334 protein-coding genes, 2 tRNA genes, 1 pseudogene and 1 riboswitch (1 of these 338 running past the window's edge) are annotated in these 387299 nt (G+C 36.3%); of the genes and pseudogenes, 164 read left to right on the top strand and 173 right to left on the bottom strand.

Annotation, left to right across the window (positions count from 1 at the left end):
- Positions 1-161 precede the first annotated feature (161 nt).
- From DDY94_RS02735 to DDY94_RS02725, 3 genes are all read right to left on the bottom strand, one after another.
- A complete protein-coding gene (locus DDY94_RS02735) occupies positions 162-482 on the bottom strand; it encodes a ribonuclease E inhibitor RraB (RefSeq protein WP_157957219.1) in 321 nt (106 codons plus the stop codon).
- 498 nt (positions 483-980) lie between these two features.
- Positions 981-1568, bottom strand: a complete 588-nt coding sequence (locus DDY94_RS02730; protein WP_111682484.1) for a P63C domain-containing protein — start codon at positions 1566-1568, stop codon at positions 981-983.
- Positions 1569-1573: 5 nt separating this feature from the next.
- Positions 1574-2836, bottom strand: coding sequence for an ImmA/IrrE family metallo-endopeptidase (locus DDY94_RS02725; protein ID WP_111682483.1), 1263 nt, complete (start codon positions 2834-2836; stop codon positions 1574-1576).
- Between the two features lie 154 nt (positions 2837-2990).
- Between DDY94_RS02725 and DDY94_RS02720 the strand changes: the two genes are divergently transcribed.
- From DDY94_RS02720 to DDY94_RS02705, 5 genes are all read left to right on the top strand, one after another.
- Positions 2991-3932: an IS1595 family transposase gene (locus tag DDY94_RS02720; protein ID WP_111682482.1), complete on the top strand. Its 942-nt coding sequence runs from the start codon at positions 2991-2993 to the stop codon at positions 3930-3932.
- A gap of 98 nt (positions 3933-4030) precedes the next feature.
- Positions 4031-4213, top strand: coding sequence for a hypothetical protein (locus tag DDY94_RS02715; protein ID WP_111682481.1), 183 nt, complete (start codon positions 4031-4033; stop codon positions 4211-4213).
- Positions 4210-4635, top strand: a complete 426-nt coding sequence (locus DDY94_RS02710) for a hypothetical protein (protein WP_111682480.1) — start codon at positions 4210-4212, stop codon at positions 4633-4635. Before DDY94_RS02715 ends, DDY94_RS02710 begins: the two co-directional genes overlap by 4 nt.
- Entirely contained in the window at positions 4636-4767 is a 132-nt protein-coding gene (locus tag DDY94_RS16295; RefSeq protein ID WP_262627047.1) for a hypothetical protein, read from the top strand. It abuts the gene before it with no gap.
- 366 nt (positions 4768-5133) lie between these two features.
- On the top strand, positions 5134-5466 hold the full coding sequence (locus DDY94_RS02705; protein WP_111682479.1) for a single-stranded DNA-binding protein: 333 nt from the start codon (positions 5134-5136) through the stop codon (positions 5464-5466).
- A gap of 69 nt (positions 5467-5535) precedes the next feature.
- On the opposite strand, the gene DDY94_RS02700 is transcribed toward DDY94_RS02705, so the two are convergent.
- The 6 genes from DDY94_RS02700 to DDY94_RS02680 form a co-directional block, all read right to left on the bottom strand.
- Positions 5536-5928: a cupredoxin domain-containing protein gene (locus DDY94_RS02700; RefSeq protein WP_111682478.1), complete on the bottom strand. Its 393-nt coding sequence runs from the start codon at positions 5926-5928 to the stop codon at positions 5536-5538.
- A 177-nt stretch (positions 5929-6105) separates the two neighbouring features.
- Positions 6106-6654 (bottom strand): carboxymuconolactone decarboxylase family protein, encoded by a 549-nt coding sequence (locus DDY94_RS02695; RefSeq protein WP_111682477.1) that lies wholly within the window; start codon positions 6652-6654, stop codon positions 6106-6108.
- A 154-nt stretch (positions 6655-6808) separates the two neighbouring features.
- The gene (locus DDY94_RS16075) at positions 6809-6964 is read right to left on the bottom strand and encodes a hypothetical protein (RefSeq protein ID WP_157957218.1); all 156 of its coding nucleotides are present in this window, start codon (positions 6962-6964) and stop codon (positions 6809-6811) included.
- 90 nt (positions 6965-7054) lie between these two features.
- Positions 7055-7897 (bottom strand): helix-turn-helix domain-containing protein, encoded by an 843-nt coding sequence (locus DDY94_RS02690; RefSeq protein ID WP_111682476.1) that lies wholly within the window; start codon positions 7895-7897, stop codon positions 7055-7057.
- A 100-nt stretch (positions 7898-7997) separates the two neighbouring features.
- Entirely contained in the window at positions 7998-9365 is a 1368-nt protein-coding gene (locus DDY94_RS02685; protein ID WP_111682475.1) for a T9SS type A sorting domain-containing protein, read from the bottom strand.
- Between the two features lie 395 nt (positions 9366-9760).
- Entirely contained in the window at positions 9761-10279 is a 519-nt protein-coding gene (locus DDY94_RS02680; RefSeq protein WP_111682474.1) for a ferritin, read from the bottom strand.
- Between the two features lie 895 nt (positions 10280-11174).
- Between DDY94_RS02680 and DDY94_RS02675 the strand changes: the two genes are divergently transcribed.
- A complete protein-coding gene (locus DDY94_RS02675; protein ID WP_157957217.1) occupies positions 11175-11792 on the top strand; it encodes a tetratricopeptide repeat protein in 618 nt (205 codons plus the stop codon).
- Positions 11793-13869: 2077 nt separating this feature from the next.
- The gene (locus DDY94_RS02665; protein WP_111682472.1) at positions 13870-14967 is read left to right on the top strand and encodes a slipin family protein; all 1098 of its coding nucleotides are present in this window, start codon (positions 13870-13872) and stop codon (positions 14965-14967) included.
- A gap of 40 nt (positions 14968-15007) precedes the next feature.
- Here DDY94_RS02665 and DDY94_RS02660 read toward each other — a convergent pair whose 3' ends face one another.
- The 4 genes from DDY94_RS02660 to metG are packed head-to-tail and all read right to left on the bottom strand — an operon-like array spanning position 15008 to position 22821.
- A complete protein-coding gene (locus DDY94_RS02660) occupies positions 15008-15910 on the bottom strand; it encodes a histone deacetylase family protein (protein WP_111682471.1) in 903 nt (300 codons plus the stop codon).
- Positions 15911-18316 carry a hypothetical protein gene (locus DDY94_RS02655; RefSeq protein WP_111682470.1) on the bottom strand — a complete coding sequence of 802 codons (2406 nt, stop codon included), beginning with the start codon at positions 18314-18316 and terminating at the stop codon, positions 15911-15913.
- Between the two features lie 5 nt (positions 18317-18321).
- The gene (locus DDY94_RS02650) at positions 18322-20712 is read right to left on the bottom strand and encodes a hypothetical protein (RefSeq protein ID WP_111682469.1); all 2391 of its coding nucleotides are present in this window, start codon (positions 20710-20712) and stop codon (positions 18322-18324) included.
- 54 nt (positions 20713-20766) lie between these two features.
- On the bottom strand, positions 20767-22821 hold the full coding sequence (gene metG / locus DDY94_RS02645; protein ID WP_111682468.1) for a methionine--tRNA ligase: 2055 nt from the start codon (positions 22819-22821) through the stop codon (positions 20767-20769).
- An 83-nt stretch (positions 22822-22904) separates the two neighbouring features.
- Here metG and DDY94_RS02640 point away from each other — a divergent pair, with 83 nt between their 5' ends.
- Positions 22905-23927 (top strand): S66 peptidase family protein, encoded by a 1023-nt coding sequence (locus DDY94_RS02640; protein ID WP_198658902.1) that lies wholly within the window; start codon positions 22905-22907, stop codon positions 23925-23927.
- A 32-nt stretch (positions 23928-23959) separates the two neighbouring features.
- Here the strand turns inward: DDY94_RS02640 and DDY94_RS02635 are convergent, their stop codons facing one another.
- The 3 genes from DDY94_RS02635 to DDY94_RS02625 all read right to left on the bottom strand — a co-directional run bounded on the left by DDY94_RS02635 (position 23960) and on the right by DDY94_RS02625 (position 29064).
- On the bottom strand, positions 23960-25636 hold the full coding sequence (locus tag DDY94_RS02635; protein ID WP_111682467.1) for a serine hydrolase domain-containing protein: 1677 nt from the start codon (positions 25634-25636) through the stop codon (positions 23960-23962).
- The gene (locus tag DDY94_RS02630; RefSeq protein ID WP_111682466.1) at positions 25626-27776 is read right to left on the bottom strand and encodes a serine hydrolase domain-containing protein; all 2151 of its coding nucleotides are present in this window, start codon (positions 27774-27776) and stop codon (positions 25626-25628) included. Before DDY94_RS02630 ends, DDY94_RS02635 begins: the two co-directional genes overlap by 11 nt.
- Before the next feature lie 76 nt (positions 27777-27852).
- Entirely contained in the window at positions 27853-29064 is a 1212-nt protein-coding gene (locus DDY94_RS02625) for a helix-turn-helix domain-containing protein (protein ID WP_232817803.1), read from the bottom strand.
- A 36-nt stretch (positions 29065-29100) separates the two neighbouring features.
- Between DDY94_RS02625 and DDY94_RS02620 the strand changes: the two genes are divergently transcribed.
- Positions 29101-29460: a YraN family protein gene (locus DDY94_RS02620; RefSeq protein WP_111682464.1), complete on the top strand. Its 360-nt coding sequence runs from the start codon at positions 29101-29103 to the stop codon at positions 29458-29460.
- Here DDY94_RS02620 and DDY94_RS02615 read toward each other — a convergent pair.
- The 4 genes from DDY94_RS02615 to DDY94_RS02600 form a co-directional block, all read right to left on the bottom strand.
- On the bottom strand, positions 29457-29795 hold the full coding sequence (locus DDY94_RS02615) for a hypothetical protein (RefSeq protein WP_111682463.1): 339 nt from the start codon (positions 29793-29795) through the stop codon (positions 29457-29459). The two genes, DDY94_RS02620 and DDY94_RS02615, sit on opposite strands and share 4 nt — an antisense overlap.
- 66 nt (positions 29796-29861) lie before the next feature.
- Positions 29862-30452: a nicotinate (nicotinamide) nucleotide adenylyltransferase gene (nadD, locus tag DDY94_RS02610; protein WP_111682462.1), complete on the bottom strand. Its 591-nt coding sequence runs from the start codon at positions 30450-30452 to the stop codon at positions 29862-29864.
- 2 nt (positions 30453-30454) lie between these two features.
- Positions 30455-31042 carry a guanylate kinase gene (gene gmk, locus DDY94_RS02605; RefSeq protein WP_111682461.1) on the bottom strand — a complete coding sequence of 196 codons (588 nt, stop codon included), beginning with the start codon at positions 31040-31042 and terminating at the stop codon, positions 30455-30457.
- Between the two features lie 13 nt (positions 31043-31055).
- The gene (locus tag DDY94_RS02600) at positions 31056-31913 is read right to left on the bottom strand and encodes a YicC/YloC family endoribonuclease (RefSeq protein WP_111682460.1); all 858 of its coding nucleotides are present in this window, start codon (positions 31911-31913) and stop codon (positions 31056-31058) included.
- A 131-nt stretch (positions 31914-32044) separates the two neighbouring features.
- On the opposite strand from DDY94_RS02600, the gene DDY94_RS02595 reads away from it, so the two are divergent.
- A complete protein-coding gene (locus DDY94_RS02595; RefSeq protein ID WP_111682459.1) occupies positions 32045-32524 on the top strand; it encodes an acyl-CoA thioesterase in 480 nt (159 codons plus the stop codon).
- Positions 32525-32527: 3 nt separating this feature from the next.
- Here the strand turns inward: DDY94_RS02595 and DDY94_RS02590 are convergent, their stop codons facing one another.
- The 3 genes from DDY94_RS02590 to DDY94_RS02580 are packed head-to-tail and all read right to left on the bottom strand — an operon-like array spanning position 32528 to position 34899.
- Positions 32528-33658: a peptidogalycan biosysnthesis protein gene (locus DDY94_RS02590; RefSeq protein WP_111682458.1), complete on the bottom strand. Its 1131-nt coding sequence runs from the start codon at positions 33656-33658 to the stop codon at positions 32528-32530.
- A 1-nt stretch (position 33659) separates the two neighbouring features.
- A complete protein-coding gene (locus DDY94_RS02585) occupies positions 33660-34553 on the bottom strand; it encodes a DMT family transporter (protein ID WP_111682457.1) in 894 nt (297 codons plus the stop codon).
- Positions 34546-34899 carry an arsenate reductase family protein gene (locus tag DDY94_RS02580; RefSeq protein ID WP_111682456.1) on the bottom strand — a complete coding sequence of 118 codons (354 nt, stop codon included), beginning with the start codon at positions 34897-34899 and terminating at the stop codon, positions 34546-34548. The genes DDY94_RS02585 and DDY94_RS02580 overlap by 8 nt, the downstream gene beginning before the upstream one ends.
- 82 nt (positions 34900-34981) lie before the next feature.
- Here DDY94_RS02580 and DDY94_RS02575 point away from each other — a divergent pair, with 82 nt between their 5' ends.
- Positions 34982-36232, top strand: coding sequence for a cation:proton antiporter (locus DDY94_RS02575; RefSeq protein ID WP_111682455.1), 1251 nt, complete (start codon positions 34982-34984; stop codon positions 36230-36232).
- Here the strand turns inward: DDY94_RS02575 and DDY94_RS02570 are convergent.
- Entirely contained in the window at positions 36226-36903 is a 678-nt protein-coding gene (locus DDY94_RS02570; RefSeq protein ID WP_111682454.1) for a DUF3298 and DUF4163 domain-containing protein, read from the bottom strand. The genes DDY94_RS02575 and DDY94_RS02570 overlap by 7 nt on opposite strands.
- Before the next feature lie 187 nt (positions 36904-37090).
- Between DDY94_RS02570 and DDY94_RS02565 the strand changes: the two genes are divergently transcribed.
- Positions 37091-38230, top strand: coding sequence for a cystathionine gamma-synthase (locus tag DDY94_RS02565; protein ID WP_111682453.1), 1140 nt, complete (start codon positions 37091-37093; stop codon positions 38228-38230).
- Positions 38231-38286: 56 nt separating this feature from the next.
- Here DDY94_RS02565 and DDY94_RS02560 read toward each other — a convergent pair whose 3' ends face one another.
- Complete coding sequence (locus DDY94_RS02560; protein ID WP_111682452.1) at positions 38287-39090, bottom strand: THC0290_0291 family protein; 804 nt, start codon at positions 39088-39090, stop codon at positions 38287-38289.
- 220 nt (positions 39091-39310) lie between these two features.
- On the opposite strand from DDY94_RS02560, the gene gdhA reads away from it, so the two are divergent.
- The 4 genes from gdhA to DDY94_RS02540 all read left to right on the top strand — a co-directional run bounded on the left by gdhA (position 39311) and on the right by DDY94_RS02540 (position 46346).
- Positions 39311-40654, top strand: a complete 1344-nt coding sequence (gene gdhA / locus DDY94_RS02555; RefSeq protein ID WP_111682451.1) for an NADP-specific glutamate dehydrogenase — start codon at positions 39311-39313, stop codon at positions 40652-40654.
- 119 nt (positions 40655-40773) lie between these two features.
- Complete coding sequence (porZ, locus tag DDY94_RS02550) at positions 40774-43164, top strand: type IX secretion system anionic LPS delivery protein PorZ (protein WP_111682450.1); 2391 nt, start codon at positions 40774-40776, stop codon at positions 43162-43164.
- Between the two features lie 2 nt (positions 43165-43166).
- Positions 43167-43886, top strand: coding sequence for a DNA repair protein RecO (gene recO, locus DDY94_RS02545; RefSeq protein ID WP_111682449.1), 720 nt, complete (start codon positions 43167-43169; stop codon positions 43884-43886).
- A 24-nt stretch (positions 43887-43910) separates the two neighbouring features.
- Positions 43911-46346 (top strand): TonB-dependent receptor plug domain-containing protein, encoded by a 2436-nt coding sequence (locus tag DDY94_RS02540; protein ID WP_111682448.1) that lies wholly within the window; start codon positions 43911-43913, stop codon positions 46344-46346.
- 52 nt (positions 46347-46398) lie between these two features.
- On the opposite strand, the gene DDY94_RS02535 is transcribed toward DDY94_RS02540, so the two are convergent.
- Entirely contained in the window at positions 46399-51219 is a 4821-nt protein-coding gene (locus tag DDY94_RS02535; RefSeq protein WP_111682447.1) for a lamin tail domain-containing protein, read from the bottom strand.
- Between the two features lie 107 nt (positions 51220-51326).
- Here DDY94_RS02535 and DDY94_RS02530 point away from each other — a divergent pair, with 107 nt between their 5' ends.
- Positions 51327-51797 (top strand): regulatory protein RecX, encoded by a 471-nt coding sequence (locus tag DDY94_RS02530; RefSeq protein WP_111682446.1) that lies wholly within the window; start codon positions 51327-51329, stop codon positions 51795-51797.
- Between the two features lie 51 nt (positions 51798-51848).
- On the opposite strand, the gene DDY94_RS02525 is transcribed toward DDY94_RS02530, so the two are convergent.
- From DDY94_RS02525 to DDY94_RS02495, 7 genes are all read right to left on the bottom strand, one after another.
- Entirely contained in the window at positions 51849-52340 is a 492-nt protein-coding gene (locus DDY94_RS02525; protein WP_111682515.1) for a DUF6646 family protein, read from the bottom strand.
- 60 nt (positions 52341-52400) lie between these two features.
- Positions 52401-53261, bottom strand: a complete 861-nt coding sequence (locus tag DDY94_RS02520) for a cupin-like domain-containing protein (protein WP_111682445.1) — start codon at positions 53259-53261, stop codon at positions 52401-52403.
- Positions 53262-53327: 66 nt separating this feature from the next.
- Positions 53328-54422, bottom strand: a complete 1095-nt coding sequence (bioB, locus tag DDY94_RS02515; protein WP_111682444.1) for a biotin synthase BioB — start codon at positions 54420-54422, stop codon at positions 53328-53330.
- A 31-nt stretch (positions 54423-54453) separates the two neighbouring features.
- Entirely contained in the window at positions 54454-54930 is a 477-nt protein-coding gene (locus DDY94_RS02510) for a hypothetical protein (protein WP_111682443.1), read from the bottom strand.
- A 48-nt stretch (positions 54931-54978) separates the two neighbouring features.
- Positions 54979-56391 (bottom strand): flotillin family protein, encoded by a 1413-nt coding sequence (locus DDY94_RS02505; protein WP_111682442.1) that lies wholly within the window; start codon positions 56389-56391, stop codon positions 54979-54981.
- A gap of 40 nt (positions 56392-56431) precedes the next feature.
- Positions 56432-57073: a hypothetical protein gene (locus tag DDY94_RS02500; protein ID WP_111682441.1), complete on the bottom strand. Its 642-nt coding sequence runs from the start codon at positions 57071-57073 to the stop codon at positions 56432-56434.
- A 46-nt stretch (positions 57074-57119) separates the two neighbouring features.
- Positions 57120-58268: a beta-ketoacyl synthase N-terminal-like domain-containing protein gene (locus DDY94_RS02495; protein WP_111682440.1), complete on the bottom strand. Its 1149-nt coding sequence runs from the start codon at positions 58266-58268 to the stop codon at positions 57120-57122.
- Positions 58269-58470: 202 nt separating this feature from the next.
- Here DDY94_RS02495 and DDY94_RS02490 point away from each other — a divergent pair, with 202 nt between their 5' ends.
- Positions 58471-58743, top strand: coding sequence for a cytochrome c oxidase assembly factor Coa1 family protein (locus tag DDY94_RS02490; RefSeq protein ID WP_111682439.1), 273 nt, complete (start codon positions 58471-58473; stop codon positions 58741-58743).
- Positions 58744-58809: 66 nt separating this feature from the next.
- Here DDY94_RS02490 and bioA read toward each other — a convergent pair whose 3' ends face one another.
- The 7 genes from bioA to DDY94_RS02455 form a co-directional block, all read right to left on the bottom strand.
- The gene (bioA, locus tag DDY94_RS02485) at positions 58810-60075 is read right to left on the bottom strand and encodes an adenosylmethionine--8-amino-7-oxononanoate transaminase (protein WP_111682514.1); all 1266 of its coding nucleotides are present in this window, start codon (positions 60073-60075) and stop codon (positions 58810-58812) included.
- A gap of 276 nt (positions 60076-60351) precedes the next feature.
- A complete protein-coding gene (bioD, locus tag DDY94_RS02480) occupies positions 60352-60963 on the bottom strand; it encodes a dethiobiotin synthase (RefSeq protein ID WP_111682438.1) in 612 nt (203 codons plus the stop codon).
- On the bottom strand, positions 60960-61373 hold the full coding sequence (locus DDY94_RS02475) for a putative signal transducing protein (protein ID WP_111682437.1): 414 nt from the start codon (positions 61371-61373) through the stop codon (positions 60960-60962). The genes bioD and DDY94_RS02475 overlap by 4 nt, the downstream gene beginning before the upstream one ends.
- Before the next feature lie 38 nt (positions 61374-61411).
- Positions 61412-62554 (bottom strand): aminotransferase class I/II-fold pyridoxal phosphate-dependent enzyme, encoded by a 1143-nt coding sequence (locus DDY94_RS02470; protein ID WP_111682436.1) that lies wholly within the window; start codon positions 62552-62554, stop codon positions 61412-61414.
- 33 nt (positions 62555-62587) lie between these two features.
- Complete coding sequence (locus DDY94_RS02465) at positions 62588-63319, bottom strand: SOS response-associated peptidase (RefSeq protein ID WP_111682435.1); 732 nt, start codon at positions 63317-63319, stop codon at positions 62588-62590.
- A gap of 23 nt (positions 63320-63342) precedes the next feature.
- Positions 63343-64560 (bottom strand): DNA polymerase IV, encoded by a 1218-nt coding sequence (gene dinB, locus DDY94_RS02460; protein ID WP_111682434.1) that lies wholly within the window; start codon positions 64558-64560, stop codon positions 63343-63345.
- Positions 64553-67573, bottom strand: coding sequence for a DNA polymerase III subunit alpha (locus tag DDY94_RS02455; protein WP_111682433.1), 3021 nt, complete (start codon positions 67571-67573; stop codon positions 64553-64555). Before DDY94_RS02455 ends, dinB begins: the two co-directional genes overlap by 8 nt.
- A gap of 76 nt (positions 67574-67649) precedes the next feature.
- Between DDY94_RS02455 and DDY94_RS02450 the strand changes: the two genes are divergently transcribed.
- The gene (locus DDY94_RS02450) at positions 67650-68417 is read left to right on the top strand and encodes an XRE family transcriptional regulator (protein WP_111682432.1); all 768 of its coding nucleotides are present in this window, start codon (positions 67650-67652) and stop codon (positions 68415-68417) included.
- Between the two features lie 3 nt (positions 68418-68420).
- Positions 68421-69458 carry an aldo/keto reductase gene (locus DDY94_RS02445; RefSeq protein ID WP_111682431.1) on the top strand — a complete coding sequence of 346 codons (1038 nt, stop codon included), beginning with the start codon at positions 68421-68423 and terminating at the stop codon, positions 69456-69458.
- A 62-nt stretch (positions 69459-69520) separates the two neighbouring features.
- Here DDY94_RS02445 and DDY94_RS02440 read toward each other — a convergent pair whose 3' ends face one another.
- Together DDY94_RS02440 and DDY94_RS02435 are read right to left on the bottom strand one after the other, a co-directional pair.
- The gene (locus DDY94_RS02440) at positions 69521-71065 is read right to left on the bottom strand and encodes an Rne/Rng family ribonuclease (RefSeq protein WP_111682430.1); all 1545 of its coding nucleotides are present in this window, start codon (positions 71063-71065) and stop codon (positions 69521-69523) included.
- A 313-nt stretch (positions 71066-71378) separates the two neighbouring features.
- Positions 71379-71669, bottom strand: coding sequence for an HU family DNA-binding protein (locus DDY94_RS02435; RefSeq protein ID WP_076619727.1), 291 nt, complete (start codon positions 71667-71669; stop codon positions 71379-71381).
- Between the two features lie 134 nt (positions 71670-71803).
- On the opposite strand from DDY94_RS02435, the gene mutY reads away from it, so the two are divergent.
- From mutY to gldD, 4 genes are all read left to right on the top strand, one after another.
- Positions 71804-72853, top strand: a complete 1050-nt coding sequence (gene mutY / locus DDY94_RS02430; RefSeq protein WP_111682429.1) for an A/G-specific adenine glycosylase — start codon at positions 71804-71806, stop codon at positions 72851-72853.
- Positions 72854-72928: 75 nt separating this feature from the next.
- Positions 72929-73375, top strand: a complete 447-nt coding sequence (locus DDY94_RS02425; RefSeq protein WP_111682428.1) for a single-stranded DNA-binding protein — start codon at positions 72929-72931, stop codon at positions 73373-73375.
- A 17-nt stretch (positions 73376-73392) separates the two neighbouring features.
- Entirely contained in the window at positions 73393-74715 is a 1323-nt protein-coding gene (locus DDY94_RS02420) for a gliding motility-associated protein GldE (RefSeq protein ID WP_111682427.1), read from the top strand.
- Complete coding sequence (gldD, locus tag DDY94_RS02415) at positions 74712-75281, top strand: gliding motility lipoprotein GldD (RefSeq protein WP_111682426.1); 570 nt, start codon at positions 74712-74714, stop codon at positions 75279-75281. The genes DDY94_RS02420 and gldD overlap by 4 nt, the downstream gene beginning before the upstream one ends.
- 79 nt (positions 75282-75360) lie before the next feature.
- Here gldD and DDY94_RS02410 read toward each other — a convergent pair whose 3' ends face one another.
- The 10 genes from DDY94_RS02410 to uvrC form a co-directional block, all read right to left on the bottom strand.
- Positions 75361-77949, bottom strand: coding sequence for a TonB-dependent receptor (locus DDY94_RS02410; RefSeq protein WP_111682425.1), 2589 nt, complete (start codon positions 77947-77949; stop codon positions 75361-75363).
- A gap of 162 nt (positions 77950-78111) precedes the next feature.
- On the bottom strand, positions 78112-79755 hold the full coding sequence (gene pgi, locus DDY94_RS02405; RefSeq protein WP_111682424.1) for a glucose-6-phosphate isomerase: 1644 nt from the start codon (positions 79753-79755) through the stop codon (positions 78112-78114).
- Positions 79755-81023 (bottom strand): M23 family metallopeptidase, encoded by a 1269-nt coding sequence (locus tag DDY94_RS02400; protein ID WP_232817800.1) that lies wholly within the window; start codon positions 81021-81023, stop codon positions 79755-79757. The genes pgi and DDY94_RS02400 overlap by 1 nt, the downstream gene beginning before the upstream one ends.
- 60 nt (positions 81024-81083) lie before the next feature.
- Positions 81084-82016 carry a tryptophan 2,3-dioxygenase family protein gene (locus DDY94_RS02395; RefSeq protein ID WP_111682422.1) on the bottom strand — a complete coding sequence of 311 codons (933 nt, stop codon included), beginning with the start codon at positions 82014-82016 and terminating at the stop codon, positions 81084-81086.
- 3 nt (positions 82017-82019) lie between these two features.
- Entirely contained in the window at positions 82020-82814 is a 795-nt protein-coding gene (locus tag DDY94_RS02390) for a DUF3108 domain-containing protein (RefSeq protein ID WP_111682421.1), read from the bottom strand.
- A 279-nt stretch (positions 82815-83093) separates the two neighbouring features.
- Complete coding sequence (gene hppD / locus DDY94_RS02385; protein ID WP_111682420.1) at positions 83094-84254, bottom strand: 4-hydroxyphenylpyruvate dioxygenase; 1161 nt, start codon at positions 84252-84254, stop codon at positions 83094-83096.
- 31 nt (positions 84255-84285) lie between these two features.
- The gene (locus tag DDY94_RS02380; protein ID WP_111682419.1) at positions 84286-84648 is read right to left on the bottom strand and encodes a four helix bundle protein; all 363 of its coding nucleotides are present in this window, start codon (positions 84646-84648) and stop codon (positions 84286-84288) included.
- Between the two features lie 62 nt (positions 84649-84710).
- The gene (locus DDY94_RS02375; protein ID WP_111682418.1) at positions 84711-85868 is read right to left on the bottom strand and encodes a homogentisate 1,2-dioxygenase; all 1158 of its coding nucleotides are present in this window, start codon (positions 85866-85868) and stop codon (positions 84711-84713) included.
- A 207-nt stretch (positions 85869-86075) separates the two neighbouring features.
- Positions 86076-88298 (bottom strand): patatin-like phospholipase family protein, encoded by a 2223-nt coding sequence (locus tag DDY94_RS02370; protein WP_317047170.1) that lies wholly within the window; start codon positions 88296-88298, stop codon positions 86076-86078.
- Between the two features lie 44 nt (positions 88299-88342).
- Positions 88343-90136: an excinuclease ABC subunit UvrC gene (gene uvrC, locus DDY94_RS02365; protein WP_111682417.1), complete on the bottom strand. Its 1794-nt coding sequence runs from the start codon at positions 90134-90136 to the stop codon at positions 88343-88345.
- Positions 90137-90329: 193 nt separating this feature from the next.
- Here uvrC and rimK point away from each other — a divergent pair, with 193 nt between their 5' ends.
- From rimK to DDY94_RS02350, 3 genes are read left to right on the top strand one after another with little or no spacing between them, the layout of a single operon-like run.
- The gene (rimK, locus tag DDY94_RS02360; protein ID WP_111682416.1) at positions 90330-91205 is read left to right on the top strand and encodes a 30S ribosomal protein S6--L-glutamate ligase; all 876 of its coding nucleotides are present in this window, start codon (positions 90330-90332) and stop codon (positions 91203-91205) included.
- Positions 91206-92174 carry a succinylglutamate desuccinylase/aspartoacylase family protein gene (locus DDY94_RS02355; RefSeq protein WP_111682415.1) on the top strand — a complete coding sequence of 323 codons (969 nt, stop codon included), beginning with the start codon at positions 91206-91208 and terminating at the stop codon, positions 92172-92174. It begins immediately after the preceding gene.
- The gene (locus DDY94_RS02350) at positions 92171-92734 is read left to right on the top strand and encodes a 5-formyltetrahydrofolate cyclo-ligase (RefSeq protein WP_111682414.1); all 564 of its coding nucleotides are present in this window, start codon (positions 92171-92173) and stop codon (positions 92732-92734) included. The genes DDY94_RS02355 and DDY94_RS02350 overlap by 4 nt, the downstream gene beginning before the upstream one ends.
- Here the strand turns inward: DDY94_RS02350 and DDY94_RS02345 are convergent.
- The 14 genes from DDY94_RS02345 to panC all read right to left on the bottom strand — a co-directional run bounded on the left by DDY94_RS02345 (position 92688) and on the right by panC (position 110313).
- Positions 92688-93353, bottom strand: a complete 666-nt coding sequence (locus DDY94_RS02345) for a lipoprotein signal peptidase (RefSeq protein ID WP_111682413.1) — start codon at positions 93351-93353, stop codon at positions 92688-92690. The genes DDY94_RS02350 and DDY94_RS02345 overlap by 47 nt on opposite strands.
- A 27-nt stretch (positions 93354-93380) precedes the next feature.
- Entirely contained in the window at positions 93381-94079 is a 699-nt protein-coding gene (locus DDY94_RS02340) for a DUF4097 family beta strand repeat-containing protein (protein WP_157957216.1), read from the bottom strand.
- Positions 94039-94422, bottom strand: a complete 384-nt coding sequence (locus tag DDY94_RS02335) for a TraR/DksA family transcriptional regulator (RefSeq protein WP_111682411.1) — start codon at positions 94420-94422, stop codon at positions 94039-94041. The genes DDY94_RS02340 and DDY94_RS02335 overlap by 41 nt, the downstream gene beginning before the upstream one ends.
- A gap of 2 nt (positions 94423-94424) precedes the next feature.
- Positions 94425-97829: an isoleucine--tRNA ligase gene (gene ileS, locus DDY94_RS02330; protein WP_111682512.1), complete on the bottom strand. Its 3405-nt coding sequence runs from the start codon at positions 97827-97829 to the stop codon at positions 94425-94427.
- A gap of 185 nt (positions 97830-98014) precedes the next feature.
- On the bottom strand, positions 98015-98566 hold the full coding sequence (locus DDY94_RS02325; protein ID WP_157957215.1) for a Crp/Fnr family transcriptional regulator: 552 nt from the start codon (positions 98564-98566) through the stop codon (positions 98015-98017).
- 175 nt (positions 98567-98741) lie between these two features.
- A complete protein-coding gene (locus tag DDY94_RS02320; protein WP_111682409.1) occupies positions 98742-102815 on the bottom strand; it encodes a LamG-like jellyroll fold domain-containing protein in 4074 nt (1357 codons plus the stop codon).
- Between the two features lie 271 nt (positions 102816-103086).
- Entirely contained in the window at positions 103087-103875 is a 789-nt protein-coding gene (locus tag DDY94_RS02315) for a T9SS type A sorting domain-containing protein (protein ID WP_111682408.1), read from the bottom strand.
- Between the two features lie 242 nt (positions 103876-104117).
- Positions 104118-105476 (bottom strand): DNA repair protein RadA, encoded by a 1359-nt coding sequence (radA, locus tag DDY94_RS02310; protein ID WP_111682407.1) that lies wholly within the window; start codon positions 105474-105476, stop codon positions 104118-104120.
- A 62-nt stretch (positions 105477-105538) separates the two neighbouring features.
- Positions 105539-105691: a hypothetical protein gene (locus DDY94_RS16070; RefSeq protein ID WP_157957214.1), complete on the bottom strand. Its 153-nt coding sequence runs from the start codon at positions 105689-105691 to the stop codon at positions 105539-105541.
- The gene (locus DDY94_RS02305) at positions 105678-106862 is read right to left on the bottom strand and encodes an alpha/beta hydrolase (protein WP_111682406.1); all 1185 of its coding nucleotides are present in this window, start codon (positions 106860-106862) and stop codon (positions 105678-105680) included. The genes DDY94_RS16070 and DDY94_RS02305 overlap by 14 nt, the downstream gene beginning before the upstream one ends.
- Positions 106863-106940: 78 nt before the next feature.
- The gene (locus tag DDY94_RS02300) at positions 106941-108089 is read right to left on the bottom strand and encodes an alpha/beta hydrolase (protein ID WP_111682405.1); all 1149 of its coding nucleotides are present in this window, start codon (positions 108087-108089) and stop codon (positions 106941-106943) included.
- A 43-nt stretch (positions 108090-108132) separates the two neighbouring features.
- Positions 108133-109092, bottom strand: coding sequence for a lysylphosphatidylglycerol synthase transmembrane domain-containing protein (locus tag DDY94_RS02295; RefSeq protein WP_111682404.1), 960 nt, complete (start codon positions 109090-109092; stop codon positions 108133-108135).
- Positions 109093-109097: 5 nt separating this feature from the next.
- Positions 109098-109448: an aspartate 1-decarboxylase gene (panD, locus tag DDY94_RS02290; protein WP_111682403.1), complete on the bottom strand. Its 351-nt coding sequence runs from the start codon at positions 109446-109448 to the stop codon at positions 109098-109100.
- Between the two features lie 13 nt (positions 109449-109461).
- Positions 109462-110313 carry a pantoate--beta-alanine ligase gene (panC, locus tag DDY94_RS02285; RefSeq protein WP_111682402.1) on the bottom strand — a complete coding sequence of 284 codons (852 nt, stop codon included), beginning with the start codon at positions 110311-110313 and terminating at the stop codon, positions 109462-109464.
- A 110-nt stretch (positions 110314-110423) separates the two neighbouring features.
- On the opposite strand from panC, the gene DDY94_RS02280 reads away from it, so the two are divergent.
- From DDY94_RS02280 to glmS, 3 genes are read left to right on the top strand one after another with little or no spacing between them, the layout of a single operon-like run.
- Positions 110424-111236, top strand: a complete 813-nt coding sequence (locus tag DDY94_RS02280; RefSeq protein ID WP_111682401.1) for a glycogen/starch synthase — start codon at positions 110424-110426, stop codon at positions 111234-111236.
- Positions 111237-111243: 7 nt separating this feature from the next.
- Positions 111244-112926, top strand: a complete 1683-nt coding sequence (locus DDY94_RS02275) for a DUF4270 domain-containing protein (protein WP_111682400.1) — start codon at positions 111244-111246, stop codon at positions 112924-112926.
- 8 nt (positions 112927-112934) lie between these two features.
- Positions 112935-114782, top strand: coding sequence for a glutamine--fructose-6-phosphate transaminase (isomerizing) (glmS, locus tag DDY94_RS02270; RefSeq protein WP_111682399.1), 1848 nt, complete (start codon positions 112935-112937; stop codon positions 114780-114782).
- Positions 114783-114908: 126 nt separating this feature from the next.
- Here the strand turns inward: glmS and DDY94_RS02265 are convergent, their stop codons facing one another.
- Complete coding sequence (locus DDY94_RS02265; protein ID WP_232817799.1) at positions 114909-116309, bottom strand: sulfotransferase family protein; 1401 nt, start codon at positions 116307-116309, stop codon at positions 114909-114911.
- A gap of 154 nt (positions 116310-116463) precedes the next feature.
- Positions 116464-117768, bottom strand: coding sequence for an arylsulfotransferase family protein (locus tag DDY94_RS02260; RefSeq protein WP_157957213.1), 1305 nt, complete (start codon positions 117766-117768; stop codon positions 116464-116466).
- Between the two features lie 326 nt (positions 117769-118094).
- Between DDY94_RS02260 and DDY94_RS02255 the strand changes: the two genes are divergently transcribed.
- The 4 genes from DDY94_RS02255 (at position 118095) to DDY94_RS02240 (ending at position 124571) form a co-directional block, all read left to right on the top strand.
- Positions 118095-120899, top strand: a complete 2805-nt coding sequence (locus tag DDY94_RS02255; RefSeq protein WP_111682397.1) for a TonB-dependent receptor — start codon at positions 118095-118097, stop codon at positions 120897-120899.
- 23 nt (positions 120900-120922) lie between these two features.
- A complete protein-coding gene (locus DDY94_RS02250; RefSeq protein WP_111682396.1) occupies positions 120923-122551 on the top strand; it encodes an SGNH/GDSL hydrolase family protein in 1629 nt (542 codons plus the stop codon).
- Positions 122552-122709: 158 nt separating this feature from the next.
- Positions 122710-124218: a F0F1 ATP synthase subunit beta gene (atpD, locus tag DDY94_RS02245; RefSeq protein ID WP_111682395.1), complete on the top strand. Its 1509-nt coding sequence runs from the start codon at positions 122710-122712 to the stop codon at positions 124216-124218.
- 59 nt (positions 124219-124277) lie between these two features.
- Positions 124278-124571: a F0F1 ATP synthase subunit epsilon gene (locus DDY94_RS02240; protein ID WP_111682394.1), complete on the top strand. Its 294-nt coding sequence runs from the start codon at positions 124278-124280 to the stop codon at positions 124569-124571.
- Positions 124572-124623: 52 nt separating this feature from the next.
- Here the strand turns inward: DDY94_RS02240 and DDY94_RS02235 are convergent, their stop codons facing one another.
- Genes DDY94_RS02235 through DDY94_RS02225 form a run of 3 tightly spaced genes read right to left on the bottom strand, consistent with a single transcriptional unit; the run spans position 124624 to position 129659 of the window.
- Entirely contained in the window at positions 124624-127911 is a 3288-nt protein-coding gene (locus DDY94_RS02235; protein WP_111682393.1) for a VCBS repeat-containing protein, read from the bottom strand.
- Between the two features lie 5 nt (positions 127912-127916).
- Complete coding sequence (locus DDY94_RS02230) at positions 127917-128876, bottom strand: OmpA family protein (RefSeq protein WP_111682392.1); 960 nt, start codon at positions 128874-128876, stop codon at positions 127917-127919.
- A gap of 21 nt (positions 128877-128897) precedes the next feature.
- A complete protein-coding gene (locus DDY94_RS02225; protein ID WP_111682391.1) occupies positions 128898-129659 on the bottom strand; it encodes an exodeoxyribonuclease III in 762 nt (253 codons plus the stop codon).
- 133 nt (positions 129660-129792) lie between these two features.
- Between DDY94_RS02225 and DDY94_RS02220 the strand changes: the two genes are divergently transcribed.
- Both DDY94_RS02220 and DDY94_RS02215 read left to right on the top strand, forming a co-directional pair.
- A complete protein-coding gene (locus tag DDY94_RS02220; protein WP_111682390.1) occupies positions 129793-133221 on the top strand; it encodes a hypothetical protein in 3429 nt (1142 codons plus the stop codon).
- 69 nt (positions 133222-133290) lie between these two features.
- A complete protein-coding gene (locus DDY94_RS02215; protein WP_111682389.1) occupies positions 133291-133845 on the top strand; it encodes a DUF3575 domain-containing protein in 555 nt (184 codons plus the stop codon).
- Positions 133846-133896: 51 nt separating this feature from the next.
- On the opposite strand, the gene DDY94_RS02210 is transcribed toward DDY94_RS02215, so the two are convergent.
- The gene (locus tag DDY94_RS02210) at positions 133897-135441 is read right to left on the bottom strand and encodes a glycine--tRNA ligase (RefSeq protein ID WP_111682388.1); all 1545 of its coding nucleotides are present in this window, start codon (positions 135439-135441) and stop codon (positions 133897-133899) included.
- A 61-nt stretch (positions 135442-135502) separates the two neighbouring features.
- Positions 135503-136390 carry a hypothetical protein gene (locus DDY94_RS02205; protein ID WP_111682387.1) on the bottom strand — a complete coding sequence of 296 codons (888 nt, stop codon included), beginning with the start codon at positions 136388-136390 and terminating at the stop codon, positions 135503-135505.
- A gap of 75 nt (positions 136391-136465) precedes the next feature.
- Here DDY94_RS02205 and DDY94_RS02200 point away from each other — a divergent pair, with 75 nt between their 5' ends.
- Both DDY94_RS02200 and DDY94_RS02195 read left to right on the top strand, forming a co-directional pair.
- Positions 136466-137134: a ComF family protein gene (locus DDY94_RS02200; protein ID WP_232817798.1), complete on the top strand. Its 669-nt coding sequence runs from the start codon at positions 136466-136468 to the stop codon at positions 137132-137134.
- Positions 137135-137188: 54 nt separating this feature from the next.
- A complete protein-coding gene (locus DDY94_RS02195; protein ID WP_111682385.1) occupies positions 137189-138799 on the top strand; it encodes an Ig-like domain-containing protein in 1611 nt (536 codons plus the stop codon).
- Here DDY94_RS02195 and DDY94_RS02190 read toward each other — a convergent pair.
- The 3 genes from DDY94_RS02190 to DDY94_RS02180 are packed head-to-tail and all read right to left on the bottom strand — an operon-like array spanning position 138783 to position 141259.
- On the bottom strand, positions 138783-139562 hold the full coding sequence (locus DDY94_RS02190; protein WP_111682384.1) for an amidohydrolase: 780 nt from the start codon (positions 139560-139562) through the stop codon (positions 138783-138785). The genes DDY94_RS02195 and DDY94_RS02190 overlap by 17 nt on opposite strands.
- Before the next feature lie 3 nt (positions 139563-139565).
- Complete coding sequence (locus DDY94_RS02185; protein ID WP_157957212.1) at positions 139566-140066, bottom strand: hypothetical protein; 501 nt, start codon at positions 140064-140066, stop codon at positions 139566-139568.
- Positions 140067-140116: 50 nt separating this feature from the next.
- A complete protein-coding gene (locus DDY94_RS02180; protein WP_111682382.1) occupies positions 140117-141259 on the bottom strand; it encodes a methionine aminotransferase in 1143 nt (380 codons plus the stop codon).
- A gap of 103 nt (positions 141260-141362) precedes the next feature.
- Here DDY94_RS02180 and DDY94_RS02175 point away from each other — a divergent pair, with 103 nt between their 5' ends.
- On the top strand, positions 141363-142133 hold the full coding sequence (locus DDY94_RS02175) for a hypothetical protein (RefSeq protein WP_111682381.1): 771 nt from the start codon (positions 141363-141365) through the stop codon (positions 142131-142133).
- A 1-nt stretch (position 142134) separates the two neighbouring features.
- Here the strand turns inward: DDY94_RS02175 and DDY94_RS02170 are convergent, their stop codons facing one another.
- Entirely contained in the window at positions 142135-142677 is a 543-nt protein-coding gene (locus tag DDY94_RS02170) for a DUF1569 domain-containing protein (RefSeq protein ID WP_111682380.1), read from the bottom strand.
- A gap of 280 nt (positions 142678-142957) precedes the next feature.
- On the bottom strand, positions 142958-144274 hold the full coding sequence (ahcY, locus tag DDY94_RS02165) for an adenosylhomocysteinase (RefSeq protein WP_111682379.1): 1317 nt from the start codon (positions 144272-144274) through the stop codon (positions 142958-142960).
- A 113-nt stretch (positions 144275-144387) separates the two neighbouring features.
- Between ahcY and DDY94_RS02160 the strand changes: the two genes are divergently transcribed.
- From DDY94_RS02160 to DDY94_RS02125, 8 genes are all read left to right on the top strand, one after another.
- Entirely contained in the window at positions 144388-145020 is a 633-nt protein-coding gene (locus DDY94_RS02160; RefSeq protein ID WP_111682378.1) for a 4'-phosphopantetheinyl transferase family protein, read from the top strand.
- Complete coding sequence (locus DDY94_RS02155; RefSeq protein ID WP_111682377.1) at positions 145013-145738, top strand: geranylgeranylglyceryl/heptaprenylglyceryl phosphate synthase; 726 nt, start codon at positions 145013-145015, stop codon at positions 145736-145738. The genes DDY94_RS02160 and DDY94_RS02155 overlap by 8 nt, the downstream gene beginning before the upstream one ends.
- A 1-nt stretch (position 145739) precedes the next feature.
- The gene (locus tag DDY94_RS02150; protein ID WP_111682376.1) at positions 145740-146000 is read left to right on the top strand and encodes a hypothetical protein; all 261 of its coding nucleotides are present in this window, start codon (positions 145740-145742) and stop codon (positions 145998-146000) included.
- Positions 145984-146616: a nicotinamide riboside transporter PnuC gene (gene pnuC / locus DDY94_RS02145; protein ID WP_111682375.1), complete on the top strand. Its 633-nt coding sequence runs from the start codon at positions 145984-145986 to the stop codon at positions 146614-146616. Before DDY94_RS02150 ends, pnuC begins: the two co-directional genes overlap by 17 nt.
- The gene (locus DDY94_RS02140) at positions 146577-147146 is read left to right on the top strand and encodes an AAA family ATPase (protein WP_111682374.1); all 570 of its coding nucleotides are present in this window, start codon (positions 146577-146579) and stop codon (positions 147144-147146) included. Before pnuC ends, DDY94_RS02140 begins: the two co-directional genes overlap by 40 nt.
- Positions 147143-148699 (top strand): DUF4301 family protein, encoded by a 1557-nt coding sequence (locus DDY94_RS02135; RefSeq protein WP_111682373.1) that lies wholly within the window; start codon positions 147143-147145, stop codon positions 148697-148699. Before DDY94_RS02140 ends, DDY94_RS02135 begins: the two co-directional genes overlap by 4 nt.
- Positions 148700-148701: 2 nt before the next feature.
- Complete coding sequence (arfB, locus tag DDY94_RS02130) at positions 148702-149106, top strand: alternative ribosome rescue aminoacyl-tRNA hydrolase ArfB (protein WP_111682372.1); 405 nt, start codon at positions 148702-148704, stop codon at positions 149104-149106.
- A gap of 402 nt (positions 149107-149508) precedes the next feature.
- Positions 149509-151755: a TonB-dependent receptor gene (locus DDY94_RS02125; RefSeq protein WP_111682371.1), complete on the top strand. Its 2247-nt coding sequence runs from the start codon at positions 149509-149511 to the stop codon at positions 151753-151755.
- Between the two features lie 55 nt (positions 151756-151810).
- On the opposite strand, the gene DDY94_RS02120 is transcribed toward DDY94_RS02125, so the two are convergent.
- On the bottom strand, positions 151811-152245 hold the full coding sequence (locus tag DDY94_RS02120; RefSeq protein ID WP_111682370.1) for a hypothetical protein: 435 nt from the start codon (positions 152243-152245) through the stop codon (positions 151811-151813).
- A gap of 168 nt (positions 152246-152413) precedes the next feature.
- On the opposite strand from DDY94_RS02120, the gene greA reads away from it, so the two are divergent.
- On the top strand, positions 152414-152887 hold the full coding sequence (gene greA / locus DDY94_RS02115) for a transcription elongation factor GreA (RefSeq protein WP_111682369.1): 474 nt from the start codon (positions 152414-152416) through the stop codon (positions 152885-152887).
- 85 nt (positions 152888-152972) lie between these two features.
- Entirely contained in the window at positions 152973-153371 is a 399-nt protein-coding gene (locus DDY94_RS02110; RefSeq protein WP_111682368.1) for an HIT family protein, read from the top strand.
- On the opposite strand, the gene DDY94_RS02105 is transcribed toward DDY94_RS02110, so the two are convergent.
- The gene (locus tag DDY94_RS02105; protein ID WP_111682367.1) at positions 153368-154528 is read right to left on the bottom strand and encodes a sensor histidine kinase; all 1161 of its coding nucleotides are present in this window, start codon (positions 154526-154528) and stop codon (positions 153368-153370) included. The genes DDY94_RS02110 and DDY94_RS02105 overlap by 4 nt on opposite strands.
- Before the next feature lie 123 nt (positions 154529-154651).
- On the opposite strand from DDY94_RS02105, the gene DDY94_RS02100 reads away from it, so the two are divergent.
- The 3 genes from DDY94_RS02100 (at position 154652) to aat (ending at position 156828) form a co-directional block, all read left to right on the top strand.
- Positions 154652-155521 carry a flavin reductase family protein gene (locus DDY94_RS02100; RefSeq protein WP_111682366.1) on the top strand — a complete coding sequence of 290 codons (870 nt, stop codon included), beginning with the start codon at positions 154652-154654 and terminating at the stop codon, positions 155519-155521.
- Between the two features lie 43 nt (positions 155522-155564).
- Positions 155565-155942: a DUF3127 domain-containing protein gene (locus tag DDY94_RS02095; protein ID WP_111682365.1), complete on the top strand. Its 378-nt coding sequence runs from the start codon at positions 155565-155567 to the stop codon at positions 155940-155942.
- Positions 155943-156204: 262 nt separating this feature from the next.
- Positions 156205-156828 (top strand): leucyl/phenylalanyl-tRNA--protein transferase, encoded by a 624-nt coding sequence (gene aat, locus DDY94_RS02090; RefSeq protein ID WP_111682364.1) that lies wholly within the window; start codon positions 156205-156207, stop codon positions 156826-156828.
- Here the strand turns inward: aat and DDY94_RS02085 are convergent.
- Genes DDY94_RS02085 through DDY94_RS02075 form a run of 3 tightly spaced genes read right to left on the bottom strand, consistent with a single transcriptional unit; the run spans position 156825 to position 158661 of the window.
- A complete protein-coding gene (locus DDY94_RS02085; protein WP_111682363.1) occupies positions 156825-157505 on the bottom strand; it encodes a DUF2490 domain-containing protein in 681 nt (226 codons plus the stop codon). The two genes, aat and DDY94_RS02085, sit on opposite strands and share 4 nt — an antisense overlap.
- Complete coding sequence (locus DDY94_RS02080) at positions 157492-158070, bottom strand: hypothetical protein (protein WP_111682362.1); 579 nt, start codon at positions 158068-158070, stop codon at positions 157492-157494. Before DDY94_RS02080 ends, DDY94_RS02085 begins: the two co-directional genes overlap by 14 nt.
- Before the next feature lie 18 nt (positions 158071-158088).
- Positions 158089-158661, bottom strand: coding sequence for a DNA-3-methyladenine glycosylase I (locus DDY94_RS02075; RefSeq protein WP_111682361.1), 573 nt, complete (start codon positions 158659-158661; stop codon positions 158089-158091).
- A gap of 82 nt (positions 158662-158743) precedes the next feature.
- Between DDY94_RS02075 and DDY94_RS02070 the strand changes: the two genes are divergently transcribed.
- Complete coding sequence (locus DDY94_RS02070; protein ID WP_111682360.1) at positions 158744-159361, top strand: thioredoxin family protein; 618 nt, start codon at positions 158744-158746, stop codon at positions 159359-159361.
- On the opposite strand, the gene DDY94_RS02065 is transcribed toward DDY94_RS02070, so the two are convergent.
- The 6 genes from DDY94_RS02065 to DDY94_RS02040 form a co-directional block, all read right to left on the bottom strand.
- Complete coding sequence (locus tag DDY94_RS02065; protein WP_111682359.1) at positions 159358-160092, bottom strand: hypothetical protein; 735 nt, start codon at positions 160090-160092, stop codon at positions 159358-159360. The two genes, DDY94_RS02070 and DDY94_RS02065, sit on opposite strands and share 4 nt — an antisense overlap.
- An 88-nt stretch (positions 160093-160180) precedes the next feature.
- Positions 160181-160870, bottom strand: coding sequence for a tRNA pseudouridine(55) synthase TruB (gene truB, locus DDY94_RS02060; RefSeq protein WP_111682358.1), 690 nt, complete (start codon positions 160868-160870; stop codon positions 160181-160183).
- A complete protein-coding gene (locus DDY94_RS02055; protein WP_111682357.1) occupies positions 160867-161661 on the bottom strand; it encodes an undecaprenyl-diphosphate phosphatase in 795 nt (264 codons plus the stop codon). The genes truB and DDY94_RS02055 overlap by 4 nt, the downstream gene beginning before the upstream one ends.
- Positions 161662-161713: 52 nt before the next feature.
- On the bottom strand, positions 161714-161977 hold the full coding sequence (locus tag DDY94_RS02050; RefSeq protein ID WP_111682510.1) for a DUF3098 domain-containing protein: 264 nt from the start codon (positions 161975-161977) through the stop codon (positions 161714-161716).
- Position 161978: 1 nt separating this feature from the next.
- The gene (locus DDY94_RS02045) at positions 161979-162338 is read right to left on the bottom strand and encodes a hypothetical protein (protein ID WP_111682356.1); all 360 of its coding nucleotides are present in this window, start codon (positions 162336-162338) and stop codon (positions 161979-161981) included.
- Positions 162339-162533: 195 nt separating this feature from the next.
- Positions 162534-163412, bottom strand: a complete 879-nt coding sequence (locus DDY94_RS02040; protein WP_111682355.1) for a cell division protein FtsX — start codon at positions 163410-163412, stop codon at positions 162534-162536.
- Positions 163413-163757: 345 nt separating this feature from the next.
- Between DDY94_RS02040 and leuS the strand changes: the two genes are divergently transcribed.
- The 6 genes from leuS to DDY94_RS02010 all read left to right on the top strand — a co-directional run bounded on the left by leuS (position 163758) and on the right by DDY94_RS02010 (position 170732).
- Positions 163758-166574: a leucine--tRNA ligase gene (leuS, locus tag DDY94_RS02035; RefSeq protein ID WP_111682354.1), complete on the top strand. Its 2817-nt coding sequence runs from the start codon at positions 163758-163760 to the stop codon at positions 166572-166574.
- A 128-nt stretch (positions 166575-166702) separates the two neighbouring features.
- Entirely contained in the window at positions 166703-167065 is a 363-nt protein-coding gene (locus DDY94_RS02030) for a hypothetical protein (RefSeq protein ID WP_111682353.1), read from the top strand.
- Positions 167066-167367: 302 nt separating this feature from the next.
- Positions 167368-168471 (top strand): alanine dehydrogenase, encoded by a 1104-nt coding sequence (gene ald / locus DDY94_RS02025; protein WP_111682352.1) that lies wholly within the window; start codon positions 167368-167370, stop codon positions 168469-168471.
- Between the two features lie 46 nt (positions 168472-168517).
- The gene (locus DDY94_RS02020; RefSeq protein ID WP_111682351.1) at positions 168518-169045 is read left to right on the top strand and encodes a hypothetical protein; all 528 of its coding nucleotides are present in this window, start codon (positions 168518-168520) and stop codon (positions 169043-169045) included.
- Positions 169046-169125: 80 nt separating this feature from the next.
- Complete coding sequence (locus DDY94_RS02015) at positions 169126-169821, top strand: zinc metallopeptidase (protein ID WP_111682350.1); 696 nt, start codon at positions 169126-169128, stop codon at positions 169819-169821.
- Between the two features lie 80 nt (positions 169822-169901).
- Positions 169902-170732, top strand: a complete 831-nt coding sequence (locus DDY94_RS02010; RefSeq protein WP_262627046.1) for a DMT family transporter — start codon at positions 169902-169904, stop codon at positions 170730-170732.
- Between the two features lie 7 nt (positions 170733-170739).
- Here the strand turns inward: DDY94_RS02010 and DDY94_RS02005 are convergent, their stop codons facing one another.
- Together DDY94_RS02005 and DDY94_RS02000 are read right to left on the bottom strand one after the other, a co-directional pair.
- Positions 170740-171210: an Lrp/AsnC ligand binding domain-containing protein gene (locus DDY94_RS02005; RefSeq protein ID WP_111682349.1), complete on the bottom strand. Its 471-nt coding sequence runs from the start codon at positions 171208-171210 to the stop codon at positions 170740-170742.
- A 51-nt stretch (positions 171211-171261) separates the two neighbouring features.
- Positions 171262-172626 (bottom strand): saccharopine dehydrogenase family protein, encoded by a 1365-nt coding sequence (locus DDY94_RS02000; protein ID WP_111682348.1) that lies wholly within the window; start codon positions 172624-172626, stop codon positions 171262-171264.
- Between the two features lie 80 nt (positions 172627-172706).
- Here DDY94_RS02000 and DDY94_RS01995 point away from each other — a divergent pair, with 80 nt between their 5' ends.
- Both DDY94_RS01995 and pckA read left to right on the top strand, forming a co-directional pair.
- On the top strand, positions 172707-173096 hold the full coding sequence (locus tag DDY94_RS01995) for a DUF423 domain-containing protein (RefSeq protein WP_111682347.1): 390 nt from the start codon (positions 172707-172709) through the stop codon (positions 173094-173096).
- A 65-nt stretch (positions 173097-173161) separates the two neighbouring features.
- Complete coding sequence (gene pckA / locus DDY94_RS01990; protein ID WP_111682346.1) at positions 173162-174781, top strand: phosphoenolpyruvate carboxykinase (ATP); 1620 nt, start codon at positions 173162-173164, stop codon at positions 174779-174781.
- A 75-nt stretch (positions 174782-174856) separates the two neighbouring features.
- Here the strand turns inward: pckA and DDY94_RS01985 are convergent, their stop codons facing one another.
- Entirely contained in the window at positions 174857-175606 is a 750-nt protein-coding gene (locus DDY94_RS01985) for a uroporphyrinogen-III synthase (RefSeq protein ID WP_111682345.1), read from the bottom strand.
- Between the two features lie 17 nt (positions 175607-175623).
- Positions 175624-176274 (bottom strand): DUF4271 domain-containing protein, encoded by a 651-nt coding sequence (locus tag DDY94_RS01980; RefSeq protein WP_111682344.1) that lies wholly within the window; start codon positions 176272-176274, stop codon positions 175624-175626.
- Positions 176275-176413: 139 nt separating this feature from the next.
- Between DDY94_RS01980 and DDY94_RS01975 the strand changes: the two genes are divergently transcribed.
- The 3 genes from DDY94_RS01975 to DDY94_RS01965 are packed head-to-tail and all read left to right on the top strand — an operon-like array spanning position 176414 to position 178942.
- Complete coding sequence (locus DDY94_RS01975) at positions 176414-177139, top strand: polyprenol monophosphomannose synthase (RefSeq protein WP_111682343.1); 726 nt, start codon at positions 176414-176416, stop codon at positions 177137-177139.
- 4 nt (positions 177140-177143) lie between these two features.
- Positions 177144-178487 carry a dihydroorotase gene (locus tag DDY94_RS01970; RefSeq protein WP_111682342.1) on the top strand — a complete coding sequence of 448 codons (1344 nt, stop codon included), beginning with the start codon at positions 177144-177146 and terminating at the stop codon, positions 178485-178487.
- Positions 178487-178942 (top strand): DUF4296 domain-containing protein, encoded by a 456-nt coding sequence (locus DDY94_RS01965; RefSeq protein ID WP_111682341.1) that lies wholly within the window; start codon positions 178487-178489, stop codon positions 178940-178942. Before DDY94_RS01970 ends, DDY94_RS01965 begins: the two co-directional genes overlap by 1 nt.
- On the opposite strand, the gene DDY94_RS01960 is transcribed toward DDY94_RS01965, so the two are convergent.
- Positions 178939-179964, bottom strand: a complete 1026-nt coding sequence (locus DDY94_RS01960) for an NAD-dependent epimerase/dehydratase family protein (protein WP_111682340.1) — start codon at positions 179962-179964, stop codon at positions 178939-178941. The genes DDY94_RS01965 and DDY94_RS01960 overlap by 4 nt on opposite strands.
- Positions 179965-180078: 114 nt before the next feature.
- Here DDY94_RS01960 and tyrS point away from each other — a divergent pair, with 114 nt between their 5' ends.
- Positions 180079-181377, top strand: coding sequence for a tyrosine--tRNA ligase (tyrS, locus tag DDY94_RS01955; protein WP_111682339.1), 1299 nt, complete (start codon positions 180079-180081; stop codon positions 181375-181377).
- Positions 181378-181458: 81 nt separating this feature from the next.
- Here the strand turns inward: tyrS and DDY94_RS01950 are convergent, their stop codons facing one another.
- From DDY94_RS01950 to DDY94_RS01940, 3 genes are all read right to left on the bottom strand, one after another.
- A complete protein-coding gene (locus DDY94_RS01950) occupies positions 181459-181902 on the bottom strand; it encodes a YHS domain-containing (seleno)protein (RefSeq protein WP_111682338.1) in 444 nt (147 codons plus the stop codon).
- A gap of 41 nt (positions 181903-181943) precedes the next feature.
- Positions 181944-182924, bottom strand: coding sequence for a LuxE/PaaK family acyltransferase (locus DDY94_RS01945; protein WP_111682337.1), 981 nt, complete (start codon positions 182922-182924; stop codon positions 181944-181946).
- 72 nt (positions 182925-182996) lie between these two features.
- On the bottom strand, positions 182997-184793 hold the full coding sequence (locus tag DDY94_RS01940) for a T9SS type A sorting domain-containing protein (RefSeq protein ID WP_111682336.1): 1797 nt from the start codon (positions 184791-184793) through the stop codon (positions 182997-182999).
- Between the two features lie 227 nt (positions 184794-185020).
- Here DDY94_RS01940 and DDY94_RS01935 point away from each other — a divergent pair, with 227 nt between their 5' ends.
- Positions 185021-185704 (top strand): response regulator transcription factor, encoded by a 684-nt coding sequence (locus tag DDY94_RS01935; RefSeq protein ID WP_111682335.1) that lies wholly within the window; start codon positions 185021-185023, stop codon positions 185702-185704.
- The gene (locus tag DDY94_RS01930; RefSeq protein ID WP_111682334.1) at positions 185704-186747 is read left to right on the top strand and encodes a sensor histidine kinase; all 1044 of its coding nucleotides are present in this window, start codon (positions 185704-185706) and stop codon (positions 186745-186747) included. The genes DDY94_RS01935 and DDY94_RS01930 overlap by 1 nt, the downstream gene beginning before the upstream one ends.
- Here DDY94_RS01930 and DDY94_RS01925 read toward each other — a convergent pair.
- Positions 186721-187794 carry a glycosyltransferase gene (locus DDY94_RS01925; protein ID WP_111682333.1) on the bottom strand — a complete coding sequence of 358 codons (1074 nt, stop codon included), beginning with the start codon at positions 187792-187794 and terminating at the stop codon, positions 186721-186723. The two genes, DDY94_RS01930 and DDY94_RS01925, sit on opposite strands and share 27 nt — an antisense overlap.
- Positions 187795-187892: 98 nt before the next feature.
- On the opposite strand from DDY94_RS01925, the gene trmB reads away from it, so the two are divergent.
- The 8 genes from trmB to DDY94_RS01885 all read left to right on the top strand — a co-directional run bounded on the left by trmB (position 187893) and on the right by DDY94_RS01885 (position 193533).
- Entirely contained in the window at positions 187893-188567 is a 675-nt protein-coding gene (gene trmB, locus DDY94_RS01920) for a tRNA (guanosine(46)-N7)-methyltransferase TrmB (protein WP_111682332.1), read from the top strand.
- A 3-nt stretch (positions 188568-188570) separates the two neighbouring features.
- Positions 188571-189200: a lysine transporter LysE gene (locus DDY94_RS01915; protein WP_111682331.1), complete on the top strand. Its 630-nt coding sequence runs from the start codon at positions 188571-188573 to the stop codon at positions 189198-189200.
- The gene (locus DDY94_RS01910) at positions 189200-189532 is read left to right on the top strand and encodes an MGMT family protein (protein ID WP_111682330.1); all 333 of its coding nucleotides are present in this window, start codon (positions 189200-189202) and stop codon (positions 189530-189532) included. Before DDY94_RS01915 ends, DDY94_RS01910 begins: the two co-directional genes overlap by 1 nt.
- A gap of 109 nt (positions 189533-189641) precedes the next feature.
- Positions 189642-190781: an Mrp/NBP35 family ATP-binding protein gene (locus tag DDY94_RS01905; RefSeq protein ID WP_111682329.1), complete on the top strand. Its 1140-nt coding sequence runs from the start codon at positions 189642-189644 to the stop codon at positions 190779-190781.
- Positions 190782-191021, top strand: coding sequence for a NifU family protein (locus DDY94_RS01900; RefSeq protein ID WP_111682328.1), 240 nt, complete (start codon positions 190782-190784; stop codon positions 191019-191021). It abuts the gene before it with no gap.
- A gap of 66 nt (positions 191022-191087) precedes the next feature.
- Complete coding sequence (locus DDY94_RS01895) at positions 191088-192143, top strand: NAD(P)/FAD-dependent oxidoreductase (RefSeq protein WP_111682327.1); 1056 nt, start codon at positions 191088-191090, stop codon at positions 192141-192143.
- A gap of 2 nt (positions 192144-192145) precedes the next feature.
- On the top strand, positions 192146-192481 hold the full coding sequence (locus DDY94_RS01890) for a 2Fe-2S iron-sulfur cluster-binding family protein (RefSeq protein WP_111682326.1): 336 nt from the start codon (positions 192146-192148) through the stop codon (positions 192479-192481).
- Positions 192482-192501: 20 nt separating this feature from the next.
- Positions 192502-193533, top strand: a complete 1032-nt coding sequence (locus tag DDY94_RS01885) for a hypothetical protein (protein ID WP_111682325.1) — start codon at positions 192502-192504, stop codon at positions 193531-193533.
- A 16-nt stretch (positions 193534-193549) separates the two neighbouring features.
- Here the strand turns inward: DDY94_RS01885 and DDY94_RS01880 are convergent, their stop codons facing one another.
- From DDY94_RS01880 to DDY94_RS01850, 7 genes are all read right to left on the bottom strand, one after another.
- Positions 193550-194446, bottom strand: a complete 897-nt coding sequence (locus tag DDY94_RS01880; protein ID WP_111682324.1) for a metallophosphoesterase family protein — start codon at positions 194444-194446, stop codon at positions 193550-193552.
- Positions 194447-194464: 18 nt separating this feature from the next.
- Positions 194465-195160: an SGNH/GDSL hydrolase family protein gene (locus tag DDY94_RS01875; protein WP_111682323.1), complete on the bottom strand. Its 696-nt coding sequence runs from the start codon at positions 195158-195160 to the stop codon at positions 194465-194467.
- A gap of 79 nt (positions 195161-195239) precedes the next feature.
- Positions 195240-195923 (bottom strand): hypothetical protein, encoded by a 684-nt coding sequence (locus DDY94_RS01870; protein WP_111682322.1) that lies wholly within the window; start codon positions 195921-195923, stop codon positions 195240-195242.
- A 5-nt stretch (positions 195924-195928) separates the two neighbouring features.
- Positions 195929-197107 carry an acyl-CoA dehydrogenase family protein gene (locus DDY94_RS01865; RefSeq protein WP_111682321.1) on the bottom strand — a complete coding sequence of 393 codons (1179 nt, stop codon included), beginning with the start codon at positions 197105-197107 and terminating at the stop codon, positions 195929-195931.
- Between the two features lie 107 nt (positions 197108-197214).
- A complete protein-coding gene (locus DDY94_RS01860) occupies positions 197215-197928 on the bottom strand; it encodes a tRNA1(Val) (adenine(37)-N6)-methyltransferase (protein WP_111682320.1) in 714 nt (237 codons plus the stop codon).
- The gene (gene rimM, locus DDY94_RS01855; RefSeq protein ID WP_111682319.1) at positions 197929-198456 is read right to left on the bottom strand and encodes a ribosome maturation factor RimM; all 528 of its coding nucleotides are present in this window, start codon (positions 198454-198456) and stop codon (positions 197929-197931) included.
- 64 nt (positions 198457-198520) lie between these two features.
- The gene (locus DDY94_RS01850) at positions 198521-199030 is read right to left on the bottom strand and encodes a 30S ribosomal protein S16 (RefSeq protein ID WP_111682318.1); all 510 of its coding nucleotides are present in this window, start codon (positions 199028-199030) and stop codon (positions 198521-198523) included.
- A 252-nt stretch (positions 199031-199282) separates the two neighbouring features.
- Between DDY94_RS01850 and DDY94_RS01845 the strand changes: the two genes are divergently transcribed.
- The 9 genes from DDY94_RS01845 to DDY94_RS01810 all read left to right on the top strand — a co-directional run bounded on the left by DDY94_RS01845 (position 199283) and on the right by DDY94_RS01810 (position 210068).
- On the top strand, positions 199283-199780 hold the full coding sequence (locus DDY94_RS01845; RefSeq protein ID WP_111682317.1) for a DUF6252 family protein: 498 nt from the start codon (positions 199283-199285) through the stop codon (positions 199778-199780).
- 141 nt (positions 199781-199921) lie between these two features.
- Positions 199922-204307, top strand: coding sequence for a DNA polymerase III subunit alpha (gene dnaE / locus DDY94_RS01840; protein ID WP_111682316.1), 4386 nt, complete (start codon positions 199922-199924; stop codon positions 204305-204307).
- Between the two features lie 116 nt (positions 204308-204423).
- Positions 204424-204741: a thioredoxin gene (trxA, locus tag DDY94_RS01835; RefSeq protein ID WP_111682315.1), complete on the top strand. Its 318-nt coding sequence runs from the start codon at positions 204424-204426 to the stop codon at positions 204739-204741.
- Between the two features lie 69 nt (positions 204742-204810).
- Positions 204811-205740 (top strand): DUF58 domain-containing protein, encoded by a 930-nt coding sequence (locus DDY94_RS01830; RefSeq protein WP_111682314.1) that lies wholly within the window; start codon positions 204811-204813, stop codon positions 205738-205740.
- A gap of 75 nt (positions 205741-205815) precedes the next feature.
- Positions 205816-205889 (top strand) — tRNA-Asp (locus DDY94_RS01825).
- A 336-nt stretch (positions 205890-206225) separates the two neighbouring features.
- Positions 206226-206543 carry a hypothetical protein gene (locus DDY94_RS01820; RefSeq protein WP_111682313.1) on the top strand — a complete coding sequence of 106 codons (318 nt, stop codon included), beginning with the start codon at positions 206226-206228 and terminating at the stop codon, positions 206541-206543.
- A gap of 425 nt (positions 206544-206968) precedes the next feature.
- Positions 206969-207139 (top strand): hypothetical protein, encoded by a 171-nt coding sequence (locus tag DDY94_RS16065; protein WP_157957211.1) that lies wholly within the window; start codon positions 206969-206971, stop codon positions 207137-207139.
- 139 nt (positions 207140-207278) lie between these two features.
- Positions 207279-209318, top strand: a complete 2040-nt coding sequence (locus DDY94_RS01815; protein ID WP_111682312.1) for an ATP-binding protein — start codon at positions 207279-207281, stop codon at positions 209316-209318.
- Between the two features lie 81 nt (positions 209319-209399).
- The gene (locus tag DDY94_RS01810; RefSeq protein ID WP_111682311.1) at positions 209400-210068 is read left to right on the top strand and encodes a helix-turn-helix domain-containing protein; all 669 of its coding nucleotides are present in this window, start codon (positions 209400-209402) and stop codon (positions 210066-210068) included.
- A gap of 248 nt (positions 210069-210316) precedes the next feature.
- On the opposite strand, the gene DDY94_RS01805 is transcribed toward DDY94_RS01810, so the two are convergent.
- A complete protein-coding gene (locus DDY94_RS01805; protein WP_111682310.1) occupies positions 210317-210814 on the bottom strand; it encodes a DUF456 domain-containing protein in 498 nt (165 codons plus the stop codon).
- Between the two features lie 94 nt (positions 210815-210908).
- Here DDY94_RS01805 and DDY94_RS01800 point away from each other — a divergent pair, with 94 nt between their 5' ends.
- On the top strand, positions 210909-211481 hold the full coding sequence (locus DDY94_RS01800; protein ID WP_232817797.1) for a hypothetical protein: 573 nt from the start codon (positions 210909-210911) through the stop codon (positions 211479-211481).
- Here DDY94_RS01800 and DDY94_RS01795 read toward each other — a convergent pair.
- From DDY94_RS01795 to DDY94_RS01780, 4 genes are read right to left on the bottom strand one after another with little or no spacing between them, the layout of a single operon-like run.
- Positions 211478-212215 (bottom strand): Bax inhibitor-1/YccA family protein, encoded by a 738-nt coding sequence (locus DDY94_RS01795; RefSeq protein WP_111682309.1) that lies wholly within the window; start codon positions 212213-212215, stop codon positions 211478-211480. The genes DDY94_RS01800 and DDY94_RS01795 overlap by 4 nt on opposite strands.
- Before the next feature lie 2 nt (positions 212216-212217).
- On the bottom strand, positions 212218-213081 hold the full coding sequence (locus tag DDY94_RS01790; protein ID WP_111682308.1) for a hypothetical protein: 864 nt from the start codon (positions 213079-213081) through the stop codon (positions 212218-212220).
- A gap of 52 nt (positions 213082-213133) precedes the next feature.
- On the bottom strand, positions 213134-214270 hold the full coding sequence (locus DDY94_RS01785; RefSeq protein ID WP_111682307.1) for a glycosyltransferase family 2 protein: 1137 nt from the start codon (positions 214268-214270) through the stop codon (positions 213134-213136).
- A complete protein-coding gene (locus DDY94_RS01780) occupies positions 214267-215235 on the bottom strand; it encodes a lysylphosphatidylglycerol synthase domain-containing protein (RefSeq protein ID WP_111682306.1) in 969 nt (322 codons plus the stop codon). Before DDY94_RS01780 ends, DDY94_RS01785 begins: the two co-directional genes overlap by 4 nt.
- 27 nt (positions 215236-215262) lie before the next feature.
- Here DDY94_RS01780 and DDY94_RS01775 point away from each other — a divergent pair, with 27 nt between their 5' ends.
- The 8 genes from DDY94_RS01775 (at position 215263) to DDY94_RS01740 (ending at position 221062) form a co-directional block, all read left to right on the top strand.
- Positions 215263-215901: a cell envelope biogenesis protein OmpA gene (locus DDY94_RS01775; RefSeq protein ID WP_111682305.1), complete on the top strand. Its 639-nt coding sequence runs from the start codon at positions 215263-215265 to the stop codon at positions 215899-215901.
- Positions 215902-215945: 44 nt separating this feature from the next.
- Positions 215946-216512: an energy transducer TonB gene (locus tag DDY94_RS01770; RefSeq protein WP_111682304.1), complete on the top strand. Its 567-nt coding sequence runs from the start codon at positions 215946-215948 to the stop codon at positions 216510-216512.
- A 34-nt stretch (positions 216513-216546) separates the two neighbouring features.
- Positions 216547-217101 carry a crossover junction endodeoxyribonuclease RuvC gene (ruvC, locus tag DDY94_RS01765; protein ID WP_111682303.1) on the top strand — a complete coding sequence of 185 codons (555 nt, stop codon included), beginning with the start codon at positions 216547-216549 and terminating at the stop codon, positions 217099-217101.
- A 102-nt stretch (positions 217102-217203) separates the two neighbouring features.
- Positions 217204-218076, top strand: coding sequence for a hypothetical protein (locus tag DDY94_RS01760; RefSeq protein WP_111682302.1), 873 nt, complete (start codon positions 217204-217206; stop codon positions 218074-218076).
- Between the two features lie 93 nt (positions 218077-218169).
- Positions 218170-219303, top strand: coding sequence for a radical SAM family heme chaperone HemW (gene hemW / locus DDY94_RS01755; RefSeq protein ID WP_111682301.1), 1134 nt, complete (start codon positions 218170-218172; stop codon positions 219301-219303).
- Positions 219300-220049 (top strand): cyclase family protein, encoded by a 750-nt coding sequence (locus DDY94_RS01750; protein ID WP_111682300.1) that lies wholly within the window; start codon positions 219300-219302, stop codon positions 220047-220049. The genes hemW and DDY94_RS01750 overlap by 4 nt, the downstream gene beginning before the upstream one ends.
- A gap of 42 nt (positions 220050-220091) precedes the next feature.
- The gene (locus DDY94_RS01745; protein WP_111682299.1) at positions 220092-220700 is read left to right on the top strand and encodes a DUF4230 domain-containing protein; all 609 of its coding nucleotides are present in this window, start codon (positions 220092-220094) and stop codon (positions 220698-220700) included.
- Positions 220697-221062, top strand: coding sequence for an MmcQ/YjbR family DNA-binding protein (locus DDY94_RS01740; RefSeq protein WP_111682298.1), 366 nt, complete (start codon positions 220697-220699; stop codon positions 221060-221062). Before DDY94_RS01745 ends, DDY94_RS01740 begins: the two co-directional genes overlap by 4 nt.
- Before the next feature lie 5 nt (positions 221063-221067).
- On the opposite strand, the gene DDY94_RS16180 is transcribed toward DDY94_RS01740, so the two are convergent.
- On the bottom strand, positions 221068-221214 hold the full coding sequence (locus DDY94_RS16180; RefSeq protein WP_198658901.1) for a hypothetical protein: 147 nt from the start codon (positions 221212-221214) through the stop codon (positions 221068-221070).
- Positions 221215-221261: 47 nt separating this feature from the next.
- On the opposite strand from DDY94_RS16180, the gene DDY94_RS01735 reads away from it, so the two are divergent.
- Positions 221262-221525, top strand: a complete 264-nt coding sequence (locus DDY94_RS01735; protein WP_111682297.1) for a DUF1272 domain-containing protein — start codon at positions 221262-221264, stop codon at positions 221523-221525.
- A 222-nt stretch (positions 221526-221747) separates the two neighbouring features.
- Positions 221748-222038, top strand: a complete 291-nt coding sequence (locus tag DDY94_RS01730; RefSeq protein ID WP_111682296.1) for an STAS domain-containing protein — start codon at positions 221748-221750, stop codon at positions 222036-222038.
- Positions 222039-222132: 94 nt separating this feature from the next.
- Here DDY94_RS01730 and DDY94_RS01725 read toward each other — a convergent pair whose 3' ends face one another.
- The 4 genes from DDY94_RS01725 to DDY94_RS01710 all read right to left on the bottom strand — a co-directional run bounded on the left by DDY94_RS01725 (position 222133) and on the right by DDY94_RS01710 (position 227996).
- A complete protein-coding gene (locus tag DDY94_RS01725) occupies positions 222133-222606 on the bottom strand; it encodes a YybH family protein (protein ID WP_111682295.1) in 474 nt (157 codons plus the stop codon).
- A gap of 48 nt (positions 222607-222654) precedes the next feature.
- Positions 222655-223755 (bottom strand): DUF4407 domain-containing protein, encoded by a 1101-nt coding sequence (locus DDY94_RS01720; protein ID WP_111682294.1) that lies wholly within the window; start codon positions 223753-223755, stop codon positions 222655-222657.
- Between the two features lie 117 nt (positions 223756-223872).
- Positions 223873-227622, bottom strand: a complete 3750-nt coding sequence (locus tag DDY94_RS01715) for a M56 family metallopeptidase (protein ID WP_198658900.1) — start codon at positions 227620-227622, stop codon at positions 223873-223875.
- A gap of 8 nt (positions 227623-227630) precedes the next feature.
- Complete coding sequence (locus DDY94_RS01710; RefSeq protein WP_111682292.1) at positions 227631-227996, bottom strand: BlaI/MecI/CopY family transcriptional regulator; 366 nt, start codon at positions 227994-227996, stop codon at positions 227631-227633.
- A gap of 121 nt (positions 227997-228117) precedes the next feature.
- Between DDY94_RS01710 and DDY94_RS01705 the strand changes: the two genes are divergently transcribed.
- Complete coding sequence (locus DDY94_RS01705) at positions 228118-229506, top strand: M28 family peptidase (RefSeq protein ID WP_111682291.1); 1389 nt, start codon at positions 228118-228120, stop codon at positions 229504-229506.
- Between the two features lie 3 nt (positions 229507-229509).
- Here the strand turns inward: DDY94_RS01705 and DDY94_RS01700 are convergent, their stop codons facing one another.
- Complete coding sequence (locus DDY94_RS01700) at positions 229510-230898, bottom strand: dipeptidase (RefSeq protein WP_111682290.1); 1389 nt, start codon at positions 230896-230898, stop codon at positions 229510-229512.
- Positions 230899-231001: 103 nt separating this feature from the next.
- Here DDY94_RS01700 and DDY94_RS01695 point away from each other — a divergent pair.
- Positions 231002-231083, top strand: a tRNA-Leu gene (locus tag DDY94_RS01695).
- Between the two features lie 188 nt (positions 231084-231271).
- Here the strand turns inward: DDY94_RS01695 and DDY94_RS01690 are convergent.
- The 3 genes from DDY94_RS01690 to DDY94_RS01680 form a co-directional block, all read right to left on the bottom strand.
- Complete coding sequence (locus tag DDY94_RS01690) at positions 231272-231661, bottom strand: DUF4174 domain-containing protein (protein WP_157957210.1); 390 nt, start codon at positions 231659-231661, stop codon at positions 231272-231274.
- 90 nt (positions 231662-231751) lie between these two features.
- Positions 231752-234187 carry a DUF4982 domain-containing protein gene (locus tag DDY94_RS01685; RefSeq protein WP_111682288.1) on the bottom strand — a complete coding sequence of 812 codons (2436 nt, stop codon included), beginning with the start codon at positions 234185-234187 and terminating at the stop codon, positions 231752-231754.
- Entirely contained in the window at positions 234180-235343 is a 1164-nt protein-coding gene (locus DDY94_RS01680; RefSeq protein ID WP_111682287.1) for a glycoside hydrolase family 53 protein, read from the bottom strand. Before DDY94_RS01680 ends, DDY94_RS01685 begins: the two co-directional genes overlap by 8 nt.
- Before the next feature lie 84 nt (positions 235344-235427).
- Between DDY94_RS01680 and DDY94_RS01675 the strand changes: the two genes are divergently transcribed.
- From DDY94_RS01675 to DDY94_RS01655, 5 genes are read left to right on the top strand one after another with little or no spacing between them, the layout of a single operon-like run.
- Entirely contained in the window at positions 235428-236426 is a 999-nt protein-coding gene (locus DDY94_RS01675; RefSeq protein WP_111682286.1) for a GntR family transcriptional regulator, read from the top strand.
- Complete coding sequence (locus DDY94_RS01670; protein ID WP_111682285.1) at positions 236427-237338, top strand: aldose 1-epimerase; 912 nt, start codon at positions 236427-236429, stop codon at positions 237336-237338. It begins immediately after the preceding gene.
- Between the two features lie 13 nt (positions 237339-237351).
- Positions 237352-238998 carry a solute:sodium symporter family transporter gene (locus DDY94_RS01665; protein WP_111682284.1) on the top strand — a complete coding sequence of 549 codons (1647 nt, stop codon included), beginning with the start codon at positions 237352-237354 and terminating at the stop codon, positions 238996-238998.
- The gene (gene galK / locus DDY94_RS01660; RefSeq protein ID WP_111682283.1) at positions 238998-240149 is read left to right on the top strand and encodes a galactokinase; all 1152 of its coding nucleotides are present in this window, start codon (positions 238998-239000) and stop codon (positions 240147-240149) included. The genes DDY94_RS01665 and galK overlap by 1 nt, the downstream gene beginning before the upstream one ends.
- A gap of 4 nt (positions 240150-240153) precedes the next feature.
- A complete protein-coding gene (locus DDY94_RS01655) occupies positions 240154-241173 on the top strand; it encodes a UDP-glucose--hexose-1-phosphate uridylyltransferase (protein WP_111682282.1) in 1020 nt (339 codons plus the stop codon).
- A gap of 52 nt (positions 241174-241225) precedes the next feature.
- On the opposite strand, the gene DDY94_RS01650 is transcribed toward DDY94_RS01655, so the two are convergent.
- From DDY94_RS01650 to DDY94_RS01635, 4 genes are all read right to left on the bottom strand, one after another.
- A complete protein-coding gene (locus DDY94_RS01650; protein WP_111682281.1) occupies positions 241226-244114 on the bottom strand; it encodes an alpha-amylase family glycosyl hydrolase in 2889 nt (962 codons plus the stop codon).
- Positions 244115-244194: 80 nt separating this feature from the next.
- Complete coding sequence (locus tag DDY94_RS01645) at positions 244195-245529, bottom strand: SusE domain-containing protein (RefSeq protein WP_111682280.1); 1335 nt, start codon at positions 245527-245529, stop codon at positions 244195-244197.
- A gap of 24 nt (positions 245530-245553) precedes the next feature.
- Positions 245554-247176, bottom strand: coding sequence for a RagB/SusD family nutrient uptake outer membrane protein (locus DDY94_RS01640; RefSeq protein ID WP_232817796.1), 1623 nt, complete (start codon positions 247174-247176; stop codon positions 245554-245556).
- A 38-nt stretch (positions 247177-247214) separates the two neighbouring features.
- Positions 247215-250121: a SusC/RagA family TonB-linked outer membrane protein gene (locus DDY94_RS01635; protein WP_111682278.1), complete on the bottom strand. Its 2907-nt coding sequence runs from the start codon at positions 250119-250121 to the stop codon at positions 247215-247217.
- A gap of 271 nt (positions 250122-250392) precedes the next feature.
- Here DDY94_RS01635 and DDY94_RS01630 point away from each other — a divergent pair, with 271 nt between their 5' ends.
- The 12 genes from DDY94_RS01630 (at position 250393) to DDY94_RS01575 (ending at position 271071) form a co-directional block, all read left to right on the top strand.
- A complete protein-coding gene (locus tag DDY94_RS01630; RefSeq protein ID WP_111682277.1) occupies positions 250393-251439 on the top strand; it encodes a LacI family DNA-binding transcriptional regulator in 1047 nt (348 codons plus the stop codon).
- A 135-nt stretch (positions 251440-251574) separates the two neighbouring features.
- Entirely contained in the window at positions 251575-252933 is a 1359-nt protein-coding gene (locus DDY94_RS01625) for an MFS transporter (RefSeq protein ID WP_111682276.1), read from the top strand.
- Between the two features lie 6 nt (positions 252934-252939).
- On the top strand, positions 252940-253596 hold the full coding sequence (pgmB, locus tag DDY94_RS01620) for a beta-phosphoglucomutase (RefSeq protein ID WP_111682275.1): 657 nt from the start codon (positions 252940-252942) through the stop codon (positions 253594-253596).
- 40 nt (positions 253597-253636) lie between these two features.
- Complete coding sequence (locus DDY94_RS01615) at positions 253637-255943, top strand: glycoside hydrolase family 65 protein (RefSeq protein ID WP_111682274.1); 2307 nt, start codon at positions 253637-253639, stop codon at positions 255941-255943.
- 44 nt (positions 255944-255987) lie between these two features.
- A complete protein-coding gene (locus DDY94_RS01610; RefSeq protein ID WP_111682273.1) occupies positions 255988-257943 on the top strand; it encodes a glycoside hydrolase family 13 protein in 1956 nt (651 codons plus the stop codon).
- Between the two features lie 2 nt (positions 257944-257945).
- A complete protein-coding gene (locus tag DDY94_RS01605) occupies positions 257946-258926 on the top strand; it encodes an alpha/beta hydrolase (RefSeq protein ID WP_111682272.1) in 981 nt (326 codons plus the stop codon).
- Between the two features lie 57 nt (positions 258927-258983).
- A complete protein-coding gene (locus tag DDY94_RS01600) occupies positions 258984-261416 on the top strand; it encodes a TIM-barrel domain-containing protein (protein ID WP_111682271.1) in 2433 nt (810 codons plus the stop codon).
- Positions 261417-261459: 43 nt separating this feature from the next.
- Entirely contained in the window at positions 261460-263352 is a 1893-nt protein-coding gene (locus DDY94_RS01595) for an alpha-amylase family glycosyl hydrolase (protein ID WP_111682270.1), read from the top strand.
- Between the two features lies 1 nt (position 263353).
- The gene (locus DDY94_RS01590; protein ID WP_111682269.1) at positions 263354-264772 is read left to right on the top strand and encodes an alpha-amylase family glycosyl hydrolase; all 1419 of its coding nucleotides are present in this window, start codon (positions 263354-263356) and stop codon (positions 264770-264772) included.
- A 9-nt stretch (positions 264773-264781) separates the two neighbouring features.
- Complete coding sequence (locus DDY94_RS01585) at positions 264782-266467, top strand: alpha-amylase family glycosyl hydrolase (RefSeq protein WP_111682268.1); 1686 nt, start codon at positions 264782-264784, stop codon at positions 266465-266467.
- 2 nt (positions 266468-266469) lie between these two features.
- The gene (locus DDY94_RS01580) at positions 266470-268599 is read left to right on the top strand and encodes a glycoside hydrolase family 97 protein (protein ID WP_111682267.1); all 2130 of its coding nucleotides are present in this window, start codon (positions 266470-266472) and stop codon (positions 268597-268599) included.
- A gap of 99 nt (positions 268600-268698) precedes the next feature.
- A complete protein-coding gene (locus DDY94_RS01575; protein ID WP_111682266.1) occupies positions 268699-271071 on the top strand; it encodes a GAF domain-containing protein in 2373 nt (790 codons plus the stop codon).
- Here the strand turns inward: DDY94_RS01575 and DDY94_RS01570 are convergent.
- On the bottom strand, positions 271068-272297 hold the full coding sequence (locus DDY94_RS01570; protein ID WP_111682265.1) for a Pycsar system effector family protein: 1230 nt from the start codon (positions 272295-272297) through the stop codon (positions 271068-271070). The two genes, DDY94_RS01575 and DDY94_RS01570, sit on opposite strands and share 4 nt — an antisense overlap.
- A gap of 172 nt (positions 272298-272469) precedes the next feature.
- Here DDY94_RS01570 and DDY94_RS01565 point away from each other — a divergent pair, with 172 nt between their 5' ends.
- The 6 genes from DDY94_RS01565 (at position 272470) to DDY94_RS01540 (ending at position 281501) form a co-directional block, all read left to right on the top strand.
- Entirely contained in the window at positions 272470-274032 is a 1563-nt protein-coding gene (locus tag DDY94_RS01565) for a protein adenylyltransferase SelO (RefSeq protein ID WP_111682264.1), read from the top strand.
- Positions 274033-274050: 18 nt separating this feature from the next.
- On the top strand, positions 274051-274332 hold the full coding sequence (locus DDY94_RS01560; protein WP_198658899.1) for a DUF427 domain-containing protein: 282 nt from the start codon (positions 274051-274053) through the stop codon (positions 274330-274332).
- A 24-nt stretch (positions 274333-274356) separates the two neighbouring features.
- Positions 274357-275580, top strand: coding sequence for a bifunctional alpha/beta hydrolase/OsmC family protein (locus DDY94_RS01555; protein WP_111682262.1), 1224 nt, complete (start codon positions 274357-274359; stop codon positions 275578-275580).
- A gap of 2 nt (positions 275581-275582) precedes the next feature.
- On the top strand, positions 275583-276749 hold the full coding sequence (gene egtB, locus DDY94_RS01550; RefSeq protein ID WP_232817795.1) for an ergothioneine biosynthesis protein EgtB: 1167 nt from the start codon (positions 275583-275585) through the stop codon (positions 276747-276749).
- A gap of 1 nt (position 276750) precedes the next feature.
- The gene (locus tag DDY94_RS01545; protein WP_111682261.1) at positions 276751-277692 is read left to right on the top strand and encodes an L-histidine N(alpha)-methyltransferase; all 942 of its coding nucleotides are present in this window, start codon (positions 276751-276753) and stop codon (positions 277690-277692) included.
- A gap of 131 nt (positions 277693-277823) precedes the next feature.
- The gene (locus tag DDY94_RS01540; RefSeq protein ID WP_111682260.1) at positions 277824-281501 is read left to right on the top strand and encodes a metallophosphoesterase; all 3678 of its coding nucleotides are present in this window, start codon (positions 277824-277826) and stop codon (positions 281499-281501) included.
- 27 nt (positions 281502-281528) lie between these two features.
- Here the strand turns inward: DDY94_RS01540 and DDY94_RS01535 are convergent, their stop codons facing one another.
- Complete coding sequence (locus DDY94_RS01535) at positions 281529-282380, bottom strand: NHL repeat-containing protein (protein WP_111682259.1); 852 nt, start codon at positions 282378-282380, stop codon at positions 281529-281531.
- 28 nt (positions 282381-282408) lie between these two features.
- On the opposite strand from DDY94_RS01535, the gene DDY94_RS01530 reads away from it, so the two are divergent.
- The 7 genes from DDY94_RS01530 to DDY94_RS01500 all read left to right on the top strand — a co-directional run bounded on the left by DDY94_RS01530 (position 282409) and on the right by DDY94_RS01500 (position 289087).
- Positions 282409-283626, top strand: a complete 1218-nt coding sequence (locus DDY94_RS01530; protein WP_232817794.1) for a BaiN/RdsA family NAD(P)/FAD-dependent oxidoreductase — start codon at positions 282409-282411, stop codon at positions 283624-283626.
- Positions 283623-284159, top strand: a complete 537-nt coding sequence (locus DDY94_RS01525; protein WP_111682257.1) for a DUF1697 domain-containing protein — start codon at positions 283623-283625, stop codon at positions 284157-284159. Before DDY94_RS01530 ends, DDY94_RS01525 begins: the two co-directional genes overlap by 4 nt.
- 46 nt (positions 284160-284205) lie before the next feature.
- The gene (locus DDY94_RS01520) at positions 284206-285288 is read left to right on the top strand and encodes a diphosphomevalonate/mevalonate 3,5-bisphosphate decarboxylase family protein (RefSeq protein WP_111682256.1); all 1083 of its coding nucleotides are present in this window, start codon (positions 284206-284208) and stop codon (positions 285286-285288) included.
- Between the two features lie 73 nt (positions 285289-285361).
- Entirely contained in the window at positions 285362-286291 is a 930-nt protein-coding gene (locus DDY94_RS01515; protein ID WP_111682255.1) for a mevalonate kinase family protein, read from the top strand.
- Between the two features lie 66 nt (positions 286292-286357).
- Positions 286358-287260: a geranylgeranylglycerol-phosphate geranylgeranyltransferase gene (locus tag DDY94_RS01510; RefSeq protein WP_111682254.1), complete on the top strand. Its 903-nt coding sequence runs from the start codon at positions 286358-286360 to the stop codon at positions 287258-287260.
- Positions 287261-288208 (top strand): carbon-nitrogen hydrolase family protein, encoded by a 948-nt coding sequence (locus DDY94_RS01505; protein ID WP_111682253.1) that lies wholly within the window; start codon positions 287261-287263, stop codon positions 288206-288208.
- A 75-nt stretch (positions 288209-288283) separates the two neighbouring features.
- Positions 288284-289087, top strand: coding sequence for a pseudouridine synthase (locus tag DDY94_RS01500; protein WP_111682252.1), 804 nt, complete (start codon positions 288284-288286; stop codon positions 289085-289087).
- On the opposite strand, the gene DDY94_RS01495 is transcribed toward DDY94_RS01500, so the two are convergent.
- The 3 genes from DDY94_RS01495 to DDY94_RS01485 all read right to left on the bottom strand — a co-directional run bounded on the left by DDY94_RS01495 (position 289084) and on the right by DDY94_RS01485 (position 291133).
- Positions 289084-290097: a transglutaminase domain-containing protein gene (locus DDY94_RS01495; protein ID WP_111682251.1), complete on the bottom strand. Its 1014-nt coding sequence runs from the start codon at positions 290095-290097 to the stop codon at positions 289084-289086. The two genes, DDY94_RS01500 and DDY94_RS01495, sit on opposite strands and share 4 nt — an antisense overlap.
- Positions 290098-290105: 8 nt before the next feature.
- On the bottom strand, positions 290106-290516 hold the full coding sequence (locus tag DDY94_RS01490) for a carboxypeptidase-like regulatory domain-containing protein (protein WP_111682250.1): 411 nt from the start codon (positions 290514-290516) through the stop codon (positions 290106-290108).
- 182 nt (positions 290517-290698) lie between these two features.
- Positions 290699-291133, bottom strand: coding sequence for a DUF1801 domain-containing protein (locus DDY94_RS01485; RefSeq protein ID WP_111682249.1), 435 nt, complete (start codon positions 291131-291133; stop codon positions 290699-290701).
- Between the two features lie 266 nt (positions 291134-291399).
- On the opposite strand from DDY94_RS01485, the gene DDY94_RS01480 reads away from it, so the two are divergent.
- Positions 291400-291699, top strand: coding sequence for a hypothetical protein (locus DDY94_RS01480; protein WP_111682248.1), 300 nt, complete (start codon positions 291400-291402; stop codon positions 291697-291699).
- Here the strand turns inward: DDY94_RS01480 and DDY94_RS01475 are convergent.
- Complete coding sequence (locus DDY94_RS01475; RefSeq protein WP_111682247.1) at positions 291696-293069, bottom strand: glycosyltransferase family 58 protein; 1374 nt, start codon at positions 293067-293069, stop codon at positions 291696-291698. The genes DDY94_RS01480 and DDY94_RS01475 overlap by 4 nt on opposite strands.
- A gap of 83 nt (positions 293070-293152) precedes the next feature.
- On the opposite strand from DDY94_RS01475, the gene DDY94_RS01470 reads away from it, so the two are divergent.
- A complete protein-coding gene (locus tag DDY94_RS01470) occupies positions 293153-293581 on the top strand; it encodes an SRPBCC family protein (RefSeq protein WP_111682246.1) in 429 nt (142 codons plus the stop codon).
- 5 nt (positions 293582-293586) lie between these two features.
- On the opposite strand, the gene DDY94_RS01465 is transcribed toward DDY94_RS01470, so the two are convergent.
- Genes DDY94_RS01465 through DDY94_RS01445 form a run of 5 tightly spaced genes read right to left on the bottom strand, consistent with a single transcriptional unit; the run spans position 293587 to position 299510 of the window.
- The gene (locus DDY94_RS01465; RefSeq protein WP_394347003.1) at positions 293587-295020 is read right to left on the bottom strand and encodes a cellulose synthase family protein; all 1434 of its coding nucleotides are present in this window, start codon (positions 295018-295020) and stop codon (positions 293587-293589) included.
- Between the two features lie 56 nt (positions 295021-295076).
- Complete coding sequence (locus tag DDY94_RS01460; protein ID WP_111682245.1) at positions 295077-295781, bottom strand: glycosyltransferase family 2 protein; 705 nt, start codon at positions 295779-295781, stop codon at positions 295077-295079.
- Complete coding sequence (locus DDY94_RS01455; protein ID WP_111682244.1) at positions 295781-296614, bottom strand: toxin-antitoxin system YwqK family antitoxin; 834 nt, start codon at positions 296612-296614, stop codon at positions 295781-295783. Before DDY94_RS01455 ends, DDY94_RS01460 begins: the two co-directional genes overlap by 1 nt.
- Positions 296614-298203, bottom strand: a complete 1590-nt coding sequence (locus DDY94_RS01450) for a 4Fe-4S binding protein (protein WP_111682243.1) — start codon at positions 298201-298203, stop codon at positions 296614-296616. The genes DDY94_RS01455 and DDY94_RS01450 overlap by 1 nt, the downstream gene beginning before the upstream one ends.
- Before the next feature lie 2 nt (positions 298204-298205).
- On the bottom strand, positions 298206-299510 hold the full coding sequence (locus DDY94_RS01445; RefSeq protein WP_111682242.1) for an NAD(P)/FAD-dependent oxidoreductase: 1305 nt from the start codon (positions 299508-299510) through the stop codon (positions 298206-298208).
- 197 nt (positions 299511-299707) lie between these two features.
- Between DDY94_RS01445 and DDY94_RS01440 the strand changes: the two genes are divergently transcribed.
- From DDY94_RS01440 to DDY94_RS01415, 6 genes are all read left to right on the top strand, one after another.
- Complete coding sequence (locus tag DDY94_RS01440) at positions 299708-300418, top strand: DUF547 domain-containing protein (RefSeq protein WP_111682241.1); 711 nt, start codon at positions 299708-299710, stop codon at positions 300416-300418.
- Between the two features lie 27 nt (positions 300419-300445).
- A complete protein-coding gene (locus tag DDY94_RS01435; protein ID WP_111682505.1) occupies positions 300446-301318 on the top strand; it encodes a transporter family protein in 873 nt (290 codons plus the stop codon).
- Between the two features lie 35 nt (positions 301319-301353).
- Entirely contained in the window at positions 301354-302364 is a 1011-nt protein-coding gene (locus tag DDY94_RS01430) for a glycoside hydrolase family 113 (RefSeq protein ID WP_111682240.1), read from the top strand.
- Positions 302361-303104 carry a hypothetical protein gene (locus DDY94_RS01425; protein WP_111682239.1) on the top strand — a complete coding sequence of 248 codons (744 nt, stop codon included), beginning with the start codon at positions 302361-302363 and terminating at the stop codon, positions 303102-303104. The genes DDY94_RS01430 and DDY94_RS01425 overlap by 4 nt, the downstream gene beginning before the upstream one ends.
- A 59-nt stretch (positions 303105-303163) precedes the next feature.
- A complete protein-coding gene (locus DDY94_RS01420; protein WP_111682238.1) occupies positions 303164-304426 on the top strand; it encodes a POTRA domain-containing protein in 1263 nt (420 codons plus the stop codon).
- A gap of 65 nt (positions 304427-304491) precedes the next feature.
- Complete coding sequence (locus tag DDY94_RS01415) at positions 304492-305220, top strand: metallophosphoesterase family protein (protein ID WP_111682237.1); 729 nt, start codon at positions 304492-304494, stop codon at positions 305218-305220.
- A gap of 24 nt (positions 305221-305244) precedes the next feature.
- Here DDY94_RS01415 and DDY94_RS01410 read toward each other — a convergent pair whose 3' ends face one another.
- The 15 genes from DDY94_RS01410 to DDY94_RS01340 form a co-directional block, all read right to left on the bottom strand.
- The gene (locus tag DDY94_RS01410) at positions 305245-306855 is read right to left on the bottom strand and encodes a peptidase associated/transthyretin-like domain-containing protein (protein WP_111682236.1); all 1611 of its coding nucleotides are present in this window, start codon (positions 306853-306855) and stop codon (positions 305245-305247) included.
- Positions 306856-306974: 119 nt separating this feature from the next.
- Positions 306975-307781 (bottom strand): TIGR04283 family arsenosugar biosynthesis glycosyltransferase, encoded by an 807-nt coding sequence (locus DDY94_RS01405; protein WP_111682235.1) that lies wholly within the window; start codon positions 307779-307781, stop codon positions 306975-306977.
- Positions 307782-307797: 16 nt separating this feature from the next.
- Complete coding sequence (locus tag DDY94_RS01400) at positions 307798-308667, bottom strand: DUF547 domain-containing protein (RefSeq protein WP_111682234.1); 870 nt, start codon at positions 308665-308667, stop codon at positions 307798-307800.
- Between the two features lie 46 nt (positions 308668-308713).
- Positions 308714-309595: a sterol desaturase family protein gene (locus tag DDY94_RS01395; protein WP_111682233.1), complete on the bottom strand. Its 882-nt coding sequence runs from the start codon at positions 309593-309595 to the stop codon at positions 308714-308716.
- A gap of 42 nt (positions 309596-309637) precedes the next feature.
- Positions 309638-310606 carry an arsenosugar biosynthesis arsenite methyltransferase ArsM gene (gene arsM / locus DDY94_RS01390; RefSeq protein ID WP_111682504.1) on the bottom strand — a complete coding sequence of 323 codons (969 nt, stop codon included), beginning with the start codon at positions 310604-310606 and terminating at the stop codon, positions 309638-309640.
- A 50-nt stretch (positions 310607-310656) separates the two neighbouring features.
- Positions 310657-311469, bottom strand: a complete 813-nt coding sequence (locus DDY94_RS01385; protein WP_111682232.1) for a purine-nucleoside phosphorylase — start codon at positions 311467-311469, stop codon at positions 310657-310659.
- Positions 311462-312091, bottom strand: coding sequence for a TIGR04282 family arsenosugar biosynthesis glycosyltransferase (locus tag DDY94_RS01380; protein ID WP_111682231.1), 630 nt, complete (start codon positions 312089-312091; stop codon positions 311462-311464). The genes DDY94_RS01385 and DDY94_RS01380 overlap by 8 nt, the downstream gene beginning before the upstream one ends.
- Positions 312084-312578 (bottom strand): rhodanese-like domain-containing protein, encoded by a 495-nt coding sequence (locus tag DDY94_RS01375; RefSeq protein ID WP_111682230.1) that lies wholly within the window; start codon positions 312576-312578, stop codon positions 312084-312086. Before DDY94_RS01375 ends, DDY94_RS01380 begins: the two co-directional genes overlap by 8 nt.
- Before the next feature lie 18 nt (positions 312579-312596).
- A complete protein-coding gene (arsS, locus tag DDY94_RS01370; RefSeq protein WP_111682229.1) occupies positions 312597-313652 on the bottom strand; it encodes an arsenosugar biosynthesis radical SAM (seleno)protein ArsS in 1056 nt (351 codons plus the stop codon).
- A gap of 18 nt (positions 313653-313670) precedes the next feature.
- Positions 313671-314006 (bottom strand): arsenosugar biosynthesis-associated peroxidase-like protein, encoded by a 336-nt coding sequence (locus tag DDY94_RS01365; protein WP_111682228.1) that lies wholly within the window; start codon positions 314004-314006, stop codon positions 313671-313673.
- Between the two features lie 131 nt (positions 314007-314137).
- Positions 314138-314611, bottom strand: coding sequence for a nucleoside deaminase (locus DDY94_RS01360; protein ID WP_111682227.1), 474 nt, complete (start codon positions 314609-314611; stop codon positions 314138-314140).
- 130 nt (positions 314612-314741) lie between these two features.
- On the bottom strand, positions 314742-315749 hold the full coding sequence (locus tag DDY94_RS01355; protein ID WP_111682226.1) for an alpha/beta fold hydrolase: 1008 nt from the start codon (positions 315747-315749) through the stop codon (positions 314742-314744).
- An 11-nt stretch (positions 315750-315760) separates the two neighbouring features.
- On the bottom strand, positions 315761-316210 hold the full coding sequence (locus DDY94_RS01350; protein WP_111682225.1) for an OsmC family protein: 450 nt from the start codon (positions 316208-316210) through the stop codon (positions 315761-315763).
- A gap of 76 nt (positions 316211-316286) precedes the next feature.
- Positions 316287-317585 (bottom strand): O-acetylhomoserine aminocarboxypropyltransferase/cysteine synthase family protein, encoded by a 1299-nt coding sequence (locus DDY94_RS01345; protein WP_111682224.1) that lies wholly within the window; start codon positions 317583-317585, stop codon positions 316287-316289.
- Between the two features lie 120 nt (positions 317586-317705).
- A riboswitch (SAM riboswitch) is annotated at positions 317706-317830 on the bottom strand.
- A 150-nt stretch (positions 317831-317980) separates the two neighbouring features.
- On the bottom strand, positions 317981-319531 hold the full coding sequence (locus DDY94_RS01340) for a hypothetical protein (RefSeq protein ID WP_111682223.1): 1551 nt from the start codon (positions 319529-319531) through the stop codon (positions 317981-317983).
- A gap of 143 nt (positions 319532-319674) precedes the next feature.
- Here DDY94_RS01340 and DDY94_RS01335 point away from each other — a divergent pair, with 143 nt between their 5' ends.
- From DDY94_RS01335 to DDY94_RS01315, 5 genes are read left to right on the top strand one after another with little or no spacing between them, the layout of a single operon-like run.
- A complete protein-coding gene (locus DDY94_RS01335; protein ID WP_111682222.1) occupies positions 319675-320850 on the top strand; it encodes a 2-isopropylmalate synthase in 1176 nt (391 codons plus the stop codon).
- On the top strand, positions 320851-322236 hold the full coding sequence (gene leuC, locus DDY94_RS01330) for a 3-isopropylmalate dehydratase large subunit (protein WP_111682221.1): 1386 nt from the start codon (positions 320851-320853) through the stop codon (positions 322234-322236).
- Positions 322236-322826: a 3-isopropylmalate dehydratase small subunit gene (gene leuD / locus DDY94_RS01325; RefSeq protein WP_111682220.1), complete on the top strand. Its 591-nt coding sequence runs from the start codon at positions 322236-322238 to the stop codon at positions 322824-322826. Before leuC ends, leuD begins: the two co-directional genes overlap by 1 nt.
- Before the next feature lie 12 nt (positions 322827-322838).
- Positions 322839-323957, top strand: coding sequence for a 3-isopropylmalate dehydrogenase (gene leuB / locus DDY94_RS01320; protein ID WP_111682219.1), 1119 nt, complete (start codon positions 322839-322841; stop codon positions 323955-323957).
- A 4-nt stretch (positions 323958-323961) separates the two neighbouring features.
- The gene (locus DDY94_RS01315) at positions 323962-326547 is read left to right on the top strand and encodes a phosphoenolpyruvate carboxylase (RefSeq protein ID WP_111682218.1); all 2586 of its coding nucleotides are present in this window, start codon (positions 323962-323964) and stop codon (positions 326545-326547) included.
- A gap of 88 nt (positions 326548-326635) precedes the next feature.
- Here DDY94_RS01315 and DDY94_RS01310 read toward each other — a convergent pair whose 3' ends face one another.
- The 3 genes from DDY94_RS01310 to DDY94_RS01300 are packed head-to-tail and all read right to left on the bottom strand — an operon-like array spanning position 326636 to position 329260.
- The gene (locus DDY94_RS01310; RefSeq protein WP_111682217.1) at positions 326636-327868 is read right to left on the bottom strand and encodes an ammonium transporter; all 1233 of its coding nucleotides are present in this window, start codon (positions 327866-327868) and stop codon (positions 326636-326638) included.
- A 6-nt stretch (positions 327869-327874) separates the two neighbouring features.
- The gene (locus tag DDY94_RS01305; protein ID WP_111682216.1) at positions 327875-328213 is read right to left on the bottom strand and encodes a P-II family nitrogen regulator; all 339 of its coding nucleotides are present in this window, start codon (positions 328211-328213) and stop codon (positions 327875-327877) included.
- An 18-nt stretch (positions 328214-328231) separates the two neighbouring features.
- Positions 328232-329260: an outer membrane beta-barrel protein gene (locus DDY94_RS01300; RefSeq protein WP_111682215.1), complete on the bottom strand. Its 1029-nt coding sequence runs from the start codon at positions 329258-329260 to the stop codon at positions 328232-328234.
- 444 nt (positions 329261-329704) lie between these two features.
- Between DDY94_RS01300 and gltB the strand changes: the two genes are divergently transcribed.
- Positions 329705-334204: a glutamate synthase large subunit gene (gene gltB / locus DDY94_RS01295; protein WP_111682214.1), complete on the top strand. Its 4500-nt coding sequence runs from the start codon at positions 329705-329707 to the stop codon at positions 334202-334204.
- Positions 334205-334207: 3 nt separating this feature from the next.
- Positions 334208-335674, top strand: a complete 1467-nt coding sequence (locus tag DDY94_RS01290) for a glutamate synthase subunit beta (RefSeq protein ID WP_111682213.1) — start codon at positions 334208-334210, stop codon at positions 335672-335674.
- A gap of 82 nt (positions 335675-335756) precedes the next feature.
- On the opposite strand, the gene argH is transcribed toward DDY94_RS01290, so the two are convergent.
- The 19 genes from argH to DDY94_RS01195 form a co-directional block, all read right to left on the bottom strand.
- Positions 335757-337031, bottom strand: a complete 1275-nt coding sequence (gene argH / locus DDY94_RS01285; RefSeq protein ID WP_111682212.1) for an argininosuccinate lyase — start codon at positions 337029-337031, stop codon at positions 335757-335759.
- Positions 337032-337164: 133 nt separating this feature from the next.
- Complete coding sequence (locus DDY94_RS01280; protein WP_111682211.1) at positions 337165-338226, bottom strand: M20 family metallo-hydrolase; 1062 nt, start codon at positions 338224-338226, stop codon at positions 337165-337167.
- Positions 338223-338999 (bottom strand): acetylglutamate kinase, encoded by a 777-nt coding sequence (gene argB, locus DDY94_RS01275; RefSeq protein ID WP_111682210.1) that lies wholly within the window; start codon positions 338997-338999, stop codon positions 338223-338225. The genes DDY94_RS01280 and argB overlap by 4 nt, the downstream gene beginning before the upstream one ends.
- A 27-nt stretch (positions 339000-339026) precedes the next feature.
- Entirely contained in the window at positions 339027-339968 is a 942-nt protein-coding gene (locus tag DDY94_RS01270; RefSeq protein ID WP_111682209.1) for an N-acetylornithine carbamoyltransferase, read from the bottom strand.
- Position 339969: 1 nt separating this feature from the next.
- Positions 339970-341097, bottom strand: coding sequence for an aspartate aminotransferase family protein (locus DDY94_RS01265; protein WP_111682208.1), 1128 nt, complete (start codon positions 341095-341097; stop codon positions 339970-339972).
- On the bottom strand, positions 341094-341894 hold the full coding sequence (gene proC, locus DDY94_RS01260; RefSeq protein ID WP_111682207.1) for a pyrroline-5-carboxylate reductase: 801 nt from the start codon (positions 341892-341894) through the stop codon (positions 341094-341096). Before proC ends, DDY94_RS01265 begins: the two co-directional genes overlap by 4 nt.
- A gap of 14 nt (positions 341895-341908) precedes the next feature.
- Positions 341909-342886, bottom strand: coding sequence for an N-acetyl-gamma-glutamyl-phosphate reductase (gene argC / locus DDY94_RS01255; RefSeq protein WP_111682206.1), 978 nt, complete (start codon positions 342884-342886; stop codon positions 341909-341911).
- Positions 342883-344067, bottom strand: a complete 1185-nt coding sequence (locus DDY94_RS01250) for an argininosuccinate synthase (RefSeq protein ID WP_111682205.1) — start codon at positions 344065-344067, stop codon at positions 342883-342885. The genes argC and DDY94_RS01250 overlap by 4 nt, the downstream gene beginning before the upstream one ends.
- Entirely contained in the window at positions 344064-344687 is a 624-nt protein-coding gene (locus DDY94_RS01245; RefSeq protein ID WP_111682204.1) for a GNAT family N-acetyltransferase, read from the bottom strand. Before DDY94_RS01245 ends, DDY94_RS01250 begins: the two co-directional genes overlap by 4 nt.
- 315 nt (positions 344688-345002) lie before the next feature.
- Positions 345003-346589 (bottom strand): NADP-dependent glyceraldehyde-3-phosphate dehydrogenase, encoded by a 1587-nt coding sequence (locus DDY94_RS01240; RefSeq protein ID WP_111682203.1) that lies wholly within the window; start codon positions 346587-346589, stop codon positions 345003-345005.
- A 10-nt stretch (positions 346590-346599) separates the two neighbouring features.
- On the bottom strand, positions 346600-347895 hold the full coding sequence (gene thrC / locus DDY94_RS01235; RefSeq protein WP_111682202.1) for a threonine synthase: 1296 nt from the start codon (positions 347893-347895) through the stop codon (positions 346600-346602).
- Positions 347892-348812: a homoserine kinase gene (locus DDY94_RS01230; RefSeq protein ID WP_111682201.1), complete on the bottom strand. Its 921-nt coding sequence runs from the start codon at positions 348810-348812 to the stop codon at positions 347892-347894. The genes thrC and DDY94_RS01230 overlap by 4 nt, the downstream gene beginning before the upstream one ends.
- A 3-nt stretch (positions 348813-348815) precedes the next feature.
- On the bottom strand, positions 348816-351263 hold the full coding sequence (gene thrA / locus DDY94_RS01225; RefSeq protein WP_111682200.1) for a bifunctional aspartate kinase/homoserine dehydrogenase I: 2448 nt from the start codon (positions 351261-351263) through the stop codon (positions 348816-348818).
- A gap of 19 nt (positions 351264-351282) precedes the next feature.
- Entirely contained in the window at positions 351283-352551 is a 1269-nt protein-coding gene (gene ilvA, locus DDY94_RS01220; protein WP_111682199.1) for a threonine ammonia-lyase, read from the bottom strand.
- A gap of 37 nt (positions 352552-352588) precedes the next feature.
- Positions 352589-354088 (bottom strand): ketol-acid reductoisomerase, encoded by a 1500-nt coding sequence (gene ilvC, locus DDY94_RS01215; RefSeq protein ID WP_111682198.1) that lies wholly within the window; start codon positions 354086-354088, stop codon positions 352589-352591.
- A gap of 12 nt (positions 354089-354100) precedes the next feature.
- Positions 354101-354631, bottom strand: a complete 531-nt coding sequence (gene ilvN, locus DDY94_RS01210; protein ID WP_111682197.1) for an acetolactate synthase small subunit — start codon at positions 354629-354631, stop codon at positions 354101-354103.
- A 2-nt stretch (positions 354632-354633) separates the two neighbouring features.
- A complete protein-coding gene (gene ilvB / locus DDY94_RS01205) occupies positions 354634-356370 on the bottom strand; it encodes a biosynthetic-type acetolactate synthase large subunit (RefSeq protein ID WP_111682196.1) in 1737 nt (578 codons plus the stop codon).
- Between the two features lie 61 nt (positions 356371-356431).
- A complete protein-coding gene (ilvD, locus tag DDY94_RS01200; protein ID WP_111682195.1) occupies positions 356432-358111 on the bottom strand; it encodes a dihydroxy-acid dehydratase in 1680 nt (559 codons plus the stop codon).
- Positions 358108-359001 carry a branched-chain amino acid transaminase gene (locus DDY94_RS01195; protein WP_111682194.1) on the bottom strand — a complete coding sequence of 298 codons (894 nt, stop codon included), beginning with the start codon at positions 358999-359001 and terminating at the stop codon, positions 358108-358110. The genes ilvD and DDY94_RS01195 overlap by 4 nt, the downstream gene beginning before the upstream one ends.
- A gap of 602 nt (positions 359002-359603) precedes the next feature.
- Between DDY94_RS01195 and DDY94_RS01190 the strand changes: the two genes are divergently transcribed.
- The 19 genes and pseudogenes from DDY94_RS01190 (at position 359604) to DDY94_RS01100 (ending at position 383431) form a co-directional block, all read left to right on the top strand.
- Complete coding sequence (locus DDY94_RS01190) at positions 359604-360896, top strand: site-specific integrase (protein ID WP_111682193.1); 1293 nt, start codon at positions 359604-359606, stop codon at positions 360894-360896.
- Between the two features lie 5 nt (positions 360897-360901).
- On the top strand, positions 360902-361666 hold the full coding sequence (locus tag DDY94_RS01185; protein ID WP_111682192.1) for a hypothetical protein: 765 nt from the start codon (positions 360902-360904) through the stop codon (positions 361664-361666).
- Between the two features lie 90 nt (positions 361667-361756).
- Complete coding sequence (locus tag DDY94_RS01180) at positions 361757-362041, top strand: helix-turn-helix domain-containing protein (RefSeq protein ID WP_232817793.1); 285 nt, start codon at positions 361757-361759, stop codon at positions 362039-362041.
- Between the two features lies 1 nt (position 362042).
- Complete coding sequence (locus tag DDY94_RS01175; protein WP_111682191.1) at positions 362043-362714, top strand: hypothetical protein; 672 nt, start codon at positions 362043-362045, stop codon at positions 362712-362714.
- A 2-nt stretch (positions 362715-362716) separates the two neighbouring features.
- Positions 362717-363451, top strand: a complete 735-nt coding sequence (locus DDY94_RS01170) for a P-loop NTPase family protein (RefSeq protein WP_157957209.1) — start codon at positions 362717-362719, stop codon at positions 363449-363451.
- 53 nt (positions 363452-363504) lie between these two features.
- Positions 363505-363945, top strand: a complete 441-nt coding sequence (locus tag DDY94_RS01165; RefSeq protein WP_111682189.1) for a hypothetical protein — start codon at positions 363505-363507, stop codon at positions 363943-363945.
- A gap of 86 nt (positions 363946-364031) precedes the next feature.
- Entirely contained in the window at positions 364032-370490 is a 6459-nt protein-coding gene (locus DDY94_RS01160; RefSeq protein WP_111682188.1) for an ATP-binding protein, read from the top strand.
- Complete coding sequence (locus tag DDY94_RS01155) at positions 370444-371148, top strand: hypothetical protein (RefSeq protein WP_111682187.1); 705 nt, start codon at positions 370444-370446, stop codon at positions 371146-371148. The genes DDY94_RS01160 and DDY94_RS01155 overlap by 47 nt, the downstream gene beginning before the upstream one ends.
- Before the next feature lie 192 nt (positions 371149-371340).
- A complete protein-coding gene (locus tag DDY94_RS01150) occupies positions 371341-371961 on the top strand; it encodes a hypothetical protein (RefSeq protein ID WP_198658898.1) in 621 nt (206 codons plus the stop codon).
- Between the two features lie 3 nt (positions 371962-371964).
- Positions 371965-373068: a DUF4238 domain-containing protein gene (locus DDY94_RS01145; RefSeq protein ID WP_111682185.1), complete on the top strand. Its 1104-nt coding sequence runs from the start codon at positions 371965-371967 to the stop codon at positions 373066-373068.
- Positions 373069-373146: 78 nt separating this feature from the next.
- Entirely contained in the window at positions 373147-373557 is a 411-nt protein-coding gene (locus tag DDY94_RS01140; RefSeq protein WP_111682184.1) for an HYC_CC_PP family protein, read from the top strand.
- A 108-nt stretch (positions 373558-373665) separates the two neighbouring features.
- Positions 373666-377370, top strand: a complete 3705-nt coding sequence (locus DDY94_RS01135; RefSeq protein WP_111682183.1) for an efflux RND transporter permease subunit — start codon at positions 373666-373668, stop codon at positions 377368-377370.
- 1 nt (position 377371) lies between these two features.
- Complete coding sequence (locus tag DDY94_RS01130) at positions 377372-378589, top strand: TolC family protein (protein ID WP_111682502.1); 1218 nt, start codon at positions 377372-377374, stop codon at positions 378587-378589.
- A 3-nt stretch (positions 378590-378592) separates the two neighbouring features.
- The gene (locus DDY94_RS01125) at positions 378593-379318 is read left to right on the top strand and encodes an acetolactate decarboxylase (RefSeq protein WP_232817792.1); all 726 of its coding nucleotides are present in this window, start codon (positions 378593-378595) and stop codon (positions 379316-379318) included.
- Between the two features lie 64 nt (positions 379319-379382).
- Entirely contained in the window at positions 379383-379619 is a 237-nt protein-coding gene (locus DDY94_RS01120) for a heavy metal-binding domain-containing protein (RefSeq protein WP_198658897.1), read from the top strand.
- Between the two features lie 11 nt (positions 379620-379630).
- Positions 379631-380182, top strand: a complete 552-nt coding sequence (locus tag DDY94_RS01115; protein ID WP_111682181.1) for a helix-turn-helix domain-containing protein — start codon at positions 379631-379633, stop codon at positions 380180-380182.
- Between the two features lie 73 nt (positions 380183-380255).
- Positions 380256-380987 (top strand): heavy-metal-associated domain-containing protein, encoded by a 732-nt coding sequence (locus DDY94_RS01110; RefSeq protein ID WP_111682180.1) that lies wholly within the window; start codon positions 380256-380258, stop codon positions 380985-380987.
- A gap of 6 nt (positions 380988-380993) precedes the next feature.
- Complete coding sequence (locus DDY94_RS01105) at positions 380994-381707, top strand: PepSY domain-containing protein (RefSeq protein WP_111682179.1); 714 nt, start codon at positions 380994-380996, stop codon at positions 381705-381707.
- 2 nt (positions 381708-381709) lie between these two features.
- A pseudogene (locus DDY94_RS01100) lies at positions 381710-383431 on the top strand (efflux RND transporter periplasmic adaptor subunit).
- A 124-nt stretch (positions 383432-383555) separates the two neighbouring features.
- Here DDY94_RS01100 and DDY94_RS01095 read toward each other — a convergent pair.
- Both DDY94_RS01095 and DDY94_RS16175 read right to left on the bottom strand, forming a co-directional pair.
- Positions 383556-384041 carry a hypothetical protein gene (locus DDY94_RS01095; protein ID WP_232817791.1) on the bottom strand — a complete coding sequence of 162 codons (486 nt, stop codon included), beginning with the start codon at positions 384039-384041 and terminating at the stop codon, positions 383556-383558.
- A 27-nt stretch (positions 384042-384068) separates the two neighbouring features.
- The gene (locus DDY94_RS16175) at positions 384069-385853 is read right to left on the bottom strand and encodes a hypothetical protein (RefSeq protein ID WP_198658896.1); all 1785 of its coding nucleotides are present in this window, start codon (positions 385851-385853) and stop codon (positions 384069-384071) included.
- Positions 385854-386319: 466 nt separating this feature from the next.
- On the opposite strand from DDY94_RS16175, the gene DDY94_RS16330 reads away from it, so the two are divergent.
- The 3 genes in view from DDY94_RS16330 to DDY94_RS01075 are tightly spaced (at most 54 nt apart) and all read left to right on the top strand, a layout consistent with a single transcriptional unit that may run on beyond the window.
- Positions 386320-386601, top strand: a complete 282-nt coding sequence (locus DDY94_RS16330) for an RNA polymerase sigma factor (RefSeq protein WP_317047167.1) — start codon at positions 386320-386322, stop codon at positions 386599-386601.
- 48 nt (positions 386602-386649) lie between these two features.
- The gene (locus DDY94_RS16325) at positions 386650-386838 is read left to right on the top strand and encodes an RNA polymerase sigma factor (protein WP_317047165.1); all 189 of its coding nucleotides are present in this window, start codon (positions 386650-386652) and stop codon (positions 386836-386838) included.
- A 54-nt stretch (positions 386839-386892) separates the two neighbouring features.
- A protein-coding gene (locus DDY94_RS01075) for a FecR family protein (protein WP_111682177.1) crosses the window boundary here: on the top strand, positions 386893-387299 show its start. The gene runs 496 nt beyond the window's last position; 407 of the gene's 903 nt are visible here — the first part of the coding sequence; it begins with the start codon at positions 386893-386895; the stop codon falls past the right edge of the window.

Genomic DNA, 387299 nt, shown 5'->3' with positions numbered 1-387299 from the left:
ATCGCAGTAGCAAACAAATTGTTGAAACAAGCATTTGCCATTGCAAAATCAGGATTACCTTATGATGAAAATTATGTATCTAGATTAAGCTAAAAAGACTTGTTTTTTAACTCAGTTCTTTGTTGTGTGTAGTTTTTTTAATACACATCCCCGATATCAAATCAGTCGTATGAATTTATTCCAAATTTTTCAGCGACGTTGTAGAATTCTAAGTTCCTTTCAAATAGGGAATCAACTGAGTGAATTTCAACTTTTTCAATATGCAAATAGTACATTTCCGCTTTTTCATTTTCTTCCGATTCCGCTTTGAAAATGTCAACAAAAGTGTAACCTTTCTTTTTGAGGTTATCCCCAACAGTTTTAAGTTTTTGGCGATTTTCGTCTAGAAAAAAATAACCATAAAGTAATCCCCGATTAATATCCCATTCCCCATTTTGGCGGATGTCCTCGAAAACTTCCAGAATTGTACTCTTATCAATCAATTTAATTCCTTTATTAAATTACCGCCAACAAGCAAATAAACGCACCTGTTGTTTCTTAACTAAAATTACTACAAATCATCCTATCCAGGCAGCTATATACAATAAGGGACAAGATAGTTCAAAACTAAAAATGGCATCAATATTTTAAGAATAATATTACAAACCCTTAAAATTGATATCATTTTATCGAAAATATTTGCCGATAGTAGTCATTTTGACTACTTTTATAAATGAAAAAACGTCAGTATTGCGAGTACCGACGTTTTCCGACTGTAAGTCAAAAGCCCTATCCTAATGAGAGACGGCACACTTTTGAACGGTGTATTTGCACTTTTCCAGTCTATCTCAGAGAGAGTATTTTAAGCATCCTATTGGGTGCTTTTTTGTTTTCTACTTAAAGATATTACTTAATATCATTACCATCTATTTAAGTTCGTAATTATTCGATAAGATGTATATCAAAGTAATATTTATATTACAAACATCATTGTTTTCATACTATTTCAGTTTAAGCTTCAATTGTACCGATAAAGTGTATAACTTGGTGTACTTTAATTCAAAATCATACCAATTTTTAGATATTTTCATTACCTCTATTGCATCATTAATATAACCCTCTAGCAACATCAGCCCATCATCATTTAAAAACTGGAACAATTTATATTTCTTAATATAACCCGCTATTATTGGATTTTCCTTTTTCAACAAAGTAGGTAAAACTTCTCTATCAAACCGCCCATAGATATATTGTTTTATCCATTTAGCACAGATTGGTGGTTTTATAAAGTTATGAGGGTTTAAATCGTTCCACTCGTTTAAATAAAACATTAAAGAGAAAAACGGTTTTTCGTTAGGGAACATAGATTCGTGTTCCCTAGGAATATCATTTATTAAATCTTTAATCTCTTTAAGGGAAGTTGTTGTTCCGTTTCTGAGTTGGATTTTTTCTAACTCCTTATCATAGTCCTTTTGGGGACGTAGTGATTCCGTTCTGAATAAGAGGGTCTGTATCTCCTCTTTTCTTTGTAATTCCTTTAACTCTTTTGTGTTTGCTTGGATTACATTCTTTAATTTTTTCTCTTTCATAAGTGCTAAAGGGTATTATAATTAAGGTTGTTATTTCTATTCTTTGTAAGTTCATTAACAGGTAAGTGTTTTGATTCCTCGTAAACACTAAAATTCTTTAGAAGTTTATCATAGCTTTCCTTTGGAAAATACTTATTGAATTTACCATAGTTTGATTTACTTCCATTATTCCATAAATAAAAGCTGTATATAAAGCTTGGGTGTACATGGTTTTCTTTAGCAAATCTCTCAATGAACAATTTATCATTTATAAGAGGAGTTACAGATTTTAGTTTTTCATTAGAAAACAAATATTCACGAGCAAAATAATTAGCTTCACTTTCATTTATCTCATAACCATTAATAATATTGGAATTATTCTGATCCTCTTGGTTTTCTACCTCAATGCTAAAGTGAAAAGTCTCTTTTTTTATAACTTCCCAATCATACAAAACATGGTAGCACTCATGTATTAAGGTAAACCAAATGGTAGGGTAAAATTGAGTGTATTTTGTCAGTGCAATACAGGGCTTGCCATTTCTTACGAATGTTGCTCCCCTTAAATGTAAATCAGTATTGTATTTAGGAACTATAATCAAAGTGACACCCAAAGTAAAAAGCTTTTGGGCTACCGCTATCAATCCTTTTTCAACGTCTAAGCAATACGCTCTTATTCTTGGGAAAAACTCAATTAAGCCTTCTCTATCATACTTATGGGGATTAGGAGTTTTATCTATACTCTTACATACTGCTTCTGACCAAAAGTCAAAACTTTTCTGATTGGTTTTTCTTGAACCTGAACTTAGTGCCGCCGTAAATTTATTCTTACCAAATTCGAATATCGTATCATAGCCAAAAAATTGATTTAGCCTAATCTCTATATCATCAAAATCATTAATGCTGTCAATAAAGCCAGACTTTTTAAGCTGGGGTAAATCAAAGTTCTTAACTATGAAACTTCTTTTTTTAACTATTTCAATATCTTCATTGTTGTTTTTAAAAGTTAAATCGAAGTACTTATCGATAAAATCATTATGAGGTATATCTAAAAAGTAAGAAAGCTTTAAAATACCTAGAAAATCTATTTTTTTTGAAGTACCATCTAATACACTATCCAAAGTTTTGTGTTCAATATCCAAAATAATACAAGCTTGATTTTTCGTTATTGAAAGATCGGCCAATCGCTGTTCAAATAACTCTATCAGTTCAAAGTTCTGAAGCTTAGTGTTCTCATTAAATAGACCTCTAAGCAATTTATCTACATCTTTATGTTTATTGTTACTATTCATGTTTTGGAAAAATTACCAAACTTAATTTTAATTATACTACTCAAAAATAGGCTTTTACATAAAAGTTTGGAAAAATTACCAAACTTTTTGTGAACATAATATCAACAATTAATATATTTTCATTATATTTGTCCCAACAAACACCTAAAATAAAATGAATTTCAAGTCTCTACCACAGCTTTTAGATTACTTTAAGGACGAAAACACTTGCATAGAGTATTACGAGCAGATCCGTTGGAACGGAACACCTGTTTGCCCTCATTGTGGTAGTGAGCGTACATATAAAACCAATAGGGGTCATAAATGCGCCAATAGCGAATGTTATAAAAAGTTTACTGTAAAGGTCGGTACTATATTTCATGGCTCTAAAATCTCGTTAAGAATATGGTTTGCAGCTATATTCTTAGCCACAACTCATAAAAAGGGTATCAGTTCGGTACAATTAGCTTTAGATTTAGGTATTACTCAAAAGACGGCTTGGTTTGTTTTGCACCGTATTAGAGAAATGCTAAAGGACAAAGCACCACAGGTATTGGGAAAGGATAAAATGGTAGAAGTTGATGAAGCCTATATTGGTGGTCGTGAAAAGAATAAGCATATTAACAAACGCCGTTCATTAGAGGATAAAAACTTTACCAATGAGGGTAAACCTTATACGCCTAAGAAAACGGTTGTTGGTATCATTGAGCGAAACGGTAATGTAGTTTTAAAACACGTCCCTAATTCGGAGTTGCGCAATATGGGAGCATTTATAGCGAGACACGTTCCGCAAGGATCAACGATTTATTCTGACGAAGCGCCAGTATATAATCATCTAAAAAAGTATTACACCCATGAAAGTGTAAAACACGCTTTGAATATTTATGTGGATGGACAAGTCCATACCAATACGATTGAGAACTTTTGGAGTGTACTAAAGCGTGGTTTGTATGGAATTTACCACCAAGTTAGCGAAAAGCATTTAGAACGTTATCTAGATGAATTTGCAGCTAGATTTAATACTAGAAGTTTATCTAGTCAAGAAAGATTTGAAAAGTTTTTAGTAGATAGTGAAAGTACTTTAAGTTATAAGAAACTAATAAGTACTGTATATTAATAAGTTAAAGTAGATTGTATTTATCATTAAATTACATACTTTAGTGCAAAAGTAACATATTCTTAGTTACTTTTGCACACTTTTTAAAACCGAGAGCAATGTCTAATGACAAAAAATCTAAACAAGAAAATTTAATTACAATTAGAGCTATTAACATAGAAACTAACAAGGTTATTTATGAAAGTTTTGATGGTGAAGAAGTTTTAAAAAAGGCAGAAGAATCTGGAGAGGACTTTATTCTAGATTTTGAAACAAATGTTGATTATAATTTTGTCTTTTGAATAAATACACTTATCCATTTCGAAAAGGCGAAAATGGTATTTTAAGACCTAAAATACCCATAAGAATCATAAATTATAATACAAATAAGGCAATTCATACTTTGGCAATGATAGATACAGGTGCAGATTGTTGTACTTTTCCAAGTATGATTACAATGAATGTTGGACATAAACTGGATAATGAAAGTAAAAAGGAAAAAGGCACAAGAGGTATTTCTGGTACTGAAATAGATACTTATGTACATCCTTTTAAAATAGAAATACTAGACAGTACTCGAAAAAAGGTTTTAAGAACTCTAGAAGTGGTAGGGAATACTATCATGTCTAATTCTTTGCCTCCAATTCTAGGCACTAATATGTTTCTTGAAAAGTTCAAGATAACTTTAGATTATGTCAAAAAAGAAATAACCCTTGAATGGTAAATGGCTAAGAAAGAAAAAAACAAAAAGGAACGTGCTAAAAAGTACGAGGAAAAACTGTCAATAGATGGCACGCTCGACGACGTTCTAAAAATATCTGTCCCTAAACCTAAAGAGGACAAAAAGGACGAATAGTCCACGCTCTTTGACTGCAATAGTCTGGTTATACCTTGAATGGTAGGCAAGATGCCCAATCTCGAATTGCTGAATCGGTGGCAAGGGAAAGACGGTCAGATGAATTGCGTACTTCACATTAAAAAAAACGACATTTTTCGTTTTGTAAAATTACTAGATTAATTTGTCCCTTATTGTATATAGCTGCCCCTATCCACAAAGCAATAGTTATTTACAAACGACTACAAATACTTACAAACGAATTTAAATAGGTAACTACCGATTAATTAAGGTTGGCCATCTCATCTTTGTCTCGTCGTTGTTGTGCTAATGGCTTTAGCATTTACACGATAGTATTGACTGTTTAATCACTAAAATTTAAAACACATGAGTACATTAAGAAACAAAGTACAGTTAATTGGTCACCTCGGAAATGATCCCGAAATCATTAACCTCGAATCTGGTAAAATCCTCGCCAAGTTTTCAATAGCTACAAATGAAAGCTATAAAAATGCTAAAGGAGAAAAAGTAACAGATACCCAATGGCACAATATTGTAGCTTGGGGCAAAACAGCAGAAATAATTGAAAAGTTTGTAACCAAAGGCAAAGAAGTAGCCATTGAAGGCAAACTAACCACACGCAGTTGGGAAGATAAAGACGGTATTAAACGCTACACCACGGAAGTCGTTTGTAACGAATTGTTGATGCTAGGGAAGTAGAACCTTAGACCCATAAAAAAAGCGCGGCTCTGATGAGCCGCGCTTTTTCGTTTATAAAATTTAAATTAACTACTCTACGATAAGCGTGTATTGTGGTGTTGGGTTCAACGGACAGAAATACACATACTCACCTTTGGCCAATGTGGTAACATTAGTACTTTCTTTTGAGTTGTTGTCTACAGCCTTTGTAACATAAGCTGTTTTGATATGCGCATCTGGGTTAGATTTTGGCGCCAATACAAACCCTACCTGGTGACCGACATTATTGTTAGCAATTTCGAAAATGTAATCGCCTTCAGCTAAGGTTAAGGTTTTTTGGGTAAACTCCCCTTTTGTTTGTTCTAAAGACACCACAGTTGCTTTAGAGTCTTTCATCATAGCATCTTTTTTCATGCTGTCTTGTGCGTTACCCGCTAAAGTGAAACTTAATGCGATAACTAGAATTGAAATTATTTTTTTCATGATATTAAATGTTAAAAAAATTGTTTATTTATTTGATTATAAGTAATTTAAATCTGGCTAATTAATAGGTTTAAGTCACAAGTTTTGTAAGTGAGATAGTTTGTTTGGGATTATATTCAAAGCGCTCCTTACATTAACTATTTGGAGCACGGTGCCCTAAGACCGTGCTTTTAATATTTATACGGTTTGTGGTTCTAGCGGTTGTGCTACAGGGAAGTCAACAGGAACCTGTGTTGTACTGTGTATATAGTTAGAGATCGTTTTATCACCTACTAAAGAAATCGTATCGATTAAATTAGCTTTTGTATAACCGGCGTTAAAGAAATTCTCTAATACAGCTTCGTCCGTGCGGCCTCTGTTTTCAGTAACGTTTTTAGCTAATCTTGCTAAAGCGTCTAGTTTGGTGTTTACTGAAGAATATCCAGCTCTTAATTCTAAGATCTGCTCATCGGTAAAACCGTTCATTTTTCCAATTGCAGTATGCGCAGATAAACAGTAGATACAATCATTGACTTGGCTAACCGCTAAGTTTACAACTTCCTTTTCTTTAGCAGACAACGACGTTTTTGCATTGGCAAAGTTCAAATAGTTTTCTAAGGCCGTGTCACTATGTGCATAAGTTGCATATAGATTTGGCACAAATCCAAGTGCTTTATTTAGGTTATCGAAAATTGCTTGATTGTTAGCACTTACGTTTTCTCTGGTTGGTACATTAAATGTGTTCATAATTTTTTGTTTTTATTCTGAATTGATTTCAGGGTTTGTTAATATTTATTTGTTGCTGATGCTTATTCAGCTTTAAATTTTTGTTGGTACAAAGTTGCGACAGAAAGGGATCAAATAGAATGCTAATTATTCCCTAGGGCTTGTCATTTTTTCCTTAGGCGTTCACATGTGGTTTTTCAGCGTCACAATAGTAATCGTGAATGTGTTTTTGCTCACAATGTGTTTTCGGAATAATTGTGCTTACAATACGCTTTGGACTCCTTCTGAATATTTCAATAAGATTGAAAATAGATATGTTCTTTAATTTCATCGTTTTGTTGTTTTAATATTACACTGCAAAGATGCGCGCAATACCGATGCTAAAGAATGAAGAATTTGCCCTTGGGCTTGTCAATATTTCCTAACTTAAGATATTTATGCCTCTTTTGAATTCTGAAGGAGACTGCGAAGTGTATTTTTTGAATAATCTACTGAGGTGCGAGGCATCATCAAATCCGACTTCATAGGCAATTTCCTTGGCGCTTTTATCTGTATATGTTAAAAGACGTTTAGCTTCTAACACAATACGTTGATGAATAATTTGAAGTGGACTACGATTTAATTTTGCAAAATTATTAGAAAGGGTTTTTGGCGATTTGAATAGTTTTTCGGCATAAAAAGTAACACTGTGTTCTTCCTTAAAATGTTGCTCTACTAAAAAGTTGAAAGAACGCAGTAGATCTACTTTAGAACTTTTGGGCGTTTCTATAATGCCTTCTTTGGCCTTCAAAAGGCGCGTGCTTTTTATGATGAATCTGGCCATAAGCATCCGAAGCATTTCAGCCTGAATATTATCTTTTGTTTCTAACTCATCGATAAAGACTTCGTGTAAGATCTTAAATTTATATTGCTCTTTTTCATCCAAATTGATGATCGGGATATTCGTATTTCCGAAGAAAAGCATACCCACACAACTCACTTCCTGATCGTGATCTTTAATACAATAGAACTCTCTGTTGAACTGATATACTATGACATCGTCACCACTAACAAATTGTAAATATTGAATAGGAGTTAAGGCAATTATATGATTGGGTTGAAGCGTAATCGGAATGCTGTCTATGATCAATTCTACAGGTTGTGATTGTGCCCATATAAAGGTGTAAAGATTAACCTGCTTTGGTTGATTGAAAGATTCAAGATCTTCTGTGTTTCCTATATTGAAAAGTGCTCCGGTAGAAAATTCCTTAAAATGGTGTGTCATGAATCTTAGGTCTGAAAAAGTTCAAAATCCTTACGCAAAAAAAAAAGAACTTAGACAATGTGTGCTAAGTTCTTTTGTTTATTCGAAATTAAGTCTGTGCTTAATTCTTTATCAATTTTGTAGTTACACTCTGATTAGAGTTTTGATTGGTAATAGTTATAAAATAAAGACCATCACCTAAGTTTTCTAAGCGATCTATTTCTAAAGCTCCGTTAATGGCCGTTTTTGTTTGTGATAGTACATTTCTACCATTTATATCAATCAAATCTACTTTATAAGTATCATTAAAGCCATTCGCAATAGAGATATCTATTCGTGATCTAAATGGGTTTGGACTGATCTTAACCTCATTAGCTGTAAAATCTTCCGTACTCAACGAACCTTGGCACAATACCCAGCCCATATCTTCCATAAAGCCGAGTGTTACATTACCAGGATCGTGAATGGCCTCACCGTTAGATAAAAATGGCGTCATTAGTGCTGTTGGCGTACCATTGAAGGTGTCCTCGTCCCAGTGACTATAACTAGAACCTTGTCTGAACTCAAAATTACCTGATCCAGGAGGAGTCTCTATACCACCTTGAGTAGCTGGTGGCACACCTCCATTTTGGGCCACGGCAATTGGACTGTTACAGGTAAGGTTATCACTTTCAAATTGTGCTAACATTATTGCTGATGGATCTGGAAATTGAGATTCGTCGAGAATACTAACCGGATTTGCAAATATATCTTCAGAATCAATGAACTGATCCCAAATACTTGGGAAACTAGACGTTGCTGAAACAGTTTGTCCACTGATATCTCTTCTAATATATCCCATGTCGTTCAATTCAATACCAAAGCCAGCAACACCGAGCCCATGACCTAATTCGTGCAATACTACAGACACAAAATCCACTTCAAAAAATGCAGGATTACCATCTGTTCCGAAATACCAATTACTAAATTGAGAGTTGAAATTACAAACAATATCAGTAGAATTAAAGCCGTTGAGCTCAAAACCCACAATAGATTCTGCCAAAGCACCGGCATAAAGTGTACTTGTAGCACCACCTGGTACGGTAGCAAAATATGCAGGTGCCGCACTACCTAATACTCCAGCGCCTAAACCAACCCAGTTGGCATCTATCCTGATTGGGACAGGTGAATCTAATAAGGTTTCCCATATATCTACTGCAAATTGAAATGCTACTTGCTCCGGACCTGGTTCTGACGGGTTTGATGGGTTTACCGGGAAATTAATGTAGTTCACGATAATATTTGAACAGCTTGTGCCACGACTAGCAAGTCGTTCTTGCACGGCATCTCTTGGTGGAATGTATACTCTGTTGACATCAGTTGGTACTGGCATAATACAAGCAGGAACCTCATTCTGTTCAGTTTCTTGTGCTGTACTAAAACTTATTGAAAACAGGCAAATAAAGAAAAGGGCAATAAGATGAACCTTTTTAAACGTAGTTTTCTTCATAATTCATAGCAATTAATTAAACAATATTTACTAACAAAGATAACGAAAATAAAATGCAACACTTTGCCTAAAAAGGAGTTACACAGCTGGAGTTAGGCCACTTTTTTCAGAAGATCAAAGCATGGGCACTTTTTACAGCGTTTGTGTTCTGCCTTTTTATACTTTTTGCAACATTTAGATTTAACCTTACCTAAACCATCCGAGCCAGATGTTTCAAGTACTTTTATACGTTGCTTTCTTAGTTTTTTGTCTTTCTTCTTGCCCATTCATTACGAAACAATGGCGCAAAAATAGTTATTTTAATTTATTCTAAATAAACTTTAACATTTAAAAACAAAAAAAACTGATACTAGTTTTTAACCAATATCAGTGTTCTTTTTGGGATTAAATAAATCTTATTCGGCAGGTGTATCTGCTGCAGAGACTACAGCTAATTGCTGAATATCTCTATCAAATAAATAAAGACCACCTTTATCATCACCGATCATATTTACTTTGTCTAGTATAGTTCGGGCGGTAGCTTCTTCCTCTATTTGTTCTGCAACATACCATTGTAAGAAGTTATGCGTAGCATAATCTTTTTCCTGTAATGAAATGTGTACTAATTCATTAATGCTTTCAGATACAAATATTTCATGCTCAAGCAATTTTTCGAACATCCCCTGGAATGAATTAAAGGATACATTTGGTGCGTTCAATTCAGAAACATGAGCGTGTCCACCTCGTTCGTTCACAAATTTTACAAGCTTAAGCATATGCTCGCGTTCTTCATCTGACTGATCATACATAAAGTTAGAAATACCTTCAAGACCTTTAACTTCAGCCCAAACAGCCATAGCTAAGTACACTTGAGAAGATTCAGCCTCAATACGAATTTGTTTATTTAATGCGTTTTCTATTGTTTTCGATAACATAATTTCAAATTTTTTACAAAAATAGTGACTAAAACCTTAAAATGGAGTTAATTGTAGAAACAGTAGCCTATTCAGATTTAATCTAATTTGAAGTAGTTTTAAAGATCAATCAACTCAAAATTTGGATTTTATAAATTAAATATGGCATATTTGCAATGCAAATGAGAAATATAATAGTACATAAAGCGCCAGGATCACTGACAACACAGTGGGATTATCGAGGAAATAATATTGAATTATTTCAACGAGCCAGGACACTTTGTATCTATTTTTAAAATGTTACCTAAGATAAAGTAATTACAAAACATAAATAGATTGAAAAGCGTCCACTAAATTGGGCGCTTTTTTATTTTAAGAGCAGTTTTTAGACTGCAAACTAGAGCGTTTACCCAATAAAATTATATATGAAGTAAAAAAAATTACAAATAATTTGAAACAAGATTTTAAAATATAAAATAAGAGCCTTTGAAGATTAAGCATTTGAAAAACAGAAGCTTGTGTAAACCTTCAATAATCTGCTGAAAGCGGACAGGAATACCCTTGCTCTAAATTAACCATAAGTAACTGAAAATCAATAAAATAAAACAAAAAAATATTTGTTTATTTAAAAATAGTTTTCATCTTTGCACCGCAGAATTGATCATATCAGCTGCCGATAATTAATAATAATAAAAACAAGAAAGCCATGCTAACGAACGCAGTAGCATTTAAACATTTTAGCAATGACCAAGAGTCATTTATAGGGCTTCGGTTTTATTTGTAGAATTACTCTCCAAATTACGATCCGAAGCAAATTAACTGTTTCGGATTTTACATTTCTAAACATAAGAGATCACCAGATCTGAACAGTTTTAAGCGCATCTCAAGAAATAGATGCATTTAAAACAGTACAAACTTGCTGAATAATTTATTCAGTACAATAACTAATATGATGGAAAATAATTTATATAACACCCATTTGTTTAGAGTTATTGAAGCTTACCCATGGGAATTGGAGAAAGCGGTTGAAGCCTTGAATTATGCCTTGGCTTACGACCCAGAAAATACGAAGGCTTTGCATTTGATGGCAAAAGTGCACTATGAGCAATTAGGAGATTACGAAACAGCAAAATCCTACTTCGAACGTGCCTTGGCAAGCAATATTGAAGCGGTAGATATTTACCCAGATTATATCAGAGTATTGATCAATAATGAAGATTATGAAGAAGCTCAAAAATTGATCGACTTTGCTAAGACAATTAAAGGTGTTGGTAAAGCCAGTATTGCACTTGCTCAAGGACAACTGTACGAAAGCTTAGCCAAGTATGAAGAGGCAGAAAAAGTCCTCAAAGAAGCAAAGCAATTAGCCTTGAATGATGATTTTATTCATTTCGTTGAAGGGGTTTTGTCTCGAGTTACTAAAAAAAGACAAGCAAAAGTTAACGAGGACAAAGCCACTGAAACTCAGGCTAAGAAAGAGGCTGAAAAACAACAAAAAAGTTGGTTTCAGAATAGGTTAAACAATTTATTGTAAATAAAAAGAAAGGAGACCAAAAGCAGAGGCAAACCTGGTTTGTCTCTGTTTACTGAGATGTTTATAGTGTAATGGCTCGCACGAGAGGTATATCCGCTAGGATCAAGTTCGAATCTTGATAAACATTAAAGTAAAAACATTTAAACATACAGTTATCGGTCTGTTTGTTTTAAATGACGATCATTGAAATATTATGAAATTCTGAAAAACGGATTTCATACTAAAAAAATCATCAAACCTTAATTTCGGTTAAGGTAAGATGGGGCGGCTTATCGTCCTCAGATAAACTTGGTAACAAGGATAAATCTGCTTACAGACACTGTAGGTGGAGACTGTTTTCTTCGGAAAATAGTGCAGGTAAGCAAGCAACAAACGTAGGTTACGATTAGTCAGGGGCGACCGCCGAGACTGGTTAGAATTTATAGCCAATGCTAATGAGGCTTGAGATGGAGACATCAATAGGAAAAGTTGTAGTAATAGGTTACGCGTAGGTCATCCAGCCTTGCGGAGCTTGTTGCAGTATTAGAGGTACCCGACCCGAAAGCGTTCGGTAGCTCAACATACCGTGTGTTGGGAAACATGCATGGAGAAGGTTGGTATTTTGTAGGCAAAAATCTACGAAGCCATTTCCGAAGCCCTTCTCCTAGGTCGAAGTTTATAGTCTAGGTTCGAGTCCTAGTCCTGATAAGTATTTCAGGATAGCTCAATTTGGTAGAAGCGCTGTTATTTAAAAACAGAAAGAAGCGAAAGACTTCGGACATTGTAGCAGCTAGTAGTTGCCTAAACCCATTGCAATATATGGGGCAGTAAAGGCCGCAAACCTTTACTGTGCGGTGAACATTCTAATAGGCCGCCTCGCAATGAGGACGCCTACTAATGGTGAGGGAGCCAACCCTCGTAATTGCAAAGCGTGGTCTAAGTACCACTATGCAGGCCAAGTCTAAGTTGCCGAACAGCTACAATGTATTAGGCATCGAATAAGTACGCGATTCTCTAGCAATGAGATGAGCGTGGAAAACTAAGGAAGGGCTACGGCTATAATCTTAGGAAAGCTTATTCTAAAGCGGAGGTATTCTCAGAACGCTTTTTTAAAATATACACCTCTTTAGCTCAAAGGGAAGAGCTGTGGAAAAAGATCCTTATCGTAGCCACGGAGTGATTGGATGATGTTGTTAGTGACGCGCTTGCTAATGAATAGAATTTGCAGAAGCACCGAAATTAACAGGATTAAAAGTAGGGAAGCGCATTTAGAGCCAATCTGTCCACCGATGTGGGAGTATCAGTTCGAATCTGATAAGAGGTGCAATAATAATGAAGGTATCAAGCTGGTCTTGTTGGGTGTTTCGGTATAGCACTATTGTATAATTCGTTGCAGAGATGTATGATGTTTTTATATACAACTAGACTTGAAGGCTCTGACTGTTAGCCAAAAAATAGTCGCGATTCTATAGGTCGTGGGTTCGATTCCCGCCTTCCCCACTAAGATATACCGTTAATTGGGGAAGTAGTTCAGTAGGTCAGAACAATAGGAAAATTGCACAGGTTCGATTCCTGTCAAAGTCACCATTTTAGACTTTGTAGCTCAGTTGGTTAGAGCACTGCACTTAAAATGCAGGATGGTTATTACAAACCGCCTAAGCTTATCAACTTGGAAAACTGATAGCAACGCAGTCGTTATACTGCTTTTTAAAAATGACAAAATAGTAGATTGTAGATTGGCTTTAATAGTAACAATTAGTGTTCAATAACAAGCAATCTGAGATATACTCTGAATGGCAAAACTGTAATCTCACAAAGTGATTACTCCATTGATCGAAGGTTGATAATGAAGCAAAATTTGCTGGTTTTCAACTAGGAGTTAATGCACTAATCATGGCAGGGTTTACAATTAGTTATTCCGTATGGATGAGATGATTTGCGATCTGCTATTTTTTAAATCGAATAGGAAAAATGAAGATAAACTTCAAATAATTACTGAACTCGTCGGTAAACGTTTGAAGCTGGTAATCCGTCCGTTACATGAATTACCATTTCGCCTTAGTTGGCAAAAATGATGTTTAATTAAAAATTGAAAACAATGTTACGAGTAAGAATTAATGCAGGATACGTAGGTTTAGTATTCAAAAGAGGTGATTACCTTAGAGTTATTACCCAAGGAGTACACTGGCTTGGTTACAAGCAGCGTGTATTTATGTACGACTTAGCGTCTATGTTTACAGCGCCAATAGCATTAGAGATCTTATTAAAAGATGAGGTTTTAGCTGCTATGCTTGATGTTGTTGAAGTAAAGGACGGTGAATTGGTATTGCTTTATGAAAAAGGCATATTTAAAACTGTTTTGCCGGCTGGTCGTTTCGTCTACTGGAAGGGTTTAATTGAACGTGATTACATCCGTGTAGATCTCAGTAAGATCTACATCACAGAGAACCTCGACAAGTCAATCTTTAGCAATTACGAAGTAAGTAAGTACATCAGAACGTTTGAAGTCGCAGCCTACGAAAAGGCCGTACTTTTAGTCGATGATGTCTACACCAAGACACTCAAAGGTGGTACTTACCGTTTCTGGAGAAATGATACTTCAATAAAAATTGCAAAAGTCGATTTACGTCAGTTGCAATTAGAAATTGCAGGTCAGGAATTGTTAACTAAGGACAAAGCAGCTATCAGAATTAACTTTTATACACAGTATAAAGTTACTGATGTAGAAAAAGCGCTTTTAGAAAACAAGGATTATGAAAAGCAATTATACATTACAATGCAATTGGTATTGCGTGCTTATGTTGGTGCTTACACTTTAGATGAATTGTTAGAACGTAAAGATAATATTGCAGAAGCTGTATTTCAAGACGTTAAGACAAGTGCATCAAAGCTCGGTGTTACCGTATTAAATTGCGGTATAAGAGATGTGATTTTAACAGGTGAAATGAAAGACATCATGAATCAGGTTTTAGTTGCACAAAAGAAAGCACAAGCTAACGTAATTATGAGACGTGAAGAAACAGCTTCTACTCGTAGTTTGTTAAACACTGCCAAATTGATGGAGGAGAATGATATGTTATACAAACTTAAAGAGATGGAATATGTTGAAAAGATCGCTGAGAAAATTGGTGAGATCACCGTCTCAGGTAATGGAAATATGGTAACTCAATTGAAGGAGATTTTCTCTGGAAAATAAGAGGGTAGTCAGAAGCGCAGGTGATTCATCTGCGCTTTTTTTAAAAGAATATTTCTTGAGCCAACCTGAAGGTATTGGCATGTGCATCGACTATGGTTTTTATATCGGGTGAATAGCCACCGCCCATGCTACACATTACAGGGATATTATGATTTTTACACGTCTGAAGTACAAATCGGTCGCGTTCTTTACATCCTTCGAGCGTTAATCCCAGCTTTCCTAATTTATCAGATGCAATGACATCTACACCACACAAATAATAAATAAAATCGGGCTGTTCTTGTTCTATAAGCTGAGGTAAAGTTTCCTTCAGAATGGCTAAATAGGTGGCATCGTCGGTATCGTTGTCTAAAGCAATATCCAAATCACTTTTTTCTTTTTTGAAAGGATAGTTGCTCTTACCATGCATAGAAAAAGTAAACACGGTGTCGTCATCCTGAAAAATTTCAGCCGTACCATTTCCTTGATGAACATCTAAATCAACAATTAGGATCTTATTGGCAGCACCTTTATTCTGAAGGTATCGCGCGCCAATGGCTTGGTCGTTGAGCAAACAGAAGGCTTCACCGCGATCGGTATATGCATGATGTGTTCCACCGGCAATATTCATGGCAATTCCATACTTTAAAGCATGTTCTGAGGCTTTAATGGTTCCGTCGGCAATAATAACTTCTCGTTCTACCAAAACTTCACTTAGCGGAAAACCAATTTTACGTGCCGCGCGCTGATCTAAAGTAATATTGACCAGATCGTAATAATAGTCGGGCTCATGAACCGTCAGAATAAATTTATCATTAGGTTTCTCTGGTTCAAAAAAATTAGCATCCACACAGGTGCCTTCATGAAGTAACTGCTCTGGTAAAAGCTCATACTTTTCCATAGGAAACCGATGCCCGTCAGGAAGTGGGTGTTTATATATAGGATGGAATGCTATTTTGAGCATTTAATTGGCCTTTTCGATCGTTATTCTTTGTGAAATATATTCGTTATCGTTCACAATTCCTTCAATATAAAGATCAATTGAGCTCGTGTAAGTATCCAAGATTTTGAAGTCAGCTAAACCTGTTTCGTCAACGGTGAGGTCGGGTTGCCATGCGATGGTTCCGTACTCAAGGAAAAAATCAGAATTAAACGTCTGGTATTTTGGCGTATAAAAGGTCTTGGGCTTATCAAACCTCAAAGGCAGATCAAAAGTAGCGGTAAGATCTCTTTTTTTATTGACGGGCAAGCCTGGAGTTGTGTATATTTTTATATATCCTGCGCTTCCTCGTAATCCGCCGCCTATGCCATAAGGTTCATACTCGAAATAATCTACCATATCCATAGTGATGAAGGTTAAAATACTGAAGTCCGATTCTTTACCTTGAGTAGTTAGTAGAGCGTCGTTCAGATAAATCAGAGGTACAGGATCTTTGCCACTAGCTCTTGGATTTTCTATGATCAGTAATCCCGAGAAATATTCAAACTCTGTATAATATCCGAGCCGTTGTAAATAAATATCAAGTCGCATACCTCTTAACTTTATATTCTCCTTTACATAATCATATCGTTTGTAAGTTGCTAGTTCCTTGAGCTTTTCAATTTCTGTTTCCCTATCAATTTTGCCCTCAAGAAAAACTTCATCGAGTTTGGTGACCTTGCTCGCATTGTCCCTTGCATTGTTCACCTGGTTAGGATTTATATAAGTCTCATTAAGGGTATAATTTTCAGTAATGATAGACATATTGCCATCAAATTCTGGAATTTCGGCCGGATAAGATTGCAAATACAAGGAGGGTTTGGCCTTAAATTCCTTTTTAACCGTATTGAGGTATCCTATTCTTAGAATATCGTCTTCATTAGGAAATGATGTTTTGATCGTAAAGGCATTCTCATTCTTCGGAACATCAAATAATTGCGTGTTATTTTGGGCGAGCGGATAAACAATGTATGCGCCAGACTTCTTATTATTGATATTAGCAACGATATCTATACCGCGTTCAAAAGAGTAATTGTATGCCTTTGATTTGCTCGTAAAAATTAAATTCCAATCATAACTGCTCCAACCTTGAGTAAGAAGTAAAAGATCTAAATTATAGTTGGTTTCTCTGCTATTGTTTGAAAAGTACTGAGCACCGTTTTGAATACTTCCTTTTACATACGGTTGAATATATAATTGCGACAAAATATTATTGTTGTGATTATATGATCTTGTATCTGAAGGCAAAATAGAAACACTTAGATTTGAGAATTTGCTGGGATCAATAGTCTTAATACCTAAGGATATATCGAGGCTGTCGTTATAAGTTTTGAATTTTACATCTGAAACTTTTTGCTGTTTAATACCTTCTTTGTTGAAATAAAGTCGCTCGAGAATTGGATTGTTCTTTTCATCGAAAACCGTGAAAATATTCATGCCCGCCAATAATTTACTTTTAGGATAACTTATAATTGCCATGCCTTCATTATTAATAGACACTGAATTCGTTATCATTTTATGACCATTGTGCAAGCCAAGTTTGAAAGATTTATCAGCAAGATTTTCTAGTGATCTAGAATTAGTGCGCAACAATAAGGTAATCTTGTCTGGTGATGGCACTAAATTCATGATAAGACCATTCAGCTTTATACCAGAAATCGGCTGCTTGATTGTTCTGTTATTTAACTCTAGATTAACCGTGTAGGTTTTATCGGGTGCTGGTGTAAAAAGTGCTTTTGCTAGTCCGACCTCATTAAGTTGAAACTCCGTCATCACGGTCCCTGTATTGTCAACAATAGAACCGTAGGCATTGGCAATTCCGTATCCAAATTGATTTTTGGCAATAATGCCAAGGTTATTCGGAACATCGTAAAGGATATGACCACCTTCGCCTAAAACTTGAAGATCAACTTTAATATCTTTATTACTTACAGGTTTTATGAGGTCTACTTTTTCAGAATTAATAACCTTGAACGTTTGTTCAAAGTGGTTTTGTTCATCAAAATTGCGCATCCAATTGGTATACGCTTTGAAGGTAAATATGCCATCTGAAAGTGTACTATCTATATCAAAAACGTTCGAAGCAACACCTTGATTCACCTTAATGAGTTTTTTCTTAACGGTTTGGCCTTGACTATTAGAAATGATACAATACAGATTTGTAGTAAGCTGAGACGGTTCCTTAGTGTATTTATCAAATACATAAGCGGTAAATCCGATCATTTCACCTTTGATATAAGTCGATTTATTAAGGTGTACATAAGCTACCTCTCGAGGCGCTTCAGCATAAGTTTCATAGGCGTCAATTGGATTGAGCTTTTTCTGCGCGTTTAGAGATGACGCTCCTATACCAGCCGTAAGACTAATTAAAGCAAAAAGAATATTTTTCATACCACTTAATCTTGTAATTCTACAGTGATAGTTTGTGATACAAAATTGTTATCATTGACAATACCTTCTACAAAAAGTTTAATGTCGTTCTTGGTGTTTAAAACCGAGAGATCTATGGTTCCGTCATTATTAATAGTGGCATTAGGTGTCCAATCAATCGTTCCGTATTCGTTGAAAAATGGTGAATTGTATAGTCCGTACGTTGGCACATAAAATTCTTTATTCTCACTGAAAGCTAACGGGATTTCATAAGTTTGAACTTCCTGCCCACTGCGCTTCAATTTAAATTCTGGCGAAGTGAAAATTTTAATAAACCCTGCATTTCCTCTAATACCGCCACCTACACCGTACAATTCGTACTCTATGTAATCGACATCTTGCATAAAAATGAAGGTAAGAACACTAAAATCAGAAACACTACCTGGCGATGTTAAAAGTGCATTATCTAGATAGACTAGAGGCACAGTGGTTCCCCAGTTTACTCTTGGGTTGTTGATGCTTAAAGTCCCTGAGAAATAATCGAACTGAGTCACAAAGCCTAAACGCTGTAGATAAATATCTAATCTGAGGTTTCTCAATTTTATACGATCATCAGGAATTGCAACTCGCGAATTCACAACCTTATTTTTTAATTCTTCGGCACGTGTGTAATCATTTTCTCCTTCAATGGTTACTTCATCAAGAACCTCTCCACGCAGCCAAGACTTATCTAGTTTTATGTCTTTTAGCGAAGGCATTTGAGACGAAAATACCTCTGTTGGAGTTTTATATGTCTTATCAAAATCTGGAAATGCAGAAGGGAAATATTGCGCTGAAAGCGCAGCTTTTTTTGTAAATCCTTTATTTTTCAGATCGATATAGCCTACCTGCAGCATGTCTTTATCCATAGGGTAGGTTTCTTTCACAGTAAAGACCTTTTCACCTTCTTTTATATCGAATAGTCTCGTACTAGAGTTTTGCATCGGATAGATCACATAAGTTCCTGGATTGTCTCCGTTTATATTTCCAACAATGTCAATGCCACGTTCAAAAGGATAAATAAATTGATCATTGTAATTGAATACGTCATTCCAATTGTAGCTACTCCAACCCTGAGTTAAAAGTAAAAGATCGAGATTGTAGCTGCTTTCTCTTGTGTTGGTAAAATACTGAGATGCATTTTCAATAAAGCCATTTACATAAGGTTGAATGTATAATTGTGATAGAAGATTATTATGGTGATTGTACGATTTTGTTGCGCTCGGGAGCACAGAAATACTCACATTAGACCATTTTGAAAAATTGAAACTATTCAATTTTAAATTAATGTCTAAACTGTCTTTCTTCTTTTTGACTTCTACTTTTTCAATTTTAGCCATATCAATACCGTTCTTATTAAAGTGAAGACGCTCTAATAATGGCTTGTTATCTTCAGTAAAAACCGTGAAGATGTTAATACCTGAAAATAGCTCTTTTATCGGGTAATTAAATATGATGGAGCCATCCTCATTCAATTGAAATTCAGTGATCTTTATTTCGCTTCCATCGTGTAAGGCCAATTTCAAAATTTGATCTCCAAATTTCTCGTAGAAAAGATCATTGGCTTCAATCTTAATGGTAGCACTGTTGTTTAGGGCATTTAAGGTCATTGACAGCCCCATTGGTTTAATGTCTTTAATTTCCTTCTTTATTACTTTGTCTAATACATCAATTTCAACAAAGTATTTTTCCTTTGGATCTGGATTGAGAATTGTTTTTGCCAGTCCGACCTCATTCAGTTTGAAATCAGACACAATACTATTATTAGCATCAACAATGCGACCAGAAACACCACTGATTCCTAGACCAAATTGATTTTTTGCAATAATCCCTACGACGTTATTAAGATTATATGATATACGACCACCTTCGCCCAAAATTTGAAGATCTATATTTATATCTTCAGGCTTTATAGGTTTGATTTCTTGCAAATTATCAGCATCAATAACTTTAAAAGTCTGTTCGTAATGATTAGACTCTCTGAAGTTTTTCATCCAGTTGGTATAAGCCTTAAAGGTATATGTACCTGTGGCTAAAGAGCTGTCTATTTCAAAAATATTTGAAGTTACAGCATCTTTGACTCTAAGCAGTTTTTTCTTTAAAACGTTGCCTTCTTCATCGCTAATTGTGCAATAAAGATTCTTAGTCATTTTTGCTGGCTCTTTGGTAAATTTGTCGAAAATGTAGGCAGTAAAGCCTAACATTTCACCTTCAACATAGGTTGATTTGTTAAGATGGGCGTAGGCCACTTCTCGTGGTGCTTCAGTGTAATCTGAATAGTCATCCACAATGTCTTCAGCACTTTGTGAAAAGCCCCAAGCGGAGAAAATTAAAAAAATAAAGAAAATTTTAGCAATAGAAGGTAGAGTTTTAGTCATGATGATAGCTTTTTCATATAAAGTTATCAAAAACCATACCATAAACCTATAGTTTTAACTAATCTTTAAGCCATTATTGACCCCGTCAATACTGGGATTGACAAAAACTAAGTCGCCATTTTTATCTTCGGTCATTAAGATCATTCCCTGGCTTTCAACACCTCTTAATTTACGAGGTGCTAAGTTTACTAATACGGTAACACGTTTTCCTATAACCTCTTCAGGTTTAAAACTTTCAGCGATACCAGAAACAATGGTGCGTACATCAATTCCTGTGTCTACTTTTAGTACAAGTAGCTTTTTGGTCTTGGGCATTTTCTCGGCTTCTAAGATCGTACCCACTCTGAGATCGAGTTTGGTAAAATCGTCAAAGGTGATTTCCTCTTTTTGTGGTTCTACACTTTTGTTGGCAGCCTCATTTGCTTTTTTATTGGCTTCTAATTTATCGAGTTGTTTTTGAATATCTGAATCTTCAATTTTTGAAAACAGTAACTCAGGCTTTCCAGTTTGAATGGTATGTCCTGCCGGTAATAGAATATCCTTTTTCGGAATATCATCCCAAGAATGGTCTTCTGACCTCAGAATACCCTTCAATTTATTTGATGTAAATGGTAAAAATGGTTCGCATAAAACCGATAAAGCCGTTGCAATTTGAAGCGCAACAAACATTACAGTTTTAGTACGATCTTCATCCGTTTTGATGGTTTTCCAAGGTTCTTCGTCTGCTAAATATTTGTTGCCTAAACGTGCGAGGTTCATTAGCTCCTGACTTCCTTCTCTAAAGCGGTAACGTTCAATAGAGCTAGCCAATACAGCTGGATAAGCCTGTAACTCAGTTAAAGTTTCTGAATCTACTTGCGAATATTCCGAAGGCTCCGGAACTACACCATCATAGTATTTATTGGTTAAAACCACTACACGGTTAATGAAATTACCAAAAATGGCAACGAGCTCATTATTATTTCTTGCCTGAAAATCTTTCCAAGTAAAATCGTTGTCTTTGGTTTCAGGAGCATTTGCCGTTAAGGCATATCGCAACACATCTTGTTGATTCGGGAAATCATTAAGGTAATCTGGTAGCCAAACCGCCCAATTTTTAGATGTCGATAATTTATTTCCTTCTAGGTTCAGAAATTCGTTGGCAGGTACGTTTTCTGGTAAAATGTAAGTCCCTTCGGCTTTTAGCATGGATGGGAAAATGATACAGTGAAAAACAATGTTATCCTTACCAATAAAGTGTACGAGTGTCGTATTTTCATCCTTCCAGTAATCTTCCCAATTTTTACCTTCGCGCTCCGCCCATTCTATGGTTGAGGAGATGTAACCAATGGGAGCATCAAACCAAACATAAAGGACTTTGCCTTCACCACCTTCAACAGGAACCGGAATTCCCCAATCTAAATCTCGTGTTACCGCTCTTGGGCGTAAACCATCATCTATCCAAGATTTTACTTGTCCATATACATTAGGTTTCCAATCTTTTTTGTGGCCTTTAAGAATCCATTCTGTTAGAAATTCTTCGTGTTTGTTTAATGGTAAAAACCAATGCTTGGTTTTCTTTAATGTTGGTGTATTACCAGTTATAGCCGACTTAGGATTTATGAGGTCTGTAGCATTATGACTGGTTCCGCAGTTTTCGCATTGGTCGCCATAGGCTTCTTCATAACCACATTTTGGGCAGGTGCCAATCACAAAACGATCGGCCAAAAACTGATTAGCTTCCTCATCGTACAATTGCTCCGAGACTTCTTCTACAAATTCATTTTTGTCATAAAGTGTTTTAAAAAACTCAGATGCAGTTTCATGATGAATTTTCGCCGAGGTACGCGAATAATTGTCGAACGAAATACCGAATTCCTCAAAAGAAGCTTTAATAATTGCATGATATTTATCTACAATATCCTGTGGTGTAACCCCTTCCTTTTTTGCTTTTAAGGTAATAGGCACACCATGCTCGTCACTACCACAAATAAAGGCAACATCATTTCCTGTTAATCTTAAATATCTCGAGTAAATATCTGCGGGTACATAAACACCAGCCAAGTGACCAATATGAATAGGGCCATTGGTATAGGGTAAGGCTGCTGTTATGGTATATCGTTTAGACATGATTTCAATAATTTGAAGCTACAAAAGTACACAATATAAAAACAGTTCTAAAAAAAATGTACATTTACAAAAAGCTGTTTTTTATGATTTTGAGAAGTCTCGTTTTTTCATTGATCCTTACACTTAATATTGGGATAATTAACCGAGGTTATGCTCAAAGTGAAATTGATAATTCTACCGAAATGACATTAGGTTTAATTCAACCACCTTATTTAAAAGCCGGTGATACTGTGGCAATCGTAGCACCTTCTGGAATTCTAAAAAACCGAGAACGTGAAGTACAACAAGCCGTTGAATTATTGGAGAGTTGGGGATTATATGCGGTAGTTGGGCCACATGTGTTTAGCAAGGCCAACCACTTTGCTGGCACTGACGAGGAACGCTGTGAAGATTTTCAAAATGCGATGGATGACCCTAAAATAAGTGCTATTTGGTGTGCCAGAGGTGGCTATGGAACAGTTCGGATTTTAGATAAATTAGATTATACCAAATTCAAAGAACATCCTAAATGGGTCATTGGTTTCAGTGATATTACAGCGCTCCATAATCAATTGCATAACCAGGGGTTTGAATCTATTCATGCTTTAATGTGTGTTAGCTTAACAGAAAAACTTAGTGAAATACAAGCTTCTGTTGATACCTTTAAATCTGCGATTTTTGGAACCCCAACTGATTATTCTTTAGAAGCTTCAGATTATAACCGAATTGGTGAGGCCGAAGGTATGCTGGTTGGTGGTAACTTAACCATGTTACATACCATGTTGGGTTCTGATGAAAGTATCGATACAAGTGGCAAGATCTTATTTATTGAAGAGATCGGAGAGTATAAATACCATATAGACCGCATGCTACAAAGCATGAAACGCGCAGGTTATTTTGATAATCTGAAGGGTTTGATCGTTGGCGACATGTCAAAACTCAGGAAAAACACAACCCTCTGGGGAACATCAATTGAGCAATTAATTCTTGATGCTTTAGCCGAATATGATTTCCCGATTGCCTTCAATATGCCGGCTGGTCATGAAGATGATAACAGAGCCTTGGTTTTGGGAAGAACAATCGAGTTGAAGGTTAATAAACGTGGGTCCACTTTAAAGTTTAATTAAAAAGCAAGCATCCTTAGATTAGTCTTCAAGAACTATTCAACTTTTGAAAATCGTACATTCTGAATCCTTCCAGAAGTTAAAAATAAGTCATGCGTATCATCCTCTTTTTCCATACCTATTATTAAACTGTAGCCGTAATCGTTAATGACTAATTTTTCAGTTGATAATAATATCGCTGTCATATCATCTGCTGCATTTTTGATGCTGTATTTCAGACCTGTCTGATAATTTATTTCGAAGGTAACACCAGTCTCTTCATTAATATATTTACCGTCTAGGGCCTTGAAATCAAAATCTGAAAAGTCAGTATTTCTTCGTGTTAATGTAAAAGTCGGCGTATTAGGGTAATAGGCTGTAACCTGCATTTCACCTTTTTCATTTTTGGTGAATTCTTGCTTAAATGGCGCATCATTCCATTGCTGAAACACATTATCGGCTTCACGTATCAATTTCGTATCATTCCGACCTGTTCTAAGCAAAAATAGTTCTTCGTCTCTCACTACAAATTCCCATATATAACCTTCAATCTCGTACATACCTGTAATGGCATCAATCTCAACATAAGGTCCGATCGAATCTGGCTGTAATTTTATGTCGTTAGTATCAGGATTTAATTCGAGCAGAACATTAGCACTATTTAAAGTCTGTGTCATAGGATCCGTCTTTCCGCTATTGGTGAGTGTAACAATAGAAAACTTCTGATTTTCAAATCGGGCTGTTATCGCCTTCCAGGCACCTGTGGAACCACCGTGATATTTGTAAGGAATATTTTGATGCTCCATAAATTCAACTCCATAGCCATAATTTTCGATGGTGGAATTAGGAATTAATGACTGACTCTGAATCAATACCTTTTTTGAAAATCTTTGGTTTTTTTTAGTCTGAAGAATTTTTTCAAATTCCAATTGATCTTCAAGGGTTGAGAAGATATTTCCATCACCATGGGCATTCCAAATCCAATCATAATTAAACCAAGTATCGAAGTTAAAATAGGGTTCAGCTATCGGGCCTTTAATAGCCGTGTGGTCTGCAACAAATGAGGTATTAGGCATATTAAGATCGGAAAACATTTTATTGGTGTAATCAACGAAGCTACTTTCTGAAACAATAGCCACGATCTCAGCAAGAAGCATATAATTTGAATTACTGTAGGCGTATTTTGAACCAGGTACAAAGTTGAGTTCAGTTTGCTTTTTTAAAAGTTCTAGTACATCGTTATTATCAAAGGTATGTTCCCACCAGGTAAGCCCTTGAAGTGACCAAAGATCATAGACATCTCTAATACCACTTGAATGATTTAGTAAATGCGCTACAGTGATCTTGTCTTTTACAGCTGGATAAAGCTCAGGGAAGAACGTTCTGATATCATCTTCAAGTTTAAGTTTACCATTTTCAATAAGTTCTAGTATGGCTAATGCTGTAAACTGTTTTCCGTTAGACGCAATATTAAACCTTGAATTCTTTTCTATTAACAGGCTGTCTTCAAGATTGGCATAACCCGCGTACTTTTCATAAACGATTTCTCCATTCAGTACTATTCCCACGGCTACACCAGGAGCGTCCTTAGGGACATCTATAGTAGCAATGGAATCTAAACGTTGAATTTGAAGATTACTTAGTTGTGAAGGTTTAGATTTACAAGAGTCTAAGGTTATGTATACCACGCAAAGCACTAATGCCTTTGTGATAGCATATAAATTATCCTTCATGACCTTCTTTCTTAATTTCGTCTAGAATTTCATTAGATATTTCTTTACCGTCGTCATCTATGGATACAAACCACACATTGGTTGTGCAGGTTCTATTAAAGACGTCAGAATTAGAAGTACATTTCTGAATTGTTCCTTTAATTACATAACCTTTGTCGGTAACCTCGGCGGTATAACCGTATTCATTATAAAAATCACCGTAGGTATTTTGCCATTCCTTTTTACCATCCTTATCGGTTTTTATAACATACATGTCATAATTGCCATTACCATAAGAACTCGTTGATCCAACAATAAGATAACCATCTGGTGTTGCAACAATTGAACTTGCTTTGTCATAGCTCTTTCCACCAAATCGTTTATTCCAAATTTCGTTACCGTTTAGGTAGTTTTTAGTGAGTAATATATCTGAATTATCACCTTCGCGAGAACCAATAGTAGTTACTTGAATTGTACCACCTTCTGTTGGAATTTGCGGCTGAAATTTCAGGTTGGTTTTCTTTTTGAATCGATTATTTGCTGCTCTTCCGAGTGTAACCAATATATCGGCAGGCCTATCAAATTGATCTCTTTCTACTTTCAAAATAAAATTGCGTGAAAGTAATTCATCTCGGTTTAGAGCTGTAACATCGCGTTCGTCTTCTCTGTTCGAAAATTTGATCTTAAGTTCGTTGTCTTCAGTGAGTCTAAGTTCGAAACTCATATCTAATTCAGCACTATCGTATCTTCCAACGAAATTTTTCAAATCGGACAATGTAGCTGGTAATGCTGTACTTCTTTCAAAAATTTTAGTCTCTCCCGATGGTTCAAATAGGATCATTTCATCTTTATAAAACACAATTTTTTCTTCAGAATTATAAGAAGGATAAAACTGATTTTTACTTTCTGGAATTAATTCTATAGTGACGTTTCCGCCTCTTTTGTAGTAGGTCTTTCCTTCTACTTCAACAATCCTGATCAATGTGCCTTTTGAAGAAATATACTGTCCTATTACTTGTTGTTGCGTCGAGGTATTCGCAGTGTCATAATATCGACTATCGTATGTTGTATTTTTCTTCACTTCTATTTTTGGAAGTAAAACGTTTGCAACTTCATCAGCGATGACGTCGCTACCGATATTGCCGTTATTACTCATTACAAAAACGGTGAGCTTATCGTCTGTGAACCTCACAGTTTGCGAATTATAACCATTAGTTCCTCCATCATGATGCACTGAGGCACGTTCACCCCAATACCAATTGAAAAGCCTTAAGCCGTAACCATAGGTTGTAATTTCACTATTAGGAATGGCTTTCTGACTTTTAATCAATAACTCGTTATTCTTTTTTTCTGCGTTTTGCACAGCTTGTTCATAAATGAGTTGGTCTTTTAATGTTGTGTATAAAAATCCTTCACCCGCTGTTTTGGTGACCGTTGGTGATTGAAACCAAACGCCACTTCCCCAATCTGCATAAGGTTCTGCTCTATTTGGTATAACGCGCATATAACCCTCAATGAAGGCGGTGTTATTCATGCCTAGTTCTTCGAAGAATTTTTTTGAATAATCGGTGAACTTTTCATCCGTAACGTTTTCAATAATTTTCGCTAAAACTACATAACCCGAATTGCTATATGAATAGTCAGTTCCTGGTTTAAAAGCCAGTTCTTGTTGGTTTTCTGTTAGTTCTATGATATCATTATTATTCAGACCAACGCGCTTCCAAAATGCTTCACCTTGCATATCCATTAAGCCCACATAATCCCTTATACCTGCGGTATGATTTATAAGATGCCTAATCTTGATTTCCTCTTTTACTTGTGGATATAAGTTGGGCATATATTTACGAATGTCATCTTCTAAATCTAGTTTTCCTTCTAATGATAATTTCAAAATCATTAAAGCCGTAAACTGTTTCGCCGTAGAAGCTATGTTCGATCTTGTGTTTTCATCCATTTTTATTTTGAATGAGAGATTAGCCAGACCGTGGTATTTTTCATAGATGATATTTCCATCTTTTACGATACCGACCATAAGCCCTGGATGATCTTTTTTGATCTTAGATTCAATTATAGAATCGATATCTTTAAATTGTTTGGAAAGGTCTTGTGCATGCAGTCCGAATGATATGACTACTGCAAAAAGGGTGGCGAATGTTTTCATGGTCTTATTATTATTTTCCACAAATCTCTATGAAATTACAACACCAAACGCTTCAAATCTTGATTTGAGACCTGTTTTAAGATAATTTTTCAATATAATCCTTAGGCGATAAGGAGGTGCTTTTTTTAAATGCTCTATTAAAAGTGGCTTTACTGTTAAATCCCGAGTCTAGAGCAATCCCTAATAATGTGGTACTATTGTGTTCGCCTTTGTTCAGTTTATCTTTAACAGCCTCAATTCTATAATGATTAATAAAATCATTAAAATTCATATTAAAACCAGAATTAACAGCTGAAGAAACTGTTTTTGTAGTGATGTTCAATTCTTGGGCAACATCAGAAAGTGTAAGTCTCGGGTTTTCGAAGAGTCGTTTATCCTTCATTAGGTCGGATAGTTTTGATTTCCAGATAGCATGGTCCTTATCGAGCTCTTTTAGCTCATCCTTGGTTTCAGGGGATTCAACTTCCTCATCAACAAATACGTTTACTACTTTTAGTTTTTCGCCTTCAAGTGTAATTTGCTTAATGATATTGCTGTAACCAGTAATAGCGATGTAATAAAAAACCACTGAAAAGGCTAAGTAATACCAGAACTGACTGCCAAAATTGCCCCAGTCTTTATCGAAAATGAAAAACAATACCCTAAGTACAAGTAGGCCTAAAAAGGCAATCATAAAATTTCTTATCCATACAAATAATATAGATTCGGCATAACTTACTTTTTCAAAAAGCAACCTTTTATAGTTGAAATAATATCGTAGACTAATTATGAGATAATAAACCATAGAAATTAATCCCGCCATCTGATACCAGTCCGCCAGATCTTTATCTTTCTGGTCTGCATAGAAGTAGTACTCATCTAAAATGAGTTTATCCGTTACAAAAACCACCAAGCTGTAAATAGCATATAAAATGGCAGGTATAAAATGGAGATAATCTTTTTTAGATAACCTAAAGCTAGAGTTTAGTAAACTTTTGGTGTAGAAATATACAACCGGACCGATTAAAAGCACCTGCATAAACGGAACAAAGAACATTATTGCTCTTTTAAGACCCCTTGTGTACCATCCGGCGTAGCCAAGCATATAAGGAATTAAATACATGGCCCACAGAAATAGTAGTAAGCTTAACCACTTACTAGCTCTGTTGTTGTGAATAATTCCATTCCGAAGCAATAAAAATGAGAACACCATGCCGTGGAAAAAAAAGAGCAATAGCAGCGAGCTATATTCATTATAGTTGAAAGGATAGTCGAATATTAAACTGATTGTTACGGCGATTACATTCACTATTTAAATGTACTACATTTTTCTAAATTTTGAATCATGGCACAGCATAATGAATTAGGTAAAAAAGGTGAGCAACTAGCAATAGATTATTTAATTGAAAATAAATACGACATTTTAGAACAAAATTATCGTTTTCAAAAAGCTGAAATAGATATTATTGCTCAGAAGCGTGAAGTTTTAGCTGTGATTGAGGTGAAAACGCGTTCATCCACAGATTTTGGACATCCTCAGGAATTTGTTAAACCAAAACAAATTCGAAATTTAGTTAAGGTTATCGACGAATATATAACTGCAAATGATTTAGACGTAGAAGTACGTTTTGACATTATTGCCATTGTAAAAAATAAGGACGGAATTAAGATAGAACATCTAGAAGATGCGTTCTATCATTTTTAAAGGTAGATGTTGGTTACAACTAGCAGTAAACTATAAAACAAAACATTTACAATTTTATCTTGGAGTTTTAGGTTAAGGAATCGCTTTAGCTCTTGTTTAAGAACACTAAAGGTTAAAATAAAACTCACAAAAACCACACTTAGGCCAATGAACCAATAAAGTGATTCAGGATATGGTAAAGTAACGTTAGTTAAAAGAAAAAGTGTAAGGAGGACACCAGCAATTAAGACGCGCTTTTCACTAGAAGCACTCAGGTTATTTCTTTTTACGATGGAGGTTGTTTTTGAAATAATGAGGGCAATTATAGCGGACAAAAAAACTATTGTAAATGTCATATCTTTTTCAATCTTTTTTCTAGTTAAAAATAATTATTCTCGAAAGAATATAAAAGCTAATAGCTGTTAACTTTTAAATTGTTTGTAAAAATTCATTTCGTCTATATAATGCCACACATTATCGGGTAACATTGGACGAACATTCCTACCTGCTTTGATCTCGTTTCTAATAAACGTTGAAGATAGCTCCATTATTGGAGCAGAAATGTTAAATATTCGAGGATGGTCGTTAAATCTCGTGTCAATTTTTCCCTCAGACAACCTTGGATAGACATAAATGTCGTGTTCTTCGATAATTAGCTCGTAGTTTTTCCACTTGTGAAAACTTTTCAGATTGTCTTCACCCATAATGAGTGAGAATTGATGTTGCGGATATTTCTCGTATAAATAAGTTAGAGTATCGATAGTGTAATTAGGCTGTTTAAGCTTAAATTCAATATCACTTGGTCGTAATTTGGTGTAGTCTTTTGTTGCCAGATAAACCATTTCCAGACGTTGATGATCATCGAGCATATTATTCTTTTTCTTGAACGGACTTTGAGGTGTAACCACAAACCAAATCTGATCTAGCTCACTATGTTCTGCTAGGTGATTAGCAATGGTTAAATGCCCAACATGAATAGGATTAAACGTGCCAAAATAAAGTCCGACTTTCATGATTAACTATTTATAAAATCAGAAACAAGTTCATATGCATTTTTTAAGGCGGTATCTAAATCAGAGTTTACCACAACCACATCAAATAGTGGCGCCGTTGCCAATTCTGCAGGTGCTTTTGCCACGCGCATACTTATTTTATCTTCACTTTCCTCTCCGCGGTCTTTCAAACGACGCACCAATTCGTTGAGGTCTGGTGGCTTTACGAAAACCGCTAGAGTTTGTTCCGGGAATTTACGTTTAATACGAAGTCCACCAGAAACGTCGATATCAAAAATTACATGCTTGCCTTTGGCCCAGATACGTTCAACTTCGGCCTTCAAGGTGCCATAAAAATTATCTCTGTAGACCTCTTCCCATTCTAAAAATTCGTCGGCTTTTATCTTATTCTTAAACTCTTTGAGCGACAAATAATAATAGTCTTTGCCGTGTTGTTCGTTGCCACGCTTATCTCTAGAGGTTGCAGAAATTGAAAATTCTAAATTAAGCTCTTCCTGTTTTAATAAATGCCGAACTATTGTTGTTTTTCCCGAGCCTGAAGGTGCTGAGAATACGATAAGTTTACCTTGTTTTTTTGAATCTTTTAGCACGCAGTTGATATTTTTAAAGTACGTTCAGTAATTGTTCTTTAATCTTTTCGAGCTCGTCTTTCATTTGAACGACTAATTTCTGCATTGGTGCATAATTAGATTTAGAGCCAATGGTGTTGATTTCTCTTCCTATTTCCTGTGAAATAAAGCCTAGTTTTTTGCCATTCGAATCATCAGAATTTAGTGCTTTGATAAAATAATCGAGATGATTATCTAATCGTACTTTCTCTTCAGTGATATCAAATTTTTCTATGTAATAAACAAGTTCTTGCTCAAAACGATTCTCGTCAACTTTTTCTTTGATTTCAGAAATGCCTTTCTCGAGTCGTGCTCTAACGCCATCGATTCGCTCAGGATCCATAACAATTACCGCTTCAAGAAGCTGTTTTAATGTGCCAATTCTGTTAATGAAGTCTTGTTTTAAAATAGCCCCTTCATCCTTTCTGTAAGCAACAATTTTTGAAATTGCTTCATTAATACCATTAGCAATTAAACCCCATTCTTCTTCGTCAATATCGTCGCGTTCTGTGGTTACTGCATCAGGAAGACGGATTGCCATTTTTAGTAATTCAGTAGCATCACCGTCAACTACACCTTTAAGTTGTTTAATATATTCCTGTACAACAGTCTTATTTATTTTTGATGAGGTCTCTTCACCGGTAATTTCAACATAGAGTGAAAAATCTACTTTACCACGAACAAGCTGTTTGGCGATATCTTTTCTTATATCGAGTTCTTTTGCGCGGTAGGTTGATGGCATTCTGGCATTAACATCCAGGTTTTTGCTGTTAAGAGATTTTAATTCAATAGATATTTTTTTGGTAGGAAGCTGTAATACAGATTTCCCGTAACCTGTCATTGATTGTATCATTAATACGATGCGATTAAAGTTGGGCAAAGGTACAAAATTGAACTGGCATTAAATCAAAGTTAAATAATAGCTATTTACTATGCGCGCATAATATTTTTTCTAACTTTGTTTTTCATTAATCAGTTTGAAGTATGTACAAAAAACAATTTGAGATCCGTTGGAGCGATGTCGATGCGAATGGGCATTTGGCAAATTCGGCATATACCAATTTTATGAGTCATGCACGAATGTCATTTTTTGGTAATCACGGATTTTCAATGCCCGAAATTAGAAAGCATAATGTTGGTCCGGTAGTATTTTATGAGCATATGTATTATTTTAAAGAATCGTTCATAGGTGCACCAATAACGGTCACTATTGAGGTTTCTGGATTAAGCGAAGATGGTATGCTTTTTATGTTCAAACATAATTTCTACAATGAAAAAGGAGATCATCTTGCTTACTGCGAAATGCAGGGCGGATGGATTGACCTCACAGCTCGTAAGCTTACTGCTTTGCCAGCTCCGTTATTAGAATTGGCAGATAAATTCCCGAAATCTGAAGATTTTAAGATTTTAACCAAAGCAGATACGCGCAAGCATGGTGTAAGGCCGAAGCCAATTGAAATTTAGCAATCACTTAAATGGTTGGTGCTGTTTAAACGATTTTATTTGAACATTCTTCACGAAAGGTTTCAAAATCTGATTCGGAAGGAAATGCTTGTGTTTGCAATAACAGGTTAATGTTTTTGGCTGGGCACCTAAGGTGCTTTTAATTTCTGAAGCAGTGCGACCTAGGTTAATTTGCTTCGATTCTGTAGCAATCCCTATTCGTACATAATCGTTCAGAATTCTAGGATAAATACCATATTCTTTATTGTTTTCATAGTCGATACCAATAAAATGTGCATCGAGATTACTTCCATTTTGCATGGCCGACAGAAACCCTACAAGCTGGCCGCTTAAGAAGTATCCTTTCACAATAAATTTTTCCTTGAAGGTGTTTTTAAGATGAATATAGGTGTCGAGATTTAAGATCTGCGCGTTAAAATCGGCATTATCTATGGTGTTTTGGTATAAGGCCTGAAGTTCGTTTTTATGCTTTTTAATGTCTTCAACTGTAAATATTTTGGACTCTAATGCTTCACTTTTCGCATCGGCACGGTTAGCTTTTACTCTGTATTTAGATTTTAGAGCGTCGGTATAATCGCTGAAGGATTGCCATTCGGGCTTCAGATAAATAATCATGTTAGGTTCTACATGCATTGACGCGTAGTCAAAGGATTTTAAATGATCGGTGATATAGAGCGATTCGTTTTCAAAATCTTTGATAAAGATAGTGTGAAGTCGTCGACACCTGTACAACTTCTTAACAGCTTTTGCAATCGCACCAAACGTTTCAACTTTTGGTTCGCCTTCCTTCAGAAAAGTGCCATATTCACCACTTAAAAAAACATTCCCGCAGAACAATACCTTAATGCTGTTTTTACAGAACATGTTGTTTACGATGCGCCTTATTCTAGGAGACATCCTAATGTTTTTAGTGATGGTTTCTATGCCTATGGTTACCAGTTGAGTATTGGCAAAGGCAACGGGTTCTTTATCTTTTAGAATGAATATATAATTGAATTCTATATCGGTATTCGCAAGTTCGAATGTTTTTAAAAATTCGGGAGAATAGTAAATATTGGAGGTGCAATTGAGTGTTTCCCAATACGATTTTGGAATGTCATCTACAACTTGAAATATTTCAGAAGTTAGCGCCAAACTATTGTGCTTTTTTGGGTTTTATCGAAACAATATAGACTCCCGTGAAAATTAACATCATGGCTATAACCTTTATAACATCGATTGCATCTACGCCCATAACAATGGCAAATAAACCAGCAATTACGGGTTGTAAATATATAAATACACCAACTGTTGAGGCCTTCAATTTACTTAATGCGTACGGATTCAATATATAAGTCGCAAAGGTTGCACCAATAATTACAAAGCCTACAGAGAATGATACATAAGGGGTAAAGGTTTCCCATTGGATTTCGTATAATTGATTATATCCAAACGGTATTACCATAAAAAAGCCAAAAAGGAATAACCACTTTATAAAAGTAAAGGGATGGTATTTGGCCGTTAGCTGTTTAATTAAGATAATGTAAATACTATAAGAAATGGCGTTAATGAATATAAACATATTCCCTAACACAATATTATCAGCAGCACGAGTAGATTTGCCATAAATGGTTAATACCAAAGCACCGCAAAGCGCAAGAAAAATACCAATTACCTTAAGTGCAGTGACTTTTTCTTTTAAGATCAATGCTGAAAGTACCAGAATAATAACAGGTGTAATTGTAACAATGGCCGACGCATGAATTGGCGACGTGAGTTCTAATCCTTTTAGAAACAAAAGCATGTTGATCACCACACCAAAAACGGCTGCAGCAAAAAACCTGAAGTAGTCTTTCCGGTCAATTTTTTCCTTCGGAAACCAGATACTAAATATCCAAAATAAAACGGCTGCTCCACCAACTCTTAACACCACAAAAGCGAAAGGTTTAATGTAGTTTTCATTCATTACCACTTTGGCAAATGTGTAATTAAGCCCATAAAGCAGCTGGACCATAAACAAAGCAAAAATGGCAAAGGCTCTACTATTCATGTATCGCTTGTTTTGCAGCTTCTACGGTCTTTTTAGCATTACCTATAAAGATCTGGTCGTTATATAGAATTACAGGACGTTTCAAAAAAGTATAATGTTCAAGAATATAGTCTTTATAATCGTCTTCAGAAAGTGTTTTGTTTTTAAGATCGAGCTCTTTGTATAATCTCGCACGTTTGCTAAACAGACTTTCATAGCTGTCAGTTAATGCTCTCATCTTCTCAATTTGGTCAGGTGTTAAAGGATCATTTTTAATATCCTGCAGCTCAAAATCTTGAGGTAGATTAAGTTCATCAATAATTCTCATGCACGTGTTGCACGTGCTCAAATAATAAATTTTAGACATATTAAAATTTGATTGGATTTAAGACTGCAAAGTAACCGTATTTCAAACGAAAAATAGTTACATTTAAGAAAAATATAAGCCTATGGATTATTACTCTATTGCATCAGTTTTAATTGTACTTTCTGCTGTTTTCGGTTATATCAATGTCCGCTTTCTAAAACTACCAATTACCATAGGATTAATGCTCATTACTATAGTTTTTACAATAGTTATTCTTGGTATAGCACAGTTTGACGATACCTTGTTACTCCGCGAAAAAGCGTTTATTAATAGTATAGATTTTGAAACAGTATTGCTCGATATAATGTTGAGTTTCCTGCTATTTGCAGGGGCTTTACACACTAATTTTGATCAATTGAAGGTGCAGAGAGGTCCGATACTTGCATTTGCTACACTCGGCGTAATAGTGTCTACATTTCTTGTTGGGATTATCATGTTTTATGTTTTAGGTTGGTTAGGTCTAGAAGTTACCCTTATAAATTGTTTGCTTTTTGGGGCGTTAATTTCACCTACAGATCCTATAGCTGTACTAGGAATTCTGAAAAAAGCTGGCGCACCTAAAAAATTAGAAACCAAAATTGTAGGCGAATCACTATTTAATGATGGTGTGGGTGTTGTTGTATTTCTGACCATATTTAAAATTGCCGAGAAACCAAATGCACCCGTAGAATTCTCGGAAATTGCAGCCTTGTTTGGAGAAGAAGTTATTGGTGGTATAGCATTAGGTTTGTTCTTAGGTTGGGTTACATATCGATTAATGAAGTCGATAGACAACTATGAAATTGAAGTTATTTTAACCATTTCAGCAGTTATGGGAGGTACCATGGTTGCACACCATTTACACTTATCGGCGCCATTAGCTATGGTTACGGCGGGGTTAATTGTTGGCAACGATACTGTGCGTCAGACTGCTATGTCTGAGACTACAGAGACTTACGTCGACAAGTTTTGGGAGTTGATAGATGTTCTTCTAAATACTATTCTTTTCATAATGATCGGTATGGAAATGCTCGTTTTAACTCTTGAAGGTAAGTTTATTTATGCCGGTTTACTAGCCATTCCAATAGTTTTGATGTGCAGATATTTATCACTTTGGATGCCCGTTAAATTCTTTGCGAAACGGTCAGACTTTGTCCCTAAAACAGATTTGATTATGACCTGGGGAGGACTCAGAGGAGGTATCTCTATTGCCCTTGCGTTAAGCCTCAGCAAAGAAATGCATAGAGAACTCTTTTTAGTCATTACCTATATTGTAGTTGTTGTTTCGATATTGGGACAAGGATTAACGGTTGGTCCGATAATAAAACGCTTAACAAAAAAAGCAGATCAATAAAGCTTAAGAAAGGATTTTACCTCTTCAAAAGGAATTACAAACTCAGTGTAACCCTGAGCATAAGATGCAATTTCATAAATGTTATATAGCATCACTAATCCATCATCGCTAAACCCGATATTTTCTGGAAGTTGAAAAGATTTTCCGAAGAAAAAGTCTTCCATACTAGACCCTTCATCCTCATCTTCGAGTGATTTAATAAAATGAGTTTGCGCCAGATTTTTGAATTCTTCAGAATCTTCAATGAGGTCACTAAACGCTAATTGTTTTCCAGTTTTTGCATCTAAATTTAGAAAGGTGATCTTATCGTTTCCGTGTGCACCGCCCTGAAAATCGTAGGTGCTTACAGCAATGCTTATAACCGATTCTGATTGATAGGTCGCCTCCGTTTCTATATGCAATTCCCAAACAGGTTCTGCAGATTCAGGAAAGTCATTCTTAAATTCAATGTAGTCTTTATCAAACGAATTCAATAGTGTTTCCAGGCTTTCATTGTTCAATGAATCACTTAAAGATGTAACAATACATTTTTCAATATTTGAATTAATCTGTTCGCTCAATGCACTATTTCCTGAGGCCTTATCAATATTTACAGAAATATCCGAATTATATGTATTTTCGATTGATACAGTTTGAAATTCTATAGGTTTAGTTTCAGTTTCACAAGCCATCAGACATGTGATTATTAAAATTAGTGATGTAAAACGTTTCACAAGTAAAAGATTTTAAGAAGGTTACCATAAAGGTAATTCACTGGTTTGAATACAACGAATTATACGTTAAATTTGTTGCTTCAAAATTGCCTTTTTGTAAAGTTTAAATCTGAAAGACGTCTAAGGCATTTTAATTATTCAAATTATGAAATTCAATACAAAAACCATACATGGTGGTCAGGAACACGATCCGGCTTATGGATCTGTAATGCCACCAATTTATCAAACGTCAACCTATGCACAATCGACGCCAGGAGGTCATAAGGGATATGAATATTCAAGAACTCATAATCCTACACGCAATGCCTTAGAAAAGTCTTTTGCAAGCATAGAAAATGGAAATTACGGATTGGCGTTCGGTTCAGGTTTGGCCGCGATCGATGCGGTAATTAAGTTGTTACAACCCGGTGATGAGGTGGTGTCTACAAATGATTTATATGGTGGTACCTATAGGTTGTTCACCAAAATATATGAAGATTTTGGGATCAAGTTTCATTTTATTGGCATGGAAAACGCGAATAAAATTGAAGAGTATATCACGCCAGACACAAAACTCATTTGGGTAGAGACACCAACTAACCCAATGATGAATGTAATCGACGTAAAGGCAGTTTCGAAAATTGCTCAAAAGAACAATGTCTTGCTAGCGGTTGATAATACATTTGCTACACCATATTTGCAACAACCCTTAGATCTTGGTGCAGATATAGTGATGCATTCAGCAACTAAATACTTAGGCGGTCATAGCGATGTTGTTATGGGAGCCTTAGTTGTAAGGGATAAAGACTTAGCTGATAAACTATATTTTATTCAAAACGCAAGCGGAGCTGTATGTGGTCCGCAGGATTCGTTTTTGGTTCTAAGAGGAATTAAAACTTTGCATATTAGAATGCAAAGACATTGTGAAAATGGCAGAGCAGTTGCAGAATATTTAGCAAGTCATCCGAAGATTGAAAAGGTTTATTGGCCAGGATTTGAAAGTCACCCTAACCATGAAGTAGCAAAATCTCAAATGAATGATTTTGGAGGTATGGTATCATTTACTACTAAAGGGAACAACTATGATGAGGCTATTAAAATAGTTGAAAACTTAAAAATATTTACCCTCGCAGAATCACTTGGTGGTGTAGAATCATTAGCTGGGCATCCGGCGAGTATGACGCATGCGAGTATTCCGAAGGAAGAAAGAGAAAAAACGGGTGTTGTCGATTCTTTAATTAGGTTGAGTGTAGGCATTGAAGATGAAGAGGACTTAATCGAAGATCTGAAACAAGCCATAGGATAGATAAATAAAAAGACCGAATCGCGAGATTCGGTCTTTTTTTTGCGTTGTTTATGATCTTAATCGAGATAATAGATATATCCGAAATTGAGCCATAAATTCCAATCATTTGCTTTATTTGATGATAACTTGTGATTTAATCCATCTACAAAATCATCAAAATAGTATTGCCATCTAAGCTCTACAAACAAGTCTGAAAGTATAGTAAGTTTATATCTTGTACCTATGCTACTTACCACAGACCATGTAGAACCTGAATCTGGACTAATAAATGGATCGCCGCCTGAGGCGTCATTCCAAAAACTATAAAAATTGTTGTTGTTTAAAATGTTACCATCCCCATAAGTGGTTTCAACAGAAGGGTTAAACGACACATAATGCGCTCCGAGAGCAACAAAAGGCGCAAAAGAATAAGCACCTGCCGAAAAAGCTCTAATACTTCTCGGGAAATATTCTAACTGCATCCCAACATCCCAATTTTGCGCTTCACCTGTATGGGCTCTTAATCGGTCTGCATTATCACTTGTTCTGGCATCATCTACCCACTTTCCGAAATGATTAAGCGTGGTTTTATTCCAGGAAATTTCACTCCTTAGCTTAAAATGATCATTGAAATACGTATCTGTAGTATAACAGTTACAGTCTGCACGATAAGCAAAATTGATGTAGTGAACTATTCCTACAGCTACACCAGTATTACCGGAATTAGTCTCAAAATCACTTCTAACACCAAAATCCGACTGAAATGCAACAGCACCAACAAATGCTCCTATTTCGTGCGAGAAACCCAATTGGGCAAACGAGTTTTGCATTGAAAAGACTAATACAAACCCAAAAAGTAATTTTCTAACATGTATTCCCATATAATAAATACGATTAAGCTGTCGCCGAACAAATATATAAAAACTCGACGAACTACCAAATAAAACGGATAAAATGCATATTTCTTATTAGGGAGAAGAATTTTACTGCAATTCTGAAATATTCAAAAAATAATTGAGAATATAAAAAAAATAAGCCGTAATTTTTACAGATAATGTATCTTTGCACCCTGTAAATCACAATTTCTTAACAATTTTTTATATGAAAGATAAAATTGATGCTTTTTTAGATGAAGTAAAAAAGCGAAATGGACACGAACCTGAATTCTTACAGGCTGTTCAAGAGGTAGCTGAAACAGTTATCCCTTATATCGTTAAGCACGATATTTATCACGGTAAAAATATTCTATTAAGAATGGTAGAACCAGAGCGTTTAATATCGTTCAGAGTAAGCTGGGTAGACGATTCTGGAGAAATTCAAGTTAATAGAGGTTACAGAGTACAGATGAACTCTGCTATTGGTCCTTACAAAGGAGGATTGCGTTTCCATCCAACGGTGAATGCTAGTATTCTTAAGTTTTTGGCTTTCGAACAGGTATTCAAAAACAGTTTAACTACCCTTCCAATGGGTGGTGGAAAAGGTGGATCTGACTTTGATCCTAAAGGTAAATCCGATAATGAAGTAATGCGCTTTTGCCATGCGTTCATGACGGAATTATACCGACATATCGGGCATAATACAGACGTCCCTGCTGGTGATATAGGTGTTGGTGCCAGAGAAATCGGTTTTATGTTCGGAATGTATAAGAAATTGAATAACACATTTACTGGTGTGTTGACAGGAAAAGGACAATCTTGGGGTGGTTCATTAATTAGACCAGAAGCTACAGGATATGGAAATGTTTATTTTGCCGAAAATATGCTAAAAACAAGAAATGATTCTTTTGAAGGTAAGAAAGTTGTGATATCTGGTTCTGGTAATGTAGCACAGTATGCTGCTGAAAAGGCTATCGAATTAGGAGCAACAGTACTTACTTTATCAGATTCTGGTGGTTACATTTTTGATGAAGAAGGCATTGATACTGAAAAGTTACAATTTGTAATGGATCTCAAAAATGTTAGAAGAGGACGTATTAAAGAGTATGTTGAAAAATATCCAAACGCAACATACGTCGCTGGAGAACGCCCATGGTCAGTAAATTGCGATATTGCCTTACCATGTGCAACGCAAAATGAACTTAATGGCGATGAAGCAAAGCAATTAATTGCAAATGGCTGTATTTGTGTGTCTGAAGGTGCTAATATGCCATCTACTCCAGAAGCTATTCATGAGTTCCAAAAAGCAAAAATATTATTTGCACCTGGAAAGGCATCTAACGCTGGTGGTGTGGCAACTTCCGGATTAGAAATGAGTCAAAACTCCTTACGTCTAAGTTGGACAAGAGAAGAAGTTGATGCACGACTTAAAGATATCATGTCTGATATCCATGACGCTTGTGTACAATATGGTAAAAATGATGATGGTACAGTAGATTATATTACTGGTGCTAACATTGCAGGTTTCGTTAAAGTTGCGGATGCCATGTTAGCTCAAGGTGTTGTATAGTACATCCAACAGAATAACAATAAAGGCCCTCATTTTATGAGGGTTTTTTTATGCAGTTAGTATATTAATGAAGCTATATTATCGTTACTATTAATATATTTGATAAAACAAATCTTTTGATGAACAAAACGGCATTTAAGGTCTGGCTATTTTCGTTGACCTTTTTATTTTATTTGAAGGGTAATGCTCAAGATTTCTCATCCTTATGGCAAGCGCATTACTCTTATAATGATATTGTAGATGTTGTGGCTGGTGATAATAAAATTTATGCAGCAGCTCAGAATGCCATTTTTGAATATGATACCAATACCGGAGATTTAAATACCATCACAACAATTGAAGGTCTTTCAGGTGAACAAATTACAACCATTCATTACAGTGCAGAATTCCAATTACTATTAATAGGATACGAAACAGGACTCATAGAACTATATTTTGAATCTGATGCCTCAGTACTTTCAGTTGTTGACATACTTGAAAAAGACAATATCACACCTGCTCGTAAACGTATTAACCACTTTTTTGAAAATGAAGGATTCATTTATATCTCAACAGGATTTGGGGTTTCAGTTTATGATTTAGAACGTTTAGAATTCGGTGACACCTATTTTCTAGGTAATGGTGGTGCGCAGGTTGTCGTAAATCAGGTGACTGTCCTTAATAACGAAATATTTGCTGCATGCTCTGACGGGAATGGTCTTAAAAAAGCAGATTTAGATAATCCAAATCTTATCGACTTTATGCAATGGCAGACTATTTTGGACGGTAATTTTTTCTCAGTAGATGCCTTGTCAAATCTAATTTATACCATTAGATTTAATTCAGACTTACTCGAAGTAGATGGCAATAATGCAACCTTTTTGTTTAATATTCCACAATTGCCAAATGATACGGAGATTTCAGGATCTAACTTTATAGTGTCTACTGCAGATAATGTATATGTTTACGATGAAAATTTAGTATTAACCAATAGTTATCAGCCAACCCCAGATTTCGATACAAATTTCACTTCAGCAACACTTTTTGGGAATAATATTTATATCGGAACCACGGAATTAGGGGTGTTAACGACCTCCACATTAGGAGCAGCTGAATATCAGGAAATAAAACCAAATGGGCCTCTATTTAATGAAGTGTTTAGATTAAATGCCGAAACGGGAACAGTTTGGGCAAGCTTCGGGGATTATAGCGAATCTTTAAATCCGGCGCCAACACGATCAAGAGGTTTAAGTTATTTAAGAGATGAAGTTTGGGAGAGCATCCCATTTGATAGTGTTTTCGGGGCGCGAAATCTATCAGAAATTTCAGTGAACCCTTTTAACCCAAATCAGGTTTTTGTGAGTTCGTTTCAAAGTGGCATATTAGAGATCAATGATTTTGAACCTACCATTCTATACAATCAAACAAATAGTGGGCTAGAGTCTTTAGTTGTACCAGGTGCACCAGACTTTGTAAGCATAAGAGTTTCAGCCTCTATTTTCGACAGAAACGGCGTACTGTGGTCTATGACAGCAAGGGCACCAAACCCATTAAAATCATATGACCCTAATTCAGGAGGTTGGCAAGGTTATGATTTTTCAACAATTATTGAAGATGCCTTAACGGATGAATTTGGGTTTTTTGATATAGCCATTGATAATAATGGTACCAAGTGGATTGGCGGTTATTTAAACGGACTATATGCTTATAACGAATCTATCGGGAATAACCCACTTCGAAATATAGTGTCTGAAGAACAAAATCTACCTTTTCCAAGGGTCACTTCCTTAGCCATAGACAATAGAAATCAACTTTGGGTAGGAACTTTTTCTGGCTTGAGGGTTTTATTCAATACTTCAGGTTTTTACGATGACCCAAATCCTACTCTAAGTTCTATTATCATTCTTGAAGATGGTATCCCTAAAGAATTGTTAGAAGGACAAACCATTACTGATATTGAAGTAGATGGGTCTAATAACAAATGGGTTGGAACTGTAGATTCAGGCGTTTTTTATTTTTCACCCGATGGTCAGAACACTATTTTTCATTTTACGACCGATAATTCGCCTTTGCCTTCCAATCGAATTAACGACATATCCATAGATGCAGATAACGGAATCGTTTACATTGCTACCATCAGAGGAATGCTCGCATTTCGTGCGGGTGGGTCTAAGCCCGAAGAAACACTCGAAAACGCTTTTGTGTATCCAAATCCGGTTCGACCAGAATATAATATACTCGGGTTTAACGATCTAAATGACATAAACAAAGGTGTTAAAATTAGCGGCCTTACGGATAGGGTGAATATAAAGATCACAGACGTAGAAGGTAATCTGGTAGCCGAAGCACAGTCTAATGTCAACCAAAGATCGTCTTCAGCCAATTATAATTTTGCTATTGATGGCGGAACAGCGATCTGGAATGGTAAAAATCTTGCAAACTCCGTTGTGAGGACCGGAGTTTATTTGGTAATGATCTCAGATTTAGATTCGTTTGAAACCAAAGTCCTTAAGGTTCTAATTGTTCGTTAGATATGCTCACAAAAAACAATAGTATTGTCCTGTCTAAGCTAAAATACAAGGATAACGATCTCATTGTAAAGTGTTATACGCAGCAAAGAGGTGTTGTGAGTTATATTCTAAGAGGCGTTTTAAAGTCGAAAAAGAGTCATACAAAAACGGTATATTTTCAGGCTTTATCACAACTTCAGATCGAAGAAAACTTTAAACCCAATAGACAACTTCAATCTATTAAAGAGGTTAAACCGAATTATATCTACCGTAGTTTATATAGTAATATTTACAAAAGTGCCATAGTAATGTTTCTGTCTGAAATTCTTGCAGCTGTACTTAGAGAAGAAGAACAAAATGAAGCGCTTTTCAACTATATAGAAACAGCACTTCAGTATTTAGATAGTGAAGAACAATACTCAAATTTTCATTTATTATTTCTTTTGAAGCTAACGCGATATCTGGGTTTTCAACCTGAATATCTCAACACAGAATATCCTTTTTTTAATTTAGAATCTGGCATTTTTGAAGAAACCGCCACCAGTATGTATTCGGTTAGCGGTCAAAATTTAACATTGTTAAAACAATTGTTGGGCATAAATTTTGATGCACTTAGTAGTATAAAGATTAGCTCAAAACAAAGACAAGAGTTTTTAAATATGTTATTGTATTATTTTGAGTTACATTTGGATGGTTTTAAAAAACCTAAATCATTGCAAGTGCTTAATGATGTATTTCATTAGGCTATTTTTTACGAAGAGATTTTAATGAAGATGTGCATAAAAGTGAAGTATAATATCATTTTTAGTGTTGTTTTGTTTCTTTTTTTACAGCTGTCGTTTTCCCAAACTATTACTGTTTTAGATCAAGGAGATAATAGGCCAATCCCGAGTGTCGCCTTATATAATCTGAAAAAAACAAAATATGTAGTTACGGACAGTCTCGGTCAGGCGAATCTCGATAAATTCAATGCGCGCGAAATCATCTTCTTTCAAAATTTGTTATACGAGAAATTTCAGCTTCGAAAGTTTGAAATTGCAGAGAATAACTACCTCATATACCTAACACCAAAAGTAGAAGGGCTCGATCAAATTGTGATTTCTGTTTCAAAGTTTGAACAAAGCAAGCAAGATATCCCTCAGACCATCGTAAGTATTAACGCCAAGGATATCACATTAGCAAATCCTCAAACCAGTGCTGACCTTTTAAATAATTCAGGAAATATTTTCATTCAAAAAAGTCAAATGGGTGGTGGAAGCCCAATGATTCGGGGATTTTCGACCAACCGATTACTTATAACTGTTGATGGTGTAAGAATGAACAATGCCATTTTTCGAGGCGGGAATATTCAAAATGTTATCTCTATAGACCCCTTATCTGTGCAAAGTACCGAAGTAACCTTAGGTGCTGGTTCTGTTGTATATGGAAGTGATGCTATTGGAGGTGTGATGAGTTTTTATACTAAAAAACCACAATTGTCGTATAAGGATGAATTGCTTTTAGACGGCAATGCACTGTTGCGTTATAGTACGGCCAATATGGAAAAAACAGCGCATTTCGATCTTAATCTTGGGTATAAAAAATGGGCGTTTTTAACCAACGTTAGCTTCACCGATTTTGATGATCTTAGAATGGGTAGTCATGGGCCGGATGATTATCTGAGACCAGAGTATGTGATTCGTCAGAATGGACAAGATATTATTGTACCAAACGATGATCCTCAAGTGCAAGTCCCAACAGGTTATAGTCAATTAAACTTAATGCAAAAGGTGCATTATGAACCATCAGATAATTTGTTTTTCGACTTTGGAGTATACTTTACAACAACGTCAGATTATCCTAGATACGATCGATTAATAAGACCACGTGGTGAAACTTTGCGCTCTGCAGAGTGGGAATATGGTCCGCAGCAATGGTTTATGGGGAATGCTCAGGTTACTAAGACAAGCAGTAGTTCAAATTTATATGATAAGATAAAGGCTACTGTAGCATATCAGAATTTTAAGGAGAGCCGTAGGGGTAGAGATTTTCAATCACCATTACGCGAGGTTAGAGAAGAAAATGTAGATGTACTTTCATTTAATCTAGATCTCGAGAAGAAACTTACCCCAAAAACCAGTGTATTTTACGGTTTAGAGTATCTCTACAATACAGTTGGCTCTGAAGGACAAGAAGAAAATATAGAAACAAATACTGTAGCTCAGAATGTTACTCGTTATCCAGATGGTTCAACATGGCAGTCTGTCGCGGCTTACACGAGTTTTAAATACAAGCCAAATTCAAAATTCGTGTTTCAATCTGGTCTGCGTTACAATCACGTAATTGCCAAGGCAGATTTCACTGAGAATAACGCCTTTTTAAATTTACCATTTAACGATTCCGAAGTAAACACAGGGGCACTAACCGGTACGGCCGGTATAACCTGGTCGCCCAATAAAACCATCCAATGGAAATTAAATGCTTCAACAGCATTTAGAGCGCCAAATATTGATGATTTAGGTAAGGTGTTCGATTCTGAACCTGGCTCTGTTGTGGTGCCAAATAATAATTTGAAGGCTGAATATGCCTATGGTGGTGAGCTGGGGTTAAAATTAAATTTTGAAAACAAAGTCATACTCGATATGGCGACCTACTACACGTTTTTAGATAATGCCTTAATACGCAGAGATTTTGAATTGAATGGTCAGACAGAAATTATCTATGATGGGGAATTGAGCACTGTACAAGCTATACAGAATGCATCGCGCGCGTGGATCTATGGTTTTGAAGTTGGCGCAGAGATCAATTTTTCAGAATACTTTAAACTGCGTTCACAATACAATATTATTGGAGGTACCGAAGACAATGAAGGTGTAGAGGTTCCTGTAAGACATGTGGCGCCTAATTTTGGAAGAACACATTTAGTATGGAAAAAAGATAAGTGGCTTATTGATGCCTTTTTAATTTATAACAACGAGCTGTCGTTTAATCAGTTGGCACCATCAGAACTTTCAAAAGATTATTTATATGCTTCTGATGCAAATGGTAATCCATATTCACCATCTTGGTATACCCTAAATTTGAGGGCACAACTATTTTGGAATTCGAATTGGACCATCACTGCCAGCTTAGAAAATATTACTGATCAACGCTACCGACCTTATTCTTCAGGCATTTCAGCAGCAGGTAGAAACTTAATTTTAGCACTTAAATATTCATTATAAAAAAAGGCTTAGAATTAACTAAGCCCTTCAATAATTTTGTTTCAAAAGTGATCTATTGTTGCTTAATGGCTTTTTTACTTATGATTTGTCCGTTCGAAAGTGTCACCTTAGCAATGTAGGCCGCATTACTTAATTTCGATAAATCATAAACTTCGGAAGCGCTTGAACCTTTCAGACTATAAATTCGTCTACCTAATAGGTCTAGAATTTCTACAGCCTCAATCGTTAAGGCCTCGTTGACTTTTATTCTTACATCACCATTGGAGAGCTCTGTTATTGAGAGGTCATTCGAGCTTATAGTGTTGTCGTCAATGGAGAGTGCATTAGCTCTAAATACGATATCGAAACGATCATTAAATTCTCCAACTTCTGAAGTGAAGCTATAATCTGATTGTTTTAAATTATGAATGGTATTCAATTCATAATCGATGATAAAGATGTCATTATCAGTCATAAACTGACCTTCAACATTATGAATTGCAATGGTGTAAATAGTAGCTTCGTCTATGACCGTATTAAATCCAAGTTGAATAACTTCATCCATATCTAAGCTATTTGGATGTTTCCCCTGAATAGCAAACTTATCATCAGTTGAGGCATCTAACGTGGTGTAGATTCCAGAATATAAATCTGAAGATTGATTCTTGCGAGCATCGTAATACATGCCATCATCTTCGTCCGAAGCACCATCTACATAGGCAATCAATGTTTGATTAAACACGCCGTTATCTGAAGTCAAATTCAACCATAATTTGTTGAATGGATTAGCATTTCTAAAGAATTGGCTGTTGTTACCTATTAGCCTCATACTATTATTGAAGACAACATCTGTGGTTTGAATGGTTCCACCAGCAGAAGTTGAAGTAGCAGCATTATCCATTGAAACAAAGAATCCTTGCCCAGAAGGAATATGACGTGTAGGTATAACATTGTCACCACCGGCTGTTTCCCCAGAGCCATTGATTATCGCATAATCACTCTGTGAATAATTTAATTCTTCGTTACCGTTAGTGTTACCGTTAGCTGCTGTATTGTGCGACCAGAAAAAGATTGCTCCATTCGTAGCTCCAACAGTTTGATCGATGCTGGCATTGGCTGCTAAGAACAGATCAGCATCAATAGCAGATGGGTAAGGGTTACCGATGAAGTTCCAGTTGTTATCCAATAATTCTGCGTCATCTCTATAGATAGGTACGTTGATCACCCCGTTATTAAAAGCACCTTCAAATGTATACAGATATCTTGAGGGGACAAATCCTGTTGGGCTATGCGTTGCAGCATATCCTACACCAGGAGACATCACTGTACTTCCAACTGCAAATTGCCAGTCGTTACCATCATCATCTATATCGTCTTGTCCAGTAGCAGTGGTGTTATCATTGTTGGTTTCTTCCGTAGAATCTCTAAAGTTCTGACCGTTGAAGTAATAAATTCTATTTGGGTTGGCTTCAAAAAGGCCATCACTAATAACTTCTCCTACTACAGGCGAACTCCAATAAGTGTATTCTAACTGTGATGCTAATGGCGCTGTTTCTTTCTCAACACTAATTTTAGTTTTATCAGTTAAAACATCACCATCAACGATAGCTGCATCATTAACCTGTACGAAGGCACCATCCTTTTTAACCACAATGTTTCCATCAACAGTAAGATCATTTTCAACTAACACATAGGTGTTGTCATCAATCGTCAAAGTACCCGAATTTACAAGACATTCACATGCCTCAAAACTGATTTCAGCACCACCATTGGCTGTGTCGTAATCTCCGTTAATTATAACATTTGCTGAAGTGGTTGGTACAGTATTCATTGCTGTACTATCGTTCCAGGTCCAGTTAGTACCATCCCAAGTTGCTGTACTTACAGTGATTTGAATGGCGTCTGAGGCCGAGTAACAACTAGCATCATCTTCACGTACTTCACAATAAAATTGAAAGTCGCTAACACTTGCAGCATCTGAAATAACTAGGTTAGGCGAAGTTGCACTAGTGGTATAAATACCTCCGTTTGAAATAACTTGCCATCCTGAAGCAGATTGTGCCGGATTGTATAAATACCATACATAGTTAAGTGTATTTCCACCAGAGGCACCCTCTGTAGCTGAAACTGTAATCGTAGTTTCATTACAAGCCGTAGACTGATCTGAAATTGAATTTACTGTCGGTGGTGTACCGGTCGAAAAATCATAGGTGCCAATATTTGAATAGTCATTATCTGCACAAGAAGCCCAATCAACATAGGTCCAATCTGCTAAATTGAACGTAGTACTTGGAAGATTGGCTGCGTCATTATCGCGCGTAAAAACAACACCTTCAGAACCAATACCTAAGGCATCAGCCCACGTATCAGATAAATATTCACCCCAAGAATCTACATGTGTACTACCATCGTATAATCGTATGTGATCGTCACCATTTGCAACAAAATTAATTCCACCAGATCCTGTTTGATCTGCCAATGAGCCATCACCTCCGGTAACTCCAGTACATGAGGCACCTTGGCTTACCGCGAGAATATAAGTATCATCTGAAGCTAGGTTGACATTGGCTAAAGTGATAGAACCACCATTTTCAGTGGCATTACCGTTATTAAAAAATTGAATGCTATAGCTAGAAAGATTTACTGTAGCACCTGTACCATTGTAAATTTCAACGTAGGTTAATCCACCAGTGTTTGCATCGGTAACTTCAGAAATAAATAAATCTGTAGGTGTTGTGCCACCAGAACCTTCACAACTTGAAATCTGCGATTCAATTACCGTAAATGGTGTAGTGCCAGGACAACCAAGATCATCAGTAATTTCTAAGTTCCCTGAACTAGCACCAGCAGGGACAATCACTTCCATTTCTGTCGCCGAGATATTATTCACGGTTGCGGCAACACCATTAAACGAAGCTGTGGCCGTTGAAAGGTTTGTGCCCGTTACCGTGACAATCGTTCCAACCGGACCAGAATTTGGTAAGGCTGTAATGGTGCTAGCTGCACATAGGCCATTTCCTGTTACTATAAATGTATATGGGTTTTCGTCACTGTCGTTATTTACGATCTCAATAACAGCTGTTCTTGTGCCTACAGCTGTTGGGCTAAATTCTACATCAAAATTACTCGATCCTAAAGCGGCTATTGGAGAAGAAGGGAGTAGTGTTATTGAAAAATCTCCGGTATCACCACTTGATACAGTAACACTTGTTATTGTTAAATCTGTAGTACCAGCAAAGTTCTCAATTCTGAATGTGTTGGTACTTGTTCCACCGATAACTACTCCACCAAAATTAGTACCATCAAGAGTACTTGGTGTTGTATCACCATCAGTAATATCAGGGAAACCAGATGTTGTGCCTTCTAAATTAATTTCAGGACCTGCTGGTGTACATGGTGAAATTAGAGTATTACCAGTATATGATCCGCCGTTAAGAACTTCTTGCCAGTTTGTTCCTGTATCTGAATTGTCTTGCGAAGCGTCAATAACGTGTAAAGATTCGCCATTTCCATCAGCCCCATCGCTATTGTCATAAGTAACATTATCCACCACTGATGTGCCGTCTGAAGCAACGATCTCTATCAAAGCTGTACTATTTGGAAGCTGTCCTGAGTTTGCAGGTGTTAGACTAATTCCATAGTCGGGAACAAAGGGACAATATCCTGAACTAGAAGTATCGATACCGTCATTAAATGTACCGTCTCCATCTGTTCCTAAAGCTACTGTAATACAATCACCATCAGCAATAATTACTCCACTTGATGGAAACGTATATTCTACAATATTATCGACCTCAATACTGTAACCATTCAGTACTTGTGCCGTACCAGAAATATTACAAATTTCAATCCATTCGTCATCTGTTCCTTGTGTGTTGTACATTATTTCTGTGATTACCACATCCGCAGGAAAGGTATCGTCATCGTCATCTATAGTAAGTATATGCTGTACGTCTGTACCTAAAGCTGCAGTATCTCCACCATTAGCATTTGTGAGATCAAGTACTAGGTTTTCGTCACCTTCAATAATAGCGTCGTTCTCAGCGTGTATTGTAAGGCACTGATTTGCTGAACTTCCTGCTGGAAAGGTAAGGGTTACGGGGAAACTTATGGCCACGCCTGCACCGTCATCGTAATCGGTACCATTAGTTGCAGATGAACTTCCATCGAGAGAGATTTCAACTGTTGTAGCGTTTGTAGCTGATGGATTTGTTATCCCTACACAGATATCAATAAAAGTTCCGTTTTCAGCCAATGTGGAAGAGGTACTAACGAATTCAACCGAAGTATTACTTGAAGAACAAGAAGCCGGAGCATTACCAAACCCTGTCATATCAGAACCATTTGCAATCTGATCAAATCTGACACTAGGATCAGTCCAACCATCAATATCTCCATCGCAAATCCCATTTTTTATTTGTAGGTTGTTATTGTTTGTAGCAACGCCACTCCCTGACCAAGCAGAACCAGGATCTGTACCACATTCGCCAAACATATCTTGAACTACACCACCTAAAGTCACCCTAAGGGCATCATCACCATTAAATGAAAAATTGTAATCCGTAGTTCCTGATAAATCTGTGCCATTCGTAATTGCATCGGAGGTCAAGTCTGAAGTTCCTATAACCCAAACTTCATCAATTCCTAGAGTACCCGAAGTTATATCAACCAATGCAGTACCTGTGCACGCTCCTCCATTTGTTCCTTGAAAGACTTCTAGATTATTTGTCGGTGTAAATGTTATTGCGGCACCAGAGACATTAAATATCTCGATTCCCTTTGGTGTTGTTCCAGAATTAGTTTCTATATACTGACTGATAATAACATCAGATTGACCAAAGGTTTTAAAAGATACAAAAAGTATAAGTAGGAGGGAGAGGTAGTTCTTCTTCATAGGGATAGGATTAACCAAAAAAATTTAAGGCAAATATATACTAAAATTACCTAACTCACAGTAAGTTAGACATACTAAAGTATTATTAAAATGTTATATTTGCCGCCGTGAACCTACAAAAAACCTATACTGTCGATGAAGCGCAAAAGATCCTCGAAAATTACTGTGCTTATCAAGAAAGATGTCATAAAGAGGTAAAGGTGAAGCTGAAGGAAATGAAAATGATTCCGGAAGCAATCGACAAAATCATAGTTTCTCTTATTGAACAAAATTATTTGAACGAAGAACGCTTTGCAAAAGCCTTTGTTAGAGGTAAATTCAGAATTAAGAAATGGGGCAAAATGAGATTGTTAAGAGAATTGAAGTTTCGGGAAATCTCTAAATATGCCATTAACGTTGCCATGCAAGAGATTGATGATGCCGAATATGACAGTGTTTTAGACGAACTCATTCAAATGCGGATTCATCAAGTCACCGAGAAAAATATATACAAGAAGAAGAAAAAAGTTGCCGATTATTTACTGTACAGAGGTTGGGAGTCGCATCTTATTTACGAAAAAATGAACAAGTACTTATAAAAAAAGCCTTTTCAACTTTTGAAAAGGCTTTATAATTTTAATGAATATTGGTTATAGGTTGAAACTTGCGCCAATATTAATGGTGAATTGATTATAAATATAGTAACCCACGTCAGATTTGTCATCACTGTATTTAGCTAAAGGAAATGCTGCTTCGGTGTAAATTCCGAAGCCTTCAGAAAAGAAATATCGGGCACCAACATGACCACCGAAATTTTTTAGACTTAAACTTAGACCAGGATAAAAATCGAAATTCTCATCAATATTTAGAACGCTTCCTATGTTTGCGTTGAATCTTGCTTTTAGATCAAAGCGATCACCAAAATCAGCATCGAGACGGTCATCAACGCCTAAGGCATAAGAAGAAGAAACTCCGATTGAGATATTATCACCTAATCCGTAATCATAGGTAATATTAATTCCTGTGGCTTCATCTTGAAAGTTTGCTCCTACCTGAAATTTTTGATCTCCCTTACCTTTAAACGCTTGAGAATTACCAAAACTAAAGATCAAAACGAAGACTACAAATACAATATTTTTCATGTTAAAAATTTTATTCATGCGGGCAAATATACGAATTGAATACTTACGGCTGTAAGAAAATTATACGAAGCGGTTGGTGTTGGTTAATGCTTTTTCATTTTTCCAATCGATCCATTTTTGACCTCTTATGCGGCGCATTAAATTGTCATAATTTCGCATGAGGAAAATGTTATATAAAGCCTTGGTAAAATTCTTCGGATTTCTGGCAATGGCTCTTAAACTCATTGAAAACCCCGGAGTTATGTAGCGCATATAGTGCCAATAGCCTTCAGGCATATACAAAACTTCACCATGATTGAGATTGCAAATCCACCCTTTAGCATGTTTTAACGCGGGCCATTTTTCGAAATCTGGATTATGAAAATCAATGTCTTCACGGGTAATTAATGAATGTGGTATTTTATATAGATACTTATTCTGTTTTTGATCGAATAGAATGCATTGTTTTTTGCCTTCAAAATGAAAATGGAAAATGTTTGCCAAATCAATATCGTAGTGCATAAAGGTGTACGAATCGGTTCCTCCAAAAAACAACATGGGTAAGCCTTTCATTAATCTTAAACCAAAATCGGGGTAACTAAAGTCTTTTTGAAGTTGCGGTACTTCCTTTAATATATTCCAAAGAAAGATTCTGAATTTTGTGGGTTCACGCTTCAGCAAATCCACATAGTCACTCATTTTCATAGTGGCATGCGCCTCGTTAAAACCTTCCTTGTAGTCTACGGGCCTATCATCATAAAGCGGCACTGTTTTGTCGCCCGCAACCTCTTTCATGTAGTCTAAACTCCATTTGGAATAGGCGGGCCAGTCTTCAATAAAGCGCTCAATAACCACAGGTTTTTGCGGCTTGAAATAATGCTTTATAAAATCGGCCTTCGTGATGGTTTCAACACGAGGTATATCTTGGAGGTTCAGTTGCAACGGTTAAAACTTTTGAATGTCAAAGTTAATAAAACGTTACTAAAGTTTAGATATTGTTAAGCGGATTTACTTCAGGGCTTTTGCTTTTTGTTTGGCCTCTTCGTTGCGGTCTATTTTGTGGTCTGGTCTGGTCCATTTTGGTTTTTCACCTAAATCCTGATATTTAGAATCTTCAGCTTCAACAGTCTGTGGTTGCATTTTTTTGATGAAGGGTTTCTGTGGATTCAAACCTAGCAACTTAAACATTTCCATATCCTCATTTACATCAGGATTTGGAGTGGTTAATAATTTATCGCCGGCAAAAATTGAATTGGCTCCAGCAAAAAAGCACATGGCTTGGCCTTCGCGTGTCATTTGTGTTCTACCGGCGCTAAGACGGACTTGCGTTTCAGGAATAACAATACGTGTTGTTGCTACCATGCGCACCATATCCCAAATGGAAACGGGTTCCTGATCTTCTAAAGGCGTGCCTTCAACAGCAACTAAAGCGTTAATTGGTACAGATTCGGGCTGTGGATTTAATGTAGATAGCGCAACTAACATTCCGGCGCGGTCTTCAACCTTTTCACCCATACCGATAATTCCACCAGAGCATACGGTTACATTTGTTTTTCGAACGTTATCTATGGTTTCTAATCGGTCTTCAAAACCACGAGTAGAAATAACTTCTTTATAATATTCTTCGGAAGAGTCTAAGTTATGATTGTAAGCATATAAACCAGCTTCGGCTAGTCGCTTTGCCTGATTTTCAGTAACCATTCCCAGAGTACAACACACTTCCATATCGAGCTTATTGATGGTACGAACCATTTCTAAAACCTGATCGAATTCCGGACCGTCCTTTACATTACGCCAAGCAGCACCCATACAAACTCTAGAGCTTCCTGAAGACTTTGCTCTTAATGCCTGTGCTTTAACTTGCTGAACACTCATAAGGTCATTGCCCTCAATATCGGTATGATAACGAGCCGCCTGTGGACAATATCCGCAATCTTCGGGGCATCCACCAGTTTTGATGGAGAGTAATGTACTTACTTGTACCGTATTTGGGTCGTGGTGTTTTCTGTGTATTGTGGCTGCTTCATAAAGCAGTTCCATTAAGGGTTTGTTGTATATATCTAGAATTTCTTCTTTGGTCCAGTTGTGTCTAACTTCGCTCATAAAAATTAATGTCTTAGAGAAACAAAAATAGTTATAACCATTTAGATTCTCGTTCTGTGGCGTCTAAAATATCAACATTTAATAAAGATGCCAATTCATGGGCCTTTTTAAAGGCATCATCACGATCATAAGTTACATATGCTTCAATTTTTTGGTTCCTGTTGTAGAACAAATTGAGCTTAATAATATCGTTGGTAACATTGGCTTCAGCACTCCTTGCTCTGAGTGTAGTTGTTTCAGTTGTTTTAAAAACAGATATGTATTCAATATTTTCTGGTAAGGGCTTCGAAAGTCCAAAATTTATACCGAAAATAGATTTGATTTTTCTATAGGTCATTTCATTGAAATTGATCTCAAAGCCTTCTTTTAATAAGAAATAAATTCCCATTCCAATGAGTAAAAACCCACCTAGGCTGGTGACTAATAAATACAGGCCTAAGGCCATTGCGGCATAACCTAAAATTAACTCCCACCAAGGTAATGGTCTTGTGTATGTGAATTTCTTCATTATTAGAAGTATTAAAAAGCCCATTATAATTAATGGGCTTTTATTGTTTTAAGCGTTGTCAATTTCTGCGTTATCCGCATCAATTTCCTTTTTGTCTTTACCTTTTAAGTACTCAGGTAAATCCATACCGGCCATATTAAACATCTCTTGTAATGGTGGTACAGCCTTATACATTCCTGAAATAAAGTTTGATGTAGAAGACTTACCATCACCACCATTGCCATTCTCCCAAACGGTAACCTTATCAATCTTGATATTCTTAATCGCTTCAGCTTGAGTTTTAACTAACTCAGGTAATTTATCGGCGATTAATAGAAGAACAGCATCTTTTGAATTGTTACCAGCTGCTTTCACGATCTCATCTAAACCAGCAGCTTGCTTGGTTAAGACTTCATATAAACCTTTTGCTTCTGCTTGTGCTTTGAATAAAATCGCATCCGCCTCACCTCTTGCGCGTCTTCTTATACGCTCGGCTTCGGCTTCAGCATCGATCTCAGCTTTCTTTTTAGCGATTTCTGTAGGAACGATAACGTCTGCCATTTGAGATGATCTTTCGCGTTCAGCTCTGGCAACCTCCGCTTGTTGCTCAGCAGCATAAGACTCTTCCAAAGCTTTTGCAGCCTGAACTTTTTCAGAAGCAATAGCCACGCGCTCAGCTTCAGCTTCGCGCTGACGACGCAGAGAGTCTGAATTTGCCACCGAAATTTTCGCGGTATTTTCACCTTCAACAGCTTTAGCATTTGCAGCAGCTACTTGTGTTTTTTCATCTTGTACCGCATTAGCTTCACCAATGGCACCATCTCTGTTTTTCTCAGCAACCGATTTACGAGCGGCGTTGATAGCGTGCGCTGCAGCTTCTTTACCAAGTGCTTCGATATAACCAGATTCGTCTACAATATCGGTTATGTTTACGTTGATCAATTTAAGACCAACTTTCTTTAATTCTGATTCTACCGACTGCGAGATATTGGTTAAGAATTTATCGCGATCCGAGTTAATTTCCTCAATATCCATTGAAGCAACAACCAAACGTAATTGTCCGAAGATGATCTCTTTTGCTAACTCTTGAATATCTTGTAATCCAAGACCTAACAAACGCTCAGCAGCATTTTGCATTACACCAGGCTCTGTAGAAACACCAATAGTGAATCGCGACGGAACATTAACACGAATGTTCTGTTTTGATAAGGCATTAACCAGATTGACCTCGATAGAGATTGGTGTAAGGTCTAAATATTCATAATCTTGAATTACTGGCATGATAAAAGCTGCACCACCATGAATACATTTAGCAGACTTTCCACCACCAACTTTACCATAGACTACAAGAATTCGGTCTGACGGACAACGTTTGTAGCGTTTAATTAAAATGATTAAAGTGAGAACTATAAAAAGGGCGACAAATATGAGGAGCATTGGTCCTCCGAAACCCTCTAAGTCTGGTTGAATAAGTAAATTCATGATTTTAAGGTTTAAAGATTAATTTTTATTGATTTATATTTTATTCGTTACTAAGTAAGTGATCTCCACCTTCTTCTAATTCTTTAGTTTGAGCTGTGGGTTCTATTGGTTTTCGGGTGTGGTCTACAATGAGAATTCCGTTTGAAGTGACATCAACAACCTTAATAATAGTGCCCGATTTTAATTCTGTTAATGAATCGGTTAAGGCATCGAGTTCTCTCACAGTTCCTTGAACATTTACACTAACTTTTCCCATGCTACTGCGATCGGCACCAATGGTTAAATAAACTTCACCAACAGCGTCGAGGGCATTATCATAATTTAGTGTACCACTATCGCTCAATTTACTTATGAAATAAAACATGGTTGCCATAATGACCATCATTAATAATCCACATGCAATTGAGATTACAATGGTTAGTGGTTTTGATAATCCGGCGTCGAGACATGCGATACCACTCCAGCCAAAAATTGTGAAAAAGCCTACTAAATTTTTGAAACTGATAAACTGAAATCCGGCTCCCGCATCACTATCGATATCAGAATCTACATCGCCTAAATCGTCGGCATCACCACCGACAAAAGCCATGATCATTACAACGACAAATACTAAAGAACCTACTAAAGCTACTGACCAATAAATTTTGGGTAGTAATTCTAAATTTGAAAACCAGTCTAACATAATATTGGAATTAACGGTTAAACACTAAATTCTCTTCTAAATTAAATCATTTTGAGAGAATAACAGACACAGCATTACCACCAAATCCGACGGCATTAATCATTATTTTTGAAATCTTTTTTGGAATCGGTTGATCCAAATAAGGAATGTCAATAAACATTTGATGGTTAAGCATAAGTACGGCCATTTCAAGGCTGAGCATTCCGGATGCTCCAAGACTGTGACCCACTTGTATTTTGTTAGTAGTCAAAGCAGGAATTTTGTTACAAAAAATCGCTTTAATCGCATTATATTCTGCTAAATCGCCTTTAATGGTGCCCGGAGTATGTGTGATGATGACATCAATTTCATCAGGATTTGTATCACCAAGCGCCATCGCCATAGAACGTTGAAAACATTCGGCATTTGTAGACAAAGAAGCATTATGTTCTAAGAGTTCGGTGCCATAACCTATACCAATTATTTGAGCCAATGCATTATCCTGAATACCCTTTTCTAAACAGGCCATAGCAGCTGCCTCAGAAAGGATCATGGTGTTTTCGGTTTTTTGAAGATCTAAAGCTTTGCATGGAAAATTATCTGAAGTATTTGTTCCTCGAGCATAAATTTTCAAGGCTTGCATTTGCGCAATAGTGAATGGTGTTAACGGTGCTTCACTTCCGCCGACCAAAAATTTATCGCACATCCCAGCATTGAGCCAGGCAATTCCGTTTAGCAAAGCGTGCAAAGCTGTGGAGCAGGTTATAGAATGCGAAATCTCTGGGCCTTGAGATTGCAAATCGTGTGCTACCCAGGACGAGATATTACCTAAAGTTGTGGTTGGTGAACTTAATGTTTCAGCCTTTTGCTTTTCTAAAAAACGCTCGTGGTATTTTTCAAATAAGGAAGTGGCACCACGAGACGAACCGATATTAATTCCGAAGTTAGAATCAGAATTCCAACCTGCAGCTTTAGTGGCATTTCGCGCAGCAAAAATGGCAAACAATACGGTATCATCGAGTTGTTTGTATTTAGCATTCGATGTTCTAAGTTCTCGAATTTGATCCTTTATTTCAGAAGGTATTTGAGCCACTAACTTTCCTTCTTTTAAGCTGAAGAAATGCGCGTTAGACAGGTAATTATTCCAGATCATCTCATTAGAATTTCCTAAGGGAGAAATGGAAGCAATTGCCGTTATAGAAATGGGTTGATTCAATGGATATTTTGTTTGAAACAAAAGTAGTGTTTAAAGGCTATTTTTGAAATGAACTTTATTCATTTTATCATTAATTTATAACATATTCAATGATTGAATTACTTAGTTATTAAAACCGATCAAAAAAATGTAAGAACAATGACAAAAAAGTTGGTTTGCCCGAAATTGGTGCTGGCTAGTTGGTGGCGGATGTCTTACGCTAATTATCATAGCCGTTGTATTTTTTGGAAGTCTCATCTTTGGAGTAACTAAAATGTTTACTTCTTCAACCCCTTATAAATATGCCATGGAACAAACTATTTCTAATGAAGAAGTTATTGATTTGCTAGGAGAACCTATTGAAAGCGATGGAATTATGCAGGGAAATATTAGTCTGAATGGTGATGACGGTGAAACAAATTTTAGAATTCCAATCAAGGGCCCAAAAGGTGAAGCAAGAATTGTTGTAATAGCGACAAAAGATTATGGTGATTAGGATTACAATGCGCTCTATGTTCAACTTAAAGATACTAAAGAAAAGATCAATCTTTTAGAGGAGGATTTAGAGGGTGAGTAAGGCGTCTTGGATCACGTCGTAAATTTTGTGTAATTCCTCATCCTTAATTACATAAGGTGGCTGAATATAAATTGTGTTCCCTAGCGGTCTTAAAAACACACCATTTTCCATGAAGAAGGCCAATAGTTTATCGCGAAGATCACCGTAGCGATTAGCAGTGGTGTTGAGGTCAATGGCAAGTATAACCCCAAGATTTCGAACTGATTTTACTTTTGGGTGTTCTTCTATTTTCTTTTGAAACATTTTATGAGATTCTGAAATGTGCCTAATGTTCTTCTGAATCTCTTCTGATTGTAGCAGATCGATCGTGGCTAAAGCTGCGGCACAGGCAACCGGATTTGCAGAATAGGTATGGCAATGCATAAAACCCTTACCAATAGTATCGCCAAGAAACGCCTTATAGATAGCTTCCGTACAAGAGGTAATTGCCATAGGAACCAAACCAGCTGTAAGTGCTTTGCTCAGACAAATAATATCTGGTTTTGTGTCTATATATTCCGATGCAAAATTCTTCCCCGTTTTACCAAAGCCAGTCATCACTTCATCAGCAATAGTTAAGATGTTGTGTTTTTTGAAGAATTTCAGAATGTCATTAAGCCCTTCCGCACTATGAATTTTCATTCCTGCGGCACCTTGCACCAAGGGTTCATATACAAATCCGGCAATCGATTCAGAAGAAATAATCCTCTCAATCTTTGATAATATTTCTGAAGTATTCTTTCCGTCGGGTACAGGAATCCGATGGATTTTCATCAGGAAATTTTCAAAAGGGCCATTATACACCGACAATCCAGAAACCGACATCGCTCCGAAGGTATCACCATGAAATCCGTTTTCAAAAGCAATAAAAGTGCTGCGTTTTTCACCCTTATTAAAGTAATATTGTAGCGCCATTTTAATAGCAGCTTCCACGGCTGTAGAACCGTTGTCATTGAAGAAAATTCGGTTTTGCCCTTCAGGTAGGATGTCTATTAGTGCTTCTGAAAGTTTAACAGCAGGTTCATGAGTAAAATCACTGAACATAATCTGATCGAGCTGCTGCATTTGCTGGCTAACCTTATTTGTAATGTAAGGATGACAATGCCCAAACATGCTCGTATACCAGGATGAGATGGCATCAATATAATCGTTGCCGTCTTCGTCGGTAAGTATGCATCCTTTTGCTTTTACGATCGCCAAACTATCAGGATGTGTTTGGTGTTGTTTTAGCGGATGCCAGAGGTGTTTTTTATCGCGGTCTTTTAAACTCATGTTTTTCTTGTCGTGCTGAATGTGTTTCAGCATTTCATTTTTTAATTTTAAATAGTTCATTTTGTCTTGATACAAAACGAACCAAAAAATCAAATTGAAATAAGGAATTTTTCATTCTTCATTCAGAATGAAAACCAAAATTCAAATCTAAATTTTTTCCAAGGCTTCAAAAATTTTTAACGATTTGAATTTTATATTCTGCATTTCAATGTTCAATGCGTAGCATTGATTTCTAATTATTCTTTATACCAAGAAAATATCTATAATTGGTATTTGTTATTTTAATTTTTCTTTAAACTTATGGGCATATTCCGTGATGACATTCTGATCAAAATAGGGCTCATTATTAATTCTACCAATCACCTTAACGCCTGTCATTTTTTCAATAATCGATTCTGTTGACGGGTGTTCATCGCCACTGTAAACCAAAGAAACATCAAAACCCTTATTCTGTAGAGCCTTAATGGTTAATAGGCTGTGATTGATACTTCCTAAATAATGACGCGATACCACGATAACTTTATCTGAAGGTTGAATAAGATCCAAAATAGTTTCTGAATCATTCAATGGCACTAACAAACCACCAGCACCTTCTATTACAAGATTATTTTTAGTTATTGGCCGTTTGATTTGCTTTGTGTCGATCTGAAGTCCATCTATTTCAGCCGCACCATGCGGACTCATAGGTGTTTTGAGCGCATAGCTATTGGGATGAAAAACAGACTTCGAATTAGAAACCAACCGCTGTACTTTATGCGTATCGCTGTTGTCGAGGTCTCCGGCCTGAACAGGTTTAAAGTAATCGGCATTTAAAGCTTCAACCAAAATGGCAGATGCAATCGTTTTTCCGACATCAGTCGATATTCCAGTTACAAAATAGGTCTTCATTTTATAGGAAATTCGGTTTTACAGTTTTCACAGACGTATTTATAGCGCGCATGAAAAGGCAAGGTTGTCGTTAGCACTCCAATTATAAATGATAAAAAGGCCTTCAAACTATCAATTGAAGAATACATCTCAACTTCCTGTTTATTACAATTTGGACACCTAATTGGATTGCCTTCGTCATCAACAGCATAAACCTTTATAGATCTTAGGATTTTTTTTGCTTCCTTTTCGTCTTCTGCGCGGACTTTCAATTTCACACCACCAATAGCATTACTCACCAGAGGATCAGTATCTATGGTAATATTGTCTCTAAGAAATACTTCGATACCATCAGCTTCGAGCCTCCCTTTTACAATTTGGGCCTCGGATGAATATTGAAATCTAGCAACAGTGACGAAAGTCTCACTCATAATCTATTTACGACTTAAAGTGGTCGAGCTGAACATTATTAAGATGATTTTACAAAGGTAGCTAACAGACGCAAGACTTCCGAAATTTCAGCTTCAGAATTATAACTATGTAAACAGAATCTTAGACGTTCGGTTCCCGCTGGAACAGTTGGAGATAAAATGGGCTTTACATCGAACCCATTATTTTGAAGTTGAAGGGCGACCTCTTTTACAATTTCATTTCCTGAAATAATACAACAGTGGATAGCTGATTGACTCTCAATAAATAATTTTGAAAGGTTTTGAAGTTCAATTTGCCTTTTGAAAAATTCAATATTTGCATGAAGCTTTTGTGGTTCATCTGAAGCTTTCAGAGTTTTATAAGCCATTTTTACTGTAGCTAAAGTATGTGGTGGAAGCGCTGTGGTATAAATAAAAGGGCGTGAAAAATTTACGAGATAATTTTTCAAATCGGTAGCACCCAAAATGGCAGCACCATGACTTCCCAATGCCTTTCCAAATGTTATAATTCGGGCGAATACATCTTTTTCTATACCCATTTCTTGAACTAAACCAAAATTAAACACACCAACGGCATGGGCTTCGTCAATTATAAGTCGAGCATCATTCTTCTTACTGAATTTAGCCAAACGGATTAAGTCTGGCGTGTCACCATCCATTGAAAACACAGATTCGGTAACGATATATATTTCAGAATCTTTATGCTTATCACTCCATTGAGCCTGGCACTTAATTTCTAGATCTTCAAGATCATTATGTTTGAATTTATAGGCTTTGGCATTACTCATTTGGATACCATCCCTAATGGAAGCATGAACCAATTCATCGTATAAAATAATGTCGCCGCGTTGCGGTACAGATGACAAAAGTCCGATATTGGCATCATACCCTGAATTACAAATTAAAGCAGCTTCACTTTGGTGATAATTACATAGTTCAGTTTCAATTTCAGAGTATAACGTATGATTTCCTGACAAAAGACGGGAACCTGTGGCACCATTTTCCAATAGATTATGATCAATCAAATATTGATGTGCAGCGTTAAAAATGCCTTCAGAATTTGAAAAGCCTAAATAATCATTTGATGAAAAATCAACTCGTGCATGCGTACTACCAAGTTGCCTGAAAGCGTTATTCGCTTTCCGTTCTTCGAGTTTTTTTTGGAGTTTTTTTGGTAGCATTTGCCAAAGATACAAAGGCAGGTAAAACCAATTTCAGAATAAAGTATCTTTTTGTACTTCTTCAACAATATAAGGGCGATTGGTGTCAATGCCTTTTTTATAAAGATCTCTGCTTACGGGATGCGCTTTAAAAGGAATAGAACTCATTCCGGTGGCAATAATTTCATTGAGTTCTTGCTCGCTCATTCCATGATCTAACCAGTCCTCATAATAATGTTGGTCTAAAACTAGTGGCATGCGCTTGCGTTTATTATGAACTTCTGCAAAGAACTCATTGGCTTCTGTAGTGAGTATGGTAGCTGTGTAGTGGTCCTTATCTAACTCGTTATATAATCCGGCAAACAGAAATAATTGCCCATCTTTATCTACCTCCGTTGGCTGGTAACAGAAATAGGGAATGGCAACACCATTTTCGTGATGAGGTTCAAAGAAACCGTCGGCTAAAATTAAGCAGCGTTTATCCTCAGCGCTATCTCTAAACGAGGCTTTTTCAAAAATACTTTCGCCACGTGCATTCAAAGTGTTACTCTTTTTAAGGAATGCCTCGGGATTGTGATTAGCCCAGTCGGGCACCAATCCCCAGCTGGCATTGTAAATGGTTTCAGGTTCGTCCATTTTAATGATCTGCAAATTGCCGTGTGTAAATCCGTTGAGATGAAAATAGGGCTCAAATTGTATTTCAGGATGAAATGTTGAGTTGATCCGGTCTCTCAGTTTTTTTTCAATCTGCTCCCGTTGTTTGCGTAATGCGGTAGAATAACACATACCTAAAAGTACTAATTTTTCAGCTATTGATGCCTATTGGCTAACAGTGGCGGAGGCTCACCGGTAAAAGGATTCCAACGGCTAATGGTTTTAGCTTCCATACCTGCTGCACACATCACCGCACGGTCGCCATAACGTTCGCGCATTTTATCCATAGCCTGTGCTAAATTGAGGTGCATTTCGTTGTCTTCGAAGAGATTGATCTGGTGACCACCTTCTACCAAATGACTAAATTTTACACCAATAAGCCGGACTAACAATCTACGGTTGTACAGTTTTTTGAACAGTCCGAGCACCACAGGAATAATAGTATGATCCATAGCACTATAAGGAATGCGTTGCTGCTGCGTATAGGTTTGAAAATCAGAATAACGAATTTTAAAAGTCACACAAGCCGTTAACTTGTTGCCACGTCGCAGTTGATAAGCCAAATTTTCGGCCATGGCAATTACCAAGCCTTTGAGCTTATGAATATTTGTAGTGTCTTGCCCGAAGGTGCGTTCAGTAGAGATCGACTTGCGTTCGTGGTATTGAATCACAGGACTGTTATCTATGCCATTAGCTTTTTTCCAAATGGAAAGCCCGTTTTTACCCAACACTTTATGCATTAATTCCATGGGCATTTCTTGCACGGTCTGGATGCGCTTAACTCCCAAATCGCATAGCGCTTTGTATGTTACATTACCAACCATAGGAATTTTTTTAACCGATAATGGTGCCAGAAATGGCTTTTCTGTCCCTGTCGGAATCCGTATTTCGTTGTTAGGTTTGGCTTCGCCTGTTGCTATTTTTGAAACCGTTTTGTTTAGCGACAAGCCAAATGAAATAGGTAATCCTGTTTCCTTGATGATACGCTGACGTAATTCTGAAGCCAGCTTGTGGCAACCAAAGAACTTATCCATACCAGTAAGGTCGATATAAAACTCATCGATCGATGTTTTTTCGTAAAGCGGAACGGTTTCCTTGATAACATCTGTAACACTTTGTGAAAACTTGGTATAAATACCAGAGTTACCTCTGAGTACAATTGCCTCTGGGCAGAGTTGCCGTGCCATACGCATTGGCATAGCGGAATGCACACCAAATGTCCGGGCTTCGTAGCTGCAAGAGGCTACAACACCTCTGTCGCCTGTACCACCAATAAGTACAGGTTTGCCTACGAGCCTACTGTCTAGTAAACGTTCGCACGACACAAAAAAAGTGTCTAGATCCATATGTACTATAGCGCGGTTATTAGTCATGTTGTGCTTTCAAATCTTTAAAACTTTTCTTTCGTTGAAATGTAGGGTTTAGTGATTTCACGGCATAGCGCGGATCTTCAATGACGGCTAAGCGTTCAAACTTGGAAACTTCAATAGAAACACAATCGAATTCTATCATCACCTTCCCAGTAATTTCGTAAACACCTCTTCCTCTAAAAGGATATTTGGCGGCAATAGGTGGAAAATGAACCGTATCTATAAAGTCGCCGTCGTAATCTAAAAACGTTCCGAAATACATTCGCTTACCATTAGAGGTGCTGGTGTTTTTGGTTGTTACCAAATAGCCTTTAATACGCACAAACTTATTCTTATAAGCAGGCAAATGTTTGGCACGTAAGTTCCCCGGAAAGGGATTTTCCAAGAGATGAAATGGGTTGCACAACGGAAAACCTAACAGCTCAATTTCGTCAAAAGCGTTTTCTAGATCTGTGCTTGATAGCTGAGGTGTTTTATAGTTGATCTTTTCAGTTTTGAATAGGGTCATAATATGTTCTTGCACCACCGTTTTACTGATCTTTAAATGGGCTTCCCATAGCAGTTCGCGCTTATTCACTCTGGTAAATCTGAAGGCATTGATCTTAATTAAAATGGTAATCTGTTCTATTGAAATAGGCACGCGTTCTATAAAATCATCAAGCGATTTGAAGGTGCCATTCAGATCTCTTTCACTGAGGATACGATCTATGATTTTGGACTCTATAGATTGCAAAAACATAAAGCCTAAAAAGATAGCTTTGCCCTTAATTATAGCTTGCTTATAAGATTGATTGATACAGGGTGTTTCAATTTTTCCGCCATGCATTCTGGCTTCATGAACATAGAGTTCTGTTCGGTAAAAACCACCAAAATTATTGATGGTAGCCGTCATATATTCCAACGGATAATAAGCTTTCAGAAATAAACTCTGATAGCTTTCTACAGCATAAGACGCCGAATGTCCTTTGGCAAAAGCATAGCCCGCAAAGCTTTCGATCTGTCGCCACACGTCTGCCACAAATTCGTAAGGTTTACCATCTTTTTCGCAATTGTCGAAAAATTGTTGTTTTACCTTCAGAAATTCTGCCCTAGATCTAAATTTACCAGACATACCACGACGCAGCATATCGGCTTCACCAAGAGTGAGACCGCCAAAGTAATGTGCCACCTTAATAACATCTTCCTGATAGACCATAACGCCATAGGTATCTGGCATAAGTTCGGCAAGTACAGGATGCGCATCTTTGCGTTTTTCAGGAAAGCGATAGCGCAGAATGTACTGACGCATCATACCACTTTTAGACACGCCAGGACGAATTACTGAGCTTGCCGCTACTAACCCCAAATAATTATCGACTTGTAGTTTTTTTAAAAGCATGCGCATTGCAGGCGATTCTACATAAAAGCAGCCAATGGCTTTTGCATTTTTGAGCAGATATTTTATACGTTCATCTTTTTTAAAGCGCTTAATATCATGAATATCGAGTCTGGGCTGATGAGGATGATTATAGGCCACAATGTCGACGGTATCTTTGATCTTTCCTAAGCCACGCTGGCTTAAAATATCGAATTTGTACAGGCCAATATCTTCTGCAGCAACCATATCAAACTGCGTAGTAGCAAATCCTTTTGGAGGTACAAATGTAGCACCGTAGTAGTGAATAGGTTTTTCAGAAATTAGAATACCACCAGCATGAACGCCCAGGTAATTTGGGAACCCTTCAATATAGCGACTGTATTTCAGGACTAGCAGGGATAGCCTGTCGAGCTTATTAACGTCGAACTTACCTTGGGTAAGCAGATCCATTTCAGACTTTGGTAATCCGAAGACTTTACCCAGTTCTCTCACCGAAGCCCTAAATTTAAAGGTATTGTAAACGGTTAAAAGTGCGGTATGCTTAAAAGTATTGAAAATAAAATGAGTTATATCATCGCGATCTTTCCACGAAAAATCAATATCGAAATCGGGTGGATTTTGCCGAAACAGATTAATAAAACGTTCAAAATATAGGTCGAGTTCTATAGGATCTACATCGGTTATTCTCAGTAAATAAGCAATAATACTATTGGCGCCACTACCGCGTCCCACATAGAAGTAGTCTTTACTACGGGCGTATTCTAAGAGTTTCCAGTTGATCAGAAAGTAAGAGACAAAGCCTTTTTGTTTGATGATATTGAGCTCTTTTTCGATGCGTTTATAAATCTTATCATCAACAGCATCACCGTAGCGATACGGAATCCCTTGGTAGGTGAGTTGCTCTAATAGCTTGTAGTCTGAAGTTTCACTGTCGGTAAAAGTCTTCTGATTTTTTGGGGTGGTATTTTCAAAATCAAAACTAATAGAACAATCTGCCATAAGCCGTTCTGTGGTACGAATAAGCCCCGGAAATTCTGAATACAGATCGCACAATTCATTATAAGGTAGCATCAAATCGTTTTCGTTGCCCTCTTCAGATTTTGGAAGTTTGCTTAAAAGTGTGTTGTTGTCTATAGCGCGCAGCAGGCGATGTGTGTTGAAGCCTTTTTTATTTTGAAACGATACAGTTTTAAGCACCACTAATTTCTCTCTGTGTTTGTTCCATTTTGAAAATTTCAGCTGATTGAGATCTCGAGGCGTGATGCCTAAAAATTCATTTGCTTTTAGCTTGAAATTTTTACCCTTTTGATAAGGATAAACCACAAAACAATGTTCTAGATCAACATCGGGGCGTTCTGGGATTTTCAAATTCTGATCATGAAGAAACGTAGAGAGATAATCGTTTATATTTTGAAAACCCTGGTTGTTTTTAGCAATAAGAATAAACTCTTGCTGCGCCTTGTTTCTAAAATCGACACCAAGGATAGGTTTTACTTTATATTTTTTGGAAAGCCGTACAATATCTAAGCAGGCAGAGGTGGTATTAATGTCTGTTAGCGCTAAGGTCTGTACGCCATTTTCTGAAGCAATAGCAAGCAATTGCTCGGGTTTTATAGTGCCATATCGTAGGCTGTAATATGTGTGGCAGTTTAAATACATGGGAAAACAAAATTAGCTACATATTGTAGTTTATATTGCTTATATTTGTAGCAAATACTGTTAAATTTGAAATCCCATGAAACCCATTCAAATTAATATTAAGCACCTCAGGACATTAAGAAAACTATCGCAAGAGCACTTTGCGGATGATTTGGGCTGGACACGCTCCATGGTAGGTTCTTATGAAGAAGGACGAAGCGAACCGCCAATAGAACGACTGATCGATCTGTCAAATTATTTTAATATTCCTATAGATATTTTAGTTCGAAAAGATTTACGGAAAGCGAAAGATACTTCGTTTATAGAAGTAGGGAATAAGCGTGTGTTGTTTCCTATTACCGTTAATGAGAATAATGAAGATCTTATTGAGATTATTCCGGCGAAAGCCTCGGCTGGGTATTTATCGGGTTATGACGATCCTGAATACATAGAACAGCTTCAGAAGATTAAGTTACCCTTTCTTCCGACAGGAACACATAGAGCCTTTCCTATTAAAGGTGACTCCATGTTACCGGTTAAAGATGGTGCCTTTGTGGTAGCCAAATTTGTGGAAGATATTAACGATATTAGAGATGGCAGAACCTATGTTGTGCTTACCAAAGATGACGGGTTGGTTTACAAGCGGATCTACCTGCAAGAAGACAATAGTCAGAATCTATTGCTAAGTTCAGATAATAAATTGTATAAACCGTATTTGGTCTCTAAAACCAGTATCTTAGAGCTTTGGGAATTTACATGCTGTATTAATACCCAAGAGTACGACGAAAAAGAGTTAAAACTTAGTAGTATAATGACGATGTTTCAAGAGCTCAAAGTAGAGTTAGAAGCCGTAAAACAACTGTAATTGATGAAATACACCACACTGCCTAACACTGATATTAAGGTTAGTAAAATATGCCTCGGAACGATGACCTGGGGCAACCAGAATACCCAAGATGAAGGCTTTGCACAAATGGATATGGCACTAGATAAAGGTGTCAATTTTTTTGATGTTGCTGAATTGTATCCCGTTCCTGCCACAGCAGAAACCTATGCAGATACGGAACGTATTATAGGAAATTGGTTTACAAAAACTGGTAATAGAGACAAAGTGATCTTGGCCACCAAAATTGCTGGTCCGGGCGATTATACCGCCCATATTAGAACTACAGGTTTCAGCAAATCTGCGCTGAATGAAGCTGTAGACAACAGCTTAAAACGATTACAAACCGATTATATTGATCTGTACCAATTGCATTGGCCAGAACGAAACACACCAATGTTTGGGGTGCGCGATTATGTGCCGAATCCAAATGATCCGTGGGAAGATAACTTTAATGAAATTCTTCATAATCTCGACGAAATCATCAAGTCTGGTAAAATTAGACATGTTGGTATTTCTAATGAAGGTGCTTGGGGAACCATGCGTTATCTCGAAGAAGCGAAGTATAATAATCTGCCGAGAATGATCACTATACAAAATGCATATTCATTATTATGTAGACCTTTTGAAGGTGCACTTGCTGAAATTTCTCATAGAGAAAATATTGGACTTTTAGCCTATTCACCAATGGCTTTTGGCGTATTATCTGGTAAGTATATTAAAGGAACAGCAGCTGATAATGCACGTTTGAAGTTGTTCCCACGATTTGCAAGATACAGTGGAGAGCAAGCTACTGAAGCGACGAAGCGTTATTTAAAAATTGCAGAAGATAATGGCATGACCTTAGCGCAGATGGCTTTAGCTTTTGTTAATGAACGCCCATTTTTAACTAGTAATATTATAGGTGCAACCAATCTAAAACAACTTGAAGAGAATATTGACAGTATTAATATTTCATTGTCTAAAGAGGTGATGAACGAAATCAATAAGGTGCATGCCGAAATTCCTAATCCGGCGCCATGATTTAGATCGTAATAAAACAAAAAGCCCAATTGAATATTTCAATTGGGCTTTTTTAATAGATATTATTTGATTTCATTACCATCTTTATCAAAAAAATGATATTCAAGATAAGTGTAAGCATCTCGAGGTAAGACTTTAATCCATTTCTTGTGTTCAAAGAACCACTTTGTACGGATTGATGGATACCCTTTGGTTAGAAAGGCTGCTATAAAAGGATGTGCATTTAAAGTAATCTTTTTATAGTCTTTTTTAAGAACTCTATCTAAATCTTGTTTGATACGCTGTACCACTTTTATTGGTGCTTCAATTTCGTCACCACCAACAAGATTAGGATTCTCTTCCTTGGTTTTAATATTGCGTTCTGGCCTTACGCGCTGTCTGGTAATCTGCACTAAACCAAACTTACTCGGCGGCAATATTTTGTGTTTTGCTTTGTCGTCTTTCATCTCGTCGCGGAGATGATTGTAAAGTTTTTTTCGGTTTTCGGCTTTCCCCATATCGATAAAATCGATAACTATAATACCACCCATATCACGCAGTCGCAGTTGTCTGGCAATTTCGGTAGCAGAGATGAGGTTCACCTCTAAGGCGGTGTCTTCCTGACTTTTTTCTTTGTTAGAACGGTTACCGCTATTTACATCAATAACATGCATAGCTTCGGTATGTTCTATAACCAGGTAAGCGCCTTTAGCCATAGAAACGGTTTTTCCAAACGATGTTTTGATTTGGCGTTCGATGCCATATTTTTCAAAAATCGGAATACCGTTTTTATAATACTTTACAATAGACTCTTTTTTGGGTGCAATTTGCTGCACATAATCTTTTACTTGTATGTACAATTCTTCATCATCTACCACGATACCAGAGAATGAATCGTTAAAAATATCTCTCAAAATTGAGGATGCTTTGTTCATTTCACCAAGTACTTTCGTAGGATGATGGGCTTTGTACAACTTTTTACACATTGCTGTCCATCTTGCCAGCAAGTTCTGTAAATCACTGTCGAGCTCGGCAACTTTCTTGCCTTCAGCTACGGTACGAATAATAACGCCAAATCCTTTAGGAGTAATACTTTTAACTAGTCGTTTTAGGCGGTCTTTTTCTTCTTGAGATTCAATTTTTTGCGAAATTGAAATACGGTTAGAAAACGGAACCAAAACGATGTATCTTCCGGCGATAGACAATTCTGAACTAATGCGCGGTCCTTTTGTGGAAATAGGCTCTTTTACTACTTGTACTAAAATTGATTGATTCGATTTTAAGGCATTGGCAATTGCGCCATGCTTATCTAAATCTTTTTCAAATGGAAAGTCTTTGAGTCTATAGTCTCTTAATTTCCCTGTGCTTACACGTTTAATGAATTTTAAAAGTGAAGGTAATTTTGGTCCCAGATCATGATAGTGTAAAAAACCATCTTTTTCGTAACCTACATTTACAAATGCGGCGTTTAATCCAGGAATTACTTTGCGGATCTTGGCAATGAAAATATCGCCTACAGCAAAGTTGTTATCCTCCTCATCTTTATGTAATTCAATAAGTTTTCCATCTTTTAATAGTGCAAAATCAACAATATCTGAACTCGATCTTACGATTAATTCCTTGTTCATGATGTTAATTTAAATCTCGACGAAAATTGTCGGGATGGATTTTACTAAATTATTTGACACAGGATTCCGATGTAAATCGGAAAATCCAACAAATTATCATATACAAATTGTATATCTAATTTTATATCAAAGAACGTTTTTTTAAAACTGAAAAAAGTAGTCTAAAAACTACTTTTTCCCAGCTTATTTCTTTTTGTGACGATTAGCGCGTCTACGTTTTTTACGCTTATGCGTCGCTACCTTGTGTCTTTTTCGTTTTTTACCACTTGGCATAATTAATAATGCTTTTTTTAATTAATATTTTTTTAAAGTCTTAGTTAACTTCAACATTAGATTTTACACCTTCTAAAAACACTTTAGCTGGCTTAAAAGCTGGTATGTTGTGAGCTGGAATTTTAATCGTAGTATTTTTTGAAATGTTACGACCTGTTTTTTCAGCTCTCGTTTTAATAATGAAACTTCCGAAACCTCTTAAATAAACATTATCTCCACTTTCTAGTGATGATTTTACTTCTTCCATAAAGGTTTCTACTGTAGCTTGAACATCACCTTTCTCCATTCCTAATTTGTCAGATATCTTAGCTACTAAATCGGCTTTTGTCATTGTTATTAGTTTTAGGGTTACTATAAATTCTAAGGGATGCAAATATATGTAATTTAATTTCAATATTTCAAGCGTAATTAATTAAAATTTAACAATATAAAGATTTAATTTTGTGAAAAATTGAAAATGAAAGGATGAATTTTAGCAATACGCTAATTAATTGGTATTCAGAGAACAAGAGGGCGTTACCATGGCGTGAAACTCAAAATCCTTATTACATTTGGCTTTCAGAGATCATTTTACAGCAGACCCAAGTTAGGCAAGGGTTACCTTATTATGAAGCTTTTGTTACGAAATTCCCGAGTATTTTTGATCTTGCCAATGCTTCAGAAGAGGCGGTCTTAAAACTTTGGCAAGGTCTAGGTTATTATTCGAGAGCGCGCAATTTACACACCACTGCAAAGTATATAGCTTTTGAATTAGACGGTATTTTTCCAGATAATTATAAGGAGCTCATTAAATTAAAAGGAGTAGGTGATTATACAGCAAGTGCCATTGCTTCAATAGCTTTTAATGAGGTTGCTGCCGTAGTAGATGGTAATGTCTATCGTGTTTTGTCGCGTTTCTTCGGAATTGATACACCAATAAATTCAAGCTCAGGGATTAAAGAATTTAAGGCATTAGCGACCTCACTGATCGATAAAGAGCAGCCCGCTGTTTTTAATCAAGCTATTATGGAATTTGGTGCTACGCAGTGCAAGCCCAAAAACCCCTACTGTATTGTTTGTCCATTAAGTAAAGGCTGTGTAGCTTTTCAGAAGCAAAAAATTGATCAATTACCAGTAAAATTGAAAAAGACTAAGGTTACCACTAAGTATTTCAATTTTTTGGTATGTATTGATAAACATAAGAATACCCTTTTAGAGAAGCGCACCGGAAAAGGAATTTGGCAAAATCTCTATCAGTTTCCGTTAATTGAATCTGAGAAAAGCATATCGGACGCGGAGTTTCACCAGTTGAATATTAAAGAAATAATTCCGGCTGATTCTAATTTTGAATATTCACTTTACAATGTAGAAGACAAGATTCATAAATTATCGCATCAACATCTACACACAAAGTTTTGGATCATTGAGTTAGGGGAACTGCCAAAAGGAGCAATTCCGATTAAAGATTTAGAGCGTTATCCCGCACCAGTATTGATAAGCGACTTTATAAGTACCTTTAATTTTGATAGGGTTTAAGAACTCACAATTTTTTATTAATTTTAAAGTAAACATTTCAAATTAACTAACTTTGTAGGCTAAATCAATTGTAATATGTCAGGAACGTTAAATAAAGTAATGCTAATTGGGCATTTGGGAGATGAAGTAAAAATGCATTATTTCGATGATAAGAATTGTGTAGGTAGATTTCCTTTGGCAACTAACGAAACATACACCAACAAAACGACAAATGAACGCGTTTCTAATACCGAATGGCACAATATAGTGGTGAGAAATAAAGCTGCTGAAATTTGTGAAAAGTATCTCAGTAAAGGAGATAAAGTTTACATTGAAGGTAGAATTAAAACCAGAAAATGGACAGACGATAAAGGTATGGAACGCTATTCTACAGAGATTCAGTGTACAGACTTTACATTCTTAACCAATAAGAACGAACAACAGCAAGGTCAACCTTCTGCAAACTATCAACCAGCTCAACCACAGCAACCTACTCAAAACAGTGTTGTGCCAGAAGCTGACAATGATGATCTCCCATTTTAATTTAATAGCATTGCATCTTGGATCCTGAGCCCTCGCTTTTATTTTCGAATTTATTAGTTTCTAATACCTCATTTATTACAAGTGTAGTATTGCTCTTATTACTGCTGGTATGTTCTGCGCTAATTTCTGGGGCTGAGGTGGCTCTATTTTCTTTAACAAAAGCCAATATTGACGAAGGTGTTGAGAAAAAGTCGGCCGCAATGTTGATCGTGGCGTCCTTATTAGAGCGACCAAAAAAACTTTTGGCTACAATTTTAGTGGCTAATAACTTTATTAATATAGCGATAGTTCTTCTATTCGCTTACATTGGCGAAACCCTTTTTGCAAATATCACAAAACCATTGGTGCGGTTTCTTTTAGAAGTTGTTTCAGCGACCTTCATAATCTTGTTATTTGGAGAGATCATTCCGAAAATATATGCGAGTCGTAACAGTGTGAAATTTTCATCCTTTATGGCTAGACCGCTGAAGGTTCTCGATGTTGTTTTTTCACCTATCAGTTTACCAATGCGTTATGGAACGCAATTCATTGAAAACAGATTTGGAAAAAAACGATCCAATCTAAGTGTTGATCAGTTGTCTCAAGCTTTAGAGCTAACAGATGACAACGATACAACCCAAGAGGAGCAAAAGTTACTGCAGGGTATTGTATCCTTCGGAAATACAGACACTAAGCAGGTGATGCGTCCAAGAATGGATATTTTTGCCATAAATATTGAAGCGAAATTTAGTAATATTTTAGAGGAAATTGTGGAGCATGGCTATTCCCGAATTCCTGTATATGAAGAGAATATAGATACCATAAAAGGTGTTCTTTATGTGAAAGATCTTCTTCCACACCTAAATAAAAAAACATTTAATTGGCCCGATATAATTAGAGAACCATTTTTTGTACCTGAAAACAAAAAGCTCGATGACCTTATGGAAGAGTTTCAAACTAAAAAGGTGCATTTAGCGGTGGTTGTAGATGAGTATGGTGGTACTTCCGGATTGGTTTCTCTTGAAGATGTTATTGAAGAGATCGTAGGTGATATTAGCGACGAGTACGACGACGATGATCTCATTTACACCAAGCTCGATGACAACAATTACAGTTTTGAAGGTAAAACACCTTTAAAGGATGTTTACAAAATAATTGATATCGAAGATGAAGAAGCGGAGCATTTCGAAAGTCGAAAAGGTGAAGCTGAAACATTAGCGGGTTTTGTTCTAGAGATTTCAGGTGGATTTCCAAGAATTGGAAGTAAAATAAATTTCAAAAAATACGTTTTTACTATTGAAGCACTTGAACGAAAACGAATAAAACAAATAAAGGTTACTCTTTTGAATACAGACGTATGAAGCGTATTTTAATTCCAATACTGAGTTTATTCATGGTGGGTTGTGCCGATGATCCACTTCCAAAACCTAAAGGATACTTAAGATTAGATTATCCTGATGCCAAGTATAAGAAAGCAGTTCTGCCTCTTCCATTTACTTTTGAAAAGAACGTCTTATCTGATCGTATCTCAAAAGTGAAAACATCGGGAGAAACAAAAGGTGTAGATGTAAAATACCCTTCATTGAAAGCAACAATATATTTGTCGTATAAAGCAGTTAAAAACGATAATTTAGACAGCTTACTTCGCGATGCACAGAATCTCACTCAAAAGCACACTATTAAGGCAGATGAGATATCTTATAAGCCCTATGAAGATGGAGATAATAAGGTATATGGAATGTTTTATGAAATTGGTGGTGATGCCGCTTCACAGTCTCAGTTTTATGTTACTGATAGTTTAAATCATTTCTTAAGTGGGTCATTATATTTTTATGCTAAACCGAATTACGATTCAATATACCCTGCATCAGAGTATCTTAAAAAAGATATTAAGCGCCTTATGGAATCTGTACGCTGGCAGAACTAATGTACTTTTTGAAATATATTATATGAAATAAAAAAAGCAGCCATTACGGCTGCTTTTTTTATTGAATGTTTCTAAGAGATTAGAAACTATATCTTGCACTTACGTTAAACGTTCTACCGTCTGTATTAAAGAATCCAAAACGGTCAGTGTTACTAATAACGATGTTATCGAATACGTTGAAGACGTTTCCTCTAAACGTTAATCTATCGCCATTACCTAAAGTGTAGTTATAAGTAAGACCAAAATCAGCTAATACGAAATCATCGATTGTACCGATATTCATTGTCTGTAATGAACCACCATCGTGCTTATAGCTGTTTCCATAATATTTGAAACCACCATCAGCAGAAAGACCTGAAATAATGTTAGCTCTAGCATTAAGACCAGCTGTTGTTTGAGCAACACCAGGAACACTAATACCATCTCTATTAATACCATCAGCAGAACTTACTAATTCACCAGTATCAATATTGAATTCGTCGAAGCTACTTTCTCCATCAAATTTCCAGCTACCAGCAGAGAAGAATCCATTAATTCTTAACCAGCTTGTAGGTGTGAAGATGAAATCAAGTTCAGCACCAATGTGCGTTTGGTTTACACCTCTTTGGAAGTTACTAACTTCAAAATCATCAGATGTGTCATTTGGAGTTCCGTTGTCATTAATTCCTCCACCTTGAAGCACAACTCTGTTTTCCCACTGTGTGTGGTAGAAGTTAGCTACAGCAGTGAAATTATCACCAATTTTAAACTCATAACCAGCTTCAAATCCAGTGATATCTTCGTTGTCAACTTCAGGACTTACCAATGCATTAGAACGTCTGATGTTTTCAAAAACGTTATCTAAGAATGGTTGTCTTGAGTAGTATCCTGCATTGAAGAAGAATTTGTTAGCATCATTGATTGCGTATGCTACACCACCTTTAAGGTTGAAACCTATTTTATTTAATTTATCAGACTCACCTCTATCTTCATCAGAATAAGAAATGTGTCTTCCTTCTCTCACGTAAGACTGGTTAGAAACCGCACCTTGAATGAAAGTTGAGAACTTATCATTAGAGTATTCTAACTGAGAGAATAATCCTTGGTAAGTAATAGTTTCAGAGTAGTCATAATCGATTCTTTGGTTTTCATCGGCGAAATCAAATAAAGCTGCCCAAGGGTCTGCTTCAAAAGTATCAGTGTAAGTTACACCGTCTTCAGCCCAACCATCTAAACCGTAAAGGTCAATAATTTGTCTAAAGTGATCACCTTCGTAGTATCTTAAATCTGTACCCACGTTAAATGATAAGTTATCATTTAATTCAGTATTGAAGTTAGATACAATTCCGTACCATGAGTGATTGTTCATAGAACCTCTTCTGATGTAACCAGTTTCAGCACTATCAAATCCACCAACACCAATAGCTTCGTTGGCTTGCTCAATTGCGAAATAATCTAACTGACCATCAGCTGTTCTAATCCGATCACCGCGAGGTCCAGTTCCACCACCACGACCCCAAGAGGCGTATAGAACAGTAGATAAACTTGAAACATCACTTATTGTCCAGTCCCAGTTAAGGTTCATAACCGGTTTGTGGTAGAAGTTACGTCTTTCAGAATCGATATCTGAAGTGTACTGTCCGTTAACCGCGTCACTTGTGAATCCCCAGTGTTGGTTAAATTTTGGATCGTTTTCAATAGTTTCTTCACTTTGTGACCAACGTTGTCCATGGTACTGTGGTGCACCAGTGATTAAGAAGTTAAATTGGTGTCTGTCGTTTGGTTTGTATCCAACAGCAAAGAAGTAGTTTTGACCCTGACCAAAAGTACCGCGCGCCCAACTTCTGTGTGCTTGCCAGTGGTCTATTAAGAATGAGAATGCCCATCCTTTGTCGTTTACACCAGTGTTGTATTCTGCAGTAGTCTTAAAGTAACTATCGTTACCAGATAAGAAACGAACAGATCCACCTTTACCTTTTTCGGCAGCCTTCATTACAATGTTAACTGTACCACCTACAGATGATATAGCTAATTTTGAAGCACCAAGACCACGCTGTACCTGAATTGCATTCGCAATATCAGAAACACCTTGCCAGTTAGACCAGAATACTCTACCATCTTCCTGAGCGTTGATTGGCTGACCGTTTAATAATACCGCTGTATTGGTATCATCAAAACCACGCACAAATAAAGCACTGTCACCAAAACCACCACCGCCAGGTGATACGAATACTGAAGGTGTGTTTTTCATAATTTCAGTAACCTCAACGTTACCAACACCTTTCAATTGGATTTCGTCACGTCTAATGGTAGATACAGCCACAGGAGTTCTTCTATCCTCTGCAAGGTCAATTACTCCAGAACCTACAATAACAACTTCGTCTAAACTATCAGGGCTTAGGCTAATAGTTCCAACGTTTGTGTCGCCATTAAATGCAATTGAAATAGGCTTAAAACCTACATATGAAATAACGATTTCTCCAGAAGAAGAACTTGTGGTAATTGTAAAGTTACCATCAAAATCAGCAGTGGCACCATCAGAAGTACCTTTTACTGCTACGTTTGCTCCAGGTAATGGTGAGGTTGTTTCTGCGTCAATAACCTTACCAGTAATAGTAGCCTGAGCAAAAGTAACTGTAGTGAATAGCATCACAACAGCTACTAATAAAAAATTGTAAAATTTTTTCATACAAACTTTAGTTAATTGGTTTCTTTTGTTGGGGCAAAATTACGTAACCTTGTGGTTATAATATTAACTAAATGTTAAGAAATTTAAGAAAATTGCTTATTAAATATGAATCTAAATAAGGAAGAAATACCTGTTTTTTGTGAGAATTTTTAACAATTCCGTTCAATTATTTTTATAAAAATTGATAAGATTTTGAGTTGAAGCATCATGAGATCCAGTGCTCGATTCAGAATTCAACTCCTTTAGAATGGTTTTTGCAAGTTGTTTGCCTAATTCCACACCAAATTGATCATAACTGAAGATATTCCATACAATCCCTTGAACAAATATTTTATGTTCATACATTGCAATGAGCTTTCCTAAACTTTCGGGTGTAAGTCTTTTTATTAGTATTGAAGTTGTTGGTTTGTTACCTTGAAAAATTTTAAATGGTAATAGTTTGTTTACTTCCGCTTCAGATATGGACTGGCCACTAAATTCGTCTAATACTTCGGCTTCTGTCTTTCCATTCATTAGTGCTTCAGTCTGTGCAAAATAATTAGACATCAACTTATGATGATGCTCTGTATCGCCATGAAGACATTCAATAAATCCAATAAAATCAGCTGGGATTAATTTTGTGCCTTGATGAATCAATTGAAAAAAGGCATGTTGCGAATTGGTGCCTGGTTCACCCCAAATGATTGTTCCGGTTTGGTAGTTTACAAGATTTCCTGCTCTGTCAACATACTTACCATTACTTTCCATAATACCTTGTTGTAAATAGGTGGCAAACTGATTGAGGTATTGTGTATAAGGTATTATTGCTTCGCTTTCAGCCTTAAAAAAGTTATTATACCAGATGGTCAACAATGCTGAAACCACAGGAATATTCTTTTCAAAATCTTCATTTTTGAAATGCTCATCCATTTGATGGGCACCATTCAATAAGCTTTCAAAATTATCGTAGCCTATAGATAAGCTGATGGAAAGTCCAACTGCACTCCACAACGAAAAACGACCACCTACCCAATCCTTCATTGGGAAAATATTGTTTTCATCAATACCGAAGGCTTTTACACTTTCAATATTTGTAGAAACAGCAACAAAATGCTTAGATACAGCTTCTTGTGGTAGTGATTTTAAAAACCAAGAACGAATAGAATTGGCGTTAGACAGAGTTTCTTGAGTTGTGAAAGTCTTTGAAACAATGACAAAAAGTGTGGTTTCCGGATTAAGATTTTTAATGATCTCATTGTAATGATCTCCATCAACGTTACTCACAAAATGAGTATTGAGATGATTTTTGTAAAACTGTAAGGAATCTACAACCATAGCAGGACCAAGATCTGATCCGCCAATACCTATATTAACGATATCGGTAATCGACTTGCCAGTAAAACCTTTATGATTTCCGGAAACTATAGATTCTGTAAAATCTTTGATCTTTTGTTTTACCCCAGTAACCCCCGGAATAACGTTTTCACCATCAACAAATACTTCGGAAGATATTGGTGCACGTAAAGCGGTATGAAGCACTGCCCGACCTTCTGTAGCATTTATGATATCGCCTTCAAAATACTTTGTAATGGCATCCTTAAGATCAACTTCATTAGCTAGTTCAATTAGTAATCTTAAAGTGTCTTGAGTTATTCGGTTTTTGGAAAAATCTACATAAAAATCATCCCAATTTAAAGTTAGTTCTGCGGCTCTATTGGGGTTGGCACCAAAAAAGTCTTTAAGATGTGTATCTTTTATGGTTTCAAAATGTGCTTGTAATTTGTTCCAGGAATCTGTTGTGGTTGGATCTATAGATTTAAGTGCCATTATTGTATGTCTGTAATAGGATCTTCGGTTATTGTATTTTCGGTTTCTTTAGCTTGTGTTTCAATAAAGAAAATTTCGTCGAGTCGCTTTTTAATCGGTTTGATATAATCTAGGTATTTCACCTTAAGACTATCTGAAATAGGTTCAGCTTCTGGTAGTTTTTGTTTGAAAGGATCCACCTGCTTACCGTTTTTCCAAAACCTGTAGCAAACATGTGGGCCGGCGGTATTCCCTGTCATACCAACCCATCCGATAATATCACCTTGCTTCACATATTGTCCCTTTTTCACATTTTGGGCTTTCATATGCAAGTACTGTGTGCTATACGTGGCATTGTGCCTTATTTTCACGTATTTGCCATTACCTCCACGACGGGTAGATTCTATAACTGTACCGTTAGCAGTAGCCATAATTGGTGTACCCACCGGTGCGGCAAAATCAGTGCCTTTATGTGGTCTTACTCTATTGCCATAATAAGCGATGCGTCTTTTAAGGTTGTAGCGTGATGATAATCTGCCAAACTTCACAGGCATTTTCAAAAATGCACGACGTAAATTTTTAGCTTTTTCGTTAAAATAATCCTGAATGCCTTTTATAGAATCTGTTTCAAATTGAAAGGCGTAAAGCGAGTCGCCATTATGTTCAAAATAAGCTGCTTTTACATCATGAACACCAGCGTAAATGCTGTCGTTGATATACTTATCTGTATAAATAACCTTGAAACGATCGCCTGGCATGAGTCTTCTAAAATCGATGGTCCAAGCATAAATATCATCGGCCATTTTGTAAGCTAGGACCTGACTTAATCCTTGCTTTTCTAATGTTTCCGATATGTTGTTTTCAATAATACCTGTCGCAGTTTTTTCGACATAGGTTATAGGTTTAGTTTTGGTATAGGCCTGGATTGAATCTTTGAAATCGATAACAACATAGTCCTCTAGATTCTGCTGATATATAAATGTCGTTGGTTTTTGAATGCTATCGTTGGCGTTTTCTTTTGAATAGAGAAGCGTATATGGTTTACCAACCTGAAGCTTTGTTGCTATATCGAAAGTATCTTTGGCCTTCTCAGCAATTTGAAAAATCTTAGGATAACCAATGTTGTGGCGTTCTAGAATAATCCCGAAAGTGTCACCTTTCTTAATAGTATCGCGTTTAAACTCGTACAGACTTTGGTCAAAACCAAATTCGATAATTTTTTCTTTTTCGACTTGTTCTGCCAGATCTTCTTTAGGCTCTTCGGAAGACTTGTCTTCGTTGCAAGCCATAAAAAGTGCTATAAAAACGCTAACTGCTATTAATCGTTTTATGTGCATTAATGCTGCTAATTATATGTTATTTCCCCAATTTTCTAATTCTTCTTCTGTCCATAAATCTGGAAAGAAAATTCGCCTTTGATATTTAGGATGCATGTATTTTTTCCAATCGCTTCCTCCAGTAGCTTCACCATCTCCAATTCCACTATCTATGTAATGCTTGGCGGCATTATAGTGGGCCATCACCCAGGTTACGTTAACTGTATAATCAAAATGGCGCATAGCTTTTACCAAATCTTTATCCTGCTGATCTTCTTTTGGTAATTCTTTAAAGCGTGTCCAGAGATTCTTGGTATTATACATTTCCATAAATCTTAAGAACTCGTCTTTGTAACGCGCTTCAAAATTAACCAAAAGTGTGGATTTTTCACCTGTTTTATGATCTTTTCCAGCGGCTTGCCAATACAAATGCTCAAATGCATGTGTATAAGGCGTATTTCTATCAATATTTGCTCTAAATCTGTAATCGATGAGATTGATCAATTCCGTAGAGGCAAATTCAATAAACCTGTATTGCGCGCTTTGAAATCCACTAGCCGGCGTAAGTGTATAACGAAACTTCATGTACTGTTCAACCTCCATGCCTTCACGCATAATATTGAACGAGGTTGTAAGCATATCAAAATAGCGACTTATTCGCATTATTTTGCTTTCAAAAAAGACCACATCTAAATTTTCTTTTTCGGCTACTTGTGAAATCTCCCAGAGAATCATTTTAAAGATCAGTTCGTTGATCTGATGATAGGCAATGAATACCATTTCATCTGGCAAAGTTGTACGCTGAATCTGAAGATTTAGAAGCGCATCAGTTTGTATATAGTCCCAATACGTAATCGGCTTGCTATATAGCAAGCCGTATAAATGGTCGTCTGTATCTTGGTCTATGTTGTTATACTTCTCCTGAAGTGCTTTAATAATGTCGTCGTAATTTGGTTGGTCTGACATAAATTAATTATCAAATATAATTGGAAAGTAATGCTTTAATCCCTTAAACTGAACCAAATCTGCGCGTAGTGACCCTACAGCAAGATCTGCCTTTATCTTTAATGGAATTCGGTTTTTATCTGCACTAACCCATAATGTTAAACTTTCTTCTTCCTTAAAAACACGGCCCGCCATAACATAGGGTCTAAATTTTAGTGACTTCACTTTAACGCGAGAACCATTAATATCTACCTTAATCGTTTCTTTGCCCAAGTACTTTAATTTGAATCCGTAATTTTCTTCATCAAAAAACATATTGGTTGTTATTTCGTCTCCTTTTTTTAAGGTTGAAACGTCAATACTGTTTCTGAGATAATAGTACATAGAAACCATATCTTGTACATCTTTCTCAGTAGCAAATGTTTTTACTTTTTTATGCTTTTTATTATTGACAATGGCCTTTTGCTGCTGTTGATCAAATTCTATCTCAATATCTTTGGTATGACCACCTTCGTCAATTTTTCTTATAAATTTATAAGGAACTCCTGTTTCGCGATCAAAATAACTTTCATAGCGATCTCTAACCTTAAAGAATAGATTAACAGCACCCGTAGTTTTACCCTTACCAACTACATGGTAAACAGGTTTACCTTTAAGTTTTTTCTCTTCAACTTTGAGGGTTGCTTCTCCAGCTTTAAGCCAACCACTATAGCTCATCTTAAATTTAAACCACTCTCCCGATTGAAAGGCAGTTTCTTTTTGAAGATTAGGAGCTTTTAGGCCGACTAAGAAAATTAATATGGTCAATAAATATTTCATATCCTTTAGTCCGTAAATTTAATTAATGTAACGTAAAAACAATGTTACTATTCTCTTAAATACAATTACTGTTCCAAATCTACTAAAAGCCTGAAAAACAGTCAAAAACATTAGTTGTTCTAAATTTTTTTTCGATAAATGCTCACATTTTCTAAGATACTCGATGTATTTGTAGTACAAACCAAAACACTGAAATAGCAATTTGTTTTTGTGTAATAAATTTTAGAGTTGGTTTTTTATCAGCGCGTTTAGAAGTAGGGATCTAAACGCGCTTTAATTTTATAAAGTACCTCTCTTGGCCTGCTCGCGTTCAATCGATTCAAATAAAGCTTTGAAATTACCAGCACCAAAACCTTGTGCGCCCATACGCTGAATTATTTCGAAGAATAACGTTGGTCGGTCTTCAACAGGTTTGGTAAATATTTGAAGCAGATAGCCTTCTTCGTCTGCGTCAACTAGTATTGATAACTTCTGAAGTTCAGTAATATCCTCTTTCATCATTTCCATATGAACACCTAAGCGCTCTGGGATCATATCGTAATATGCTTGTGGTGGCGGAGGTAAAAATTCTACACCTCGTGCTTTTAATTGTGATACCGTCTTAATGATATCATCTGTTGCTACAGCGATATGCTGAACTCCTGACCCTTCATAAAAATCTAAATACTCTTCGATCTGTGATTTTTTTGCTGCTTTTGCTGGCTCATTTATTGGAAATTTAATTCGGCCATTGCCATTACTCATCACTTTACTCATTAAGGCTGAATATTCTGTATGAATTTGCTTGTCATCGAAAGAAAGGAAATTCACAAAGCCCATAACCTCTTCGTACCATTTTACCCAGGTATTCATTTGTCCCCAGCCAACATTACCAACCATATGGTCGATGTATTTTAGGCCTACCGATTCTGGATTGTATTCGCTGTTCCATTCTACGAAACCAGGCATAAAAATGCCATCGTAATTTTTACGTTCAACAAACATGTGTACAGTTTCTCCGTAGGTGTAGATACCTGCTCTAACGACTTCGCCGAATTCATCCTTTTCTACAACAGGTTCCATGTAGGATTTTGCACCGCGTTTCGTGGTTTCTTCGTAAGACTTTCGGGCGTCATCTACCCATAGAGCAATAACCTTCACACCATCACCATGCTTAACAATATGATCGTTAATGGGTGACTGACTATTTAAAGGTGTAGTAAGGACTAAGCGGATCTTGTCTTGTTTCAAAACATAACTAACATGATCTTTAGACCCTGTTTCTAATCCTTTATAGGCATATGATTGAAATCCAAATGCTGTCTTATAAAAATGTGCAGATTGCTTGGCATTACCTACGTAAAGTTCAACATAATCTGTTCCTAAAAGTGGGAGGAAATCTTGTGCTCCTTCAAATATTTTTTCTAAACCGTAATTAACGGATTTTACTTCTTTCATAATTAGTGAATTAGAAAATTAGCAGATGAGATAATTATTTATACGAACTGCTAATGATTTTGTTTAATATTTTAATTATCGTATTTAATTTGTTGATTAATTCATTAGTGTCTGGGTATGCCTCGAGGCTTTCACAAAGAAATAACCAATACTCTGTTTCATCTGCCTCTTTCAAGGCTATTTTCATTTTATGAATGAAATCAGCTTTACTTTCGGCATTTTGAGCTTCTTTTACATTAGCTCCGATCGATGTTCCTGAGCGAATCAATTGTTTAGCAACAACAAACTTTCTATTAGCTTCCAAAAGTTCGGAATATTGAACAATCAAAAGTGAAAACTCAAAAGTCTCTTTTAAGATGGGATTGTTTTGATATTTCTCACTATTCGAAAATTTCATTATTCGCTCATTTTCTAATTAGCTCATTGACTAATTTTTTTAATTTTTATATTGATTTATGTTTATTCTAACCAAGATTTAAAGTAATCTTCGTCAGCTATTTTAAGTGCTTCTTCAGTGACCTTCAGGGGTTTGAATGTATCTACCATTACGGCTAATTCATCGGTTTTCACTTTTCCAATACTGCGCTCCATAGCTCCAGGATGCGGTCCGTGTGGAATTCCTGCAGGATGTAAAGAAATATGACCTGCATCGATATCATTTCTACTCATAAAATCACCATCAACGTAATACAATACTTCGTCACTATCAATATTGCTGTGATTGTAAGGCGCAGGCACTGCTAATGGATGATAATCGTAGAGTCTAGGTACAAAGCTGCATACCACAAAGGCATCTGTTTCAAAGGTTTGATGCACTGGCGGCGGTTGGTGCACACGTCCTGTTATGGGTTCAAAATCATGAATAGAAAAGGCATATGGATAATTATAACCATCATATCCTACAACATCAAAAGGATGTGAGGCATAGACCATTTCAATAATCTCGTCTTGCTTTTTAATTTTGATAAGAAAATCACCTGACTCATTATAGGTTTCTAGTTCATGAGGTTGCCTTAGATCGCGCTCGCAAAATGGAGAATGTTCTAAAAGTTGGCCAAACCAATTGCGATAACGTTTTGGTGTGTAGATAGGTCGATAAGACTCAACAATGAATAATCGGTTATCCTCCGTGTCGAAGTCCATTTTATAAATGATACCGCGTGGTACTAGCAAATAATCACCGTATTTAAAATCTAAATTTCCGAGATGGGTTCTTAATTTACCAGAGCCTTTATGGATAAAGATCAATTCATCGGCATCGGTATTTTTGTAAAAATAGTCTTCTGTAGATTGCTTAGGTGCAGCCAATATAATGTTACAATCGCTATTGGTTAAAACGATCTTTCTGCTGTCTAAATAGTCATTTTCAGGCTTTACTTTAAATCCATGAAAACGGTACGATTGCATATTATTGGCCTTTGCGACTTTTGGTGCTACACTATACTGTTTGTTAATAGATTTCACCTGAGTTGGTCGTTGCTCGTGGTAACTATTGGTGGACATGCCATCAAAACCAATAGTTCCAAATAATTGCTCGTAATAAAAGTCACCATTAGGCTTTTTGAATTGCGTATGGCGTTTTGGTGGGATGTTCCCTAATTTATGATAAAAAGGCATATTTTAAGGGTTTAAATTTGAAGATACATTGCGATAAATTCGTGTGTATCTATACTGTTTTAAAGTTACAAAAAAAGGGGTAATTCTTGTTGTGAAAAGAATAAGTGCGCACCACTACTCAGGATTCCTTTTAATCAGGAAGTGTAAATGAAGTTTAATATCTGCCCAAAATGGTTCCATAGTGACACAAAGTTGAAAAATTTTAGCCTAAAACCAAAATCCTAGATTAAAAAACCAGTAAGACCTTCCAGTATCTGGAGAGTAGGTGTATTTGCCTTCAAGCGGACCTAAGAATGTTTCCAGAGAATAACCCACGGCATATCCGCTATAATCTGGCGAGGTAAACCATTCGCCTGATTCAAAAATTCGATCTTCAATGTTCGCATAGTTGGCCGCTAATAGAATATGATGTTTTTTGAATATTTCATAATCGAGCGTAAATGTGGCTTTCACAAAACTGTCACCAGATAGCTCTAAATAATCATAGCCGTAAAACGAATGAAAATTATTTATAAAGTTATTGCCATAACCTCCAAGACCAAACCCGAGTGCCGTTGTAGAATTATCTCCTATTTTAAAACCGCCACTTGTTTCGGTTTTAAGTGCAACTCGATCTGAAAAACTAAAGGCATAACCAATATCTGCCTTAGCAATAGAGAATTGCTCGAAGTCTGCATTAAAATCGGAAGCATTAAGGTACAAATGAAAATCTCCGTTGAAGTAGAAACCGGATTTTGGAAAATATGGATTGTCGTAATCATCAAAAACTAGATTACCAAATACACTGAAATAGTCTGTATTATCGAAGGTAAATTCATCTTCCTGATCGTCGTCAATTATGGTTTCCGAAGTTATTTTTAAGCGTTTATGCTCTGCACCAAGTCGCAATGCGAAATCTCTTCTAAATATAGTTTGAACATAGATCTGATTTGTAAAATCCGTTAGCTCTACATCGATTTTGTTTAATCCAGAAAGCAAAGGCGAACCTTCTTCCAATGCTAGTAAAGGATTCACATTTTTATTGAATTGATTGAAGCGCGATTTAATACCAATGCTCAAATAGAAACCTTTGTCGATGAAGTAATCAAAATTAAATCTTGAATTATCACCCAAAATCACGTCTAAAGAAGCAATGTCATTATTGAATAGTAAGCGCTTTTTTGTGATGTTTGCCAAAGCGGCACTTTTGTATAAGCCATCATAATGAACGCCAAGTTTTAAGAAAGTAGAAGCCTCAGACTCTCTAATGTCGCCGACTAAATTATGACCTGAATTGCTCTTACTTGGTTCTAATCTATATCGAAATGTTTCAAAATTATTGGTGGCAATGAGATTATTAATGCCCTCTTTAAAATCTGAATAGCTAATATATTCGCCATTTTTGAATTTGAGTTTTCCAAGGAGATAAGATCGGGTATATCTTTCATTACCACTTATATTAATGGCATTGATCTTCAAACTATCTTGAATTTGAAGTATTGATCTTGTTGGTGGTTCGTTCTGTTGATTTTTTACCTCAATAAGTTGCATCATGTTTGACCTTGCTGCTGCTTCGCCGTTGGCAATAATATCGCGTCCTTCATCGAAGGAGATCACCGAAAAGTTGGTGATGTCTGGTTTGATATAAATATCGGTCAGCGACACCTTACTTTTCATGGCATTTATCGTTCGGAAATTATTAATCTGAACTAATATCTCGGGTGCAGATTTTAAAGACTCACGATCTTTAAGCGCATCCTGAACATCTACACCAATAATAATGTCCATGCCTTTGGCACGAAGCTCTTCCACAGGGAAATTGTTGGTAACGCCACCATCGAGATAAATGGTGTCGTCTATAGTTACAGGTTGAAATAAAGACGGTAGTGCACCGCTAGCTGTAACAGCTTCTGGTAGGCTGCCTTTGTCCATTACTACGGATTCTCCGGTTTCGATATTGGTAGCAATACAGAAAAAAGGGATAGGCAGTTGCTCAAAATCTCTGATCTCACTAACAGGAATCATCAATTGATACAATAAATTGTAAACATTCTGCCCCCGAGACAAACCTGAAGGTAAATTTATTTTGAAGTTATCAAAAGGAAGGCTTACGGCGTATTTCTCAGCGTTTTCTCGTTCGTAAAATGGTTTGGACGACCTAGGAAATTCATCATTAATCAGTTCATTGAAGTCAATAATATTGAATAATTCTTCGAGCTGTTTGCCAGAATAGCCAGTTGCATATAGAGAACCAATAATAGCGCCCATACTTGTGCCCGCAACATAATCTATTTTTATGCCTAAGCTATCAATTACCTTGAGGGCTCCAATATGAGCAAAACCTTTAGCACCGCCACCACTGAGCACTAATCCTACTTTTGGTTGTTCCTCTTTCTGAGCGTGTAAATTTGAAATATTAAATATGAAGACACAAAGAATAATCAGCTGCAATATGAATTTGCACTTTAGGCGATATGTTTGGGACAGCTTCAAAATTATTCTTTATGATAGTAATTATATACTTTATTAGCGCGTGAAACACCAACGACAGCTTCAAGTTCATCGAGTTTGGCATTGGCAATGCGTTTTACAGTTTTAAATTCCTTCATGAGATCGATTATCGTTTGCTCTCCAACACCTGGGATATTTTCTAATTCTGTTGTAAGCGCACTTTTACTTCTTCGATTTCTATGGTGCTCAATACCAAAACGATGCGCTTCATTTCGCAATTGTTGAATGATTTTCAGCGTTTCGCTTTTCTTGTTTAAATATAATGGAATTGGATCATCTGGATAAAATAATTCTTCTAAACGTTTCGCAATTCCGATTATTGCAATTTTTCCTCTTAAACCGAGAAGATCAAGACTTTTTAAGGCCGAAGACAGTTGTCCTTTTCCGCCATCAATAATGATAAGCTGAGGTAAAGGTTGATCTTCCTCCAATAGCCTTTTGTACCTTCTGTGAACTACTTCTTCCATTGAAGCAAAATCATCGGGACCTTCAACCGTTTTTATATTAAAATGGCGATAATCTTTTTTGCTGGGTTTTCCATTTTTGAAAACAACGCAAGCCGCTACCGGATTGGTACCTTGAATGTTAGAATTATCGAAGCATTCAATGTGTCTTGGTTCTTCAGATAAACGCAGATCGGCCTTCATCTGTGCCATAATGCGATTGGCATGGCGATCTGGATCAACAATCTTAATTTGTTTCAATTTATCCATGCGATAGTACATCGCATTGCGCTTCGAGAGATCTAGGATGCTTTTTTTATCCCCAAGTTTCGGAATAGTAACTTTTACAGTTTCACCCAAATCAACTTCAAAAGGCACATATATTTCTTTTGAATTAGAATTGAATCGCTGTCTTATTTCTGTAATGGCGATCTCTAATAATTCTTTGTCTGATTCTTGGAGTTTCTTTTTGAGTTCGAGCGTATGTGAACGTATGATCGATCCATAGCTTAACTGCAAGAAATTGATATAAGCATAGGTTTCATCGCTAACAATGGAAAACACATCGACATTACTGATCTTCGGATTTACAACCGTAGATTTCGCCTGATAATTCTCTAGAATCTCCAGTTTCTCCTTTATCTTCTGAGCATCTTCAAATTGCATGGCCTCGGCGTAATCCTTCATTTGAGTCCTGAATCGCTGCAATGAATCCTTGAAATTTCCTTTTAGAATCTGCCTGATGGCTTTGATATTGGCGTGATATTCTTCTTCAGACTCCCGGCCTTCACAAGCGCCTTTGCAATTTCCGAGGTGAAACTCTAAGCAAACCTTATACTTTCCTGCTTCAATTTTAGCTTCAGACAGATCATAATTACAGGTGCGCAAATGATAAAGCCCTTTTATAAGATCTAGTAGTGTTCTCACAGTTTTCATACTGGTATAAGGGCCAAAATATTCAGAGCCATCCTTAAAAACACGCCTGGTTGAAAATACCCTAGGGAAGCGTTCCTTCTTCACGCAGATCCACGGATACGATTTATCATCCTTTAGTAACACATTATACTTAGGCTGATACTTTTTAATGAGATTATTTTCTAATAGAAGAGCATCGCTTTCAGTCTCAACAACAATGTGCTTAACAGAGGCAATATTTTTCACCAAAACTCTTGTTTTTCCAGAGTCGTGATGCTTGGTAAAATAGCTGCTTACACGCTTTTTAATATCCTTGGCTTTACCAACGTAAATTAAAGTGTCATTGGCATCAAAATACTGATACACGCCTGGCTGATGAGGTAAGGTTTTTATCTGTACGTCGATGGATGTTTCTGACATAAAATCAAAGGTAGATAAAAGTTGTAAGTTATAAGTTATAAGTTCAGAGTTATAAGTTATAAGTGACTAAAGTTATAAGTTGAGAGTTATGAGTGACTAAAGTTATTATTAAGGCTGAGTAAAACTAATTAACGAACATAAAAGTTTGACTAACTTTAAATACTTTTTAACTTTAGACACTTTAAACCCAGCAATGAACATCGTTATACTCTCCCGAAACGAAAATTTATATTCAACCAGGCGGCTTGTTGAAGAAGGTGAAAATAGAGGACACGACATTGAAGTTATCGATCCACTGAAATGCGATATCATTATTGAAAGGGAAAAACCTACCATTTATTACAAGGATCGTTATCTCGATTATGTAGATGCTATCATTCCTAGAGTTGGTGCATCAGTGACCTTTTTTGGATGTGCTGTTGTGCGTCAGTTTGAAATGATGAATGTTTTTACAACGGTTACTTCAGATGCTATTTTAAGGAGTAGGGATAAACTGCGAAGTTTCCAGCGCTTATCTAAAGCCGGAATAGGAATGCCCAAGACTGTGTTTACCAACTATTCACGTGATGTGGAAGAGGTATTAAATCATGTTGGTGGCCCGCCAGTAATTATCAAACTATTAGAAGGAACTCAAGGTTTGGGCGTGGTTTTAGCAGAATCTAGAAATGCAGCAGAATCTGTATTAGAAGCTTTTAATGGCCTACAGGCACGTGCATTAGTACAAGAATATATAGCAGAAGCTAAAGGTGCTGATCTAAGAGCGCTAATTGTAGATGGACAAGTAGTAGGTGCAATGAAGCGGCAGGGAAGAGAAGGCGAGTTTCGGTCAAATTTACATAGAGGTGGCAAAGCCAATCTTATTCGTCTTTCAGAGGATGAATTAAAACTAGCCATTAAAGCTGCTCGAGCTCTGAAATTGCCTGTTTGTGGTGTTGATATGCTACAATCTCAGCGAGGGCCATTAATTATGGAAGTAAATTCTACACCAGGTTTAGAGGGTATTGAAGGCGCTACACAAAAAAATATTGCAAGAGCAATTATTACCTTTGTAGAACGTAACCGAAGATAGATGAGTGAAAGAGAAGTATTAGAAATACTTGGCGAAAAAGTAGCGCTAGGTAAAAGTGCCAAGGTGAGTTTTAATGTTGCTAAATTACACACCCAAAACACCATTGATGTCCCTGTAATTATTGAACGTTCTAAAAAACCTGGACCAACGATTTTAATAACGGCCGGTATTCATGGTGATGAGGTTAATGGTGTAGAGATCGTAAGGCAGATCATTGCAAAGGGCATTAATAAACCAAAGAAGGGTACTATTATCTGTATTCCGGTTATCAATGTATTTGGGTTTATTCATATGGATCGTGAGTTTCCTGACGGGCGAGACCTAAATCGCGTATTTCCTGGTGGAAAAAGTGGCTCGTTAGCGAGTAGAGTAGCACACAAACTCATGACCGAAATTGTACCTCATGCCGATCTTATTTTAGATTTTCATACAGGTGGTGCAGATCGATTCAATGCCGCGCAAATTCGAATTGTAAAGAATGAAATTGTACTCGATGAACTCGCTCAGGTCTTCGGAGCGCCCATCATTTATTATTCAAAAAATTTGAATAAATCGTTCAGACATTCTTGCTATAAACTTGGAATTCCAATGTTATTGTTTGAAGGCGGAAAGTCTTTTCATATCGATAATACAATTACAAATACTGGAGTTAACGGTACAAAGCGCATATTAAACCATTTAGGAATGCTGAACAGCAAATTCAAGGCTTCAAAACCTAAAAAGAATTGTATTCAGATTTCAGAAAGTAAGTGGATTAGAGCTAGCCATTCAGGGATGTTTAAGTCTAATATTTCAGTAAACACCCAAGTTAAAAAAGGCGATGTTTTAGGTCATATCACTGATCCTTACGGGAGTTTTAATCACTTCGTAAAAGCACCAAATGGCGGTTATATTTTTAATGTGAACGAATCACCGATCATTTATCAAGGTGATGCTATTTTTCATATTTCAACACGACTGAAACATTGACCAAATCAGAGCTTAGACATAAATACAAAGCGCTTAGACAAGCCATGACATCTGATGAAATAGAAGATGCTAGCCTTGCCATTTCTAATCAATTATTGCAACTTCAAATTTGGGATCAGTCCTTTTATCATCTCTTCTTAACGATTGAAGAGCAAAAAGAGATCAACACAGAATACTTCTTGAATATTCTTTCTGGCAAGGATAAAAATATTGTCATTTCTAAAAGTGATTTCAATACTCTTAGTATGACGCATTATCTGCTAACTGATAATACCACAATTAAAAAAAATGCGTATCACGTTCCTGAACCAGTTGATGGAATTGAAATAAATACATCACAGATCGATGTAGTTTTTGTACCTCTTCTTGCCTTTGATGAAAATGGACATAGAATAGGTTATGGTAAAGGGTTTTATGATCGATTTTTAGCCGAGTGTCGACCAGACACTATTAAAATTGGACTTTCATTTTTTGAGGCTGAAAAAACTGAATTTGAATCATCGCCTTTGGATATCAAACTGAATTATTGTGTGACACCTCATCAGATATTTCAGTTTTAGGCGTATCCTTAAACGCCTTTTTATTAAAAATCAATAGAATTCCAATCCCAGTGCTGATAGCAATATCAGCGACATTAAATACGGGATCGAAGAACGAAAAATATTTCCCGCCGAAAAAGGGCAGCCATTCTGGGAGTACACCACTCCAAATAGGAAAATGAAGCATATCAACGACCTTGCCATGAAATATTCCAGCATAACCACCATCTTCAGGTAGAAAGGTAGCTACTTGCATATAACTATCACTAAATAAAACGCCGTAAAAAACGGAGTCGATAATATTCCCCAAGGCACCAGCAAATATTAATGCGATTGCAAAGACAAGGGTTTTTGATTTCTTTTTTCGTGTAACATCTAGGAGCCAAATGCCTATTCCGGTTACGGCAACAATTCTAAATAAGGTTAAAATGAGCTTTGCAGATTCATCGGAAATAAAGGACACAAAATCACTAAGTTTCGTCCCCCACGCCATACCATCATTTTCTACAAAGGCGATCTTAAACCATGAAAATATGGTTATGTCCTCATTTAATTCAAAATGCATTTTAATATAGATCTTGCTGATCTGATCGACTATTAAAATGAGGATGATGACTATTAAAGCTTTTCTAAGGGACATGTAAAGATTTTGAACAAATGTAATTGATTATTCTTTTTTAATCACAGTGATATCACCATTTATAGACCTCAAGTTCCAGCGCCAATCTGTAGTGTTTAAATCTTCAATAGCTACTTTACCATTTTTTGAAGTCGCAGTGACCGAGGCATTTTTTGTCTTAACGTCAATATTGCCATCTATTGTATTAATAGCGGCATTTTTTGCATGAGCATCTACATTACAAAAGCCTTGTAATAATTCAATCGAAAGCGAATTGTATTGTCCAGCAACCTCTACCGAACCAACATCACTTTTAATTTTCAGATCGAGATCTTTAGGGATGTCGAGCTTAAGTTCCGCAGCGATGACCTTATGAGCATTTCGTTTATCATCAGGGATTGCTTCAAACGACATAAACTCTAAACTCAAAATGAGTTCATTCTGTTCTTGTTTTGTGGCGATCTGGTAATTGTTCTGGTATTCGCCATCAAGGGTAGAAGTTATACTTATGGTTTTAGATGATGAGGTTGTGACCAAAATATTAAAGATCTGATTTCCTTTGATACTAATAGTTTCAATGGTGGCAGCATCGAGCTCTTTTCTGAGTGTATTTTGAGCTATTCCGAAGTGCAAACCGAAACTAAAAACTAATAAAAAAGCCTTGAAGCTTAAGTTCCAAGGCTTTATAATTTTATGTGGACACATGTTATTTCTGCATGTTCTTAGCTTCAATGCTAAGGGTTGCATGAGGTACTAATTTTAAGCGTTCAGGATTGATAAGTTTACCTGTTACACGGCATACACCGTAGGTTTTATTCTCAATTCTGATCATAGCATTTTTGAGATCACGGATAAACTTTTCTTGACGAATTGCCAATGCCGAATTTGCTTCTTTGCTCATTGTAGCACTTCCTTCTTCGAATGCTTTGAAGGTTGGCGATGTATCGTCAGTACCATTATTATGATCGTTCATATAGGCACTTTTTATTAATTCAAGATCGTGCTCAGCTTTGTCGATCTTTTCCTGAATTAATACTCTAAACGCCTCTAAATCTTTATCTGAATATCTGTTTTTTGTATCTGATGCCATTTCTAATGTTTTTGTATAAATAGTTTGGTATTGACCTCATCAAAAGCAATCTCTATACCATCACTTAAATTATCTATTAATTTTAAATTTTCTGTTAGCGTTTCTGACTTGATATAGGCTTCATTAGAAGCAATCGCCGCAGAAACTTGTTTATCATTCTGTAGTTGAACATCGATGCGATCAGTAACTTCAAATCCAGAATCCTTACGTAAATTTTGAATACGGTTTACGAGCTCACGTGCAATACCTTCTTCTTTTAATTCTTCTGTTATGGTTACATCTAAAGCCACTGTTAATGCGCCTTCATTAGCAACAAGCCAACCTTCAATATCTTGAGACGTTATCTCAACGTCATCTAACCCTAATGTAATGTTTTTTCCGTTAATTTCAACGTCTAAACTGCCTTTTTGCTCGATTTTTTTAATGTCTTCGGCGGTAAATGCGTTTATCGTATTAGAAATCAACTTCATGTCTTTGCCAAACCTTGGTCCTAAAACCTTGAAATTTGGTTTGATTTGTTTCACCAATATGTCTGAAGCGTCCTCTAAAAGCTCAATTTCCTTGATATTCACTTCGTGTTTAATTAAGGCGGAAACTGCTTCAATTTCATTCTTTTGCTGAGTAGAATCAACAGGGATCATAATTTTTTGCAATGGCTGACGCACCTTAATCTTTTCTTTTGCTCTCAACGACAATACCAATGATGATATTGTTTGGGCGTTTTCCATTTTTCGCTCTAAAACTTTATCGATTGCTGAAGCATCAGCAACTGGGAATTCAGCTAAATGAACACTTTCAAAAGCTTCTTTGTTGGTAACTGCATTTAGATCTAAGTACAAACGATCCATAAAAAACGGAGCGATCGGCGCACCAAGTTTGGCAATGGTAACCATGCAGGTGTAAAGCGTCTGATATGCCGATATCTTATCGGTTTGGTAATCACCTTTCCAGAAACGTCTTCTACTTAAACGAACGTACCAGTTACTTAAATAATCCTGAGTAAAGTTTGAAATAGCTCGTGCTGCTCTCGTTGGTTCGTAGTCTGCATAATAAGCATCAACTTTTTGGATCAGCGTATTTAATTCTGAAAGGATCCAACGATCTAGCTCCGGTCTTTCGTTAAGAGGTACGTCTACTTCTGAATACTTAAACCCATCGAGATTAGTATACAATGAAAAGAAAGAATAAGTGTTATACAAGGTTCCGAAGAACTTTCGTTTTACTTCCTCAACACCTTCTATGTCAAACTTTAAATTATCCCATGGATTGGCATTACTGATCATATACCAACGGGTAGCATCTGCGCCTTGATTGGCCAATGTCTCAAAGGGATCGACAGCGTTACCAAGACGCTTCGACATTTTTTGAGCTTTCTTATCTAATACTAAACCGTTTGAAACTACATTTTTATAAGCCACAGAATCGAATACCATTGTAGCGATAGCATGCAAAGTGTAAAACCATCCACGTGTTTGATCAACACCTTCGGCAATAAAATCTGCCGGGAAGGATTTGTTCTCGTCTATGAGATCTTTATTTTCGAATGGATAATGCCATTGGGCATAAGGCATAGAACCCGAATCGAACCATACATCGATCAAGTCACTTTCACGCTTCATTGGTTGACCTGACGGTGATACTAAAACAATCTTATCTACAATGTTTTTGTGCAGATCGATCTTGTCGTAGTTGTCTTCATTCATATTTCCAACCTCGAAATCAGCAAAAATGTCTTCAGACATAAAACCAGCTTCCACTGATTTGGTCATTTCCGATTTGAGCTCTTCAACAGAACCAATACAAAGTTGTTCTTTTCCGTCTTCAGTGCGCCAAATTGGAAGAGGAATTCCCCAAAAACGCGAACGTGATAAATTCCAATCGTTGGCATTAGCAAGCCAGTTTCCAAAACGTCCTTCACCTGTGGATTTTGGTTTCCAATTAATGGAGGTGTTAAGTTCGTGCATACGATCTTTAACATCGGTTACTTTGATAAACCATGAGTCTAACGGATAGTAGAGTATAGGTTTATCAGTTCGCCAACAGTTTGGATAACTATGCTTGTATTTTTCAACTTTGAAAGCTTTGTTTTCTATCTTTAATTTGATGGCTAGTTCTACATCGACCGACTTCTCAGGTACTTCACCATCGTTGTAATATTCGTTCTTAACATACTTGCCAGCAAATTCACCCATTTCTGGTCTAAAACGCCCTTGAAGGTCTACAAGAGGCACTAAATTTCCATTGGCATCCTTTACCAATAATGGTGGTACTTCTGGAGTTGCCTGCTTTGCAACCAAGGCATCGTCGGCACCAAATGTTGGCGCAGTATGTACAATTCCAGTACCGTCTTCAGTAGTTACGAAATCACCAGAAATAACTCTAAATGCATTTTCTGGGTTATCGTTAGGTAAGGCATAATTAAGTAATTGCTCGTAAGTGATTCCTACAAGATCTTTACCCTTAAATTCCTTCACGATATAGAAAGGAATCTTTTTATCACCTTCCTTAAATTCTATGAGTTCTGGTTTCGATTCAACCTGATTATATTTCCCTGTGAATTGCTTTCCAACTAAATTCTTAGCTAAAACTACATTCATAGGTTTGAAGGTATACTGGTTATAGGTTTCAACCAATACATAATCGATCTTTGGTCCTACGGTAAGGGCTGTATTACTAGGTAGGGTCCAAGGTGTAGTCGTCCATGCTAAGAAGTAAATATCACCTTCATTTTGTAAAAACTCAGGTAAAGATTCTGGTTTGGCCTTAAACTGAGCAACAACAGTAGTATCGGTAACATCTTGATAGGTTCCTGGTTGATTCAGCTCATGAGAACTTAAACCCGTACCCGCTTTTGGCGAATATGGTTGAATGGTATACCCTTTATACAAGAGATTTTTATCGAAGATCTGCTTTAGTAACCACCAAACCGATTCCATGTATTTGGGTTTATAGGTAATGTATGGATCGTCCATATCTACCCAATACCCCATTTTTTTAGTAAGGTCGTTCCAGATATCCGTATAGCGCATTACCGCTTTTTTACAAGCCTCGTTGTATTCTTCAATGGTAATTTTAGTACCAATATCTTCTTTAGTGATGCCGAGTTCTTTTTCAACACCGAGCTCAACAGGTAATCCGTGCGTATCCCAACCAGCTTTACGTTTAACCTGAAAGCCTTTCATGGTTTTGTAACGCGGAAAAATATCTTTAATAGCGCGTGCTAAAACATGGTGTACCCCAGGCAATCCGTTTGCAGAAGGTGGGCCTTCAAAAAACACATAAGGCGCTTTTCCTTCTCTTGTGGATACACTTTTTTCGAATATGTTATGTTCTTCCCAATAATTGCCTATTTCTACAGCAACTTTTGGCAAGTTAAGTCCTTTATATTCAGGGAACTTTGTGCTCATATCAACAAAAATCTTTTCGAATCGCGAAATTAACAATTTCTGGCTAAAGGACAGGTTTTATCATAAAAAAAAGCAAACGCTACCGTTTGCTTTTTTCTGTTAGGGCCATTAACTAATCTTTGGTTAGTAAAATTAATCTTGACTGTAAATTTAAATTGATTTATGTTTTAATTGATTAACATATGTTAATGCTGCAGGTCTTTTTTTATTCTGCTCAGCTGAACTGCGGTAATATTGAGATAGGAAGCAATTTGATATTGCGGAATAGTATGATCAATATTAGGAATTTGCCGTTTTAGAATTTCATAGCGTTCAGTGGCATTCAATGACATGTGATTTAGATACTTTTTTTCGTAAAGAATAAAAACATGCTCGAGAATTCTATTGTAAAGATTACTCAATTCAATATTTGTTTTTGTATGTTCAATAAAACCTTTGAAATTGATCACATACAAAACTGAATCCGTTAAAGCCTCATGGGTTAATAAAGACACTTCGTTTTTTAATATCGAAGAAAAAGGGCCTACAAAACTAAAGTTAGTAAATAGGTTTTTGGTAATCTCCTTACCCGATTCTAAGACGAGGTAAGCTCTCATTAAACCAGAGCTTAAAAATGCGATGTTGTTACTTTTTGAGCCTTGTTCAACAAAGATCTCACCTTGTTTAATTTTTTTGAAGGACGACAGGCTTTTTAAAATCTCAAAAGCTTCCCTTGAGACATGGAATTTTGATCTCAAAAATTCAAAGTTAGGGTCTTCCACGATTTATGAGTTAATAGGGTTGAAAAATACAGTTAATAGTGTCAGCTATTAATTAATCACATCTAAAGATAGGTATTTAGTTGTATTTACCATGAAAAAAGGCCACACATTTCAAGAAATGCATGACCTTCAAAATACTAACTTAAATATATTACTTTACGATTATTTTCTTTGTGATAACAGAATTTGATGAGGTTACCAATGTAATCACATATGCACCTGTAGTTAGGTTTTGTAAATTATATTCATTGTAGCTGCCTTCAAATACATTGTTGATTGAAACTACGGATTGCCCTAGCATATTTACAACTGCAATTTGTTTGAGTTCTATATTGTTTGGATTTAGAACAACCAACTTCTTACGATTAAGCGCATAATACATGCTGAGGTCCTCAATAGTATCATCTATCGTAGAAAGTGTTTCTGGTTCTTCTTGAAATACGATTTCTAATCGATCATTGAATTCTCCTGAATCTGATAAAAATTCATAAGGCGCTTCACTTCTAAGATCATAATAAGTATCGGTAAGATTATCTCTTATGAAAATATCCTGATCTTCAGAAAAATTCTCAATCTCCGTTAGCTTAATACGATAATTGTATGTTCCGCTAGCTTTAAGTGCTAATGGCACTATTTTTTCAGGTGTAACAGGGCCATAAGCCTGAAGCGTATAATTCTCATTGTCTAACAATAAGTTAAGATCATCGTCATAGACTTCAGTATTTTTTCCGTCATAACCGTAGTCGAATTCATCCGAGGTTATGTCGCTAAATCCTAATAAAAGTTCACGTTTGGTCTGAGGGCCATCAACTGAATTAAATTCTAGACGTATTTTTTGAATCAGAGGCTCCTCATTATCAGAATCTTCATTGTCATTTTCAGATTCAGTATTCTGCTGTCCTCTAAAAAATACCGATCCATTAGAATAACTTCCGTCTGCATCAGATTCTTTAATAAATACACGTTGACTGTTGTTAAATACAACATCACCGTTGGTTAATATTTCAACCATAAATCCTTGTCCAACTGGCAAGTAGCGAGTCGGTGTTTTTGTACCGTCTTGTTCGCCATTATCTGCACCTTCAATTCCTACAAATTGGTAGGCTCTTGTTGAACCTAATTTATTAACTGAGGCATAACCACCATTGTATTCATTCAGAATATGTGATGATCCACTCCATTGTTGCCAAAGCTGAATAGTACCATCAATTACTCCGATATTGTCATCAATAAATTTATGAATATCTAAGGCCGAAGGATACGGATTCCCTAATAGATAATCTGTTTTTGAATCCGCTGGTACGGACCCACTTCCTCCTGTATCAACCACAGGAATAATTATGGTTCCATTGTTTGGTTTACCTTCAAACAAGTATTGCTGCTCACCAGGATTGCCTGTACCTTTTTGTGTATATCCAACACCAGGTTCAACCGGACTTGTAGTATCTAACCACGCCCAATCATCGTAAGTAACCCCATTTTTATAGGTATACAACCAATAGGTGCTGATTTTACCGATTGTATGATAGACATTTGTAAATTCAAAACTACTACCATTTGGTTGCTTGAGCATTCCTAAATTGAAGTCTGTGTTGTTATCGTTATTAGACGATCCGTTATTATCGGTTAAAGTAGATACCGAAGTACTTCCGACAGGCGACGACCAATAGTTATACCAGTATACACTGCTATTTCCTTCTTGATATCTTAATAATTTACCTGAAGCTGAAGTTACCAGATCACTGTTTTCAGTTTGAATTAATTGAGAATCTCCCTCTAATTCTAAAGAACCATTTAATTCTAAATAGTATGAATTTTCAACTTTGTTATCACCATTTACAGTTAAGGATTTACCATCACTAATAATTAATCCTAAGTTGGTATGCGAATTTGATGTTGTAATATCATTTTCAATTTGAACGATACTCCAATCTTTATTGTTTGCTGCGTCTTCAATATCCCAGACATCACCATGTAACCATGTGCTTTCGGAAGTCCAGCTGCCGTCTGAAGTCGTAATATATGGCATCGGTGCGGTTTGTTCTTGCACAGTAGTTATATTGTGTAGCTTAAGAACAAGTTGACTATCAGAAATACCATTTGTTTCATTTTTTTGAATATCAGTCATTGGGAAGTAAGCAATAAGATCTGACCACGATACGTTGGCTTTGGTTACAGTATCCATAATATCTTTAGGAATAACTGATCCTTGAACGAGTCCGCCATTATTCTGAATTTCCTGATATACCATTTGTTGTATTTGTTCTCCGCTCAATGCACTATCGAATACTCTTACTTCGTCGATATTACCAGTGAAATATTGCTTGTTGCTAAGTATCCATGACATACGACCAACTTCAAAGTCTCCATTCCAATTGGCGGATGAAACTAAAGTTCTTCCAACTAGGTTGCTATCAGTTAAGTTATTTTGTTCTTTTCCATCTACATAAATTTTCATTTCTCCAGTAGAGTTTGAAAATGTTCCAGCGATGTGATGCCATTCATTATAAGGTACGGTAGTACCAGATAAGTTTTTATTTGATCCGGCCGTTGTTCTTATTCCGAAGGTTAATGTATTACCATTTTTAACATAAATCCTCGTTGCTAAACCTTCACCAGCAATTACCGCGTTAGATAAACCAGCATTGGCTGGATCTATTTTCACCCACGACATGATGGTAATTTCATTAAGTCCGTTTATAAAGCTGTCAGTTGATAAATAGTCATCAACACCATCGAAATCCAGTAATGCATTAGCCGGTGGATTTACGTCGAATAGGTCCCTAAAATCAAGGTCACCACCAAAGTCTGCGTCACCGTCGGCATCACCATAAATACCAGCAAGTTCTATGATAGTACCAGTTTCGATTTTATCGTCAGGATCGTAAAAAGTGGTATCGCCATCGAAATTATTATCTAGACCGTCTTGATCTATATCTGCGCCAGATAAGCTATTACCTTGTCCATTTTCTTGAATATCAAGAGTGCCATCGGCATCACTATCATCATCTAAATAATCTGTTATTCCGTCAGAATCTGTATCGATTGGTTGCGTACCAGTTCCGTAGTTTCTCCAAAGCCCAATATAAGTTCCTGATTTGTTTACATCTTCATCTGGCACTAAATAGCCTTTGGTGGTCTGGGATTCTAAGATATCTGGAATTCCGTCATTATCTGTATCAATGTCAAAATGATTAGGGATACCATCAGAATCATAATCTAGGTTTGCACAGATTCCATCGCTACTTAAAGTACAGAAGTTTGGATCTTGATAATTAGGAATACCGTCAACATCATGATCTGCGGACGGATCTATACCATTAGATTCTTCAACATCTAAAATACCATCGTTATCATCATCAACGTCATCCAAATCACTGATGCCGTCTTTATCGTAATCTGGGAATGTAAGTATAAAGAGTTTGCCATCACCATTATCTGTACTAGCGGCTGTAATTGTAGCTTTTGTAATTAATGAACCATTAGGTGCAATATTATTTAAATAGAATAAAGCAATACCAATTGTACCCCTGTTTTCAATAACACGGTCACTTAACCAATAATCTGAACCAGCAGGTGGAGGATTTATTGCACCAGGTGTTCCAAGACCATCTGGTCCTCCAGTTCCTGTACCCCCAAAACCGTATTGAGTACCAGCTTCATTAACAAAAGTTTCACCCAAAGACTGTTCTGTTGTACTCCCTTCTAGATATCCAAAAAATTCAATATGAATACAGTTATTTGCATTTCTTTCGGTTACCGCAATAATACCGCTAGAACTGGCAATAATTCCTCCGTCATAGTACAAGGTTTGTCTTTGTGAATTAGTGGTTTCCTCGCTGACGTAATCGTCACATATATTGTCTCCATTACCATTGGCAACGAAATAGTAATTAAGGTTTAAGGATTGAAACGCATCGAGTGCCGTAGCATTCCAGGTAGAACTATCACTTCTGTTTTCTACGGTAGTTCCGTTCTCTAAAATCTTATTAATAGTATGACCATTTGGTCCAAGCTGGGTCATTTCATAACTCGTTGGAACGCCAAAATTCAAATAGACGTTAGAGCCAACTGTTATGCTTTCTATAGTAGCTGGATGAGTTCTATCGGTTTGAGTATCACTCCATTGAAAAGTAACATTAGACTGAATACTTGTTGCATTAGTCTGGGCTTCGATGGTAGTAAAGAAACCTAAGAAAACAATAATAAGTATAGTTTTGTACATAAGCCTGATAGTTTGGGGACTATTATACTTTGTATACTAATTCAGATTTTTGTTTAATGGATCTTTAAATGCTGAGGGAGAGTAAATTGTAAAATAAACTTTAGCTGTTTACTTACATATGCAATACTAATCATTTATAGTTGTTAAAGCAAATTTTTTATCGATAAAATGTTTAATTTATTCGATAAAAAGCAAACGCCATTTAGCCTTATATTTTGATTGAAGTCGTTTATCTAGTCATTACAAACTACATAAACGACTTCAATTTATATTATTTCACCAATACCTTTTTGGTTAATGAGGTGTTGCTTTCAGTTACTAATCTTATAATGTATACGCCTGAAACCAGATTGTTTACATTATAACTGATAGAACTGTTATTTAATAATGTTGTATTAGTATATACTCTTTGTCCAGAGATATTGAATACTTCTACACCTTTAACATCGATATTCGTAGGGTTCGAAATTGATATTGTATTCGAATTATTTACGTAACGAATATCAAGATTTTCAATTTCATAATCAGATTGAGAAAGTGTTGTCGTTTTGAATGTAATCTGAAATCTATTCGGAAAATAACCACTCTCAGATGAAAACTCATACGCTTCACCACTTCTTAGATCGAATACTGTATTAGTTAAATTATCTCTTAATTCTAAATTTTGATTACCCATATTTTCCATATCGGTAAGTTCAATAGTATAATTGTAACTTCCAGACGCCTGTAAAGCAAGATCAACTATTTTTTCTTCAGTAATAGGACTGAAAGCTTGTGCGGTGAAAAATTCACCATTTAAAAGTAGGTTAAGATCATCTTGCATTAACTGTAGATTTTTAGTGTCGTATCCTTCATCAAAATCATCAGAAGTAGATTCACTAAAGCTAAGTTCTAAAGTTCTAGAAGTAGCTGGGCCGTTAACAGAATTAAATTCAAGGGTAAATCCTTGCATTTCAAAATTTTCATCAGATGAACTTTGGGCATAGTAGACCTGAGAAAAAGAGGTCGCAATGAGAATCATCGCTAAAATAAGTTTTTCTTTAAGTAGTATTGTTTTCATAGTTTGGGGTTTAATGGATTGATGGTCCAGATTCAACTATGTACTCCAATAAAATTTTTAGCAAATGGATTATACTCCGAGGGAAAGAGGTAACTGATTGTTTTTCAATTACAATACAATACTACAGCGTAATAAAGAGATGGATGTTTCTATTCGATAAAATGATAAGAAAGTCGTTAAAGCCTTAAAATTTGATATTAAATGCATAATTATTCGATAAAATGCAGCATTCACACTGGTTATTAAACCAAGAAATTGACCAAATCCTCGATCTTTGAGACCAATTGCACCTTTATTGAAGTGCTTTTATGATTGAATTTGTTGTATTTGGAGACAAATATGGTAGAAAATCCTAGCTTTTCTGCTTCTAATATGCGCTGTTCTACGCGCTGCACAGGTCTTATTTCACCCGATAAACCTACTTCAGCAGCAAAACAATAGTCATTTGGCAGAGCAACGTCTTCATTAGATGATAAAATAGCTGCAACCACAGCCAGATCAATGGCAGGGTCATCTACTGATATACCACCAGTGATATTTAAGAACACATCTTTTGCGCCTAATCTAAATCCGGCACGCTTCTCCAGAACAGCTAAGAGCATATTGAGACGCTTGGCATTAAAACCTGTTGCAGATCGCTGAGGTGTACCATAAACTGCAGTACTGACTAATGCCTGTACTTCGATCATTAGTGGTCTTAAGCCTTCAAGTGTGGCAGCAATTGCATTACCTGATAGTTCACCATCTTTTTCGGAGATCAATATTTCTGAAGGGTTAGAAACCACTCTTAATCCAGCGCCATGCATTTCATAGATTCCAAGCTCGTTTGTAGATCCAAATCGGTTTTTGTGAGCCCTAAGAATTCTGAACACATGATTGCGATCGCCTTCAAACTGCAAAACAGTATCTACCATATGCTCTAGGATTTTTGGACCTGCGATGTTCCCATCTTTCGTGATATGGCCTATTAGCAATACTGGTGTCGCTGTCTCTTTTGCGAATTTTATTAGTTCGGAAGTACATTCTTTGATTTGCGAAATGCTTCCGGCAGAAGATTCAATATAATCGCTATGCAACGTTTGAATAGAATCGATGATAACCACATCGGGTTCTAACTGTTCGATCTGCTTAAAAATATTTTGAGTTTTGGTCTCAGTTAAAATATAGCAGTTGGTACTTTGTGGATCTATGCGTTCTGCCCGCATCTTTATCTGTTTCTGACTCTCTTCGCCTGAAACATAAAGTGTTTTCTTTTTGAGTTTTAGAGCAATCTGAAGTAAAAGTGTACTTTTTCCAATTCCTGGTTCACCGCCTAAAAGGGTTACTGAACCGTTTACCATGCCTCCGCCAAGCACACGATTAAACTCAGAATCTTGCACGTCTAATCTCGCCTCGACAGAGGTGTCAATTTCATGAATTTTTAGTGGTTTTGACGTGCGTTTTGTGCTTGATTTAGAGACCTTCCAGTCGTTTTTTTCAGGTTTCTGAATCACCTCTTCGGTAATGGTATTCCATTGCTTACAAGACGTACATTGCCCTTGCCACTTTGCATATTGGGCGCCGCAATTCTGACAAAAAAAAGTAGTTTTTACTTTAGCCATGTTCTAGTTGAAATCCTGAAGGTTTTCAGAAGCATTTTTAGAACCGCTAAATTAATATAATTTTAGTTGATGTCTTTAAACCAACTAAAGATGGTTAAGATTTTAAGCGTGGCTAGTTTTGCAGGCATATTTGTAAGCAAGAATGCTCGTGCTTTTTTAAATATGGCTTCAAAAAAGTAGTCTGTTCCTATGATTTTTTTCTTAGTTTTCTTCATTGTCCTCCTCCTCTTCTTCCTCTTCATCGGTATCAACAACAGTAAGTTCATCAATTTTTGAAAAAATGAAGTCTCTATCGATATGACTTACATCATTAAGTGTTAATGCAGATTCGTATAATTTTTTAGCTTTTTTGTTTTTGCCGATCTTTTCAGAATGTTGCGCCAAATAATAAGTACCTAGTAGTGATTCTGGGTTTAATTTCTTTGCAAGTTTTCCAATCTTTTCGAGAGACTCTAAATCATTTCGCTGTTCAGCAACTTTAACTACTTTTTCAAATTCTTCTTCTGTGATTGGTTTTTTAATTCCGAAGAGCTCTTCAATTCTGTCATATCTATCAACGAGATATTTATCTAAAGTACCTTCGTAAGGCAGTACCTTTTCTTCTAGCTCTTTTTCACGAAGTGGCTTATACAACTCAAATATTTTATCAAAAGACCTAGCAATAGCACTGTTTACTAATGTGTAATGTGTGTCATTATTGAAATCATCAAAGTAATAGGTGAGGTATTGGTTTTTTACCTGTGAGATTTGCTCGTGAGCATTTAATACAGCATCTCGTATGTACGGTAAATCTTTGTCTGAAGTGGCCATATAATAAAAAATGTCGTCTTTGAAGAATTCCAAACGCTTCCCCAAATAATCTCTAACAGTACCTGAAAGATCTGGACTTATACATACATAAGCGTTAAATAATGGATCTTCTTTAAATAAGTATGAATTGATAAAGTTACCCATGAGGTCATGACCAACGGCTACTCTAAATTTACTTGTATTGAATTTTTCATCGAGGTAGGGAATGAGCTCTTCAGCGACAAAGTCGTGAAAGCGTAATCCTGACTCCTTTGGTAATCCGGTTACTTCATCGCAATAGCCATCATAACGCCTTTCGCTACCCTGCACAACACCTACGATAATTGAACTTGGCATATCGTCGAAATAGGTCTGAAAATCCACCTGACCAGCAATAGGTTCAAATAGATAATCACCATCAAAGACGATGATTAATGGATACTTTATTTCTGAAGAAGGATCGTAATTTTTTGGAAGCTTTATTTTTAACTTTCTTACTGCATTTAGCTTAGATGAACGTATTTCATCATAACTAATTTGAGCTAGTAAGGGCATACAAAGCATATATGCCAAAACTATTAGGGTAGTTTTTTTCATTTATAAGTAGGTTTAGCTTTGGATTACCAAACATACTAAAATATCGTTAAGTTGTGAATTTTTTTCGATGAAATGCATTTAGTTACCCAACGCATCCTGTACTTCGTACATTTTTTCGAGCATAATTTCTTTGTCAATGTATTGCGATGGCTCCATAAGAAGACCAGCTTTATAACGCAATAATGCTTTTCTCAGATTACCCTCTTTTTCATGAAACATACCCATGTAATAAGCACTCAGCATAGATTTTGGGTACTCTTTCTTTACTAGCTTTGCGAGCTTTTCTAAAGACTCTAGATCGTCTCGTTTATTGCATGCTGCGGCGATAGCCCTAATATCGTTCTCAATTAGTTTTTTTTCAAAACCATAGAAATAGGCAATATTCTCATACTTTTTAATCAGGTAGTCATAAGGTGAACCTTCATAGGGAAGTATTTTTTCTTTGTATTCTTTCCCATTGATGGGTTTATAAATGGTGAATATTTCATTTAAAGCCTTAGGAATTCCTCTTCCTACAAGCGAATAATGATTGGCATCTTCAAAATCATCAAACTTATAATTGAGGTTGGTGTTCTCTATCGTCTTTAGTTTTGCATCACACTCTAAGATATCAGTCCTCAGGGCTCTAACATCGGCATCAGCAGTTGCCATGTAATAGAAAGTCTCTTGAGCAATGGTTGGAAGTCGTTCACTAAGCCTATTGATCATTTCAGGAGCTAAATCTGGACTCAGACTAACATAGGCTCTAAATAACGGAACATCTTTAAACAAATAATAATTGATAAAGTTGGCACTAAGGTCGTGACCAATAATTACTCTAAAATTTGAAACTTTATAACTCTCCTCCATATATGGCAGAAGTTCACCACTAAGAAACTCATAAAAATCGGCGCCTTCGCTCGAAGGGAAATAGGTGTCCTCGTCATAATAGAAATCGTCGTCGCGGGTCTTATCCTGGTTAATCCCGACAACAATACAATCGGGGATATCTTCCCAATAGGCCTGATAATCTATATTCCCAGCAACTGGCTCAAAAAGGTAATCCCCATCTAAAACCACAACTAATGGATAAGTGCGTTTAGCTTCAGGGTCGTAATTTCGAGGTAACTGAATTTTTAATTGGCGTTCGCCATCGAGTTTATAAGAATCTATAGTCTTATATATAGCTTGCGCCGGTAGTTGTACCACTAAAAAAAACAGGATGAGAGACACACAGAAATTCTTCATGTTGTGGGTTGAATTAAAAGTTAAAGCAAGGTAAAAAATATTTCTATATTCTCGCTTTCTTTCTATTGTATATTGGTAAGTAAATTAAGGAAAGTCCGCCCAATACTATGATCACCAAGGTTTGCGTAGACCACATGATCCATCCAAAAGCTCTGCTTGGATCTTCAGGCATATTGAAAAGTAAAAACGCAATTACAATTGCTTCAGGGAATGACCCAATGCCACCATTGGTTGCTGCGATGCTGAAACTTGCTAATATAAAACCGATCAATACCGCAGATAAAGCAATATTGCTGAGTTCAGGTACAGCCAATGTGGTAATATAAAACATAAATACATACATCACCCAAATGAAAATGGTATGAAAAATAAATGGCCATTTTTTCTTCATTTTGAAAATACTCAGAGCACCTTCGATCAGTCCTTTTACAAAGTTTCTCACTTTTGAAGCAATTTTTGAAGCGCTCCTAGTTATAAAGAGATATATTATTGACACCAAGATGAGAAAACCTGTTATAATTAATAGTAGAGACGTTGGATTAAATTTATTTATGAAGAAATCATAAATAAATTCAAACTTAAGAATAAGCGCAATTCCAATAATCAAGAAAAGCATTATGGTATCTGCTACACGTTCGGCTACAATTGTTCCGAATCCTTTATCAAACGGAACATTTTCATAGTTAGTCAGAATAGATGCTCTGGCAACTTCACCTGCCCTTGGTATGGTGAGATTGATCAAATAAGCAGAGTAAACAGCCATGAAACTATTAAGAAACTTTGGTTTATATCCTAAAGGTTCAGCCATAAACAACCATCGATATGCCCTAGATGTATGACTCAAAATACCACAGCATACACCGAGTACGATCCAAAAATAATCAGCATCTTTAAAATACTGAACGAGTTTTGAAACCGAAATTTGAGATAACGAATACCAAACTAATGCCACTCCTAATAGTAAAGGCAATGCAACTTTTAGGATGGATTTTAGGTTGTTCAAAAAGATTATTTTAGAAGATTGGTCGCTTCATCTGGGAACACCAAAGAGGGTTTAAATACTTTAGCGTCTTCAATATCCATAAAGGCGTAAGTGATTAATATAAGCACATCACCAACAGCAACTTTGCGTGCTGCTGCGCCGTTAAGCGTTATTTCACCACTATTTCGCGGTCCAGGAATACAGTAGGTTTCTAAACGTTCACCATTGTTGTTATTTACAATTTGAACCTTTTCACCCTGTATGATATTTGCAGCGTCCATTAGATCTTCGTCAATGGTGATACTACCAATATAATTCAGGTCTGCACCTGTACATTTTACGCGATGAATTTTAGATTTTACAACTTGAATTTGCATGAGGCAAAGATAATTAATTTAAGGCGATATTATCTATAAGTCTTATATCTCCTGCATATGCAGCAATAAATGCTCGATATGTCTTTTTATTCGATTTACGTTTTACTGGTTTTAAGGTTGAAGTGTCCGCAATTATGATGTATTCTAGTTCTAATAACGGTTCCTTTTCAAACTGACGTTCAACCCATTCCGTAACATATTTAGCACTTTTTGTGCCAAATTTGATTTTGGCAGATTTTAGTGTTTTATAGATAAATGGTGCCGCTTCTCTATGTTCTTTTGTCAGTCTTGTGTTCCTAGAACTCATGGCTAGTCCATCGGGATCTCTGTGTATTGGGCAACCGATAACTTCAACATCAATATGGTAAAGTTCAACCAGTTTTTTAATGATCTGCAACTGCTGAAAATCCTTTTCACCAAAATAGGCTCGGTTTGGCGTTACAATCTCGAAAAGGCGTTTTACAATGGTGCCTACGCCATCAAAATGACCCGCTCTAAATGCACCTTCCATTTCCTTCTCTAGACCATCAAATTTGAAAGATTCTGACTGTACATTATCACCATAAATATCTTCAACAGTTGGCGCGTACACGGCAATTTGTGTTTCACTAACAGTCTTAAGAAGTGCAACATCGGCATCTAAAGTTCTTGGGTACTTGATAAGGTCTTCAGAATTATCGAATTGTGTAGGATTAACAAAAATGCTTACGACGACAAAATTGTTGTCCTTCAGTCCCTTTTTTACTAAAGCCAAATGACCTTGATGAAGTGCGCCCATAGTTGGCACAAACCCAACAGTGTCATCATTTGCTTTTAAATGTTGAACGTAATCGGAAACTTCAGATTTATTATGAAAAATTTTCAAGGCTGTCAGAAAAAATTAACGCGTGCAAACATAATATTTTACTGGCAATCTGCACAAATTTTTGTAATTTTGCATGTTTTTTACTCTTAATTTTCAAAAGGAGCAGATTTATGAAAGATAAACGAATATTATATGTGTCATCGGAGGTTGTGCCTTATTTGCCAGAAACTGAGATTTCTTCAATGTCTTTTGAAGCACCCAGAATGGTAAATAAGCAGGGCGGACAGATACGTATTTTTATGCCACGTTTTGGTAATATCAATGAAAGGAGACATCAATTACACGAAGTTATTAGATTATCAGGTATTAATTTGGTAATTAATGATCTCGACATGCCTTTAATCATTAAAGTAGCATCAATACCAAAAGAGCGCATACAGGTTTATTTTATTGATAATGAAGAGTATTTTAAAAGAAAAGCTACATTAACAGACGAAGAGGGTAACCTATTTCCTGATAATGATGAGCGCGCTATTTTCTTCGCGAAAGGTGTTATTGAAACCGTAAAAAAGCTCAATTGGGCACCAGATATTATTCATGTTAATGGATGGATCGCTTCGTTGTTACCACTATATCTAAAAGAATTTTATAAAACAGAACCTTTATTTACAGAAAGTAAAATTGTAACCTCTGTATACAATCAAAACTTTGAAGGAACGTTAGATAAAGGTATGATTGATAAGGTGAAATTTGATGGTTTAGACGATGACGCCATTAAGCCTCTTAAAGAACCGAATTATATCAATTTAATGAAAATTGCTATAGATAATTCTGATGCAGTGATCAGAGGTTCTAAAGATTTCCCTAAAGAATTGGAAGATTATATTAAAAATTTGTCAAAACCGGTTTTAGATTACCATACTTTGGAAGAATTTGCCGATCCTTACACAGAATTTTATAAAAATGCTGTTTTAGACAGTTAAATTGAGTATGAAACAATACAAATTTGCATTTCAGATTAGCACACTGCTAATCATAGCTTTGAGTATTATAGCATGTGATAAGGATTTTGCAACCTTAGATTCTGACATCATTAACGATGACATTGCTACAAACTTTGATATCGATTCAGACACTTATAACATCATTACTTATAATGATGCTTTAGGTCCTGTTCAAACTAACAATCTTGGGCTAAGTTCCTTAGGGGTTTACGATGATGCCTATGGCCGAACAACCTCAAGTTTTCTCACACAATTGGTCTTGCCTAATTTCGATCCAGAATTTGGTGAAGAAGTTGTGATCGACTCCGTGGTACTCAATATGCCTTACTTTAGTTTAGTATCAGATGTTGATGATGATGCAAATATTATCTACGAGATCGATTCTGTTTTTGGTAATGAGCCATTTAAATTAAGTCTGTTTGAAAGTAATTATTTTCTGAGAGATTTTGATCCAGACGGCGAATTTGACGACAGTCAGCCGTTTTTTTCAAATAAATCAGCTTCTGAATCTGAAACATTTGGCGATCTATTAGAAGGTACACCAATAAATATTCTACCAAATCCAGAGAATCTCAATAGCGTATCGCTAGATGTAAATGGGAATATTAGAGTTAATGACCAAGGTTACAAGCTCACCCAAGTTAACGATGAAGGTGAAACTGAGATCACATTACGTCAAGCTCCAGGAATAAGAATTAAGCTAGATCCAGACTACTGGCAAGAAAAGATCATCGATCAGGAAGGAAATTCGGTTTTAAGTAGCCAAAACAATTTTTCAGAATTCTTAAGAGGTATTTATTTTAAGGTAGAGCCTGTTAACGATGACGGAAGTTTTATAATTCTGAATGCAGGTGTTCAAATAGCTAACATTACTATTCATTATACACGGTTAACTATTGCCGATATGGATGACGAAGACGCTACTGAGCAAGTAGAAGTGGCGCTTACTTTTGGTCCTAACAGAGTAAATTTCTTCGATAATAATTTCACATTGCCATTAGATGATGGTGATGCAGTTAACGGTGATGCAAGATTGTACCTTAAAGGAGGTGAAGGCTCCATCGCAAAGATCAAGTTATTTAATGGCGATAATTTAAATGATGGTGACGATATGACCTTCGATGATTGGAGAAATGAGTTTGTTGAAGTTGATGAGGATGGTGAAATACGAGCAAAAAGACTTGTAAATGAAGCAAATTTGGTGTTTCATGTTGACCAAGATATAGTGCAAGACGGCGAACCAGATCGCATTTATTTGTACGACGTAGATAATAAAATACCGTTGGTAGATTATTTTTTCGACGTAACTAACAATACATTACCTTCATTTTCGAAATTAAGTCATCTTGGACCTTTGCAACGTGTTGATGATGAACCAGATGGAGAAGGTATTAAGTATAAATTGAGAATTACTGAGCACATTAATAATTTATTGTTGAGAGATTCTACAAATGTTGAACTGGGACTAGCAGTTTCAGTAAATATTAATTTAGAAAATCCGGCCGCCGGAGGTCCACAGAGACAAGTTCAAGATAGTGATGATACCGAATTTACAATCCCTGTAAGCTCAATAATGACGCCAAGGGGAACTGTTCTTCATGGTAATAATACCGAAGACGAAAGTAGAAGAGTGTATCTAGAAATATTTTATACAGAACCAAATAACTAAATTAACCTATGTGTGGAATTGTCGGGTATATTGGCCATCGTGAGGCTTACCCAATAATAATAAAAGGACTTCAGCGATTAGAATATCGTGGCTATGATAGTGCAGGAATTGCATTATACGACGGTAGCGATATCAAACTATCAAAAACAAAAGGAAAAGTTGCCGACCTAAAAACCAAGTTAGAGCATGAAATTACTACTACTGGTTCTTTGGGAATAGGCCATACACGTTGGGCAACCCATGGTGTACCTAATGATGTTAACTCACATCCTCATTATTCAAATTCTGGAGATTTAGTGATCATTCATAATGGAATAATTGAGAATTATGATGCTTTAAAAAAAGAGCTCATAAAACGTGGTTATACTTTTGAATCGGATACCGATACCGAAGTGTTGGTAAATCTAATTGAAGATGTAAAGAAAAACGAAGACACTAAGCTTGGAAAGGCAGTTCAAATTGCATTAAACCAAGTTGTAGGGGCATATGCCATTGCTGTTTTCGATAAAAATAAACCTAACGAAATTGTTGTTGCAAGATTAGGAAGCCCATTAGCAATCGGAATTGGAGAAGACGAATTCTTCATTGCCAGTGACGCCTCGCCATTTATTGAGTTTACAAAAAATGCTATTTATCTCGAAGATGAGGAAATGGCTATCGTTAGAAGAGGTAAGGATGTTAAGATCAGAAAGATCAAAAATGATGCTTTAGTTGATCCTTATGTTCAGGAGTTACAGCTTAACCTTGAGCAGATTGAAAAAGGGGGTTATGATCATTTTATGTTGAAAGAGATCTACGAACAACCTGAAGCCATAACGGATACTTTCCGCGGGCGACTACTAAGTAATGAAGCTATGGTAAAGCTTGCAGGTGTTGAAGATAACATGAAAAAATTCCTTGCTGCAGATAGAATCATTGTTGTAGCTTGTGGAACATCATGGCATGCTGGTTTAGTTTCAGAATATATTTTTGAAGATCTAGCAAGAATTCCAGTTGAGGTTGAATACGCTTCGGAGTTTAGATATAGAAACCCAGTTATCACTGAAAAAGATATTGTAATTGCTATTTCTCAATCTGGTGAAACTGCAGATACCTTAGCGGCCATTAAATTGGCAAAATCTAAAGGTGCTTTTGTATTTGGTGTTTGTAATGTAGTAGGATCGTCTATTGCCAGAGAAACTGATGCAGGTGCTTATACCCATGCTGGGCCAGAGATTGGAGTAGCTTCAACAAAAGCGTTCACTACTCAGATTACAGTATTAACCTTAATGGCCTTACGATTGGCAAGAGCTAAAGGAACTATCTCAAGTTCAGAATTTAGACATCACCTTATTGAATTAGAATTAATTCCTGCTAAGGTTGAAGAGGCTTTAAAATCGGATGCCTATGTTCAGACGATTGCTGATATTTATAAGGATGCGACTAACTTCCTGTATTTAGGACGTGGATTTAATTTCCCAGTGGCATTAGAAGGTGCATTGAAGCTTAAAGAGATCTCATATATTCATGCTGAAGGTTACCCTGCAGCAGAGATGAAACATGGTCCTATTGCACTGATCGACGAGCAGATGCCTGTTGTTGTCATTGCAACTAAAAAAGGACATTACGAAAAAGTAGTAAGTAATATTCAAGAGATCAAATCTAGAAAAGGTAAGATCATTGGTATAGTTACTAAAGGTGATAAGAGTGTGAAGGAATTAGCGGATCATGTCATTGAAGTTCCGGAAACCCTTGAATGCTTAACACCGCTGCTTACCACCATCCCGCTGCAATTACTGTCTTATCATATAGCAGTTATGTTAGATAAGAATGTAGATCAGCCAAGAAACCTAGCAAAGTCAGTTACTGTAGAATAGATACATATCACTAATAATAGAATAAAAAACGCTGTCCTTAGACAGCGTTTTTTGTTTTTAATATTATATGATTGGTAGTTCTCTTCTGATCTGCAATTATTTAAACTGAAAAAAGAACTGTTTAAATTATGAATTGAAAGTGACCTTACGTTGTTTCAATGTAGCGTAGACATCACTGGTTGCTTTTAATAATTCAGGATCACAATCTGAAGTATCAATTGTTTTCTTATTTGTGAAAGGTTCAACATTCGAATAATCAAAACTCATCTTCATTTCACCTTCTAGATACGACAAGACTTTTTTAGGCGTCTGCAGATAATCTTCATACTCTAATAGAGTGAATTCAGAATTATCTAAGGTTAACAGATACTTATAATAGTTCAACCAAACGGCTAACCAATAGTCTAACTTATCACGATCGTAATTGATGGCAGTAGGGTTTTCATCAAAACTAAACACCTTATGATTACCACCAAATTCGTGATGCGCTAGCCAATTCATATAGGTTTCGATAAAATTATCGTCATCCTCTTTATTAAAGTCTAAAAACCTTAAATGCTGATTGAGAAGTGAATGCGCATGTTCTTCAGGTTTACGGAATAAGAAAATGGCTTTGAAATCTTTGTTCAAGGCGCGTAAAGAAGGATATCGAAGAATAAGATTATTATTTTTCGATAAATATAAATGGTCATTACTTGAACGTACCAAGGATTGATACTTCAAATAATTTTCATAAACGTCCTCATCGATATCGTGTTTGTTCAATGTAGAATCGCCAATAAAACTATCGTTCAAAAATGCCTTAAAAAAATATTCCTCTAAAGCTTCAATAGTATTGAGGCCAAACATCATCTTATCGCCATGCTTACGCTCTTTAAGTTGAGCCTTTTTCGGATTGTACATTTTTTTCCAAAGGTTTGGCGCCAATAGAAAAGGCATATTAGAATAGTCTAATGAACTAAAACTTCCGGCTTTAAAAAGTTGATCGGTGAGACTCGTTGTACCAGCTCTTGCCAATCCAGAGACGATTAAAAAGTTTGAGTTGTCAGCGATCTTTTCACCCTTTTTGAATTTCTTATCAAAAGAAAACAGAAACTTAGAAAGGTTGTAGTTATTCAGGATGAGCTTATGCAATAGCATGGAGGCTTCAGAATAATTTTCAACTTTCTTCTTTTTCTTCAATACGAAAGGTAGAATACTACCAATAGAAAGGCTCACCCAAAACCAGGCTGAACTAAAATCGAGCGATTCAAAAGAAACACCCTTAATAAAACTGTAGGCATATAAAGGAAGAAGGGTGCCTGCAATGATTATTACCACGGCAACAATCATTTTTCCTAAGGAAATAAGTATTCGTTTTAAAGCACCGATAAGCTTACTTTGCTTGATCTGCTCATCTTCTTTTGATAATACCTCATTGGCAAGTCCAATAGACGCCTCTAGCATCTCAAAAAATACCTTTCTGAGCACTATAATTAGCGTAGCTAGAATAACACCTGCTACACCTGCGATAATAAAATAAAGCATTATCCTTTCTTAAATAGATTGCGGAAAAATCGTTTGATCGGAATCCATAACACTACACCAAAAGCAAATATTACCAACAGTAATATAAAGATGATGATGAGTAAAGTTCCAAGTCCTAATCCAGGTCCAATATAACTAAGCATAATAGTAGATTTTAAAAGTTTATGTCTGTATATATCGATGTCCAGTTCGGAAGGTAATGATACCCTTCTATATCACTTTTTAAAGTGGTTTTTAGGACAACGCCATTTTCATTTAACACCCATAAAACTCCGGGTCCTTGTTCTTCTACGAACAGATCCCCATTGGGCAATAATTCATACAAGCCTTCTGCTTCCGTATAGATTTCATTTTTGATGAACTCCTTTTCGTAAAGTGCTTCAAATGAATCAGTTTCAAATTTATAAATAAGCACATTCGAATGTGTTATTTTTCGTTGAATGTCGCCTTTACTTGGTTTAAATTCAAATTTATTGAACTTCATATTCATGGCGACAGTATTATTATTGAATAATGCGATCGTACTGTCATTTACAATATCTACATCGTGCTGATAGGTAAACGGACCTTCGATAACTTTAATCACCTTACCTGTTGAAGGTCTAAATTGAAGTATCGCAGAGAGATGTCTGAAACTTAAAAACACGTCTCCCTTATTAAAATGACGCGAACTATCAGCCACCACTGGTTCCACATCATTTAAATGAAAAGGGTCAGTTACAATGCTTCCTCTATTCAATAATTCTGAAAGGTCATTTTCTTCAAAAATACTGGTCAATGATTTGCTGTATAGCGTTTTACCAGTTTTTGCATCAACACTTAAAACCATATCGTCTCTGTAATCGATTTTTGAGCCATCAACAGAAACAGTATTTGGCATAATGATGCCGTCTTCATGTTTAACACCAGGCGTCCAAATATTTCCTTCATGATCGAAATTCATACCGTGGTGAAAGATAAAATCTTTGTTATGCCAAACCACATTTGAAGCCGAGTCTAGTCTTATGAGTCCGGGTTGTTCATCACAGGCTACAATAACACCTCTGTTTTCCATCAATTTTGAAGGGAAAAGACGGTCGTTTTGGCCAACTTTATGATGTTTAGATAAATATTCTACCGGAAGACGCCATGTTTTTATGATTTCATCTGTCTTGAAATTCTTCAGTTCAATATTGAAACCATCACCGTTTCTATAGGCATAACTAGCATATAGATTATAGGTTAATTTATTTATATCCTCCTTATCACCTTCTTTAGTTTTTAAATAATATTCAGGTGCAACCAAGAAATGGTTGTATGCTGCTTTCATATTAGAAGGTAATTCTGAAAAAGATTTAATGGGGTCAGTTAAAGGACCTAGAGAACGTTGTCCGAGAGTTACATTTCTTACCATGCCACTCCATAGCATTAATACAAATAATCCAATAATGAATAATGCTAATTTTCTTATTGCTTTCAATGTAGGTTGTTTTTGGTTTTGATTAATAGCCAGTCCGAAAACTGCTTGTCAATATTAAATATAAATTTAGATTTTCATTAAATTAATCTATGTAAGGTCATTTTATAAGTTATTCTTGCATAATTCAGGGCATAAAGTACTGATCTGATACTACATTTAAAAAACTTAAATAGGTCGGTTTTAGCTAATTATTGAGGAATTGATAATTATTTAGGCATAATTTTTTCAAAATATACTATGCGCGCATAATTTTCTGCGAAATTGTTACATACTTTTCATATATTTATTTAAATTGCTCATCTAATAAATTTAACTAATTCTCTAAAATGAAGACAATCTTAAAGATTTTTGCATTGCTTTTCTGCGTGGTATCCTATTCCCAAACCACAATTAAAGGTAAAATCACTGACAATACGGGATTACCCTTGCCCGGCGCAAATATTGTCATAGTCGGCACCACTACAGGTGCTGTATCGGATTTTGACGGTAATTATATCCTTACAACCGATCAAGAGCCACCGTTTTCAATCCGCGTAAGTTATACCGGATTCGAAACTCAAACTGTTGAAGTAACATCAAGTGATCAAACAGTAGACGTAACACTACAAGAAGGTAACACGCTCGATGAAGTTGTAATTTCTGCTTCGCGTACACCTGAAAGAATTTTTGAGTCACCTGTAACCGTTGAAAGATTTGGTTTAAAAGAAATTAAAAATACAGCCTCGGTAGATTTCTATGATGGTTTAGAAAACTTAAAAGGAGTAGATATAAATACTAATAGTTTAACGTTTAAATCTGTAAATACTAGAGGTTTTGCAACTTTTGCTAATACCAGATTTATGCAGTTGGTAGACGGAATGGACAATTCAACACCAGCACTGAACTTCCCTATTGGTAACCTCGTTGGTATGATAGAAACTGATGTTCAAAGCGTGGAATTACTACCAGGTGCATCTTCAGCCTTATATGGTGCAAATGCATTTAACGGTATCTTATTTATGAGAAGTAAAAGCCCATTCGATCATTCAGGAATTAGTGCCTACATCAAAAGAGGTATCACTTCTCAAGAAGCTGCCGGAGATAATGATTACACCGATTTAGGTGTTCGTTTCGCTCATAAGTTTACAGAGCATTTTGCGGCCAAAGTGAATTTTGGGTATTTAAAAGGTACCGATTGGTTCGCTACAAATGAAGAAGACCGTTTTAATAGAGGCTTAACAAGAGCAGATCTAGATTATGACGGTATAAATATCTACGGTGATGAGGTTGTAACTAATATTAATAATGTTGCTCAAAGCCTTGAAGCTTTAGGTTTAGCGCCTGCAGGTTCTTCTGCACTCGTTCCTTCTGTAGATGTTAGTAGAACAGGATACAACGAACGTGACTTAACCAACTACAATGCAGAAAGTATTAAAGCAGATTGGGGTCTATATTTCAGACCATGGGGAGACGACTTTGAGATTCAATATGTAGGTAAAGTAGGTACTGGTAACACCATATACCAAGGTGCCAACAGATATAATATCAAGAATTTCTTCCAGCAACAACATAAATTAGAAGTTAGAAACGACAATTTCTTCGTGAGAGGTTATGTAGTAGCTGATAAAGCAGGTGACTCTTATGATATGGTTTTCACAGGAATTCAGATTAACAATTCTTGGAAAGACAATAACACTTGGTTTGGTGAGTACGTAGGAACGTACATTGGTGCAACTCTTGGAGGTGCAACTGATGCTGAAGCACATGTTGCGGCAAGACAAGCAGCGGACACCGGAAGATTTTTACCAGGTACACCAGAATTCCAGAATGCATTTAATAGAAGTGTAGCTGATCCAGATCTAACAACTGGTTCTAGATTCCAGGATGAATCTAGATATTATCATGCAGACGCCAATTATAATTTTGGAGACTTAGTTGATTTTGCTGAAATTCAAGTTGGTGGATCTTACAGAAGATACCGATTGAATTCTTCAGGAACTATCTATACAGATGTTGATGGACCTATTAATTATTCTGAAGTTGGTATTTATACACAATTACAACGATCTCTTGAAATATCGGAAAGTGTAGAGCTTAAGTTAACAGGTTCTGTGAGATATGATAAGTCTGAATTATTCGACGGATTCTTCTCTCCAAGAATTTCTGCTGGTTTCACTATTAACGAAGATCACAACATTAGAGCTTCTTTCCAAACTGGATTTAGAAATCCAACAACACAAGATTTATATATCGGTTTAAATGTAGGTAGAGCTATATTAGTTGGTGGTGCTGAAGATAACCCAGCAAGAGATATCAGAAACTACGATCTAAGTCCAACGGGTAGTGCAATTGTAGGTCAAACTAACATTAACGTAGACGCTACAGGAGCTTATAATAACTCTTTCTTTGCGAACTCTGTAACTGAAGGATTTGCGAATTCAGGTAACCCTGCTGATTTAGAAATTGCGAATTCTAATTTTGTAAAACCAGAACAAGTAACCTCTTTTGAAGTTGGTTACCGTGGTAAATTAGATGCCGTAATCGTAGATGCATCTGCATACTACAACAGATACCAAGATTTCTTAGCTAACGAAACTGTAATTTCTCCTTTCTATGGTGATGTTCAATTAACACAAACATTACCTGACGGAACACCGCTTGCAGTTGCGGCAATAGCTAATGGTGACTTTGAAGCATATCAAACCTATACTAACTCTGATGAAGAGGTAAATTCTTATGGTGCTGCGATTCAGGTTTCAGCTAAAGTATTTGACGGTTTTGATTTAAGTGCGAATTATACTTACGCTAAATTAGACTTTGATGTAACTCAAAATCCAGATTTCAGAACAAACTTCAACACGCCAGAGCACAAAACGAAAGTGTCTTTTGGTAAGACTGAATTATTCAAAAACTTTGGATTCAATGTAGCTTGGAGATGGAGTGATAATTACTTCTGGGAAGCATCATTTGGTGATGGTGACGTTCCTTCATTTAATGTACTTGATGCACAGGTTAATTTCAGAATACCAAGCTTAAAGTCTACAATTAAAGCTGGTGCTACTAACTTATTACAAGACGAATACTTCACGGCATTCGGTACAGGTTTCATAGGTTCTCAGTACTACGTGTCATTGACCATTAATAATTTATAATAACGGAAAAGAAATTATTCAAAATGAAACAATTTAAATATATAATGCTGGCTGTTCTAACCTTAGGATTGGTAGCGTGCGAGAATGAACTCGTTGAAGATTTAAGAGAAAGATCTAACCCTACGCCAGATCCTTTACCAGATCCGTCAGCAGGAACGGCAGATTTCTCAAACTACGTATCCATAGGTCCATCATTTACAGCCGGATTTACAGATAATGGTCTGTTTATAGCAGCTCAGGAGAATTCTTTTCCAAATATTTTAGCTCAGCAATTTGCAAACGTTGGTGGAGGAGAATTTACTCAACCTTGGATGAGTGATAATTTTGGAGGTTTAGCCGCAGGCGGTACAAGAATTACAAATCCTAGATTAGTCTTCGGTGGTGCAGGACCTGTGCCATTAGAATCAGTTATTGGCCCGGTGACTGTTGGAACCGATATTGTTCTAAATAACCCAACCGGACCATTCAATAATGTAGGTGTTCCAGGAGCAAAGAGTTTCCACTTTATTGCACCAGGTTATGGTAACATTGCTAATTTTCCAGCTGCAGCAAATCCTTATGCGGTAAGACTTACAGGTGGAACACCTGATGCTACAGTTCTAGAACTTGCAGCTAGCCAGAATCCAACTTTCTTTACTGCAGATTTAATTGGTGGTAATGACGTTTTAGGTTATGCTACTCAAGGTGGAGATGCAAGTATAGATCAGATTACAGATCAGGCTACTTTCGATTTCGCATTCAATACTATTATAACAACAATGACGGCAAACGGTGCTCAAGGTGCGGTGACTAATATTCCTTATGTTACAAGCTTACCATATTTTACAGCTGTTCCTGTTGATGCTCTCGATCCATCAAATCCAGCATTCGGGCCATTAATCCCAACGTTGAATGGCATTTTTGGCCAGATCAATTTGGTATTTGAGGCGCTTGGACAAGGAGATAGAGCAATTGTATTCTCTGAGACTTCTGCCAGTCCAGTAGTTATTAGAGACGAAAGTTTAACTGATATTTCAGCACAAATGATCGCTGCCTTTAATGCGAGTCCAACATTCCCATTCTTTGTAGAATCATTAGGATTACCAGCAGCAGCAGCGCCATTAGTGGCTAATTTATTAGGAGCAACTTATGGACAAGCACGTCAAGCAAATGACAATGATTTATTAACCTTACCAAGTAGTACTGTTATCGGTACTGTAAATAGTGATTTCTTTAACTTCTTAACAGGAAACGGTATTCCTGCGGACCTTGCAGGTCAGTTTGCAGTTGAAGGCATTACATATCCTTTAGATGATAGATGGGTATTAGTACCTGCGGAGACTGATGAAATAGCAATGGCCGTTGATGGCTTTAATGCAACTATTGCTAATGTAGCTGCAGCTAACGGATTGGCATTTGTTGATGTGAACGCTATTCTAACAGAAGCATCTACAACAGGAATTATGTTCGATGATTACTTAATGAACACGGATCTTGTATTTGGAGGATTAGTAAGTTTAGACGGTATACATCTTACAGCCAGAGGTTATGCACTTATGGCCAATAGTTTCTTAGAAGCTATTGATGCAACTTATGGTTCTAATTTCATGGCTTCAGATAACGTTGCAAAAGCTGGTGATTTCCCAACAAATTACTCGCCATTGTTGCAATAATTAGAAAAGAACATTTAATATAAAAACACGCTTTATGAAAGCGTGTTTTTTTTATTCAAAAAAGTCATAATTTTTTAAATAATAACTCTATCTTTGCAGCGCGAAAAACGAGCTGTTTTTCCATATTTAAACTATTGCAAAACAAAAACATAAAAGTAATGTCGAAAGTTACAGGTAAAGTTGCACAAATTGTAGGTCCAGTGATCGATGTAGAATTCGCTTCTGGAACAGAACTTCCAAAGATTTATGATTCATTAGAAATTAAAAACCAAGATGGTTCAACATTAGTATTAGAAGTACAATCTCACATTGGTGAAGATACCGTACGTACTATTGCGATGGACTCTTCAGATGGTTTAAGTAGAGGAACTGAAGTTCTTGCAACTGGTGCACCAATCCAAATGCCAATTGGCGAAGATGTTTACGGACGTCTTTTTAATGTAATTGGCGATGCAATTGATGGATTAGGTGATTTACCTAAAGCTGGTGAAGCCGGTTTACCAATTCACAGACAAGCGCCTAAGTTTGAAGAATTATCAACGTCTACAGAAGTTTTATTTACTGGTATCAAAGTAATCGACTTAATTGAGCCTTATGCAAAAGGTGGTAAGATTGGTTTATTTGGTGGTGCTGGTGTAGGTAAGACCGTATTGATTCAGGAGTTGATTAACAATATCGCAAAAGGACACGGTGGTCTTTCAGTATTCGCAGGAGTAGGTGAAAGAACGCGTGAAGGAAACGATTTACTTCGTGAAATGTTAGAGTCTGGTATTATCAAATACGGAGATGACTTTATGCATTCTATGGAAGAAGGCGGATGGGATCTTCAGAAAGTTGATAAAGCTGCAATGAAGGAATCTAAAGCAACTTTCGTTTTCGGTCAGATGAATGAGCCTCCAGGAGCACGTGCACGTGTAGCATTATCTGGTTTAACTATCGCTGAGTATTTCCGTGATGGTGCTGGTGATGGTCAGGGGAAAGACGTATTATTCTTCGTAGATAATATCTTCCGTTTTACACAAGCTGGTTCTGAGGTATCTGCACTTCTTGGACGTATGCCTTCTGCGGTAGGTTACCAACCAACATTAGCAACCGAGATGGGTGCGATGCAAGAGCGTATTACTTCAACTAAGAAAGGATCTATTACATCTGTACAAGCAGTTTACGTACCTGCGGATGATTTAACTGACCCGGCGCCTGCAACAACGTTCGCCCACTTAGATGCAACAACAGTATTATCTCGTAAAATTGCTGAGCTTGGTATTTACCCAGCGGTAGATCCATTAGATTCTACATCTCGTATCTTAACTCCAGACATTTTAGGTGATGAGCATTACGACTGTGCACAACGCGTAAAAGAGTTGTTACAGCGTTATAAAGAATTACAAGATATTATTGCTATCCTTGGTATGGAAGAATTATCTGAAGAAGATAAATTAGCCGTATCTAGAGCAAGACGTGTACAACGTTTCTTATCTCAGCCATTCCACGTAGCAGAACAGTTTACAGGTATACCAGGTGTATTAGTAGACATTAAAGAAACGATCAAAGGATTTAACATGATTATGGATGGTGAATTAGATCACCTACCAGAAGCAGCGTTCAACCTTAAAGGATCTATCGAAGAAGCTATCGAAGCTGGTGAGAAAATGTTAGCTGAGGCGTAATCTAGTAGGCAGTCTCAGTAAACAGATTTCAGTGACTGCAAACTACAAACTCAAAAATTATGTATTTAGAAATTGTATCACCAGAAGCCACTTTATTTAGTTCGGAAGTCGACTCTGTAGTTGTGCCAGGAGTGAGTGGAGAGTTCGAGATGTTAAAAGATCACGCTCCAATTGTTTCGATTCTTAAAGAAGGGACTATCAGAGTAAAGACGCATTCTCAAAGTCATTTAGAGTTTGATGAATTGCATGCCGCTGTGGTTCCTCACAATGACGACAATAAAGTCTTAACGGTAAAGATAAATTCTGGTACTATAGAAATGAAAGATAACAAGCTAATTATATTAGCGGACTAAGATTTAGTCGTTCTATCATATATAAAACCACAAGATTCGTCTTGTGGTTTTTTTATTTCAATCGTAATATATCGAGTTCATCATTGGCATTCAAAATTAAAAGGTGTGGTTGCCCTTTAATTATTATGCGCTCAATTGCTTTGGCTTCTTTGGAAGTGATATTAATCAAATTCTGATAAGTTGATATCACACCGTCATTTAAGTTCAAAATAAAGCCATTTGAAGCATCGTAACGAATGGTCTCTACTTCGGCATCATAGATAGCTCCAACACCAATAACTTCAAGTGTACCGTCATTATTTATGTCAATAAACTCGAAATCTAATGTAGGTCCAAACTGTGCTTCATTCGGTAAAGGATGGTATTCAAAATTCTGATCACCTTTATTTTCGATGTAATAAGAGCTAAAGCTTGAAGCTTGCAGATGTAAAGCCGTATCAATATTCTCCTGTCCGTAGACATCAAAAATATTTGAATTAGCAAATTCACTATAGGTGCCAATTTTTTCCTTTAGGAATGGCGTTTGTTCAGACGAACATTCTTTACCACGAACAGGGAAAAGATCACCATCAGATTCTTTGGTTAACGCAATATCGTAGCTATTATTATCATCAAAATAATTGGCGTAAATATGTAGTGGTTTCTTTTCTGAAGGATGGAACTTATTGTTTTGACCAAAATTTCCAACGAAATAATCCTCATCGCCATCACCATCAATATCACGCACTTTAATCGTTTGAAACCACCCTGAATTATTGGAGCTTAATAGTTCATCTTTTGTGAATGTACCATTATCATTATTAAAAAATGTTACCGGCATCCATTCGCCTACAACAATCAAATCATGGTCTCCATCATTATCATAATCTGAAAAAATTGCATCATTAACTAATCCAACGGCTTTCAAACCTTCGGCCTTTTGCGAAGTCACATTTACAAATTGCCCATTTCTATTTTCTAACAGATAAGACTCAGGAGCCTCGGGGTATTTACGTGAGATAACACGGCCACCAACAAAGAGGTCTATGTCGCCATCGTTATCAAAATCACCTGCGGCAATAGCTTTTGTTATACTCAGCATTTCGGGTAATTGCCCTTTGGAAAAGATACCCTTACCATTATTAATATACAGACGATCTTGATGTAGTCTGATTTTATCAATCTCGTGATAATTTCCAGAGGCCACATAGAGATCTAAATCATTATCGTTATCTGCATCGAAAAACAACGCATTGTTGTCATTAAGTTTTATGTTGCTTTGAAATAACTTTTGGTTAGACTTATTGAAAGTTCCTTGCCTCGTTTGAATATATAATTCTGAAGGACGACCACTTGTGTTTCCAACAAAAAAATCATCTAATCCATCATTGTTAACGTCGGCCACTTGTAGGGAATTATCTATAGTTGATTGCTTTTGGGGCAATAGCAACTGAATAGCATAGTCATCAGATGTAACGGTCTTGTGCTCATAAGTGATGCCTAATTGTGAAGGTGAAATTCTGCTAAAAAGTTTTTCTTTTTCGATTGGTTGGTCAGCCGTGGCTGATGCATTTGCATAATTAAAATTCAAAGTACTGTTTGCAGCAATATTGGTTAGAATTTCGATCTTGTTATCTGGCCAGATTACTTTCAGACTGTCAACTTTAGTAGATTCACCCAAGCCAAAATTCACTGAATGTCCTACAGACGATTGGTAGCCTCTGCTCACATGAAGTTCTCTTAATTGCTTGTTGTCGCCAGAGTAAAGCTCAATTCTGGTTCCAATACCGCCAATGTTTTGTTCAGGGCCTTTCAAACTGATATTAAGGAAATTTGCTTCAGAATTATTTCTATAAATCGAAGCCTTATCCGATTGATTGTTTATCACCAAATCAAGATCGCCGTCATTGTCTAAATCTGCATAAGCAGCACCGTTAGAATTGATCGCAGCGTCAAAACCAAGGTCTTTAGAACGATCTTCAAACTTGTAATCTCCTTTATTGATAAACATATAATTGGGCAGCTTTGCAGATGGGATTAACTCCAGAGCTTCATCTAGACTTTCTTGTTGGATATTACTTAGATCTTTTCCACGCATTGCGGTTCTAAAATCCTGATTAGCCAAATCCTTTTCAATGCCGTTGGTAACAAAAAGATCATTAAGGCCATCATTATTAAAATCTGCAATTAAGGGTGCCCAACTCCAGTCGGTTTTGGCAATTCCTGAGAATTGACCGATGTCGCTGTAAGTAGTATTGCCGTTATTCAATTGCAACATATTAGACATATATTGATGATGAAAACCTTGTGCTACCATGCGATTAAACTGATCGGTATCCATAGACGCCATATTTTCCTTTCCGCGTTTTCTATCGGCCGCCATCATATCTAGCACTACAAGATCGGGATAGAGATCATTATTGATATCAGCAAAATCAGACCCCATACTGTTGTTTGGAATGTGCTTAAAGGCCTTCAGAATTTCATTGGTAAATGTTCCATCCTGATTATTGATGTAGAGAAAGTCGGGTTCGAAAAAGTCATTGGCAACGTAGATATCTGGCCACGAGTCATTATTGAAATCTCCAATAGAGGCACTCAAACCCCAAGCTTTCATACTTGAAATTCCTGAGTCTCTCGAAACATTTTTATAGATGCCATTTTCATTTTTGAATAGAATATCTCTACTATCGATTTTTAGGCTAGCTTGTTGTTGAGGGCTTAAGATTAGGGTTTTAGCATTTGCATCGGTGCTATGATTTACCAAATAGATATCGAGATCGCCGTCCTTGTCATAGTCAAAAAAGTAAGCTTGAGTAGAAAAGCTGTATTCCTTTAATCCATAGTTTAGCGCTTCATCTTTGAAGGTATTATCCTTCTGATTGATGTAAAGTTTATTTTGTCTTAAACTGCGATTATTTAAAGATCCCGACTTGCAAACATAAATATCTAGCCAGCCGTCATTGTTAATATCTATCATCGTCACACCAGTCGACCAGCCTTCTTGGTCACTTACACCAGCGCTGTCGGTGATGTCTTCAAATTGAAAATTACCCTTGTTGAGATATAATTTATTGGATTGCTGATTTGAGGTAAAATACAAATCGTCGAGGCCGTCATTATTGATGTCCCCAACGGCAACACCACCGCCATTGTAGATATAGCTATAGTTCAAAAAGTTGAATTCTGGGGTTTCTTCAATTGTATTTCGAAAATCTATGTTTGAATGACTTTCAGGAATTGATGTAAACAAGGTACCTGAACCATCATCGTAGGGCTCAGATGATTCTTTACAATTAAAACCAAGCAGTAATAAAAGTAATGCGAAGATGTTTATTGTGTTGCATCTACGAATTCGCATAGAGTTTAGATATCATTCAATAGTTTCGAGATCTCATCTAATTTAGGTGTGAGTATAACTTCGATACGTCTATTTTTAGCTTTGCCTTCTGCAGTATCATTACTCGCTATTGGCGCGTATTCTCCACGACCAGCAGCAGTTAAATTTTCTGGATTTATAGAAGCATTTTCACGTAGAATATTTACAATCGCTGTGGCACGCTTCGTCGATAGATCCCAATTTCCGCTCAATTGCGCATTGCCTTTATACGGATCATTATCAGTATGGCCTTCTATTAGAATGGCAATATCTGGGTTTTCAGCTAACACATTACCAAGTTGGTTTACAGCTTTACGACCTTCAGTACCAACGGACCAGCTACCAGAATTAAAAAGCAGTTTATTTTCCATAGAAACATAAACTTTCCCATCGCGCTGCTCAACAGTTAATCCTTTCCCCTCAAAGTTAGTTAAAGCTTTAGAAATGGCATCCTTTAGGGCGCGCATATTGGCGTCCTTGGCAGCAATAACACTTTCGAGTTCGGCAACGCGCTGAGAACGACTATCCAATTCTTTTTTTAGTTTTTGAAGGCGTTCGTTTTCGGCGGCAAGTGCTTGTTCTTTAGCTTCAAGTTGTGCTAAAAGCTCACGATTTTTCTTTGAGTTTTTTGCAATTTCAGCAGAACTATTCTTCTCTAATGCTTCATAAGAAGCTTTTAAGTTCTCAAGATTTGTTTGCGATGCGGCATAGTCTGATCGTAATTGATCTCTTTCTTTTACAGCCTCGTCATAGGCAGCTTGTAAGCTATTTAGGTCATTGGCCAGTTTATTTTTATCGGCCGTTGTGGATTCTAGATCATCGGTTAAACGACGGTTTTCTTTTTTGAGATTGGCGTATTTGTCTTCAAGATCTGTGTATATTTTTTTCGACACACATGAGCTTAGTGTCACCAAAATAAGTGCTATTAATGAAAGTCTTTTGATCATATGAATTGATTTGTTCTTAATTTATAAATCGAGTTCTAATAAGATTGGGCAATGATCGCTATGCACTGCCTCGGTTAGTATAACGCTTCGTTTAATTTTTTCTTGTAAAGGCTCACTAACCATAGCATAATCTAAGCGCCAGCCTTTATTATTTGCTCTAGCATTGGCACGGTAGCTCCACCAGGAAAACTCTTGTTTCTCGGGATGTAAGTATCTAAAGCTATCTATAAAACCGCTATCGATAAACTTACCTAGCCATTCGCGTTCTTCAGGTAAATATCCTGAAACCCCTTTCATCTTTGGGTTATGAATATCAATGGGCTCATGACAAATATTATAATCGCCACAGACAACAAGATTTGGTTTATCGTTTCTGAGAGCATTCAGATAGTCATAGATGAGATCCATATATTCAAACTTATGGGCCAACCGTGCATCATTGGTTCCTGAGGGTAAATACATGCTCATTATGGATACATCACTGTAATCCACTCTAAGATTGCGACCTTCAAAATCCATCGATTCTATTCCCGTACCAACTTCTATATGATCGGGTTCTGTTTTACAAAGTACAGCCACACCACTATAGCCTTTTTTCTGGGCGCTAAACCAATAGTTGTGATGGTAACCCGCTTCACGAAACAGGTCGAGATCGAGTTGTTCTTCTAAAGCTTTTATTTCCTGAAGACAAATAACGTCTGGATTCGTGGCTTTTAACCAATCAATAAAACCTTTGTTAATGGCGGCTCTAATACCATTGACGTTATAAGATGCAATTTTCATACTTTAATTTGGTTGGTTTATTTTCTAAGTTTCCTATAAAGGTCTAAATTAAATAATAAGCTACTTTTACACTATTAATTTGAGCCTATTTTAACAATAAAATATTTCAAGTTTTAAGTAGTTATTATTCTACATGAAAAAAGCGCTATTTCTTTTCTTATTCAGTATTTCTTTTTTTGGGTTTTCCCAAGAGAAATCTAATAACTATAGATCGAAGCGCTTTGCAGTAAAAGACTCTATACAGGTTGATTCTGTAAGTATTAATCCTTCGAAATTTATTATTAAAACAAAGGATGGTAGAGTTATAGATTCAACTCTATACGACATTGACTATGCCAAAGCAATTTTGAAGTGGAAGCAACCTATGGATTTAGATTCTATTCAAATTGAATATTTGCGTTACCCACAATTTCTGACAAAAGTTTATAAACAACTAGATGACCGAGTAATTGTTGATCGTTCTTCTGCAGGTGCACAGGCTCTATACAAGCTCGAAAACACCAAAAAACGAAATACATTCACACCTTTTGATGGCCTAACGACTTCCGGAAGTATTTCACGTGGTGTTACTATTGGAAATAATCAGAATTCGGTTTTGAATAGCGAATTAGACTTGCAGATTTCCGGAAAATTAAGTGATAAGGTGTCACTTCGTGCGTCCATTCAGGATGCCAATATTCCTTTGCAAGAAAGTGGATATTCGCAACGCTTAGATGAATTTGATCAGGTGTTTATTGAACTCTTTAGCGACAACTGGAATATTAGGGCGGGTGATATAGATCTGATCAATACCAGTAGTTATTTTGCTAACTTTTCGAAGCGTGTACAAGGATTACTGGTAAATGCCAACATAAGCGATAATACTAATGTTTTTGCCTCAGGAGCGTTGGTACGTGGGCAATTCACAACGACCCAGTTTACAGCTCAGGAAGGTAATCAGGGACCTTATAAATTAAGAGGGCCTAATAACGAATTATTTGTTCTTATTGTCTCCGGAAGTGAAACTGTTTATGTGAATGGAGTTCCACTAGAACGTGGTGAAAATCGCGATTATATCATCGATTATAACGCGGGAGAGATCATTTTCAACTCTACTTATCCGATCACTTCAGAAATGCGAATAACCGTCGATTACCAGTTTAGCGAACGCAATTATTCGCGTTTTACAGTATTTGGAGGAAGCTCCTATAAATCTGAAAAACTTAGCTTGAACGTTTCTATATTTTCAGAAAGTGATGCTAAAAATCAACCGCTTCAACAAAATTTATCTACGGAGCAGACACAGGTTTTGGCTGATGCTGGGGATGATAGAAGTCTCATGGTCGCCTCTTCTGCCACGGAAGAAGCATTTTCGGAAAATAGAATTTTATACAGAATTGAGAATATCAATGGTGAAGATGTCTTTGTGTTTTCTCAAAATCCGGAAGATCAGTTATTCAGTGTTCGATTTACTTTGGTAGGGCCCAATCAGGGAAATTATATTTTACTCAATGATGATGCGGTTAGTAATATTTTTGAATATGTGCCTCCGGTGGGCGGCGTACCACAAGGAAACTATGAGCCTATAACCCAACTCGTTGCCCCAGAGCGTTTGCAGATCGCTGTTTTGAACGGCCGTTATCAACCTTCAGAAAAAACAGATGTGTTTTTTGAACTTGCTGGTAGTAAAAATGACCTCAATTTGTTTTCAGATATTGACGATGATGATAATGATGGGTTTGCGGGAAAGCTCAGAATAAACCAAAAGTTGATTAAGTCGGATAGCCTTTGGAATTTGAACGCTTTAGTAGATACCGACTTTATTCAGAAGGATTTTAGAACCATTCAGCGTTTATATCGGGCTGAATTTTTACGTGATTGGAATTTAGAGGACAATAGAGACGATCAGGGAAATAACATTATTGGTAATCAATTATTATTTACGTCTGGCTTGCAGGTGTCTCACTCAAAGAAAGGTACCGCCAATTACAGTTTTGAGTATCTTGATTATTCGAGTAATTTCAATGGGAGTAGACATAATGCTTCCGCAAATTTACGTCTGGGGAATTTCAATATTTTTTCAAACACGAGTTTTTTAAATAGCGAAAGCACCATTAATAATTCTACATTTCTAAGGTCATTCAACAGAGCGGTTTACGCAAAAAATAATAAATGGGTAGGTGTCAAATTCGGAATAGAGGACAATGAGCAACGCGTTATTGCAACGGATTCGTTAACACCATTAAGTCAAAAGTTTACTGCTTACGAAACTTTTGTCGGTATTGGGGATAGTACCAAAGTATTTACGGAGGTAGGCTATATTAGACGACTGAATGATAGTTTAAGAAATAATGCTGTTCAACGGGTAAATGCCTCTAATACCTATTACTTGAAATCGCGATTAATTCAGAATAAAAACACCAATCTGCAACTATTTGTCAATTTCCGTGATCTTAAAGCCGAAGACGAAACCTCTGAAGATGAACAAAGCTTGAATAGCCGTTTGAATTATAACCAAAAGTTATTCAATAATATCGTTTTGTGGAATACCAGTTTTGAAACCAATTCGGGTTCTTTACCGCAACAAGATTTTACCTATGTAGAAGTTGAAGCTGGTCAGGGCGTTTACACCTGGATCGACTATAACGAGAATGGTATACAAGAACTCAATGAATTTGAGATAGCGCAGTTTGCTGACCAGGGTAATTACATTAGAGTCTTATTACCTAATCAAGTATTTGTGAGAACGCATCAAAATCGACTGAGTCAGACCGTAACGATCAATCCTGTGCAATGGAGCAAATCGGAAAATAAAACCAAGAAATTTTTCTCGCATTTTTATAATCAGACGTCTTATTTAATTGATAGAAGGGTGCGTCGCGAGGGCAATAATTTTAATTTAAATCCTTTTGATACAGACGAGGAAAACCAATTAGCTTTAAATAATAGTGTTAGAAATGTTCTGTTTTATAATCGTGGGAAACAGCGCTACACAACGTCGTATACATTCCTAACCAATACGAGTCGAAGTTTGTTATCTATAGGTTTTCAGGAGAATAAACTAACCAATCATCAATTCAATTTTAACCATAAGTTTGCCAAGAGTTGGCTCATTAATACCTTAGCAAGTTTCGGTACAGATGAGAGCCTTAGTGAGAACTTCGCTAATCGAAATTTTGAAATCGACGAGGAACGTTTCCAGCCTAAATTGTCGTATTTGTTCAGTGAAAATGCGCAGTTTGATGTGTTCTATCAATATACGTCAAGGAACAATACCATTGGTAGTTTAGAGTCTTTAGTTCAGAATAATTATGGGGTGTCTTTTACTTATAATAAGGCGGCAACCATTGCCTTAACGGGTGAATTTAATTTCTTTCAAAATGAATTTGAAGGCAATCCGAATACACCTGTTGGCTTTCAAATGTTGGAAGGCCTTCAACCGGGTCAAAACTTCACATGGAGTTTGTTAGCACAGAAAAAACTAACCAAATTCTTAGATCTCAATCTTAATTATTTCGGACGAAAAACCGAAACTTCTCAAGTGATTCATACAGGTATTATTCAGTTAAAGGCTTATTTCTAATTTAAGACAATTCTTACGCAACCATTTATTACTTTTGACATCTTAATTTAAAACCTTTAAAATTTAAGTATGAAAAAGATATTGCCCTTCATATTGGCTATTGCCATGACAATGACCGCCTTTTCTCAAGAGGAACCAGCTTCGGATAATGATTTGTCCATTAGGTCGAATGAAATAAAACTGAATGCCCTTTATCTGGTTATTGGCTCTTTTGATTTTACTTATGAGTATTTAATTAATGAAGAGTCGGGTGTTGGTGTTAATGCATTTATCCCTTTTGATGAAGATATTAAAGATGATATCAACTACTATATTTCACCATATTATCGATTGTATTTTGGTAAGAAATATGCGGCTGGATTCTTTCTTGAAGGTTTCGGAATGCTGAATTCGTACAATGAGTTTCAGTCTATCAATGTCAATGATCCTGGAGATATTTTTGTTAGAACCACAGAATCTAAAACTAATTTTGCCTTAGGTGTCGGACTGGGTGGAAAATGGATGACAAATAGTGGATTTGTTGGTGAAATTAACTTTGGAATTGGTAGAAACCTTTTTGATACTGAAGACGAAGATTTTGAATTTGTAGCAAAAATCGGCATATCGGTTGGTTATCGATTTTAAACTTTCAAAATAGATCATAAAAAAACCAAGGCTGCGACCTTGGTTTTTTTATTATTGCATCTTCATCAGCCAGTGTTTTACATCCACTTCGGCTTTTATAAGATCTCTTAATTCGTCGATCTTAACACGTTTTTGTTCCATGGTGTCTCTATAGCGAATAGTTACGGTATGGTCTTCTAAGCTTTCACCATCTACGGTGATACAAAATGGCGTTCCTACGGCATCTTGTCTTCGGTAACGTCTTCCAACGGCATCCTTTTCGTCGTATACGACATTGAAGTCCCACTTAAGATCTTCTACAATATCTTTCGCCATTTTAGTCAATGCTTCGTCTTTTCTTACTAATGGCAGAATAGCCGCTTTTGTTGGCGCCAATACCGCAGGTAATTTTAAAACATCGCGTTTAGAGCCATCTTCTAAAGTTTCTTCAACTAAAGAATTTGAAAATACAGCTAGGAACATACGATCTAAACCGATGGAGGTTTCAAGTACGTATGGTGTATAGCTTGCATTGTCTTCATGATCGAAGTACTGTAACTTTTTACCTGAATATTCTTCATGCTGACTTAGATCAAAATCTGTACGTGAGTGTATACCTTCTAATTCTTTAAATCCGAATGGGAAATTAAACTCTATATCGGTTGCTGCATCGGCATAATGTGCTAATTTTTCATGATCGTGGAAACGGTAATTGTCATCACCCATTCCTAAGGATTTGTGCCACTTCAAACGAGTGTCTTTCCAATAGTCGAACCACTCTTTTTGTGTTCCTGGCTTAATGAAAAACTGCATTTCCATTTGTTCAAACTCACGCATTCTAAATATGAATTGTCTGGCAACAATTTCATTTCTGAAGGCTTTTCCGGTTTGAGCGATTCCGAAAGGAATTTTCATGCGTCCAGTCTTTTGAACATTTAAGAAATTCACGAAAATACCTTGTGCAGTTTCAGGTCTTAAATACAATTCCATGGCCGTATCTGCAGATGCACCTAGCTTGGTACCAAACATTAAATTGAATTGCTTAACGTCTGTCCAGTTGCGACTTCCAGATAATGGGTCGGCGATCTCTAATTCTTCGATCAAAGCTTTAACATCGGCCAAATCTTCATTTTCCAGAGATTTACCAAGGCGCTTAAGGATGGTGTCTATTTTTTCCTGATAGCCTAAAACACGACCGTTTGTAGAAACGAATTCTTCACGGTTAAAGGCATCGCCAAAGCGTTTCTCAGCTTTCTTAATTTCTTTATTAATCTTGGCTTCTATCTTCGCGCAGTACTCTTCAATTAAAACATCGGCACGGTAACGCTTTTTAGAATCCTTATTATCGATCAGTGGATCGTTAAATGCATCAACGTGTCCTGAAGCTTTCCATGTGGTTGGGTGCATAAATATGGCGGCATCAATACCAACAATATTATCATGCATTTGTACCATGGCTTTCCACCAATAGTCTCGTATATTTTTCTTTAACTCTGCTCCATTTTGTGCATAATCATAGACGGCACTTAATCCGTCATAGATCTCACTACTCTGAAATACGTAACCATACTCCTTTGCATGAGAGATTACTTTTTTGAATTTATCTTCGTTTGCCATGCTGCAAAAATAAAAAACCGCTCAAATTAACAAGCGGTTTCGTAGATTTTATAGTATCAATTTACTTTAATTGAATAGTTGTACTTCCGAGTTTCCTATCTTCATGGAAGACATTTATAAAATAGGTGCCTTTTTTAAGAGGCCTATCTTCTTGGTATGTAGCAACAGTAGTACAAATATTTAAGCGTTTATTGTCGAAATTTACAATCTCCTTTTTACTGTAAATTAATGAGGTATTATTAAAGAAAACCTCGCCTTTATCAGCTATAATATTATTATCTGGACTTACAATTTGAATGTAAATCTCCTTTTTACCCTTTTCTGTCAGTGGATTTTCAGTAAGATTGATGCAGACGTCCATCGCATTAACACGTCGTGCTCTAAGCGTCTCTTTCTTTTTTGAATTATTTATTTTGAAAGTACTTACATTGACACTATTAGCCTTCATGATGGCTGCTTTGTCAATAGTTTTATTAAGAGAATCTCTGGTTACCTCTAAAGCATTGATGGTAAGATTATTCTTTTCAATAGTATTCATGGCGTAACGCTTCTCTTTTTGAAGCTTCTGATTTGCAGTGTTAAGAGAATCTACGGTTGCCAATAGCACCTTGCTTTTAGTCTTCAAAACTAAAAGTTGATCTTTGAATTTAGTGATTATTGATAAGTCACTTTTTAATAATCTTAGAGAATCTAAAGCTGTTTTAGTCTCTAGTTTTGCTTCTTGGAGCTGGGAAGACATCAGATCATAATCTTGGCTCAGTTCGTCATAACTGACTAACATTTCTGAGAGCTCTTTTTCAATTAAAAGCTTCTCTTGCTTTAAGAATTCTTCGTAGGATTTAATGGATTTATAGTTCGTGAAACTATAGATTCCTAAGGCTGTTAAAACGACCAATAAAGAACTTATAATTAATCTGTAGTTAAATAATTGAGGGTTAACTATCATCATTAATTTCTTAGGTTGAGGCGAAATTAGAGTATATTAGACTGCATTTTTATTTTATTCGATTAAGTGGTAAAAAATTTGTTGAACTTATTCTTCCCAAAAGTCTGTGAAGCTTGCAATAATGTTTTGACGGATAATGAGTTAGTGGTTTGTTTAACCTGTAGACATCATTTACCAGTTACCAACTTTCATTTTGAAGAATCTAATGCCGTTGAGAAAACCCTTTATGGGCGCGTAAAACTTGAAAATGCCACCGCGCTTTTACATTTTTCTAAGAAAGGTATTGTTCAGCAGTTATTGCATAATTTGAAGTATAGAGGTCATGAACAGATCAGTGGATTTTTAGGCAAGTGGATGGCGTCTGAATTGAAATCCATTCCATCTTATCAAAACATTGATGTGGTCATCCCAGTACCTTTATATAAAATCAAGCTAAGAAAACGCGGTTATAATCAGGTAACGAAGTTTGGGAAAGAAATCGCAAAATCACTTAATGCTGAATTCAATGAAGACGCACTAATAAAAACCAAACCAACAAAAACGAAAGTATTTAAAGGGAGGTCATCGCGCTGGCAAAATGATGGATCTGTGTTTGCCCTTTCTGAAAATGCCACTTTAAAAGGAAAGCACATTCTATTAGTTGACGATATTATAACTACCGGCGCTACTGTTGAAGCTTGTGCTACAGAATTGTTAAAAATTGATAATGTTAAGTTAAGTCTTGCTACTATGGCAATTGCCGATTGATTTTTTCGTTTGTGAACTTAATATTGTTTCTTTGTGCAAAATTGAATTGAGTAAATGTCAAGAGTCTTAACGAGATTTATAAAAGTTATTTTTCTGTCTTTAATATTGGCGAGTTGTGCCAATCGCGGTACACCAAGCGGTGGTGAAAAAGATGAAGAACCACCTGTTATTATTGAAGAGCGTCCAGAGAATTTCTCAACGAATTTTAAATCTGAAGAGATTAGAATTTATTTCAATGAGTATGTCACCATTAAGGATTTAAGACAACAACTCATTATCTCACCACCAATGGATAATGATCCTATTATTACTCCTGCAAGTGGTGCCAGTAAATACATCACCATTAAAATTACTGATACTCTTAAAGCTAATACGACTTACGCATTCAATTTTGGTGAAAGTATTGTTGACAATAACGAGGGGAATCCTTACCCTTATTACCGCTATGTTTTTTCTACGGGCGATGCCATCGATTCACTTTCGGTAAAAGGCTATGTTGAAGATGCCTTATTAAAAAAGCCAGATACTTTTATTTCGGTAATGCTTTACGAAGTAGATTCAACCTACACAGATTCAATTGTCTTTAAGGAAAAGCCGAGATATATTACGAATACTCTAGATAGTGTAACCAATTTCAGTATTGATAATATTAAGGCAGGAACATACAAACTTATTGCCTTAAAGGATAAAAATGGAAATTTTCTGTTCAATCAAAAAGATGAAAAAATAGCATTCAAGGAAGGGTATATCACGGTTCCTACAGACTCTAGTTTCAGATTGAACTTATTTAAAGAAAAGGTCAATTTTAAAGCGATCAAACCAAAACAGGAAGGTGAATTTAAAATTGCTTTTGGTTATGAAGGGGATTACGAAACTATGCGAATTAAAGTCTTAGGTGAGACTCCTGAAGGATTTCAAACAAGAATTGTGAAAGACCCAAAAACAGATACATTGTATTATTGGTATAAGCCGAAGTTTGAATTAGACTCAACACAATTTATCGTTTCGAATGAAAAATCTGTCGACACCTTCAAACATCGCTTTAGATCGTTTGATCCTGATTCATTAGTGTTAAAAACAGTGTCTTCGGCAACTTTGAATTTTGAAGATGATTTTACAATTGAAGGCAATATTCCTTTTACCAAGATCGATACTTCAAAAATTAAACTGATCGATCGAGATTCAGTGGTTGTACCTTATAAGGTTGAGTATGATTCGATCTATAACCGTTATAAATTTCCGGTTGAAAAAATGGAAGGGCAGCGGTATCAATTGAGGATGCTTCCTGGTACATTCACAGACTTTTATGATGGTATAAATAAGGATACTTTAGATTATAATTTCCGAACTAAAGCCAAATCAGAATACGGTAATATAAGAGTGAATTTAGTAAATCCTAAATTCCCACTCATTGTGCAATTAGTAGATGATGATGGTGATGTTTTGTATGAAAAATATACCACAGAATCTCCTGTTGTTGACTTTTTTGATCTCTTACCTAAAACCTATAATCTTCGAGTGATTTACGATACTAATGGAAATGGCAAGTTCGATACTGGTAATTTCCTGCTAGGCATTCAGCCTGAACGGGTCTCTTATGCACCAAAAATTGATGAGGTAAGGGCGAATTTCGATAACATTATTCAGTTTACACTTCTAGATTAAAGTTATCCCGATCTTTTAAAAAACCTAGTTTTTCTCTGTATTTAGTGATGTGTTCCTTTTGTAGCGTAATCACTTCCACTGCTTCTTTTTCATGAGGAATGGTGTCAATTCTATACCCTAAAACATCATAAGCGGCAGAATGCCCTGTGTATTCATAATTGTTGCCATCTAAGCCAACACGGTTTACACCAATGCAGTAGCTCATATTTTCTATTGCCCGCGCCTGAAGTAAAGCATCCCACGCACTTACTCTAACCTTCGGCCAATTGGCCACGTATAGTAACAGGTCATAGTCTGATGTATTTCTGGCCCAAACCGGAAAGCGCAGATCGTAACAGATGAGCGTGCAAATCTTCCAATCTTTATAGTTAATAATAACTTGATCAGTTCCTGCTGTGTAAACTTTGTGTTCGCCTGCAAGTGTGAAGGTATGGCGTTTATCGTAGTGCGTTAAGTTTCCGTTTGGCTCAACAAAAACCAAACGGTTGTAATAATTCCCATTTTCAGAAATAACTAGACTTCCGGTGATGGCTACTTGCTTTTCAGAAGCTAGTTGTTTTAGCCATGTTATGGTAATACCGTCCATGGTTTCTGCAACAGCAGAGGCATTCATGGTAAATCCGGAGGTAAACATTTCTGGCAAAATGATAACATCGACTTCTGTGATGCCTGTTATCATACTTTCAATTTTTTGCCTGTTGGCCTCGGGATCTTCCCAAACGAGATCTAACTGTAATATAGCAACGGCTAGGGAATTGCTCATTGTTTATAGTTTGCGTTTTGCTTTCTCTACTTTTTTAGTGAGTTTTTCGATTTTTTCAAGCCATTTAGTTTCTTCCACAGGAGATAATTTACCTTTTCGTTTAAGTTTATCATATTTCTTCTGAGCCTTGGCTAATTGGTCTTGACTTTTCTTATAATTGGCTTTTAGCTTTTTTTCCTTTTTTAGAGCTTTTTCTGCTCTTTTGTGGTCTTTTTCGGCTTTTTTTACATCTTTTTCGAGCTTTTTGGTCGCTTTTTCCTTTTTTCTTTCAGCCTTTTCTTTGTCTTTTCTGACTTTTTCTTCAGCTTTAAGTCTGTCAGAAATGCTAGCTGCTTCTTTAAGGATAGCAGAACGTTTTTCAGTCGTTAAAGTGTCGGTGATATCCTTATCATCTAAAAATATACGTTCGTTTTTGACTTCATAGGTCTTTCCTTCACTTTCAACTTTTTGTGAGAAAGACATTAAAGAACTCATAACCAATAAGATTGTAATATAAAATTTCATAATCATTGTATTAATTCAATCTTGAGACACAGAAAAGTACAAAAAGTAACTTAAATTTTACATAGAATCTCAGCTGCCTTTATCAAAGTCTCGTCAGTTTTCGCGAAGCAAAATCGCAAAACTTTATCGTCTTGTCCATTTTCATTAAAAACAGAAAGAGGAATCGACGCTATTTTATGGTCTTTGGTAAGACGCTTTGCAAAATCAACATCATGCTCATCTGTAATTTCAGAATAATCCAATACCTGAAAGTACGTTCCTTGAGATGGTTTGAATTTAAAACGGGAGTCTGTTATCAAATTCAGAAATAGATCGCGCTTTTGTTCAAAAAATGAATTTAGACTTAAATAAGTGCTCGCATCTTGCATATAATCGGCAATGCCTTTCTGAGCCGGATGGTTAACAGAAAAAACATTGAATTGATGGACTTTCCTAAATTCGGTCATTAAGTCATCTGGAGCACAACAATAACCAATTTTCCAGCCTGTATTATGAAAGGTTTTACCGAAGGATGCTGTTATAAAACTTCGTTGTTTTAAATCATCAAAAAGGCAAACACTCTGATGTTGTTCGCCATCAAAAATAATATGCTCATAGACTTCATCGCTAAGCACAATAATATTGGTGTCTTTTGTTAATTGCTGAAGCTGAAGCATATCGTTCTTCGACCAAATAGTTCCACTCGGATTATGAGGTGAGTTGATTATGATCATTTTAGTTCTATCACTGATCTTTGAACTTACCTCTTCCCAATTAACACTATAATCTGGTGCCGATAACTGAATTGAAATGGTTTTACCACCATTAACCTGAATTGCCGGTTCGTAGCAATCATAAGCCGGTTTAAAAATGATAACTTCGTCTTCAGGTTTAACAAAAGCAGAGATTATTGTATAAATGGCCTGTGTTGCTCCGGCGGTAATTGTAATTTCCTTTTCAGGATGATAAAAACTATCGTATAAATTCTCGTACTTATTTGCGATAGCTAATCTCAGTTCTAGATTGCCAGCCATAGGGGCGTACTGGTTGTAACCATTATTCATGGCCTGAGTAACCAGATCATTTAATTGTTGGGAGCTTTTATAATTTGGGAATCCCTGAGATAGATTTAAAGCCTTATGTTCATTGGCCAGAGCACTCATAACTGTAAAAATTGTGGTGCCAACATCAGGAAGTTTTGATTCGAAATTCATTCTGAAATATACTACAAGTTAGTCATAATTCCTTATGAAAATCGACAAATGGTTTCAAAAATGAAAGGTATAATTTAAACTAAAGTTTTGCGTTTTAAAATCTATGAAGTACGTATTTACTATTTTGCCGCTATTCATTTTATTATTCGGATTTACAAGTTTAAAAGATGAAGTGAAGACCGTTCATATTTTTGTTGCCCTTTGTGACAACGAGAATCAGGGGATTGTTCCTGTACCTAGTAGATTAGGTAACGGTCAGGATGCCAAAAACAATTTGTATTGGGGAGCGCTATACGGAGTGAAAACCCATTTCAAAAATTCAAAAGATTGGGCATTAGTTAAGGTGTTAGAAAGTGATAATCCTAGGATTTTAGAACGTTTGCTTTTTAAGCATAATGCGTCTAACACTTATATTTTAGCGGATGCTTATGACGGAAAATATATTAAGCAAACTACTATAGATTTTCTTGAAGCTACCGCTGGAAGAAATCAAGTTGCGATAAGTTACAATAACTCAAGCTTTAACTTTGGAGGTGAGTCTGGTCTTTTGGCTTATGTAGGGCATGATGGACTGATGGAATTTAATGTTGAGGGTAACTTTTCACCAGTTAATGAAACAGCAAGAGATGCCATTGTGTTAGCCTGTATAAGTAAAGATTATTTTAAACCCTATTTTGAACAAACCAAGGTGAACCCTTTGGTTTGGACCACAGGTTTGATGGCCCCAGAAGCATATACCTTAAAATCTGCGGTGGACGGCTGGATAGTCAATGAAGCCGACAAGGATATTTTAGAGCGAGCTGCCCAAGCCTATCACAAATACCAAAAGTGTGGGATTAAAGGAGCTAGACGATTATTTGCAACAGGATTTTAATTTATTCGTTAAGGATATCTCTTACAATCTTAAGATGATGCTTTGTGTGGACTTCGATAAATCTTATGGCATGCGCCTTGTTAAGCTGACCAAAGTAGGGATGATCAAAATTGGCATTGTTATCGAGCGATTTCAATTTTGAGATGTTTGCCTTAGCTTCTTCTAATTGTTTGTAGATATCTTCGGTTATAATCACATCTGGTGGTCTCACAACATTAGGTGATTGGGCTCTTCCTCTTGGGATATAGCCTGCTGTTAGAGAGAAGGTTCGAGCCGCATTTATAGAACTTGAATAATCATCGGGATTAGATTTTGAAAGTACATCGGTAATACGATTGAAGGTTTTCAAAATATGATCGAGTTGCCAGGCGACATCCACCTTAGAGACCTCAAGATTTTTTTTATCGCGCTCTGGAATATAATTCTCAACTTTCGTTAGCAATGGTCTTAATATGGATGGGTCATCTTGTTTCATTTTGAAATTTGAATAAATAAAGAGGGAAATTACAAAGAGTACTGCAATAAATAAGATTCGTTTTTTCATAATTTGTATTTAAATGTGCTCAACTATAAGGCTAAAAAAGGATTTAGCATCATAATAAGGTATGTCGAATTGATGCGAGTGACCTGCCTGAAGATATTAAGAACTAATTAAATTCACAGCTTTTTAAAAGTTAAAACCACAACAAGTAGATTAGATTATCGTACTGCGTGAACGAGTTTTTCAACTTTCAAAAAATGATTGGATATAAAAAACCCTCACATCACTGCAAGGGTTACTATCTATAAATCTAAAAGCGAAGCGCTTCTAAAATTCCAAAAATCTAGTATCTGTAATACTCTGGCTTGAATGGTCCTTCAACTGTTACACCAATATAATCAGCCTGATCTTTCTTCAATTCAGTTAGCTCAACACCGATTTTCTCTAAGTGTAATTTAGCCACTTTTTCATCTAAGTGTTTAGGTAACATATACACCTTATTTTCATACTTATCAGAATGGTTCCAAAGCTCGATCTGTGCTAAAGTCTGGTTGGTAAACGAGTTACTCATTACAAAACTTGGGTGGCCAGTTGCTAAACCTAAATTCACTAATCGTCCTTCAGCTAAAACAATAATGTCTTTACCGTCAACAGTGTATTTGTCAACCTGAGGCTTAATAACATCTTTTGTATCCCCATAGTTTTCATTTAACCAAGCCATTTGAATTTCGTTATCAAAGTGCCCAATGTTACAAACAATGGCTTTGTCTTTCATGGCTTTAAAGTGCTCAGCTCTTACGATATCTTTATTACCCGTTGTAGTGATAATGATATCTGAAGTACCAACAACAGTTTCTAAACGCTTTACCTCAAAACCATCCATAGCAGCTTGTAATGCACAGATTGGATCAATTTCAGTTACAGTAACAATACTTCCAGCTCCTTTAAATGACGCTGCAGTTCCTTTACCAACATCACCATATCCACAAACTGTTACTCGCTTACCTGCTAACATAATATCTGTAGCTCTTCTTATAGCATCTACTGCAGATTCTTTACAACCATACTTGTTATCGAATTTACTTTTGGTAACGGAGTCGTTTACATTGATTGCTGGTAATGGTAGAGTTCCTTTTTCAACACGCTCGTATAGACGGTGTACACCAGTTGTAGTTTCTTCAGAAAGTCCTTTGATTCCTTCTACTAATTCTGGGTATCTGTCTAACACCATGTTAGTAAGGTCACCACCATCATCTAATATCATGTTTAACGGTTGTCTGTCTTCACCAAAGAATAAGGTTTGCTCAATACACCAGTCGAATTCCTCTTCTGTCATATCTTTCCATGCGTAAACCGCAGTTCCGGCAGCAGCTATTGCAGCAGCAGCCTGATCTTGAGTAGAGAAAATATTACAAGAACTCCAAGTCACTTCAGCGCCTAAAGCTTGTAAAGTTTCGATTAATACTGCAGTTTGAATAGTCATGTGCAAACATCCTGCAATGCGCGCACCTTTTAGTGGTTGCTCGTCTTTATATTCTTCGCGCAAGCTCATTAATCCAGGCATTTCTGCCTCAGCAAGCTCAATTTCTTTTCTTCCCCAAGCCGCTAAAGACATATCTTTAACTTTATTTGGTACGTAAGCAATTGTTTTTGTACTCATAGTATTTTTCTTTATCTCCTTTTTGATTATTACTTATTTCGTTAATTTCGCCTTGCAAATCAATCATTTGACTAAAGCGATGCAAAGATAGTCATTACCTTTAACTTTATTTAATGCCACTATATAAATCTGTTAAAATAAATCATAATTCGGCTGTAAAGATTTGGAAGATTGAAGAAAGTTATGATGAATTAATTGAACCACTCGATCTAAAACCTCAGAGTTTAGAGCGTGTTTTGGGCATGAAGAGTGAAATCCATCAGCGTGGTTTTCTTAGTGTCCGTCATCTTTTGAGAGCATTTGGTTATTCCGATCAAGATCTTTATTATGACGAGTTTGGTAAACCACATCTCAAAGATGGAAAGCATATTTCAATTACGCATTCCTTTACATTTTCCGGCGTTATTATTAGCGATAGAGAAGTTGGTATTGATATAGAAAAGCAGCGTCCGAAGATCGCAATAATAGCTAAGAAGTTTGTGGATTATGAATTTAATTATCTGAATGTAAATTCAGATGATTATATAAAAAAGCTCACGGTCATATGGGGTGTAAAAGAATCCTTATATAAGTTATTTGCAACACCTGGGATGTTATTTAGAGAGCATTTTTTAGTCATTCCATTTATGCTTGAAGATAGTGAAACTGTGGCTTGGATTGATTACCAAGGTCGAAAATATCGCTATACTACCGCTTTTTTAGAATTTGAAGGATTTACTTGCGCTTATGTTGTTCCTAATGAATAAGTGCTATCGAGACATACAAGAGACGATTTCAAAATCTGAAAAGCTTTTAGCTGTTCTGATCGATCCTGACAAAATGCAAATTGAAAGTGTTTCCGCGTTTATTTCAAAGCTCAATCAATCTATCGCAACTCATATTTTTGTAGGTGGAAGTGAGGTTGAAAATGGAATGACAGAGCGTTTAGTTATGGAGATAAAGAAATATACGAAGCTTCCTGTAATATTATTTCCGGGTGATGTCATTCAGATTACAGATAAAGCTGACGCGATACTCTTTTTATCGCTTATCTCTGGAAGAAATCCCGATTACCTCATAGGCAAACACGTTGCATCAGTTTCAAAATTGAAAGCAACGCGGTTAGAGGTCATTCCAACAGGTTACCTGCTTATTGAAAATGGGAAGATGACTTCGGTAGAACGCATAAGTAAAACAAAACCAATTAAACGCTCAGCACTACATACTATAACTGATACGGCCAAAGCAGGTGAATTCTTGGGGATGAAAATGATTTACCTTGAAGCCGGTAGTGGTGCAACACATCCTATAGAAGCAGAGATCATTCAGAAGGTAAAGCAAGAATTAAATATTCCATTGATCGTAGGGGGTGGTATTAGGTCTAAAGAAGAACTTAATGCAGCCCATAAAGCTGGTGCAGACCTAGTTGTCATAGGTACTGCGTTCGAAGAGAACGAAGCGTTTTTTAATGAACTAAAAAAATAATATGAATATATCTGTAGAATTAACATTATCACCGCTTCAAGATGATTTTGAAACACCGATAATCAACTTTATTAAGCGCTTGAGAGATTCGAAATTCACCGTACTAGAAAATCCTCTTAGCACACAGATTTACGGTGATATTGACCAATTGATGCCCTTTCTTACTCAAGAAATAAAGCGTTCATTTGGCGAAGTGGATATTTCCGTATTACAAATGAAGATCGTTAAAACCGATAGAAGTACCTATGAACCAAATTTTTGATTTCTTCTTAGAGGCCTATCGTAATACGCCTACCTATCAGATTGTACTCGAAGCTATTGCTTTTGTATTTGGTATAGCCAGTGTCTGGTACGCCAAAAAAGCAAATATTTTGGTTTATCCAACAGGTATTATTTGTACGGTGATCACCGTTTACTTGTTATTTATCAATGACTATATTGGCGATATGATGATGAATTTCTATTATTCCATCATGAGTATTTATGGCTGGTGGAATTGGTCAAGAAAGAAAAATGAAAAGTATGTTGTACCAATTTCTAGAACCAATAAGAAGGAAAAACTTATTGGCTTTGGGATGTTTGTAGTGACCATGATCATAACATATGCCGTGTACACTGGGTTCAACTATGAGATGAAAATTCCTAATTATATAGACGTAGTAACTTCAGGAATTTTCTTCACAGCGATGTGGTATATGGCTACAAAAAAACTCGAAAATTGGACACTCTGGATCATAGGTGATCTTATCACCATTCCACTTTATGCATATAGAGGATTAGGCATGTTGTCACTTCAATATCTTATCTTTACTATATTGGCAATTCAAGGCTACCTAGCATGGAAAAAACACTTAGACAACAACCTGCAAACTGCATAAAAGTAGTTTTATTCGGTCCGGAATCGACCGGTAAAACAACACTTTCAAGGCAGTTAGCCAGACACTACAATTCTGTTTGGGTACCCGAATATGCGCGAGAATATCTTCAGAATAAATGGAATAACGAACGTAAAACCTGCGAGCCAAAAGATTTATTACCAATTGCTTACGGACAGATGCGATTGGAAAATGAATTATCTCAAAAGACCGAATCCGTTCTAATTTGCGATACCGATTTGTTAGAAACAAAGGTTTATAGTGAAGCTTATTATTTAGGGACCTGTGACCCGATTTTAGAAACACATGCTCTAGAAAATTCTTATGACCTCTATTTTTTAACTTATATTGACACACCTTGGGAAAAAGACGATCTTAGAGATAAGCCTAACGAACGTGAACAAATGTTCAAAGCTTTCGAAAATGCGTTAATTACCTATAATAGACCCTATGTTTTATTAAAAGGAAACAAAAAAGAACGATTAGAAATAGCTGTTAAACATATTGATAACCTACTCAAAAAAACGACATGAGTTTTACAGACAATGACCTAAAACAAATTAAAGCAAAGGGTCTCACCAAAGAGAAGGTAGAGGCACAAATTGAGTTGTTTAAATCTGGAATTCCATTTACTAATATTTCTGAAGCAGCAACCATTGGTAATGGAATAGTTGAACTAACGAACGAACTAATTGATGCGGCAATAGATCATTTTGAAGACCGTAAAAACAACTTATCGCTTTTAAAATTTGTACCAGCTTCGGGAGCTGCAACCCGAATGTTTAAGTTTTTATTCAAATTCCTGAAAGATTATAACCCCAATAAAGAGTCTTTAAATGCCTTTATAAATAAGAATAACTTTAGGGACCTCGCACTGTTTGTAGTAGGTTTAGAAAAGTTGCCGTTTTATGAAATCATTGTAGAAGACCTCGGTGAGCGCCATATAGACTTCAGTAGTTTATCTGAAAAAGATAAAGTCTTCCATTTTGTTAAAACGATGCTAGACGAAGATCTACTCAATTTCGGAAATTCACCAAAGGGATTATTGCCGTTTCACAAGTATAAAGAAGATCGTATCTCTACAGCGTTTGAAGAGCATCTTTATGAAGCTGCATTATATGCTTCAGATGAAAATACAGCTGATTTACATTTTACTATTTCCGAGCGCTATAAGGATAAGTTCGACGAAGAATTTAAGCGAATTGAAGAATATGTTGAGGGTCACACAGGTGTTACCTTCAATATTTCATTTTCTTATCAGCATGAGTCTACAGATACCATAGCGGTGACACCAAAGGACGAACCCTTCAGAAATGATGATGGAACGCTGTTATTCAGACCATCTGGTCACGGCGCATTGCTCAAAAATTTGAATGCTCTAGAAGCTGATATCATTTTCATAAAGAATATTGACAATGTCGTTGTGAAGCAATACAAGCAGGAAATGGTTAAATACAAAAAGGTTTTGGCCGGAATTCTTCTTAAACTTCAGAATAGGGCATTCGAATATATGGATGTATTAGATAAACCGTCAATTTCTGAAAAGGAGTTTACTCAGATCGAAGAATTCCTAGAAGATGAAATGATGATTAAAATTTCTAGGGAGTATCATAAATATTTAGACAAATTCAAAATTGAATATCTAAGAGATAAGCTCAACAGACCGATAAGGGTTTGCGGAATGGTTAAGAATGAAGGCGAACCTGGCGGTGGACCATTTTGGGTAAGAGATATTTATGGTAATGAATCACTACAGATCGTAGAGTCGGCGCAGATCAACCTGAAAAATAAAAGACAGAAAGAAATACTTACTAATGCCACGCATTTCAATCCTGTGGATTTAGTTTGTGGTGTAAAAAATTACAAGGGTGAAAAGTTCGATCTTGAAGAATTTGTAGATCATGACGCCGCTTTTATCACCATGAAAACAAAAGTGGGTAAAGATCTAAAAGCCCTAGAATTGCCAGGTCTCTGGAATGGCAGTATGGCCAACTGGAACACCATTTTTGTAGAAGTGCCGATCATCACCTTCAATCCTGTTAAAACCGTCAACGATCTTTTGAAGGCACCACATCAAATTAAGTAATTTTGGATAAGGAGGCTTTAATATCTGAATTGACTTTCAAAGCGGTACGAAGTTCTGGAAGTGGTGGACAAAATGTAAATAAAGTCGCTACTAAAGTGGTTTTGTATTTCGACCTTGAACAAACCACTATTTTTTCCGAAGCAGATAAAGAACGCTTGCAGCAATTCTTCAAAAACAGATTGAATAAACAAGGCGTTTTAGTACTAGATTCTGATGAAAGTCGAAGTCAGTTCAGAAATAAAACACTAGTCACACAACGATTTTTGAAATTAATTACCGAAGGCCTAAAAGAAGATAAAGAGCGTAAACCTACTAAGGTACCCAAAGCCGTTAAACGAAAGCGACTAGAAACCAAGCGAAAGCGATCTGAAAAAAAAGCCAACCGGAAGAAACCAGATATCGATTAGAAAGAATCCCAACTAAACATTTGCCGTTAATTAAATGTAACTTATCTTTGCCGCGTTCTCAAAAAGGGGTGCTTTTTTTAGTATGCAGTAATAAGTGTTGAGTAAATAGTATTGTGCTCAAAACAGTAAGCTAACTTCTAAATAAGGCTGAGATCATACCCATTGAACCTAGAACAGGTAATGCTGTTTAGGAAGCGAGCGTAAAAATCGTCTAGAGGCAATTTTTTAGCGCGTGCGATTAGGTCATCAATGTTGGTTTTACTTCTGAATCTGATACGACTTAATCCATTTTTCATATCGATTCAAAGTTTAAATCACCTGCCAAATCAAACGAGTAAACGCTCAACAATTAATTATTAACCAAGAATAATTACCTCTTTTTATTCGATTAGTTTTAATCGTATGAAATCTAGTATTCTTAAATTTCAAAATCGAGGGCAGTCGAGAAATCTCAAGTCTATACTTTTGATTGCCTTTTTTTTAGGGATGTCTTCCATTTATGGTCAAGACAAACCCAAAGATTCCGTAAAAGTTGAAAAATTAGACGAAGTCTTTGTAAAATCTGTTCGTGTAGACGCCAAGTCGCCAATTACACACTCAAATGTCTCCAAGAAGGAAATTGCCAAGCGTAATTTAGGACAAGACATTCCCATTTTATTAAACTACTTACCTTCAGTGGTTACAACCTCCGATGCTGGTGCTGGTGTAGGTTATACCGGAATAAGAGTAAGAGGAGTAAGCCCACAATCTACCAATATCACAATAAATGGAATACCGTATAACGATGCCGAATCTTTAGGAACATTCTGGGTAAATCTAGGTGATTTTGCCTCGTCTGTTGAAAGCTTACAGCTTCAGCGTGGCGTAGGAACATCCACAAATGGTTCAGGTGCCTTCGGTGCAAGTATCAATATTTTAACTGATGCGATCTCTCAAGATGCTAATGGCGAAATTTCTAATTCATTTGGAAGTTTCAACACGAGAAAGCATACGGTTAAATTTAGTACAGGTCGCATATTTCAAAATCCAGAACAAGGCAGTAGTATTGAAATCGCCGGGCGATTATCTAACATTTCTTCAGATGGCTATATCGATAGAGCTTCGGCAGATTTGAAATCTTATTTCTTACAAGGTTCTTACATCGATGCGAATACCTTGATTAAAGCCATTGCTTTTGGTGGGAATGAGGTAACCTATCAGTCTTGGTTCGGAATTGATAGAGCAACCCTTGAAAGTGACCGAACTTTCAATCCGGCAGGGTTCTATACAGACGACGATGGTAATGTTCAATTTTATGATAATGAAGTTGATAATTATAGTCAGGATCATTACCAATTGCATTGGAATCAACGCTACAATAATAACTGGTCAACTACGGTTGGACTCAACTACACCTACGGACGTGGTTATTTTGAGCAGTTTAGAGAAGATGACGATTTTTCTACCTATGGTTTTGATGAACTCACTGTTAATGGTGAAACTGTAAACACCACCGATCTTATTCGTCGTCGCTGGCTCGATAATGATTTTTATGTCATTAATGCTAGCGCCAATTACAAAAATAATGACATTGATATGATTTTTGGTGGTTCATTTAGCCATTACGATGGTGATCATTTTGGTGAAGTTATTTGGGCAGAATTTGCAAGTCAGAGCGATATTAGAGATCGTTATTATGATGGTAATAGTTTGAAAAACGACTTGTCGGTTTTTTCAAAAGCAAATTATAGATTGAATGAAAGAATCAGCCTATATGGAGATCTTCAAGTTCGGAATGTAACCTATAAAACCTTCGGAAATACTTCAGATCTAGTAACTTTTGAAGTTGATAAAGACTTCACCTTTTTTAATCCGAAGGCAGGAATCACTTATGATCTTAACAAGGCGAATAGTTTTTACTTTTCTTATGCCAGAGCTAACCGCGAACCAAATCGAACAGATTTTGAAAGCAACAACGACATAGAGCCAGAGCAATTAAATGATTTTGAATTAGGTTGGAGACACCGCAAAGGTAATTTCAGCTTTAATGCCAACGCTTATTACATGTTGTACAATCAGCAATTAGTGCTTTCAGGGCGTCTTGATGACGTAGGAAACCCAATTAGAACCAATAGTGGTGAAAGTTACCGTTTAGGTATAGAATTAGAGGCAGTTATTCCTGTAACGCCGAAGCTCACCTTACAGCCTAATATGACCTTCAGTTCAAATAAGAACATGGAAACCATTGTATCGATCAATGGTGAACTTCAAAATTTAGGAAAAACCGATATTTCATTTTCACCAGATATTGTTGCGGCTAATGCTATTGTTTTTCAACCTGTTCAGAATTTACAAATGGCATTGCTCAGTAAATATGTTGGAGAACAATTTATGGGTAATACTGAAAACCCAGACTCTAGGTTAGATAGTTTCTTTGTAAACGATTTCAACCTAACCTATACTTTAGAAACAAATTCTATTTTCGAATCTATTGTTTTTACTGGATTAGTGAACAATATTTTCAACGAAAAATATGTGTCTAACGGGTATTTTGGTTCCTTCGATTTTGACGATCCTAGCAGTCCAACAGGAATTTCAACAGGGTTTTTCTCAGGTTTTTACCCACAAGCAACCACTAATTTCTTAGTAGGATTAACACTAAACTTTTAGTAAAAAGACAATTATAAAAAATGCCAGGAGTGTCTAGAAGATGCTCCTGTTTTTTTTAGTTTGAAACTAGAAATTGCCCATTTCCGAGATCATCAACACGATATGGTTTTAAAGTGCAATCGCTTGTGTTACCCTCAAAACCCTGCCCAGTGAGTAAACTGTATTGGTTGGCATCTTCACAACCCGATTCAACAATACCGCCACCAATATCTGTTAAAGTAGAACACGCAATCGGAGGGCGACTAGGATCTGCTGCATCCCAGGCTAAAAGCAAAGCCGAATTTAAGCGCCATAGCCAAATCCCGCTATTACCTTGTCCGGCAACATAGACCCCATTACCAGGAAATTGAAGCTGATTAAACTGAGGTAAATTGGTATTAACTTGAAGATTAACACCAGCATCGAACAAAAAATTACAGTTGCTGTTATTGTTATCGTCACCACTGCAAGAGACTACGATAATTGCGAGAAATATTAAGAGCTTTTTCATACTTATTTTTGCGGTTCAATTTACGATTATTTCAGCTATACCGTAAATATTTTGTATATTTGCTTCGTAATCTCGTTAACGCGAGATTTTTTCTTTAGTCCCGAAATTTGTTTCGGGTCTTTTTTTAAAATATCATCAGAGAGATTACAGATATTAAACGATTGAATTATGAGTAAAGTATCTTATTACACAGCCGAGGGATTAAAAAAATTAAGAGAAGAATTAAATCATCTTAAAGACGTAGAGCGTCCGAAAGCTTCTCAAGCCATAGCAGAAGCACGAGATAAGGGTGACCTTAGTGAAAATGCTGAATATGACGCTGCAAAAGAAGCGCAAGGAATGTTAGAAATGAAGATTTCTAAAATGGAAGAAACCTTGGCAAATGCAAGAGTTATTGATGAATCTCAACTAGACACATCTAAGGTTTTAGCCTTGTCTATTGTAAAGATCAAGAACCAATCTAACGGTATGGAAATGACCTATACTTTAGTGGCTGAAAGCGAGGCTGATCTCGCAGCAGGAAAGATTTCAGTAAATTCTCCTATTGGAAAAGGTTTATTAGGTAAATCCGTCGGTGACACGGCAGAAATTCAGGTGCCAAACGGAATTATGAAGTTTGATATTTTAGAAATATCAAGATAGATTAAGAAAACATATTATTGTTACATTTAAAAAGATTCCTATTTGGAATCTTTTTATCTTTATAAGATATTCAAACTCTCCTCGCATGTCAACGTTATTTACAAAAATCATTAAGGGTGAAATCCCTTCCTACAAGGTAGCCGAAACCGATGCCTATTTTGCTTTTCTAGATATTAATCCCAATTCGAAAGGCCATACCCTTTGTATTCCTAAAAAGGAGGTTAATAAAATTTTTGATCTCGATGAAGACACTTATATGGGTTTAATGAAATTTTCCAGAGACGTTGCCCATGCCATTGAAAAGTCGGTGCCTTGTGAGCGCATTGGGATGTCAGTGATAGGGCTCGAAGTACCACATGTGCATGTTCATCTTATTCCATTGCATACTATGGAAAATGCCCGGTTTACATCGAAAGTAAAACTTCAACCTGAAGAATTTGAAGCACTTGCCGCCAAAATCGCATCCAACTTTAAATCGTCTTAAACGGTTTTAAGAGAAATTTGAATAGTAGTTCCTTTGCCTATTTCAGAGTTGAGAACCTTAATTTTTCCCTTATGATAGTCTTCAATAATACGTTTGGCTAAAGATAAGCCCAATCCCCAACCACGTTTTTTAGTAGTGAATCCTGGTTCGAAGATTTGTGTAAATTGCTGTTTCGGGATACCCTTTCCAGTATCTGAAACGTTAATCAAAACTTGTTTATCGGTCTGAGCAATTTGTAGTTTTAATTGCCCTTTTCCCTTCATAGCATCGATGGCATTTTTTACCAAATTCTCTATGGTCCAACTGTAAAGTTGTGGATTGAGATTTACTGATATTTCAGATTCCGGACTTTCAATTTCAAAATCTATGAGTTTTGAAGAGCGCGATTTTAAATAACCGTAAGACGATTTCGTTACTTCAACAATATCAAGGGTTTCTAATGTTGGTGCTGAACCAATCTTACTAAAGCGATCGGTGATGGTTTGAAGCCGATCTATGTCTTTTTCAATTTCAGAAATATATTCTGGTTTAATGTTTTCGGATTTCAAGATCTCCGTCCAACCAACAAGCGACGAAAGTGGTGTCCCGATCTGATGTGCCGTTTCCTTGGCCATACCTGTCCAGAGTTTATTCTGTTCAGCATTTTTAGTGCTTCGATAAAAGAAATAAACTACACCGGCAAAAAGCAATATGATCAGTAATAAGGCAAGCGGATAATACTTCAATTTATTGAGCAATGGCGAATTGCCATAATAAATAGTTAGGAAGACTTTGTTGTTAACAATAACCTCAATTGGATTATTTTCATTAGAAAACTTTTTAATTAGACGTTTAGTGTACGAGGGGTCTTTTAACTTCTCTTCATCAATATTTATGGAATTATTGTAGTTCCCGTTTTCATCTAAAACAAGCATAGGTGTGCTTGTCGACATTTCAGTTAATACGTGTGAGGTGACGTCATTAACTTCAGCTTCTAGGTTGTCAATATTATTTATTAGATCAATCTGTGCAACCGACCAGGTTTTAATTTTTACACGCTCTTCAGCCTTAAACTTTTGAAAAAATGAATAGGTATTCCAAAGGATCAAAGAGACAATTAAAAATGATAATGATATAATAACCCAGCGGATTACATTCTGGTTAGAGCTAAATGCCATTAGTCAGTACAATTTCTTTTTAAATATAATGTAAAACTGTTAATAATATTGTTTTAACTGCTTCGATAAAAACTTTCATTGACAAGCCAATATAATTATCTTTGTTGAATATCAGTTGACTACATGGTTTCATTACATCCAAAAGATCTTTCTACAGGTAAATTGCATGGCTACTTATTGAGTGCTGTTGCACCACGACCAATTGCTTTTGCCAGTACAATAGACGAAGCAGGAAGGCCAAATCTATCACCATTTAGCTTCTTTAACGTGTTTAGTGCTAATCCGCCTATAATGATATTTTCTCCGGCCCGTCGGGTTAGAGATAATACTACCAAGCATACACTTCATAATGTTGAAGCGGTAAAAGAGGTGGTGATCAATGTAGTGAATCACGACATCGTTCATCAAATGTCCTTAAGTAGTACCGAATATCCTGAGGATGTTAATGAGTTTGAAAAAGCCGGATTAACCATGTTGCCTTCTGAAGAAGTAAAACCTTTTAGAGTGGCCGAATCACCAGTTCAGTTTGAATGCAAAGTCAATGACATCATCAAATTAGGTACTGAAGGCGGTGCAGGTAATTTGGTGATCTGTGAAGTGGTTAAACTCCATATTGCCGATGAGGTTCTTAATGAAGATGGTACTATTAATCAGGAAGCTTTAGACCTCGTAGCAAGAGCTGGTGGTAGTTATTATAGCAGAGCTAAAGCTGGATTTTTTGAAATTCCAAAACCACTTAGAACCATGGGTATTGGAGTTGATGCATTACCAGAGCATGTTAAGAACAGTATGATTTTAACAGGAAATAACCTCGGAATGCTAGCAAATGTTGACGCCTTGCCTACTCAAGAAGAGGTTGATCAATTTGTAAATGATATAAGTGAGCGTTATCCTGAAATTAAAACAGCTTCACATAGAAAAAAACATAAATTGGCTCAAAATTATTTGAGTTACGGAGATGTAGAAAGTGCATGGAAGTTATTACTTTCGTAAACCTAAATAACAATATAAAAATTAAACAATAGATTAAGCAAAAATGGAAGTACAAGGACGTATAAAGTTGATTGGAGAAACACAGACCTTCGGAAGTAATGGATTCAGAAAAAGAGAGGTTGTAGTAACTACTGAAGAGCAATATCCTCAACATCTTATGATTGAATTTATTCAAGATAAAACCGATTTACTAAACTCCTATCAAGTAGGTCAGCAAGTAAAGATTAGTATAAACCTTAGAGGACGCGAATGGGTAAATCCACAAGGTGAAACAAAATATTTTAATTCTATTCAAGGGTGGAGAATAGAGGCATTACAGCCAGAAGCAGAAAGTGGTGAAATGCCACCAGTTCCACCAGCAGAGGCATTTGAGCCTGTAAGTGACCTCAATGCAGACGATCATGATGATCTGCCTTTCTAAACAGAAAAATTAACGATTTTGTAAAAGACTTGTGAATATAAAAACAAGTCTTTTTTTTTATTTTTAAAAAGAAAAAGTCCTGATGGTTAATCAGGACTTAGTATTGTGGTTTTAGGTTTTGACCCTTACAAACAAACTTAAAAAAAAGCAATGATGAACAAAATTTATTTCATAAAGGTCAAATCAAATATCTTAAATATTCTTATACTTTCAAAACAAAGCACCCTAATTAACAGTAAAATCCGTTCAAAAGCCCTCAAAAATGCACTTTTTAACCAATAAAATAGAATTTCCAGATGTTTCTGAAGCCTCTTCTGAAGGTCTTTTGGCTGTTGGTGGTGATTTGTCAACTGAACGCATATTGCATGCTTATGCCAATGGAATATTCCCTTGGTTCGAAGATGAAGAACCTCTGCTTTGGTGGTCTCCAGATCCCAGATTTGTCCTTTTTCCGAAGGAATTAAAAATATCGAAAAGCATGGCGCAGCTCCTAAAAAAGAATCCATTTAAAGTAACTTTCAATAAAGACTTTGAAGCGGTCATAGAGCAATGTGCCATTACAAAACGCGAGGGCCAGTTAGGCACTTGGATCACTGACGATATGAAAGAAGCCTACATAAATCTACATAAATTAGGTTACGCAAAATCAGTTGAAGTTTGGCAGAATAACAAATTGGTAGGCGGACTTTATGGGGTCGATTTAGGTAATAAAATGTTTTGTGGAGAAAGCATGTTTGCTAAGGTTAGCAACGCCAGTAAAGTAGGCTTTATTCAATTTTTTCAGAAACATGATTACAAAATTGTAGACTGTCAGATCTACACAAAACACCTAGAAAGTCTTGGAGCTCGCCATATTTCTAGAGATGAGTTTTTAAAATACCTTTAGATTTTGAGTATGGCCGAAGTGAGTACAAATAGTTTTTCTTCGGTATTAATATTGAAGGCCTCAAAACGATATTCTAGTCCAACTTGAAGTTTAAGCGATTCAGAAATTAGCCAACCTATTTGGGCCGTAGTTCTATGATCGAGTTCGGGTTTTATCGTATCACTAAGACTTAATAATGCTTCCATCGATGCCACAATATAGCCTTCGCCAATATCTAGTTTTTCGCCATTCAAAGGAGAATCTATGGCAAATCGATAACGCCCTCTTAATATGGTGAGTTCATCAAGAATACGTTGTTCAATTCTGGCCCGATGACCAAAGCGCAACGCGCCTTCTTTCTTCGTATAATTAAATTGCTGAGTTAAACGCAGCTCATTGCTTCCGCCGTCGATATCTTCCCTGAAGCGATATTGAATTCCCAAACTTACGGAATGGTTGTAATCTAAATTTAGGGTTGAAAAATGAACCAGATCAATTTGTCGGTTTTCAAAATTGAAAGCATCGTCTTGATAGAAAAAATAGCGAGAGCGTAATGCAAAATTGTATTTGTAATGACTAGATACTTTTTTGTTTACTGCAAAACTACTTTCTCCTAGACCTTCAAAATCGGATTGCGCAAGCATCTGAAGGCCCATAAAACATACCAAAGCACAAAATGTGTGTTTAATATAAGACATGCTCGTACGATGTTGGATTTATGGTTCTGTAGTTTAAGAAAACACCTGAGCTATCAAATGTAAGTTCTCTCAATTCGCGCTGTTTTTCTATTTTAACCTCGGCAACGATTTCAAAATTTGGAGCAATACTGGTAGTCCCAGACAGAATTTGAGCAAGGAATAGTTCGGGCTCTATTTCCGCATAATAGATATATTGCTTTTGAATTTTTATCAGCTTGCTTTTGGTAAAAGTTGCGTCGAAGTAATTGGTGATGTTATTTCTAATAGGGTCATCTATGGCTCTGATTTTCGACTGGACTTCAAGATCTTCAATGACACCATTCTTGGAAAATTCTAAGCTATAACGTCGCCTTTTATATTTGAATTTGGCCTCAAAACTCTGCTTTTCACCATCAGTTTCTTTGTAGAATCTAAGGCGCTTACAGTCTTTTGGTAAAGTCTCAATAAGGGTTTGCGCGGCCTCCGGAAAGTCGGTCAAAGACACGCGTTCCTCCTTTTCATTTTTGGTCTGACTTATGGCTATTTGCCCTAAACAGAATAGTAATATTAGTAGCTTAAATCGCATTGATCGTACAAAATTAAATTATACTTCATTATACCTAAAGCAAGACACTTCATGGTCGTTAACCATGCCTGTAGCTTGCATATGCGCATAAACAACGGTGGTGCCAACAAATTTAAAACCACGTTTTTTTAGGTCTTTACTAATTGTATCACTAAGTGGTGTATTTGCTGGTGCATTTCGGTAATCTACAATAGCATTTTTTATGGGTTTCCCATCTACAAAACCCCAAATATATTTTGAAAAACTACCGAACTCTTCCTGTACTTTTATAAAAGCTTGTGCATTGGTAATGGTTGCTTTTATTTTAAGCTTGTTTCTTATAATTCCTGAATTTTGAAGCAGTTCTTCATATTTACTATCGTCATAAGTAGCAATCTTCCTGTAATTAAAATTATCGAAAGCTTTTCTGAAGTTTTCACGCTTTCGCAAAACCGTAATCCAACTTAAACCCGCCTGAAAGGTTTCGAGTATTAAAAACTCAAACAATTTATCATCATCATAGACTGGCACACCCCATTCTTCATCATGATATCTTACATAAAGCGGATCATCTTTGGGCCAACCACATCTTTGAACGTTTTCGATTTTCATCTTTTGAAAGGTTTTTTCAACTTATTCTACTAAGGTAACATATGTCACATTATTTATGACAAAACAACGCTAAATTTGTACTATGAACGTATTAGAAAACACCATGATAAACGACATCATCTCTAAAAGCTTGGAGGATGCAATTACCTACGAAGATTACAGAACCTTAGTCTCAACTTTGGTTAAAGAAGGATCCACTACAGGTAACGATAAAACAGAGTCTTTAATAAACTATACGATGCTCAATGATCGACGCATGAATCGCTGGGACAAAACAGTGAAACTTTCTGAAGATACTATTGAAAAAATCAAGGCTTTCGATAGAAAGGTCACTTGGCTTGTACTAACAGAAAGCTGGTGTGGTGATGCAGCACATATAATGCCCGTGATTAATAAGGCTGCAGAACTCAACCCAAATATTGATTATAAAGTGGTATTGAGAGATGAAAATGATGCTTTGATGGATCAGTTTTTAACCAACGGTGGAAGAGCAATTCCGAAGTTAATAATGATCGATAACGAAACGAATGAGGTCGTTAATACCTTTGGGCCAAGACCAAGTGTTGCCACTGAAATGGTAAATACTTACAAGGCAGAGCATAGTAAGTTAACACCTGAATTTAAAGAAGATCTACAACGCTGGTATAATAAAGATAAAGGGCAATCAACTCTGACCGATTTGGTTGAGTTATTGGATTAGCTTTTTCCTTTGAATAAAAAGGTAATCGTTCCCAATTGATCTTTTTTAGAAGAGCTGTCAAAAAGCACTGTTTTGGCGTACTCTATAGCATGGTCTGTTAGGCACTGATTACTCGAATTTGACGCGCCATTGATATAAGCATCAAATACGTTGCCCTTTTCATCTACGCGAATACTCACCACAATTTTACCGCCTTTTTCACAGAGATAGCGTGGGGTTTTATAGAATTGAAGCGTTCTTCCTGTTAAGGAATAAGTTAGTGTACTTTTAGCTTTGGCGTGTTCATCAGCAATCTTTTTATTTTCTAATCGCTTATTGAGTTGCTCCTGAAGTTTTTTGTACGACTCGGTCTCTTTAGAATCTAAAGCATAGGCATTGCCCTCAGTTTGAGAATGATCTACGGTCGTTTCTTCTTTTACTTCGTTTGCTTTTGCTTCTTCTAATGCTTGAGTAGTGCGCTCAAAATCGTCAGAACTTACCGTTTTAAAATTGCGCATAAGGTCTTTAAACTCCTGATCTTCATTAAAGGCCATGTCGCTTGAGGCATCACTTAATGCATCTAACTTCTTTTGCTCTTCTTCGGTGATTTCAGGCTCAGGTTCAATTTCATAGTAGCTTTCAGTAATGAGCTTTCCTTTCAATTTTAATTGAAAACTGAACAAAGCAAGCACTACAGTTCCTGTAAGAAGAAATGTGATAATTGCGGCTTTATGTTGCTCAATAAATTTCAAAGTCTTTCGATTTTTCTTGCATTAAGATATACGAATATAACGATGAAAAAGATTAAATGGGTTTTAAATGCGATGATAAACCACCTTTTTATGGTAGCGTTGCAATAAAATCTTCGGGGCTGAGAGCACTTTCAACCTTAAAATTCCCGATACGCGTGCGTCTCAATTCTGAAAGGTGAGCCCCAGAGTCTAATGCCTTGCCAAAATCGTGTGCCAAGGATCGTATATACGTGCCTTTACTGCAAACCACCCTGAATTTTAATTCTAGGTCATTGATGCGTGTGATTTCAAATTCTGAAATTTGAATCGTACGCGATTTCACTTCCACATCTTCACCTGCTCTGGCAAATTCGTACAATCGTTTTCCGTCTTTTTTTATGGCTGAAAAGACAGGTGGAAATTGTTCAATGTCACCGATGAATTGTTTTGTGGTTTCATGGATGAGAGCTTCCGTGATATGATCTGTCGAAAATGTAGCATTGATTTCTGTCTCGAGATCATAAGATGGCGTTGTGCTTCCTAAAACAAAAGTACCGGTGTATTCTTTTTCCTGTCCTTGAAAGGTGTTGATCTGCTTTGTCATTTTTCCAGTGCAGATCACCAATAATCCCGTAGCAAGAGGATCTAAGGTGCCGGCATGGCCTACCTTGATTTTTTTAATATTGAAGGCTTTTCTGATTGCCCAGCGTAATTTGTTAACGGCTTGAAAGGAAGTCCAATGAAGCGGTTTGTCGATTAATAAAACTTCACCGTCTTTAAAATCTTCTAAAGTTTTCATTGGGTAGCGGACCAGATAATTGCAATTAGACCAACAATAATACAGTAGATGGCAAAATAAGTGAGCTTACTTTGTTTCACCAATGCAATCATCCATTTACAGGCAATTAAACCTGCTATAAATGCTGCTACAAAACCAATACTTAATGAGGTAAAGTTTGTACTATCATAAGTTATATCACCACTAAAAATGTCTTTAGCAATCTTGCCAAAAATAAGTGGGACTACCATAAGAAATGAGAATCTCGCCGCTTTCGTTTTGTCATTGCCCAATAGTACAGATGTAGAAATGGTTGCACCAGAACGCGAAATTCCAGGGAGCATCGCAATAGCCTGTGAAATACCAATAACAAAAGCATTGCTAAAGGAGACGCTTTTACTGGTGTCTTTAGCTCTATCTGCAAGAAATAATAGTACCGCCGTAACAATAAGCATAAAGCCTACGAGCATAATATTACCTCCAAAAAGTTGTTCGAGTTGTTCCTCAAAAAAGAGGCCGACCACTGTAGCCGGAATCATTGAAACAACGATCTTAACAAGGAACTGCATGTCTTCATTCCATTCAAACTTTAGTATGCCTTTTATGATATGAAGAATATCTTTTCTGAAAATAACTATAGTACTTAGTGCCGTTGCAAAATGAAGGACAACAGTAAATAGTAAACTCTCTTTCGGAACTGAATTATCACCTAAAATGGCTTTCCCTAATTCGAGATGACCGCTCGACGAAACTGGTAAGAATTCGGTAAGTCCCTGAATAATACCTAATATAATGGCATCAATTATTTCCATACGGCAAATGTATCAAAATTGAAATGGTGAAACCTACAAATGAGATATAATTTTATTTCTTGGAATCCTTATCAGGGTTAAGAAGAATGGCATACACCTGAATTCCAAAGCCAATTAAAACCAAGGTAGGAGCAAGTCTAATACGTCTCCAACTAAAAACATCCGGATTCCAAACATTTGGATCATCACTACCGCCACCGGCCATTAAAACAAAGCCAATAACAATAAAAGCTAAGCCAATTAGCATGAACTTATAGTTTTTCTTTCCGAAGACAAATTCGGATTTTGAGCGCTCTTTACGTTTTTTTTCTCCCACCTTAGTTTTCAAATTCTGTAAAAATGATGTCATCACCCAAAGCCAACTGAGAAATATGCTCTGAGGTAACACCACCCATTACTTTTGCTAGGTGCAAAGTAACGGTTTTATTTAAAACTTTTGTCTTAAGAGAATCTAAATTTAAACCGCGTTCTAATCCGCGATTAATGTAATAGAAGTCTGTTCCATCATCATGAAATACAATATCATTACTACTTCCTTCTGAAATTTTAGAGATCTTCACGTCTATAACTGCACAATCTTCTGGTTTAGGATTTTGTATGATGCACGATTTAAAGAGAAGCACACAGCCCATAAGGAGTGATAACACGATAACCCCGTTTAGGATAACTTTTTTCATAATGGTTGGTTTGATATTACTAACGAATAATTTTAACCATTATTTTGTTGAGTTTTAATAGCAGTAAGCAGTAAGCAGTAAGCAGTGACCAGTATACAGTAGAAAGTGTGCAGTAACTAGTGTCCAGTAGGCTTTCAGCTAAAAGGCAAAGGACAACTCCTAAGTTTACGGCATAAAGCATAAAGCTTATAGCCTCTAATAATAAAGCTGATCTGTCTTCAAATTCAAGAAGCGTTGCGTGGCAATAAATGTACTGATCCACGTAATAATGATGCCTAATACAAATACACCAGCAAATAGACCAACGATCATTACGGTATTTCTTAGAAGTTCTAGTTCAGGGAAAGTACGGTCTAAATAATACAGAACAAAAGCCATTCCTATTAAGGCAACAACTGCCCCAATAATACCAAGTTGAACACTTTTCCATACAAATGGTCTTCTAATAAAACTCTTGGTGGCACCAACCATTTGCATGGTTTTAATAATAAAACGTTTAGAATAAACAGCTAATCTAATTGAACTGTTGATGAGTAAAACAGCAATTAATGTGAAAAGTCCGCTAATCATCAATACCCAAAAGCTGATCTTTTTAACGTTATCGTTCATTAGTTCTACGAGATCATTATCGTATCGTATTTCATCAATAAACGATTTAGTGGCTAATTGCTCTGAAATTTCACTGAGTTTTTGTGTCGTCACATAGTCGGCCTTCAAGTACACATCAATAGAATTCTGAAGCGGATTATAACCTACAAAATCCATAAAATCTTCACCTGTTTCGGCTTTCATTAGTTCGGCAGCTTCCTCTTTCGAGACATAAATTGCCTCTTTAGAATAGTCGGCCATGGCTAAACTTTTTTTCAGCTGATTCACTTCAACCTCCTTGGCAGTGTCGTTCAAATAGATGGTCATTACTACCTGTTCTTTAAAATGATCGGCTACTTTTTTCGAATTAATGACCAGTAATCCTAAACAACCCAGAAGAAATAAAACCAATGCAATACTGATTACAACAGAAATATAAGAAGAGATGAGTTTTCGTTTTTGATATTTGTCAAAAGATGAAGCCATGTAGAACGGATTAATGCTGTAAAAATAAAAAACAATTTAGTTATCTAGAGTATTACAACGTTTAGTTTTTAAATGTGTTGTAATACCACTAAATTTGCCCTTTTAATTCAGGTAAAAGTGAAAATCGATGCGAAGCATCGAGATTGTTGAAATTTAGAATATAGAAATCAAATCGTTTGAAATTTCGGAAGCCTTGGACGAAATTTAGATTTTATTTCTGGTTTTCAATCAAATAATTGAGATTGAAAAATTCCTTATTTCAACTTGACCTTTTTGATTCGTTTTTGTGTCAAGACAAAAATGAATAGATTTTAATCGAAGATAAATTCTATTGCAAATTTTAGCATGAGATACGACTTTAATACCATTGAAAGAAAATGGCAAAACATTTGGGCAGAACGTCAAACGTTCAAAGCTTCTAACAACAGTGATCAACCCAAGTATTATGTTTTAGATATGTTCCCTTATCCAAGTGGTGCCGGACTTCACGTGGGTCATCCACTCGGTTATATTGCCAGTGATATTTATGCACGTTACAAGCGTCATAAAGGCTTTAATGTATTACATCCACAAGGTTATGATAGTTTTGGTTTACCAGCCGAACAGTATGCTATTCAAACAGGTCAACATCCTGCGGTTACTACTGAAGCTAACATAAAAACCTATCGTCGTCAGTTAGATCAGATCGGTTTTTCGTTTGATTGGAGTCGTGAAGTGCGTACTTCAAATCCTGAATATTATAAATGGACACAATGGATATTCATTCAATTGTTCGAGTCTTGGTATAATTATGACTCTAATAAAGCCGAGCCGATTGAAACCTTAATCGACACCTTTCAAACTGAAGGAAATCAGAAGGTAAATGCTGCTTGCGATGACGATGTTGAACCATTTACTTCCGACACATGGAATAGTTTTTCAGACATCCAAAAACAAAATATTCTTTTAAAATATAGACTAACCTATTTAGCAGAAACTGAGGTAAACTGGTGTCCAGCACTCGGTACAGTATTAGCTAATGATGAAATCGTTAATGGTGTGTCTGAACGCGGTGGGCACCCAGTAATTCGTAAGAAAATGACCCAATGGAGTATGCGAATTTCAGCCTATGCTGAACGCTTGCTTCAAGGTTTAGAAACGATCGACTGGACAGACGCCTTGAAGGACATCCAAAGAAACTGGATTGGTAAATCTGTAGGAGCGTCAGTTACCTTTAATGTGAAAGATTACGATGCCAAAATCGATGTCTTTACAACAAGACCCGATACCATTTTTGGTGTGTCATTTATGACCTTAGCACCCGAGCACGAATTGGTTTCTAAAATCACTACAGAAGCTCAAAAAGCTGAGGTTGAAGCTTATGTTGAAGCTACAGCAAAACGCAGTGAGCGTGATAGAATGGCCGACGTGAAAACGATTTCAGGTGTGTTTACAGGCGCTTATGCCGAACATCCATTTACTAAAGAACCTATTCCGATCTGGATCGGTGATTATGTTTTAGCGAGCTATGGAACCGGAGCCGTAATGGCGGTGCCGTGTGGCGATCAGCGCGATTATGATTTTGCGAAGCATTTTGATATCCCAATTCCAAATATTTTTGATGGGATAGATATTTCAGAAGAAGCCTTTGCAGATAAGGACAAAACTATAATTGCCAACAGCGATTTTTTAGATGGTCTTAATTATAAAAAAGCAACCAAACGCGCGATCTATGAATTAGAACAAATCGGACAAGGAAAAGGTAAAACCAATTACCGTTTGCGCGATGCTGTTTTTTCACGTCAACGTTATTGGGGTGAACCATTCCCAGTATATTATGTGGATGGCATGCCACAGATGATCGCTGCTGAACATTTGCCACTTACACTTCCTGAGGTTGAAAAGTACCTTCCAACAGAAGAAGGGGAGCCACCATTAGGTAGAGCTGATGTTTGGGCTTGGGATGCCAAGCAAAACAAAGTGGTTAGCAATGACTTGATTGATAACGAATCGGTTTTCCCTCTAGAATTGAATACCATGCCGGGTTGGGCGGGAAGTTCTTGGTATTTCTTCCGATATATGGAAGATGCCAATCGCGATACCGTTTTTGCTAGCGAAGAAGCGCTCAATTATTGGGATAGTGTGGACCTTTATATTGGTGGTAGTGAGCATGCAACAGGGCATTTATTGTATTCACGTTTTTGGGTGAAGTTTTTACACGACCGCGGTTTTGTTGGCGTAGATGAACCTTTTAAAAAGTTGATCAATCAAGGTATGATCTTGGGGACGAGTGCTATTGCCTACAGAGTTTCTGGGACAAATCAATATGTGTCCTCGGGACTAAAGGATAACTATAATTTTGAAGAAATTAGGGTAGATGTTAATTTGGTTAATGCATCTAATGAGGTAGAAATAGAGACTCTTAAAAAATGGCAACCTCAATTCGAAAATGCTGAGTTCATTCTAGAAGATGGAAAATTTGTTGTGGGTAGAGAAGTTGAAAAAATGTCGAAGCGTTGGTTTAACGTCGTTAATCCCGACGATATCGTTGAAGATTATGGTGCCGACAGTCTAAGACTCTACGAAATGTTCCTCGGGCCATTAGAACAATACAAACCTTGGAATACTGCCGGAATTACGGGTGTGCACGGTTTCTTGAAAAAAATGTGGAAATTATATGTTGGTCAGGGTGCCTTGAATGTCAATGATGCCGAACCTACAAAAGACAATTTAAAAACACTTCATAAGACCATTAAAAAGGTTGAAGAAGACATTGAGAATTTTTCTTTCAATACATCAGTGTCAACCTTTATGATCGCTGTCAATGAACTTACAGCACAAAAATGTACAAGTAGAGAGATTTTAGAGCCATTGCTTATTTTGGTATCGCCTTACGCACCTCATATAGCTGAGGAACTATGGGAGCGATTGGGACATGATAGCTCAATTTCAACGGCGGCATTCCCTAAATTTGAAGAAAAACACTTGGTAGAAAGTTCAAAAAACTACCCAATCTCATTTAATGGGAAAATGCGTTTTACCCTAGAATTGCCTCTAGATATGAGCAAGGAAGAGATAGAAAAAACCGTACTAGCCTACGAAAAAACCCAAGAGCAATTGCAAGGGCGTACACCAAAGAAAGTAATTGTTGTACCTGGGAAAATTGTGAATATTGTTGGATAATCGCTATTGGCGCTAGTACACCTGATATTACTCACTGCAATTTTGTATTGAGAACCTAGGATTACAATAATATTTCTTGAGAGAATTTATATCTTGTAGTTGCCCGAGACAGTTTCAAAACAGACCAAATGATACTAAAGCTAAAACGATTAGATAAGTTTATTTTATTCTTCATTTTGGCTTTTGTTATAAGTTTCTCCTTAATTCAATTGTTTGAAACACGTTTCGATGAAAGTCTCTGGAAAGACAACCCACGTAAGCGCTACAAAATGGTCGACGATCTTATTGAGTCACAACTTCTGATGAACAAAACAAAGTCTGAAGTCCGTGCGATTTTAGGAATTCCACAATTTAGTTCAACCGAACCACAAGATATCTTAATTTACGGCATTGGTGAACCTCCAAGTTTTGTCGATTCAAAGCGAGAACATTTACTCCTCATTTTTGAGGATCAAAGAGTCATAAAAGTCACTTTAGCCTTCGATGATTAAGACCTGAAAAATCTTCAGTTTCCGTTTATCGAAACAATGCGAATTACGTCTATTGCTGTATTTCTTTGAAAATGAAGCATTTGTTGATGAATTCTTAAAATAAAAACTTCAAAATAATAATTCCACAAAAATGGTATTCAAATGAGTTTCAAATTTGGATAGCTGACATTTTTAATAGTATTTCATAGTGCTATTTATTAACTCAAAATCTATAACCATGAAATGCGCCTGTGTGAATTAATTCAAAATTTAATTCAGGCTATGGCGAATTCCATTCGACAGATTTGCTAAACAATTATCAAATGAAAATCGGAGTCCCAAAAGAAATCAAGAACAACGAAAACAGAGTAGGAATGACACCCGCAGGTGTATTCGAACTTATTAAAAACAATCACACTGTCTATGTACAGAAGACCGCAGGTTTAGGTAGCGGTTTTTTTGATGAAGATTACGAAAAAGTCGGAGCGACATTATTAGACACTATTGAAGAGGTTTATGCATCAGCAGATATGATCGTAAAGGTGAAGGAACCAATTGCTGTTGAATACGATCTTATAAAGCCGCATCATATTGTTTTTACCTATTTCCATTTTGCATCGAGCGAACCATTAACGCGTGCTATGTTAAATAGTAAAGCTGTATGTATTGCTTATGAAACCGTTGAAGATGAAGATGGCTTACTACCATTATTAACACCAATGTCTGAAGTTGCTGGTAGAATGGCCATTCAGCAAGGTGCAAAATACTTAGAAAAACCAATTAAGGGTAGAGGTGTTTTATTAGGTGGTGTACCTGGTGTACCTCCCGGAAAAGTATTGGTGCTAGGCGCTGGAACCGTTGGAATTCAGGCTGCTAAAATGGCGGCAGGTCTCGGAGCTCATGTGACGATCATGGATATTAATATGAAGCAATTACGCTATGTTAATGATGTTATGCCGAACCACGTGGTAACTGAATTTTCGAGCGAATTCAATATTAGAAATAGAATTAAAGATCACGATCTTATTGTTGGTGGCGTTTTGATTAAAGGTGCTAAAGCGCCAAAATTAATCACTAAAGATATGTTGAAAGAAATGCGACCTGGTACAGTAATCGTTGATGTCGCAGTAGATCAAGGTGGTTGTATAGAAACTACAAAAGCAACTACGCACGAAGATCCTACCTATATTATCGATGATGTAGTACATTACTGTGTAGCCAATATGCCTGGTGCTGTACCTTATACTTCGACTCTGGCCTTAACTAATGTTACCTTACCTTATGTGTTACGTTTAGCCAATCAAGGTTGGGAAGTGGCCTGTGCAAAGGACAAATCTCTAAGAAAAGGTTTGAATATTGTAAAAGGTAAAATTGTGTATGAAGAAATTGCACATGCCTTTAATTGGTCGGTTGATGCCATGGCTTAAACCTTAGGTTTTATTTATCTTTATGTCATAGACAAAAGTTTATGATATGTTGAAGTTATTTAAGTTTTTAGTAGTTCTCTGTGTAGTTTTCAGTAGCTATGGGCAGTCCGAAGATTCTCTAAATTTCCCAGATGATTTTCTGGGCAATTACAAAGGTGATTTGGTAATAAAAAATGCCAAGGGTTCACAAACCATTGGAATGGAATTTAATATTCAGGCTACAGATAGCTTAGGCTATTATCAGTATCAGTTGGTTTATATTGCTGATGGTAATCGCCAAGAACGCAATTACAATCTCATTGTTAAAGATGCTGACAAAGGACAATACCTAATTGACGAAAACAACGGTATAATTTTAGGAGCTAATTTTTTCGATAATACGTTGTATAGTGTTTTTGAAGTAGAAGGCAACCTTCTCACTACCATTGAGACATTCTATGAGGATCGCATGGAATTCAAAATCATATTTTCAAGTAAAAATGCTAAAACAGTTAACGAAAGTACCGAAGAAGTACCTGAAGTGACAGTTTATCCTGTAACGGTTGTTCAAAGTGCTATTCTCAAGAAAGAATAACTGACAAAATTTCTTAACTAAAATTTGGCGCATAATTTGCATCCCATTTAGTAATTTTACAATACAAAAATTGAAAAACTATGTTAGGATATTATATATTAATTGGGGCAATAGCTTTAGTGAGTTGGGCTGTAAGTAGCACCTTAAAGCGAAAGTTTGCACATTATTCAAAAGTTCAATTACGCAATGGATTAAGTGGAAGAGAAATTGCCGAGAAAATGTTATCTGATAATGGTATTTACGATGTTGAAGTGATTTCAACACCAGGTCAGTTAACAGATCATTATAACCCAAAAAATAAAACTGTAAATTTAAGTGAGGCTGTTTACAATCAACGTAATGCTGCAGCTGCTGCTGTTGCTGCGCACGAAGTTGGGCATGCCGTACAGCACGCCCAAGCTTATAGTTACTTACAAATGCGATCTCAGTTAGTGCCAATCGTAAGTGTCACTTCCGGAATGTCACAATGGGTTGTTATAGGAGGATTGATACTTGGTGCTGCTGCAGGAGTAGGCATTGGCTACTATGTTGCCATAGCCGGATTAGCCATGATGGGTTTTGCTACATTATTTAGCTTTATCACATTGCCTGTTGAGTATGATGCGAGTAATAGAGCATTGGCCTGGTTAAAGGCAAAAAATATGGTAACACCAGAAGAATACAAAGGATCTGAAGACGCCTTAAAATGGGCGGCTAGAACCTATCTGGTAGCTGCAATAGGTGCTTTAGCATCATTATTATATTGGGCTTTACAAGTATTTGGTGGTAGAGATTAATAATTTTGAAATAAAATATTAAGCCCTGAGAGATCAGGGCTTTTTTTATTGTAATTTTGGACAACTTATGACAACTCCTTGTGAATAAAAAGGGTATTATTTATATGCTTATTGCAGCGTTCGCTTTTGCCTGGATGAATTTGATGGCCAAGTACCTGCAAGATTTTCATCCTATGCAAGTTGTATTTTTCAGAGCCTTTGGGACCTTCGTATTTATTTTTCCTTATATGATCGTTAAGAAAATTCCAATCATCGGAAAAAATTATCGTTGGTTGAGCGTCAGAGGAGTTCTAAGTTTTGTGTCTTTGGCATTATTCTTTACAGTTGTACAACGGATCCCACTCGGTTCCGCAGTAGCTTTACGATATACGGCACCTATTTTCAGTGTAGTGTTGGCCTATTTTTTCTTGAAGGAAAAGGTGAAGTTTTGGCAATGGATAAGTCTTATCATTGCAGTAGTTGGGGCATTTATCATGAAAGGATTGGATCTTAGGATAGATACCTATAGCTTTATTCTTATCATGCTATCGGCGCTCTTGGTTGGGGCTGTTTTTGTAATTGTGAGGTATCTAGGTAATAAAGAACATTTTCTAACTATAATCAATTACTTCATGGTTTTTTCTATAGTTGGTAGCCTGTTTTTTCTTAATCATTGGCGCATGCCATTAGGTGACGAATGGATCTGGATAGGTCTTATTGGGACCCTAGGATTGGTAGGGCAAGTATTTTTCACCAAATCCTTCCAAATGGCAGAAACAAGTCTTGTAGCGCCTCTCAAATATATGGAATTAGTTTACGCCTTGATTTTTGGGTACGTCCTATTCGGAGAGACTTACAGCGTATGGTCAATTTTTGGGATGATATTAGTAGTTGTGGGTATGCTCCTCAATATTGCGGCGAAACGCCACTGAGCATTATTCAGATCTTGATTTGTCTATTAATTTGCTGTTGAAGTGAGATAAATGTTTCTGTTCTTGAAACTCCATTTATCCCTTGAATCTGCGTGTTAAGAAGATGCATTAAATGTTCGTTGTCTTTTGAAAGTATCTTTATGAAAATACTCCATTCGCCAGTGGTATAATGGCATTCAATAACTTCAGGAACGCGCTGTAATTGCTTTACGGCTTCGGGGTTACTCACTGCTTTATCCAAGTAAACTCCAACGAAGGCCATGGTTGTATAACCTAAAATTTTCGGATTAATAACAAATTTTGAACCTGCTAATAATCCTGATTTTTCAAGTTTTTTAAGTCGTTGATGTATCGCTGCACCCGATATGCCAACATTTCTAGCAATTTCTAAAACAGGCGTTCGGGCATCTGCCATTAAAGCTCTAAGTATCTTTTTATCAATGCCATCTATATAGATGCCTTTATCATTAACCTTCACAGAAATATTCTTTTAATATGAAAGTTAAATATATAAAATGTATTATAAATTTTAAAGATTGAGAGGATTATAGCCTAAATATGGTACTTTTTTCTCATTAAATTTTACACCATAAGTTTCCAACTCCTCAAGAATTGGTGTGTAAACTTCCTTTGAAATAGGAATTTGAACTCCAGGCGTTTTTATTTTACCGTTCAAGATATCTAGGGTTGCCATAGCAACAGGTAAACCTACTGTTTTTGCCATGGCAGTGTATGTTTGATCCTCGCCAACAACAACCATCGTTGCGTCGATCTGACGCTTTTCGCCCTCAATTTCATAGCCAAATTTATGATACATAACGATCATATCTTTGTCTTCCTTATCGAGCGTCCAACTATCCATTAATATCTTCTGAAGTATTTCGGCTGGTGTTGCTTTATCCAAGCCCACCATTTTATCATGATTAAACAGGTCTAATTCTAAGAACTTATCCCATACGATGTCATCCTGATCAATTTTTAGGGCATGTCTAAATTTCAATTCGACCGAATCAGTTGGACTATACGGCAAAAATGCGTTTACAAAATCGCGATAGCTCATATTGGCACTATCGTCGATAGTGTAGCTATCGTCAGTCATCCCTAACTGAACAAAAACATTCCATGCACGACTAAAGCCGACGCGTCTCATGGTACCTCGATAAAGTGTTTTAGCATGGTCTAATCCATAAACATGCTGGTATTTTAATGAGTCTCGGTTCGCATAACCTTCAAAACGGCCATAACCTTCAATATCTAAGAATTCTGTACGTCTGAATAAGCGCCCATAAGGAATGTATTTAAATTGATTTTCCTGAAGAAATTTTGCAGCGCCACCTTGCCCAGCAAGTACAACATTTCTGGGATTCCAGGTGAATTTATAGTTCCAAAGGTTATCATCACTTTCTGGTGCTACAAGTCCACCAGTAAAGGTTTCAAACATGATCATTTTTCCGCCATGATCTCTAATGCGATCAATAACCTGCATGGCACTCATATGATCAATTCCGGGATCAACTCCGATTTCATTCATAAAAACCAGGTTATTAGCCTTCACTTCAGCATCTAAGGCTTCAATCTTCTTACTCACATAAGATGCTGTTACCATATGTTTTTTGTGTTTCACGCAGTCTTTAGCAACTTCAATATGAAAACGAGCTGGCAACATTGACACCACTATATCTGAATTCTGAATTGCTTCAGTCCTAGACTCTGCCTTAAAAACATCCAGATGAATTATATTGACATTAGTGTGCTCGCCAACAAGTTTTTTGGCATTTTCAACATCAATATCACCAATCGTAATTTGAAGGTTTTCAGATTCAGATTTATCCAGCAAATACTTTATGAGATAAGACGATGACTTTCCTGCACCAATTATTAAAATCTTTCGCATAGTGGCTTTATATGACTAATTTTGTAAGCACGAATGTAATAAATACAAGAAGTAAAATAATCATAAAGACAACTTTACTTATGAACAAAAAACTATTGATCACAGGGACAATTTTAGGGATTCTAGGAATTATTTTAGGAGCCTTTGCGGCGCATGGTCTAGAAAAACTGATAGAGGCCGATGCCATAGAATCTTTTGAGACTGGTGTTCGATATCAATTATATCATGCCTTTTTACTTTTAATTATTGGAAGCACATCATTTTTAGACCTAAAGTTTAAGAAATGGTTATTTTATTTGGTGATCATTGGGTTGATCTGCTTTTCTGGCTCTATTTATGGTTTAGCTACCAATGAGCTTACAGAATTCAATTTCAAGCGCATTGCCATGATTACTCCAATTGGTGGTTTGGTCTTAATAATTGGCTGGGTCGTGATGTTAATCGGTATAATAAGAAATAAGGTCGATTAATAGTTTTTAGCCATGCGGTTTTAAAATAAAATCATAATTTTGCGTCTTTAAACAACACAAAAATTATGGATAACCATACCCCTTCAACGAAAACGATTTCGTTAGAAAAATATGGCATCAAAAATGCTCAAATTCACTATCAACTAGAACCTAAACAACTTCAGGCTATAACTGTCGAGAAAGGAATGGGTAAAGAGACCTCAAACGGAACTTTGGCTATCAATACCGGAAAGTTCACTGGGCGTTCTCCTGAAGACCGTTTTTTGGTAAAAGACGATTATACTAAAGATCGTATTTGGTGGGGCAAATCTAACAAACCAATCTCTCCTGAAAATTTTGATTTCCTTCAAGGCGAAATTGAAGCATATCTAAGCGGTAAAGAAGTATTTGTAAGAGATGGTTATGTATGTGCTGATCCGAATTATAAAATGAACGTAAGAACAGTCACCCAATATCCGTGGTCTAATATGTTCATCTATAATATGTTCTTAAGACCTTCCGAAGAGGAATTAAATAATTTTGAAGAAGAATGGTTAGTACTTTGTGCACCGGGTTATGAATGCCCAAATCCTGAAGAACACGGTTTAAGACAAGGGAATTTTTCTATCCTAAATTTCACAAAGAAAATTGCTTTAGTTGCTGGTTCGGCCTATACAGGTGAAATGAAAAAAGGAATTTTTACAGCCTTGAATTTTATTCTTCCTGTTGAAAAGAACGTATTGCCAATGCATTGCTCAGCAAATGTGGGTGAAAATGGTGAAACGGCTATTTTCTTCGGATTATCAGGCACTGGAAAAACTACTTTATCTACAGATCCAGATCGTCAGTTAATCGGTGATGACGAACACGGTTGGACTGCAGAGAATACCATCTTTAATTTTGAAGGTGGTTGTTATGCTAAGGTGATTGATCTTTCAGAAGAAAAAGAACCAGATATTTATAGAGCCATTAAGCCAGGCGCAATTCTTGAAAACGTTATTTTTAAGGATAACGGCGACGTTGATTATTTTGATAGTTCGATAACCCAAAATACAAGGGTGAGTTATCCGATATATCATATCGACAATATTAAAACACCATCATTTGCATCTAATCCTAAGAATATTTTCTTCTTAACTGCAGATGCATTTGGAGTGTTACCTCCAATTTCCAAATTAACACCAGCACAAGCTGCGTATCACTTCATTTCAGGATATACGGCAAAAGTAGCTGGTACCGAAGCAGGTGTTGTTGAACCACAACCTTCATTCTCAGCGTGCTTCGGAGCACCGTTTATGCCGTTGCATCCAGGAGAGTACGCCGATATGTTGAGTAAGAAGATGAAAGACGCAGGTGTTAATGTTTGGTTAGTGAATACAGGTTGGACTGGCGGTCCTTATGGTGTCGGTACACGTATGAAATTAAAGTATACACGAGCTATGATCACAGCGGCATTAACAGGTCAGTTAGGTAACTATACGTACGAGGATTACCATATTCACTCCGTATTTGGAGTGGCTCAGCCAAGAACGTGCCCAGGTGTACCAACTGAAGTATTGAGTCCAAGGACGACCTGGAATGATGACAAGGCTTACTATGATATGGCCTTTAAATTATCTAATGCTTTCAGAGAGAATTTCAAACAGTTTGAATCTGGTGCTTCAGAAGAAGTTAGACGCGGTGGTCCACAGCGTTATGGGTATTAGTATTCAAAACGTTATAAGTAATAAAAAAGCGATTCAGAATTTGAATCGCTTTTTTTATTTCAAAATGTAATTTTTTTACTTGCCTTTGTTTACAGAATCGATATACTTCTGTAAAGCCATGGTCATAGATGGTGTCTCAGGAGTTGGTGCAGCAATATCTACGCGCAATCCTTTTTCCTTTACAGCTTTAACAGTTGTATTTCCGAAGACTGCAATACGTGTATCGTTCTGCTTGAAATCTGGGAAATTGTGGAATAATGATTCTATTCCAGAAGGGCTAAAGAACACTAAAATGTCATAATAAACATCAGCTAAATCAGAAAGGTCACTAATGACAGTTTTGTAAAATGTAGCTTGTTTCCAGTTAACACCTAAGTTATCTAACGTTTCTGGGATAATTGGCTTCACCTTATCAGTAGTTGGTAACAAGAATGTTTCGTCCTTGTATTTTTTGATCAGTGGGGTAAGATCGGCAAATGTACGTTTACCTACATATATTTTACGCTTTCTGTAAACCACATACTTCTGTAAATAATACGCTACAGCTTCAGATTGACAGAAATACTTCATGGTGTCTGGCACTTTAAAGCGCATTTCGTCTGCAACTCTAAAGAAATGATCCACAGAATTTCTACTTGTTAATATGATAGCAGTGAACTTACTAAGATCTATTTTTTGTTGTCTGATCTCTTTCGCTGATACTCCCTCTACATGAATGAAAGGTCTGAAGTCAACTTTGACTTTTTGCTTTTCCTGTAAGTCAAAGTATGGAGAGTTCTCTATTTTAGGCTCTGGCTGTGATACTAAAATCGTTTTCACTTTCATAAGTAAACCTCTTTGTTTTAAGCGTTATACTCCATAATCACCTTATATAAAAGCACATAAGGTGCGATTTCGAGAGCGCAAAGATACAACAAAAAATAGAATAAATTTGGATTTATTGTTTTTTGATAGTTTTTGAAAGAAGTAGCAAAGCCAATGAGATTTATTAATAATATCAGCGAAAATGATGCTATAATGATAATTTTCGCATAATCAGAAGTATATAAAAGAAAAAGATTAGCAACTAAGAATACAAAACCAGAATAGTTTAAAAAGGTAATTTTCTGAAATAAATAACCATCAACGATGGCATCTATATTAAAAAGGCTACCAATAAGGCGCTCTAATAAGGTTTTAATGAGTACCACTACAGCAACAGCAAAAAATAATTTTAGAAAAAAGATTAAATTAAATTCTAAAGGTGCAACGAAAGTAGAATAACTAAAATGGATAAAAATACTCGCTGAAAAAGCGAGATTTAAAAACAGAAAACCATCAAATGGATCGATAAATTTTTGGTCTTTGCTGTATATCTTTAAATATTTAGAATTGCCAATAACCCACAAAAAGTCATTAAACCTTAAGCTGTTTAAATATTTAGCCACAGTTATGGCAACCAATCCAAGGATTGTAAATATTGTAAACCACTCGTGAGTTATAAAATTCCGCATATATGCTAAAGTATAAAGAAATTAAAGCGGAACATAATTAAAATCTTAATAATCTTATAACAGTTTTTAATGCATTAAAAACTTTACATTTGCTGGAAATTCAATTGGCAACTGAAACGTTTGCACTAAAAGTATTTAAATGTCTGACGCACTGGTTATCATTCCTACATTCAATGAGATTGAAAATATCGAGGCAATCGTTAGAGCCGTTTTTTCTCAGGGCAAGCCTTTTCATGTTTTGGTTGTAGATGATAATTCACCAGACGGAACAGCCGAAACTGTAAAAGCCTTACAAAGTGAATTTTCAGAGCAATTATTTCTTCTAGAACGCAGTAAGAAAGACGGCTTAGGAATGGCATATATTGCTGGTTTTAAGTGGGCTTTAGAGCGGTCGTACCAGTATATTTTTGAAATGGATGCCGATTTTTCACATAATCCGGATGATTTGGTCGTATTACATGATGCCTGTTCTGAAGGGGGCGCTGACTTAGCTGTAGGCTCGCGCTATGTTAAGGGGATTACTGTGGTGAATTGGCCATTATTTAGGATTTTGCTATCCTATGGTGCATCGCGATATGTGCGTTTTATTACCGGCATGAAAGTGAAAGATTCAACAGCTGGTTTTATCTGTTACAAAAGAACTGTTTTAGAAGCCATCGACTTAAATAAAGTGAAGTTTATTGGCTATGCTTTTCAAATTGAAATGAAATTTAAAGCCTATAAAAAAGGATTTCAAATTGTAGAAATTCCAGTTATTTTTAAGGACCGAATAAAAGGAAAATCAAAAATGAGCGGCAGTATTATTTCTGAAGCTATTTTTGGAGTTATAAGTTTAAAATTAAAAAGCTTGTTTACCAAGTCTTAAAGTTATGAAAGGACATACCCTCATTAAAAACGCCAAGATCGTTAACGAAGGAAAAATTGTTGAAGGCGATATATTAATTGGTGATGATATCATAATAGAAATAGATTCCTCTATCAGTGTTAAATCTGCAGACATGACGGTTATCGATGCTGAAGGCAATTACGTTTTACCGGGCATGATCGATGATCAGGTGCACTTTAGAGAACCTGGACTTACACATAAAGCCAATATTGAAACCGAATCTAAAGCGGCTTTGGCTGGTGGTATTACCTCATTTATTGAAATGCCAAATACCAACCCCCAAACCACAACAGTAGAAAAGTTAGAAGAAAAATTTGAAATCGCTGCAAAATCATCTCATGCCAATTATTCGTTCATGTTTGGTGGAACAAATGATAACTTAGATGAGATTCTTAAAGTGGATTCAAAGACCGTAGCCGGACTCAAATTATTCTTAGGATCTTCAACAGGAAATATGCTAGTTGATGATCCGGCAGTACTCGAAAAAATCTTTTCAAGTACAAACATGGTCATCTCTGTGCATTGCGAGGACGAAGGCACTATTAGAGAAAACATGGCTAAGTATAAAGCGGAATATGGCGATGATATTCCTATGGAGTTACACCCCATTATTCGCAGCGAAGAAGCTTGCTACTTATCATCTTCAAGAGCCATTGAATTAGCAAAAAAGACCGGAGCACGTTTACATGTTTTTCATCTTTCAACAGGAAAAGAAACGCATTTGTTCACTAATAAGATTCCACTCGAAGAGAAGAAAATCACTTCCGAAGTATGTATTCATCATTTATGGTTTTCAGATGAAGACTACAAGAAAAAAGGCAGCCACATCAAATGGAATCCTGCGGTGAAGACGGCCAAAGATAGAGATGAACTTTTGAAGGCATTACTAGATGACCGCATTGATGTTATTGCTACGGACCACGCACCGCATACTCTAGAAGAAAAGAGTAATCCATATACTAGCGCACCTTCTGGTGGTCCTTTGGTGCAGCATGCGTTGGTAGCTTTACTGGAAATGCATCACCAAGGGAAGATTTCAATTGAAAAAATTGTAGAAAAAGCATGTCATAATCCGGCTAAACTTTTCGATGTGGAGAAGCGAGGTTATGTAAAGGAAGGCTATTATGCAGATTTAGTTATTGTAGATCTAAATAGTCCTTGGACGGTGAATAAAGACAATATTTTATACAAATGCGGATGGTCGCCGTTTGAAGGCAATACATTCAAAAGCCGAATCACTCACACCTTACTTAATGGGCAGTTGGTATATAACAATTTCAAGGTACTAGACGTTAAAGCAGGACGAAGACTAACTTTTAATAGATAATGAAAAGTCGTTATTACATATTTTTAGGATTACTTTTTGCGCTTCTGGCCTGCCAGAATGAAAGCAAACCGCAAAAACCTGATAATCTCATTCCACGAGACAAAATGGAGGAGATCATCTATGATATGTATGTACTCAATTCTGCAAAGGGGATCAATAAAAAAATACTTGAAAGAAATAACGTGATTCCTGAGACTTATATTCTAAGCAGACATGATATCGATAGCTTGCAATTTGCTGAGAGCAACGATTATTATACTTTCGATTCTGAAGAATATAAAAAAATGATCGAGAGTATTAAAGCAAGGTTGCAAAAGGAGAAAGTAGAGTTTGAAGAATTACAGAAAAAAGAAGGACAAGCTGCCAAGCGTCGAAGAGACTCTATAAATAGAGCCAATATGGAAAGAAGACGCGATACAATGAAAATTCCGAAGGACTTACCAGAAATAGACTAGTCTTTAGCTTGAAGGTCTTTCAAGTATAATTCGCAGACCTCTTTAATAGATTGATCAATTGATTTAAACTCAAAGTCTAAAGCATTTTTTAATTTAGAATTATCATATTTTGTAATGCTCACAAAAGACTTTGCGGATTGTTTAGACAGTGTTCGTCTGGTTTTAAATAATTTGTGCTTTAACCAATCTAGACGCCAGCCAATACTGAGTAACCAGGGCTTAGCTTCCTTCTTCGCTGGTGTAACATGCAATGCCTTAGCTACTTTATTTTGAAAATCTTTAAAAACGAGATTTTCTGAAGTGAGAATAAAACGTTGGTTCTTTATGTCACTATTCATAAGTTGAACCATTGCATTTACGACATCAAATACATCCACATAACCCACCACGCCCGTGACATAATAACGCATGCCCTTGTAGATCTGATGGAATAGATTTCCACTGCTGCCGCCTCTCCAGTAACCAGCTCCAAGAATCACACCCGGATTAACAACAACAGCATCAACACCTTCTTGTGTGCCACGCCATACTTCAAGTTCTGCACCATATTTAGTAATGGCATATACACTATTATCGGCCTCTGGGTTCCAACTTGTATTTTCTGTTATGAGTTCTTCTGGATTTTCAGTATGTCCTATGGCAGCAATAGAACTGACATAACATAATTTCTTAATAGAATGATGAATACACAGATTAACAATGTTGGCTGTTCCTTCAATATTTATTTTTCTAAGGAGATAGTATTTATCGGGTTCAAACGAAACAAAAGCTGCACAATGATAAACATGCGTAATATCTTTAAAAGCACTTTGAAGTTTCGGAATATCATTGATATCTGCTTCAACCCAATCTATAGAATTGAACAGCGATTCGGCATTATCTGAAAAATATGAAAACACATGCGCAATACGCTTTAAGGTTTTTTCACGTCGGTATGTTGCACGTACCTTCTCACCGGCACTAACCAGCTGAAACAACAAATGAGAACCTACTAATCCTGTGCCTCCTGTTACTAATATCATTATGTAAAGGTTAAAATAATTGAATTAAGCCCGAGTAAAATTACGTTAAAATTGTCTTTTGTCTTTTAATGCGGAAACATATCTTTGTTGGCATCTAATTTCACATCGTTTACAATGAAAAAGAATTTTGTTGAAGAGTTACAATGGCGAGGCATGTTACATCAAAGTATGCCAGGAGTTGAGGAGCATTTGTCTGAAGCTATGCGTAGTGCTTATGTAGGTTTTGATCCTACCGCAGACTCCTTACATATTGGTAATTTAGTACCTATTATGCTGTTGGCACATTATCAACGTTGTGGACATAAACCAGTAGCCTTAGTAGGTGGAGCAACAGGAATGATCGGTGATCCTTCAGGGCGATCTAGCGAACGTAATTTACTGGATGAAGCTACCTTAAGACATAATCAAGAAGCGATTAAAAATCAGTTATCCCATTTTTTAGATTTCGAAAGTAATGACGCCAATGCCGCGGTTTTAGTAAATAACTATGATTGGATGAAGGAATTCTCTTTTTTAGAGTTTATTAGAGATGTCGGTAAGCACATTACTGTGAATTACATGATGGCTAAAGATTCTGTAAAAAATAGAATTGCTGGCGAAACTATTAACGAAGGGATGAGTTTTACGGAGTTTACTTATCAGTTAGTTCAAGGCTACGACTTTCTGCATTTGTATAACGCTAATGATTGTACAATACAGATGGGCGGAAGTGATCAATGGGGAAATATTACAACAGGAACAGAATTAATACGACGTATAGGAAATGGAAAAGGGTTTGCAATTACTTGTCCATTAATTACTAAAAGTGATGGCTCTAAATTTGGTAAGTCTGAAGGCGGTAACGTTTGGCTTGATGCTAAAAGAACATCACCGTATAAATTCTATCAATATTGGCTGAATTCTAGTGATGAAGATGCTGAGAAATATATAAAGATCTTTACTTTTTTGAAGGAAGATGAGATCAATGCTATCGTTGCACAGCACGCCGAAGCACCGCATTTAAGGGTACTTCAAAAGCGATTAGCAGAAGAGATCACTACCATGGTACATTCGAGAGCCGATTTTGAAAACGCTGAGAAAGCTTCAAACATACTGTTCAGTAAATCATTTAAGGAAGACATTCAGACTTTAGACGAATCTACATTCTTAGATGTTTTTGAAGGTGTTCCGCAATTTCATATTTCTAGATCAGAATTTGATGAAGGATTAGATATGATTGGTGCATTAGCTGCAAAAACAGGGTTTTTAAATTCAAACGGTGAAGCCCGAAGAGCGCTTAAGGAAAACTCTGTTTCGGTTAATAAAGAAAAAGTAAAAGAAGATTACAATATAACTTCTGAAGACCTTATAAACGACCAATATATTATTCTCAACAAGGGACGAAAGAATACATATATCATTAAAGTACTTTAAAAAAACAGTGCCCAAAATTTCTTTTGGGCACATCTAACCAATCAATCATAAGGCTAAAATTAATTCTTCTTTCTCATAGAATTAACCAAACTTTATAGCCTCCCAATTTTGGTCGGCTTTTTCTTGTAAACCTTTCACATTTTTTTTGCGCCACTTTTTTAAGGTGTTATTTCCCCACGAATTGTAAAATAAATAGAGTTTACCGTTTCTAATTTCGAAGGTCTTGGGGTTAATATCCACTTTCTTCGAATTAACAGCAATGGCATAGGCACAATAGCCTCCGTATTGCGGAATATATTTAGTGGGATTTTCCAAAAATGTGTTTAAATTTTCTTCAGAACTAAACTTGAATTTTACGCCATCATAACGCGTGCTATATTGTTCTTCTCCTTCTACAGCCTTATTTTGAAAATAAGCTACAACATCGTATCCTTTGGCAACATAACCATCTTTAGTGTTGTAATCTATGGTTTGCGAAAAAAGAGAAGTGGATGCGACTATCCAAATAATCAGAATATACCTCATAACTAAGAATTTGTAATATAGGTCGAAGGAATACTGAAAGCTTACAGCACCATTAAATTACAACCACGTATATCTGAATTATCAAATCTTCCGATCACTTCAAATTGTCCATTATCATGTACCTTTCCGAGATCCTGTGTGGCTATGAACGCGCAAGAGTTAATATTTGCCAAGTCAATGATATTTATTCCACCCGTTTTATTTGCTGGCTGTAGAGCGAATGGGTCTTCCGTATCTCGTGTAATGACTTTCATCCATGGTGGGCATTCAAAAACACCACGACCTTTAGAGTAAGCCTGACTCAATAATTCTGTCATACCATACTCGCTGTGAATATCGTCAACGCCGAAACCAGCTTTTAAAATGCTTTGAAGTTCTTGACGAATCATTTCCTTTCGTCGACCTTTCATGCCGCCAGTTTCCATAATAATGGTATTACTGAGTTCAAATTGAAATTGTTCTACTAAATCTAATAACGCAAAAGATACACCAATAAGAAGTGTCTTCTGATTTTTGGCTTCTAGTTGTTCAATTATTTTTGAAAGTTCCTTGAGGTTATTCAAAAAGAAGCCGCTTTCCGGATGTTGAGATCTCTTAATAAGATCATTCACCATATAAATCAGTGAAGAGCCATCGCGTTCTAAATATGAAGGCAGCAAGGCTAATATGGCATAATCGTCTATGTTGCCATAAAAATGTTTGAATGCGTTGATGTAGCTTTCTTGATAAAGGGCAATATCAGTAACTAGGTGCTTACTTGTAGCAGCGCCTGTTGTTCCAGAACTGGTGAAGGTTTTTTCAATAGCGTTCTGTCCACAAACGACGTCATGACTTTTAAAAAATTGAATCGGTAAAAATGGAATGTCTCGAACCTGTTTTACATCAGATGGGTGCCTGTAAAGTAAGTCGCAAAATGATCGGTAAACCGGATTGTTTTCAAACTGTAATCTAAAGATATCTAGCGCTAGTGCCTCAAATTCTGCATCCGATTTTATATTAAAAATAGCATCTTTAGAAATCATTTCGCAAAAATATAGAAAATAAAAAAGCGCAACTAAATTTTAGTTGCGCTTTAAATATGATTAAAATAGTACTTATCTGATCACTAATTTTTTAGTGGTTGAAGCATTATTTTGAGAGATTTTAACAATGTAAACACCAGCTCTTAAATCTGAAACATTAAGTGAACTGTTAGTTAAAGTTGTTTGTTTAACCTGCTTACCTAAAATATCAAATACCTGAACATTCATAGCCTCATTATTTGGCGATGAGATCGTCACAAACCCAGTACTTGTTGGGTTAGGGTACATGGTCAATTCATTTAAGCCAACCGTTGGGATGGATAAAGTGTAGCTATCAATTGGGTAAGGACTTGTTGATGCACCGTTAGTACTACCGTCTAATTGTGTAGTTCCACTAAAGGTCCAGTTAGCTAACACAAAAGTGTTGCCGTCAGGTCCAGTAGAATTAACACGATACGCCCAACCATCTACGTAATCCCATGGTTCACCACTTCCGTCGGTATTGATATCACCGAAAACATCGATTACTTGTCCGTTTTCAAATAATTCAACGGCATCATCTCCATTTATTGATGCTGCACCAGATTCGTAAGGTGTTGCGCTTAATCCGAAGAATGTATTGAAATCAGCAGTCTGACCAGAAGCAACAACATAAATTACATCACCCGAACTAACAGCATCGGCAGGGAAGGTAAATTCTTCTCCGTCAGAACCACCACCATTATTGGCACTACCAACACCAAAAATACTTAAATCTGGGATGTCAGCTAAAGCTTGTAACTCAATACCCTTAGGGCTTGAACCATCTAGAGCGTCAAAAACACCCGTAATTACTAAAGCATTGGTCAAAGGATTGAACACAGAACCACTAAGATTTACCATTCTATCTGTAGCACCAGAACTAGTTACAGTAACATCGTCCATGTAGTCACCAACAGCTAATCCTTGACTTAATCTAGCATAAATAGTAGTACTAGCCACTGAACCTCCTGTTTCAGATAAAACAATAGGTGTTGTGCCGAATCCAGATCCTGAAGATGTACTAATTTCGAAGTTTGCTGGAGGCGTAACCGTAATATCTCCTGTTAGATCAGAACCTTCTACAGTGAATGATCCTTCGCCAGAAGGGCCAGCATTAAATTCATAATCGAGACCAGAAACGTCAGGTCCTGCTGTAATACTAGGAGAGGCTGCAAATCCATCAACGATACGAATGTTATCAACAGCGATATCCTCATCTCCAGAGTTGAAGGTAAAGGTTAATCTAATATCTAATGTTGTACCTGTTCCAAGGGCAGCAGAAAATTCTTGAAAAGTTGAAGTAATGGTAGTACCATCACCAGTTCCATCAAAATCTGTATCAATTGCAGGTTCAGAGTTTGAAGCACCAACAGCTTCAACTGCTAAAATGGTGCTATATCCGCCACCATCAATTTGTGCTTCTATGATTAAATTGTCAGCATCATCCCAGTCTTGATTAGTTCCATCATCATCTTCACCTAATAAAATAGCAAATGATAAATTTGAAAATCCATTGATATCAATTCCTGTAATATCAAGCGTTTGTGTTGCGCTTCCGCCGCTTCCTGAGGCATTTGCAGCATCAAGATCCATTCCTGCAAAGCAAAAATCACCATCAGTACCAGAAATTGTATAGAAAGTTCCAACGATAAGATCTGCAGCGTCTTCAGCCGTGTCATTCAAATTTGTTCTTCCGAAGAAATCTCCAAATCCATCACTAAATTCGACTTGAGAGGTCGTATACCTCGACCCATTTCCATCAGTTTCAAATGACTCTTGATAAACAGTGGTTTGACCAAATGAAATCAATGAAATAGAAAATAAAAGTAAAGCGTAAAGTTTTTTCATAATTGATAATTAATAATTAGAGTATAAATATACTAACATTTAGTGAGTATAGTTTAGCACACTTATCAATAAAAAGCTTTTTTACAATAAGTTAACATAGTTATTCTTGTAACCATCACAATACTAAGGTGTTTTAAGCAATGTTAGAGAATTGTTATCAATTTTGATAAAATGGCTATGTAATAAGATATATTATATCTTTACGGTAGCTTAAAATTAACTTAACAGTGAAAAAAAAGGATATTAAGATACTTCTGGTTGATGATGAGCCAGATATCTTAGAAATTGTAGGTTATAATTTATCTTCTGAAGGATATCAGGTTATAACTGGTGAAAATGGTGTTGAAGCCATAGAAAAAGCAAAAAAGCACAAGCCACATTTAATTATTCTCGATGTTATGATGCCTGAAATGGATGGCATTGAAGCGTGTGAGCGTATCCGTCAGGATTCTAAGCTCAACAATACGATCATTACTTTCTTAACTGCAAGAGGTGAGGATTATTCTCAGGTTGCTGGTTTTGAAGCTGGTGCCGATGATTATATCACAAAACCTATAAAGCCAAAAGTACTTGTAAGTAAAGTAAAGGCTTTACTGAGACGACTAAAAGAATCTGATAATACTGATGTAGCCATTAAAATAGGTGACTTAATTATCAATAGAGAAGAATACAAGATCACTAAAAAAGGAGAAGAGATTATCTTACCTAGAAAAGAGTTCGAATTATTATCTTTGTTAGCAACCAAGCCAGGTAAAGTTTTTAAGCGCGAAGAGATCTTAGATAAAGTCTGGGGGAACGAAGTGGTTGTAGGAGGAAGAACCATTGATGTTCACATCAGAAAACTTCGCGAAAAAATTGGTGATAAATCATTTAAAACGGTTAAAGGCGTTGGTTACAAGTTTGTAGATTAATGCAGAAACAAAGCCTTAAAAAAACATATAAGTTCGCCATTCGAACTTCACTATATGTTACGATTTTCGCAACACTCCTAGTGAGTGTTTTTTTGTATTACTATCACACTTTTAATTGGCAGGTAATACTCTTTCCTGTGATCTGTTTCCCCTTGTGTTTTGTGATCATCCAATATCGTGTAGAGCGTTTTATCTACAGGCGTGTTAAAAAAATATACGATGATCTTACGCTTCTCGAATCTACCAGTTTAAGACGCCAACCTATTACAACAGACATGGGAACGCTTACCAAGGAGATCGATAAGTATGCCAGAGATAGAAAGATTGAAATAGAAACTTTAAAGATCAGAGAGGAATACCGAAAGGAGTTTTTAGGAAATGTTTCCCACGAACTGAAAACACCACTATTTACGGTTCAAGGGTATATAGACACATTACTCGATGGTGGTATTGAGGATGAAAAAATCAGAAGAAAATACCTCAATCGTGCCAGCAAAGGTGTGGAACGACTCACCTATATTATTAAGGATCTTGATATGATTACAAAACTCGAAGTGGGCGATCTTAGATTAGATAAGGAAAACTTCGATATTATAAAGTTGGTTGAAAATGTCTTTGAGCTTTTCGAAATGAAAGCAGCCAAGAAAGAAATCTCGCTTACATTCGACATGGATTATCTCGAGCCAATTATGGTTTATGCCGACAAGGAACGTATTCAGCAAGTGCTTACAAACCTAATCGTTAATTCCATTAAATACGGACGTAAAAAAGGAACCACTGAAGTCAGCATTGAAAATCTCATAAAAAATAAAGCCATCATCAGAGTAACAGACAATGGTGAAGGGATTAAAGAAGAAAATCTAACAAGACTTTTCGAGCGTTTCTACAGAGTAGATAAAAGCGGATCTCGTAAAGAAGGCGGCTCAGGTTTAGGACTTTCTATAGTGAAGCATATCATTGAAGCGCACGACGAAAAAATGTATGTGGAAAGTGAATTGGGCGTCGGGAGTGAATTTTCATTTACCTTGGAAAAGGTTGAATAGCTTTTTAAAATTCACTTGATAGTTCATAGCCGTAAATCCTTTATAGTCTTCAATTTTACTTAGCATTTCAATTCTGAAATCCTTTTGAGTACTACAAGGTGCTATGCCCTCCAGATCATATTTTTCTGCTAAATATTCTTGCTCGAACTGTCCCGGCGTAGGAATAAAAAACGCCTTTTTTTCAAGCTTGGCATAATCCATTATGGAAGTATAGCCAGATCTGCCAAGGACGACTTTACTTTCATTAATGGCTGGTTCAAGTTGTTCACTCGTCATATAATTATAACTTGTGATGTTACCCTTTTCATTAATTTCTTGAGTGTCCTTAATCCTACCTTTAACAAAGCAGACCTGTCCATTAAAAGAATCAAGTTCATTTAATAATTTCTCTTCGAGAAACGTACGTTGAGGTTCTGGTCCAGAAAGCACAACCAGTAAATCATACTTAGTAGGCATTACCTTTTTATTAAATCGACTCAGCGGTCCTAAATATTTTACGGAAGACTGAAAACCTTCAGGATGTCCTAATTTTCCACTTAGATTATGCTCACCTAAATTATCCGGAACCCAGCACTCGTCAAACTTTTTAATGATCTTTTGATGTAACTTGCTGCTAAACCATGTAGTACTACCACTCAAAACTTTAAGCTGATGCGTTATAAAAACAGACGGTACAGATTTATGCCGAACTCCAAAGCGATTATCAGAAATAATTCCCGAAATATTTTCAGACTTTAAAAGAGCATCAACTGCTTTCTTCTCCTTTTTAATCGTCTTTAAAAGATGTGGTGAATCTTTAATAAGTTTGAACTTAAAACTACTGGCTTTTTTAGCATAAGTAATATTGTACGACGGTAGTTTTAGAGCTTTGAGATTCGGAAATTCCTTCCTCAACAATTCCAAGGCAACGCCATCACTGGCTATGATCGGTTCAAAATTGTGGTCAATGAGCGCTTTAATAATAGGAATACAGCGTGTTGCATGACCTAGGCCCCAATTTAATGGCGCAACTAAGATTTTTTTCCTTTCCTCATCGGATTCAGACATTCTCAAAAATATATAAAATTCAAGTCCTTAAAAATAAACCTAAAATGTTTCCTTAATTTTACCAAATTATTAATTGTAGATAGAAATCAATCAAATTAGTGGGAAGTAAAAATAAACTCAAACGATTCAAAGAAAACGAAACTTTTACAAACGTCTTTCAGCCAACACGTGACGAATTGACAAGCGGAAAATTTACCTTAAAGGGGCAATGGCGAAAAGATGTTTTCAAAAATGAAAACCCAATTGTTTTAGAATTGGGATGTGGTAAGGGTGAATATACTGTGGGTTTGGCACAACGTTATCCCGAAAAGAACTTTATTGGTATTGATATAAAGGGCGCCCGATTTTGGAGAGGCGCAAAAACGGCATTAGAAGAAAATATACCGAATGCCGCATTTATGAGAACACAAATTGAGCTTATAGAATTTGTTTTTAATGCGAATGAGGTCGATGAAATTTGGATCACCTTTCCAGATCCTCAGATTAAATATAAACGAACCAAACATCGATTAACTAATCTCAAGTTTCTAGAGCGCTATCAGAGCATATTGAAACCTAACGGATTAGTGCACCTAAAGACCGATAGCGAGTTTATGCACGGTTATACTTTGGGGTTACTTCATGGTTTGGGATACGAGGTGCTTTACGCAAACCACAACGTGTATAAACTTGAAGGTTCACCAGAGGAAGTCACCGAAATACAAACATTTTACGAAAACCAGTATTTAGAGAATGACAAAGCAATTACGTATATTAGATTCAAAATCAATTAAGGCTTGAGTATTACTGTTGTCTTTTTCCTCGGACTTTTTGTCTCATTAATTGGTGTGGTTCCACCAGGGTTGCTGAATATGACGGCAGCCAAGATCAGTTTAAAAGAAGGTCCAGGAAGAGGTATCACCTTTTCTTCGGGTGTATGCCTAATTGTATTTGTTCAGACTTACGTAGCGGCCATTTTCGCGAGATATTTGTCCAATAGACCAGATATAGTCGAAATTCTTCAACGTGTGGCCTTTGTAATTTTTGTTTTGATTACAATCTATTTTCTGATCATTGCCAGAACCATGAAGGAATCTAAAGTAGAAACCGATATCAGGAGCAAACAAAGTCGTTTTTTTCATGGCATGTTTTTATCAGCGCTCAATGTTTTTCCTATTCCATATCAAGCCTATATGACTATTACCATGGCTTCTTTTGGATGGATGGATTTTGAAAGAACCACCATTGTTACCTATGTCACAGGAGCAGCGATGGGGACTTTCGTGATGCTTTATATTTATATTTTCTTTTTTGAAAAGATCAAGGACAAAAATTTCACCTCTCAGAAAAGCATGAATTATAGCATAGGTATAATTACCGGAATAGTTGCTTTGATCACATTCATCAATATTTTAAGAGAACTGTAATGAAACCAGAAACTTTAGGTTTTTTCGAAAAGGTTTATGAAGTTGCCAGACAAATTCCATACGGAAGAGTAACGAGCTACGGCGCCATCGCCAGATATTTAGGAGCTACAAAAAGTGCCCGTATTGTCGGATATGCTATGAATGGTTCCTTCGGAAAAGATGTGCCTGCGCATCGTGTGGTAAATCGGAAAGGATTACTCACTGGAAAGCACCATTTTGAAGGCAGCCATTTGATGCAGCAATTGCTAGAGAATGAGGGTATCGAGGTCATTGATAATCAGATTCAGAATTTAGAGTCTGTGTTTTGGGATCCTTCCGAAGAAATGAGCTAAAAACCAACTATTAGCAAAGTAAATCTCCTCATTATTCAATTCAATTCAAGCCCTTCAAAATCTAAAGGTTTTGCAGTATCTTTGCGTTTAGAATAAATCTAGATAAGAAGTGAAGCTTAATAAACAAGATATATTAAATGCCCTAAGATCTATCACCGTCCCTGGTGAAGGTGCAAATATGGTAGACAGTGGTGCCGTTACTAACGTGGTGACCTTTGCTGATGAGGTGATCGTAGACATTACGATTAAAAATCCGAGTTTGCAGGCGCGTAAGAAAACAGAAGTTGAGATCTTGCAAACGATTCATAAAGAAGTTTATGAAAAAGCAAAGATCAAAGTCAACATCAAAGTGGACGCACCAGCACCAAAACCAAAGAATGAAATTAAAGGGAAACCAATTCCTGGAATTCAAAATATAGTCGCCGTAGCCTCAGGTAAAGGTGGTGTAGGTAAATCTACTGTAACGGCTAATTTAGCGGTTACCTTAGCTAAAATGGGATTTAAAGTTGGTGTTTTAGATGCAGATATCTACGGACCATCGATTCCAATAATGTTCGATGTGGCCAACGAACGACCATTGTCGGTAACTATCGACGGAAAGTCTAAGATGAAACCTATAGAGAATTATGGTGTCAAAGTTCTGTCGATAGGGTTTTTTACACGACCAGATCAAGCAGTAATCTGGAGAGGGCCTATGGCTTCTAAAGCATTAAATCAGATGATATTTGATGCAGCATGGGGCGAATTAGATTTCCTATTGCTCGATCTTCCTCCAGGAACAGGAGACATACATTTAAGTATTATGCAAGCCATGCCAATTACAGGTGCAGTTGTGGTGAGCACACCACAAAACGTTGCATTGGCTGATGCTAAAAAAGGTGTGGCGATGTTCCAACAAGATAGTATCAACGTTCCTGTTTTAGGAATCATTGAAAATATGGCGTATTTCACTCCAGATGAATTGCCAGAAAATAAATATTATATCTTTGGAAAAGAGGGTGCTAAAAACTTAGCTGAAGACCTCGATGTTCCGTTTATAGGTGAAGTGCCATTGGTACAAAGTGTAAGAGAAGCTGGAGATGTCGGAAGACCGGCCGCTTTACAAACGGCAACACCAATTGAAGAAGCTTTTGAAGAACTGACACGAAACGTCGTTCAGCAGGTGGTTTTCAGAAATGAGAATTTACCAGCTACAGAAGCAATAAAAATTACAACAATGGCAGGTTGCTCTGCCGTAAATAAAAAGTAGATGAGCTCAGAAGAACTGAAATTAAACGTAGAAAAAGCACTAGATGAGATCCGTCCGTTTTTACAAAGCGACGGTGGTGATATCAATTTACTTTCAATTGATGATGATAAATTAGTGAAGGTGCAACTTGTTGGTGCATGCACATCTTGTAGTGTGAACCAGATGACCTTAAAATCTGGTGTTGAGATGACCATTAAAAAATATGCACCACAAATAGAACGTGTTATTAATGTAGAATAGTGAATGTGACATTTATCACATTTTACTTTGATTTGCATTAGTAGTTTTGTTTCCAATTCTTAATTTATGATTACGACCGATATACTGATTATAGGTGCTGGACCCACTGGACTTTTTACTGTTTTTGAAGCCGGACTCTTAAAACTTAAGTGTCATCTTATTGATGCTCTACCACAGCCAGGCGGACAATGTTCAGAGATCTACCCAAAGAAGCCCATTTACGATATTCCTGCATATCCAGAAATTTTAGCCGGTGACCTTACTGAAAAACTTTTAGAACAGTGTAAACAGTTTGAACCTGGTTTCACTCTTGGAGAGCGTGCCGAGACCATTGAAAAACAAGACGACGGAACTTTTATTGTTACTACAAATAAAGGGACCAAACACCATGCGCCAGTTGTTGCAATTGCAGGCGGATTAGGGAGTTTTGAACCTCGTAAACCTTTAATTGATAATATAAGCGATTATGAAGATAAAGGTGTTGAGTATATGATCAAGGAACCTGAGATGTATCGCGATAAGAACGTTGTTATTGCTGGTGGTGGCGATTCAGCTTTAGATTGGACGATCTTCCTTGCTGATGTGGCTTCGAGTGTAACTTTAGTGCATCGAAGAAATGAATTTAGAGGTCATCTAGACTCAGTTGAGAAAGTTCAGGAACTCAAAAGTGCAGGAAAAATCAATTTAATTACACCAGCTGAGATCACAGCGATTAATGGCGATGGCAAAGTCGAAAGTGTTGAGGTGACGAAGAAAGATGATGCACCTGTAAATATCGAGACCGATCATTTCATTCCACTCTTTGGTCTTTCACCTAAATTAGGTCCGATTGCAAATTGGGGCTTAGAAATTGAAAAGAACGCCATTAAGGTTAATAATGCGCTAGATTATCAGACCAATATCCCAGGAATTTTTGCCATTGGAGATGTAAATACCTATCCAGGAAAGTTAAAGTTGATACTTTGTGGATTTCATGAAGCAACTTTAATGTGTCAGGCGGCTTATAAAATTATTCACCCCGGAAAACGATATGTTTTGAAATATACTACAGTTTCGGGTGTTGATGGATTTGATGGTACGCGAAAGGAAGCACCTAAAGCCGTTGTAAAAGCGATTCAGTAATTTTGGAAAACCAAGACATTAACATAACAATTATCGATCGTGATGGTGTAACCCATAAAATTGAAGCACCTACAGATATGGCCATGAACCTAATGGAAGTTGTGCGTTCTTACGAACTAGCGCCTGAAGGGACTATAGGTGTTTGTGGCGGCATGGCGATGTGTGCCTCTTGCCAATGTTATGTGTTAAGCGATACTGAACTGCCAGAAATGCAAGATGATGAAGAAGCCATGTTATCTGAGGCGTTTTATGTTCAGGATAATTCGCGTTTAGGCTGCCAAATTCAAATGACTCCCGAAATGGAAGGTCTAGAGGTGGAGTTGGCACCAGAGAGTTAATCGAATTTCAAAATAGATATATGAATCGTATCTTTCTTTTTGCCCTAATTTTCGGGTTTAATGTTGCCTCGGGGCAAGTTCAGAATGGATTGGTAAAAAATACACTCAACAACTTTAAAGCCAACTATTACCTCACAGATAACTTAACCGAACAACTCAGTTTATTCGATTATTGGTTTTTTATAGATTATTCAGCCAATAGTGTTGATGATTATCTTCACTTCGATGAAAGATTCAATGGTAAGGTAAAAGAAATTATTACCAAAGTATACGAAGTTTTTAGCAACAAAGAGCAGGAGTTGAAGGGTGAGCGAAACGAAACCTTCAACACTTACAACCAAAAACTAATCGTAAAGGATATAGAAAATGGGCCTTCGGATGAGTTGAGTATTAGAACGCGTTACTACGAATATGATGCCAATCAAAAGCTAACGGCTTTAAAAAGTAAAATCTATTACTTAGACGATAATCAGGAGGATATTGAGATAGAAAACAATTTTTTCAAACACTATAAAGATTCAATTGTGATGACTCGTAGTGAGGAGGAAATAAGAACATTTTTTAAAGATAAATCCTCTAATAGCCATACTACAGAACCTTTAAATAGACTCTTCACATTTCATACTAAAAATGGTAGAATTATTAAAAAAATCGGTGGGCTAACACATGATGAAGACGGTACAGAACATACCATGATAAACTATAATGAAAACGGTTATGAAATATCGGGTTTAAGCTATTTTTCTACACCATTTGAAGGTACGGTTACTCACCATAAAGATCGCAGTGAGATCGAAATAATACAAGTATATCCAAGCTATGATATGAATGTTTCTCATAAATTAATTTATAAGTACGATGAGCATCAAAATATAATACGTGTTAAGCTTTATTTTTTGAAAAAGAATGGTATAGAATTAGAGAAACCAGAGCTTACCTATGATGAAAAGTTTGTCTATAAATACGATAAATACAACAATTGGATTTCTAAGAAACATATCAATCTCATTAAAAATAAAACCTTTTTGTATACAAGAGAGATCACGTATTAGATAAGCATTCCAAGGGCTAATCAGTTTTGTATGCAATTAATGGTGTCGGTCCTTCTAGTAATACTCTTACTATTTTTAAAGTTCCGTCATCAGTAGTAGAGATTTGCCATTTAATGAGTGATATTTTCCCAGCTTCGATCTCTAATCCAGTAATACTTCTTGGATGTACACAACTACCATCATTAAAAAAAGCAATATCGCCTGGTTCAGGGAAACGCGGTCTGTGCGTATGACCAGCAATAGTTAGAAGATTATCATTATCAACGATCCATTTCTTGGTGCGGCGTTCTACCTTAATAAGCTCTTTGTAGTTTTTGGCTGGGCTAGTCGGATCTGCAATACCCATAACATTTAGAGGTTTCCAGAGAATCCTCACCAAAAACCGACTCCACTTCCAAAAGATATAATTCCACCAATCGGCCTGATGACCATGACATAAAAACAACTCCTGTTGCGTCTCAGAATGCTTCAAAACAATGCCTTCATGATATTTTATATCACAGAAAAGCTCTACATCCTCACCAATTTTTGGATCGAAATACATAGATAAATGCTTTTCAACATAATTCGGATTGCGATATACCATATCATGATTTCCCCAAATCATGTGCAATCGCCCTTCTTCATGAAATTGTTTCATGAGCAGGTAAACATTTTTATGCGCGTTCAATAGAGATTCAAAAGAAAGATTTTCCCATAGTTCATCACCATCACCCAATTCACAATAATTAAATCCCTCATTGTAGTAATGCTTTAAAGCATGAAAATATATATTTCGATTGTTGGCAAAATCGTCGGCAAAGCTATTATCACCACGATGACAATCACTAAACATGATAAATTTTGAAGTATCATCGAATGGAATGCGCGGAGCATTCTTATAAGCACGATCTAATCTCGATTTTGAAGACATAAATCGAAATTACACAATTTATTCCATTAAAATTTGAAACGCCAAAGGAAGTAACTGCGTCACCAAATTAGAATAGGCCAATTCCGAAGGATGAAGATTATCTGAAGCAATAAGTTCTGGGTTGGTAAGCCCATCGAAAATCAGATCTTGTGCATCAATAAAACTGTAATTATTCGTATTACAATAATTTATTATGAATTGATTATACATGGTGAGTTCTTCGGTAATGACCGGACCTCCAAAACCTTGTCCAAAGCCCGTATTTGCATAATCAGGAATAGTTAGAATAATGACATTGGCTTTGTTTCCTTGTGCCAGATCTGTGGCAGTTGCAACAAGCTCCGGAAACTCGGTTTCAAACATTGAAAATGGTCTATTTTGAAATTGATTATTAACGCCAATACATAAAGTCACAAGATCGAAAGTAGAATTTGGATTTTCCGATTCTATGCCGTCTATAAGATTTGAAGTATTCCAACCGGTTTCTGCAATAACACTAAGGTTGAAGATGTCTTGAGAATTAAATCTGGTTTTTAAACTGTCTCTTAGTTGTTCTGGATAACCGCAGGTTTCGCATACGCCTTCTCCCTTGGTGTAACTGTCACCAAGTGAAAGCATATTAAAAGTTTGTGGTATTGGAGGTGCTTCAGTGTTGTCCGATTCGCAACTGATAGTGCAAATCACAATCAATAAAAGCAGAGCAATCTTTTTCATAAATGTAAAGATACGACATCCTTATCAACCAAAAAGCCTTTCAAATTTTGAAAGGCTTTTGGTTTAATGTTTAAAAAACTTAATTCGGTTTTTCTTCAAGCTTAACACCATGAAATGGACAGTACGACCATTTGCCGCTATGTTCTTTATTAGTTTCAGGACAAATCTTTTCTTCTAGAAGACTAGCCAACGGTAGTGATACTTCTTTGCTAAATTCGCCTAATTCAAATTTTAATGATTCGGTTCCGTAAGGATCAATAGGGATAATTTTGTTGTTCTTATCTGGGCTTTCAAAAACATAGAACTGCATATTTTCTCCCATTGCACCCATAAGATTTTTCATCATCGGCTTCATCATAGATATGAAGTTCATTGTGTCAGGATTTAAGTCATCCGTCTCAATCATTTTGAGTTCTTCGCCTTTATAAGTTACATTAATCTGCTTTTTGATAATGCTTTCATCCTCATAGGTAATGCCACCGAACATACCAACTTTTCCTTTTAATACCATTACAAAGACATAATCTTCTACGAGATCGATGATTTGTTCAGTTTCACTTTCTGAAGCTGTAGGATCTTGAGAAAAAACCACATTCCAATATTCAGTTGGTATCCACCAAATTAATTCAACGGCGTCTGGTGAGTCACTGGCATATTGTGTGTCGGTCGTTAATTCATCGATGCTAACTTCTTCAAAACTTTTTTGCTGAGCAGTAATGAACGAAAAGCTTAGAACTGCGAGTAGTGTAAAAAATATCTTCATATGTTTTATTTGAAAGCGTTCAATCCAGTAATATCTAATCCTGTAATTAAAAGGTGAATATCGTGAGTACCTTCGTAAGTGATTACACTTTCTAAATTCATAGAGTGACGCATAATGCTATACTCACCAGTAATTCCCATTCCACCTAAAATTTGTCGAGCTTCTCTAGCAATGTTTATCGCCATTTCCACATTATTTCGTTTCGCCATAGAAATCTGTGCTGAAGTCGCTTTGCCTTCATTTCGTAATACACCAAGTCGCCATGTTAGCATCTGAGCTTTGGTGATCTCCGTGATCATTTCGGCTAATTTCTTTTGTTGTAATTGAAATTGTCCTATTGGTTTTCCAAACTGTAAGCGCTCTTTACTATATCTCAAAGCGGTATCGTAGCAATCCATAGCTGCGCCAATAGCACCCCAAGCAATTCCGTAACGTGCAGAATCTAAACATCCTAAAGGTGCACCCAATCCAGATTTGTTTGGTAATAAATTTTCTTTCGGAACTTTTACGTTGTCAAAAATAAGCTCTCCAGTCGCGGAGGCTCTTAACGACCATTTGTTATGTGTTTCGGGTGTTGAAAATCCTTCCATACCACGCTCAACAATAAGTCCGTGAATACGTCCTTCTTCATTTTTTGCCCATACTACTGCCACTTGGCAAAACGGTGCATTACTAATCCACATCTTAGCGCCATTTAGTAAATAATGGTCGCCCATATCTTTGTAATTGGTCGTCATGCCGCCTGGATTACTACCGTGATCTGGTTCAGTTAAACCAAAGGAACCCATCCATTCACCAGAAGCTAACTTCGGAAGAAATTTTTGGCGTTGTTCTTCGGTACCATATTTCCAAATAGGATACATTACTAATGAAGATTGTACTGAAGCTGTACTTCGAACACCAGAATCACCGCGTTCTATTTCCTGCATAATAAGACCGTAGGAAATTTGGTCTAGGCCTGCGCCTCCATATTCTTCAGGAATGTATGGTCCGAACGCTCCAATTTCTGCTAAACCATCAATGATTTGAGTAGGGAATTCAGCACGTTGAGCATAATCTTCAATAATTGGTGATACATCTCGCTTCACCCATTCTCTTGCAGCATCACGAACCAATTTATGTTCTTCGGTTAGCAATTCATCAAGGTTATAATAATCGGGAGCTTCAAATAGATCTGGTTTCATTTTAAGATGCTTTTATACGTTTTAAATGATAGTTGCAGGAATACATTTTGTTGAAATACCTGACTTGGGCAAATGTAACGAAAACGTTTTCAATGCCCAACGAATGCTTACATTTTCAGATAAAAATCTTTAGTAAGATTGATGTAATCTTCAGTGTATTGATGTCTGCCTTCTTCTATTACCAATTCATTGGTTTCAATTTTTGTTTGAATAAATGAAAATTCGATAAGGCTGCGTTTTATATCAGAGTCTGGATTTCCTCTAATATGAAGTATTCTGTTTGGATATAAATTTCCTTTTGAAGCCAACTCTATAAATCCTTGCTCTTCCTTTTTCGGAATGATAACAGAAAATAATCCATTGTCTGACAGCAAATTTGCAACAGCATATATAAGATGTTCAAAAGGCATGGCATCATTAAAGCGTGCCATATCTCTTGATGCGTCACTAGTTTTAAAATCTTCAGAATAGAAAGGTGGATTGCAAATGATAAGATCGAAGTGATCGTCAACCTCTTCAACAAATTCTAGTAAGGATGCATGATAACAAAATAAGCGATCATTCCACGCTGAGTTTTCGAAATTTGCGGCGCACTGTTCATAAGCGTCAGCATCAATTTCAATGGCCTCGATCCGTTGAGCAGTGCTTCTTTGTGCGATCATCAATGCTAAAATTCCAGTACCGGAACCAATATCCAAAACAGAAAATGGATGGTTTGAGATCGAAGTCCAAGCGCCCAATAGAACACCATCAGTGCCCACTTTCATGGCGCAACGATCTTGGTGAATTGTAAATTGTTTGAATTTGAAAGGTTTACTCATTTAGTCGAGATATAAATCTATGAGTCCTTCTGGTGTATTGACTTCAATTATTTTACTTTCTCTATCGACCTTCACAATGAATTCATCATTCATAGGTATTAGAATTTCTACTCCATTTCTGTCAACTTCAAATAAAGCTTGCGCTGTGGAATCATTAATTGCGGTTATGACACCAACTTCCCCATAATTAGAATCTTTGATGGTGAATCCGATCACTTCATGGAAATAAAACTTATTGCCCTCGAGTTTAGGAAGCAAGTCTAACGGTAAGTACAGATCGGTCTTCAATAAACTTTCAGCGTCTGGTTCTGTATCCACATCTTCAAACTTAATCCGAAGTAGATCTGATTTATGTAGTTGAGATGATTCAATAAAAAAGGGGACAAGGTTTCCTCTAAGATCAACAAATATGGCATCGAGATTACTGTAAAGATCGGGTTCATCTGTATCGAGTTTTGCCAATAACTCGCCTTTGAAACTGTACTTTTTAACGATTTTACCTAAATAAAAGCAATCCTCTTTTTTCATGGAATACTAGAAATAAAAAACCCTGACGATTACCGTCAGGGTTAAAAGTATAAAAATAAATTTTTTATTCTTCTTCGTTTGAAGCAGTAGCCTCTTCGGCAACCTCTTCAACAACTTCCTCAACAACAGGAGCTGCTGCAGCAATACGAGCTTCGTTTACTGCTTTTTCAGCCTCTAGTGCTTTCGCTTTTGCATCAGCACTTGCTTTGGATAATCCGTCAGCTTTCGCTTGGATTTTTGCTGCTTTTTCTTCTAACCAAGCATTGAATTTAGCTTCAGCTTGCTCTTCAGTTAAAGCGCCTTTTTTCACACCACCAGCTAAATGCTTCTTTAATAAAGCACCTTTGTAAGATAAAATAGCTCTTGCAGTGTCAGTTGGTTGTGCACCATTTTCTAACCACTTTACAGCGCCATCTACATCTAAGTCAATTGTTGCAGGATTTGTGTTTGGGTTGTAAGCACCTAATTTTTCTAGGTATTTACCATCTCTTTTAGCGCGAGAATCCGCTGCTACAATCCAGTAATAAGGTTTTCCTTTCTTACCGTGTCTTTGTAATCTAATTTTTACAGGCATAATAATTAATTAGTGAGGTTCTCGACCTCTGTTATTAATGAGAGCCTAGCTGACATATCGTTATACGTCGTTAAGGCGGGCGCAAAGATAATCTATTTTTTTAATAATTAAGTGTTTTTCTGGTTTTTAACTGAAAGATGTTCACTTTAACCAAAAGAAGAATTCTAGATGTTTCTAGTATCAAAAATTATTATACTTTTGGGACTCTTGTTTCGTTATATGAAGAAGCAGAGATAAATTAGTATTTAGGCAATGAAAAAACTGGTCCTCTTATCTTTTGTAATTATTACTTTTTTTGGTTGTGGTGATGAAATCAGATTTAACACTCCAGCCATGCAGGCAAATCGTGAAGGTGAAACATGGAGAGCAACGTATTTTGCGGCAGATATTGATTTTGGTGGATTTCTTGTAGAAGGCGGTATGGGCCTTGAAGTTTTACAACTTGTAACCCCAACCGATGGTACAGGCACCTTTAGTCTTGGGGAAAATAGTAGTGCATACGCTGTCTTTAGAGATTTTGATGGCACGGTATATTCCACTAGGAACAATCCAGATCCAAGTGTAAGTATATATCCAGTTGAAGGAACAATCAGTGTTCAGGAAATTGATAATAATGCAGATCCCAAACTCATTAGTGGAGAATTTAATTTTACAGCCTTTTCTGAAGATGGTCTTAGATCGGTTAATTTTATAGACGGTGTTTTTAATCGTGTGTCCTTAATTGGAGGTCTCGAAGTTATCAACGATTAACTAAAAAACGTATTTATTTTAAAATATCAGGCACTGTTTTTACAGTGCTTTTTTTGTTTACAACTGTTTATAACTTTAGTTTATAAAAGCTTCAATATTTCTTAATTTTAAGGTTCCGATTTTTTACATCAAAACACCCGTATGTACTTAATATTTGATACTGAAACTACAGGTTTACCCAAGCGATGGGATGCGCCGATAACAGATACAGATAACTGGCCAAGAGCTATTCAGATTGCATGGCAATTGCATGATGCTATGGGCAATTGTTTAGAGCATCAGGATTTTTTAATTCAACCAGAAGGCTTCAATATTCCATACGATGCTGAAAAAGTTCACGGTATTTCAACAGAACTTGCAAAGGAACAAGGTGTGCCACTTATTGAAGTTCTTGAGAAATTCAATGAAGCATTGGCTAAGACCAAGTTTGTTGTGGGGCAAAATGTGAAATTCGACCTGAATATTATGGGTGCCGAATTTGTACGCGAGGATGTGGCTAACCCACTTCAAGAATTACCAGTATTAGATACCTGTACAGAACATACAGCAAGTTTATGTCAAATACCCGGAGGTCGTGGTGGAAAATTCAAATTACCCACGCTAACCGAATTGCATGAGTTTTTATTTCATAAACCATTTGCTGAAGCACACAACGCAACTGCCGATGTTGAGGCGACCACACGTTGCTTTCTAGAGCTGATCCGGAGACAAGAATATACCAAGGAAGAGCTTGATGTACAACCAGATTATTTTCAAAAATTTTCCGAAGAAAACCCAGATGAGATTCGTCTCATCGGATTGAAGCATATCAATCTTAAGCGCGAAAGTGCTAAAATCAACGAGCGACTTCAAAAAGAGCAAACAGAAACTAGTTTCACCGAAACGGATCAGGAATCAGCCTCACAACTTTCAGAGGTTGATTTTGTACATCTCCACAATCATTCTCAGTTTTCCATTCTGCAATCAACCATTAGTATAAGAGATCTGGTTGCAGCAGCAGCAAAAGAAGACATGCCAGCGGTGGCGCTGACTGATCATGGAAATATGATGGGCGCTTTTCATTTTGTTCAGGCTGTTTCTAATCATAACAAATCAATTAAAGCAAAGCATGCAGAGGCAGAAGCTAGTGGCGAAGAGAAAGAAGGTAGATTATTAAAACCTATTATTGGCTGTGAGTTTTTTGTTTGTGAAGACCATCTAGATAAAACTCGTAAAGACAACGGATATCAGATCGTACTTTTAGCTAAAAATAAGAAGGGTTATCACAACCTGGCTAAGTTGTCTTCCGCGGCTTTTACTGACGGGTTTTACTATGTTCCTAGAATAGATAAGGCACTAATTGAGCAATACAGAGATAATCTGATTTGTCTCACCGGAAACCTTTATGGCGAGGTGCCAAGTAAGGTTTTGAATATCGGTGAAAATCAAGCTGAGGAGGCTCTATTGTGGTGGAAAGACACCTTTGGAGACGATCTTTATATCGAATTAATGCGGCATAATCAGGAAGATGAAAACCGCGTGAATCAGGTCTTAGTGCAGTTTGCGAAAAAGCATCAGATTAAGTTAGTAGCGACCAACAATACTTACTATGTTGAACAAGAAAATGCCAACGCCCATGATATTCTTTTATGTGTGAAAGATGGCGAAAAGCAAGCCACTCCCATAGGTCGCGGTCGTGGCTATCGCTACGGCTTGCCAAATCAGGAGTATTACTTTAAGTCTTCGGAAGAAATGAAGACCTTGTTTAGAGATATTCCTGAAGCTATTATGAATATTCAAGAGGTTGTTGATAAGATTGAACCTTTCGAATTAGCAAGAGATGTTTTACTTCCAGCATTCGATATTCCGAATGAATTCAAAGATGAAAAAGATGAGACCGATGGTGGAAAACGTGGGGAAAACGCCTACTTAAAGCATCTTACTTACGAAGGGGCAAAAAAGCGTTATGGAGAGATTACACCAGAAATAAAAGAACGACTCGATTTTGAATTGAGCGTTATTGAAAATACAGGGTATCCGGGTTACTTTTTGATTGTTGAGGATTTTATCCGCGAAGCCAGAAATATGGATGTTTCGGTGGGTCCAGGACGTGGTTCGGCTGCAGGGTCGGTGGTGGCCTATTGTCTCTGGATTACTAATATCGATCCTATAAAGTACGATCTACTTTTTGAGCGTTTTCTGAATCCAGATCGTGTGAGCATGCCCGATATTGATATCGATTTTGATGATGAAGGTCGTGGACGAGTTATGCAATATGTGATCGACAAGTATGGTGCTAATCAGGTGGCGCAGATCATCACCTACGGTACTATGGCTGCGAAATCTTCCATTCGCGATACGGCACGTGTGTTAGACCTGCCACTGAACGAAGCGGATCATATTGCGAAGCTCATTCCAAATATGTCTAAACTTGGCAAAATATTTGGAAAGAGTGAAAAAGAATTGGCTCAAAAATTCCGACAGGAAGAACTAGAAAAAGTTAATCAGTTACTTAACATTTCAGACGGTGAAGATTTACAGGCAGAAACGGTTAATCAGGCTCGAGTTTTAGAAGGATCGGTTAGGAATACAGGTATTCATGCATGTGGTGTGATCATTACACCAGGCGATATAACGAATTATGTTCCTGTTGCAACAGCGAAGGATTCGGATTTATATGTAACTCAATTTGACAACTCAGTGGTTGAAAGTGCAGGTCTTCTGAAAATGGATTTCCTCGGACTAAAAACTTTAACCTTAATTAAGGATACTGTCAAAATTGTGAAAGCAAAACATGGTATTGAATTAGACCCTGAAAATTTCCCATTAGATGACGAAGAAACCTATGAACTTTTCCAACGTGGTGAAACAGTAGGGATATTTCAGTATGAATCTCCGGGGATGCAAAAGCATATGAAGCATCTTAAACCAACCGTTTTTGATGATCTCATTGCGATGAATGCCCTTTATCGCCCTGGACCGATGGAATACATACCAAGTTTTATTAATCGTAAACACGGTAAAGAAGAGATTATCTACGATTTGCCTGAAATGGAAGAATACCTCAAGGAAACCTACGGGATTACGGTATACCAGGAGCAGGTAATGTTATTGTCACAGAAATTGGCTGATTTTACCAAAGGTGAAGCCGATGTCCTCCGAAAGGCGATGGGTAAAAAGCAGAAAGCCGTTCTGGATAAAATGAAGCCAAAATTTATTGATCAGGCCGCGGCAAAGGGCATGGATAAAGATAAATTAGAAAAGATATGGAAAGACTGGGAAGCTTTTGCGAGTTACGCATTCAATAAGTCGCACTCTACTTGTTACGCATGGATTGCTTATCAAACGGCATATTTAAAAGCACATTATCCGGCTGAATATATGGCTGCAGTGCTCTCTAATAACATGAACGACATTAAGCAGGTCACTTTCTTTATGGAAGAATGTAAGCGCATGCGATTGCCTGTATTAGGTCCGGATGTCAATGAAAGTTACTATAAGTTCTCGGTAAATAAGGACAATGCCGTGCGCTTCGGTATGGGAGCCATTAAAGGTGTTGGTCATGGGGCTGTGAAGACGATTGTTGAAAATCGAAAGAAGGATGGTAATTACAAGTCAATTTTCGATCTGGCAAAACGAATAGACCTAAGAGCAGCAAATAAAAAATCATTTGAAGGATTAGCTAATGCTGGTGGATTTGATTGCTTTAAAGAGACACATCGCGCACAGTATTTTGCGCACGAAGGTGATAATGTTACCTTTTTAGAAAAGGCCATACGATATGGCGCTAAATATCAGGAAAATGAAAACTCAGCTCAGGTGAGTTTATTCGGAAATACGAGCGAGGTTCAAATACCAGAACCGCAAGTGCCGCCATGTGAAGAATGGGGAACTATGGAAAAGCTTTCAAGAGAAAAAGAGGTTGTAGGGATTTATATTTCAGGGCATCCTTTAGATGATTTCAAAATTGAAATGCAAACCTTCTGTAACGGTACGGTTTCGGTATTCAAGGATCTTCAAACTATTGTGAACAGAGAAGTCACTTTTGGTGGTGTGGTTACCGATATTCAGCATCGTGTGAGTAAGCAAGGTAAAGGCTGGGCAGCTTTTACGATTGAAGATTATACCGATAGCTATGAATTCAGAATTTTTGGCGAAGATTATCTGAAGTTTAGACATTTCTTGGTTCAGAATTCTTTCGTGTATGTGCGAGCTTTTGTAAAAGAAGGCTGGATGAATCGTGAAACTGGTCAGAAAGGAGAGCCGAGAATTCAATTTAATAATTTCCAACTGCTGCATGATGTAATGGATGCCTATGCTAAGAAATTATCCATCCAGTTGAATATCGACGATCTGGAAAAAGATAAAATCGCTGATTTGCAAGATATGTTCAGGTTACATCAGGGCAATCATACGCTCAGTTTTGTCGTTTATGATAATGAAGACAAGTTAAAGCTCACAATGCCCAGTAGAAAACAAAAAGTGAAGATTTCGCAAGAGCTTCTTTACGAGTTGAAGGAATTGGATGTGATGTATAAATTGAATTAGCATAAAACCAAACAATGGTAGCATAACCAAATCGAATGTAAGCCACGTAAGGTTTGGAATATTTTTTGACTAATATTGCATATTAAACTGAAGTAAAATACATTAAATATAATATTATGGCACTAGAAATAACAGATGCAACGTTTGAAGAAACGGTATTGAAGAGTGATAAACCAGTAATGGTAGATTTTTGGGCGGCTTGGTGTGGACCTTGTCGTATGGTAGGACCGATCATTGACGAGATCAGCAATGAATATGAAGGAAAGGCTATAGTTGGTAAAGTAGATGTTGATTCTAATCAGGAGTTTGCTGCCAAGTATGGTGTTAGAAACATTCCTACGGTATTAGTATTCCAAAACGGAGAGGTAGTAGGTCGTCAGGTTGGTGTAGCACCAAAGAATGCTTACGCAGACGCTATCGACGCTCTATTATAATAGATATACTCTAAAAGAAATGATAAAAGGTTTGTCGTTATGACAAACCTTTTTTAGTTTCGGTAACTCATGGATTTACAAGTTGAATTAAATAAAGCAGGCGGTTTTAAGAATCTAGAATTACTCGCCAAGCAAGTCGTTGAAGGATTTATTGCAGGGATGCATAAGAGTCCGTTTCATGGATTTTCCGCAGAGTTTGCCGAGCATAAGATCTATAACCATGGTGAAAGCACCAAGCATATCGACTGGAAGCTTTACGCCAAAACCGATCGACTTTACACTAAGCGTTATGATGAGGAAACCAATCTGCGGTGTCATCTAATACTAGATAATAGTACATCCATGCACTATCCTGAATCTGCAGGTACAACTATCGATAATCTTAATAAATCAGCCTTTTCGGCATTGGCTTGTGCATCTTTGATGCATATTCTGAAAAAGCAACGCGATGCTGTTGGTTTGAGTATTTACAGTGATACGTATGATTTTTATGCACCTGAAAAAGGTAGTGAGCGGCATCATCAGATGCTATTGAGTAAACTTAGTGAAGCTGTAGTCTCCAAACCAGATTCAAAAACTACTGAAACCTATACCTATTTACATCAAATAGCAGAAAAGATCCATAGGCGTTCATTGATCTTTGTTTTTACGGATATGTTTCAAACGTCTGAAGACGATGACAAGTTATTTGAAGCTTTACGTCATTTGAAGCACAACAAACACGAAGTTGTATTGTTTCATGTGTTTGATAAGTCTAAGGAATTAAGTTTCGATTTCGATAATAGACCAAAACGATTTATCGATGTAGAAACTGGAGATTTCATTAATTTGTATCCAGATAATGTAAAGGAGAATTACGAAAAAGCTGTAAGTGACTACTTTAATGACTTACGTTTAAAGTGTGGCCAGTATCGTATAAAATATGTTGAGGCTGACATTACTAAGGGCTTCAATCAAATTTTAACTACCTATATGATAGAGCGCCAAAAATTTGTTTAGACGGGTTAATATTTTTATCATTTTTGTTTGCGGAATTAAAAATGCAATGTATATTTGCCCTCGCAATTATGCAACGGTCTGGTAGTTCAGCTGGTTAGAATATCTGCCTGTCACGCAGGGGGTCGCGGGTTCGAGTCCCGTCCAGACCGCAAAAATTGCAAAAGGGCTCTGAGAAATTAGAGCTTTTTTAGTATAAAGACGTTGTGTTGTCCTGACTGTTAACGTTAGGATGTAGTTGTAAGATTTCCAAGTTAATTGGAATCTTACCGATGAAAGGCTTTCCTTTTTTCCTCGTTCTACGAAGCTTTAGCGAAGTAGAATTATACAGGTAAATCGGGATGCTTTTTTGTTTAAGCGAAATTCAAACTACACAATTACAAATCTTCTTCATTGTTTTTTCAAGTTAAAATACGTAGTTCTACGTATAGTATTGCCAGCTTTTCGGTTGTAATTTAGAGAACTATTAACTTCAAAATCAATAAATTATGCCAAGAGTAATTGCCGTTGGAAATGTTAGAGCAGACGGAACCATTTATAATGCTACACCAGGAATTAAGATTGATACCATGAATGTTTATGACTCAAATATGTATAGAGTTGTACTTCCAAAATGTCTTGTACTAACCAAAAATTATATTATTCAACTTACGCAAGAGCTTGTAGATGATGGTGATCAGGATTTCTTTTTTTCTGCAATTGGTTATTTGTTTAGAACTAAGAAGGATTTTCAAGTTGGAATCATTAAAGGGAATAATGGTCAGTTTATTAAAGGCAATTGGAGTTTTACCATACTCGATTTATAGATAAAAAACATCAATTAGATGACGTTAGATCTTAAAATATGACTGATTATATGGAATTCTAGCTGGCTTATTTTTGAAATTTGATACCCTATTAGAATACGTACCAGCTTATTAATTTTGAACTTTTCAACAAGAAATTAACCAAAAAAACGCATTTAATCGGTGTTTATTTGCATTTTATCGATGATTCTTTTGTGTGTGAAGCAATTCCTTATATATTTGTTAGCTCTTGTAAGCCCTCAAATCATACTTTCAAGAAAATTTATTATCCATTAAACATTTACTAAAACGTCCCTCGTTTTATTTTAGTGCAATTTAGGTTAAAAACCTACAATAGTTAATTATCCATTTTCCTCCCTCAAAATGTAGCGAAAATCGTTACGCAATTTAATATTGACTATTTATTAAACCCTAAATTGAGACATATGAAAACCCTAAAAATTACTTTAGCCTTAGTTGCCATTGCTATGTTAACTGTATCTGGTGTACAATCTGATAAGGTTGTAGCTGAGAACGAGCCAACTTACAAAGAAGTTAAATCGTATGATTTTGTAGCGCACGTAAGAAAAAAAGGTAAAGTCCAAACGCAAGGATAAAACTTTCTTTTAATATATATAATTAGCCTTTGTTATTTTATAATAAAGGCTATACTTGTTTAATAAAGATGACAGATTATAAGAGATAAAGTCATAATTTATTCTAAATTTGGATGACATACAGGTTTAGAGAAATCCATTGAATTATAAGTTACCCACCATAATTGCTTTATTCTTCTCCATCATTGTTCATGCACAGAGCAATGAGGCCACTAAGGACTTAGATCGTATTTTGGCCTTGAGGGCTAAATCCAAAAGCAACACAGAATCATTAGAATCTAGAATTGATTATGCGTTACAAGCTGTAAAGTTATCCTATAAAACAAAGGTTGATTCGACAATTCTACTCAGTAACAGAAACCTTTCAGTCGTACTTTTTGAGGCCGAAAAGTACGAAGACTACAAAAAAGTTAATCTAGAAAACTTAGCACTAGCAAACAAGCTAAAAGACACGACTGCAATTGCAGTAGCCAATTTTAATCTGGGTTCTTACCATAAGATAAAAATTCAAAACGATAGTGCTTACTACTATTATTTGAATGCACTTGATATATACGCTAACTTAAATCTAGTTGAAGAACAGGCGTATTTACTTTATCAATTAGCAGATATTCAAGATACTGAGAAAGATTATATAGGTAGTGAAGAGAACGCTATTAAAGCCGTTAAATTGAGAAATACACTTCAAACGACTGAAGAAAATCTCGACTATTTATGGGATTTGAATAATCTGCTAGGCGTAACATCACAAAACCTAGAACGCTACGAAGTATCGCTTCAGTATCATGAAAAGGCTTTAGATATTGCAAAGCGAATGAATTATGGAGAATATAATGAAACCCTTTCTATTAACAATAAAGCAGGTGTTTACAGGGAACTTTTAGATTATGAGAAATCTCTCGAATTATACAGAAGTCTTATCGACAAAAGAGAAGATTATGAAGAGTATGATCCAGCTTTTTATCCATTGATCATTAACAATATAGCTTACACAAAAGTGCTTGCCGGTCATACCGATTATGACAATATGAGCACAATGTTTTACGAGGCCTATCGACTGAGTAAAGAGCTAGATGATGATATTACAAAGTTGGCTGTAACCATTGACCTTTCAAAGTTTTATAATCATTTAAAGATAAAGGATTCCACCTTAAAATATGCAGAGAAAGCATACGCCTTATCCAAGCAAATTTCTTCAAATGATATTTTATTAGAATCCATGATGCTGCTTTCAGAATTAAAGGAAGGGGAAGAAGGAAAAGTATATTTGAATGAGCATATTAAATTAACAGATAGTCTTCTTAAAGTAGAACGTAATGTTAGAAACAAATTTGCCCGATTGGAATTCGATACCGACCAGATTGCTGCAGAAAACGAACAAATCTCTAAAGAAAACTTCTACCTCGTTCTTCTATCAGGAGGGCTATTGTTAACAGCAGTTTTAGTTTATGTGGTTATTTCTCAGCGTGCTAAAAATCGAAAGCTCAAGTTAATTCAGGTGCAGCAAAAGGCTAATGAAGATATTTATAACCTTATGCTTAGCCAGCAAGATAAAGTTGATGAGGCCAGAACTCAAGAAAAGAAGCGGATCTCTGAAGAGTTACACGATGGTGTACTAGGACGACTTTTCGGAACGAGACTAAGCCTAGATAGTATCAATTTTAAAGATGGTAAAGAAGCTATGATGACTAGGGCAAATTATATTGGTCAGCTTAAAACCATCGAAGAAGATATACGGAAGATCTCTCACGAATTAAATACGGATTTTGTTTCTGGTTCAGGTTTTATGGATATTGTTTCAGAGTTGATTGAGAATCAAACGCAAGCTTATGGATTGGCCTACGAATTCAATTTTACGGATGACATTAGTTGGGATTCGGTTTCGAATAAAACTAAAATCAACATTTACAGGATTATACAAGAATCCATGCAAAATATTTATAAACATGCCAATGCAAAAGCTATAAAAATTAGTATTTCACTAGAAAAAAACGTAATTTGCTTAGACATCATAGATGATGGAGAGGGCTTCGATACTTCAAAGAGCAAAAAAGGAATTGGTCTTAAAAATATGACATCTCGTGTTGAAGATATTAATGGTAAAATCACCTTCACCTCTCAATCTGGAAATGGTACAACGGTTAATGTCAAAATTCCTTACACTGATAAAGTGGCATGAAGTAAGCTGTTGGAAAATTTATGATTTGAATAGACGATAAATGGCATATTCCATCTGTCCCTAACTTTTGAATAAAAACAGATGAAACATATCAACATCTTAATGGTGGATGATCATCCAATCATTATTGAAGGTTATCAGAATGTATTGATGGCAACCAAAGATGACGATCAGACCTTGCTGATCGACACGGCCAATAATTGTGATACTGCACAACTAATGATTAACCGTGCCTCGAAGGGCACGCCATACGATGTATGCTTTTTTGATATTAGTTTACCACCTTCTCAAGATGGAAGATATGCTTCAGGTGAAGACCTTGCGCTACTAGCCAAAAAGGTCTTGCCAGAGGCAAAAATCATTATTTTAACCATGTTTAATGAGTCCTTCAGAATTCATAATATTATAAAGGAAATAAATCCAGATGGATTTTTAATTAAGAGCGATCTAACCTCGATGGAATTAGCTGATGCATTTCAGCAGATACTTAAATACCCTCCGTATTATAGCAGTACCGTTAGTAATTATGTGAAGAAAACCATAACCAGTGAAATCTATGTTGATGATATCAACAGAAAAATTCTTCACTTACTTTCACAAGGAATAAAAACAAAGAGTTTGAGTGAGTACATTCCATTATCAACAAGCGCCATTGAAAAGCGTAAAAAACAACTCAAATTACTATTTTCTGTTACTGACGGAAAGGACGAAACCTTGCTTCAAGAGGCCAGAGAAAAAGGTTATCTCTAAAAAAATTAAAAAAAGTGCGATTTTTCACGGTCTGAAAATCCTCTCGAAAGCCTTACTATTGTTAGAAATTACGGTTTTTCCGCATCAAGTTTACGGTTTTACCACAAGAAAAATATTAAGTATTGACCTACATTTACATCAAGTCAACAAGAATTAATTAATCCCTCTTAAGTAATTGTTGAGTTAATAGCAAGAAAAATTAAACCTGGTTGAGCTCTCGATCAGGTTTTTTTCTTGCTTTTTTTTGATTAAAACCAGCTTGCGTTGTGTTCGGATAACTTCACGATAAAAAATCCGAGGAAAATAATAGCAACGATAAATTTTAAAAATGTTGAGGCAATAAAACCTAAAAACGAACCAAAGGCAGCCTTTAAAGCTTTCTTAGAATCATTTCTGTGTATCATCTCACCAATTAAGGCACCAACAAATGGCCCAATAACAATTCCAAAGGGTATTGGTGAGAACAAACCAACAAGTAATCCGAGTGTTGTACCGATCATACCAGCTTTACTGCCTCCAAAACGTTTGGTACCAATTGCAGGTATAATATAATCTAACACATAGATAACAATGGCTACAATAGCTGTAACAACCAAAAACGTTGTACTTAATTGTACGCCTTCGGTAAAGTGGAGAACTAAAAACCCAGCCCAACTTGTTAATGGCCCTGGTAGCACGGGCAAAAAACTACCTATTATTCCTAAAAGCATTAGCAGAAACGCCACAATCACAAGAAAAAGTTCCATATAAAAATTTTAATTTCACTGATAGGACGCAAAAAGCTATTGAAAGTTACGTTTTATTGTGAGGCACAATGTTCATTTTAAAATGGATAGAAAAATGAGCGACAATCTTTATCATGTTACTAGAAGAATTATTAGCAAAGGAAAACTAAAATCGAAAAATATCGTACATTTCAATTTTAGAAGTGTTTTAATGAATCGATTAGTTGGTCTTTTTTTAATTGTTCTTCTGTCATCTTGCAATTATTTTGAAAAGCAAAAAGTAAATGCTGACGATTTACTAGAGGAAGAATTGCAAACATTTAATTGGAACGACGTCGATACTTACCCAACCTTTAGTAGTTGTGATTCAATTACTGCCAAAGAGGAAAGTAAAAATTGCTTTCAGAATACGATGCTTTCTCATGTTAATCAATTTTTGGCCGATCAAAATATTGTAGTAACTGAAGATGTCTATGATACAATTATTATGCAATTAACCATTGACAATGAAGGTCTTTTAAAGGTTGAGGATATAAAGATGAAGCCAGAGACCATTTCCCAAATACCAGAAATTGATAGCCTTTTGAGGCAAAGTTTAACAACAGTGCCAAAAATCTTTCCAGCGATAAAAAGAGGGCAGCAAGTAAAAACTGCTTTTGAATTACCAGTTATTGTAAAAATCGATTAAAACCTTCTGGCTAGTTTTTGCATAAGTCGCAATACTTCGATGTAGAGCCATAGCAATGTTGCTAAAAGTCCCCAAGTTGCAATCCATTCCTTTTGTTTTGGTGCTCTATTCTTGTAGCGTTCTATATAATCGAAATCTAAGAGTAATGCAAAAGACGCCACAATTGCAGCAATAATATTAAAGACAATCGCAAACCAAGATGTGCCCCAGATGTAAGACTTAATGCCAAAAAAGCCTAAAATCCACGATATTATATAAACAACAAAAATGCTCACTGACGCCGTAATGATTACGCTGCGTAATTTTTTAGTAACGACTATAATTCTAAGTTGATATAACACAAGCATCACAAAAAATGTGACGATAGTAACCCCAATAGCCTGATAAGGTAATTCAGGGAAATTACGATGTGCATAAGACGAAAACCCTCCTAGAAAAAATCCCTTGGCAATGATATATAAAGGCACTAAAAAGTGAGCCCATTCCTTTCTAACAGAAATAACAATACTCAAAACAATAGATCCTAACATCCCACCTAAAGTGAACCATTTCATGGGTGTGCCAGCCTCATTGAGCTTCCATAGGTAACCGGTTATGGCAGCGATTACCAAGATGCCTAACATGGATTTGATAAATATTCCGGTTACGGACATTGTTTTCTTGGACGATTTTCCATCGTCCCAAAAGAATCCATGAAAAACAGGGTTAGAGGTTTTAAAATCGCGCAACGACATGTTTACAGGTTGAATTTATAACCAATGGCAATATCTGTTGAAAAATTACCTTGATTGTCTAAAAGTATAGCAAACAGCTCTCCATAAATGATTGTAATGAAACTATTCTCACCGATCTTTATATCTGAACCAATTCCAAAAATAAATGGAATATCAAAAGAGGTTTCACTAGCATCAATTTCCATGCTGTTTTCATCTGCAAAAGTTACATTTGAAAAATTCAAGGTAGCTAGTTTGAATTGCCCATAAATTGAAAAAGTCTCTTTATTTATAAATCGATAACGATAGCCAAGTGAAAATTCTGTGGTACTGTACGGAAAATTATCACTATCAAAAGTATGTCTTGCCTGCAAAAAACCTGAATGTCTTGGAAGTACGTTCGCTTCAAAAATTTCTAATTCTGCACCAATCATTGGTGTGCTTTTATTTTCAGGATTGCCAACAAACGGATTATTAGTGATTCCGCCTGAAAATCCTAATCTAAACTGAACATCACTCTCTGTAGAAGTTAACGTATAGCTTGAATCTACTGAGATATTATAAGCATCGATAAAATTTCTAAGATCATAAAGGGTAAGCTTTAGCTTATCAGTAGACTTTCCGTTGGTAAGAGCACTTAAGGTTGATTTGTATTCTTCTTGAAATTTATTGTCAGGACCTTTCGAGTTTTTTAATTCGGTGATGGTTCCGTCATCGGTTCTAACAAAATAACGGTAGTTGCCATCAATGGTATTCCAAAGCAAATCTAATTTGCCGTCAATTTCAGTTTTCAACTCTAGAGTTTCTCCATTAATAGTGTAGGTATCTTGACCGTAGTTCAGCTGAAAAACAAAACATACAATACACAACAAGACAATTTTTTTCATTTTATGCTGGGATTTGGTTTTAGTAAATCTACCAAAAATATCTGAATGCAATCTATTTTCTGAATTCTCTACCCTTCCAACGGTACGATTTAAAAAATGACAATAACACTATATAAACGCTAAAAAAAGGATAAAGAAGACTTGATGAAATGAATGACAACAAGACATTTTCTTGTCCAAAAAAACGAACAACTTTAAACAGTAATAACAAGTCGATCGCCAATTTGATCACCAATAGCGATAATGCTACTCTTCCATTTAAAGCGTTAAACCATAACAGGAATGGTAAGGCTAGAAATACTGTATTTCCCAGTAATACGATGACACCAACCAACTTAGAAAACCCATTTGGATTTCGTGAGGTTTTTGATGCCCATCGCAATCGCTGTTCTATGAGTTCACCAAAGTTTGTAACGGGTAGTGTGCGTACTATGGCTTTATCAGATTTTAAATAAACGACTTTATCTTTATCAAGTCCTTTAAACTTTTCGAGCAAAAAAATGTCGTCACCGCTTGCAATTTCCGAATTTCCTTTAAAACCCTTCAAGCGAAGAAATATTTCTTTACGATAGGCAAAGTTGGCACCATTGCATAAGAAGGGTTTGTTGAGGCCAAAACCACCTATGGTAGCGGCTTGCAGACTCAAAAAATCTAGAGTTTGAAACCGGCTAAAAAAAGAATTATTCTGATGATAGGTTACTGGAGCTACAATACAATTTGGCGCCTCATTTTGAATAATTTCATCAAAAGCATCTAGCCAATATTTATGAAGTATACAATCGGCATCCGTTGTAACGATCCATTCATTTTTTGAAACGGTAATACCAGAATTAATGGCATCTTTTTTAGGCGAATTAGATGTTCTCTGATTTTTGATCACCCTAATATTTTTCCCTTTGGCACCAGTTTCATTAATAATATCTTGAATGAGTTGAGCAGATCCATCGGTAGAATCATCGTCAACAAGAATAATTTCGAATCGGTTTTGGGGATACTTCAAACTTAGAATTGAACGAAGAAGTTTGGGTAAATTCTCGATTTCATTTCTGAAGGGAATAATAACGGAGAAGCTGTTTTTTGCTTCCAGATCTTGAAGTTTGAAGGTTTCCACCTTATCAAAACCATAAACTAGACCTCCAATTAAAATCAGATAAACTATGATACTCGTTATAGCAATGATAGTAATCATTCTTCTATTTTAGGAAGTTTGAAATTAAGTGCAAAATAACCACCAAATAAAGCCGGAATTGCAAAATTTAAGATCCACATTATGGTTATTATCGATAGTATCGTAAGCTCGTTAACCTGAACATAGCCAAATAAAAATACAGCAACACTCCCTTTAACGATCACATCAAAAATCGAGATTGAAGGAATAATAGACGCCAATAGGTACATACTGCTGATCACCACCATGGCTTTAAGGTAGTCAACTTCCACGCCAAAAATTTGAAGCAGGTAATAAAATTGAAAGGAGAAAATAAGATACCTTATTAATGATAGAGATAGATTAATTAAATGAATTTTGGAGGCGATTTGTTTTATATACTTTACAACACTTTGAATAGAATACCCTTTAATACTAAATGCCTTTTGTTTGATCCCAAAAGTGGTGAGTACGCCAATAATTAAAATGACGACTCCAAAGCGGAAGACTTTCTGATAGTTTACCTCAATTTGATATCTATTTACAAACAAGATAACCCCAATGACACCGAATATTGTTGTAATAGTCATTTGTGCCATATTGCCTAGCAGATTCATTAAAACAATACGTTTTCTATAGGATTTTATGTAATAGGCAGCTTTGGCACCATAGTCACCAATTCGGTTAGGCGTTATAAGTGATGCGGTATGTCCACCTAAACTTTGTTCTAAGGCTTCTTTGAAGGATATTTTTTTGACGGTGGAAGCTAGATTCTTCCATTTTAGAATTTCGAAAAACCAGTTAAAAAGGCTTAAAATCACTAAAAAAACGATGTTTTTTACTGAAAAAGTGCCATTTTCCTTCAGAAAAGCTAAAAATTCACCAAATTGAAGATCTTCGTTTTCGGCTAATTTTGAATAGATAAAATAAAAAGCGCCGACAACGATACTTAACTTAATAAGTACAAATAAGAATTGCTTAGTTTTGTAAGGTACGCCATGAAGCATACTGCAAATTAAACCAAAATCTTATTTATGAAGCCTAGTTTAAAACCTTTACTCATTTTTTTAATTACAGTTCTAATGAGTCTCAACGGTTATGGGCAATTTAAGGCCACCAGTAAATGGAAGGCCCTTGTGGCTTTGGGGTTTAATTATCCCACAACAGACGGATTTGTAGACGGCACCTTTGCGCAGTCCATTAATTTTCCGACAGTTAATATTGGTATTCAGCATATGTTTAAGCGGTCTTACGGTGTTAAATTAGACTATGGTTTTAATCGATTTAAAAACGACTCAGAATCACCTGAATTTAAAGTGAACTACTCGCGCATCAATGCACAATTTGTATTCGATGCAACAGAAACCCTAGGATTTTTACCACCTCGTATGCGGACGATATTGCATGCCGGACCAGGATTTAGTTTTGTTACACCGCTGGGTAATTTAGGCGATAATAAGCAGTCGTATTTAAATTTACTAGGTGGATTAGAATTACACTATGCGATTAATGAAAAAGTATCAATTTACACCGATATCGCTTATATTTATGGTTTAACTTCTTTAGATGACTATGATCCAGTTTTAGATGGTTTAGGAGCTTTTAATGGAAGTGTATTTAATATAACATTAGGATTGGCGATCTCATTAAGCGGTTGCCAATATTGTGATTAACCTAATTAAAATTCAAAGTCAATAACTATTTAATACTGTTTTATATGAACATAAATTTCAAAACGAATTATAAACACTTACTTCTAAGTGTATTTGCTGTTATGCTTGTGAGTCTAACAAGTTATGCTCAGGAAAATACGCCAACGCCAGAACCAGCAAAAGAGACAGAAACTAAAGAAGAAAAAGCTGAAGAACAGAAAGAAGAATCAAAAGAAAAGGCAAAAGTTGTGGCTTTTAATGGTATAGAAAGTGTTCCTCATCCGATGGAGTGTAAGAGCAAAACAACAAATAACGAGCGTAAGCAATGCGTTTCAAGATTCATTCAAATGCATGTAGGTAGAAAATTCGATACTGAATTACCTCGAGAATTAGGGTTGTCTCCAGGTAGAAAGAGAATTTTTGTTCAGTTCAAAATAGACGAAACAGGGAAAGTAATAGATATACAATCGCGTGCTGAGCATCCGGATCTTGAAAAGGAGGCAGAGCGCGTCATAGCTATGTTGCCAGAGTTTATTCCTGGAGAGCAAGGTGGTGAAAAAGTTTCTGTAGTTTATTCGCTGCCAATTGTTTTTATGGTAGAAGAGCCCATCAAAAAAGACGGTAAAAACTAAAAGATTTAAAGCTGGTTGACGACACAATTGATTAATGGTTAAGGAAAAAATTATTTTAGGTATTGATCCAGGAACCACGATAATGGGTTTCGGACTTATTAAGGTTGTAGGTAAATCTATGACTTTTATGCAACTCAACGAATTACAGTTGAAAAAGTACGACGATCACTACCTGAAACTTAAGTACATTTTCGAACGTACAGTTGAACTTATCGACACCTATCACCCCGATGAGATTGCTATTGAAGCACCTTTCTTTGGAAAGAATGTTCAAAGTATGCTAAAATTAGGTCGAGCTCAAGGTGTTGCCATGGCAGCAGGCTTATCGAGAGAAGTTCCTATCACAGAATATTCTCCTAAAAAGATCAAAATGGCTATTACCGGAAACGGAAACGCTAGTAAAGAACAAGTAGCCAAAATGCTACAAAGTCTTTTAAACCTTAAAGAATTACCTCGCAATTTAGATTCAACAGATGGGCTTGCGGCAGCCGTTTGCCATTTTTACAATCAAGGAAAGGTAGAGCTTGGAAAGAGTTATTCTGGCTGGGCTGCTTTTGTAAAGCAAAACGAGGACAGAGTAAAAAAATGATCTTGTAGTTTTCTTACAAAAAATTTATTGTAGATATATCATTAATTAATTGATTTTATACTTGAGTTTGTTCATATTTGTTCCAACTTAAAATCTCTCATTATGAAATATTTATCTAAAGCCTTATTTGTTTTAATCCTCTTAATTTTTGTTGGCTGTTCGTCGTCAGATGATAGTGATGGTAATAATCTATCTACAAATAATTCCATGTCTATAGTTGTTGAAGGTGTCACCTATACTTTCGATACATTTATTGGGATAAAGACTTTTGATAACATCGAAGTATTAGGCTCTAATGGTAATGATGAGAATTTTTATTTCAGATTTAATGAAAATGGTGTTATAGATAATGCTAGTTTTTACAGTTCTGATTTTTCCGATCCATTTGACTTTACATCGTCTTATTTCTGGGCAGATGGCATGTTCGATCTTAACAATCTTAGTATCGATTATGATAACATGGTAGTTAATGCCGATGTCAACGGTATTCTGTTTGAAGATCCATTTACAATCGCCGATGGTGGCAGTGTAAGTTTAGATTCGGGGAGTTTTAATATCGTTTATATTGAAAATCCAAATGCAGTTGTAGATGTCTTCCTTGATGCTACGGTTAATGGTCAATCTTATGAAAGTGTAAAAACTGGCCAAACAGGCGGCTTCTTTTACGGGACTGATATAGCCCTAACAGGATATTCCGATAAAGAATATGATATTGCAATAGGGTTTAATCCTCAGAATACCGTTGCAGGAACTTATAATTTTTCTTCAGGAAATGAAGTTGAAAAAGTCCTTGTATCACGATATAATCCTTTTACTGATGAGTATGTAGAATATTCAACCAGTGGTACTTTGGTAATCGAAGAAACAGTAACTGGCTTTACAAGTTATATTAGAGGAACATTCAATCTAACGGCTTCCGACGGAGCAGGTGATGTATTAGATATCTCTGGTGGAGAATTCTTTCTAGTGTACTAAACACACGAGTAATCATATAGAAAGTTCCTTTTTTGAAGGAACTTTTTTTTTATACTAATTTTGCATTTTTAAGCATTAAAGGCGTTTTCAATATTGAGCGGCATCTATATCCATATTCCCTTTTGTAAGCAGGCTTGTCACTATTGCGATTTTCATTTTTCAACCTCTTTAAAAAAGAAAGATGAACTCGTTGAAGCACTTGCCAAGGAATTAGAAATCCGTAAATCTGAGTTTAAAGAAACCACTGTCGAAACCATTTATTTTGGTGGCGGAACACCAAGCATACTATCTAATAAAGAACTACAATTTCTAATTGATACGGTATACGATAATTATGAGGTTACTGAAGATCCTGAAATTACACTTGAAGCCAATCCCGACGATTTATCAAAGGATCGAATAATTCAACTCGCTAACAGCCCTATTAACCGATTGAGCATTGGTATTCAGTCGTTTTTTGAAACAGATTTGAAACTCATGAATCGTGCTCATAATGCTGCAGAAGCCAAAGCATGTTTAGAAGAAGCGGTAAAGCATTTTGATAATATTTCACTCGATCTTATTTATGGAATTCCAGGGGCTTCAGACACACAATGGTTAGAAAATATCGAAATCGCGCTGAGCTACAATATACCTCATATTTCAAGTTATGCCTTAACCGTAGAACCTAAAACGGCATTAGCATCATTTATAAAAAAAGGCATTGTAGAAAATGTAAATGACGAGCAAGCACACCAACAATTTCAAATGTTGAAAGAGCGCTTAGAGGAAAAAGGCTTTGTTCATTATGAGCTCTCTAATTTCGGGAAGGAAGACTATTTCAGTAAAAATAATAGTGCTTATTGGCAAGGAAAATCTTATCTGGGTATTGGCCCTTCTGCACATTCATTTGATGGAAAACAACGCGGATGGAATGTTAGAAACAATTCAAAATACATTAAGTCGATCCAACAGAACAAATTACCCATGGAGATCGAAACCTTGACCAAAACAGATCAATATAACGAATACATAATGACAGGTTTGCGCACCATTTGGGGCGTATCTTTGGTTAAGGTTGAACGTGAATTTGGTTCGATCTATAAGGACTATCTTCTAGAACAAGCAACAATTTTTATTAATCAACATTTGTTGTATATTGATGAAGACCATTTGCACGTCACTAAAAAAGGACTGTTTTTAAGTGATGGCATTGCGAGTGAACTCTTTAAATTAAATTTAGCGTGATTGCAACCATTCAATACAATTCAAAAAAACTAAAAATAGATCTATCACAACCTTTAGATATTTCAATTGCTATACGAAGCGATAAGCCTGGTGTGAATGCCTGGTATATCGGTCCACCAAAAATTGAACCTGAAGTATTCGAAAACGGAACCATCAGTGTTGCTGAAGGGGCACCAGTTAATTTTAATACAATTACCTTCAATCCGCATTCTCATGGAACACATACCGAAACGGTTGGCCATATTACCAAAGAAAAGTATTCCATAAATAAGCATCTTAAGCAATTCTTCTTCATGGCTGAAGTCGTTACTGTAGCACCCGAAAAGGATGGTGATGATTATGTGATTTCTGCTAAGCAGCTACAATTTTTATTGGGGAACAAAAAACGTGAAGCCATTGTAATACGGACCATCCCAAATACCAAGGATAAGAAATGGCGACAGTATTCTAATACAAACTGGACTTACTTTCAAGAAGATGCCATAAAGTTACTTGTACGAAAAGGGATCAAGCATTTGTTAGTTGACCTTCCTAGTGTAGATCGTGAAGAAGATGGTGGCGAATTAAAGGGCCATAATGCCTTCTGGAATACCAAAGGAATATTACGATCAGACTGTACAATTACGGAGTTCATTTATGTTTCAAACAAAATAAAAGACGGCGCTTACATACTTAACCTCCAAATTGCTCCTTTTGAAAACGACGCTTCACCAAGCAAACCCATTTTATATAAGATTTTAGAGTAGCTTGTAACAATTGTAAATTTTACGTGTCCAACCCATAGAACTATGGAAACATTTTTTATTATCATCATTAGTATTTTGGTTACCCTTGGATTAGTTACTCTATTTAAACAGTGGCAAACCAAAAAGAAAACTAACGAGCAATCGATAATCTTACTCGATAAAATAAAACGCGTCTGTAAATTTATTACAGTTGAAGGCGATTTCGCAGAGATCTACCATTATGAAGATGTGAAAGAGAAATTTTTGAAATTAATTTCGAGTAAAAAGAAGGCTTTAGTAGTAATTAACGCTAAGGCACATGTAGGGTTTGATCTTAGCAAGGTACAGATGTCTTCAGACCAAAGGTCTAAAACCGTGATTCTTTCACATTTTCCACAACCTGAAATTCTGTCGATTGAAAGCAATATCAATTATTACGATAAGCAAGATGGAATGTTTAATAAATTTGATGCTTCAGACCTGACGGAATTACATGCTCAGGCCAAAGAACATATCAAAGATAAAATTCCTGAAAGCGGCTTATACAATGTTGCTAAACAAGAAGCGATTGAAGCCATTCAACTCATTGAGAATTTGGTTCAGACCATTGGCTGGACTTTAGACTACACCGCCTTAAAAATTGAAGACTCCGATAAGAAACTTTTAAAATGAACATCGAAGATTACAGGAATTATTGCATGAGCAAAACGGAGGTTACTGAACACTTCCCTTTTGATAATGACACCTTAGTGTTTAAAGTATGCAATAAAATGTTTGCTCTAGCTTCATTAAAACGTTGGGAAGAAGGCGAGGCGTTTATCAATCTTAAATGTGATGTGGATTACGCTCAAGAGCTAAGAGCTGAGTATGAAAGCATCAAACCTGGCTATCACATGCATAAACAACAATGGAATAGCGTTTATATTCATACAGGTGAATTGCCGCGTCAATTAATCTTGAAGCTTATAGATCATTCTTATGATATGGTAGTGAAAGGTCTTCCTAAAAAGATCAGGGAACAATATTTTGGTTAGTCTGGTTACGATTCGTCCGAATCTTTTCTGCTCAGAATTCCCAGTCCCAAGGGAAACATGATAAACAAAAATAGATATCTACCAGTGATCAATCCATAAATGGTAATCAGTGCTAAAATGATCATTGCTATCACCTTGAAATTGTACTTCATATTACAAAAATAAAGGACTATCTTTAATTCAGAAATCAAAATTGAGTATGCTTCAAATACGTCCAACTTGCGAAAACTGTAACAAGCTTTTACCCTTCGATTCGCGTGAAGCTAGGATCTGTACGTTTGAATGCACATTTTGCGTTGATTGTGTTGAGCTATTACTAGAAGTTTGCCCCAACTGTGGCGGTGGTTTTGAAAAACGACCTATAAGACCTGCTCATTTATTAAATAAGTATCCGGTTTCTAACGAGATTATTTTTAAGCCTGTAGATTTCGAAAAGCATTACGCAAAACTAAAATCGGAATAATCTCAATCGACTTTTCTTACATTCTATCTATTTAAAAATGTGTTGTTTATCGAAAAAAAGAACAAACCATTTCAAATAATCTTGTCAAAATTGCCATTTATCGAATTTCTAAGAAGAGCCCATTTTTATGTCGGATATTGGGGTCATCCCTCTTAATTAATAGCACCAAATTTACTGATTAATAGCCCCAAAATAAGTATTAATGATTTAACATTATGTATTATGGATTTACAAATTACCAGCTACAATAACCGTTTTCAAATTAAAGGGACCTTAAACAAATTAAGCCTTAAAACCTTTCACGCACATTTTGCTAATATTTTCGACGAGTTAGACGATATTCTTTTAGATATTGAAAGTGTAGAAAGTATCGATAGAGCTGGTGTTATGGCATTGGCAAGGTTGCATAACGAATCCATAACGAAATCTAAAAAGTTATCTATTGTAGGTCTTGGTTGTAAAGAATTATACGACCATTTTAAAAATCAAGAAAGCTCTACTGTGGCAGCATAGCCATAGCTTAGATCATCATATTACATATAGTGTTTCCGACAAGTATTCTTCGTGACAGATTAATACTCTTGGAAACACTTTTGCTTTTTAGCCTTTAGCAAGACATATCGGCGATAATTTTCCACTCACCATTGATCTTCTTGAAGATAATAATGAAGACCCCGTCGGCATCGCCGACCTCACGTTTTAAATGATATTCGCCCATGACCCAATAATTGTCGCCTTCAATTTTAGAAATGTCATTAATAACAAAATTCAAGGTGCCGCTTTCAGCCTTTGTGGGGTAGGCTTTTTTATACCTTGCCAAGGTGTTATCCCAACCGAGTGTTAATCCGTTTGCTCCATAAAATTTTAGTTGCTCACTTTTCCAATAACCTTCCATGAAGCCCTCAAGATCGTGCTGATTCCAGGCAATTTCTTGCTTTTCCATAACCAACCGAATACCAGCTTCTGCTAAGTTTTTTTCAGTTGCATAGGTGTCGGCATCAGTAGTAATATCAGCTTTAACAGAGATACAACTTGTACTGCAAATAAGAACAAGTAGTAAAAGGATAATTGAATTTTTCATAAGCTCGAATTTTATTTCAAGCTTAAAAATAATAAACTAAACGGTGGTTTATAGAATTCCCTTTTGCTTTTTTAAGAAGGCATCAGCCTGATGCTGCATTAATTCTCTTGCCTTTTGGCGCTTGTAATTCATTACCTCTTCTTCATCAGCAATTTCGGTGTAAACCCTATTGTTAATGTCGTTGTCAGTTTTAACAAGAATTTTGCGCTCAGCCACTTGCTGCATCGTCCAGCTTTGAACAACGGTTTCCTGATCTTCTAGAATGAAATCATATTCACCTTTAGGTGATAAAAGCTTTGCAATAATTGGTGAGGTTTCAATTGCCAAAAACAGTAAGAATATAAAGAATGAAGGCAACCATGGTAATTCCCCTAGAGCATTGACACGTGCCATTAAGCCATCAAAATTATCGATCACAGGTTGTGAGTCGGCAACATTAGCTTTGTAATCCCCTTGAAGCGTTAGGATGTCATTTTCAATAGCACTAATCTTAGCTCTATTGTCTGTTTTTAGTTGTTGTAGTTCTGCCAGTGCGGCATCGTGTTTGTCGCGCTTCTCTTTATACACAGGACCTTTACCCAATTTCATAGTGCCTGCAGTACCTTCGGCCTCGGTAATATAGGTGTCATAAAGGGCATTTACTTCCGCTTCTTTAGAATCTATTTGTCCCTGTAATCCTAGAATCTGATTTTCTAATTCAGCAATCTTCGGATTGAATTGTTCCGCAATTTGATTCTGATTAGCAAGTGTGAGATCATTTTTCTGCTCTAAAAGGACTTGATTAATTTCCTTCTCAAAAATTTTCAATTCTAAAGGTTTAGAAATCACTACAGCAATAATTACCGCTAAGAAAATTCTCGGTGTAGCCTGAAGAATTTCATCTAAAACATTATCACGTTTTTTAATGGTTGAAACGATATAACGGTCTAAATTAAATATGAGCAAGCCCCAAATTATTCCGAAGAAAATAGAAGTATATAAATTGTCGAAAACCGTATACAAGGCATAACTAGCAGCTATAGTTGCCATTAAGGCGGTAAAAAAAACTGTAGCTCCAATGCCAGCATATTTATTTTGCTCGCCATTAGAACAGCCCTTTAAAATATCGGTGTCAGCTCCAGAACATAAAATGAAGAATTGCTTTAACATGATGGATTGTTTTTGATTGATAGTATATTAGAACGCCAAAACAGTAGTTTTGTTACATAAAAAATTGAAAAAAGCCTCATCTGATGAGGCTTTTTATCATTTTGTATTGAAATTTGTTTATATGGTTATGTTGGTAATCTTATATTTTCTGAAAAGCTCACCGATTTTTTCAACATGACTTTTTATGGTTTCACTGGCATCATTTTCTAAGGCCAGCTGATAGACGGTCTGCTCCTTAAATTTCCCTTTAACTTCTGAAACAATAAATTTAATCTCATCTTTAATTAGTATGACCTCGATATCATCTTGGTATTCAGAAGAATTGGCGGGTTTTGACCTGAATTTATTAAAATCTCTTTTCTTAGCAAATACAAAAGTATTCGCTTTGTCCTTTAGTGATAGGTTCGCAATTAAACCTTCTAAAGATTGTATCGTTAGAGGTTCAAAGTTTTTAAGCGTATTGTCTTTACTAATTTTATAGGTGCCATCTTCACTGATCGAAATAAAGACCTTTCGCCTCTGAGTATCATTTTTTTCTGGAGCTTCAAGTTTATAAGTACCAATAGGAATTACGATAGGATCATCCTTCCCTAAAAGATCCAAACCTGGGTAATCATTTGTTTCATCATTAATAATTAAGGAAACCTTTTGTTCCTCTTTGGTGAGGTATTTATTCACTTTGTAATAAGATTTACCGTCTTTCAGAATTTTAACGTAAGGAGCAAAAGGTGTTAACGGTAGTTTGAGATCTTTCTTTTCCTTTTCAGACATAGAATAAAAATACATCTGACGCAATTCTACCCATAATTCGCTCATTTTCTTTTTATCACTATTTGATTTTTTAAGATAATGAGGTTTTGCATAGCGCATGCGCTCATATTCTCTGTATTTCTTTTGATAGGTTTTCTTAAGGTTTGAATTATTATGAACTATGCCATTGTATGAATCAGAGTTAGGACCACCTTTACTTTTAGAATTCAATTTTGACTTAATTTTTTTATAATTATTTTTCTCTGACTCCGGTCTTGGGGGAGGCGGCGGTAATTTATCTGGAAATGGTACAGCACTTTTACGCTGAGCATCGGTCATAACTGAATCGTATAGATGTTTATACTTTTCAAACTCTTTTAGCTTAATGATCGGGTAGTCATTTGCATCTTTATTTTTAATCGCCTTTTCCATGGCTGCATTGATCTTTTTAGCCCAAGCGTTGTATGCCTTAATTTGCTCCTTTGAAGCGCCTTTTTGCACGTCAATTTGCTGAGGTGAAGACAACTTAACAACAAAGTTGCCATTCGTGTCTTTTTGGGTTAGCATATCTGTATGCATACCCTTATTATTTTGGGCAATATTTTTAGCTTCTTCTGAAGAGATCATTTTATTATCTAAATAGAAGGTGGTGTTAAGCGCTTCCATTTCGATTATGTATTCAAGAAAAGTTGGGTTGTAAACCTCATTTTGATCATAGTCTGCATTCGGGCCACCTTTAGATTTCTTAACTGGTGGTGGTGGAGGAGGTGGTGGTAAAGTGGCTCTTTCTTCCTTAGTTAGTTCTTCATATTTCTTGTAATAAGTCTTTCCTTTCAACGTAATTTTTACATATGGATGGACTGGTGCTACAGGGCGATTTACTTTTGCTTTATTGGCCTTTGACATTCTGAAATACATACCACCCAGTTCAGAAAATAACTTGTCCATTTTCTCCTGATCTTCCTTAGATTTTTTGATATAATGCGGTGGCGTATCTTGAAGTTTTTTATAAACCTCATATTTTTTGAGATAGTTCTTTATCGGATCGTTTTGAAGGGTGCCTTCATTGATAAAGTCTGGGTCATATATGAGCGCTTGCCCGTTGGCAACACTAATGTTTTTTAAATTGTCACCCAATGCAATAGCGATTTCGTTTATAAAACTATTTTCAATTTTTCGTCCATCGGCCTCTAGGATCAATTCAGATTTTTGATAATTTGTTATTTCGTTGAAGTCTTGCTGAATTGTACGTAGCGAAGTTTCAGCACCATTTAAGTATAAATTATCATTAATGCCTATATACAAAGTAGGTATTTTTAAATAAGATTGATGTACCTCATAAATGACATTAGCAGGAATTGGAGTTGGTGACTTAAAATTATTTTTTTCAATAATTTCCGAAGTAAATTGATTAAAGTTATAGTTTAGAAACTCATAAATACTTACTAATTCTTTAATGTCTTTTGTTCTGTTGTTTTCAGGTAATGCTAGTTCGTCTTCATAGTCTGCAATCACCTCTTCATATTGATTGATCATGATATTAACGAATGCGTCATAAGCTGCAGGTGTGACTAAATTCACAACTGATGTTTCTTTCATACCAGCCAATTCAGAAATTGTTGTGTATCTGAAAGTAATAAAGTCTGAAGCCTTGTATTTCTCTAATTCTTCATCTGATATATAATTGCCATCGACTTTAGCAATGATGTCTTTAGAGGTCTTAATTTCGTCAAAATGCGCTTCAGTTACATCAATTCTATTGTAGGGAATAACACCTGAATAAACCCATTTTACTTTGTCCTCATAGCTCAACTCATTGAATCGTTTTTTCACGATCTCCCCATTACTATCTTCAATTTTGAAGAAAAGTTTGGTGTAGTAATTTTTAATTGCGCGTTGTCCCAAAGTTTCACTTTGTTGGTTCATTTTTGAACGGTCCTTTGAAATTTTGGTCATTCCAAGTTGATTAATTGCCTGTACTTTATGATCTCTTAAAGAAAAAGCAAGATCAATCCAAGCAGTACCTGTAAGTCCATTAAGTTCTACACCAATATCGGTAGGTTCTATGGTAAAGGCAAATTTGTCAGAATCAATAGTGGCGCCATCTGTGAAACCATAGTCGTTAATAATGTAAGGTTTGGCTTGAGGTTCTAAAGTGATATGGCTCCATTTACATCCTGTTTCACACCTCAATTCTATGGTGTTGTTGTTTTTCTCAACAGTAACAAGAAAGTCATTAGGTACTTCGCTTTTCACCACTTCTACATGTTCAGCAAAACTGTAAAATAGAATGGCAATAACGGGTAGAAGCAGCAAGGCACTTAACCATTTTTTGGTTTTTGATGTTTGTGTTTTCATAACTGTAAATCGTTTTTTGAATGATGAATAATTGATAGCACTCGCCAACTGATGTTGTTGAGTGCTTGATGAAAATTGTAATAGGATATTCTGATAGTTTTTAGCATCGGTGCCTTGATTAATGACAGCCTCGTCGGCTAAGAACTCGTGATTAAGTCGAACGTGATGTTTTAAAATATAGATTAAAGGGTGAAACCAAAGTACCACTTGGAGTAGTTCTAAAACTACAATATCAATACTGTGCAATTGTCTCGCATGAGTTTGTTCGTGTAATATGACTTCCTCAGGAATTGACTGGTCTTCGTATCGTTGTTTATTTAAAAAGATATACTTAAAAAATGAATGTGGTATGCGGTAGTTTTTCAAAAGTACATAGATGAAACTATTGCTAGTTACAGTAGCGTTACTTGAAATTTTATAGTAAAGTCTTCCCAGATTAACAATGAATCGAGTTAAGAAAATAGCTGCTCCAATCCAATAAATTACCCATAGAATGTCAACAGCATTAATGGGATTAACTTCTTCAATTGGTGCCTCTACATACATATACTCCGTAGGAACAAATGTGGGTGCAACCTCTAATTCACTCACCACAGGTTCAACGTAGTTAGTTATGGTTAATAGCGGAATTATTAAGGCAGCGGCAATGGCACCTAATAGATAAAATCGCTTGAATTTATGACTGTTCTGTTTTTCGAGCAACAACCAATACACTAACCACAAAACAAATAAGCATGCCGAGAATTTTAATACGTACATATCCATGATTACTTGTTTTTGATTTCTTGGTCAATGATCGATTTTAATTCTTCGAGCTCTTCCTTGGAAAGATCTGTTTTTCTTGTGAAGAATGATGCAAACTGTGAAGCGCTATCATTAAAGAAGGTTTTTATTAAACCGTTAACATGTTTAGAGAAGTAATCCTCCTTTTTTACAGTTGGGAAATACTCTCTCGATTTGCCATAAGTTTTATAGTCAACAAAACCTTTGCCGATCATTCGTTTTAAAAGTGTAGCAACGGTAGTTGTTGCAGGCTTTGGTTCTGGATAGGCATCTAATAGCTCTTTCATAAATGCCTTTTCTAGTTTCCAGAGGTATTGCATGAGTTGTTCCTCGGTTTTTGATAGCTGCATATTCTACAAGATTAGAATTAACTCTACAAATGTAGAATAAAAATTGTAATTACCAAAATTTAAATCTTAAAACACTACAAATTCATATATTTGTTTCAACTGAAAAAGAACATTCCACTACATGAAAAAGCTCCCACTATCTATTCTATTCACGCTTATTATGTGTTGTTTTGGTCATTCGCAATCTGTTGAAGACTTGATGAATGAGGTTAGCAATTCAAACTTACAAGAAACCGTAGCTCAGCTTTCTGGCGAGCAATCTGCAGTAATTAATGGAAGCACTCAAACGATCACAAGCCGTGTACACAATAACAACGATCTTGCAGCAGATTATATCAAACAACGATTAGAATCTATTCCTAATCTAAACGTTCAATTTCAAAATTTTAATATAACTGGCAAAAACATAATTGCTACACAGGTTGGAACTACCAATCCGGATGATATTTACTTGGTATGCGCACATTATGATTCGGTGACAACATTCTGCGCAGACGATAATGCTACAGGTGTAGCCGCGGTTATTGAAGTCGCTAGAATTTTATCTACCCAATGCACAGAAAATACCATAGTTTATGCCCTTTGGGATGAAGAAGAGATTGGATTGCGTGGTGCTAATTACTATGCGCAGCAAGCTGCCGATACCAGTAATGGGAATACAAGAGATAATATTCTGGCAGTGATAAATATGGATATGATTGGTTATGACGGTGATGCTCCAGGAACTGCTGGTGATAATGAATTCGATATTGATGTTCGGAATATTGCTAATTCTATCGGTATTAAAGACGATCTCATTTCGATCTTAAATACCTATACCTTCGATTTAAGCGAAATTGTTGTTAACCCAGGAACTACTGCGAGTGATCATTCGCGTTTTTGGAATCAAGGCTATTCTGCTGTTTTAGTTGGAGAATCGTGGGAAACAAATGATCAAACGCCAGATTATCACACATCGAATGATAGGGTTGAGGATATCGACTTTCAGTACATGACTGAACTAACAAAATTGGTTACGGCCTACATGGCTACAAAATCGGGATTGATTAATGTCGATAATGGCGTTACAGTTTCGGCAACTGAACTTACAGCTAATCAATCTACAGGAACTTACCAATGGATCAATTGCGATACTGATTCTGCGATTCCGGGTGAAACGAATCAGACATTTACACCTTTAACCAGTGGTAATTACGCTGTGGAAGTTACAAATGCTGGCTGTACAGAAACGAGTATCTGCACAAGCTTTACAGTTTTGTCTTCTGAAGAATTTCAAGCCAAAGAAATAATAGTATTTCCTAATCCGGTGACTTCGTTTTTGAAGATCGACAATGTGCTCGAATACGATTTGAAAATTCAAGTTCGAGATATTTCAGGGAAGCTCGTTAGAAAGGCACAATCACAAGCAGATCTTATCGAAATTGAGTTCGATGAAATGGCTGCAGGGGTTTATTTTGTAACTGTTGCTTCAGACAAAAAATCGTCGACCTTCAAGATTGTAAAAGAATAATCTCTAGGATTTTAGTTCAGTAAAATATTTGTAAAACCACGGAATAGTTTCAATTCCTTTTAGGTAATTCCAAATCCCAAAATGTTCATTTGGCGAGTGAATTGCGTCGCTATCTAGCCCGAATCCCATTAATATAGTTTTACTGTTCAGTTCTTTTTCAAAAAGAGAAACTATCGGAATACTACCGCCACTGCGCTGAGGTATCGGCGTTTTACCGAAGGTTTGCTCGTAAGCTTTAGCAGCAGCCTGATAGCCAATACTGTCTATTGGAGTTACATAGCCTTGACCGCCATGATGAGGAGTTACTTTCACTTTAACGCCTTTAGGCGCAATACTTTCAAAATGCGATTTGAAGAGTTCCGTGATCTCTTCCCAGTCCTGATGTGGTACTAACCGCATAGAAATTTTAGCATAGGCTTTACTGGCAATCACTGTTTTTGCACCTTCACCAATGTAACCACCCCAAATGCCATTCACATCTAATGTAGGACGAATAGAATTTCGCTCGTTTGTAGTATAACCTTCTTCACCATAAACGGCTTCAATATCTAAAGCATTTTTATAGGCTTCGAGCGAGAAAGGCGCTTTGGCCATTTCTGCACGTTCCGCATCTGATAAATTTTCAACCTTATCATAAAATCCAGGTATCGTGATATGCTTATTCTCGTCATGAAGAGAGGCAATCATTTTGGTTAACACATTAATCGGATTTGCCACTGCACCACCATACAATCCTGAGTGCAGATCGCGATTTGGGCCTGTAACTTCAACTTCAACATAACTCAATCCTCGCAATCCTGTTGTGATTGAGGGTACATCTTTAGCGATCATTCCTGTATCAGAAATTAGGATCACATCGTTCTTTAGTTTTTCTCTGTTATTGGCTACAAATATGCCAAGGTTTTCACTTCCTACTTCCTCTTCACCTTCAATCATAAATTTAACATTACACGGCAATTGATTCTGTGAAGTCATAAATTCGAGCGCCTTAACGTGCATATACATTTGTCCTTTATCATCACAAGCACCTCTTGCAAAAATGGCACCATCTGGATGCAATTCTGTGTTTTGAATTACAGGCTCAAATGGAGGTGAATTCCAGAGATCTAATGGGTCTGGCGGTTGCACATCGTAATGACCATAAACCAAAACAGTTGGTAAATTCTTATCAATTATTTTTTCGCCATAAACAATCGGGTAGCCATCAGTTTCACAAATTTCAACATGATCGCATCCGGCAGCTTCTAGACATTCCTTTACCGCTTCTGCAGTATTCAGAACGTCATTTTTATAGGCAGAATCCGCACTTATCGAAGGAATTTTCAAAAGTGAAATGAGTTCATCTATAAAGCGTTGTTTGTTTTCGTTGATATAGGAATTTATATTTTGCATAAAGGATAGGATTTCTAGCAAAAATAAGAAAAAGTAAGACGAATATTTCTTGATTAATTGCTGTTTGAATATTGAAAGTATTGTTTATATTTGCAGTCCTTTTGCAGGCGTGGTGGAATTGGTAGACACGCTAGACTTAGGATCTAGTGCCGCGAGGTGTGCGAGTTCGAGTCTCGCCGCCTGTACAAGAATAAAACGTTTCTCTTAATTGAGGGACGTTTTTTTATTTATGATTAATTTGAGAATGGCGAGACGAGAAGTTTACACTGAGCGCATGGATGTTACCATCTGAAAATGTCTTACAAATAAAGTCGAAGTGAGTCTCGCCGCCTGTACAAGAATAAAACGTTTCTCTTAATTGAGGGACGTTTTTTTATTTGCGATGATCCTTAAGTTCTTGCTGCCGCATGGGCATGCTGTCGATTTTAGCAAATAATGCCTCTGTAGTCAATAATTCTGTTGTATTCAGTTTGACACGGCCGTCTAAACCGATCAATTCAATTTTAAATGCTAAGTCGTCAGGATTAAGTAATTCATGATACTCCTTGTTTTCAAACCACATTATTGACTCGCCATTAACAATGCCATATTTAGTTGGAAGAACAAGGCAGATTACAAGTTTGCGATCGTTCATTTCGTCTGGTTCGGCCTGAAGTAATTCTAATTGTGAGCTTACCTTTTCAGAATTTTCACTTTCAGCCATAATAACGACCATACGGTTTTTCCATTTGAATTCTGGAAATTGTTGTGCGTTTACTGACATTAATAGTGGCAGAAAAAATAGGAATAACTTAAATCTCATAATACCTTAAAGATAATCATCAGCAGGCATTATTCAAAATACAGTTTTAAATCAGTTTGTTGTTATTTCTATTGTTTCAGATTTTAGATTTTTACCCGAAACTTTGAGTTTTATTTTACCAGGCTTTTCAGTCGATTGTACAAGTACAACTAACTTACCGCTAAATAATTTCATAGTAGGTAAATGAAATAATTCTAATGAAGTTGCGTCGCCATTGCAAGCTGCCCTGAAAGTACCTTCACCTTTGACTTCAAAATTAAGTTGATTGGTGGCAGTCGGACAAGGAACACCATTTTTATCTACAACCGATACTGTTACAAAAGCTAAATCTTCACCATTAGCATTTATGGTTTCAAGATCTGAGTCTAACACAATTTGATGGGGTTTACCTGAAGTTTTTATCTCCTTTTCTGCAGCCGGATTACCATTTTCGTCAAAGGCAATAACTTTCAAAGTCCCAGGTTCATAAGGAACATCCATCCACATCAATCGGTAACGATTCTGATTGCTGCTATTGTTTTTCTTCTGAATCCCCAAGCTTTTACCATTCAAGAATAATTCAGCGCTGTTATAACTTGTGTATACAAAAACAGGTGTGTTTTCGCCTTCACGTCCTTCCCAATTCCAATGAGGTAAAATATGAAGGGTTTCGTCTTCAGTATTCCAACGACTTCGGTACAAATAATACCGGTCTTTAGGTAAACCAGCAAGATCATTAATACCAAAATACGAGCTTCGTGATGGCCACGCTTCGTCATAAGGTGTCGGTTCACCTAGATAGTCGAATCCGGTCCAGACAAATTCTCCAATAACCCAAGGTTTGTCATCTTGAAGCACAAAATCATCATCAGGCAGGTTGGACCAGCTGCAGTGTTCTAAATCATAAGATGACGACTGAAAATCCGAGTAGGTTTTCATACTAGCAATTTCAACCGGAAACTTATAAATTCCACGAGAGCTTACGGTTGAAGAAGTCTCAGAACCTAATAGAAAACCCTGGGGGAATCGCTCATAGGCTTGTTCATAAAGGTGAACTCTATAATTAAGCCCAGGGACATCCATAATAGCGCCAAATCCAGACGCCATAACGGCTTCAACTTGGTCCATTCCAACTGTAACCGGTCGGGTTGGATCTTCTCTATGAAAAATATCTTGTAACCATTTGGCGCGTTTCACACCTTCGCTTCCCCACTGGTCAGGGACTTCGTTGCCTGAACTCCACATTACTATACACGGGTGATTTCTTGTGGCTCTGACCAAATTCACCACATCCTTCTCAGCATATGCATCGAAAAATCGGTTATAACCATTCTCAACCTTAGGTTTTTTCCATTCGTCAAAGCTTTCTGCTAAGAACATAAAACCCATTTCGTCACAAAGTTCTAGTTGCTCTAAAGACGGCATATTATGTGCACTTCTAATGGCATCGCACCCCATATCTTTAAGAATTCTAAGCTGGCGTCTTAGAGCAGATTTATTTACAGCTGCTCCTATTGGTCCCAGATCGTGGTGTAAGCAGACTCCTTTGAATTTTCGCTGCTTTCCATTGAGGCTAAAGCCTGTATCTGGACTGTAATCGATCGATCTTATTCCGAAGCGCTGGGTGATTTCATCCTTTAGAATATTGTCTTCATATAATTTTAAAACTGCAGTATATAAATAAGGAGACTCTGGGCTCCATAGCTGAGGTTGATTGACTTTAAGATTAAAATCGAATTCACTATTAATTAGGTTTTTGGTCTCGGCTGAATTGACCTTATTTCCTTTTGAATCATAAATTTCTGCAATCAGTTTAAGATTTCTTCCTGAAGCTTTTGTTTTAATGTTAACCTTAGCCTCTTCAGTCGTAATTGAAGGTGTAGTTATAAAAGTCGACCAGTGTTCAAAGCTAGTTTTATCAGTGATAATTACGCGCACATTGCGATATAAACCTGCGCCCGGATACCAACGTGAAGACTTACCAACGTTTGTGAGTTTTATGGCCAGGGTGTTTTGAGCTATGTTATTAATATGCTCTGTAACATCAAAATAGAAATAGCTGTAACCGTATTTCCATTCGCCAACTTTTTTGTTGTTTAGAAAGACTTCAGGTTCGCTCATGGCTCCTTCAAAAAGGAGGAGTACTTTTTTAGAACTGTCATAAGTTGGAATGGCAAATGTATTGCGGTACCAACCTTCACCGATATAGGGCAATGCACCTGTTCTACCTGTTTTTTCGCTGGCTATTTGTTCGTTGTTTTGAGAGATAGCAACGGTCTGTTTATCAATATTTTTATCGAATGGACCATAAATTGCCCAATCGTGTGGGACACTGACAGTTTCCCATTTTGAATCGTTAAAATCAACCTTGGAAGCTTCAGGATGGGCACCTTTACTAAATTTCCATCCTTTCTTTAATGTTATGATATTTCTGGTCTGTGCCGACAAAAAAATGGTTCCGCAGATCAAGATGATACAACTAAGAAGTGAAGATTTAGGTTTACTCATCTAAGGCATTATTGTAGAATTTCATGCCTAGATTGGCTTTGTTTTCCTGATCGAACAATGTCGCATTATCCCAATGTGAACCTTGTCCCCAAAGGGTGAAACAATCGGTAGAAACCCATGCAGGTTCCCAATACACAAGACCTTCACCTCCAGCATTTTTAATAGCTTGGGTGAGATCATTCAAATAATTGAGCTGACCTTGTTCGGTAGCTGGGTATCCGTCTATCATGGCATTGGTGCCTAGAATATTTCCGGCGTTATCTACGTCGTTTAAGGTATACGGATATGCCGTCTCAACAATCATGAGCTTTTTATTATAAGTATTTATGAGTGTTGCTAACGGGGTTTGAACTTCAGAAAGGTTGTAGTCTGACCACTGTGGATAGTAAGATAATCCGATCCAATCAAAATCGGTAACACCATTGTCTGCAGCTTGTTCAAACCACCAAAGACCGTTTTCAGGTTGAGCAATATGTAGCATAATTTCAATGGTCTTATTTTTTGCATTTGAAATATCTCTAACGGCCTGAATACCTTTATTCAAAAGAGCAGAATTACGTTCCCAATCAATAGGCCAAACCAGATCACCTTGTTGAAGGATCATGGGATTGATCTCATTTCCTACCTGAACCATATCAGGTAATAAATTAAGGTCTGCCAAATTCTCTAAAGTGTCATAGGTATAATTGTAAAGTAAGTTGCCAAGAGCAGGAGTATTGTTGATCTGACTTGCCCATGCAGCAGGAATTTCTTGTTTTGAAGGATCTGCCCAGGTGTCACTATAATGAAAGTCTAAAAGCACTTTAAAGCCATTATTTTTGGCACGTTGAATGGCTAACTTAACATCTTCATAGTTGGAATAATTCGTCCACTGTGGGTTATGCCACAATCGGACTCTTACTAAATTAGCACCTTCATTTTTGAAAATTTGATAAACGTCTGTTACCGTTCCATCGGCATTTTTATAAACCGCACCACAATCTTCCATTTCGTTAACATAAGAGAGATCTGCCCCATAATAGAATGAGATTGGTGTTTCTACATTGGGCTCATCATTGTTATTATCGCTACTTGTACAAGCATTGATCTGAATCATTGCTATGACGGCTATTACGATATGTTTCAATAAGGGTAAATTCATTTTATAATTCGTCATGTTTCAAGCAATTTTCAGCTAATTTAAGAAATTAATTTTATAAAAACCTACCAGTACCTACCAGTTTTTATATATATTTGTTTCATGAGTGTCATTCAGGTTAAGAGTAACATAGGAATTCCGAAGTATAAACAGATCATCCAATCAGTGGAGAATGGTCTGCTTGAAGGTCACCTTAAGAAAGGGGATAAACTTCCGTCTGTAAATAGTATAAGAAATCGGTTTTCATTATCAAGGGATACCGTTTTTATGGCTTTTGGTGAATTGAAAAAACGCGGGATTATTGAGGCAATAACAGGAAAAGGCTATTACATAAAAAGTGAAGACGTTACCATTATCAAAAAGGTGTTTTTACTTTTTGACGAACTCAATATTTTTAAAGAGGACCTATACAATGCCTTTGTGGCGGCTTTAGGTTCTGATATTCAGGTTGATATATTTTTCCATCATTTTAATGAAGAGGTGTTTGCTAAACACATTAATGACAATCTTGATAATTACAATTACTACGTGATTATGCCTGCGAGTTTAAAAAATGCAACTAATGTTTTGGAAAAACTGCCGCAAGATTGTGTGTATTTATTAGACCAGACCAATGGCGAGTTAAGTCATTATGCCGGAGTTTTTCAAAATTTTGAAGATAATGTTTTCGATGGATTGACGCGTTTAAAATCGCACATGCAACATTATAGTAATTTGGTATTGGTAAAGCCAAAATCCAATCAGCCAAATGGCATTTTTAAAGGTTTTGAAAAGTTTCTTTCAAAAGTTACGATCAGAGGTTATCAGATCGATGGGTTCGATGCTTTAATACCGAAAAAAGGTGATGCCTATTTCGTTTTGGATGATAGAAGTTTGATTGAATTGATTAAGAAAATCAAACAGACTTCTCTCGTTATTGGAGAGGATGTTGGTATCATCGCATACAATGATTCATTGCTTAAAGAGGTTTTTGAAGGTGGGATCACTACCATTTCCACAAATTTTAAGGAGATGGGAGCACGAATGGCACATATGATCAAAAATGAAGAATTCGCGCAAATAAAAAACCCAAATAATATCCTTATCAGAAAATCACTTTAGATGTATCAAATTCAAGAATTTAAATCTAATGGGTCAGATTTTATCGTACTAGAAAATGCAGATAAAAGTAATCAGTTGACCATTAATTTGAACGAAGGAGGTAGGGTGACCTTATTCAAGCATCAAGGCCATATTATTATTTCAGATCTTGAAACGACGTCGTATTCTGAAAACTTTGCGGCGGCAATTTTGTTCCCTTTTGCAAATCGGATTAAAGACGGCATGTACAGTTTCAAAAATAACCATTACGAATTGCCTCGTAACGAAGGGTTAAATCAAAATGCTATTCATGGATTGGTTTATGATCAGTTGTTTTCAATAGGAAAAAGAGAAGAAAAGGAAAGTCATGGCTTAGTTGCATTGAGTTATGAAAATCAGGAATTTGCGTCAGGATTTCCCTTCAGATATTTAATAGAATTCACCTATGTTTTAAGTGATTTTGGGCTTAAACTAAAATTCAACATTAAAAATGTAGGAGAAAACACTTTTCCGTTTACTCTAGGTTGGCATCCCTATTTCAAGAGTACTAAGATTTCAGAAAGCTATTTGAAGTTTCATGCAATAAATAAATTTGTGGTAGATGATCGTGGGATTGTTACTGGAAAAAGTATATTGAATGAAGCGCTTAAGTTACAATTAGGTGATGTGGTACTCGATGATGTTTATGAGGTTTCATCAAATATGGCGGAATTCGTTACTCCAATGTATAAAGTGAAAATTCAAACAGTTGGAGATGATAACTACTTGCAGATTTTCACACCTAAAGAATCTAACGCAATAGCTATTGAACCCATGGTCGGAATTTCGGATAGCTTCAATCATAAGATCGGACTAAAAGAACTAGCGCCCAACAAGAACTACCAAAAGGAATGGAGCTTAGCTATTACTAGTCTTATTCAGAATAAAAAATAATAAATCATAAACCATGCAGATTTTAGCCTTTATCGGATTTACACTTTTTGTCGCTGTGATTTCATATCTCAAAACAAGATCAACCAAAGAGTCGACCTTAGACGGATATTTTCTTGGAGGTCGAAGTTTAACAGCTGGTGTTATAGCAGGGTCGCTGCTTTTAACTAATCTTTCAACAGAGCAGATTGTTGGTTTAAATGGTTCGGCCTATGAAAGTGGCCTCTCAGTTATGGTTTGGGAAACACTTGCTGCCATTGCCATGGTTGTTACTGCGATTTATTTATTACCTCGATATCTAAAAGGTGGTATAACAACTGTGCCGCAATTCTTAATGGATCGATTTGATACTTCAACAAAAACCATAACCTCAGTACTTTTTTTAACTGGTTATGTAGTGGTACTTTTGCCAATTATTTTATACTCGGGCTCCATTGCGTTAAGTGGCATGTTTGATGTGCCAGAGTTGTTGGGCGTCTCAAAATCAGTAGCCTTACGAATTTGTATTTGGGGTATCGGAATTGTAGGTTCTGTGTATGCCATTTTTGGAGGTTTGAAGGCGGTAGCCGTTTCAGATTCCATAAATGCCATAGGGCTTTTAGTTGGTGGTCTTTTAATTCCTGTTTTTGGTTTGATGTTAATTGGTGACGGGAATATGTTTGACGGATTAGCGATTCTCACCAACGAGAACCCTGAAAAATTTAAATCAACAGGAAGCCTCACCGATCCTGTGCCATTTTATACCATTTTTACCGGGATGATGTTGGTTCAGCTGTTTTATTGGGGCACCAATCAGCAAATAATTCAAAGGGCATTAGGCGCAAAGGATCTTAAAGAAGGCCAGAAGGGATTGCTGTTGGCTTCATTTATAAAAATACTGGGACCAATTATTGTGGTTTTGCCAGGATTAATTGCGTTTTACGTTTTTGATGGTCAGCTCGAAAATGGTGATGATGCTTATCCGGCTCTAGTAAAAAGAGTTTTACCCGATGCATGGGTTGGCTTTTTTGCTGCTGTATTGTTCGGTGCTATTTTGAGTTCATTCAATAGTGTGTTGAATAGTTCAGTTACACTTTTTGGCTTAGACGTTTACAAGCAACATATCAATAAAGAAGCTGATGATAAAACCACAGTGAAATACGGCAAGATATTCGGAATTGTTTTGGCCTTTCTATCTATGTTTATCGCCCCATTGATAGAAAATGCCGGAAGCTTGTTCGATTACCTTCAAGAGGTCAACGGTATTTATAGTATACCTATTTTAACGATCATTGTTGTTGGCTATTTCACTAAGCGCGTTCCGGCTATTGCTGCTAAGATCGGACTCATTACAGGATGTTTATTTTACATAATCAGTCAGTTCTTTTTGCAACCTTATTTTGTAGAAAAGGCTTTGGATAAGGCCAAGTCTAGTGGCATCACCTCTGAATCGGCATTAGCACTGGTTGAAGCAAAGGCCTATCCGCACTTCTTGGATATTATGGCTATTCTATTTGTGCTCAACATAATCATCATGCTCATTATTGGTAAGCTTCGACCAAAATCTGAACCATTTGAAATGACCTACACGGAGCAAGTTGATATTACACCTTGGAAATATGTGAAGACCGCAAGTATTGCAATTGTTGTTTTTGTAATTGCCATTTATGTCTATTTCGCCTGATGAATTATGAATTAATACATACTGTTAAAGAAAAATTTCAAGCTGAGTTTGAAGGTGAAGCACTTATGGTTTTTTCACCAGGTAGAATTAATCTGATAGGTGAACATACCGATTATAATAATGGCTTTGTGTTTCCTGCTGCCATAGATAAAGGGATTGCTTTAATGATCAGTAAAAGTGAAAATGCGCATTCAACTATTGTTTCAGTAGATATGAAGGAGACTTTAGAAGTTGATCTTAAAAATCTCAATCGAATTGAAGCACCAACCTGGAAAAACTACATTATCGGCGTTATCGCTGAACTAATGAAGGTCAATCCGAACATCACTAATTTTAATTGTGTGTTTAAAGGCGATATTCCTGTAGGATCTGGTTTGTCATCGTCTGCAGCTCTAGAAAATAGTTTGGTTTTTGGATTAAATGAATTGTTTCAACTAGGGTTGTCTAAAATGGAACTCATCCATGTGTCGCAAAAAGCAGAACACAATTATGTTGGTGTTAAATGTGGTATTATGGATCAGTTTGCAAGTATGTTTGGTGTAGAAGACCACGCTTTATTTTTAGATTGTGAATCGCTTCAATCTGAACCAGTATTTATCGATCTCAATGCCTATGATATCCTTTTGGTAAATTCAAACGTGAAGCACGCCCTGGCGGAAAGTGCCTATAATGAACGCTACGAGGTCTGCCATAAAATTGCACACCAATTAAATAAATTATCCTTGCGCGACGTCACTTTTGAAGAACTTGAAACGCTAAAATCTAAAATTTCCAATGCCGATTATCAAAAAGGGCTTTATGTCCTTGAGGAGAATGATCGCGTTGTAGAATGCAAAAAGTTGTTGAAGCAAAATGATATTGAGCAAGTTGGCCAATTACTATATCTGTCACATCATGGTCAAAGTACAATGTATCAAGTAAGTTGCAAGGAGCTCGATTTCTTAATTGAAGAAGCAAAGCAAATGAATTATGTAGTTGGAGCTCGGATGGTTGGCGGTGGATTTGGAGGCTGTACCATTAATTTGGTATTGAAATCGAATTCGGAAGAATTTCAAAAATCAATTTCAAATTTATATCAACGGAAGTTTGATAGAACCTGCAGTATTCATAAAGTGAAATTAAGTGATGGTACCCGAGTAGTAAAAATGTAAGCATATGAAATCATTCCTAAATAATTTATCACACAGACGTTTTAATATTCTTACCGAAGAATGGGTGTTGGTATCGCCTCACCGAACAAAACGACCATGGCAAGGCAAACAAGAGGAGCAAGCTAAAGGTGAAAGACCAACGTACGACCCCAATTGTTATTTATGTCCTGGAAACACTAGAGCTAATGGCGCTGTAAATCCTAAATATACTGACGTTTTTATATTTGAAAATGATTTTGCAGCCCTCACGCAACATACAGAAAAAGAAAGTTTCAATGATGGTCTTATAAAAGCCGAAACCGAAACCGGAATATGTAAAGTTGTTTGTTTTAGCCCTGATCATTCTAAGAGCCTGGCACAAATGTCTAAAGAAGATATTGAAAAAGTGATTTTGGCGTGGCAAACGGAGTATGAAAATCTGGGTCAGAATGACTTCATTAATTATGTTCAGATCTTTGAGAATAAGGGTGAAATAATGGGATGCAGTAATCCGCATCCGCACGGACAGATATGGAGTCAGCATAGTTTACCAAATGAGGTGATTAAAAAGGATAGGAGCCAACTGAATTATTTCAAAAGCAATAAAAAATCAATGTTGGCGGCTTATTTAGATCAAGAATTGAAGCTTAATCATCGGATTGTATTTCAGAACGAATCCTTTGTAGCATTGGTGCCATTCTGGGCGATATGGCCTTATGAAATTATGATTCTACCCAAGGCACATCAAACAAATATCACTGAGATAAAACCAACTGAGACCATTCAATTTGCGGAGGTAATTTCAGTCGTTACTAAGGTGTACGATAAGCTGTTTAACTGTTCATTTCCGTATTCAAGCGGAATACATCAAGCGCCGACAAATAATTCAAACCATGAACATTGGCATTGGCATATGAGTTTTTATCCACCTCTTTTAAGGAGTGCCACTGTGAAGAAGTTTATGGTAGGCTATGAGATGTTTGCAAGTCCACAGCGTGATATAACAGCCGAATCTGCTGCACAAACTTTGAAAGAATTACTATAAAAAAAAGGCTTCTCACTGAGAAGCCTTTTTTAGCTCAAATAACACTTTATAATTAGAGCTTGACTAACTTAGTTGTCATAGTTTGGTTACTATCATTTTCAACTTTTACGATATACATTCCTGTATTTAGACTAGAAATATCGAATGCATCTGTTCTTGTAAAATCACCTTGATATGCTTTCACCATTTTTCCTGTTAGATCATAAATCTCAACGTTTGAAACATTAGTGCTAACACTAAATGATGTGCGCGTTGGATTAGGATAAATTGTGAAATTAGAGAAGGTTTCATCAGCAACACTTAACACATTTGAAGGCTGATTTCCTAATATTCTAAATTGACCTGCCGGAATTGAAAGCGATGTTGTAGAATTGTCTACAGTTGTATTTCCAGTTGGATCCATTAAGTCGTACCAAGTTGACGTTACGCCTCCTGGGAAGTTTGTACTTACACTTCTAGTAGTTACGTCAAAGTTGGCTAGAATGATCACATTTCTCAGCTCATTTGTTGGAATACTGGTATCAAAAATGTCGATTCGTGGTGTAAAATCACCAGAAGTCATGTTATAGTCGCCTTCAAACACTGGCTCCTCAGTTTTTAGCAAGTGAAGATTAGCCCAGTCTTGGTATACCTGACCTCTAATAGCATCTGTTAACCAGTTATTAGTCCATTGTGGTTGTGGCTTAGTGTCTAATTTACAGTCGCCATTACCATCACTATCACCTGGGAAATTAGTTGTACCGTTTGTACAAGTAAATATCGAATTCTCCATACCGAGTTCTCCAAAATGCCAAATCATTTTTGGACCTGGTACCATAACAGATACAGCGGCAAGAGCAGACATTCTTGATAACGCCGTATTTAGATTTTGAACATTATGACCACCATTACTAGTGTTACCGAATGCAAGATTCTTATACATTAAACGCTCTTCGTCATGACTTTCAGGATAACCTACAACTCTTGGGCCTTGGAAAGAAGCTCTAGACTTATGTCCGATACCATTTATGTTTTTGTTACCGTTCTGTCCCATAGTAAGTTCATTGTAAGGGTCTGTCATTTTACCCCACATCATAATTCCTTTACCTTCGTTAAAACGGTAGTTTGCCCATTCTTTCTCTTCATTTTCACTTCCTAGGTGCTCAAAAATTACATAATGATTAGGATCTAAAGACCAAGAGTAGTCAGCATATTCTCTTAGAACGTCTACACGGTCCTGTTGGTAACCATTGGTGCAACCTTCATCATTAGCACTACAGTTTTGAGTAAATCCTTTGGTAAGATCCCAACGAATACCATCAATTTTGAATTCTTCAACCCAATGCTTAACTACACGTTTAGTATAGGCTCTTGTGAATGAATTAGAATGGTCATAATCAGAACCTACATTGTAGCTATGTAATGGTACTGTATTGAAGTAAGGGTTTTCAGAACTTGGTCCTCCCCATCCATCGCCATCAGCGTCATCCATCCATAAGCGAACCATAGGGTTTCTGCCGAATGCATGGTTAATAGCTAAATCTAAGATAACTGCAATTCCATTTTGATGGCATAGATCAACAAATTCTTTGAACTTGTCTTCAGTTCCGTAGAACTTATCTAATGCCATGTGGAATGAGGTATTATAACCCCAGCTTTCATTGCCTTCATATTCCATTACAGGCATAAGCTGAATAGCATTCACATTAAGATTTTTAAAATAGTCGATACGATCGATAAGATCTTGGTAGTTTCTTCCGCTATCGAAATCTCTAATGAGTACCTCATAAATGATTAGATCTTCTTTTTTCGGTTTTTGAAAATTAGTCACTTGCCAATCATATGGAGTCTGACCTGTTTGTAATACGGTCACTTCACGCTCTTGTCCATCTGGATAAGTTGGTAAATTAGGATATGATTCTGAAGGGATAAAAGGATCATCAAATGGTGATAAAACCAATGTTGAGTAAGGATCTGCTGTTTTAACTAAGGCTGGAGAATTTGGGATTGGATTTTCATCAACTGCCCAATACTGATAAGTTTCTATCTGTCCTGGAGTTAAACCTGTAAGGGTAATCCAGAAACGATTATTTCTGGTAAAGTCTCTCTTCATGGCATAAGCACTTGTTGGCTGCCAGTTGTTGAAACTTCCTGCTACATATACAAAATCCTTATTTAAGGCGTATAAAACTAATGTAGCTGTTGTTGGATCGTTAGGGTCGTAATTAATACCATCTTCATAATCTTCCGGCATTATTTCGAACGTTGTATTATGATTCAATAATGCTGTAAACTGTTCAGTTTTTTCGTCAGCACCAACTGTAACTACTAATTCGTAGTTTTTATTTACGGTGATGTTTGTGTCTGAATAGCTAAAACTAGTTGTATTGTTCTGTGTTGAAATTGTAACACCGTTGGCTTTTAAAACATAATTAGCGTTACCACATGTATTTTCAGCAACGATATCTACAGTATCTCCAGAATCAATTAAAACTGTGTTGCTGGTAGGAGCAGATCTGTTAATCTGAAAATTACTTTCTCCAACTTCAGCAATAATATCTTGTGTTTTTTTATCGCCAGAACCGTCTTGTGCTTTCACTAAAAAACCGATTCTACCGATGTTTGTTCTACCATAAAAAGTAGTAGGTACAATCGTGATGCTGTATTCATCTGCACCACCATTATATGTTAGCATATTAGAACTACTAGAATTTGTCCACGATCCATTAGTAGGACAATCTTGTATATTCTGATCATTAGTATCGAATGACCATGCCCATAAAAAGAGCTGGTTATTATTAACTCCCCAGGCCGCTTCATCTATTGAAGCACCATCGAAGGTAATAGTCACGGATTCACCTTCCGTAAAGGTACACGGATCAATTTCATAGGCTACAGTCTGTTGTTGAGCGAACGCTCCAAACGTAACGAAGGTAATAAGAAAAGGTAAAATTTTATTCATAACATTTTTTTGTAAAAAAGGCATGCCAATTAATCAACATGCCTTTTATATTAGCTTATCTCATTTAAACGAGATTGAAATTAGAATTGTAATACTGAATATTCTCCAGTGTTAAGATCTAACCATACTCTTGCAGGTCCAGCAGTAGAAGGAATGTTATCTCCATCTTGATCAATGATACCGTCAGCACCAGAGTCACCGTAGTTTAATCCCCAATCGTTGTTAGCTCTAAACTTAATTTCACCATCTAGAAGCGTAACTATATCTCCATAGTAAACTCCTTCTTGGATTTCAGTTAGTGAGAAATCTGGTCCTGCACCACCCCAGTCGTTAAAACCAGAACCTACAACACCAAATACACTAGCTGTGTCATCGATAGAGATTGTTCCGTTAACTAAATCCAAAGTTAAAAGGTAGTGACCTGCAGATACAGCAATATTGTCACCATCTTGATCGATAGTTCCATCAGCTCCAGTATCTCCATAGTTTAATCCCCAATCGTTGTTGAAACGAACCTTCATTTCACCATCCATTAAACGGATACCTTTTTTGAATGTGTTTGTCGTATAGTCATAGTAGAATTTACCATCTGGTCCTGCACCACCCCAATCGTTGAATGCAGATCCTACAACACCCCAAGAATAGGCCTCAATTTCATAAGTAAGGTTAGCTAAATCAACTGTAATTCTGTAGTCACCTGCAGTTACAGCAATGTTAGCACCATCTAATTCTAAAGTTCCACCAGAACCTCCATAGTTAGTTCCCCAGTCGTTATTTAATCTGAACTTGATCTCACCATCTACTAATGTAACGTAAGCTACATATACATCTGGAGTATCAGTAGTGTAGAAGAATCCATCAGCATATGCTCCCCAGTTGTTGTAACCAGAACCTACAACTCCTAGTTCAGCGATTGTGATACCACCACCGCCACCGCCAGTGTCTTCTAAAAGTTCAACATTAAGTACTAATGCATCAGAAAATGCTTCCTGACCACCGTCACCTACAAATGCTCTTAATCTTACAGAGATTGTTCCAACATTTGGAGCAGGAGAATCTGGATCAGCATCTAAACCTGCTGCCATCGCCACATTCATCATTTGACCAATAGTCATAGCAGCTTCGTTTTCGATAGTTGTTGCTACAACTTCAGCATCAGAGAAGTCACCTACAGCAGAACTTTGAAGTTCGTAAGTAACGTTAGTTGGTACACCAAAATCAGCAGCGCCCCAAGTAAAACGCTCACCTAAATTGCTTGATGTTAATGGTGATAATAAATAACTATTTAAAGTCGAGTTGGTGAATACAAATCCAGCCGGGTCTTGAGTTGTGAAAACAACGTCATCTTCCATTTCACAACTGTTAAAGTTTATTAAGGCAAAGATGAAAAGGCCTATAATTGATAATTTTTTCATGTTTATTATTAATTAATTGTTGGATTAGTATCCAGGGTTTTGTTCTAAGTTAGTGTTTAAGCCTAAATCTGTTTCAGGAATAGGCATGATATCTCTAAATGATTCAGTAGTTGTACCTGGTTGTACTCCTCCTTTCCACTGCCAAATGCCGTTGTCAGAGAATCTATTAAATCTAATAAGGTCAGTTCTTCTGTGAGCTTCCCAATATAATTCTCTTCCACGTTCATCAAGAACAAAGTCTAATGTAATATCACCAGCAGAAATATTTCCACTTGTGTTACCATAAGCACGCTCTCTTAGCATATTAACATAAGTAGCAGCAGTATTGGCATCACCACCAGCACCTCGTGCTACAATCTCAGCATACATTAAGTAGGCATCTGCCAATCTGAACATTGGGAAGTCGATATCAGTATGATCTCCAGAGGTATCAGAACCTTGGTTACCATCTACGTCAACATTTCTGTATTTGAATAAACCATATCCGTCAGTAAACATACTTACTGTATTGATGTCTTTATTTTGACCATCTGTCCAAATTAATGCTCTACCGTCATCAGAGTTCTCTTCACCTGGGAATAACTCCACAAATGTTGGTGTAGTTCTAATACCGAACCATCCACCATTAATTCCGAAGAAAGAAGTAGCAACGTCATTCATTGTTCCACCTACAGGTGCGTGTGTCATGAATGTCATTCCACCAAAAGCTTGTGTTCTTAAACCATCAAATGGAATTGTAAAAATCACTTCAGACTGAGCACCATTAGTTGAGTTGTCAGCTAAGAATGAGTGGAAGTATGGGATAGAGGTATCAATTGAATAACCTGCACCGATTACATTATTTACATAAGTTAAGGCATCAGCATATCTTGCAGTACCAGTGTAAACTTCAGCATTAAGATAAAGTTTAGCTAAAAGCATCCATGCAGCAGCACGATCTGCTCTACCATAATATACTACAGGATCTGCATTAGCCTGAGCCATATCGTCAATAATGTCTAACAATTCAGCTTCGATATAAGCAAAAAGATCTGCGCGTTGAATTTGTGGCGGTAAAAATGCTCCAATAGGATCTTGTTCCGTCACGAAAGGTGGATTAGCAAATAAATCCATTGCATGCCAGTAAGACAAAGCACGTAAGAATCTAGCTTCTGCGCGATAGATCTGAATTTCAGCTCTTAAATCAGCGCCAACACCTCTGCTGTCTAATTTACCATCAGTAGTTTGTCTTAAGTATTCGTTACAAAGTGCAACTTGATACATAATTCTACTGTACATGGTACGAATAAACTCGTTACCAGACGTCCATACCTGATTATGTAAATCTTGTATAGTTCCGTCATTCCATCCGATAATTGCCTCATCGGTTGTAAGTTCTTGCATTTTCCAATACAATCTTAGGTAATTGGAAAACCCTTCATCGAGACCTGCTAAATCTGGTGAACCCGCTGGTCCTTCCTGTCCACTCAATGAAATCCCGGCATATAATTTACCGAGGAACTCTTCATAAGCAGCTGGATCTTCGAAAGCAGCATCACCAACAAGTCTCTCATCTTCAGGCTGCAATTCTAAGCGGTCGGCACAAGATTGTACCACTACCAAGCTTAAGAATGCAACGCATAGAAACACTGTCGTTCTTTTCATCATAGCTTTAAAATTTAAATATTTAGTTTTCATCGTTTTTTTTAGAATGTTAAGTTAAGACCCAATACAATATCTCTAGTTCTAGGATATGGGCTATTTTCAATACCATTACTGATTTCAGGATCTAATCCGCTGTAATCAGTAATTACAAATACATTAGTTGCTGTAAGTGAAGTTCTTAAAGTAATTTTATCAAAAGGAATTGTGTATCCTAATGAAATGTTATCTAATCTCACGAAGTCAGCACGCTCTATATAGTAGTCTGAAAATAATTCTTGGCTACTAAAGTTCGTATCTAAGAAACTAGCATGTGCGTTAGCAATATAACCAGGTTGGTTTGTAATTGAATTTAAGTTACCTGTGTCTGATGCATTGTTGTTGTATACATGATTACCAACAGAACCTCTAAAGGTAAAGTTCAGGTCTAAATTCTTATAGCTAAAGCTGTTTGTAAATCCGAAGAATGCATCAGGAGTAGCCTTTTTGTATGGCTGTCTGTCTGCTTCAGTAATTTGGTTGTCACCATTTACATCTACGTAAGCACCTTGGATTGGATTTCCTTGATCGTCATAAACTTGTCTAAACACAAAGAATGTTGTAGGATCGAAACCAGGCTTGAATAACTGAATGTTGTTACCAACACCACCAGAAATTCCTCCAACTTGTTGTTGGAAACCAGCAGCGTCATTTAAACTTAAACGCGTAATTTCTTGCTCCTGGAATGTGATATTGAAATTAGAATCCCAGTTAAAATTATCATTCTGAACGATCACACCGTTTAAAGCGATCTCTAAACCTCTACTTGTAACAGAACCAATGTTTGTTAAAAGTAAATCAGTAAGGTTTGCACCAGCAGGTACAGGTACAAATGATAATAAGTCATCAGTTTCTCTGTAGTAACCGTCAATAGTACCAGTTAATCGGTTGTTAAAGAATCCGAAATCGATACCAGCGTTATACTGCGTTGTTTCCTCCCATTTGATATTACTATCAAAACCTTGTGGACGAATTGTTTGAATAAATCTTGGATCTTCAGTACCAGGAACGAAACCAAACTGAATGTTTGCGGCATCATTTCTTGAAGGTGTATAAACTCCTAAGAAACCGTAGTTTTCACCAATTTCTTGCTGTCCGGTAACACCCCATCCACCTCTAATCTTAAGATTTGAGAAGAATGAATCTTCCATCCATGATTCGTTCATAATTTTCCAACCTACAGATAAACCTGGGAATGTACCCCAACGATTATCTTCTGAGAATCTTGAAGAACCATCAGTTCTAATAATTGCAGATACTAAGTATTTATCAGCAATATCAAAACTTGCTCTGGCAAAGTAAGACTCAAGTGCATTTCTATTGATATCAGTATCAACAAGTGTAATGTTAGACTGTCTGTCTACAAAGGATTGAATATAGAATTCCTGGAAAGCATGACCTACCATAAGGTCTACTTTAGTGTTTATAGATTCAATATCTTTTTTGTAATTGAATGTGAAATCTAAGTTGGTGTTTCTGTTTAAACCACTAGAAATCTCATTAGTATCAAATGCATCTGGGTTATTTGGATTTGCTCGATCAAAACGGAAACCTTCGTTTTCAGCATAATCGATACCCGCATTAAGATTGAATTTTAATTCAGGTAAGAACCAGAATCTGTAGTCAATATTAAAGTTTGAAATAACTCTGTCGATTGTTTGTCTACTTGTAAAGTTTTCATTGGCAATACTCCATAATGGATTTGAAGGTGCTAATGGTGCACCAGGACCATATTGCGTAAATGCTCCGTTTTCATCTCTAATAGGTAAGGTAGGATTGAAACGTACAGCTTCACCTAATGCTCTACCATTTTCATAGTCAAACTCATCTCTAACAACTTTAGCGATTAAAGTCAATTTTAAATCGTTATCTAAGAAACGATGTTCGAAAGATGTATTTAAACCATTTCTTTCATATAAATCCTGAAGTGGACCTTCTTGTGAAGCATGGTTGAAATTGATTCTGAAATTGAAATTTTCATAACCCTTAGTTGCAGTGATATTGTGAATAGCACCAACACCTGTAGTGAAAAGTTCATCTTGCCAATCTGTGTTTGCATCACCTAACTCTGATGGGTCAACACCATTAGCTAAGGCAATAGTTCTGTATTGATCAGCATTTAAAACATCAACAGTATTGGCTACACGTCTTGTAGATACTTGTAAACCGTACTCTAATTTTAATGGTTGATTCGCACGACCTTTTTTGGTAGTAATTAAGATAACACCATTAGATGCTCTCGAACCATAAATAGCCGTTGCAGATGCGTCTTTTAAAACCACAAAATCTTTAATGTCTTCTGGGTTAATTGCGTTTAAGGCGTTACGGCTACCCTGTGCACCACCTCTCTGGTCAATTGGTAAACCGTCGATTACGATAAGAGGAGCGTTAGATGCTGATAAAGAAGCACCACCACGAATTCTAATTTCTCCACCTTCACCGGCTGCACCGCCTCCTGGTGTAACACGTACACCGGCAGCTTTACCTGCAATAAGTTGTTGAGGTGCTACAATGGCACCTTTATTAAATTCTTCTGCACTTACTTGCTCAACAACCCCGGTAGCATCTTGCTTAGTTGTAGAACCATAACCAATAAGTACAACCTCATCTAATTGTGCTGCGTCTTCAACAAGAGCAACATCGATTGTAGCTTGGCCAGCGTAAATGATTTCTTGGGTTCTATAACCCACGTAAGAAACAACAATAGTTTCTCCTTGACTTACTTCTATGGTAAATTTACCATCAAAATCTGTTGATGCACCTCTAGAAGTTCCTTTAATCAGGATGTTAACCCCTGGTAAAGGCATAGCGTCTGCCTGATCTGTAACCGTACCTGAAACTTGCGTTTGTGCAAACATTGCTGCAGGTATCATAATTAAACAGATTAATACAGCATTTAAGAATGTTTTCATACAATAATTTTAAATTAATTGCTTTAGTTAATTGATCTATATTTTCACTTCTCGGGTTAAATCTATGTAAAAATTATGTTAAATTGTATGACGAAAATCACGAAAACGTTTTCGTGTTAAAAACTTTTTGGAGATTAATCATAGCGAAGGAAAATTAGTAAAAAATTAAGAAATTGTCAATTTGGGGATGTTAAAATTGTGAAGTCAAAAATTCCTTAGATATGAAAATTCACTTATATTGGTCTCAATAGCTCCCTAATGTTAACTGAATATGAAGCGAAAAATTACCCTCAAACAAATTGCCAAAGAATTAGATGTCTCTATTTCAACTGTTTCCAAGGCTTTAAGAAATAGTCCAGAGATTAGCGATGATACCAAACAAAAAGTTCAGGCCTTTGCTAAATTATATAACTACAGGCCTAATAATATTGCCCTTAGTTTAAAAAACCGAAAAACAAATACTATAGGTATTATCATTCCTGAGATCGTACACCATTTCTTTTCAAAGGTTATTCGCGGTGTTGAGACTGTCGCCAACAACAGAGGTTATAATGTTATCATTGGTTTGTCTAATGAATCTTTCTCGAAGGAGGTCATTAATATGGAAATGCTAGCAAATGGTAGTATTGATGGTTTCATACTTTCAATTTCGAAAGAGACACAGCAGTTGCAAGACTTTCACCATTTCAATGAAACCATGAGCCAAGGGATGCCCATTGTGATGTTTGATAGGGTTGTTTCAGAGATCAATTGTGATAAGGTGATAGTTGACGATCTTAATGGAGCAAAGAATGCAGTTGAAAAATTAATTCAAAATGGATGCGAGTCCATAGCTCTGATCACTACCAAAGATTATGTGAGTGTTGGAAAACTCCGAACTCAGGGTTATCTCGAAGCCTTGCAAGAACATAAAATGGTACCAAAGGCACAATTGATATTGAAGATCGATGATACTTTTGATTTTGAATCGCATTTAGACATGCTCGAAAATGAAATAGAACAATTGTTTACGTCGAATAAAGACATTGATGGTGTTTTTGCAGTCAACGAACTTTATGCCCTTTCTGCAATGAAGGTGGCGCGCAAATTAGGTTTAGACATACCAAATGATGTTCAGGTGATTGGCTTTACAGATGGCGTGCTTTCAAAGCATGCTACACCTGGTTTAACAACGGTTAGTCAGCATGCAGAGCAAATGGGTGAGCGCGCAGCCGACCTCTTAATTGACAAACTCGAGAAGGAATACGATACCGAAGAAGAATCCTTTCAAACCATTGTTATTGCTACTGATTTAGTGGAGCGAGAATCCACCAAATAGAAATTTAACATTGCCGTTTTAAAATCTTTTATATCTTTAACCCCAGAATCAAAACCTATATTTTCACTTCTACACATAGGTTTTGATAAGCATAGCTTGTCAGAATAGTATTAACTTAAATAGATATACTATTTCATGGAAAAGCGTAGATTAAGCTTTTGGGAAATTTGGAATTTAAGTTTCGGTTTCTTGGGAGTTCAGATGGGTTTTGCCCTTCAAAATGCTAACGCCAGTAGAATACTTCAAATTTTTGGTGCCGATGTTCACGAGTTATCATGGTTTTGGATTGTTGCACCATTAACTGGATTAATAGTTCAGCCTATTATTGGTCATTACAGTGATAAAACCTGGACCAAATTAGGAAGGCGAAGACCATACTTCTTAGTTGGTGCTATATTAGCCTCAATTGGATTAATTTTAATGCCAAATTCTGATATGTTTACGGCTTATATGCCTGCCTTATGGGTTGGTGCCGGAATGTTGATGATTATGGATGCCTCTTTTAATGTGGCTATGGAACCATTCAGAGCATTAGTAGCTGATGTGCTTCCTGCAGACCAACGAACTTTAGGTTTTAGTGTTCAAACTGTGTTAATAGGAATTGGCGCTGTGGTAGGATCTTGGCTGCCTTATGTTTTAACAAATTGGTTTGGTGTTACAAACGAGGCTATAGCAGGTGAAGTTCCTTTGAATTTATTACTATCATTTTTTATTGGTGCAGCAGTGTTAATAGGAAGTATCCTTGTTACAGTTACTACAACAAAGGAATATTCTCCAGAGGAGATGGCTTTAATTCACGCTGCTTCGGGTGAGGTTGAACCGGAAGAAGAATCTTCGAGTTTGATGAATATTTTTTCCGATTTCGCAAAAATGCCCGATACAATGCGTCAATTAGCATGGGTACAATTCTTTTCTTGGTTCGGATTATTCGGAATGTGGGTTTTTGCCACACCAGCCATTGCCTCACATATTTATGGCCTAGATATTACGGACACACATAGTAAAGGATTTCAAGATGCAGGTGATTGGGTTGGTATATTGTTTGGGGTTTATAACGCAGTTTCAGCAGTATATGCCTTTTTTCTGCCAGCAATCGCAAAAAAGATTGGGCGTAAAAAGACACACTCTATGTCTTTGATCGTTGGAGCCGTTGGACTCTTGTCACTTTATGTATTACCAGATAAAAACTGGTTGATATTATCAATGTTTGGTGTGGGTATCGCTTGGGCTAGTATTTTGGCAATGCCTTATGCCATCCTCGCAGGCTCAATTCCAGCAAGAAAAATGGGCGTTTATATGGGTATTTTCAACTTTTTTATTGTTCTACCACAAATTCTGAACGCGCTCATTGGAGGGCCAATGGTGAAATACTTATATAATGATAAACCAATTTTCGCTTTAGTGTTAAGTGGTATTTCATTTATCATTGCCGCACTCTTAGTTTCTAGAGTTAAAGATGTTGATGATGAAGTCGTATCTACTCCCATTAATTAATATTAAATGACTAAAAAAGGCTTCATATTTGATCTAGATGGTGTCATCGTAGATACAGCAAAATATCACTATTTGGCATGGAAGAAACTGGCAAATAGTTTAGACATCGATTTTACAGAGGAAGAAAACGAACAACTCAAAGGCGTTAGTCGTGTTAAGTCCCTCGAAAAAATATTGTCTTGGGGAAACAAGACGCTTACTGACGAACAATTCAAAGGTTTGATGGCGGCAAAAAATGAAGATTATCTCAATCATATTTCCAATATGGATGAAGATGAAATTCTGCCCGATGTTCCAAGAGTACTTCAGCTTTTGAAGGAAGAACAACAAGCCATTTCACTTGGTTCAGCGAGTAAAAATGCACGAACGATCTTAGATCAGGTGAATCTAAAATCAGCATTCGATGCCATCGTTGATGGTAATGACGTAAGCAAAGCAAAGCCAGATCCTGAAGTTTTCTTGATCGCTGCAGAACAACTTGGTGTCAACCCTAAAGATTGCATTGTATTTGAAGATTCTGTAGCCGGTGTTGAAGCCGCAAATGTTGCCAATATGATTTCAATTGGCATAGGAAGTGAAGATGTGCTGGGACATGCACAATACGTGTTTAAAGATTTTACTGAAATCTCTGATGATTTTATTAAATCGTTAATCAATAATTAAAACATAGAAGGCAGAACGATGCCTTCAAATAAGAATATCAATGAATTTAGATTATATCATACCCAATGATTGGTCGATCTTAGAAGAAGGATTTGATCCAGATAATGTAAAAGCTTCAGAAAGCTTATTCAGTCTCGGAAACGGTGCCATGGGGCAGCGTGCAAATTTTGAAGAAAAATACTCAGGACCTACGTTTCAAGGTAGTTATATTGCCGGTGTTTACTATCCAGATAAAACCCGTGTGGGCTGGTGGAAAAATGGTTATCCAGAGTATTTTGCAAAAGTGTTAAACGCACCAAATTGGATAGGCATCAATGTTTTTGTGAACGATGAAGCCTTAGACCTTCATACATGTAAAAAGATTGAAAATTTCAGAAGAGAACTCAACATGAAAGAAGGTTGGTTGTCTCGAAGCTTCGTTGCGACACTTCAAAGTGACATTAAGGTTGAAGTCTTTGTAAAGCGTTTTTTAAGTTTAGACATGGATGAATTAGGTGTCATCAATTATAATGTTAAGCCTTTAAATTCTGATGCCAAAGTTACCTATCGTCCTTACCTAGATAGTGGAATTACAAACGAAGACACCAACTGGGACGACAAGTTCTGGGACACCTTGAATGTGAGCCATGAAAACAATCAGGCATTCATTCAGGCTAAGACCATGAAGACAGATTTTTACACCTGTACCTTTATGGAGTCTCGCGTTTTTATAGATGGAAAAACTGTGATGATTGAACCAAACATTAGTGCTGATTCTAATAGCGCTGCCTTTGGTTATAGTTATAACGTGAAGCAAAACGAAACGTACACGATTCATAAATTTGGTGGTTATACTGTAGACCGAAATCATGATAAGTACGAGCTAGTTACCGCTGCAAAGAAAGTACTGGATAAAGCTACCAAGACAGGATTTGAAGCCTTACTGAAGCATCAGAAAGAAGCTTGGGCAAAGATCTGGGACATGGCAGACATTACAATTGATGGCGATGTAAAGGCGCAGCAAGGTATTCGTTTTAATATTTTCCATCTTAACCAAACTTATTTAGGGACGGATCCACAATTAAATATTGGCCCGAAAGGATTTACAGGTGAAAAATATGGAGGTAGTACCTATTGGGATACCGAAGCCTATTGTATTCCATTTTATATGGCGACCAAGGATCAGAGCGTAGCTCGAAACTTACTGACCTACAGATATAAGCATCTAGAAAAGGCTATTGAAAATGCCGAGAAATTAGGATTTACCAATGGTGCGGCATTGTATCCTATGGTAACTATGAATGGTGAAGAATGCCACAACGAATGGGAAATTACATTTGAAGAAATTCATAGAAATGGTGCCATTGCGTTTGCTATTTTCAATTACTATCGCTTTACAGGAGACTACAGCTACATTCCACAAATGGGTCTCGAGGTTCTTATTGCCATTGCCCGTTTCTGGCACCAAAGAGCAACATTCTCTACCGATAAGAATAAGTATGTGATTCTAGGTGTTACCGGTCCAAATGAATATGAGAATAATGTAAACAACAACTGGTACACTAATTACATTGCGCAATGGTGTATCAATTATGCTATTGAAAATATTAAGCGTGTAGAATCTGAATATGCCAACGATTATACGCGTGTGATGCACAAGGCTAAATTGTCGAAAGCGGAAATAAAAGACTGGTCTAAAGTGGCTGATAATATGTTTTTCCCGTTTTCTGAAAAACACAATGTGTATTTGCAGCAAGACGGCTTTTTAGACAAAGAATTAATTACAGTTTCTGATCTCGATAAATCTCAAAGACCTATCAATCAGAAGTGGTCGTGGGATAGAATCTTGCGTTCACCTTACATAAAGCAAGCAGATACTCTTCAAGGCTTCTACTTTTTTGAAGATCATTTCAGTGTTGAAGAATTAGAACGTCATTTTGATTTCTATGAACCATTTACAGTTCATGAAAGTTCATTATCTCCTTGTGTTCATAGTATACAGGCAGCGAAGTTAGATCGAATGGAACAGGCTTACACTTTCTATTTAAGAACATCGCGATTAGATCTAGATGATTATAATCATGAAGTTCATGAAGGTCTACATATCACATCAATGGCGGGTACTTGGATGAGTATTGTTGAAGGTTTTGGCGGAATGCGTGTAAAAGATAACATGCTCAGTTTCGAGCCGAAAATACCTGAGCAGTGGGAAGCATATTCTTTTAAAGTGAACTTTAGACATCAGATCATAAAGGTCAATGTTTGCCAAGGACATACCCATTTTGAATTAGAAGGAGACGATGAATTAGAAATTCTAGTCAATGGTAATGCCATTACAATCTCACCGAATAATTTGGTGACAGTATAGCGTATTTGATTGCTCCAAATCAAGAACATTAAAATCATAGTAGTATGAATACAATTAGAACAATAACAGCATTTCTATTAGTTTTTTTGATGTCTTGTAAAGAGCAGTCGTCAAATACTAATGGTACTTCAGATGAACCCGTTGCTGAAGTCAACGACATTGAAAAAATTGAACCACCATATTGGTGGGTTGGTTTTGAAAATAAAGATCTTCAACTTTTAGTAAGGCATGAAAATATTGGAGCCACTACTCCTGAAATATCACATTCAGGCATTAAGTTGGTTGAAGCCCACAAGGCTGATAGTCCTAATTACTTGTTTTTAGATCTTCAGATTTCAGAAAACGCTAAGGCAGGAAAATTCAATATCATTTTTAAGAAAGAGGATGGATCTGAGTTAACGCAAACTTACGAACTCAAAGAACGTTTGAAATCTCCAGAAGATTACGTTGGTTTTAATAGTTCTGATGCCATCTATCTCATTACACCAGATCGCTTTGTTAATGGCAACACAGAAAATGATTCTCCATTAGAAATTGAGAGTGGTTCCCAGTTGCAAGAGCGCACAATAAACAGAGATGATGATTACGCAAGACATGGCGGTGATATAGTAGGTGTTACTAACCACATAGATTACATCCACGATCTAGGATTTACAGCGTTATGGCCTCAGCCATTGCTAACCAACGATATGAAGCAAGGGTCTTATCATGGCTATGCCGTCACAGATTTGTATCAGATTGATCCTAGATTTGGGACGCTTCAAGAGTACAAGGCTCTTTCAGCAAAACTGAAAGAAAAGGGAATGAAGCTGATAATGGACCAAGTAGCAAATCATTGTGGTCTGTACCATTGGTGGATGAAAGATCTGCCATTTAAAGATTGGCTAAACCTTCAGGAGAATTATGAAGACAATATTGAGAATTGGGGTAATGAATACACCATAAACTCTAATCATAGACGTACCACTAATCAAGATATATACGCTTCCGAAGCAGATCGTAAGGGTAACAACGAAGGTTGGTTTGTTGCAACAATGCCCGATTTAAATCAGCGCAATCCTTTTATGGCGAAATATATTATTCAGAATAGTATTTGGTGGATCGAAACCGCCCAGCTAGATGGCATTCGTCAAGACACTTATCCTTATCCAGATAAACAATTTATGTCTGATTGGGCCGGAGCCATTATGACGGAATACCCAAACTTTAGCATTGTTGGAGAAGAATGGAGTTATAATCCATTATTGATAGGGTACTGGCAAGAAGGTGCAAACAATAAGGATGGCTATGACTCAAATTTGAGATCAACAATGGATTTTGCAATGCAACGAAAAGTTGTTGAAGCATTAAACGAGCCGGAATCTTGGGATAAAGGATTAGTAAAGATCTATGAAGGTCTTGCAAATGATTTCCATTATCCAAGCCCAAAGGATATTATGGTATTTCCAGATAACCATGATATGAGCCGTATTTTCACACAATTGAATGGCGATATCGAGAATACTAAAATGGCGATGGCAACCTACGCCATGATGCCTAGAATTTTTCAAATGTATTACGGTACTGAAATTTTGATGAACGATTTTGAGAAACCTGGAGATCACGGTCTAATTAGAACAGATTTCCCTGGTGGCTGGCAAGGTGATGCCGTAAATGCATTCACCGGTGAAGGTCTAACAGATGAGCAAAAAGATATGCAATCGTTTATCTCAAAACTCTTCAATTATAGAAAAAATAGTAAGGCAATTCACGAGGGTAAAACCGTTCATTTTGCGCCTTTTGTTGGGACGTATTTTATGTACAGAACTTTAGGTGACGAGACCGTAGTTTTAATTCTGAATAAGAACGAAGAAATTATTACGATCGATCTTAATTATCAAAAAGAGATGGGTCTGAAAGGAAAAACACTTAAAAATATTATTACTGGTGAAACTATAAAATGGGGTGAGGTGATGGATTTAGATTCTAAAGGTGTTACCATACTAACTACAAAACTTTAAGTATGAAAAAATTAGTATTGGTTATTTGTTGTTGCCTGATTCTTAGTTCATGCAAGAATGAAAAAACAGAAGAAACGGATGTTAGTATAGAAGCAAAAACTTCAGAATTGGCACATAATTTCGTGCCAGTGAATACGGCGAAGTTAGCCAGTGGAAAGCTCGCTAGATTAGACAGTCTGCCTTCAAAATATATCACGTCAAGACCTGTAGATGTTTGGCTACCGGATAACTATTCCGAAGACAAGAAATATGCAGTACTCTACATGCACGATGGGCAAATGTTATTTGATGCCGAAACTACTTGGAATAAACAAGAATGGAAGGTAGACGAATGGGCAAGTCAATTAATGTCTGAAGGTAAAACCAAGGATTTTATAGTAGTTGCCATCCACAATATTTCAGATATACGTTGGCAAGATCTATTTCCACAAAAAGCTTTTGATTATATCGATCAGTACACCAAAGAATCATTGGCAGATATTGCAGGGAAGAAGGATTTTGACCTCAATGGTGATAACTATTTGAAATTCATTGTTGAAGAGCTAAAACCACTAATAGACGGGCAGTACTCAGTTCATACTGATCAGTCCAATACCTTTGTTATGGGCTCTAGTATGGGAGGCTTAATGTCGATGTACGCGATATCTGAATATCCAGATGTATTTGGAGGTGCAGCTTGTTTATCTACACATTGGGTTGGTGCAAGACCTCAGTCTAATAATCCTTATCCAGATGCTATTTTCAAATATATGTCTGTGAAGTTTCCGCAAGCGGGAAAACATAAGGCCTACTTTGATTATGGCAACAAAACACTAGATCAATATTACCCGCAACATGCCCCTAGAGTTGATGAAATTCTTGAAGCTAAAGGGTATACTGAAGCCGATTCAAAAAATATATTTTTCGAGGATACCGATCATTCAGAAAATTCATGGAATCAAAGACTCGATGAACCTTTGGTATTCTTATTAGGTAAAGATTAATAGCTAATCTTAGACCCCGTGGGTATGGTGAATCTGTGGGGTCTTTAAAATTTTAAAATGAAACAAACTTTTCTTTACATAGCACTGCTACTTGTAGTGTCGATTAATGCACAGAATGCAGATCGAATTTATAAATCTCATAATGAAGAAGGTGGGCTGTTTTCAGTAACGACCAATGATGGGAGATATGAGTTTCAGTTTTTTTCGAAAGAGATTCTTCAAACAACGTTTATCCCTAATGGTGAAGACTTAGATACAGATTCGCATGCCGTAATAATGCAACCAGAAAAAATTAAAACATCCTATAAATACAAGGGTAAGGACATAAGTTTCGGTAGTGATGTTCTAAAGGTAACAATTACAACAGAACCCTTCCAAATAAAATATACGTACAACGGAGAATCTATAATTTCTGAAAAGCGCGGTTACTTTAAAAGTGCGCACGAACCCATGGAGTTAGTTCAGGGTAATATTGTCGCTGACGAAACTGAAAAGATCGAGTTTAATATTACTGCCGACGAAGTTTTATATGGAGGAGGCGCAAGAGCTTTAGGAATGAATCGCCGTGGTTATCGGTTGCCATTATTCAATAGGGCGCACTATGGTTACCAAACACATAGTGAATTGATGAATTACACCATGCCCATTGTGCTATCATCAAAAAAATACATGATCCATTTCGATAATGCACGAATTGGTTATTTAGATTTAGACAGTAAAAAAAACAATACACTTACTTACGAAACAATATCGGGCCGAAAAACTTATCAAATTGTCGTTGGAGATTCATGGTACGATCTCATAAATAATTATACCGATCTAACAGGTAAACAGCCCATGTTACCACGTTGGGCATTGGGTAATTTTTCAAGTCGTTTTGGGTATCACTCACAAGACGAAACCATAAATACCATAAAGAAATTTCAAGACGAAGAAATTCCTGTGGACGCTATTATCCTAGACCTTTATTGGTTTGGAAAAGAAATTAAAGGCACCATGGGTAATCTCGAATTCTTTAGAGATTCATTCCCAGATCCAGACCAGATGATTTCAGATTTAAGACAAAAAAATGTTGAAACCGTACTGATTACCGAGCCCTTTATTTTAACAACTTCTAAACGTTGGAATGAGGCTGTTGAAAAGAACATTTTAGCCAAAGACAGTGTTGGTAACCCTGCACGCTATGATTTCTATTTTGGAAACACAGGAATCGTAGACATTTACAAGAAGGAAGGCTTTAATTGGTTTAAGGATATTTACAAAGATTTGGCGAATAAAGGCGTAACCGGATTTTGGGGAGACTTGGGCGAACCCGAAGTGCATCCTGGTTGGGTGCAACACGAAACAGGTTCTGCGGATGAGGTTCATAATATCTATGGTCATGATTGGGCAAGACTAGTGCAAGAAGCCAGTCTAGAAGCAAAACCTAACCTAAGACCTTTCATTTTAATGCGTGCTGGCTACTCTGGGTCTCAGCGCTACGGAATGGTGCCATGGACCGGCGATGTTAGTCGCAGTTGGGGAGGTCTGCAACCACAGCCCGAAATATCCCTTCAAATGGGAATGCAGGGCATCGCCTATATGCACAGCGACTTGGGTGGATTTGCTGGTGCCAACCTCGACGACGAACTTTATGCACGTTGGTTACAGTACGGTGTTTTTCAACCCATATTTAGACCACATGCACAAGAGGACGTGCCTAGTGAGCCAGTGTTTAGAAGTGAAAAAGCAAAGAAATTAGCACAAGATGCGATTAGGTTGCGTTATAGAATGTTGCCTTACAACTATAATTTGATGTATGAAAACCATAAAAATGGTACACCTTTAATGCGTCCCTTGTTTTTTGAAGAACCAAATAATGCTGATCTATATGAATATTCAAAAACCTATCTATGGGGAAAGGATATTTTAGTGTCTCCAGTCTTGGAAGCAGCCAAAAAGGAACAAGACGTTTATTTTCCTAATGGCTCCCATTGGTACGATTTAGGAAATGAAAAATTCTTTGATGGTGGACAAACAGCAACCGTAAATTTAGACGAAGATTTTATTCCTGTTTATTTTAGAGCAGGAGCGTTTATTCCATTTACAGCGCCGAATTTAGTTCAGTCGTCTAAGGATTATGATGATTCGAGAATACAACTTTTTTATGTTCACCATGAATCTGTTGAGGAATCTGAGCGCGCTTATTATTTTGATGACGGAAAAACGGTAAATCCTGTTGAAAAAGAACAATATCAAATTTTAGAGTTTGAAGCCGAAGCGAAAGGACGTTGGCTAGAAATTGAATTTGAAGCCGAAACGGCTAAGAATTATAATGCTGAAACTAAAACTATTGATCTCATTATTTTCAATATTAAAAATGAGCCTAAACGAATTAAATTCGGAAAGGAAGAGATTGATGGAAACTATTCTAAAAATGATAACGTCTTAACGCTAAATCTAACGTGGGACACTTCAAAAGAAACCTGTGTGCGTATTAAGCTCAAATAGTAGAATGTTTGCTAATTATTATAGCCACATAGAAATAATTGACATGAAAAATAAATTTACAGCCATAATTACAATACTTCTTATCGTTGTGGTTTCGTGTAAAAATGATCCAAAAGATAAGGTCAATGATTCTGTTCAAACTGAAGAAATGAAATCAAAAATGAAGAAAAAGGAAGTTGTTTATCAGGTTTTTACAAGATTATTCGGAAATACAAATACCAACAATAAGCCATGGGGTACACTCGAGGAGAACGGCGTTGGTAAGTTCAACGATTTCACGGACAAGGCCCTTTCTGAAATCAAAGATCTTGGCGTCACACACATCTGGTATACAGGTGTGCCACATCATGATGTGATTACGGATTATACGAAATATGGCATATCTAATGATGATCCAGACATCGTTAAAGGACGTGCGGGTTCGCCATATGCCGTGAAGGATTACTATAATGTGAACCCAGATCTGGCTGAAAATGTAGATAACAGACTTCAAGAGTTTGAGGCTTTAATTGAACGTACTCATAAAGCCGGTTTGAAAGTTCTTATAGATATTGTACCTAATCATGTTGCCAGAAATTATCAAAGTCTCACCAATCCGGAAGGCACTACTGATTTCGGTGCTGAAGATGATAAATCGGTGACCTATCATGTAAATAATAATTTCTATTATAATCCTGGTGAGCCCTTTCAAGTGCCAGTTTGGCAAAATGGATATCTACCTTTGGGAGGCGAGCAACATCCGCTCGCAGATTCTAAGTTTGAAGAGGTTCCTGCAAAATGGACAGGTAACGGGTCTAGAGCATCACAACCAAATATGGGCGACTGGTACGAAACTGTGAAAGTAAATTATGGCATCGACCCAGACGGAAATAAAGATTTTGACGAATTACCTGAAGGTTTTGAAAATGAAGACTACAAAGCACATTTCGAGTTCTGGAAAGATAAAACGGTACCAAGTTCCTGGATTAAATTCAAGGATATCGCTTTATACTGGACGGCCAAAGGCGTTGATGGATTCCGATTTGATATGGCTGAAATGGTACCTGTTGAATTTTGGAGCTACATGAACTCCCACATAAAAATAGCTAATCCTGATGCATTTCTTTTGGCTGAAGTATACCAGCCACATCTGTATCGCGATTATATAAAGAAAGGAAAAATGGACTATCTCTATGACAAAGTTCAGTTATATGATACCCTAAAACATGTAATGCAAGGCCATGGAAAAACAGATAATATTCCTCCAATTTTAGATGAATTAAGTGATATAGAACACCATATGCTTCATTTCCTCGAAAACCATGATGAGCAGCGAATTGCTAGCCCAGATTTTGCAGGCGATGCCTTAAAAGGAAAGCCAGCTATGGTAGTCTCCGCAACGTCGACTACAGCGCCAACTATGGTCTACTTCGGACAAGAATTTGGTGAACCAGGCGAGGAGGATTTAGGGTTTGGTGATCCTACCCGGACTTCAATTTTCGACTACGGTTCAGTACCAAGTATGGTAAGATGGGTGAACGATAAAAAATTTGATGGTGGCCAGTCAACCAAAGAAGAATTAGAGCTTAGAGATTTCTATAAGCGTCTATTGAATTTCACAATAAACAGCTCAGCGTTGATGGGCGAATACCAAGACGTTCATGCGTTTAATCAGCAAAATACAGAATGGTACAACGACAAAGTTTTGAGTTTTGTGCGTTGGTCAGCCGATGAGCAATTACTTATTGTTTCAAACTTTAATGCTGAAAACACTTATGGCTTTGAATTGCAATTACCCGAAGATCTGGTTAAAAAACTGAATCTTGAAGATGGCGAATACCAACTAGAAGATCAGCTCTATAATACCTATATCTCTACTCTAAAAGTTGAAGACGGCAAAGCGCAAGTGCGTATTGATATTAAACCTTTAGAATCATTCATACTTAAAATAAAGTAACATGAAAAAATTAATCTTCACACTATTTGCGATCACTCTTTTGGTGAGTTGTAAATCAGAAAAAAAAGAATCTGAAGTCACGGAAGAGCAAACAGTCATCGCTAAGATCGAGCCTGTTTCAAAAGAAATGATGGAGAGCGCCATCATCTATGAGGCCAATATCCGTCAGTATTCACCTGAAGGCACATTTGATGCATTCACAAAAGATATCCCAGAATTAAAAGAATTGGGTGTGAAGGTCATTTGGTTAATGCCGGTGTTTCCTATTTCTGAAACCAAGCGTAAGGCAACAGGTGGTAAATTTGCTTCTGATTTTCCTGAAGAAGAGCGATCAAAATATCTTGGAAGTTATTATGCCATTACCGATTATACCGAAATTAATCCTGAATTTGGTACTAAAGAAGACTTTAGAGAGTTGGTGCAAACCGCTCACGAAAATGGAATTTATGTCATTTTAGACTGGGTGCCAAATCATACAGGATGGGATCATGAATGGTTAAAAGAGCACCCAGAATATTACACACAAAATGATTCTGGAGAAGTAATCCATCCTGAAGGAACTGACTGGACGGACGTGGCCGATCTTAATTACGACAATCAAGACATGCGTAAGGAAATGATTGAAGATATGATGTATTGGGTAAAGGAAGAAGGTGTAGACGGATTTAGATGTGATGTTGCAGGTTCTGTGCCACTCGATTTCTGGGAAACAGCTATTCCACAATTGCGTAGTGAAAAGAATCTGTTCATGTTAGCTGAAGCTTGGGAACCAGAGCTGTTAGATGGTGACTTATTCGATATGGCTTATGCTTGGGATGGTCATCATACCATGAATGGTATGGCTAAGGGCGAAAAGTCTGTTTCTGATTTTGATGCTTATATGAACAAGATCAAAAAGGATTATGATGAAGACGATATCTTAATGAACTTTATCACCAATCACGATGAAAACTCTTGGAATGGTACCATTAAAGAACGCATGGGTGATAAGAACGAATTATTCACTGCTCTTTACTATCTAAAACCAGGAATGCCATTGATCTACAGCGGTCAAGAATACGGTTTGAATCATCGTTTGAAATTCTTTGAGAAAGATTCTATTCCAAAAGAAAAAGGAGATGCATGGACATTACTTCAAAAGTTAGGAGAGCTAAAAAGCTCGAATTCAGCCTTACATGGCGGTAAGAATTCAGCGACCTATAATCGATTAGGTTCAGATGATGAAGTCTTAATCTTTGAACGCACTAAAAACGATGAGACTATTGTATTTGTTGGTAATTTTTCAGATAACGATAACAAAGTTTCCATTCCAGATGCCGAAGGTATGTACAAAGATTACCTATCCGACAATGAAGCAAAATTAACTACAGACGAATTTTCAATAAAGCCTTGGGAATTTTTAATCTTAATAAAAAAATAAACCTTATACATGAAACCAGTTCTTACCTTACTAATAGTATGCTTTATGCTCACTAATTGTAAAAATAACCCATCACAAGAAGAGATCAAAGCCAACGTTGTTGAACCAACAAGTGTTAACGAAGCACCATTTATTTGGGAAGGCGCAAACCTATATTTTTTATTGACAGATCGTTTCAATAATGGCGATACTACAAATGATATTAATTTTGATAGAACAAAGGAAACTGGTAAACTTCGTGGTTTTGAAGGTGGAGATATAAAGGGTATTACCCAAAAAGTTAAAGAAGGCTATTTTACCGATCTGGGCATCAATGCCATTTGGATGACGCCGATCGTAGAGCAAATTCATGGCGGTACCGATGAAGGAACCGGAGTTACTTATGGTTTCCATGGGTATTGGGCTAAAGATTGGACTAAGATCGATCCTAATTACGGTACCAAAGAAGATCTGCACGAACTTGTAAAAGAAGCGCACGCTAAAGGTATCAGAATAGTATTAGATGCAGTTATCAATCACACAGGTCCTGTTACTGACAAAGATCCGGTTTGGCCAAATGATTGGGTTCGAACAGACAAACAATGCTCGTATGATACCTATGAAAATACCATTGGTTGTACACTTGTTGCCAATCTTCCGGATATTAGAACCGAAAGTAATGACAATGTAGAATTACCGCCTCAATTGGTTGAAAAATGGAAGGCTGAAGGACGCTACGAGCAAGAGGTGAAAGAGCTCGATGAATTTTTCGAAAGAACAGGTCATCCACGTGCACCACGTTTTTACATTATGAAGTGGCTTACCGATTACATTACCGAATTTGGTGTTGACGGCTATCGTGTAGATACTGTAAAACACACGGAAGAATTTGTATGGCAAGAGTTTAAAGTGGAATGTGATTATGCATTTGCTGAATTCAAAAAGAATAACCCTGATAAGGTTATGGATGCTAATGACTTTTACTTAGTTGGTGAAGTTTACAACTATGGGATCAGCGGCGGTCAGCTTTTCGATTTTGGGGATAAGAAGGTCAACTATTTCGATCCGCCGAGTTTTCAAAGTTTAATCAATTTTGAATTTAAATGGAACGCCAAACAGTTGAATTATGAGGAGATGTTTAAAAAGTACCACGAGCATCTATCGGGTGATCTTAAAGACTTTGGTACCTTGAATTATTTGAGCTCTCATGATGATGGAAGTCCATTTGATGCATCTCGCGAAAAACCTTTTGAAACAGCAAATAGGTTATTATTATCTCCAGGAACTTCACAGGTCTATTACGGGGACGAAACTGCACGCTCTTTGGTGATTGAAGATGCTGTAGGCGATGCAACACTCCGTTCATTTATGAATTGGGAGGATATCGAAGCAAATGATGAGACTAAAGCAGTTTTAGCACATTGGCAAAAACTTGGTCAGTTTAGAGCCAAGCATCCTGCTGTAGGTGCAGGTGTTCATCAAATGATTACCCAGAAACCATATATCTTTTATAGAAGTCTTCAAAAAGGAGATTACAAGGATTTTGTTGTAATAGGATTAGAGTTGAATAAAGGTGAAAAAACTCTAGATGTTTCTAAAGTTTTTGAAAATGGAGACATCATACACGATGCGTATTCTGGTCAGGATATTACAGTTTCTGAAGGGAAGGCTATTATTAATTCCGACTTTGAAGTTGTTCTATTAGAAAAGAAATAATTATGAAAGCTAGTCTAATCGCATTTGTATTGTGTTTGTGTTTGTTGTCATGCAAGAACACAAAAACTGAGGGTATTATCCTTGAAGCCTATTCACCAGATAAAAACATCAAAGTAGATTTTAATGTCGATACCGAGGGAAAACCATTTTATGTGGTCAGCTATAAAAATGAGATCATTGTTGACACTTCTTATTTGGGCATGGAATTTACAAATGCGAATGCATTAAAATCAGGCTTAGTAATTGAAGAGGCCAATATTCAAACCTTCAAGGATGACTGGGAAATGCCTTGGGGCGAAAAGCTGAAGGTTGAAAATCAGGGAACTTCATTAAAAATTCGGTTAAAGGAAAATGACAGCATAGAAGCACAAAGAAAATTAGAAATCACATTCAAGATTTATAATGATGGTGTTGGTTTTAGATACCATTTCCCAGAACAAAATAACTGGACCGAGGCCTTAATTAAAGACGAGCACACCGAATTCAACCTCACCGAGGATTATAAAACGTTCTGGATTCCTGGAGATTGGGATATTTACGAGCATTTATATAGCACAACTAAACTATCTGAAATCGATGCCAAATCGTATATCCCAAAAACGAATTTAGCGCAAACCTATATTCCTGAAAATGCCGTGAATACACCAGTTACAATGGTTGGTATGAACGGATTACATCTAAGTTTTCATGAGGCAGCATTGGTAGATTATTCAGGGATGACACTCAAGGTGGATACCATGAATTTAAATTTGAAGAGTAATTTAGTAGGCTCTGAAAACACGGCGTATAAAGTAAAACGAAGCCTGCCTTTTTCAACCCCTTGGCGTACCATTCAAATTGCGGATAATGCACCCGATCTCATAGAATCTGATCTAATCGTTAATCTTAACGAACCGAATAAACTTGGCGATGTTTCGTGGTTCACACCAATGAAGTATACAGGTGTTTGGTGGGAAATGCACTTAGGAAAATCCTCTTGGGATTACGGAATGGAAATGGTAGATGGCAAATGGACCGATACTGGTAAAGCGCACGGAAAACATGGCGCAACCACAGAAAACGTAAAGAATTTCATTGATTTTTCAGCTAGGAATAACATCAAAGGCGTTTTAGTAGAAGGTTGGAATACTGGTTGGGAACGTTGGATAGGTTTTGAAGACCGTGAAGGGGTTTTCGATTTTGTAACTCCTTATCCTGATTATGATCTTGATGAAGTTACAAGCTATGCTAAGGCGAAAGGTGTTGAGATCATTATGCATCACGAAACTTCAGCAGCAACACAGACCTATGAGAAACAGCAAGACACAGCTTATGCTTTAATGCAACAGTATGGAATGCACGCTGTGAAGTCTGGCTATGTGGGTAAAATTATTCCGAAAGGTGAATACCATCACGGGCAATACATGGTCAATCAATATAATAATGCTGCGATAAAAGCAGCTGAATATGAGGTTGCCGTCAACGCCCACGAACCGATTAAGGCTACGGGTTTACGACGTACTTATCCTAATATTATTTCTCGTGAAGGCCTAAGAGGTCAGGAGTTCAATGCTTGGGCTGGTGACGGTGGAAACCCACCAGAACATCTACCAATAGTTGCCTTTACAAGAATGCTAGCCGGACCAATAGATTTTACTCCGGGAATTTTTAATATCAAATTCGATGAATACCGAAAGGACAATCAGGTGAACACCACCTTGGCACAACAGCTAGCCTTGTATGTGGTTATTTATAGTCCGGTGCAAATGGCTGCAGACTTGGTAAAGCATTACGAGGCCAATCCAGAGCCACTGCAATTCATAAAAGATGTTGGTGTAGATTGGGAAGAGAGTAAGGTCCTAAACGGTGAAGTCGGTGATTATGTAACCATAGCTCGAAAAGAGCGCGGAACCGGAAATTGGTTTGTCGGAGGAATTACCGATGAGAATTCAAGAACCTTTGAAATCAATTTCGATTTCCTTGAGACTGATGTTACCTATGAAGCAAAAATTTATAAGGACGGTGATAATGCCCACTGGAACAACAATCCTTTAGACATTTCTATAGAAAAAATCGACCTGAATTCTACTTCAAAATTGAACATTGATTTAGCTGAGGGTGGTGGTTTTGCAATCAGTTTAATTAAAAGATAATTTTAACATATTTCGGGTAACAAATTTGGTGTAAGGTAGTCTAGTAAATAGCGACTACTTTAAATATTCTTAACTTTGCAATTGTAACCGCGTGTTATTATGGATATTAACGACCAAATAGAATCACCATTTATCATTAAAGTTAGTTTTAATAAACTATTTAATGAATACGAAAAACTTAGATCTTCAGCTAATGGATTTGTTTCCGCTAATGCTGAGCGCGTTTTAAAGATTGCAGAAGATATTCCGGTATTACGAGAAGGCTTTAGCGATTTAGCTTTGTTAGAAACCCACAAGTCTGAAATCGATAATATTTTACACGATTCTTTCAATCCGTTGTTAACTCGTAATGAGATTAAAGTTGCGACCGTACCTTTTCAAAATCACATTTTTAAGACTTCAGAACGATTCGATTCGATCTTAAAAAACGTGGGTCCAGAATTTGAGTTAAAGGTAAAGAATATGCCAGAGGATCAAACGTATATTATAGCCTGCGCTATTATCCTAAAGGCGTGTTATGGTTATGATCTCAATTTTAAGCGACCTTTTTTCTATGAAATCCTAGATGCAAACGGTATCATGCGCTATTATAAAATTCTGTACAATGCAGATTTTATGGAGATCAATGCCCGCAAAGGAGCAAAACCAATTACGCAGGAAGACTTTGATGAGCTTTTAGATAATTTCGAAAACATAGATCTCTGGAAAGAAAAATTCCCGCCGAATTCTTATGAATTTAAAGGCTTTATTATTTCTAACATTTTTGATGTTACCGATGATCAGTCCATTTCAAATATAAAATCTTCACTTATTGGTGAGGATAAAAGAAAAGATGCGAGTTTCATGGAAAGTTTCTATGAGATTTTCAGATCGTTGTTCGGATTCAAAAATTTAGAGATTGGCTTTTCAATTTACAACGAAGAAGAAAGCATGTTTGAGCGTGTTTATGGTGTAGGTATGAACAGTTTCTTACTCAACGAAGAAGATAACTTGTCTTGCGGTGATGCCCTATGTGAGTGGTCTTATAATAAATTGCTGAGTGAAAAAGCTTACTTTTCGGTTTCTGATGTAGATAAGGCTTATAAATATTCAAAGGGCAAGGCACCTCATGTGAAGGTCTTACACGATCAAGGCTATAAAAGTGCAATTTTTGCACCAATTGCAAATGAAAATGGACTCATGGGTATTTTAGAAATCGTTTCAAAAGAGCCCAAAGTCTTAAACAGCATAAATGCCAACAAATTAATTGATGTAATGCCGTTTATTGTTTCGGCAGTAGAACGCTCAAAAAACGATGAGGAAAATCTCGTTGAGGCGATTATTCAAAAAGAATGTACTTCAATTCATCCGAGTGTTCATTGGAGGTTTGAAAAAGAAGCCCGAAATTTTATCAAAGATCAATTGAATGGCAAGGAACCATCCTTCAATAAAATTGCCTTCGAAAACATATATCCACTATACGGACAAATAGATATAAAAGGTTCTTCTGATGCCAGAAACTGGGCAACAAAGGAAGATCTTACTATGCAATTAACTACGGTTAAAAATATTTTTGAAACAGCTTCAAAATTGGAAGAATTACCAATTTATGACCAGTATGTATTTCAAATAGATGAATACCTCTCTGGTTTGGCTGACGTTTTTAAAGTTGATAGTGAACATCAGATTTCAGCATTTTTAAAGGATGATGTAGAATCGGTTTTGAATCACCTTGCCGATAACGAGGAATTAAAACCATTGATCGACGATTACTTCAATAGTATAAATGACGAATTGAATGTATTATATCATCACCGTAAGAATTACGATGATACTATTGCCTTGATCAACCGTGAAATGGCAATGCTTTTAGACCAAAAACAAGTTGAAGCACAGCAAATGTATCCACACTATTTTGAACGTTTTAAAACGGACGGTGTGGAGCACAACATGTACATAGGTGAGTCAATTACGAAAGAAGATAGTTTCAATCCAATTTATCTATACAACCTCAGACTATGGCAATTGCAAGTTATGGTAGAAATGGAAAATGCCTATTACCAAATGCAATCGCAATTCCCAGTAGCCTTAGACGTAGCTTCTATGATCTTAGTGTTTAATCAACCTTTAACGATTAGTTTTAGAATGGATGAAAAACACTTTGATGTCGATGGTACTTATAATGCCCGATACGAAATTGTAAAAAAGCGTGTTGATAAAGCTGCCATTAAAGGAACTAACGAACGTGTTACACAAAAGGGTAAAATTAGTATTGTGTATTCTCAAAAAGAGGATGAAATAGAATATTTAAGATACGTCAAATTCTTGCAGTCTAAGAAATATTTAGATGACGATGTTGAGATTGTTGAATTAGAAGATCTTCAAGCTGTAACCGGGCTTAAAGCAATACGCGTAAGTGTACTTTATCACAAGGATAAAGATGACAAGGCATTTTATACTTACGACGATTTAATGAAAGAAATCAAGTCTTAACTAGCAGTTTCCAGAAGATCCGTTACCACTGTTTCTGTACCCGAAAATTGAAATGCAATAGCAAAGGCTATAACACTTACTATTATACCAACCGCAAAAACGGTGTAAGTCAGTCTAAGCAGGCCGTACTTTCTATTCAATACTAATCCGAGAAAATAGAGATCCTTAGTAAGCGAACCGTATAAGTATTCTTTGTCTTTCATCATTTCTTGCATGGCCCATTCAAATTCTTGAAGGCTCATTTTATGGAAATTACCAAAAAATAAAAGGTTAACTTTTTTGTTGGCTACATCCTCTTTTGTGAATTTTCCGCTGGTTACATTCGGACGTGTTGCGAGTACAGATAAAATAATCGAAACTACAGTGGCAAGTGCAAATATCGCAGTTGGCCATATAAGGTAATAATTTGATGGATTATCTAATTTAGATACCAAATTAGAGAGCACCAATGAGATTATAATTGCGTTTACCGAAAGTAAAATATTCGCCTTCGTGTCCGCAATATCACTCAGTGTTATGTGATTTCTCAAGGCCACCCTAAACATGGTTTCAATACCACGATCAGGGAGATCTAATTTCTCTTTTTTAAAGTTGAGTTCTGCTTTTTTCTGCTTTAGCTTTTCGGTATTTGTTTTAACTTTATTCTGATCTTGAAGAAGATTAGCTAAATTCTTTCCTTTACGCTTTTCCCATTTACTTGTCGCTAGCGCCGTATGAAAACTATGACTGGTTAAAAACTTTATATTTTCTTGTAGCCATTCTGCTTTAGAGACTTTCTTACCAAGTGTGAGTTCCCATTCTTTGCGCAAAAGCGCTGCATAGTTTCCGTAATTCTTACTCGATAAGTGTGCACAATCCGCATCACGGATAAATCCTTCAGATTCAGTTTTTGGCTCATAAGACATTTCAGTAGCCAAGATAAGATTGGCTATGGCTTTTATATTTTCGTCTGAAACCTCTTGAGATTTTAAAAATTCAGAAGCAATCCGAGCACCTTCTTTTTCGTGCCCATCTATAGTTTTTGTGAATCCAGAATCATGAAACCATGCGGCAATAACAAGCTGTTGTTTTTCAATAGCACTAAGATCACTTTCCTCGATCAGTTCTTTTACTTTGCTCACCACACGCTGGGTATGGGCCAAATTATGATATACAAAAGAGGCGTCTAAATGATCGTTTAAATGAGACGTTACAAATTTCTCAGCTTCAAGAATTATATGTTCCATATGTCAATTATGTGAGCGTAATTTAAGAATAATTTATAACCTTTTTCAATTCCTAAATTGGTAACTTAGCCAATAACAGGAGTTAGCAAGGTTTTAGTCTGTTTTCCGACTTAAGACTTAGACGTAATCATTAGCCAAAAATTACCTTTTAAAAAGTTCATCGGTTATTTCCATGAAATTAAGTATTAACGACACATTTAACAAAGAATTGCCATCAGATTCTAACATGGAGAATTCAAGACGAAAAGTTTTTGAGGCCATGTATTCGTTTGTGGTGCCAAAAGTTCCAACTAAACCAGAACTATTGCATGCATCTTCTGAAATGGCTCATACGATCGGATTGGATGAAAATGATATCAAATCCAAAGCGTTTCTTAATATTTTCTCCGGAACCGAAGTTTACGCCAACACCAAGCCCTTTGCTATGGCTTATGCTGGTCATCAATTCGGAAATTGGGCTGGCCAATTAGGAGACGGACGGGCCATCAATTTATTTGAAGTTATGCACAACGGACAGCGTTGGGCATTACAATTGAAAGGTGCCGGGGAAACTCCATACTCAAGGCAAGGTGACGGCTTAGCTGTTTTACGCTCGTCTATACGCGAATATTTGTGCAGTGAGGCCATGTTTCATCTTGGTGTGCCCACAACCAGAGCTCTAAGTTTGATGACATCTGGAGATCAAGTTTTAAGAGATATGCTCTATGATGGTAATGCGGCATACGAAACAGGCGCTATCGTTTGTCGTGTTGCACCGACTTTTATACGATTTGGAAATTTCGAATTATTCGCAGCCCGACAAGATTTTCAGAATTTGAAAAAGCTTGCAGATTACACGTTGAAGTATTTCTACCCAGAGCTGGGTGAACCTTCAAAAGACACCTATATAAAGCTGTTTGAAGAGGTTGCCAATAGAACACTTGAAATGATCATCCATTGGCAACGTGTCGGTTTCGTGCATGGTGTTATGAATACCGATAACATGTCTGTTTTAGGATTGACCATAGATTATGGACCTTATGGCTGGCTTGAAGGTTTTGATTTTGGCTGGACACCAAACACAACCGATCGCCAAAATAAACGCTACCGTTACGGAAATCAACCCAATATTGGTCTTTGGAATTTGTTGCAACTCGCGAACGCGCTCTATCCATTATTAGAAGAAGCTGAGCCTTTTGAAAAAGTTTTGAATCAATACCAAACCGATTTTGAATCTAAGTCCTTAGCAATGATGCGATCTAAATTAGGGCTTATGGTTGAAGATACTAATGATATTCATTTAATTAAAGATCTTGAAGATTGTTTGTTGTTGTCTGAAACGGATATGACGATATTTTTCAGACTATTATCAAACTATAAGATCGGTGATGTGGATTCAGGATTAAAATTAGTTGAAGAAGCATTTTATAGTTCAGAAGAAATTTCAGATGCCATTGAAGAGCAATGGAAAGTTTGGTTTAGTTCTTACGACCAAAGATTACGAAAAGAAGAACTAACTGACAATGAGCGTAAGACTCAAATGAATTTGGTCAACCCAAAATATGTGCTCAGAAATTATATGGCACAATTAGCCATTGATAAGGCTGAAGATGGCGATAATAGTTTAATTGAGGAACTTTTTGAATTACTCAAAAAACCCTACGACGAGCAACCAAAATATAAAAAGTGGTTTGCTAAACGACCAGAATGGGCACGCCATAAAGTAGGCTGCTCTATGTTGTCTTGCAGTTCATAAAACTAATTTGAAATTATAATGAAAGCTATTTGGAACAATAAGGTCATTGCAGAAAGTAATGAGACTGTCGTTATTGAAGGAAATCATTATTTCCCACACGATAGTATTAACAAAGAATTTTTCAAGCCAAGCGATACGCATACGGTTTGCCCATGGAAAGGCACGGCCTCATATTATACTATTGAAGTTGATGGCAAGCAAAACACCGATGCTGCGTGGTTCTATCCTGAGGTTTCAGAATTGGCAAAGGGCATAAAAAATTATGTTGCTTTTTGGCGAGGGGTACAAGTTGAAAATTAGATCAAACAAAATTTCAGACGTAATATGAAGTCTCAAAAGCTAAAAATCACCAACCGTAAAGGTCTCACGCTAAATGCGCATCTAGAGTTACCAGCCAATCAGAAACCTAATTACTACGCAATCTTTGCGCACTGTTTTACGTGTAGCAGTAGTTTAAGCGCCGTTAGACATGTTAGTAGATCGCTAACTCAGGATGGTTTTGCTGTGGTGCGTTTTGATTTTACAGGACTAGGACGAAGCGAAGGCGAATTTGCCGATAGTCATTTCTCTGCAAATGTGGATGATCTATTAGATGTTCATGCTTATATGACTGAGCATTACGATGCTCCAAGTTTATTGGTTGGACATTCATTAGGAGGCGCTGCTGTACTCGTTGCAGCTTCAAAATTAGATGCCGTCAAAGCTGTAGCAACGGTGGGAGCACCTGCTACAGTTACGCATGTTAAACACTTATTTTCACATGGAATTGATGAGGTTGAAGAAAAAGGAGAAGCCGAAATAAATATCGGTGGAAGGCCTTTCAAAATAAATAAAGATTTTATTTCAGAATTTGATAATACCGATCTCCCAGCAATTGTAAAAGGATTGCGCAAACCTTTACTTATAATGCATTCGCCTTTTGATAAGATCGTTGGTATTGAAAATGCTGAGCAATTATATAAAACAGCCTTTCACCCGAAAAGTTTCATAACCTTAGATAATGCCGATCATTTATTAACTCAGGAGAAAGACAGTCAGTATGTTGGTGAAGTAATCGGTACATGGGCAAAACGCTATTTTCCAAAAGTTGAAAATATAATGCTGAATACGGAAGGTGAACAATTGGTAGGGCATCTAAATATTGTTGAAGATAATTTTACGACGTCAATTCAAACTAAAAATCATACGCTCATCGCAGATGAGCCAGAAAGTATTGGCGGTAGCGATTTCGGTCCTTCACCTTACGAGTATCTCAATGCATCACTGGCAGCATGCACGGCAATGACCTTGAAGATGTATGCAGAACGGAAAAAATGGGATCTGAGAGAAGTATTCGTTTATTTATCGCATTCCAGAAAACATAGTGATGATTTACAAGTAGATGTTGAAAAACCAAAATACTTAGATCATATTAGTAAAAAACTAAAATTTGTTGGTAACTTAGATGCTAGTCAGAAAGAGCGACTAAAGGAAATAGCTTCACGCTGTCCCGTGCATAGAACCATCGAAAGTGAAGTGATTTTCGAAACTCAAATAATACAAGATTAATAGTGCAAATTGCCTTAGCTAAACCTATAACTTCAGAACGTTTTCTGAATATTAGAAATCGAACCGAACAAATTTGTCTATCCTTAAATTCTGAGGATGTATCGGTACAACCCGTTGATTTTGTATCACCTCCAAAATGGCATTTAGCACACACCACTTGGTTTTTTGAAGAGTTTGTACTCACCAAAAATAAATCTGATTATAAAATCTTTAATAAAGATTTCGGCTATTACTTCAATAGTTATTATAATAATGTCGGTGAGCGTGTTTTACGCGCCAACAGAGGTTTAATGACCAGGCCAACGTTTAAAGATGTCCTTGACTATAGAGCTCATGTGAATAAAAATATGGCTCAATTTCTAGAAGGCGAAATAGAAACTGAGATTTACCATGTTATTGAAATTGGCCTTCAGCACGAACAACAACATCAGGAGTTACTGATTTATGATATCAAATACATTTTAGGGCATCAGATCTCATTTCCCACCTTAGATTTTGATGTTAAACTTCATCCAGAAAATCCCAATCAGCAATTCATCAAAATAGAAGAAGGTGTTTACGAAATTGGCCATAATGAAGATTGTTTTTGTTGGGATAATGAATTAGGGCATCACAAAGTTTACCTTCACGATTTCGAGATTTCAAATCGATTAGTGACAAACGCAGAATACATAGATTTTATTGAAGCTGGTGGTTATAGAGACTTCAATTTATGGCATGCTGACGGTTGGGACTGGATTACCAACAACGACATCACTCAGCCAATGTATTGGTACAAGGTGAGTAATAAATGGATGTATTATACCCTCAGCGGTTATAAGGCTATTGAACCAGATCGTCCTGTAAGTCATATTTCCTTTTACGAGGCATTTGCCTTTGCACAATGGAAGGATATGCGTTTGCCTACAGAGTTCGAATGGGAAGTGGCTTCCAAATATTTTGATTATGGTCAGCTTTGGGAATGGGCCAATAGCGCATATCTGCCATATCCAAATTACACTAAGGCTGAAGGTGCTATTGGTGAGTATAACGGTAAATTTATGGTGAATACAATGGTAATGCGAGGTGCATCTGCTGCATCACCTCAAGGGCATTGCAGGCCAACCTACAGAAACTTCTTCGCACCAGATAACAGATGGCAATTTTCAGGAATTAGACTCGCAAAATAGAATGACAGACACATTTGCACAAGACGTGCTTAAAGGCTTAACGGCTGAAAACAAACACCTATCCTCCAAATATTTTTATGATGATAATGGCAGTCGCATCTTTCAGGAGATCATGAATATGCCTGAGTACTATTTAACGGATGCTGAGTTTGAAATTCTATCCATGCAATCGAAACAGATAGTCGAGGCTCTGCATTTTTCACAACCCTTCAATATAGTTGAGCTCGGTGCTGGAGATGGATTTAAAACATTCAAATTGTTAGAATATCTAACAGAAAATGGCATCAACTTCAATTACGTGCCAATAGACATTTCACAGGAGGCCATCGATGCCTTAACAGAACGACTCCTCAACCGACTACCAGGAATAAAAATCAAGCCAAAAGTCGGTGATTATTTCAAAATTCTAAAGCAAAATAAAAAAAGTGATTATCCGAGTTTGCTTTTGTTCTTGGGAAGTAATATCGGAAACTATCAAGAGGCTAGTGCTATAGAATTACTGCGATTATTTAATCAGAACATGAAGATGGGCGACAAGCTTTTGGTAGGTTTCGATCTGAAGAAAAACCCAATTACCATTCATAATGCCTATTACGATAAACATGGCATCACTAAGCGGTTTAATTTGAATCTTCTTCTGCGTATTAATCGAGAGCTAGATGCGGATTTTAAAATTGATGATTTTGATTTCTATTGCCACTATAATCCTCTTAATGGCGAAGTTAGAAGTTACATTGTGAGTTTAAGACGTCAGGATGTCCTTTTGAAGAAATTGAATACGTCTATTAGTTTCGATTATAACGAACTGATCTGGACTGAGCTTTCAAAAAAATACAGTCTTTTTGAAATTGAAGCTATGGCTGATGTTTCTAGTTACAAAATGGTAGCGAATTTTTTAGATTGCAAACACTATTTTGCTGATAGTCTTTGGGAGAAGGGCTAATTAGAAATAATTTCTTCTTGAATCTTTTTGAATTAGTTCCAAATCTAGACTGTCTGACTAGTTGGTGTAAGACTTTTTTTGCAACATAAGTTAAAAAGTGTAACTTTAATAGCTATTTAACTGACCGACAAATGAAGTTCAAACACACACTCTCATTTATTGCCCTAATTTTTATTATTAATTCATGTGCCACCTACAAAGCACAATATGCTGATGATGCAACTCAGCAATCACCACCACAAAAAAAGGTAAAACACACGTTTTATTTGCTTGGCGATGCAGGGAATTCAGATCTTGGTGATAGCTCTAAAGCGATTACAGCGTTTAAAGCTGAATTAGAGAAAGCCGACAAAAACAGTACTGCAGTTTTTCTGGGTGATAACGTTTATGAGCGCGGTATACCTGACGAATCTTCTGCTGAATACGCATTGGCCAAACATAGACTGCAAGCACAAATTGATGCGGTGAAAAATTTCAAAGGAGAATCGGTTTTCATTCCTGGAAATCACGATTGGTATTCTGGAGTTAAGGGGTTAAAGCGTCAAGAAAAATTAGTTGAAGATGCTTTAGGTAAAGATACTTTTTTGCCAGAGGATGGTTGTCCAATAGATAAAATTCATGTTGCAGACGATATCGAATTAATTTTAATTGATTCGCATTGGTATATCACCAATTGGGATAAGCATCCTACAATTAATGATGACTGTGATATAAAAACGCGTGCCGACTTTTTAGATGAATTTAATAGTCTTATAAAAAAGGCTAGAGGGAAGACAACTATTGTCGCACTGCATCACCCAATGTACACCAATGGATCTCATGGAGGGCAGTATTCATTTGGTAGCCATATGAAGCCCTTGCCAGTTTTAGGAACTATTAAAAACTTTATTAGAAAAACAAGTGGAGTTGCCAATGTTGATCTTCAAAATCCGAGGTACAATGACCTGAAGAAACGTATCGTAACACTGGCTCAAGAAAATGAAAAGGTCATTTTTGTTTCGGGTCACGATCATAACTTGCAGTACATTATAGAAGATAATTTACACCAAATTGTGTCAGGGTCTGGTTCTAAAAGAACGGCAGTAAGAAATACTGGTGGTGGTGTTTTTGGATATGGCGCTCAGGGTTATGCAACATTAGTTGTTCACGAAGATGGGTCGTCTCATGTGTCTTTTTATTCTGCTGATGACGATAAAATTGTATTTGAGTCTGAAGTATTTCCAGAATACAACGGAACTTATAATAAAGATTTCAAAACTAATATCCCATCGCATACAACAGCATCTGTTTATTCTGAAGATGAAACTAATATCAGTGGCTTCGGAAAGTTTTTATGGGGCGATCGATTCAGAAAATATTACAGCACTAAAGTTAAAGCACCAAATGTGATGCTCGATACTTTATTTGGCGGTTTGAAACCTGTACGTAAAGGCGGTGGAAATCAATCTAAATCTTTACGTCTAGAAGACAAGAATGGCGCCCAATATGTGATGCGAGCCCTTAGGAAACAAGCACTACAATACTTACAGGCCGTAATTTTTAAAGACCAATATATTGAAGGTCAATTCGATGACACTGAAACAGAAGCCCTTATTCTTGATGTATTCACAGGTGCGCATCCTTATGCACCTTTTGTAGTTGGTGATTTGGCCGATGCCATAGGCGTTTATCACACCAATCCGGTACTTTATTATGTGCCGAAACAAGAGGCTTTGGGCAAGTATAATGAAGATTTTGGGGATGAGCTTTACATGATCGAGGAGCACACTTCTGAAGGCCACAGTGATCAGGCGAGTTTTGGTTATCAAGACGAGCTCATCAGTACCAACGATATGATGGAGAGGATTCATAAAGACGAGGATATTGTTGTTGATGAGGCGGCTTATATTAAGGCAAGACTCTTTGATATGCTCATTGGCGATTGGGATAGACACCAAGATCAATGGCGTTGGATAGAATTCAAAGAGAATGGTAAGAAAGTATACAGACCAATGCCGCGAGACCGTGATCAGGCTTTTTCTAGGATGTCTGACGGATTCCTTTTGGGTACAGCGGTAAAACTTATTCCAACGGCTCGTTTATTACGTAAATACTCTGAAGATCTTGAAGATGTAAAAGGAATTAATGTAGAGCCTTATCCCTTAGATATGGAAATTATTGCCCAATCAGGAAAGGATGTTTGGGATGCACAAGTGAGATATATTCAAGAGAATATGACTGATGAAATCATTGAGAAAGCATTTTTGAATATTCCTGATGAGGTACGCGATGAAACTATCGAGGAGATTAAGAAAACCATGAAGGCCAGACGCGGAAACCTTCAGAAGATTTCTGACCGCTACTTTGCATTAATTAATAAATTTGCGGTAATCAAAGGGACCAACAAAGATGATTGGTTTGATGTAGAACGCCTTCCAGACGGAAAAACAAAAGTTACTGCCTACAGAATAAAAGGCGGAAAAAAATCAGACATTTTCCATGAACGCACGTACACTCACGACGAAACCAAAGAAATATGGATCTATGCCTTAGACGACGATGATGTTTTTGAAGTTTATGGAGACGGAAATCAACTCATTAAGGTGAGACTGGTTGGTGGTCAAAACAACGACACTTACAACATTAAAAATGGTAAACGTGTTACCTATTACGATTACAAATCGAAAAAGAGTACTGTGGTGACCAACAAAGGGCACAAAAAATTCTCAGACACCTACAGAACTAATGTTTACAATTATAAAAAACTAAAGAACAATACGGTTCAGATCTTGCCAAGTTTAGGCGCGAACCCAGATGATGGTCTCAGAATTGGTGCAAATACGGTTTTAACGAATTACGGATTTGAACGCAATCCGTTTACATCACAGCATAAATTTTCTGCGGCTTACTATTTTGCAACAAGCGGTTTTGATTTTAACTATAATGGCGAATTTGCCAATATTTTTAGAAATGTGAATTTCGGAATAGATGCCCATTTCAATAGTCCAAATTTTGCGGTTAACTTCTTCGGATTTGGAAACGAAACTCCGAATCCTGAAGCTGATGAAGACGACGGTCTGGATGTAGATAGGGATTTTAATCGGGTTAAGATTAGAACCTTAAGATTTACGCCATCCTTAATTTGGCGCGGTAAAGCTGGCGGTGTATTTAAGCTAGGAATCACCTATGAAAGTAATGAAGTTGAGCGTACTGCAGGGCGATTTATTGAGTCTCTTCCAGAAGATGCTGCAGTTTTTGATATGCAAGATTTTTATGGTGTTGATGCCAGATACCAATTCGTAAATAAAGATGACGATGCTTTTCCTACCCTAGGATTCCAAACGACTTTACACGTTGGTTACAGAAATAATGTAGATACCACAAAAGGTTTTGGTTACATTATTCCTGAATTAGGCTTCGATTACAAACTAGTCCCAAGTGGTCAGTTGGTGCTTGCCACCAATTTGAGAGGTCACGTTAATCTCGGCGACGGTTTCGAATTTTACCAGGGTGCAACATTAGGTGCTAGAACAGGATTAAGGGGTTATAGATTTCAGCGTTTTACTGGTAAAACAGCCTTTTCTCAGTCGACAGATGTTCGTTGGAATTTCGGTAGCTTAAAAACAGGATTACTTCCAATTCATATTGGAGTTTACGGCGGTGTAGATTATGGTCGTGTATGGATTGAGAACGACAACTCTGATAAATGGAATAATTCCTTCGGTGGTGGTCTTTTTATGAATATGGCGCAAATGATGACGGCTAATATTTCGGCTTTCAATAGTAGCGATGGCCTGCGATTGGCTGTGCAATTTGGTTTTGGATTCTAAAGAATTTGAATTTAAGTTAGAGAAATTCTATTCGATTTTAAAACTATATAAGTTTCCACCAGCTACACCGAGATACTCATCGGCAATAAAAAGCGTACTGTCATTTTTGAAGGCAACACTTTCCTTCTGAGATTCATAAGAAAACCGATAGCGTTTAGGCTTTGTTTTGAAGAGATCTTTGGAGTCTAAGTTCGAAAAAACAAATACAGAATTCTCTGTAAGAATGGCCATTTTATCACCTTTTGAATTTATATCAGCAGAGGTTACCCAGCATTGCGGTTCGTCACAGGTGTTAAAGCTACTTTTGAATTTTGCCTTATAATTTCCTCCTTCGGCTGGCAGCGTGTAAAGATTAGTTTTTCCTTTAGATTTTGGAGCACGACTCTTGGTGAATAAATAAAGACTGTCATTATGGAAAAAGAATGCTTCACAGTCAAAATGGCGCTTACTTTTTTTAGGAGGATATTTCTTCTGATCGGGGTATCTAAATTTGATGACCTCAGGCACAAGTGTATTCGAATTTTTTTTAAGCGAATCCGCTGCAATTTTCAAAATTGATAATTTCTTACTGTCGTTACTATTATTACCAAAATTTCCAATGTAAAGGTTGCCATCTGGATCCATCGTAAGGTCTTCCCAATCTCTATTTTTGGCTTTAATTTTAATAGTTCTGGCTATTTTACCTGAACCATCAATTCCAAAAAGTACTGGCTTATTACCGCTATCATTAACCATCCAAATAACATTGTTGGTTGTATCAATAGCAATACCCGATACTTCACTTAGGCCAATTGGTAAGTCTACAAGGGTTTTGAGTTTGCCTGTATCACAACTTACCACAAGAAGTAAAAGAATTATTAGACTTTTGAACTTTATCATCGTAATTTTAGTGTTTCAATTCGCAACATTGAGTCAACGTAAAGATATTATAATTATTGGAGGTGGGGCTGCGGGATTTTTCGCTGCAATAAACATTGCTGAGCAAAATCCGGAGTTATCGGTTGCCATTTTAGAACGTGGGAAATCGGGTTTGCAAAAAGTGAAAATTTCAGGTGGCGGCCGCTGTAATGTAACACATGCCGAATTTATTCCTTCTGAATTGGTTCAGAATTATCCAAGAGGAGAAAAAGAACTATTAGGCCCATTTCATACGTTTATGACTGGTGATACAATCGCTTGGTTTGAGGAGCGTGGTGTGGAGCTTAAGATTGAAGACGATGGAAGGATGTTTCCAGTATCTAATTCGTCTCAAACTATCGTAGATTGTTTTCTTCATGAAGCAAAAAAACATAAGGTCAACGTTCTTTACAATCATGTGGTTAAGTCTATTCAGCCAGAAGAATCTAGTTTCACACTTGAAACCTCGCAGGGCAATTTTATTTGTAACAAATTATTGATTGCCACTGGGAGTAGTCCTAAAGTATGGCGCCTGTTAGAGCAAATTGGTCACCATGTAATTTCACCGGTGCCGTCCTTATTTACTTTCGATATTAAGGATGAACGAATTAAAGATATTCCTGGTGTCGTGGCTAAAGATGTCACTGTAAAAGTCTTAGGAACGGATTTAATTTCAGAAGGGCCATTGCTTATTACCCATGTTGGGATGAGCGCACCTGCAATACTCAAGTTATCGGCATTTGGAGCATTAACACTAGCTAAACTCAACTATAACTTTAATATCGAAGTCAATTTTATTAAACAAGATTCTGCTTTGTGCCTGGAAGCTTTAAAAGATTTGAAAATACAGTTGGCCAAAAAGCAGGTAACTGGCACATCACAATTTGATTTACCCAAGCGCCTTTGGAAGAAATTAGTTTTGGCATCTCAAATTGATGAGAACACGCGTTGGGCTGATCTAAATAAAGTACAGTTAAATCAACTAGCAACCCAATTAACTGCGGCAAATTTTAAGGTGACAGGGAAGAGCACCTTTAAAGAAGAGTTTGTTACGGCAGGAGGTGTAGATCTAAAAGACATCAATTTTAAAACCTTCGAAAGTAAGATCATTCCAAATTTATATTTTGCTGGTGAGGTTATAAATGTGGATGCAGTTACTGGAGGGTTTAATTTTCAGAATGCCTGGACTGGCGCTTATATTGTATCACAATCTATAGGAAAATCATGATCACATATATCGTATTGCTTAGAGGGATTAATGTAGGTGGGCATAAGAAAGTGCCAATGGCAGAACTCAGGGAAGTATTAACGAAGTCTGGCTTTAAGGCAGTGAAAACCTATATTCAGAGTGGAAATGTAATTTTCAAGTCAGAGATAGAAAATCAAAGTGAAATTGAAACGATTATGAAAACTTCAATTTTAGAACATTTTGGTTTTGATGTGTCGGTTTTAGTGAGAACACGAGAGCAACTTCTCAAAATTTTTGACGATTGCCCATTCTCTGAAAACATAAAAATGAATAGCTATTTTGCAATACTTTCAAAGATTCCAGATGATAAGCTTGTAAAAGAAGCATCTGAGAAAACCTACGAAAACGAAGATTATCATATTCTTAATGATTGTTTGTATTTATACTGTTCGCAAGGTTATGGTAAGGCTAAGTTCAATCTAAATTATTTTGAAATGAAATTAGATGTCAGTGCCACATCCCGAAATTATAAGACCATGATAAAATTATTAGCGATGTCTGCAGAAATCTAATTCAAGCCGTTGGAATTCGTTATTTTTGCATCAGAAAAATTTGAATATGACTGCACAAGATTTTATTCTTGAATCTTATAACTCAACAATTGAAAAAGGAAAAGTAAAATGGTCCTCTCCAAGCAATATTGCGTTGGTAAAATATTGGGGTAAGCGCGATCAACAGATTCCGCAAAATCCATCGATAAGTTTTACACTTTCAAACTGTAAAACCATTACTGAAGTGACTTATGTGAAAAAAGATTCTTCAGATTTCAGCTTTGATGTAATTTTTGAAGGCGTAAAAAATGAGGCGTTCAAACCTAAGATCGAAACCTTCTTTAAACGAATTGAAGCCTATGTGCCTTTTCTTAAAGATTATCATTTTACGATAGATACTTCCAATACTTTTCCGCATAGTTCAGGTATTGCCTCTTCAGCCTCCGGGATGAGTGCACTAGCCATGTGCTTAATGAGCATTGAACAAGAATTAGGTGCTCAGTATTCAGAGGAGTTTGTTATCAAAAAAGCGTCTTTTCTCGCAAGATTAGGCTCTGGGAGTGCTTGTAGGAGTATTGAAGGCGAACTTGTAGTTTGGGGACAAAACGATAGTACTGATAGTTCAGATTTATATGGAATTAAATTTGACGGTGATATTCATCCTAACTTTAAAAATTATCAGGATACAATTTTACTGGTTGATAAGGGCGAAAAGCAGGTGAGTAGTACAGTAGGGCATAAACTAATGCACGGCCATCCATTTGCTGATGAACGTTTTAAGCAGGCGCATGATAATCTGGCAAAACTAAAGTCTATTTTTGCTTCAGGCGACCTAGAGAATTTTGTAAAAATTGTAGAAAGTGAAGCACTAACGCTTCATGCAATGATGATGACCAGTATGCCTTATTTCATTTTAATGAAACCTAATACTCTAGAGGTCATAAATAAGATATGGGCCTATAGAAAAGCAAATAATTCTAATGTGTGTTTTACGCTAGATGCAGGTGCAAACGTGCATGTTTTATATCCGGAAAGTGAACAGGATTCTGTTCTTGAGTTTATAAAAAATGAATTGTCAGACTATTGTCAAAATCAACAGTACATCGTTGATTTTGTTGGAAATGGAGCTGAAAAATTGAAAATTAACTAAGCCTTAGCGTTTGATTATAAACCTTATAGGATTATAATACGTATATTTGCAGTAGTTAATAGCACAAATCAAAATGAAAGGACCACTTTTTTATTCTAAAATCTTACTCTTTGGAGAGTACGGAATTATTAAGGATTCTAAAGGATTATCTATCCCATATAATTTTTATAATGGTGCTTTAAAGGTGGATGAAAATCCATCGCAAGAGGCTATTAAATCTAACGAAAGTTTGAAGCGTTTTGCATCGTATTTAGAAAATCTTGATGAGGGTTTAGTGACTTTCGATATTGAGAAATTAAAGAACGATGTCGATGCTGGAATGTACTTTGACTCTTCAATTCCACAAGGTTATGGCGTTGGAAGTAGTGGCGCATTGGTAGCGGCTATTTACGATAAATATGCTTCTGATAAGATCACAGTCCTTGAAAATTTAACGCGAGAAAAACTTCTTAAGTTAAAAGCCATCTTTGCTGAAATGGAATCGTTTTTCCATGGAAAATCATCAGGCTTAGATCCGTTAAATAGTTACTTGAGTCTTCCGATTTTGATTAATTCAAAAGATAATATTGAAGCAACAGGAATTCCTTCTCAAAAAACCGAAGGAAAGGGAGCGGTATTTTTATTAGATAGTGGAATAGTTGGTGAAACTGCACCAATGGTTAGCATTTTTATGGAAAACATGAAGAATGAAGGCTTCCGTAGTATGTTAAAAGAACAATTCATAAAACATACAGATGCTTGTGTTGATGATTTCCTAAAAGGCGATATCAAATCATTATTCAGAAATACGAAACAATTGTCGAAAGTGGTGTTGAATAATTTCAAACCTATGATTCCGGCGCAATTTCACGAACTTTGGAAAAAGGGAATTGAAACCAACGATTACTATTTAAAGCTTTGTGGTTCTGGTGGTGGAGGCTATATCTTAGGATTTACCGAAGATATCGATAAGGCTAAAGCAGCTCTTGAAGGTCAGAAGTTAGAAGTTGTTTACAACTTTTAATCAATAATATAATACACACAAACCTCACTCGTAAAGCCTACTTGTGAGGTTTTTTAATTCTTATCTATGCTATCGAGACGGCAGAAACATATTCTTCTTAAATTTTTTAGTCTCTTTTCGGTAGTTCGTGGTTATAATATTCTTGTAATTGTTATTGCCCAATATTTGGCTTCTATTTACATTTTCGCACCCGATAAACCCTTAGGGGCAGTATTGTTTGATCTGAATTTATTAATGCTCGTATTGGCGTCTTCGGCTACAATTGCGGCAGGATATATTATCAATAATTTTTACGATTCTGAGAAGGATCTAATTAACAGACCAAGAAAAACAATGCTCGATCGGTTAGTGAGTCAAAACACTAAGTTGTCCTTCTATTTTATTCTGAATTTTCTGGCTATAGTATTTGCAAGCTATGTATCCTTTAGAGCAGTAATCTTTTTTGCCCTCTATATTTTTGCGATTTGGATGTATTCTCATCGCTTGAAGAAACTACCAATGACTGGGAATTTAGTTTCAGCTATACTCACAGTCACTCCCTTTTTCGTCATATTTATTTATTACAAAAATTTTGAGTTGGTGATATTCGCGCACGCTATATTTTTGTTCTTATTGGTGTCAATGCGCGAATTGACTAAAGATCTCGAAAATTTAAAAGGAGATTTGGCATTAGACTATAAGACTGTACCCGTTGTTTATGGCGAAAAGATGTCGAAATACATGCTAACTATTTTGGCAGTATTAACGATTATAGTTGGAATTGTTCTTATACTATTTTTCAAAATCGGGCATATGTATTATTTCTTTTATTTGAGTGTAATGTTGTTGTCAATTTTCCTACTTATAGTCTGGAAATCGAATAGGAAAATGCATTATTTGCTTCTTCATAATATTCTCAAATTTATTATTGTTGCTGGGGTATTTTCTATTTTATTAATCGATGTTTCAGTAGTATTAAACCGTTTGTAAATGAATACAACCTTAAAAATTGCAATGGCTCAATTAGCCCCAGTTTGGTTAGATAAAGGAGCCACTTTAAACAAAATTGAAAAGGCCATCACAGATGCGGCTAAAGACAATTGCGAACTCATAGTTTTTGGTGAAGCCTTGTTGCCAGGCTATCCGTTTTGGTTGGCTTTAACGGGTGGTGCAGAATGGAATACCAAAGTAAATAAAGAACTACATGCGCATTACGTAAGCCAATCTATTTGCATAGAAAAAGGCGAATTAGATGTGGTATGTAAATTAGCTAAAGAACATAAGATGGCCGTGTATCTCGGGATTATGGAACGCCCATTAGATCGAGGCGGACACAGCATTTATGCCTCATTAGTATATATTAATCCTGAAGGTGACATAAAATCTGTTCATAGAAAACTTCAACCAACCTACGACGAACGACTAACTTGGGCGCCAGGAGATGGCAACGGATTGCAGGTGCATCCATTAAAAGCCTTTACCGTTGGCGGATTAAATTGTTGGGAGAATTGGATGCCATTACCCAGAACGGCCCTGTATGGTCAAGGGGAAAACCTTCATATCGCGGTTTGGCCAGGAAGTGATCATAATACCAAGGACATCACACGATTTATAGCAAGAGAATCGCGCTCTTTTGTGGTTTCGGTTTCAAGTTTAATGTCTAAATCAGATTTTCCTGAAAATACGCCACATCTCGAGGCCATATTAAAAAATGCACCCGATACATTGGCTAATGGAGGAAGTTGTATTGCTGGTCCGGATGGCGAATGGATTGTAGAACCCGTAATTCATAAGGAAGGATTGATTATTCAAAGTATTGATTTTAATCGTGTGTTAGAAGAACGTCAGAACTTCGATCCTGTTGGGCATTATTCGAGACCAGATGTTACAAAACTTACGGTAAATCGAGAACGTCAATCTACAGTTGAAATAAAGTAGTTAATCTTAACTATTATTATACCTTTGCAGCGCAATTCAACAAGGGTAGGTCTCCAGTTGTAAAAAAGTATTAAAATGAACAGAAATCAAGGTAGCAGAGGAAAGAAGAAGTTTCAGGGAAGAGGCAATGCTCCTTCTAAGAAAAAGTCACAACCAAAAAATAAATCCAATTCAGATGAAATTCGATTGAATAAATTCATCTCAAATTCTGGTGTGTGTTCACGCCGTGAAGCAGATGAAAACATTGCAATCGGACTCGTAACTGTTAATGGAAAGGTTGTTACCGAAATGGGCTATAAGGTAAAGCCAACAGATGAGGTTCGTTTCGATGGTCAACGCATTACTCCCGAGGCCAAGGTTTATGTTTTACTTAATAAACCTAAAGGTTTTGCAACTACAACTTCAGAAGGAAAAGGACGTACGGTAATGGATTTGGTAGCAAATGCAACTTCGGCTAATATTAGACCAATAGGGCGTCTTGGGAGAAATTCCTTAGGTTTATTACTCTTCACTAACGATGAGAAAGTAGTTCAGAAATTCACAAATTCTAAACAAGGTGTAGCACGTTTATTTCAGGTTGAATTAAATAAAAATTTGAAGTTTGAAGACTTGAAAAAAATTCAGGAAGGCTTCAAGGTAGATGGTAAATTAATCACTGTTGAAGAGATCAGTTATATTGAAGGCGAGTCTAAAAACAACATTGGTATCAAAATAAAGAATACCGGAAATTCTATCCTCAGAACTATTTTTGAAACGCTTAATTACGACTTGGTAAAAATCGATTGTGTGGCAATTGCACATCTAACTAAAAAAGATATACCACGAGGCCATTGGAAGCATCTCACACAACAGGAAGTGAATACGCTGAAGATGCTTTAATTTTCTACGTTGACCGTATACGTCGAAATCAGATTGTCATCTAAATACAGATGCACATCATAAAATCCTTTTCGCTTGAATTGATGCTCAAGTTTTAAAGATCTATTCTCAATAGAGATAGAGGTTGGGCTTGTTGACCAGGCACCATTCCCATTGTCGAGATAAAGTTTTACACGATCGGGATTCACCGTGGTTTTAAGTTCGTAATTGAAAGCTACTTTTTCATTCTTTTTTATTTCATGATGCATTTGTTTTGGTGCATTATGAAGTTCAAGATTTCTATAGGCATTACCGTAAATAACGGGTGAAGCTAAAAATTGTTCGAACGTTGGAATGTTGTCTTCCAGTAACCACCATTTACTATCAATTGGAAAGTGATTTACAGCAAATAGTTTCGGATTGGCAAGAAAGAATCCATCGTTGTAATTAAAGACAAAACTTTTGGTCTTTGGATTCGGAATACCACTCGCCCAGGTTGGGTCGCAGAGATACCATTTACCATTCAATTTTACAGAATTCCACGAATGATTAGGCAATTCTAAGGTTTCAATATTAGTTGTACTAACGCGCCCATACCCATGAACGATCTCACATTCTAAATTAGTTAAATCCGCAAGAGCCTTTACTAAATAAGCGTATCCCGTGCAGATGGTTCGTTTTTTTCTTAGAAGCTTTTTAAAAAGTTGCCTTCTGAACTTGTTGTTCCAAGCATCGAGTTTAAGACTGTCGTTTCTAAAGTGATGCCGCTTGCGATTATTCTTTAGATAAAGTGGGTAATCATTTGCAATATTAGCACATACCCAGCGGTATATAGCTCTAAACTGCTCGACTTCTGTATTGAGATTGGCGGTTAACTTAAAAGCTAGTTCAGGTAAATTTGTTAAACGCTCATTATTGTAGGACAAAGCTATGCTGTCCGCTTTTCGAAAATCTACGGTTTCAAAATCGGAAATTTGCGCATGAAGCCCGCCTACAATAAAGCAGAATACGTAAAGAACAGATTTGTACAAAATCTAGATTAGTTCTTTTTCTTTTTGCGTTTCGTTTTGTAAGGCGTATTGGCGTCTAAATCACCCATCATTTCTACCATATCTAGTTCTAACTCCAATTTAATGTAGTTGTTTTTAGCACCGATAGTAATGTTTTGAGTAGTGTAGCCAAGATAACTGAAGACTAAAACGTCACCCGTTTTTAATTTTTTAGGGAAGGTAAATTCGCCATTTATATCTGTGGAAGTACCAACTCTTTCACCTTTCAAAGTAATGTTAACGCCTGGTAAAGGCCCATCTTCATTTACAACTAAACCTGTAATTGTGCGATCTTCAGTTTGACCATAAGAAGTGTCAAACGCCAATAATGCTACCATTAAAATAGCGATAAAACCAAAGGTTTTAAATGTGGACTTTGTAGTTAAATCTAGTGTTTTCATAATATTTGAGTTTTGTTCACCGCTAAACTATAGACTTTGGTTAAAGATATGAAATACACTTGAGTTATCTATGTGTTTCTTTGAGTAAAGTATATGTTTTGGTTAGTGTGCTGATTTTATCTATTTCTTAGATTTAGATCGTGTTTCGTTAATTGACCGGTGTTGTGAGCTAAATCAGTGCGCTATTTTCTGCAAGCGCATTCGTGGTGTTCATTGAGATATGCTATTGACTCAGCACATAATTGTTCTAAAACATCAACATTGATATCCGACAACTTTTTCATGTAAATACAAGCTTTTCCCATTTTAAATTTACCAAAATCATTTAGCAACTTTCTGCTTTTTTCTGTATCTGAATATACGTATAATGAAAACTGTGCCTTTCTTGGTGAAAACCCTAGCATAGGTGCATCACCTTCATGACCGCTAGCATATTTGTAGTGATAACTCCCAAAACCAATTATGGTTGGTCCCCACATTTTTGGTTCAAAACCAGACCATTTCGTCATCAATCGAATTAATTCGTGGCTATCTGCCTTCTTCTGTTCATTATCAACGTAAGATTCTATAAAATCATTCACATTGACTTCCGTTGCCGTAGTTTTGTTCTTTGCCATTGTTATAAAAAGTTGTCTTTCTGAAATTTACGAAATATTAAACTAATGCTTAAAAAGCATCAAATCAACGCTTTATTAGAACGTGATTGAATTGATTTTGAGAATGAGTATAGAGTTTATTCTTTCTTGAAATATTTTTTAAACGTTAACATAACGACACCAACTCGTTATGAGTGCTCGCATAAAAAGTCACTAAAATTAATATTCACTTAATATTTCTAATGAATTCCTTTGTATATTAGTATCAATCAACCTACTAAAATAAAATGAAGGATAATCTAAAACGTGTCATTGTCGACTTTAAAAAATTGACTCCTGCAATTCTAGCTTTGCTTGTAGAGAAATATCCAGATGGCTATGATGACGATCATATCATCACCTTCAGAAATGCTAAAAACGAAATCATCGACGCGGTTGAAGTTACAACTGATGATACCAAATATTTGGTGAAAGTTAGTACTAAGCTCGCGGAGACCATGGAGAACTATGACGAAGATGATTATGAAGATTACAACGATGATGACCCTGAAGCAGTTCAGCCGCCAGCAGCAGATCTCGAAGATTAAATTTTAATTCGTTTTTGCAAGCATACTTCCCAGATAAATACTGAAAAAACAATCAGATATTCTAGGGCGATAATCCATAGATTTTCAGATTTGTCTTCTGTTCCAATACCAAGGTATGAGAGATAGCTTAATATGATCACTACACTCCAAATCAAAGGATAACGATATCGCGCGAATATACAGAGCATAACTAAGGTTCCGATATACCATGGATGTACCGTTGTACTTAGAAATAGATAGCAACTGAAAGCTATTAATATTGCTGTTGTTAGTTTAGGAATCGTATTGTTATTTTTGAAAAATGAAAACCCTAAAATGATCAGCACTGATATGACAGGTAAGATCTTGGCAATTATGGCAATTTCATTATATCCCGTGATGGAATAACCAATAGCTCTGGCGATGTAATAAATGCTTGCATTAAATTCAAAATCACCGAACCAGAGTCCGACGGTCTTCGAATAATTATTTATGAATTCCATTGAAAAAAACGGAAGGAATAGTAAAATCACAGTGAGCATTGTAATGCTGTAAAAGAAGATGAGGCGTTTTACACCAGCCAGTATTTCATCTTTTTTCACAAACCACCAAAAGAACAAGGGTAAGAACATTAGTGGAATCAGTTTCACAGAAATGGAACAAGCCAATAAGATGGCAGCCCAAACCCAACGCTGTTTATACAAAAGATAAAATGACCATACCAAGAAAAAGATCATTACGCCTTCAAAATGTAAATTTCCGGTAAATTCTATAATGATAAAAGGGTTAAGTATATACCAAAAGATTCGATTTGAAGGGAGTTTAAGGGCTTCAAGAAGTTTTTTTCCGAAGTATAAGGTTCCCATATCTGCGGCAATAATTAGTAGTCGCATCCCAATTACAGAACTTAGAATACTTTGACCAGGAAATAGATTTCCGAGGATAAAACACAACTGATTTAATGGTGGATAATTTGTAAAATGCATGGCACTTAATTCGCCCATACCACTGTGTAATTCAACTTGATTAGGAAAATTGGACAACATACCCATTTCCATTTGGTAATCGGGCGTTGTGAGATATGGATTAAATCCGGCTAAGCTCATCTGACCGTCCCAAATAAACCTGAAGAAATCCTGCGATAAATTAGGGATAGCAAATAAGAACATAAGTCTAAATAGGATAGCAGCAAATACCAGAACTCTATAATAAAACCCCGAAGATTTAATAATCTGATAGGCAAAAACAAACAAAGCGGCATAAAGTAATACAAGCTTCAAAGCTTCTGTGCGCTCCAAGCCATAGGCGAACCAGAGGTACAGGATGCTACTAATAAGTATGTAGGCTAGAGTGGTTGCCTTATACTTGAAAATGTTGGTTAGTCCTAGCATGAATTCAAATATAGAATTATTTAAAATGCTTATGTAGTCGTATTAAAAAAAGAATAATAACTTTAAAAACTAGAAAATTTAAGATGAGTCATTCCATTTATTTCAATTTCCTTATTAAAAGCGATAAGTTCAGTGTTTACAGAGCGGTATCTGAACCCGAGCACTTGGTGAATTGGTGGCCTTTGAAATGCAGTGGAATTCCGAAAGTGGGTGAATCCTATAATTTTAATTTTACGAATGAATATGATTGGTATGCAGAAGTGAAAAGTGCTAAACAATGGGAACATATTCATTACAAGATGACCAAGTCTGATCCAGATTGGGATCCTACGTCATTCGGCTTTGATCTGGAAGAAAAAACTGATGGAATCTACCTTAAGTTTTTTCATGAGGATTGGCCAGAGTGCAATACGCACTTTAAACATTCATCCTTTTGTTGGGCCATGTTATTAAAGGGTCTGAAAGATTATTTAGAAAAAGGAATTGTAGTTCCGTTTAAGGACAGAGAATAGTTGGTTTATACTTTAGATCTGATGGATTTGAAAAAGACATAACCAAAGCCTATAAAAAGCATTAGGTGGAATGGGAATAACCCGAAGTCACCACCTTGATCTCCAACGATGAAGGCGCTGTACAAACCAAATCCAAAGTAAAGCATCAATAAGCCTTCTATAATAACATTGGAGGATAATTTCTTTCTAAGGTATTTATTGTTTTTCCAGTTGTCTTTGAACTTTCTAATATTAAATTTTGGCGTTCTTACAAATTCACTTTTCTTACCAACATGCCCTTCAATTACCGCAATGGAGTTATGTAGTGAAAAGCCCATGGCAATTGAGAAGAATGTAAAAAACATTCCAACGTACCCAAAAAACTTCTTGAAGCCACTACCGTATATGTTTCGGTACATAAACCAATAGCACACAAAGAAGATAATAGTACTCATAATGAAGAAACTCATCACATAGAAATAGTCTCTTAAGTGCGCATATTCATTCTTGATGTATAGCATAGGAATACTTAACACCGCAACTACAAAAATGCTCAAAAACATCGAGCTATTCAGTAAATGAAGCAAGCCGTGAACCTTAGTTTTTGCAGAAATGTTAGGCGATTTGATAACACGCCAAAGCATTTTCCTGAAGTTTTCAGCGCCACCTTTATTCCAACGGAATTGCTGAGACCTTGCTGCACTAATTACAATTGGTAATTCTGCAGGTGTTTCAACATCTTCAAGATATTTGAATTTCCAGTTTTTTAGTTGCGCTCTATAGCTCAGATCGAGGTCTTCAGTTAATGTGTCACCTTCCCAATTTCCGGCATCAATAATACAGTCCTTACGCCATACGCCAGCCGTTCCATTGAAGTTTATAAAATGACCCTTGCTATTTCTTCCAACTTGTTCTAAAGTAAAATGTGCATCTAAGGCAAATGCCTGAATTTTGGTAAGCAATGAATAATTTCTATTGATGTGCCCCCAACGCGTTTGCACAACGCCTATTTCTTCATTCTTAAAATACGGAACAGTACGCTTTAACCAATTGGGTTGAGGTAAAAAGTCGGCGTCGAAGATGGCGATAAATTCACCCTTCGCAATTTCTAAACCTTCTTTTAAGGCACCAGCTTTGAATCCAACACGATTCTCTCTGGTAATATGCTTGATATCTAAACCAGTTGCAGCTAATTTCTCAACATGGGCTTTCGTAGTGTGAACCGTTTCATCCGTAGAATCATCTAAAACCTGAATCTCTAATTTATCTTTCGGATAATCGAGCAACGCAATGTTATCTAACAAGCGTTCCATTACATACATCTCATTAAATACAGGAAGTTGAACGGTTACAAACGGAACTTCGTCAGGATTATCAAGATCGAAAGTGTCGCACTTATCGCTTTTCTTTTTTGAAGACAAATAGTTGTATAGCAGATTTAGTTGCGCCAATGCATACATGAAGATAAGCACAATGGCAATCGTGTAAATGATAATAACTAAATACTGTAAATAAATCACTTAAAACTGTATTTAAATATCCACCAAAGGATTTTTACGCCTGCAAATATAGCACCTTTTATGGTTCCTGAAACTTTTGAGACCCCTATTCTGTTTCTATAGTTCACAGGAATTTCGCGATAGCTGAGTTTTTGTTTTAATGCTTTGAGTTGCATTTCTACAGTCCAGCCATAAGTTTTGTCCTCCATTTTTAGGTTTAGGAGCTTTTCATACTTAATAGCTCTAAAAGGTCCGAGGTCAGTAAAAGTGGATCTAAAAAATAATTTCATTAAGCTGGTAGCCAGCCAGTTTCCGAAGATTTGCGGACCAGTCATGGAGCCGTTTTCGCGCAATTCTTTAACGCGTGCTCCGATGACAAAGTCGATATCTTCTTCAATTATCGGTTGAACGATCTTATTTAATTCTTCAGGATAATCGCTATAATCACCGTCTAAGAAGACGATTATATCTGGTCGATTTTCAGGATTTATTTTTGAAGTATTTGCAATGTGATCCATACCCTTTAGGCAAGCATAGCCATATCCTTTTCGAGTTTCTCTAAGAACAGTAGCACCCGCTTTTTGGGCGTTTAATTCGGTTTTATCGGTTGAATTGTTACTAACTACTATAACTTCGTCAACGCTATCGGGAATGTCATTAATTACTAATGAAATTGAATCTTCTTCGTTGTAGGCAGGAATGATGACCTTAATTTTCGTCATTAACTTCTTAAATCTGATAGCTTATTTTCTTTCTTGAATGACTTTAAATCCGTCCATTCTTTAATACGTTTACCATTTTCGTATTTAACAGCAGAGTATAATTCTTCATCTTTATACTTTAAGCAGTAACCATTTTTCTGATTATTGCTAAGCTGGCATTTATGATTGATCTTTTCATTTTCATCATAAAATAACCACCAATTTTGTTTTTTGCCGTTTACGAAATGTCCTTCGGACGTCTTTTTACCATTTCGGCTGTAAAATTGCCAATAGCTATTGAATTTTCCTAACTTAAATTGACCATCTTTTTCTAATTGCCCATTATTATAAAAAAATCGCCAGTAGCCACTTTCCTTATCATTTACATAATGGCCTTCTTTTTCAAGCATTCGGTTGTCGAAGTATATTTTCCAATACCCTGTTCGTTTGCCGTTTTTAAAAACGCCTGAGGTAAGTAAAGTACCATTTTTATGATAGAAGGTCCAGTGCTGAGAGGCAACGCCATTGGTGTAGTGCCCTTCTTTTTCTAAAGTTTTATTATTGTAGTAGAATCTCCAGAAGCCTTCTGGTTTATCGTTCACGAGGTGACCTTCTACTTTTGTATTTCCGTTTGAATAGTTGGCTCTCCAAAATCCGGTTTTAAGATCATTTTGATAATGGCCTTCTTCCTTTATATTTCCATTTGAATAATAGAATTTCCAAAAATCAGATTTTTTGCCATTCAACAGCCATCCTTCTTCTTTTAAGTTGCCATTATCGAAATAAGATTTGTGATATAGTTTTTGCCCAAACGCTGTTGTTGAAACAAAAAGTAGTATTAAAATGAATCGCATTATTTTTGATTTACAAGTTCCATTAGGTCCACATCGTTACCTAATAAAACCTCAGTCGGATTAATTCGACCTTTCATACTATCATTCTCTAATTTTAACACTCCTCTAGGACAAACAGCAGCACAAATTCCACAGCCCACACAGCTCGAACGCACAATGTTTTCGCCTTTTTGAGCATAATGTCTTACGTCGATTCCCATCTCGCAACTGTTAGAACAGTTTCCGCAAGAAATACACTGTCCGCCGTTAGTTGTGATTCTAAATTTTGAAAACAGTCGCTGCTGAAATCCTAAAATCGCAGCCATTGGACATCCAAATCTACACCAAGCTCTACTACCTAGAATTGGATAGAATCCTGTTCCTATAACTCCTGAAAAAATAGAGCCAATATAAATACCATAGGCAGATCTAAGACTCCCAGATTTTATGTAGAATAGTTGATCTGTGGTTCCTGTGAAATGCATTATGAGCAATAAGGCAATTGCGGTGAAAAACCCAATGGCACCATATTTTGCATCTTTTCCTAATTCTTGTCTTTTAAAGTACATTACACCGGCAAAGATGATGGTTAGAAAGCCAATTACCAGGCTAATAAATACGCCACGGGTTAACCAAAAATCATTACTGCTATAACCTAAATAGGTATAAACCATTGCGGTGGTCATTACTACCGAGAACACCAAAACCAAATGGATCAACCAGCGTTCTAATCGCCAAGAGGAGAGTTTTTTCGACGACAAATGTCTGAAGGAATCTCCTGCAGTTTCTGCTAATCCACCACAACCACAAACCCAGGAGCAGTACCAGCGTTTGCCAAATTTATAGGTGAGTATTGGTGTGATGACAAATATTGATAGGATACCAAAAATGATTAATGCCAATCCAATATTTCCGGTTGATAAGAATCCTTTCACTGACCATTCATCAAAAATGTAGTAGTTAAGTGGCCATATACTTTTGAGATCATAGTAAGGAAGATCATTGTTCATCACATACATGAACTCCGGGATTAGGAACGCAAAACCTAATTGAAAGAACATTACCGAAACCGTTCTCAATTGTTGGTAACGGTTATGCCTGTATTTCAGCATGAATTTATAGCCAAAAGCCAAAATAGCTATAGTATAAAGTGTTCCGTATACAAACCATTGGCTGGCATTTCTTCCGGAAAGCAATTGACTCAAGGGGTCAAAAAGACTAATGAGTCCGGTATTTTCTGCACCATCTTTCCCCAATCCTAAATACTGAGGATAGAAATAAAGTACAATGTAAAATGTGGTTAAAATGATTCCGACTGCCCATCCCCAAAAGCCTCGAGATGAAATAGATTTAAACCATTGGCCATCATTTTTGATGCCTTCTAATTTGTTGAGGTAAGCATTTCTAGAATAGATTACGGTGCCTACTACAATTAGACCTAAAGCCACGGTTAAAAATACACCTTCATAAGGGAAATTTGTATTGAATAAGGCCAAGGTTAAAATGAACAATCCAACAATTCCTATGCTAAGAGCGACCTTCTGTATTGTGGTTATATTTAGCGCATCTGGCCTTGCTAAAGACATGCTATGATTTAATTTATTACTCATGGTTATGCGGTTTGTAGTTGGTTGTTGTATGCATTTAAAATGTCGGTTTCAAAGCGTGAATAAAACTCTGGATCGAAGTTGGCTTCAGCAAGATTGTTGATCACATAGTCCACATCGCGTTTCTCAGTAAGCCATTTATCAAAAGTTTCGTGGCGCATTCTAATTCCGAAGGTATTTATCCCTAAAAATTCATTAGTGTTTTTATCATAGGCCACCGTGATGCATTTGGTGTCATCGTTGTGTTTCCAATGGAAATGCGCTTCGTGATCTGGGCGTCCTTTACTTCCAAATACCCAACCGTAAGTTTGATATTCAATATCCATGAACTTTGCTGAATTGAACCAATGCCCTGGTTTGTACTGAATACGATTTCCGCAAAGTGTTTGGGCTAATGTTTCGCCCATCATACGACCAGTGTACCATACGGCTTCAATTGGTCGTCTGTTGCCAATGGCTTCATGTTGTTCGGCACAGTCTCCAATGGCATAGACATCTTTGATATTGGTTTCGAGATAGCGGTTTACCTTAACGCCGCGACCAGTTTCAATTTCAGAATCTTTTAAAAAATCAATATTTGGAGAAACACCTGCTGTTAAACCCACAACATTGCATGGAATCTCCTCGCCTGTCTCTTCTATGATCACTGATTTCACTTTGCCGTTCTCGTCTGCTTTAATTTCTTTTAAGTTGGTTGATAGGCGCAAATCGATATGGTGATTTCTAATATGCCTGTTGATCATTTCACTTTCGCCATCTGGTAGAACGCCATTCCAAAAGCTAGATTCGCGCACTAGAAAGGTTACAGGAATACTTCTACTGTTAAGCATTTCGGCAAGTTCTATACCGATCAATCCACCACCAACAATGACTGCTCGTTCGCAAACCTCCTTATTTGGTGCATGTTTTTCGAGATTTTCTAAATCCTGTTTATGGTACATGCCCATTACCCCTTCAAGATCTTGTCCTGGCCAACCAAATTTATTGGGTTTGCTTCCAGTGGCAATCACCAATTTATCGTAAGTCATAGAATCACCTTTTGAAAAATGAAGTGTCTTTGAACTAGTATCTACTTTTTCAACATAGGCTTTTTTAAGATCGATACGATTCTTCTTCCAAAACCAATTCTCGTAAGGTTGGGTGTGTTCAAATTTCATATGCCCCATATAGATATACATTAAAGCTGTACGGGAGAAAAAATATTCGGTTTCAGCAGAAATAATTGTGATTTTTTTGTCGGAAAGCTTTCGGATATGTCTGGCTAAGGTAACACCAGAAATACCATTACCGATGATGACAATGTGTTCCATAAAATTTGATTGTTAGTGTTTGGTCAGTCGCACTTAAAGGTAAGAACTTAATTGGTTGGCTCAATTTAGAAACGATTTAAATTAAGTATTACCGTGTAAGGTTTTTTGGTAAAAGGAGACGCCAAAATTCTTTTAAAAATCTTGTAAGTGACCGTTTTTATGTTCGACCTAAGAGCCGTTAAATAAATTTTTTTAGAATGAAATCACTCGCAACCGCAATACTAATACTTCTGTCTTTTGGGAGTTATGGTCAGCACTTAAATGACTTTTTTAGCAAGACTGACAGTTTTCTAAATACCCATGTAAAAGATGGTAAAGTAGATTACAAAACCATTCATAAAGATCCTTCAGAATTAGATGCAATTTTGAAAAATGCCGAAAAAATTTCAGTTGATGTTTCAGATGCAGACAACTATCAGGCCTTTTGGATCAATGCCTACAATCTGGCCGTTATAAAAGGTATAATTAATAATTATCCAATAAAATCACCACTAGATCATCAGGGGTTTTTCGATAAAACAACCTACAGTCTAGCAGGTAAAAACATAACACTTAATGCTATTGAGAATACGCTGCTAAGAGCACAATTCAAGGATGCCAGATTTCATTTTGTTCTGGTGTGTGGGGCACTCGGTTGTCCACCTTTGATCAATGAAGCCTATTTACCTTCAAAATTAAATACGCAGTTAGATACTCAAACAAAATTGGCCATCAATGGGGACTTCTTGAAGGTAAATACTAAGAAGAAAAGAGTGGAAGCTTCTGAAATTATGAAATGGTACAACGAAGATTTCACAACCAACGGAATGAGTGAGATCGACTTTATAAATACCTATAGAACAGAAAAAATTCCGACTAACTACAAGTTGAGTTATTTCAGTTATAACTGGAGTCTCAACAATCAATAAACTAATAAACAACCAAATTTTAAAATGATGAAAAAGATATCAATATTACTATTAGCCTTAACAATTTCAGCGCTAGGTTTTAGTCAGGATGAAGACACTCAAAGAAGTGTTATACAAGAATTTACGCCTTCAATCTTACTCAAGAAAGGGCAGTGGGATATAAAGTGGTTCAATAATTTATATACCGAAACCAGAGCTACTTTTAATGGAAATGAAGGTGATATTCCAAGAAACACCTTCCTTACTTCAACTGTAGATATTTTCACAGGAATTTCAGATAGCAGACGCGTTAATGTTGGACTTCTATTAGAGTTCCGTTCTAATGTCATTGGTGGAAGAGACGCTTTAGATGTGTTTTCTTTTGATGGAGAGGCTGGTACAGCGAGGTCAGGATTTACCTCTTTTGCTCCGGCAATTAAGTTCAATCCTTTCAAAAATATTGGGAATTTTACGATTCAGTCGGCCTTTCATATTCCGTTGGTAGATAATGAAACTGAAGACGGTGTATTTTTGGATCAAAGCGGATTTATTTTTCAGAATCGATTCTTCTATGATTATAGTTTTGCGGACGGAAAATGGCAGCTTTTTTCAGAGTTGAATACTGAATACAATTTCCCAGAGGAAAATAGTTTTGCAGATAACAGTTTACGTTTGATACCTGGTGTATTTTTAAGTTATTTCCCAAGTTCGAAGTTCACAGTTTTAGGATTGGTACAGCATTTACAACTGATATCATTTCAAACTGATGGATTTGAACAAGATGCAACTATACTCGGTGGAGGTGCAAAATACCAATTAACTGACGAGTTGAATATTGAGTTTCTATACTCCAATTTTGTTAGAGGAAACGATACCGGATTGGGTCAAACATTTAATATAGGTTTAAGAGCTTTGTTCTAAGATTTACATAATTTAGGTGTTTATAATCTGTGCTTATGCAACTTTTTAAACGCCTATTTGTTGGTCTGTTGGTCGTAACCTTAACCGCATGCAACGGACAAGAAGAAAAAATTAATGGTGTAAGTTTTGTCGCTTCACCAAAAAAGGCAGACCAATCTCATGTAAATCCGGTCGTAAATGTAAACGCCAATTATGCTGCAGTAATGCCATTCGGATTTATTAGAAATTTGGAAAACCCAAACGTAATTTACAATACAGACAGACAATGGTTTGGGGAAACCAGAGCAGGCGCCAAGCAGTATATTGAAGAGTTGCGAAAGCAAAATATTAAGATCATGGTGAAACCGCAGATCTGGGTTTGGAGAGGTGAGTTTACAGGAAACATAATGATGAATTCTGAAGAAGACTGGAAAACTTTAGAATCATCCTATTCTAAGTTTATTCTAGAATATGCAGAGTTAGCGGAAGAAACAAAAGCTGAGATTTTATGTATAGGAACAGAACTTGAATTATTTGTGAAGTACAGACCAGAATACTGGACCGGACTCATAAAATCGATCCGAGAGACATATAACGGTAAGCTGACCTATGCAGCTAATTGGGATGAATTTAGAAGAACGCCGTTTTGGGATCAATTAGATTACATTGGTGTAGATGCCTATTTTCCGGTGAGCGATGAGCAAACACCAACATTTGAAACCTGTATGGAAGGCTGGAAAAAGCATAAGGACATCATTAAAAAATTGGCAGAAGATCATCAAAAACCGATCTTATTTACTGAATATGGCTACAGAAGTGTTGACTATGCTGGAAGAAAACCTTGGGTCTCAGACCGAAGTATGAATGAAGTGAATCTAGAAGCTCAGGTGAATACAACAAAGGCCTTGTTTGAAACTTTTTGGAATGAAGATTGGTTTGCCGGTGGTTTTATCTGGAAATGGTTTATCGCCCACGAAGATGTTGGCGGTGAGGATAATTCAAGATTTACGCCACAAAATAAACCCGCCGAAGAGGTGGTTAAAAAATACTATCAAATAGATAAATGAAGAAAATAATTTTATTAGCAGTTTTCATTGCTATAACTAGTTGTGTAAAGAACGAAAGCGTTCCAATTGTGTTTCAAAATAATACGTTCCTTCCTGAGGATCTCGAAAACAATCTCTATCAAACGGATGCTATTTTCACCTTCGCAGGCAATGATTTAGCTAATAGTGATCATACTAATATCTATGCGGTTATTGAAGAGGGCGCTTCAGACATAAAGTTTTACGAAACAGATACACCAAATATTAATGAGCAAGATCTTTACCGCTACTTATTAATGGAAATTCAACCAACACTTATTTCCGATGCCAAAATCAAAACGTTTAGGCATACTTTTCTAAGGGATGAATGGATTATCATGACTTACAAGATTGAAGACAAAATAAAGCTGAGTAGCCCAATTAGAATTAATAACCTTTTCCGGCAGACAGATTATATTGAGGATATTGTAATTGATCAGGGAATGAGTGGTTCAGCTAATTTTGAATGGAGTGTGCAATCCGCTGAAAATAATGCTTTCTTTTTCGAGATCATGAAGGATCAAAATGATGCCGTACTTTCCTTGACTTTCACAAATGACAGTCACTTTCAATACTTTGATCTAACCAATGTTACGCTCAATCTTTCTCAGAATGTTCCGCCTAATTTAGTTCAAGATGAAAACTATGAATTTACGGTATTAGATATTGGCCTAGACAATTGGATAAATACGGTGCATAGTCGTGCATTTATAGCAGAATAATTTCAATTTTTTCGTAAGGTTATTTCTAAGCAACGACCAAGTTTAGGAATAACCAACAGATGAAAAATCTTTCAATTTTAATTTTCTTTTTTGTGGCCTTTGGAAATGCTCAGGAACCACTTGTAGCCGACCTGAAGATACAAGGAAACAAAAAACTGAAGACGTCCTTTGTAAAAAAGATTGCTTTTATTAAACCAGGTGTTCCATTAGATTCTGCTCTAATTGAAGAAGACATACGCTTATTAAAACGGTTGCCCTCTATCGCACATGCCTACTACCAGGTGTTTCCGGCGGAAGAACCGAATGAATACAACGTATTTTACAATATTGAAGAGAATTTTACTATAATTCCATCAGCAAATGTGTATACTACTAATGACGATGAATTTGCCTATCGTTTGGGACTTTATGAGTTCAATTTACTTGGGCAAAATATTGCTTTTGGTGGATTTTATCAGAAAGATATTTTTGATTCTTATGCCATAAATTTTAGAGCGCCATTTCTGTTCTCAAGGAAGATAGGTTTAGCGGTAAATTATCAGGATCTCACCACACAAGAACCTGTTTTTTTCGATAATACCACAGCCGATTATCGTTACAATAATGAGTCGATTGAAGTGTTGGGTTTGTATCAAATCAATTTTACAAATAGAATTGAACTCGGTGTAAGCTTCTTCACTGAAGATTACGAATATGTTTCTGGAGCAACCAATCCTAATGTGCCTCAAGAACTGGTAGTTGATAAAATGCTGTATAAGCTTATTTATGAGTATAATAATCTTAACTACGACTATCAATATGTGGAAGGATTCAGGAGTATTTTTAACTTTCAATATGTGCATTCGCGCAATGACGAAATGCTTCCCGATTTCCTGATTGGTTGGAATGATTTTCAATATTTTAAACGCTTCGGAAAACGTGGGAACTGGGCTAACCGCTTACGTTTCGGAGTTGCTTCTAATGAAGATACGCCTTTTGCGCCTTTCGCCGTTGACAACAATTTGAACATTCGCGGTGTTGGAAACCTTATAGACCGCGGTACAGCAGCCATTGTCCTTAACACGGAATACCGACATACACTCTATGAAAAAGGCTGGTTCGCACTTCAGGGTAATGCCTTTATCGACGCCGGAAGCTGGCGAAATCCCGGAGGGGACTTCGGTGATTTCGCCGATACTCAAAACTTAAGAGTATACCCAGGAGTTGGATTGCGATTTATCCATAAAAAAATCTTTAATGCCATTTTCAGAATAGATTATGGTGTGGGAATCACCGAAGATGCAACTCAAGGATTTGTATTTGGAATTGGTCAGTATTTTTAATACGGTTTTCATAGGTTATAAGTAATTATCTTTTTTTAGCTTAGTATCTCCATAAAAAAGTTGCAATGCGAACATTAGCCATAGGCGATATTCACGGGGGATTAAAAGCCCTAATTCAGATTTTAGAACGTGCGAATGTTACTAATGAAGATGCCCTCATTTTTTTAGGCGACTATGTAGATGGCTGGAGCGAATCGGCTCAGGTCATTGACCGTTTGATAGAATTATCTAAGTCGAATGCCTGCATTTTTATAAAAGGGAATCACGACGTTTGGTGCGAACAATGGCTGGCAGATGGCACTTTAACTGAGATTTGGTATCATCATGGAGGTAAAGAAACTATTGCGAGCTACGCAGGATTTAGTGATGACCATAAAAAAGAACATCTTCAATTTTTTGAAGCAATGCCGCTATATCATATCGATGATGACAAACGACTTTTTGTTCATGCCGGTTTTACTTCCATGCATGGTGTAGCACGCGAATCGCACCGAGAGACCTTTTACTTCGATAGAACCCTTTGGGAAATGGCGCTTACCATGGACAAGCGAATTCAGAAGAATTCAGAATTATATCCTAACCGACTCAAACATTACAGCGAAATATATATCGGTCACACACCAACACTCAATTACCACAAGCATGAACCGATGAATGCTATTAATGTTTGGAATATCGACACCGGCGCTGCTTTTACTGGAAAATTATCAGCAATTGATATTGAAACTAAGGAAGTCTTTCAAAGCGATGCGCTTACTTATTTGTATCCCTATGAAATGGGAAGAAATAGATAATTTAATTGTAAGCCTTTAAATAATTCAATCTCTATATTTTTTATTCATTAAGGGCGAATTGATCCAATATTGATTCATGTCTGGAAAGTCGTTCAATATTATTTCAGTCATAGGTAGGTTTTTATCCATAACGATCAAGCCATCAGGAAGAGGATGTTCCTCATGTACTTGCTGAACAAAAAATTCCCTGAACTGATCGCCCTGAATGGTGTTTTGTTGGTATATTTCGTTACCTACCGCGTCACGTACTTTTTTTATTTCATAAGTTAAATCTTCAATATTATCGACATTCAATTCTATTGGCGTTCTGTCATAATTTTCAACTTCAACCCTGACTATTCTTTTATTGCCTTCTATACCGTTGACAGAGGTTGTCCTTAGCCTCTGATCACCTAGTCTAAACTTAAAATTGGCCTTTTTTAAAGTCCTATAGTTAAACATGTGTTCCGTATTGTTGAATGTGATATAAAACGCTTGTTCTTTTTTGTCAAATTCTACTTTTTCTTCTCTGAGTTCAAATCCTTCTCCAACAACAAATGAATTATTGAACGTAATGTAATTGAGGTACATTTTATCATTCTGACGTGCATATTCTAAACTCACATTGAATAGTACTTTATTCGTTCTCGGTACTAAGACTTTGTAATTGAATCTGTGGATAGAATAATCTACTAGTGAAATATATATCGACCCTTGAATATATTCGTCTCGGGCAGTTTTTATGCCATAAATACTGCTGAAATCGTGAGGTCTAGCCTTTTTGAAATTAACCACTAGAATGGGCTCGTTGTTCAAAAACAAAACCTTACCCTTTTCAAACTTGTGCAATTTTGGAAAATCTGATCGCAATTCGTAAACATAAGAAAAGGTGTTTAAGTTGTAGTTTCTGATGGGATCATGAATGCTTAAAATGGTATGTTCATTTCCGCCTCGCGGTAAAATTTGAGAGTTTTCTATGTACTTGGTTATTCCGTTGTAAGCTTTCGTTAGGGAAGTATCTTGTTTAAAATCTTTATTCTGATTGAAGTTATAAACCACTGTAGACACCGTATTCGCGTCTAAGAGTCGTGTGTTTATTCCAGTGTCGAAAGTTTCTAGTATAGCTTCATTTAAATTGTGGAATTCATTATCTACTAACTGGTAGTCTCTATAGTAACCCACATAAGAGTGAGGCTGGCTGCTGAGGTTTTCCGGAATTTTTGCAATGGCTTCTAAAACAATATCCTTCGCATATAATTTTCTGCTTTTTTCAACATAACTTTTTGGACTAAGATTAATGCCTTTTACCTTATTCCTTGAACTTATAAAAACAGGATTAAGCGCTTCAACCTGCGGCGTAAGCCTTATAGTATAAAGTGCATTAGTTTGCAATTCACTGAGATCAATTTCTTGAGCTTCATATCCAATACAAGAAATTATGGCTATTTCATTTTGATAGATTGAAGGGATTCTTAGTTCGCCGTTGTAATCTGCAATAACTCCAATACTTGATGCTTTAATTCTAACCGTTGAAAAAGAAATAGGTTCGAAAGACTCACTATCTATTATTTTGAGTAAAATCTGTTCTAAATTTTGTGCAAAAACACATTGAAATGAAAATAATCCCAGGAAAATGAAAGTAAACCAAGCCCTCATGTAATCTTAATAGAAAATGATTTGTTAAGTTAGGGCTAAGTGACGAAAATCTTTAGAGGATTAACTAAACTTTAAATAAATTTTTTGTAATCTGACATGGCTAAAATAAACTGCTAACTTTAGCTTATATGCCGCTTATAATAAGCCAATAATTCATCAGCAGAGGCACCAAACCAGCGCTTCACATAAATTGCCCAAAAATGGTATTGTAGTTTCCATATTCCTACCTTTTTGTAAAGTCGGGCTGAGGTTCTAATCTTTTTATTGATCACAACAAATTCTTTGCGCGCGTAGAGCTCGTTAATTAAGATATTGTCTTCATAGATCATATAATTTTCATCAAAGCCACCAATGGCATCGAAAAGAGCCTTGGTAATAAACTGACTTTGGTCTCCTCCACGACACGCCCGCCAAGAAAATTGGGTGAGCCAGCTGGCTAATCTAAGCCACCAATGTTTGCTCTCAAATTGCATTCTGAAACAACCCGCATCATTCCCTTTTTTAATTTCATCGATAATGAGCTGATCAAAATTTTTAGGCGGGAAGGCGTCTGCATGTAAAAAATAAAGAATACTTCCTTTAGCATGTTTTGCCCCAAAATTCATTTGTTTAGCGCGGCCTTTTTTTGAATTGATCAATTGAATGTTGGTCTGTAAGGAACTTTCAATCGAAACTTTTGTATCGACTACAAAGGTTGATGTATTGTTTGATTTCAGATTTGAATTTTCAAAAACCAGCTTTTCATCAGTAACGGAAAGATTTGAAGCGATGAAATCATTTACAATCTTTTGTGTACCGTCAGTGCTTCCGCCGTCTACAACAATAATATCGCTAATATTCCCTTTGGAAGAATTATTCATAAGGTGATGGAGTAGGTCTCCAATCATCTCAGATTCATTCAAAACAGGAATAATTATATTTATCATATTGCTGGGGCTGAAATTAATTATTTAAACTCCAATCATAGTCCTTAAAACTCTTTTTGGCTTTATTAGAAATGTTGACATCGGTATAGGCATTAAGAAAATCGATCAGGCTTCCTTCAGTTTTAAAATCCTTGGCAAACCATTTGAAAATCTTAGAGAGTTTTATCTCGTTTTCTGAAATTTCATTTTTTGAAGTATCCGAAAGAAAACCTCTTGTAGCATCTGATAATTGCGTTTCTAAAGTGTTGGCAGTGAAAGCTTCATTTAATAACTTCGGACAAGATTCTGAGGCGCAGACAATCGCAAAATGAATCCGCGGTTCGTTCATTTTTCTCAAGATCTTGTGCTCTATGTCATTTAAATTGATCCACTTTTCACCAAATTTCCAAAGGCGTTGATCCCAAGGATCTTTAATGTCTTTAATGCTTTCTAAAGGGTAATTACGTAGAATAAGATCGATCGTTAAGGCGTTATAGGCATTGATCCAATAGGCAAGTGTTTCGTTTTTTAACCATTCATTATTAGGTGATAATTCAGATAATGCATCAATGTAAGATCGTAGTTTTGCTTTGTCACTTTTAAAGCCCCCATAGTCGACTTCTCCTTCGGATGATACATATTTTTGAAGTAGATCGTTCCATGCATCGTGTATCGAAATAGTTTTGCCTCGAGATACATTAATCACTGAATCTGTAGGTTGGCTTTCTTTTTGAATACTACTTTTTTCAGTTTGAATAGGCTCCTCTACAGGTATTGAATCCTGAACTTCAGGAGATTCTGATGTACTGACTTCTTGTGTTGTATTGCTTTGATCTTGAACCACATTTTTTGTTCCTCCGCACGAAAACAGAACGACTGCTAGTAATAAAATGGAAATGTATTTCATGCTTAAAACGTATGAATGTATGTTTCAACTGAGGAAGGTATACAACTCATTTCTTGATGGGGTATAACTCCTGACTCACAAAATCCTTCGGGAAATCTTCATCACCTTCAAAGCCCAATTCAATATCTCTACCATCGTGAGGAATGTAATTAGTTTTAAAGATATAGTCCCAAAGACTTAGTGTTAGTCCGAAATTAACACCATACCTTACACGTTCAGGCAATTGCTTAGCATGATGCCAAATGTGCATTTTAGGATTATTGAAAATATACTTGAAAATACCATAATCCCAACCCAGATTAGCGTGATTTAAATGACCAATGGCTATGGTAAAGAAATAAACAATGGCCACGTCCTGAGAGCTATAGTTTGCGATGATGGCCAAAGGAATATAGCGAATAGAGTTATAAACCACGGGTTCCATCCAATGGTAGCGCAAATGTGCTGCAAATCCCATTTCTTTAACAGAGTGATGCACCTTATGGAAATTCCATAAGAACGGTACACGATGTAAGAGTCGATGCGTATTCCACTGTACAAAATCATTTACCAAAAAGAAGATGAGTAATCCCAACCATTTAGGGAGATCATTAGAATCAAATAATTGAAAGCTAGATAACAATAATCCTACAGTAGCTAAACCGTCATTAAGTAGTTCGGCAACGGTGTTTGAAAGGGCTATTAAAACAATGAGATTCAACACAAAAAAGTTGAAAAACATATAAAAGGTGTCTAGCCAGAAGTCTTTTCTAAACAACGCTTGTTCTTTGCGCCAGGGGAATGCAATTTCTAAGATCCAGACCAGTACGGATATCAAAATAAGTCCATAGAAATAATTATCCCAATGATTGAGGTCGATGAGCTCGTACTTGAGGTAATTCCAATACCCTGAATAGGAGTTTTGTATGATGTCTATATACTTATCCATCAGAAGTTTTTCAATCTTAAAACGTAGGCGCTAGGCTTCTAATTAACAGCAACCTCCACCGTCGTAATGGAAGGTCGATTCGCTAATAAAAATATCATCTCTTCCTAAACTGGCCAAAGCACCAGCCGTCTTATCGCATACTGCAAGCGGTTGATTTTTCAATAAAATATGACCTGCATTATCATCGATATAATCTTCATCTCCAAAATAGATTGCCGCTTTGCCAGTAAAGATACAAGGGCCATCCGCTGGCATCGGATCTTTAATAGCTGCTACCTCAATCGATTCGATATAAATGAGTTCGTCTGTATTGTAATGTTTAGGGTCTAATATACGGTATGGCTTGCGTGCTCTGATCTCAATAGTTCCAAATCCGGCATCCGTAAGCATTTTTACGTATTCAGCTATTGGTAAACTTCCGCTAAGGCAAAGTGCTCGTAGTCTGTCATCGTTACGCAATTCGTCATTCATTGGTTGTTCGCAAGTGGGATCGCTCATTACCAACCTTCCGTGAGGTTTTAAAACACGGTACATTTCGGCAATTGCTTTCTTCAGATCATCAGCTTTAAAAATATTGAATAAGCAGTTCTGCGCAGCAACATCAATACTATTATCTTCAACAGGAAGATTTAAAGCGTCACCTTTTTTTAGATCTACAAATTCGCTCTTAAACCATGGGTTTAATTCCTCAGCTTCCTTGAAGTTCTTTCTTGAAGCTTCAAGCATTTCATCAACCACATCAACACCAACAACACCACCCTTATTGCGATTGAAGTAGGCAAACTGCAGTAATTCCATACCGCCGCCTACACCAACATAAAGCATCTTCGGATTATTTGTAAGATCGCGCGCATGCACGGTAGAGCCACAACCATAATTCATTTCTTGCATTATTTTAGGGATCTTCAATCCTGGGAGTTCCCAAATAGGATTCGTGGTGCAACAAAGCCCGACATCGGGTGTTAAGGCCGCTTCTTTGTATAAATCGTGTGTAGCTTCTAAGTAACTCATAATTTGGTTTTTCTGCCAAGCAGAAATCATTTTTAATTAATATAAAATTTTTAAAGGCTCTTTATCAATTCCTTAAATAAGGTGATCATATGTGGCTCCGCTTTGGCTGCCATAGCAATGATCTCATCAATATTTACCGGTTCTAAATTATCTGGGTCGCATTCATCCGTCAAAACTGACACCGCAGCCGCTTTTAATCTCAAGTGGTTGGCAACAATAATTTCTGGTACTGTACTCATCCCAACAGCATCTGCGCCAATGATCTTCAACATCCTATATTCAGCTCTTGTTTCTAACTGAGGTCCAACGACACTAGCGTAAACGCCTTTGTGTAATTTAATACCTTGAGCTTCAGCAATGGTTTCAATTTTTGAATTGATCTCTGCGTCGTAAGGCGCGCTCATATCTGTAAACCGATCACCTAATTTCGCAACGCCTTTGAAGGCTAGAGGAGAACTTCCTTGAAGATTGATATGATCATCTATAAGCATTAATTCCCCTTTTTTGAAATCTAAATTAACAGCACCAGCAGCATTCGAAACTAATAAGGTTTTAATACCCAATTTTTCCATTATTCTTACCGGGAAAGTAACATCTTGAAGTGTATAACCTTCATACACATGAAAGCGCCCTTGCATTACAACCACTTTTTTACCGCCAAGATTTCCATAGATCAATTTTCCCTTGTGAAATTCAACGGTCGCCGTCGGAAAGTTTGGGATATGATTATAACTAGCTTCAGCAATGATATCGATCTCATTTATTAATTGTCCAAGGCCTGTGCCTAGAATTATTCCCACTTCAGGATTGTCAAACCCCTTGTTTTGCAAGTATTCAGTACTTTCTGTAATAAATTTAATCATTGAGCTGCTGTATTTTTTCTTGTAGTTTTTCGTTGTTTTTATAAAAATCTGAGGCAATCAAATCTTCGTAGGTATCAATATCATTGAGGGTGTCTAAAGTAATTACCTTTTGATCTAAACTTTGTAACTCTTGTAACGTTTCCTTCAGTAAGTTCGACTGGCTCCAAGGCTTGTTTATGAATATTTCAGGAATAAGTTTACTTAATCCGATGAGGTAATACCCACCGTCTTCAGCTGGTCCAAATACAACCTCACTTTGAGCTAAAGCCTCAATGCCTTTTTTGATATGATCCTCATTGATATCTGGAAGATCTGAACCGATCAAAACGATTTTTTTATAACCTGCTTCAAATCCATCTTTAAAGGCATTGAGCATTCTTTCACCTAAATCTTCACCGTCCTGAACCGCTTTGTAGTGTTGTCCCCATTTCGATTCAACAATAGCATTTGAAAAGTAAATTCGCTTATCAATACTTAATTTTGAAGTCGCTGTTTCGGTGATCTTTACTAATTCTGAGTAAACTTCAAAAGCACCGTAATCTCCGATGGTTTTTGCCAATCGGGTTTTAACAGTGCCTAGTTTTATATTTTTTACAAATACAATTACAAGTGCTTCAGTCATATATCTTATTGCCTTTTAAGAGCCACTTGCTCCATTTTTCGGAATAAGTGTGAACATTTTCAGTGGGTTGATTTGAGTTATCGTAAATGGTATGGTCGTTATTTTTCCATTCAAAAATACCACCAAATAAATTGTAAACGTTGGTATATCCTTCTTTTTTTAATTCTTCGGCGATGTCTTCAGAACGAATACCGATAGAACAATACACTACAATTTTTGAACTTTTATCAGATACAGTTTGAGTTACTTTTGAAATATCAAATTCGTCGTATCCAACATGAATGGCACCTTTTAAATGACTGGTGTTGTATTCTTTGATTTCTCTGGCATCTAGAAGAATGGTTGATGTTTCGTTTAATGCCAAATTTTCAACCTTTATATAAGGAATACTTTCAGTATTGTAATCTTCAAGTAATTCTGAGATAGAATCTTGGGCACTGATCAAAAATGAAAATGAAAGCGTAAAAACGAAAAGTAGGTTCTTCATAAATAACAATAGTTGGACTTAAGCAACAGTACCTTGGCAACTACTTCCAGCGCCAGCGGTACAGCCGTAACAATGTTGTGAAATTACAATTTTTCTACCTTCGAGAAGTTCTTCGTTGTATTCTGAAATATGCTTCGCTTTACTATTTACGGGTAATTCTAACATCTGATTAAAATCACAATCATACAAATATCCGTCCCAGCTTACAGAAAGCGTATTGGTACACATTACGTTGGCAACAGCTGCCGGATTGTATGCATCAACCAGCTGGTACATGTAATCTTCATAGTTTTCTGAGGCAATCAAATAATCTAAGAATCTACTGATAGGAAGGTTAGTTATGGCAAATAGATTGTGAAATTGAATTCCGAAATCTTCCATTAATGCTTTCTTGAAATCCTTTTCCATAGACACTTGGTCTCCTGGCAAAAATGCACCAGAAGGATTGTAGACCAAATCGAGCCTTAAATCACTATCGGGCATTCCATAGCCAATAGCATTTAATTCTTGTAGTGCTTTGATCGACTTGTCAAAGACCCCGTCACCACGTTGCTTGTCGGTTTTACCTCTTGTCCAATGCGGCATAGAACTTACCACATGCACATTATGCTTTTTGAAAAACTCCGGAAGGTCGTAATACTTTTTATTTGCACGAATAATCGTAAGATTAGATCTTACGATAAAGTCTTTAATTCCAGCTTTTGCAGCTTCCTCTACGAACCATCTAAAATCGGGGTTCATCTCGGGTGCACCTCCGGTGAGATCGAGTGTATGTGCTCCTGTTTTTTTAATGACTTCCAAACATTGTTGCATGGTTTCACGTGTCATTATTTCCTTGCGATCTGGACCTGCATCAACGTGGCAATGCTCGCATACCTGGTTGCACATGTAACCAACATTGATTTGTAAAATTTCGAGCTTTTTTGCTTTAAGTGGAAATTGATCAGTTTCAGCAATTTTTGAAGCAAAGGTTGGTAATTCACCATTCTGAAAAATTCCGTTTGAAAGTATTTCAAGTTGCCTATTACTATTTGCTAGTTCGCTTTCGCGCTTCTTTAGAGACTTCGTCGCCATTAAGTAGTTTTTTAGTTTCTAACCGTCGAGTTTGTTCACCTTATTCATCATTTGGACACCATGTACTAAGGTTGCGCCGCTTTTTATTGCAGCACCAACATGAATGGCTTCCATCATTTCTTCTTTGGTTACACCACGTTGCAGGCCATCTTTTGTATAAGCATCTATACAATAAGGACACTGTTCGGTGTGCGCAACCGCCAAGGCTATTAAAGACTTTTCGCGCGCAGTTAAAGCACCTTCTTCAAAAACTTTTCCATAGTAATCAAAAAACTTGTTGCCAAGTTCTTCACTCCATTCAGTAATTTTTCCAAACTTTCTTAAATCCGCCGGATCATAATAGTTTTTAGACATATATGTAGTTATAATTTTTTACGAAAAATCAATATACTGCTTTTTGTCGAAGTTAATTCTTAAAGATTACAGAAAATCTGCATTTTTAATTATTGATTTTTGAAGGATCATAAATTTAAGGTAGTTGACCTTTAGTATTCAGTTTTGTCTTCCTTGTCTTTCCATTCGTTGAAGGGTTCTAGAGCAATATCTCTAGCCAGCTGTTCAAAAGGAATACTTCGTTCATGATATGGCAACGGAATTTCTTTGTAAATAAAGGCGTCGTCAAATCCAATGTTAGCAGCATCTATTTGATTACTTCCGTAATAGACTTTGTCTGGTCGTGCCCAATAAATAGCGCCTAAGCACATTGGGCAGGGTTCGCAAGAGGTGAAGATTTCGCAACCTTCTAATTGAAATGATCCTAAATTTTCACAGGCGTTTCTAATCGCCGTTACTTCAGCGTGCGCTGTTGGATCATTAGTTGAGGTCACGATATTATGACCACGGCCTACAATTTTTCCGTCCTTAACAATCACACATCCAAAAGGCCCACCTTCATTATTTCTCATGCCTTTGAGCGCCTCATTAACGGCCGCTTTCATAAACTTTTCTTTGTCGTTCATTTGAATTTAAATAATAAGGAAAGATACTGGTATTTGTAAAATTTTGAAAGTATAGTTTGAATTTTCAGCAGTTATGAGCATAAAAAAATCCGAGCCTAAACTCGGATTTTTTGATTAATAGCACATTGGTTTAAGCTACACATTTTGAAACTGTTTCAATAGCATTTACTTGAACCTTGAAAATAGGTTTCAAGAACCTTGCCAATTGATCAAATTCTATCAAAAAAGCATCATGTCCATGAATAGATTTTATTTCATGAATGGTAACGTTTTCCTTTACAGCCTTTAATTCTACATAGGTATTCCAGTTTTCTTCTGGCTTAAAAAATAAGTCAGAATTTATGGTTACCAGATGAATACACGACTTGATCTTGGAGGCTACCTCTAAGAAGTCACCACGATCCTCACAAATATCGATGGTTCGCAAAATTTGATTCATCATTTTGTATGCAGAAAGATTAAATCGATTCGTTAAGGTATTCCCGTGATGGTTCAACCATGATTCAATATTGAACAATGTCGATTCCCTTTTTGTTCTTTGAAACTTTTGCGTCAATGATTCTGGTGTACGGTAAAGGGTCATCGCATGCATTCTGGCATCAGCCAATGGTCGATTTGAATGGTTCAAAATGGCGTCCTGTATATGACAGTTTGCAATTAACCAATCTGTAGATTTCCAATCGGTTGCTACCGGAATTAAATGCTGAATTAAATTTGGTTTAAGGGCTGCTAATTCCCAGGCAATACCGCCTCCAACAGAGCCGCCAATAACGGCGAATAGTTGCTTAACGTCTAACTCTTCTAGTCCCAAACTGAAAAGTTCTGCAATATTTCTAGCGTTGAAATCCTTATAATTTTCAATTAAATTTTCAGGATTATTATCATAGCCATTACCAGGAATATTAAACGCAAGTATCGTATATTCATTGGTGTCTATACATTTCTGATCGCCAATTAAATCATTCCACCAGCCCTTTTCACCAATAACATTAGAGTTGCCAGTAAGGGCATGGATTACGAGCACAATTGGTGCTTCGGCAAGTGGTAAACCAAATGTCTGATAGGACAATCCAATATCTTTTACCTCACCATTTTTTAGCTGGTATTTTGAAATTGTGATATGTTTTAATGCACTCATTTTAATTGTTTTCAATAATTGTATTGCTTTTCTACAGCGATAGAAACTGGTGTGGCGTTCTGAAGATTATCTCTAACAGGGCACCGATCTTCAACAATCTGTAGCCATTTGGTTAGAGTTTCAATGTCTGCATCAGTGTCTGGAATAAGATGTAGTTTGATGTTTTTAAATCCGGCACGATCTTTATCGGATGTTCCTAAAAAGCGATCAGGATTTAATTCTCCATTGACTTCAATCTTTAAACTGTTAATCGTAAATCCTAATTCCTTAGCAACGACATGACCTACGACATTGATACATCCTGCAAAGCCTGCAAGAATATATTCTACTGGATTTGGATAATCGTCCGTTCCGCCAAGAGCTTCAGGCTCGTCTACAGTTAAAGTAAACTGTCTGGTATTACCTATAAACTTCGTTTCGGATGAACTTTCACCCGAAATTTTAAATTCTAAATAACTCATTTTCTTAAAAATTTTGATGAAAACAGATGCCTCCTTTACAAGGCACCTGTTTCTAACTAAACAACACTAACAAAGGCTAATTTTGAAGTTCTTTTTGTTGTTTTAAAACGGCAAAAGACTCCTTAAGATCAGCTTTGAGATCATCAATATTTTCAATACCTACGGAGAGGCGAATGAGGTCCTTGGTAACACCTGTGCTTTCTTGTGCTTCATCACTTAATTGCTGATGTGTGGTACTTGCGGGATGTATAATTAGAGACTTCGTATCTCCAATATTTGCTAATAATGAGAACAACTTAGTTGTATCGGCGATTGTTTTGGCCGCGTCATAACCACCATCAACTCCAAAAGTTACAATTCCACTTTGACCATTTGGTAAGTATTTATCTGCTAAATGCTTATAAGCACTAGTCTCTAATCCTGGGTAATTTACCCAATTCACCTCTGGTTGTTCTTGCAACCATTTGGCTAACTCGAGAGCGTTTTCACTGTGTTTTTTAATACGGAGTTCTAGCGTTTCTAACCCTTGTATAATTTGAAAAGCATTAAACGGACTTAATGCACCGCCGTAATCTCTTAACCCTTCAATTCTGATTTTGGCAATAAAGGCTGCTGCTTCCAAAGCTTCGCTATAAACCAATCCGTGATATCCAGGTGATGGTTCTGTAAATTCTGGGAATTTACCATTTGTCCAGTCAAAAGTACCGGCATCAATAATCACACCTCCAAGTGCGGTACCATTTCCGTTTATGTACTTTGTTAGAGAGTGAATTACAATATTAGCGCCATGCTCTATTGGGTTAAGCAAGTAAGGTGTCGCCACGGTATTATCTACTATTAGTGGCACCTTGTAGGCTTTAGCTTCTTTTGAAATTGCCTCGATATCTAAAACATCTAGTTTCGGATTCCCAAGGGATTCAATAAAGAAGGCTCTGGTATTTTCTTGAGCAGCTCTATTGAAATTTTCTGGGTTTGAAGGATCAACAAAAGTGGTTGTAATACCATGTCGTGGTAAGGTTACACTCAACAAATTGTAGGTTCCACCATACAAGCTATTTGAAGCCACAATATGGTCTCCGGCTTTTAAAAGTGTGAGTAATGACGTGGCTATAGCTGAGGTCCCTGAGGCCGTAACAACAGCAGCAATACCACCTTCTAATGCAGCTAAGCGCTGTTCTAAAATGTCGTTTGTTGGGTTGTTAATTCTGGTATAAATATTACCAGTTTCGGCTAAGGCGAAAAGATTAGCAGCGTGATCAGAATCGTTAAAAACATACGCTGTAGATTGATAAATTGGAACAGCTCTCGTTCCTCCATTGCTTTGAACATCGTGTCCGGCGTGCAACGCTTTGGTTGCGAATTTTTGTGTACTCATTTTTCTAGTTTTTTGAGTTAAAATAAATTAAACCAAAAGTCAAATAAACTCCTTTTTAGAAGCGTACTTAATAGAAAAATGTTATAAGAATATGCTAATTACAGATGAGTAATTAGTCTTTAGTTATCTATCCGAACTTGCAAAAAATGACCTGCGCATTCAAGTAGAATTTAGCACCTTCTCAGTAAATCTGAGGGTTGCTAAGGCTTCACCGGGTCTATTCCCTCCACCTTTCTTGATAACATTTCAGTAAGTGTTTTGAACTTTGTCTGTACAAATATTGCGTCACAAAAATTTAAAATCCAAATTTATTTTCATTTTTATGCATTTTTTATGAAAATGGAAAAATTATGTTAGAAAAATTACAAAATCCTAAATATCAGATTAATAATCACCTAGATATTATTGCGCTTCAGGTACTTAGCCTTAATAATATCGGCAACAGATTTGTTTTCAATCTTACTTTCTAACCATGAAATAATATCTAAATAAAGGAAGGATCGGCGTTCGTATGGATGATCTTCGTGTACCTTGAGTTGCTCGGCTAATTCCTTAAATGCATTTTTTAGATCGTGAGGATAAATGTCTTGTAAACCACGAATAAATTTGATCATTTCTTTTTGTACCTCATGCAAATCGTTCATCTTTATCAGGAACTTATAGGTGCTTCTGAGCAAGGATTCAAGATGGTAGTCTAACCCAGCTTCATAGTGCGCTACTAAATTCAAAACTCTAGAGAAACAGAGGAGATCTTCACGCATTGAAAGGGATTTATTTGAAATGATTTTGTCGAGATATTTTATACAGGCTTTGTTATTTCCCGATCCAAATTCGAGGCTTGCAAATTTGTAGTAAAAGATAGCTTTATGGTGTGGATCTATTCGATCTTCATAGTCTACAAGCTCCCTTTCGATCTTCGGAATTAATGCTAAACCTTCCTCAAAACTTCCGTCGATAAAATGTTGATTAATGCTATGGAAGTTGGTGTATAAGAATACTAAGGTTGCAACATTTTCGTCTTTAATAAACTTAGGATTATTCACTGTGGCTTTGAAATCATCGAGCTTTTCAACAAATTTATCCTTGTTTCTCAGGAAAAAAATTGACTCCAGTAAATAGTTGTTTCCTTTCAGAAAAAATACCGGATTCACATTGATCATTTTTGGATATTGATAAAACAGATCCACCCATTTTGAAGCGTAGCGATAACTATTCAAAAAATCTTGCAACAGAAGATTATACCACAGATGAGCCTTGCAGTACCAAAGTTTTTCTCTAAAGCCAAGGCGCTTGTTTTTAATACCTGGAAGCCGGTTATTAAAATACTTTGTGACTTCCGTCGCCTCTTCCTCATTCTTTACATAACCAGATTTCAGAATGATGCTATAAAGCTGAAGCGATAAATTAGACAGTTTACTAGCAATAACATTTTGTGTACTGAGATCTCTCGCTTGAATGGCCAATTCGTCAGCCCTCGTACTAATACTTCTGGTGATATATTGCGATTCAATAATTTTCTCAAGTTCAACAATCTCGAAGGCCATATTTTTTTCTTCATAAACGATGGCTAACTCCTTCGCTTTATCCAAAATTTTCAGACTTTGTTTATACAAACCCTTGTGATATAAAATTGAAGCAAAATCCAATTGCTCTCTAATTTGCGAGCGCACATTTTGGTGAGATGGATTGAGTTTAAGACTGATCAAGATTTGTTTGTATAAATGGGCTTTAACGTTAGCGAGCTGCTGTTTTTTGACAATTCCACTTTTTAAAATTGCAGTTTCATTATAGACTTTAGACTTGTCTAAAAGATTAAACAAATTCAGAAATTTCGAATCGGTATTTACCCCTAATCTTCCTACGTAGAGTTTAAATTGGCGTTTCTCTGATTTCGTAAGAGATTTCACCAATGAAAATAAGTTATCTTTTTGCCCTTTAGTTGTCAACGAAAAATAGGTATATATAATTGAAAATCAATGCATTAACATGTAAATTTGGATTTGAACATCGTAAAAACAAATTGTAGCTAAAAATATTGAGGATTTCAAGGTATAAATTCGTAAGACAATACTAATCTATATTTTGATAAATGGCAAATACCAATATTCAAATTTTTGATACAACACTTCGAGATGGCGAGCAAGTCCCTGGCTGTAAGTTAAATACAGAACAAAAGGTTGTGATCGCTGAGCAACTAGATACGCTAGGTGTGGATGTGATTGAAGCAGGATTTCCGGTGTCTAGTCCAGGTGATTTTAAATCGGTTGAGGCGATATCTAAAATTGTAAAAAATGCCACAGTTTGCGGATTAACGCGTTCGGTGGAAAATGATATTAAAGTGGCCGCCGAAGCATTGAAATATGCAGCAAAACCTAGAATCCACACAGGAATTGGTACCTCAGATTCACATATCGTTCATAAGTTTAAATCAACACGCGAAGATATTTTAGATCGTGCCTATGCTGCCGTTAAATATGCAAAGTCCTTCGTTGAGGATGTGGAATTTTATGCTGAAGACGCTGGTAGAACAGACAATGATTATTTGGCTAGAGTATGCGAGATGGCGATAAAAGCAGGTGCAACGGTTTTAAATATTCCGGATACGACAGGCTATTGTTTGCCTCACGAGTATGGTGCGAAAATTAAATACCTGAAGGAAAATGTAAAAGGCATTGAAAAGGCAATTTTATCATGTCATTGCCATAACGACTTAGGGCTTGCAACCGCCAATTCTATCGAAGGGGTTATTAATGGTGCACGTCAGATTGAATGTACTATTAACGGTATCGGTGAGCGTGCAGGTAATACAGCATTGGAAGAAGTAGTGATGATTTTAAAGCAGCATCCATATTTGAATTTAGATACAAATATAAACACCTCAATGCTTTACGGAATTAGTCAATTGGTAAGCGATAGTATGGGAATTTATACCCAACCAAATAAAGCCATAGTTGGCGCTAATGCCTTTGCTCATAGTTCAGGGATTCATCAGGATGGTGTTATAAAAAATCGTGAAACTTATGAGATCATCGACCCTAAAGATGTTGGTGTTACGGAATCTGCGATTGTTCTTACGGCTCGTAGCGGTAGAGCAGCCTTAGCTTACAGAGCCAAGAAAGTCGGCTATGATCTTACCAAATTACAGCTTGATGAGGTCTATGCTAATTTCTTGAGTTTCGCAGATAAAAAGAAAGAAATTGATGATAGCGATATTCATCAAATTATTGAAACTAGTAATGTCTATCAGCAAATTATTTCAGCATAGATGAGCAAGAAAACATTATTTGATAAAGTCTGGGATGCACATGTGGTCAGCAGTATTGAGAACGGGCCACAGATACTATACATCGATAGGCATTTAATACACGAAGTTACGAGTCCGCAAGCTTTCAATGAATTGGAAAATCGCGGAATTCCTATTTTTAGACCTGAGCAGATCGTTGCGACGGCAGATCATAATACACCAACACTAAACCAGGATCAGCCAATTAAAGACGCTTTATCTAGAAAGCAACTAGAACAGCTTTCAGAAAATTGCAAGAAGAATAATATAACATTATATGAGTTAGGCCATAAATATAATGGAATTGTACATGTTATGGCTCCAGAATTAGGAATCACGCAACCTGGTATTACCATGGTTTGTGGTGACAGTCATACGTCGACGCATGGCGCTTTTGGAGCCATTGCCTTTGGAATAGGTACAAGCCAAGTGGCTCAGGTTTTTGCCAGTCAATGCTTGTTGCTTAAAAAACCAAAAAGTTTAAGGGTTACCGTAAACGGGAAATTGAAAAAAGGCGTACTTCCAAAGGATGTGATTTTGTATATCATTTCAAAATTAGGAACCAATTCTGGGACAGGATATTTCTGTGAATATGCTGGTGATGTTGTTGAAAATATGAGTATGGAAGGCCGAATGACCGTCTGTAATATGAGTATTGAAATGGGTGCTCGTGGCGGCATGATAGCACCAGATGAAACTACTTTTGAATATATCAAAGGACGAAAGTTTGCCCCTCAAGGTGAAGCCTTTGAAAAGAAAGTTGCTTATTGGAAAACTTTGCCTTCAGATGAGGGTGCTGTTTTCGATAAGGAATACACTTTCGATGCAGCAGATATTGAGCCAATGGTGACCTATGGAACCAATCCTGGAATGGGAATTAAAATCACTGAATCAATCCCAGTTGAAGACAACGCTTCTTTTCAGAAGTCGTTAAAATACATGGATTTCAAAGCTGGTGAAAGCCTTATAGATAAACCAATAAACTATGTTTTTATCGGGAGTTGTACCAATTCGAGAATAGAAGATTTTAGAGTCGCTGCCGAATATATTAAAGGCAAACAAAAGGCAGACAATGTTACGGCTTGGTTAGTGCCAGGAAGTAAACAAGTGGAGGCGCAAATTATTGAGGAAGGCCTTAAAGCCATTTTTGATGAAGCCGGATTTGAATTACGTCAACCAGGATGCTCTGCATGTTTGGCCATGAATGATGATAAAATTCCTCAAGGCGAATACTGTGTGTCGACATCAAATAGAAATTTTGAAGGACGCCAAGGTCAGGGTTCAAGAACAATACTTGCTAGTCCATTAGTCGCAGCTGCAACAGCAGTTGAAGGAAAAATTATTGATATTACTAAACACTTAAATTGATGGAGAAGTTTACAACATTAAGATCTAATGCGATTCCATTAAATATTGAGAATGTAGATACAGATCAAATTATTCCGGCACGTTTTTTAAAAGCTACAGATAAAAAGGGTTTCGGTGATAATGTGTTTAGAGATTGGCGTTTTCACAAGGATGGATCGGTGAATTCAGATTTTGTCTTGAATGATGCTACCTATTCAGGAAGTATCCTAGTAGCAGGTGATAACTTTGGTTGTGGTTCGAGTAGAGAACATGCGGCTTGGGCCATTGTAGGTTATGGCTTTAAGGTGGTAGTTTCAAGTTTTTTTGCTGACATTTTCAAGGGTAATGCATTAAATAACGGGTTGCTTCCTGTGCAAGTTTCAGAATCGTTTTTAAGTGACTTGTTCAGTGAAATTGCGTCCAATCCACAGACAGAAATTGAAGTGAATCTAGAAGATCAGGTGATTTCGGTAGTTGGTAAATCTATTGCGGAGACTTTCGAAATAGACGCCTACAAAAAAACCTGCCTTATCAATGGATATGACGATATAGACTATTTGATCAACAATAAAGAATTAATTGAAGCTTTTGAAGCGCAACGAACATACTAACTAAGATTAAGAATGAAATTAAATATAGCAGTATTACCAGGAGATGGTATTGGGCCAGAGGTTACTAATCAGGCTGTAAAAGCATTAAAAGCGATTGCCGCCGAGTTTAATCACCATTTTGTTTTCACAACAGCAGACGTTGGTGCCATTGCCATTGATAATCATAAGGATCCTTTACCAGATGCAACATTGGATATTTGTAAAGCTAATGATGCCATTTTATTCGGCGCTATTGGTCATCCAAAATACGATAATGATCCGTCGGCAAAAGTAAGACCAGAACAAGGGTTGCTTAAACTTAGGAAAGAATTGGGTCTATTTGCTAATATCAGACCAGTAAAGGCTTACCAGACGTTGTTAGACAAGTCGCCACTAAAAAAACATATCATTGAAGGTACAGACATTAGTATTTACAGAGAGCTTACTGGTGGGATTTATTTCGGTGAAAAACATTTAAGTGAAGATGGTAATTCCGCTTCAGATCTTTGTGCATATTCAAAAGAAGAAATTGAGCGTATTGCGCATTTGGCTTTCAAGGCTGCTGAAAATAGAAACCATAAAGTCACTCTAGTAGATAAGGCAAATGTTCTCGAAAGTTCGAGATTATGGAGACGTGTGGTCACCGAGATTTCAGAACAATATTCAGAGGTAGAATTAGACTTTTTATTTGTGGATAATGCGGCCATGCAAATGATCCTCAATCCAAAACAATTTGATGTAATTCTTACGGAAAATATGTTTGGTGATATTATCAGTGATGAAGCCAGTGTTATTGGTGGATCCATTGGTTTGTTAGCTTCAGCCTCTGTTGGAGAGAAATATGCCATGTTCGAACCTATACATGGATCCTATCCTCAAGCTACAGGTAAAGGTATAGCCAATCCGATTGCATCGATACTCTCTGCTGCTATGTTGCTAGAGCATTTTGAATTATTTAGTGAAGCTGAATTGTTGAGATTAGCCGTAGAAAAATCCTTGAAATTAGATATTTCAACACCCGATGTTAATACCAAGTACGATAATGTTACTACAACAAGAGTAGGTGAATTTATAGAAGATTTTATTTACAACCCAAAAGATAAAAATATTAACTTTACAAATATACATTTGGGACAATCTACAATCATTTAAATTCATGCCAACAGAGCCAAAACTGAAGCGTTTTAATCAAAACGTTTTATCAAAATATAGGATATACAACAGTATATTCATGACCTTGCCATTCGATACTTTATCTAAAACCGTGGCCTTACTGCCATTATTTTATGATACATGTAAAGATGGATTTGAACGTCATGAAGATCCGACAACAATTGTCAATACCTTTTTCAAGAAATATCAGGCGAGACGTTCTGAGCAAAGTCAGATCAATCTCTTGTTTCGTTTTATTCAGTATATAGAACGACAAGTAGTACTATTTGATGCCGTAGAAGATGCCGCTTTTTCAGTGGTGAATAACATGGAAGGTATCGGTACATTGAGAAGTTTGAAAGAAAATGCACAAGCAGATCATAAGACTGAGTTGTTACAAGAATATCTTGAAGCTTTCAAAGTTCGAATTGTTTTAACCGCGCATCCAACGCAGTTCTATCCAGGTGCAGTTTTAGGTATTATTACTGATCTGGCAGAAGCGATTAAAGTGGATAATCTGGTTGAAATTAATTCACTTTTAGGGCAACTAGGTAAGACGCCTTTCTTCAAAGATAAAAAGCCGACACCATATGATGAGGCCGTAAATCTAATTTGGTATTTGAAAAACGTTTTCTACCATTCATTTGGAGGGATTTATGATTATGTTCAGCAAAATATATTTGACGATCAAGAAATTGATAATTCTCTGATTAATATCGGATTTTGGCCAGGAGGAGATCGAGATGGTAATCCATTTGTAACGCCACAAATTACGCTCGATGTCGCCAGAAAACTAAAAGAATCTATAATTAAATGTTATATCAAAGACGTAAAGTATTTAAGACGCCGATTAACATTTAGAGGCATTAGAGAACGCATCATTGACATTAATCACAGATTACACAATACACTTTTACACAAGGAAGCTTCAAGTCGAATTTCATTAGAGGAATTCAGAAAGGAACTTTTCGACATAAGAAATATTCTTATCGAGCAGCACCAATCACTATTTGTTGATAAGGTGACCACCTTAATCAATCGTACCACATTGTTTGGTTATCACTTTGCGAGTTTAGACATTCGTCAAGATAGCCGCGTCCACGATGCTATGTTTAGAGCCTTAGTGAAAGAATTAATCGCTAATGGAAATGATACATTCCCTGCAGACTTCTTCGAATTACCACTGAAAGCACAGTTGAAACATTTATCTGAGGTATCTGGTGTCATTGAAGATGTTGAATTTAAAGACGAGATGGCAATCAATATAGTTGAAACTATAAGAGCCATGAAAACCATTCAGGATAAAAATGGTGAGATTGCTTGTAACCGATACATAATCAGTAATAATCAGACTACATTGAATGTTCTGCAGTTGTTTGCTATGTTAAAAATAATAGCATTTGGCGATGATTTAACTGCTGACGTAGTGCCATTATTTGAGACAGTTACTGATCTCGAGGCATCACCAAGCGTGATGGAAGAGCTGTATACAAACCCTGTTTATCGCAAACATTTAGAAGCCCGTGGCAACCGTCAAACCATTATGCTAGGATTTAGTGATGGTACAAAAGATGGTGGATATCTTATGGCGAATTGGGGAATTTTTAGAGCGAAGGAAGCGCTAACAGAATTATCGCGCAAATACGATATCGACGTTATATTTTTCGACGGTAGAGGTGGACCACCAGCACGTGGCGGCGGGAAAACTCATCAGTTCTATGCATCGCTTGGACCAACTGTTGAGGATAAAGAAATTCAATTGACCATTCAGGGGCAAACCATTAGTTCTAATTTCGGAACAATAGATTCGTCTCAATATAATATGGAGCAATTAATTAGTTCAGGGATCTCTAATCGATTGAATGATAAAAATCTTGAAATGCGAGGCGAGGATAAAGAGGTTATGGACAAATTAGCTAGCTTGAGTTATGATACTTATGTGAATTTCAAAAAGCATCCAAAATTCCTATCATATTTGGAACATATGAGTACGCTAAAATATTATGCAAAGACCAATATTGGAAGTAGACCATCAAAACGTGGTAAGTCGGAAGGTTTGGTATTTGCAGACCTAAGAGCTATTCCTTTTGTAGGTTCTTGGAGTCAGCTTAAGCAAAACGTTCCTGGTTTTTATGGCGTAGGAACAGCATTGAAATATTACGAAGATCGTGGTGAGTTTGAAAAAGTTCAGCATTTATATCAGGAGTCGCGATTCTTTAGAGCACTTATTGCAAATAGTATGATGTCTCTGTCAAAATCGTTTTTCAACTTAACAAGATACATGTCTGAAGACCCAGAGTATGGGGAATTTTGGACAACCATTTACACGGAATACGAAACGACAAAGCGCCTTATTTTGAAACTCACTGGTTTTAAGGAATTGATGGAAGATGAGTTGGTAGCAAAAGCATCGATCGCTGTAAGAGAATCTATTGTTTTGCCATTATTGACGATTCAGCAATATGCCTTAAAGAAAATTCAAGAGCTTGAAAAAGCCGAGGTAAGAGACGAAGAGAAGATCAGAATCTTTGAAAAAATGGTAACAAGATCGCTCTTCGGAAATATTAATGCGAGTAGAAATTCAGCGTAGTAAATTCAATATATTTCGAAACAAAAAACCTCTGGATGTAACACCAGAGGTTTTTTTAACAATTCAATTTAAAAAATATGAGAAGTGATTAATGTTCATTCATTCTAAAGTCTGGATACGCATCCATACCATGCTCATAGCCGTCAAGACCTTCAAGTTCTTCTCGTTCAGAAACTCTTATTCCGACAGTTATTTTGAGTACGAAGATTATCACGAAAGACGAGACAATACAAATAGCAGCATAACATCCAACACCTATAAGTTGACTTACAAATTGTGCGCCACCGGCCAATTCTCCAAACATACCAACAGCTAGTGTTCCCCAGATTCCGCAAATGAGGTGTACTGCGATTGCACCTACAGGATCATCTAGTTTAAGTCTGTCAATTAAAGAGACAGCAAATACAATTAGTGCCCCAGCAATACCACCAATGATTATGGCATCGGTTGGGCTCATTTGATCCGCTCCAGCAGTAATTCCTACCAGACCACCCAGGATACCATTAAGGAACATGGTTAGATCAAGATTTTTATAAATTAAGGATGAAACAAGTGCTGAAATAACACCACCTGCAGCAGCAGCAAGACAAGTTGTTACCAATGTAAGTGAAGTTAATGAAGGGTCAGCTGATAAAACAGAACCGCCATTAAATCCAAACCAGCCTAACCATAAAATAAGTACACCGGCTGTAGCTAGTGGAATATTATGTCCTGGAATGGCTTGAATTTTCCCATCCTTGAATTTTCCAATTCTAGCACCTAAAAGACAAACAGCAACAAGAGCTGCCCAGCCACCAACAGAGTGAACAAGTGTAGATCCGGCAAAATCGTAAAATGGAGTTTCTAATGTTTGTAAAAACCCTCCACCCCATTTCCAAGAACCTGCAATTGGGTAAACAATACCTACGTATAAAATTGTAAAAATCATAAATGGACCAATTTTAATACGCTCTGCTACAGCTCCTGAAACGATAGTAGCTGCGGTTGCGGCAAACATCCCTTGAAATAAGAAATCTGTCCAATAAGTGTAGCCTTCATTGTAAGCTAGGTCTAATGTACCTGCCTCAGTCAGTGGGGCCTCTAGACCAAATCCTGCAAATCCAAGAAATCCATTAAATTCACCAGGATACATTAAGTTAAATCCAACTAGGCAATAGAGTAGAAGTCCTACTGTAATTATAAAAATGTTTTTAAATAAAATGTTAATTGTATTTTTTTGTCTTGTTAATCCAATCTCTAAAAATGCAAAACCTAAGTGCATAAAAAAGACTAGAGCTGTACAGATCATCATCCATACGTTATTTGTAGTTAATAATTCCATAAGTTTTTATTTTAAAGTTTGACCTCCTTTTTCTCCTGTTCTAATTCTGTACACTTCTTCGATGTTTGAAACGAATATTTTTCCGTCACCAACCTCGCCTGTGGCACCAGCTTCTAAAATTGCCTTAATGGTTACCTCTTCAAAATCATCGTTAACAACAATCGATAAATAGCGTCTTTGAATATCACTTGTGCTATAGGTTACACCTCTGTAAACATGTCCTTCTTTCTCATTTCCAAGACCAGTAACATCCCAGTAGGAAAAGAAATTCACGCCAACATTGTGTAAGGCCTCCTTTACTTTAGAAAATTTGGATTTTCTAATAATTGCTTCAACTTTCTTCATTGTATTTAGTATTATTAGTTAGAATTTATATACTGCAGCTAATAAGAACGACCCTAAGCTTTTCGTTGCGGCCAAGTCATTGTCTATAAAAGCGTTATCAGAAGCACTATCTAATCTGATTTCCGGTTTAATAATTAAATCTTCTTCAATAGTGAAATTTCCAGTTAATGTAGCTGTGAAAACGCTAGAGTCTGCTACGCCAGTTCCAATAGCGCCGAAGTTTTCATCTTCTGCGAAGTATTCTGCTCTTAGTCCTAAAGCAAAAGTATCAGAAACTGTGTATTGTGGGTATAAAGCTGCACCCATGAAACCACCAGCATCATCTTCAAGACTAAGATAAGCGGCATTTATTCCTAAGAAAAAGTCATCAGAAATATTAAAACCACCTGTGTAGTCGATTTCAAAGAATGATGGATCATATAGAACATTCAAGAATTGATCCTTGTATCCTAATTGAGCTCCGGCAGCATAATCTCCCGTTGGGTTAAACTCAGTAAGATCTGTATCATTAAATACCCCAACCATAATACTAAAGTCCTCAGAAACTGCGAAGTCTGCTTTTAACCCTGTGTGGCTAAACGGTCCGTAAGAAAACAAATAAGATGTACTGTAGTTAAAGTTGGCCACTGGTGAAATAACTTCATAACCTAAAAAGGTATTGAAGTTACCAATTGTTAATGTTACAGTCTCGCTAACATTCCAATAGGCGTAAAGCTGATTTACAATATCACCTGTTGCCGAATACATTGGTGAAGCAAAAATGGCATCTGTACCTCTTGGTCCAAATACTAAGTCAGCAACAAATCCAATCTTCTCACCTTCATAAGATGCAATAACATTTGCCATACCAAGAGCAAAACCTGGTAAATTAGCAAATGAAGATCCTGGAGCAATTGCGTTCTCATCATTAGGAGCAGTAATATTAGCTCTGTAGTAAGCATCTATACTACCGCTAAAACTAAATCCTTTCTTTTCTTCTTTTTCTTCTTCTTGGGCATATAAACTAAATGCCATTAAGAACATTAATAGTGTAAAAATTTTTTTCATAGTTCTTCTTGTTTAAAAAGTTAGTTAGTGACCAAAACTATTTTAATTTATTTAATACCCCCAAAAAAATAGGGTAATAAATATCATTTTTATGAATATCATATTTTAGACCCCAAAATTTTGGGGGTTAAATTATTTTATGCTGTTTTTTTGGAAAATTGATAATGAAGAAATTCAATAATATTCAAGATTTTGGCTCTTATGTTGAATTATTATCAGAAAAAACTCATTTTCGAAAACGTTTTCGTAAAAATTGTCAATATTCATTGCGGAAAAATTTATTGTGAGATTTGTAATTTATCGCCGTTTTATTGATGATTTATCATTAAAATCACGCATAATTATGGATTTGGAAAAAGTGATTTGGCTTTTTTTCTAATAGAATTCTTGACTATATATTAGTGATGAATTAGGGGTTGAAATTCCCTTAAAATTTTAGGAATTATGCTGAAGAAACAAGGTCTTTATTTACCAGAATTTGAACACGATAATTGCGGCGCTGGATTTATATGTAGTCTTACCGGACAACGCTCAAACGACATTATTCATAAAGCACTAGAAATTTTAGTGAAATTAGAACATCGTGGTGCGGTTAGTGCCGATGGTGTTACCGGCGATGGTGCCGGAATTTTAATCGATATTCCCCACAACTTTTTCAAAATATTTTGCGAGTTCCAATTGCCCAAAGCTGGGCAATATGCTGTAAGTAATGTTTTCTTGCCAAGAAAAGAAAATCAGCGCAAATATTGCATTGATGTTTTTGAAACCGAGATCAAAAATCAAGGATTACAGTTATTAGGATGGAGAGACGTACCCGTTAATAGTGATGTGCTTGGTGAAATTGCCAAAACTACAGAGCCATTTGTAAAGCAAGTATTTATTGGTAAAGCCACCGAAGATCAAACTGATAAAGAATTCAACCTTAAATTATTTGCAGCACGTAAAATTGCTGAGCATACTATATATAATTCTAGGTTATCAGAATCTCAATTCTTTTACTTACCTAGTTTATCTACTAAGGTCATTATTTTTAAAGGTTTATTGAAACCAGAACATATCAACGAGTACTATCTCGATCTTTTCAACTCTGCATTAGACACAAGATTAGCATTAGTTCATCAGCGTTTTTCTACCAATACCTTTCCAACTTGGGATTTGGCGCAGCCATTCAGATATATATGTCACAACGGAGAGATCAACACTTTAAGAGGTAATGTTTCACGAATGTTCTCGCGCGAAGAGATCATGAAAAGTGAAGCCTTCGGCGATGATATAAAAAAGATCATCCCAACCGTTCTGAAAGGAAAATCAGATTCGGCAACCTTAGATATGGTGGTCGAATTACTTCTAATGACAGGTCGTTCTTTGCCCGAAGCCATGATGATGTTGGTACCCGAAGCCTGGGAGAAAAACCCAAATATGTCCGATGCTAAACGCGCGTTCTACGAATATAATTCTTGTGTGATGGAACCATGGGATGGCCCTGCATCCATACCATTTACTGACGGTAATTACATCGGTGCGGTTCTAGACAGAAACGGGTTACGTCCTTCGAGATATACAGTCACGAAAAGTGGAAATGTTATTATGTCTTCTGAAACGGGCGTTGTTGATATTAAGCCTGAAAACGTAGAATATCATGGTCGTCTCGAGCCTGGGAAAATGTTTTTAGTAGATATGAATGAAGGGCGAATCGTGAATGACGAAGAGATCAAGGAAAAGATCGCATCAAAATATCCATATCGTAAATGGCTCGACGAGAATTTAATCCACCTCAAAGATATCTCCGCCAAAAAAGGACCAATTCTTTATGACGAGATCGATCTAAAAAAACGCGAGATCGTTTTTGGTTACACTCATGAAGATATCAACACCATTATCAGACCAATGGCCCAATTGGGGAAAGAACCCATCGGCTCCATGGGGAGCGATACACCAATCGCCGTTTTATCTGAACGACCACAATTGGTTTATAACTATTTCAAACAGTTATTTGCACAGGTAACAAACCCGCCGTTAGATGGTATCCGCGAGGAGTTAATCACCGACATCAGTCTTACTTTAGGTAGCGATGTGAACTTATTCGATATTAATGCTGAGCACTGCAAGAAATTAAAAATTCAAAATCCGGTGATCTCTAAGCACGATTTAGATAAGATCAGAAACTACGATTCAAATCCAGATTTCAAGGTGACTTCAATTTCTATGTTATATGAGGTCAACCGTGGTTTGAACGAATTGGAGATCGCACTAGATAATCTTGTTACAAAGGCTTCAAAAGCGGTAGATCAAGGAACCAATATTATAATTTTATCGGATCGCTATGTTGATGAAAATCATGCGCCAATCCCAGCATTATTGGCTTGCTCGTATGTAAATCATGCACTTCATAAACTAGGAAAACGTTCGCAAGTCAGCATTATAATTGAGTCCGCAGAACCGCGCGAAGTTCATCATTTTGCGCTGTTATTTGGGTTTGGAGCGAGTGCCGTAAATCCGTACATCGTTAATGAGATTGTTCAAAATCAGATCAATACCAATGATGTCACCGATTTAGAATACTTAACCGCCATCAAAAATTATAATAAGGCGATTGGTAAAGGCATTCTGAAGGTGATGAATAAAATTGGTATTTCAACATTAAACTCATACAGAGCCTCACAGTTATTTGAATGTATTGGTATTAATACCGCTACGGTTGAAAAGTACTTTCCAAATACACCAACACGAATTCAGGGCATAGGATTGCGCGAGATCGAGCAGGAAATAGTAAAACGTCACCGACGTGCATTTCAGGTGAATGATACCAATGTCGATATTGAAGTTGGTGGTGATTACCGTTGGAGACGTGGACAAGAAAAGCACATGTTCAATCCTTTAACTGTAGCCAAGCTTCAAGAATCGGTACGTACCAATAAGGCTTCAACCTATAAAGAATACTCTAAACTTGTCAATGATCAATCGAAAAACTTGATGACGATTCGTGGGCTTTTCGAATTTGATCAATTTGACCCAATTCCTTTGGAAGAAGTTGAGTCGTGGACTGAAATCGTTAAACGTTTCAAAACGGGTGCCATGTCTTATGGTTCAATTAGCAAGGAAGCACATGAAAATTTAGCCATTGCCATGAACCGTATTGGAGGTAAATCTAATTCTGGAGAAGGTGGCGAAGATCAAGAACGTTTTTACAAAAGTTCGCAAGGCGATTGGAGAAATTCTGCGATTAAGCAAATTGCATCAGGACGTTTTGGAGTAACCTCCAATTATTTGACCAACGCAAATGAAATTCAAATTAAAATAGCCCAAGGTGCAAAACCTGGTGAAGGTGGCCAATTACCGGGTCCAAAGGTAAATCGGGAAATAGCAAAAACTCGAAATTCTACACCTTATGTTGGTTTAATTTCACCTCCACCACATCACGATATTTATTCAATTGAGGATTTATCTCAATTAATTTACGATGCAAAATCTGCAAAGAGAGAAGCACGAATCAACGTGAAATTGGTTTCTGAAGTGGGCGTAGGAACGGTTGCGGCAGGCGTAGCAAAAGCCAAAGCTGACGTAATTCTAATCTCAGGTTTTGATGGCGGAACAGGTGCCTCTCCATTAACCTCTTTACGACATGCAGGTTTACCATGGGAATTAGGTATCGCCGAAGCACAGCAAACTCTAGTGATGAACGATTTACGAAACCGTGTGATTTTAGAATGTGATGGCCAATTAAAAACGGGTCGTGATGTCGCGATTGCTTGTTTGCTTGGCGCTGAGGAATTCGGATTTGCAACGGCACCTTTGGTGGCTTCAGGATGTATTATGATGCGTGTTTGTCATTTGAATACTTGTCCGGTCGGTATAGCAACTCAAAACCCAGAATTACGAAAGAAATTCAAAGGCAAGCCAGAGCATGTGGTGAATTACATGTATTTCGTAGCTCAAGAATTACGTGAGATCATGGCGAAACTTGGTTTCAGAACGGTCAATGAAATGGTAGGTCAGGTGCAGAAACTAAATCGCAATAAAGCTATCGAACATTATAAAGCTTCAGGCATTGATTTAACACCAATTCTTCATAAGGTTGAGGTGGCAGACGATGTGAAACTCTACAATACAGAACAGCAAGATCATCATTTAGAATCGCATTTAGATTTTCAAATTATAAAAAAAGCACACCAAGCCTTATTCAGAAGACAACGTACCCATTTAGACCTACCAATAACCAATATGGATAGAGCAGTGGGCGCTATTGTAAGCAATGAAATTTCAAAAATTTACGGTGCGAAAGGTCTACCAGAAGATACTATCAATATTGATTTTAGCGGTTCGGCCGGACAAAGTTTTGGCGCATTCACTACCAAAGGCGTTAGCATGACGGTTCACGGCAATACCAATGACTACTTAGGCAAAGGACTTTCGGGAGGGAAATTGATTATCAAGGTTCCTTCAGAAAGTACCATCGTACCAGAAGAAAATATCATCACTGGTAATGTAACACTTTACGGTGCCACAAGTGGTGAGGTCTATATTAATGGAAAAGCTGGTGAACGCTTCTGCGTAAGAAATTCTGGAGCCAAGGCTGTTGTGGAAGGAATTGGTGACCACGGATGCGAATACATGACCGGTGGTGTAGCGGTCATCTTAGGAACTGTGGGGCGAAATTTTGGTGCTGGAATGAGCGGTGGAATAGCCTATGTTTTTGATCCTATAAACACTTTTGAAACTTTCTGTAATTCGGACGACCTGAATATCGATCCGGTTAAATTGGAAGCTGATCAAAAGCAATTGAAGGAATTAATTGAAAACCATTATATCGCAACAACAAGTCCATTAGCAAAGCGCCTCTTGTCAGACTGGGAGAATTATCTTCCGAAGTTTAAGAAAGTGCTTCCTGAAGAGTACAGGCAAGCCTTATTACGATTAGAAAAAGAACAATTAGAAACAGCTTAAGTCATGGGAAAGATTACAGGATTTTTAGAATTTGAGCGACAAAACGAGCAATATGTTGCGCCAAAAAAGCGCATTAAGAACTATAAAGAGTTCACTATTCCGCTTGAGGAAGAAGAACTAAAAGATCAGGGCGCGCGCTGCATGGATTGCGGAATTCCGTTTTGTCATAGTGGTTGCCCATTAGGGAATTTGATTCCTGATTTTAATGACAAAGTATACAAGGGTAAATGGAAAGAAGCCGCAGAGATTCTGCATAAAACCAATAATTTCCCAGAGTTTACAGGGCGATTATGCCCAGCGCCTTGTGAGGAAGCCTGTGTGTTAGGGATCAACGAAGATCCAGTCACTATCGAAAATATTGAGAAAAATATCGTAGAAACGGCTTTTAAAGAAGGATGGATTACACCACAACTTCCTAATGTTAGAACAGGTAAATCAGTTGCCGTCATTGGATCTGGACCTGCAGGTTTAGCCGCAGCGCAGCAATTAAATAGAGCCGGGCATACCGTAACTATTTTTGAACGCGATGCGAAGGTTGGCGGTCTATTGCGTTATGGAATTCCGGATTTCAAGATGGAAAAGCACATCATCGACCGTCGTATAAAAGTTTTGGAGGAGGAAGGCATTATATTTAAAACTAATACCCATGTTGGAGAAAACGTCGACGCCAATCAGCTAAAAGACGAATTTGATGCTATAGTTCTTTGTGGAGGTGCAACAGTAAGAAGACATATTCCAATACCTGGGGCTGAGTTAAAAGGCGTTACCCAAGCGATGGATTTTTTAAAGTTGAACAACCAATATGTAGATGGATTAGTAAATTTTGAAGATGTGATTTCAGCAAAAGATAAGCACGTAATTGTCATTGGTGGAGGCGATACCGGAAGTGATTGCATCGGGACCTCTAATCGTCATGGTGCGGCTTCAATAACAAATTTCGAAATTTTGAATAAACCCACCGAAGGTCGACCAGCGCATCAACCATGGCCATATTGGCCAATGAAACTGCGTACAAGTTCATCGCATAAGGAAGGTGTGGAGCGCTTTTTTAGTATTTCGACTAAAGAATTTTTGGGTGATGGTAATGGTAACTTGAAGGGTTTAAAAACAGTAGAAGTTGAGTGGATATTCAAAGAAGGCGAACGCCCACAGCTAAAAGAAATTGAAGGCACCGAAAAGGAGTGGAAATGTGATTTGGCACTATTAGCCTTGGGCTTCACAGGATCTGAAAAAACATTAGCCGATCAATTTGGAGTTGAAATGGATTTCAGAACAAATATCCAAGCGACCACAAAAGATTATGCCACTAACGTGCCTGGTATTTTCGCAGCAGGTGATATGCGAAGAGGACAATCCTTAATCGTCTGGGCTATTTCGGAAGGACGCCAAGCGGCACATCATGTGGATGCTTACTTAATGGGTGAATCTGATTTACCTTTGAAAGATACCAATGATCTGCCAAGAGCCTAAAAAATTACTACTAGTGTTTTGTTAATTAGGGTTAGGGCTATGAATACTAGTTGGCGAAAGAGCACCCATGAGGGTGCTTTTTTTATTTCGGAAACTTAGCTCTAATCTCTTCCAAACATAAATTCCCCATACTCCCAATATGGGTATGTTTTTTACCCAAATCTGGTTGATAGGTGTTATTCTGAACTTGATCTCCAATGTTTTGATAGGCCTCTCTGAAGCTCATACCTGCAACCACCAAATTATTGATGCTATCTACTGTAAAAAGATATTTATATTTTTCATCGTTAAGATCAATATCCTTCACAATGATCTGCTGAATGGCAAAGTTGAAAATATCAAGAATATCACTGATGTCTTCAAAAGCATTGATCATATTTTCCTTCAGTAACTGAAAATCTCTGTGATATCCACTTGGTAAATTATTTGTAATGAGAAGCATTTCAGTATGAAGCGCTTGGATTTTATTACACTTACCTCTAATCAGTTCAAATACATCAGGATTTTTCTTGTGTGGCATAATGCTACTGCCCGTTGTAAGCTCGTCTGGGAAACTGATAAATCTAAAGTTCTGACTCATATATATGCAAATGTCCATAGCAAATCGCGCCATGGTATTGGATAAAGCACCCAATGCACTAGCGATCGTTCTTTCATTTTTACCACGACTCAATTGTGCGGCAACGACATTGTACTTCAATGTTGAAAATTGGAGTTCTTCGGTGGTTATTTGTCTGTCGATAGGAAAAGAACTACCATAACCTGCGGCAGAGCCTAGAGGGTTTTGATCTACAATTTTTGAAACGGCATTTAGGAGGTGAACATCATCAATCAATAATTCCGCATAAGCTGAAAACCATAACCCAAATGACGATGGCATAGCCACTTGTAAATGCGTATATCCAGGTAGCAGCTGGTCTTTGTGGGTTTCAGCTAAGGAAAGCAGTGTTTCGAAAAAGGTATGGGCCTTAGTTTTGATTTGCTTCAAATGATCTTTGTAATAGAGATGTAAGGCCACTAAAACCTGATCATTTCTAGAACGTGCTGTATGAATCTTTTTACCCACATCACCGAGGGTTTTGGTAAGTTCGAATTCGATCTTTGAATGCACATCTTCAAAAGTGTCGTCAATAGTGAAAACGCCTTCTTCAATAGAGGTTGCAATTGAATTCAACCCCGTTTTAAGTTGAGATAACTCTTCCGAAGTAATTATGCCAATAGCTTCTAACATTACGGCATGTGCTAAAGATGCCTGTACATCGTATTTAGCAATGTGCAAATCAATTTCGCGGTCGTTTCCAACGGTAAATGCTTCTATTTTTTTATCGATCGCATAGCCTTTATCCCAGAGTTTCATAATTTGTTGTTTTTGTAGTTGCCTTAATGGCGATTTTCAAATTTTTCTGTCATTCCTGCCCAGGCAGGAATCTATTTTAATGTTTCGTCACTTCGAGTGATTCTGATTTTATCAGAATTGTATCTAGAGGTTCCTACAATACCAATTCTAATAATTTTATATAAATATCAACGCCTTCTTCAATTTCTTTAAGGTAAATAAATTCATCAGCAGTATGCGAACGCCTGCTGTCACCAGGCCCCAACTTTAAAGAGGGGCAACTTAAAGCAGCCTGATCTGACAAAGTCGGCGAACCATAGGTCGCCCTACCAAGTTCAACACCTGCTTTAACTAAATCATGATGCACTGGAATGGACGACGAATTGAGGCGCAAACTTCGTGGTGTAATACTCGAACAAGGCGATTTCTTTTCAAGAATCTTGGCAATTTCTTCGTTACTGTATTTGTCATTCACACGAACATCGATAACCAAATCAACCTCTGAAGGTACTGCATTGTGCTGCTTTCCGGCATTAATTTGCGTTACGGTCATTTTAACGTCTCCGAGAACAGGTGATTTTTTCTCAAACTTAAATTCCTGAAACCATTTAAGAACATCAACCGTATTATAAATCGCATTGTCATCGTTAGGGTGTGCAGCATGACTGGCAGTACCCTTCACCTTTGCATCAAAAACAACCAAGCCTTTTTCGGCTATCGCTAAATCCATCAAGGTTGGTTCTCCAACAATTGCCACATCAATTTTTGGAATGATCGGTAACATTGAGTTGAGTCCATTAGGACCACTGCTTTCTTCCTCGGCAGAGGCCACAATGACTAAATTGTAGCTGAGGTTTTTCTTTTTATAGAAATAAGTGAATGTTGCCAAAAGTGATACCAAACAACCACCTGCATCATTGCTGCCCAAACCGTATAACTTTCCATCTTCCACTATCGCTTTAAAAGGATCTTTAGTGTAACCATTGTTTGGTTTTACCGTATCGTGATGCGAATTTAAAAGTAAGGTTTGCTTGTTTTTATTGAAGTGTTTATTGATAGCCCAAATATTATTTTTTTCACGTTTGAAAGGGATCTTATGTGATATAAACCATTGTTCGATAAGGGACGCCGTCTCATTTTCTTCGGAAGAAAACGAAGGGGTTTCTATGAGTTGTTTTAATAACTCTATGGCTTCTGTTGTGAGTTTCTTTTTCATTTTTGAATGGTTGTAAAACTGGTATTTGATTGAAATAGCATCTCTGGTTTACCGATGCAAACTTTGCTTACTTGGTTTTCTATTGCGTGAAAACAATTAGTGAGTTTAGGAAGCATACCATCAGCTATTATTCCTTCGGATAATAAGGTTTGATACGCTTCAGAAGTTATTAATTCAATAACCGAATCGTCATCTGAAACATCTTGTAAAACGCCATTTTTTTCAAAGCAATAATAGAGTTCTGTCTCATAGGATTTTGCAAATCCAATGGCCAATTCTGAGGCTATAGTATCAGCATTGGTATTGAGTAGTTGTCCGCTCGAATTATGAGTTATGGCACAAAATACAGGTGTAATTTGTTCTTTTAAGAGTGTTTCTAGAATATTAGTATTCACGGATTTGATATCGCCAACAAACCCAAAATCGACCGTTTTAATCGGTCTTTTCTCTGAGGTTATTGTATTTCCGTCAGCACCTGAAAAACCAATGGCATTGCAATTGTGGGCTTGTAATTGAGCAACTATAGATTTGTTTATTTTACCGGCATAGACCATAGTAATGATGTCAAGGGTTTTGACATCAGTGATTCTTCGGCCTTCATGCATCTTAACTGGAACATTCATTTGAGCCGCCAATTTTGAGGCTAATTTCCCACCACCGTGCACCAACACTTTTGGGCCATCTAATTGCGCAAACTGTTTCAAAAAACTAGCTAAGGCTTTTTGGTTGTCAATTATATTCCCGCCTATTTTTATGATTTTTAAAGGTTTCATATTTTACTTTCGTCATTCAGTACGACGCTATTCATTTAAATTTTCCAATAATTTTTTCATTATGATCTGAGCCGCAAATGTTCGGTTATTAGCTTGTTCAATAACCACGGATTGATCACTATCTAAAACGGCATCTTCAACGACCACATTTCGCCTGACAGGTAAACAATGCATAAATTTTGCCTGATCTAATTTAGACTTAGTGATCATCCAATTCGGGTCTTCATTCGTCACTTTTCCATAGTCTTTATAATTACTCCAGTTTTTCACATAAACAAAATCTGCCTTTCTCAATGCTTCATTCTGATCGTAATTGATAGTGACACCTTTGGTAATTTTTGGATTAAGCTCATAGCCTTCAGGATGCGTTATTTCAAAATCAACATCTAATTGTTGTATCATTTTTACGAATGAATTGGCAACCGCGTGCGGCAGTGCTTTTGGGTGTGGCGCCCAAGATAAGACCACCTTTGGTTTTTGTTTTGATGACAATTCTGTGATGGTAATGGCATCCGCCAACGCTTGCAAAGGATGAGCGGTTGAACTCTCCATGCTAATGATCGGCACTGTCGCATAGGTTTTGAAACCATTGATGATAATTTCATACTCGTCTTTGACTTTATCGATCAGTTCAGGGAAGGCACGTACAGCGATGAGATCGGCGTATTGTGAAATGACTCTCGCAGCCTCTTTTATATGTTCTGAAGTGTTTAAATTCATTACTGTTCCGTCGTCAAACTCTAAGTTCCATGCGTTATTGATGTTCAAAACCATGGTTTTCATTCCTAAATTTTGAGCAGCTTTTTCGGTGCTTAGACGTGTTCTTAAACTCGAGTTGAAAAAGAGCATTACCAAGGTTTTGTGTTTTCCTAATGATTCAAATTGAAAAGGATTTTTCTTTAATGCGATGGCCTCCTTAATCAATATTGAAAGGTCCGGAATGTCGTTTATGGATGTGTAATTTTTCATTTTAACTAAGTTCAATTTTTAAAGCGTCGAAGAGCTGATCAATATGTTCCTTTTGAACTGTTAATGGTGGAAGAATCCTAATTAAATTCGGGTTTTTGGCACTTCCTGTAAAAATGTGATGCTTGAAGATGAGTTGCTTTCGTAATTCAGAAATAGGAAAATCGAACTCCAATCCTAACATTAATCCTCTTCCTTTTAGTGATTTTAATTTTGGTAATTCCCTGGCTTTTTCAAAAACATATTCTGAAATATAAGTCGCGTTAGTCATCAGATTTTCCTTTGCAATAACATCTAAAACCGACAATGTTGCAGCACATGCCAGGTGATTACCTCCGAAAGTAGTCCCTAGCATCCCAAATGAAGCTTCAATTGACGGATGGATCAATATTCCACCAACTGGGAATCCATTGCCCATACCTTTAGCAATTGAAATAATATCGGGTTTTAAACCATGCTTTTGAAAGGCAAAAAAATCACCTGTTCTGCCAAAACCCGACTGCACTTCATCAGCGATCAATGCGGTATTGTAGCTTTTACATAAGGCTTGCAACCCTTGATAAAAAGCAGTTGAGCTCTGATCTAATCCACCAACACCCTGAATACATTCAATGATAACCGCACACGTTTCGTTTTGTTTTAAGATAAATTCTACGGTTTCGAGATCACCTAACTCCACAAAGTCCACAATTTGCTGTGCGTTAATTGGTGCGACGATCTTTGAATTATCTGTCGCAGCAACTGCTGCTGAAGTTCTGCCATGAAATGAATTTTTGAATGCCAAAACTTTAGACTTACCATTGTGAAATGATGCCAGTTTTAGGGCATTTTCATTTGCTTCTGCCCCAGAATTACACATGAACAATTGATAATCTGTACAACCTGAAATCTTAGCTAATCTATCGGCCAATTGACTTTGTAATGGATTCTTTATGGAATTGCTATAGAATCCTAACTTTTCAACCTGGCTGGTAATTGCAGCGACATAATCTGGATGCGAATGCCCGATGGAAATCACTGCATGCCCGCCATACAGATCGAGATATTTGTTGCCTTCATTATCATAAACAAAAACATCCTCAGCCTTTATGGGCGTAACGTCGTATAATGGATATACCTCAAACAAACTCATATTTGTTCCTCTTTTATAGTGTTGATTTTTTTGAAGGAGGCGACCATCCCTTGGATTAAGGATGAACTCAATCCTTTGTGTTCCATTTCGTTTAATCCTTCTATGGTGCAACCCATTGGTGTGGTTACTTTATCGATTTCTTCTTCAGGATGGTTCCCTGTTGTGATCAATAAATTAGCAGCTCCTTCGCTGGTATACATTGCCAATTCTTGGGCTTCCTTGGCATCAAATCCTAATTGAATTGCAGCTTGTGTTGTTGCTCTGATCAATCGCATCCAAAAAGCTATTCCGCTGGCGCAAACTACTGTTGCAGCTTGCATTTGGGATTCTGGAATTGCCAACGTATGTCCAAGTCTATTGAAAATAGCCTCAGCAACTTTTATACGTTTTTTACCGTTATCATTACTACATAAACAAGTCATGGATTTACCTACAGCGATGGCTGTATTTGGCATGGCTCTGATGATAAAATTATTTGCACCAACCTGTGCTTCGATATTTGGAATAGTGAAACCTGTAATAGTTGAAATCAAAACATGGTTATCAGTGAGATATGGTTTAACGTCTTGAAGTATTTTTTCGAAATGTGCAGGTTGCACAGCAAAGATCAAAATGTCAGAGTTTTTAACGGCTTCGATATTATCTGAGGTGAGATAAACGTTGTTATAACCTTCAAATTCTTGAATGTCACTAAGATTTCTTTTAGTTAGAAATAAGGTAGTGATAGCATTGGTCGTTATGAGTCCTTTTGCTATGGACTTTCCTAGGTTTCCTGTTCCGATTATTGCAATTTTCATTTTATTTCTAGTTTTTAAAAAAAGTTTGCTTTGAGATTTAATCCTTGGGTTTCATCAAATCCAAACATGAGATTCATATTCTGAATGGCTTGCCCAGAGGCACCTTTTAATAGATTGTCTATGATGCTGGTTATTAATAATTTGTTCTTGTGTTGATGCAAATGAATAAGGCATTTGTTGGTATTCACCACTTGCTTTAAGTGAATGGATTCATCTGAAACGAACGTAAACGCCGCATCCTTATAATAGTTTTCATATAAAGACTTAGCTTTCGAAATGTTACCTTCAAAATTGGTATAAACAGTAGCGAAAATTCCTCTTGAAAAATTACCGCGATTAGGCATAAAGAAGATTTCAGAATTAAAATTGCTTTGAAGTTCTTCAACGGTCTGATTGATCTCTCCTAAATGTTGGTGTGTGAATGGTTTGTAATAAGAGAAATTATTATCCCGCCATGTAAAATGGGTTGTTTTCGATAATGATTGTCCGGCGCCTGTTGCTCCGGTGACCGCGTTTACATGAACATCATCCGTAATCAAATTTGCATGCGCTAATGGTAATAGCGCCAACTGAATAGCTGTTGCAAAACATCCTGGATTAGCAATATACTCAGCATCTTGAATATTGGTTTTCTGCAATTCCGGTAGGCCGTAAACAAAGTTTTTATCTTGAAATTGTTTATCAGCTTTCAATCTAAAGTCATTACTAAGATCGATGATTTTCGTATTTACGGAAAAGCTATTCTGTTCTAAAAATGCCTTTGAATTGCCATGTCCTAAACATAAGAACAAGACATCGACCTCTGGATTGATTTGATTTGTAAATTCTAATTCAGTATTGCCAATAAGATCTTGATGAACGTTAAACACCTTATTACCAGCATTCGAAGTACTGAAAATAAAATCGACATTCACCTGTTGGTGATTGAGCAATAATCGTATCAACTCACCCGCTGTATAGCCTGCGCCTCCTATAATTCCTGCCTTGATCATAACTCCGAGTTTACTTGTTGATAAATTCTATTTTGGTTACCATTGATCTTAATAAATCCCTTGGCTTCTTCGGCAGTCCAACCCTTGCTTTCTTCACCATAACTTCCAAATTTGGCATTCATCAAATCGTTTGAAGATGAGGCGCCATCTAACGAAAAGTGGTAAGGTTTTAAAGTAACAAACACGCTTCCAGTTACTTTAGACTGACTGTTTTCAAGAAAGGCTTCCATATCTCTCATCACAGGATCTAAATACTGACCTTCGTGCAAGTGCATGCCATAGAAACTCGATAAATAATCCTTGTGTTGTAATTGCCATTTGGTTAAAGTGTGCTTCTCAAGCAAATGATGTGCTTTGATCGTAATTAAAGCAGCTGCGGCCTCGAAACCGACACGGCCTTTGATTCCGACTATAGTATCACCAACATGAATGTCTCTTCCAATAGCGAATTTTGAAGCTAAATCATTAAGCGTCTGTATACAATTCTGGGGTTGATCGATCTTCCCATTGACTGCAACAAGTTCACCCTTATTGAAATTGAGTACGATCTTTTGTTCACTTGTTTTTTCAAGCTGCGATGGATAGGCTGAATCTGGAAGAGGTTTTTCAGATGTTAAAGTTTCATCTCCGCCGACGCTAGTGCCCCAAAGCCCTTTATTTATTGAATATTTTGCTTTGTCCCATGATAAATCGATTCCGTTCGATTTGAGATAATCAATTTCTTCTTGCCTCGTCAGTTTGTTGTCTCGTATTGGTGTAATAATTTCAATTTCTGGAGCTAAGGTTTGAAAGATCATATCGAATCGCACCTGATCATTACCTGCGCCTGTACTGCCATGTGCAATGTATTTTGCATTGATACCTTTAGCATATTGAATAATCTCAATGGCTTGTATGATTCGCTCCGCACTAACCGACAACGGATATGTATTGTTTTTAAGGACATTGCCGTAGATCAAATACTTTATTACTTTGTTGTAATAGCTAGCCACTGCATCAATGTTTTTGTAAGTTTTCACACCCATTTTATAGGCGTTGGCTTCAATAGTTTTAATTTCTTCATCTGTGAATCCACCAGTGTTTACACTTACGGCATGCACATCGTAGCCTGCCTTACTTAAGCTAACAGCACAGTATGATGTGTCTAGTCCTCCACTATAGGCGATAACTAATTTTTTCATTTTTTATCTTTTTTTAGGAACCTTGATTGTTTGATGTTTTTCAATCTGGTCCATACTTTTTTATCGTAATTATGTTTCGATGGTTTTTCTGAGTTCTGCTTCGCCGGATCGTAAAGCATTCCTGTGCACAAACACATTTTTTGTTCAGTTCGTTGCAACACATCATAGTTTTTACAGGTTTGACAGCCTTTCCAGAAAGATTGATCATCGGTAAGCTCAGAGAAGGTGACAGGTTTGTAGCCTAGCTCACTGTTCATTTTCATCACGGCTAAACCTGTAGTTATACTGAATACTTTCGAGTTTGGAAACTTGGTTCTGGAGTGTTCAAAAATGACCTTCTTAATTTTCTTGGCTAGTCCTTGATTTCTAAAATCAGGATGAACAATCAATCCTGAATTCGCTACAAACTTCCCATGACTCCAGGCTTCGATATAGCAAAAGCCTGCAAATTTTTCACCTTCAAGAGCAATAACAGCGTTGCCATTTTCCATTTTGGAAATGATGTATTCAGGTTGGCGCTTTGCAATCCCTGTCCCTCTAACTTGTGCGGCGTCTTCAATGGTTTTACAAATAATATCTGCGTAAACCGTATGTGATTTATCAGCAATAACAATTTTCATTGTAATTGTGTTTTTAATTTAAAATGTGTTTGAATTTATTTTGAAAACGGAACCGGACTCACCTAAGTTCCTAAAATAGAAGTATACCCTTACGGGCGACGAAAAGCGGGACGTAACCTTCTGCGGTTATTAATGGTAACAACAGTCGTTAAAATTAGTATGAAGGTTAAAGCGATCAAAATGCTTGTTTCGTTTAAATGTTGGTATAAATGTAGAAATATATTTTTAACTGACTACCTTTTAATGAGTTAATTGAAAATAATTATGATATTCATAAAATAACTTTCGCTATTTTATGAATATCTAAACGTTTTGCTATAAAATATAGTCGGTGCTTACAAAGTTTGATGCCTTCGAATCGAGTAAGTCCTTTAAAATGGCATTGTTATAAGCATTGTCTTTGGATGCGACGAAAGTTCTAATGGAGAATGATCGCAAAGCATCATGTACACTCAAGGTAGCTACTGCTGAATCTTTTCGACCTGTAAATGGATAAACATCTGGGCCACGTTGACAAGAGCTATTAAGGTTTACACGACAAACCAAATTCACAAGTGTATCGATCAATGGCGCTAATGTATTAGTATCTTTTCCGAAGAGACTTACCTGTTGACCGTAGTTAGATTCGGCCATGTCATCTAGAGGTTGTTCAATATCTGTAAACGATATCACCGGAATTACCGGCCCAAATTGCTCTTCTTCATAAACGCGCATATCCTTGGTAACCGGATAAAGTACAGCAGGAAAAATATAGTTATCTGTCGTTTCACCACCTTTAGCATTAATAATCTGAGCTCCCTTAGCTTTAGCATCATCGATCAATTCTTGAATGTAAGCTGGTTTATCTGGTTCTGGTAATGGTGTAAGTTTTGCACCATCTTCCCATGGATTACCAAACTTTAAGGCATCGACAGCCTCAGAGAAACGCTTGTTGAATTCTTCAACAATATCCTCATGAACATAAATAACTTTCAAGGCTGTGCAACGCTGTCCGTTAAACGAGGTAGTTCCAGCGATGCACTCACTGATGGCGAGATCGAGATCAGCATCTTTCAAAACAATAGCTGGATTTTTAGCTTCTAGCCCAAGTACCATTCTTAGACGGTTACTTTTTGGATGTTGTTCCTGCAGGGCGTTTGCGGATTTACTGTTGCCAATAAGAGCTAATACGTCTACACGTCCATCTTGCATAATCGGCGTGGCCACGGTTCTACCACGACCATAAATAATATTTACAACACCTTTAGGGAAGCTGTTTTGAAAAGCTTCAAGCAATGGCGAAAGCAATAAAACTCCAAATTTGGCTGGTTTAAAAATGGTAGTATTCCCCATCATTAGCGCCGGAATGAGTAGTGCAAAGGTTTCATTTAATGGATAATTATACGGCCCTAAGCACAGTACAACTCCAAGTGGACCACGTCTAATATGTGCATGAACACCACTATCTTTATGAAACTTAGCGCTATTGCGATCGAGTTGTTTGTAATCTTCTATGGTGTCGTAGATATAATCTACAGTTCGATCAAATTCCTTCTGTGAGTCGGCTAGGTTCTTTCCTATCTCCCACATAAGTAATTTTACGACTTCTTCGCGCTTGGTTTTCATCTGTTCTACAAAGGTTTCCATGCATGCCACGCGATCTGCAACCTTCATTGTCGGCCAAAGCCCTTGACCTTTATCATAAGCATTATAGGCTGCATCGAGTGCTAGTAGTGCTTCTTTTTCAGTTAAGGTTGGAATGGTACCTAGTAAGGTTGGTTGGTATTCTTCTGTTGAAGAAATTGTAGAATAGACTTCTGAAGTTACACCATCCCATTCAATCAATTCGCCATCGAGCAAATAGGTGGATTGGTGTGTCAATTCTTTAATTTGAAACTGTGGAGGGATTGGATTAGAGGTCATAATGAATATTTTAATTGAGTAATTGTTGCTTTAATTGCTCGTAATTTGATATTAAAATGCGTTTCTTTTCAAGATGTAAAATCGCTTCAATTTGAGGTGGAATAGACATTTCGTCTGCAATAGCCTTCGGCATTACAGGCAAAAACTTAATGGGATGTGCCGTTTCTAAAAACACACCTTGAGCAATTTTTTTGTTAAGATAATCCTTTAATGCCATATAACCTATAGCACCATGAGGATCAGCCACATAGTTGTATTTCTCCTTCAAATGATTAATAGCATCTAAGGTTTCAGAATCTGAATAGCTATACCCCGATAAATTAGCTTTCAGTTTTTCAAAACTATGATGGTGCAATTCTTCAATTCGGATAAAGTTACTCGGCGCGCCAACATCCATTGCATTTGAAATTGTTTGAACAGAAGACTTTGTAGTATAATTACCGGTTTCTAAATATTCAGGAACCACCGCATTGGCATTGGTCCCGGTGATAAAATGCTCAATGGGCAACCCAAGTTTTTGGGCCATCATACCAGCACAAATATTTCCGTAATTACCACTCGGTACTGAAAAGACTAACTTTTCATTTTTGTGTTTCAAGACTTTGTAGGCAAAAAAGTAATAGAACATTTGTGGCAACCATCGGGCTATATTGATAGAATTAGCCGATGTTAAGCTGCGTTTTCCTTTAAAATCTTCATCTAAAAAAGCACGCTTAACCATATCTTGGCAATCATCAAAAACGCCTTCAACTTCAAAGGCTGTAATGTTTTGACCTAGCGTTGTTAATTGTCTTTCCTGAATATCGCTAACCTTGCCACTTGGATACAGAATTACGACTTCAACACCGTCAACGCCTAAAAATCCACTGGCAACAGCACCACCTGTATCACCAGAGGTTGCTACTAAAACCGTAACATCTTGTTTGGTGTTATTTTGTTTATTGAAATATCCGAGACATCGTGCCATAAATCGAGCACCAACATCTTTGAAGGCCATTGTAGGTCCGTGATATAACTCTAAAGAGGCAATGTTATCATCAATTTCTACTACTGGAAAATCGAAGTTTAGAACATCGGTCAATATCGCTTTTAGATCAGTTTCTGGGATTTCATCACCGACAAATTGCTTGATGGCTTCATAAGCTATGCTAACATTATCTAAAGATTCAATATCATTAAAAAATGAATCTGGCAGTTTATTGATTTCTTTTGGGAAATATAAACCTTTATCTGGCGCAAGCCCTCTTACAACAGCTTCCTGAAAGGATACGTCTGGGGCGTTATGGTTCAAACTGAAATACTTCATAATTCTCTTGCTCCAGATTTACTGATGTTTGAAACATAGATGGCATAATCAATGCCTGTATTTTCATAAACTCCATTCATTGCTTCAGCAACTTGTTTGGCAGCAAACATGCCTTTGCTCAATGCAAATATTGATGGTCCAGATCCTGAAATTCCTACTCCTAAAGCACCTGCATTTGTTGCAGCTGTTTTCACTTTATCAAAATGTGGAATTAATTTTTTTCGTGTTGGTTCGGCGACATAATCATGAAGCGAACGACCAATCAATTCAAAATCAGAAGCATGCAGTCCACTGATCAATCCTCCAACATTAGCCCACTGTGCTATGGCAGTTTTTACGGGGATATCTTGGGGTACAACTTTACGAGCATCTTCAGTTTTGATCTCTATCTGAGGATGAATTACTGTTGCTACCAATTCTGAAGGTGTGGGAATTGAGACTATATCCAGTGGGTCATAACTTCGAACGAGAACAAATCCGCCATAAATACAAGCAGCCACATTATCGGCTATAGCCGAGCCACAAGCAGCAACTTCACCTTGCATTGCAAATTTGGTCAGTTGAAGATGGTCATATTTCAGGTCTAAAAGCTGATTCACGGCATAGGCTGTTCCGGCTGCACTTGCTGCGCTACTTCCTAATCCGCTTCCTGGTTTGAAATTTTTACGGATTTTGATATCCAGGCCAAATTCTGAATTGCTCTCCTTTAGCATTAATTGTGCTACTACACCAACAACATTTTTGTCTGCATCATAAGGCAGATCGGCACCCTGAATATCAATAATTCTAACCTCTTGATCGCTCGTTTTCGTAAAAACCATCTCGTCACCAAGTTCGCTTAAGGCAAAACCCATGGCGTCATAACCACAAGAAACATTGGCAACAGTTGCAGGTGCAAATACTTTGATCTGGTTCATACGTTAGTTTTTTCCTAAGGTAATAATATCTGCGAACAAACCTGAAGCTGTTACTTCAGCACCCGCGCCCGCACCTTTTATGATCAAAGGTTGTTCGGGGTAACGGTTAGTGTAGAATAATACGATATTATCTTTTCCTTTCAGATTGTAAAATGGATGATCCTTGTCAACTTCCTTCAATCCAACTTTAGCCTTACCATTGTTAAACTCTGCAACATATTTTAGTTGGGCATCATTCTCTTGTGCTGATGCATATAACTTTTCAAAATGTGAAGCCTCCGTTTTTAGGGTCTCGTAGAAATCGGAAACAGAGTCAGCATTTAAGCTTGTCTCAGGTAAGAATGAATTATTCTCAATGTCATCGAGATCTAATTGGAATCCGCCTTCTCTAGCAAGAATTAAGATTTTTCGAGCCACGTCAACACCACTTAGGTCAATTCTTGGATCAGGTTCGGTATAACCTTCCTCTTGAGCTTGTTTTACAATATCATGGAAACTGTTTTCTTCATCGAAATGATTAAATATGAAATTTAAACTACCTGAAAGTACCGCTTGAATTGAAACAACTTCATCACCTGAATCGATGAGGTTATTTAAGGTGCTGATCACTGGTAAACCTGCTCCGACGTTAGTTTCGAATAGGAAAGAAGCACCATATTTTCTAGATAGTACTTTTAGTGATCTATACGAATCGTATGAGGATGAACAGGCTATTTTATTGCAGGCAATTACGGAGATACTTTGCTTAAAATAATCAGTGTAAGTTGCAGCTACTTCTTCATTCGCAGTGATGTCAATAAAAATACTGTTACTTAAATTGAGTGATTTTACAGTTTCAAAAAATGATTGGTGTGTTCTTTTTGTTCCTGCTTCAATTTGCGATTTCCAATCTTTCAGGTCAATGCCGTTTGTATCGAAAACCATTTTTCTAGAATTGCTAATAGCCACAACTCTAATATTCAGAAGGAGATGATCTCTAAGATACTCTTGTTGTTTTTTAATTTGCTCGAGCAAGATGCCGCCCACGTTACCAATTCCAACAACAAAAAGATTGAGGGTTTTTATTTGTTTTTCAAAGAATACATTATGTAGCGAAACTAAGGCCTTTTTAATATCCTTATGTGCAATGACTGCCGAGATATTTCGCTCTGACGCGCCTTGAGCTATAGCTCTAACATTCACATTATTCTGTCCTAGAGCTCTAAACATGCGTCCACTAATACCTTGGTGATTTTTCATATTATCACCGACGACGGCAACAATTGCAAGATCAGTTTCTACCAGTAGGGGCTTAATTTTCTTTAATGAAATTTCATAAGCAAACTCTTCATCAACCACTTTTTTCGCCTTCTTGGCATCATCACTAAAAACACCAACACAAATTGAGTGCTCAGATGAGGCTTGAGTAATTAAAACAACATTGATCTGATTGACTGACAATACTGAAAACAGTCGTTTCGAAAACCCAGGAACACCAACCATACCATTACCTTCAAGCGTTAGCAGGGCAATATTTTCAACATGGCTAATGCCTTTCACAGGACCATTAATATTTTTTGGATCTTTCGAAATTAATGTGCCTTCTGCATCTGGTTCAAATGTGTTTTTGATTAATATCGGAATGCGCTTTTGAAGCGTTGGCTGCACCGTTGGTGGATATAAGACTTTAGCGCCAAAATGAGATAACTCCATGGCTTCCTGATAGGATATTTCTTCAATTGGAAATGCTTGTCTGACCAATTTCGGGTTAGCCGTAAACATACCGCTGACGTCTGTCCAAATTTCTAAAACTGAACCATCAACAGCGGCTGCTATTAATGCAGCTGTATAATCCGATCCGCCGCGACCAAGCGTCGTTGTATTATTAGTTTCACTTTTTGAAACAAATCCCGGCAGAATGGTAATTCTGTTTTTCGATGTGTCGAAATATTCCTTAATATTTTTATAAGTGATATCTTTTTTAACGTTAGCCTGTGTATGGTTCGAATCGGTTATGATCAATGTACGGCTATCCTTCAGGTCTGAAGATTCTTCTTGTTCTTTTAAAGCTTCGGAAATGATATAAGAAGATAAAAGTTCGCCATAACTTAGAATCTTGTCCTTTGTTTTATCTGAAAATTCATTGATGAGGTAAATCCCTTGAAGCAGATCATATAAAGCCTTGAGCTGGTCTTTTACCTTTAAATTTACGATCTCACTTTTCTTCTTTGGAAGTAATTGCTTCACCGTCTTAAGATGACGATCCTTAATTCCTTCAAAGGTGTCTACATAGCTAAGGTCTTTATGAGTAGCTTGTTCTCCCGCTTTTAATAACTCATCCGTTATGCCACCAAAAGCCGAGACCACCACGGCGATCGTTTCATTTTTCGCTTCGGTTTTTGCGATATTAATTACCTTATTTATATTCTCGGCATTGGCAACTGATGTGCCGCCAAACTTAAGTACTTTCACTTAACTTATTTTTTAGCAATTATATTAAAAATTGGAACAAATCGGGCTTATCATTGAGGTAATCTCCAAAAAAGTTATGAAGCTTCATTTTCGTGATAAGTGGTTGTAAATCATCGGGTGATTTTAATTGCAGTCCAACGACGGCAACATCGTTTTCACGATTTACTTTTTTAGTGTATTCAAAATGGGTAATGTCATCCTCAGGACCTAAAATGGTCGTTACAAATTCGCGCAACGCACCAGCGCGCTGTGGGAATTTGATAATAAAATAATGCTTCAGTTTTGCATACAATAACGCTCGCTCTTTGATTTCTGCAGTACGGGTAATATCGTTGTTACTTCCGCTGATCACACAAACCACATTTTTACCTTTGATGACTTCGCTAAATTGTTCCAACGCGGATAAACTCAACGCACCTGCAGGTTCAATCACTATAGCATCTTTGTTATAAAGGTCTAAAATGGTCTGACAAATTTTTCCCTCATCTACCACAACAACCTCATTCAGAGTAGATTTACAAATTGCGAAATTAAGCTCCCCAACACGTTTCACTGCGGCACCATCTACAAAATTCTCGATTGTGTTGAGCGTTGTATTCCTGTCATTCTGAATAGAGGTTAACATGGAAGGCGCCCCTTTTGGCTCCACACCTATAATTTTGGTTTTAGGTGAAAGCATTTGGAAAACGCTCGATAAACCTGCTGAAAGTCCACCGCCACCAACAGGAACAAAAACGTAATCGATGCGTTCTTCCTTAGCCTGATTGAATATTTCTAGTCCAACTGTAGCTTGTCCTTCAATAACCTTTTCATCATTAAAGGGATGAATAAAGGTTTTATTGAGGCGTTCGCATTGTTCCATGGCCGCAGCATAGGCGTCATCAAAAGTATCACCGACTAAAACCACATCAATATAATCTTCACCAAACATTTTAACCTGATCGATTTTTTGCTTCGGTGTGGGCGAAGGCATAAAAATTGTCCCCTTTATTTTCAAGAGTTTACAAGACATAGCTACACCTTGCGCATGATTGCCTGCACTAGCACAAACAATTTCATTTTCAATTTGTGAAGGACTCAAAGATGAAATTTTATTGTAAGCACCTCGTATTTTATAAGAACGCACCACCTGCAAATCCTCTCTTTTAAAGAAGATATTAGCGCCAAAGTGCTTAGAATAGCGATCGTTTTTTACCAAGGGTGTCACCGATGCAATACCCTGAAGTTTTTCGGCCGCAAATTGAACAGCTTCAAGCGTAGGTTTATATGTAGTAGTTGTATGGTCCATTAGGATGAATTCTCAACTGAATTCTCATTGTTAATTATTATACTAATACCGAATCTTGAACTGCCGCCGTTTTTATTGTTTTCATTGCAGTCATTGCTGCTCTTAAACGTTCTCCAACGGCTTCGATCGGATGATTTCTTATAGCGTCATTGACAGCAATAAGTTCAATATTGTCAACTCCGTTAGAAGTGGCATAAGGTTTTCCGATTACTGTAGTATCAATGGTCTTCATGAAATCTTCCAACAATGGCTTACATGCATGGTCGAATAAATAGCAACCATACTCAGCAGTATCAGAGATCACACGATTCATTTCAAATAATTTCTTCCTTGCAATGGTGTTAGCGATTAGAGGTAATTCATGTAAAGACTCGTAGTATGCTGAATCTTCGATGATACCTGCACTTACCATAGTTTCAAAGGCCAATTCAACACCAGATTTTACAAATGCAACTAAAAGCACACCATGGTCGAAGTACTCTTGCTCACTGATATGATCTGTAGTTAACGTCGTTTTTTCAAAGGCCGTTTCACCAGTTGCGGCTCTCCAGGTTAAAAGGTTGACATCGTCATTCGCCCAGTCTTCCATCATCGTCTTTGAGAAGTGCCCTGAGATGATATCATCCATATGTTTTTCAAATAATGGACGCATAATGTCTTTCAATTCTTCTGATAATTCGAAAGCTTTGATTTTTGCCGGATTTGATAAACGATCCATCATGTTGGTAATTCCACCGTGCTTTAAAGCTTCAGTAATAGTTTCCCAACCGAACTGGATTAATTTCGCTGCGTAACCTGGCTCAATACCTTCTTCAACCATTTTGTCAAAAGACAGAATTGCACCCGTTTGCAATAACCCACATAATATGGTTTGCTCACCCATCAAATCACTTTTTACTTCAGCAATAAATGAAGACTCTAACACTCCGGCTCTATGACCACCTGTGGCAACGGCGTAAGCTTTTGCTTGCGCCCAACCCTTTCCTTCTGGATCGTTTTCTGGGTGAACCGCTGTTAAAGTCGGAACACCAAATCCACGCTTATATTCTTCGCGCACTTCAGTACCAGGACATTTTGGTGCCACCATAATGACTGTAAGATCTTCACGAATCTTCATGCCTTCTTCAACGATGTTGAAGCCATGGGAATAGCTTAAAGTTGCCCCTTGTTTCATTAAAGGCATTACCGCCTTGACAACATTGGTGTGTTGTTTATCTGGAGTAAGGTTTAATACCAAATCTGCCTCTGGAATTAACTCATCGTAGGTACCAACTGTAAAACCATTAGACGTTGCATTTTTATAAGATGCTCTTTGTTCGTCTATGGCTTGTTGGCGTAATGCATAAGAAATGTCTAAACCAGAATCTCTCATATTTAATCCCTGATTAAGGCCTTGAGCACCGCAACCAACGATTACAATTTTCTTTCCTAATAATGCCTTTACACCATCTTCAAATTCTGAAGCTTCCATAAAACGGCATTTTCCTAATTGCTCTAACTGTTCTCTTAATGATAATGTGTTGAAATAATTTGACATTGTCTTTAATTTTTAATGTTGAAATGCTTCAAGCATTTGTGATATTTTCATTTCGTTTTTTGTAACTGCAATACGACCCGAACGTACAAATTGCATAATACCAAAGGCACTGAGTTCGCGATGTAAGAGATCGATCTCTTGTTTTCTTCCTGATTTTTCAAGAACGAAAAATTCCTTGTTCACCGTAACGATTCTTGCGTTACTTTCTTTGATTATATTTTGAATCTGACGTTCTTCGAATAATAAATCAGATTTAATTTTGAAAATGGCTGAAATTTGATAAATGGTTTCCTCATCCGTATGATAGTAGGCCTTGATCACTTCAACCTGACGTTCAAGCTGTCCGATGATCTTCTTCATCTGATCTTCTGTAATATCAACTACAAGTGTAAATCTTGAAACGCCTTCAATTTCTGATCTGGACGTATTCAGACTTTCAATATTGATATGTCTACGTTGGAAAATCGCAGAAATTCTATTCAATAAACCGATATTATTTTCGGTATAAATTGAAACCGTAAAATGTTTGATTTCTTTGTCCATAATTACTCTAATCTTATATCTGAAACCGAGGCACCTGAAGGTATCATCGGGAATACATTATCTTCTTTTTCTACACATACTTCTAGGAAGTAAGGTTCTTTACTTGCTATCATTTCTTCTACTGCGCTGGGGAGTTCCTCGCGTTTGGTTACACGTTTTGCATTCAGATAGTACCCTTTGGCGATGGCTACAAAATCTGGATTGGTCATCTCGGTAGAAGCATAGCGCTTGTCAAAAAATAACTGCTGCCATTGTCTAACCATACCTAAGAAATCATTGTTGAGTACTACCACTTTTACAGCGGCCCTTTGCTGGCAAATAGTTCCTAATTCTTGAATGGTCATTTGATAACCGCCATCACCACAAATAGAGATAACTTCGCGTTCTGGTGCAGCCATTTTTGCTCCGATTGCCGCTGGCAACCCGAAGCCCATTGTACCTAATCCACCAGAGGTAATGTTACTTTTTGTTGTATTGAATTCGGCATAGCGGCATGCGATCATTTGATGCTGACCAACATCGCTTACTATTGCAGCTTCACCTTTGGTTTGTTTGTTGATCTCTTTTAAAACTTCACCCATTGTAAGACCTTCTTTTGTTGGGTGTAAGTCATTTTTGATGACCTTTTCAAATTCTATTTCATATAAGTCTTTGAACTTATGATGCCATTCATGATGTGAATTTGCATTCAATAATGGCAAGAGGTCTTTCAAACTTTGTTTGGCGTCACCTAAAACTGCAACATCTGTTTTGACGTTTTTATCAACTTCAGCCGGATCAATTTCAAAATGAATCACTTTCGCCTGCTTAGCGTAGGTTGCCAGATTCCCAGTTACACGATCATCGAATCGCATTCCGATAGCGATTAAAACATCACATTCATTGGTTAATACATTTGGCGCATAGTTGCCATGCATACCTACCATTCCTACGTTTAAAGGATGAGATGTAGGAATTGCAGAAGCACCTAATATGGTCCATGCAGAAGGAATTCCTGCCTTTTCAATAACGGCTTTAAATTCTTCCTCAGCTTTTCCGAGGATAACGCCTTGTCCCCAAACAACAAGAGGTTTCTTAGCGTTATTAATAAGTCCCGCAGCCTGTTCGAGAGATGATCTATCGGTTTCTGGTATAGGCTTATAACTTCTGATGCCCTTGCACTTTTCGTATTTATAATCGAATTCCTCGAACTGTGCATCTTTAGTGATATCGATTAGTACTGGTCCTGGCCTTCCGCTTTTGGCAATGTAAAAGGCTTTTGCTATAACCTCCGGAATTTCAGATGCTTTAGTAATTTGATGATTCCACTTTGTTATGGGTGTTGAAATACCTACGATATCAGTTTCTTGAAAGGCATCGCTTCCTAAGAGATTTGAAGGTACCTGCCCAGTGATGCAAACCATAGGTGTGGAGTCGATCTGCGCATCGGCAATACCAGTAATGAGGTTTGTTGCTCCTGGTCCTGATGTCGCGATGGCCACACCAACTTCTCCAGAAATCCTCGCATAGCCTTGAGCCGCATGAGTTGCGCCTTGCTCATGTCTGGTAAGTACGTGATGGATCTTGTCCTGATATTTATAAAGCTCATCATAAACCGGCATGATGGCGCCACCAGGATAACCATAAAGCACTTTAACGCCTTCTTCAAGGAGACATCTTACGATGGCCTCACTTCCTGAAATGCGTTCAGTCGTTGCTTTACTTTCAATTTGATTTTGTAAGGTTTGAGTTTCTTTCATCTCATTTATATTTCGAGATCCATTGCAAGCTCAGGATTTCTATTTGCTAGTAATCGTATGTTTAAAATTCATCTGTTACACAACCTTTTGAGGCTGAAGAAACAGTTTTCGCATATTTGTAGAGGACACCTCTTTCAAATTTCAATTCTGGGGCTACCCAGTTCTGACGTCTTCTTTGTAATTCTTCTTCCGATACCTCCATTGAAATAGTATTGGTTTCTGCATCGATCGTGATAATATCGCCATCCTCAACTAATGCGATGTTGCCACCTTCTTGCGCTTCAGGAGTAATGTGGCCAACCACAAAACCATGTGTACCACCCGAAAATCGTCCGTCAGTAATTAAGGCTACATCTTTTCCTAAACCAGCACCCATAATGGCTGCGGTTGGTTTGAGCATTTCTGGCATACCCGGACCGCCTTTTGGACCTTCATAGCGAATAACAACTACATCGCCCTTTTCAACTTTTCCATCTCTAATACCGTCATTAGCGGCATATTCACCTTCAAATACTTTAGCTCTTCCTTTAAAGCTCAAGCCTTCTTTACCCGTAATCTTGGCAACACTGCCTTCTGTAGCGAGGTTTCCGTAGAGCATTCTTAGATGCCCAGAAATTTTTATTGGTTTTTCGATGGGTTTAATCACATCCTGTCCCTCTGTAAGGTCTTCAACATCTAACAAGTTTTCCGCTAATGTTTTTCCGGTTACGGTGAGGCAATCGCCATGTAGTAGGCCTTTCTTGAGAAGGTATTTTAGAACCGCAGGAATACCGCCTATAGCATGAACATCTTCCATAAGGTATTTTCCGCTAGGCTTCAGATCAGCCAAAAACGGTGTATTGTTGCTTATATTTTGAAAATCTTTAAGTGTGAAATCAATCTGAGCTGCCCTGGCAATTGCCAAAAAGTGAAGCACTGCATTAGTAGAACCACCTAAGATGGTCACTAATCTGATGGCATTTTCTAAAGATTTTCTGGTGATAATATCTGAAGGCTTTATGTCTTTTTCTAAAAGAACACGAATAGCTTCGCCGGCTCTTTTGGACTCTTGCTTTTTATCGTCACTCAATGCTGGGTTCGAAGAATTGAATGGTAATGCCATACCTAAGGCTTCGATTGATGATGCCATAGTATTTGCGGTATACATACCACCGCAAGCACCTGCACCCGGACACGCTTTTTCTACAATGCTTTGGTATTCGTTTTCGGTCATGGTCCCAGCAACCTTACTTCCCCAAGCTTCAAAAGCAGAAACCACATCTAGTTTTTTACCATTATGACACCCTGAATCTATCGTGCCACCATAAACTAAAATTGAAGGTCGATTCAATCTTATCATGGCGAGCAATGCACCCGGCATATTTTTGTCGCAACCCACTACAGTTATTAAACCATCATAACTCATGGCTTGCACCACTGTTTCCATAGAGTCGGCAATAATATCGCGAGATGGCAAGGAGTAACGCATTCCTGGTGTTCCCATGGAAATTCCATCGCTTACACCAATGGTATTAAAGATCAAGCCTACGACATCTTCCTTTTGAGTTCCTTCCTTTACTAATTTGGCCAAGTCATTGAGATGCATATTGCACGGATTCCCTTCATAACCGGTGCTTGCAATTCCGACGATAGGTTTTTCAAAATCTTCCTTGGTTAAACCGATGGCATGCAACATGGCCTGTGCAGCAGGTTGTGTTGGATCTTGCGTAACCGTTTTACTGTATTTATTTAATGAACTCATACTGCTTTTGAAAGATTTTTAGAACGTTCACCTAAGACTTCTTGTTTATAGAGGTGCATTAATTTGTAACCGAGTGTGCTTTCCCATGATTTTGGAAAATGATATTCATCGATAGATTTAAGTCCAACAACTTCTGCGGCCGTACCTGTAAAAAAAGCATGATCAGCCTGTTTCATTTCTTCCAAGGAAAAGTGTTTTTCTTCTACTGGAATGCCTACTTCCTGACAAAGTTCAATGATTGTAGTTCTAGTAATTCCAGGCATTATATGACCTTTCGGAGGCGTAAATAGTTTGCCATCCTTTTCAATAAATACATTGGCGCCAGAGCACTCAGCAACATTATTATTCATATCTAAAAGAATCGCTTCGTCATAGTGTGAAGCACTAGCCTCATTTCTCGCTAATATGGAATTGATGTAATGTCCTGTGACCTTGGCGTCAACAAAACACGACTTAGGGTTAGGTCTCTGGAAAGATGAGGTTCTAACTTTTAGGAGTTTATCGCCCATGAGTTTACCCCATTCCCAACATTGAATGATCAGTGTAGATTCATCAGATGAGCCTAGTCCCATATTGGCGCCTGTAGTTATAATTGGTCTGATATATGCATCCTGAAGCTCATTAAGCTCAAGCAATTTATAAGTAATGTCAATGAGTTCATCGATGGTATATTGAAATGGAATGTTCATCACCTTAGCGCCATAGTGCAAGCGCTCATAGTGTTCTTTGGCTTTGAAGATCTTAGTACCAGCATTTGTTTTGTAGGCTCTAATACCTTCGAAAACACCATTTCCATAATGAAGTGTTTGACTGTAGATATCGCCTGTTGCAGACTTTGGATTAATGAATTTACCGTTTTGGTAAATGATGCTATTATCTTTAGAATACATGGAAATTAATTATTTAACCATCGAAATTAATTGATTGTTGTAGGTTATTGCCTTCAACTTTGTAGTCTAGCTTAAAATCAAGTGTTAAAAAAAATAGCTAAATATCTTATTATCAATTAATTAAATTGATTAAAATACAATACCCAAATTGAATTATTAATTAGGAAAGTGCTGATTTTGAAGTAAAAAGAGGTGATTTTAAGGATTATAAACCAAAAAACCCACTCGTTTGAGTGGGTTTTGCGCTTTTGGTGGTGCCTCCAGGATTCATGAGTTATATGTTCCTTCGGAACCAATTTTGCAAATGCAAAACCACGCTACTGTGGCAGCTAGTTTTTTGCTTTATTCGATTTTTAATGCAAGCATTATATCGTCTAAACCAAAAAACCCACTCGTTTGAGTGGGTTTTGCGCTTCTGGTGGTGCCTCCAGTACCATTTTTTAGTTTAAGCTATGTTATCTTATTTTAATCAAAAATGTTTTAAACCTCTGTTATTATTGAATTTAAAGTTATTGTAGTATAAAATAGTTATATTTGAAATAACAATGATTCAACATTATGTTGTCCCTTTTGTTGTCTCTCTTAATTTATAATATTAAAATATGACTAAGACTATAAAACTTACTTCTGGAACAGCAAAATACAGGTTAAAAGAGCCAAATGCAAAGAAGGAAACATCAATAATATTAGATTATAGTTTTGGGCGAAACAATAGAATCAAATTTTCTACTGGTTATAAGGTGAATCCAAAATATTGGGATGACTCAAACCAAAGAATCAGGGCTATTTCTACAATTGAAAATAGAGAATCAGTTAATGCTGATTTAGCAAAATACTTAGCGGAATTTGTAAAGGAGACCGTAAATCTAGATGATGTCGAAAGGACTAATAAATCAATCCTTAAATCACTGTTGCAAAAAATTATTAGAGGTGAACAGAAGGATGTATCAATACCGAAGTCTTTCTTTCAATATGCAGACAGCTTTATTTTAAGAAAGGAAAGTCTGTCTAAAAGTATTACTAGTGCTAAACTAAGTCCTGTAACTGTAAGATCTTATAAACAAACAGTAAATAGGCTTCGAGATTTTAGCAATGAATTGGGTTACTCATTAGACTTTAATACCATTGATTTAGACTTCTATTATGAGTTCATTAAATACTTAGAAAAGAATAATTATACAACTAATACCATCGGGAAGCATATAAAAAACTTAAAGACAATTTTAAATTCAGCTACAGAGGAGGGTTACAATTCAAGTTTAAAATACAAACACAGAGAATTTAAAGCTCTATCTGAAGATACTGTTTCCATTTATTTAACAGAAGAAGAAATAGATGCCATTTATGATGTTGATTTGTCAAAAACTAAGGATTGGGAATTGGCCAGAGATATTTTTTTAGTTGGATATTATACAGGACAACGAGTTTCAGATTATAATCCCATAGTACAAAATCAAATTAAAAAGTTTCAAGGAACAGAAGTCATTGAATTTAAGCAAAAGAAAACAAGTAAGAAGCTATTTGTACCTCTACACCCAAAATTGAAGAAAATTTTCAAAGACCGATATGGCGGTAATCCACCGCCTGAATTGAATGCACCCGACATCAATGAGTTCATAAAAGAGGTTGGTAGAAAAGCGAAAATTGATAGTGAGATTCCTTTGGAAAGAAAGATGAATGGAAAGGTGATAGAGCATACTGTACCGAAATATAGTCTTATTCAATCGCATACGGCAAGACGGTCATTTTGTACTAATGCATACTTGACAAAGATGCCAGTCATTGATATTATGGCAATAAGCGGACATTCGACGGAACGAGAGTTCTATAAATATATTAAGGTTACACCTCAAGAAAGAGCTGTAAAAATTGCGGACAGTAAATTTTTCAGATAAATAATATGGTTTATAAAGATGTTTTTGCATTCAGAGATAAAAAAGATCAAAGTGAGTTTTCACTTATTGATTACAGTTATTTAATTGATAAATACAAAGATGACAACCTTAGACTTGATGAAAACTTCAATCTTAAATATTTCCTATCAAAGTTTATATTAGATGTTGATATTTTAAGTACTAAGGACTTTTTAGAACATCATTATGATTATTGTGATGATCCTGAAGAGTATTATAAAGTGCTAGAATTAAAAGTTGTTCCCACAGTAGAAAATGTTATTGAAGAATGCCAACCTTATCAAATGGGTATGAGCTATTATAAAGAAATACCTCTTGAAGATGATTTTGTTAATACAGAAGGTGTGATAAAAAAACGTACGTTCGAGAACAATTACTTTAAACATTTTACTTCGGCTACAAACAAAAAGCATGAGTTACAAAAGAAATTAGAACTGCTAAAAAGTTTTGTCGAAGAATATAAAGATCCATCACCAGTTACTTCTTTAAAATGGCTGGCGGGTCCTTCAGAATTAGGGGTAATCATAGAGGAGTTGATTACAAAGGGTTATTTGGATGGGCCAAAGTCTAGAGGTGAGATTAATAATAGGCGGTTAGCAAAGGAATTGATAAAAATTTTCAATTGTAATGAAAATGTGGCTTTGACCTCTTTACAAGTATATGTTAATCCTAATAACAAAAAAAATAAACAGGCAAAAGAAAACTTTCATTTTACACTTTTCCCATATAACAAAAAGGACGGACTAGATTAGGTAAGTATGTATACTTGTGTGTACTCTAAAATCAGATGTTTTTTTATCAATACCATAGATTTGTGATGTTCATAATTCAAATAGAGCATCATGAATTCAAAAGAAATAAGAATATATAATTTATCGCCTGATGAGTTCAAGGAGAGTATTCGCTCTATTGTTCAAGAGTTAATGCCTCAACAGAAAAAGGAGGTAAATAAACCTGCATTTTCTGACGAACTTTTAACAGTTGAAGAAACTCTGAAGCTCTTAAAATGCTCCAAACAAGCACTATGGAATTGGCGTAAAAATGGCATCCTTCCTTCCTACCGTCTAGGAAACCGCGTTTACTATAAGAAAAGCGACATATTTAATAAACTAGTAAAGCAAGTTTAAGATGGTTGGACACATTATTCTACATAGGGATATTATGGAGTGGGAGTGGTACCAAAGTCCCAACGTATTTCGAGTTTATATACATCTGCTTATTAAAGCCAATTTTAAAAACAAAAAATGGCAAGGGAAATTAATAAAGCGTGGACAATTAATTACTTCAATAGGTCATTTAGCATCCGAATTAATGATTTCAGCTCAATCAATAAGAACTTCACTTTTTAAACTTAGTGATAGTAATGCCATAGTATTGAAGCCAACAAACAGATTTACGCTAATAACCATTGTAAACTATGATAATTACCAAACGGCCAAATCTTACAGTAACAAACAAAACAACACTCAGTTAACAAACAATCAACACTCTAACAACAAACAATCAACAACTACTAAAGAAAGAAATAAGAATAATAAGGCTAATAAAGAAAAAATAGAGTTGAGACGTAAAAAATTCAAAAACCAAGTTTTTGAACACTCTCAATATGATTTTAAAATTTTAAATAGTTTTTATAACCACTGGAGCGAGTTAAATATTGACAAATCTAGAATGAGATTTGAAAATGAGCGTTTTTTTGAAATTGACAAGCGTCTGTCGAAATGGTTGATAATGGAAAAAAACATCAAATCAGTGGTCGTTAAGTCTAATGAACCAAAAAAAGTAATAGGTAATAGATAGGTATGAAAAACCAAGCTAATAATAACGACGATTGCAGAATAATTTCTGAAAAAATCAGGATGGAGCTAAAACAAAAAAGCATAAATTCTAGAATAAATCATCCATTTACAAAGAAAGAACTTTGGGATGTTTTCACAGATACTTATGAAAAATTGTTTGGTGTAAAATTCGTTTATACAGATGAATATTTAAAAAATAATTGGGCAGTAATATTCAATTATTTTTTACACGATTTAAATTTTTACAGATCAAATAACCTATTTCAAGATGATGTGGTACCGATGTACAATAAAGGACTTTTTGTTGCAGGTCCAGTAGGAGTTGGCAAAACTAGAATAATGAAATGTTTTGAAAAGATTTTTAAAAAATACCCACCTCATAGATTCAAAACAGTTTCTACTGATGATGTAGTTCAGGAATTTGAAGGACTAAAATGTCCTAATGACAAAAAAGAATTTTTTAATAAATATTCGACAGGTGTAATTCTATTTGATGATTTACATTCAGAAAAAATTGCTAACAATTACGGAAAAACTAATGTGATGCTGAGAATAATTATGAATAGAGAAAGAAATAATTGTAAAACACATTATACCATGAATCCTATACCTGGTTTTGAGGAGTTACCAAAGGAAAATTTACTACAATTAGAAGATTTTTATGATGCTAGAGTAGCAGATAGAATTTTTGGTATGTGCAATTATGTAACAATAAGGGGTAAAAGTAAAAGGATGTAAAACGTTAAATAAAACTTTATTTAACGGAATTAGTGTGTAAATAATGGAGAACTATGGAAAAAACAAGGTTTTGTAAACATTGTAAACAACAATTTGTACAGAGGAGAAGCAACCACTTATATTGTAATGCCAGTTGTAGGACAAAAGCAAGCTATAAGAGAAACGGTTATAAGTATATTTCTGGGCATTATGAAAAAAGTGAACTTTCAAATACTGAAAATCTACCCGAGCTTACAAATATAGATGATTTAATATTAGTTGTTCAGTCACTAGAAAAACGTATAGAAGAACTTAATAATAGAAAAGGTGTCGGAACAAATTCTCTAGGGGAAGCGGCTTTGGGTACAATAGCAGCAGACGCAGGAGTATATGCTGCAAAAAAATTGTTTGCGCCAAAATCTTTACCAGCTACGAAAGGTGATATTATATTTTTAAGGAAAGAACTAAATGAACTAAAAATTATTATCCGTAATTTAAAGACTCATTTCTTGTAACTCTGATAATTTGTTTTGGACTATCTCTTCTTTATAATGCAAGTTTATTAAAATGATTACATTAATAGTCTTATAAAGTTTATTAAATGAGTAATGGCAAAATTAAACACATACAAGATGCTGATATCTCTAGCGCAGGAGACGATTTTCATATTCTTTGGACAATAAAAAAATCTTTAGAATTATTAAATTTTGATGATTCGGGAATAAAAGCAATCTATATTGAAGATATTGAACTGTCAGAATCAAATCAATTAGATCCAACAGGGGAAAATTTACTAGGTGTAGATCTAAGCGAATATTATGGTGCTGATAATTATATTGAAGCTGAAAAAGTTGTTATCTCCCAACTAAAATATAGTACGCTTAGAAGTAATAAGAATTATACATTAGGCGATTTATATAGAGGAAAAAAAAGCAAATCTACTGAAAATTCATTGGTTCACAGGTTAGCGAATATATTTAAGATTTATTTAGATGAATTTGGTAGAGAGTCTGTTTTAAAAAAAGTTAAGATAAAATTAGTTACAAATAGAAACTTTAATCCTAATCATCTCAAGTCTATTAATGATATCAAAACTTATCTACTTAAAAAGAAAGGAAAAGTAAGCTTTAATGAGGTACTCAAGGATATTCCCGGGAATAGTGATTCGTTAAAAAAATTATTTGCGGCTTCCAGATTAAAAGTAAAAGAGTTTACTGATTTTATAAGGGTACTTGATTTGGAAGATTGCGGAACCGATTCGCGGTTTAGTTTAAAAATTGAACTTTATAAAGCAATTTCTAGAACATCACATACTTCGAAAATCCAATACAACGAGTTGAGAGCAATGGTTTTTGACAAAATGATGCCTGAAGCTAGAAATGAAAGAAAGATAACTAAAACAGATATAATTTCAGTTTTAAGCTTTAAGGATGGTAGTATTGAAAATTTATTTCCTGTGACTCAAAGTTTTGAGGATAACAAGAATAGTATTATAAGAGAGCAATTAGAATCGATAATTTCTAAAATAGCAACAAATACAGATTTTCTTCCAATTTGTATTCACGGTGGAGCTGGGATAGGGAAATCAACTATAATTCAACAAATACAAAAATATTTACGAAATAGCGATGAGTGTATAACCTTTGATTGTTATGGTTCAGGGGCATATCAAAATGCCGAAGACAATAGGCATTTACACAAAAATGCACTTTTACATATTTCTAACGATATTGCTAGAAAGGTTGGTACAGATTTTTTAATATTTCATTTTCCTATGGAGAGTGATGTTTATATTAAGGAGTTTAGAAAAAGAATTGTACATGCAGTTGAAATTTTGAAGGAGAGAGATAAAGATGCTACTCTTACCATTATTATCGATGCAGCTGATAATAGTATTACAGCAGCTAATAATAATGGAGATAAAAGTTTTGTTCATGATATTTTAAATATGGATATTCCCTCGGGTTGTAACCTAATTGTGACCACCAGAACACATCGAAGAAATACACTTAACTTACCGGAAGATTACATTGATATTGAGTTAGAACCGTTTAGTCTAGAAGAAACGACTCTGTTCACAAAAACATACTTTCCTGAAATTTCAGAACAAGAAGTTAAAGATTTCCATAAATATACTTATGGTATACCAAGAGCTCAATTTTATTCAATCGATTTGAAGAAGAAAGGTATAAAAGAAGTTATAAATTTTTTAAAGCCAAATGGAAAAACAGTAGAGTTACTTATTCTTGATAAAATTAAAGAAGCCAAAAAAAAGGTTTCTAATATCGAGAAAATAGTTATAGATGATTTTTTTAGTCTTTTAATTGGGTTGCCAAGACCTGTACCTATAAATTATTTATCAGAAATATTAAATGTTGATCAAAGCTTTCTATTAGATATTTCATCTGAAGTCTGGACTGGCCTTATATATGAAAATAATAGTTTTGAGTTTCGGGATGAAGATTTTGAAAATTATATTAGAGATAATTATTCATTAAGTAAGGAAAGGTTAAATCAAATAACTGAAGTTTTTCTTAAAAATGCAAAGAATGATAGTTATGCTTCCGTTAATTTGGGTAACTTACTTTTTCAGTCAAAACAAAATCAATTATTAAAGGATATAGTTCTAGAAAGAAAGTTCTTATTACTTCCAGAAGACCCAATAAAAAATAGAGCAACTTATATAAGTAGGACAAGATTGGCAATGAAGGTTGCTGATAATGTTGATGATAATTTAACATATTTTAAACTTATATTTATAGCTGCTGAAGAAGCTAAAAAGGAGAAAGCCTTAACGGCATTATTAATTGATTACCCAGATTTAGTTTCCGAATTTGGAGATGATACTTCGCTTAATAAACTAAAACTCAATTCAGATGAAAAATCCTGGGCTGGCTCTTTTCATATGAAGTTAGCAGGTCTGTATTCAAGAGAGACAGAGAATCATAAAGCCGCTTTAAAACATTTAAAAACAGCTAAGGAATGGCTTAATTGGAGAAGTGACTCTGTTAAAAAAGATGATTTGCATAAATATCCTATTTCAAGTAAGGACATAGCTTATTACACAGAAGCAGTTTTGAGATTAGTCGGTTTTGACGAAGCCTTGAGTTCAATTAATAGTTGGACACCTAGAGACGTTAGATTATCTGGGGGAAATTATTTAATTGAGAGTTTATTTTTATTCAGTAATAAAACAGAAATTAATAAATGGTTTAAAATAGAGCCTTTAAGAATTGATGCCAAGATATTTGTTATTACTAAATCCTATAAATATGGGATGCATCAAGATTTACAGCTAAAAATAATTGCCAGTGAAATTGAAAAAGTTCTATCCAGAAAAGTAATTAAATTCAATATTAAATTCAGACTATTATTGGTCGATTTCTGTGAGATATTAATATCTAATGATATTGATAAATATTTGGTAAACAATATTCTAAAACATATTAAATTTGAGTTACCAGGGTACATTCCAAGCTTTTATCGAAGACATGGTAGTGATGATGGTGCAGACAGAATAAATTTATTTTTAAAGATTAAATCTTTAAAAGCATTTCTTGATGATAAGCTATTGTTAGTCGAAAGTTTACTTCCAGCTAAATATAATGATATTGATAAGACTGAAGATTACAAAGAGAAAAGCTCTTTAGAAAGAGAGAAAAAAGAGTTTACAAGTTTCTATAAGCATGTTTTACCCATATTTCAATTAAATACGGATTTTGTTTCTAAAAAAATAACTGTTGAAAAGGCAAATATTACAATTAGGAATATTTGTGAGTCTTTTGCTGGGGATTATAATTTTAGATTCGAAAACGGATATAGTTATAAAGAAAAAGTAAATTATTTTGCCGGCCTTCTAGCAAACTTTGCAGTAAAAATCAACGATAATGATTTAATAGATTTTCTCGTTACATCCTTAGATAGCAACGCAAGTAAAATTGCAATGAGATTTTGGATTGTTGAAGAAACAATTCACGTAAAAGTCTTCTTAAATAAAAATCTCAAAATGCTAAGTGAAATTGATGAATTAATTAAAACTGGTTCAAACCCTTCATCACAAAGAATAGAAAGTTATATAAAATGCGCTTTATTAAGTCGAAAAATAGACTTTAATTCTGGTAAGTATTACTTCAATGAAGCTATAAAAGCAACGGAAGAAATTGATTTTGAAGCATTCTCTAAAATCAGTTGTTTGTCAGATTTAGCGAAGATAGGATTTGAAAGAACAGACCCTAAACTTGCTCATGAGTATGCTAAGTTTACAGAATATAGTGATTACATGTTAGAGGGTTATGATAAAAAGCATTTCCCTTATAAAAATGCTTTATATGGAATTGCAGATATCAATTTTAACTCAATGTTTACGATAGCCTCTAGATGGCATCACAGAGGTGTAATTAGTTTGTCTAAATATATTGTAGCTATTTTAAAGTTTTCTTTAAAGAAAGGTAAGATTAATCATGTTGTAGCGGGTTCGTTGATTCCAATGTATCACTATAAATATTATACAGACGAATCGATTGAACTTTATGATATGATTTTGACTAAATACGATGAATCAAGAGACTTAATCGGTAAAACTAAATTTGTTGAAATTATTTATAGAGATTGCTTACTTCATAAAAATAAAAATACGTTAAATCATATTTATAATGCAATTAAGTCAGGTGCGTTTGTTGAAATGCAAATAATCCAAAAAATTAAAGCGTACTTAAACTTTAGAGAAACAATTGAAAAAGAAAAAGAAAGCAGATATTCTAATGATTTTGATAAAGACAAATTCGTCCATGGAATAGACCTTAATAGTATTGATATTAATTCTACAAGAGATTTAGAAAAAGCTATTAGCACTATAATCGAAAATAGCGACAGTTACTCTAATAGATGGGAAATAGATAACTTTTTGTCTGAAATAAAAAACAATTGTCAGCCTAATGATTACTCAAAACAATTGGATGCTATTGTGGATATCGACTCAGGGCTTTTGAGTTTCTATTCATTTGAAGATGCAATTAGAGAACGGTTAGAGGAATGGAGTTATTATCCTTCTTTAAAACAATGGAAAAAAGAGAAGTTTAGATATGTCATTCTAACATGGTTTGAAAACTTTGATTATGGAAATTCTCTTAGCATCGGTAAATTGTTAGAGTTCGCTAAAATGTTTGGTTTTGACGAAATTCAATTAGGAGAAATTATACTTAAAATTTTACCAGAAAAAATAGAAGTATTAACTGATGAATCTATATATAGTGTATTTTTCTTAATTAAACATAGGCTCACCAAAAAAAATAATACCGAAATTTTTAATTGGGTTTTAACTCGATGGAATAAAAACATAAAGCTTGAATTTAGAGATGGCTTATGGACTGATAAGCTACTTCCACCAACAGATACCGACGAAGCTATTGCAAATATTTTACGATTGTATTTAGGACTTCCAGATAAAGAACTAAGATGGGAAGCAATTCATAGCATAAGAAATCTAGTTAATCTTAATAATAAAAGTATTCTTAAATATCTAATTAAAGCTCAAAATGAAACCACTTGTAATCCATTTCAGAATGAGAAATACATTTTTTATTGGATTTCTGCCAAATTATATCTTTGGATTGCAATAGATAGAATAAGTGCTGAAGCTCCCGAAAAACTTGTGGACTTAAAAGAACTTTTTATCAAAGAACTTCAAAATGAAGAGTTACCACACGTGTTAATTAATTTTTTCATTAAAAGGGTCTGTCAGAACTTATTAAAATATAATGATAAGATCTACAACAAAGATGAACAAGAAATAATTGCAAATGTCTTAGTAAGTAAGTTAGACAAAGTAAAAGAAGAATCATATTCAAGAAAGCAAAGAAGATATAATTCAACTTTAGACAAAAGTTGGAGGTTTGATTTTGATGGTATGGATGTCTTACCTTATTGGTATAGCAACCTTGGAGACATTTTTAATTTATCTGAATATGATGTCGCAGACATAGCTGATAAATATATTGTAGAAAAATGGGGTTATACTGGCGATATAAATAAAGATGATTATACTCGAAATTACGATTGGGGATTGAGGGATAAGAGAAAAGGAAGCAATCCGCAAGTTGAAAGTTTAGACACTTATTTTGAATACCATGCTATGTTTTGTGCTGCTAATGAGTTGTTAGCGAAAGAACCTCAATTAGTAAATTATTATGATGACGAAGATGATTACGATTCATGGGACTATTGGCTTAAATCTAAAGCCATCACTTGGAATGATTTTTGGGCTTCAGATTTACGAGACCCCTTACCTCTGTTAGATAAGTTTTGGACAAATGAGTATGATAAATTTGATAAAGAATGGAGAGATACAATTAACGAAGATAAATTTGATAAAGAAATTGGTTTTTCAGAATTTTATAATGAAAGATTTATTATTCCTCACGCTGGGTTTACACGGTATTTTGGAGATAATAGTGAAACCGTCTATATCCGTTCAGCTCTTGTTTCAGTCAAAGGTTCTGATGCATTATTAAGAGCTTTTCAGAGTGCAGAAGACCAGCATGATTTTGCTTTTCCTATAGAAAACGATGGAGAGCGATTTGAAGTTAAGAATAATGATTTCATCTTTAAAAGCTGGTTGAAAGTCAATGACACACTATATGATGGCTTAGACAAGCATGATTCTCTAGCAAAAAGAGCAGGTAAAAGTATTATCACTTTTGGAACAAATATCCAAGAGGCTTTCCAAATTGAATTTAGTGATGATTTAAAGATGGCGCGGCTCGATGATAATCAAATATCTTCGTTAGAATTTTGGGATGAAACAAGTGATAGTAGATATAGGGATATTAAAAACATTGAAAGTTCCGGAGAAATATTAAAAGTTGATATTAATTTCATATTAAATTTTCTGAAAATGGAAAATTTGAATATGATTATAAAGTGTCAAATAACCAAACAACTCAAGAAAAGTCAATATAGAAGTGATAATAGGAAGCAACCTTGGGAACATACGAAAATTTATTTACTAAAGGCGGATGGAACAGTCAAAACACTCAGAGGAAGAAATTTTAAAATTGGGTAAAAAACTAATAAAGGAATTAGATTTAGTTTATACAACAAATACCTTGGCAAGATGGATGGCTCATTATCTTGCTGAATTAATCAATAATATCAATAAGTGCCAGTCCAAAGAAGAAAAAAGCAAACTTCAGAAAGAATGCTGTGATACTATATTAGAAATATGGGAAAAAAGAGAAAGAGTACCAATTGAAAAACCTACTGAAAAATTAAAACCAATAATTGATGTCATTTCATTACTTAAAAAAAACGAAAATCCGTTTATTCGTCATAAGTTTTTAGATAAGCGAAATAGATTAAAGAATAGTAATTCCAGTTGGCTCAACTTTTTGGAAATAGTAATAAAAAATTCGGAAAGAATATATCGTAAATCATTGATTGCAATGGTAAGTGAAGAACTTTTAGAAAAAGATAAAGAATGGATTGATGAGCATGGCAATTTTTTATCTGATAACGAAATGAGCGTAGTAGAATATTTAGACTCAATAAGGGAATTAGAAATTTCTATTCATGGAGAAGAAAAGAAGGGAGCAAGTGAAAAAGAAAAAGTTCTATATTTATTTAATGAGTTAGAAGAGCAGATAGATGAGCAGAAAGAAGAACTTCTGAAGCTGAAAAAAATATTATTAAAAAGCAGTAAGAATCTGAATAAAAAAAGTTAAGTCCAAATTGTAACTTGACTTACGATTGTTTTTGGAGTTGTTGTCAAAGATTACTTATAGTTTTTATAGAAGAATGATATGTCAAGATTAAGAAGAAAAGAAACGCTTGCTTCCATAATGGGATTTGGCTTTATCCATTTTGAGTTCCATTTAATTGAGGATTATATGAATCATATGGAAACTCACTTTGAAATGGAATTAAAAAATATAGAAGCTGAATATGATAATTTTCAAAAATCTAAAGAAGAAGATAAATCAGAGTTTTCAGAAGAATATTTGGACTATTTAGAAGATTCTTTCATTGATAATGTTTTTATGTTTAATGATGTTTACATCAAAAATTATAGAAATGCTCAAATCATACAGCTATATTCCTTTTTTGAAGATACATTAAAACGTGGTTGTGATAGGTTCGCATCTTACAAACAAACAGATTACAGAGTAGATGACTTAAAAGGTAATAATGATATTGATAAAGTAAAGAAGTTTTTAAAGCAGTCTGCTAAAGTTGATTTCTCTATACTCAATCCTGAATGGAGTTTTATTGATAATTTTAGACAAGTACGTAATTTAATTGTACATCATAAGGGTATTATTAATAACAACGATACTGTCAATAATAGCGATAGAAAGTTCAACAATATTAAGAGTTTTAGTAAAGGGCGGTTTACGCTAAAAGAATATGTGTCTTCCCAAAATAGATTTGAAATAGTGCTTGATAATTCAAAGTTCTTCAAAGAGATCGTAAATAATATTGAAAGTCTATTAGAAAAAATAGGAAGTAAGGAAATGCCACTAAATACAGTAAAATAGAGTATGTCAAACCCAATAAAACAACATTATATTCCACGTTCGTATTTAAAAAACTTTGGAATTGGAGGTAAAAAAGGAAACTATTTTGTTGATGTTTACAAGCTCGATGACGATATATTATTAGAACAAATAAGTACAAAAGATATTTGTTTTGAAAAGAATATTTATACAATACCGGCAGAATCAGATGAGATAAAATATGCTTTAGAAAAACATTATGCTGAAAATGTAGATAGCGAATTTCAAAAGGTCTATTCCCTGCTTATTGACGAAAAAGTTTTAACGGTAACCCAAGAACAAAAAATACAGATACTCTACGTTTGTCTATCACTATATTTTAGAACACCAAGAATTTTGAACCTTCAAAGAAGTATGAATAATGAGATTTTTGATAGAGCCGCTCATACAGCTGATGAAGAAGGTATCGTAAAAATGAACTTATATGGTGAAAAAATGAGGTTTCACATTGATAATATTGAAGCTGTAAAAAAAGAACATAACGAACGTTCAAGAACAATTTTTTTATTAAACCATTTAGAGCAATGGGGGAATTTTGTAAAATATAAGTACGACTGTACGATTAACGTAATTAAAATAAATGATGCTAATGCACCAATTATAACTTGTGATAATCCAGTATCAATTAGACATTTTGAAACAAATAAATTTCAAGGTTTATATGACCCTAAAGCAGTAATTACATTACCATTAGACCGCTCACATTATTTAGAAATTCATCCTAATGACTATGCTGATGGCCAAACAAGAATTAATAGACTTACTCAAGACAGAGATTATGTGTTTACAACAAATGGTGTGACCCAACAAAATGCAGAAAAGTTTTTAATTGCTTACAAGGATGATATTAATAAACATTTTGATATTCAAAATCATTATGACAAACCTGAAAATGGTGAAGAGTTTCTAAAAAAAGCTAAATACAGAGCAGAACAGGCTCAAATTTTATTTGATATTTTAAAGAAAAAAGGTTTTGTTTCAAAAGAATTTATAGGTAAACTAAAAGAGCTTTTAGAACATCCATATTGTAAAGATGATATACAAATGCTGAAGTATAAAAAAGTACTTTCAAAAATGGGTAAATGGTAAAACTCACAGTTTTGTAACCACTAATCTTCTGTTAAACAAAATTTGTAATTGTTAAAATTTTTTACCTTTGCTATTGATATGAAACAAGTGTGCCATAAGATAATGTCATTAGTAATGGCTTTTGTAGTGTTATTCTCTACGATGTCATTTACTATTAGTATGCATTATTGTGGAGATACGTTAGTTGAAACAGTTGTTTTTAAGAAAGTTAAGGGATGTGGTATGGAAATGCAAAACCCTTCAAAAGGCTGTTCAATGATGAAAAAAAACTGTTGTGATGATAAACAGTTAGTTGTTGATGGTCAGGATGAATTACAACTGTCATTTGACAAGCTTACTTTTGAACAACAGCAATTCATTGCTTCTTTCATTCATACTTATACTGATCTTTTTGAAGAGTATAATGAAGATATAAACTCTTTTAGAGAGTATAAACCGCCTTTGGTCGTCAGGCAGATATACAAGCTTGATGAGACTTACCTAATTTGATTTTTAAACAATAGACTTTATTATCCTTTGGATATATGTCGTATGGATAATTTGTTGTATTCGGTGTATTCTACACACCAATGTCTAATTGTTTAATTATCAAACGCTATGCTAAATAAAAGCATCAAATTTTTAATAGAAAATAAGCTTGTCGCTGTATTACTTCTTATTCTTTTTATAGGATGGGGAACAGTCAATGCACCTTTTAATTGGGACACAGGGTTTTTACCAAGTAACCCTGTTGCTGTAGATGCTATCCCAGATATAGGAGAAAATCAGCAAATAGTATTCACTAAATGGGAAGGTCGTTCACCTCAAGATATTGAAGACCAAATCACTTATCCCTTAACTACTTCCTTATTAGGGATTTCAGGTGTTAAGACCATTCGAAGTTCATCTATGTTTGGATTTTCGAGCATCTATATCATTTTTGAAGAAGATGTTGATTTCTATTGGAGTCGAAGCCGAATACTCGAAAAACTAAACTCATTACCAAGCAATTTATTACCTGAAAATGTTAACCCATCTTTAGGTCCAGATGCCACAGGATTAGGACAAATATTCTGGTACACCTTAGAAGGTAGAGATGAACAAGGAAATGTTACTGGTGGTTGGGATTTACATGAATTAAGAAGTATTCAAGACTATTATGTTAAGTATGCTTTATCCTCTGCAAGTGGAGTTTCCGAAGTTGCTTCAATTGGTGGATATGTTCAGGAGTATCAAGTTGATGTTAACCCTGAATTAATGCGCCAATATAATATTGGTTTACAACATATTGTAAAAGCTGTTAAAGAGAGCAATAAGGACATTGGAGCACAAACCATTGAGATTAATCAAGCCGAATATTTAGTTAGAGGCTTAGGCTATATCAAATCAATTTCAGACATAGAAAATGCTGTTGTAGCATCTGAAGACTTTACCTCAATTAAAATAAAAGACATTGCTAATGTATCACTTGCACCAAAAGCAAGGCGTGGCATTTTAGATAAAGAAGGTGCTGAAGTCGCTGGTGGCGTTGTAGTATCGAGATATGGAGCTAACCCTTTAGAAGTTATCAATAATGTAAAAGCAAAGATTAATGATATTAGCTCTGGACTGCCTTCAAAAGAACTAAAGGATGGGAGAACATCACAACTTACAATAGTCCCATTCTATGACAGAACGGAACTTATTAAGGAAACATTAGGAACGCTTAATGAAGCATTAACTTTAGAAATTTTGATTACCATTTTAGTAATCATTATAATGGTATTTAATCTACGTGCTTCTGTCTTAATTTCGGGCTTGCTTCCCGTAGCTGTGTTAATGGTGTTTATAGCAATGAAGCTCTTTGGAGTAGATGCTAATATTGTAGCACTTTCAGGTATTGCTATTGCCATTGGAACAATGGTGGATGTTGGTGTAATCCTTTCAGAAAACATTATAAGGCATTTGGATGACAATAAGGAAAAACTACCAATAAATACAGTGGTTTATAATGCTACATCAGAAGTTTCAGGAGCAATTATTACAGCAGTTTTAACAACAATTATCAGTTTCATACCTGTGTTCACAATGATTGGTGCTGAAGGAAAACTATTTAGACCTTTAGCATTTACAAAGACCTTTGCACTTGTAGCATCTATATTGGTAGCATTGTTTTTAATTCCGCCATTTGCCGCCTATCTATTTAGAAAGAAGAATATAAAGCAAAGCTTTAACTATACCTTGAATGGGTTTTTAGTCCTATTAGGAATTACGGCTATCATTTTTGGCTATTGGCTTGGTATAATTCTAATTGCCTTTGGAGTTACATCAATATTAAAAATTCAAAATAGAATACAAGAAAAGCAGACCAATCTTATTAATATTATAGTATCAGCTTTAGCGATAGTATTTCTATTGGCTGAATATTGGAGACCTTTAGGCGTTGATAAAAGTATTTTCTGGAACCTCATTTTTGTTGGTATTATTTGTTTTGGATTGTTAGGAGTATTTACTGTATTCAGAAGGTATTACACTCGTATTTTAAATTGGGCTTTAGCTAATAAGCTGTTATTCCTATCCATTCCAACAGCTATTGTTATATGTGGGTTCTTAATTATGAAGAATACAGGTAAGGAATTTATGCCTTCATTAAACGAAGGCTCATTTTTGTTAATGCCTACATCTTTACCACATTCTGGAGTTGATGAAAATAAGCGTGTGTTGCAACAGTTGGATATGGCTGTAGCCAGCATTCCAGAGATTGAAACCGTAGTAGGAAAAGCTGGTCGTGTAGAATCTTCGTTAGATCCGGCACCTCTATCCATGTATGAAAATTTAATTCAGTATAAACCTGAATATATGTTGAATGACAATGGAGAAAAACAGCGTTATAAAGTGAATAATGATGGTCTATTTGAACTTAAAGATGGCTCAACTATTACCAATCCTAATTACTCAGATGATGCTCTTACAATGCCTGAAATTAGTTCTAAAGAGTTAATAGAAGATGATGATGGTGAGTTCTACAGAAATTGGCGACCAGAAATAAATTCAGCCGATGATATATGGCAAGACATTGTGCGAGTGACCAAATTGCCAGGGGTTACTTCTGCACCTAAATTACAGCCTATTGAAACCAGATTGGTAATGCTTCAAACTGGAATGCGTGCGCCAATGGGAATCAAAGTCAAAGGTCAAGATTTAAAACAAATTGAAGCCTTTGGTGTTCAGTTGGAAAGCATCTTAAAACAAGTTGAAGGTGTTAAAACCGAAGCTGTATTTGCCGATAGAATTGTTGGTAAGCCTTATCTATTAATTGACATTGATAGAGATAAAATAGGACGCTATGGCATTTCAATTCAAGATGTACAAGATGTTCTAAAGGTTGCTGTTGGTGGTATGGAAATAACACAGACTGTCGAAGGTCGAGAGCGATATGGTGTTAGAGTACGTTATCCGAGAGAATTAAGAGCAAATCCAACCGATTTAGAGAATATCTATGTTCCTGTTGCTAAAGGAAGCTCTATTCCATTGAGTGAATTGGCAACAATTAAATACGAACAAGGCGCACAGGTAATTAAAAGCGAAGACACTTTCTTAATTGGTTATGTTCTATTTGATAAATTAAACGATTATGCTGAAGTAAGCGTTGTTGAAAATGCACAGGATTTAATACAGTCTAAAATTGATTCAGGTGAATTGGTAGTTCCTAAAGGTATTAACTATCAATTTACAGGAACTTATGAAAATCAACTTCGAGCAGAAAAAACGCTATCTGTAGTTGTACCGTTAGCTTTAATCATCATCTTTTTAATCCTGTACTTTCAATTCCGTTCGGTAGCTACTTCATTTATGGTGTTTACAGGAATAGCTGTTGCCTTTGCAGGAGGGTTTTTAATGATTTGGCTATACGGTCAAGATTGGTTTTTGAACATTAACTTCTTTGGTGAGAATCTACGAGATTTATTTCAAATGCATCCAATTAATTTAAGTGTTGCTGTTTGGGTTGGCTTTATCGCTTTATTCGGAATTGCTACAGATGATGGTGTTGTTATGGCAACTTATTTAACGCAAACATTCGATAGAAACACCCCTAAAACAAAGCAAGAAGTTAGAGCATCGGTTGTTGAAGCTGGCAAAAAACGTATTCGTCCATGCTTAATGACCACGGCAACAACAATATTAGCCTTATTACCTATTCTAACATCAACTGGACGTGGAAGTGATATTATGATTCCTATGGCAATTCCAAGCTTTGGAGGCATGTTAATCGCATTAATCACACTCTTTGTTGTACCTGTTTTATACAGTTGGAAACAAGAATTACAACTTAAAAACAATTAAGATGAAAAGACTATATATCATACTTTTTACGCTTTCAATGTTAAGTATTTCAAATGCTCAACAATTAGACATTTTAATCGATGAGGCATTAACTAATAATCCTGAAATCCAAACTTTTGAGTTGAAGTATCAGGTCGCAAAAGAAAAAGTAAACGAAGCAAGCACGCTACCAAATACGCAATTGGGTGTTGGTTACTTTGTTAGCGAACCAGAAACAAGAACAGGAGCACAACGATTTAAAATTTCAGCAAAACAAATGCTGCCTTCATTTGGAGCGATAACAGCAAGAGAGAATTATATTAACGCTCTAGCTGATGCTGTTTATGAAGATATTACTATAGTAAAAAGAAAACTGGTAGCTTCTGTTTCTCAATCATACTACAACTTATATGCTATAAAAGAAAAGCAAGTTGTTTTAGATGAAAATATTGAATTGCTTAAAACCTATGAAGAGTTAGCACTAACCTCTGTTGAAGTTGGTAAAGCATCAGCAGTTGATGTATTACGATTACAGATGAGGCAAAATGAGTTGGAACAATTAAAACAAATATTAGAACAAAATTATTTAGCTGAACTAACAGCATTTAATAAGCTACTTAACAGAGATAAAAACACAGAAGTCATAATTGCTAATGGATTAGCTATGCCTCTGGATGGTGAATTGATTAATTCTGATAATCTGGCTTTACATCCTGAATTATTAAAATACGATAAGCTTTACACCTCTGTAGAACAATCTGAATTATTAAATCAGAAAGAGAGTAATCCAATGTTAGGTTTTGGCTTAGACTATATAGCTGTTTCAGAACGTCCAAATATGGATTTTAGCGATAATGGGAAAGATATTGTTATGCCTATGGTGAGTGTTTCTATTCCAATTTTTAATAACAAGTATAAATCCAAATCGAAACAAAATGAACTAAAGCAACAAGAGATATTAGCTCAAAAAGAAAGTCGATTAAACACATTGGAAACCATGCTTGACAAAGCAATCAAAAGCAGTAATTCTGCAAGAATAAGTTATGACACACAAACTAAGAATTTGGAACAAGCAAAAGATGCAGAAACCATTTTAGTGAAAAGCTATGAGACAGGAACTATTGATTTTAATGATGTTTTAGATGTTCAAGAGTTACAATTAAAATTTCAAATGAATCAGATAGAGACAATTAAGAATTATTATTTACAGAGAACCATTATTAATTACTTAACTAATTAAGATATGATTAAATCAAAGTTTCATATAGCAATAGTATTGGTTGTTTCATTAGTGTCATGCCAATCGAATAAAAGCGAACTCGTTACGGTAGAAGTTTATAATTCGGGAGCGTTAAGAACAATAATGTCAGGAGATATTTCATCTACTATTAGTTTGGATAGTCTACAGAGTAAAGAGCATCTTTTTGCGCTTGGAGCTGTGGAAAATCTAAAGGGTGAAATACAAATTTTTGATGGCAACCCAAGTAATAGTTCTGTAGTAAATGATAGTATAAAAATTACTGATGCTTATAATTTGAATGCATCACTATTAGTGTATTCCGAAGTGAAAGAATGGAACACATTTAAGGTAGATGGCAATAAAACTAAATCACAATTAGAGACAAAAATCTTTGAGCTGGCAAAAGCTAATGGTATTGATACTGAAGAACCTTTTCCATTTTTAATTGAAGGAACTGTTGCTTCCCTGGATTGGCATGTAATTAATTGGAAAGATGGAGATATGGTTCATAACCACAAGAAACATAAGGAATCAGGTTTGAATGGAACTTTAAAGAATCGTAAAGTTGTGATTATAGGGTTTTATTCTACAAAGCATAAGGCTGTTTTTACACATCACACAACAAACATGCACATGCATTTTAAAACGGTTGATAATTTATTAGCTGGACATGTGGATGATGTAATAGGCAATTCAATAAAAATCAAATTACCAAAAACGAGAAAATGATTCAATTAAATATTAACTATAAAACTCTATTAAAATGAAAACAGTAAAAACAATTTTAGGAATCATGGTTTTAAGCTTAATGCTGACAACGGTATCATGTAAAGAAGGCAAAAAGGAGAAAGCAACCACTAAAACTGAACAAGCAGAAAAGAAAGAATATGCATCTGCTTATGTATGTCCAATGCATTGCGATGGCAGTGGTAGCGATACCGAAGGCGAATGTCCAAAATGCGGAATGGATTATGTGAAAAATGATGATCATAAAGTAGATGGACATAAGCATGAAGGCCATAATCACTAAGCCTTTTCAAAATGAAAATTAGAGTTAAAAATATGGTTTGCGACCGTTGTAAAAGTGTTTTGAAACAAGAGTTCGAAAACTCTAATATCGAGGTACAGCAAATTTTGTTGGGAGAAATTCAATTTTCAAAAGTGGCAAATAAAAGGATAAAAGAAATCAGACAGATTCTTGAAAAGAATGGCTTTGAGTTAGTTGAAACTGAAATAGAGAAAATTGTAACAAAGGTGAAACAGCTGCTCATTCATTACTTAAACCTACAGGAAAATAAGAATTTGTCTGATTTCTTATCCATTGAGTTTGGTAAGGACTATTCGTTTATTAGTAAGGCATTTAGCAAATCGGAAGGAATCACGATAGAAAAATATTTTATTCGGCTTAAAATTGAAAAGGTCAAAGAGCTTATACAAATGGGAGATTTGAATTTTTCTGAAATCGCTTATGATCTGCAATATAAAAACAGTAGTCATTTGGCTAAACAATTCAAGAGTAATACCGGAATGTCGATGAGTGATTATAAATCACTTCAAAAATGGGATAGAAAGGAACTAGACAAAATTGTGTAAACATTTACCAAAAAAGGAAAAAAGTAACTTGAAGTGCATCAGTAGTTTTGATTCAAATAAATAATAAGTAATTATGAAACATACCTATAAAATTACTGGAATGACTTGCGGAAACTGTAAGGCATCTGTCGAAAAATATTTAGGAAATATAGATAATGTTACCAACGTTGCTGTGGACCTTGAAAAAAATGAGGCAGAAGTAACAATGAACAAGCATATTGACACAGCAGAATTACAAAAGGCATTACCTTCTAAGTATAACATTTCCGAAAAGGAAGTTAAAAATGTTTTTGCTTCTACAAGTGCATCAAGTTATGAAATTGAGCAAGAAAAAAGCAAGTTACAGCAACTTAAACCATTACTTCTAATTATGTTTTATATAACCGTTGCAAGTGTATTATTGCATTATAAAAACTGGAATTGGGGCGAAGCAATGTTAGATTTCATGGGATTGTTCTACATCGTTTTTAGTTTCTTTAAAATGTTAGATTTAAAAGGCTTTCCAGAGTCTTTTAGAATGTACGACCCTTTAGCAAAACGAGTTCCTGTCTATGGATGGGTTTATCCATTTATAGAAACAGCATTAGGTTTAATGTTTCTGATGCGATTTGAAGTTAAAATAGCATTAATAATAACACTTATTGTATTGGGTATTACAACGATTGGGGTTACAAAAACACTATTAGATAAAAAGTCAATAAGATGTGCTTGTTTAGGTACAGCTTTAAAGCTACCTATGACAGAAGCTACTTTTATTGAAAATGCCATTATGATAGTTATGGCAATATTAATGTTAGTAAACTAAAAGATTATGGTAAACAGACATGCAGTATTAAAAATTAGAAAAACACATCGTTATTTGGGGCTGTTCTTAGGTATTCAATTTCTATTTTGGACTATAAGTGGTTTATACTTCAGTTGGACAAACATAGATGATATACACGGAGACCATTTTAAGAATCTGGATTATCAACCACAAGCCTTTAGTAATCTCATTAGCCCTTCAAGCCTTAATGTTTCAGAAGGTGTTAATACCATAGAATTGAGAGATATCGATAATGTACCTTACTATTGGGTAAATAAGAAGCAGTTATATAATGCGATGGATGGAAGTCCTAAAAATAGCATTACCCAAGATGAAGCATTATATATCGCTAAAAATTATATGAAAGAGGGATTAGAGGTTGAATCTGTAGAGCAAATAACAGAAGTTGGGAAGCACCATGAATATCGTGAAAAGTTATTACCAGCTTATGTTATCTCATATAAAACAGATGAAGCTTTAAAAGCTTATGTGTCTATTAATGATGGAAAGTTTCAAACAGTAAGGCACCGCAGTTGGCGTTGGTTTGATTTTTTGTGGATGACTCATACAATGGACTATGAAGGTCGAGATAACTTCAATACAACAGTTTTGAGAGCCTTTTCTCTTTTAGGATTGATAACTGTTTTGAGTGGCTTTTTACTTTGGTACACATCATCACCATCGATTAGAAAATTATTAAAAAGAAGAAAAAATAAATAGAGATGAAAAAATATGTAATCTACGTAGGAATATTAATAGTTGGCTTGCTTTTAGGTTGGTTATTCTTTAGTAATTCATCTAACAATGAAATGGAGCATAATCATTCTGAAATGGCTTCAGAAAATCAAATGTGGACCTGTTCTATGCACCCACAAATTATGCAACCTGAAGCTGGCGATTGTCCGATTTGTGGAATGGATTTAATTCCTGCCGAAGCAGGTGCAGATGGTTTAAGTCCTAATGAATTTAAACTAACCAAGAATGCAATGGCTTTAGCGAATATCCAAACCTCTGTAGTAGGCAATGGCTCTATTGAAAGCAATTCCATTAAGTTATCTGGTAGGATAAGTGAGAACGAAGATGCTAACGTGGTGCAAGCAAGTTATTTTTCAGGACGTATAGAGCGATTGAATATAAGTTCTGTTGGAGAAGAAGTAAGACAAGGACAACTTTTGGCTACCATTTACTCACCTGAATTATTCTCAACACAGCAAGAACTAATAACCGCTTCTTCATTAAAAGAATCACAACCAGCTTTATACAATGCAGTTCGCAACAAACTAAAGCTTTGGAAGATTTCAGATAAGCAGATTAATCAAATTGAAGCATCAGGAAAGGTAATCCAGAATTTTCCAATTTATGCAACCGTTTCAGGTACTGTTTCAGAAAAGTTAGCAGAACAAGGTGATTATGTAAAACAAGGTCAGACATTATTAAAAATAACCAACTTAAATACCGTTTGGGCAATATTTGATGTTTATGAAAACCAGATAGAACTATGTAAAAAAGGGCAAGAAATTACCGTTACTACAAATGCTTTTCCAAATAAAGACTTTAAACTGAAAGTTGATTTTATTGACCCAATGATGAATCCACAGACAAGAACAGTTGACCTTCGTGTTGTATTGAATAATCGAAATGGAGAGTTTAAGACAGGTATGTTTGTAGAAGGAATTATTGAAAACACATCTTCTGATTCTGAACAAAAGTTATTCATTCCATCTTCTTCTGTATTGTGGACAGGTGAACGTTCAGTAGTGTATTTAAAAACGAATCCTAATGAACCTATTTTTGAAATGCGAGAAGTTGTTTTAGGAAAGCGGGTTAGTGAACAATAAGAAGTGGTTGATGGGCTGAAAGACGGCGATGAGATTGTTACCAATGGTACATTTACTGTCGATGCTTCAGCACAGCTTCAAGGTAAAAAATCGATGATGAATAAAGATGGTGGTAAAACAATGACAGGACATGAAGGGCATACAATGGATATGATGACAGAAAAAGTTGATTTTAATAGTACTGTTGAAAAATCATTTGAGCCTGTTATTGATGCTTATATTAACCTGAAAGATGCTTTAATTCAGTCCGATGTGTCATTGGCATCATCAAAAAGTGAAGCATTTAGAAAAGCTTTAGAAAAAATGCCTGTAAGTCAAAGAGAACAAACGCATAATTATTGGGCTATTCTGCATAAAACTTCTAAAGGAATAAATGAAAATGTGAGTTTGGAACATCAGCGTAAGCAATTTCAAATGATTTCTGATAAGCTGATAGAAATGGTTAAAAACTTTGACGAAGTAAAAGATAAACTATTTGTACAGTTTTGTCCAATGGCTGATAATAATAACGGTGCTTATTGGATAAGTAAGGAGGAACAAATACTTAATCCATATTTTGGGGAAGTAATGCTAAAATGCGGTAGTGTAAGTTTAATAATGGATTGAATTATAGTTTTGAAATACTTTTTTGTTAATCATATTAATCTGATTAAAACACCAACCACTGGCAGCTAATGGTTGGTGTTTTCTAACTTAAATATATTTAGGGCGCATACGCTGCCAATCAAATTTAGTTTCTCTCAAAAGTTAACATATCTGTTCCTCCATTTCCTCCACTAATATCAATGAGTTCAATTCTTGTAGATGTGGTTGTTACTACATCCCAATCGTCATTGAGATCTTCAAAATCATTACTATCTGGAACGGGAAAGAAGATGTTGAAGTCAATATCATCATCACTACTGCTATCATCACTGCTATTACTGTCGTCTGTCACCGACCAAGTCCCTGTAAGTGTGTTGGAACCGTTGGTTGCAACCAATGACCCATCCGAATTAAAGGTAAAGTCATAACCGCTAAAATCTGAAGTCTCATTTTGACCAGAATCATTAAAGTTTGTGATTCTCCAAGTTCCCGACTGTGCTGTGCTTTCAATTTCTGCTATTTGTTGATCACTATTATTTGGGCTTCCATCGTCGTCATCACTTGAGCACATTGCTGACATTAATGAGAAGCTTAGCATTAATAAAAATCCTAGATTAAATACCTTTTTCATAATTACATATTTTAAATTGTTTTAGCATTAAAGTTTTTGAAGTGTCAACGTATCTGTTCCGCCTCCACCTCCGCTTACATCTTGGATTATAACTTCGGTGGCAGAAACGGAGATAACATCCCAATCATCGTCATTAAACTCTCCAAACGGTAAATTAGTACCAAAATCTAAAGCCATTTGGTTACCGCCACTTAGCACAGCCCAAGTCCCGTTATTAGTATTAGAACCGTTCGATGCTGAAACTGTACCATCCATATCAAAATCTAATTCATAACCTGCATAGTTAGCAGTTTGATCATCCGTATCTTCAGTGTAAGATGCAACAATCCACAACCCGTCTGTTAAAATGGCTGCTAAGTCATCTCCATTGTCTCCACCATCAAAAGGCTCACGTTCAAAAGTTAAGAAGTCTTCCGAGCCATCACCACCACTTATGTCTTTGAGCCTAATAATATCATTTGTTACTTCAAGAACATCCCAATCATCAGCTAATTCGTCTAATGGAATCCCAGTTCCAAAGTTTAGATTTAAACCTAGTTCGGTATTATCTCCTGATGTTGTTGACCAAGATCCATTAGTTGTTCCACTCATATCCGTTGCTGTTGCAGTGTTGTCAGATGCAAAGTTGAAGACGTAATCTGCAAAATCTGCGGTTTCATCAGTATCGTCAAAGAAAAATGTCACATACCAGTCACCACTTGTTAGTGCATTCACTAATGCTGAATCATCAATACTTCCATCACTTGAGCAATCACTTTCAAATCTCAGTCTATCATCCCCTAGTCTCAAATCAACATCAACTTCGCCTGGATCTTGATCAATTTCATGTAAGTTCCATGTGTCATTAAAATCTGTTAATCCAGTCACATTAATGGTTACAGAAATATTATTTCCTGAACCAGAAGCTTCCCACGTGCCATTGAATGTATTAGCTCCTTGTGTAACCAGAATCGTTCCATCTCCATTGAATTCAAACACATAACCAACATAGTTATCTTCTAAATCATTATCGTTACGCTCTAGTTTATCTACTGTCCATTCAGCACAATCTGCAAAAACAGTATCTAGGTCATTAGTGGTGCAGTTATCGCAATCGTCATCATCAAAATCATTATCATCATCTTCATCACAGGTATCATCTGCCATTTCTATTACATTTTCTAATTCTTGAATTGAATTAATAGTTTGTGTCGTTCCATCTGCAAAAATTACAGTAATTGGGAAGTTGATTGTGACGGCAGCAAATTCATCAAGATCATCAACAAAGTCATACATTTCATTGTCATTGTTAATAGTAATGGAATTGATCAAATCATTATTTTCATTGTAAATGGATGCTGTAATAGGATATTGAAAATCAATACACTCTATATCATCATCATCTTCGTTTTCGCCTACACAATTAGAGGCAAGTGCCGCCAATTCGGCATCAGAATTAACAGTAACGGTAGAAAAATCAGCTAGGATCACTGTTACTGGATATGAAATAACTATTGAGTCAATATCATCATCAAATAAATCGATTATGTCCTCTATATCCTCATAACCATCGTCATCGTTAATTATAAGTTCAATACCATTTACAGTAACGGTAACAGGTAATTGTACACTTAGGCAACTTGCATTATCTATAATGTTATCGAAAGAGCCGTCATTGGTAGCAACGTTACTCATTAAATTTGCTACTGTTGAGTTGGCCTGTATAGTATCCTCAACTGGAGGGTCAATGGCCAAATCATCTTCTGTTCTACATGATGTCATAGTGAATAAAACCCCTATAACTACTAGTAAGATCGGTTTTAATGTTTTCATAATGAAATGGATTTATTTTAATTTTAAGTTTGTTGTCTGGTGGCTTTCAAAACGCCTCTTTATTCTTAAAACAACTCATAAAAAAATTGTCCCAAGATTTTTTTAAAATTTTTTACAAAGTTTTGATTCCAATATTTTTAAATCAAAAATTGCGGACTTTAAATGACTTAATCTGTTTTTGGTGTGTTCATATCTATAAAAATTGATTGCATTAAAATCATTAACAAGTAAAGTTTCCAGTTCCTTAATTCGTTTTTTGCACTTAAACAACTCCTCAACTTTCATCATTGTGATGGACTTTATAAGTGTAGCTGTTTTATCTGTACAAGTTGCTTCCATATTGTTTTAAAAACAAAATTTAAGTCTATCGAATAACCAAGGCTCTTTAATATTCAAACAACTCAAATTTTAATTGTCCCAGAAAATCATTAAATTTTTTTTATATAGATTTAAGTAAAATTTATTTGTGTCTAAATCAATTTACAAAGATATCTGTGATAAGATGCGCTTCTCAAAGATTTATGAGAAGTATGCACAATCCTTGAGCAATATCCTTTTGTATAAATATGGGGATTTGTTGAACCCAACTGATAAAGTACAAGAAGCATTCATTAAGCTTTGGAAAAACTGCGCTAAAATAAAACCCGAAGCAGCTAAATCTTATTTGTATACAACAGCCAATAACTTGATGCTTAATGAGGTAAAACATCAAAAAGTGGTATTAAAATACCAACATGTAAAGCAATAAGATTACACCAATGAGTCTCCTGAGTTCATCTTACGTAGAAAAGAGTTTTTGAAACGGTTCGAACATGTGTTGTCCCAATTAAAGGAAGAAGAACGAACGGCATTTCTTCTGAATAAGATAGATGGTAAAACCCACAAAGAAGTCGGAGAAATTTTAGGTATTACAAAAAAAGTAGCTGAACATAGAATCTATGCAGCGTTCAATAAACTTAGAAATGAACTTGAAGAACTAAAATGAAATATTTCTGGGACAATTAAAATTTGAGTTGTTTTAATTATAGAACAGCATGTTATGAACGAAGAGTATTTAATAAAAAAATGGTTAAAGGATGAGCTTTCAGAAGTTGAGGCCAAGGCTTTTAATGCTCTAGAAAATGCTGCATTCTATAAGAGAATTATTGACGATGCTCAACGATTCAGTGGTTATTTAAATGCGAAAGTCCCTTCGTTTGATTCTTTAGAAATGAAGTTAACTGACTCCAAGACCAATACAACAAATTGGACCAGGGTTGTATCTGGCTTTGCAGCAATTCTTATCGTTGGATTCGCATTATTTACCCTTATCAATAAAGACCAAATTAGCTCGTTTAAAACTGATTTGGCACAAAACGAAACGATTACCTTGCCAGATAATTCAATTGTCAACCTTAATGAGTTGTCAGAATTAAATTATGCCGATTCTGACTGGGATGAGAATAG

The sequence above is a fragment of the Winogradskyella tangerina genome (assembly GCF_003260205.1).
Lineage (GTDB): Bacteria > Bacteroidota > Bacteroidia > Flavobacteriales > Flavobacteriaceae > Winogradskyella > Winogradskyella tangerina.
This window is presented reverse-complemented; position numbering and strand designations above follow the sequence as displayed.

What these genes read in the sequence shown, in the direction of transcription:
- DDY94_RS01865 (WP_111682321.1), bottom strand. Translation starts at nt 197,107, where the DNA reads ATGAAACCAGATCTATTTGAAGCTCCCGATTATTATAACCTTGATGAA.
- DDY94_RS16180 (WP_198658901.1), bottom strand. Translation starts at nt 221,214, where the DNA reads ATGAAGTACAATTTCAAGGTGATAGCAATGATCATTTTAGCACTGATT.
- DDY94_RS02320 (WP_111682409.1), bottom strand. Translation starts at nt 102,815, where the DNA reads ATGTACAAAACTATACTTATTATTGTTTTCTTAGGTTTCTTTACTACC.
- bioA (WP_111682514.1), bottom strand. Translation starts at nt 60,075, where the DNA reads ATGAGTTTAAAAGACCGCGATAAAAAACACCTCTGGCATCCGCTAAAA.
- DDY94_RS01740 (WP_111682298.1), top strand. Translation starts at nt 220,697, where the DNA reads ATGAACATCGAAGATTACAGGAATTATTGCATGAGCAAAACGGAGGTT.
- leuS (WP_111682354.1), top strand. Translation starts at nt 163,758, where the DNA reads ATGAGATACGACTTTAATACCATTGAAAGAAAATGGCAAAACATTTGG.
- gdhA (WP_111682451.1), top strand. Translation starts at nt 39,311, where the DNA reads ATGAAAGATAAAATTGATGCTTTTTTAGATGAAGTAAAAAAGCGAAAT.
- DDY94_RS02475 (WP_111682437.1), bottom strand. Translation starts at nt 61,373, where the DNA reads ATGAGTGAGACTTTCGTCACTGTTGCTAGATTTCAATATTCATCCGAG.
- DDY94_RS01640 (WP_232817796.1), bottom strand. Translation starts at nt 247,176, where the DNA reads ATGATGAAAAGAACGACAGTGTTTCTATGCGTTGCATTCTTAAGCTTG.
- porZ (WP_111682450.1), top strand. Translation starts at nt 40,774, where the DNA reads ATGAACAAAACGGCATTTAAGGTCTGGCTATTTTCGTTGACCTTTTTA.
- pnuC (WP_111682375.1), top strand. Translation starts at nt 145,984, where the DNA reads ATGAACCAAATTTTTGATTTCTTCTTAGAGGCCTATCGTAATACGCCT.
- DDY94_RS02630 (WP_111682466.1), bottom strand. Translation starts at nt 27,776, where the DNA reads ATGAAAACATTCGCCACCCTTTTTGCAGTAGTCATATCATTCGGACTG.
- DDY94_RS01670 (WP_111682285.1), top strand. Translation starts at nt 236,427, where the DNA reads ATGTATCAAATTCAAGAATTTAAATCTAATGGGTCAGATTTTATCGTA.
- dinB (WP_111682434.1), bottom strand. Translation starts at nt 64,560, where the DNA reads ATGACTAATAACCGCGCTATAGTACATATGGATCTAGACACTTTTTTT.
- DDY94_RS02235 (WP_111682393.1), bottom strand. Translation starts at nt 127,911, where the DNA reads ATGCGAATTCGTAGATGCAACACAATAAACATCTTCGCATTACTTTTA.
- uvrC (WP_111682417.1), bottom strand. Translation starts at nt 90,136, where the DNA reads ATGTCAGAAACATCCATCGACGTACAGATAAAAACCTTACCTCATCAG.
- DDY94_RS02280 (WP_111682401.1), top strand. Translation starts at nt 110,424, where the DNA reads ATGAAAGATAAACGAATATTATATGTGTCATCGGAGGTTGTGCCTTAT.
- DDY94_RS02225 (WP_111682391.1), bottom strand. Translation starts at nt 129,659, where the DNA reads ATGAAAATTGCATCTTATAACGTCAATGGTATTAGAGCCGCCATTAAC.
- DDY94_RS01645 (WP_111682280.1), bottom strand. Translation starts at nt 245,529, where the DNA reads ATGAAAAAATTATCAATTATAGGCCTTTTCATCTTTGCCTTAATAAAC.
- DDY94_RS01425 (WP_111682239.1), top strand. Translation starts at nt 302,361, where the DNA reads ATGAAGAAAATAATTTTATTAGCAGTTTTCATTGCTATAACTAGTTGT.
- DDY94_RS02560 (WP_111682452.1), bottom strand. Translation starts at nt 39,090, where the DNA reads ATGGGAATACATGTTAGAAAATTACTTTTTGGGTTTGTATTAGTCTTT.
- DDY94_RS02095 (WP_111682365.1), top strand. Translation starts at nt 155,565, where the DNA reads ATGGAAGTACAAGGACGTATAAAGTTGATTGGAGAAACACAGACCTTC.
- leuD (WP_111682220.1), top strand. Translation starts at nt 322,236, where the DNA reads ATGGAGAAGTTTACAACATTAAGATCTAATGCGATTCCATTAAATATT.
- DDY94_RS02275 (WP_111682400.1), top strand. Translation starts at nt 111,244, where the DNA reads ATGAAACAATACAAATTTGCATTTCAGATTAGCACACTGCTAATCATA.
- DDY94_RS01960 (WP_111682340.1), bottom strand. Translation starts at nt 179,964, where the DNA reads ATGATATTAGTAACAGGAGGCACAGGATTAGTAGGTTCTCATTTGTTG.
- DDY94_RS02455 (WP_111682433.1), bottom strand. Translation starts at nt 67,573, where the DNA reads ATGTATTTAAACTGCCACACATATTACAGCCTACGATATGGCACTATA.
- argC (WP_111682206.1), bottom strand. Translation starts at nt 342,886, where the DNA reads ATGATCAAGGCAGGAATTATAGGAGGCGCAGGCTATACAGCGGGTGAG.
- recO (WP_111682449.1), top strand. Translation starts at nt 43,167, where the DNA reads ATGCTCACAAAAAACAATAGTATTGTCCTGTCTAAGCTAAAATACAAG.
- DDY94_RS02425 (WP_111682428.1), top strand. Translation starts at nt 72,929, where the DNA reads ATGTCAGGAACGTTAAATAAAGTAATGCTAATTGGGCATTTGGGAGAT.
- DDY94_RS02450 (WP_111682432.1), top strand. Translation starts at nt 67,650, where the DNA reads ATGAAACCCATTCAAATTAATATTAAGCACCTCAGGACATTAAGAAAA.
- DDY94_RS01725 (WP_111682295.1), bottom strand. Translation starts at nt 222,606, where the DNA reads ATGAAAAATTCAATTATCCTTTTACTACTTGTTCTTATTTGCAGTACA.
- DDY94_RS01185 (WP_111682192.1), top strand. Translation starts at nt 360,902, where the DNA reads ATGGTTTATAAAGATGTTTTTGCATTCAGAGATAAAAAAGATCAAAGT.
- DDY94_RS02660 (WP_111682471.1), bottom strand. Translation starts at nt 15,910, where the DNA reads ATGCTCAAAATAGCATTCCATCCTATATATAAACACCCACTTCCTGAC.
- DDY94_RS01650 (WP_111682281.1), bottom strand. Translation starts at nt 244,114, where the DNA reads ATGAATAAAATTTTACCTTTTCTTATTACCTTCGTTACGTTTGGAGCG.
- DDY94_RS01120 (WP_198658897.1), top strand. Translation starts at nt 379,383, where the DNA reads ATGGTTTTAAGCTTAATGCTGACAACGGTATCATGTAAAGAAGGCAAA.
- DDY94_RS02100 (WP_111682366.1), top strand. Translation starts at nt 154,652, where the DNA reads ATGGTTTCATTACATCCAAAAGATCTTTCTACAGGTAAATTGCATGGC.
- DDY94_RS02535 (WP_111682447.1), bottom strand. Translation starts at nt 51,219, where the DNA reads ATGAAGAAGAACTACCTCTCCCTCCTACTTATACTTTTTGTATCTTTT.
- DDY94_RS01720 (WP_111682294.1), bottom strand. Translation starts at nt 223,755, where the DNA reads ATGTTAAAGCAATTCTTCATTTTATGTTCTGGAGCTGACACCGATATT.
- DDY94_RS01780 (WP_111682306.1), bottom strand. Translation starts at nt 215,235, where the DNA reads ATGCTTCATGGCGTACCTTACAAAACTAAGCAATTCTTATTTGTACTT.
- DDY94_RS02020 (WP_111682351.1), top strand. Translation starts at nt 168,518, where the DNA reads ATGTTGAAGTTATTTAAGTTTTTAGTAGTTCTCTGTGTAGTTTTCAGT.
- DDY94_RS01105 (WP_111682179.1), top strand. Translation starts at nt 380,994, where the DNA reads ATGGTAAACAGACATGCAGTATTAAAAATTAGAAAAACACATCGTTAT.
- DDY94_RS02120 (WP_111682370.1), bottom strand. Translation starts at nt 152,245, where the DNA reads ATGAAAAAGCTCTTAATATTTCTCGCAATTATCGTAGTCTCTTGCAGT.
- DDY94_RS02300 (WP_111682405.1), bottom strand. Translation starts at nt 108,089, where the DNA reads ATGAAGAATTTCTGTGTGTCTCTCATCCTGTTTTTTTTAGTGGTACAA.
- leuB (WP_111682219.1), top strand. Translation starts at nt 322,839, where the DNA reads ATGAAATTAAATATAGCAGTATTACCAGGAGATGGTATTGGGCCAGAG.
- ilvA (WP_111682199.1), bottom strand. Translation starts at nt 352,551, where the DNA reads ATGGACCATACAACTACTACATATAAACCTACGCTTGAAGCTGTTCAA.
- DDY94_RS01610 (WP_111682273.1), top strand. Translation starts at nt 255,988, where the DNA reads ATGAATACAATTAGAACAATAACAGCATTTCTATTAGTTTTTTTGATG.
- DDY94_RS01125 (WP_232817792.1), top strand. Translation starts at nt 378,593, where the DNA reads ATGATTAAATCAAAGTTTCATATAGCAATAGTATTGGTTGTTTCATTA.
- DDY94_RS02135 (WP_111682373.1), top strand. Translation starts at nt 147,143, where the DNA reads ATGAGTTTTACAGACAATGACCTAAAACAAATTAAAGCAAAGGGTCTC.
- DDY94_RS02375 (WP_111682418.1), bottom strand. Translation starts at nt 85,868, where the DNA reads ATGCCTTTTTATCATAAATTAGGGAACATCCCACCAAAACGCCATACG.
- DDY94_RS02125 (WP_111682371.1), top strand. Translation starts at nt 149,509, where the DNA reads ATGAAATCTAGTATTCTTAAATTTCAAAATCGAGGGCAGTCGAGAAAT.
- DDY94_RS01760 (WP_111682302.1), top strand. Translation starts at nt 217,204, where the DNA reads ATGAAATATTTATCTAAAGCCTTATTTGTTTTAATCCTCTTAATTTTT.
- DDY94_RS02615 (WP_111682463.1), bottom strand. Translation starts at nt 29,795, where the DNA reads ATGACATTTACAATAGTTTTTTTGTCCGCTATAATTGCCCTCATTATT.
- DDY94_RS02400 (WP_232817800.1), bottom strand. Translation starts at nt 81,023, where the DNA reads ATGGCTTGCAACGAAGACAAGTCTTCCGAAGAGCCTAAAGAAGATCTG.
- DDY94_RS02640 (WP_198658902.1), top strand. Translation starts at nt 22,905, where the DNA reads ATGATTTTGAGAAGTCTCGTTTTTTCATTGATCCTTACACTTAATATT.
- DDY94_RS02390 (WP_111682421.1), bottom strand. Translation starts at nt 82,814, where the DNA reads ATGAAATATTTATTGACCATATTAATTTTCTTAGTCGGCCTAAAAGCT.
- tyrS (WP_111682339.1), top strand. Translation starts at nt 180,079, where the DNA reads ATGAAAAAGAATTTTGTTGAAGAGTTACAATGGCGAGGCATGTTACAT.
- DDY94_RS02680 (WP_111682474.1), bottom strand. Translation starts at nt 10,279, where the DNA reads ATGTTATCGAAAACAATAGAAAACGCATTAAATAAACAAATTCGTATT.
- DDY94_RS02595 (WP_111682459.1), top strand. Translation starts at nt 32,045, where the DNA reads ATGTACAAAAAACAATTTGAGATCCGTTGGAGCGATGTCGATGCGAAT.
- DDY94_RS02510 (WP_111682443.1), bottom strand. Translation starts at nt 54,930, where the DNA reads ATGAAGAAATTCACATACACAAGACCATTACCTTGGTGGGAGTTAATT.
- DDY94_RS01555 (WP_111682262.1), top strand. Translation starts at nt 274,357, where the DNA reads ATGAAGTCTCAAAAGCTAAAAATCACCAACCGTAAAGGTCTCACGCTA.
- DDY94_RS01355 (WP_111682226.1), bottom strand. Translation starts at nt 315,749, where the DNA reads ATGAGTGCATTAAAACATATCACAATTTCAAAATACCAGCTAAAAAAT.
- DDY94_RS01455 (WP_111682244.1), bottom strand. Translation starts at nt 296,614, where the DNA reads ATGCGATTCATTTTAATACTACTTTTTGTTTCAACAACAGCGTTTGGG.
- DDY94_RS01130 (WP_111682502.1), top strand. Translation starts at nt 377,372, where the DNA reads ATGAAAAGACTATATATCATACTTTTTACGCTTTCAATGTTAAGTATT.
- DDY94_RS02355 (WP_111682415.1), top strand. Translation starts at nt 91,206, where the DNA reads ATGAGTGAAAGAGAAGTATTAGAAATACTTGGCGAAAAAGTAGCGCTA.
- DDY94_RS02170 (WP_111682380.1), bottom strand. Translation starts at nt 142,677, where the DNA reads ATGAAAAAACGAATCTTATTTATTGCAGTACTCTTTGTAATTTCCCTC.
- DDY94_RS01675 (WP_111682286.1), top strand. Translation starts at nt 235,428, where the DNA reads ATGAGTGTCATTCAGGTTAAGAGTAACATAGGAATTCCGAAGTATAAA.
- DDY94_RS01565 (WP_111682264.1), top strand. Translation starts at nt 272,470, where the DNA reads ATGAAATTAAGTATTAACGACACATTTAACAAAGAATTGCCATCAGAT.
- radA (WP_111682407.1), bottom strand. Translation starts at nt 105,476, where the DNA reads ATGGCTAAAGTAAAAACTACTTTTTTTTGTCAGAATTGCGGCGCCCAA.
- DDY94_RS02395 (WP_111682422.1), bottom strand. Translation starts at nt 82,016, where the DNA reads ATGTCAGACCAACCAAATTACGACGACATTATTAAAGCACTTCAGGAG.
- ruvC (WP_111682303.1), top strand. Translation starts at nt 216,547, where the DNA reads ATGGTTAAGGAAAAAATTATTTTAGGTATTGATCCAGGAACCACGATA.
- trxA (WP_111682315.1), top strand. Translation starts at nt 204,424, where the DNA reads ATGGCACTAGAAATAACAGATGCAACGTTTGAAGAAACGGTATTGAAG.
- DDY94_RS01520 (WP_111682256.1), top strand. Translation starts at nt 284,206, where the DNA reads ATGACTGCACAAGATTTTATTCTTGAATCTTATAACTCAACAATTGAA.
- DDY94_RS02175 (WP_111682381.1), top strand. Translation starts at nt 141,363, where the DNA reads ATGAAGTACGTATTTACTATTTTGCCGCTATTCATTTTATTATTCGGA.
- DDY94_RS01170 (WP_157957209.1), top strand. Translation starts at nt 362,717, where the DNA reads ATGAAAAACCAAGCTAATAATAACGACGATTGCAGAATAATTTCTGAA.
- DDY94_RS01560 (WP_198658899.1), top strand. Translation starts at nt 274,051, where the DNA reads ATGAAAGCTATTTGGAACAATAAGGTCATTGCAGAAAGTAATGAGACT.
- DDY94_RS01810 (WP_111682311.1), top strand. Translation starts at nt 209,400, where the DNA reads ATGAAACATATCAACATCTTAATGGTGGATGATCATCCAATCATTATT.
- DDY94_RS01540 (WP_111682260.1), top strand. Translation starts at nt 277,824, where the DNA reads ATGAAGTTCAAACACACACTCTCATTTATTGCCCTAATTTTTATTATT.
- DDY94_RS01800 (WP_232817797.1), top strand. Translation starts at nt 210,909, where the DNA reads ATGAGCGACAATCTTTATCATGTTACTAGAAGAATTATTAGCAAAGGA.
- DDY94_RS01250 (WP_111682205.1), bottom strand. Translation starts at nt 344,067, where the DNA reads ATGAAAAAATTAGTTATCGCCTATAGTGGAGGACTAGACACATCATAC.
- DDY94_RS02070 (WP_111682360.1), top strand. Translation starts at nt 158,744, where the DNA reads ATGAACGTATTAGAAAACACCATGATAAACGACATCATCTCTAAAAGC.
- DDY94_RS01775 (WP_111682305.1), top strand. Translation starts at nt 215,263, where the DNA reads ATGAAGCCTAGTTTAAAACCTTTACTCATTTTTTTAATTACAGTTCTA.
- DDY94_RS02665 (WP_111682472.1), top strand. Translation starts at nt 13,870, where the DNA reads ATGTTACGAGTAAGAATTAATGCAGGATACGTAGGTTTAGTATTCAAA.
- DDY94_RS02230 (WP_111682392.1), bottom strand. Translation starts at nt 128,876, where the DNA reads ATGATCAAAAGACTTTCATTAATAGCACTTATTTTGGTGACACTAAGC.
- pckA (WP_111682346.1), top strand. Translation starts at nt 173,162, where the DNA reads ATGGATAACCATACCCCTTCAACGAAAACGATTTCGTTAGAAAAATAT.
- dnaE (WP_111682316.1), top strand. Translation starts at nt 199,922, where the DNA reads ATGTACTTAATATTTGATACTGAAACTACAGGTTTACCCAAGCGATGG.
- DDY94_RS01460 (WP_111682245.1), bottom strand. Translation starts at nt 295,781, where the DNA reads ATGACGAAAATTAAGGTCATCATTCCTGCCTACAACGAAGAAGATTCA.
- DDY94_RS16075 (WP_157957218.1), bottom strand. Translation starts at nt 6,964, where the DNA reads ATGAAATTAAAGAACATATCTATTTTCAATCTTATTGAAATATTCAGA.
- DDY94_RS01980 (WP_111682344.1), bottom strand. Translation starts at nt 176,274, where the DNA reads ATGCGGAATTTTATAACTCACGAGTGGTTTACAATATTTACAATCCTT.
- DDY94_RS02340 (WP_157957216.1), bottom strand. Translation starts at nt 94,079, where the DNA reads ATGCAACCCTTAGCATTGAAGCTAAGAACATGCAGAAATAACATGTGT.
- DDY94_RS02045 (WP_111682356.1), bottom strand. Translation starts at nt 162,338, where the DNA reads ATGAAAAAAGTTATCCTAAACGGGGTTATCGTGTTATCACTCCTTATG.
- ilvC (WP_111682198.1), bottom strand. Translation starts at nt 354,088, where the DNA reads ATGTCAAATTATTTCAACACATTATCATTAAGAGAACAGTTAGAGCAA.
- DDY94_RS02500 (WP_111682441.1), bottom strand. Translation starts at nt 57,073, where the DNA reads ATGTTAGACTGGTTTTCAAATTTAGAATTACTACCCAAAATTTATTGG.
- DDY94_RS01500 (WP_111682252.1), top strand. Translation starts at nt 288,284, where the DNA reads ATGAACAGAAATCAAGGTAGCAGAGGAAAGAAGAAGTTTCAGGGAAGA.
- proC (WP_111682207.1), bottom strand. Translation starts at nt 341,894, where the DNA reads ATGAAAATTGCAATAATCGGAACAGGAAACCTAGGAAAGTCCATAGCA.
- DDY94_RS02715 (WP_111682481.1), top strand. Translation starts at nt 4,031, where the DNA reads ATGTCTAATGACAAAAAATCTAAACAAGAAAATTTAATTACAATTAGA.
- DDY94_RS01745 (WP_111682299.1), top strand. Translation starts at nt 220,092, where the DNA reads ATGGAAACATTTTTTATTATCATCATTAGTATTTTGGTTACCCTTGGA.
- DDY94_RS02600 (WP_111682460.1), bottom strand. Translation starts at nt 31,913, where the DNA reads ATGATACAATCAATGACAGGTTACGGGAAATCTGTATTACAGCTTCCT.
- truB (WP_111682358.1), bottom strand. Translation starts at nt 160,870, where the DNA reads ATGAAAACTTTAGAAGATTTTAAAGACGGTGAAGTTTTATTAATCGAC.
- greA (WP_111682369.1), top strand. Translation starts at nt 152,414, where the DNA reads ATGAGTAAAGTATCTTATTACACAGCCGAGGGATTAAAAAAATTAAGA.
- rimM (WP_111682319.1), bottom strand. Translation starts at nt 198,456, where the DNA reads ATGAAAAAAGAGGATTGCTTTTATTTAGGTAAAATCGTTAAAAAGTAC.
- DDY94_RS02410 (WP_111682425.1), bottom strand. Translation starts at nt 77,949, where the DNA reads ATGAAAAAATTTTACAATTTTTTATTAGTAGCTGTTGTGATGCTATTC.
- panD (WP_111682403.1), bottom strand. Translation starts at nt 109,448, where the DNA reads ATGCAAATTCAAGTTGTAAAATCTAAAATTCATCGCGTAAAATGTACA.
- DDY94_RS01245 (WP_111682204.1), bottom strand. Translation starts at nt 344,687, where the DNA reads ATGAAAATTGTTATTGCTGATAAATCACATACGGTTTACGCAGATATT.
- DDY94_RS02620 (WP_111682464.1), top strand. Translation starts at nt 29,101, where the DNA reads ATGGCACAGCATAATGAATTAGGTAAAAAAGGTGAGCAACTAGCAATA.
- DDY94_RS02575 (WP_111682455.1), top strand. Translation starts at nt 34,982, where the DNA reads ATGGATTATTACTCTATTGCATCAGTTTTAATTGTACTTTCTGCTGTT.
- DDY94_RS02440 (WP_111682430.1), bottom strand. Translation starts at nt 71,065, where the DNA reads ATGAACAAGGAATTAATCGTAAGATCGAGTTCAGATATTGTTGATTTT.
- gldD (WP_111682426.1), top strand. Translation starts at nt 74,712, where the DNA reads ATGAAGCGTATTTTAATTCCAATACTGAGTTTATTCATGGTGGGTTGT.
- DDY94_RS02505 (WP_111682442.1), bottom strand. Translation starts at nt 56,391, where the DNA reads ATGAATTTACTTATTCAACCAGACTTAGAGGGTTTCGGAGGACCAATG.
- DDY94_RS01585 (WP_111682268.1), top strand. Translation starts at nt 264,782, where the DNA reads ATGAAACCAGTTCTTACCTTACTAATAGTATGCTTTATGCTCACTAAT.
- DDY94_RS02685 (WP_111682475.1), bottom strand. Translation starts at nt 9,365, where the DNA reads ATGAAGAAAACTACGTTTAAAAAGGTTCATCTTATTGCCCTTTTCTTT.
- DDY94_RS01450 (WP_111682243.1), bottom strand. Translation starts at nt 298,203, where the DNA reads ATGAGTAATAAATTAAATCATAGCATGTCTTTAGCAAGGCCAGATGCG.
- DDY94_RS01420 (WP_111682238.1), top strand. Translation starts at nt 303,164, where the DNA reads ATGAAAAATCTTTCAATTTTAATTTTCTTTTTTGTGGCCTTTGGAAAT.
- DDY94_RS02185 (WP_157957212.1), bottom strand. Translation starts at nt 140,066, where the DNA reads ATGAAATTTTATATTACAATCTTATTGGTTATGAGTTCTTTAATGTCT.
- DDY94_RS02705 (WP_111682479.1), top strand. Translation starts at nt 5,134, where the DNA reads ATGAGTACATTAAGAAACAAAGTACAGTTAATTGGTCACCTCGGAAAT.
- DDY94_RS01435 (WP_111682505.1), top strand. Translation starts at nt 300,446, where the DNA reads ATGAAAAAGATATCAATATTACTATTAGCCTTAACAATTTCAGCGCTA.
- DDY94_RS02250 (WP_111682396.1), top strand. Translation starts at nt 120,923, where the DNA reads ATGAAACAATTTAAATATATAATGCTGGCTGTTCTAACCTTAGGATTG.
- DDY94_RS01590 (WP_111682269.1), top strand. Translation starts at nt 263,354, where the DNA reads ATGAAAAAATTAATCTTCACACTATTTGCGATCACTCTTTTGGTGAGT.
- DDY94_RS01505 (WP_111682253.1), top strand. Translation starts at nt 287,261, where the DNA reads ATGAATACAACCTTAAAAATTGCAATGGCTCAATTAGCCCCAGTTTGG.
- DDY94_RS02075 (WP_111682361.1), bottom strand. Translation starts at nt 158,661, where the DNA reads ATGAAAATCGAAAACGTTCAAAGATGTGGTTGGCCCAAAGATGATCCG.
- DDY94_RS01600 (WP_111682271.1), top strand. Translation starts at nt 258,984, where the DNA reads ATGAAACAAACTTTTCTTTACATAGCACTGCTACTTGTAGTGTCGATT.
- DDY94_RS02585 (WP_111682457.1), bottom strand. Translation starts at nt 34,553, where the DNA reads ATGAATAGTAGAGCCTTTGCCATTTTTGCTTTGTTTATGGTCCAGCTG.
- DDY94_RS02180 (WP_111682382.1), bottom strand. Translation starts at nt 141,259, where the DNA reads ATGAATTTCGAATCAAAACTTCCTGATGTTGGCACCACAATTTTTACA.
- DDY94_RS01470 (WP_111682246.1), top strand. Translation starts at nt 293,153, where the DNA reads ATGAGTCATTCCATTTATTTCAATTTCCTTATTAAAAGCGATAAGTTC.
- DDY94_RS16065 (WP_157957211.1), top strand. Translation starts at nt 206,969, where the DNA reads ATGAAAACCCTAAAAATTACTTTAGCCTTAGTTGCCATTGCTATGTTA.
- DDY94_RS02345 (WP_111682413.1), bottom strand. Translation starts at nt 93,353, where the DNA reads ATGTCCCTTAGAAAAGCTTTAATAGTCATCATCCTCATTTTAATAGTC.
- DDY94_RS01265 (WP_111682208.1), bottom strand. Translation starts at nt 341,097, where the DNA reads ATGAGTTTGTTTGAGGTATATCCATTATACGACGTTACGCCCATAAAG.
- DDY94_RS02650 (WP_111682469.1), bottom strand. Translation starts at nt 20,712, where the DNA reads ATGACTAAAACTCTACCTTCTATTGCTAAAATTTTCTTTATTTTTTTA.
- nadD (WP_111682462.1), bottom strand. Translation starts at nt 30,452, where the DNA reads ATGAAAGTCGGACTTTATTTTGGCACGTTTAATCCTATTCATGTTGGG.
- DDY94_RS01350 (WP_111682225.1), bottom strand. Translation starts at nt 316,210, where the DNA reads ATGAGTTATTTAGAATTTAAAATTTCGGGTGAAAGTTCATCCGAAACG.
- DDY94_RS01230 (WP_111682201.1), bottom strand. Translation starts at nt 348,812, where the DNA reads ATGAACCAGATCAAAGTATTTGCACCTGCAACTGTTGCCAATGTTTCT.
- DDY94_RS16295 (WP_262627047.1), top strand. Translation starts at nt 4,636, where the DNA reads ATGGCTAAGAAAGAAAAAAACAAAAAGGAACGTGCTAAAAAGTACGAG.
- DDY94_RS01965 (WP_111682341.1), top strand. Translation starts at nt 178,487, where the DNA reads ATGAAAAGTCGTTATTACATATTTTTAGGATTACTTTTTGCGCTTCTG.
- DDY94_RS02690 (WP_111682476.1), bottom strand. Translation starts at nt 7,897, where the DNA reads ATGACACACCATTTTAAGGAATTTTCTACCGGAGCACTTTTCAATATA.
- DDY94_RS02470 (WP_111682436.1), bottom strand. Translation starts at nt 62,554, where the DNA reads ATGCTACCAAAAAAACTCCAAAAAAAACTCGAAGAACGGAAAGCGAAT.
- DDY94_RS01270 (WP_111682209.1), bottom strand. Translation starts at nt 339,968, where the DNA reads ATGAAAAATTACACATCCATAAACGACATTCCGGACCTTTCAATATTG.
- DDY94_RS01795 (WP_111682309.1), bottom strand. Translation starts at nt 212,215, where the DNA reads ATGTCGTTGCGCGATTTTAAAACCTCTAACCCTGTTTTTCATGGATTC.
- DDY94_RS01385 (WP_111682232.1), bottom strand. Translation starts at nt 311,469, where the DNA reads ATGATTAAATTTATTACAGAAAGTACTGAATACTTGCAAAACAAGGGG.
- DDY94_RS01110 (WP_111682180.1), top strand. Translation starts at nt 380,256, where the DNA reads ATGAAACATACCTATAAAATTACTGGAATGACTTGCGGAAACTGTAAG.
- DDY94_RS01950 (WP_111682338.1), bottom strand. Translation starts at nt 181,902, where the DNA reads ATGAGGTATATTCTGATTATTTGGATAGTCGCATCCACTTCTCTTTTT.
- DDY94_RS01145 (WP_111682185.1), top strand. Translation starts at nt 371,965, where the DNA reads ATGTCAAACCCAATAAAACAACATTATATTCCACGTTCGTATTTAAAA.
- DDY94_RS01465 (WP_394347003.1), bottom strand. Translation starts at nt 295,020, where the DNA reads ATGTATGCATTGGCGCAACTAAATCTGCTATACAACTATTTGTCTTCA.
- DDY94_RS01710 (WP_111682292.1), bottom strand. Translation starts at nt 227,996, where the DNA reads ATGCAGCTATCAAAAACCGAGGAACAACTCATGCAATACCTCTGGAAA.
- DDY94_RS01930 (WP_111682334.1), top strand. Translation starts at nt 185,704, where the DNA reads ATGCAGAAACAAAGCCTTAAAAAAACATATAAGTTCGCCATTCGAACT.
- DDY94_RS01655 (WP_111682282.1), top strand. Translation starts at nt 240,154, where the DNA reads ATGAAATCATTCCTAAATAATTTATCACACAGACGTTTTAATATTCTT.
- ahcY (WP_111682379.1), bottom strand. Translation starts at nt 144,274, where the DNA reads ATGAGTACAAAAACAATTGCTTACGTACCAAATAAAGTTAAAGATATG.
- DDY94_RS02725 (WP_111682483.1), bottom strand. Translation starts at nt 2,836, where the DNA reads ATGAATAGTAACAATAAACATAAAGATGTAGATAAATTGCTTAGAGGT.
- DDY94_RS01700 (WP_111682290.1), bottom strand. Translation starts at nt 230,898, where the DNA reads ATGCAAAATATAAATTCCTATATCAACGAAAACAAACAACGCTTTATA.
- DDY94_RS01595 (WP_111682270.1), top strand. Translation starts at nt 261,460, where the DNA reads ATGAAAAATAAATTTACAGCCATAATTACAATACTTCTTATCGTTGTG.
- arsS (WP_111682229.1), bottom strand. Translation starts at nt 313,652, where the DNA reads ATGGCGACGAAGTCTCTAAAGAAGCGCGAAAGCGAACTAGCAAATAGT.
- DDY94_RS01685 (WP_111682288.1), bottom strand. Translation starts at nt 234,187, where the DNA reads ATGAGTAAACCTAAATCTTCACTTCTTAGTTGTATCATCTTGATCTGC.
- DDY94_RS01095 (WP_232817791.1), bottom strand. Translation starts at nt 384,041, where the DNA reads ATGAAAAAGGTATTTAATCTAGGATTTTTATTAATGCTAAGCTTCTCA.
- DDY94_RS01380 (WP_111682231.1), bottom strand. Translation starts at nt 312,091, where the DNA reads ATGACTGAAGCACTTGTAATTGTATTTGTAAAAAATATAAAACTAGGC.
- DDY94_RS02380 (WP_111682419.1), bottom strand. Translation starts at nt 84,648, where the DNA reads ATGAAATTTTCGAATAGTGAGAAATATCAAAACAATCCCATCTTAAAA.
- DDY94_RS02030 (WP_111682353.1), top strand. Translation starts at nt 166,703, where the DNA reads ATGATACTAAAGCTAAAACGATTAGATAAGTTTATTTTATTCTTCATT.
- DDY94_RS01430 (WP_111682240.1), top strand. Translation starts at nt 301,354, where the DNA reads ATGCAACTTTTTAAACGCCTATTTGTTGGTCTGTTGGTCGTAACCTTA.
- DDY94_RS01830 (WP_111682314.1), top strand. Translation starts at nt 204,811, where the DNA reads ATGGATTTACAAGTTGAATTAAATAAAGCAGGCGGTTTTAAGAATCTA.
- DDY94_RS01335 (WP_111682222.1), top strand. Translation starts at nt 319,675, where the DNA reads ATGGCAAATACCAATATTCAAATTTTTGATACAACACTTCGAGATGGC.
- DDY94_RS02000 (WP_111682348.1), bottom strand. Translation starts at nt 172,626, where the DNA reads ATGCGAAAGATTTTAATAATTGGTGCAGGAAAGTCATCGTCTTATCTC.
- DDY94_RS02335 (WP_111682411.1), bottom strand. Translation starts at nt 94,422, where the DNA reads ATGGCATCAGATACAAAAAACAGATATTCAGATAAAGATTTAGAGGCG.
- DDY94_RS01975 (WP_111682343.1), top strand. Translation starts at nt 176,414, where the DNA reads ATGTCTGACGCACTGGTTATCATTCCTACATTCAATGAGATTGAAAAT.
- DDY94_RS01925 (WP_111682333.1), bottom strand. Translation starts at nt 187,794, where the DNA reads ATGTCTGAATCCGATGAGGAAAGGAAAAAAATCTTAGTTGCGCCATTA.
- ilvN (WP_111682197.1), bottom strand. Translation starts at nt 354,631, where the DNA reads ATGGACAAAGAAATCAAACATTTTACGGTTTCAATTTATACCGAAAAT.
- DDY94_RS01970 (WP_111682342.1), top strand. Translation starts at nt 177,144, where the DNA reads ATGAAAGGACATACCCTCATTAAAAACGCCAAGATCGTTAACGAAGGA.
- DDY94_RS02305 (WP_111682406.1), bottom strand. Translation starts at nt 106,862, where the DNA reads ATGAAAAAAACTACCCTAATAGTTTTGGCATATATGCTTTGTATGCCC.
- DDY94_RS01690 (WP_157957210.1), bottom strand. Translation starts at nt 231,661, where the DNA reads ATGTCAGTAAACGCACAACAATTTCCAGAATTCAAATGGAAAAACCGT.
- DDY94_RS01310 (WP_111682217.1), bottom strand. Translation starts at nt 327,868, where the DNA reads ATGGAATTATTAACTACAAATAACGTATGGATGATGATCTGTACAGCT.
- DDY94_RS01535 (WP_111682259.1), bottom strand. Translation starts at nt 282,380, where the DNA reads ATGATAAAGTTCAAAAGTCTAATAATTCTTTTACTTCTTGTGGTAAGT.
- DDY94_RS02445 (WP_111682431.1), top strand. Translation starts at nt 68,421, where the DNA reads ATGAAATACACCACACTGCCTAACACTGATATTAAGGTTAGTAAAATA.
- pgmB (WP_111682275.1), top strand. Translation starts at nt 252,940, where the DNA reads ATGACTAAAAAAGGCTTCATATTTGATCTAGATGGTGTCATCGTAGAT.
- DDY94_RS01175 (WP_111682191.1), top strand. Translation starts at nt 362,043, where the DNA reads ATGGTTGGACACATTATTCTACATAGGGATATTATGGAGTGGGAGTGG.
- DDY94_RS01665 (WP_111682284.1), top strand. Translation starts at nt 237,352, where the DNA reads ATGCAGATTTTAGCCTTTATCGGATTTACACTTTTTGTCGCTGTGATT.
- DDY94_RS01705 (WP_111682291.1), top strand. Translation starts at nt 228,118, where the DNA reads ATGAAAAAGCTCCCACTATCTATTCTATTCACGCTTATTATGTGTTGT.
- DDY94_RS02140 (WP_111682374.1), top strand. Translation starts at nt 146,577, where the DNA reads ATGGAAAAAACACTTAGACAACAACCTGCAAACTGCATAAAAGTAGTT.
- DDY94_RS01820 (WP_111682313.1), top strand. Translation starts at nt 206,226, where the DNA reads ATGCCAAGAGTAATTGCCGTTGGAAATGTTAGAGCAGACGGAACCATT.
- DDY94_RS01195 (WP_111682194.1), bottom strand. Translation starts at nt 359,001, where the DNA reads ATGTATTCTAAAGATAATAGCATCATTTACCAAAACGGTAAATTCATT.
- DDY94_RS01280 (WP_111682211.1), bottom strand. Translation starts at nt 338,226, where the DNA reads ATGAAAAAGAAACTCACAACAGAAGCCATAGAGTTATTAAAACAACTC.
- DDY94_RS01490 (WP_111682250.1), bottom strand. Translation starts at nt 290,516, where the DNA reads ATGAAAACACTAGATTTAACTACAAAGTCCACATTTAAAACCTTTGGT.
- DDY94_RS01615 (WP_111682274.1), top strand. Translation starts at nt 253,637, where the DNA reads ATGAATTTAGATTATATCATACCCAATGATTGGTCGATCTTAGAAGAA.
- DDY94_RS01360 (WP_111682227.1), bottom strand. Translation starts at nt 314,611, where the DNA reads ATGAACGACAAAGAAAAGTTTATGAAAGCGGCCGTTAATGAGGCGCTC.
- DDY94_RS01315 (WP_111682218.1), top strand. Translation starts at nt 323,962, where the DNA reads ATGCCAACAGAGCCAAAACTGAAGCGTTTTAATCAAAACGTTTTATCA.
- DDY94_RS01160 (WP_111682188.1), top strand. Translation starts at nt 364,032, where the DNA reads ATGAGTAATGGCAAAATTAAACACATACAAGATGCTGATATCTCTAGC.
- DDY94_RS02255 (WP_111682397.1), top strand. Translation starts at nt 118,095, where the DNA reads ATGAAGACAATCTTAAAGATTTTTGCATTGCTTTTCTGCGTGGTATCC.
- thrC (WP_111682202.1), bottom strand. Translation starts at nt 347,895, where the DNA reads ATGAAGTATTTCAGTTTGAACCATAACGCCCCAGACGTATCCTTTCAG.
- argB (WP_111682210.1), bottom strand. Translation starts at nt 338,999, where the DNA reads ATGAAACCTTTAAAAATCATAAAAATAGGCGGGAATATAATTGACAAC.
- metG (WP_111682468.1), bottom strand. Translation starts at nt 22,821, where the DNA reads ATGTCTAAACGATATACCATAACAGCAGCCTTACCCTATACCAATGGC.
- DDY94_RS02040 (WP_111682355.1), bottom strand. Translation starts at nt 163,412, where the DNA reads ATGGCTTCATCTTTTGACAAATATCAAAAACGAAAACTCATCTCTTCT.
- DDY94_RS01190 (WP_111682193.1), top strand. Translation starts at nt 359,604, where the DNA reads ATGACTAAGACTATAAAACTTACTTCTGGAACAGCAAAATACAGGTTA.
- DDY94_RS02015 (WP_111682350.1), top strand. Translation starts at nt 169,126, where the DNA reads ATGTTAGGATATTATATATTAATTGGGGCAATAGCTTTAGTGAGTTGG.
- DDY94_RS02720 (WP_111682482.1), top strand. Translation starts at nt 2,991, where the DNA reads ATGAATTTCAAGTCTCTACCACAGCTTTTAGATTACTTTAAGGACGAA.
- ald (WP_111682352.1), top strand. Translation starts at nt 167,368, where the DNA reads ATGAAAATCGGAGTCCCAAAAGAAATCAAGAACAACGAAAACAGAGTA.
- DDY94_RS02580 (WP_111682456.1), bottom strand. Translation starts at nt 34,899, where the DNA reads ATGTCTAAAATTTATTATTTGAGCACGTGCAACACGTGCATGAGAATT.
- mutY (WP_111682429.1), top strand. Translation starts at nt 71,804, where the DNA reads ATGAATTTTAGCAATACGCTAATTAATTGGTATTCAGAGAACAAGAGG.
- DDY94_RS01605 (WP_111682272.1), top strand. Translation starts at nt 257,946, where the DNA reads ATGAAAAAATTAGTATTGGTTATTTGTTGTTGCCTGATTCTTAGTTCA.
- DDY94_RS02655 (WP_111682470.1), bottom strand. Translation starts at nt 18,316, where the DNA reads ATGAAAAATATTCTTTTTGCTTTAATTAGTCTTACGGCTGGTATAGGA.
- DDY94_RS02080 (WP_111682362.1), bottom strand. Translation starts at nt 158,070, where the DNA reads ATGCGATTTAAGCTACTAATATTACTATTCTGTTTAGGGCAAATAGCC.
- DDY94_RS01165 (WP_111682189.1), top strand. Translation starts at nt 363,505, where the DNA reads ATGGAAAAAACAAGGTTTTGTAAACATTGTAAACAACAATTTGTACAG.
- DDY94_RS02540 (WP_111682448.1), top strand. Translation starts at nt 43,911, where the DNA reads ATGAAGATGTGCATAAAAGTGAAGTATAATATCATTTTTAGTGTTGTT.
- DDY94_RS01300 (WP_111682215.1), bottom strand. Translation starts at nt 329,260, where the DNA reads ATGAAAAAAATTTTTACACTATTAATGTTCTTAATGGCATTTAGTTTA.
- DDY94_RS01805 (WP_111682310.1), bottom strand. Translation starts at nt 210,814, where the DNA reads ATGGAACTTTTTCTTGTGATTGTGGCGTTTCTGCTAATGCTTTTAGGA.
- DDY94_RS01875 (WP_111682323.1), bottom strand. Translation starts at nt 195,160, where the DNA reads ATGAAAAAGATTGCTCTGCTTTTATTGATTGTGATTTGCACTATCAGT.
- galK (WP_111682283.1), top strand. Translation starts at nt 238,998, where the DNA reads ATGAATTATGAATTAATACATACTGTTAAAGAAAAATTTCAAGCTGAG.
- DDY94_RS01440 (WP_111682241.1), top strand. Translation starts at nt 299,708, where the DNA reads ATGAAATCACTCGCAACCGCAATACTAATACTTCTGTCTTTTGGGAGT.
- DDY94_RS16070 (WP_157957214.1), bottom strand. Translation starts at nt 105,691, where the DNA reads ATGAAGAAAACTAAGAAAAAAATCATAGGAACAGACTACTTTTTTGAA.
- DDY94_RS02160 (WP_111682378.1), top strand. Translation starts at nt 144,388, where the DNA reads ATGCCACTATATAAATCTGTTAAAATAAATCATAATTCGGCTGTAAAG.
- DDY94_RS01290 (WP_111682213.1), top strand. Translation starts at nt 334,208, where the DNA reads ATGGGAAAGATTACAGGATTTTTAGAATTTGAGCGACAAAACGAGCAA.
- DDY94_RS01485 (WP_111682249.1), bottom strand. Translation starts at nt 291,133, where the DNA reads ATGGCAAAGAACAAAACTACGGCAACGGAAGTCAATGTGAATGATTTT.
- rimK (WP_111682416.1), top strand. Translation starts at nt 90,330, where the DNA reads ATGAACATCGTTATACTCTCCCGAAACGAAAATTTATATTCAACCAGG.
- DDY94_RS01525 (WP_111682257.1), top strand. Translation starts at nt 283,623, where the DNA reads ATGATCACATATATCGTATTGCTTAGAGGGATTAATGTAGGTGGGCAT.
- DDY94_RS01375 (WP_111682230.1), bottom strand. Translation starts at nt 312,578, where the DNA reads ATGAAGAACCTACTTTTCGTTTTTACGCTTTCATTTTCATTTTTGATC.
- DDY94_RS01630 (WP_111682277.1), top strand. Translation starts at nt 250,393, where the DNA reads ATGAAGCGAAAAATTACCCTCAAACAAATTGCCAAAGAATTAGATGTC.
- DDY94_RS01345 (WP_111682224.1), bottom strand. Translation starts at nt 317,585, where the DNA reads ATGAGTACACAAAAATTCGCAACCAAAGCGTTGCACGCCGGACACGAT.
- DDY94_RS01570 (WP_111682265.1), bottom strand. Translation starts at nt 272,297, where the DNA reads ATGGAACATATAATTCTTGAAGCTGAGAAATTTGTAACGTCTCATTTA.
- DDY94_RS02635 (WP_111682467.1), bottom strand. Translation starts at nt 25,636, where the DNA reads ATGAAGGATAATTTATATGCTATCACAAAGGCATTAGTGCTTTGCGTG.
- DDY94_RS01895 (WP_111682327.1), top strand. Translation starts at nt 191,088, where the DNA reads ATGATTACGACCGATATACTGATTATAGGTGCTGGACCCACTGGACTT.
- DDY94_RS01150 (WP_198658898.1), top strand. Translation starts at nt 371,341, where the DNA reads ATGGAATTAAAAAATATAGAAGCTGAATATGATAATTTTCAAAAATCT.
- DDY94_RS01480 (WP_111682248.1), top strand. Translation starts at nt 291,400, where the DNA reads ATGAAGGATAATCTAAAACGTGTCATTGTCGACTTTAAAAAATTGACT.
- DDY94_RS02700 (WP_111682478.1), bottom strand. Translation starts at nt 5,928, where the DNA reads ATGAAAAAAATAATTTCAATTCTAGTTATCGCATTAAGTTTCACTTTA.
- DDY94_RS02205 (WP_111682387.1), bottom strand. Translation starts at nt 136,390, where the DNA reads ATGATGATAGTTAACCCTCAATTATTTAACTACAGATTAATTATAAGT.
- DDY94_RS02315 (WP_111682408.1), bottom strand. Translation starts at nt 103,875, where the DNA reads ATGAAAACAATACTACTTAAAGAAAAACTTATTTTAGCGATGATTCTC.
- DDY94_RS01715 (WP_198658900.1), bottom strand. Translation starts at nt 227,622, where the DNA reads ATGTACGTATTAAAATTCTCGGCATGCTTATTTGTTTTGTGGTTAGTG.
- DDY94_RS01475 (WP_111682247.1), bottom strand. Translation starts at nt 293,069, where the DNA reads ATGCTAGGACTAACCAACATTTTCAAGTATAAGGCAACCACTCTAGCC.
- DDY94_RS02730 (WP_111682484.1), bottom strand. Translation starts at nt 1,568, where the DNA reads ATGAAAGAGAAAAAATTAAAGAATGTAATCCAAGCAAACACAAAAGAG.
- DDY94_RS01240 (WP_111682203.1), bottom strand. Translation starts at nt 346,589, where the DNA reads ATGACCTCTAATCCAATCCCTCCACAGTTTCAAATTAAAGAATTGACA.
- ileS (WP_111682512.1), bottom strand. Translation starts at nt 97,829, where the DNA reads ATGAGCACAAAGTTCCCTGAATATAAAGGACTTAACTTGCCAAAAGTT.
- DDY94_RS01395 (WP_111682233.1), bottom strand. Translation starts at nt 309,595, where the DNA reads ATGGATAAGTATATAGACATCATACAAAACTCCTATTCAGGGTATTGG.
- DDY94_RS01445 (WP_111682242.1), bottom strand. Translation starts at nt 299,510, where the DNA reads ATGGAACACATTGTCATCATCGGTAATGGTATTTCTGGTGTTACCTTA.
- DDY94_RS01400 (WP_111682234.1), bottom strand. Translation starts at nt 308,667, where the DNA reads ATGAAATACATTTCCATTTTATTACTAGCAGTCGTTCTGTTTTCGTGC.
- ilvB (WP_111682196.1), bottom strand. Translation starts at nt 356,370, where the DNA reads ATGAAAGAAACTCAAACCTTACAAAATCAAATTGAAAGTAAAGCAACG.
- DDY94_RS01155 (WP_111682187.1), top strand. Translation starts at nt 370,444, where the DNA reads ATGGAACAGTCAAAACACTCAGAGGAAGAAATTTTAAAATTGGGTAAA.
- DDY94_RS02150 (WP_111682376.1), top strand. Translation starts at nt 145,740, where the DNA reads ATGAATATATCTGTAGAATTAACATTATCACCGCTTCAAGATGATTTT.
- DDY94_RS02195 (WP_111682385.1), top strand. Translation starts at nt 137,189, where the DNA reads ATGTCAAGAGTCTTAACGAGATTTATAAAAGTTATTTTTCTGTCTTTA.
- DDY94_RS01860 (WP_111682320.1), bottom strand. Translation starts at nt 197,928, where the DNA reads ATGAGTAAACCTTTCAAATTCAAACAATTTACAATTCACCAAGATCGT.
- DDY94_RS01405 (WP_111682235.1), bottom strand. Translation starts at nt 307,781, where the DNA reads ATGATAAATATAATTATTCCTGTTTTGAATGAATCTGAGATGATTGGA.
- DDY94_RS01785 (WP_111682307.1), bottom strand. Translation starts at nt 214,270, where the DNA reads ATGATTACTATCATTGCTATAACGAGTATCATAGTTTATCTGATTTTA.
- atpD (WP_111682395.1), top strand. Translation starts at nt 122,710, where the DNA reads ATGTCGAAAGTTACAGGTAAAGTTGCACAAATTGTAGGTCCAGTGATC.
- DDY94_RS01635 (WP_111682278.1), bottom strand. Translation starts at nt 250,121, where the DNA reads ATGAAAACATTCTTAAATGCTGTATTAATCTGTTTAATTATGATACCT.
- glmS (WP_111682399.1), top strand. Translation starts at nt 112,935, where the DNA reads ATGTGTGGAATTGTCGGGTATATTGGCCATCGTGAGGCTTACCCAATA.
- DDY94_RS01135 (WP_111682183.1), top strand. Translation starts at nt 373,666, where the DNA reads ATGCTAAATAAAAGCATCAAATTTTTAATAGAAAATAAGCTTGTCGCT.
- DDY94_RS02215 (WP_111682389.1), top strand. Translation starts at nt 133,291, where the DNA reads ATGAAAAAGATATTGCCCTTCATATTGGCTATTGCCATGACAATGACC.
- DDY94_RS01680 (WP_111682287.1), bottom strand. Translation starts at nt 235,343, where the DNA reads ATGACGAATTATAAAATGAATTTACCCTTATTGAAACATATCGTAATA.
- DDY94_RS02695 (WP_111682477.1), bottom strand. Translation starts at nt 6,654, where the DNA reads ATGAACACATTTAATGTACCAACCAGAGAAAACGTAAGTGCTAACAAT.
- DDY94_RS02190 (WP_111682384.1), bottom strand. Translation starts at nt 139,562, where the DNA reads ATGAGCAATTCCCTAGCCGTTGCTATATTACAGTTAGATCTCGTTTGG.
- DDY94_RS02085 (WP_111682363.1), bottom strand. Translation starts at nt 157,505, where the DNA reads ATGTCTTATATTAAACACACATTTTGTGCTTTGGTATGTTTTATGGGC.
- DDY94_RS01625 (WP_111682276.1), top strand. Translation starts at nt 251,575, where the DNA reads ATGGAAAAGCGTAGATTAAGCTTTTGGGAAATTTGGAATTTAAGTTTC.
- leuC (WP_111682221.1), top strand. Translation starts at nt 320,851, where the DNA reads ATGAGCAAGAAAACATTATTTGATAAAGTCTGGGATGCACATGTGGTC.
- DDY94_RS02220 (WP_111682390.1), top strand. Translation starts at nt 129,793, where the DNA reads ATGAAAAAAGCGCTATTTCTTTTCTTATTCAGTATTTCTTTTTTTGGG.
- DDY94_RS01880 (WP_111682324.1), bottom strand. Translation starts at nt 194,446, where the DNA reads ATGTCTTCAAAATCGAGATTAGATCGTGCTTATAAGAATGCTCCGCGC.
- DDY94_RS01995 (WP_111682347.1), top strand. Translation starts at nt 172,707, where the DNA reads ATGAACAAAAAACTATTGATCACAGGGACAATTTTAGGGATTCTAGGA.
- DDY94_RS02210 (WP_111682388.1), bottom strand. Translation starts at nt 135,441, where the DNA reads ATGGCAAACGAAGATAAATTCAAAAAAGTAATCTCTCATGCAAAGGAG.
- DDY94_RS01730 (WP_111682296.1), top strand. Translation starts at nt 221,748, where the DNA reads ATGGATTTACAAATTACCAGCTACAATAACCGTTTTCAAATTAAAGGG.
- aat (WP_111682364.1), top strand. Translation starts at nt 156,205, where the DNA reads ATGCACTTTTTAACCAATAAAATAGAATTTCCAGATGTTTCTGAAGCC.
- DDY94_RS02565 (WP_111682453.1), top strand. Translation starts at nt 37,091, where the DNA reads ATGAAATTCAATACAAAAACCATACATGGTGGTCAGGAACACGATCCG.
- DDY94_RS01575 (WP_111682266.1), top strand. Translation starts at nt 268,699, where the DNA reads ATGGATATTAACGACCAAATAGAATCACCATTTATCATTAAAGTTAGT.
- DDY94_RS01985 (WP_111682345.1), bottom strand. Translation starts at nt 175,606, where the DNA reads ATGAAAGTGAAAACGATTTTAGTATCACAGCCAGAGCCTAAAATAGAG.
- DDY94_RS01900 (WP_111682328.1), top strand. Translation starts at nt 190,782, where the DNA reads ATGAGCTCAGAAGAACTGAAATTAAACGTAGAAAAAGCACTAGATGAG.
- gltB (WP_111682214.1), top strand. Translation starts at nt 329,705, where the DNA reads ATGCTGAAGAAACAAGGTCTTTATTTACCAGAATTTGAACACGATAAT.
- DDY94_RS02570 (WP_111682454.1), bottom strand. Translation starts at nt 36,903, where the DNA reads ATGGCTTGTGAAACTGAAACTAAACCTATAGAATTTCAAACTGTATCA.
- DDY94_RS01845 (WP_111682317.1), top strand. Translation starts at nt 199,283, where the DNA reads ATGAAAAAACTGGTCCTCTTATCTTTTGTAATTATTACTTTTTTTGGT.
- DDY94_RS01415 (WP_111682237.1), top strand. Translation starts at nt 304,492, where the DNA reads ATGCGAACATTAGCCATAGGCGATATTCACGGGGGATTAAAAGCCCTA.
- DDY94_RS02055 (WP_111682357.1), bottom strand. Translation starts at nt 161,661, where the DNA reads ATGGAAATAATTGATGCCATTATATTAGGTATTATTCAGGGACTTACC.
- DDY94_RS16175 (WP_198658896.1), bottom strand. Translation starts at nt 385,853, where the DNA reads ATGAAAACATTAAAACCGATCTTACTAGTAGTTATAGGGGTTTTATTC.
- DDY94_RS01115 (WP_111682181.1), top strand. Translation starts at nt 379,631, where the DNA reads ATGAAAATTAGAGTTAAAAATATGGTTTGCGACCGTTGTAAAAGTGTT.
- argH (WP_111682212.1), bottom strand. Translation starts at nt 337,031, where the DNA reads ATGAAACTCTGGGATAAAGGCTATGCGATCGATAAAAAAATAGAAGCA.
- DDY94_RS01510 (WP_111682254.1), top strand. Translation starts at nt 286,358, where the DNA reads ATGCTATCGAGACGGCAGAAACATATTCTTCTTAAATTTTTTAGTCTC.
- DDY94_RS01790 (WP_111682308.1), bottom strand. Translation starts at nt 213,081, where the DNA reads ATGAAAAAAATTGTCTTGTTGTGTATTGTATGTTTTGTTTTTCAGCTG.
- DDY94_RS02110 (WP_111682368.1), top strand. Translation starts at nt 152,973, where the DNA reads ATGTCAACGTTATTTACAAAAATCATTAAGGGTGAAATCCCTTCCTAC.
- DDY94_RS02265 (WP_232817799.1), bottom strand. Translation starts at nt 116,309, where the DNA reads ATGCTTTATTTTATTATCGCAGGTGTAGCAGGTGTTATTCTAGCTACG.
- DDY94_RS02155 (WP_111682377.1), top strand. Translation starts at nt 145,013, where the DNA reads ATGAATAAGTGCTATCGAGACATACAAGAGACGATTTCAAAATCTGAA.
- DDY94_RS01885 (WP_111682325.1), top strand. Translation starts at nt 192,502, where the DNA reads ATGAATCGTATCTTTCTTTTTGCCCTAATTTTCGGGTTTAATGTTGCC.
- DDY94_RS02525 (WP_111682515.1), bottom strand. Translation starts at nt 52,340, where the DNA reads ATGAAAAATATTGTATTTGTAGTCTTCGTTTTGATCTTTAGTTTTGGT.
- DDY94_RS01545 (WP_111682261.1), top strand. Translation starts at nt 276,751, where the DNA reads ATGACAGACACATTTGCACAAGACGTGCTTAAAGGCTTAACGGCTGAA.
- DDY94_RS01140 (WP_111682184.1), top strand. Translation starts at nt 373,147, where the DNA reads ATGAAACAAGTGTGCCATAAGATAATGTCATTAGTAATGGCTTTTGTA.
- DDY94_RS02240 (WP_111682394.1), top strand. Translation starts at nt 124,278, where the DNA reads ATGTATTTAGAAATTGTATCACCAGAAGCCACTTTATTTAGTTCGGAA.
- DDY94_RS02465 (WP_111682435.1), bottom strand. Translation starts at nt 63,319, where the DNA reads ATGTGTTATTCTACCGCATTACGCAAACAACGGGAGCAGATTGAAAAA.
- DDY94_RS01735 (WP_111682297.1), top strand. Translation starts at nt 221,262, where the DNA reads ATGCTTCAAATACGTCCAACTTGCGAAAACTGTAACAAGCTTTTACCC.
- DDY94_RS01850 (WP_111682318.1), bottom strand. Translation starts at nt 199,030, where the DNA reads ATGCCTGTAAAAATTAGATTACAAAGACACGGTAAGAAAGGAAAACCT.
- DDY94_RS01305 (WP_111682216.1), bottom strand. Translation starts at nt 328,213, where the DNA reads ATGAAGAAAGTTGAAGCAATTATTAGAAAATCCAAATTTTCTAAAGTA.
- DDY94_RS01940 (WP_111682336.1), bottom strand. Translation starts at nt 184,793, where the DNA reads ATGAAAAAACTTTACGCTTTACTTTTATTTTCTATTTCATTGATTTCA.
- bioB (WP_111682444.1), bottom strand. Translation starts at nt 54,422, where the DNA reads ATGAGCGAAGTTAGACACAACTGGACCAAAGAAGAAATTCTAGATATA.
- DDY94_RS01870 (WP_111682322.1), bottom strand. Translation starts at nt 195,923, where the DNA reads ATGAAGATATTTTTTACACTACTCGCAGTTCTAAGCTTTTCGTTCATT.
- arsM (WP_111682504.1), bottom strand. Translation starts at nt 310,606, where the DNA reads ATGAGTTACTTAGAAGCTACACACGATTTATACAAAGAAGCGGCCTTA.
- DDY94_RS01410 (WP_111682236.1), bottom strand. Translation starts at nt 306,855, where the DNA reads ATGAGGGCTTGGTTTACTTTCATTTTCCTGGGATTATTTTCATTTCAA.
- DDY94_RS01580 (WP_111682267.1), top strand. Translation starts at nt 266,470, where the DNA reads ATGAAAGCTAGTCTAATCGCATTTGTATTGTGTTTGTGTTTGTTGTCA.
- DDY94_RS01365 (WP_111682228.1), bottom strand. Translation starts at nt 314,006, where the DNA reads ATGTCTAAAAACTATTATGATCCGGCGGATTTAAGAAAGTTTGGAAAA.
- DDY94_RS01180 (WP_232817793.1), top strand. Translation starts at nt 361,757, where the DNA reads ATGAATTCAAAAGAAATAAGAATATATAATTTATCGCCTGATGAGTTC.
- DDY94_RS02105 (WP_111682367.1), bottom strand. Translation starts at nt 154,528, where the DNA reads ATGGCATTTAGCTCTAACCAGAATGTAATCCGCTGGGTTATTATATCA.
- DDY94_RS01770 (WP_111682304.1), top strand. Translation starts at nt 215,946, where the DNA reads ATGAACATAAATTTCAAAACGAATTATAAACACTTACTTCTAAGTGTA.
- pgi (WP_111682424.1), bottom strand. Translation starts at nt 79,755, where the DNA reads ATGGCACTTAAATCTATAGATCCAACCACAACAGATTCCTGGAACAAA.
- DDY94_RS02435 (WP_076619727.1), bottom strand. Translation starts at nt 71,669, where the DNA reads ATGACAAAAGCCGATTTAGTAGCTAAGATATCTGACAAATTAGGAATG.
- DDY94_RS01945 (WP_111682337.1), bottom strand. Translation starts at nt 182,924, where the DNA reads ATGATTTCTAAAGATGCTATTTTTAATATAAAATCGGATGCAGAATTT.
- DDY94_RS01910 (WP_111682330.1), top strand. Translation starts at nt 189,200, where the DNA reads ATGAAACCAGAAACTTTAGGTTTTTTCGAAAAGGTTTATGAAGTTGCC.
- ilvD (WP_111682195.1), bottom strand. Translation starts at nt 358,111, where the DNA reads ATGAGTTCATTAAATAAATACAGTAAAACGGTTACGCAAGATCCAACA.
- bioD (WP_111682438.1), bottom strand. Translation starts at nt 60,963, where the DNA reads ATGAAGACCTATTTTGTAACTGGAATATCGACTGATGTCGGAAAAACG.
- DDY94_RS01515 (WP_111682255.1), top strand. Translation starts at nt 285,362, where the DNA reads ATGAAAGGACCACTTTTTTATTCTAAAATCTTACTCTTTGGAGAGTAC.